The sequence below is a fragment of the Enterococcus sp. 1001283B150225_161107_E12 genome, from assembly GCF_015556925.1.
In the GTDB taxonomy this organism is placed as follows: domain Bacteria; phylum Bacillota; class Bacilli; order Lactobacillales; family Enterococcaceae; genus Enterococcus_B; species Enterococcus_B mundtii.
In genome coordinates, this window is sequence record NZ_JADNNI010000001.1 from 86737 (window position 1) to 444784 (window position 358048).

At 38.3% G+C, this 358048-nt stretch carries 308 protein-coding genes, 1 pseudogene, 2 riboswitches and 1 other annotated feature (1 of these 312 cut by a window edge); of the genes and pseudogenes, 78 read left to right on the top strand and 231 right to left on the bottom strand.

All coding sequences use genetic code 11. From position 1 onward, the window contains the following. From I2F89_RS00305 to I2F89_RS00360, 12 genes are all read left to right on the top strand, one after another. Positions 1-180, top strand: the 3' end of a protein-coding gene (locus I2F89_RS00305) for an aspartate carbamoyltransferase catalytic subunit (protein WP_023519624.1). Its footprint begins 747 nt before the window's first position; 180 of the gene's 927 nt are visible here — the last part of the coding sequence; its start codon lies beyond the left edge, outside the window; it ends in the stop codon at positions 178-180. A gap of 20 nt (positions 181-200) precedes the next feature. Beyond that, positions 201-1481 carry a dihydroorotase gene (locus I2F89_RS00310; RefSeq protein WP_074798954.1) on the top strand — a complete coding sequence of 427 codons (1281 nt, stop codon included), beginning with the start codon at positions 201-203 and terminating at the stop codon, positions 1479-1481. A gap of 4 nt (positions 1482-1485) precedes the next feature. Then, positions 1486-2565 (top strand): carbamoyl phosphate synthase small subunit, encoded by a 1080-nt coding sequence (locus I2F89_RS00315; protein WP_071867265.1) that lies wholly within the window; start codon positions 1486-1488, stop codon positions 2563-2565. Next, entirely contained in the window at positions 2565-5750 is a 3186-nt protein-coding gene (gene carB, locus I2F89_RS00320; RefSeq protein WP_074798955.1) for a carbamoyl-phosphate synthase large subunit, read from the top strand. Before I2F89_RS00315 ends, carB begins: the two co-directional genes overlap by 1 nt. Positions 5751-5836: 86 nt before the next feature. Further along, positions 5837-6613, top strand: coding sequence for a dihydroorotate dehydrogenase electron transfer subunit (locus I2F89_RS00325; protein ID WP_229078005.1), 777 nt, complete (start codon positions 5837-5839; stop codon positions 6611-6613). Next, entirely contained in the window at positions 6610-7539 is a 930-nt protein-coding gene (locus I2F89_RS00330; protein WP_065095779.1) for a dihydroorotate dehydrogenase, read from the top strand. Before I2F89_RS00325 ends, I2F89_RS00330 begins: the two co-directional genes overlap by 4 nt. Beyond that, positions 7536-8246 carry an orotidine-5'-phosphate decarboxylase gene (gene pyrF, locus I2F89_RS00335; protein ID WP_071867267.1) on the top strand — a complete coding sequence of 237 codons (711 nt, stop codon included), beginning with the start codon at positions 7536-7538 and terminating at the stop codon, positions 8244-8246. The genes I2F89_RS00330 and pyrF overlap by 4 nt, the downstream gene beginning before the upstream one ends. A 3-nt stretch (positions 8247-8249) precedes the next feature. Beyond that, positions 8250-8882 (top strand): orotate phosphoribosyltransferase, encoded by a 633-nt coding sequence (gene pyrE, locus I2F89_RS00340; RefSeq protein ID WP_010735509.1) that lies wholly within the window; start codon positions 8250-8252, stop codon positions 8880-8882. A 197-nt stretch (positions 8883-9079) separates the two neighbouring features. Beyond that, positions 9080-9721: a YfbR-like 5'-deoxynucleotidase gene (locus I2F89_RS00345; protein WP_019722833.1), complete on the top strand. Its 642-nt coding sequence runs from the start codon at positions 9080-9082 to the stop codon at positions 9719-9721. Between the two features lie 41 nt (positions 9722-9762). Next, a complete protein-coding gene (locus tag I2F89_RS00350; protein ID WP_074798959.1) occupies positions 9763-10464 on the top strand; it encodes a carbonic anhydrase family protein in 702 nt (233 codons plus the stop codon). Continuing rightward, positions 10461-11363: a LysR family transcriptional regulator gene (locus tag I2F89_RS00355; RefSeq protein WP_074798961.1), complete on the top strand. Its 903-nt coding sequence runs from the start codon at positions 10461-10463 to the stop codon at positions 11361-11363. The genes I2F89_RS00350 and I2F89_RS00355 overlap by 4 nt, the downstream gene beginning before the upstream one ends. Positions 11364-11599: 236 nt before the next feature. Beyond that, a complete protein-coding gene (locus tag I2F89_RS00360; protein ID WP_195513200.1) occupies positions 11600-12535 on the top strand; it encodes an ETX/MTX2 family pore-forming toxin in 936 nt (311 codons plus the stop codon). A gap of 80 nt (positions 12536-12615) precedes the next feature. Here I2F89_RS00360 and efbA read toward each other — a convergent pair whose 3' ends face one another. Next, positions 12616-14316: a fibronectin-binding protein EfbA gene (gene efbA, locus I2F89_RS00365; RefSeq protein ID WP_071867271.1), complete on the bottom strand. Its 1701-nt coding sequence runs from the start codon at positions 14314-14316 to the stop codon at positions 12616-12618. A gap of 192 nt (positions 14317-14508) precedes the next feature. Here efbA and I2F89_RS00370 point away from each other — a divergent pair, with 192 nt between their 5' ends. The 13 genes from I2F89_RS00370 (at position 14509) to I2F89_RS00430 (ending at position 25614) form a co-directional block, all read left to right on the top strand. Further along, positions 14509-15135, top strand: a complete 627-nt coding sequence (locus I2F89_RS00370; RefSeq protein ID WP_074798966.1) for a hypothetical protein — start codon at positions 14509-14511, stop codon at positions 15133-15135. A 424-nt stretch (positions 15136-15559) separates the two neighbouring features. After that, the gene (gene trpX, locus I2F89_RS00375) at positions 15560-16585 is read left to right on the top strand and encodes a tryptophan ABC transporter substrate-binding protein (protein ID WP_071867273.1); all 1026 of its coding nucleotides are present in this window, start codon (positions 15560-15562) and stop codon (positions 16583-16585) included. Further along, complete coding sequence (locus I2F89_RS00380) at positions 16582-17463, top strand: ABC transporter permease (protein WP_019722826.1); 882 nt, start codon at positions 16582-16584, stop codon at positions 17461-17463. Before trpX ends, I2F89_RS00380 begins: the two co-directional genes overlap by 4 nt. Positions 17464-17465: 2 nt before the next feature. Then, entirely contained in the window at positions 17466-18236 is a 771-nt protein-coding gene (locus I2F89_RS00385; RefSeq protein WP_195513201.1) for an ABC transporter ATP-binding protein, read from the top strand. A 181-nt stretch (positions 18237-18417) separates the two neighbouring features. Then, positions 18418-19278, top strand: a complete 861-nt coding sequence (locus tag I2F89_RS00390; protein WP_195513202.1) for a shikimate dehydrogenase — start codon at positions 18418-18420, stop codon at positions 19276-19278. 114 nt (positions 19279-19392) lie between these two features. Continuing rightward, a complete protein-coding gene (locus I2F89_RS00395; protein ID WP_142433055.1) occupies positions 19393-20541 on the top strand; it encodes an LCP family protein in 1149 nt (382 codons plus the stop codon). 524 nt (positions 20542-21065) lie between these two features. Beyond that, positions 21066-21632 (top strand): hypothetical protein, encoded by a 567-nt coding sequence (locus I2F89_RS00400; RefSeq protein ID WP_074798970.1) that lies wholly within the window; start codon positions 21066-21068, stop codon positions 21630-21632. A gap of 14 nt (positions 21633-21646) precedes the next feature. Further along, positions 21647-22228, top strand: a complete 582-nt coding sequence (locus tag I2F89_RS00405) for a hypothetical protein (RefSeq protein WP_115357611.1) — start codon at positions 21647-21649, stop codon at positions 22226-22228. Positions 22229-22370: 142 nt separating this feature from the next. Next, positions 22371-22994: a hypothetical protein gene (locus tag I2F89_RS00410; RefSeq protein WP_195513203.1), complete on the top strand. Its 624-nt coding sequence runs from the start codon at positions 22371-22373 to the stop codon at positions 22992-22994. Between the two features lie 254 nt (positions 22995-23248). Then, on the top strand, positions 23249-23806 hold the full coding sequence (locus I2F89_RS00415) for a hypothetical protein (protein ID WP_195513204.1): 558 nt from the start codon (positions 23249-23251) through the stop codon (positions 23804-23806). 20 nt (positions 23807-23826) lie between these two features. Then, entirely contained in the window at positions 23827-24405 is a 579-nt protein-coding gene (locus I2F89_RS00420) for a hypothetical protein (RefSeq protein WP_195513205.1), read from the top strand. 54 nt (positions 24406-24459) lie between these two features. Continuing rightward, positions 24460-25014 (top strand): hypothetical protein, encoded by a 555-nt coding sequence (locus tag I2F89_RS00425; RefSeq protein ID WP_195513206.1) that lies wholly within the window; start codon positions 24460-24462, stop codon positions 25012-25014. Between the two features lie 18 nt (positions 25015-25032). Next, positions 25033-25614 (top strand): hypothetical protein, encoded by a 582-nt coding sequence (locus I2F89_RS00430; RefSeq protein ID WP_074798976.1) that lies wholly within the window; start codon positions 25033-25035, stop codon positions 25612-25614. 167 nt (positions 25615-25781) lie between these two features. On the opposite strand, the gene I2F89_RS00435 is transcribed toward I2F89_RS00430, so the two are convergent. Together I2F89_RS00435 and I2F89_RS00440 are read right to left on the bottom strand one after the other, a co-directional pair. Further along, on the bottom strand, positions 25782-26399 hold the full coding sequence (locus tag I2F89_RS00435; protein WP_074798977.1) for a hypothetical protein: 618 nt from the start codon (positions 26397-26399) through the stop codon (positions 25782-25784). Positions 26400-26524: 125 nt separating this feature from the next. Continuing rightward, the gene (locus tag I2F89_RS00440) at positions 26525-28405 is read right to left on the bottom strand and encodes an RNase A-like domain-containing protein (RefSeq protein WP_177187644.1); all 1881 of its coding nucleotides are present in this window, start codon (positions 28403-28405) and stop codon (positions 26525-26527) included. A 418-nt stretch (positions 28406-28823) separates the two neighbouring features. On the opposite strand from I2F89_RS00440, the gene I2F89_RS00445 reads away from it, so the two are divergent. Together I2F89_RS00445 and I2F89_RS00450 are read left to right on the top strand one after the other, a co-directional pair. Beyond that, entirely contained in the window at positions 28824-30995 is a 2172-nt protein-coding gene (locus I2F89_RS00445) for a type IA DNA topoisomerase (RefSeq protein WP_195513207.1), read from the top strand. A 76-nt stretch (positions 30996-31071) separates the two neighbouring features. Beyond that, positions 31072-31386, top strand: a complete 315-nt coding sequence (locus I2F89_RS00450; protein WP_010735484.1) for a hypothetical protein — start codon at positions 31072-31074, stop codon at positions 31384-31386. A 37-nt stretch (positions 31387-31423) separates the two neighbouring features. On the opposite strand, the gene I2F89_RS00455 is transcribed toward I2F89_RS00450, so the two are convergent. Then, positions 31424-31912, bottom strand: coding sequence for a GNAT family N-acetyltransferase (locus tag I2F89_RS00455; RefSeq protein WP_074798981.1), 489 nt, complete (start codon positions 31910-31912; stop codon positions 31424-31426). Positions 31913-32173: 261 nt separating this feature from the next. Between I2F89_RS00455 and I2F89_RS00460 the strand changes: the two genes are divergently transcribed. Both I2F89_RS00460 and I2F89_RS00465 read left to right on the top strand, forming a co-directional pair. Then, entirely contained in the window at positions 32174-34714 is a 2541-nt protein-coding gene (locus I2F89_RS00460) for a cation-translocating P-type ATPase (protein ID WP_195513208.1), read from the top strand. A 746-nt stretch (positions 34715-35460) separates the two neighbouring features. Next, a complete protein-coding gene (locus I2F89_RS00465) occupies positions 35461-35634 on the top strand; it encodes a hypothetical protein (protein ID WP_010735481.1) in 174 nt (57 codons plus the stop codon). Positions 35635-35709: 75 nt separating this feature from the next. Here the strand turns inward: I2F89_RS00465 and I2F89_RS00470 are convergent, their stop codons facing one another. The 12 genes from I2F89_RS00470 to I2F89_RS00525 form a co-directional block, all read right to left on the bottom strand. Beyond that, entirely contained in the window at positions 35710-35949 is a 240-nt protein-coding gene (locus I2F89_RS00470; protein ID WP_229078006.1) for a hypothetical protein, read from the bottom strand. 114 nt (positions 35950-36063) lie between these two features. Then, a complete protein-coding gene (locus tag I2F89_RS00475; RefSeq protein ID WP_019724600.1) occupies positions 36064-37008 on the bottom strand; it encodes an L-lactate dehydrogenase in 945 nt (314 codons plus the stop codon). 114 nt (positions 37009-37122) lie between these two features. Further along, positions 37123-37647: a hypothetical protein gene (locus I2F89_RS00480; RefSeq protein WP_195513210.1), complete on the bottom strand. Its 525-nt coding sequence runs from the start codon at positions 37645-37647 to the stop codon at positions 37123-37125. Then, the gene (locus I2F89_RS00485; RefSeq protein ID WP_065095801.1) at positions 37644-37988 is read right to left on the bottom strand and encodes a hypothetical protein; all 345 of its coding nucleotides are present in this window, start codon (positions 37986-37988) and stop codon (positions 37644-37646) included. Before I2F89_RS00485 ends, I2F89_RS00480 begins: the two co-directional genes overlap by 4 nt. 32 nt (positions 37989-38020) lie before the next feature. Continuing rightward, positions 38021-38212, bottom strand: a complete 192-nt coding sequence (locus tag I2F89_RS00490) for a hypothetical protein (protein WP_074798987.1) — start codon at positions 38210-38212, stop codon at positions 38021-38023. 158 nt (positions 38213-38370) lie between these two features. Beyond that, entirely contained in the window at positions 38371-38664 is a 294-nt protein-coding gene (locus I2F89_RS00495; protein ID WP_071867036.1) for an rRNA processing protein, read from the bottom strand. A gap of 84 nt (positions 38665-38748) precedes the next feature. Then, positions 38749-40797 (bottom strand): beta-galactosidase, encoded by a 2049-nt coding sequence (locus tag I2F89_RS00500; RefSeq protein ID WP_195513211.1) that lies wholly within the window; start codon positions 40795-40797, stop codon positions 38749-38751. Position 40798: 1 nt separating this feature from the next. After that, a complete protein-coding gene (locus tag I2F89_RS00505; RefSeq protein WP_195513212.1) occupies positions 40799-43039 on the bottom strand; it encodes an alpha-galactosidase in 2241 nt (746 codons plus the stop codon). A gap of 92 nt (positions 43040-43131) precedes the next feature. Further along, positions 43132-43569, bottom strand: coding sequence for a DUF3284 domain-containing protein (locus tag I2F89_RS00510; RefSeq protein WP_195513213.1), 438 nt, complete (start codon positions 43567-43569; stop codon positions 43132-43134). 15 nt (positions 43570-43584) lie between these two features. Further along, the gene (locus I2F89_RS00515) at positions 43585-44916 is read right to left on the bottom strand and encodes a PTS sugar transporter subunit IIC (protein ID WP_195513214.1); all 1332 of its coding nucleotides are present in this window, start codon (positions 44914-44916) and stop codon (positions 43585-43587) included. A gap of 162 nt (positions 44917-45078) precedes the next feature. Next, complete coding sequence (locus I2F89_RS00520) at positions 45079-46116, bottom strand: LacI family DNA-binding transcriptional regulator (protein ID WP_086334662.1); 1038 nt, start codon at positions 46114-46116, stop codon at positions 45079-45081. Between the two features lie 216 nt (positions 46117-46332). Next, a complete protein-coding gene (locus I2F89_RS00525) occupies positions 46333-47370 on the bottom strand; it encodes a Gfo/Idh/MocA family oxidoreductase (protein WP_195513215.1) in 1038 nt (345 codons plus the stop codon). 212 nt (positions 47371-47582) lie between these two features. On the opposite strand from I2F89_RS00525, the gene I2F89_RS00530 reads away from it, so the two are divergent. Next, positions 47583-48455 carry a MurR/RpiR family transcriptional regulator gene (locus tag I2F89_RS00530; RefSeq protein WP_071867043.1) on the top strand — a complete coding sequence of 291 codons (873 nt, stop codon included), beginning with the start codon at positions 47583-47585 and terminating at the stop codon, positions 48453-48455. Between the two features lie 96 nt (positions 48456-48551). On the opposite strand, the gene I2F89_RS00535 is transcribed toward I2F89_RS00530, so the two are convergent. The 7 genes from I2F89_RS00535 to I2F89_RS00565 form a co-directional block, all read right to left on the bottom strand. Next, positions 48552-49130 (bottom strand): histidine phosphatase family protein, encoded by a 579-nt coding sequence (locus I2F89_RS00535; protein WP_195513216.1) that lies wholly within the window; start codon positions 49128-49130, stop codon positions 48552-48554. Between the two features lie 262 nt (positions 49131-49392). After that, on the bottom strand, positions 49393-50004 hold the full coding sequence (locus tag I2F89_RS00540; protein ID WP_195513217.1) for a TetR family transcriptional regulator: 612 nt from the start codon (positions 50002-50004) through the stop codon (positions 49393-49395). Between the two features lie 18 nt (positions 50005-50022). Continuing rightward, entirely contained in the window at positions 50023-50703 is a 681-nt protein-coding gene (locus I2F89_RS00545; RefSeq protein WP_071867046.1) for an ABC transporter ATP-binding protein, read from the bottom strand. Between the two features lie 7 nt (positions 50704-50710). After that, on the bottom strand, positions 50711-51784 hold the full coding sequence (locus tag I2F89_RS00550; protein WP_195513218.1) for an ABC transporter permease: 1074 nt from the start codon (positions 51782-51784) through the stop codon (positions 50711-50713). Between the two features lie 282 nt (positions 51785-52066). Continuing rightward, positions 52067-53911 carry a carbohydrate-binding domain-containing protein gene (locus tag I2F89_RS00555; protein ID WP_195513219.1) on the bottom strand — a complete coding sequence of 615 codons (1845 nt, stop codon included), beginning with the start codon at positions 53909-53911 and terminating at the stop codon, positions 52067-52069. 13 nt (positions 53912-53924) lie between these two features. After that, positions 53925-54599, bottom strand: a complete 675-nt coding sequence (locus I2F89_RS00560; RefSeq protein WP_195513220.1) for a DUF4956 domain-containing protein — start codon at positions 54597-54599, stop codon at positions 53925-53927. Then, on the bottom strand, positions 54589-55314 hold the full coding sequence (locus tag I2F89_RS00565; RefSeq protein WP_071867050.1) for a polyphosphate polymerase domain-containing protein: 726 nt from the start codon (positions 55312-55314) through the stop codon (positions 54589-54591). Before I2F89_RS00565 ends, I2F89_RS00560 begins: the two co-directional genes overlap by 11 nt. Before the next feature lie 141 nt (positions 55315-55455). Here I2F89_RS00565 and I2F89_RS00570 point away from each other — a divergent pair, with 141 nt between their 5' ends. The 3 genes from I2F89_RS00570 (at position 55456) to I2F89_RS00580 (ending at position 58692) form a co-directional block, all read left to right on the top strand. Beyond that, positions 55456-56130 (top strand): response regulator transcription factor, encoded by a 675-nt coding sequence (locus I2F89_RS00570; protein WP_071867051.1) that lies wholly within the window; start codon positions 55456-55458, stop codon positions 56128-56130. A 4-nt stretch (positions 56131-56134) separates the two neighbouring features. Then, the gene (locus tag I2F89_RS00575) at positions 56135-57445 is read left to right on the top strand and encodes a sensor histidine kinase (protein ID WP_195513221.1); all 1311 of its coding nucleotides are present in this window, start codon (positions 56135-56137) and stop codon (positions 57443-57445) included. A gap of 248 nt (positions 57446-57693) precedes the next feature. After that, entirely contained in the window at positions 57694-58692 is a 999-nt protein-coding gene (locus tag I2F89_RS00580) for a tyrosine-type recombinase/integrase (RefSeq protein ID WP_195513222.1), read from the top strand. Between the two features lie 252 nt (positions 58693-58944). Here the strand turns inward: I2F89_RS00580 and I2F89_RS00585 are convergent, their stop codons facing one another. Next, the gene (locus I2F89_RS00585; RefSeq protein WP_195513223.1) at positions 58945-68220 is read right to left on the bottom strand and encodes a QWxxN domain; all 9276 of its coding nucleotides are present in this window, start codon (positions 68218-68220) and stop codon (positions 58945-58947) included. Between the two features lie 909 nt (positions 68221-69129). Beyond that, positions 69130-78351 carry a QWxxN domain gene (locus I2F89_RS00595; protein WP_195513225.1) on the bottom strand — a complete coding sequence of 3074 codons (9222 nt, stop codon included), beginning with the start codon at positions 78349-78351 and terminating at the stop codon, positions 69130-69132. A 502-nt stretch (positions 78352-78853) separates the two neighbouring features. Here I2F89_RS00595 and I2F89_RS00600 point away from each other — a divergent pair. From I2F89_RS00600 to I2F89_RS00615, 4 genes are all read left to right on the top strand, one after another. Continuing rightward, complete coding sequence (locus tag I2F89_RS00600) at positions 78854-80383, top strand: AMP-binding protein (protein ID WP_195513226.1); 1530 nt, start codon at positions 78854-78856, stop codon at positions 80381-80383. 175 nt (positions 80384-80558) lie between these two features. After that, positions 80559-81365 (top strand): bifunctional hydroxymethylpyrimidine kinase/phosphomethylpyrimidine kinase, encoded by an 807-nt coding sequence (locus I2F89_RS00605; RefSeq protein ID WP_071867057.1) that lies wholly within the window; start codon positions 80559-80561, stop codon positions 81363-81365. Continuing rightward, on the top strand, positions 81355-81852 hold the full coding sequence (locus tag I2F89_RS00610) for an ECF transporter S component (protein WP_195513227.1): 498 nt from the start codon (positions 81355-81357) through the stop codon (positions 81850-81852). The genes I2F89_RS00605 and I2F89_RS00610 overlap by 11 nt, the downstream gene beginning before the upstream one ends. 16 nt (positions 81853-81868) lie before the next feature. Beyond that, positions 81869-82417: a TIGR01440 family protein gene (locus I2F89_RS00615; protein WP_071867059.1), complete on the top strand. Its 549-nt coding sequence runs from the start codon at positions 81869-81871 to the stop codon at positions 82415-82417. A 65-nt stretch (positions 82418-82482) separates the two neighbouring features. Here I2F89_RS00615 and I2F89_RS00620 read toward each other — a convergent pair whose 3' ends face one another. From I2F89_RS00620 to I2F89_RS00675, 12 genes are all read right to left on the bottom strand, one after another. Beyond that, the gene (locus I2F89_RS00620; RefSeq protein ID WP_071867060.1) at positions 82483-84123 is read right to left on the bottom strand and encodes a glycoside hydrolase family 13 protein; all 1641 of its coding nucleotides are present in this window, start codon (positions 84121-84123) and stop codon (positions 82483-82485) included. A 179-nt stretch (positions 84124-84302) separates the two neighbouring features. Further along, positions 84303-86543: an AAA family ATPase gene (locus tag I2F89_RS00625; protein WP_195513228.1), complete on the bottom strand. Its 2241-nt coding sequence runs from the start codon at positions 86541-86543 to the stop codon at positions 84303-84305. 22 nt (positions 86544-86565) lie between these two features. After that, on the bottom strand, positions 86566-87045 hold the full coding sequence (locus tag I2F89_RS00630; protein ID WP_010735448.1) for a DUF6530 family protein: 480 nt from the start codon (positions 87043-87045) through the stop codon (positions 86566-86568). A 159-nt stretch (positions 87046-87204) separates the two neighbouring features. Then, positions 87205-88053 (bottom strand): DegV family protein, encoded by an 849-nt coding sequence (locus I2F89_RS00635; RefSeq protein WP_019723210.1) that lies wholly within the window; start codon positions 88051-88053, stop codon positions 87205-87207. A 265-nt stretch (positions 88054-88318) separates the two neighbouring features. Further along, the gene (locus I2F89_RS00640) at positions 88319-89911 is read right to left on the bottom strand and encodes a polysaccharide biosynthesis protein (protein ID WP_071867062.1); all 1593 of its coding nucleotides are present in this window, start codon (positions 89909-89911) and stop codon (positions 88319-88321) included. A 128-nt stretch (positions 89912-90039) separates the two neighbouring features. Then, the gene (locus I2F89_RS00645; protein ID WP_019723212.1) at positions 90040-90357 is read right to left on the bottom strand and encodes an AzlD domain-containing protein; all 318 of its coding nucleotides are present in this window, start codon (positions 90355-90357) and stop codon (positions 90040-90042) included. Then, complete coding sequence (locus I2F89_RS00650; protein WP_074799011.1) at positions 90350-91129, bottom strand: AzlC family ABC transporter permease; 780 nt, start codon at positions 91127-91129, stop codon at positions 90350-90352. The genes I2F89_RS00645 and I2F89_RS00650 overlap by 8 nt, the downstream gene beginning before the upstream one ends. A 266-nt stretch (positions 91130-91395) precedes the next feature. After that, positions 91396-92370, bottom strand: coding sequence for a cation diffusion facilitator family transporter (locus tag I2F89_RS00655; RefSeq protein WP_071867065.1), 975 nt, complete (start codon positions 92368-92370; stop codon positions 91396-91398). Between the two features lie 30 nt (positions 92371-92400). After that, on the bottom strand, positions 92401-92793 hold the full coding sequence (locus I2F89_RS00660) for a DUF4430 domain-containing protein (protein WP_071867066.1): 393 nt from the start codon (positions 92791-92793) through the stop codon (positions 92401-92403). 116 nt (positions 92794-92909) lie between these two features. Further along, positions 92910-93986, bottom strand: coding sequence for a hypothetical protein (locus I2F89_RS00665; protein WP_071867067.1), 1077 nt, complete (start codon positions 93984-93986; stop codon positions 92910-92912). Then, on the bottom strand, positions 93986-94864 hold the full coding sequence (locus I2F89_RS00670; RefSeq protein ID WP_074799012.1) for a viral A-type inclusion protein: 879 nt from the start codon (positions 94862-94864) through the stop codon (positions 93986-93988). Before I2F89_RS00670 ends, I2F89_RS00665 begins: the two co-directional genes overlap by 1 nt. Before the next feature lie 191 nt (positions 94865-95055). Continuing rightward, positions 95056-95247 (bottom strand): hypothetical protein, encoded by a 192-nt coding sequence (locus tag I2F89_RS00675; RefSeq protein WP_010735437.1) that lies wholly within the window; start codon positions 95245-95247, stop codon positions 95056-95058. A gap of 159 nt (positions 95248-95406) precedes the next feature. On the opposite strand from I2F89_RS00675, the gene I2F89_RS00680 reads away from it, so the two are divergent. From I2F89_RS00680 to I2F89_RS00690, 3 genes are all read left to right on the top strand, one after another. After that, on the top strand, positions 95407-96909 hold the full coding sequence (locus tag I2F89_RS00680; RefSeq protein ID WP_195513229.1) for a DUF1846 domain-containing protein: 1503 nt from the start codon (positions 95407-95409) through the stop codon (positions 96907-96909). 412 nt (positions 96910-97321) lie between these two features. Further along, positions 97322-98503, top strand: coding sequence for a NupC/NupG family nucleoside CNT transporter (locus tag I2F89_RS00685; protein WP_065095829.1), 1182 nt, complete (start codon positions 97322-97324; stop codon positions 98501-98503). A gap of 169 nt (positions 98504-98672) precedes the next feature. Next, on the top strand, positions 98673-99233 hold the full coding sequence (locus tag I2F89_RS00690) for a guanylate kinase (protein WP_195513230.1): 561 nt from the start codon (positions 98673-98675) through the stop codon (positions 99231-99233). A 30-nt stretch (positions 99234-99263) separates the two neighbouring features. Here the strand turns inward: I2F89_RS00690 and I2F89_RS00695 are convergent, their stop codons facing one another. The 25 genes from I2F89_RS00695 to I2F89_RS00815 all read right to left on the bottom strand — a co-directional run bounded on the left by I2F89_RS00695 (position 99264) and on the right by I2F89_RS00815 (position 126180). Then, positions 99264-99770 carry a GNAT family N-acetyltransferase gene (locus I2F89_RS00695; protein WP_195513231.1) on the bottom strand — a complete coding sequence of 169 codons (507 nt, stop codon included), beginning with the start codon at positions 99768-99770 and terminating at the stop codon, positions 99264-99266. Positions 99771-99783: 13 nt separating this feature from the next. Beyond that, a complete protein-coding gene (locus tag I2F89_RS00700) occupies positions 99784-100746 on the bottom strand; it encodes a sce7725 family protein (protein WP_195513232.1) in 963 nt (320 codons plus the stop codon). A gap of 7 nt (positions 100747-100753) precedes the next feature. Further along, positions 100754-101443: a hypothetical protein gene (locus tag I2F89_RS00705; RefSeq protein ID WP_066025015.1), complete on the bottom strand. Its 690-nt coding sequence runs from the start codon at positions 101441-101443 to the stop codon at positions 100754-100756. 263 nt (positions 101444-101706) lie between these two features. Then, positions 101707-103164: an amidase gene (locus I2F89_RS00710; RefSeq protein ID WP_195513233.1), complete on the bottom strand. Its 1458-nt coding sequence runs from the start codon at positions 103162-103164 to the stop codon at positions 101707-101709. 146 nt (positions 103165-103310) lie between these two features. Then, on the bottom strand, positions 103311-104252 hold the full coding sequence (locus I2F89_RS00715) for a dihydroorotate oxidase (protein WP_071867076.1): 942 nt from the start codon (positions 104250-104252) through the stop codon (positions 103311-103313). Positions 104253-104335: 83 nt separating this feature from the next. Next, complete coding sequence (locus tag I2F89_RS00720) at positions 104336-104986, bottom strand: PepSY domain-containing protein (RefSeq protein WP_115357639.1); 651 nt, start codon at positions 104984-104986, stop codon at positions 104336-104338. Positions 104987-105166: 180 nt separating this feature from the next. Beyond that, positions 105167-106333, bottom strand: a complete 1167-nt coding sequence (locus I2F89_RS00725; RefSeq protein WP_195513234.1) for an SAM-dependent methyltransferase — start codon at positions 106331-106333, stop codon at positions 105167-105169. Positions 106334-106509: 176 nt separating this feature from the next. Continuing rightward, positions 106510-107331 carry a maltodextrose utilization protein MalA gene (locus I2F89_RS00730; protein ID WP_065095838.1) on the bottom strand — a complete coding sequence of 274 codons (822 nt, stop codon included), beginning with the start codon at positions 107329-107331 and terminating at the stop codon, positions 106510-106512. Between the two features lie 12 nt (positions 107332-107343). Beyond that, a complete protein-coding gene (locus tag I2F89_RS00735; RefSeq protein ID WP_086334685.1) occupies positions 107344-108195 on the bottom strand; it encodes a sugar ABC transporter permease in 852 nt (283 codons plus the stop codon). Between the two features lie 2 nt (positions 108196-108197). After that, complete coding sequence (locus I2F89_RS00740; RefSeq protein WP_010735424.1) at positions 108198-109496, bottom strand: carbohydrate ABC transporter permease; 1299 nt, start codon at positions 109494-109496, stop codon at positions 108198-108200. Between the two features lie 144 nt (positions 109497-109640). After that, positions 109641-110900, bottom strand: a complete 1260-nt coding sequence (locus I2F89_RS00745; protein ID WP_086334686.1) for an extracellular solute-binding protein — start codon at positions 110898-110900, stop codon at positions 109641-109643. 98 nt (positions 110901-110998) lie between these two features. Then, on the bottom strand, positions 110999-112765 hold the full coding sequence (locus I2F89_RS00750; protein WP_195513235.1) for a glycoside hydrolase family 13 protein: 1767 nt from the start codon (positions 112763-112765) through the stop codon (positions 110999-111001). Between the two features lie 159 nt (positions 112766-112924). Next, positions 112925-114037 carry an o-succinylbenzoate synthase gene (gene menC, locus I2F89_RS00755; RefSeq protein ID WP_181880094.1) on the bottom strand — a complete coding sequence of 371 codons (1113 nt, stop codon included), beginning with the start codon at positions 114035-114037 and terminating at the stop codon, positions 112925-112927. Next, on the bottom strand, positions 114028-114864 hold the full coding sequence (menH, locus tag I2F89_RS00760; protein ID WP_195513236.1) for a 2-succinyl-6-hydroxy-2,4-cyclohexadiene-1-carboxylate synthase: 837 nt from the start codon (positions 114862-114864) through the stop codon (positions 114028-114030). The genes menC and menH overlap by 10 nt, the downstream gene beginning before the upstream one ends. Further along, positions 114864-116576 (bottom strand): 2-succinyl-5-enolpyruvyl-6-hydroxy-3-cyclohexene-1-carboxylic-acid synthase, encoded by a 1713-nt coding sequence (menD, locus tag I2F89_RS00765; protein WP_195513237.1) that lies wholly within the window; start codon positions 116574-116576, stop codon positions 114864-114866. The genes menH and menD overlap by 1 nt, the downstream gene beginning before the upstream one ends. Then, positions 116573-117931: an isochorismate synthase gene (locus I2F89_RS00770; protein ID WP_229078007.1), complete on the bottom strand. Its 1359-nt coding sequence runs from the start codon at positions 117929-117931 to the stop codon at positions 116573-116575. Before I2F89_RS00770 ends, menD begins: the two co-directional genes overlap by 4 nt. Further along, entirely contained in the window at positions 117912-119396 is a 1485-nt protein-coding gene (gene menE, locus I2F89_RS00775) for an o-succinylbenzoate--CoA ligase (RefSeq protein ID WP_195513238.1), read from the bottom strand. The genes I2F89_RS00770 and menE overlap by 20 nt, the downstream gene beginning before the upstream one ends. Beyond that, the gene (menB, locus tag I2F89_RS00780) at positions 119371-120186 is read right to left on the bottom strand and encodes a 1,4-dihydroxy-2-naphthoyl-CoA synthase (RefSeq protein WP_065095843.1); all 816 of its coding nucleotides are present in this window, start codon (positions 120184-120186) and stop codon (positions 119371-119373) included. Before menB ends, menE begins: the two co-directional genes overlap by 26 nt. Positions 120187-121336: 1150 nt before the next feature. Next, a complete protein-coding gene (locus I2F89_RS00785; protein ID WP_074799037.1) occupies positions 121337-121753 on the bottom strand; it encodes a hypothetical protein in 417 nt (138 codons plus the stop codon). A 259-nt stretch (positions 121754-122012) separates the two neighbouring features. Continuing rightward, positions 122013-123014: an N-acetylmuramoyl-L-alanine amidase gene (locus tag I2F89_RS00790; protein WP_195513239.1), complete on the bottom strand. Its 1002-nt coding sequence runs from the start codon at positions 123012-123014 to the stop codon at positions 122013-122015. Between the two features lie 122 nt (positions 123015-123136). Beyond that, on the bottom strand, positions 123137-124036 hold the full coding sequence (locus I2F89_RS00795) for an N-acetylmuramoyl-L-alanine amidase (RefSeq protein ID WP_254905414.1): 900 nt from the start codon (positions 124034-124036) through the stop codon (positions 123137-123139). A 30-nt stretch (positions 124037-124066) separates the two neighbouring features. Continuing rightward, the gene (locus I2F89_RS00800; RefSeq protein WP_074799041.1) at positions 124067-124339 is read right to left on the bottom strand and encodes a holin; all 273 of its coding nucleotides are present in this window, start codon (positions 124337-124339) and stop codon (positions 124067-124069) included. A 1-nt stretch (position 124340) separates the two neighbouring features. Next, positions 124341-124574: a hypothetical protein gene (locus I2F89_RS00805; RefSeq protein ID WP_086334693.1), complete on the bottom strand. Its 234-nt coding sequence runs from the start codon at positions 124572-124574 to the stop codon at positions 124341-124343. A 286-nt stretch (positions 124575-124860) separates the two neighbouring features. Next, positions 124861-125274, bottom strand: a complete 414-nt coding sequence (locus tag I2F89_RS00810) for an ArpU family phage packaging/lysis transcriptional regulator (protein ID WP_161641760.1) — start codon at positions 125272-125274, stop codon at positions 124861-124863. Positions 125275-125919: 645 nt separating this feature from the next. Further along, positions 125920-126180: a helix-turn-helix domain-containing protein gene (locus I2F89_RS00815; protein ID WP_074799047.1), complete on the bottom strand. Its 261-nt coding sequence runs from the start codon at positions 126178-126180 to the stop codon at positions 125920-125922. A 134-nt stretch (positions 126181-126314) separates the two neighbouring features. Here I2F89_RS00815 and I2F89_RS00820 point away from each other — a divergent pair, with 134 nt between their 5' ends. The 7 genes from I2F89_RS00820 (at position 126315) to bsh (ending at position 130858) form a co-directional block, all read left to right on the top strand. Then, positions 126315-126761 carry a helix-turn-helix domain-containing protein gene (locus tag I2F89_RS00820; protein WP_115357651.1) on the top strand — a complete coding sequence of 149 codons (447 nt, stop codon included), beginning with the start codon at positions 126315-126317 and terminating at the stop codon, positions 126759-126761. A 98-nt stretch (positions 126762-126859) separates the two neighbouring features. Then, a complete protein-coding gene (locus I2F89_RS00825) occupies positions 126860-127051 on the top strand; it encodes a hypothetical protein (protein ID WP_034688689.1) in 192 nt (63 codons plus the stop codon). 203 nt (positions 127052-127254) lie between these two features. Next, positions 127255-127614 carry a PaaI family thioesterase gene (locus tag I2F89_RS00830; RefSeq protein ID WP_074799051.1) on the top strand — a complete coding sequence of 120 codons (360 nt, stop codon included), beginning with the start codon at positions 127255-127257 and terminating at the stop codon, positions 127612-127614. A gap of 234 nt (positions 127615-127848) precedes the next feature. Continuing rightward, positions 127849-128697, top strand: a complete 849-nt coding sequence (locus I2F89_RS00835) for a YitT family protein (protein WP_071867088.1) — start codon at positions 127849-127851, stop codon at positions 128695-128697. 163 nt (positions 128698-128860) lie between these two features. Further along, a complete protein-coding gene (locus tag I2F89_RS00840; protein ID WP_074799053.1) occupies positions 128861-129271 on the top strand; it encodes an organic hydroperoxide resistance protein in 411 nt (136 codons plus the stop codon). Between the two features lie 55 nt (positions 129272-129326). Continuing rightward, positions 129327-129767: a MarR family winged helix-turn-helix transcriptional regulator gene (locus I2F89_RS00845; RefSeq protein ID WP_161641758.1), complete on the top strand. Its 441-nt coding sequence runs from the start codon at positions 129327-129329 to the stop codon at positions 129765-129767. Positions 129768-129883: 116 nt separating this feature from the next. After that, the gene (gene bsh, locus I2F89_RS00850; protein ID WP_086334697.1) at positions 129884-130858 is read left to right on the top strand and encodes a choloylglycine hydrolase; all 975 of its coding nucleotides are present in this window, start codon (positions 129884-129886) and stop codon (positions 130856-130858) included. A 72-nt stretch (positions 130859-130930) separates the two neighbouring features. On the opposite strand, the gene I2F89_RS15600 is transcribed toward bsh, so the two are convergent. Further along, positions 130931-132607, bottom strand: a complete 1677-nt coding sequence (locus tag I2F89_RS15600) for an LPXTG cell wall anchor domain-containing protein (protein ID WP_195513315.1) — start codon at positions 132605-132607, stop codon at positions 130931-130933. Between the two features lie 129 nt (positions 132608-132736). Between I2F89_RS15600 and I2F89_RS00860 the strand changes: the two genes are divergently transcribed. The 4 genes from I2F89_RS00860 (at position 132737) to I2F89_RS00875 (ending at position 136680) form a co-directional block, all read left to right on the top strand. Next, positions 132737-134269: a helix-turn-helix domain-containing protein gene (locus I2F89_RS00860; RefSeq protein WP_195513240.1), complete on the top strand. Its 1533-nt coding sequence runs from the start codon at positions 132737-132739 to the stop codon at positions 134267-134269. 136 nt (positions 134270-134405) lie between these two features. Then, positions 134406-134756, top strand: coding sequence for a DUF2200 domain-containing protein (locus I2F89_RS00865; protein ID WP_071867413.1), 351 nt, complete (start codon positions 134406-134408; stop codon positions 134754-134756). A 69-nt stretch (positions 134757-134825) separates the two neighbouring features. Further along, positions 134826-135353, top strand: a complete 528-nt coding sequence (locus I2F89_RS00870; RefSeq protein ID WP_074799062.1) for a DUF308 domain-containing protein — start codon at positions 134826-134828, stop codon at positions 135351-135353. 175 nt (positions 135354-135528) lie between these two features. Then, positions 135529-136680 carry a cation:proton antiporter gene (locus tag I2F89_RS00875; protein ID WP_195513241.1) on the top strand — a complete coding sequence of 384 codons (1152 nt, stop codon included), beginning with the start codon at positions 135529-135531 and terminating at the stop codon, positions 136678-136680. A 68-nt stretch (positions 136681-136748) separates the two neighbouring features. On the opposite strand, the gene I2F89_RS00880 is transcribed toward I2F89_RS00875, so the two are convergent. From I2F89_RS00880 to I2F89_RS00905, 6 genes are all read right to left on the bottom strand, one after another. Further along, complete coding sequence (locus tag I2F89_RS00880; RefSeq protein ID WP_086334700.1) at positions 136749-137033, bottom strand: hypothetical protein; 285 nt, start codon at positions 137031-137033, stop codon at positions 136749-136751. Positions 137034-137135: 102 nt separating this feature from the next. Beyond that, complete coding sequence (locus I2F89_RS00885; RefSeq protein ID WP_195513242.1) at positions 137136-139169, bottom strand: penicillin-binding transpeptidase domain-containing protein; 2034 nt, start codon at positions 139167-139169, stop codon at positions 137136-137138. A 311-nt stretch (positions 139170-139480) separates the two neighbouring features. Then, entirely contained in the window at positions 139481-140362 is an 882-nt protein-coding gene (locus tag I2F89_RS00890) for an LCP family protein (RefSeq protein WP_071867417.1), read from the bottom strand. Between the two features lie 63 nt (positions 140363-140425). After that, the gene (locus tag I2F89_RS00895) at positions 140426-140581 is read right to left on the bottom strand and encodes a hypothetical protein (protein ID WP_157811373.1); all 156 of its coding nucleotides are present in this window, start codon (positions 140579-140581) and stop codon (positions 140426-140428) included. A gap of 100 nt (positions 140582-140681) precedes the next feature. After that, positions 140682-140848: riboswitch (M-box (ykoK) riboswitch) on the bottom strand. Positions 140849-141010: 162 nt separating this feature from the next. Continuing rightward, positions 141011-141625, bottom strand: coding sequence for a flavin reductase family protein (locus tag I2F89_RS00900; RefSeq protein ID WP_195513243.1), 615 nt, complete (start codon positions 141623-141625; stop codon positions 141011-141013). Between the two features lie 149 nt (positions 141626-141774). After that, entirely contained in the window at positions 141775-143118 is a 1344-nt protein-coding gene (locus I2F89_RS00905; RefSeq protein ID WP_071867419.1) for a lytic polysaccharide monooxygenase, read from the bottom strand. 439 nt (positions 143119-143557) lie between these two features. Between I2F89_RS00905 and I2F89_RS00910 the strand changes: the two genes are divergently transcribed. Continuing rightward, the gene (locus tag I2F89_RS00910) at positions 143558-144325 is read left to right on the top strand and encodes an ankyrin repeat domain-containing protein (protein ID WP_195513244.1); all 768 of its coding nucleotides are present in this window, start codon (positions 143558-143560) and stop codon (positions 144323-144325) included. A 76-nt stretch (positions 144326-144401) separates the two neighbouring features. Here I2F89_RS00910 and I2F89_RS00915 read toward each other — a convergent pair whose 3' ends face one another. The 14 genes from I2F89_RS00915 to I2F89_RS15680 form a co-directional block, all read right to left on the bottom strand. Further along, positions 144402-145955, bottom strand: coding sequence for a bifunctional metallophosphatase/5'-nucleotidase (locus I2F89_RS00915; RefSeq protein ID WP_195513245.1), 1554 nt, complete (start codon positions 145953-145955; stop codon positions 144402-144404). 22 nt (positions 145956-145977) lie between these two features. Continuing rightward, positions 145978-147261, bottom strand: a complete 1284-nt coding sequence (locus I2F89_RS00920) for an extracellular solute-binding protein (RefSeq protein ID WP_086334703.1) — start codon at positions 147259-147261, stop codon at positions 145978-145980. A 17-nt stretch (positions 147262-147278) separates the two neighbouring features. Then, positions 147279-148559: an MBL fold metallo-hydrolase gene (locus I2F89_RS00925; protein WP_195513246.1), complete on the bottom strand. Its 1281-nt coding sequence runs from the start codon at positions 148557-148559 to the stop codon at positions 147279-147281. Beyond that, the gene (locus tag I2F89_RS00930) at positions 148543-149361 is read right to left on the bottom strand and encodes a carbohydrate ABC transporter permease (RefSeq protein WP_074799081.1); all 819 of its coding nucleotides are present in this window, start codon (positions 149359-149361) and stop codon (positions 148543-148545) included. The genes I2F89_RS00925 and I2F89_RS00930 overlap by 17 nt, the downstream gene beginning before the upstream one ends. Continuing rightward, positions 149358-150245 carry a carbohydrate ABC transporter permease gene (locus I2F89_RS00935; protein ID WP_195513247.1) on the bottom strand — a complete coding sequence of 296 codons (888 nt, stop codon included), beginning with the start codon at positions 150243-150245 and terminating at the stop codon, positions 149358-149360. The genes I2F89_RS00930 and I2F89_RS00935 overlap by 4 nt, the downstream gene beginning before the upstream one ends. Continuing rightward, on the bottom strand, positions 150245-151315 hold the full coding sequence (locus tag I2F89_RS00940; protein ID WP_074799084.1) for an ABC transporter ATP-binding protein: 1071 nt from the start codon (positions 151313-151315) through the stop codon (positions 150245-150247). The genes I2F89_RS00935 and I2F89_RS00940 overlap by 1 nt, the downstream gene beginning before the upstream one ends. Before the next feature lie 552 nt (positions 151316-151867). After that, entirely contained in the window at positions 151868-152110 is a 243-nt protein-coding gene (locus I2F89_RS00945) for a GlsB/YeaQ/YmgE family stress response membrane protein (RefSeq protein WP_010735387.1), read from the bottom strand. A gap of 34 nt (positions 152111-152144) precedes the next feature. Continuing rightward, positions 152145-152699 carry an Asp23/Gls24 family envelope stress response protein gene (locus tag I2F89_RS00950; RefSeq protein ID WP_019724584.1) on the bottom strand — a complete coding sequence of 185 codons (555 nt, stop codon included), beginning with the start codon at positions 152697-152699 and terminating at the stop codon, positions 152145-152147. A gap of 12 nt (positions 152700-152711) precedes the next feature. After that, positions 152712-152900: a DUF2273 domain-containing protein gene (locus I2F89_RS00955; RefSeq protein ID WP_065096371.1), complete on the bottom strand. Its 189-nt coding sequence runs from the start codon at positions 152898-152900 to the stop codon at positions 152712-152714. A 12-nt stretch (positions 152901-152912) separates the two neighbouring features. Then, on the bottom strand, positions 152913-153479 hold the full coding sequence (gene amaP / locus I2F89_RS00960) for an alkaline shock response membrane anchor protein AmaP (protein ID WP_071867427.1): 567 nt from the start codon (positions 153477-153479) through the stop codon (positions 152913-152915). Between the two features lie 688 nt (positions 153480-154167). After that, positions 154168-154332: a cyclic lactone autoinducer peptide gene (locus I2F89_RS00965; protein ID WP_010735382.1), complete on the bottom strand. Its 165-nt coding sequence runs from the start codon at positions 154330-154332 to the stop codon at positions 154168-154170. A 2-nt stretch (positions 154333-154334) separates the two neighbouring features. Next, the gene (locus I2F89_RS00970) at positions 154335-154901 is read right to left on the bottom strand and encodes an accessory gene regulator B family protein (protein ID WP_071867428.1); all 567 of its coding nucleotides are present in this window, start codon (positions 154899-154901) and stop codon (positions 154335-154337) included. Positions 154902-155003: 102 nt separating this feature from the next. Then, positions 155004-155756, bottom strand: coding sequence for a LytR/AlgR family response regulator transcription factor (locus I2F89_RS00975; RefSeq protein ID WP_071867429.1), 753 nt, complete (start codon positions 155754-155756; stop codon positions 155004-155006). A gap of 2 nt (positions 155757-155758) precedes the next feature. After that, complete coding sequence (locus tag I2F89_RS15680) at positions 155759-157042, bottom strand: sensor histidine kinase (RefSeq protein WP_195513248.1); 1284 nt, start codon at positions 157040-157042, stop codon at positions 155759-155761. Between the two features lie 584 nt (positions 157043-157626). Between I2F89_RS15680 and I2F89_RS00985 the strand changes: the two genes are divergently transcribed. Both I2F89_RS00985 and I2F89_RS00990 read left to right on the top strand, forming a co-directional pair. Beyond that, on the top strand, positions 157627-158100 hold the full coding sequence (locus I2F89_RS00985) for a DUF2975 domain-containing protein (protein ID WP_195513249.1): 474 nt from the start codon (positions 157627-157629) through the stop codon (positions 158098-158100). Between the two features lie 8 nt (positions 158101-158108). Further along, entirely contained in the window at positions 158109-158324 is a 216-nt protein-coding gene (locus I2F89_RS00990; protein ID WP_019723937.1) for a helix-turn-helix domain-containing protein, read from the top strand. A 73-nt stretch (positions 158325-158397) separates the two neighbouring features. Here I2F89_RS00990 and I2F89_RS00995 read toward each other — a convergent pair whose 3' ends face one another. From I2F89_RS00995 to I2F89_RS01045, 11 genes are all read right to left on the bottom strand, one after another. Beyond that, the gene (locus tag I2F89_RS00995; RefSeq protein WP_195513250.1) at positions 158398-159834 is read right to left on the bottom strand and encodes a helix-turn-helix domain-containing protein; all 1437 of its coding nucleotides are present in this window, start codon (positions 159832-159834) and stop codon (positions 158398-158400) included. A 146-nt stretch (positions 159835-159980) separates the two neighbouring features. After that, positions 159981-165167: a putative mucin/carbohydrate-binding domain-containing protein gene (locus I2F89_RS01000; RefSeq protein WP_195513251.1), complete on the bottom strand. Its 5187-nt coding sequence runs from the start codon at positions 165165-165167 to the stop codon at positions 159981-159983. 480 nt (positions 165168-165647) lie between these two features. Further along, entirely contained in the window at positions 165648-165890 is a 243-nt protein-coding gene (locus I2F89_RS01005; RefSeq protein ID WP_071867434.1) for a GlsB/YeaQ/YmgE family stress response membrane protein, read from the bottom strand. A gap of 90 nt (positions 165891-165980) precedes the next feature. Then, positions 165981-166751: an Asp23/Gls24 family envelope stress response protein gene (locus tag I2F89_RS01010; RefSeq protein ID WP_071867435.1), complete on the bottom strand. Its 771-nt coding sequence runs from the start codon at positions 166749-166751 to the stop codon at positions 165981-165983. Between the two features lie 11 nt (positions 166752-166762). After that, the gene (locus I2F89_RS01015) at positions 166763-166951 is read right to left on the bottom strand and encodes a DUF2273 domain-containing protein (RefSeq protein ID WP_010735369.1); all 189 of its coding nucleotides are present in this window, start codon (positions 166949-166951) and stop codon (positions 166763-166765) included. Positions 166952-166963: 12 nt separating this feature from the next. Beyond that, complete coding sequence (amaP, locus tag I2F89_RS01020) at positions 166964-167527, bottom strand: alkaline shock response membrane anchor protein AmaP (RefSeq protein WP_071867436.1); 564 nt, start codon at positions 167525-167527, stop codon at positions 166964-166966. 30 nt (positions 167528-167557) lie between these two features. Then, positions 167558-168451 (bottom strand): SDR family oxidoreductase, encoded by an 894-nt coding sequence (locus I2F89_RS01025; protein WP_023519734.1) that lies wholly within the window; start codon positions 168449-168451, stop codon positions 167558-167560. Between the two features lie 64 nt (positions 168452-168515). After that, positions 168516-169457, bottom strand: coding sequence for a magnesium transporter CorA family protein (locus I2F89_RS01030; protein ID WP_071867437.1), 942 nt, complete (start codon positions 169455-169457; stop codon positions 168516-168518). A gap of 26 nt (positions 169458-169483) precedes the next feature. Continuing rightward, positions 169484-169834: an iron-sulfur cluster biosynthesis family protein gene (locus tag I2F89_RS01035; protein ID WP_071867438.1), complete on the bottom strand. Its 351-nt coding sequence runs from the start codon at positions 169832-169834 to the stop codon at positions 169484-169486. 44 nt (positions 169835-169878) lie between these two features. Then, the gene (locus I2F89_RS01040; RefSeq protein WP_071867439.1) at positions 169879-170781 is read right to left on the bottom strand and encodes a glycosyltransferase family 8 protein; all 903 of its coding nucleotides are present in this window, start codon (positions 170779-170781) and stop codon (positions 169879-169881) included. Continuing rightward, positions 170774-171631: a glycosyltransferase family 8 protein gene (locus tag I2F89_RS01045; protein WP_195513252.1), complete on the bottom strand. Its 858-nt coding sequence runs from the start codon at positions 171629-171631 to the stop codon at positions 170774-170776. The genes I2F89_RS01040 and I2F89_RS01045 overlap by 8 nt, the downstream gene beginning before the upstream one ends. A 325-nt stretch (positions 171632-171956) precedes the next feature. On the opposite strand from I2F89_RS01045, the gene I2F89_RS01050 reads away from it, so the two are divergent. The 5 genes from I2F89_RS01050 (at position 171957) to I2F89_RS01070 (ending at position 174443) form a co-directional block, all read left to right on the top strand. Further along, complete coding sequence (locus I2F89_RS01050) at positions 171957-172769, top strand: Cof-type HAD-IIB family hydrolase (RefSeq protein WP_071867441.1); 813 nt, start codon at positions 171957-171959, stop codon at positions 172767-172769. A 13-nt stretch (positions 172770-172782) separates the two neighbouring features. Further along, positions 172783-173274 carry an isochorismatase family cysteine hydrolase gene (locus tag I2F89_RS01055; RefSeq protein ID WP_071867442.1) on the top strand — a complete coding sequence of 164 codons (492 nt, stop codon included), beginning with the start codon at positions 172783-172785 and terminating at the stop codon, positions 173272-173274. Positions 173275-173509: 235 nt separating this feature from the next. After that, positions 173510-173770, top strand: coding sequence for a hypothetical protein (locus I2F89_RS01060; RefSeq protein ID WP_071867443.1), 261 nt, complete (start codon positions 173510-173512; stop codon positions 173768-173770). A gap of 38 nt (positions 173771-173808) precedes the next feature. Next, positions 173809-174042, top strand: coding sequence for a helix-turn-helix domain-containing protein (locus I2F89_RS01065; protein ID WP_071867444.1), 234 nt, complete (start codon positions 173809-173811; stop codon positions 174040-174042). A gap of 38 nt (positions 174043-174080) precedes the next feature. Next, complete coding sequence (locus I2F89_RS01070; RefSeq protein WP_071867445.1) at positions 174081-174443, top strand: TIGR02328 family protein; 363 nt, start codon at positions 174081-174083, stop codon at positions 174441-174443. A 122-nt stretch (positions 174444-174565) separates the two neighbouring features. Here I2F89_RS01070 and I2F89_RS01075 read toward each other — a convergent pair whose 3' ends face one another. Beyond that, positions 174566-174766: a cold-shock protein gene (locus I2F89_RS01075; RefSeq protein ID WP_010735357.1), complete on the bottom strand. Its 201-nt coding sequence runs from the start codon at positions 174764-174766 to the stop codon at positions 174566-174568. 184 nt (positions 174767-174950) lie between these two features. Next, complete coding sequence (locus tag I2F89_RS01080; RefSeq protein ID WP_195513253.1) at positions 174951-175427, bottom strand: flavodoxin family protein; 477 nt, start codon at positions 175425-175427, stop codon at positions 174951-174953. A 419-nt stretch (positions 175428-175846) separates the two neighbouring features. Here I2F89_RS01080 and I2F89_RS01085 point away from each other — a divergent pair, with 419 nt between their 5' ends. Both I2F89_RS01085 and I2F89_RS01090 read left to right on the top strand, forming a co-directional pair. Continuing rightward, on the top strand, positions 175847-176605 hold the full coding sequence (locus I2F89_RS01085; protein WP_081367453.1) for a hypothetical protein: 759 nt from the start codon (positions 175847-175849) through the stop codon (positions 176603-176605). Between the two features lie 269 nt (positions 176606-176874). Beyond that, positions 176875-177024, top strand: coding sequence for a hypothetical protein (locus tag I2F89_RS01090; protein ID WP_010735353.1), 150 nt, complete (start codon positions 176875-176877; stop codon positions 177022-177024). 741 nt (positions 177025-177765) lie between these two features. Here the strand turns inward: I2F89_RS01090 and I2F89_RS01095 are convergent. Next, positions 177766-180609 (bottom strand): endo-beta-N-acetylglucosaminidase, encoded by a 2844-nt coding sequence (locus I2F89_RS01095; RefSeq protein WP_195513254.1) that lies wholly within the window; start codon positions 180607-180609, stop codon positions 177766-177768. Between the two features lie 337 nt (positions 180610-180946). Continuing rightward, complete coding sequence (locus I2F89_RS01100) at positions 180947-181753, bottom strand: MerR family transcriptional regulator (RefSeq protein WP_074799093.1); 807 nt, start codon at positions 181751-181753, stop codon at positions 180947-180949. A gap of 420 nt (positions 181754-182173) precedes the next feature. On the opposite strand from I2F89_RS01100, the gene I2F89_RS15440 reads away from it, so the two are divergent. Further along, positions 182174-183190, top strand: a complete 1017-nt coding sequence (locus tag I2F89_RS15440) for a hypothetical protein (protein WP_229078008.1) — start codon at positions 182174-182176, stop codon at positions 183188-183190. A 343-nt stretch (positions 183191-183533) separates the two neighbouring features. Here I2F89_RS15440 and I2F89_RS01110 read toward each other — a convergent pair whose 3' ends face one another. From I2F89_RS01110 to I2F89_RS01195, 18 genes are read right to left on the bottom strand one after another with little or no spacing between them, the layout of a single operon-like run. Then, the gene (locus I2F89_RS01110; RefSeq protein ID WP_195513255.1) at positions 183534-184724 is read right to left on the bottom strand and encodes an acetate/propionate family kinase; all 1191 of its coding nucleotides are present in this window, start codon (positions 184722-184724) and stop codon (positions 183534-183536) included. A 24-nt stretch (positions 184725-184748) separates the two neighbouring features. After that, positions 184749-185468 (bottom strand): MIP/aquaporin family protein, encoded by a 720-nt coding sequence (locus tag I2F89_RS01115; RefSeq protein WP_071867451.1) that lies wholly within the window; start codon positions 185466-185468, stop codon positions 184749-184751. A gap of 14 nt (positions 185469-185482) precedes the next feature. Beyond that, the gene (locus I2F89_RS01120) at positions 185483-186598 is read right to left on the bottom strand and encodes a 1-propanol dehydrogenase PduQ (RefSeq protein ID WP_195513256.1); all 1116 of its coding nucleotides are present in this window, start codon (positions 186596-186598) and stop codon (positions 185483-185485) included. Between the two features lie 11 nt (positions 186599-186609). Continuing rightward, the gene (locus I2F89_RS01125; protein WP_195513257.1) at positions 186610-188010 is read right to left on the bottom strand and encodes an aldehyde dehydrogenase family protein; all 1401 of its coding nucleotides are present in this window, start codon (positions 188008-188010) and stop codon (positions 186610-186612) included. Continuing rightward, entirely contained in the window at positions 188010-188996 is a 987-nt protein-coding gene (locus tag I2F89_RS01130) for a cob(I)yrinic acid a,c-diamide adenosyltransferase (protein WP_161641725.1), read from the bottom strand. Before I2F89_RS01130 ends, I2F89_RS01125 begins: the two co-directional genes overlap by 1 nt. 13 nt (positions 188997-189009) lie before the next feature. Continuing rightward, positions 189010-189273 (bottom strand): EutN/CcmL family microcompartment protein, encoded by a 264-nt coding sequence (locus I2F89_RS01135; protein ID WP_071867455.1) that lies wholly within the window; start codon positions 189271-189273, stop codon positions 189010-189012. Further along, positions 189267-189752, bottom strand: coding sequence for a PduM family microcompartment protein (pduM, locus tag I2F89_RS01140; protein WP_071867456.1), 486 nt, complete (start codon positions 189750-189752; stop codon positions 189267-189269). The genes I2F89_RS01135 and pduM overlap by 7 nt, the downstream gene beginning before the upstream one ends. A gap of 9 nt (positions 189753-189761) precedes the next feature. Continuing rightward, a complete protein-coding gene (eutJ, locus tag I2F89_RS01145) occupies positions 189762-190601 on the bottom strand; it encodes an ethanolamine utilization protein EutJ (RefSeq protein WP_195513258.1) in 840 nt (279 codons plus the stop codon). Positions 190602-190617: 16 nt separating this feature from the next. After that, a complete protein-coding gene (pduL, locus tag I2F89_RS01150) occupies positions 190618-191244 on the bottom strand; it encodes a phosphate propanoyltransferase (RefSeq protein WP_195513259.1) in 627 nt (208 codons plus the stop codon). Beyond that, entirely contained in the window at positions 191237-191518 is a 282-nt protein-coding gene (locus I2F89_RS01155) for a BMC domain-containing protein (protein ID WP_074799110.1), read from the bottom strand. Before I2F89_RS01155 ends, pduL begins: the two co-directional genes overlap by 8 nt. Before the next feature lie 13 nt (positions 191519-191531). Continuing rightward, complete coding sequence (locus I2F89_RS15685; RefSeq protein WP_115357685.1) at positions 191532-192050, bottom strand: BMC domain-containing protein; 519 nt, start codon at positions 192048-192050, stop codon at positions 191532-191534. Beyond that, on the bottom strand, positions 192047-192406 hold the full coding sequence (locus I2F89_RS01165) for a glycerol dehydratase reactivase beta/small subunit family protein (RefSeq protein WP_185953847.1): 360 nt from the start codon (positions 192404-192406) through the stop codon (positions 192047-192049). The genes I2F89_RS15685 and I2F89_RS01165 overlap by 4 nt, the downstream gene beginning before the upstream one ends. Continuing rightward, the gene (locus I2F89_RS01170; RefSeq protein WP_195513260.1) at positions 192399-194228 is read right to left on the bottom strand and encodes a diol dehydratase reactivase subunit alpha; all 1830 of its coding nucleotides are present in this window, start codon (positions 194226-194228) and stop codon (positions 192399-192401) included. Before I2F89_RS01170 ends, I2F89_RS01165 begins: the two co-directional genes overlap by 8 nt. A 29-nt stretch (positions 194229-194257) precedes the next feature. Further along, positions 194258-194764, bottom strand: coding sequence for a diol dehydratase small subunit (locus I2F89_RS01175; protein ID WP_071867463.1), 507 nt, complete (start codon positions 194762-194764; stop codon positions 194258-194260). Between the two features lie 13 nt (positions 194765-194777). Beyond that, positions 194778-195455, bottom strand: a complete 678-nt coding sequence (locus tag I2F89_RS01180) for a propanediol/glycerol family dehydratase medium subunit (RefSeq protein WP_195513261.1) — start codon at positions 195453-195455, stop codon at positions 194778-194780. A 12-nt stretch (positions 195456-195467) separates the two neighbouring features. After that, positions 195468-197129 (bottom strand): propanediol/glycerol family dehydratase large subunit, encoded by a 1662-nt coding sequence (locus tag I2F89_RS01185; RefSeq protein ID WP_195513262.1) that lies wholly within the window; start codon positions 197127-197129, stop codon positions 195468-195470. A 20-nt stretch (positions 197130-197149) separates the two neighbouring features. Beyond that, positions 197150-197959 (bottom strand): propanediol utilization microcompartment protein PduB, encoded by an 810-nt coding sequence (pduB, locus tag I2F89_RS01190; protein WP_195513263.1) that lies wholly within the window; start codon positions 197957-197959, stop codon positions 197150-197152. Positions 197960-197973: 14 nt separating this feature from the next. After that, positions 197974-198252: a BMC domain-containing protein gene (locus I2F89_RS01195; protein ID WP_195513264.1), complete on the bottom strand. Its 279-nt coding sequence runs from the start codon at positions 198250-198252 to the stop codon at positions 197974-197976. 280 nt (positions 198253-198532) lie between these two features. Here I2F89_RS01195 and I2F89_RS01200 point away from each other — a divergent pair, with 280 nt between their 5' ends. Beyond that, entirely contained in the window at positions 198533-199441 is a 909-nt protein-coding gene (locus I2F89_RS01200; protein WP_195513265.1) for a PocR ligand-binding domain-containing protein, read from the top strand. A 128-nt stretch (positions 199442-199569) separates the two neighbouring features. After that, a riboswitch (cobalamin riboswitch) is annotated at positions 199570-199738 on the bottom strand. Positions 199739-199808: 70 nt separating this feature from the next. Here I2F89_RS01200 and I2F89_RS01205 read toward each other — a convergent pair. The 15 genes from I2F89_RS01205 to I2F89_RS15690 form a co-directional block, all read right to left on the bottom strand. Next, complete coding sequence (locus I2F89_RS01205; RefSeq protein WP_104871051.1) at positions 199809-200243, bottom strand: EutP/PduV family microcompartment system protein; 435 nt, start codon at positions 200241-200243, stop codon at positions 199809-199811. Positions 200244-200286: 43 nt separating this feature from the next. Then, the gene (locus I2F89_RS01210) at positions 200287-200640 is read right to left on the bottom strand and encodes a BMC domain-containing protein (protein ID WP_195513266.1); all 354 of its coding nucleotides are present in this window, start codon (positions 200638-200640) and stop codon (positions 200287-200289) included. Positions 200641-200904: 264 nt separating this feature from the next. Further along, positions 200905-201339: a type II toxin-antitoxin system HicB family antitoxin gene (locus I2F89_RS01215; RefSeq protein ID WP_086334731.1), complete on the bottom strand. Its 435-nt coding sequence runs from the start codon at positions 201337-201339 to the stop codon at positions 200905-200907. 34 nt (positions 201340-201373) lie between these two features. Next, positions 201374-201559, bottom strand: a complete 186-nt coding sequence (locus tag I2F89_RS01220) for a type II toxin-antitoxin system HicA family toxin (RefSeq protein ID WP_195513267.1) — start codon at positions 201557-201559, stop codon at positions 201374-201376. 262 nt (positions 201560-201821) lie between these two features. Further along, positions 201822-202229, bottom strand: a complete 408-nt coding sequence (locus I2F89_RS01225) for a NusG domain II-containing protein (RefSeq protein WP_074799130.1) — start codon at positions 202227-202229, stop codon at positions 201822-201824. Positions 202230-202265: 36 nt separating this feature from the next. Continuing rightward, positions 202266-202643: a hypothetical protein gene (locus I2F89_RS01230; RefSeq protein WP_074799133.1), complete on the bottom strand. Its 378-nt coding sequence runs from the start codon at positions 202641-202643 to the stop codon at positions 202266-202268. A gap of 31 nt (positions 202644-202674) precedes the next feature. Then, a complete protein-coding gene (rpmF, locus tag I2F89_RS01235) occupies positions 202675-202842 on the bottom strand; it encodes a 50S ribosomal protein L32 (RefSeq protein WP_074799136.1) in 168 nt (55 codons plus the stop codon). 17 nt (positions 202843-202859) lie between these two features. Continuing rightward, a complete protein-coding gene (gene rpsN / locus I2F89_RS01240) occupies positions 202860-203129 on the bottom strand; it encodes a 30S ribosomal protein S14 (protein WP_074799138.1) in 270 nt (89 codons plus the stop codon). Between the two features lie 251 nt (positions 203130-203380). Continuing rightward, entirely contained in the window at positions 203381-203740 is a 360-nt protein-coding gene (locus I2F89_RS01245) for a YxeA family protein (RefSeq protein WP_115357691.1), read from the bottom strand. A gap of 245 nt (positions 203741-203985) precedes the next feature. Then, positions 203986-205347, bottom strand: a complete 1362-nt coding sequence (locus I2F89_RS01250; protein WP_195513268.1) for a C39 family peptidase — start codon at positions 205345-205347, stop codon at positions 203986-203988. A 226-nt stretch (positions 205348-205573) separates the two neighbouring features. Then, a complete protein-coding gene (locus I2F89_RS01255; RefSeq protein WP_074799141.1) occupies positions 205574-206281 on the bottom strand; it encodes an ABC transporter ATP-binding protein in 708 nt (235 codons plus the stop codon). Between the two features lie 104 nt (positions 206282-206385). Further along, a complete protein-coding gene (locus tag I2F89_RS01260) occupies positions 206386-208296 on the bottom strand; it encodes a prolyl oligopeptidase family serine peptidase (protein WP_195513269.1) in 1911 nt (636 codons plus the stop codon). A 105-nt stretch (positions 208297-208401) separates the two neighbouring features. Beyond that, positions 208402-209778: an FtsX-like permease family protein gene (locus I2F89_RS01265; protein ID WP_195513270.1), complete on the bottom strand. Its 1377-nt coding sequence runs from the start codon at positions 209776-209778 to the stop codon at positions 208402-208404. 310 nt (positions 209779-210088) lie between these two features. Beyond that, positions 210089-210229, bottom strand: a complete 141-nt coding sequence (locus I2F89_RS01270; RefSeq protein ID WP_181055297.1) for a SapB/AmfS family lanthipeptide — start codon at positions 210227-210229, stop codon at positions 210089-210091. Positions 210230-210236: 7 nt separating this feature from the next. Then, positions 210237-212888, bottom strand: a complete 2652-nt coding sequence (locus I2F89_RS15690) for a lanthionine synthetase LanC family protein (protein WP_195513271.1) — start codon at positions 212886-212888, stop codon at positions 210237-210239. Between the two features lie 269 nt (positions 212889-213157). Between I2F89_RS15690 and I2F89_RS01280 the strand changes: the two genes are divergently transcribed. Together I2F89_RS01280 and I2F89_RS01285 are read left to right on the top strand one after the other, a co-directional pair. Then, positions 213158-213859 (top strand): LytR/AlgR family response regulator transcription factor, encoded by a 702-nt coding sequence (locus tag I2F89_RS01280; RefSeq protein WP_074799149.1) that lies wholly within the window; start codon positions 213158-213160, stop codon positions 213857-213859. 236 nt (positions 213860-214095) lie between these two features. Further along, positions 214096-215181, top strand: coding sequence for a GHKL domain-containing protein (locus tag I2F89_RS01285; RefSeq protein ID WP_229078009.1), 1086 nt, complete (start codon positions 214096-214098; stop codon positions 215179-215181). Positions 215182-215306: 125 nt separating this feature from the next. On the opposite strand, the gene lepA is transcribed toward I2F89_RS01285, so the two are convergent. Next, a complete protein-coding gene (lepA, locus tag I2F89_RS01290; protein ID WP_065095933.1) occupies positions 215307-217142 on the bottom strand; it encodes a translation elongation factor 4 in 1836 nt (611 codons plus the stop codon). Between the two features lie 148 nt (positions 217143-217290). Here lepA and I2F89_RS01295 point away from each other — a divergent pair, with 148 nt between their 5' ends. The 3 genes from I2F89_RS01295 to I2F89_RS01305 are packed head-to-tail and all read left to right on the top strand — an operon-like array spanning position 217291 to position 219684. Further along, positions 217291-218508: a GNAT family N-acetyltransferase gene (locus I2F89_RS01295; protein WP_071867693.1), complete on the top strand. Its 1218-nt coding sequence runs from the start codon at positions 217291-217293 to the stop codon at positions 218506-218508. Between the two features lie 20 nt (positions 218509-218528). After that, positions 218529-219023, top strand: a complete 495-nt coding sequence (locus I2F89_RS01300) for a nucleoside 2-deoxyribosyltransferase (protein ID WP_071867692.1) — start codon at positions 218529-218531, stop codon at positions 219021-219023. After that, positions 219016-219684: a hypothetical protein gene (locus I2F89_RS01305; protein ID WP_071867691.1), complete on the top strand. Its 669-nt coding sequence runs from the start codon at positions 219016-219018 to the stop codon at positions 219682-219684. Before I2F89_RS01300 ends, I2F89_RS01305 begins: the two co-directional genes overlap by 8 nt. Before the next feature lie 84 nt (positions 219685-219768). On the opposite strand, the gene I2F89_RS01310 is transcribed toward I2F89_RS01305, so the two are convergent. The 53 genes and pseudogenes from I2F89_RS01310 to I2F89_RS01570 all read right to left on the bottom strand — a co-directional run bounded on the left by I2F89_RS01310 (position 219769) and on the right by I2F89_RS01570 (position 282041). Next, on the bottom strand, positions 219769-220623 hold the full coding sequence (locus I2F89_RS01310) for a GRP family sugar transporter (protein ID WP_195513273.1): 855 nt from the start codon (positions 220621-220623) through the stop codon (positions 219769-219771). 126 nt (positions 220624-220749) lie between these two features. After that, complete coding sequence (locus I2F89_RS01315) at positions 220750-223332, bottom strand: alpha-mannosidase (RefSeq protein ID WP_195513274.1); 2583 nt, start codon at positions 223330-223332, stop codon at positions 220750-220752. A 2-nt stretch (positions 223333-223334) separates the two neighbouring features. Then, the gene (locus I2F89_RS01320; protein ID WP_019723575.1) at positions 223335-224444 is read right to left on the bottom strand and encodes a PTS fructose transporter subunit IIC; all 1110 of its coding nucleotides are present in this window, start codon (positions 224442-224444) and stop codon (positions 223335-223337) included. Between the two features lie 27 nt (positions 224445-224471). After that, a complete protein-coding gene (locus tag I2F89_RS01325) occupies positions 224472-224786 on the bottom strand; it encodes a PTS fructose transporter subunit IIB (protein ID WP_071867688.1) in 315 nt (104 codons plus the stop codon). Between the two features lie 23 nt (positions 224787-224809). Beyond that, a complete protein-coding gene (locus I2F89_RS01330; RefSeq protein ID WP_071867687.1) occupies positions 224810-225259 on the bottom strand; it encodes a PTS sugar transporter subunit IIA in 450 nt (149 codons plus the stop codon). Between the two features lies 1 nt (position 225260). Then, positions 225261-227168: a BglG family transcription antiterminator gene (locus tag I2F89_RS01335; RefSeq protein ID WP_195513275.1), complete on the bottom strand. Its 1908-nt coding sequence runs from the start codon at positions 227166-227168 to the stop codon at positions 225261-225263. Positions 227169-227452: 284 nt separating this feature from the next. Beyond that, a complete protein-coding gene (gene clpB / locus I2F89_RS01340; protein ID WP_108146291.1) occupies positions 227453-230062 on the bottom strand; it encodes an ATP-dependent chaperone ClpB in 2610 nt (869 codons plus the stop codon). Between the two features lie 379 nt (positions 230063-230441). After that, a complete protein-coding gene (locus I2F89_RS01345) occupies positions 230442-230936 on the bottom strand; it encodes a GrdB-related putative oxidoreductase (protein WP_074799240.1) in 495 nt (164 codons plus the stop codon). Between the two features lie 17 nt (positions 230937-230953). Beyond that, a complete protein-coding gene (gene celB, locus I2F89_RS01350; protein ID WP_074799242.1) occupies positions 230954-232306 on the bottom strand; it encodes a PTS cellobiose transporter subunit IIC in 1353 nt (450 codons plus the stop codon). A gap of 75 nt (positions 232307-232381) precedes the next feature. Continuing rightward, positions 232382-232717 carry a PTS sugar transporter subunit IIB gene (locus tag I2F89_RS01355; protein WP_071867682.1) on the bottom strand — a complete coding sequence of 112 codons (336 nt, stop codon included), beginning with the start codon at positions 232715-232717 and terminating at the stop codon, positions 232382-232384. 47 nt (positions 232718-232764) lie between these two features. Continuing rightward, entirely contained in the window at positions 232765-233712 is a 948-nt protein-coding gene (locus I2F89_RS01360; protein WP_071867681.1) for a N(4)-(beta-N-acetylglucosaminyl)-L-asparaginase, read from the bottom strand. Between the two features lie 168 nt (positions 233713-233880). After that, positions 233881-235182: a Sapep family Mn(2+)-dependent dipeptidase gene (locus tag I2F89_RS01365; RefSeq protein ID WP_195513276.1), complete on the bottom strand. Its 1302-nt coding sequence runs from the start codon at positions 235180-235182 to the stop codon at positions 233881-233883. A 10-nt stretch (positions 235183-235192) separates the two neighbouring features. After that, positions 235193-235921 carry a GntR family transcriptional regulator, LSA1692 subfamily gene (locus I2F89_RS01370; RefSeq protein ID WP_065095944.1) on the bottom strand — a complete coding sequence of 243 codons (729 nt, stop codon included), beginning with the start codon at positions 235919-235921 and terminating at the stop codon, positions 235193-235195. Positions 235922-236367: 446 nt separating this feature from the next. After that, positions 236368-237420 (bottom strand): lysylphosphatidylglycerol synthase transmembrane domain-containing protein, encoded by a 1053-nt coding sequence (locus tag I2F89_RS01375; RefSeq protein ID WP_074799250.1) that lies wholly within the window; start codon positions 237418-237420, stop codon positions 236368-236370. Positions 237421-237430: 10 nt separating this feature from the next. Next, a complete protein-coding gene (locus I2F89_RS01380) occupies positions 237431-237703 on the bottom strand; it encodes a DUF1294 domain-containing protein (RefSeq protein ID WP_010735321.1) in 273 nt (90 codons plus the stop codon). 13 nt (positions 237704-237716) lie between these two features. After that, positions 237717-238619, bottom strand: a complete 903-nt coding sequence (locus I2F89_RS01385; RefSeq protein ID WP_115357704.1) for a diacylglycerol/lipid kinase family protein — start codon at positions 238617-238619, stop codon at positions 237717-237719. Between the two features lie 200 nt (positions 238620-238819). Continuing rightward, on the bottom strand, positions 238820-240052 hold the full coding sequence (gene pepT / locus I2F89_RS01390) for a peptidase T (RefSeq protein WP_142433400.1): 1233 nt from the start codon (positions 240050-240052) through the stop codon (positions 238820-238822). 15 nt (positions 240053-240067) lie between these two features. Continuing rightward, the gene (locus I2F89_RS01395; RefSeq protein WP_195513277.1) at positions 240068-241192 is read right to left on the bottom strand and encodes a Nif3-like dinuclear metal center hexameric protein; all 1125 of its coding nucleotides are present in this window, start codon (positions 241190-241192) and stop codon (positions 240068-240070) included. Between the two features lies 1 nt (position 241193). Further along, positions 241194-241886: a tRNA (adenine(22)-N(1))-methyltransferase gene (locus I2F89_RS01400; RefSeq protein WP_115357706.1), complete on the bottom strand. Its 693-nt coding sequence runs from the start codon at positions 241884-241886 to the stop codon at positions 241194-241196. A gap of 221 nt (positions 241887-242107) precedes the next feature. Further along, positions 242108-242539 (bottom strand): hypothetical protein, encoded by a 432-nt coding sequence (locus I2F89_RS01405; protein ID WP_071867674.1) that lies wholly within the window; start codon positions 242537-242539, stop codon positions 242108-242110. A 183-nt stretch (positions 242540-242722) separates the two neighbouring features. Further along, the gene (gene dnaI, locus I2F89_RS01410; protein ID WP_071867673.1) at positions 242723-243649 is read right to left on the bottom strand and encodes a primosomal protein DnaI; all 927 of its coding nucleotides are present in this window, start codon (positions 243647-243649) and stop codon (positions 242723-242725) included. Then, complete coding sequence (locus I2F89_RS01415; RefSeq protein WP_195513278.1) at positions 243649-245031, bottom strand: replication initiation and membrane attachment family protein; 1383 nt, start codon at positions 245029-245031, stop codon at positions 243649-243651. Before I2F89_RS01415 ends, dnaI begins: the two co-directional genes overlap by 1 nt. 22 nt (positions 245032-245053) lie before the next feature. Next, positions 245054-245539 carry a transcriptional regulator NrdR gene (gene nrdR / locus I2F89_RS01420; RefSeq protein ID WP_071867671.1) on the bottom strand — a complete coding sequence of 162 codons (486 nt, stop codon included), beginning with the start codon at positions 245537-245539 and terminating at the stop codon, positions 245054-245056. 458 nt (positions 245540-245997) lie between these two features. Next, positions 245998-246330 (bottom strand): CsbD family protein, encoded by a 333-nt coding sequence (locus I2F89_RS01425; RefSeq protein WP_115357708.1) that lies wholly within the window; start codon positions 246328-246330, stop codon positions 245998-246000. Positions 246331-246387: 57 nt separating this feature from the next. Then, entirely contained in the window at positions 246388-247008 is a 621-nt protein-coding gene (gene coaE / locus I2F89_RS01430) for a dephospho-CoA kinase (RefSeq protein WP_195513279.1), read from the bottom strand. Next, positions 246981-247817 carry a DNA-formamidopyrimidine glycosylase gene (gene mutM, locus I2F89_RS01435; RefSeq protein ID WP_195513280.1) on the bottom strand — a complete coding sequence of 279 codons (837 nt, stop codon included), beginning with the start codon at positions 247815-247817 and terminating at the stop codon, positions 246981-246983. Before mutM ends, coaE begins: the two co-directional genes overlap by 28 nt. Before the next feature lie 400 nt (positions 247818-248217). Then, the gene (gene polA / locus I2F89_RS01440) at positions 248218-250863 is read right to left on the bottom strand and encodes a DNA polymerase I (RefSeq protein WP_086334749.1); all 2646 of its coding nucleotides are present in this window, start codon (positions 250861-250863) and stop codon (positions 248218-248220) included. Positions 250864-251164: 301 nt separating this feature from the next. Continuing rightward, positions 251165-251845 carry a Bax inhibitor-1 family protein gene (locus I2F89_RS01445; RefSeq protein WP_034688779.1) on the bottom strand — a complete coding sequence of 227 codons (681 nt, stop codon included), beginning with the start codon at positions 251843-251845 and terminating at the stop codon, positions 251165-251167. Position 251846: 1 nt separating this feature from the next. Next, on the bottom strand, positions 251847-252320 hold the full coding sequence (locus I2F89_RS01450; RefSeq protein WP_019722649.1) for a MaoC/PaaZ C-terminal domain-containing protein: 474 nt from the start codon (positions 252318-252320) through the stop codon (positions 251847-251849). A 327-nt stretch (positions 252321-252647) separates the two neighbouring features. Further along, a complete protein-coding gene (gene murC / locus I2F89_RS01455) occupies positions 252648-253982 on the bottom strand; it encodes a UDP-N-acetylmuramate--L-alanine ligase (protein WP_034688780.1) in 1335 nt (444 codons plus the stop codon). A 137-nt stretch (positions 253983-254119) separates the two neighbouring features. Continuing rightward, a complete protein-coding gene (locus I2F89_RS01460) occupies positions 254120-254878 on the bottom strand; it encodes a YdcF family protein (protein WP_195513281.1) in 759 nt (252 codons plus the stop codon). A 21-nt stretch (positions 254879-254899) separates the two neighbouring features. Beyond that, positions 254900-255367 (bottom strand): SprT family protein, encoded by a 468-nt coding sequence (locus tag I2F89_RS01465; RefSeq protein ID WP_071867665.1) that lies wholly within the window; start codon positions 255365-255367, stop codon positions 254900-254902. Beyond that, positions 255364-257544: a Tex family protein gene (locus I2F89_RS01470; RefSeq protein WP_195513282.1), complete on the bottom strand. Its 2181-nt coding sequence runs from the start codon at positions 257542-257544 to the stop codon at positions 255364-255366. The genes I2F89_RS01465 and I2F89_RS01470 overlap by 4 nt, the downstream gene beginning before the upstream one ends. Positions 257545-257843: 299 nt before the next feature. Continuing rightward, on the bottom strand, positions 257844-258581 hold the full coding sequence (locus I2F89_RS01475) for a metallophosphoesterase family protein (RefSeq protein WP_071867663.1): 738 nt from the start codon (positions 258579-258581) through the stop codon (positions 257844-257846). 191 nt (positions 258582-258772) lie between these two features. Next, entirely contained in the window at positions 258773-259711 is a 939-nt protein-coding gene (locus I2F89_RS01480) for a rhodanese-related sulfurtransferase (RefSeq protein ID WP_195513283.1), read from the bottom strand. Between the two features lie 194 nt (positions 259712-259905). Beyond that, positions 259906-260277 (bottom strand): VOC family protein, encoded by a 372-nt coding sequence (locus I2F89_RS01485; protein WP_115357714.1) that lies wholly within the window; start codon positions 260275-260277, stop codon positions 259906-259908. A gap of 742 nt (positions 260278-261019) precedes the next feature. After that, the gene (locus I2F89_RS01490) at positions 261020-261343 is read right to left on the bottom strand and encodes a hypothetical protein (protein ID WP_218150053.1); all 324 of its coding nucleotides are present in this window, start codon (positions 261341-261343) and stop codon (positions 261020-261022) included. A 241-nt stretch (positions 261344-261584) separates the two neighbouring features. Then, complete coding sequence (locus tag I2F89_RS01495; protein WP_074799265.1) at positions 261585-262085, bottom strand: hypothetical protein; 501 nt, start codon at positions 262083-262085, stop codon at positions 261585-261587. 9 nt (positions 262086-262094) lie between these two features. Next, positions 262095-263570 carry an LXG domain-containing protein gene (locus I2F89_RS01500; protein ID WP_229078010.1) on the bottom strand — a complete coding sequence of 492 codons (1476 nt, stop codon included), beginning with the start codon at positions 263568-263570 and terminating at the stop codon, positions 262095-262097. Next, positions 263567-263914 carry a DUF3958 family protein gene (locus tag I2F89_RS01505; protein ID WP_195513284.1) on the bottom strand — a complete coding sequence of 116 codons (348 nt, stop codon included), beginning with the start codon at positions 263912-263914 and terminating at the stop codon, positions 263567-263569. The genes I2F89_RS01500 and I2F89_RS01505 overlap by 4 nt, the downstream gene beginning before the upstream one ends. Then, positions 263914-264195: a TIGR04197 family type VII secretion effector gene (locus tag I2F89_RS01510; RefSeq protein ID WP_195513285.1), complete on the bottom strand. Its 282-nt coding sequence runs from the start codon at positions 264193-264195 to the stop codon at positions 263914-263916. Before I2F89_RS01510 ends, I2F89_RS01505 begins: the two co-directional genes overlap by 1 nt. Positions 264196-264410: 215 nt before the next feature. After that, positions 264411-265802 (bottom strand): L-cystine transporter, encoded by a 1392-nt coding sequence (locus tag I2F89_RS01515; RefSeq protein ID WP_019724480.1) that lies wholly within the window; start codon positions 265800-265802, stop codon positions 264411-264413. A 208-nt stretch (positions 265803-266010) separates the two neighbouring features. Further along, positions 266011-266415 (bottom strand): DUF1149 family protein, encoded by a 405-nt coding sequence (locus I2F89_RS01520; protein ID WP_019724590.1) that lies wholly within the window; start codon positions 266413-266415, stop codon positions 266011-266013. Between the two features lie 52 nt (positions 266416-266467). Then, a complete protein-coding gene (locus I2F89_RS01525) occupies positions 266468-267088 on the bottom strand; it encodes an HAD-IA family hydrolase (protein WP_177187653.1) in 621 nt (206 codons plus the stop codon). A 54-nt stretch (positions 267089-267142) separates the two neighbouring features. Continuing rightward, complete coding sequence (locus I2F89_RS01530) at positions 267143-267565, bottom strand: hypothetical protein (RefSeq protein WP_229078011.1); 423 nt, start codon at positions 267563-267565, stop codon at positions 267143-267145. A gap of 66 nt (positions 267566-267631) precedes the next feature. Beyond that, positions 267632-268303, bottom strand: coding sequence for a hypothetical protein (locus tag I2F89_RS01535; RefSeq protein WP_195513286.1), 672 nt, complete (start codon positions 268301-268303; stop codon positions 267632-267634). 210 nt (positions 268304-268513) lie between these two features. Then, complete coding sequence (locus I2F89_RS01540; RefSeq protein WP_195513287.1) at positions 268514-275992, bottom strand: QWxxN domain; 7479 nt, start codon at positions 275990-275992, stop codon at positions 268514-268516. 473 nt (positions 275993-276465) lie between these two features. Continuing rightward, the gene (locus tag I2F89_RS01545; protein WP_019723997.1) at positions 276466-276840 is read right to left on the bottom strand and encodes a P-II family nitrogen regulator; all 375 of its coding nucleotides are present in this window, start codon (positions 276838-276840) and stop codon (positions 276466-276468) included. Beyond that, positions 276837-277610, bottom strand: a complete 774-nt coding sequence (locus I2F89_RS01550) for a DUF1538 domain-containing protein (RefSeq protein WP_086334755.1) — start codon at positions 277608-277610, stop codon at positions 276837-276839. Before I2F89_RS01550 ends, I2F89_RS01545 begins: the two co-directional genes overlap by 4 nt. After that, positions 277607-278290, bottom strand: coding sequence for a DUF1538 domain-containing protein (locus I2F89_RS01555; protein ID WP_195513288.1), 684 nt, complete (start codon positions 278288-278290; stop codon positions 277607-277609). Before I2F89_RS01555 ends, I2F89_RS01550 begins: the two co-directional genes overlap by 4 nt. A gap of 357 nt (positions 278291-278647) precedes the next feature. Then, positions 278648-279454 (bottom strand): annotated as a pseudogene (locus tag I2F89_RS01560) (carbohydrate ABC transporter permease); the annotation flags it as partial. A 68-nt stretch (positions 279455-279522) separates the two neighbouring features. After that, positions 279523-280392: a carbohydrate ABC transporter permease gene (locus I2F89_RS01565; RefSeq protein ID WP_071866301.1), complete on the bottom strand. Its 870-nt coding sequence runs from the start codon at positions 280390-280392 to the stop codon at positions 279523-279525. Between the two features lie 359 nt (positions 280393-280751). Beyond that, complete coding sequence (locus I2F89_RS01570) at positions 280752-282041, bottom strand: ABC transporter substrate-binding protein (protein WP_074799275.1); 1290 nt, start codon at positions 282039-282041, stop codon at positions 280752-280754. Positions 282042-282264: 223 nt separating this feature from the next. Between I2F89_RS01570 and I2F89_RS01575 the strand changes: the two genes are divergently transcribed. Together I2F89_RS01575 and I2F89_RS01580 are read left to right on the top strand one after the other, a co-directional pair. Then, positions 282265-283764, top strand: a complete 1500-nt coding sequence (locus tag I2F89_RS01575; protein WP_195513289.1) for a response regulator transcription factor — start codon at positions 282265-282267, stop codon at positions 283762-283764. Next, positions 283761-285488, top strand: coding sequence for a cache domain-containing sensor histidine kinase (locus I2F89_RS01580; protein ID WP_195513290.1), 1728 nt, complete (start codon positions 283761-283763; stop codon positions 285486-285488). Before I2F89_RS01575 ends, I2F89_RS01580 begins: the two co-directional genes overlap by 4 nt. Before the next feature lie 146 nt (positions 285489-285634). Here I2F89_RS01580 and I2F89_RS01585 read toward each other — a convergent pair whose 3' ends face one another. From I2F89_RS01585 to I2F89_RS01595, 3 genes are read right to left on the bottom strand one after another with little or no spacing between them, the layout of a single operon-like run. Next, a complete protein-coding gene (locus I2F89_RS01585; protein ID WP_195513291.1) occupies positions 285635-286588 on the bottom strand; it encodes a beta-galactosidase small subunit in 954 nt (317 codons plus the stop codon). Continuing rightward, positions 286569-288446, bottom strand: coding sequence for a glycoside hydrolase family 2 TIM barrel-domain containing protein (locus I2F89_RS01590; protein ID WP_195513292.1), 1878 nt, complete (start codon positions 288444-288446; stop codon positions 286569-286571). The genes I2F89_RS01585 and I2F89_RS01590 overlap by 20 nt, the downstream gene beginning before the upstream one ends. Beyond that, on the bottom strand, positions 288430-290664 hold the full coding sequence (locus tag I2F89_RS01595; protein ID WP_195513293.1) for an alpha-galactosidase: 2235 nt from the start codon (positions 290662-290664) through the stop codon (positions 288430-288432). Before I2F89_RS01595 ends, I2F89_RS01590 begins: the two co-directional genes overlap by 17 nt. 113 nt (positions 290665-290777) lie before the next feature. On the opposite strand from I2F89_RS01595, the gene I2F89_RS01600 reads away from it, so the two are divergent. Next, entirely contained in the window at positions 290778-291806 is a 1029-nt protein-coding gene (locus tag I2F89_RS01600) for a LacI family DNA-binding transcriptional regulator (protein ID WP_074799286.1), read from the top strand. A 357-nt stretch (positions 291807-292163) separates the two neighbouring features. Here I2F89_RS01600 and I2F89_RS01605 read toward each other — a convergent pair whose 3' ends face one another. Both I2F89_RS01605 and I2F89_RS01610 read right to left on the bottom strand, forming a co-directional pair. After that, positions 292164-293294 (bottom strand): 5-methyltetrahydropteroyltriglutamate--homocysteine S-methyltransferase, encoded by a 1131-nt coding sequence (locus tag I2F89_RS01605; protein ID WP_195513294.1) that lies wholly within the window; start codon positions 293292-293294, stop codon positions 292164-292166. Between the two features lie 82 nt (positions 293295-293376). After that, positions 293377-293608, bottom strand: a binding site (T-box leader). Between the two features lie 45 nt (positions 293609-293653). Further along, a complete protein-coding gene (locus I2F89_RS01610; protein WP_074799289.1) occupies positions 293654-294418 on the bottom strand; it encodes a MerR family transcriptional regulator in 765 nt (254 codons plus the stop codon). A 97-nt stretch (positions 294419-294515) separates the two neighbouring features. Between I2F89_RS01610 and I2F89_RS01615 the strand changes: the two genes are divergently transcribed. Further along, complete coding sequence (locus I2F89_RS01615; RefSeq protein WP_195513295.1) at positions 294516-296264, top strand: ABC transporter ATP-binding protein; 1749 nt, start codon at positions 294516-294518, stop codon at positions 296262-296264. Continuing rightward, a complete protein-coding gene (locus I2F89_RS01620; protein WP_195513296.1) occupies positions 296251-298038 on the top strand; it encodes an ABC transporter ATP-binding protein in 1788 nt (595 codons plus the stop codon). Before I2F89_RS01615 ends, I2F89_RS01620 begins: the two co-directional genes overlap by 14 nt. Before the next feature lie 66 nt (positions 298039-298104). Here I2F89_RS01620 and I2F89_RS01625 read toward each other — a convergent pair whose 3' ends face one another. After that, entirely contained in the window at positions 298105-301122 is a 3018-nt protein-coding gene (locus tag I2F89_RS01625; RefSeq protein WP_195513297.1) for a bacterial Ig-like domain-containing protein, read from the bottom strand. 189 nt (positions 301123-301311) lie between these two features. Between I2F89_RS01625 and I2F89_RS01630 the strand changes: the two genes are divergently transcribed. Beyond that, a complete protein-coding gene (locus I2F89_RS01630) occupies positions 301312-302796 on the top strand; it encodes a helix-turn-helix domain-containing protein (RefSeq protein WP_195513298.1) in 1485 nt (494 codons plus the stop codon). Positions 302797-303615: 819 nt separating this feature from the next. Here the strand turns inward: I2F89_RS01630 and I2F89_RS01640 are convergent. From I2F89_RS01640 to I2F89_RS01680, 10 genes are all read right to left on the bottom strand, one after another. After that, complete coding sequence (locus tag I2F89_RS01640; RefSeq protein WP_071866286.1) at positions 303616-303975, bottom strand: hypothetical protein; 360 nt, start codon at positions 303973-303975, stop codon at positions 303616-303618. Positions 303976-303992: 17 nt separating this feature from the next. Further along, positions 303993-304436 carry a hypothetical protein gene (locus I2F89_RS01645; protein WP_161643083.1) on the bottom strand — a complete coding sequence of 148 codons (444 nt, stop codon included), beginning with the start codon at positions 304434-304436 and terminating at the stop codon, positions 303993-303995. A 1205-nt stretch (positions 304437-305641) separates the two neighbouring features. Beyond that, positions 305642-305770 (bottom strand): hypothetical protein, encoded by a 129-nt coding sequence (locus tag I2F89_RS15605; RefSeq protein ID WP_010735268.1) that lies wholly within the window; start codon positions 305768-305770, stop codon positions 305642-305644. A 551-nt stretch (positions 305771-306321) separates the two neighbouring features. Beyond that, a complete protein-coding gene (locus I2F89_RS01650; protein ID WP_195513300.1) occupies positions 306322-307539 on the bottom strand; it encodes a PTS sugar transporter subunit IIC in 1218 nt (405 codons plus the stop codon). Continuing rightward, a complete protein-coding gene (locus tag I2F89_RS01655) occupies positions 307532-308293 on the bottom strand; it encodes an HAD-IIB family hydrolase (protein WP_115357738.1) in 762 nt (253 codons plus the stop codon). Before I2F89_RS01655 ends, I2F89_RS01650 begins: the two co-directional genes overlap by 8 nt. Next, a complete protein-coding gene (locus I2F89_RS01660; RefSeq protein ID WP_115357739.1) occupies positions 308265-309413 on the bottom strand; it encodes a glycosyltransferase in 1149 nt (382 codons plus the stop codon). Before I2F89_RS01660 ends, I2F89_RS01655 begins: the two co-directional genes overlap by 29 nt. Before the next feature lie 12 nt (positions 309414-309425). Then, positions 309426-310700, bottom strand: a complete 1275-nt coding sequence (locus I2F89_RS01665) for a glycosyltransferase family 2 protein (RefSeq protein WP_195513301.1) — start codon at positions 310698-310700, stop codon at positions 309426-309428. Continuing rightward, positions 310675-310980 carry a nucleoside triphosphate pyrophosphohydrolase gene (locus I2F89_RS01670; protein ID WP_081355902.1) on the bottom strand — a complete coding sequence of 102 codons (306 nt, stop codon included), beginning with the start codon at positions 310978-310980 and terminating at the stop codon, positions 310675-310677. The genes I2F89_RS01665 and I2F89_RS01670 overlap by 26 nt, the downstream gene beginning before the upstream one ends. After that, entirely contained in the window at positions 310973-311596 is a 624-nt protein-coding gene (locus I2F89_RS01675; RefSeq protein WP_071866279.1) for a hypothetical protein, read from the bottom strand. Before I2F89_RS01675 ends, I2F89_RS01670 begins: the two co-directional genes overlap by 8 nt. Then, positions 311586-312797 carry an aminotransferase class V-fold PLP-dependent enzyme gene (locus tag I2F89_RS01680; protein WP_161643079.1) on the bottom strand — a complete coding sequence of 404 codons (1212 nt, stop codon included), beginning with the start codon at positions 312795-312797 and terminating at the stop codon, positions 311586-311588. Before I2F89_RS01680 ends, I2F89_RS01675 begins: the two co-directional genes overlap by 11 nt. Positions 312798-313022: 225 nt before the next feature. On the opposite strand from I2F89_RS01680, the gene I2F89_RS01685 reads away from it, so the two are divergent. Further along, positions 313023-313904: an Rgg/GadR/MutR family transcriptional regulator gene (locus I2F89_RS01685; protein WP_071866277.1), complete on the top strand. Its 882-nt coding sequence runs from the start codon at positions 313023-313025 to the stop codon at positions 313902-313904. 562 nt (positions 313905-314466) lie between these two features. On the opposite strand, the gene rlmD is transcribed toward I2F89_RS01685, so the two are convergent. The 19 genes from rlmD to I2F89_RS01780 form a co-directional block, all read right to left on the bottom strand. Next, the gene (gene rlmD / locus I2F89_RS01690; RefSeq protein ID WP_071866276.1) at positions 314467-315831 is read right to left on the bottom strand and encodes a 23S rRNA (uracil(1939)-C(5))-methyltransferase RlmD; all 1365 of its coding nucleotides are present in this window, start codon (positions 315829-315831) and stop codon (positions 314467-314469) included. Between the two features lie 164 nt (positions 315832-315995). Beyond that, entirely contained in the window at positions 315996-317042 is a 1047-nt protein-coding gene (locus tag I2F89_RS01695; protein ID WP_023519798.1) for a diacylglycerol kinase, read from the bottom strand. Positions 317043-317051: 9 nt separating this feature from the next. After that, entirely contained in the window at positions 317052-318482 is a 1431-nt protein-coding gene (gatB, locus tag I2F89_RS01700) for an Asp-tRNA(Asn)/Glu-tRNA(Gln) amidotransferase subunit GatB (RefSeq protein WP_071866275.1), read from the bottom strand. Then, positions 318479-319951, bottom strand: a complete 1473-nt coding sequence (gatA, locus tag I2F89_RS01705; RefSeq protein ID WP_071866274.1) for an Asp-tRNA(Asn)/Glu-tRNA(Gln) amidotransferase subunit GatA — start codon at positions 319949-319951, stop codon at positions 318479-318481. Before gatA ends, gatB begins: the two co-directional genes overlap by 4 nt. Continuing rightward, the gene (gatC, locus tag I2F89_RS01710; RefSeq protein ID WP_010735262.1) at positions 319951-320256 is read right to left on the bottom strand and encodes an Asp-tRNA(Asn)/Glu-tRNA(Gln) amidotransferase subunit GatC; all 306 of its coding nucleotides are present in this window, start codon (positions 320254-320256) and stop codon (positions 319951-319953) included. Before gatC ends, gatA begins: the two co-directional genes overlap by 1 nt. A gap of 93 nt (positions 320257-320349) precedes the next feature. Beyond that, entirely contained in the window at positions 320350-322392 is a 2043-nt protein-coding gene (ligA, locus tag I2F89_RS01715) for an NAD-dependent DNA ligase LigA (protein WP_071866273.1), read from the bottom strand. Between the two features lie 20 nt (positions 322393-322412). Further along, the gene (gene pcrA, locus I2F89_RS01720; RefSeq protein WP_195513302.1) at positions 322413-324656 is read right to left on the bottom strand and encodes a DNA helicase PcrA; all 2244 of its coding nucleotides are present in this window, start codon (positions 324654-324656) and stop codon (positions 322413-322415) included. Between the two features lie 434 nt (positions 324657-325090). Continuing rightward, the gene (locus tag I2F89_RS01725; RefSeq protein ID WP_161643073.1) at positions 325091-327253 is read right to left on the bottom strand and encodes a hypothetical protein; all 2163 of its coding nucleotides are present in this window, start codon (positions 327251-327253) and stop codon (positions 325091-325093) included. A gap of 399 nt (positions 327254-327652) precedes the next feature. After that, on the bottom strand, positions 327653-327829 hold the full coding sequence (locus I2F89_RS01730) for a hypothetical protein (RefSeq protein ID WP_195513303.1): 177 nt from the start codon (positions 327827-327829) through the stop codon (positions 327653-327655). 105 nt (positions 327830-327934) lie between these two features. Then, on the bottom strand, positions 327935-328579 hold the full coding sequence (locus I2F89_RS01735) for a hypothetical protein (RefSeq protein ID WP_195513304.1): 645 nt from the start codon (positions 328577-328579) through the stop codon (positions 327935-327937). A 7-nt stretch (positions 328580-328586) separates the two neighbouring features. Continuing rightward, positions 328587-330140: a hypothetical protein gene (locus I2F89_RS01740; protein WP_195513305.1), complete on the bottom strand. Its 1554-nt coding sequence runs from the start codon at positions 330138-330140 to the stop codon at positions 328587-328589. Between the two features lie 1107 nt (positions 330141-331247). Beyond that, the gene (locus I2F89_RS01745; protein WP_071866268.1) at positions 331248-331490 is read right to left on the bottom strand and encodes an LPXTG cell wall anchor domain-containing protein; all 243 of its coding nucleotides are present in this window, start codon (positions 331488-331490) and stop codon (positions 331248-331250) included. A gap of 21 nt (positions 331491-331511) precedes the next feature. After that, positions 331512-332114: a hypothetical protein gene (locus I2F89_RS01750; protein WP_195513306.1), complete on the bottom strand. Its 603-nt coding sequence runs from the start codon at positions 332112-332114 to the stop codon at positions 331512-331514. A gap of 28 nt (positions 332115-332142) precedes the next feature. After that, positions 332143-332667 carry a hypothetical protein gene (locus I2F89_RS01755; RefSeq protein WP_081355904.1) on the bottom strand — a complete coding sequence of 175 codons (525 nt, stop codon included), beginning with the start codon at positions 332665-332667 and terminating at the stop codon, positions 332143-332145. Then, complete coding sequence (locus I2F89_RS01760) at positions 332667-334874, bottom strand: hypothetical protein (RefSeq protein ID WP_195513307.1); 2208 nt, start codon at positions 334872-334874, stop codon at positions 332667-332669. Before I2F89_RS01760 ends, I2F89_RS01755 begins: the two co-directional genes overlap by 1 nt. A 190-nt stretch (positions 334875-335064) precedes the next feature. Then, on the bottom strand, positions 335065-336993 hold the full coding sequence (locus I2F89_RS01765; protein WP_086334767.1) for a PTS fructose transporter subunit IIABC: 1929 nt from the start codon (positions 336991-336993) through the stop codon (positions 335065-335067). A gap of 18 nt (positions 336994-337011) precedes the next feature. Continuing rightward, positions 337012-337926, bottom strand: a complete 915-nt coding sequence (gene pfkB, locus I2F89_RS01770) for a 1-phosphofructokinase (RefSeq protein ID WP_074799320.1) — start codon at positions 337924-337926, stop codon at positions 337012-337014. Continuing rightward, the gene (locus I2F89_RS01775) at positions 337923-338675 is read right to left on the bottom strand and encodes a DeoR/GlpR family DNA-binding transcription regulator (RefSeq protein ID WP_074799321.1); all 753 of its coding nucleotides are present in this window, start codon (positions 338673-338675) and stop codon (positions 337923-337925) included. The genes pfkB and I2F89_RS01775 overlap by 4 nt, the downstream gene beginning before the upstream one ends. 253 nt (positions 338676-338928) lie before the next feature. Continuing rightward, positions 338929-340254 (bottom strand): hypothetical protein, encoded by a 1326-nt coding sequence (locus I2F89_RS01780; RefSeq protein WP_195513314.1) that lies wholly within the window; start codon positions 340252-340254, stop codon positions 338929-338931. Between the two features lie 126 nt (positions 340255-340380). Between I2F89_RS01780 and I2F89_RS01785 the strand changes: the two genes are divergently transcribed. Next, the gene (locus I2F89_RS01785; RefSeq protein ID WP_010735255.1) at positions 340381-340530 is read left to right on the top strand and encodes an SPJ_0845 family protein; all 150 of its coding nucleotides are present in this window, start codon (positions 340381-340383) and stop codon (positions 340528-340530) included. Between the two features lie 69 nt (positions 340531-340599). Here the strand turns inward: I2F89_RS01785 and yihA are convergent, their stop codons facing one another. The 7 genes from yihA to I2F89_RS01820 form a co-directional block, all read right to left on the bottom strand. Continuing rightward, positions 340600-341187, bottom strand: a complete 588-nt coding sequence (yihA, locus tag I2F89_RS01790; protein WP_029594239.1) for a ribosome biogenesis GTP-binding protein YihA/YsxC — start codon at positions 341185-341187, stop codon at positions 340600-340602. A 115-nt stretch (positions 341188-341302) separates the two neighbouring features. Next, complete coding sequence (gene clpX, locus I2F89_RS01795) at positions 341303-342550, bottom strand: ATP-dependent Clp protease ATP-binding subunit ClpX (protein WP_071866262.1); 1248 nt, start codon at positions 342548-342550, stop codon at positions 341303-341305. A gap of 187 nt (positions 342551-342737) precedes the next feature. Beyond that, positions 342738-344024, bottom strand: a complete 1287-nt coding sequence (tig, locus tag I2F89_RS01800; protein ID WP_071866261.1) for a trigger factor — start codon at positions 344022-344024, stop codon at positions 342738-342740. Positions 344025-344175: 151 nt separating this feature from the next. Further along, entirely contained in the window at positions 344176-345111 is a 936-nt protein-coding gene (locus I2F89_RS01805) for a hypothetical protein (RefSeq protein ID WP_195513308.1), read from the bottom strand. 89 nt (positions 345112-345200) lie between these two features. Beyond that, positions 345201-345878: an RDD family protein gene (locus I2F89_RS01810; RefSeq protein ID WP_416379318.1), complete on the bottom strand. Its 678-nt coding sequence runs from the start codon at positions 345876-345878 to the stop codon at positions 345201-345203. Between the two features lie 188 nt (positions 345879-346066). Then, a complete protein-coding gene (gene sppA / locus I2F89_RS01815; protein ID WP_071866259.1) occupies positions 346067-347092 on the bottom strand; it encodes a signal peptide peptidase SppA in 1026 nt (341 codons plus the stop codon). Between the two features lie 11 nt (positions 347093-347103). Then, the gene (locus I2F89_RS01820) at positions 347104-347394 is read right to left on the bottom strand and encodes a hypothetical protein (protein ID WP_071866258.1); all 291 of its coding nucleotides are present in this window, start codon (positions 347392-347394) and stop codon (positions 347104-347106) included. 391 nt (positions 347395-347785) lie between these two features. On the opposite strand from I2F89_RS01820, the gene glmS reads away from it, so the two are divergent. After that, positions 347786-349594, top strand: a complete 1809-nt coding sequence (gene glmS / locus I2F89_RS01825; RefSeq protein ID WP_195513309.1) for a glutamine--fructose-6-phosphate transaminase (isomerizing) — start codon at positions 347786-347788, stop codon at positions 349592-349594. 243 nt (positions 349595-349837) lie between these two features. On the opposite strand, the gene glmM is transcribed toward glmS, so the two are convergent. The 4 genes from glmM to nifJ form a co-directional block, all read right to left on the bottom strand. Beyond that, a complete protein-coding gene (glmM, locus tag I2F89_RS01830; RefSeq protein ID WP_010735243.1) occupies positions 349838-351193 on the bottom strand; it encodes a phosphoglucosamine mutase in 1356 nt (451 codons plus the stop codon). 23 nt (positions 351194-351216) lie between these two features. Beyond that, entirely contained in the window at positions 351217-352383 is a 1167-nt protein-coding gene (locus I2F89_RS01835) for a YbbR-like domain-containing protein (RefSeq protein ID WP_195513310.1), read from the bottom strand. Next, entirely contained in the window at positions 352380-353264 is an 885-nt protein-coding gene (gene cdaA, locus I2F89_RS01840) for a diadenylate cyclase CdaA (RefSeq protein ID WP_010735241.1), read from the bottom strand. Before cdaA ends, I2F89_RS01835 begins: the two co-directional genes overlap by 4 nt. A 170-nt stretch (positions 353265-353434) precedes the next feature. Then, entirely contained in the window at positions 353435-357112 is a 3678-nt protein-coding gene (gene nifJ / locus I2F89_RS01845; RefSeq protein WP_161643818.1) for a pyruvate:ferredoxin (flavodoxin) oxidoreductase, read from the bottom strand. A gap of 285 nt (positions 357113-357397) precedes the next feature. Here nifJ and I2F89_RS01850 point away from each other — a divergent pair, with 285 nt between their 5' ends. Beyond that, the gene (locus I2F89_RS01850; RefSeq protein ID WP_086334776.1) at positions 357398-357913 is read left to right on the top strand and encodes a DsbA family protein; all 516 of its coding nucleotides are present in this window, start codon (positions 357398-357400) and stop codon (positions 357911-357913) included. Positions 357914-358048: the final 135 nt, after the last annotated feature.

The window sequence follows — 358048 nt, forward strand, 5'->3', positions numbered from 1 at the left end:
GAACGCGCTAAAAAAATGCAAAAACATGCAATCATCATGCACCCGGCACCAGTCAATCGAGATGTCGAGTTGGCGGATTCACTGGTTGAAGGGTTACAGTCACGGATCATTCAACAAATGAGCAATGGCGTGTTTGTCAGAATGGCAATCTTAGAAGCTGTATTAAGTGGAAAAGCATAAACATAAGAGGAGGAAGAAACATGAAAACACTCATTAAAAACGGTCAAATCAATACAAAAAGAAATGAAACAACTCCAGCAGAAATTTGGATCGAAGAAGGAAAGATCAAAGCAATCGGTACAGGCTTTCCTGAGGCTGAATTTGATGAAGTGTTTGATGCACAAGGGCAGTTGATCACACCTGGATTAGTGGATGTCCATGTCCATTTGAGAGAGCCGGGCTTTACTTACAAGGAAACGATCGAAGCTGGCACGAAAGCAGCTGCTCGAGGGGGATTCACCACTGTTTGTGCGATGCCAAATCTTGACCCAGTACCTGATACAGCGGAAAAATTAAAACAAGTCTATGACATCATCAAACGTGATGCGGTCGTCAAAGTATTACAGTATGCACCGATCACTGAGAATCTTCGAAGTGAAGAACTGGTCGATCAAGAAGCATTGATCAATGAAGGCGCATTTGCTTTTACCAATGATGGTGTCGGCGTGCAAACAGCAGGCACGATGTACTTAGCGATGAAAGAAGCCGCAAAAAACAATAAAGCACTCGTTGCTCACACAGAAGATGAATCATTATTATTTGGCGGTGTGATGCACGCAGGAGAAAAAGCAGAAGAGCTAGGGTTGCCAGGTATTTTGAGTGTGACTGAGTCTTCTCAAATTGCTCGTGATCTCCTATTAGCGGAAGCAACAGGCGTTCACTATCATGTCTGCCATGTTTCAACAAAAGAAAGTGTGCGAGTGATCCGCGATGCGAAAAAAGCCGGGATCCGCGTGACTGCAGAGGTTTCACCACATCATCTGATCTTGATCGATGAAGATATCCCAGAAGATTTTGGTTTTTGGAAAATGAATCCACCATTGAGAGGCAAAGCCGATCGCGAGGCATTGATCGAAGGCTTGCTTGATGGCACGATCGATTGTATTGCCACCGACCATGCCCCTCACGGATTAGAAGAAAAAAGTCAAAGTTTCTTGCAATCACCTTTCGGGATCGTTGGAAGTGAAACTGCCTTCCAACTCGTGTATACACATTTTGTTGAAACCGGAAAATTCACACTAGAGCAAGTGATTGACTGGATGGCAGTCAAACCAGCAGCTATCTTTGGTTTGGAAGCTGGTACATTGACGATCGGCGCACCAGCAGACGTGGCAGTTTACGATATTGCGCATGCTGCAGTAATCGATAAAAAAGATTTCTTATCAAAAGGCGAGAACACACCTTTTGTCGGTTGGGAAATCAAAGGGGAAACATTGATGACATTTGTCAACGGAAAACTTGTTTGGCATAAGGGGGAATAATTGGATGGAACGGTTGCTGATTTTAGAAGATGGCACAGTATTTAAAGGGAAATCATTTGGCGCGACAGCCAATGTGTTTGGAGAAATCGTCTTTACGACAAGTATGACAGGATATCAAGAAACGATCACAGACCAAAGTTTTAATGGACAGATCATTACATTTACGTACCCGATGGTAGGGAATTATGGCGTCAACCGTGATGATTATGAATCGATTGCACCAACGTGTAAAGGTGTAGTGGTCAAAGAGCATGCACGTGTTGCGTCAAATTGGCGTAACCAAATGACATTAGACGAGTTCTTGAAACAAAAGGGAATCCCTGGTATCTCTGGCATCGATACACGGGCGTTGACACGAAAGATCCGTGAAGTTGGGACGATGAAAGCCAGTATCGTGGATGCAGGCGACACATTTGAACATGCGTTTGACCAACTAAAAGCAACCGTTTTGGCAACGAACCAAGTCCAACAAGTTTCAACCAATAAACCTTATCCTAGCCCAGGAACAGGAAGAAATGTGGCAGTCATTGATTTTGGATTGAAACATAGCATCTTACGTGAATTGAGTAAGCGTGACTGTAATTTAACCGTCTTACCGTACAATACGGATGCGGAAACGATCCTTTCATTATCGCCAGACGGCGTGATGTTGACGAATGGACCAGGGGATCCGAAAGATGTACCGGAAGCGATCGAGATGATCAAACAAATCCAAGGAAAGATCCCGATTTTCGGCATTTGCTTGGGGCATCAACTTTTTGCGCTAGCAAATGGTGCAGATACGTACAAGATGAAATTTGGTCACCGTGGACTGAATCATCCTGTTCGTGAAGTTGCAACAGGAAGAATCGATTTTACGTCACAAAACCATGGCTATGCGGTAGATGAACAAACGATCGATCCGGAACAATTACTTGTCACTCATGTGGAAGTCAATGATGGCACAGTCGAAGGTGTCCGTCACCGTCGCTATCCTGCCTTCAGTGTGCAATTCCATCCAGATGCAGCACCTGGCCCACATGATGCACTACATTTATTTGATGAATTTATGGAAATGATGGACGCTGGAAAGGAGCAATTCTAATGCCAAAACGCACAGATATCAATAAAATCATGGTGATCGGTTCTGGTCCGATCATCATTGGTCAAGCCGCTGAGTTTGACTATGCAGGCACACAGGCTTGTCTTGCTTTAAAAGAAGAAGGCTACGAAGTCGTCTTAGTCAACTCCAATCCAGCAACGATCATGACCGATAAAGAAATTGCCGATCAAGTCTACCTAGAACCAATCACATTAGAATTTGTCTCACGAATTTTGCGAAAAGAACGTCCTGATGCGATCTTACCGACATTAGGTGGGCAAACAGGTTTGAATATGGCGATGGAATTAGCTGAATCAGGAATCTTGGACGAATTAGGCATCGAATTATTAGGGACAAAATTAAGTGCGATCGACCAAGCAGAAGATCGTGACTTGTTCAAAAAGTTGATGGAAGAATTAAATCAACCGATCCCAGAATCAGAAATCGTGACAACGGTGGAAGAAGCAGTTGCCTTTGCCAATAAAATCGGTTACCCGATCATCGTTCGACCAGCCTTCACATTAGGGGGGACTGGTGGTGGTATGTGTGAGAATGAAGCCGAACTACGCCAAATCGCGGAAAATGGCTTGAGCTTGTCGCCTGTCACACAATGTTTGATTGAACGTAGTATTGCAGGCTTCAAGGAAATCGAATATGAAGTGATGCGTGACTCTGCCGATAATGCCATCGTTGTCTGCAACATGGAAAATTTCGACCCAGTCGGTATCCATACAGGTGATTCGATCGTCTTTGCACCGAGTCAAACATTAGCAGACCATGAATATCAAATGTTAAGAGATGCATCACTATCGATTATCCGTGCATTGAAAATCGAAGGTGGCTGTAACGTTCAGTTAGCATTAGACCCTCATAGTTTCAACTACTATGTCATCGAAGTGAACCCGCGTGTTTCACGCTCCTCTGCTTTAGCAAGTAAAGCGACCGGCTATCCGATCGCAAAATTAGCAGCTAAAATCGCGTTAGGCTTGACCTTGGATGAAATGAAAAATCCAGTAACAGGAACGACTTATGCTGAATTTGAACCCGCATTGGACTATGTAGTAGCAAAAATCCCACGTTGGCCCTTCGACAAATTCGAAAACGGTGAACGTGTCTTAGGCACGCAAATGAAAGCAACCGGCGAAGTGATGGCGATCGGTCGTAACATCGAAGAATCTTTATTAAAAGCCGTTCGTTCATTAGAAATCGGGGCGCACCACCTTGAATTGCCAGAACTGAAGACAGTCAGTGAAGAACGTTTGATGGAGAAAATCGTCCGGGCACAAGATGATCGTTTATTCTACTTAGCCGAAGCGATCCGTCGTGGCTATCCGATCCAAGAATTAGCAGACTTGACGAAAATCGATTTATTCTTCTTGGATAAATTGTTGCATATCATCGAATTAGAAGAGGAGCTTTCGGAACAACCGAATCAGTTGGATCTACTTCTTACTGTGAAACAAAATGGCTTCACAGATCGAAAAATTGCGGAATTGTGGAAAACGACGACGGAAGCGATTCGCCAATTACGTACAGAAAAGAACATTCAGCCTGTTTACAAAATGGTCGATACGTGTGCTGCCGAATTTGAATCCCACACACCTTACTTCTATAGTACGTATGAAATCGAAAATGAAAGCCATCGTTCAGAAAAACCGTCTGTTCTAGTACTTGGTTCTGGACCGATCCGTATCGGACAAGGGGTAGAATTTGACTATGCGACAGTTCATTCAGTGAAAGCCATTCAACAAGCAGGCTATGAAGCAATCATCATGAATAGTAATCCTGAAACCGTTTCGACAGATTTCTCGATTTCTGATAAACTTTACTTTGAGCCTTTGACTTTTGAAGATGTGATGAATGTCATCGAGTTGGAACAACCAATCGGTGTCATCGTCCAATTTGGAGGACAAACAGCGATCAATCTAGCTGAACCATTAGCAAAATCAGGTGTAAAAATCCTAGGAACAACGATCGAAGACCTTGATCGTGCGGAGAACCGTGATCTATTCGAACAAGCGTTACAAGAATTAGGGGTGCCTCAGCCGCTAGGAGATACTGCGACAAGTAAAGAAGAAGCTGTGGCAGTCGCAAACAAAATCGGTTATCCAGTACTTGTTCGTCCAAGCTATGTCTTGGGAGGTCGGGCAATGGAGATCGTCGAGAATCAACGTGACTTAGAAGATTATATGGAACATGCGGTGAAAGCTTCACCAGAACATCCAGTCTTAGTCGACCGTTACTTGATCGGTAGTGAGTGCGAAGTCGATGCGATCTGTGATGGTGAAACCGTCTTGATCCCAGGAATCATGGAACACATTGAACGTGCAGGTGTCCATTCCGGCGATTCGATGGCGGTTTATCCACCACAAGCGCTGTCAGAGGAAATCAAGCAAACAATCGAAGATTACACGATCCGTTTAGCACGAGGGTTGAATTGTATCGGGATGATGAACATCCAATTCGTGATCCACGACAACCAAGTATATGTTATCGAAGTGAACCCACGTGCGAGTCGGACGGTTCCTTTCTTGAGCAAAGTGACGAATATCCCGATGGCACAGATCGCGACAAAAGCCATCTTAGGAGAAAAATTGAAAGACTTAGGCTATGAAGATGGCTTGTACCCTGAAACTGCCAACGTCCATGTCAAAGCGCCAGTCTTCTCATTTACGAAGTTGCATAAAGTGGACACTTATTTAGGACCAGAGATGAAATCGACAGGTGAAGTCATGGGTTCGGATCAAAACTTAGACAAAGCGCTGTATAAAGCGTTCGAAGCATCTGGTTTACGCTTGCCTGATTATGGTGCTGTCTTGTTTACGATCGCCGATGAAACGAAAGAAGAAGCTTTAGGTCTAGCAAAACGCTTTGCAGAAATCGGCTATAGCTTATTGGCAACGAAAAATACTGCAGCGTTCTTTGAACAACACGGACTTGTGGTGACCCCAGTGGCTAAAATCTCTGAAGAAACAAAAGAGAAAAATGTCGTTGACCTGATTCGTGCTGGCAAAGCACAAGTGGTCGTCAATACCATTGATAAAGATCGTGGGAATGCGTCAAAAGATGGTTTTATCATTCGACGTGAAGCAGTAGAGCATGGCACACCATTGTTTACCTCCCTTGATACCGCGGATGCGATCGTCCGCGTGATGGAATCCCGAGCATTTTCAACACAAGCAATCTAATCATGGAGGGCAATTGCCCTCCTATTTAAAAAATGAAAAAAGCAAAGCAGTCTAGCGAAAAAGTCCCAAAACATAGGAGTGTAGAGATGAAACAAGAAGTAATGAAAATCGTTCACCAACGGCAACTAGCACCACGAATCTATGAAATGACACTGACTGGGGAATTAGTCCAAGAAATGACACGCCCTGGACAATTCCTTCATATTCGCGTACCCCGAGCAGATTTGTTGTTGCGCCGACCAATCAGTATCAACCAGATCGATCAATCACAAAAAACTTGTCGTATCATCTACCGTGTAGAAGGAGACGGAACAAAGCATTTCGCAGAATTGACTGCTGGTGATTCTTTAGACGTCTTAGGACCTTTAGGGAATGGCTTCGATCTTTCAGGATTAACGAAAGAAGATGAGGTCTTCATTGTCGGTGGAGGGATCGGTGTTCCGCCTTTATACGAACTATCGAAACAGCTGAAGGAACGAGGCGTCAAAGCGATTCACTTTCTAGGCTTTGCTTCACAAGAAGTAATGTATTATGAAGAAGAATTTCTAAAGCTAGGTGATACAAGGATCGCAACGGATGACGGCACCTATGGACTGCATGGGAATGTCGGTAATCTATTGCTTGCGGCAAAAGATAAGCCTGCTGCTGTTTTTGCATGCGGTTCGAATGGATTACTAAAGACAGTGGAACAGCTTTTCACCGGTCACCCTAACGTCCAACTGTCATTAGAGTCTCGCATGGCCTGTGGTGTCGGTGCATGTTACGCATGTGTCTGTCATGTCCCAGACGATGAAACAGGAACGAAAAGCTTGAAAGTCTGTGATGAAGGACCGATTTTCCAAGCAGGAGAGGTGATTTTATGAGTAACCCTTTAGCAGTTAAACTTCCAGGCCTAAACTTGAAGAATCCGATCATGCCAGCAAGTGGTTGCTTTGGATTTGGCAAAGAATATGGCAAATACTACGATTTGAACCAACTTGGCGCGATTATGGTAAAGGCGACGACACCTAAAGCGCGCTTTGGTAATCCCACGCCGCGAGTAGCAGAAACACCTTCTGGTATGCTCAACGCGATCGGGTTGCAAAATCCTGGAATGGAAGTGGTCATGGAAAAATCGCTACCTGAATTAGCCACCTATAAAGATTTGCCGATCATAGCAAATGTCGCTGGCGCGTGTGAAGAAGACTATGTTGAAGTCTGTGGCAAGATCGGTGATGCACCGAATGTCCATGCCATCGAACTTAATATCTCGTGTCCAAATGTCAAACACGGCGGAATTGCTTTTGGTACTGACCCAGATGTGGCGTTCCAACTGACACAAGCGGTGAAAAAAGTGGCGAATGTCCCTGTCTATGTCAAATTATCTCCTAATGTTACGGATATCGTTCCAGTGGCACAGGCTATTGAAGCTGGCGGCGCCGATGGGTTTACGATGATCAATACCTTGCTGGGGATGCGTATCGATCTGAAAACTAGAAAACCGATTCTTGCCAATCAAACAGGCGGTCTCTCAGGGCCAGCGATCAAACCGGTGGCTATTCGTTTGATCCATCAAGTGGCAGGTGTCTCTAACTTGCCGATCATTGGGATGGGCGGTGTGCAAACCGTTGATGATGTACTGGAGATGTATATGGCAGGTGCAAGTGCAGTTGCTGTTGGGACAGCCAACTTTACCGACCCTTATATCTGTCCAAAACTGATTGCAGACCTACCAGCGAGAATGAGCGAGTTAGGCATTGAGTCTTTAGAGCAATTGATCAAAGAAGTGAAAGAAGGTAGAAATCAATGAATCAACGACCAATTATTGCTTTAGATTTTTCATCTTGGCAAGAAGTAGAAACCTTTATGCAACGTTTCCCAGAAGACGAAAAGTTATTCGTTAAAATCGGTATGGAGCTCTTTTATCAAGAAGGACCAATCATCGTTCGTTGGTTAAAAGACGCGGGACATGATGTTTTCTTAGATTTGAAATTACATGATATCCCGAATACCGTGGAAAAAGCGATGCGTGGCTTAGCAAAATTAGGCGTAGACATCACTTGTGTCCATGCTGCCGGCGGTATCCGTATGATGGAAGCGGCGATGCGTGGTTTGACAGATGGCACACCCGAAGGTAAGAAACGACCTTTACTTTTAGCAATCACGCAACTGACTTCAACGAGCGAAGAAGAGATGCACCATGATCAACTGATCGAAGTGCCCTTAGAAGAAAGTGTGATCCACTACGCAGCTTGTGCAAAAGAAGCAGGTTTAGATGGGGTCGTATCTTCAGCACTTGAAGTAGCATCGATCAAAGCAAAAACAGGTGACACATTTACGTGTCTAACCCCTGGCATCCGACCAGAAGGAACAGTTGCTGGTGACCAAACCAGAATCGTGACACCAGCCCGCGCAAAAGAAATCGGCTCAACCTTTATCGTTGTCGGACGACCGATCACACAAGCAGAAGATCCTTATCAAGCCTATCAAACAATCAAAGCAGAATGGAGTCGTTGATCTATGAATATCGAACAAACTATTGCGAAAGACCTTTTAGAAATCGAAGCTGTTTTCTTAAGCCCCAATCAACCATTTACTTGGGCAAGTGGCATCAAAAGCCCCATCTATTGTGACAATCGCATCACGATGAGTTACCCAAAAGTCAGAAAAGAAATCGCTCAAGGATTAGCTGAAAAAATCAAGCAAGAATTTCCAGAAGTCGAAGTGATTGCTGGAACAGCAACTGCAGGAATCCCTCATGCAGCTTGGGTAGCTGAGATCTTAGACTTACCAATGGTCTATATTCGCAGCAAAGCGAAAGCTCATGGCAAAGGGAACCAAATCGAAGGACGGATCTTCGAAGGACAAAAAATGGTGGTCATTGAAGATTTGATCTCAACAGGTGGAAGTGTGCTAGAAGCCGCTGAAGCAGCAAAACGAGAAGGGGCGGATGTTTTAGGTGTTGCAGCTATCTTTACCTACGAGTTGCCAAAAGGAAAAGCTAACTTTGAAGCAGCGGGTCTGCCATTGGTTACTTTGACGAATTATTCTGTGCTGATCGAATTTGCTTTAGAAAACAAAACCATTGACGAAACAGAATTAGCCTTACTAAAAGAATGGAAAAAAGATCCTGAGAATTGGGTAACGGATTAAGTTGAAAAAAGGGCGGGAAAACATTTGTTGTTTCAGCCCTTTTTCTATTTGTGAACTAGCCAAATCCTGACGGTACATAGTAAAAACTAATCTTTTATAAATGAAAACCTCTAAAGATAATAAGCTGAAAATTTGCGAATTCAAGTTATTTAATGATAAGATTATCGGAAAAGTCATCTCAAGGAGGAGGAATCTTTATGGGATTGAATGAATTTATTTTAGGACTAAATAACTTAGAAAGAATCACACGGGCGCCAGGTTTCTTTAAACATACTGAACATACTGTTGCTGCTCATTCATATCGTGTGGCTTCAATTGCGCAAGTCTTAGGTGATATTGAAGAACTCCATGGGCAACCAATCGATTGGAAACTCTTATATGAAAAAGCTTTGAACCATGATTACACGGAACGTTTTATCGGCGACATCAAAACTCCAGTAAAATATGCAAGTAAAGAATTGCGAGGGATGCTACAGACCGTCGAAGAAAAAATGACGGATGAGTTCATCAATCAAGAAATTCCCGAAGCATTACAAGACGTCTATCGTCGCCGCTTGTTCGAAGGAAAAGACGATACGGTCGAAGGCGAATTGCTAGCTGTATCAGATAAAATCGATTTGTTGTATGAATCATTTGATGAGATCAGTAAAAATAATCCGGAAAAAGTCTATAAAGAGATGTTTATTGAGGCGGTCACAACGATCAAAGGCTTTGACCATCGACCGTCCGTCCAATATTTTTTCAAGGAGATCTTTCCGGAGTTGCTCAATCAAGAATTCTATGGAAAAGAGGATTTCTTAGCAGCTGTTTCAAATATTGTCAAAAAAGAAAAAGAATAGTCGAAGTGCCTTGTAGGTAACTGATTCAGGAGGAATTTTAGTTGAAGAAGAATATGGATGTTGAGTGGGGTTATTCTGGTGAAAGAGGACCGGAACATTGGGCAGAGTTGTGCGATTGGTTTGCAAAAGGAGCCGAATTTGAGTTGCAATCGCCCATTCCTCTAGTTACATGTGAAAAAAACAGTGACACGAAAGAAACACTGTCTTTTCACTATCAGAAGCAACGCTTCACGGATAAGGAGTTCAAGAACACGATCCATCTTGTGCCATACGATCAAATTAGTTACGTTCTTTTCAATGAAGAGACATACTATTTGACCGACATCCATTTTCACATGCCGTCAGAACACGTCATCAATGGGAAACAAGAAGATATCGAGTTTCACTTTGTCCATACGAACGAACGACAAGAAAACTTAGTGGTTGGTGCGATGTACCATCTATCAAATGATAAGGGTTGGTTATATGATCGCCAAAATGGCGACAAATGGGACCTTGATGCACATGAACATTGGACCGATGCCTCTGTCTTTTTCCCTGAGCAGAAAAGTCATTATCATTACGTTGGTTCATTGACCACTCCCCCAACGAGTGGACCGATCCAATGGTTCGTCATGGATCAAGTCGGTCAATTGAATCGTGATTTTCTGATCCCATTCAAAGGACAATATGCGCAGCCAAATAATCGTCCATTACAACCAGTAAAGGAACGAAAAATTTATTATTACAAGGGGACGAAATGAACATCCAACAATTGAAATATGTCACTGCGGTAGCGAATAATGGAAGTTTTCGAGAAGCAGCAAAAAAATTGTTTGTTTCTCAACCAAGCCTTTCTGCAGCGATCAAAGAATTGGAAAACGAATTAAGTATCACTTTATTTACCCGCACGAATCGAGGTGCCTATCTAACAGAAGAAGGTCAAGCCTTTTTAAAACGGGCGGAACGGATTTTAGTACAATTAGATTCTTTGGAAAACTATTACCAGAAAAGTGAAAAGCGAGAAAGCTTTTCGATTGCTTCACAACACTATGATTTTTTAGGGCCATTGACTGCGCAACTGATCGAGACCTTTAAAGCAGAAGTGAAGCAGTTTCGGATCATGGAAACGACGACAGCAAACGTGATCGAAGAAGTCCAACAGCAGCAAAGCGAGTTAGGTATCCTTTATATGAATGACCATAATCGCACAGGGATCAAGCGTTACTTAGGACAAGGGGAATTGATCGCGCAGTCTTTAGGAACATTTAAGACCCATATCTTTCTTAGACAGCGCCATCCACTTGCCCAGCAAGAAGAAATAAAGGTAGAAGAGCTAGCAGCATTTCCGCAAGTTCGGTTTACACAAGATGGCAATAATTTCCCTTACTTTTATGAAGATCTAATTGAGATCCCTGAACAAGAATCGGTGATCTATACGAGTGATCGTGGCACATTGATGAACATTGTGTTAGAAACAGATGCCTACGCTTCAGGCTCTGGCATCGTGATCGGGGAGATCAAAGAATATTTACGCTTGATTCCATTAGCTGATAGTCCGATGAATGAGTTATATGTCATTTATTCTGGAAAGCAGCCATTAAGTGATATCGCCAAGAAGTTTATCACAAGTATCCAACAGGTGATGAAACAGGTGAAGTGAACGTTTAAAATCGAATCAATCCTTTCATTGGAAAAGAAGATGAAGCAAAAGATAAGTCGTGAAATCAGTGAATGTTGATTTCAGGCTTATTTTTTGTTCGTTCAAGTCTGACTGTATTGTTGCAGTAAAGTACATAATGTTACATAGTTAAAAAAATGATTCATACTGTCATTAATAAATCGATTGGGAACGATTTCACCATTGGTTTATCAATAATGATAAAGGGGATCAACAAAATGAAAAAAGTAATAAAATTAATGTTAGGAGTAGTTGGAGCGACGAGTGTAGGACTATTTAAAGGGGAGTCGGTTGCTTGTGCGGATGATTCGCTTCCACAAATCGGGGAAGGGTATTTGAAATCGGTCAATCAAAGCACGATCGATCGCATGAGTACGATGGCCTATGCTTTGTCCTACCAAATGTATCAATGGGGAGATATTGGTGTGAATGAAAGACTCACTGGCAATGAATACAATCCAAAAAATGTGTCCAGTCAATCCTATTCAGTAGGAGTCAATAGTGATATGGGAACGAAACAAACGTCAAAAACTGTGAATACAAGTGTTTTTCATAATCAAACAAATCAAGATCAAACGTTTACCACACCTTCTTATACCGAAACTTATATAGATTCGCTTACGACATCAACCGCACATTCTGCAGGTATTTCTACATCAGCGAGTACTGAAATCAGTGTACCAATGTTTGGTTCGGCAAGTATGGGTCTTGAATTAAGTTACAATTTTAGTACAACCATTTCACATACACGGGAGACACAAAAAGGCTGGACTGTTCCTGGTCAAGCCATCAGTGTTCGACCGGGACATACAGTCGAAGTCAATTGGGTGTTTTATACAGGTGAAGCAACAGGATCGGTTGATTTACAAGAACGCATCCGAGCAGATATCCCGTATAAAAAAGACTCTGCTGGGCGTATCCATACATATGGACTTGGAACGGTAGTTGGCGACCGCCAAGTGCTGTCAGATAGTTATTGGGATCGCTATATCACAGAAAGTCGTAATAACTGGAAGAAAGTCGATGCAAATGTGGCAGGACAAAAAATTGGTGCTGGTACCTATCGTGTCGATTATGGTTCAGGATTTGTCTTAGAAGCCTTCGATCGAACGACTGGCACAAAAGAAATCATTGCGACAGGCTATCGAATTTAATTTGTCATTCGTATTTTGAACCACAAAAAAACCGATCGTCAGAAGTCATGACTTCTTGACGTCGGTTTTTTTCAGCAAAATCAATCTTTTGTCATTGCTTGGATTTTTTCTTCTTCTGGCGTCACAATGATCGTTTTTTGGTTTTCGTAAATCACATAGCCTGGTTTAGCGCCATTCGGTTTGCGAATATGTTTGACTTGCACTAGATCCACAGGAACTTGTGCAGAGTGGCGATATTTGGAGTAATACGCAGCTAGTTCAGCAGCTTCCGTAATGGTTTCATCAGAAGGTTGGTCACTCTTGATGATCACATGAGACCCTGGGATGTTTTGCGCATGCAACCAGTGATCCGTTTTTCTTGCAGTTTTCATGGTTAATTGATCATTTTGCAGATTGTTTTTACCAACTAAGATCTCGGTGCCGTCAGAAGAGAAGTAGCGATCAGGTTGAGAAGGTTTTGCTTTCTTTTGTTTTTTGTTTGTTTTCTTTTTCAAGTAGCCCTCTGCTAATAGCTCTTCTTTGATCACTTCGATATCCATCGGTCCAGCAATCTCCAATTGCGAAAGGACAGATTCAAGGTACTGGATCTCGCTTTTCGCTTCTTCGATTTGTTTCCCGATCAATTTGACCGCATTTTTAAGTTTTTGGTAGCGATGAAAGTACTTTTGCGCATTCTGATTAGGTGTTAAGGCGGGATCAAGAGCAATCCGGATTGGTTGATTCTCTTCATAATAGTTCGCCAAGGTCACTTCAGTCGCACCACGAGGAACTTGAGTCATAAAAGTCGTCAATAGTTCGCCATCACGACGAAACTCTTCCGCATTTTCTGAATCAAGCAAGGTCTGCTCGCGCTTTTTCAATTTATTGCGATTACGTTTCAGTTCATTTTCGATTTTACGGATCAGTTCGCCGCCTTGTTGCTTCGCTCGATCTTTTTCCGCTTTTTCTTGGTAAAACGCATCTAATAACGCGCTTAAAGTTGCGTATTCTTGCACTGAATCGGCTTGTTTCGCCAATTCTTGATAAGCAATCGGCGTAAAGTATTCTTTTGTGCCCACTTCATAGTGTGTGGGTGTAGGTTGATCGATTGCAGTAAAGAATTCTTCCCAGACAGCCATTTTTTCATTCGGTCGCTGATTGATCCGTTCGACTAATTCTAATGCAGTGTCGTGGCCTAATCCTTGAAAGGCTTGTTGTAGTGCTTTGGCATTTGGCTCGATTTTTGATAGTCGTTCAAATACTTGTTCTTTTGTTGCTTCAAAAGGATCAAGTACCGCTTGTTCAGGTGGTGCGACATATTCGACACCAGGGAGTAACGAACGATACGTGTTTTGTGAGCTGCCGATATGTTTGATGGCGTCTAATATCTTTTGTGTTTGTTGGTTCACTAAAACGATGGTACTGTGTCGTCCCATCAATTCAACGATCAAAACAATATTTTGTAAGTCACCTAGTTCATCCCGTTTTGAAAAATGGAAGTGGATGACTCGGTCATTTTTGATTTGCTTGATATTTTCTAAAATCGCACCATCTAAATGTTTGCGCAACATCATCACGAAGTTTGGCGGATTTTCTGGATTTTGATAATCGATCTCTGTGATCTGGACACGGGCATAACTTGGATGAGCAGATAACAACAATCGGTGGTTCTTTCCACGAGAACGAATCACCAAAATGATTTCATTTTCATACGGTTGGTGGATCTTTGAGACCCGACCAGATAATAGTGTTTCGCGCAATTCATGGATCATTGCATGGGTAAATACACCATCAAAGGACATGATTCATTCCTCATTTCTATTCATAAGTACACTTATTATAACGAAAAAAGAAAGGAAAGACCAATGGACCGGATGATTTCTTCTGTAAAAGAGAGAATAACGAAAGAATTTACATGAAAAACTAGTGTTTTATTTCGTTCTTTCGCTTGATTTTAGGTATAATTAGAGAAAGGACAGGTGGGGGAAAAGAAGATGCAGCGATTGATGGTAGAAATAAAGGAAAAAATCATAATGAGCTACACGAATTTATCAGAGGATTTTGAACAACATCCTCAAAAATACTTCAGACGGATCGGTCTTCTTCTGAGCTGTTCATTTTTGTTGACGGCTGCAATGTTTTTTTTGCCAAGTAAAATTAAAGAAGCACAGGTGGATTCATTGATTTATTCCTCGATCCATTCCGAAAAGTTACAGCCTTTGCCATTTTCTTCCGCGCATCAAGAGATTACTGATAGTCGAGCCATCTCAGTCATGTTTAGTCTGCCAAAGGGTGAGCTTTACAAACAAGTGATGGATATATTTGAAGATCCGCAACAAAGTAGTGAGTTGAATCGAACGATTTTCTTCTATCCACTCGTTTATGATACCCAAGAATTAGAACAACGGTATGGGATCGAAAAAGATAAAATCACTATTATTTTCTTTGATGGCGGAAAAGAGAGAAATCGCTTAGTCCTTTCTGACCAAAATAAAGAAGAACTTGAGAAAACCTTGGTTCCTGCATTGAATCGATTGCCATTGATCAACATCAAACAACTTGAAAAAGAATTAGCAAACGGCGAACAAGCGGAAGAAACAACAGAGAGTACCTTGGAGTAAGTGTAGCGGAATACTTAGTGATAAATAACAAAAAGTCAAAAAAATAAAAAATTAGTTGACGGATAAATAAAATTCGATTAGACTTAGGATAACACTTAAAGGAAAGGATGGTCCAAGATGAACTTATCAATTCAATTTTTATCAGAACATAAAAATAATTGGCGTAACTGGCGTAGATAAGTTGTATCAAGGGCGAACTTTTTCGTAGATACAACTTTTTAGAGTACAACAATGTACGATTCTAAAGTTTGTATCTATGCTGGACAAGAATTTGACGACCGCATAGATGGCTCTATGCGGTTTTTTGTTGGTAAAAGACAATGACCGTACTAGCGGTGATTGTCTTTTTTTGTTCATTCGCTCGAAGTTACACACGTAGCCGATTTATTTAAAAAAAATACATAACAAAAAAGGGGAAATAAAAATGAAAAATAAACGATTGATCGCAGTAATCGCACTGATACTTATCTATTTGACCGGTACATTTATCTACGAAACGATCAAGGATCAGCCACCTGTTGAAGGAAATCGAACAGATGATAAGAAAGTTGTTGGGGTCTTACAGTTCGTTAGTCACCCTGCGTTAGATGAAATCTATCGAGGGATCAAAGATGGATTAAAAGAGTCAGGTTTGGAAGAAGGACGAAACCTAGAAATCAATTTCCAAAATGGTCAAGCCGACCAAAGTAAGTTAGCTACTATGAGTCAACAATTGGTTCAAAATAATCCAGACGTTCTCGTAGGTATTGCGACACCAGCAGCACAAGCCATCGCAAACACTACAAAGGATATCCCACTTGTCTTGGGCGCAGTGACTGATCCTGTAGGGGCAGGACTAGTACAAAGTTTAGAAGCACCAGGAGGCAACATCACAGGAGTGTCGGATCAACCACCTGTGGAAGCGCAGATCCAATTAGCGACAGAACTATTACCAAAAGCAAAAACGGTCGGGATTCTTTATGCATCATCAGAAGACAATTCACGTTATCAAGTCAGCCAAGCAGAAGAAGCGGCAAAAGCCAAAGGACTAACACCAGTGAAGTATGCCGTCCCTTCAACGAATGAAATTGCGCAAACCGTCCAAGTCATGAGCCAATCAGTTGATTTTATCTATGTTCCTTTAGATAACACGATTGCTAACGCGATGCAAACGGTCATCAAAGAAGCAAATAAAGCAGATATCCCAGTAATTCCTTCTGTCGATACGATGGTCGAACAAGGTGGGTTAGCGACAATTGGAATCAATCAATACGAATTAGGTGTACAAACAGGTAAAATGGCAGCCGCTTTAGCAAATGGGAAAGAACCAGCCACAACCCCTGTCTATGTCTTTGATAAAGGCGATATCATCGTCAATGAAAAGCAAGCAGAACTATTAGGAATCACGATTCCTGAATCCATCAAACAAGATGCAAAAGTACTGACAGAGATCAAGGAGGAAGAACAATGATCGTATCCGCAATTTCACAAGGTATGTTATGGGCCATATTAGGTTTAGGGATTTTTATGACTTACCGCATTTTAGATTTCCCTGATATGACAACAGAAGGTTCATTCCCTCTTGGTGGGGCTGTCTGTGTAACAGCAATCACGCATGGCGTTAGTCCATTATTGGCAACGATTCTAGGTGTTTTGGCCGGAATGGCAGCTGGCCTTGTCACAGGCTTACTTTATACAAAAGGAAAGATTCCAGTCATCTTAGCCGGTATCTTAGTAATGTCAGGTTTAAACTCAGTCATCTTGTTCGTGATGCGCACACCCAACCTTTCATTGTTGAATCATCCAGTCTTACAAGATGTGTTCCACGCACTACATTTACCGAATTATTTTGACACTGTCTTATTAGGATTATTATCGCTGGGCTTATTGATCAGCGTGTTGATCTTTTTCTTCAATACAGATCTAGGGCAAGGCTATATTGCCACTGGAGATAATGAGACAATGGCACGTTCATTAGGAATCAAAACCGACCGTATGAAAATCTTAGGTTTGACTTTATCTAACGGAGTGATTGCTTTATCAGGCGCATTGATCGCTCAAAACGATGGCTATGCGGATGTCAACAAAGGAATCGGCGTGATCGTGATCGGACTAGCTTCGATCATCATTGGGGAAGTCATTTTCCAGGAGTTGACACTGATCGAGCGTTTATTAGCAATCGTTGTCGGAAGCATCATCTATCAATTATTGATTTTAGCTGTTATCAAATTAGGTTTTGATACAACTTATCTGAAATTATTCTCAGCGATCATCTTAGCGGCTTGCCTGATGATCCCACAAGTGAAACAAGCATTGAAATTAAAAACTGGCTTTGAAAAGGAGGTCTAACGATGACAGCTATCTTAACGATCAAAAATGGTAGAAAAGTAGTCAACAATGGGATGCACGAAGAAAAAGTATTATTGGATGATATCCAATTGACCATCAATGAAGGAGATTTTATCACTGTTCTTGGCGGTAATGGGGCGGGCAAAAGTACTTTGTTCAATACGATTGCCGGAACATTGCAATTAAATCAAGGCGGGGTTTATTTTAAAGACCAGCCAATCACTAAGTTGTCAGAAGAAGCACGAGCTTTATTTCTATCACGAGTATTCCAAGACCCGAAAATGGGGACTGCACCACGGATGACCGTTGCAGAAAATATATTGTTAGCTCAAAAACGTGGCGAGAAACGGACGCTTCGTTTACGTCAATTGAAAACCCAAAAAGAAGCGTTCTATAAAATATGCCAAGAAGTAGGGAATGGATTAGAGCAACATTTGGATACACCTGCTGGCGAATTGTCAGGGGGGCAACGACAAGCCTTAAGTTTATTGATGGCAACGATCAAAGCGCCAGAATTACTTTTATTAGATGAGCATACCGCAGCACTAGATCCTAAGACAGCCAAGCTGCTGATGGAATTGACCAACCAACGCATCACAGAGCAAAAGTTAACATGCTTGATGATCACGCACCGTATGGAAGATGCTTTGAAATATGGGAATCGCTTGATCGTCTTACAAAAAGGCCGTATCGTCAAAGACTTAGCGAAAGAAGAAAAACAAGCATTATCCATGAACGATCTCTTACACTTCTTCGAGGAAGTCATCGATTAGTCATTCGAGAACGCTATCTCCGTTTGACAAGTTTGTTTCCTTCAATTTATACTTGTGATAGCAGGTATAATAACAATCAAAATCAACACGATTCATATCAGAAAAATGATTGATGCCGCTTGTTCCTTCGTAGGTTCTACGAATGGACGCGGCATTTTTAGCGTATTATAGGAGGCGTTCCATGATTTCAGGAAAAACAAGATTAGCAGGGATTTTTGCATCTCCCGTTACCCATAGTTTATCTCCATTGATGCATAATACAGCCTTTCAAGCGCGTTCGATCGATGCTGTTTACTTGGCATTCACAGTCGATCAGACGAATCTTATGCAGGCGGTTGAAAGCATTCGTACATTCAATATGTTAGGAGTCAATCTTTCCATGCCTAACAAAACAGCAGTTATTCCTTATTTAGATGAATTAAGTCAAGAAGCGCAGTTGATAGGCGCTGTTAATACCATCGTTCATCGAGACAACCGCTTGATCGGCTATAATACGGATGGCATGGGCTTCCTGCGTTCAGTACACGAAGCGGGTGTCTCAATCAAAAACAAAAAAATAATCATGCTAGGTGCAGGTGGCGCAGCGAAAGCAATCGTTGTTCAAGCGGCATTAGATCAAGCAAAAGCAATCGTCATCTATAAACGGAAGAATGCTACTTTTGCGAGTGTCGTTGCGGATTTTGAGAGAGTAGTGGAACAAACCAATTGTCCTATCATCGTCAAAGATTATGCAGATACTGAACAGTTGAAAAAAGATCTAGAAGATGCGGACCTTTTGATCAATGGTACCGATATGGGCATGGGCACAAAAAAAGAGTTGATGCCAATTGATCCTCAATTTCTCCATAAGAAAATCGCAGTTTTTGATTTGATTTATTCCCCTAAAGAAACACGCTTTCTAAAAGAAGCCAAAGCAGTCGGCTGTCTCACACGAAATGGGCTAGGGATGCTGATGTACCAAGGAGCAATTGCCTTTGAGCTTTGGACAGGCGAGACCATGCCGATTGAGGAAATCCAACCTTTACTCGTTTCAAAGGAATGAAACGCGTGATATCAAAGGATTCGTTAGCTTTTAGTTAAATTTACAACGATCTTACTGTTTTTCATTGAGAAGTATCGTATGATTTTACTGAGTTGAACAAAGGGAGGAAATCAAATGAGTCGGATGGATCGCTATCAGAACATCCATAAAAAAGCAAAACCAATCAAAGAAAAGTCATCGCCGCTATCTTGGCGACGCGCAAGTAAGAAACAAGCGGAGCCTGAAGAGGAAGCAATCCCTTCTTACGAACAAACTTATGAAGAACGTCCAAGTGATTCTCGATACTCAACGCCTTACGAAGAACACGTTCATTCAGAACAACAACCCCATAAAAAAGGACTCTTTAAAAAGAAACAGCCCAAAGGTCCACGTAAGAAGCGGTCTTGGTGGAAAATCATAGTAGGGATCTTATTATTTTTATTTGTCTTTTCACTGATTTCATTTTTCGTCGGCAAGTTCGTGGCTGAAAATGATCAGTCACTGGAACCAGCGACTTCAGAAACATTCAACGGCACCCAATCAACAAGTGGCGCACACAACATTTTGATTTTAGGCAGTGATACAAGGGGTGAAGATGCGGGACGAGCAGATACGATCATGGTTCTACAATTAGATGGGCCAGCTCGTAAACCCAAATTGATCTCATTCATGCGGGATAGCTTCGTGACGATCCCTGGGGTCGGAGACAATAAAATCAATGCAGCTTATGCTTATGGTGGCGCTGAGTTAGTTCGACAAACCTTGTTAGAGAACTTTGGGCTGAACTGTCAATACTACATGAAAGTCGATTTCAAATCGTTTGAAAAAGTGATTGATGCCATGTTCATGAATGGTGTGTCGATCAATGCTGAAAAAGACTTGAATCTAGACGGTGTTGATATCGCTAAAGGCAAACAACGTATGGACGGTCATGTGCTGTTGCAATATGCACGTTTCCGTATGGATGAAGAAGGCGACTTCGGTCGTGTCCGCAGACAGCAACAAGTAATGGATGCGATTTTTGGACAACTAAAAAATCCATTGAACTTGATCCGCGCGCCATATGCTGCCGGAAAAGCAATCGGTTATACATCCACCGATGTACCGATGACTTTTTTAGTCAGAAACAGTTTCTCTATCTTACGTGGTGCTGGCGGAATCGACCGTTTAAGCGTCCCAGCTGATAATACTTGGAGCTATGGTCAAAGTGATTATGCGGGTAGTATCCTCGTATTAGATAAACAAATGAACCGTGAAAAGATCGAACAATTTTTAAGTGAATGATCATTGATGTTTTGTTAAAAAGGCTTTTCTGGAGGTGATAACTTCTGGAAAAGCTTTTTTTGTGTAGATGTTTTGATTGCTATATAGTGTTTCTTTTTCCAATAGCTCCATTTTATCCTCCTCGCAAAAATCCACTTATTATTCAGATTGAATTTCTTAACAATTTTACATTTTTTTTGAGCTTATTTTTTTACTTTTGTTTCTTAAAAAAATAAATTTTTATTTCGCAGATATGACTTTATAAAAAAACAAGATAAATCAATCAGGGAAACTTGTCGATTTCTTTATCATGCGATAATATAAACTTATCAAGATGGTTATACTACTTAAATATATATAAAATAACTATTTAAAAAAACTCTTAGGTTTTCTGTTTAATTTTTTAGAGGTTCGGAGGATGATTATGAAATTTAAGTATACGTTTGGTGACCCAAAGATAAATAGGTCTTTTTGTAAAGTATACGAATTATACTTATTGAGTACATACAACTTGAGTACATACAACATTTCTAAAGGAGGTAAGGATGAAATTTTTAGAAAAGGAGACTAACCGATTTGTTCTGACCATGGTTGAAAAAAATATCTGGATGAAAGATTTAGCAATCAACTATGCGTTTTTTCAAGAAAAGAATAATCAAGGATACGAAAGTCACAAAAAAGCAGCTTTGGCATTTGTTACGTTCCTCAATCAAAGAAGAGGACATGATCAAATTGAGTATACGAATAAACTTGAATTTCCAGTCAATATATTCGCAACCTATTCCATAAACCTCAATTTAATGGAAGCAACAAGAATTCCAGTCGATACTTTTTTTTCTACACATAGCGACTTAGAAGGTCATTATATTTCAGATTATGCCTACGCTTTTTTTAAAATTCCTTTTTTTTATAGAGGAAGTAAGAAAGATTTCATTGAACTGAACAATTACTTGTTTTCCGAGAAGGAAACATTAGTCATTTATCAATGGAACAACACGTGGTCAGATTATTTCGCTTATGGAAAACATTCCGGAAAAGGAGCGTACCTTTGGACGATTTATGATCCAACAAGAAAAAGATTTACGGTATGTGGGGCATCAATATTGAGTTGAATGAGGAGGACAGAATGAAGTTATTAAAAGAAGATACGTATCATTTTAAAAAAAAACTCTATTTAAAAAAATTTCCAATCAATGGACTTTTACTCGATTATGTATTTTTTGAAGAAACAGGTTATCGTGGATACTCCAGTCATCGCAAAGCCGCTCTTGAATTTATCAAAGTAATAAATGAAAAAAGAAATATTCCAGGTCTTCTATATACAGATTTACATTATTTTGATCACTTACCCATACGATGTAGCCCAATTAAGTTGAGTTATGCCGTAAATCCAGAGTTAATGTATGGAAAACAGATGAAGACAGATGTTTTCTTTTCTGTTGAAAAAACAGCTTCTGGAAGCTATTTAAATTGGTATGCACAAACATTTCTTTTCCCACCACATTCATATAGTGGGAACGAAGAAGATTTTATTTCCTTGAATAAATTATTATTCCCTAAGAAAAGTGCGTTGATCATTTATGCTTGGAATAACAATTGGTCGAATTACTTTTCTCCTGGGAGAGAATGGATGGATGCCTTTCTTTGGACGATTTACGATACTGCATCGAATAAACTGACTGTCATAGGATCTTCTATGACAGATTGAGTTTAATTAAGATTTTTAAATTTTTATCCTACTTAGTAGGCAAATCCAGTCACAATCATTGTTGATTAACATTTTCAAGAAAAACAATAACTATGACGAAATAGGTATCATGTAATACATAAAACTTCGAGGAGGAAAAGACATGGAATTATTGGTAAAAGAAACATTAGCATTAGAAGAAAAAAGGGATATACTTTTTCCGTATTACGTTGGTTATACGTTCTTTAAGGAAAGTGATTACCAAGGAAAGGTCACCCATAAAGAGGCAATTTTGGCTTACTTAAATTATACAAGTCGCATAATAAGAACAAATCTTTGGTCATCAAAAAAACGCAAAGAAGCTGGAAAATCTGTTACCCGTGAAATGTATGTAGCGAAATTTCTTGAACTAAATTCTGATTCAATTACATACACAGAAATTGATCCTACTACGTTAAACTTAGATGGCTATCCAATTGAAGTCAACGAAGAGATGATGGAAGGTACTGAACTTACTGCGGAAGAATTGTTTATGGATGGTGGGGTATATGAGGAAGCTTTTTTTAATGAATTTCATGGTACAAAGTTATCTAAGAAAGAATTTAATCTGGTAAATGAACGTTTCTTTCCTTTAAAAGATAAATTGATCATCTATTCATGGAATTCAGAGTTTACAAATTATTTCAATTATGCGCGTGTGGGCTGGGGCGCCTATCTTTGGAGTGTTTATGATCCTAGAATCCAAATCTTTACGATCATCGAGATTTTTTTAGCAGAACAGGGGTAAGAGGATAACAAACCTATAAGTAGGTTAAACAATTGAATCATTAATAATGAAAATATAAAAAAAGAAAGTACTTTTTCCTTTAGTAAAAATAAATAATTGGGTAATAAAAACATAGGGAAACCGAAAACTGATCATTATGAAATGTATGCAGAGAAATTTCATTCATCGGATTTTGACTCAATTTTCAGTGCTTGGTGCTTTATTGACTACATAATAGAAAAGAAAACATCACATAAAAGAAAGGAAAGATCAATTTGAAATTATTAGATGAAGAGACGTATCGATTCCCTTTGACTATGATGGAGAATAATATCCCAATGAAAAATATCCCGATTCTTTTTCTATTCTTTCATGAGAAAGATTACGAGGAAGATAGCAGTCATCAACAAGCAGCAATTCAGCTTGTTAAGTTTGCGAACCAGAAAAAAAGATATCCTATGATTACTTGGAATAAGCAGGAACATTTAGATAACCGAATACAAGAATATACAATAAATCCTACGCTCATGACCGCTCGACGTTTAAGTCACGAGGTTTTTTTCTCAATTTCTCGGAAACCTAAACAACCGTTTCTTTCAAATTATGCTTATGCATTCTTCCAGATGTCTTCAAACTATCTCGGAAAAGTAGAACATTTTATTCAAATGAACGATATTCTTTTTCCAGATAAAGAGCAACTGATTATTTATGAGTGGAATAATACTTGGTCAGATTATTTTCATTATGGCAGACAGCATAGAGGGGCTTTTATATGGACGATCTATGATCCTAAAAGAAATAAGTTTACGGTGATCAATGCAAGCATTTTATGAGATTAGGAGAAAAATATAATATGGAGTTTTTACTACAGGAAACAGAAGTATTGAGCCAAAAATTAGAGGAGAAAGGATTATTTACAAGACGTTTAAATTTAGACTTTGTCTACTTTAAAGAGAAGGATTATCGAAATGTGGAGAGTCATCAACAAGCAGCGATTGAATTTATAAAGGTAATGAACGAAAAAAGTCTAGGGTACTCATGTGTTCATTCAACAGAATTACATTGTTTTGATGATTTACCTATTTTTATTAAGGCATTGGCTTATCCCTATGCAGTGAACCCAGAGTTGATGTATGCGAAATCAGTATTGCCCCCTGCCTTTTTCTCTACTAAATGTGAGAATGGTAAATATGAATCTTCCTATGCTTGTTCCATACTCTCACAGATATATAAACCTCAGCGAGAAGAGATTTTTTTAAAAGCCAATGAGTATATATTTCCTGTACAAGAGAACCTAATAATCTACCAATGGAACAATGATTGGTCAAACTATTTTTCAATAGGTAGAGAGGAATATGGTGCGTATTTATGGACGATCTATGAGAGGGAAACTGAAAAATTTACAGTGATAGGTGCTTCGATGAGGTACTGAATACTACGTGAAAAATACTATCGAGTACATACAACATTTCTAGTGGAGGGAAAGATGAAATTTTTGGAAAAGGAAACAGATCGATTTGTACTGACTATGGTTGAAAAAAATATCTGTATGAAAGAACTCGTACTTACTTACGGCTTCTTCCATGAAGAAAATTACAAAGGAGAAGAAAGTCACAAAGAAGCAGCACTTGCCTTTGTGACAGCAATCAATCAAAAGAGAGGACATACAAAAATTGAGTATACGGATAGAGTAAATTTCCCTGTCAATCTGAGAAAAACTTATTCCATCAATCAACTACTGATGCAAGGGTTTATAATCGAAGGGAATGTTTTCTTTTCTACAGACTATGATTCGGACAAGAAATATACTTCCGATTATGCCACTGCTTTCTTTAAATTATCTTCATCTTATAAAGGAGAGGAGAAAGATTTTATTCAATTGAACAATCATATCTTTGGAAATAGAGCCAAACTGATTATTTATCAATGGAACAATACTTGGTCAGATTATTTTTCTTACATAAAGAAGATGAGTGGAGCTGCTTACTTATGGACAGTTTACGATGAAGAAAGTAAGAAGTTCACAGTTTTAGGAACTTGAGAAAGAAGGAGGTCGATCATGAGATTATTGAGAAAAGAAACATTCGAGTTTAAACAAAATGCCCACAAGAGAAACATTCCAGTGCAGGGTCTTTTGATAGATTATGTTTTTTTTGAAGAGACCGAGTATAAAGGACGCTCTAGTCATCGAAAAGTAGCACTTGAATTTATTAGAGTGATGAATGAAAAAAGGGATATTCTGGGAATTTACTATACTGAATTACTTTATTTTGACTGTTTACCTAGATATGGCAACCAACTCCAGTATAGATATGCAGTGAATCCAGCTTTAATGTATGGAAAACTCTCGACGATCGAGGAGTTAATATCAATAGACAACAAAAGTGCAGGTGGTTATCAATCTATGTATACCTTTCTTTTTCTTCATCCTCCATACAGTTATGGTGGTAAAAAAAACCACTTTATACAACTTAATGATTGGTTGTTTCCTAACAAAAAAACGCTAACGGTGTATGAATGGAACAGCGAATGGTCAAATTACTTTTCTTTTGGAAGAGAATTATATGGTGGATTTTTATGGACGATTTATGACAAAGCGCAAAATAAATTTACTGTGATCGGAATTTCAATAGCTGATTGAATGAAATAATCGAATAAAATAATATGCCAATGAGAGTCATTTATAAACTTTCATTGGCATATGTACATAAATGAAGAGATAAACATTTTTTGGATTTTTGACTATTATATTCTTTTTTACTAATTCAAACTCATGCTTATTTATTTAAATGCAGGTTGCCCTTATTACTAAGGTTCCAAAAGTATACTGATAACTGTAAAACGGTGCCTTTTTTCATCATAAATACTCCATAAATAGGCACCGAAACAATCACGTGCACGATTATAATGATTGGAAAAGGATGTATCCCACTCGTACACTTTTAATTGGGCCCTTTCAGGAAAGAATTGTTGATTGAGAGCTAAAAATTGCTCTTTAGTCACTTTGATTGTTTGAGTTTCAGGGAAAAAAGTTTTTTCATAGATTCCTCTATTTTTAAATAGAATATCGGGATTGACTTCTTCTGCCTTCATCATTTTTTTATTGACATAAATTGGGGCTGTTTCCCAACTTAAGTAATCGGGATCTCGCTTGATATAGATGAGTGGGTTGGCTTTTATTGAGTAGAAATATTCGTTGAATTGTTCTCTGCTTATAGGATACCCAGTTTTTGCTCTGAGGTCTGATGCCCAGTAATTACATTGTACAATTCGATTTAAAAATTCTAGATATCCTAATACGGCTTGCTGGTGACTGTTAATTCCTAGGTAATTATTTTCATAAAAAAAACCATAATTAACATGATTTGGAATACTTTTTTTATCAATTCTCCAACAGGTCAGCGTTTCTTTTTCTAGTAGTTCCATCTATTTTCCTCCTTTATGTCACTCAATTTCTTAAACCTCCAGTGTTTGAGAAATCGGAAGGTTAAATTAGAAAAAGATGAATCTTTAAATCCACCTTTTTCTGATTATTTTCTAACGAACTTCTATCAACTAGGTGTCCACCCTTCAATCGTTCTTTCTAAATCAGGAAATGCAGTAACAATAAAATATTTTCTATTTTTTCGAACTGCTTGTTTGGTCTTTCGGATCATGACCTTTGCATAAGGGATGTGTTCATGCCGATCAAATTGATTAGGTATTGTGGTTTTTGATAAACCAATACCGAGAGATTGCCCTAAAGACAATATACCATAGGATCGATAAGAAATCGTATTGCTGTTTTCTGGGAAATTGCAATAACCTAAGTCGAATCCTTTATCTCCGGCTAATAAATTTTCATGTTTTGCTGTCCAAACGGCATAGTTGATTATTAATAAAGCTTGGAGAGCATTATGAAAACTTGAAGTATATTCTAAAGTGGGAGTTGCTTCCATCCTTGTAAATAGGGTGTCCCAATTTTGAATAACATGATCTGTAATCGTATGACCTTTGCCGCCATGAGCAAAGTACTCATCATAGATTAAGTCGATGGGAGTATACCAGGCATCTTCGTTATCATCATATTTACGTAGTTCAGCTACCAAAGTATTGTAACTGGCAATGGTCCAGTCCCCTAATGCTGAAGCAATTAAAGTTTCATTTGTGCCTTCATTGATTATACTTCCTGTTTCTGGATCAAATGTCCCTCGCCTACCGTCAATCGTAAGAGCATTATCATAAGGTATTGACTCTTCACTATAAGAAAACTCAATCGCTCCAACTAAATGCGCTGGAACGGCTTGTTGCGTTTGAGCATAGATGAAGTTTCCAGCACGATCCAATACGACTGCCGCACCGTATAGTGTCGCGATCATTCCAGAAGGGTCAAAGTCTAATCCATTGTTGTTTGGAGCTAAGGCGTCGCTTAAACTTTGGCTGATTTGGCTGGTTCGTTCATCATATGCGACAGCCATTTCTTGGGCAGTTTCAATAGCTAAGGCTTTAGAAGGTTCATTGACGACCCCAAATTCAAATGGTGTGGTTGCTTGGACGTAGTCGAGCAATTGTTCTTTTGTTGTGATCTCTGTTAAGAGCGTAGAGATGCTCGTATCAAGCTTGACTTGATAGTTAAAAGGTTCTGGGAAATCATAGCCGTAGTAAGAAGAACCGGTGATGTTCAAGATGGCATCATCTGCACCACGAACGGATTCGCCATACTGGATGCTTTCTAAAACGAAAAACTCATTCTGGGAGAGAGAATCGGCTAGTGACGTGTTACGTCCCACCACCGCTGCTTGTTCCCGTAGTGTCCAAGGGATGGTGTAGTTGATGTAGCGACGATAAAGTTCAACACGGTCACTGACGCTGAAAGTAAAGATTCCGTGGTCGCTCTCGCCAGTCAAGTACTCACGCATCAACGCATTGCTTGTTACATCTTGTGCGTAGCGGTTTTGTAAGGCTGCGGAGAAATTGTAGGTATTTGTTGTCGAATCGATTCCAGACATTGCAAAAGCGTTCAGTTCATTTTGAGTGGAGGCACTGCTACCGATCGATTCAAATAAGCCACTGTTTGTTTTCGCTAAATCAGCTGTTGCGACGCCTAAAGAGGCACCGAGCTGATAAAAACCGACCCCTAGACCAATTCCTAGCAGAGCGGGAGCAAGAACAGCAGAGGCGGCGGTCGACAGTAAGCCAGCGCTAAGTGTACTACCTGATAAACCAGATGCATAAGCAGACATGCTGATTCCATTAAAAACGTTTAAGGCAACTGCTGCATTTTGTGGTTCTGCGGACGAAGGAATCGCTGAGGTGGTATCGATCGGAACGATGGTTTCGTCAGGTTGGGTGATTTCGCTAGCAATCGCTTCTTGGGCGTGGACATCAAGTGGCAAAGTGGCAAAAGGTGCGAGCAACAGACCAACAAGTAATAGGCGATAAAATTTTTTCATTTTTTACTCCTTTTTATCAAATGGCTTAAGTGACTACCAACAGTTCAACTACCAAAAACCTCCTTATTTGTGTCGTAGGTTGCTTAATTATATTTTCCAAAATATAACAACAAACTTCAAGTTTATTTAAAATTATAATTATAAAAAAACTCATTTTTTTATATAGTTATTTTCTTTGTAAATACTAATTATATGTTAAGCCTTGCTGTTCTTTTATCAATGTTTATACCCTTATTTAAAAATAACAGTATGATAATAATAAAAAGATAAATGTTCTTCTTTAGGTGATTATAGTTATTTTTTTGTAACGCTTTTTTCCATTCAACAAAAACATCTTCAATTTTTTCGCTATTCTTTTTGAAAGCCATTTGGTAAACTGTTAAAGAATTCTTATTTTATCAAGAAGAGGAGGGAAAACATGAAAACAGTGATACTTGCTGAAAAGCCTTCTCAAGCAAAAGCGTATGCGGAAACGTTCAAAAAAAGGAAAAAGCAGGAAGGTTATTTTGAAGTCAGCGATCCACTATTCACAGGTGAAGTAACGATCACTTACGGGTTTGGTCATTTAGTGGAAATGGTTCCTCCTGGAGAGTATGAAGAACGCTGGGCTAAGTGGTCATTGCCCAACTTGCCGATATTTCCAGATCAGTTTAAATATACGGTCCCTCCAGAGAAGCGGGCCCAATTTGCGATCGTTAAACGACAATTACAAGCAGCTGATACGATCATTATCGCAACAGATAGTGACCGTGAAGGTGAAGCGATTGCTTGGTCGATCATTCAGCAAGCTAACGCATTTACGAAGCAAAAACAGTACTTTCGCTTATGGATCAATTCATTAGAAAAAGAAGCGATATATCAAGGGTTCAAACAACTGAAACCTGCGGAACAATTTTATCCGAAATATAAAGAAGCCCAAGCTCGTCAACATGCAGATTGGCTGATTGGGATGAATGGGAGTCCTCTATATAGTTTACTTTTGCAACAAAAAGGGATCTCTGGAAGTTTCTCATTAGGGCGTGTGCAAACACCGACGCTTTTTATGATCTACCAGTTACAAGAAGAAATCAGGAAGTTTAAAAAAGAGCCTTATTTCGAAGGAGAAGCGCAGATCAAAAGTCAACATGGGCAGTTTGTCGGTAAAATCGAGCCGAAACAAACCTTTAAAACTGCGAACGAATTAGTTGCTGCGATTGAGGGAAAAGGTGCGCATTTAGGGAAACAACAAGGAACGATCTTACAAGTAACAAAAAAAGAAAAACAACAAAGTAGTCCACGTTTGTTTTCTTTGTCTAGTTTGCAATCGAAAATGAATCAACTGATGAAAGTCAGTGCGAAAGCCACACTTGATGCAGTTCAAGGTTTGTACGAAAGTAAGTTTTTGAGTTATCCTCGAACAGATTCTTTTTACATTACAGAAAGCGAACACCAGTATCTTGTCCAAAATCTTGATCGCTATAAAGCGTTTTTAGGGATCACAGAGGTAGCGACACCAGAAACATTTCCTAAAAAACGATATGTGGATGCAAAAAAAGTCCAAGAGCATCATGCGATCATTCCAACCAAAACGATACCGACGAAGGAACGTTTTGCGAAGCTTTCCCGACTAGAGCAAGCGATCTATTTGCAGGTGATGCGTACGACTTTAGCAATGTTTGCAGAAAATTATCGCTATGAAGAAACCGTGATCCTTACAGGAGTGGAACGATTGCGTTTAAAAAGTGTCGGGAAACGTCCAATTGCAGAAGGCTGGCAACAAATCTTGACCGTAAAAAGCAAGAAAAAATCAGATGGTCAGCTTTTGCCTAAAGTCAGTGAGCAAGAGGTAGTGACTGTTGATCTGAGAAGCCTTGAGAAAGAGACGCAACCGCCTAAGCCCTACAATGAGGGAACGCTGATCACTGCGATGAAAACCGCAGGAAAGACCTTAGACGATGAAGAAGCGCAAGAGATTCTGAAAGAAGTGGAAGGAATCGGGACGGAAGCTACCCGCGCGAGCATTATTGAAAACTTGAAACAACGGCACTATATCGAAGTCAATAAAAATGATATTCAAGTGACTGCCAAAGGTATCACTTTGTGTAAAGCAGTAGCAGGAGAATCTTTACTGACAAGCGCTGAGATGACGGCACGGTGGGAAAGTTATTTGAAAAAAATCGGTGAACGGCAAGGAACGCCGGAAGTCTTTTTAGAAAATATCAAAAAATTTATTCTGCATTTATTAGAAGTCGTCCCAGAACAAGTAAAAACAGTCGACTTGTCTGAAGAGCAAAGCGGCTTGATGCAAATCGAAGCAATGGAGAAGAAGAATGACCAAATCGGGCGCTGTCCGAAATGTAAAAAAGGCATTGTGATGTTGTATCCAAAAATCGCGACATGTACGAACAAGGAATGTGATTTTAAATTATGGCCTACGATTGCTAAGAAGAAATTGACCAAAACAAATCTTAGAGAGTTACTCTCAAAAGGAAAGACTAGTAAAGTGGTCAAAGGATTTACTGGGAAAAAAGGAAAGTTTGATGCTGTCCTAATTTTGAAAGAAGATTTAACGATCGGCTTTTCATTTCCTTGGATGGAAAAGCAAGAGTAGGTATATATATTCCGAAAAGTCAAAATACCTAAACCAAAAAATACTAAAGTAATAATTATTAGAGGAGTACTTGTACGTGAAAAAAATCAATTCACTTTTGAATTATGCGATGGGGTTGTTAACGCTGGTTGCGTTATATCAAGCAGTTATCGCATATCCAGAATACGGAACCAAATTATTAGCTATTACAAAACATCCGACTGGCTACTCACCGACGGTCATTTTGACAACTTTGACCGCAGCAGCCAAGAGTGGCACTTACTTGTTGCATACAACGAGTAGTCTACTGAAAAGAAAGAAACAGCGGAAACAGTTGCTTTTCGTATTAGCTGCGGCGGGTGTTGTTTATTTCTTACCGGTGATTACGCAATTTATTCAACAGTTCATATAAATAGATAAAAAAAGACGACGATAAGAGAAAAATTTCCTTATTCGCCGTCTTTTTTTAACTCTTTAATATACCAAGCGTCCATCGTCGAGTGTTCAGAACCTGCTAGTGGATCAGCTATCAAGTGAAAGCCGAACTTTTCATACAGTTTACAAGCAGGCTTTAATGAACGCATCGTTTCTAAATAGCATTGACGGTAATGTTGAGTGGCATAAGACAATGCTGTTTCCATCAATTGGTTGGCAATTCCTAAACCTTTTGCTTCTGGGGCTAAGTACAATTTTTGTAGTTCACATATCTGGTTTTGCGCGTCAAAAGGGGCAATACCGATTCCACCAACTACTTTATTTTCTAGTTCCACCACCCAATAAGCAGCACAAGGGAGAGTATGGTAATAGTCTGTTAAATGGTCTAATTGTGGGTCGAAATAGGCAGTTCCTTCAATCGCTAAATCAAGTGATTCTAGGGAAGTTTGAATAATTTCTTTGATGATTGGATCATCTTGTGGTTTGATTTCTCGGATCAGCATCGGATAAGGCTCCTTTTCTATCGTGTTTATTTATCGTAATACAAATGAACGGAAGGGTCAATTTACTTTGTACTCAGAGGGACATTCTTTTATCAACTTCTCCCTTGACCCATTGCTTGAACTGTGAAATAATAACTTCATAAAAAATTTATGACTTAAGAGCGTTCGCCGGAACGATCTTGTAGGAGTCAGACAAACGAACCGTAGGCTTTAATGGTTCGTTTGCCTGGCTCCTTTTTGTTTTGGGAGGGAATAGGCAGAATGAAAATAGAAAACTTACAGACAGATAGACAAAAAGGATTAACGGAACAAGAAGCAAACGATCGATTAGAATACTACGGTGTAAACTCGATTGACACTCAGTCAACTAAATCTTTTATTGTTTATTTCAAAGAAGCAATGAAAGATATCACGATTTTGATTTTACTTGTTGCCACAGGACTATCTACGGTTATTGCTTATCAAACACATCCGGACGATTTTACAGAACCAATTGTCATCTTTTCAATTGTCCTATTAAATCTTTATTTATCGATACGGCAACAAAAAAGTGCGGAAAAATCAATGGATCAACTGAAAAAAATGAGTACGCCATCTAGCTGTGTCTTGAGAGAAAGTTCCGTTAAAGAAATCAACAGCTCTGAGATCGTTCCTGGTGATATTGTACAACTTAAATTGGGTGATCGTGTCCCTGCTGACGCGAAAGTAATTACAAGTACTAATTTCTTTGTTGACGAATCATTTTTGACTGGAGAAAGTGAACCGAGTGAAAAAGACGCTTCTTATCAACCTACTGATAATGAAGGATTGAGTGATCGTAAAGATCTAGTATTTTCTGGTGCATTAGTCGTGACAGGTAAAGCGACAGTCTTAGTTGAAAAAACTGGCAATGCTACAGAAATCGGAAAAATCTCTCATTTGATCACGAATGAAGGAACGCATGTCGCACCACTGCAAATCAAAATGCAAAGACTGGGTAAAGTGCTAGGGCTAGTCGCAATCACTGCTGGTTTCTTGGCAATTGTAATTGGTTTAGTAAAAGGTTTGAGCCTAGAATCAAGTATCATGACTGCAATTTCAATGGCAGTTGCAGCAATACCAGAAGTATTACCTGTTGTCGTAACCATTTCTCTAGCTGTAGGTATGGGGAATATGGCAGTTAAGAAAACCATTGTTCGGACACCATCAACGGTTGAAACAGTAGGTGGCGTTTCTGTGATTTGCTCAGATAAAACCGGTACGATCACTGAAAACAAAATGTCTGTGAAAAAAATCGCTCCATTAATAGAAATACCTACTCTTTTAGACTTCACTAAAGACAAGGAAAAAAATCTACTTTTGCTGTTTTATCTTGCGAGTGCGTTTTCTGAGAACGAAGGAGGGAGCAACCCCACGGAGTTAGCGATTCAAAAAGCTGTAAATAATCGCTTTTCAGAGAAGGAATTACAGGAACATCTTTCAGATTTGGAAAAAATCAAAGAATTGCCCTTTGATTCAAAAAGAAAACGTATGACTGTGGTCTATCGTATTGGAAAAGAATATCTATCAGTCACAAAAGGAGCATTCGATCGACTACACTTGGTGAATCTAAGCGAAGATTATCAAGCAGAACATGATCAACTTGCTGATCAAGCGTACCGTGTATTAGGGGTAGCTTACAAGGTATTCCAACAATCAATCGAAGAACTATCAGAGGAAGAATTAGAGGAGGAGCTGACATTTGCCGGCTTTATCGGCATCATCGATCCAGCGAGAAAAGAAGCAGCAAAAGCGGTGGAAGTAGCCAAAAAAGCAGGAATTAAAACCGTTATGATCACTGGCGATCATTTATTAACAGCTTCACGTATTGCTAAAGAAGTAGGGATAATGGGAGAAGGAGACCGGGCAATGACAGGGGCAGAACTGAAAAGAATGAGTGATAAACAGTTAGCCGAAACGATCGATAGGTATCGAGTGTTTGCTCGAACGTCAACTGAGGACAAGATACGAATCGTTAAAGCTTTTCAACAAAATGACGAAATCGTCGCCATGACGGGGGACGGAGTGAACGACGCTCCGGCATTAAAAGCAGCGGACGTCGGCATTGCTATGGGGAGTGGAACGGAAGTGGCGAAGGAAGCTTCTGACATGGTTTTAGTAGATGATCATTTTGCAACGATCGTCCAAGCGGTAGAAGAGGGGCGAAGAGTGTATCAAAATATCCGTAAATCTCTATATGCCATGTTAGGTTGTAATATTTCAGCTTTAACGATCGTATTGATTTCTTTGATCTTAGGTTGGGGGGCGCCAGTCACAGCGATCCAATTAATGATCATCAAAGTAGTCGCAGATGGCATCCCTGGTTTTAGTTTAAGTGTCGAACCTGCAGAGGGAAAAAATATGGAAAAACAACCGATCCATAAATACGACAGTATTTTTTCACAAGGATTGACCTTTAAGATCCTTGAAATCTCTGTTGTGTTTACCGTCGTCACATTATTGGCTATAGTTATTGGTCGTACACAATCAGTAGCGATTTCTGAAACAATGACATTTATTGTCCTAGGGTTATCCACGATCAGCCATATGTATAATTGTCGCAGTGAAGTATCTATTTTACGATTAAAATTTTTTGGCAATCCATTGTTAGTCTTAACTACAGCAATTGGTGCATTGATTATTGTCTTATTAGTGACAATCCCTCTGACACAACATACCTTTGGATTTGTTACGATTGGACTTTCCAACTGGCTATGGGTTCTTGGTTTATCTTTTATTCCAGTAGCCTATATCGAAGTGAAAAAATGGACACATCTGTTTTAAAGAATTAACTGAATGATTTTCTCTTAGTTAAGTTAAGTTTAATTTTGTTCGTCTGTAGTTTATTTTTCCCGAAGCTACGGACGAACTTTTCTTAAAATGACTTAAAAAAGCGCAAATGATAAAAATAAATACAGATAACAAAAAAACTAGAGAATTATGGGAATTTATGACTAGTATAAGAGGTTAGAACGAGGAATTATAAAGGTAATCATTTTTCATTTATTCTAGTTTACATAATATATATTATACAAAGTAGATTCAAATGAAGTATGAACCGTTATCAACCTGAATTAATCCGAATTTTACCACAAAACCGATTTTTGACCCTTCTGCAAAATTTTAAAATTATTTTGCACTTGATTTATTTTCTCTGACTAGTTATTCATTACTCATTTACTAGAAACCAATGATTTTAAATCTATATTCCTGCAATCTACAAAAAATTAGATTGACTTCTGTCATCAGATTTAAGTTGGACTCAAGAATTTTTTATGACTTCGTCAATTTATGTATTTATCATCAACTAATCTATATCAGCCATTCTAATAATATGTTTTGCTAATTCCATATGTTTATTCATGAATCGTATCTTAACGATCAATTTAACGATCTTTTTCTATTATTATTACTTTAAATAACTTAGCTATTTAAGTTCCTTATTTTCCTCGAAAATCACTTTTTTGGTTCTCTTAGGCCAAGTTTAATGTGATATGTTATCTATAGAATAATAACTGAGGTGATAAAAAATGAAAATTGTCAAACTAGAGAAAGAAAAAATCAAACAGTACATATTAAATGAAGCCAATGAACAAGATATGATTGAAATGATCGAGCTGATGCGTGCAAAGAAAGCGATTTTAGACTTAGAAAAAATCGCAATGGAGAAGAAGAAAATCGTTGATAAATTCAACAAATTGTAAGAGTCTAAGCTCTATAGACTCTTTTTTCTCTATCTACGACTGCCCTCTTCTCCATTCAAATGTTCCTATAATTCACTAAAAACGGATCACAGAAATATGATAAAAAATAATCCCGATAAATACGCCAAATAGAATATGTAAAACAACCGCAAAAACTAACGAAACGACCTTGGCTCCTTTTTTATCCCAGCTGTACGTTGCTTTCTTATTCTTCCATAGTAAAGATACAAGCAACAAACTGAGAATCATAAACCATAATAATAGTGCAATACCAACCAAAGGCATTATTTTTTCATTAACAATAGCTATACCCATAAATTCTCCTTTCTTTTCTAAATACTCTTCTATCATCAAAAAAACGGGAATAATCGGAAATGATAGTTTGCTATTTCCCGATTTTCCCGTTTTTCGTTTATTTCATTGCTGATGTTAGCGTACAGTATCAAGTACGGCTTTTAATTCACTGACTGATTGATGGAACATTGCTTTTTCTTGAGGTGTGATCGATAGGTCAATGATTTCTCTTACCCCATTTTCATCAACGATCGATGGCACACCAGTAAAAATATCTTCTTCACCATACTCGCCATTTAAGTAAGCTGAAACTGGTAGTACAGCTTGTTCATTATTTAGGATGGCTTTGACGATTCGAGTCGTACTCATACCGATACCGTAATAAGTTGCTTTTTTACGGTCAATGATTTCATAAGCTGCATTTTTTACTTTGTCAGCAAGTACTGTTAGATCATTTTCTTCTAAACGATGATCTTTCTCAACGTATTCCATGATTGGTTTACCACCGACTGTAGTATGTGACCAAGCAGCTACTTCTGAATCCCCATGCTCACCTAAGATATAACCGTGTACACTACGTGGATCAACTGCAAGTTTCAAAGCAATTTCTTTTCTGAAACGAGTTGTATCTAAAGTTGTTCCAGTTCCTACCACTCTTGAAGCTGGTAAGCCGGATTCTTGCCATGTTAAGTAAGTTAAAATATCGACTGGGTTTGAAGCAACAACGAAGATACCATCAAAACCTGAAGCCATGACTTCTTTAACGATTTGACGAGTGATCGCTGCATTTGTTTTCACTAGATCTAAGCGAGTTTGACCAGGTTTTTGGTTCACGCCAGCAGTTAAGATCACTAGATTTGCATCTTTACATTCTTCATACGTGCCAGACCATACGGAAACGTTCTTTTCGCCCCATGCCATTCCATCTAGTAAGTCTAAAGCTTCTCCTTCGGCTTTTTCTTGGTTGACATCGATTAAGACAAGTTCATTGGCAACACCTTGATTGATCATCGCATAAGCAATACTTGTACCGACAAATCCTGTACCTACGATTACAACTTTACGACTTGTTTTTTTCATGTCTAACACACCTTTCATCCGTTCTTTGTTATTTTCATGAAAATTATAAATCGGTTGCTATCATTTTTCAATAATATAGAAATTATATATACTATAATAATTTTTTATAGAAAATCAATAACGTCCATGATCGGATTGTGTTCTTCTCACTCTTGGTATTTCTTTACGAGAAGTTGGCAAGCCTTTAATTGATGGATCATTTATTTTTAATAAAGCAGTCATTTGCGGTGAAAGGTTTGTAACTTTTGATTGTAAAGGCATAGGTTCAGGTTTTGTTGTTTGATAAGCTTGGTGTTCCTTAGGTAAGGAACTGGTACTGAATTGTCGTGAGATATGACTAAGATTAGGAACCCCTTCCAAACGAATAGGAGAAATTTTTAGTTGTAGATCTTCGACATAAATTCTTGAAGAAGGTTTTTTATAGAGTGGATCACCAAGTTTAGGGAACCAGTTTTTTCTTCTTTCACTGCGCTTGAGTTTGTTAGCTAACCGTTCCATTTCATTTTCACCAGTATACTTGGGATAGTTTGTAGCATGATAAGTCGAATAGATGGCTTCGTTGATTCGTTGGAATAGCATTTCCCGATATGTATTTGTATTGAATAATCGATGCAACTGGTACAAAATAAAATCCCTCAATCTTCTTGCTCCTCATTCTGATGCCATGGCTCAAAGACATCTCTTTGTCTACTCGCTCTGGCCTTTTCTTTTTCTATATTGCTCTTAACTCTTTCTTCTTGGACTTTGTAAGAAGCCGCAACTTCTTTTTTGAAGTGTCTGCGGTCTTTACGAGTCACCCTTTTTATATATTTGAATATTTGCCAAATAATCACGACAAGTAAGTAAACCGTGAAAAAGCCAGAAAAGCCAAACTGAATAATAAATGACATAAGAAAGGCAGCAAGCTTACCTGCTTGACTAGCTGATGGAAAATTTTCCTGTTGTTGCGCAATAAATGTTAAAACCCAGTACATGCCCATTTTTTTCCCCCTACTCTTCTTTGCTCCAGTACTTACTTAGTCTTTTTATACCGACTTTTGGCAAGTGCTTGTTTAGATGGTTTCCCCATTTTTGGTTGTGCGACCATTTTTACAGAAATAAAAACACATAAAACAATAACAAAACTTGTGATACCAATGATCATAGATGTGTTATTGACAAAATATTTTGTGATTAATTGAATCATGTCTGTTTGACCAATCACTATTTTTCACCTCCTTTAGACATACAATAAGCAATCATAGTTTATAATGAAAGGATGATTTTAAAAAAACTTTTTTTTGCTTATTTTGAAAAAATAGAAAAGAACTTGCATCTTTAAGCCTTCAACATGGCTCACGCGGATACAAGTTCTTTTTTTACTTATTCTTTGTGTTTCGTTTTAAAAGCGTCAAATTTTTCTTTCGCTTCTTCTACCACTTCTTCTAGTTCATCCTTCAAATGATGTTTTTTTGTTGGATGCTCGGACTCTTCTTCCACTGCGTTTGAACCAGACATCGCGACTTCTTTTTCTTCACCGGAGTTGGTTCCAGCTAACGCCTCTTCTTTATCTGTTGTTTCACCTGAATTAGTTCCAGCTAACGCAACTTCATCATCTGTTTTAGGCGCCATGGAACCTCTTAAACGTTTTTCTTTTTCTCCATCATAATTTGTCATGTTTCTCGTCCTCCTTGTTGCTCTGTCTCTATCCTACAACAAGAATAAAATAACTGTCAAAACATAAAGGCGGGAACATTCGTATTAATTTTCTTTCCTTAGAATTTTCACTTCGTAAGGTGCAAACGTTTGGATACCAGTAAGCGTTTGATTTGTTTCGATAGCCAAGTAAGGATCAAGCAACTCAAGCTGTTGCCTCTCCTCAGAAAAATTCATTAGAAAGTAATAGCAGTGTGTCCCATCGGTTCGCGATTGAATCGAAATTTTTGGATTTGAACTCTTAACGATTCCTTGCTGCAACTGTAATTTTTCGATGATTGGCTGGTAAAACACTTCTAGAAAATCGAGATCGGTACGAGCTGCTAAGTAATAAGCAGTTCCCTCGCCTAATTGATTTTCAACTAGAGCTGGCGTTTCAGCATAAAAATCTTGTTTGTAAGTAGCTCTCACCTTTCCTGTCGTTTCGTTGACGATGCCACAATAGTCTTTTGTTTGATATGTTTGTTCCTTATAAAGGATTTGATTGTGTTCTCCTGGATAAAGCGTATCAAGCTCTTTTGGAAGGACACCAAAAAGTGTTTGCAAAACTTGTGGCCATTCTCCAAGATGTAACCGATCATGTTCATTGACCATTCCGGTAAAATAGCTACCAATCAAGGTGCCACCTTTTGTCACATATTCTGAGAGTTTGACCATCGTTTCTTCACGCATCAAATAGAGCATTGGTGCAACGACTAAGGCATAATTAGAGAAGTCTTGATTTGGCGTCAAAATATCAACAGTTATATCTCTTTCCCAAAAGAATCGGTAATGTTCTTGTAGTGTTTGGATATAACGACGAGTTGGACGACCAAAACCACCGCCTCTTTTTAATGCCCAATTGCTTTCCCAGTCAAATAAAATAGCGACTTTTGCCTCTGTTTGTGTACCTTTGATCGAAGACAAAGTGTCTAATCGTTTTCCGTAAGCCGCTACTTCTTGGAAGACTCGATTGTTTTCTGAATTGTCATGTTCGACCACCGCCCCGTGGAATTTTTCGGAATTGCCTAGTGATTGCCGCCATTGAAAATAGAGTGTGCTATCTGACCCATGTGCCAGTTGTTGCATCCCACTTAGCAGGTGCATTCCTGGCTTCTTCGCCTTGTTGAATGCGTGCCAATTCACGTAACTAGGCGTCGATTCCATCACGAGAAACGGTTGTTTCTTCAATGAACGATATTGATCGTGGACGTAAGCTGATTTCATGGCGGTCACATGTAAAGGTTCGTACGGGTTATGCCAGTCGGGGTAGCTATCCCAACTGACGATATCAACAACTTCTGCAAATCGAGAATAATCAAGTCCTTCCAGGGGAATAAAGTCATGCTGGTCATGGCCTTCTGCCATAAAATTAGTCGTTACTGGAATAGCTGGTGTGATTTCTCTAATCGGTTCGATTTCATGTAAAAAGAAATCGATCGTCCGATCTGTCACAAATCGTTTCCAGTCTAGATCCATGCCATGCACTTTATGTTCTCCAAGAGGTGAAGGCGGCACAACTTGGGACCAACTGGAATAATCATTACTCCAAAATGTCATCCACCAAGCGTCATTCACTGCTTCTAAGGTTTGATATTTCGTTTTGACCCACTCACGCCATTTGGCTGCACAAAGTGGACAGTAGCATTCTCCGGAGTATTCATTACTGATATGCCACAGCAATAATGCCGGATGGTCACCATATCGTTCAGCTAAACGGCGATTGATTTGCTGGACTTTTTCCCGATAAACAGTTGATGTGTAACAATGGTTATGGCGAAAGCCATGATGATGCTTTTGTCCTTGTGCATTCGTTCGATTCACTTCTGGATATTTTTCACTCAACCATTGAGGGCGTCCACCACTTGGTGTGGCTAAAATTACACGTCCTTGACGTTTGTGCATCTCTTCAAATACTTTATCTAACCACTCAAAGTGATAAACCCCTTCTTCTGGTTCTAATGTACTCCATGAAAAGATCCCTACAGTTACGGTATTGACATGTGCTTTATCCATCAACTCAAAATCTTTTTTCAAGATTTCAGGGTGATTCAACCATTGTTCCGGATTATAATCCCCACCATGGAGTAAACGTGTGTCATTATAAGTCTTCACTTCATTTCCTCCTTTCTACAAGATGATAGATGAATGATTGACAGTCTCCTGCAAGTTGGTAAGTGGTATGATTCACTCCATTGAACAAACGTGGTTTTTTCAGACCAACATTCATCAGGAAATGACCGCTAATCGTTTCTTTTTGATTGATTTGATAATAACTATCCTTATTCAGGCATTCTGGAAGTGGTAAATATGCCTTTGCGGCTGGATTGGCACGTGCCGATTTTTGATAATAACCAATGATTGCCTCTGACCGATCGTGACTGAAAACACCCCAGCAAATTTCATTATCAGTAGGATGATTTGGCAAGATCTGGAGAAATTCCCCATGAGTCAGCAAATGACGATGGGCTTTGTAAAAAGTGATCCGGTCACTGATCTGTTGTATTTCATCTTCTGTCAAAGCCAATAGGTCTAATTCGTAGCCTAAAGGGCCAAACATCGCCACATCTTGGCGGAATGCTAAGGAAGTGTCACGTAACACTTGGTGGTTCGGAGAAGCAGAGACATGATTACTAAAGCTAGAAAGGGGATATCCTGCTAATGTTCCGCTAAGAATACTTAATCGTTCCAACCCATCACTAGTATCACTAGGCCAGATTTGCGGACTATAAAATAATATACCTAAATCATATCTCCCTCCACCACCAGCACAACCTTCGATCAAAAGATCAGGATAGCTGGTCAATAATTTGCCATAAAGCGTGTAGACGCCTTGGACATAGCGATGGAAGAACTCCTGTTGATGAATCCCCTGTTTTTCTAAATAGGCGGAATAGGCTTCAGTAATATTTCGGTTCATATCCCACTTGATATAAGTTAAATTTGTTTCTTCAATGATCTTTGCCATTTGCTCATAGATCTCTTCAACAACGGCCGGATTCGCAAAATCAAGGACATATTGCCCACGTCCCACCGAGATACGTGAATAGGGATGTCTCACTACCCAATCAGGATGTTTTTCCAATAACTGACTATTAGGAGAGATCATTTCAGGTTCGAACCACATGCCGAATTGAAGGCCCATATTTCTGAGCTTTGTTGCAAAGGCAGCCAGTCCGTGTGGGAATTTTTGCTTATCAGGCGTCCAGTCACCTAACGAGGACCGATCGTTGTTTCGTTTACCAAACCAGCCATCGTCTAAGACAAAACATTCCATTCCTAATTTTTTTCCAATGGTCGCAAGCGACAAGAGTTTTTCTTCGGTAAAATCAAAATACGTTGCTTCCCAGTTATTGAACACGATTGGTCTTGGCGTGTTTTGCCATTGACGATCAATCAAATAGTTTTCGATAAAATGCGTAAATTGTTTGGCAAGACCATTCGTACCTGCAGCGCTATACATCAAGACTGCTTCTGGTGTCGTAAAGCTTTCCTTAGGCGCTAATGTCCAAGTAAATTGTGTCGGATGGATACCGATCATCACTCGCGTTTTATCCCATTCATCCACTTCTGCTTGAGCGAGAAAATTACCAGAATAAACGAGATTCATCCCATAGACCTCTCCTTGATCAAGCGTTGAATTTTGATGTTCCAGCCGGATAAAGGGATTATGCTGATGGCTACTTGCACCTTTTAGTGACCCAATCGCTACGACTCCTTGTTCAAGCGGCCGTTTCTTTTCATGTCGTTCTTTTAACCAAGCACCTGAAAAATGAGTGAAATCATACGCTTTGGTAGAAAGATTCAAGACGCCTGAAAGCATGCGATGGATCTGTAAATCTGTCTCAGATTGATTGATCAGCGTCTGACTTTGAACGATGGCGGTGGAATCGCAAAATAATGTGTAATGAAGTATCAGCTCCAACTGACGTTCCTGATCCACTAATCGCAAAGAGAGTGTTTCCGTTTCTTCCTCTTTCCCATAAGCAGCCGGACACTTTAAGTTTCGTTTCTTGCCTTTTTTAGTCGTTGCTTCGACAAAGCGAAAATCGGTGTAGTAAGGCGTTTGGTTACTTGAAAGTTCGATCGCTCCTTCTTTGAAATCAGAAGAACCATACACAGGATATGCTTGTGGATGATCGGTCAAGGTAAAGTTAGGGTCATCTTCAAAAAACTTGACTGTTCCAGCAGATTTATTTTGATCTGTGACCAAGTAGTCGATTTCTTCGACAGATAAACCATGTAAAGATTTTCCGTAATAAATTTGCTCGATCTGTCCATTTTTCATGACATGGAGAATAAAGCTAACTTGCGAATTATTCATGTGAAATATGCGATTGTTTAATTGTTCAATCATGGAAGGCAACACCTCTTAATTTTTAGTTAGTAAAACAAACAAGGAATGAAGAGAGCGACGTTTTGTTCCTCCATTCCTTGTTTGTGGAGAAATCAGAGCTTTTGTATCAAATAATTGACTCTTTTAGCTAACTGTCGATTGTAAAAGAATTTATAAAATGGCAGGACAAAAAGCAAACTCAGCTGCGTTTTGGCATCAATCAGTTCATTTCTTTCAGAATAATGTAACGTGAACTCCTGCTCATCTTGACGTTTCAGTTGATAGGTTTGAATGATTTTTCCACCGGAGTAATCAGTAGTCATTTCAAGTAGTTCATCTTTGACTAAACGTTGGATCGTCATCGTGCTTTCGACAGTCGCTTGCCCGAGTTTTGTTCGAAGCGCAGTCGTGACGGCTGCTCCTTCTGTCAGCTCGGTAATTGAAGGGTCCTTGCTGTGAAAATAGCTTAATTGTTCTTCCAGTAATATTTGGTAAAAATGTGTGGCTTGTGTCGGTATTTTCTTTCGGTAGTTCAAGGTATCGATCCGCATGGGGTTCACTCCCTACTATTCTTCTATGGTGATTTTTCCATCCATCAGTTGGTTTTCTTTTTCTTGTTTCACTTGTTGGCGTTCTTCCTTCAAATATTCACGGTCCATCGCAACTAAGAAAGGCACCCAAATCAGTGTCATCACAACTACGGTCACGATTTGTAAAAGTGCGCCGGTGATCGAACCAGTTCCTAACCAACCTGACAGTAAAATCGGCGTCGTCCAGACAACCGTTGCCCCGATTGGACGAGGAACTAAGCCAAAGTAAATCGCAAAGTATGAAATCGTAGTAGAAGCTAGTGGCGCTAAAATCCAAGGAATGAATGCCACTGGGTTTAACACGACGGGCAGGCCAAAAGTCATTGGTTCTGATACATTAAAAATCGCTGGCGCAATGATCGTTTTCATCGTCTTCTTCATACGGATTGAGCGAGCGATAAAGAATGCCATTGTGATCGAAATACCAAGTTGCATTCCTTGATTGACGAACACCCCCATAAAGGTCGTGTTGATGATATGTGGCAACTGTTCTGCGCCATTTTTATATGCTTCAAAGTTTTCAATTGCTAAAGCACCCATGATTGGATCAATCACTGCATTGACGACTAACGTGCCGTGGATACCGAACCACCAGAAAAGTTGCGTAAAGAAAACAGCGATCAATACAGCGGGTAAAGTTCCACCAAGTCCCATCAAAGGTTGTTGCAACATCTGATAAACGAAATCGACCGCATTGCCCCATGTGGTAAAAGTAAATAAATAGCGGATGATGTTGAATAAAAACAAAGGAGCGGCTCCGGGAATGATGGCCACGAAAGATTCAGCAATCATCGGCGGTACAGATTCTGGCATCTTGATCGTAAACCCTGAGCGACTGATCCGACTATAGATTTCTGTAGCGACGATCGCTGTCAAGATACCCACGAACATCCCTTCAGCACCTAGTTTCGATAAAGGAATAAACGTTCCCATTGTTTCATCGCTCCCAAACGGTAACAGCATGATGAAACAAGAAAGTGAAATGGCACCAGCAAAGATTTGTGGTTGTTTGTAGTGCCCTGCCAATTGATAACCGATCCCAAATACAATAAAAAGTGCTGAAATACTCATTGTCGCATTGCCTACCGGACCAAAAAACTCATTTAAAAAGGTATTGAATGTTTCCGGTAGAAAAGTAGCGAAGCCAAACGTTGTTGGCAAATTTTGGATAATGATCATGATGGAAGCAAACATTGTTGCAGGAAAAGCCATCATAAAACCATCTCGGAGACTGAGTAGATATTTGTTATTTGCGATCAGCGTTGCAGCGGGCACCATTTTTTCAGCTAATTTATCGACAAATTTCATGTGTGATAACTCCTTTTATTTAATATGTGCAAACGTTTACTTGGTGAGTATAATTGTTTACTTAATGTTTACACAAGTGATAAAACAAAAAAAGTTCGAGAAAGTGAGATTCTCGAACTTTTTCAAGGGATAAAAAGGGATAAATAGGTAAAATGAGTTAATCTAAAGCGGGATGTCCTGTCCGATGGAATCGCGTAACACAAGTTCACTGCGACAGATCACACGAATCGGCATCGTTCGTTCTTTTAACATGCGTTCCTTCGCTAAGCGTACAGCTAAACGCCCCATTTCTTCTGGGTTTGCCTTGATACTAGCTAAGCTTGGGGTCATGAATTGAGCCATTTCGATATCATCAAAACTCACGACAGCAATATCATCAGGGATTTTTTTATTTGCTTCACTGATTGCTTTATAAACACCTACTGCCATCGGATCACTGGCGACGATAACTGCTGTGGGCGGTGAGGATTGCGCCAATAACTCTTTGCCTAACCGAAGGCCATCTTCAGGTTTCCATTTTCCCTGATAGGTGTTGGCATAGTGTTGCAGGCCATTTAATTTCATCCATTTCAGGTAAGATTCCGCCCGGATCTCCTCTTTGTTTTTATGAACTTCACCGTTTTCAGCTACTTGACTGCTGTAGCCACCGATAAATGCGATGTTTCGATGGCCTTTCTTGTAGAGGACCTCTAAAACTTCCACGGTTTTTTGTTGGAAATCGGTTTGGATACAGTCAAATTCTTCAGAGTTAGAGTAATTATCGACCAAGATCAAGTTGGGATTGATCGTAGCGATTTTTTTCGTTGCTTCAATCGTCATTTCACTGATCATGATCACTGCACCATATTTTGCTAACTCTTTCCACTCTTTATGGGCATCTCTCATATGAAAAGCACGTATTGTACGAAAGCGCCACTTTGCCGCTTCTTTTTCGATGCCACCACGGATTTTGCGAAAATAGGGATCATCTAATTCTGCCTCTTCTTGATGTCGAACGATCAAGGCGATCGTCATTTCATCTCCTAGACTTCGACTGCCACGTTTATTTTTGTCGACTGAATAGTTTAATTGATTGGCAATTTCAATCACACGTATCCTTGTTTGTTCGTTGATGCTAAATGTGGGGTCTTCATTCAGGATACGGGAAACACTCGCTGCTGAAACCCCAGCGATTTTGGCAATATCACGTATAGATGCCATTTACTCACCTCTTGTTTACTGTTTACTAAATAGTAACAGATGATTAAACAAAAGGCGAATGAAAAATTTAGCATTCATTCTCTGAGGATTTGTTGTTGTTCTGTGTGAATCAGTGGGTAGAATTAATGAAAAAACCGTAAATCATCCTTTTGATTTACGGCTCGATTCTTTCATTACTTGGAAAAAGTGTCTCCCCTTCTGAATGTAACAACATGTTTAATCTTCGAATGCACTTTTTGCTTCTTCGATCTGTTGGATACCTGTTTCTAATATTTTCATTTGTAATAACGTTTCTTCATCTTTTACGATTTTTTCTGCGCCATTGATCAACGTTTCGTAGATTCCTTCGTACACGCGGCGATAATCTCCGACTTCAGAAATAACTTTCTCTTCATGATAAGTTCCTTCTTCGTCAATGTAGGTCAATACACCATAGTGTTCCGGTTGATCAATCCCAAAGTCAGCATTTTCAGGCATATAGAACATTTTCAAGTGTTCTTCTTGTCGGTCTTTTGTTTGTTTGACAAACATCCCTTTTTTGCCATAGACAACAAAACTAGGACGTTCTTTGATACGGAAGTAACTTGATTTGATTGAAACTTTCATTCGACCGTAGTAAAAGTCTAAGTCAAAGTAATCATTCATTCGGCCGATACCTAGTAATTGACGGACATCGTAATGAATATCATCTGGTTCACCAAAATAAGAAAGGACCTGATCCACTGTATGACAAGCATGGCCATATAAGTAGCTATTGGCAACTGAAAATTCCTTTGTACCCTCTGGGACTTCTGGGCGGAAGTAGTCATAGTGCATTTCCACTTCTAAAATATCACCAAGCTTTCCACTTTCGATCACTTTTTGAACGGTCAAAAAGTCCGAATCAAAGCGGCGGTTTTGATAACATTGGATAAATAGTCCTTTTTCCGCTGCTAAGTCGAATAATTCTTTTGCTTCTTTTGAAGTTTCTGCAAAAGGTTTTTCGACTAATACGTTCTTGCCATTTTCCAAAGCAAGTTTTGCGTATTCTGCATGAAATTGGCTTGGTGTCGTGATGACCACTAATTGGATCTCATGATCATTCCACAGATCAGACAACTGATCGGTATAGTCGATTTCATCAAAAGTCTCCCAGATAGGTGCTGATGGAGAGTAGATTTTTTTGACGTTGATCTTGTCTGGGAGCCTTCTTGAGAACGGTAAATGATAGCGATTGGTGCTTTTGCCATTGCCTAAATATGCGATTGTTAACATGTCGTTTCCTCCTACTTTCGAATGATTTCTTTTCTTGAGTATAGCGCACAATAGATAAAAGAAAGTCGATTCTAGTTTTTTTGGTAGAAATGTTCAAAGAAATTGAAAGAATAAGGATATTTTTGAAAAAGATGTTCAATCTTAGACTAATCTAAAAAGAAGTGGTTATTTTTCTAGTTATTCAGTAAGATAGATTTGGAGGTGTGTGACGGATGCTTATCGAAGAAAAATTAACCCAACAAGAAACATTTACTACAAATGAAAAACGGATCGCCGATTATCTACGCATGAACTTGGAAGCAGCAGTTTATATGACGATTGAAGAGTTGGCAAAGGAGACCTATACCTCCCATTCCGCAATTATCCGCTTCTGTAAAAAAATCGGCTATAGCGGATTTAAAGAATTTCGCTTTGAATTAGGGCGAGAAGTCCACCAACTGGTTGCTCAGTTCAATCAAGTCATCGATCCTAATTTTCCTTTTACCGTTGATGATGATGCGAAGATGATTGCCAAAAAAATGGCGGATCTATCCATTCAAGCCATTAAAAAAGCGCAATTCCAAATGGAAGATCAATCGTTAGAAACCATCGCGACTGTTTTAAACAAAGCAGAGCGCATTTTCTTATTTGCAAAAGGTGATTCGCAAACAACCGCTCGGAAATTTCAAAACAAATTAGTCAAACTAAATAAGTTCTTGATCTTAGCCGAAGAATATAGCGATTCGTCCTGGAATGCAGCTAATTTGACGGAAAATGACTGCGCAATTTTTATTAGCTATAGTGGACGCATCCATCATTACGAACGTATTCTTACCTATCTGGCACATATTGGTGCACCTAGTTTATTGATCACAGGAAATGAACAGTCTGAAATGGCAAAGAAAGCAGCCATGCGGTTGGTCGTGTCCCAAGAAGAGTATGATTTTGCGAAAGTTGCTACATTCTCTTCTCAAATTGCCTTCGACTATGTCTTGAATACCTTGTACTCCTTGATGTATACGCAAAACTACCAAGAAAATTTATTGAATTTGAAAGAAAAACAAGAACTGATCCAAAAAGGCTTGTTAAAGGAATACAAGAAGTAAGCGTTGTAGGAACAAAGAAATAGCCCAAAGACTGAATCCTTCGTTTAGTCTTTGGGCTATTAGTATGGGGTATAGCGCTTCATTTATCAAAATAACTTAAAATTCATGATTGATTGCTTGGATAAATGTAAATTGACGATCGCTATACTCGAATTCTAAAATACAACAATTTGAAAATTTTATCTTGGCTACATGCTCATAAGGTAACCATTTTTGAATAAATAAATACATGGCACCACCATGGCTAACTGCTAACACGCTTTGGTGCTCTTTTTCCATGATGTCGATCAAGGTCGTGTTCATTCTTTGTTGGAGTTCTTTTGAAGACTCCCCGCCATAAGGAACAAATGAATCACCATAAGAAGTTTCGCCAACTGGTCGTTTAGGATTCAACGCTTCACTTTCTCCTTCAAATCGGCCAAAGTTCCATTCTTTTAATCCTTTACTTCGCTGATATTCTTTTTGTCCGATAATGATTTCTAGCGTATCGGAAGCTCGTTCTTGTGTGGATGAATAATACGCATCAAAGGTGATTTGATTGGTTTCAAAATAGTCTCTTGCCACCTCTGCTTGTCTGATCCCAGCTTCTGTCAAGGGAGAGTCACAAGCCCCTTGGATTTTCCCTAATTGATTGAACAAGGTTTGCCCATGGCGCATGAGATAAAGTTTTTTCATTTAAAGACCTCCTGTCGATTTGAATATGTATCTTCATTATTTAGTATAGTCTCTGGAGTAAACTCCAAGTCAATAGAAAACCTATTTTTTTTCGATGTGGTTGGTATACAAGTTGTCTTGACTTGAAATGAACAATGCTCCAGATGTTTACCATCAAGCTTTAATAATGGTTATTCAGCGACTGTATAAAAAAGAAGTGCCTACTCCCAACATCGGAAAATTCTGGGGAAGTAGTCGCTTCTTTTTTATTTGTAGATTTTATCTAGCTATCAGTCTTGCTTTTTATTCCTATCTCTAGCCATTTGACTTTATAGCGGAAATCCTCCACCAGTTCTTCCGCTGTCCATTGGTTGATCATATAATCTGTCAAAGAATTCATGACAAGAGCCATCACGAAATATAAAAAGCTAAAGGCTTCTTCCGTTGTAGCCATGACAATCTGGTTGATTTTCAACAAATCAAGCCATTGTTCAACCATTGATGTGTCACCTTGCTCATTTGAACGCTTCGCTGAACCAAGATCGTTTGCTCGTGTGAGTAATTTGATGGATCGCCAGTAAGAACTCTCTTTACTTAGCTCTCCACACCAAGCGAGATATTCTTCGATTCCTAAGAAAAAATGATATCGATTTCGATTGATTGAAGCAATGATATCTCCATGGACTTGGTTGGAGTAGTTTCGGACAGTGAACGTATACGCATCTTCTAAATCCTGAAAATATTTATAAAATGCCCCACGAGACATGCCCATTGCTTCAACGATTTCTGAAACTTTGACTTGGCTGATGTGCTGATCATAAAATTTATCTAATAAAATCTCTAAGATCCATTGCTGTTTTTCTTTGGAAATATTGAAAAATGTTTCTTTTGGCATAAGCACTCTCCTTACTGCTTAAGCTTTAGCTTGTTCTGTTAGGTAACCATCTTCCATACGATAGACACGGTCGCTCCACTGGATCATCCGAGAATCATGCGTGACCATGACGGTCGCTTTTTGCTTCTCATGGGCTTCCTTGACTAACAATTTGACAACTTCATAGGCATGATCGGTATCTAAGCTTGCTGTGGGTTCATCCGCTAAAATCAAGCTTGGATCATTGAATAAAGCCCTCGCAATCGCTACTCGTTGTCTTTCTCCACCGGATAAATCTTTTGGATAACTGTCTTTTAATTCATAGATATCCAATGACTTCAGCAATTCGTCGATTCGCTCATCCCCTGCTTTTTTCTTAGCGACACGATCGACTAAGTAAAACTGTTCTTTGACCTTTAGGAAAGGGATCAAATTTGAACTTTGTAAAATGAAGCCAATTTCTTTAAAGCGTAAGTCTGCTCGTTTTTTTTCATTTAATTCGGAAAACGAATGACCGTTAATATGGATTTCACCTGAACTAGGTGTTTGAAGTCCACCAGAAATGGTTAAAAATGTACTTTTCCCTGAACCTGAAGGGCCGATGATGCTGACAAATTCTCCTTGTTTCACTGAAAAATTGATTTCTTTTAGTGCAGTCACTTCTGTTCGGCCGTTGCCGAATTTTTTGACGATATTTTTCATTGTCAAGATTTCTTTCATTTTTCTATTACCCTCCTATCGCAATAACTGGATCAACTTTAGCGACTGTCCGAATGGAGAATAGTCCACCGATCATTGCTACGAGTATTAATATCCCACTATATAAAAGCCACTGAGGCCACATGATCGCGAAAGGCATGGCAGCCGGTAAGATCAAACTAGTCAAGAACGCAAGCCCTACTGCGAATGCTACACCAACCACTCCTACGATGAATGCTTGTGCTAGTAAGGAACGGGCGATAAATGAATTTCTGATCCCTTGTGCTTTCATGACACCGAAAATCGCTGTTTTTTGTAAGGTGATCACATACATAAAGATGCCTACAACTGCTGCAACAACGACGAACAAGAAATAAATCATCGCATTCAATGTCATGTTTTGTGCAGAATAACCTGGTAGACTTTGAATAAAGTCTTCAATCGATAATTTTTGTAATGTTTTTGATGCCCCATCTGATTGAATAGTGGCAGCTTGTTTCGTGACGATGGCATTGATCGGCTTCTTCTCATCAGAAGCAAAAGGCTGATCGCCAAATTTCAACTGTGTCCATGTATCAAGATCTGTATAAACGACCGGACCAACCGTGTAATAAGTTTTAGGGAAGATCCCAACAATCGTTAGTTCGTCATCATAGCTACCGATTTTGATTTTTTCACCAATCGAAAAACCTAGATCTGCCATATTTTTGGAAATAATGATTTCATTTTTTTGTTTGAACATCTCGCCGTCTAATAAATCAGGCAATAAAAATGCATCTCTTGTCGTACCGAATACAGTGATATTTTCCTTTTCTTCTGCTTTGACTGCTCCGCTGAATAAGCCAATAGGCGCTTTGTCTTTTGCGTCTACTTGATCTAGATCTTCTCTCGTCAATTGAGAGGCAGCAAAGACTTTATTGGCATCTTCTGACAACACGATTTCTTGTGCTTGCCAGTCAACAATTGCTTTTTTGAACTCTTCGGAGAGTCCACTTGCTAAACCAGTTAACATAAACACGACATAAGCGATCAAGAACATGATCCCAATAATCAGCCCATAACGTAGTTTGGCATAGCGCATTTCCTTTATCGCTAAAAACATTTTTTTGATTCCTCCGTTTCGATTTCTTTATGAGTGACAAAGTGTCACTGGAGAAAAGTATAGCGCTTGTGTATACAATAAGTCAATTGCTGCGTTTGATGAATTCATTCATAATAATCGTATTTTTAAGAAAAAAGAACACTAGATAGCCATTTTCTAAGTACCACAAGCGTTTGCTAACTTTTACGAAAGTAGGAATGAACAAAATAATGATCCCCACAATAGCGTTTGTTCGCCCGCTATTGTGGGGATCATTATCCTTCGTTATCTTCTATGATGGAACTAAAAACCTCCTGGCCCCATTTGACCAAAGGAAACTGCTTCCCCAGATTGAGAAATCGTCATTGAAGTATCTGTGAAGCTGAACGTGCCTAAATCTTCTGCGTCACTGATTGATAGTTGTTCACTAAAACCATTAGTCAGTTCAGCCTGAGTCGTGCCACCGGTAGCAATCGTATAGTTTTCCCCTACTGTAAGCTGTGGTGATGATATAACGATTGTTTGATAATTTTTAGCAGGTTGATACGCAATCACTGCTTCACTTTCGGTTGTTTGAAGGCTCATAAGTGTACCTGCTTGTTGGACAGTGTCATAGCTGATCGCTACTGTTGCTTGAGTAGAACTATCACTAACTGTTTGCGCCATCCCATTTGAACCAGCAGCGACAAATGTCCCACCTGTTAGAGTAAATGTCCCACCATAATCCAATGCACCATTACCACCATTTACGGGGCCGTCGATCAGCATTGTACCACCGGACATTTGAATGTTTCCATTGCTGTCTAAACCGTCTCCTTCTGAATTAACGTAGATTGTGCCACCGTTGATCGTGACTTCTTTGTTCTCATCTGCCTCATCCGGTGGGCCACCAAAGCTGTCAGCGCCAAACTGTCCAGTAGTTGTTTCTGTGTCACTGCCACCACCGGCATTGATCCCATCATCAGTGGCAGTGACTGTTATTTCTCCGTCATTGAAGGTGATAACTGCGGATTCAATTCCTTCATAGGATTGCTGGATGTCAATTGTGCCACCGTTAAAGGTCAACTCATTGTCTGTATGGATACCATCATCCCCAGAGTTTAATGTAAGTGTGCCACCTGTTATTTCAGCACTGTTATTGGTATGGATACTGTCATCGGCACTATTGATGCTATACGTTCCGCTACTGATCAGTACGTTATTCCCAGCTTTTATCCCTTTGTAACTTTCATTTGTATCTAAGTTCGTGCTATCGGCTCCGTCTGCCGTCTGGATCGTGATATCTGCTCCTTGGCTACGGATGGATGTTTCTGCTTGGATGCCGTCTCTTCCACTGGTTATATTGAAAGTCCCACCGTCTATTGCCACCGCACCTTTTGTTTCATCCTCTGTCCCATTTGCTTGGATACCATCCCCTTCTTCAGTAGTGATCTGATAGCTCCCGCCTTTGATGGATACCGCATCCTTTCCTTTCAATCCGTTGTTCTTCGCATTGATCAGATAGGTTCCAGAGATCAAAACCAAGTCATCTTTGCTACGAATCCCGTTGCTATACTTGCCATCGACAGTCAACGCGCCAGTACCATTGATCGTCAAATCTTCTTTACTGTACAATGTGGCATCTGGCTCAGTTTCGTTTTCAGCTAGTGTATATGTCTCTCCATCAGCTAAGTGATTATCGGTGTTGTCTGCCAAAGTCACTATCGCCTTTTCTGTTTGTTGGATATCCACTGCGGGTCCGTTAGAATTGGTGATCGATACACCGTTGAAAATCAGATAGACTTTTTCTTCTTTCGGTACGTTCACGATCAATTGACCGTCAGTCAATGTTCCGCTGATGACATAAGTCCCTCCTTGTGTGATCGTTACTTGTTTATCTGCTACTTCGACACCTTCTCCTGTCACTTCTGTCTCCTCCCCTAATTGGATGTCGACAGCGGAACTTTCCTCATAGCTAGTTGTTAGATCTTCTGTCTCATAATTACCGAACGTCGTTTCTGATTCCGTAGATGTCGTATCTGTCGAGAGATTTGTCACTGTACTTGTATCTGTTTCCTCTGTGCTAGTCTTACCCGAAGAAGCGGAGTTTGCTGAGGAACAGGCTGTTAATAAGAGACTGGTAGCGATCAATGAATACATTTTTTTCATGCGAGTTCCTCCCTTATAATTCTTCACGATTCGTGGCTACTTTACCAAGCACGACTGGTAAATTACCATTGCGAACACGTATTTGATCAATGATTTCTTTTTCCTGCTGTTGATTTTTCAATAGAAGAATATAGCGTAACTCGTATAAGCTTCCCATTGTTGTTGTTCGAACAGAGCTGAGATGATGCGTATACGTATACTCTTCAAAAATATCGGTAAATAATTCAGGGTAGTCCAAATCTTCTGGAATCGTTACCTTCAATTCTCGCTCGGCTACATTATTCTGATTGCCAAAAGGTGAAAGATAAAGCAGTAGTAAAAAGAGCGCGACGATAACTGAGAATATCACCACGTATGCAACATAGCCCATCCCTGTTGCAATCCCGATACCCATCGACCAAAAAATACTAGTGATCTCTCTTGAACCGCCCGCAACCGAACGAAAGCGTATCAAACTAAAAGCGCCGACGACCGCCAAGCCTGTTCCAAGATTGCCGTTGACCAACATGATGACTGATTGAACCAGTATCGGTAAGACTGCAACAGTCACAATAAAGCTTTTCGTATAGACGTTACGTTGCATATGGATAGTTGCAACTAATAACCCTAAAACTAATGAAGTGGCAATACAAATCAATAATTCTTTAGGTTGAATGGTTGCCCCTGATTCGATCAAGCTAGATAGCATAGTTATTTCCCTCCTTTGTACGAACGAATAAATGTCGCTGATACGTTTCTGCGTATTTTGAAAAACTCCCTTTTCTTAGCTGATAATCGTTCAATAGCTCCACAAACCACAAGGGATACGCCCCTAGCGCTTTCACTTCCATCAATACGCCAATCTCAGGAGCAACCAAAGTTTCTTCCCCTGTGATTGATAGATCCAAATTGGTACTGCGAAAACGGATATTCTGGTCAAACGTCACACGGAAATCTGGATCTGACGTGCCAAATAGTGACATTCGTTCATAGATGATCATTGTCTTAGGCGACAAATCTGGATTTCTTTTGAACAACCAGTTCACTTCCTGTGGGATTTGTTCGTCTTCATTTTTAGGGAAATGTTTTTGATCAAGCCATTGCAGATACTCAGCATAAGTGAGTGGCATTCTTCTTTTATAGACGATGCCGTTGACCTTCTTTTTGATTTCTAGAAAGACCATCGATGTCTCCTTTGGAATACCATAGCTTCTTACTCTGAATTTTTCTTTGTATTTTGGTTTCGTCATAGAATTGGTAATGAAACGATCGTCTGGTGTATCAAAGTACAACGATAAAATGGTATGCAGCCCGTATTCGTCGATCTGCATCTGTTTTTTCAAGTCTTTTAAAAAAGAATGGAACTGTGTCGTTGGGATCAGATATTTTGTTTCTTTGCGTTGGAATACATTTTTTAATTTCATTTTCTTCCTCCTGTCTTATCAAGTGATGTCACCTAGCATACAAAGGTTAGCTTAAATGGAACTTAATCCGAAATTTAAGTTTTGTTTATGCTAATCATGGTAAAATCAAACTATATGGTGAAAACAATAGAGGTGGAATGTATGATTAAGTTATTAGTGGTCGAAGATGATCACGTATTGTCGGATAATATCAAAGAGATCATTTCTGAAATTGGTGAAGTAACTCAAGTCTATGATGGCAGCGAAGGCTTATATGAATTGGAATCTGGTGTTTATGATCTAGCGGTTCTTGATTTGATGATCCCAGAAATGAATGGGTATGAAGTATTAGCGCATCTTCGAAAAAAGAACATCTTGACCCCTGTCCTGATCTTGACAGCTAAAGATGGCTTAGAAGATAAAATTGAAGGATTCGAGCGTGGTGCGGATGACTATTTGACCAAACCATTTTATCGTGAAGAATTACTGATGCGGATCAAAGCATTGTTGAAACGTTCATTAGGTCTTTTCAGTGATCACACGTTAGAATACCAAGGAATCGTCTGTGACCTGCAACAAAATACCGTCGAATACAAGAAACAACTACTTCCGATCCAAGGGAAAGAATTTGAGTTGCTTGTTTATTTCTTGCAAAATAAAGGGATCATTTTGACGAAAGAACAGATTTTCGACCGTATCTGGGGATTTGATTCTGATACTACGATCACTGTCGTAGAAGTCTATATGAGTAATCTTAGAAAGCATCTTCGCGAGACCGGTTTGGATAAAGAAATCAAAACGTTACGTAATGTCGGTTATATTCTACAAGGAGAGTGATGCGATGACAGACAGTATTTTCAACAAACAACGTACGAAACTTTTCGCAGCCAATGTGACAGCTTTTGCTTTGATATTTCTCTTGCTTGGGGGGATCATTCTACAATTATTGAATCAATCTGCCTATCGAGAAACGGATCTAATGTTGAAGAATATCTCGATAAACTCACATATGGTGCAACTAGAGATCGAACGCTACCAACATGGAGATCCTTTTTTCAACTCTCAGATCCCCCCACGACAAGCGGATTCGTTACCTGAAGGAGATCGTTTCAATACTCAGGTTATTTTATGGTCTGCATCGGGGGAAGTATTGAATAAAGAAACCATTGGTGGGCGTTTTAACCAAATCGAAGAAATCAAATTGGATACTACCCATTTAGATACGATCCAAAATATTGATCTGGCACAAGCTGATCAAGGAACGTCCCTTTATTTTCGTTCAATTACCAAAAAAGCAACAAACCAAGGAGAAGTTGCCTATGTCCAAGTTTTGGAAAATACCAATCAAATCAACTCCTCTTTCGGGACATTCCAAACGATTTTGATCCTTTGTATGATCGTCTTTTGGTTAGGCTCCATTGGCGTCAGCTACTATTTGTCTAAATTAAACATGCGTCCAATCTTAGCATCATGGCGTCGACAAAGAGAATTTGTGGAAAATGCTTCCCATGAATTGCGAACACCATTAACAATCATCCAAAATAGTTTGGAACACCTATTCACTAAACCAAATCATACGATCATCGAAGAATCTGAAAGTATTGCGCAAGCATTGTCTGAAACGAGACGTCTGACTGGTTTAACTTCTGACTTGTTGACCTTAGCTAGAAGCGATTCGAGTCAAGATACGCTTGCAAAACAAGCCTTACAAACAAAAGGTTTTATCGCTGAGCTGACTAAACCGTTCCAAGAGATGGCAACGATCGATCAAAAAGAATTTCTAATAGATAACCATGCTGATATGAGCGTTTTAGTCGATCCGAAAAAACTCCATCAAGTATTAGTTATTTTGCTTGATAACGCACTCAAATACACGAGTAAACACGACCAAATCATTGTGACCTCAATTAGTACGAATAAAGAATGGGTGATCCATGTCAAAAATACTGGTCCTTCGATCAGTGATGAAGACAAAAAACGCATTTTTGATCGGTTTTACCGTGAAGACCAAGCAAGATCGAAAGAAACTGGCGGGTATGGGCTAGGATTAGCGATTGCGAAACAATTGATCGAGCAACATAAGGGGCAATTGACTGTGTCTGATCACCTTCCTATGGGTGTTGATTTTAAGATTCAGTTACCTATCAAATAAATTTTTGTGATATATGACAAAGACACTTTGGAAAATAGCTGCTGCTACATCGAAGTGTCTTTTTTGTTGATTTAGTTTTTAGTATTCAGTGAATGATTGTAGTAAAATGAGGCTAGGATAACCAGTAACAGTTGTCCTTCATCGCTCACCCTAAAAGGCTAATACATTTTGGGAAGCAGACGTAATCTTTGCAGTAAAAACACTAGTTACTGTACCTTGACCTTGAATAAGAAATGGAGGTTTTTTGCATGGATGTCAAAACAAGAAAACAGATACAAGAAAAGTTGAAACAACGGATGCTCCAGTTACCACCGATCTTCAATGATTTTTTGCAGGAAAACGCAAAAAAATTATCATTAGCTAGTCGCTACGAATATGCAAAAGATTTCCATTTATTTACAGATTACTTACGAAAAAACCATAAGCAGGAAATCAATGATCAGTTGATTATCCAATTGGAAAAACAAGTCTATCTTAATTTTTTGAGTGAAGTTTACCTTCACACGCGAGCTTTCCATACAGCTGCTGCCCAAGAAACGCAACAGCAATTCAAAAATGGTTACTACGGGATCTCCCGTAAGCAATATGCTTTGAATCATTTTCTACGCTTTTTGTATGAAAAAGGCCTTGTTGAAAAAGAGATTTCCTTGTTAGGGGATAGTTTATCAGAAACTACCTCTTCCGCTCCTCGTTATATCGACGCTTCTTTATTAAGTAATTTCGATTCACTTTTCATTCCGGAAAAAGGATTTAATTCTCCACGTGAAGCACTTTTTGAACAAAAAAATCGTGCAAGAAATCTGGCAATCGTAGCTGTTCTTCTCTATTGTGGGTTGAAAATCCATGAAGTCGTTGAATTAAAGTGGAAAAACATTGATTTTAAGAAACAGATTTTAGTTGTTGATCGCAAAGCGAATCGTTTGGAGCGAGTACCTATTCCAAATGAAGCACTCCCGGTACTAGCGAATTATGCCAACCAACATAAAAATGGCGCATCTGGTGAATCCTATGTTTTCCGCTCTTCACACGATGAACAAATCTCACCGCGCACGATTCGCCAAATCCTTGATCGAATCGCGGTGTACAAAAATGTATCACCGGAATTGTGTCGGAAAACCTTCCGCTACTATACTGAATTATACTTAGGCGACAAAGATGCAGTGAATTATCTCTGTGGCAATCGCTACGTACGTCCTCACTCATTTGAAGAAATCTACGAGAAGATGCGTGACTTCTCCTATCGCTAAATCGTTCAACGATCTATGGAATGAAAAAATCGCATAGAAAGTTAGTTTGTTTCTTCACTTTCTATGCGAACTATTTCTTGTCGATGATTTTATTAACGGGTAGTTAACCTCACTTCAAGTTTTTTTAAAACGATCAATTTGATGTTTTATTTTTTTGAAAATGAGGAAAGTATGTCGTAACTGTTCATCCTACTGAGATCTTAATCAGTTGCACTTGACTGATTAAGAAGCGGTTCAATCATAGTGACTAACTTATCTTTGTGATACATTCAAATCACTTCGTTTCATTTTTTTATCGTTGTTCCCTCCTTGTCCAAAGAGATTAAAAGGACTTTGCTTTCGGACTGTTCTTTGTTTTTTCTTCATCTTTTGTTTCTTGATCAATCCAAACGGATCCAAGACATTCCGTTTATTTTCCGTGTTTCCAGTCAAGCCGAATACATTAACGATTTCACTATTCTCTTTTCCTTCGTTTATGATGGTTTCGATTCCTCTTTTTTCTCTATGACCAGTGTCTCTTTCCGGAGTGGCAGTGACTGTTTTATTATTTAGGAGCGTATGGACATTGTCCAATGGAATTTCTATCTCATTCGCCTTATAGTCCCATATTTTTGATAAGGCAATCGCCATCATAAGATATCCATTCCCTAGATCCATGCTTTTTGTTTCTCTTTTTTGTACTTTAGCCCGCGCAAAAGGTAGTCCTTTAACAAGACTGATGATAAGGTTCATTACAGTTTCTGCATCAGTCAATTTAATATTTGCACTTAAAAAAGGATCTGTACCTATGGACACCAAGACACTTTCTGGTGATAGTTCTGGTAAACCAAAACACATCGCTGCCTGCTTGACGAATTCTTGAAATGATGGGGATAGTAAAAGCTTATTTTGATTTTTATTAAATGAATCTCGTATCTCTTCCAGACTGTTCATGAATACTCCTCGAGGGGGTAAGGTGTAACATATGCAATCTTCTGTTCCGGCCATAGTGTGTGTGATTTCATGAATAAAGGTTTCCTTTATACCCGGACGTACTTGTCGATTCAAATCTATTTTTGAATCCATATGGAAAGTATCAGCAAAAATAAGGATGCGACAATTCGGATCATTGCTTAAAACAAATGCATCTGCAAGTGGGCGTGTTGTATATTGAGAAAAATAACTATTGGTGCTTTTTTGAAAAACCAAATCAGTAGAAACTATCCAAATATTTTCAAATTCAAAAGCAGCAGATTGTTCAACGAACTGAAGACCTTTTTTAGCGATATATAATAACCTTTTAACTGCTGCTCGCATGACCTCTTCCTTATTTTCAACGTTCTGTAGTTCAAATAACGGGATAAAAAGTTTGGCTGCATCTGTAGTCTCTATTTTGTCATGACTTAGCCAGAAATCCGCTAATTTTATATAATTTTCGAAGATAGATGCCGTTTCCTGAACTTCCTCTATGAATTTTTTTGCAAACGGTCTGAGAGAAGGCGGAAGCTTACTCTGTTCAAGACCAGAAAAAACTTTGTAGGGAAGCTCGGGCGTTTTAGGTAAATATAGTTGGATGACCTCTGCTAGATCACTTAACAAATTTTTTTCTGCGTCTATTCTGACTCGGTTTCTAGGTAGTGGAATAAACCCTTCTAAAGGAGGAAGTTTTACGCTATGATCCACAAATCTGAGTGCATCAATATTAATGTAAGGGATAGCATCTCGAATCATATTCCACTCTTTTTCTCTTCCAGGATTTTTCGGAAAAACAGAGTAGTCTGGTTCTTTGTTTGTACCTGTAGTTTGTGAACTCGATGCGCCAGCTGACGTCCCTGCTTGCGAACTACTTGGTAACTCTTGCGAAGGGATGTCTTTTGCTCCAGATCTTCGGATCGTTTTTTCCAGCTCAAACAGTCGTTTTTCTTCGGAGGTTTCCAAGCGGAAATAATTATTTTCTAAATCAAAGCGTAAAATCCTCAGCAGATCACTCCCGTTTTTCTTCAATAAACCGTAGCGATTTATTTCTGGATTGAGTAATACGGTTGTAACATACTGATCATTGATTTTGAGATAGGATTTTCCTTGAGCATTCCACATCAAACCATTTTCATCTGGTGGTGAAAGCGTACTTGGATCTTTTATCGTTTCTGTTTGTCCCAACTGTTTTGTGATTGTTTCGATTACTTCTTTTGTAACCATCGGTGATGTTAGTGGCTCGAATCCCCACTCGATTCCATTATATTTTACCGGAAATATTTTGTCTCCGTTACATACGTCATAACGGATTCCTTGACCTTCGATAATTGTCGCTCTGACTGGGACTATATGACCGTTTAACTTGATATAATACTCTGTTGGTAGATCTGTTTTTTTGATTGCTAAGATTGGACCATCTCCGTACCCTCTTGGGTTTAAATTCTTTTCCTCAGAAAAAGATTTATATACAGCAACTGTACTTGCTAAGTGTTTGATTAATTCCTTTTGTTCTGAAGTGAAGGAAATAGGCCCTTCAAAGCGTTTTAACTGATCGCCGTGCAACGTATAATATTGGCCAAAGACATCACCAGTTTCAATATCGGTCACCTGTAAAAACAAATTACCTTTTGTACGCTTGACAAAGATATGTGGTCCATCTTTTGCTAGCTTAGCAAGTAATATCTCTTCTTCTATAAATTTCGCTTTAGATGCACTATCAAATCGTTCTAATTTGCTTAATAGTATTTTCATTTCTGTCGTAACCAGTGAACTGTATTTAAAACTGATCAACCGTTTGATGATCAAATGTCCTCCTCCGACTAACAACTCAAATCCTGGATCGACAGATCGCGCAACGCTTTTCATCAATGCTTTTATGTCAGATATACTAGGAAGAAAATAAGTAGTATTTTTGATTACTAATTTTATTCCCCCTTTCGCTAGCGCTCTAGATGCACCTAGCGCAAATTTCCAATTGAGTGCTGTGACTTGACCCAAAATAGGAATCATCATAACCGCATCAATCGTACAGGATGTCACCGCTTCATTAACATCTTGATCAATGATACTCACAACACAATCATAAAATGGGATAAAATGTTTGACTATATTCCAGACTTTTTCAGTGACTGTTTTATCATTGCCAAATTCATACATGATATTATAGAGAAAATCACTGTGTTGACGTGCAAGTTGATCAATAAAGGGTTTTGTATCGTATCCCTGACATAGCTTTTTATCTTTTTTGATGTCAATGGTAAAGGTAAATAATTTCTTGCCTATTTTAATCCGATCGCCTTCCTTTGTATAGCCTTGTTTCAAAAGATGTTTGTTATTAAACAAACCATACTCAAGGAAAAGTAAGGGGTCTCTATCGACGCGATGGATAATATACCCACCTTCATCTGCCAGTTTTTTTAACGCGTATATTCGTTCTTCCTTTCCGTTATTTGCCACAAATAGATCCGTCTGTTCAAGTTCAAGTATGGTGTCTAACCATGGATCATGTTTGAAAAAAATCATAGGCATTGAACCAGGGGCAGAAGGAGCATAGTAATGTACCTTGTTGTATAATTTGGCAGATGCTAAAAAAACAGTAGTATTCGGAGAAAAGATAAAATGCTGATCTTCCGTATTTAGTGAATATAATGAAAGTTCAATTATTTTTTGATCCAAGTCAAAATAACTATCAGAAATAGCTCTTGTCAAGCTTTTATAGGCGACCTCAATATTGACGGGCGTAAATAGGTGAGGACATGGATTTCCACCACCTAGATAGATTTCGCTCATTCCAATAGAAAAGGTAGCACCAAGTCGCTCACACTCTTGAACGACATCATTTGTTATCGCTTGTTTTCTGCGCCAATGGATGGTTGCTTGTTGATAGGGTATAAATCTTTTTTCTATTTCTTTTTGAATATCAAGACGTATTTTATCTCGCTTGTTCCAATAACCAATAAAGGTTTGCAGCGCATATTCTTTATAGCTTCCTTCTTTCCCTGCTTTGCGTAGTCCTTCTGGATCGAGCTGCGCCGTCGTGATCAATGCGGGGATCAATAGATGATTTAGTTCATCAATTGTTGTGATTCCTTGGGTACTGATCGTTTCACAGAACAGAGCGCCCAACTTGCGAATTTCAGTTTGATCAAATTTCGTACGATAGCCGACGTTTTCAAGTAATTTCGATCCGATCAGCTGTATCACCGATCCAAAATCCGATATCAGTAAATCATCGGAAATTTCACTTGTCTCAAGGAAATAATTTGGTAGGGTCTTTTGAACAAATAGAATCCAGATTTTTTTTAAAATGCTTAGGGAGTCCTCTGATATTTTCGCATCTGTTTTGGACAAATTGAGCACACCTGCTTTTGCTAATTCATCCACCTCAAATAAGTTTCGTAGTTGCCCAATAGTAAATATCGATGGATCTTGTACGTCGAGAATATTTTTTGTGACATAAGCTTCGACTGAGTTTTCTAATATCGTTTCAAATATCCATTTGGTCACCGTTAATTCTGCATTTTTTTCACTGATTTTTTCGTCTGCTTCCCCACCATATCGATTCATTTCTTTCAGAATGATTTTTGCTATAGGTTGCGTTTTATCATTCATGAGGACGAACCCTGCGCTATCTTGAGAAAACCATTTGCCGAAAGCGACCAACAATTCTTCTTTACTTGGGTTTCTAGGCAGCAGTTGTTTCTGTTGAAAGAATATTTCGATTTGATTTCTAATATTTTTATCTCGCCAGCGACCATCTTCAGAGATGACGAATGATGGATCGCTTGGAGGAGGTTCCGGTATTCCTTCTATCGGTGGAGCAGCTGTTTCTAGTGTATCCATCGCCCATTTAAGAAATGCTTGATGCGCCTCTTCATCTGAGAGTTCTCGAACTTTAAAGATTCCGACAAAAAGAACTAATAAGTTTCTGACTTTGTTCATATCCACTTTTTCTGTGGATGATCCCTCTTGGAGCGTCCAGTGGGTGGCCACTTTTACTAAGTTATTTTTATCATCGGGACTGCAAGGATGACCATAGCCAGTTAAAAAATCAGCTACTTTTTGTAATGTTTGTTCAGCCTGTATTGCAGAACTTCCGAATTTATCAATCTCTACATCACTGATTTGTCTCCCACTTTTATTGATGCCATTCTCAGAAATAAATGCTTTGACTTTTTCCTTCATTTCTTGCTTTTTGCTATCCTCATCATTTCCATAGGCAAAATTCAATTGTTTCATATCAAAAGTGAACCCATACTGCGTATTATTATTTGTCCATTGGAGTATCACTGCATAAGCTTTTTCAAGAGTCAAATCTTCCTCATTAATATTGTATGCAGTAAGAATGATGTTGGCTACTTTATATACCCTTCCAATCATAAAATGATATCTTTGCTCAGAGAGTATCCAGTCTTCCACTGCTTTGGTTAAAAAGCGGGATTCTACACGCCTCAATGTGACATTTTTTGTAAGCATGTATTTCCTAACTACCTCATTAACAGACAATGTTTTCCCTCTATTAACAGAGAATGTTCTCTCCATTTTATTAAAAATATTGAGATAATACACATATGGAATGAGTGGTTTTTCATTAGAAATATTGGGCGTCACGCCCTTACTATATAGCCTAAAGATGTGGTCGCTTTCCTGCTTCTGTTGGAATTTACTTAAAACGTATGGTGATTCATCTGGAGATATTTTATAATAGGTTGTTTTTTCATTTATCGTTCGGTAGGTCGCTCCTTCTACTAAAGTATTCAGTTTCCATTGCATATAAATTGCCTGCAATTTTCTTGTTGATAACCGTTCACCTAATCTTATCAGTGGTACATCGTATTCTTTCAAGATCATGTATGCAAAAAAATGCATTTTTTCTGAATCAACACTATTTTCAGTTTGCCAGTTTTTACCTATCCATTTTTCGACTTGCTCAATTAGAATCTCGGGGGTGTCTAGCTTTTCCACGATTCTTTGCTGGATAAGGTAATTTCTTACTTTCTGATTTACATTAGCGGTCCTATTTCGATTTCGATAAATAGAACCAACAAAATAAAAATTTGGCAGATCATGTATTTCGGCTTCTAAAGGTTGCTTGTTATTGATGACTTCTTGCACCACTTTTTTGATTTTTATCAAATCATTTTCCTGATCTGAAGGAATCACTTTCTCCGTCTGATTTGTCGTTGCTGTTTCAGTATACTCAGGAGATTCAAAAAAAGGGATTGTTTTTATGTCTTGAAATTTGGCATCTTGGTAGACATTATTCGCTCGCCATTGTAGGAAAATTGCATTTACTTCTGCATCAGATAATCTTGTCACTGGGCGACTAAGTGTATGAAGTATGACATGGGCAATCTTTCTCCTTCTAATCAGTGATAGAGTCGGACTTTCTTCACTTTCTAATTTAGCCAATTCAATAAAGATATAGCGTATGAGTGATCCTCTCAGTTTGCTAAAACGATTTTCTTCAAGGGATAAAAACTCTTTTACGGATTCATTAATTGTTTCTGTATGATATCGATCTCTAAAAATCTCATATTGAAACCAGAAGGGTGTTAACACGGCATCCATTTTCAAGTTCGTGTACAAGTGCTTTATATCAAGATAGGATATGAGCCGTAATTTTAACTCATGTTCAACGTCCATATTTAGCTCTTCATATGACAATAATGGCGCTTGTAAGCTTTTATCACTTTCATACAAATCGGTACCTGGGATATGTTCGCCTGACCGTTTCTGAATCAAATGATCGGGTTCTTTTTTGAATGTGTAGCCACTAAACGCGTTGTTATAGCGCCACTGTAAAAAAATAGCGATACTTCGTTTCTCTGATAAATTATGTGCAGGTAGTCCATGTTCTTTTAGAATCGTTTTAGCAATTTGTAATCTCCGATCGATAATCGCCGCATTTGAGCCTCCGTTATTGGCAAAATTTTGCAAAACAAGTGAAAAATCATTTGACGCTAGTCTTGATGATCCTTTTAATTCTTCATACTGATCGACAAGTTCCTCGATGATTTGATCATTGACTTTCGCCGTCTCTGCTCTTCGATCAAATAATTCTCGATCAAACCATATCGGGGGCAAAGTCACACCTGATTCCTCAGGTAGAGTCTGATTTTTCAAATAAGCCATGACTATTTTATTTACGACAGCGTGTTCTTCTTGCGAAAGGTCTTTAGAGGAGTTCAAAGATACTTGCGAGCTGATGTCATAAGGCAATAGTTTTTTTTGTGTTGGAGAAGATGATTTTAAGTGTTGTATGTCTGTTAGGCTCAGTTCATTGAACTGGATGTCGCTAAACACATCGTTGTAAATCCACTGAAAGAAAATGGCTATGGCTCGCTCGTCTGAAATGGTGTCATCATTTATGTCGTAGCATTGAAGTATAACTTTAGCGACCTGGCGTCTTTTTTCCAGGATGGCAACACTTGATATGTCTTTATCCACCCACTTTAGTAGAGCGAGGAAAAAGTCTTTGGTAGACAAATCATCGATCAAACAGAAACCAAGGTATTCACACACACGCTCTTTGATCCGATTGGTTGCGACTTCACTTTTCATGCGCTGTTGAAAGACATCTAAGTCGAGCCAAAATGCGTCAATCGATTCGGTTTTTGGTATAGGCAAAGGTTGCCCTTTTGTATACATATCCACTCTTTGGTTAATAAAGGATCGAGTCGTCTGTGTGATTTCTTTCACTGAATTCAGTGGTATTTTACTCGCATCGTATGGGGGCACATCCGCTGAGGCGGAAGGCGTATCGATTCGTTGTGTCACTTGTTCCAATGTGTCTGGAAGTTGAAATTTATAGTTCATGAAGGCATGATTGTTACGTGCTTGTAGAAATATTTTTATTGCTTGGACATCTGTAATTGGCTCATCTTTTACGCCATAAGCCTCTAAAATGACCTGCGCAATTTGTCGTCTTCTTTCTAATACTAGCTCCTGATCACTTGGATTCTTTGAAGTCCCCCAATTATAAAGAGCTCGAAACAGTTCTTTTGTGGAGACGCTATTAGAGAAGCAAACGTCATCAGACAAATCGCAAAGTGATTTTCTAATCGATTCCATTGCCATGCCTACTTTATGTCTCTTTTGAAATAACACTAAATGAAACCAAAAGGGTGTTAATGTTTTCGTAGTGACTGATGGTGAAGGTTCAATATTCACATAGGATTTCAGTACCTTACTGACTGTTTTTTGGATTTCAAGAGAAGGTTCGTCTTCCAGATAATTCATTGAAACACTCATACTGGAGGCATAAGGTAAGATAGGAACATTCAGATTATTTTGAGGTGTCGGTAGCGCTTCCGCTCCGGGGAATATCTGAAAGTTGCTCTTTTCAAAGAATTGATCGATCCGTTCATTGAATTTTTTTGCTAAGTCTATCAGCGGGGCTGCGAGATATTCTTCCTCTTCTTCCAATATCGGTGTTTCAGTTGCTTGGCTACTCTTGGGTGTCTGAATTTGGTTGCTTTTAGATGTCTGAGGAAGGTAAGGCACCTCACGGATCTTTCTCTCCTCTTTTGATATCTGCTCAGTTGCGAGATGTTCCGCTGAGAATGTCCGTGCCAAGACTGTGAAAAATTTTGATAAGATACTCTCAGTCGGCACGTCATTTGAACTTGCTGTGTGACTACTATTCTGATATTCGTAAAAAAAAGCAGTAAAGGTATCTGTCAAATTGTCCCAAAAAGATGTTGGCAGAGTCGAATGAGTTTGATTATTTTCACTGTGATTACTTGGTGATCCTGCTAGATTCTTATAATATGAATCTATAACCAGACGAGCGATATTTTTTGCTTTTTTTTGAATTTCCCCTAAAGCGACTCTATTTTTTGCCTCTTTATTTTTAAAGGAAAAATGATGGATTTCTTGTTCATCATCTTTTGGTTCTTGTCTTAGTTTTAAGGATTTTGACACCGCCTCTTGGCAGATCGTATTAAAATGATAAAGTGTGTGATTTTCCTTTTCCCACATTCCTCCCTCAAGTACTGATTGAGTTGTAACTGTCGTATTGCATTGATCGATTTTTTCCAAATTATGAATAGTTTTGTGTATCTGCAGTGTCCAATGATGGGTGAATTCAGCTAAAGAAATCGGTTCTTGTAAGGTTGCGTTTTTTATTGAATTAGAAAAGTATTCCGTCGCATGGATCGGTTGTGCTGGTTCAACGAGGGCCGGATTTACACTTGAACGAAAAGAAAGAGAATGGATCGTCGGCTGGTATGTCTTGGTCTGATTCGTTGCGGTCTGATTTACTGGGGGGTGATCCAGCATAATATGATTCTCGTCAGTTTTTACTGGACCAATATCCACATAGGTGTCAGCTTCAAAGGCAGGTCTATTTGTTCGGAGGGCTCTTAGAGGGGTCCCTCTCACAGCCAGAGAATCAGTGATGACTAATAGCTGAAGAAAGAGCATTGGGGACCACCTGATCCGTTCGTTTATCTTGGTATTCGCTTGGTTAGAGATAAAATTCGCGGCTTCTTGTCTATCTTTTGGATTCGATCCTTTGTTCAGCTTATTATAATGCATTCCGACAGGTTTACGATATTCTTCGATTGGCATGTTTCCACTCCTTTTTAATTCTATTTATCATTGATATTGGTATACCTTCTATTTAAATTAATCATATATAGAAAATAACTCGTACCAAGTCCTATTTTTTATATAAGAATAAATAATGTTGAATGAACATCTTATTCAACGATCATTTTATATCCGATCCATTAGAAGCACATCATTTAGTCATACAGTTTTTCGTTTTTTTTTACTTGAAAAGTATAGTGGTACAGAACCCATCCTGTGTATCGGCTACCTGTTCCAAATGACGGGATTTCCGATACTAACAAATTATTCTATCCAACATAAAAAGGCGGACTTGGAGACTCCTTTTTTCTCTCTTCTCACGATGAACAAATCTCCCCCAACACGATTCGCCAGATTCTTGAGTGAATCACGTATACAACAATATTTCACCGAAATTGCATCGGACAACCTTCCACTACTAAACTAAATTATACTTAGGAGATAAAGATGCAGTGAATTGTCTCTGCAGCAATCGTTACATTCATTCCCACTCATTTGCTGCTGTCGGTGCAAAGAAGTGTGATTTCTCCTACACTGAAATAAACAAATAATCAAATTAATCGCCTAGCAAGTTGCTTGTGTTATCTGGTTCTATCAACTTGCTAGGTTGATTTTTTATCGACATAAATGGATCTTAGGTCTTCTTTCTTATTATTTTCAGCCTGTGAGGTAGGTACGTTAGCGACATGGGGGGTGTCCCAGATTCTTGCCTACTTACTACTCGGAGATGTGTATTTCCGTTATAACCTATTTAAAATGGCATTTTTTGGTTTAGACAATCAAGAAGATCTACCTGTTCTTGCTTCCATCATTCTTTTACAACTAGGGTTACTGACCATCTTCTGAGAAAATCATGGTTATTGCCGGATTAACACATTTATTGGAACTTCATCGTTGAGATAGATTCAAATCGCTGCGCTTCATTGATTTATTCTTGCCAGACTTGGACGGATCATAAGGATATTGTTCCTTTTGATTCTTTTTGTACAATCTGAATGGGTTGTAGAAATTTTTTTCCATTTTTTGTTTTGTGATCGCTCCCTGTGTATTGGTAATAGTGCTAGCTGTTTTCCCATAAGTGATTGTGGTGTTGATCCCTCTTTTTTCTCTAGGATGTTCTTCACTCACTGGAGCAGAAGTTGTAGTCTTATTATTTTCAATCGTCTGGGTTTGTTCCAGCTGGATTTCTTTCTTATGTGCGGTATAATTCAGGATACTTGATAAGGCAATAGCAAGCATAAGATAACCAGACCCTAGTTGACTATTCGCTATGTCTCTTTTGTTTAGTTTTGCTTTTTCGAACGGTAATCCCTCAGCAAGACTTATAAGTAGGATTGTCACTGTTTCTGCATCAGTCATTTTGATATTTGCTTGTAGAAAAGGATCTGTTTTTAGTGCCTCTCTGACGCTTTCGGCTGATAGACCTGGTAAGTTGAGCTGTTTGGAAATTTGATCAACGAAGTCGTTAAATGGCTTTGATACTATTAGATTAGCCGCATCCTCCTTATATTCATCTAATACTTGTTTGAGACTAAGCATATCCTCACCTATGTCTGGTAAATCAAAGGCTAGCCAATCATCTGTGAGAGATACAAGGTGTGTTATTTCATGGATAAGGGTTTGCTTTACCATAGATTCTGTATCCTTGCCTTCCGCTAGAGCTGGATTTACATGAAAAGAATCTGCTAGAATAATAATTCGAGCCTCTGGATCGTAGCGCAAAACAAAGGCATTTGCTTGTGGCGGGGAGCTATACCGAGAGAGGTATTTTTTTGTTTTTTTTTGGTAAACTAAATTAGTCGATACTGTCAAAATATTATTAAAGCCAAAAGCAGACGATTGTTGAATAAATTGGTTCCCTTTTTCACACACTGATTTGAGTCTGTTGAGCGTTGCTCTCATGATTGCTTCCCTGTTTGCAACACCCTGCAATTCAAAGAATGGAATTAAGAGTTTGGCAGCCTCTGTATCCGCGATATTATCATGACTTAACCACTCGTCCGCTTTTTCTATAAACGCTTGAAAAACTGCTGAAGATTTTTCTACTTCTTCATTAAATTTATTGATAAATGGTTGGAGAAAATTTGGAAATGTAGTTGGATCAAGCCCTGTAAATACGCGATAAAGAAGCGCAGGTTTTTTTGGTAAAAGTAAGTTGATTCCGCCAGTGAGTTCATTTACTAGGCGCTCTTCTTGGTTTGTTAAGACTCGGTTGGGTAGTTCTGGGATAAAAGCAGTCAAAGGTTCAAGTTTGATGCTAAGATCGATCGTTCTAGCGATACTGTCTGCATATGGGACAGTATCTCGTAGTGCATTCCATTCTTTTTCCATTCCAGCTTTTGGTGGAAGAGTGTTATATTCAATATACTGAGGCGTTTTTTTGGGTGGTCCTTCAGCTTGTGAACTTGAAGAAGCGTCTTTTGACGTGCTAGGAATGACTTTTTCTTCGTATTTCTTCCTCTTTCCAGCCGTTAGTATCGCGTTTTTTAGGTCAATCATTTTTTTTTCTTCTGGTGTTTCAAAGCGAAATTGATTCATCTCAGGTTCAAAACGTAAAACTGTCATTGGGGCATTCGCATTTTTCTTTACTATAGAATAGCGACTTTCTTCTGCATCAAGTAATTGAATTGGGACATACTGATCCTTGATCTTGATGTAGGCGTTCTTTTGAGCATTCCACATCAATCCGTTTTCATCGGGTGGTGAAAGCGTGGTTGGGTCTTTCAATATTTCAGACTGATCCAGCTGTTTTTCCAGCGACTCGATGAGTTCTTTTGTCACCGTTTGGGATGAGGGTGGCTCAAACCCCCATTCGATCCCATTATACATTACAGGAAAGACTTTATTTCCTTCACACACGTCATAGCGAGTACCTTGACCATCAATCGTCGTCACTCGGACTGGAACGGTCTGTGCATTGATCTTGATATAATACTCAATTGGTTGATCTACTTTTGTGATCGTTAAGATGGTACCCTCACCATACCCTTTTGGATTTAAATTTTTTTCCTCTCCAAACGATTTATAAACAACTACTGAGCTTGTTAACCGTTTAACCAATTCAATTTGTTCAGGGGTTGAAGGAATAGGCCCTTCAAATACTTTCAATTGATCACCATTCAATGTATAGTAGCGACCAAAGACATCACCTGTTTCTATATTTGTCACCTGCAGATACAAGTGACCTTTTTTACGTTTAACAAAGATGTACGGACCATCTTTTGTCAATTTAGCTAAAACCATGTCTTTTTCCATTGATTTAGCCATCTTTGCCCCTTGATATTTTTCTAGTTTTTTTAGTAACAATTTCATTTCTTCTGTAATTAAATGTGTATATTGCAAATTGATCAATCGCTTGATAGCTATTTTTCCGCCGCCCATCAATAACTCAAATCCCGGATCTACGTAACGAGCACTGCTTTTCAATAAGAACTTTACATCAGTTATGGTAGGAAGAAAATGAGGAGCATTTTTTATGACTGATTTCATACCACCCGTTGCCATTGCTTTTGCTGTCCCTAAAGCAAATTTTGAAGTCACAGAGGTCACTTGGCCAAGGAAAGGGATCAAGAAAATAGCATCAATGGCACAAGACGTGGCTGCTTCACCTACATTTTGATCAATAATGCCGACGACACAATCATAAAACGGAATAAAGTGTTTAACGATATTCCATACTTTCTCCTTGATGGTTTTATCGTTTCCAAAATCATACAAAAGCTTGTATAGTATATCTTTGTGTAGATGAGCAAAATAATCGATTAACGGTTGATTATCGATTCCTTGACTGAGCTTCTTCTCTTTATTGATCTCAACAGTAAAGGTAAAAAGTTTATCTCCAATGCGAATCTTATCCCCTTCTGCTTGATAACCTTGGCCCCAAACTTTTTTGTTGTTGAATAAACCAAAGTTAAGGTAGAGTAATGGTTTTTTATCCACACGATAGATAATGTAGCCACCTTCATCTGGTAGCTTTTTCAACGCATATAATCGTTCTTCTGTCCCATTTATCGCCACAAATAAATCGGTTTGATCGAGAGAAAGAGTGGTGTCTAACCATGTTTCACGTCGAGCAAAAAAGACGGGAGGCATCACTCCAGGACCAGAGGGAGCGTAATAGTGCACTTTATTTTTTAATTGAGCAGTTGCGCCGTAAATTTGAGTAGTAGGAGAAAATATAAAATCGTATTCTACTAGATTCATCGTATTAAATGAAAATTCAATGATCTTTTGATCAAAGCTGAAATAAGTTTCTGACACCTGTTTTGTCAAGCTTGTATAAGCAACTTCAATATTTACAGGAGTGTATAGACTTGGGCATGGGCTACCTCCGCCTAGGTAGGTTTCCCCTATGCCAAAGGTTGACTGTGCACCAAGCCGTACGCATTCCTGGACGACCTCTTCTGTGATCACTTGTTTTCGTCGCCAGTTGATCATCGCTGCTTGAAAAGTCAAAAATCGCTTTTGGACTTCTTCTTGAAGTTGTAAACTCAGTTCATGCCGCTTTTGCCAATACCCTAGAAAGACTTTTAACGCATAGCCTTTATAATCTCCGGTCTTACCTGCTTCTCGTAATCCTTCTGGATCGAATTGCGCTGTAGCAATCAACGCTGCTATTAAGACATGATTCAATTCGTCCAGAGTTGAAATGCCTTGTACACTAATCGTCTCGCAGAACGCGGCACCTAATTTACGAATCTCAGTTTGATTGAACTGGCTGATGTAGCCTTCATTATCAAGTAATTTCGATCCGACCAGCTGAACCAATGAGCCAAATTCAGAAATCAGTAACTCGTCTGCTAACTGACTCGTCTCAAGAAAATAATTCGGTAATGTTTTTTGAACCAAAAGAATCCACATTTTTTTTAAAAGTATCAAAGATTCTTCTGTTGCATTAGCCGTGCGTAGTTGACCAAATGAGATAGTGCCTGTTTTAAGCATCTCGTCGATCTCAAACAATTTCCTTAGCTGACCGATGGTAAAGACGGATGGATTTGACGAAGCAAGGATATTCTTAGCGACATAGGCTTCGATTGAACAGCCTAATATATTTTCAAAAATCCATTTTGTTACCGTTAATTCTGCATTTTTGTGACTGATTACTTCGCTTGTTTCACCACCATATCGGTTCATGGCTCTTAGAATGACTTTTGCAATCTCTTGGGTTTTGTCAGGCATTAGTGTGATTCCCGCCCCATCTTGTGAAAACCATTTGGCAAAAGCAATCAATATATCCTCTTTTGCTGCTTTATCAGGAAGTAACTTTTTGTCTTGAAAGAAACTTTCGATTTGCTTTCTGATGCTTAGATCACGCCATTCACGGTCTTCTCTAGTACCAAAGGATTGATCGATAGGAGCAGGCGCGGGAGTGATTACTGGTACAGAAGTTATCGTTGGTGGAGCAGCCATTTCTAAGGTTTCCACGGCCCATTTGACGAATGCTTGTTGCAGCTCATTGTTTGAAAGTCTTTGTGCTTGTCTTGCGCCTAGAATCATTACGACTAATTTTTTGATTTTACCGAAATCAAGTATTTCTTCTGCCGTTCCCTCTTTAAGTGTCCAATAAGATGCCACTCTTACTAAGTTATCTGTATCGTCAGTATCACAAGGATATCCCTCAGAAGTTAAGAAATCAGCTATTTTTTTAAATGTTGCTTCCACTTGTATCGCAGATCTTCCGAATGTATCAATTTCTGCTTGCCCGATTATTTCCGTACTTTGTTCGATGTTGTTTTCAGAAATAAATGCTTTCGCTTTTTCAAGTATTTCTTGATTTTTGCTAGCTTCTTCTGTTCCATAGGCAAAACATATTTTCTGCATATCAAAAGTGAAATCAAACTGCGCATTATTGTTAACCCACTGAAGGATTACCGCATACGCCTTGTTAAGGGTTAAATCCTCTTCATTAACGTTGTATTCTTGCAGAATGATTTTTGCCGCTTTTTTTACACGTTCAACCATGTGATAATAGTTTGGTTCGGAAAGTATCCAGTCTTCCAATGCTTTTGTCAAACCTTCGGTTTCTTGAGGTATGGTCGGGACTTTTTGTGTAAGAAGATAGTTTCTAACCCCTGGATTGACGGAATACGTTTCTTCCTGTTTATCGAAAATATTTTTATAATAGACATATGGAATGATTGGTTTTTCAGTAGAAAGTTCGGAATTATACCCCCTACTAAAGGCTCTATAGATTTGATCACTGTCCTGTTTATGTTGAAAGTTACTGATAACATATGGAGATTCTGGAGGAGATAATTTGTAATAAATCGTTTGTTCATCCGTGTCTTTATATGTGCCACCTTCAAGTAATGTATTCATTTTCCATTGCATATAAATTGCCTGCATTTTTCTTGTTGAAAGGACCTCTCCAAATCTCATAAACTCCACACGATATTCTTCCAAGATCATGTACGTGAGAAATTGCATCTTTCCCGCATCGACACTATTTTCAACTTCCCATTCTTCCCCTACCCATTTGTCCACTTCGTTAATCAATTTCTCAGACGTATCGAGTTCGCCAACAATATTTTGCTGGCGTAGGTATTTCCTAATTTTTTCTTTGACTACATGCGTTCTATAGATATTTTGATAAATTGAAAAAACAAAATAGCAATTCGGGATATTCTGTCTATCTGCCTCCGAGGGTTGCCTATTATTGCTAATTTCTTGCACGATTCTCTTGATTTGTATCAAATCCTTCTCTTGAGATGAAAGAGAAGGATTCACCGTTTGATCCGTAGTTGCTATCTCATCAACTTGTGGGGATTCAAGTAAAGGAATCGTTTTTATATTTTTAAAGTTGGCAGCAATAAACACGTTGTTCGTTCGCCATTGTAAGAAAATCGCATTTACTTCTGCATCCGTCAATTTTGTCGCTGGACGTCTGAGTGTATCAAGTATGACATGTGCGATTTTTCTCCTTCGAATCAATGACTGATCAGGACTTTCTTCACTTTCCAGTGAGGCCAGCTCAATGAAGGTATAGCGTATGACTGAGTCGTTTAATTGACGGAAATCCCCCTCTTCATGAGCCAGATAATCTTTCACAGCCCCATTGATTGTTTCAGTTTGGCTTCGCTCTTCAAAAATGATCGAATGATACCAGAATGGCATTAGTATGACATGTGGTATCAATGTATTGTACAAGTATCTCGTGTCAAGATAGGAGATAGTCCATAATTTTAATTTGTGTTCTACATCTATGTGCAGTTCCTCATATGAAAATAATGGCGCTTGTAAACTTTGAGCAGTTTCATACAATGAAGTTCCTGGGTAGGGATTATCTGTTCTTCCCCCTGTACGTTTTTGGATGAAGTGTTTCTCGCTTTCTTCTTTGAAATTGTAGCCCTTAAAAGCATTGTTATAGCGCCATTGCATAAAAATAGCGATTGCGCGTTCTTCCGATAAGTTATGGGCAGATAACCCATGCTTATCAAGAATCGTTTTGGCAATTTGAAGTCTCCGCGCAATAATCACCGCATCTGATCGACCTCTACTAGCGAAATTCTGCAAAACTAGCGAAAAATCATTTGGTGCTAGTTCCGATAATTGGTTTAATTCAACATACTGGCTACTAAGTTCTCTAATAATGAGGCCGTTGACTTTTTCAGTTTCTTCCCTTTTATCAAATAACTCTGAATCAAACCATATCGGAGGTAAAGGCACAGAGGAATTGTCTGGTAAAGGCTGATTCTTCAAATGAGCCATGACTATTTTATTGACGACTGATTGTTCTTCTTCTGAAAGCTCTCTCGTTGATTTTAACGATACTTGCGCACTGATGTCATAAGGTAAAAGTTTCTTATGCTCTAAATGAACTGATTGGATAGGATGTAGGTCTATTAGACGCTGTTCGGTAAATGGAACATGTTTTAGGGCGTCGTTATGAAGCCATTGGATGAAAATCGCAATCGCACGTTCGTCGGAAATCACCTCATCCTTCAAACCATAACTTTGAAGGATGAGGTGAGCGATTTGAAGTCTCTTCTCCAGTATGCTAGTACTTGACATCCCTTTACTTCCCCATTTTTGTAAGGTAAGGAAAAAATCTTTGGTCGACAGATCATCAATCAAACATAATCCGAGATATTCACAAACATTCTCTTTCATTCTATTTGTAGCGATTTCAGTTTTGGTACGCTGCTGATAGACATCTAAGTCAAACCACATGGCGTTTATTGGTTCTTTTGGTGGAATAGGTAAAGGCTGATCTTTCATATAGGCATCCATTGTTTGGTCAAAGAAGGCTCGAGTTAGTGCTGATATTGCTACGGCTGAGTTCAGTGGCGTTTGACTAGCATCATAAGGGCGGACATCAGGTAAGGAGGATGAACTAATTGTTTGTTGATTGGCTGGATCCAATGATTTAGGTTCGTGAAATGTATAGTACTTAAAGGCATGATTATTTCGCGCTTGTAGAAAGATTTTGACTGCTTCGATATCAGTAATCCCATCTACTTTTACGTCATAAGCTTCTAAAATGAGTTTGGCTATCTTTTGTCTTCTTTCTAGGACTTGTTCGTAATCACTTGGGTCCTTTGAAGTTCCCCATTCCTGAAGCCCACGAAACAATTCTTTTGTGGAAATACTATTCGAGAAACAAACGGCATCAGACAACTCGCAAAGCGATTTTCTGAGGGTATTCATTACTGCATCCACTTTATATCGCTTCTGAAAGAGCACTAGATGAAACCAAAAGGGTGTCAATTGTTTAACAGTTATTGAAAGTGAAGGTTCAATATTCACGTAACGCTTTAGTACCTCATTGACTGTTGCTTTTAGTTCCACAGAAGGTTCTTCTTCCATATAATTCATTAAAACACTCGTACTAGAGGCATAAGGTAAAAAGTGATCAGTCGGATTTTTTTTAGGTATTGGTAACGCTTCTGCTCCAGGAAATATCTGAAAGTTGCTCTTTTCAAAGAATTGATCGATTCGTTCGTTGAATTTTTTTGCTAATTCTAATAATGGCGCTGCGAGATATTCTTCTTCTTCTTCCAAAATCGGTGCGTCAGTTGCTTGGTCGTTCTTGGGTGCCTGATCTTGGTGGCTCATAGATGGCTGAGGTTGTTCACTCATGAGTACTTGAGGAAAATATGTTGCCCCAGCGCCCCTTCTACTTTCTTTTTGAGCATGTTCAGTTGCAAGATGTTCCGCTGAGAATGTCCGTGCTAATACTGTAAAAAACGTTGATAATACGCTCTCCACTGGTGGTTCACCTGAACCAGTCGTGTGACTACTATTCTGGTATTCGTGAAAAAAAGAAGTGAAAGTATCTGTTAAGTTGTCCCAAAAAGAGGTTGGCAGGAACGGCCGAGTATGATTGTTTTCGCTGTGACTACTTGAAGGTTCCGCGTCATGATCATAGTAAGATGATAGAACCATACGAGCAATATTTTTTGACTCACGTTGGATCTTACCCAAGTCTACTTTATTCCTTGAATCTTTATTTTTAAAAGAAAAATGCTGGATTTCTTGCTGATCGTCTTTTGCTTGTTCTCTTAATTGAAGTGATTTTGATTTCGCTTCTTCACAGATCGTATTAAAATGATAGAGTGTATGATTTTTCTTCTCCCACAACCCATACTCAAGTACGGACATGGGCGTGACGGTGGTATTACACTTATCGATCTTTTCCAGATTATGAATGGTTTTATGGACCTGCAGTGTCCAATGGTGTGTAAATTCAGCTAAAGAAATAGGTTCTTGTAAGGTTGCATTTTTTACAGGATCAGAAAGGTATTCAGAAGCATTGATCGGTTGTGCTGGTTGAACGAGGGTCGTATTGACACTCGAACGAAAAAAGAGTGAATGGATCGTGGTTTGATTCACATTTGTTTCTAATGGACCAATCTCAACTGTGGTATCGGCTTCAAAAGCAGGCCTACTTGTACGAAGTGCTCTTGGGGGGACCCCTCTCATAGCAAAAGAATCAGCAATGACTAATAGTTGAAGGAAAAGTAATGGAGACCATCTAATTTGTTCTGTTAGCTGAGTATTTGCAGTACTAGCGATGAAATTTGCTATTTCTTGCCTTGCATCTGGATTGGACTTTTTATTGCGCTTATTCTCAAATGTACCGACTACTTTACGATGTTCCTCGATTGGCATTTTTTTCGCTCCTTTTCAATACAGCTGATTAATTAAAATGGTATATCTATTATTTTAGATTATCTTGTAGGAAAAATAACTGATTTTAAGTACTATTTTTTTGAAAAAAATAAAAAAATGTCGAAAAAACCCTTTGTTATAAGCTTTTTTATTTATATGTAATAGAAAATTGTTATGTATTAACAAAGCTTCCATTTAATTATCTGAGTGATAAAATATGAAAGGTATAGAAGTCTATGGTATATTTTTGTTCATAAAAATTCATTAGTAGGAGTTTCCCCTCTTAGTAGTTTAAAAAATTGAAAAAGCGATGGGGCAAGTATTTTCTCAAAAGATCCCCTCTTTAAGTCATATCAAGTGGATGTGTAGTTTTTTCTCGGTCTTTCTCTCGATTCGATAGATAACTTTACATCCAGGTTTTTCTGTTATTTAGTTTGAGGATATGCTATCATAAATTAGACTTTGTACATTTATTAACAAATTTATTTATGGAGCGTGAAAGATGGAAACAATCGACTATACCCCACTTAATCTTTATACGAATTTTCAAGAAGCTGCTGAACGCACACCTGATGTCCCAATGATTTTTGATCAGGCATTAGTGGCTTATCCGGAGCTTGGTTTTAAAAGCACTTACAAGCAATGTCATGAATTAGTAGTAACGCGTGCCTATCAACTCGCTAGTTTAGGTGTGACACTTGGTGATAAAATCATGATTTACAAAAGCTCTGCTTTTGATACCTACTTGATGGCCGTTGCTGCGTCTTATCTAGGTGCAGTTCCTGTCATGCCTTCCTATCATTTGCCAACAAGTACCTTAGAAGTATTTGTTGATCGTTTGGAAGATCCTTTTATCTTATTCGACGAAGTGACAAGTGAACGTGTTGCAGGAATCACTAATGGTACAAAGAGCAAACAATTAGCTGTAGCTGATTTGCTCAAACAACCCGCAACTCCTGTGGAACAAAAGAAATTAGATAATGATGAAATCTCTTATATGACTCACACTTCTGGCACGACCGGCATCCCTAAATTGATTTGCCACTCTGCACATTCAATGGGTTGGCGGACAAAGTGGCAAAAAACGGTATTTACTAAGATCGCCGAGAAGAAATTAGTCGCTTTTCATATTTCGCCGGTTCATTCACGATTCAACATCGGCATCTCTTCTCTTATGGCGATGGGCTTTCCGATGATGCCAATCGCAGATCCTCAAGGTGAACATGTAGTGAAACTGTTAGTAGAAAATCCACCAATTGCTTTAGAGACACATCCAAATAACTTTGTTCAGTGGAGTTTCACTGCAAGAGAGCATCCAGAAGCTTTTTCAGGTATTCGCTACTATCACTCTACATTTGATGCCATCAACAATCAAACAATGGAAGTATTCCTTCAAACGTCAGCAACAAAAGAAGCAATCTTTTTGCAAGTCTACGGACAAAGTGAATGTGGACCGATGATTTTGAAAGCTCATACGTTGGAGAGCTTAAAAACAAGTGATGCACGTGATATGGGGGTCGGTCTAGGTGACTTGACCAAAGCAAGAATCGCTGATGAAGAAGGTAATGAATTACCTGCGAACACAGATGGTCATATCCACTTGTTATCAAAAGGTCGCGCATTGACTTATTATAAAGAAGATGCTCGTTTCCAAGAAAATGTGTATGGTGTTTGGTGGGATAGTGGCGACTATGGTTGTATCGACGAAAATGGCCATCTGCATTTGAAAGATCGTCAAGTTGACTTGATCGATACGATCAACAGTACTTTAGCGATCGAAGATTATTTGTTGGATTCATTGGAATTTTTAGCTGAAGTCGTCATCGTTCGCGATAAAGACAATTCACCACAACCAATCATTGCTTTAGCGCCGAATCAAGAGATGGATTGGGATCGTTGGTGGAACCAAGTCCATGAATTGCCACGTTTGAATACATCGATCATTCGTGCTTACGAAGATATTCCAAGAACAGCAACCATGAAAGTCCAACGGTTACAAATTGAAAAGGAATTTAAAGAAGCCAATAAATAATTACTGATCCAGTGGTTCAGGCAAGTACTTTTCCTCTAGTGAGGAAAGTGCTTGTTTTTTTTGTATATAGTTTTCTTTTCCCTCTCCGACTTAAAGTGGCTGACCTGATAATCTGCCAATTGGCTGTTTTTCTTTTTAATGGAACAAGGTATACTCTTTTTGTGGAGGGATGAAAGTGAAGAAAATAGTAACGATTGGCGGTTCTGATCCGTTTGCTGGTGGCGGCATACAGTCCGATCTAAAAACATTTGAAAACCATCATATTTTTGGGATGAGTGCATTGACCTGTATCGGAATGCTTGACTCAGATGGTTCGTTTATATTAGAGACGATCCCGCCTGAATGGTTAGCCAAGCAGTTAGATTCGATTCAACGTATGACAGATTTAGATGGGATAAAAATTGGCTTATTGCATTCATTGGAAGCCATTGACGTTGTGAAGGATTTCCTTACATATTTTGAGGATATTCCCATTGTGATCGATCCTGTGTTTGCCTTTAAGGAAACATCAAATACCTTGAATCAAGCCTATATGCAAAAAATGATACAGGAGTTATTTCCTTTTGCGGATATATTGACCCCAAATTTGAAAGAAGCCTCCCTGCTCTATGGTCAACCAGTTCAGACATTTCTCCAAATGATCGATTGTGCAAAATATATTCATTCACTTGGTGCTAAGAACGTAGTGATCAAAGGTGGCACTAGGATTATTGGTAATGAAGCACTGGATGTTTTATTCAATGGAAAGGAAACAATTTCCTTTAGGCGAGAAAAGTTAGAAGAACAGACTGTCAACGGTGCAGGATGTACGTTTGCTTCCGCGATTGCTGCAAATCTGGCCTTAGATTATCCTTTGGCAGATGCGGTTGCCCGGAGTAAGGCTTTTGTTTATGACTGTATCTTGAATGGTGTCATGATGAATGACCAAACAGGAAGTGTTTGGTCAAAAGGAAAAGGAGTGGAAATAACGAATGAATACTAAAAAAATTGCGATTTATGCCATGCTGACGGCTTTAACTGTGGGGATCTCTTTGGTCATCTTGATCCCAATACCTGGAACCAACGGATTTGTCACCTTATGTGAAGTCGGCATTTATACCGCAGCTGCCCTTTTTGGTCCGATGGGTGGATTGATCGTTGGTGCAGGAAGTGGCTTGTTTATTGATTTATTATCCGGCTATCCCCAATGGGCGATCTTCTCTTTATTGATCCACGGCTTACAAGGACTGGTTGCTGGCTATTTTGCAGGTAAAGGTTCTGTACGTTGGGGCATTGGGCTATCACTTGGTACGATCATCATGGTGGCAGGCTACTTCTTTGCTAGTTGGTTGCTTTATGACTGGCCCGTCGGTGTCGCATCTTTACCAAGTAATTTGGTCCAAAATATCGTCGGTATCGTGGTGGCGATTCCACTTATAAAGGCATTGATGAGTTTACCTCTGCAACAATCAACGGTAAAAAACAAATAAAAGGAATGAATTGAAAATGGAAGTATCAAAAGACAGTTTCAAACAACAATTATCTGAAATAGTTTCTGACGTCCTCGATGAAGCCAATCTTAAAGCTGGCGATCTATTCGTTCTAGGATGCAGTACTAGTGAAATTGTTGGTGGACATATTGGTAAAAACTCAAATGCAGAAATCGGACAATGGGTCATCGAAACATTGAAAGAACAATTAGACCCTCTTGACATTTCGTTAGCAGTCCAAGGCTGTGAACACCTTAATCGAGCATTAGTCGTCGAACGTCCAGTAGCGGAAAAGAAACAATTTGAGATCGTCTCTGTCATTCCGGCACTCCATGCAGGAGGTGCCTGCTCAGTTTCAGCATTTGAACAATTCAGCGATCCCGTCGAAGTGGAACATGTCGTTGCTCAAGCAGGAATCGACATCGGTGATACTGCGATCGGGATGCACATCAAGCATGTTCAAGTGCCTGTACGTCCTCGTTCTAACACATTAGGTCATGCGCATGTCACTGCTTTACGGTCTCGTCCTAAATACATTGGCGGACCTCGCGCGCAATACGAATAAGAAAAAACTACGAACGAATAAGAGGGTGTTCCCTTTCTTATGTTCGTAGTTTTTTTTCATGTCAGCTAAATTTTTCGATAAAGACGCGCTTCATATGGGGCGAATGTACCACTTGATTGAAATTCTTGACCGGATTGATTTTCCAATAATACTTCCCAAGTTGTTTTAATTTCCGTTGGTAATGTATAAGTCGCTGCTTCATCAGTCAAGTTGACGATGATCAGATAACGTTCTTCTTCTAGGACTCGTTCGTAGACAAAGAGCTGTTCATTTTCAGGTAGGTATTCGTTGAAACTACCATAAACCAACCCTTTGTTTTCTCGACGTAGAGCAATCATTTTTTTGTAAAAAGATAAAATCGATTCGGGGTCATTGGTTTGATCAGCAACGTTGATCATTTGATGATTCGGATTGACGAGCAACCAAGGGGCAACCTCAGAAAAACCAGCATACAAATGATCATTCCATTGCATCGGTGTACGACTATTATCTCTTGTCGTATTGGCAACGATATCCAATGCTTCTTCTTCAGAACGTCCTTCATCAAGCAATTGTTGATACAATCGTTTCGAATCTACTGCATCGATCTCATCAATAGAGGAAAATGGTAGATTCGTCATACCGATTTCTTGTCCTTGATAAATAAATGGCGTACCTTGTAAAAAGAAATACATCATGGCGATTGCTTTTGCAGAAACTTGCCAATATGCAGGAGACGTATCTCCAAAGACAGACACACATCTTGGTACATCATGGTTTTCCATATAAAGAGCGTTCCAACCTTTGCCATCCAGTGCTCGTTGCCAAGCGCTCAATGATTGTTTCAAACTCAATACATCTAGATCCCCGTCTTTTTCATGTTTCCAGATCGAAATATGGTCAAACTCAAAAATCATATCAAAATAGCCGTTTTCGCCTACCCACTCAGGACCTTCGCTTGCGGATACACCACTCGCTTCTCCTACCGTCATAATATCATATTCATCAAAGACATTTTTTAATTCTGTCAAATGATCTTCGATGCCGGAGACATTTTGAAAAGGAGAAAATGGGTTCTCAGTTGCCTTGACAGAATATTCATCTTTTTTTACATGAGAAATTGCATCTAAGCGGAATCCGTCGATCCCTTTATCTAACCACCAGCGAATCATCGTGAAGAGTTCATCTTTTAGCTTGTCGCTTTCCCAGTTCAAATCAGGCTGCTCTTTCGCAAAAATGTGTAAATAGTATTGACCAGTTTGCTCATCGTATTGCCATGCTGAACCACCAAAGATCGACTGCCATTCATTCGGGGCTTGATCAGGTGTACCATCGACCCAAATGTAGTAATCGCGGTAAGGGTTATCGACCGACTGACGAGATTCAATAAACCATTCATGCTGATCGGAACTATGATTGATGACTAGATCCATGATGATCTTTATCCCCATCTGATGGGCTTCAGCTAATAAAGCATCAAACTCATCCATTGTACCAAACTTCTTGAGAATTGCTTGATAATCGCTGATATCATAGCCGTTATCGACAAATGGGGACTGATAAATAGGATTGATCCAAATAAAGTCGATCCCTAACTCTTTCAAATAGCTAAGTTTTTGGCGAATCCCGTTGATATCACCAATACCGTCGTTGTTGCTATCTTTGAAGCTCGCTGGATAGATTTGATAACCAACTGCTTCTTTCCACCACTTTTCTGACTGCTTCATGCTTATCCCCCTTTTTTCTTTATTATAGCTCAATTTCAAGCGGTTACATATTTGTTACCGTTAACTTTTTTATGCTTACATCAGTTGGAGTAGTGCTTATCATAAATGAAAGAACTCAAAAAAGCGAACATCAAAGACCATGAGTGACGCATCATCTTTGATATTCGCTTAATATTTATTTATAAATAACGAGAAATCAATTGGATCAATTGTTTGGGAAATGTCGATAAATCGGTAATATCGACAAAGCGACTTGCGCCGTAGATTTCTTTGATTTCTTCTTTATCTTGTCCAATTGCCGCAGAAATAAAGACGATACCTTGGCGTTCATACTCGGTCAAGACTTCTTGGATATCTTTTTTTGCTTTAGCGCCTGTGTAATCAGGTAACGCTTTTGGTTGGCCATCACTGATGTTGACGATCAGTTTGGTTGTCGCAGGTTGTTCTGCCAGCTTTCCAGCAATCAGACGTAACACTGCGCCATCACGATTGTTTTGTCTTGGCTTCATAGTCACTAATTTCTGTTCCAACCACTCAAATGAATCTGAAAATTCTTTGTACGAAAAGACAGATGTCTTTTCTCTTGTCGAAACATCTGCTGTATCTCCATAGATCAACAAAGGAATACGTACTTTTTTAGCAAATGCGGCGATGGCAAATGCGGCTTTTTTTGCAGCTGTCATGCGGTCTTCACGAACCATCGAACCAGATTCATCGATTCGTAGAGCCACTGCCAAAGAAGGTTGTTCATGAGGGGGATTTTTTTTATCAAATTGCCGTAAATCACCATAAGCTACTCGACTAGCATTAAAACGTTGTCCCTCGTACTTTCCTTTTTGGTAAGTTTCACTTTGTTCATTTTCCAAAAGATCAAGGATTTGCCGACTCAATGAATCCACGATCGGATCGATTTCTTGTCGGATAGTCGCTACTTCAGGATTTATGACAGCAAACTTAGGGCGATGAACGATCATTCCTTCTTTTTCATGGATCGTACCTTTCATCAACTGTCGCGCTTCTTTATTAAGTTCACGCTTGAGCTGTTTGTCCAAGGCTTCCATATCTGAAGCTGACATCTCTTGGGATTCGTCATCTGATTGCTGTTGCTGTTGACTACGCCCTTCGACTTCTTGGCTCCGCTCTTCCGATAAAGGCAACGTGTCAGTCGGAGTTTCTTCTTTCGCCGTTGCTTCTTTTGTCTGTTCTTCTTCTTGCAACACTTCCTCTTTTTCTGAGGGTTGTTCAGCAAGCGATGTTGTTTCTTCTGCCAACTGATCGATTTGACGTTCTATCGCTTCTTCTGCACGAATGGTCCGTCCTTTGATTCGTGGGGATTCGTCTGATAAGTCCCCCCATTTCTTTTGACGAAGTAAGTCTCTCAGTTCATCTAAAAGCCCACTATCAGTTAGTGCAGTCGTCAAAATGTGTAATTCATCTGGATCAGTCGTCAGTTTATATAAGACTTTGGGATAGAGCGATACGAAAATGTCTTGATGTTGTTTCATTGTATTGACCCAATAAAAGTAAGAACGCATACCTGCCACACCTTTGATGGCATTTGCTTTGGCAGTTTTATCTAACAAACGGATCACTTCTGCCATTTTCAATAAAAGTATCGGCTCGTTAACTTGTGTCTTGCTGATAGCACGTTCCACCATGACTGAAAGCTCTGGCAGATCCATTTTCTCAGCATGTTGCATACGATCTCGAAGCGATTCATTCAATGGTCGGTTCCCTTGATAGTTACGATTGGTTGTAATGATGATGATACAGTCTGGGTGTCGTTTGATCACACCAGTAGGTAAGTTCAACAAACCGTTTGTTTCTAAGGCAGAGTTCAAGGCGACAAGGACCGAAGCATCACGTATTACAGTCGGCTCTTGGATTTCTAAAAGATAGCCCTTTTCAATGGCACGAACGATTTCTGACGGATAGTATTTATAGTGGATCGTACTTTCTTGGTTGTTTTCGATTCGTTGCACGAGATCGGCTAATTTCTGTTTTGCCGTGAGTTGATCGACGGAGTAATATTGTTCGATCAACGTCAATACCGCAGCTAATGTATCCGTTTGATAAATAGCGGTCAATAACTCTTGATCCTCTTCTTGGTCTGAATCAATGACAGGTAGTAACGCACCAAAGACATCTGATTTATCCATATCAGCAAAGCATGTTACTTTCGTATAAGGTAACTGCAGATCAAAAGACAAAGCTTTTGCTAATTGCGTTTTCCCAGAACCTGCATCCCCTTCTAATAGCACATTGCTGATTTTCATTTCCGGATCTAGCCAGTTTGCTTTGATTTCAGTTGCAATACGCAGCTCTTCAGCACTTGTTTGATGACTTGTTGGTTTTTTCCAAATCATTTGTTTTTCGATCGGTGTAAACGTTCGTTGATTGGTGAGTGAAAAGTTTTCCATGATTAAACACTTCCTTATAACATTAATACCCTAGATCGTCTAATAGACGTTTCAAGATACGAAAACGTTCACCAAGTAATTCGCCATCTTTTTGTAAAGCATCGTAGTATAACATGATATCTTCATCGATTTTAGGATTTTTTGTGTCCACTTCCACCGTCATCCGGTTTCCTTGCAAACCGATGATATCAACGACAGGATTTTCAGGGTCGTAAAATTTTTCATGGCGGTAGGCATCCTGGAAGTAAACACTTCCTTGCGCCACTAAGATCGCTAAGTCAAGAATACGAGTGATCGGTAATTCTTCTGATTGACGTGACCACTTTTCTCCTGTATGACGCCACACTTTTCCTGAGATATCGACTTTGCCTCGATCATTCCACTGAGCTAATCCTAAAGACAGTCCTTTTGCATCTGTATGCAAGGCATTTCTGCCATCAACTTTATCATAATCTTCAACGACGATCACTGGTTTATGTTTCAAATTTGTTGGTATTTCCATCCTTCTCTACTCCTTTTTAGTAATTTAGTGATTTAGTAAATTACTAGATAATTAAAGATAGTATAAGATAATAAAGTGAGAAATGCAAAAAGAACAGTCCAAGCAAATCATTGCTCAAACTGTTCTTTTATTTTTTTTATTTTTTGCTTTCTGGCATTTTTATTGTGCAGAGATCGCAATACCGATCGCTTTTTCACCCAAGTGACTACCGATCACTGGTCCAAAGTGGCCGATCTCGATTTCTGCTTGTGGGTATTGTTTTTGAAGTTTTGCTTTTTCTTCTTCGGCAACTTCTAAATTGTTTGCATGGATCACATACAATTTTACTGGTGGCTTGATTTCTTCATTTCGTTTGCCAATGATTTGTTCTGCACGGGCAAAAGCTTTTTTGCTTGAACGGATCTTCTCGAATAAAATGATCTTCCCTTCCGAAAAAGTCAGGATCGGTTTGATTTTCAATAGCCCCCCGATCAGCGCAGCACCATTAGTCAAGCGACCTCCACGGACTAAGTTGTTCAAGTCGTCAACGATCAAATAGGCGTATGTATTGTCTCTGATTCGATCGATGTGAGCTAATATGGCTTCAAGTGAATAACCTTTATCATTCAAGTCTAAAGCAGATTCAACCATATGCCCCATTGGCATACTGGTGATTTTCGAATCATAAGGAACAATCGTCATCTCTTTGACGTCGTCTTTCATCGCAAATAATGTATTGACGAATCCAGAGATCCCACTTGATAAGTGTATGCTTAAGATCGTATCATAGCCTTTGGCTTTTAGTTCTTCATATAGTGCCAAAACTTCACCTACAGCAGGTTGGGATGTTGTTGGAAAATCTTTACTGTTTTTCAATAGTCCGTAATATTCGTCTGCTTCGATGTCAATGCCTTCGTTATAAATTTTTCCATCCAAGATTACAGGGATTGGAATCACATATAAATCAGGATGGTTCTTGATACGTGTTGGCAGGAAAGCTGTACTGTCAGTTACGATTGCTAATTTCATTTATTTAAGTTCCTCGTTTCAAAGAATTTTACCAGTCCTTAATACTATATCATAAGTAAGAAAAGATTTGAACCTTTGTCCGGATTATAGAAAAAGCAACCCATGTTTTTTATTAAAATCTAAGGTTTTTATCACTTTCATCCTTTATAAGAACGAATAAAAGCCAGGACTTGAAAGAATTTTTCTCAAGTCCTGGCTTATTATTTGAAATTAGCGTGCACTCTTAGTTACCTATAGAATCACTGGTGCTTGCCACTTCATCCCTTTATCGTCTGAAATTCTTGACCATTTGCATGGCATTTCTGCCAAATTGGGCAAAGGCAAACGTCAAGCCGCCGACACCACCGATCACCACACAATAAATGACTGCATGCGTTTTTGATGTCATGGATAAGGAAAGACTCAACACGAAGAAAAGAATGCAGCATAGAAGCAACATGGCCATTGTCGAACGAAACGTCTTCAAGAAGAAATGACTGATCTTTGCGAATGGCGAGATGCGGTATTCTTTTGATAAATAAAGATACCCACGAACAAACACAAAAGCAAAAGCCACTGTATTAGATAAACTCATTCCGTATCCGCCAAATAAAGCTAACCCAATCGCTTGGAATACGACTTTTAAAATAATAGCTTCTGTTGTCAGTTTGATCGCAACCAAATGATGATTCAATGATTGGAGCATCGTCGATAAAATCGTAAACAACGAGAAGAACAAGGAAGCTAAAAGTGCCATCTGGAAGTAGCCGACACTCTCTGGATCATAGCCAAAAAACAAGGTGTATAACGGTCCTGCTAATAAGGACATCCCTGCTAGCGAAGGCAAAAGGATCAATAAAGCAATCGAGAAGCTGTCCCCGACTGTTTTTTCAATCTGTAGTCGGTCTTTTTTTCCTAATGTACTTAGGATCGGCAGACTACTGATTGCGACCGTTCCGACCATTGAAATCAAGATCAGTGTCAATTTGTTCGGATTGACTGATGCACGACTAAACAAAAATTCGAGTTGTTGGTCGGCAATTTCCGGTCTGAATAAATGTAAGAATGGTTTCATCGTCACCTGATCGATCATTTGCACGATCGTGATCACCGAACCAACATAGATGAATGGTAAGGTTTCTCGAATGATCGAAACAGACGCAGAACGATTGTCTTTTTGGAAATAGCGACTTGAGATCCAGAAATCTTTTAAACGGAAATAATCGTTTTGCCGTCCGACAACAAACATATGACCAATAGCCGCAAGTCCACCGAAGAAAGAAGCAACAGTACTGATCAATACCGCTTGCACAATCGTGCCATCTGTCAACACACGCAAATAATACGTACCAGCTAAGATCACGATTACACGGATCACCTGTTCAATGATCAAGGAAGTACCGTAAGGGCGAAGATGATTTTTCCCTTGGAAGTAACCGCGCATCGCACTTAATACTGGGATCGCTACTAAGGAAGGACAGAGACTACGAATCGCCAAAATACCGTTATCGACATTCGAGATCGGACTGATTTTCGCCAAAGCGGGAGCAAACAAATACATCAATACGGCAGATATGATCCCGATAACGAACATGATATTGATCGTACTGCGAAAAATGACCCGACAAGCTTGTTCATCTCCATTTTTTGTCGCCACCGCGACTTTTTTTGCTATCGCATTTGGAAACCCAACAGTACCTAACATCAGGAAAAGGCCATATGGTAAATAGCCCACATTATAAAGGGTAGTTGCTAACATGCCATCTTGATTGTTTCCCATCATACTTAACCAAGGAATCAAATAAACGACACCTAAAACTTTACAGAGTAGATTGGCAAAGGTAAGCCAAAATGTCCCTTGCATCAATTTCTTATTCATATGTCAACCTCAACTATCTCTATTAGAATAAACATCTTCCCTATTATAACAAAAAAAACATGGAGGACAACTCGTTGAGGAAAACAAAAAAATAAGCTTCCCAATTTTTTGGAGAAGCTTAAGAAATTCTATAACATTGATAATAAAAACACAGACGCAAGTCCTGTAATGACAGACAACGCCATTGAGCGAGTCTTATAAGCAACACCTGCTACAAATAGCATTGCAACAATTTTGATGTTCCACGCAATATCTAAATGTTCATGCGTGATAAAAACATCTTTGAAGGCTAACGCTGCAAACAAAGCAACTGGTACATATTTCATCCATTCGCTAAACCATTTAGGCACTTTTCGATGTGTAAAATAAAGCATAGGAAAAACTCGTGGAATGTAGGCAACGACAAATAAGCTGATCACCAATAACAACAAGTACCACTCAGTCATGATGTTGCACCTCCTGTTCTGGGAAATGGAACAATGGCTCATTCAAAGGTTGGGTCTCTTTGCTGGATTTCTTTTCTTTTTCCTTCTTGAAGGCTCTTTCTAATACAAAACCCGCCGAAGAAGCAATCAACGTTGCAACGATCAAACCGAAAGTGTTTTGGAAAAGTACCATGAATAAGACACTGAGTATCCCAGAAAAGATCCCTGTGAAGATGAGTAAAGCATTTTTCATTTGCATGATGAACATAAAAATAAACATAGCAGTTAAGGCAAAATGCACCAAATCCGTATCCACTCGGATCACTGATCCAAAAATATTTCCGACCATGTTACTGATCGCCCAAGCCCCCATTGAAAACCAATTGACATATAAAGCTTTTCGCTTGTCCCAAGTGGGATCAGTGGAATACTTCAAATAATTGACTGCATAATTTTCGTCATTCAATGATTGAGAGAACACAGCTAAAAAGAATCGCTTTTCTTTCTTCATAAAGCCTGAAAGACTCGACCCTAGCAAAATATACCGTAGTTCTAAGAAAAAAACCATCAAAAGTGTAGTTGAAAATGGCGCTTGTGTGGCTAACATAGAGGCAACTAAGAATTGTGCGCCACCAGAAAATACTAAGATAGATAATAGACCAGCTAAGAGTGGATCAAAGCCAACTTGCTGCAGTAAGACTCCGCAAGCTAACCCAACTGGGATATAACTAAGGCAAAGTGGCAACGAAGCATGTAGCGAATCCTGCCAAGGCGCCCGTTTCTGTTTATTCATTAACGATATCTCCTTCAATTTACAACAAATAAATAGCGGACTAATTGTAACATAAATAAATAAAAATGTAGCCGTTTTATCGTTAAACAACATGATATTTTTCTCATTTTCAAAGCACAACTATTAAAAAAAATAAAAATCATCGGAAAATATAAGAGGAAATTCATTTTCCTCCTACTTTTCCGATGATTTTATTCTATATATAAACGAGTTGTTTTTTTGCCATCAAACTTTTTTATAAGTAAAAAATAACACTAGTTTCTAAATTATTTCTCGACGTTCTCTATCGTCGTTTCTTGTGTTTTCTTTATTTGCGAATAATTTGGATCATATTTATCTGTTTCAATGTAAATGTAGATTTTTTTATCCTTTAATTGTTCACGGATCGTCCGCTCAATATCATTGATGATCATGTGTACTTGGTATTCTTTGTTTTCATCTAGATCGATTTTTGCCGCAACTAAAATCTCTGTCGGACTTAAGTGCACAGTTTTGATATCAATAACGCGATTCACTTCATTTCGCTCAAAAGCAAATTTGATCTTTTTCAAATCTGTTGTAGTCACGCTCTCGCCAATAATCAAACTATAAAATTCTTTTGCCAGAAAGATAGCAGCACCCATCAATAAAAAGCCGATCAATAGTCCACTGATGGCATCAAAAGCAGCGATCCCTGTCACCATGGTCAACCCAGTGCCGACTAAGGCAAGAACGAGACCAATTACAGCACAGAGATCTTCGGTGAAGATCACGAGGATCTCACTGTGGCGACTTTCACGTAAAAAGCGCATGGTTGAAAGGTTTTCAGTATTCAATTCGTGGATTTCCTTCATTGCGATTCGTAATGAACTACCTTCTATAGCGAGACCAAATAATAGAATCAGGATGACGATCCAAGGATTACCAACTTCGTGGGCGGGATGGGTAAGTTTTTCAAAAGCTTCCATCACACCTAGCGCGCCCCCGCCAAAAAACAACATCATGGCAACAATCGTACTGAAAAAATACTTTGCTCGTCCTTCGCCAAATTGGTGTAATTCACTTTGACCACGATTCGCACGTTTGTCACCGACTAGTAGTAATACTTGATTGCTACAGTCAACGATACTATGAATACTTTCATTCAACATAGCGGCACTGCCACTGATGGCATAACCGACAAATTTACTAAACGCAACTAAGAGATTAGCACCTAACGCTGCCAATACAGAAAACATTCCGCTCTTCTTCAAATTTTCCATTGCTTTTTCTTCCCTTCATTCTTAACAACATCAAAGAGTATCTAAATTAAAGATGACGGTTTGATTATTTTTTAAAATCGTTTCTTTTGCGCCCATTTTTGTATTTTTACCATCCACACTGAACATCCAATATTTTTTTTCTTCAGTATTTTGGCTCTGACCATTGATCGAGGTAATAAATCCTTTGTCTTCTTCCACACTAAAGTTTTGTTCCAGCACATCCAGTAGGTTTTCTCCTGTATGGAAAGTCACTTTTTTTACTAAGGTATCGACCCCATCTTCTTGCAAGGTGATAGTTGCTGTTTCATTCGACACCATGGATGACGGTTTTGGGTCCGCTTTTTTTGTCTCTTGATCTGTACAACCGGTAAAGAAAAGCAACATCGAACAGACAATGAGCAAACTGGTTCCTATTCTTTTCATTTTACTCCTCCTAAGTATAAAAAAGCCAAGGAGAAACCCGATTCCTTGGCTCTTTTTTCATCGATCATCTGAGTCGATCATTCTGAAACATATATCGCACGATTGCTCTTTTTCCATCAATCTTTGCGAACCATCAAAGGTACTAAAAATTCATAATTGATAAAGAAATCGATCACTGAACGATGATAGTCACCAGAAGAAATCGCTAGATCTGTCCGTGTTGTGTCTTTAAGAGAAATTTGGAGCGACTGTCCTTTATCAAGCAACACCTTATAAGTCGTGTCGTCTAATTTCTCCATATCATACTGTGGATTTTTCATTGTGACAATAAAAATATCATCTAACACTTCTTGCGTGGCTGGAAACTTACTTGCAATATCTAATCTTAGTGGCTTCGTGTTGTCTAACAAGGTTTGATCGACCGTAAAGCCTAATTTACGTGCATAAGCAAATAATTGATTCAATTTGTGATTGAAAATCGTGATCTGACTAGCCGAAAACACTCGTTCAACAGACCAATGACGAATCAATGCTAACACTCGGTCATCATCGATCTCGATCGTCATTTGTTCTGGGGATACTCGCATCAAATTAATGGATTCTACTTGGTATCGTTGGTCGATCGTCGGTAACACAAATGAGAACATCAATTCTTTTTGTGGGGTCAAACTATAATTGATTGAAAAATATCTTGTTTCCCATACATCATATGCTTGTTTGGATAATTCCAAGCCGATATCATTCAATGGTTTTAATATCTCGTAAGCGAAGTATTCGATCAAACTTGTCTTAGCAATGGCAGAAATCGGTGTATCTTCTAACACATAGCGATGATATGCGACCAATAACTCATTGAAATCCGCTTCGATCAAATATTTGCGTAATCGTAAATCAGCTAACTCTTCTTCTGCGGCTGCAATCAAGTCAACTATGTCTTCGTGATCATGTTGTTTACCAGAAAGATATGCTTGATTTTCATTGACCGCTTGCTCGATCGTTGAACGCGCATTATCTGTTTGATTCGTCGAGTTTGGGACGACTTTTTCTTTTTCATGGATTTTGGCTTCTTCGCGAATTTCTTCTACTTCATTCGCCATCTCTTTGTCGGTGCTTGATGCTTCTTCTACTGGCTCGGTCGTTCCATGATTTTCAGCTGTTACTTCTTGTAGGTCTAAATCTTCTTGTTTTGTCATCACTCGTCCCCTCCCTCTTCTACTATTTCAGGGTTTTCACTGCCAAGGTACGACATCAAGAAACGATGGATCGACTGTCTGAAACCTTCCATGTCACCAAAATACTTTTTGATTTGACGTTGTTCTTTTTCAACGATCGCAGCGCGTAACTGGTCCGCTTTTTCTTCATGTAATAAGGTTTGCTTTTGTTTTTGGATTTTTTCTGGTTCTTCGATATAAGGCAACCAACCTAATTTTTCATTTTCGAGTGCTTGTTTCTTTTGTTCTAACGCTTGGATTTCTTCGTCTATTTTTTTACGATTTAAGAATCCTTTCGTATCATCTAACTCAGTGATTTGTCGATCGATCTCTTTGATGGCCTCTTCTAAACGCTCGATCTCTGTTTTTGCAGTGATCACTTTTGCCTCTAACTCATTGATTTTTTTATCAAAATCATGGGTTTGTTGCGTCGCGTAGTTTTCCCATTCTTCATCGATTTGCGGCAATACAAAGATTTCAGGTAAGCTAGCATCGATCCCAATCGTTGCTCGCTCATGAAAATAGGTGCCGATCTGGTAATAACTCATCGTCGGAGAGATGGTCTCTGTGTGTTTCATGAAGGGAAATTCTTGCAAGAAACGGTCATGGATCTTACGCATCAACAGCTGATCGATCTCATGGTTTTCATTTGAGCTTTTTTTAAGCTCATCGTTCAAGCGTCCATTATATAACTGATAGATCGCGGGAATATTCTCCTCGCGGACAGCTTGTTCAAAAGCTTGCAGATCTTCTAATAATTGTGAAAGATTCATACTTGCTTTTTCTTTGATATCGTAAAACGAAGATGCTTCCTCTTGTTCGTTTTCATCATAATGTTCGTTCGTCTGTGGGTCTATCATCTTACTGGCCTCCTCTTGCTTTTGAACGCATCAATTTTCCATCAATTATTCTATGTAATCCAATAGTATCATTTTCTAAGAAAAAAGTGTTACTAAGTATGCGCTGACTTAGAACAAAAATTACTTTTACTCGTATTAATTGAAAGTTAGAAAACATAAAAGAGCGGGTCAGCGATTCCCCGCTCTTAGCTTTATTTTTTGGGTAAATCTCTTGTTGTAAAATGGATGCGTTGATTTTCATCTCGTGTAAGTAATGTTTCTTCATTTAAGTAAGAGAACTTTAATTCATTTAGTTCACTATCTTCTAGCATATGCTCATATCCTGTAAAAATTGAGCGTATATACTGTTTGTACGCGTTTTTCTTTTTTTGTCTTTTTTTCATAGGACACCTTCCTTATCAAACCTATCATACCAATGAATGCCTTCTGAGACAAGCATGTTTCTTTTGTTTTTTCTTTGAAATTTCTTTATATACTTAATTGATAGTTGACGAAACCTTCAAAAAATGAAAAAATGCGAGAGTAGCTAAGGAGGGAAACAAGTGAAAAAAATTGGTTTTGACTCAGAAAAGTATATCGAAGAGCAATCTGCGTATATTCTTGAACGCGTTCATCATTATGATAAGTTGTATCTAGAATTTGGTGGAAAATTAGTCGATGATAAGCATGCCAAACGTGTCTTACCAGGATTTGAAGAAGATGCTAAAATCAAATTATTGCAAAAGTTGCGTGACCAAGCGGAGATTTTGATTTGTGTGTATGCTGGTGACATCGAGCGGAATAAGATTCGTGGTGATTATGGGATCACATATGATATGGATATCTTGCGCTTGATCGATGAATTGCGAGGATATGGATTATCGATCAATAGTGTAGTGATCACCCGGTATAACGGACAGCCAGCAACTAAAGTATTTATCAATAAATTGGAGCGTCGGAATATCAAAGTCTATAAACACGCTGAAATCGAGGATTATCCGATCAATGTCGAAAAAATCGTTTCAGAGGAGGGTTTCGGCAAAAACGAATACATCGAAACCACAAAACCGATTGTTGTCGTGACAGCTCCTGGTCCAGGTAGTGGGAAATTAGCTACTTGCTTGAACCAACTGTATCACGAAAGCCAAAAAGGCAATGCAGCAGGTTACTCTAAATTTGAGACTTTCCCTGTTTGGAATGTTCCATTGAAACATCCATTGAATATTGCCTATGAAGCAGCAACAGTCGATTTGAAAGATGTCAATATGATCGATTCTTTTCATTTTGATGCCTATAATAAGGTGGCAGTCAACTACAATCGTGATGTAGAGACTTTCCCAGTCATTAAACGGATCATCGAAAAAATCACTGGTAAGGAATCGGTCTACCAGTCTCCTACTGATATGGGCGTCAACCGCGTAGGCTTCGGTATCACGGATGATGAAGTCGTACAGGAAGCCTCGAAACAAGAGATCATCAGACGCTATTTCCAAACGGCTTGTGACTTTAAAAAAGGTTTGACAGATGAAGATGCCGTCAATCGTATCAAATTGATCATGGAAGAAGTCGGTTTACGTCCCGAAGACCGTAAAGTCGTGACCCCTGCTCATGAGTATGCAAAAACTAGTCAAGCGACTAGTGCTGAACCGATGGCAGTGATTGCGATCGAACTTCCTGACCAAGTGATCCTTACCGGTCGGACAAGTCAATTAATGGATGCTTCGGCTGCTGTTGTCTTGAATGCGATCAAATATCTCGCCCATATCTCTGATGACATTCCGTTGTTATCGCCTCTTGTCTTGGAAACGATCCAAGGACTTAAAAGCAAGGCATTGCACTCTTCGATCGATACACTCAATCTCAATGAAGTGTTGATTGCTTTATCAATCAGTGCAGTAACTAATCCAATCGCACAAGTTGCTTATGAAAAATTAGCAGAACTTGAAGGTGCGCAAGCACATTCAACTGTGATGATCAATAAGAATGATGAACAAAACCTGAAACAATTAGGTATCGACATCACTAGTGCGCCTGTTTACCCTTCAGAAAACTTGTATTATCAATAAATAATTCTTCAAAGATGGCTAAGATAGAAAAATAGAAGTTACCTCGAAAAATAAGGTGGTATCCATGAAAATTGCTCAAATTTTTGTGGGTACCCTTTTTTTAGAAGCCGCTTCTATTTCTGACTTTTACAGGTTTCAAAGTAAAATAATAAAGTAAAGGCGTTATTTATCTAACAGGTTCAGGTCATAGTTAGCTAATAAATATAAGTAGATATATATGCCACCACCGTTAAAGTAAATCAATAATTTAGGTTTTCCTGATCCACTCCTCCCCATTAAAAGACACCTGTCTTTCCCCTCTCTTCCATGTATACGCTTTAGTCTAAAAATCTCATGAAATTTCTCTCAAAAGATTCGTATTCTTTAAAAATAACATGTAGAATTAAACGGAATTTGGTAAGGAGTGATTTTTTTGAGTCAGTTTATTGGAATAATAGGTTTACTTTTAATTTTTGGGTTGGCGGTTTTGATCAGTAGCGATCGAAAAGCCATCAAACGCAAACCATTGATCATCATGCTTGTTTTGCAATTTGCGTTTGGTTTTGTTTTACTACGTACGACTTTTGGTACAGCGGTTGTTGCGATGCTAGCCAAGCTATTTGATCACTTATTGGCATTTGCCGGTGAAGGTGTCAATTTCGTCTTTGGAGGTGTAGCAAACGTTGGAAGTGCCCCATTCTTCTTGAATGTGTTGATGCCAATCGTCTTTATCTCTGCAATTATTGGGATTTTGCGTTACATCAAGATTCTTCCTTTATTCATGAAAGCAGTCGGTTTAGGATTGAGTAAAATCAACGGAATGGGTAAATTAGAATCTTATAATGGTGTTGCTTCAGCAATTTTAGGCCAATCAGAAGTTTTTATTTCCATCAAAAAGGAACTACCTTTCTTGACAGAAAAGCGTCTGTTCTCGATGAGTGTTTCTGCAATGTCAACTGTTTCGATGTCCATCGTGGGTTCCTATATGGCATTGATTGATTCAAAATACGTGATCACTGCTTTAGTGTTGAATCTTTTTGGTGGGTATATTCTTGCTTCGATCGTCAATCCTTATGAGTTAGACGAAAAAGAAGATGAATTAGTGATTGAAGAAGACAAAGAACAAACATTTTTCCAAATGTTAGGCGAATATATTTTAGATGGTTTCCATGTAGCGATCACGGTGGCTGCAATGTTGATCGGTTTTGTTGCTTTGATTGCTATGATCAATGCCTTGTTCAACGGGATTTTTGGGATTACATTCCAACAGATTTTAGGGTATATTTTTGCGCCATTTGCATTTATCAGTGGGATTCCTTGGAAAGAAGCGGTTGATGCCGGTAGTATCATGGCAACAAAACTTGTGACAAATGAGTTTGTAGCAATGACTGAATTATCGACTGGGACTTTTGAATTTACAGAACGCACCACCGCTATCTTATCAGTCTTCTTAGTATCATTTGCGAACTTCTCTTCAATTGGGATCATTTCAGGGGCAATGAAAGGGTTGAATGAAGAAAAAGGTAATCTTGTAGCAAAACATGGATTGAAAATTTTGTTCACCGCTTCATTAGTCAGCTTTTTAAGCGCAATTGTTACCGGAATACTGGTATAAAGCTATCTTTTATCTAGAGTCTTAAGTATACTGAACTTGGCTGGTTTGAACAGATGACCTGTTTAAATTGGTTAAGTTTTTTTATTTTAAATGACAGATTTCCACTTTTCGGTATATATTAGTTATGTACATGTCTTTGATCATGTAACTATAGAAAGGAATATTTCCTATGAATAAATGTTATGTATTTATTGGGCCTTCTGGTTCCGGAAAGACGACGCTCGCTCATGCAATTTTTTCTCCACAACAAAAGATCATTACGTATACGACCCGTCCCCCACGAAAAAATGAAAAAAATCACCTTGATTACCATTTTGTTTCTCAAGAGACCTTTGAAGAAATGATCGCCCATCAGGAATTTGCCGAATGGGATCGGTACGCCGATCACTATTATGGCTCAAGTAAACAAGAGATCTCAACGAAGCTTGCACAGGGTGACTGCTTCACTGTCCTAACAGCCCCAGGTTTTTGGCACCTGTATGAACAATTTGGTCGTTGTATCGTACCTGTCTTCATCACAGTAGCAAAAGAAAAGTTGCATGAACGATTTGTACTTCGCGGAGACTCACCAGATAAAATCAGGCAACGGCTCGCTCTCTTTGAAAAAGATCAAAAAGAACTTGAAAAATTAACACTTATTCCTACCTTGATCTCATTTGAAAATAATCAGACGTTAGAAATCGAAACAAAAAATTTAAAGCAAGCCATCCATGCAGCGGATCATCGCTGAACAGTTGGTTTGCTTTTAGTTTTGAGCACTTCACAATAATTTTTGATAGGCTTTTCTTTCTCCGTGTGGGAATGGAAATTCAATCATGCCACAATAATGAAAACCTGCCGAGTAAATCGTTTTTTCCATTGGATGATTGGTGGGGAAAGTATCGATCCGAACGTCCTTGATTCCTTGACATGCGGCAACGGTCAATAAATGTTCTAATAATTGTTTGCCAAGTCTTTTTCCTCTTACGTTTTGATCAAGAGCAACTCGATGGATGGAAAGATACGGCTCTCTCCCCTCCCAATTTCCTGCAATTGCTGTATAGACCGGATCAATGCCTGCAACAAGCGCCGCAGTGCCAACGATGTCTTCTTCGTCAATCAAGACGAAGCTTTCCTGCCTTTCAATGTCTTCGATGATTCGTTCTTTTGATGGTTTTTGCTCTCCCTGCCATTGAGGCAATCCTTGCTCAGCAAGGTATGCTGCAGCTTGATCAATGATTTGTAGCACTCTCGGCACATCATCTAATGTAGTTTTTCTAAGGTACATATCTCTGCTCCTTTTATTGATCTGTGATCAACTTGTATAGCTTGTCTATTCTTGAACCACTGCGTAACCAGTCTGTCGGATGATCTAAAAGCTGACTAACTAATTCAAGATGATGTAACAATGTCCATTTCTTCAAAACTCCCAGACCCGGGAATTTTTGTTGGCGATACAAGCTGACAAGCTCAAGTAATCCTTCCGTGATATAAATTTGTTGATGGTTCCTCATCAACCAACCGTACATTTTATTGGCTGCTTCCATAAATTTCAATGCTTGATCTTTTGCGGAATCATTGGTATCTGAAATGAAGTGTTTGATTCGCATATTCCCATAAGCATCGACGTATGTAATATGCAAGGCCAACGCTCGACTGGGAAATCCTTTATCGAAGTAACGACTGCCTTCGATCGTAAAATCGGAAAACCCATGATAGCCATCCATTTGAAAGAAAAGATGATCATCGCTAAAAAAATCATCATTTTTTTCTGCATAATTTTCCACATGCCGTCTCGTTTGAAATTGATCACGGACAATGATTTTATTCTCAGGCAATTGCATGCGTAAGCGACTAGAATCAGGAATGAAAAATGTCGCATTAGTTTTGATCAAAGCTTGCCAAATCGCATTTTCTCTAGGTTGATGTTGTCCATCAAAAATAATGAATGGCGGAGGTGATTCAATCATTCTTTCATAATTGCTCGGCGTAATGATCTCTGCCTCTGCTAACGAGCTATCTTCACTGGTCACCCATGTGTGAATCGGTTGATCGAACAGTTTGAACTGACCCACTTGCGGATTCTTTATGATAATCAGCGGATGATTCTTTTTTTGAAACAACTCGACAACATTTTTTAGCGTCGCCGAATCACGCACTGGCTCGATGATTGGCTGAATCTTAGTGGATAAAAGTCCACGATTTAAACTTTCCTTTAATGCAAGTAGATCGAATTGTTTGCCACGTAAATAAGGATAATACATATATTATTCACTCCAATGGTTCAGTTGGCAGACGTCGAATATGACGTTGCTGGCGCAACCAGTCCTGTTCTTGTCGCAAGGCACGATTTTCTTCTTGCAGATCATGGATTGCTTGACTTTCGATTTCTTCAATAAACCGTTCATAGTAGCGTTCTTTTGAGAAAGGATCTTGTGTTTCTGAGCGTTTTTTTAATTCTTTGTACAGCTGATCTGAAGGGAAATATTTTACTCCCCGTTCCATTTGTTTGGCCTTTCTGACTTCTCTAAACAATGAAGCCATAAAACGATTAGTCAATGCCTCTTCTGCTACACCTAACTCACGGCGCATTGCTTTTTTTGCAATAATAAAAGTTCCAGGAACAGGCATTTCCTCTTCTAATGCATACGAACGATAAACTAATACACCAATCTCTGGTGGGATCTCACTTTTGACTTCTTCATATAAATTTTTTGGTAAAACAAAATAATTATAGTGGCCAACAAAGGACAATTTAGCAGTTGAACGAAAATCAGCTTTTGTGACTTTCAATTCATAACAGCGCCATTCTCTTGTTCCGTCAAATTTCATCAGACAACTTAATGTGTCCACGATTCCATGATCCTCAGGCATTGTCACTTCCTCGACCACGATCCCTCCCTGTTCGATACAATAATGATACAACGATGATTCCAGCTCGATCGTTAAAGGAGTTTTCATACACTTCACCTCCGAACATACTTTCGCTTTTTATTCTACCTGAAAACCCCACATAATCCAACTGCCATTTTAATTTTTTGTATGCGACTTGTCTAACAATAAAGAAGCAACATAGAAAAGACGAAAAATGCAACTAAAACATCACATTTTTCGTCTTTTCAATTGAACTCGTTTTTTATTGATCGATCAGCTCAACGGTAAATTCTTCTACCTGTTTGCTATGCCGTATTAAAAATTACACGATTCATTTGTTCTATACTCTCTTACGCTTTCTCGATTTCTGGTGGAAGATAAAACAAACCATGTTTTTCAAATAATTCCCCAATCTGAAACAGTAAGTCTTCTCTTCCTCTGGCAGCCATAAACTGAATCCCTAGTGGCAATCCTTCTTCACTAACATGTGTAGGTAGACTGATTGCAGGTTGCCCAGTTAAGTTCGCTAGTTGTGTATAAGGAGTGATCGTCAAGCTCTCTTCAAACATCGCTGACACGACTGCCAACCCTTCATCTGCCGATAAATGAGGGACATCAGCCATTTGCTGACGGATCGAGTCACTTTGTAAGTCAGCTGTGATTTTAGGTGCAGTATCCGCAGTGGTTGGCGAAAGGAACAAATCAAAGGACTCAAACAAGCTTTCCATCGTGACAGCTGCATGATCCCATACGTGCAATGAATGCACATAGTCTGCTGCAGAAAGTTTTTTACCATATTGCCATAATGTCCATGAGATTGGTTCTAGCTCGTTGCTTTCTATCCCCCGCTGCAACCCATTTTCGATCGACTCGATCATTGCTGCCGTTTCAGCACCATTCATTTGATAATACGAGTTGATCAATGTACGTCCATCTAAAGGATATGGAATCTCAACGATTTCATGTCCTGATTGTTCTAGAAAATGCAGTGCATTTTGAATAGCAATTTGAGCATCTACACTTACTTTCGAGCCGATTGGTGAATCAACACAGACAGCGATTTTCAAACGTTCCTTTACTAGATGCTGTTGCCAAAATGCTGGTGTCACTTGATAAGGTGCCCCACTATTGATTCCTTGTAAAGCGTGGAACAACGCTTTCGTATCTCTCATGGAAACCGTTAATCCGAAGTCGATGGACGCTCCTTGCCAGCCTCGCCAAGCATTTGGACCGACTGGCATTGTTCCTCTTGATGGCTTCAAGCCGATCAAGCCAGAAAATGAGGCTGGAATACGGATCGAACCACCCCCGTCACTGGCACCTGCCATCGGAACGATCCCTGCCGCAACTGCCGCTGCAGCTCCGCCACTTGATCCTCCTGGAGAGTATGCCAAGTTCCATGGGTTTCGTGCTGGGCCATATAATTGTGGATCGGTAATATTCTTAAAGCCAAATTCAGGCGCATTCGTTTGTCCAAATGGAACTAAACCAGCTTTTTCAACTGCTTGGACATAATTCGAATTTTTAGACGCTCGGTGTTGTTCAAAAATCCGTGAACCAGAAGTTGCTAACCAGCCTTTTTTTTCTTGTCCTAGCATTTTTAAAGGAAATGGGATTCCTGCTAGTAGCGAATCACTCTCCAATTGTGGTTGTTTTCCATTTGATTGGAAATCAAGTGATTCAAGTGTGACAAATGCGTTGATTTCTGGATTGAGCTTTTCGATTTTTCGCTTTGTTTCTGTAAAAAGTTCTTCCGAGCTGAATTGCTTTGTTTTTAAACCATTCGCAAGATATGTTGCATCTTTCATGCTCTCCCTCCTCAGTTACGGTTATTTTCTCATATGACAGAAAAAGCAACAATGTTTACGCCTAGTCTCTTATTCTAAATAGAAAAACACTTAAAGCAGCTGAATGCTTCAAGTGTTCTTCTCTAGTTATAAGAATGAAGGAGGTATTACGACATCGAGCGTAATTTCCCTCTAAATTCGTCGATTGAATGGTAGCCTTTTTCCGCCATGATCGTCTCCAATTCTTTACTGATACGATCAAAAATAGCTACTCCCTCTTTGTGAAGTTCCGTGCCGATCTGTAACATGCTTGCGCCACATAATAAATGTTCAAAAGCATCTTGTCCATTGCGGATACCGCCAGTACCGATGATTTTGATCTCTGGTTTCAAGCGGGTATAAAATGCCCGGACATTCGCTAACGCAGTAGGTTTGATATATTCGCCTCCAAGTCCACCAAAGCCGTCTTTTGGTTTGATGACGACTGTTTCACTCTCAGTATCGATATAAAGGCCATTTCCTACACTGTTGATCGAGTTCACATAGGCGATCGGGTACTGATTCAAGATTTCCGCCATTTGATCAAAGTGGGCGAAATCAAAATAAGGAGGAAGTTTGATTCCCAACGGTTTTGAGAACACTTGAAAGACTTCTTTCAATAAAGCTGCTGTTGCCTCGAAATCGTAAGCTAGCTGCGGTTTTCCTGGAACGTTCGGGCATGAAAGATTCAGCTCAGTGATCCCTTGGTAATCACTTTCTTCGATCAACTTCAACATTTCCAGATTTTCCTCTGCACTCATACCAGCAATCGAGAAAAACAATGGTTGTTCTTGTCCATGCTCTTTCTCGTAGGCCAATGCATAATCCAGATAATAGGAAAAACCTAAGTTTGGTAAGCCCATCGAATTGATACTTCCCAGTGGCACATCATAATAACGAGGTTCAGGGTTTCCTGCTCGCTCATTGATGGTACAGCTTTTTGTAATGAACGCCCCCGCATTCGAATGTGCAAGTTCATCTAATTCCGCTGTAGTCATGCAATGGACACCAGAAGCGTTCATCAAGGGATTTTCAAAAGAATGATTTAAGAAAGTAGTCGTTAAGCTCAAGTTATTCTCTCCTTTTAATAAAGCGTTTTTTCTAGTGTATCATTTAAGCGAACAAAATCAACAAAAATTTATCGAATGTTCGATCAATCATCGATTTCTGAAGACAATACTTCTCCTGTTTGACTATTGATTTTTACATTTGTTGTTTGGTTGCCATTTTTCACTTTGACATCCCAGTAAGTAGTTCCTAATTCTTTATCAAGGTCCCAATCTGTAGCAGTTCCAGCGCCAACTTTTTCAACCGCGATTTTCCCAGCTTCTTCGATCGAGATCAGATTGCTGACATCTAAGCCGTCTTCTGATTTTTTCTGGCCGTTTTGTTCGTCACGATCTAATTGCTCTGGATTCTCTGCCTCAAGTTTTTCGTCCATCGCATTGATTTTCACTGAATATTCGTTTTGATCATCGACACCTTCAATTTTGTAGAAGTAGCTTCCCCAATCACTATCGAGTTCTAAGCTAGTGATTGCTGCATCTGGGTATTTGTTTTGGAATAATTCAATCGCGCGATCCGCAGAAACTTGAATATTAGGGTTTGCTGTTTGTGAAGAGGATGAATCACTAGAAGCAGCAGAACCAGCAGTTGTGCTAGATTCTTCTGTCTTATTCGTAGAAGTTACGGTCGTTTCTGACGACTGGTTGGTCGTACTTGAAGGGGTAGTTGTTTGGTTTGGCTGGCACCCCGCTAAAAGTAGTAAAGAAAATAAGCCTGTAAAAATAACTTTTGATTTCATAACAATTCTCCTTTTTATTAGGTATCTATTCTCAGTATAACGAAAAGAGTGAATACTGTCAGCCGATACCATGAAAAATCAGTCTATAGTCTGATTTTACAACTAAAAAAGAACTTGTTTTTACGTAAAAAAGTAAAAACAGGTTCTTTTCATTTAAATAAAAAAACAAAACTCAATAAATTATTTCCGATGCATTGGGATCGAATTGTTCCCTGGATGGACTAATAGGTACTGGATCACATCGATATTGCTCGATTCAAAGGATGCGGCACAGGCTTGTAAATAAAGATCCCACATACGATAGAACCGATCACCCATTTCCTGAGTCACTTGTTCTTGCACCGCATGGAAACGTTGCGTCCAATGTTGTAATGTCCATTGGTAATCACGACGTAAACTTTCTATGTCGATCACTTGTAGATCGTTTTCCGTGATATCCTTAATCAGTTCTGTTACACCTGGTACATAACCGCCAGGGAAAATATATTTATTGATCCAAGCATTCGTTGCACCACCTTGTTGTCGGCTGATTCCATGGATCAAGGCAGTTCCTTTAGGTTTCAACAAATCTTTGACTACTTTGAAATATTCAGGTAGATTCTCTGACCCTACGTGTTCGAACATCCCCACACTGGTGATATGATCGAAAGTCTCCCCTTTCAACTCGCGGTAATCCATTAGAAACACACGGCATTGGTCTTCTAGATGCTCTTCTTTGATTTTATTGGTGATGAAGTTGTATTGTTCTTCACTGAGAGTAATACCAGTCGCTTTGACATGATATTCTTTTGCAGCAGTAAATAGTAACGTTCCCCAGCCACAACCAATATCCAAGAGGGATTCCCCTTCTTTGATAAATAGCTTATCTAAAATATGATGGACTTTATTGATCTGTGCTTGCTCCAGACTATCTTCTGGGGTTTTGAAATAAGCACAAGAGTACGTCAATGTTGAATCAAGCCATAAGCGATAAAAATCATTTCCTAGGTCATAATGAGCATGGATATCCGCTTTATTTTGTTGCTTTGTGTGTTTCTCTTTTTTTGGTAACCACTTCAGATAATCTTTGCTACGCAAGAAACTATCGGTATGACTGTAAGCATCATTGATCAATGATTGGATGTTTCCTTCGATTTCAATGCGATGATCCATATAAGCTTCCCCTAAAGAAAGAGAAGCATTTCTCGTCAACTCTTTGATTGGGATCTCTTCATTGAACGTGATCTTGATTTGCGGAGGGTTATCGGTATCCCCATACTGCTTCGTCGTTCCATCCCAATATGTGACTTCTACTGGAAGTGAAAAAGAGTGCGAAAATAGTTGATGATAAATTGTTTTTTCTAACATAATGATCCTCCTAAAACAAAAATTACACTATTACGTTATACCTATTTCGCCAAAGAATCAACAGATTACAGGTAATAAATAAAAGCTTTTTGAAAATTTCAGAAACACAAAAATAAAGAATGCAAGGACGGAGACATTTCTGCTTCCCCTCTTACATTCTTCATTTTTTGATTCGATCAGACTTGGATCGCTTTTGAATCTTTGAAGCCAGTTTTAGCAAAAATCCATAGTAACAATAAAACGGCTATGGTCGACTGGATTCCCATCATCAAGACAAAATCAAAATGGATGAAACCGACAAAACCAGCAATTATCGAACTCACACCTAGAACATTCAACATCAAATTTGCGCTCTCTTTAAAGTTTTTTATAGAAGAAAATTTGCTTTTTCTTGTTAGCCATAAAAAGAAGGCAGCGCCGAACAAAATCAAGCCAGTCATGATAAACAATAAAATACCTAACGTCAAACTGTAAGATAAAATGATCATCGGTCGATTACTCGCATAAAATTCATTCTCTAAAAACTGTTCAAACTCTTTAGGACTTGTCATTCTCATAAAATCAAATGAGGAGGGATACGACATATTGTATTCTCGTGTTTGTCCATCCTCTTCTTGACGGATCGTCCAGCTGGTCTCTTCAAAATTGATTGCAGCTCCTCTTTCTGCCATTTCTTCTGTCGTCAGTGCTGTTCCGATGATGACATCGTTTGTTACACTGATGATCTCAGAGTCAGCTGTTAAGCGACCGTTGGTAAGTTGTAGTTCACGTAAGCGTGCCACCCCTTCCTGATCGATCAACGTATTCACCGATAAGAATTGTTCCATCGGGATCGCCGAGACTTGATTCGTATAAAATAAAGTAATGGGCATGACCATAAAAGAAATCAGAAACAGAAAGATCACGATAAATTTTGGCCAAGTGAGTTGTTTTCTACCTAGAAACAACTGTTTTGGACTTCTTAAGCTTGAAAAGTAATTGAGTGGGAATTTATCCATAGCAAACGACTCCTAACCTTTGGTACCGCCTGATGTCAGTCCGGTCACAAAGTTTTTTTGTAAAAAGAAGAACAATAAACATATTGGTACAGCAATCAAGATCGCTCCCGCCGCAAAGAGAGAAACGCGTTGGTTAGTTACATCAGAAATAAAGGTCTGTAATCCAACTGCGACTGTTTGATTCTCAGGCGTACGAAGTAGGAAACGCGCCAACATGAAGTCACCAAATGGCCCCATAAATGCCCAAAGTGCTTGGACTGCGATCATTGGTTTGACTAACGGCAAGACAATCTGTAAGAAAATTCTAAAGTGTCCTGCGCCATCCAATTTAGCTGATTCATCTAAATCGATTGGGACTGTATCGAAGTACCCTTTCATCAGCCAAGTGTTCATTGGGATTCCGCCACCGATATAAATCATTGTTAGGAACCAATAACGATCCAATGCACCTAATAGAAAGGCCATCACATAAAAAGCGGTCAATGCTGCCATCGTTGGTACCATTTGGATCACTAGAAAGAACATCAAACTTGATTTTCTTCCGATGAAACGATAACGACTATACGTATAACCGGCAAGTGTCACAACAGTTACTTGAATGACCATCGTTAAAACAGAAATGATCAACGTATTTTTATACCACGTGCCATACAAGGTTTCATTGAATAAGCGAGAAAAATTATTTAAGGTCCAATCACCGGTGAAATCCAAACTAAAAGCAGCAATATTGCCTGGTTTGAAAGCAGTACTAGCTGTGATCAATAACGGATAGATGATAATGATCGACAATAGGATCAAAAACACATAAGTAAAGAAATGCGAAAGTCTCCGTTGGAACTTAGCACTTGTACTAAAATTTTTCATGACTAGTCCTCCATTTTGAACGCATTAGTTTTCTTGAATACCAACAGAGAAACGGCAATGACGATCATCGAAATGATCAGCGTGATCGCAGAAGCCATCGAATACTGTGGCGAGGTCCCAGTGGTCAATTTATAGATCCACGAAATCAAGATATCCGTTGATCCTGCACCACCACCGACACTTCCCGGTCCCCCATTATTGAAGAGGTAGATCATGGAGAAGTTATTGAAGTTCCCTGTATACTGTGTGATGAACGTTGGTGCTGCTACAAGAAAGATTGCTGGAAGCGTGATACTTGAGAAGCGCTGCCAAGCATTCGCACCATCGATTTTCGCTGCTTCGTAAAGATCTTCAGAAATCGATTGTAGGATACCTGTGACCATCACATAGATGTAAGGAAAACCTAACCAACCTTGTATCAAGATGATCGCGACTTTTGTCCAGTTCGGATCAGTTTTCCAAGGAACGGAGGCAATATCTACAAAAGGGATATTATTCAAGAATGGAATGACTTGCGTGTTGATTGCTCCCACACTATCGTTAAAGATGTTCGAAAAACTCATGATCGTGATAAATGCTGGGACTGCCCATGGTAAAAGGAAAATAATTCCAAAAACACGTTTAAATTTGATAAATTTCTGATGCGCAATTACTGCTGTAAATACACCTAACGTGATTTGTAAGGTAGTTGCACAAAGCGTCCAGATGACGGTCCAAGAGAATACGGCAACAAACGTGTTTCGATAAGAACTTAAAAAGAAAATACTGAAGAAGTTTTCTGCTCCCACCCAATCGATCAAACTTGCTGGTGGGATGTGTTGGAAATCATAGTTTGTAAATGCTGTAAATAATGTCACTAAAACCGGAAAGATGATCGTGAAAATCATCAATAGATACGCTGGAAGCGTCAAGAGATAAGGAAAGCCTTCATCACCCACATTATGTATGACTTCCTTCATTGTTCGATTGATCTTTTTCCCTTCTTTTCTCATGACTGCGACACGTTTTGCATCTACTAGATTGATGAAATAAAAAAATAAAAACAAGGCAGTCACAATCAATTGCAAAGTTCCTTGGATCAACATAAATAATGAGTGATCTTCCATTGGTACACTACCTAAAGTAACTAAACCAATTAAGGATTGAAAACCACCTAAAACCATTTGGATGATAAATCCGATAAATAGTGCTAAAAATACTACCCCTTTAAATACTTGACCATTTGCAAATTGACCCAATCCTGGAATGATCGAACGTAACATCGTGCCTTTGACATTGACCGCTGTATCTTCTTGTTGCATGGTGTTGTTCCCCCCTCTTGATACTAAAAACAGGTGCTATATGTTGAAGCGCCTTTTCTATAAAATCATCTCACGTTCATCAAAGGTAAAACATGGAGCTGAGAAGCAATTTCCTTCACAGCTCCAACCTTTTTGATGATCTAATTAATATTTTTGCTCAATTGCTTCGCTGATCGTCTTCACCGCGTCGTCAGCCGATTCTTTTGGTGTTTTTCTGCCTGAACCAGCATCAAACATCAAGTTTTCTGCGCCTGTCCAAACTTCTGCCATCTCTGGAATATTTGGCATTGCTTGTGCTGTTTCATATTGTTCAATAACTGCAGTCGTCAATTCATCATTTGTGCCTTTTGCTGTTTCACGAGCCGCTTGATTGGCTGGTACTTCGTTGACCATTTCAAAGAATTTTTCTTGGTTTTCTGTATTGGTTACATAATCTAACCATTTTTGAGCCACTTCTTTATTCTTAGAGTAGTTACTTACGACCCAACCTTTTCCTCCACCAAATGGTTGATAAGATTCACCATTATTCAATGTTGGGATTTTTGATACGCCATAATTGATGTCGTTTTCTTGATAAGTTTGTGCTTGCCATGGACCATCAATGATCGCTGCTGTCTTGTTTGACATGAACTGTTGGTTGACAAAGTCGCCAGCACTCTTGATATCTTGCATTCCTTTAGGCCAAACATTTTGGAACCAATCTGTGGCATAGCTAATACCTTCTACTGCTCCTGCATTGTTTAAACCAATTTCAGATGGGTCTGTTCCATCTTCACCGAAGACATACCCTCCGTAACCTGAAATCAAGCCATATGAATAATAAAAATCAGTCCATTTTGCTAAAAATCCTGTGTTTGTTCCTTCTTCGGATTCGAAATTGAAACGTTCATCTTTTGCTAACGCTTCCAAATCTTCAAAGGTTGTCGGTGCAGTGTCCACTAGGTCTTTGTTATAATATAAGACTAGTGTTTCGATAACTGCCGGTGCCCCATAGATTTTATCTTCATAAGTCACTTGGGCTTTATCCGTATCATTGTAATCTGCTTCGTTACCCAATTTCACTTCTGCCAAATGTCCTTGTTGACCTAACGCTCCGATCCGGTCATAAGCTGCCATCATGACATCTGGTGCCTTACCTGCAGGACCATCAAGCGCAAGCGATTCCAATTGTTCGAACATGTCTTTTTCGACTAACTTGATTTTTACGTCGTTGTCTTCTTCAAATTTTGTTTTGATCTCATTGACATAGTCTTTGTAGCCAGTGTCGACAGAAATCGTTAATGTTTTTCCATCTTCTTCATTTGCTGCAGTTGAAGAACCGCCATTACCACAGGCAGCAAGTCCCCCGATAAACCCTAAAGATAATGCACCTAACCCGAATTTTTTTAGCAACTGTTTACTCATTTTTTTTCCTCCGATTCTATTCTATTCCTCTTACAATTTGATTATATGTTTACAAAAGCTTGATTTGCAAACGCTTTCTCTATGTTACCGATAACAACTTAACAAAGGATCAAAAATCCATTCGTTTGGACTTCAGCTTTGCCGTCTTTTAAGATGTCACAATTTTGGCTGAATAAAACATCATTTTCTAAATCGACCAAGTACGGTTCTGTTCCTTGATTGAAATAAGCATGAATGGTTTGCTGATCGAGATGACGAGTCAAGTGAATTTGTTCGTTTTTATCGTCGACCGATCGCCAAGTCAAATCCCCTTCAATCAACACTTGTTGCACTTGTTTACGCACACAGATCAATTCTTTGACGAACCCCTTCAATTCAAGATCTTGCTGGTCCTTTTCCCAGACCATACATTTTCGACAGTCAGGATCATCATGACCTGTCATGCCGATTTCTGTTCCGTAGTAGATGCAAGGCGCCCCTTTTTGTAAGAACATGAAAGCTAACACTGATTTCATCAGTTCCTTGTCCTCTTTACACAAAGTCAAGATTCTGGCTGTATCATGAGAATCCAATAAATTGAATGTCCCTTCATTGACTTGATCACGATATAGCATTTGCTGATGATTCATGCCACTGACCATTTGAGTGGGTGTGATTTTTTTATGGACGAAATAGTCTTTGATCGAATCCATAAAGGCGTAGTTCATCACCGCATGGAATTCATCGCCCTGTAACCAAGCTTGAGAAGAATGCCAGATTTCACCTAAAATATAAATATCAGGTTTGATCGTAGTGACCGCTTCTCTGAATTTCTTCCAAAAATGATGATCCACTTCATTTGCTACATCTAACCGCCATCCATCGATATCAAATTCCTTGACCCAATACGTGGCAATATCTAATAAATAATCCTGTACTTCTTGATTTGCTGTATTGAGCTTAGGCATAAATGGCGTAAATGCAAACGTATCATATGCCAGATTTTCGGCTGTTTCAGGAACATCTGTCATTTGATAGGCATCCACTGGAAATGAATGGATGTGGAACCAGTCTTTGTAGCGGGATTTCTCGCCATTTTCGATCACATCTTGCCATTGTGGTGCATGACTACCCATATGATTGAACACGGCATCCAGCATGATTCGGATTCCTTTATCATGCGCTTTTGTGATTAACTCTTTCAATAACTCTTTATCACCAAATTGTGGATCGACCGCATAATAATCGATCGTGTCATATTTGTGATTCGAGGTTGCTTCAAAAACAGGACAGAAATAAATTCCTGTGATTCCTAAGTCGGCTAGGTAATCAAGATGATCGATCACCCCTTGAAGATCTCCACCAAAGAAATCTTCCCGATCCGGATCTTTACTCCCCCAAGGCAACGTACCTTTAGGATCATTTGTTGGATCACCATTCGCAAAGCGTTCAGGAAATATTTGATACCAAATCGTTTGTTTTGCCCATTCAGGTACTTTGAAGCGATCGATTTGTTGAAAATATGGCATACGGAAATAATAGTTTGCATTCGCCAATGTTTCTTCTTGATAAGGGAATATTCCTTGGTCTCCGTAAAAACAATCCATCCCATCAATTCCCACGATGTGAAAACCGTATTGTAATCGTCTAGTATCACTCGTCAACTCGATTTCCCAGTAATCATGAAGAAGTGTACTTAACCCTTTTTTCATTGGTTGTTCTTTTAAATACCAATTTTCTGAGAAAATCGTATATGGATCTCCGCTGATCACAGAAACGTGTTTGACATCATCTTTACTTGTACGTAAGCGAATCCGCATTGTTGTGTCACTGTATAAATAAGCAAATTCACTTTCGGGTCGATGATAAATTGCTGCAGTATTCATTTCAGTCCTCCCTTGTCTTTCAGTTAACAAAAACAACTATAAAAGATAAATAACCAAAAGACAACGCTTACATTCCTGTTATCGGTAACAAGATTTTTATCAAAAAAAAGATGAATGACACACTATTTACAAAACACGCGTGATTCATCTTCTTAAATACTATTTAATTCTATATGTTTTTTTATCGTACGCATACTTCAACAACTGCTTTTCTTGCCATGTGACACCAATCCCTGATTGACCAGGAATCATCAAAAGTCCATTTGTGATTCTAGCTTTTGGTTCGACGATATCATCATGGAAATAGCGATCAAAAGCAGACAAGTCTCCTGGAAAAGTAAAGCAATCTTGACTTGCAAAATGCAGATTCATCGCTCGACCGACTCCGGATTCAAACATGCCACCTAACCAAACGAGCAAGTCATTTTCCTGACAAAAATCAACGATCCTTAAAGCCTCAGTGATCCCTCCCACTCTGGGAATCTTTAAATTGATTGCTCGACAACTTCCCAATGCATGAGCTGTTTTTACGTCTTCCAGTGTTCGGATATTCTCATCAAGACAAACAGCTGTTTTGATTTCCTTTTGAAGTATGGCATGGTCAACATAGTCACGAGGGTGAAAAGGTTGTTCGATCATCGCAAGCTTCAAGGCGTCCATTTTCTTGAATAACGGCAGATCGCTGATCGTATAAGCAGAATTTGCATCTGCCATCAATTGGATCTCTGGATATTGCTCACGCAACGCTTGCAGTGGCACTAAGTCATTGCCAGGAGTGATTTTCAACTTGATTCGTTGGTACCCTTGATCAACATAAGTTTTTGCAGTCGCAAGTAAATCTATCGGGTTGTCATGGACACCAATACTGACACCTACGGGAATCGCTGATCGTTCGGCAGAAAACAACTTTTGTAATGGGCGTCCTATTCGACGAGCATAAAGATCCCAAACAGCTGTTTCAACTGCTGATTTTGCCATAAAATTCCCTTGCGTATGCTTGAAAGCTGACCAAATTTCTGAGGGATGCGAGAAGTCAAGTTCGAATAAACAAGGAATCAGCTCTTTTTGTAATACCGATCGACTCATATCAATCGTTTCTTCAATGTAATCTGCTCGTTCAAAAGCGACCAGCTCGCCTATCCCCTGATTCCCTAACTCGTCTTCCACGATCAACAAATCAAAAGCTTTTGTTTCCAATCGACCATAGCTCGTTCTAAAAGGTGTCACTAAGGGTAGTCGCAAACAGTACTGTTGGATGTTGACTATTTTGATGGCGTCCACTCCCTTTCCATTTCATTGATCCAAGTAGTAACAGTTGTTTCAAATAGTCTAGGTTGCTCGATGTGACAACAGTGCCCGCAATCCGCAAGGACCTGGCAACAAAAAATCTCTTTAACATCTGTCATTTGTTTACCGATCTTTTGAAACTTCTCATCCTTTTGACCAACAAGATACAATAGTGGGCATTCGATACTCGCTAAATCTGGCCAATAATTTTTTTGCGCGCCAGTTCCCATATAGTAAAGACTTAATGCTAAACCTAGCTTATTTTGAGTAAGTCGCTCGTTTCTTACTCTGCTTTTTTGTTCCAAGGGTAACGCCTGTTGTGAAGCAAATAGTGGTAACTTCTCCCAATCATCAACAAAATCAATCAGAGGCTCTCTCATTAAACGTAAAGAAAGTTTTCGATCAGCTTTTTTACGACTGTTTCGTTGCTGTTCATCCGCAATCCCGGCAGTTCCACCTTCTAAAATGAGCCCTTTGATTCCTTGTGGTTGTTCGATTGCCCAAGCAAGTGCCACTCGTGCACCCATCGAGTAGCCTAATACATAAAAAGAGGAAATTTCTAATAATGAGACAAAACTCGCCAAATCGGCTACTAATGACGTAAGTTGGTAACGATAAGGATGCAGGTAAACCGCTGTTTTTCCATGACCGATCAAATCAATGGCTAAGTAATTAAACTGAGGATTCTCAAACATGAACGTTTGTGCACTACCGGTAAAGCCATGCAAACAAACAACCGTTGGTTGCTTTGGATCAGTATGCTGTAACCAACGGTAATGGTAAGTAGCACCTCGAACAGTCTTAACTGGCATCAGCCTATTTCCTCCTGATAACGACGCTTCATCTGTTCCCATAACTGGACAGGTTCTTGTTGTTGCCCTCTAATTTCAATCAATGTCCAATTCCTTTGATCCCGGCTTTTTTCAATCGCTTGCTCAAACTCTTTACTTGAAGTTGGTTGTATATAATGACCATTATATAAATCTGCTACCTTCTCTAATTCTAAATCAAGTGGCGTACCAAACAATGGTTCAAAATCAGTCTCTGGGAGTTGGTTTTGAGGAAGAAAAGAAAAGATTCCCCCACCATTGTTGTTCAATACGACTAAAGTAACAGGTAAGTGATAACGTCGAATTAGCTCCAACGCGTTCATGTCATGAAACAGCGCAAGATCGCCGATCAAAACAAACATCCGCTTGTTCCTTACCAAAGCGATTCCTGCTGCTGTAGAAATCAACCCGTCGATCCCGTTGACCCCTCGATTTCCGTAGATTGGAAATGATTCTCCAGTAGGCGAAGAAAAACGATCAACAAAGCGGATCGCGTTACTATTTGCCAAAAATAAAGCTTCCTCTGATTTTATCGCTTGCAATAACTGGCAACTAGCATTGCTTTCGCTCCATTCATCGATAGACAATTCTTTAGTGATGATTTCTCTCGCTTTTTTATAAGCTCTTTTCCATTGCGCCAACCATTCGTCAGAGGTTGGCGAATTAGGTAGTGCATCCAAAGTTTCCGATACTAGTTTACAGAAATCAAGTACACCGATTTGGATAAAACTTGTTCCTAAATGCAATGGATCACGCCATTCTTCCTCATCGATCAAAACATAGTCAGAAATAGCTTCGTGATTTTTTTTTAAATAAAGCATCACATTTTTAGCTACAGGAAGATTACCAAATTGCCAAATGACTTCAGGAGTTTCAGGAACCGGTCCAGAAAAAATCAAATCTGCATGCGGAAGATAGCCATCGCTCATTTGTTGACAAGCACCTAAATTTGCCAAGGGATCACCAATGATTGGCCATTGTAAAGATGTTGCTAAAGTAAGTAACGCTTTTGCCTCATCAGGTGTCAATTCTTTACCGACGATCATCATCCCTTTTTTTGATAACCAAGGAACAAGCTCTGGCATTTGCTTCGACACAATTTGAGTAACCAGTTTTTTGGGATGAAAAGATCCATCAAGAGAAAAAGTTAAATCAGGTAATAAAGGCTCTCTAAAAGGCAAGTTGATCTGAATTGGTCCTGCCGGTACACGCATTGCTTCATAGGCACAATTGGCGCCATGCCAGTAGCTATACCGTATCATTTCCGGAGTGGCTTCAGGAAGTGCTAATTCGATAAACTTTTTGATATGCGAACCAAATAATTTTTGTTGGTCCATCGTTTGTGGCGACCCAACGCCACGTGCTTCTGGTGGACGGTCTGCTGTAAGCACTAGCAAAGGAATGTTTGTTGCTTTTGCTTCACAAACTGCTGGAAAGAAGTTCGCTGCGGCAGTTCCCGACGTACAAAGAACTCCAACTGGTTGCTTTAATGCTTTCGCCATACCTAATGCACAAAATGCCGCAGATCGCTCGTCTACAATCACCGTTGTTTTGATTTCCGGATCTCTATGAAGTAACAAGGCAAGTGGGGTCGATCGTGAACCAGGACTGATGACGACATTTTTAAGCCCGCCTTCTTTCATTCCCTTGATGAAAGCCAATAAATACGCAGTCATTTCTTGTTGTTTAGTCATCCCTTCACTCCTCTAAGCATTGGTTGGAATTTTAGCAATGTTTCTTGGCGCTCTGCCTCGGGGTCAGAATCCGCAACAATGCCACAACCTGCATATAATATTCCTTCGGTTTCAGTCAAGATGCCTGATCGGATGCCTACAGCAAACTCACCGACATCCTCGATAGGGTCCAACCACCCGATTGGTGCCCCGTATAACCCTCTACCGAAAGGTTCATGATCTTTGATCCATTGCAACGCCAGTTCTTTCGGTTCACCACCTAAAGCAGGAGAAGGATGGATCAATTTTACTGCATCGATCAATGAGACTCCCTGCTTACGTTCTCCAGAGAAAGTCATCGCTAAATGCTGAATATCGCGGTTTTTCAATAAACGGCGGGAAGAGACAGCGACATCGCCAGCGACAATATTCGCTAATTGATTCTCTAATCGTTGAGCAACAATTCCGTGTTCTTGCGTATTTTTAAAGTCTTTTAAAAGTTCTTTGACTATTTCATCATCTTCCTGCACAGTCGATCCTCTAGGTGCAGACCCAGCGATCCCTGCAGTCATAAATTGGCTTTTCGTTCCTTGGACCAATCGTTCTGGTGTAGCACCAATGAAAGCATGTTGATCGGAGGCTAAAAGAAATAGATAAGTTTGTGGTTGTTGTTCAGCTAAACGCTGAAGAATTTGAGTTTTCGACTGGAATGATCCGTGTATTGCCATTTGTCTCGCTAAGACGACCTTTTTAAGCGAAGTTGCTTCGAGTACGATTTCTTTCCTCGCATCCTCTACATTGCATAGAAAAGCTGGAACTGCCAGCTCTTCTGACGACACAAAGATATTTGCAGATTGTTCTTGTTCTTTGCCTTTTAACAATTCACTCACAAGACTATCTAAATACGAAAAACCTTTTAAAAGACTTCTGATTGTTGTAGCTTCTTTTCTGATTGTCAGAATAACTTGAGTCTTTGAACCTACTCGTTTGAAAAGAATACTTGGTAAAATGAAAAAGCCAGATTCAAGCTTACTCCAAATTTTTTCTTTTAGGTTGTTTGGATCAAATGGAAAACCTCCAAAAAGCAAAGGTCCCCCCTTCTGTCTCGATACGTTTAAAAAACTTTTAGAAAACTCAAGAGAAAATTCTTTGATAGCGCTGGGCATGTCATCATATTCCCTATCAAATAAATTTTCTCCTAGCCCTAATAATTCACATTCCTCATCAGGAGTACACCAATAAAAGCGATCTCCTTTGGAGGGGACAAGAGACAAGAGTTTTTTAACCGTTTGATCGGCAAGCTCGTAGCTATAAGTAAAATAATGATGATTTTCCAAAAGCTGATCATCAATTGAGCTATCTAATTTGATATTCAATGTAATTCACTCTTTCTTCTGTCATTAAAAGACGTTTGATTGGTTTTCCAGTCGCAGTTTTTGGAATTTCAGAGACACAGTAGATTTTAGTTGGATGCTTGTAACGTGCTAATGGCGCTAATAGCTCTGTGATTTCTCTATCAGTAAGGGGTTCATTCAATCGCACATAAGCGACAGGAGTTTGTCCCCACATTTCATCCCAAGTGCCTACGACAGCGACCTCTGCAATTTTATTACAAGCTATAAGTACTCGCTCGATTTCAACTGGGAAAATATTCTCTCCCCCCGAAATGATGCGTTCACTCATGCGACTGACAATATAAAGATAATCCTCTTCATCAAGGTACCCCCAATCGCCAGTGTGAAACCAACCATCCTCTGTCCAAGAATCCGGATTGACGCAATTCAAATAGTGGTCGATGATCGATGGTCCTTTGACTAAAATCTCTCCCATTTGATCTGACTTCTTATCTTTTTGAATACGGATCGATACCTCAGACAAAGCTTTACCAGAAGAACCGGTTTTTGCTCCGAATGACTCCGGAGAAAGGGCGACGATCTGTGAACAAGTTTCTGTCATGCCATAAGAAAGCATCACAGGCACCTGTTTTTCCATACATGCTTGCATGACTCGTCCTTCTCCCGGCCCTCCCCCTAATAATACTTTTTTGAATGAGGGAGCATAACCACTTTCTGGAATCAATGGTTCAAGGTCTTTCAACATTTTGCTGACCAAAGAAATATAGTTGCCACTTCCATTTGCTAAAAGTTGATGGACTTGTTGTGGAGAGAATCCCCGCAACAGAATCACTTGGATGCCTAAAGCAAGTGAGCGTAATAAAATAGATAAGCCACTAATGTGATAGATTGGCACACAGCAGATCCAGCTATCTGAACGATCTACTTCTAAACTTAGCGCAGTCGCTTGGCTACTCGCATAGTGATTGGCAAATGTTTGCGGTACGCCTTTCGGTTTACCTGTCGTTCCAGAAGTATACATGATTGATGCGATTGACGCTTCTTGATACCCCTCATCAAACCAATCCTTCGGCTGTAGAACGTGTAATTCCGAAGGATCGGGAAATGAATACCAAGTGATTTGTTCGTTGACCGCTAATTTTTTGGCGGAAATAAGAATAAATGTCCCTGCATCTGCCATCTGTTCACTGATCTCATTCGTTGTCAAGCGTGTATTGACAAACTGGATCTCTTTTCCTAATTCCCATAATGCTAAGATCGATAAATAGCCATCTAGATCATTTTCACAATACAAGGCAACTCGTTCACTCGCTTTGGGTAATATTCGATGATAATACTCTGCAAAACTCTGAACGTGGGATGTCAGTTCGCTAAAAGACAAACATTGATCGTTCCACTGACAAGCTGGTGCATCTGGATGAAGCATTGTTTGTTTTTGCAACCAGCTATTAGGTTGAGGTTTAAGGGAACTTAGGGAATTGGTCAAAATCAGGTTCTCTTTTTTCTTTAAATGCGTCGCGCCCTTCTTGTGCTTCATCCATGGTGTAATATAAAAGCGTCGCATCTCCGGCCAATTGTTGGATACCTGCTAAGCCATCTGTATCTGCGTTCATTGCCGCTTTGATCATTCGTAGAGCTAGCGGGCTTTTCTTCAACATCTCTTCTGCCCACTCAATCGTCACGTCTTCCACTTGTTCGATTGGTACGACCGTATTGATCCAATTCATTGCCAATGCTTCTTCAGCACTATATTGCTTCGTCATGAACCAAACCTCTTTCGCTTTTTTATGCCCTACGACCCGAGCTAAGTAACCTGAGCCATATCCACCATCGAAGCTACCAACGTTAGGCCCCGTTTGACCAAATTTCGCATTTTCCGCTGCGATTGTGATATCACACACAAGTTGTAAGACATTGCCCCCACCGATCGACCAACCTTTGACCATCGCGATCACTGGTTTAGGAATCACTCGGATCAACCGTTGCAAGTCTAATACATTCAAACGTGGAATTTGGTCTTCACCAACATACCCACCATTTCCTCGAACTTTCTGATCACCACCTGAACAGAATGCTTTGTCACCAGCTCCTGTCAAAATGATAACACCGATATCTTGACGATCACGACTGATTGTAAAAGCTTCAATCATCTCAAAGACTGTTTTTGGTGTAAAAGCATTATGGACCTCTGGGCGATTGATTGTTATCTTAGCAATCTTCCCATATTGTTCAAATAGGATCTCATCGTATTCCTTGATTGTTTTCCATTCTCTCATTTCTATCTCCTCCTAAAATTCATTAGATTTATTATACACAAGTTTTAAGCATTTAATGATAATTTCTTTATAAATTACTGTACAAAGAATATTGAATGAGTTAAGCGCAAGAAAAGCTTTATAATCTAACTTTCAAATAAATGATGTTAGATTTTTTCAGTGAATTTATTGTTTCTATTTTTCATTGTAATTGATTACTTCAAATATATTCTCTTATTAGTCCGTGGGTATATTCATAATCTACCATATACCTAATACGTAATTTTTTTGCTTTTACCATCCATACTCATAATAAAACAATTGCTACGCAAGCAAATGAATATTTTTTAACCTCTATTTCGCTTACTATTTTAGTCGCTTTTTCTTAGAAAGAAATGCTTTCACGGCCAGTACAGCTTTTTATATAAATAATGAAGAGGTCAAGACAGAAGTGTTTAGCCTCGAAAAATAGCTATCCCCGAAAATTGTTCTTCAGATTTTTGTTGTTAGCGCCTTTTTTCGAAGAGGTTAATTCTGTTCTCGCCGTTTATTCGGTTTGAGGTGGTATGAGAGGGCTAATGTCCCCCCTCTCCAAAGAATTTAATAGACAATAGGCTAAACCGGTTATTTTGACAGAGTTTTTCTAATGAACGAGAGGAGACACCGGTTGCTTCAAAAACAATTTCAGGTGTTTCTGTAAGTGCGGTGATTTATTAAAGTAACTGGCGGAACCCTTCTTGATTGTGGAAGTCTTTCCCTTCTGAAAGACAGTGTTGATTATGGTAAAGTACTTTGTAACTTTCACCTTTAGATACGTCAAAGCAAAAATAAAGGACATGGGACTTCTCCTATATTATTTGATTGAACGTTCTCCACTCATTCATTCCGTTTCGTCTTTTCTTTACACGGACTCAAAGTCCCAACATACTTAAAACAGATTCTAGAATGACAGTGAGGGGGCTCTTTTTTGATTCGGACTCGAGGTCCATGAGAGTATGTTCGAGCTTCCTTTCACTCTCACTATACTCGTCTAAGAGAAATAGTTGGTAAGATATTCCGTCGAAATATCTTACCAACTAATCTTAGTATGTTTTTAGTAGTTATAGTGTCATCACATGGTATCTGAACAAAATTGTGTAAAACTTTCTTTGTCAATATTACCTCAACAGATTTATTTGGTTAAAGTATAAGTGATTTTATTAATAGTGATATTTTTAATGGTTGTTGGCCATCCGTTGCTATTCCATTTCTCGGTATTTGCTTGTTTTTCGATTTGTTCTGCACCTTTTTTATAAAACTTTGTTTGATTTTTATTGTACCAAGGATCATTATGAGGATTTGGACTTAATTGGTATCTATGTTTACCCGGATTAATTTCATATCCTCTGTTTTTTCCACCAAAGGATGCCTCCATCCATTTATATTCTTTGCCTTCTACTCTTATCGTACCAGCAATCTTGTATGGTTCAGTAAACATCGCTTCATTCTGACTAATTTGACTTTGAGCTTCAATAGTTTGATTCGTCCAATATACACAAGCACTTAAACAACCGAATAAACCTAGTAAAACAAATAAAAATTTCTTCATGATACTCACTCCTTACTTTTTAGGCCCACTTTAAAATTACTAATGTTATGTGATTTAAATGTGAAGATTTGCTTGCTTTTTATTTAGAATACGCTTACATTTTCGTCACATTAAAGATTATGTATCGATGTAGTAGTTTCACAGTCAAATCTTTCGAAAACAAGTAAAAAAACGAAAATTTGAAAATAAATTTTCGTTTTTTTACTTGTTTCTGTTAGTTTTCGACTTTTCTCAAAACTGTGCGTAATTATGATATCAATTAGATTTCAATGCCAGTAACCCAGTATGAAGTAACGATACCGTTAGCAGTTGAACCAATCGCCAACCAAGTATAACCTTCACTGATTGACTGTCTTACAAAGGCATGGCCATTCTTTTGTACGAGTATTTTGTCATATTCGAACGTTTCCCCCAGATCCACGCGGCGTAGGATTGGCAGACTAGTTGGATTGGTTACATTGTCACTTGAAGGTCCTCGTAAGTTGATCCCTCCTGAAATAGCGACAGTCACTTCACCTTTTCGTTCAATCCATTCATTATCAGATGATGCTTCTGCTACTAATGAACCTGAAACCCAGCCGTTATCATCAACTTCATACCAGTGTCTGATACCATTCACTAACTCCCCGTTGATCGTCACTCGTGCAGAATGGAAGACTTGACTTCTAGTTAATTGACGTAAAATTGCTGATCGTGTGTTTGGCTCTTGGCGTACATTTAAAACATCTGCTGCTACGACCATTTCTTTATTCCAATCATGCATGATATAGTCTGGTTCTGGAACGTTGCCATCACCACCATTAAGGATATCTCTGACAGCATCCATATTGGTCCCTGGACAAATATTTGACGCATGTCCACTGAACTCATTATGTCCTAAGACATTTTCAACGGATAAACCAAATCGTTCCATTGCGACTTTCGCACGCTGATTGAAGGCTTCTTCTTGGGCTTCCGTAAATGAACCATTCCCTACTAAGCAGATGTGATAGGTTGGTGTATTGTGTCCACCAACACCATTAGTTACATCCTCATCAAAGTAGCACCATTGCACAGTTCCATCACGCAAGATAATCTCATGATAGCCGCCAGTTCCCCAGCCTAGTTCGCCATTCCAATATTGTTGAAAGATAAAAACATCTCCTGTTTCAGTTGCTGAATGGTGGCGTGCAATGTTTTTGACCACTGAAACATCTCGTTTCGCATTTGTTGGCCCTAAAATCCGTGAATCTCCTCGTAAATCCTCAATTTTGATTGTCATAATAATCTTCCTTCCTCTGATTTTATTATTTTACAAAATCATTTTCTCATTAAATTTTGATATTTTATTTATTGTTGTATTGTTTTTGTTTGATTATAATATGAACAATGAAACAAACTTTATTATCGTTTAGGAATGGTCAAAGTATATTCTGGAAAAGAAATATCAACTGTTTGTCCACTGATCACATTTCCATTTGGTTCATTTGTCCGTCTTAACATAGGAAATACTTTTTTTCCTGCATGTTTTTGAATGTCAAGTGTGCCGTCCAAACCGAACCGTAGACCAGTTGGTAAGCCGTAAGCAACATTTACATCGTTTCGTATAATGCCAGCTGACCGGCAACGACCAACTTCTACAGATGGATTATCGACATCTATCCAAAAAACATAGCCTAGATCTAAAAAGGCTGCTCCATTTTGGGGTATTAACCATCCTGCTATCCGAAACGTACCTAAAGATAGCTCATTGAATATTTCTAATTTTCCTCGATAGTTTCCGACTGCCTTGGGTGGACTAGCTAAAATGATTTCATCATGTGTCAAGTCCTCAGCAGCACTTAAGCGATCACGAATCATCATCATGTTAATACCTGGACAGATAGTTGAAGAGTGTCCAATGAACTCATTGTGCCCCATAACATCCTTCACTGATAGGTCAAAACGTTGCATCGCCGCTTTTGCTCGCGTGTCAAATGCTTTTTCTTGTTCTTTAGTGAACGAGCCAGTTCCCACAAGACAAATATGGTAGGTTGGTGTGTTATGTCCCCCCACACCATTCGTTATATCTTCATCAAAGTAACACCATTGTACTGTGCCATCTCTTAGGATAATCTCATGATAGCCGCCAGTTCCCCACCCCAATGTGTTCTTCCAATAGTTTTGAAACGCCCAAACATCTCCTGTGGTTGTTGCCGAATGATGACGCGCAATTTTAGTTATTTCTGATGCCTTTCTTTTGGTATTGGTCGGTCCTAAAATACGTTCATCTCCTCGTAGATCCTCCAGTTTTATCTTCCTCACCTCCTTTACTGGTAAAAGAAACTTGGACGATCAATTGCTTTTATTAGACTCCTGTAACTTCATTACCTGATCTCCTAGATCAAATAATCCGCCTGCGGCCAAACCAGCAATCGCTCCTGCCCATAAATAAAGAATGAGATCCTGTGGAACGAATGAGAAGGAATACAGCCCACTAAGCAAAATTCCAGTAATCACGTTGCTGATAGGCAAAAGTTTACTGCGTCCTATTAGTCCTTTCATCAGTTCTGTCACACCGACGACCAGTGGCGTGATAATACTTGAAATCGTTAAGATTTCGGTCAACTTACTTCACCTCCTTTCCAATTTGTTTGAAAATAGATTTGATTTGTTCTTCAATAATTGATAGACGATTGCCATACTCGATTTGGCTTTTTTCTACTCGAACAATAGTATTTTCTAATTTCCCCAATGTATGATCGAGCTTTGTAAACATTGCATAGAATTTTGCTACGCCTACAATCAACGTTCCACCAAGTGTTATGACAGCCATCCATTCACCAATTGATACTTCCACCATTCTCTACCTCCGTTATATTTGACGTTTTCATTTCTGTGACACTTTTTTTTCTTTCATCATTTGATTCTTCTTTCGTTTCATATAGTGACTTAAGTTGATTGCTCTATTTTCATTATTCCGCTATATGTGCTATGTTTATCTTGAAAATGTAGATACACCTATCTATCACCTGTTATTACATAGAAAAGCAAATACTCGTTATTTTCTGCCATTTCCTAAGCTTACATTCATACTAGCATCAAAGAAGAGAGGGGAACCGCCAATCATCTGCCAAAAAAACGCCAAATTATTTATACGCAATCAGTTTTCCACTCTTATATGCTTCAGCAAATTCAATCAATGCTTCTGCTTTTTTTCTCTGAATCGTTCTTTCGGAATAACCAATTTCAAGACTAATCTTATAATTCGAAAAACTTTCAGGAACAAAGTAAGAATAATAAAGGATCATTCGATTCGTTAGACTCAAAACCATCAAAGCATTTATGATTGCATTCCTTTCTGCTTCAATCGCTATCATTTGCATAGATGCCCTTTCTGAAGATTGATCAGAAAGAGTTGCTTTTAAGCTATTGATTCTACGAGGAGATTCAATGTCGACTGTGACACGTCCTACCATCCTATCAAGTTTACGAAAATTTTTTAAGACTTCTCTCACATTGCATCTTGTTTGTTTCACATCTATTCTTTTGGGGTACATCACAAAAATTCACTCCTTTAAAAAATCATCTTTTAGATTTACTGATATAAAGTATTTGGCTTCTACTAGTCAAACCGCAAACTAAATTGCACAGAGTTTTCATTTTATTTCTTTTCCAACCCATATAAAAATAGTCATTTCCTAAGGTATGAATTATTTTTTTGTCATTATACTCAAACAAATGATTGTTCGAATTACCCAATCATTAAATCTTCATAACCAATATCATTGGATACACAATATATTTCTATTTCTTTTCGTGTGTATTTAGTATGATTGACCTGTTTAACCGGCTTTTTTGAGATTACGTAATCCATACCACATATTTACTCCTCTTTTCCAAAGTAGTTTTTCCTTCAATTACCTCATTAATGCTTCTATTCCTTCAGAATCTGGTTGGATAAACCGAAGATTTGTACGTCCGAGTTTTTTCTTCTTTTTTTTTCAAGACCGACAGTCCAACGACATTCTTACTCACTCCTTAATAAAAATTAAATGTGTCTGCTTATGTTAGTACCTATTACAAGGACGCTAAAACGTTGAAAGACCATCGTTTGGTTTGAAAAATTTTATTCGTCACATAAATTAATAGGTCATATGCTGTTCATCAATTTTAAGTGGTTATCTTGATGTTTATCACCTGAATCACTAAAGATTATTTTGGTTTAATCCACGCGAAATATAACTTAAAGTTGATTTGTTACCAAAAAATATATAGTCATCGGAAATACCATAAATTTCCGAAAATTTCTTTGCTAAAGAAATCGGTACATCAGTGGCATCATCCTCGTACTCAGCAAGCTGTTCCTTAGTAAGATTTAGACCATAACTATTTTGCAGAATGTCAATTACTTCAGTCTGATCCAAATCTGAATTTACTCTTGCTGCTTTCAAAGATATTTGCAACATATAAAACACCTCCTATTATATATTTTAATATAACTTAAAGTTATAGTAAATATTTTTATATAACTATGTATAACTTAATGTTGATTTAGACCAGTTTCTGGTATATTATTGGAGTAAGAATTCGGAGGATTATTATGGATAAAAATATTATTGGACAGAAGATTAGTGAACTAAGGCATAAACAACAAATGACGCAAGAAGAATTAGCAATAAAAGTCGGCGTTAGCAAGCAAACTATTTCTAATTGGGAAACTGGATTAAAAACACCCCGTATGGGTGCTATTCAAAAAATTGCTGAGTTATTTCATGTGACAAAAGGTTATATTATTGAAGGTGAGGAAGAAAATTCTCGTCGTCTAATCTCTATTTTTGAAAAACTAGATAGCGAAAGACAAAAGTCAGTCATCTCTTTTGCAGGAAAAAAATTAGAAGAACAACAGTTAGAAACAAAGCTTGATAACGAAGAACTTCTCAAAGAAATTGATGAATTCGTAGAGGAATATGGATTCGAGGCCTTTGAAAATTTACATAAAGTAATTACCAGTAAAAGGCAAAAAGAACAAAATAAGAATATCAGCTAAACCCCTATCCCCCTTTTTTAAACGAACGGTTACAATTTTAGAATAATAATAATATAATTGTTATATAACCGTATATATAGGGGGTGTTTTTTTCCTGATTGCCTAAAAAAAATGATTTTTCAAAAGAAATAGTTGATTTTGAAAAAAGACTTCATCATAAAAAGGCAGGAGTAGAAAAAGAAAAAGCTTTGGTTAAAGGGATAATTGGTGGCTATACGCCTAATGAAATTAAAGAAATCCGTGAATTAATGAAAAAACTAAAAAAAGCAGACCATTATTTGTTTTTATGAACTTTAGCATTTTTTCTGGTAAAAGATTTAGAACGAGTATCTCATTCAAACTAAATGATTACATTTTAACAGACAGTCCTTCCATTCATTAGTAAAAGTATTTTTAATTTAATCCCTAGTAGTTCGCAAACAGTTTTTTAATGATAAAAATAGAGTTTAATTTCGACAGTAGCGATAAAGAATAAGAAATAAGGAGTAACAGGATGAATTTATTAGATCATCTAGGGATTGAAACGTGTATTGTTTCACCTAAAGAAGTCCAATTGACTTTAGCAATTGACGAAAAGCATCATCAACCTTATGGCTATTTGCATGGAGGAATCAATGCTGTATTGATCGAAACGGCTTGTAGCATTGGGGCTAACGAATATTTACAAGCCCCCCACTTTGCTGTAGGGATCGATCTGCAAGTCCAACATTTAAATAAAGCCTCTACAGGTACCTTGAAAGTGGTCGCACATCCTGAGAAAGTCGGGAAAACTATTCACTTTTGGCAGGCAACGGTTTATTTAGATAATGATTTGAAAATCGCCACTGGCCAATGCACTTTGCTGGTCAATTAACTCTTATAAGGAAAATTAAAAAAAGATTGAACCAGCTCTAAAAATCTCATTCTTTGTTCCATTTCATATTTGTTTTTATATAATGGTATGCACCATTTCGACCTATTATAACTTTTAACTATTCTTTATAAATTTAGGTTTATCTAACTTTCTTTTTCAACTTTGTTAACTTTTATACAAAATTAATGTATAATGAGAATAGTTGGAAATAAATGTATAGTAGGAAGTGGATAAATGAAACACGGTAGAAATATAATTTGGACATACATTAAAATAGTGTTTGCTTTAACTATTTTAGCTATCAGTATCAACATGTTTTTAGGTCCGCATCATATTGCAGCTGGTGGCGTAAGTGGACTTGGTATTTTACTTGAGTCAGCTTTAGGTTTGAACCGAGCAACAGTTATACTGGTTTTGAATATCATCATGTTGATCTTGGCCTTGATTTTTTTAGGCAAGAAACCTTTCTTTAAAGTATTATTTGGTAGTTTAGTCTTCCCAGCGATCATTGAGATTGTCCCAGAGTATATGATCACGCCTGATCGTCTCTTATCAGTCATTTTCGGTAGTGCGATCTTTGCTTTAGGTGTAGCTATCTTATACAAAAATAATTCATCTAGTGGCGGTACCACGATCCCTCCCCTTATCTTCAAAAAATACTTCAATTTAAGTACTTCCATTGGACTTTTATTGACCGATGCTGTCGTTGTTTCGTTAACCTTATTTGTTTTTGGATTTGATGAATTTCTCTATGCGATTCTGTCGATCGTAATTACATCCATCGTGATGAATTACATTGAAACAGGAACAAATCGTCAAAAATCGATCATGGTGCTAAGCGAGAATCATCTTTTAGAAATCCACACACGTTTAAGTCAGGAGATTGGACGAGGGTTCACGATCCTAGAAGCTAGAGGCGGTTATAGTAATCTATCAAAAGAAGTGTTATTGATGGTCGTAACTGACCAAGAATTTTCTAAAGTCAAACCGATAATTGAAGAAATCGATCCGAATGCTTTTGTCATCGTCAATAGTGTAGCAGAAGTCATGGGTAGTGGATTTACGTACCATCCGATCGAATGATGTCCCAATTAAAATGAACAGACCTATTCCTATAAAAAAGTCTACTCTTGGTTTTTATTCATAAATCAGGAGTAGACTTTTTTTCAAAACAAGTTAGTTGCTCTACCTAAATAAATTGTGTACAATTTAATTGTATCAAATATAAAAAGAGGAGTGATTTTTAATGAAAAAAATGTATTCAACAAAAATGATCAATACTGGCGGACGTTCTGGTGAAGTACACAGTCCAGATCACTCATTCGAGCTTAACATTGCAGCTCCAGGTAAACGTGTAGAAGATGCAACAAATCCGGAACAATTGTTTGCCGCTGGCTTTAGTGCATGTTTCAATAGCGCACTAGACTTGATCAAAACACAAAAAAATATTGACGGTGCATCAACAATCAGCGCTCAAGTGTCTCTATATGCAGAAAGTGAAATGAGTTTTGTGTTAGGCGTTGAGATCGAAGGTTCAGTTGAAGGTTTATCACTCGAAGAAACACAAGAATTACTAGAAGCTGCACATAAAGTTTGTCCTTATTCAAAAGCAACAGCTGGCAATATTGAAGTCACTTTGACAGCCGTAGAGAACTAGATTTTTTTAGGAAAAACAAGTATGCTATAAAGTAGCACATTAGGAGGTGGTCTATTTGGAGGAGTTATTACTAAAAAATCAATTATGCTTTCCTTTATATGCCACCTCTAAAGAAATTACTCGTTACTATACGCCCTTGTTGAAGCCACTGGATCTTACTTATACGCAGTATCTTGTTTTACTTGTTTTATGGGAGAGAAAACAAATCACCATGAAGGAATTAGGCCAGATCTTGTGTTTAGATTCAGGAACTTTGACTCCTGTAATAAAGAAATTAACTGGTAAGCAGTATATCACTCGTAAAAGAGATGATACAGATGAACGAGTATCTATCCTCTCTCTAACTGAACAAGGATTTTTATTGCAAGACCAAGCAAAAGACATTCCAGAAAAAATCCTTGATTTTTTACCTTTAGATGAAGAAGAATTATCTATGTTGCTTCATTTGACGAAAAAAATGCTTAAAAATTTTAATAAAGAACAAGACGCTCGGTAATTCAATTACCGAGTTTTTTTCGCTTAATTTTACAACGTATAAGAAACGGAAATCATTTTATTAGTAATTTTCCCTTAATCGTCTTAATATATAATTAAAAAAAGGAGGTTATTATAATGTGTACATCTATTACTTACACAACTAACGATCATTATTTTGGACGTAATTTGGATTTAGAGATTTCTTATAATGAACAGGTGACGATCACTCCAAGAAATTATCCTTTTGTTTATCGGAAAGCCCCAAAACAAGAGTCTCACTATGCGATCATCGGTATGGCAGCAGTTGTAGATAACTACCCTCTCTATTATGATGCAACAAATGAAAAAGGTTTGAGTATGGCTGGTTTGAATTTCCCTGGAAATGCCCATTTTTTTGACGAAGATGCCGAAAAGACCAATATCACACCTTTTGAATTTATTCCTTGGATATTGAGTCAATGTAAAAATGTGGAAGAAGCTCGTACGTTATTAGCGGATATCAATTTAGTCAACATCAATTTCAGTGAAGAACTACCGTTATCTCCTCTTCATTGGATATTAGCCGATCAAGAAACATCGATTGTTATTGAATCAGTTGCCGAAGGATTAAAAATTTATGATAATCCAATCGGTGTACTAACAAATAATCCAACCTTCGACTATCAATTATTTAATTTGAACAACTATCGGTCAGTCTCACCGACTACCCTTAAAAACCATTTCTCCGATGAACTTGATTTATCGGTCTATTCTCGCGGGATGGGCGGATTAGGTTTACCTGGAGATTTATCATCTGCTTCGCGTTTTGTCAAAGTTGCCTTTACAAAATTAAATTCTGTCAAAGCAACGACAGAACAGGAAAGCGTTAGTCAATTCTTCCATATCCTAAAATCGGTCGAACAACAAAAAGGCCTATGTGATGTTGGGAATGGTAAATTTGAGTATACGATCTATTCTTCTTGTTGCAATGTGGATAAAGGAATCTATTACTACACTACCTACACAAATAGCCAAATCAATGCAGTCGATATGACGAAAGAAGATTTAGAAAGTACAGAATTACTCACCTATCCATTGATTGAAGAAGAACAAATCCACTATGTTAACTGATTATTAACCATATTCTACGCAAACACGCCTTGAAACAGAATGTTTCAAGGCGTGTTTTATCTATTACAATTATTAGTTGATTTTTCTAAAAGTAACCATGCTCATTCCTGTGATCAGTAGACCAAACATCCATGTAAAGAAGCGATTATGCTCGCCCGTTTTAGGTAATTGATTCGTTACTTCATCTGTTGATGTTGCAGAGTGTTTATCATTAGCTACTTGATTTGAAGAGTGAGCTATTTTTGTCATTGGTAGAATTTCATTCGCATTTTCAGACAATTTTTTATTTAGCAGTACATCTGTCGTACCAATAGATGGAATTGATTGTTTTCGAATTTGAAACAATGGTTTTACTTGTTCAGGTATTGTGATCGTTGGTTTGCTGCCTTCAGGGTGGATTTGTGGTTTAATCACTTCTTCACCACCATGTCCACCATTTCCATCTTCCTCGTTATCTCCTTCATAGTTTCCATTGTTCCCCTCTGGTTTATCCGGTTTTGCATCTGGATTCTCATCTGGATTATCTGGTGTTACATCGGGATTTCCATCCGGATTATCTGGCGTCACATCTGGGTTCTCGTCCGGATTATCCGGTGTCTCATCGGGATTTTCATCTGGGTTATCTGGTGTCACATCTGGGTTCTCATCTGGGTTATCCGGTGTCACATCAGGGTTCTCGTCCGGATTATCCGGTGTCTCATCGGGATTTCCATCCGGATTATCTGGCGTCACATCTGGGTTCTCGTCCGGATTATCCGGTGTCTCATCGGGATTTTCATCTGGGTTATCTGGTCTCACATCTGGGTTCTCATCTGGGTTATCCGGTGTCACATCTGGGTTCTCGTCCGGATTATCCGGTGTCTCATCGGGATTTTCATCTGGATTATCCGGTGTCTCATCTGGGTTCTCGTCCGGATTATCCGGTGTCTCATCGGGATTTTCATCTGGATTATCCGGTGTCTCATCGGGATTTTCATCTGGATTATCTGGTGTCACATCGGGATTTTCATTTGGATTATCCGGTGTCTCGTCTGGGTTCTCGTCCGGATTATCTGGTGTCACATCAGGGTTCTCATCTGGATTATCCGGTGTCACGTCGGGATTTTCGTCTGGATTATCTGGTGTCACATCAGGGTTCTCATCTGGATTATCCGGTGTTACGTCTGGATTTTCATCTGGATTATCCGGTTTAGGATTAGGATCTGGATTAGGATCTGGATTAGGATCTGGATTAGGATCTGGCTCAGTCACGCCCCCTGTTCCTCCAGCTTTTTGTTCAACGGTTTGACGTTGACTATATGGTGTCAAATGATGACTGTCCTCAGGTTGACCATCTGCTACTTTTACGGTAAATAAAGCAGGTCTACTGATTGGTTGTGTCAGTGTAATATTAAACGTAAAAGTTGCTAGTTTGTTGTGGAATACAAGTGAAGCTGGATCGTGTTCGATCTTCAAGGCTGGATCAACGTTTTCAAATCGGACAACAGACTGTAAAATCGGTTGGATATCCCCTGAATAAGTCACCAGTGTCTTCACCGTGATCGTCTCTCCTAGTTTAAGTCTCATAATACCAGAGTTTGCTGAAACATGTTCTTCTAAAAATTTGATTTGATTCACATTTGCCCAGACGGAATGAGAAGCTAGTTGAGCAACATCATTGCTAGGTTGTTCATCTGTCTGTGCAGCTTCGACTGGTACAGAAACACTACTCAGTAAAACTGAAGCAAAGAGAAGACTTAAATATTTCATGAGAATTCCTCCTATTTAATATCATTATCATGTTAAACATAAGATAATATAGATTGATACGGAAGATTTACTGTTTTTTTGTTGAAAATAAAGAAATTTTCAGTAAAATTTTCAACCGGAGGAATTTCAATGCAAACACAAGAAGCAATCAAAAAGTTTTTATTAAAGAAGAAAAATGTAACAAAGCTTGAGATTTTTCTTTTTTTAACAGAGCATCAGTTCTTTATCACCACGCACTATCTAGCGGACCATTTTAAGATGTCTGATTCAAATTTTCTTTTATATCTTCATGAAATCGAACAGGACTTCCATGCTTTGGGCATAAATAATCTTGAAGTAGTGAAAAACAAAAAGTTTGTCAAAATTTCTTTGAACGATGCTGACCTTGCGAAGTGTTATTATGAATTATTTGGTAAATATTGTTTTGAATCAACTAATTTTCAAATCATCGCTGCCTTACTTCGACAAAAAGTCAACTCAATGGTCACGATCAGCCAAATGACAAATTACAGCCCTTCATATCTCTATTCTAAAATGAAAGCAATCAACCAATTTTTAGCTTTATATGGAATCTCCTTTAAGTTTTCAATTAAAGGAAAAAAAATAATCACTGGTAGTGAAGTTCAAATCCAATATTGTTTTCTAGATGTTTATTGGACGATTTTTGCTAATACATCCCTTCCCTATCACAAGGAAGAGCCAAAAAAAATCAATTACACACTCCATGTCTTCTTCAAGAAAGAGTTATTGGATGGGATGAATGGTGGCGTCTTGGATAAGTTGTATCTTCTCTTAAAACTTTGCCAGGACAATTTTCCTATGACTTCTTTAGAAAATGTTCAAAAAGAATTAAGTCAGTTTAAGTATATTGATCTTTTGATTGAACCTGATGTGGATATTTTAAATCCTGATTTACCGATTTGTCGGGAACAACGAATCATACTCAATTTATTAGCACGCCTAACGATTTCTCAATTGGATAGTGAAGAGCAAAGTTTGACGCACTATCAAAGACTGTTAGCGATCGATTTTCCTTATTTGATTTATTCCAAGAAATTAGTTGAAGCATTCAGTCAGCGTTTCGCTTTAGAGCTACCTGAAAAACAAAAAAAGTTATATGCACTGTCCTTTACGATCAATAAACTTCACAATACCTTTTTGGATAGCGAACAGCCAAATACGCCTTTACCGACTTTCTTACTTTATAAAGATCAGAAAAACTATGAACACTTAAAAACAGTCGTAGCTGAATTTTATGAGAATTTCCGGCAAGAAAATTGGCATTACTTACCAGATTTTCTAGAAAAAGAAAATATTTCATGGGTAATCGAAGAATTACTCCATTTCTACGACCGTTTCAAAAAGCAACCACCGATCATCATCGGTGTGAATCATACGAAAGACTTTTATATCAGTAAAGATTTAATTGTTAAAATCGAACAAATTTTTTCAAAAGAGGCAATCGTCATCCAACGTTACTATATGGAACAATGCGATATCGTCATTAGTGATTGCCCGCTAAACCAGCTACCTGAGAGTATCAAAAAGATTTATTTGTTAAACGGCATCGTTCGTCCAGATGATTGGAAAAAGATGATTGCTCAGTTAGCTACCTTTATTTTTGAGATCAAACAAGAACGTGACTACGCTGATTTTGATTGATCTTCACAGATACAATTAGTATCATGTAGCATTCTTACTATCTATCCCCTTGTTCACTGAACTTTCATGAGACTTGACACTATAGCTATTCTTTTTGAACAGTTCATTATATAATAATGGAAAAAGGAGCTTCTTTATGACTGAACATCGAATTTTTACTATGCCTTTTTCTTCTGTCTATCCTCTTTATCTAAAAAAAGCAGAACGAAAAAATCGTACAAAAGAGGAAGTTAACCAAATCATTTATTGGTTGACCGGCTATGAACAAACTAAATTAGAAGAACAGATCAAACTGGAAAAGGACTTCAAAACCTTCTTTGCTGAGGCACCGAGATTGAATCCTGACCGAAAATTGATCACTGGCGTCATTTGTGGTGTTAGAGTAGAAAATATTGAAGAGCCATTGATGCAAGAAATTCGTTATTTGGATAAGTTGATCGATGAGTTAGCCAAAGGAAAGAAAATGGAAAAAATCCTTAGAAAATAATGGAATTACTAGTTATTAGTTGGTTTATACATCAATAACCGTTAAAATAAAAAAAAGGAGGTTATAATAATGTATGAACTTATTCGAAGTAATTTTCAAAGACATGCTATTTTACGAGCAGCTATTTATATCATTGCTGGTATCGCCATAGTCATCAACCCAACTGCCGTATTTAATTTTGTCGGCTATCTTATCACAGCTTATTTTGTTTTATTAGGACTGATCAATTTATTTGAAGCCTATAAAAACAAGCAAAAAACAGGTGTTTGGGGATTTGGACTTTTCAGTGCAATTGCTTTTCTGATTTTCGGACTGATCGTGTTCTTATTTGCTTCAGCAATCGTTTCGATCTTGCCAATTCTTTTAGGCTTGATGATTTTAGCAAATGGCGCATTTCAATTGTTCATCAGTTTGAATACAAAATCAAAAGGATGGTCATTATACAGCGTGATTTTGCTGATTGGCGGATTGATTTTACTATTTAATCCATTCCAAAGCTTAATGGTGCTTTTCCAAATCTTTGGCGGTATCTTGATCTTTATGGGGATTTCTGAAATCATCAACTACTTTAAAGTAAGAAATATGTATGTTAATTGATTAGTTATTTAAATTCGAGGTTGGGCTTAATTGCCTGGCCTTTTTTGTTGTACGTTTTCATAAATCCACACAATGGACGATACTACATAAATAACGTTATTTATGTTATCCTGTTTAGGAGGTCATTTGACACGAATAAAATAAATTCTTTTTTGAGAAAGGAAGGATGAAAAGAATGGAATTTATAGGTATTCTCTGTTTGATCTTGCTAGCAACAACCATTGGCTCTCACCTTTCAAGGAGGTTTGGTGTACCTGCGGTGATCGGTCAACTACTCGTTGGCGTCTTGCTTGGTGGTGCCGGCCTGGGATGGGTGCATCCTAATATTCTCGTCCACGATTTTTCAGAAATTGGTGTCATTTTATTGATGTTTTTAGCTGGACTGGAAAGCGATCTTTCTCTTTTGAAAAAATACTTTCGTCCAGGAATGTTCGTTGCTTTATTAGGGATCATACTCCCCGTATTATTTGGTTGGTTGACAGGTGAAATTTTCCAAGTGACTAGGAATGAAGCTATCTTCTTTGGAATCATCCTCGCAGCAACTTCTGTAAGTATCTCTGTTGAGGTATTCAAAGAACTTCATGTAGTCAATACAAAAGAAGGTTCGACTATCTTAGGCGCTTCAGTAGTTGATGACATTCTTGTCGTATTGGTGTTAAGTTTCAGCTTATCATTTTTGACGGGAGAATCTGGCAGCAGCCTCCCTTTACCGCTTCTTTTATTGGAGCAAGTGATTTACTTTATTTTCATATTTTTATTAGTCAAATGGATTGCCCCATTTTTGATGTCACTAGCTGGAAAAATCTATGCCAACTCTGCAATCATCATTGTTTCATTGGTTTTATGTCTAGGTATGTCCTACATTGCTGATTTGATTGGACTAAGTTCAGTCATTGGTGCATTTTTTGCAGGGATCGCGGTAAGTCAAACATCGGTCAAAGAAGAAGTGTATCATAATGTCGAGGCATTAGGTTATGCCGTGTTTATCCCTGTCTTTTTTGTCAGTGTTGGACTTGAAGTCGATTTCTCTAACTTCGGAGAACAATTGATTTTTATCTTGATCCTAACGACTGTTGCAGTCTTGACTAAACTTGGCGGTGGTTATCTAGGTGCAAAAGTAGCCGGCTTTTCAACGAATAGTGCCTTTATGGTAGGAGCTGGTATGATCTCACGTGGTGAAATGGCGTTGATCATCTTGCAAATTGGACAACAAAGCCAATTGATTGAAGCAAAATATTATTCTCCACTTGTGATCGTAATCTTATTAAGTACCTTGATCTCTCCATTGATTCTTAAATACTTTACTAGAAAAGTGTATCATGGGTGATTCGTTCTCAGATAAATAGAGCCTTTCTATTAGATTTCTCGAATCTAATAGAAAGGCTCTATTTTTGATCAAATAATATGCTCTTTGCTCTCGTTCCATAACTCTTCTGGCGAGTAATAATCATTTTCATTCAGAACAAGAGTGCCATCTGGTTGAATTTCAATAGTCGATCCTACCCAGGTTGTTTGTGAAGCCAATAAACTATTCTTTCTTTTGCCATTTTTCATCGAAAAAGCTTCTGCATGTTCTTTTGCTAAATGTGATTTTAAATATCTCGTTTCCCCATTATCAAATTTAATCTTCAACATGCTTGCTGCCATTTCCGCTTTCACTGCTTTTGGAACATCAGTCATCTTATCTCCTCCTCTTGTTATTTACACTCGTTTATATAGACTAGTGTATCACTGCAAGAGAGAAAAAGCTAATTATTTTGTATCCGATTTCAACCTCTGTATTTATTGGTAAGTTTGATTCAAATACTGCAATAAAGCAGGCGCTCGATTAGTAGCAGAATCGCCTTCTTCTCTGTTTTCTAACATGCTGATCACTAAGTAGCCATTTGTTTCAGGATTGATCGCATACAGGAAACTGTTTTCTTGTCCTTTTTCATCCTGCTTTTCTTTGATTTCAGCTGTTCCTGTTTTTGCGGCAAGCGGAATGCCTAGAGCAGCTAAAGAGTGTGCAGTTCCATTAGGGTCTTGGACGACATCGATTAGATCTGGCAAAATCGTTTGAACACTCGATTCACTGATCACATTTTTCTTATCTTTTGTTTCCTGATCCATGACTAATCGTGGATAAACTAAACTGCCATTATTTGCAAAAACACTATACATCGCAGCTTGTTGGATCGGGTTGATCAACAATTGTCCCTGACCATAGCCAGTATCTGCCAACAGAATCTCCGAATTGAATGATTCTTCATTTGAGATTTGCGCAGGATCCATTTGGATCGGTAAATCTAGCTCTTCACCGAAAATGAATTGATTCAGTCCTTTTCTAAAGGCTTCTTCCCCCATTTTCAATGTTTCTTGTGCCATATAGATATTATCAGAATAAACTAAAGCATTTTTCAAGTTGACTTGTGGTACATCACTGACACGTGTCACTTGGTAAGAACCCCAAGAGCTATCTTTTTGCCACTTCAATCCATTGATCGTTAAGACTTCATCTGGATTCAATGTCCCATTATCTAAGCCGATGGCTGCGGTGATCATTTTAAATGTTGAACCCGGAGCATAACCTGTTGCAAAACGGCTAATAAACGGACGATTGGGATCTTCTTCATAAGCTTTGTAATCGTCCTGTGAAATACCATTCGTCATTTTATTTGGATCATAGCTAGGTGAACTGACAAGTGCCAACAAATCTCCAGTTTTAGGGGCTGTCGCCACAGTAGAACCTGGTTTTCCATCTAGACTGTCGAATGCCGTTTTTTGCGCATTGGCATCGATCGTCAACTGGATATCCTGACCATTTTTCACTTCATGTTGAAGCAAGACAGCTTTTTCATTTCCTTCTTCATCTGTGACACTTAACTTTCCACCGTTCGTTCCTCTTAATTCTTTGTCATAAGCCATCTCTAAACCCGAACGCCCGATTTTTCCTGTGCTACTCAACTCAGGATTTTTTTCAATGTCTTCAGCAGTGATATCTCCTACGTAGCCAATCAATTGAGCAGCGGCTTCCCCTAGTGGATAATAACGACCGTCAACTTCTTGGATCGTTGCTCCACTTGGAAGTTCTGGTGTTTCTCCTTCAATGATTTTTAAAGGAACAAAGTAATCCGGTTGGACCCAACCTTGAGAAATCGCCTGTTCAATACTGGCTTCAGTCAAATCGAAGGCTTCAGCGATTGCTTTGATATTTGTTGTTTTTTCCTCACCCTCACCTAATTTTGCAGGTACGACACCTAATTGTTTTAATTTTCCGGTCGTGGCTAAGGGCTGTTTATTACGGTCCAAGATTTCACCGCGAGCCGCTATGTCTGTGCTTAAGCTGACTTTATCTTGCCCTTCCATTTGCGGAAAAATCAAATTTGGTTGCCAATTGATTTTGGTTTGATCTCCTTCTTGCGACAAAGTTCCTTCGTATGCTAAGTCTTTCAATTCACCTAGCGTTGTATTCATTTTAGCTTTATACGTAAATTCATACGTATCATTCTCTTTTTTCGTCACGGATAAGTTTGAGAGTTTGATCCCTCTGATTTCTGCTGCACCATAAATATTTTGATATTTCTCTAAAATATCTTGTTCAGTAAGATCACTACCGTTTTCTACTTGAAGTGATTTTACCGCTTCTTCATAATTTTCCTGATTCAGGGAGTCAATAAATCCTTCAATCGTTTTTTCTCCAGCTTTTACCGCTTGTTGTTCCTGGACGTGTTGATAATAAAAGAAGCCACCACCAGCTGCTGCAAGCAAGACGACGATTCCCGCTCCAATATAGATGCCAGTCGATTTTTTCTTTTGTCTGTCACTCCTCTTCATGTTTTGAATACCTCTCTTTATTAAAAGTACGAATCAAAGATATTCTAACACATGGAAGGGGAAATAGAATAGCAGCCCAAATGATTCTTAATCAGTACTGTTCTTATATTAACTTTATTTTAATCAAAAATAGAGAGTGGGACATTTGCCCTCTCGCATTTGCTAAAATCGAATAAACGGTGGGGACAGATGTAACTTCATAGGAAATAAGGCACCATCCATAAAAATTTGAGGAACAATTTTCGTGGATGGTGCCTTATTTATTGAGGCTAAACACTTATGCCTCGATTTCTATCAATATAGTCATTTATTTATTTATCTAAAAACTCGTGTATCGCTTGTTGATTTTTAGTTAAGTCGATTTCCAAGACACTACCAGCTGGTGTATTATCATTGAAGTCCCAACTTTTATCAACGGGCACGGATAGTGTATCGATTTTCTTCTCGTCATTTAGGAAATCTAACCCACAATCTAACAGAACACTTTCCGGTAGATTTGTTTGGATACTACCTAAAAGTTTACCGATCGCCTTAGGTAATTTGATGATCGATGTGACATCTTTCAATTGACTGGCTACCGCCTCAACAACTTGTTGTTGTCTACGGATACGTCCAAAATCACCTTCTTCATCTTCACGAAAACGAGCATATTGTAGCAAGGTATTTCCGTCCATCGTTTGCTTTCCTTTTTTGATAGCTACCCCATCTAAATCTAAATCTTTTTCTGCATCGATCGTTACGCCATCTGGAAACAATTCATCGATACAATCAATAAAATCTTGAAACGTAATACTTGCATAATAAGGGGTCTCCAACTTGAAATTTTCTTGTAAGGTTTGGTTCAATAAGTCGATACCACCATAAGAATAGGCAGCGTTGATCTTATTCATTCCATAACCAGGAATAGAGACGTAAGAATCTCTCATGATAGAAATCAATTTGGCTTGTTTGGTCTTTTGATCATATTGGGCGACCATCAAAGAATCTGAACGGCCATTTTCTTCTTTTGATCGTGCATCAGAACCGATCAATGCCACATTGATGATCGATGGGACATCTTGTGCATTGACTTTCTCAACTGTTGCAGATTGTTTCACTGATGAGAACCCTTGAATAAATTCAAAAGAAAAAAAGCCAATGACCATTGCAAGTACTAACAAGATACTTAATACGATTTTTTGAAATGGTTTCATTCAGTTGACCCTTCCTTTCAAACTCTTCTACTTGAAACGAGTAGCTTTGTCTATTATGATGAGTCAAGTAAAGAGTTTATTCTCTTTCATGTCTTTAGGTCGATTGAGCTGCAACTCGTCGACCTTTTTTGTTTGTCTATCTGGTTTATTTCGTGCAGCATTCTTTGTAGTGATATGAATACCTCTGTTGATAAAATCAAATAGCTTGTTCCAGCGCATCCCCTTTCTTCTCCAGACACAAGTTAGGCAAGGCGAGCAAAAAAGGGAAAGAAAGCATAAGAAAAGGTCAGAAACCTTTTCGAACAAGATTTCTGACCTAGCATCATCTCATCGTCCGAGTTTTAGCACTATACAACGTAAAGAACGTATTCTTAGCTATTGGAAAAAGCCTTAATCCGACAATTCCTGTTTGACCCATTGGCGTCTTTCGACGTTTCTGGGCAATAGCCTATGTTTGTATAGGAGCCTCACCTAACAAGGTTAGTACTTATTTGATTTTCACAAAATTTATCATATTCCTCTTCGCATCGATAATCAATAAAATAAAGAATAAAATAACTAAATTAAACTTTATTTAATAAATATGAGGATATCATTTGATCCATAAATCATTTTTACGTTAGAAAAAACTGCGTTATCGACGTACATTTATTCCGGACGCAACAAGCGAATGATCTCACCTAACTTGCCGTAGTCGTTTCCTGCTAAGCGGCTGATTGGTTGTAACTGTTTCGGATCAATATAGCCTGTTTGTTCATCATAAACAGCTTCACTTATTTGATAAGTAGAAATTTGCAGTAAAAATAAATCAGCGGTCGTTTCTTGGTTTTTTTTGATCGGCACGTGTTGGTATAGTGTCGTTTCAAAGGCAATACTTGCTTCATTGATCCTTGGGACGCTGATGGTATCTGATTCGGAAGTAGTGAAAGAAGTCAACGTCAATTCACTTTCTTCGCTCGATAAGCTAGCAGCTGTCTGATTAGCATCTACCAGAATTCTTTCGTCTAGAACATGGATCACTGCTTCTTTTGTATCGATAAGATGTTTTGCCGTATCTTTCCACTCCCCATTTTTTCTTTGGATAGCTAAAGAAAGAATCGGTGGATTTGAACTAACAATATTGAAGTAACTAAATGGTGCTACATTGGTCACTCCTTGTAAAGATCTTGTTGCAACCACTGCCACCGGACGGGGGATAACTGAACCGATCAATAGTTTATAATTTTCTCTTTCTGTTAAGTCTGAAGGTACTCGTTTGAACATTTCTTTTCCTACTTTCTGGTTGAATGACCATTTCTTATGATAATCATGGTATCGAACAATCTAAAGCATTGTCAACTAAACGTTCTTACTACTAGCTTTTTTGATACAAAAACACCCAGTGCATTTAGATGCACTGAGTGTGAATTTGATTATTTCAAGCGGAATAATGTCGGCGCTTGATTTGGAGACCATGTTACATCACCAAAGTTAAAATGTGTTACAAGGGTTGTGTATACTCGTCCTTGGAAGCTTACTTCTTCGTTTGCAGTATAAAGTTCCGGTGAAGACATAGAACCTAATCTCCATTCACGGACACCTTCGATTGTTTCATCTTGTTTCGTTGTCACTAATAGAGTGTTACTTGCGTCTGAAACTTCGTCTGTAGTACTGATGGCACGCACCACGTATGAATAGGTTGTACCGGAAGCTAAGTTCTCATCTGTGTAACTCGTAGATGGTGTTGAAGCCACTAACTGACCATTACGATAAATATCATATTGTTTGATTCCTTGTGTATGTGTTGAAGCTCCCCACATCAATGATACGCTTGAAGTCGTTTCACCCATTGAATGTAAGTTTTTAGGAGCAGTTGGTTTTTCTTCCGCAGTTGTCGCTCTAGTTGTTACTGAAATCGTTGTTTTGTCAGATGTCAATCCAGTTTGGCTAACTGCTTCGATCTCATAGTTGTAGGTTGTTTCTTCATTTAGTCCTGCATCTTTAAATTCTGGATCATTTGTATTGCCAACTAATTCACCGTCACGGTAAACGTTATATGATACAGTATTTGCTTGTCCATTCCATGCTAATTCTACAGAAGAAGCAGTCACATTTTCAGCACGTACATTTTGAGGAGCTTGAGGTTTCACAGGAATAGCTGAATCACCTTTTACATCCACGTCAATCACGTTATAGAATGCATTAGCTGTGTCCGCTACATCCCAAACAGCTAAAATCACATGGTAACCTAAACGATCACTTGGGACGTTGATTGCGTGTGGTGTCGTTGATGCTGGTGTTCCATTATGGTTGATTGTACCGATCAATTCAAAATCAGAACGTTCCAATTTATCATTTGGGTTCCAGTCAGCTTTCGTCATATAATAATGCCATTTTGTCGTCGCATGTCCGACAGTATAGCGCCATGTAAATAAATTCGCACCTTGGTTGATTCCTTGTTTTGTCCATAAAGTTGAGGTTTGTTGATCAAGATTGAAATCACCAAGCGAACCACCTGCTGATGCAATTTGTCCATCGGCTGGTCCAGCTTGTGGGTATCCTTTTAATGCTTCTAAAGATTGAGGTTCGTTGATAACAGCCCCATATTTTTGAAAAGCAGCAGTCCAGTTTGAATTTCTGTCTAAATGTCCTTGATACCCACGACTGATAGGAGACTGTACATATCCATGTGCAGATGCTTCATTCCCACCAATTGCTAAGCTTGCTCCAAATAAAATACTTGAGCATAAAATGGTTCCTAAAATTTGTTTTTTCATGTTTCCCTCCATAATTAACGATTAATATAGATAACTCCAGATTTTTCAAAAAAATTCTATTATGTATTTGCTTTTGTTATCTTAAATTAAGAATAACAGACAGATATGATTAAATCTAACCGGTTATTACCGCAAGCAAGGTAATAATAAATTACAAAAAAAATGTTAAAACACCGTACAAAATGTTGTATAAACAAGATTTTATGGACGTATTTTAGTAATAGATATTCCAAAAAAATATTACTTGTTTCTATTCTTAATTTTTTTATTATAAATTAACAAAGTTTGAATGATTCAATTTTCGTTATTTCTTATTTGTAAAAAAAACTATAACTCTAGCTATAATAACATCTATCCCCTTGCTCTTTTGCTGGTGTAAGTTCATTCATTTGCGGTATCAATTGCTTCATCATATGATGATACAAAGGGGGGTGTATGTATGAGCGCTTGGCTGATCTTACCCTTTGCAGTTTTACTGTTTTCATTAACGGGTTGTGAAGAGCCACAGCAGATGACCGTTCCTGATCAAACGAAAAGGACCACTTCTACTATCGAGCAAACAACCACTGAACAAACCGATCATTTAATTGAAGAAACGGAGGAATCGCTTATGAGTTACCCATCTGGCAGTTTATTAGCCGCAGTTGAAGACAACGATCGAAAGAAAGTTGAGGATATTCTAAAAACAGAGTATTCAATCGATGAACAAAATGACAAAGGTGAGACACCTTTACTGATTGCCACCCATCATGATTTTGTTGAAATCGCCAAACTTCTGATCGATCATGGTGCGTCGATCGACATCCAGGATACGATCCAAGACAGCCCTTACCTTTACGCTGCCGCACAAGGAAAAACAGAGATTCTATCTTATATGTTGGAACATCGTGAACCAAATCAAGCAATTGTCAATCGTTTTGGCGGTAATGCCTTGATTCCAGCAGCTGAAAAAGGCCATTTAGATAATGTGAAACTTCTATTAACCGACGCACGTGTGGACATCGACCATCAAAATAATTATGGTTATACCGCGTTGATTGAAGCAGTTGCTTTACGAGATGGGTCTGAAATCTATCAACAAATCGTTAAAGAACTGTTGAATCATGGCGCAAACAAAACATTACGTGACAATCAAGGAAAAACTGCGGAAGATTATGCTAGAGAACTGGGATATACTAAGATATTGGCACAACTGACTCAATCATAAAATAAATATAAGCGCTGAAAAATCTCCCTAAAATGCGATGTACACGCATTCGAGGGAGATTTTCATGCTAATATTTTTATTTGCCGATCACGTTGAAATTATGATTCACTTTTGCATCAATCACTTTTTTTCGTTTGAGATAGTCGGCAATCAATTCGGTCATGTCGATTGGACATTCTTTTACGATCTTCTCCGCTGAAAACATCTTATAATTCCCACCACCAACTGCTCGATATTGATTGATCACCACTTCTAGTGATTTATCTAAGGGAATTGGCTCTCCTGCTTTTTCAAAGCGTGTCACACGATGACCGATTGGTTGATTTAAATCAATCGTGTAATTTATACCTTCATACATATCATAGTTATAATATTGAGGCTTGGGCTGGATATACTTTGGGTCAAACGTAATTCTTTCATCGGTTGCCATTAAGTAACCAGCTGTTTGTTCGAGCGCTGCTTTCAGTTCTTGTCCAGTCACACGTACAACAGCCAGAGTATTTGGGTAAATATAATTCGTAAGAATATGACGCATGCTGACAGATTGTGGGAATCCCGTCACTTCATTATTGAATAAGGCTGTTCCTGAAATCTCTGCTCCAGTTGCATCCATCTGTATTCGATTGATCAGTTCAATATATGGATGCTCATTGACTCTTGCTGCCATAGGATCAACAATCCGTAGATTGCCCAGCACTTCTCCCACTGGTTGGTCTAGCCACATATCTAATGCTTTAGAAACCGGTTCAATTTGTTTAAGGATTATAGGATCTGGAGAAGCCTCTTTCGTTGGATAAAGTTTACACGAGTGATCCAAGACGACAAACTTGTTGTCTTGTTTTTTGACAGTTAGTTGGATTGCTCCTACAAAAGCCCCACGATACCCTGGCTGGATCACAGGTACACCATTGACGATTTCAGCAAGCTCACGATGTTGATGCCCTGTGACTAACGCATCGATCCCAGGCACTTCTTGTAACAACCGACTGGCTTCATTTTCACCGGTCAATGCTTCAGTCGGCTCGTTTGTTGTTAAATCTTTTTCAAAACCGCCATGGTATGCGACGACGACTAAGTCTGCTAACTCACGTAATAAAGGTACGTATTTTTTGGCGGTTTCAACAGCCGACACAAAATGAAGATCCTTGATTGTTCCAGGGTTTTCCCAGTTGGGGATATACTGAGTCACGAGTCCCAAAACAGCCACTTTGATCCCTTGTTTCTCAATGATCTGATACGGAGGTAAAACCGATTCCTGTTGATTCTTCCTCAACATATTGGCTACGACTATTGGGAAATCATAGGATTGGATTGCTTCATTCAAATAGGACCAGCCATAATTGAATTCATGATTGCCTAACACACCAACATCATAGTTCATGCTGTTTAGAAGCTTCGTTAACGTCGAGACAGAATACTCCGATTGTTTTGCAACAAAATAACTAAGTGGCGAACCTTGGATAAAGTCACCGTTCTCAATTATGAATACCGGACCGCTTACTGCCTGTCTTAATTCCTTCAGTTTTCCGGCTACTTTCGCCACGCCAAATGGTTGTTCTAAGTCACTGGCATAATTCGTCGGCAGAATGTAACCGTGCATGTCACTTGTTGCAAGGATTGTCACTTCCATTATCTCATCCTCTCAGTCGTTTTTATTGATTCCAAGCGTCTTCTAACTGGGGTACTGAATCTGAGATCAATTGATCTGTATCTTGATTCGTATTAGCTAATATATTTTCCATGATCGTACGCATTTCATTGAACGCATTGTCACTATTCTCCACTACTGGAATCGAGAACAATTCTTTAGTTGCACCCTCTAACTGTCGTGGTACTTTTGTTTCAGATGAATTTTTGTAGTCATCACTTTCTAATACTGATTCGATCGTTGGCATATAGCCAGTCATGGTTGCCCAATACAACTGGTTTTCTGGCTCTGATAAGAATTTCATATATAAAAATGCTGCTGTCCGTTCTTCTGGTGTGGCACTACTGAACATATAAAGATCCGTTCCTTGTTGTAAATTGATTTTTTCAGGACGTGGAGCAACATCATACGTAAATACACCTTCCGTATCTTTCTTTACATAGCCTTCCCCTGCAATCGAACCAATAAACATTGCTACCTTTTGATTGGCAAACGGACCAGATAAATAGTTGTCCGATCCTGCGATCCGGAAGTACCCATCTTTGACACCCTCCGCGTAGTAGTTGATCAATTCTTTGGATTCGTCACTAGTCAAATCTGTCTCTTTGTCAAATTCGACTCCTTTGTTTTCCATACCGATCGTATAATAGTTGTTCAAAGAATCGAATCCGGCTCCTACCACTTCGCCATTCGTTGCTTCGTAAATTGTTTTTGATGCTTCTTTTAGTTCATCTAATGTCGTGGGCACAGGGACATCATATTTTTCCAACATATCTTTATTATAAAAGAGCATTTCAGTCGATTTATTAAAAGGAATACCATACTGGACATCATCGATCTTGGCGCCATCCATCAAAGAGGTGCGAATCTCTTCTTGGTCTTGCCATCCAATCGTGTCATTATCGATCAAAGGTTGTAGATCGACGAGCATCTCATCTTGAGCCGCGTTATATAACCAACCAGGATATGCCTGAGTGATTGTTGGAAGATCTCCTGCTGATGGAAGAGTAGCATTGATCTTTGCTTGTAGATCAGAATATTGGGCTTGATTTTGTAATTCGACTTTGATAGTTGGGTTTGCTTTGACAAAATCATCGGTCATTTTTTGTAACGCTGTTTCTTGCGCACCATTCATTGCGTGCCAAAAAGTGATCGTCGTCTCTTCTGTTAGCTCAGTGACGATTTCTTCACTAGATGAAGAGGCATTCGAGCCAGTGTTCCCGCAAGCGCCTAAAGTCATTACAGCTGCTGATGCTACCAAAAACTTACTAATAGTTGTCCATTTCATTTTTCATTTTCCTCCGATTATAGTTGAATGGTTTCGCCTCTTTTTACTAATACTCTGCTTCCATATGGATTGTGCATACTCTCAGGTTTTAAAGTATGGATGGGAACCAACATAGCTGGTTTTATCCGATCGATGATTTCAGCTAGATCCGCTGGTTTTGCATGACCTGATAATGATAACTGCTTAAACTCCACTTGTTGCTTTTCAAATGCTCCTCTAAAAATCGCGTACTGGGGATCAAACTCGCCTAATGGTTGGGCATCACTGTGTATATACAGACCTCCTTTTTGTAATGAATCAACCTCACCAACAAATTGCCAGAAATAATCCGTCGAATCTGCTAATAAAGTTTCGTAAGAATACTCAAGTCGGGGGTCTAATGTACCGATCCGCTCTTTCTTCTCAGCGTAGTAATAAGGGACTTCTCGTTTTGCGACTTTTTGTAAGAGTAAAGCCATTTCTGCTTCGACAACTACTCGTCGTGGGGAAGCATCAATCAAAGCTTCCCAGCGTTTGATATTGGCTGGATAAAAATTGAAAGTCAATTGACGATTCTCGTTTTCTTGGATCATCTTCACTAGTTGCTCCGTCAACGCTCGTTCACTGTCTGGTGATGCCTCATTTTTCTTCTCTTTTTCCGGGAAACTAATGCTGACTCCTTCAAGCATCAATACATCGACCTTCTGTGCCACTTCACAGAAATTCTCTGTCAAATGTCGATCAAATCCATGAAGTCGAAGATCACCAGAATAAGCAATCAAAGCAGTTGGTGTCTCGATAAGAAAGGCTGCCGCACCATACGCATCATGATCTACAGGAAACAAACGAATCATCAATTCGCCGATGTGAAGATCCTGACAAGGCGCAATCGTTTTGATCGTTCGTGTATTTCCTTCTATATAAGGTGAAGACAGCAAGAATATTCCGTTACGATTTAAGCTTTCCAATAAAACTTTGGTTGGTTCTAATGTATACAATGGGATTTCTGGATCAAGATAATTGATCATTTTTGTGTGATCCAAGTGAACATGTGATAAAAATACGGCGGTATTTACAAACTTAGAATCCCTCTTGCGTGTGGTCAATCGCGGATCATAAATATCAATTGCTGGAATAAATCCCACATCTAGTAAAGTCGATAGCTCTTCATTTGGTAAGTTGATTTCAGGGTGATATTCTGTTCCAAAGTCAAAAAAGATTCTATCGTCGCCGTAAGCAACTTCAATGACTGTCCCACCAATCGTCAAGAGCCCACTGTGAAAGGTAATGCTGGTTTTTTGATTAGCCTTTGATCCCATTTTTTGCCACTCCTCGGATGATTTCTTTTCTAAAAATAAAGTAAATAAGCACGATTGGTAATACGGTTAAAGTAGCTGCTGCTAATTGTAAGTGAACGTCACTGCCACTTTCGCTCGTAAATGCAGATAAGCCATTGTTCAATAATCGAAATTTTTTGTCATTTGTGACCAATAACGGCCATAAAAAGGAGTTCCAACTCGAAATGAAAGTCAAAATCCCTACTGTGACCAGTGCTGGCTTGGACATAGGAATAAGGATCTTTTTGATATATTCCATATCAGAAGCTCCATCGATCTTAGCTGCTTGATAAAAGGAACGCGAAATACTTTTCAAGTAATTAGTCAAATAATAAATATAAAAAATACTCGTCAAAAACGGCAAGATCAAAGCTGTATAAGAGTTCAATAAGCCTAAACGTGCGATTGTATTATAATTCGTAAATATGATCGACTCGTATGGAATCATCAACAAAGAAATCAATCCTACCATCACTACTTTCTTGTAGCGAAATTCCAAAGTTGCTAAGGCAAATGCTGCAAACAGTGAAGTGAGAACGGTTGCCAATGTGGTCACTAACGATACAAATAAAGTGTTGATGAAGTATTGGATAAATGGCGCTTTTTCGAATACTGTGAAATAATTCACCCATTGAAAGGAATCAGGTATAACAGTTGGTGGAATACTTGTCGCTTCCCGATATGTCATCAATCCACCAAGTATCATATAGATAAATGGAAACACCGTAATGATTCCTAGGAGTGTCAAAAATAAGAGTGAGAGCAATGTAACGATTTTTTTCATCCTTTTCTCCCCACTTTCTTCAAAATCAACTGTTGGAAAAAAGTAATACTTAGAATAAGCAAGAATAAAACAAGTGTTGCTGCCATAGCTAGACCTGGTCTACCTGCAACATGGAACTTATCATAAATGTAAAATACTGCGGTCATCGCACTTTTAGCAATCCCAGCTTGACCACCAAATAGTGCGTAAACTTGCGTATAGATTTTAAACGCACCAATCAAATTGACTGTTAAGAGGAACGTGAGTGTAGGAAGTAATTGTGGCAAAGTGATCTTCACAAAAATCTCCCATTCATTTGCGCCAAACATCTTCGCGATTTTGTAATGCTCTTTCTCGATGTTACGGAATCCCGCTAATAATATGATAATATTGAAAGCTAAACTCGTCCAAATGCCAAAGAGGATCAAAGTCGGCATACTCATTGATACACTATCTAACCAATTCACTCGTGGGAGCCCAAAAAATTCAAGTAAGTAATTGATGAGCCCGTATGATCCGTTGAAAAAATAGCGAAAAACAATACCGATCGCTATTGTACTCGTGACATAAGGCATAAAAAAAATCGCTTCAAAAAATGACTTGTACTTTACTTTTTCAAAAATCACCCACGCAATCGCCAGTGAAAGAATCAAAGCAATTGGTACGACGGTAAAACTGTAGAACGCAGTATTTTTCAACGCGCGGAAAAATACTGGATCACTAAGCAAACGTTGATAATTCTCAACTCCTGCAAATCGAGGATTGATCAATGTCCCTTTTTGAAAGCTCATAAAAAAAGCCCGAAAAAGCGGATAAATACTGAATACAAAAATTGCAAGTAATGCTGGAAGTAAAAAATACCAAGCTTTTAATTGATTTTCAGAATTATAATTTTTCTTTCCCATCAATAGATCCTCTCTCCATCAAAGCTAAATAGGAACACTTTGTGATAAGCTAAGTCAAACGTAACCGTAGTTCCTTCAGTGATCTCATTTTCCACCCCTACGATTGACTTTACTCGCTCTCCTGCGAGTTCAAAGTGTAAAATTCGTTCACGACCAATCAACTCAACACTTTGAATCTTCCCTTTTAAAGGACCACTATCGCTTGGTAAAATATCTTCAGGACGCATGCCTAAGTAATATTTCCCATTTGTGATCGATTTTTTGAAACGTTTTTCGATAAAATGAGTGAGTGGTAAATCAAATGACGCATGTTTGATCCCATCATCGACAACTTCAATTGGTAAAAAATTAATGATTGGATTACCGATGAACTTTGCAACGAATAAATTTTCTGGCTCTAAATAGAGATTTTGAGGATCATCTTCTTGCTGTATCTTGCCATCTTCTAACAAGATGATTTTGTCACTGATCGATAAAGCTTCTTCTTGGTCATGGGTGACAAAAATCGTTGTGATCCCCACTTCTTTCACTAACCTGCGAATCTCTTCACGGATCTTCAAGCGTAATCGAGCATCCAGATTACTTAAAGGTTCATCCAATAATAGGACTTCTGGTTCTTGTACTAACGCTCTCGTGATAGCTACTCGTTGTTGTTGCCCACCAGATAAAGTTCCAGGTTTCTTATTCTGTAACTCTTTGATATTGGTTAATTCCATATATTTTTCAGCAATCGCTTTAGCATCACCTTTTTTCTTTTTATTATCCCCAACTAATAATGGAAACATGATGTTCTCTAAAACAGTCATATGTGGATACAATGCGTAATTTTGAAATACGAATCCGATATTTCGATCTTTGGGTTCCGTTTTTATGACTGACTCCCCCTTAAAACGAATATCACCATCTGTCGGTTGTAACAGTCCTGCGATGAGGTTCAACATTGTCGATTTACCACAACCACTAGGACCTAAAAGACAAACAAGTTCCCCTTTTTCTATCGTAAAATCCACTTGCTTCAATGCTTCAAAGCCATTATCAAAAGTTTTTTGTAATCCGATCACCTCAATCATAAGTGACCCTCCACTCTTCCATATATTTTTATGACAGCTGTTTTCTTTCTATATCTTCATCTTAACGTTCGAATATTTAGATTACATATATTATATGTAAATATCTTGAAAATATTCTCAACTCCTTGTTTTTATGGTTGTTTTTTGGTAAAAATTGAAATCAATGTTATAAAATGATACTTATGAAAACTATTCATATAATATTTCAATAAAAGGATAACAAAGAAAAAAAGCTTTATCTATAGCAACATTTAACGTTATGACAAGAAATAACAGTTGTCTAACAGTTAAACCTCAAAGATTGCTATGGATAAAACATTTTGTTATTTTTTTATATCAAAAAAATATAGTTTACATATTATTTTTATGGGCAACACAGCGATTCAAATTAATCAATCGATTGAAACACACAAACAATGGATGTTCGAAAATATGTACAAATAAACCGACCACAAAGAGTAAGTACAAAAACTACTCTTTGTGGTCGGTTAGAATGTTTAGTCGATCTATTACTTAATCTCAAATCATTCAATCTGAGTAAGCGCCCTTTGCTTAAAGTTTACGTGCAAAGAATGAAACGATCAATACTAAAATGATTGCTCCGATAAGTGATGGTACGATTGCCATTCCACCGATCACTGGACCCCAAGTACCTAAAAGTGCTTGACCAATAGCTGATCCAACTAGACCTGCGATTACATTCGCAATGATGCCCATTGAAGAACCTTTATTTGTGATTGCTCCTGCAATTGCTCCGATAATACCACCAACGATTAATGACCAAATAAATCCCATAATTATTTCCTCCTAAAATTCTAAAAAATTAAGTTTATTGTACGCGTGGTTCATTGTTTTCTTTTACTTTTTGCGCACCTTTGCCAACAGCTGATTTTGCTTTGTCAGTTTGTTTTGAAGCAAATTGACCAGTTGATTTTGCTGCATCAGTTACTTTATCTTGAACTGTTTCTTGATCTTTTTCGTATTCTGCTTGTGTTTTGATGTCAACAACATTTACATTGACTTCGATCACATCAAGATGAGTCATTTCATTCACTTCTGTACTGATCAATTCTTTGATTTGATCATAAATGTTTTCGATATCTTTGCCATATTCAACAACTACATCTAAATCAACAGCCACTTGTTTTTTACCAACTTCTGCATTGATTCCAGCAGTCACGTTGTCTGTATTGACTAATTTTTCAGCAATGTTTGAGAAAAATCCACCATCAAGAGTCAACAAACCGTCAACATCTTTCAATGCGTAACCAATGATTTTTTGAATGACTTTGTCTTCATAAGTCAATTCACCTTTTGCTGCAGTGTCAGCAACTGGATTTGTACCTGTAGTAGTGTTCACGTTTTTGAAATCTTTGTTTTCCATATTAAATTCCTCCTATGATTTGAAATATTCATCTAATAATCTTGTTTCTTTTAAATAAAAACCAATACCCACACCAATAGCGGTCATGATCAATATTAAAAGAGTTTTGAAAAATCCAACTGTTAACCATAAAACGGCTAATAGTAAGCCAAGACCCCCAAAGATAATAGGGAGCTTATATAGTGAAAAGAATTCTTTCATTTGTGTGCCCTCCTATTCTACTCGTGAGTGCTGGTTGTCTTCATGTTCTTTTTCATCTTGATAACTACTATAATTGACAGCTACTTTGATCTCTTGTTCTGAACCAAGGACATTGGCAACTTGCTCTCTCACTTCTTGCATCAACATTTCTGTTTTACCAATAAGAGAAGAAGTACGTTTTAGATCGCCTTTTACATGAATATTGATTTTCTGTTTTGTTGATCGTACTTTGACTTTTGGTGATTGAATGAACTCTTCTTCGTGTAGATACGAACGAGTCAGTCCTTCAATGGCTTTTTTATCCAACGTCAATTTTCCATCTTTGTGCTTTAATACGAAGGTTCCTTTCGATTTTGGATAGAAAAGAACAAATAATAAGATGAGAACGACAACAATTGCAAATACGACTGCAGCCCAGAAAATATATTGTTGCATATAATAATTTGTTATCGTAAAAAAGCGAAAACGTTCCAATTGTTCAGGTAAGACATATGGTGCATTAACTAGAGCGATGATCAAAAGTACTGAAAGTAAAATTATGCTTACAATTACACCGATGATCTTTACCCCCTTATTCATTTTCCACCTCCTAAGTATCTTATTTTTTATTTTCAACACTTGACCAACAAGTATATCGCTTGAGGAACCTATAGGAATACCTACTTTAAGTAAGCGCTACCAAAAAGTGCAGGCTCAAAATAACTTTGGTATTCTCCCCTGTATAGAAATCTTAAATAACAGTAACAATTATTATATAACTTCTATTGTTTCTTGCTGGCTATACTACAAGAATAGTATTCAAGATTAAAAATTGCAAAGATAATGCTCATTTATATTACAAAATAAAAAATAAAAATGACAAAATACAGCGAGAACCGATAATTTCCCGCTTTCAAACCAAATGTTTTAATCTTTTATTATAAAGGATGATACCCTTTTCAAAAATCATTGAAATATTTTATAATAAGTTGAAGAAAAATGTTAGAATAATAGTAATTTGATTTAGTTAAGCTATTATTCTTAGAAAGAGGTGTCACATGTTAAAAAAATCCATATACGCATTTATAATAACGATTATTTATTTGATTGTTTCCAATGCTGGCAATCTATTTTTTGGGGTGTCAAAAGAATTTAGCTGGACAACTACGTTGTGGGAATCATTATTTTTCTTTTTATTCGTTCTCTTACTACAAAATTATCGAAAGAAATGAATTGACATTTACAAAAAAAAAGCAATTTAGATTTTTTCTAAATTGCTTTTTTATTTTTATTTATTCATTTCATTTTTTAATGCTTCTGGCATTTTTGGTTCGTAGATAACGAATGTGCAATCCGCACCGATCGTTCCCATTGCATAAGTTGCGATAGCAATCGCCATTGTTGAGATAACCTGCATCATTTGTAATTTCTTTGTTTTTAGACTTGTTAACATATTTACTCTACCCCTTTATTTTTAATAAACATCAACAATGTAGCAATTGCTAGACCTAACAAGAGATATGTACGAATACTGTCACTAGGTAAAAGCACGCCGATCGTTGTGATGAACAGAATGATAAAGACCGTTTTTCTTAATCGGAAAGGTCCTTTTGTTTGATTGATCGTTCGCTCTTTTACGAGTATTCCTAAGCCAACGAATAGAATTCCGAGAACAAACAAAGGACGAGTCAATTCAAAACCAATCGAAGCGGTGATCCAAGGCAAAACAACCAAGAACAGCACACTAAGTATTGTACAAACTGCACTATTACTTGCATGAAATCCTTTCGTTGTCAAACGAACTGAGATGAATACAAGGTGTGTGATGAACACTGCTCCCACAATGTGTAAGAGAAACGCAATCCCATACATCACGATCATCTTGAACAGATCAACAAATAGGATCGATAACCCATATTCCATCTTTGCTTGTTCAATCGGTGAAAGGCCTAATTGTGAAGCGAAATGTCCACTTATTTTCTTTGATAATTTTTCCTCTATTGAAATGTACTCTTCAGTCATCTTTCACGCTCCTTCACAGTTTATTATACCTATTTTACTAATCTATAGATTATTTTATCAAAAGTGTTTCTAATTTTGTCAAAAGTGCAAAAATCGATGCATTTATGCTTTGGGCGAAAACTCATTTTCAAAGCGAGTGACTAATTTTTTTAAATACCTGGTAGAGACTAAACATTCTTCCCCATTCGTCATGATCACTTTTCGCTCTTTCTTATTGATTTCTGCTATGTTTGCCAAATTGACGACAAACGATTGGTGACAACGACACAAAGAATCACTTAATTTTTCGATTTCTTTGATTTTCCCCGCATACTCAATCATGCGATTGTCCAAGTGTACGATCAGTTTATGTGGTGTTGGACTTGAACTAAAAAAGAGAATTTCATCAACATATAATTTTACATCGACGGCACCGCTTTTTAGCCAGATCTGTTCCCTAGTAGACAACGCAGTATTCATATATCGTTCAATCGCAATATCAATACAACTGATGATTTTTTGTTGCAATTGTTCTTCATTATCTTTGATTATATAATCCAACGCCTCTACCTTATAAAGAAAAGTAAGATAGACAAAATCGGTGTACGTCGTAACAAAAATGATTTTGGCTGTTGGATCATACAGTCGGATCTGCTTCCCTAGTTCTACGCCATTGATATCTGAATTTAAATCGATATCTAAAAAATAGATACCCTCTGTTTTGTTAGTTGATACATAAGATAAAATATCATACGGGTTATCTGCAGCTAGTTGGAACTCAACATCATAATCCATCATCATTACGTAATTTTTAATAATGTTGGTGATGCGGTTACGATGGATCTCTTCATCATCACAAATAAAAATTTTTAACATACTTACCCCTCTACCTCACATATAGTTATGATTTGTATAAACTTATCATCTTGGATCTTTGTATCTAAAAACACATTTGCATTCAACTGGACTAGCTCATCCAGATTTGTCAAACCTATCCCAGAATTACCGGGTTTTGTTGTAAAACTTGCTTTCTTTAAATCATGTAATTTAGGCAAATCACCTGGACAGTTATTGATCAACATAAAGGTACAGTCTTTATGGTCTGCCACGATTGCTAGTTCGATCTCTGGATATTCAAGTTCTTCTGAGGCTTCAATTGCATTATCCAAAATGATCCCCAGCATTCTTACGAGTACCATCGTAGACACTTCCACATGATTGACCACCTCAGGCACCGAAATACTCACATGTATCCCTTTCTGGTGTGCCATATATAACTTGCTCATGATCACACTTTTGATTTCTCGGATTTTAATATTCGAAATCGAAGACATCCTGAAAATTTCTTGATCAAAAATCGAACCTGTCGCCTTGATACTATTTCTAAAATAATCCTTTAGTCCTGCTAGATCTTCAGTTTCGATGTACTCTTCTAATGAAATAAGAATGTTTTTGTAATCGTGTTTAAATTTTAGAATCTCTAGATAATTTTTTTCAGCTTGTTCACTGTATTCGATCAAGTAACTCATTTGGCGTTTTTGTTCTCTATTTTCATATTCCGTTCTTTTTATGAAAATAAAAGAAAAACAAATGATCGCTGACAACAGCCCATACAATATCATGAATAGCTCATGTGCATCGATCAAATAAATGCGCAAATTAGGAAATCTTTCTATGACCACTAGACTAAAATAGACACAAATCGTCGCTGTCGCAATGACTCCGCTGATTTTCATCGTCAAGAGATCTTTGTAGCACTTTTCTAATAACCGTGTTTTGAAAATATATGCAAAGAAGAAAAAAAGAAGGGTTCCTAAAATCACAGTTAATCTTATATTTAGAACCAAGTGAAGAATCGTATAACTGAAATTGATGATATAATCGGAAAAAATATATAAACAGAATGTGACAGAAGGGATAAATAGCGCAATATAAATATTTCGCCGGAAGTAATAAGTTACGGCACATAAACTAGCCCATAAAACCGCAGTTGCAAAAACATTGATCACAAAATAAAGTGCCATATAGCAAATGATTCCAATGATCGACAAAATGACGTAATACCGATTTTTTAAATGCGTATCCAAATAGCTAGTCACCCAAAAGATGCAAGCCGTTTGAACGATGACAATCAACAAGCTTTCCAGCGTGTCTAAATTCACAAAATGTCCCCCTAATTTAAGTAAGTCCTCACGTACACAACAAACCAAAAACAACAAAGAATTGCTTCTTAACCTATTTTTCTTAAACAAAGCCTAAGTTCTTCATTTTATGTATCTTTCGATAACAAAAACGTTTTAATCCTTTTTAACAAAAAAGATTGTAGCACATTTCACTAGTCTTTTGGATTACATGTTGATTAATAAACCGCGTAGAATTTTTCATTTTTTCGGTACAGCCAATGTTTTTTCCTGAAAGTTATAGTCTATTTACATCTATAGCATGTTGTGTTATAATAGATTTATTACGGATCATATGTTATACGACATCTTAATTTGTTTTTATGAAATTTAATCCCACTGGCGTAACTAAAGGGTTACAAGGATGTATTAGTGGTTAGGGAATACATTGTTTAAATGAGAAAGAGTTAATATAGAGTAATCGCCTCTTTAGAGGTTTTAAGTAACACAAATGCTTCGTTAGATTGCCTTTTCTTCGGGAAAGGCAATCGTTCAGCCATTTATTTATCGAAAAACGATAAATAATAATTGAATATCAATATATATTTATTTAAGGAGTTAAACAAATGAAAATACATTCATTATTTTTAAAAACAACTACTATCGGAGTATGTGTCGTTTTCGGTCTATTTGGTCTATTATTTGGTACTCAGTTATTAACCAATGAATCAAACACCCTCTTAGATTGGCAAACCATTCTTATGATTTTAGTCATTTTCACTACTCTGCTATCAGGTATCATCATTGGTGGCATCATTTTTAAATTATTAACAATCGTATCTAAAGACCAGACATTTTCAAAGCATTCCCATCGTTTAGTTAGCTATATCCGGAAAGTAATGATTTTCTTATCACTCAGTGCTTTTGGTATTTTACCAAAATTCTACCAAATGGCAGATGCGGATGACGCTCCTGGATTGATGCTATTAGGCCTTGCACTGGTTTTCTTACCTTTTGCAGGGTTAGTATTAATGAATGTCTTGATCAAAATATTGGAAGAAGCAATTCGTTTGAAGAAAAATGACGAATTGACAGTGTGAGGTGCGAGATGGCGATCATTGTTAATTTAGACGTGATGTTAGCAAAACGGAAAATGTCAGTAACTGAACTAAGTGAGAAAGTTGGCATAACCATGGCTAATCTTTCAATATTGAAAACTGGAAAAGCAAAGGCGATTCGCTTCACTACGTTAGATAAAATCTGTGAAGTTTTAAATTGTCAACCAGGTGACCTTCTTGTCTTTGAAAAAGATAAAGAAATCTAACTATTTCAGCTATTATAAAAATGCAAGCCCCATAATCTCAAGATTTGGAGGACTTGCATTTTTTTATTCGTTATCAAGCAAGCAATTCTTGATAAAAGTTTATCAGATTATGTATCTCCCTTGTTTTAGGGAAAACGGAGATACCGAATATAGGGATATTATATGTTTTATCAATCGTAATATTTGAAATAATACAATCAAAATTCTCATAATTAATTAGATCCTGAGATAATACTTTATTGTTTTTCACGACAAATTCATATTGATTGCCCAACTGGTGTTCTAGCTTGCTGAGCAAATAGTCGTCATATTTAAGGGTAGAATTGGTTATGACTAATGCACGAACATGTTTATTATCTTCGAATTTTTTTATTAGATCTGGCCAGTACAATAATATTTCTGTAAATACAGTTGTCGCAAATTCTTCGAAATCATTTAGTAGAATATTATGCGTATGGACGTAATGTTTTAACTTATTCCATAATCGAAGTTGGATTTTATTCATTTCTGAGTGAGTGTTTTTTAAAAAAAGTGAGTGCTTTTGGTAATTTATGGAAAATGGCACCGTATTTTGTTGTAATAAAATAGTGATCTTGTGGAAGATCTTTGTTTTGTCTTCGCATACAATTCCATATTTCTCTTCCACCTCTTTGATGAAGCTATCTAATGCAAGTATAATGGGATTTTTTTGATTCAAAGTATCTATATCGAATAATTGGAAAATAAACGGTTGATCGAATATAAACCGTGCCAAGTGCTCATTAATCAATTCGTTCTTCTTAGGTAGGTGCAATTGCTTAGTTTTTAATATTTCGTACTTGAATTTCTTTGTTTTTTTACTGTTTGAAACTAGCGCACTATCATTTTGGAGCAATAGTATACGGCTCGCAATCCAAAAATGAAATATTTTTTTCTCTTGTGGCTCCAAACTAATCAGCGTTTGTTGCAAGTTATTTTCTTCAACAAACTCCTGTGCTAGTTGAGTAACAATCAACCGAAAAGTCGCAGGGAAAGCATCCTCAAAATAATGATATTTTTCCATTAAGAACTGTACAGTCATTTCAGTAATGATTTGGTCGTTACCAACAAGCTTAATCAATGCTTGTACTTTCAGATCAAAACTTTGTAACATCGGATTGATTTTATCGACAATTCGTCGCAAGGTACTTTCAGAAATAAATAAATAGTCTGCTAATTCTAGATAATTCTTAAACTTATGTAATAATATAGCTTCTAAGTAACGATATTCGATCGACTCTTGCTTGATCACTTGATAAATATAATCTTCTGTTACATGAGGTAGAATTGTTGCTTTAACCCCTTCTTCTCGTGTCATTTGAATGGTAATATCACTGGCATAAGAGTTAAGATCAAGTAAGTCATTCCTCAAAGTTTTTGCTGAACAACCAAGTAAATTTTCTAAGTCGTTAAAACGATAGGTATTGCCTTCAAATAAGTACTCTAGTAATTTCAATTGTCTTTTTAATTTTTTTGACAAAATTTTCAACATTTCTATTCACCTCACTAACAAATAAAAAACACTCAAATTTGGGTCTCCCCTCCTTTGAGTGTTTCCCTTATTTAATTTTAGTGGTCTTTTTTCTTCTCTAAAAACTATTTTTTCTCCAATGGATAAAAAGTGGATAAAAAGTTGTTTTATTCATTTGACTCTTCTTCCACCTCGTCAGTAGATCGTTTTTTCCAAAAGAAGATGCCGCCAACCAATGTCAGTAATATGGTACCCAATACAGAGAGAAGCGTGTTTCTAGTGGCATTTGTTTGTGGTAAGTTGCCTGTTGCTTCTTGATCACTTCCGTCATTAGGTCCACTTTCTCCGTTCTCGCCGGTATCACTTCCAGTCCCCTCTTCACCAGCAGCACCTGGAGTATCTTCTGCACCTTGTTCAACCACTGAGTATCTTCCTTCAGCACTTGTTGTAAAACCACCATGTGCTTCATTGACTTGGATGTCTAAACCAACAACATTGTTACTTCCAAGTGCAGATGTATCGATTTGTGAATCTTCTTGTAACTGAACCGTATAAGAATTGGCTGGAATTTCTCGACCATTTACTCTTACTGTTTCAACCATAGATTTCGGATCGACTCTTTCTGTGCCAATCGCAATAGAAGCTACTCGTGTTCGAACATCTAACTCCCCTGTTGGCTCAAAGCCATATTCTGTCACATTATAAACAGCAAACTGTCCTCCATAAGTGAAGTTTCTTTCTTGTTCTTCATGCATCAAGATATTGTTGTTCGCATCTTGGTGGAAGACCTTGACAACATCTCCTTCAACTACTGGAAAGGCACTTCCACTATTGAACCGTGAAATAGCTTGTTGGATCGTTTGTGTTCCACGAACTTCATATTGATATTTCGACCGTCCATCTTGGCCGATGATTTCGATTCCATAATACACATTATTGTCGTCCACTTGCGTTACTCGATTATTTAAAATCGTACGATCCGAACCTTGAATGGATTGAATCTCGATTTGGCGACCACTTTTCACTAAACCAAATGAACCTACTGTCTCATTTTGACGATTCTTTAAATGGATCGTGCTACCCCATTTGACTTCATAAGGCACTTCAATATCTGTTGCGGTTACACCATCTGCTGTGGATACACGAACGGTCACTGATTTTTGACCAGCTGTTTGTGTATCGAACGCATCAATTTGTTCCACATTATATAACGAACTAGATAATTGGTGTCCGTTAAAGCGGACTTCATTGATCAGCTTTGTTGCATCCAATTCACTTGCATCTTCACCTAAAACCAAGCTTTGATTTTGTTTTTCTGCATGGATCATAGTGATTGGTTCAAACTCACCGTTTTGGATTCGGTAATGGGCATAATTAGATCCCGCCGTAAAGTTTCTGACCAAGTTATCACGCATCAACAAGTTACGATTTTCTGTTTCCGCATGATAAACTTTGAAAATATCCCCTTCATTTACTTCTAACGGTTGCCCATTATTAAAGCCTTGGATTGCTTGTCTGATCGTCATATGTCCTGTCACTTCATAGCTGTATTTGATATTATCAGGAAATAGGCGACTTTCTGGCTGCTCTGGATCAGCTAAAATTTCGATTCGATAATACGTATCACGACCAAAAACATTATTCACCGCATTGTTTAAAATCGTTCCTTCCTCGCCTTGAGTGGCGTGGATTTTTGATAGCCCATCTTGCTCGACGATACTGAATGCCCCAACTGTTGCATTTTCTAAGCCCTTCAATAAGAACGTACTGCCCCACTTCACTTCATAAGGAATCTCCAGCTCCACGGAGGCTAGACCGTCCTTCATAGCCATTCTCAAACGAACTTCTCGTTTACCAATGGTTGAAGTATCGAAATCAGATAAGCGCTCGATCGTATAGGTATCTTCTGCCACAGGTTCTCCATTGATCGTCACGCTATCTAATAATTCTTCCAATTCAAAGTTGGTTGTATCTTGCGCTAAAACAAGTTCCTTATTTGCTGTATGAGCATCCATTACTGCCATTGGTTCAAATCCGTATGCGGTTACCTCATAGTAAGCATAAGAAGAATTATGAGTAAAGTCTTTTTCTTCCTCATTAACAAATAACACTGAACTTCCTTCTGAACGTTGCGGATGATAAATTTTGATGATATCTCCAAATTGAACGGTTACCGCGCGATTGGTTCCAAAATTATCCATCACTTGTTGTAGCGTTGCTCGTCCTGGCATATCTTGAGAATAAATTGTACGATCGCCACGAATGATCTCCATTGAGTAATACAAGGAAGAGTTTGGACTCAACTGCTCATTTAACGGTGAATCAATCCCCGGGAACATCGTTAACTGACGCACCGAATTATTACTTCCTGGTCTTAAAGAGAAAGCTCCTGCCGCACCGCCATTGGCTGAACGCATCACAATCGTATTCCCCCACTTGACTTCATAAGGGACAGTGATTTCTTTTGAAACTAATCCATCTCTTGTTTCAAATTGGATGCGTAAATCTTTCTTACCAGCAGTGGATGTATCAAATTCTTCTAATTGAGTCACTGTATATAGACTCGGTGCTAATTCGACCCCATTGACTGTGATATGATCGATCAGATTTGCTCCATTGATGCCTGCTGTACTATCGCCTAAAGTAAATTCTTGTGGTGAAGATTCTGCAGCCACGGTAATAATTGGTTCTAACCCATTATCTGTCACTTCGTAATAAGCATAATTTGAACCAATCGTGTAATCACGAACTAATTCGTCTTGCATGAGCAAGTTTCGCCCTTGCGAAGCACCTTGAGGATCTGCATGGTAAACTTTGATCACATTGCCTTTTTCAACTGGTAAAGGCTGTCCATTATTGAAGCCACTGATCGCATCTCGGATCGAGGAGTTACCTGCTACTTCATATGTAAAATTCGAGCTAGTTCCTCCCATGATCTCGATCGAATAATACGTATCGCGACCAAAGTGATTGTTGACTGGATTGGCAAGGTTCGTACCACTTACGCCTTGAGATGCATGGAGTGCCAATTGTCCGTCTTCTTTAAGCAAACTAAACGCACCAACCGTTGCTTCATTCAATCCTCTTAACACAAAAGTATGGCCCCAATTCACACCGTATTCTACTTCCATTTCATTCGAGGCAAGACCATCATTCATATTTAGTCTTAGACGCATATTACGTGTGCCGATCGTACTCGTGTCAAAATCAATCAGTGATTCTACTGTATATTGGCTATTATCAATTCTTCGACCATTGATCGTCACATTATCGATCAATGAGCTAGGATCAATGTTGGAGGTGTTTTCACCTAAAGCAAAGTTTTTTTGTGAAGCTTGCGCTTCCATGACCGGAGCAGGTCTAAAACCAGAAGAGGTGACTTCGTAGTATGCATATTCTGTGTCATAGGTAAAATCATGCTCTTCTTCATTCATCATCAAAACTGAGCTGTTGGCTGTTCGTTCCGGATGATGGATACGAATTACATCGCCCAATTGGACATTGAAAATATTGTCTGTGTTACCAAATTGATCCATGATTTGTTGTAGAGTCGTACGATTCGACATCTCTTGATTGTAGATTACATTGTTATTACGCATAATTTGGATCGAATAGTATGTAGAAAAAGGAGAAGTTAATCGTCCTACAGAAGCGTCCATGTCTGTTACTAAGCCATTAGTAATTCTTAGGGGAATATTATTAGAATCTGAATTACTTAATAATAATGAAAATGCCCCAGCTGATTGACCGTTGATCGATCTCATCAAAATTGTGTTATCCCAACGCACGTTAACAGTAGTTTCAATTGTTCCTGTGGTTCTCACGTTTACGTCTGGTCGTTGTCCTTCAACAGTTAATCTTAATTGATGTTCACCAACTGTTTGATAATCTGGCTCAAATGATTCTGAAGCAACCAATCTAAGAGAATCGATATCTAGTGGTGTTCCTCTAAAAGATGCAGATTTGATTAAATCTCTGAATGCATTACTATTCAATAAAGATCTTGTATTACCTAGCTGTTGAGCTCTGATTGGATGTAACTCAATCATTATTCCTTGGTCTGGTATTACTTCAGCATTCACAGAAGCGGTTGCTTCTCTGCCATCTTGTGTACGAACTCGCGCTTGCCATACGAAGGAACCTGGGGTCGCTGTACTCGTCGGAGTAATCCATGACAATTGATAGGAACCTTGATAATTGACGTCAAAAAGTTCATCCAAAGCTGGTACTGGATCATTTTGATAAACTTGTATTTGATCTTCTTTTGTAGTAATTAAAGGTAGGACTTCCATATCAAAAGTCACGATTACTGGAGGTCTGCCTGTTTGATCCCTGACTTCTATGCGTACTTGTTGCTTACCTATTCTGTTCGTATCTGGTTCCGTTAACCATCGGTAACTGACATCTCCACGAGAATTTACTACGTTTACATAGCTTTCAGGATCGGGAACTGTCTCCCCATGGCTAAGTGTATGTGTACCTGGCTTGACATTCGCACGTAGATCACCAATATCCGTAGTTGAAAAATCAAATTTAAACTCCGTCGCAATTCTTACCGTACTCCAAGCTTCATTCCAGGGTTCAATATACCAATAATAAGAATACGGAAATCTCTCTACATCAAATATTTCTTCTTGAGGTGGAGCTACTCTTAGACGAGTAAATACAACATTTATTTCTCCAATATTCAAATTTTGAGCTGTAGAACTTTCCGTAGGGGTGATTTCCATTCGCCAATTTCCACTACGTGAAATGGCGTTGATCCTGAAAACTCTTCTTGGTGCAGAATCCCCATTCGCCCTTAATGGGCTCAGATTATTGATTGTTACTCCTGGTGTACTCACACTAGAGGAATAATAAAAAATAGGTGTCACGTTTCTAAATATCATTGTGTCATTAACACTTAAATTATCATTGTCTGTATTGAATTGTTCATTGATCCCTTTTTGCATCTCATTAACTAAAAACTCACCTAAACGAATTGAATTAGTACTAGGAGCAACTAGGATACTATCTGGAACGTCTATCGCATATCTAGGATTTAATAATCGTTCCAAAATTCGTTCTTGTTCTTCTTTTGATTCTTTCTCTGATACCGTGCGAGAATTTGTTTCTTCTTTATTTGATGTACTATCTGTTGTTCTACTGGCGTTTTTATTTACCTTTTTACTATCTTCAGTGTTTTCTATCGCCTTCTCAGAGTCATCATTTTTTTGCCTATTACTAACTTGTCTATTTTGACTCATTCCTAAATTATTGAATGCAGTCACTGCCTGAACAACTGTTCCATTAAGATTACCTAAAGTCAATCCTAGGATCAAAGCACTGTTCAACAGTTTTTTTCTTGTTCTCAAATCATTACCTCCCTATTCTCAAACAACAAGAGAAAAAACATTTCGTCTGTTTCATTCTCTGTTGGTAGTCATTTATTTACCTTCAAAGGATGTTCGTAGTATCTCAAATGACTCTTTTATTAAAAACGTTATGTATTTTCCGTTTCTTAATCGTCTTTTTACTATTCACTCCTTTTTCAAATCATTTAGAAAAGCATCGAAAAGCTTTACTTATTCAAGCTTATCGGTCATCCTCATCTTGTGTAACGCCATTTTTTCCCTTTCGATTGGGAGTAATTGAAAGGAGGTTTTTTGTGAGAAAATAATCTTTTGCTTATCTACTTGCTAAAACGCCGAAAGGACAACAAAAAAGAAGGATCTTTACTTCGTTGAACAAGTCAACTTGTAAAGATCCTTCAATCAAATAACTGTTAATTGAATGTTACCGATTATTTCAAAGTAGAAGAATTTTTGCATTCATCGCAAATTTCTTCTTTATTCTTATAATTTACGTGCAAAGAATGACACGATCAATACTAAGACGATCGCACCGATCAATGAAGGAACGATTGCCATACCACCAATTACTGGTCCCCATGATCCTAGCACTGCTTGCCCGATTGCTGAACCAACAAGCCCTGCAATGACGTTTGCAATGATACCCATTGAAGAACCCTTATTTGTGATTGCTCCTGCAATTGCTCCGATAACTCCACCTACGATTAATGACCAAATAAAACCCATCTGTATTTCCTCCTATAGTGTCTAGCCGATTTTTTCAATGCGACATCTTATTTATTTTAATTAAAAGTTTTTTTGACTCACCAAGATACTTTATTGTACTCTTGGTTCGTTATTTTCTTTTACTTTTTCCGTTCCTTTGTTTGCTGCATGTTTTGCTTTGTCTGTTTGTTCTGACGCAAATTCTCCAGTTGCTTTTGCAGCATCTGTCACTTTATCTTGAACAGTGACTTGGTCTTGTTCAAATTCTTCTTTTGATTTGATATCTGTGACATTGACATTCACTTCGATGACATCTAAATGTGTCATATTCGCTACTTCTTCACTGATGATCTCTTTCATTTGTTTAAAGATATCTTCAATGTCCTTGCCGTATTCAACGACGATCGACATATCAACAGCCACTTGTTTTTTTCCAACTTCTGTTTCGATGCCTGCTGTTTCATTGTCCGTATTGACTAATTTACCAGCAACATTTGAGAAAAAGCCTCCATCTACTGTTAATAGTCCGTCGATACGTTCTAATGCGATCGCAATAATTTTTTGAATGACTTTGTCATCATAAGTTACTTCACCGTTCATTGATTCTTCACTGCCCTTCACTTCGTTTGTCTGTTTACTTGCCTCATGAGTTGGAGTATGCACACCTGGATTTTTTGCTTCATGATGTGGATGATCATGGTGTTCTTTTTGATCATGCGCTACTTTTTCTTCTACATGTGGCACCACTGGATCTGGATGTGCAGATACCGGTGCTGTTTTATTTTTTTCATCCTTGATCCCTTGCGCTTGATTTGGCGTTGTTGGATCTGGATGTGCTGATTTCGGTGTATTTCCGTTTGTATTTGTATGATTGTTTTCCATGGTAAAGCCTCCTAAGATTTAAAGTAATGTTCTAAAATTCCGGTTCTTTTTAAATACATGCCGATGGCTACGCCAAGTGCAACCATGATCACGATCAGCAATGTTTTAAAAAATCCGACAGCTACTAGCAAAATAGCTAATATCAATCCAAGCGCGCCACAAATAATTGGGAGCTTGTATGTCGAAAAGATCTCGTTCATTTTCTCTCCCCCTTACTGTACTCGTGAGTGTTCAACTCTTTTTGATTGTGGTGAATCAAAACCGGTATAATTGATCAGGACATTCACTGGTTCATCTGTGCCGATGATTTGTTTTACATCGCGCTCAATGTCTGTCATTAGTGCTCCTGTTTTACCGATTAATGATGACGTACGTTTCAACTCGCCTTTTACTTTTACGTCAATTTTATTTTTTGTTGCTTTGATCGTTACTTTTGGGGAAGAAACAAAGTCTTCTTTCGTCAATCGTGAACGAACCATTCCTTCGATTGCTTTTTTATCTAATGTTAACTCTCCATCACCTTTTTTTAATAAGAATGACCGGTAAGTTTTTGGGTAGAATAATAAGACTAGAATCAATATCAACGTCAACACAGCAAACGCTGCGGTTACCCAAAAGACATATTGTTGTACGTAAAAGTTAGTTAATGATAAAAAGCGAAATTCTTCTAACTTAAACGGCAATGGATACACTGAGCTTAGCAACATTGCAAATATTAAAACAGACAGCAGAAGGATCAGTAAGATCGCTCCTATCGTTTTGGCTCCTTTGTTCATTTTCTCGCCCTCCTAGCTTCTAGTCACTGATTATAGATTGATAGCTTCTCCACCAGTGATACCGTAAATCTGTGCTGTGACATAGCTTGCTTTGTTGGATGCAAGAAAGACATAAACAGGTGCTAGCTCAGCTGGTTGACCTGCACGTTCCAACAATGCTTGTTGACCAAACTCAGGTAGATCTTCTTTTGGTTGACCTGCATCTAGTTGTAATGGTGTCCAAATTGGTCCTGGTGCTACGCCGTTGACACGAATTCCTTTTGGTGCTAATTGTTTTGCTAAACCAATGGTGAAGTTTGCAATCGAAGCTTTAGTCGCTGCATAATCTAACAAGTGTTCACTTGGATTGAATGCTTGGACAGAAGTCGTTGTAAGGATTGCTCCTCCTGCTGGAATATGTGGAATTGCTTCTTTCACAAGTGCAAACATTGCGATGATATTTACAGCAAAAGTATCTTTTACTTGTTCTAATGGGATTTCTGCAATTGAAGGAGACGAAATTTGTTGCGCCGCATTCAGAACAAGTGTGTCTAATCCACCAAATGCATCCACTGTTTTTTGGATGATTTCTTTTGGTGCAGCTTCATCTCGCAAATCATAAGGTAATAGTAATGCTTTACGTCCAGCTTCCTCGATATAATGGGCCACTTGTTGCGCGTCTTCTTCCTCACCTGGGAAAAATTGAATGGCTACATCTGCGCCTTCTCGTGCAAAGGCAATGGCAGCGGCACGTCCAATACCAGAGTCTGCACCTGTGATCAAGACCCGTCGATTTGCTAATTGCTCCGTACCTTTATAACTTTCTTCACCGCAATCAGGCACTGGTTTCATATCCTTTTGCAAAGCCGGAGTTTCTTGATCCTGTTTTGGAAATTCTTCTGTGTGGTATAGTTTTCTTGGGTCGATTAAATTTGGTTCTGTCATGTTGATCCTCCTAATTTTTAGTCATAACTGACGTTATAAATTTGGGCATAAAAGCCCATATTAATTATTTTGTGTAATCTTTTCTAAATAAATGATACCCTAGCGCAGCCGCCGCAAGGATTGATCCTCCTAATACTAAGAGAAAACCAGTTGCTGAATCTTCTCCTGGTAATCCACCGGTATTCATTCCCCAAATACCAGCGATCATCGCAGGTACAGAGATGATCAATGCGGTAGAATCCAGATATTTCATCAGATGATTCAAATTGTTGTCCATCATTCCATTGAACAGATCGCCGATACTTTCTAACAGATCGCGATAAATCAGAATCATCTTCTCTGTTTGGCGTTGCCTTAAACGAACGTCATAAAGAAGCTGTTCGTCATTGACACGTTCTTTGAATTCAGGTGTTTCCCACAATAGTTCCATTGTCTCTTTTTGATCCCGCAACGTATGATCGATGTAAACAATGTCTCTTTCTAAATCAGCTTGCTTGTACAGCTCTTCATTTTCTGTCGTTTTTCGAGCTTCTTGATCTAACGCATCAATACGCGTTTTCATTTCACGAAGTTCTTTGACAAAATGGGTATAGATATCTAATGCCGCATAAACAATCACTTTTTCGAAAGAATCGATTTTATTACCATGATGTTCAATCAGCCGATCGATAAAATTGGTTTTTTCGTCCCGACAAGTAATCAATAAGTCATTTGATATGACGAACGACAATGGCGTCAGGCGACGTTCGATTTTTTCTTTTTCACTTGAAAGGTTGAGCAGTACTAAGGAAATCGGGTTGTTCAAACTTGTTCCTGATAGATGTTCAAGCCGTGAGACCTCTTCTGGATAAGTCATACCGACAAAAATATCTTCAGGAAGCTGGTAGGTTCGAGTAACCTGTTCGATTTCCTCAGTATCGCTCGTATCAATAACAAGCCAATTAAAATGTTCTTCATCTGCGGCTATTACTTTCTTGTTTTCATCAATCAAGTAATATTCCAGCATGGTGAATCGTCCTTTCCAGTATGCAATCAACTAAAGAAACAATTAGTTAGTTTGATATTATGATCTAGTACAGCAATCTCATTTTCTAATGAAAAACTGTTCAATACATGATCATAATCCATCGTCAAATATTTGCCTAAATAGCATTGTTCACTTTGTGATGTATAGATTTCTAGCGAAGGATGATTGATTTTTGTGACGTATAGTCCAAATTCAGTAACAAAAGGGATAATTTGGAAAAAGCTACCTTTCGCACAAGCTCCTTTGTCTCTAAGAAAAGGATCTTTACTATTGATCAATGCAAGTGCTAATTTTGATTGTTCGCCTGCTTTTTCCTTCAAGATGTCCATCGCATTTCTTGTCAGCGTGATTTCCATATCGATCATCTCCTCTATATAATAGTAAGTTTTTCTATTATCGATCAATGACTCAATTCTGTATTTCGTTTAACACGAGCGTACATTGGATATTTAGGGAATGATTTAACACAACGAAAAGCGGTCATATTTGCATACTTTTCATAGTATTTTTTACTAGCACCTTTAAAATCTTCACTCCATGGTTTGATGTGTCCAGAGTAATGGATGATATAAGGCTTACGACGTGCTTCTTCGTACTCTTTTTCTCCTTCAGCTGTTGGATGTTGTTTTGCTTTCGCCATGATGTAACCTTGTGCATTCCATTTTGGATGCAAAGCAATCCAACGATCGTGTAAGATAGCATTCAATGCATCTTGGTCATGGAATCGAAGTTTTTCTGGATTTTCTTCAATGAAGTTAAGAACTTTTTTCGTGATATTTTGTTCTAACCATTTTTCAACATTGATCAGCATCAAGCCTGAGTTAAAGTAACGCATTGAGTCTGCTTCGATCTCCATTTTTTCAAGACGTTGGTGGAAACCAGCATCTTCAACTGCTGCCATGACTGCGCCGTTAAACTCTAAATCCCATAGTTTGCTGACATCGTTCAACGCGATCATGTCACAATCCATATAAAGGACACGTTCCACATTTTTCCCTCTAAACAACTCAGGGATTGCAATACGATAGTATGCTGTTTCAGGAATACGATCACTTGTTACTAAGTTTTTGAAGAATTTTTTATTGATTTTCAAAAATTCTACATCTGTATTCATTCGTGAATTCTTCACTGAATAACGTAAAAGATTTTTACTTTCTAATTCAATATCATCATCAACCACATAGAATCGTACAAACACTTTTGGGTCACTATTTTCTAAAATCGACACGAACAGTGCTGCTAGATGAGGCACAAATTTTGTATTACAACTAGAGACAACTGCTACTTCTTTTCTTCTATTCATTTACCTCGCCTACTTTCATTAATACGCTATGCGCTAGATTTTTTAGATAGATTTGTGTATAAGGATGATCCTCCAATGTATTCCAAGGTTTATCATGCCCTGTGAAATGAATGATTGAAGGAGCTTCATTCCCACTCTTATATAACTCTTCATATTTTTTATCTGGAGCTGGGTGGCGTTCAAAAATCAACGAACATTGCATGTTCCATTTTGGATGAAGTTGTTCCCAATCTCCATATAAGACACCATTCAATGCGTCTTGGTCATGATAGATAATCTGATCACCATTTTCTTTTAGGAATTGGATCGTTTTATCTGTAATGTCTTTTTCAATCCATTGATCAATATCGATCACCATAACACCTGAGTTAAAATAATATTCTTCTGAATCGATCCCTAGGCGCTTCAACGCTTTCGTTTGTCCTGGATCAATTACTGCCCCAATTGTTTTACCGTTCAATGATTCATCATATAATGCAACGATATCATCTAATACTAAAACATCTGCATCTAGATACAACACTTTTTTATAATTGTATTTTGCTAAGATCTTAGGTAGAGAAATTCGTAAATACGCAGTTGTTGTAATGTGGTCACTGACTAAGAAATCTTCATATACATCTTTCTCCACTGTCAAGAATTGGATGCTTGCATGTTCTGAGTGTTGTGCAACTGTCTGACGCAATCCTTCTTTACTATATTCTGATAGGCCATCATCAATCACATAAAAATATATATGTCTCATCTTATTCGCATTTTCCAGTGCCGTTGCAATCATTACGCTTAGATAAGGAGCATAATTTTCATCTGAAGCAGTCACAACCGGTACAGTCCCATACTTAATCTCCATCAAAATCACTCCTTTTTTTAATCTTTTTCTAACCTGTTCTACATCTACAATATGCCTACTTTTTCCTGAAAGCAAAAGATATGCTTTGTTTTTTATGAATATTACCCTAAATTTGCCCTTTTTTATGAAAATGAAAACGAAAACATTAAGATTGTTATGCTTTTTTATACAGCGGTCTTAACCATTTACTTACTAATATCCTTTTCACCCTTTATGAAAAATCTTTTTTGAAAAAATTCAAAGAGTTAAAGCATTTTATTTTTATTTTAGAAGTTTCTCATTTAAGCTATTGGTGAAAGAAAAAAGACTAAGGGAGCGTAAAAAGATGAAATTAGCAGCAATCGATCTAGACGGGACCTTGCTTGATTCCCAAGGAGTTGTCCCACAAGAAAATATTCGAGCATTAAAAGCATTCTCCTCTAATGGAGGAATCGTAACGATCGCTACAGGAAGAAATAGTATATCTGCAAAGGATGTCTTTGCACAATTAGGAGTTAGTGGCTATTTGATTTCTTCTAATGGTGCATTAATTTCGGAAATGAAAGACGGCAAGATCGATCATGTATTAAGACGCTCAAAAATTGAAGTACCTATACTAAAAAAGGCCTTTTATTTAGCAAAAGAAGCAAAAATATCGATCATCGCAAGCCGAGAAACACAAGATGACCAAATCACTTTTAACGAAAATGCCTTAGTAAAAGACGATCCTTATTATCAACACTTTAACTTGCAAAATCATTCTTTCGATGAGATCACAGCACAGTTGGACGATCCTTCATTGAGCTATTTGAAACTGGCACTGACGGATAAAAATGAGGAAAAACTAAAAAAAATCCAAGTAGAGTTGGAGAAAGAAGGAATTGATTCTGTCTTTTCAGACCCACATTTCTTGGAAATCACTCCTAGAAATATTACAAAGGCACACTCTCTCTTATTCCTAACTGAGTACTTAGGTTTATCTTCAGAAGACGTCATGGCGTTTGGTGATCAAGAAAATGATTTGGCAATGCTTGAGTTCAGTGGATTAAGCGTGGCTATGGGCAATGCGCAAGAACATGTGAAGGATTTAGCAGATGAAGTGACAGAAACTAATGACGAAGCCGGTGTTGCAAACTTTTTGAATGATCACTTTTTATAAGGAGAGATGATAGATGTTAGTGGTTATCGATATGCAAAATCATATTTTAGATCCAACTAGTGAATTTTATTTAGAAGATGGTGAAGCATTAGTTGAACGTGTAAACACACGCTTAAACCAAGCACGTGCAGCGAATGAATACGTACTATTCACTCGAGATATCCCTATCGAACGGAAAGATGAGGCAGAGAGTGAAGATCTTAAAATCATTCCCGCTCTCTCCCCTCTATCAGATGAGCGTGAAATCAAAAAATACTACTTCACTCTGCCTCCAGAAATATTAACAGAGATCAAACATTCACTTTTTGAACGTAAAGAAGAACAAAAAACAATTGAAGTAGTTGGGATCGAAACGAATTTGTGTGTCTTATCCAACACGATTGCTTTACAAAGCGCCTTTCCAGAAGCTGACTTTATCATTGATTCGTCACTAGTCAGCAGTCGTAATCATGAGCCACAAGCACTTAAACTTCTAAAAGACTTTAATGTTTATGTTAAAGAGTAAATGGTCGAAACCAATCGAAAAGCATAAAAAAGGTGGAATGAAGGTTCCACCTTTTTTTATTTTTTTCAAATGATACGTCTACAGAAAAATCATGTTTTTTATCGAAATATTTGTTCAGAATCGTATAACATGCTATCTTTTATTTAGTGAATATAAATCTAGTATATTCTCAAATAGAATAACTCAAAACACAATTTATGCACGAATAAAATATAGCTATGGGAGTTTATTTATTATGCTGGAATTGAGCCGACTTGCTTTTATTTTTCCTGTTTTTATCTTTGTACCGATCGTTTTTTCATTTATCAAATGGACAAAAGAACGAAAAAAAATCGCTTTGGCTAGTTTTCCTGCGATCTATTTTATGTACAAAGTATTAAATTATCAGTTTTTCGAACCCTTCCAGATCTTCACGTTTAATTTAGTTGGGTTCATTTTCTCCATACTCTTTGTCATTGGGTATTTATTTTATCTAAACAGAAAAAATAAACGTTAACTCTCATAGATAATTATTTAAGAGAAAGGTGAGGTAAAATGACCATTGAAGAAGCGATTTTACTGGATACACTGCATTGCCGTTTAAACTTCCTCAAAGATAAAAAGCATTTAACTACACCACAGGTTGCTGAAAAAGTGAACTTACCGATTGAGACATATAAAAGCTATGAAGATGGAAAAAATATACCTAGTATTATCGAATTAATCTTTATCGCAGATTTTTACGACACGACCATCGATTATTTGATTGGTCGAACGGAAGCATCCTAAACACTCAATTCACTGTTTTAGAAAGAAGGAAATCTTATATGCGCTTATGGCATCAAAGCCTCTTGCAATCACTTCCACGCCAACAATTATTAGGACAACATCGCGAATGTTGTGCTCTGAGAGGCAATGGTTGGGGACGAAAACATGCAACTGTCGATTACGTTTTTACACATTCGCCTTATAAATTATTTCAATATCATTTGTTAGTAATGGAAGAAATGAAGAAACAGAATTATAAACCTGGTGAAGAATGGTTTGATCCCTTGTATCGTGGGAAGATCTGCGAACCTTATCCTACCCTTTCCCCTATCGAATGGACCTCACCCCTTTATCCAGAACATGATCAGATCTACTTAGCCGAATGCGTGGCAAACTTAGAACAGAAAGGGATCATCTTATAAACAAGTAATAACTCATGGCTCTATCAAACCTCTCGATTACTGAATCGAGAGGCTTTTATTGAAATTAGACACAAAAAAACTGCTCTTTCATAAGAAAGAGCAGTAAGATATCAATCGTTTGATTATGCTTTAACGATGTTGATTGCTTGAGGGCCACGTTGTCCATCTTCAACATCAAAAGTCACAGCTTGACCTTCGTCTAATGTTTTGAAACCGTCACCTTGGATAGCTGAAAAATGAGCGAATACGTCATTTCCATCTTCACCAGTGATAAATCCAAAACCTTTGTCTGCGTTAAACCATTTTACTGTACCGTTATTCATGTATATTTCCTCCTGATACGTATCAACGTACGTTTATAGTGCAATAAATATTTGATAGGCAAAAGGAGTCTTATAATGTTTAACTTATAGCTCAAATTACGTTTCAAAATAGATTACTTTTATACTATAGCATGCCCTTTCATAAAACACAACTATAAACCCTCGGTACTTTCAATTTCTCTATTTATCTCATTTGTTTGATTCGTTCATTAGATGAAGTAATGTCTTTCTTTTGATAAATCATCCCTAACTCCTGCATCAAAAAACGCTCACTCACATTTGACAACATTTGTCTAATTCCGCTGATAGCTTCTTCTGGAGCAGATCCTTGAACAAACCAGAAAACAGATTTTTGATACAAAGGAGCCTCTGGTGTGTCTAACCCATACTCAAATAGATCCGTCCAGCGATCAATAAATGTTTTTAACAGACCGGTCACATCCCACCAGTAGATAGGTGTACCAATCACCAAGACGTCAGCTTGTTTGATTACTCCCATGACTTTGTCAAATTCATCCTCTTCGGTCATCTGCCCTAACTGATTGATCGAATAATCAACTAAATGCAGGACCGTATAGTCGATATCTTTTAAGATTTTTTCTCCCCATTTAACGGTCATCCCCTCTTTGTTCGGGCTTGCATTAATAAACAAAATGCGCATATTATCTCCTCCTCTACCCAGTTTTTCATCCTCACTCTTTTTTTCATATGAACTCTTGGTTAATTTTTATATTCAAACGATTATGATATCAAAACGATACTTTTCTTCATCAAATATAACATTTTTTACATTAAAAAAACAAATATTAAAAAAATCATCATCCATTAAAACTCTCTGTTATTATATTCATCTTAATGATAAAATAAAGTTTGTTTGTAATTATTTCTTTATATAATTATAACGTTGCGCTTTCTTGTACTACTATTCTTTTTTGATTTATCTACACTCTCTAACTGGCTTTCGTCGGTTCGATTCCGACATAGAGAATACGGTCAAGCGCCGTAAATAAAACCAATCGCTTTTATTAGGGGGAGCTTTGTATGAAAGCGATCTATTTTTTGTAGAAACAGGAGGAAAAAATGAATTTATTGTTGTTATTGTTAGGATTAATCAGTTTGATACTTGGTCTCCATCTATTTAGCCGATCAAGTAAAAGAAATGGAAAAACTTGGCAGCGCCATCTCATTTTATTTAGTGCTTTATTCGGTTTACTACTAATCAGTAGCGCTTGCGGATCTGGTACCAATCAAGCGTCAAAAGCAGATACTGCTACTTCGGAAACCACTTCAACATCCAGTGAAGATAAAGCCCAACGAGAAGCGGTTGAAAAAAAAGAATTAGAAGAGAAAAAGAAAGAAGAAAAATTAGCAGCTGAGAAAAAAGCACAAGAAGAACAAGCGAAACGTGAAGCAGAAAAGAAAGCACAAGAAGAACAAGCGAAACGTGAAGCGGAAAATAAAGCGCAAGAAGAACAAGCAAAACTTGAAGCAGAAAAGAAAGCACAAGAAGAACAAGCTCGTCTTGAAGCAGAAAAGAAAGCACAGGAAGAACAAGCTCGTCTTGAAGCAGAACAGGCCGCACAAGCACAGGCAGCGGAACAAGCGCGTATCGCTGAACAAGCTCGTGTAGCCGCTGAACAAGCAGAAGCCCAACGCGTGGCACAAGAACAAGCAGCCGCAGCTCAAGCGCAACAAGCACAAGCGAATGAAGCACAAGTCTTAGTTACCAGAACTGGAGCAAAGTACCATACGCATAAGTGTGGTAACGGTGACTACTATCCTGCGACAATGAGTGAAGCATTGGCACGCGGATTGACCCCTTGCGAAAAATGTTACTAAAATAATTTATGCAGTATACGAGATCGCTACCGATCTCGTATACTGCTTTTTTCTTATCAACTTTATAATTTAGTGTACATCTTCTTATCCTTTCTTTTCATTTAAATAATCCAATTTTTTTGTGTCAATGTTGCCCTTTAAATAATAATCATTATTATTTAATAAAAATACAGTTGATTCAATTCAACTATCTGTGCTATAATAGTTATGGAATTTCGTTATCAACGTATCGTTGCCTTTCAACAGAACAATAAGAAAGGAGAATGACTATGACATTCTATAACAAAGAATTACAATATCGTGTCACTCTTAATACCGATTTAAATCTTTTCGTCGTGTTCGACAAAGAAGATAGCAATCGTGTAGCGACTGGTGTAACGATCGAACAAGCAGTGCAAGAACTTAAAAAATCCGCATAGGAGTGAAAACCTCGAATGGACGATTGCAACTCTAGTTCACAATAAGACACCTACTTGAAAGATCAAAGTAGGTGTCTTAAATTTTATATGCGTGACGAAACTCTTCTCTTATTTTACATATGATGATCGGATGATCCTAGCTTATTCTTAAGAATATTCTTTTTTAAATTATTCGATCCTATTTTCAGCAACTGGAATAATGACCTTATTGGCACTAATCTTCAACTAATCCTTACAATCTTTTTTGCTTTATGCTAAAATTTCTTTTTCAAGATAAAAAAATATTTTTGTCTTTAGAAGCCGTTTACAAGGAGGTTTAGAAATGAAAACAGCGACAGTTCACTCTTCACGTGATAGAAAAAATGGCTGTCTCCATGTTTTCAATTTGATATGGAAAAGAATCTAACCGTATGGACTTTACTATTATGTTTGATCATTGGATTAGCTTTATTACTTTTTAATGTGATTAGTTGGACAACATACTTTGTTGTAGTATTGATTATTGCTGGATTGACGTTCTATGAAAAAAAACGACGTTCCAACCTTAATAAATAAAACTCGTTTGATTATGTAAAGGCAACGAAAACTGCATTAGAAATATAGTTAAAAATAAGCGCCACCTCTCGAAAATCATTTTTATGGTTTCGAAAAGGGTGACGCTTATTTTATAATGAAGTGGATCTCAATTATATTAAATGATAGAACTGATGGGATGACAAATACGCTTTTTATACCACCAAGCTATTGTAATAATTCTGGCAATCCAAATACTTCAAATCCATAGATTCTTGCTGCAGTGTCTGATCCTTGTGTTGGTTTGTCAATACGTAATCGGACATATCGTGCAGATTGTACCGCAAAAGTCTCGACCGAGCTACTCGCCGTATTATTGGTAGTTTTGGCGACTTCTTTATATATCTCTCCATCTTCACTTAGTTCGATCACATATGCTTTTGTATTCATATCAGGACTTTCTCCACCTGCTTGCGCATGGTCTATACGAACTTCACTAATGGTTTGAACATGCCCTAAATCAAGTGTCAATTCGTGTGGCGGCGTACCCGTTGCACACCACTTAGTCGTCAAGTCGCCATCTATTGCAAAATGAGGTGCTTCCGCTTCATTGGTGTAAGAAGAAGCGGTCGCTTTCGCGTCTCGTGATAACAGCGGCAACTCAGTTGGTACTTTATCAGAAATTGTGATCAAACCGACTTTTTCGACAGGTGTCTCCCCTGCTTGATTGCTTGCGGTTAATTTGACTTTATAAACACCTTCTTTGTGGTAAGTGACAACTGGCGAATTTTCATGACTTGTCGTAATATCCCCACCTTCAAATTCCCAAGTAACCGTTTCGGTATTTAAAGATGACGTGTTTGTAAAAGTAATCGCTGACCCTGGAGCGGCTAACGTTCTTGAAGCAGTAAAATCAGCTCTCGGCACTTTATTATCCGGCCAATCAAAAGAAACGGTCTCTGAAGGTTCACCTTGATTACCCAGCGCATCAACAGGCACGACAATCAATTTTGTTTGCGTGGTGTCTAAGGTTCGTTCAAGGGCATTGATATAATGATTCGTAGCTGGTGTTGCTCCTAAGAAAGATTTTGAGTTATCAGGATTCAACCGGTAGATCTCATAATAGCTTGCTTGACTCTTCGTCTCATCCCAAGCAAGTCGTATGCCAGCGTATCGCCCTTCTTCTTCATCAAATGCAACATCTTCAAGCGTCAGTCCCGAAACTTTTGTGGTTGGAAGTTCCTTTCCCTCTGTCAGTGCTAATTGACCCAAGTGTAGCGCGTAATCGGACTGAGTCTCTGAAGAAGCAAGCTGATAAGAGAGTGTGTTGATTTTTTCTCCTGCCAACCGACTGACATCATAGCTGACAATCGTCCAATCCCGACCGATTGGTACACTTGCCGAGATGATTTCTTTTCGTCCGTCAGCCATTTCTAAAACTAAGTCAAGTTGGCTCATGCTCGTTGCTTTTGCCGTTGTTGTGATAGAAGTTTTATCGGAAATGATTCCATCCATTCGATATAGTTTGATTGTACTTGATGCCTCGTTCACCATACTCCCTTTAAGAAGCAAAGAATTCCCGCCACGAAACGCCTCATCATAATCCATCTCAACTGCTAATTGATTTTCTCCTTGATGTTCAAAGATCCAACGATACGTTGGCATCACGTCTTGCATACTGCGATTATTCCACTGTAGATTAGATACTTTTTTTCCATTAATGAAGTAACCATACCCATTTCCCACACTAAAATTCGTTACAAAAGGTATGCTGGTAATAGCGCTCTGCTCTACTGCATACGTAGAGATCCCAGGCCATTCTTTTTCTATCGGTGCCTTCCCTTTCGTTGGATCACCTTGTTCATTGACCCAAAAACGCATTTCACGACGTTGAAAATCAGCAGGATCACTTGCTGATGTGTAGGTCCAACTCGGGACATACAGTCCTAATGAAGTATAAGGAGTGCCAGTTTCATCTGTGAATAGCCGCCAGTTCACTGGGGTATCATACCCATTTTGCTGGACATCGATTCCCGCATATAATTGATAAGGATCGATCCCTAATTCATTGGCTTTCTTCTTTGAAGCTTTCAATAATTCTTGACTCGCTAAACGATCGGTATTCCACCAAAAATTCAAAAACATGCTATCAGCTACAGGATTCATTTCCGCATCGACTAAAAACGCTTGGTTTTTATCTGTCAACGCATTTTGCCAATCCATCTTCCCTTCCGAAGTCATCGAATCGTACCACATGATTTCTAAAGCTGCTGCTTTTTGCTTGAATTGTTTGATGAATTCTTGCATCAAATCCGCATGTTCTTTACTCAATCCTCCTGCTGTATTTGCCCCTTCTACCTTTTTTTGATTGTTTGCATCATCAAAACTTGTGACTAGTGTGTCCGTTTCCTGATTGATAAACCAGCCATCAAACCCATATCGAGTAGCTACTTCGATCAATTGATCAACTAAAGGAAAGGTACCGTCCTCATCTTTTTGCAAGAATGTATCCAACCATTCGATTTTACCGCCATGAGCGGACTGCGGAAAGAAAACTGTCCCTAATACTGGCACACCATTTTTATGGGCCGCATCAATGACATCAGGACTTGGCGGTACAATGATCCCTTCACCAGACGAACCACCCCAATACACAAGTTGGTCGATATATTGCCAATTGGAAAATACATTGGCATCAAAAGTATTGATACCTCTAGGCGCATTCCCACTTGTACTGCTATTCATGATCGACAAAGCGACCACTTTCATTTCTGGTGTTTGCGTGTCATTTGAAGTTGTCAGTGCCTTTTTATCGATCCGTTTTGCTAAAGGCACTTTACTGACGTTATAAGGTGCATCCAGATCTTTAAAAAATTCCCATTCTAACAATTCTTCAGGAAACCAGTAAGACGATTCCGGCTGATTATCCATTCCTCGTTGATAAGTTGCTGCTTCTGTTTCTTTGTAATCAAACGTTTTAGTCTCTGCGTGATACGTTGTCCCACTACCAATTGCACTTGATATTACTACTGCACAAAAGAGTCCGACTGCTATTTTTTTCTTATTCTTCATCTCCGCTCCCCCTAAATTTAATTGATACACAAAAATGATAACGCTTTCTTAAACGTGGGTATATGAACAAAGCATAGAACTTTCACAACAAATTATAGGTAACATGAATAAAAAACTGATTTTGATCGTCGATCGAAATCAGTTTTTGTATTGTTGATTCGCTATTATGCCGTTTTACGATAGATTTTATTTGAAACCCTCACGAAACCAATCAACTATAATAAAACTTGTATTGTAGGTCAGCATGATTAGTTACTTCAATGGTATTACCTTTATTCATGGAGATAGTTACTACAACATTTGACTTTTCGTCGTTTGTTCAGTGAAGACGGATTTTTCAATCATTCATTCCATCACTGAAAACACGAATCTCATAAACGATTTCTTCTAATGTTCCAGTGGAAGCTTCTGCTTCAATCGCAAGAACTGCCGCTTTTTTTTCAAAGATTTCTGGAAATAACTCTGGAAGGCGCTCACCGTAACTTTTAGGACTAAATCGGCATACGTATTCTCCACTAGGTAAAATCTTGATATTGTTACCGACATTTTTTGTAGGCTTGATCTCTATATACATATACTGCTGCACGTCTTTATCAATAAATTCATAGAGAATGCCAAAATCATATAAAGGCTCATACCCCGCTTCCATTGAGCGATCAAACAAATGGGCTGCTTCTGTATAAAGAGTCTTTTTGTTATCAGTCGGTTGGTAAGGAAAAACATATAAGTACTTTTCTGACAATTGACGAATATGTTGCTTTTTAGAATGTCTGTATTTTTTTAATAATTTGATTTCCTCTTTGACCTCTTGCATCCCTTTTAAGTTTTGTTGAAGTAACTCGATTTTTTGCTTCATCAATTCTTCACTATATGATAAAAAAGATAGATAATCGATGGAATTATTTGGATCACTAAAGCGATGCAGTTCTTTTAATGGTAAACCAATCTCTACACATGCTTGAATCAGCTCGACCGCGCTCACTTGGGCTAAGGAATAATAGCGATAGCCAGAATCTGGATTGATGTATACCGGCAACAACACTCCGACTTGTTCATAATATCTTAACGATTTAATATTGACACCGGTTATTTTCGCCATTTCCCCGATACTCAACAATTCACTTCTTTTGTCCTTTTCTCTCATTGCAATTCTCCTACATACTAAATATTGCTCCAGTATCAAGTGCTTAGATATTGATTATACCATAGGTAATCTTTTAACTTTACATTTCATTGTTATTTTTTAATGTAAAATTATTTAACAATCTTCTATTTTTCAAATATATTTAACATCAAAAAATCCTAAACAACAATAATTTCACACTACTTTACATATTCTCCATTTTTTTAAAAGTATAAAAAACCAACGTAATATTATCACGTCTTGTATTATTCATTAGATAAAGATATAATATTAGTGTGTTTTCGATGAAGCGACAAAAAATTAGATACAAAAGCTCGTTCATCACAAATTGAATACGTTTTCTAACCGCACCTTGTGTTAACCATTTTTGGTAACTACTACATTTACATAGTAGTGAAAATAATTTTTTGGGGGAAAAAAATGAAAAAAATCGTTAGTTGTTCCGTGTTATTGTTCGTTCTACTATTTCTAGCTGCCTGTGGAAAGCAAGTCAGTGTTGATGACCTGAAAGCCAATGATTGGCTGATTGAAGAATTGGAGGAAGTAGACATGATTGCCTCTTTCTCAAATCATGTGGTATCGTTTCGCATTGATCCTTCTTCTTACCAATCGACCGCTACCAATGAATGGGAAGCCTTGGGTGAAGAATTTGCGAAAAGCATGCTTGAAGAATTTCAACATAAGTTTGAACACACGTTAGAAGGAAATATCATGACCTGGGAAAACGACGGGGAAACAGGCAAGTATACAGTAACAAAAGAAGATAAAAATATTATTCTCACACCTACCAAAGATAACGAGGAAGATAAAAAAATTGTTCTGAAGCCATATGATAAAAGTAAAAGAGCAACATCTTCTACTTCTTCAGACAGCTCCACAACTGATAAAGACGCAACAGATGATTCATCTCTCGTAGATATCACTGATAACTCAACTGAACTAAGCGGCTCGGATGACGCGTCAGGTGATTCTGCTTTTGGCAAACGCTCAAACCCTGTGCCCCTCGACAACCCGATCACGTTCGACACTGTTTATTATGATGACGAATATGAAGAAATCGATACAAATATTTCCTTAACCATCAGTAACGTTGTCCGTGGTGAAGAAGCGTATAATTATATGATCAGCATGGATGAGTACAATGAACCAGCACCAGAAGGAAAAGAATGGGTAGTTTTTGATGCAGAGCTAACTGTCAATAAAGGGAGCCAAGATGAGCCATATCGCGCTTTTTCTAGATTCGTACCAGTTAGTTCAACTGGTGAAGAAGTCAATCAGGAAAGCTATAGCTACTTAGGCAACGAAGAATTTGGGAACAAAGATTTGTACGAAGGTGGTACGGACAAAGGCAAAGTTGCATTGCTCGTTCCAATTGGGGACGATACGCTTATTGAATTTAATGATTTTACAAATAGGATTTTTTTCAAATTACAGTAACCTTTGAAAAGCAGCAAGAAAACGTACTAGCGAGCATTAAAAATCATCGCCAGCTGACAGTAGCAGACTAGTCAAGATATGCTTATAAGGGCTACACTCCTAGAAATAACTATAGCCCGATCCAACTAGTTTTTACTTGACATCAGAGAAAAAGGACCCATCTAAATCAATACGTAGATGGGTCCTTTTGTCTCACTATTGGTTGTCATCTGCTGAAAACTTTTAATGGTCTTTTCCACTACTTGTAAAACAAATGTATCAGCTTTAAAACGCATTCTAAAAGCTTTTTAAAGTCTTTTAGAATGCGTTTTACATCATGTATTCATAAGGAGGTTGATCTATTTTATTTCGAAATCAATTGATTCGTCTCACGGACAATCATACGTTCTTCATTCGTCGGTACGACCATGACAGCCACTTGTCCATTGTCTTGACTGACAATTGCTTGTCTTCTATTGTTTCTTTCTTCGTCAACAGTTATACCAAACAATGACAACCCTTCACAAGATAGTTGACGAATGATTGGCGAGTTTTCTCCGATGCCCGCCGTGAAGATCAATACATCAAGTCCGCCTAGTTCAGCAGCGTAAGCACCGATCATCTGTTTTACGCGACCACAATACATGTTCATTGCTAAGACCGCTTTTGGATTGCCCTGTTCAAAAGCTTCTTCGATGTCACGAGCATCACTGCTGATGCCAGAAACTCCTTTGAACCCTGAGTCTTGGTTCATCATCTGCTCGATTTCTGCGAAGCTCATCTGTTTTTCTCTTCCTAGATAGGTCACGATGGAAGGATCGATGTCGCCACAGCGCGTTCCCATCATGATACCTGCTAAAGGAGTGAATCCCATACTAGTGATAACAGACTGGCCATTCTTGATCCCGCAAATACTTCCCCCATTTCCTAAATGACAGGAAATGATTTTTAAATCCTCAAGCTTTTTACCTAAAGACTTGGCAGCTTCCGTCGCCACAAATTGATGACTTGTCCCATGAAATCCGAAACGGCGAATTCCCTCTTCCTCATATAATTTATAAGGAATTGGATAAAGATAGTTTTCTTCTGGCATTGTTTGGTGGAATGACGTATCGAAAACAGCCACTTGCGGACAAGCTGGCAAATTATTTTTGAACGCTTCGATCCCCATGATGTTGATTGGGTTGTGCAACGGTGCTAAATGAGAAAGCGATTTGATTTTTTTCAATGATTCATCCTCAACGATACAGGACCCTTTGAAGAATTCTCCACCATGAGCGACACGATGGCCGACACCAGTGATTTCTGACAAATCAGTAACGATTTTTTCTTCCAATAAAAAATCTAGTAAATACTTGACTGCATCTTCATGTGTTTCACCTTTAACTGAGCGACTGCTTTTATCACCGTCTAAAGAATACGTCAAATCCATGGAGCTTGCTAACCCGATTCGTTCGAACAATCCCTTGGCGATCATTTTTTCTTCAGGAAACTCATAAACTTGAAACTTTAACGAAGAACTTCCTGAATTGATTGCAATAATTAATTCTTTCAATGCTTTACCCCTCAATCTAATCTTTTACAGAATGTTTACTAAAAGCACAGCAATCGTTGCACCAACGATCGGGCCTACTAATGGTACCCATGCGTATTTCCAGTTATAGTCAGTGTTTTTATTTGGTAATGGCATCAATGTATACATCAAACGCGGACCAAGGTCACGCGCTGGATTGATCGCGTAGCCTGTTGTCGAACCAAATGAAAATGAAATCCCTACTAGCAAGAACAATGCAACAACTGGTTGAAATCCTCCTGGGAAGTCTCCCGCTGGAAGTAACAATAAGGTGAAGATAAATGCAAATGTTGCAATGATCTCACTGATGACATTCGCAATAGGCGCGTCGATTGCTGGACCTGTAGCAAAGATGCCTACGGAGTTTCCTTCATCTGGTCCGGTTTCTTTAAAGTGAGCCATAAATGAGATTGCAGCGATCAATGCACCTAAAAAAGCACCTGCAAATTGCGCTAAAACAAATGGTACAACCATATTCCATTCAAAAAGTCCGCCAATCGCAAAAGCAATCGAAACCGCAGGATTCAAATGACCTGGCGATCCAAAGTAACCCGCAGAATAAATCCCTAACATTACGGCAACACCCCAGCCAAACGCAACTAATACCCAATTGGCACCAACTGCTTTGGCCAAAGTCTTCTTCAAGTTGATGCTACAACCAACACCACAACCGAAAAGTGTTAAGACTAACGTTCCAATAAATTCACCTAATACTGTATTATCCATTTTTGTACCCCTTTTCAAACGATTTTATGATAGATTTCTTTTAGTTTTGTACGATCAAACGAGATTGGATTCGATTGGAAAGTAAAATCGTTCATCGCATTGTCAGCTACTTGTTCCGCTGCTCTGATCGCTGTTGATTCTTCGATGTTCCATTCGGCCAATGTTGCTGGCACCACAGAATCTTTACTCAATCGCTTGATGGCATCTACTAATTTGATCACAGCCACTTCGTCTGAAAGACCGTTCGTACATAATTTAAGTTTTCTTGACACATCAGCGTATAAAGACTTTGCCGTCCAATCTTTGGCATTCGCTAAAACGACATGTGGTAACAACATCGCATTTGCTAAACCATGAGGAACTTTGAAAAGCGCGCCGACTTGATGTGCTAAAGCATGGCAAACACCTAAACCAGCATTGTCAAAAGCCACTCCAGCAAGTGTTGCTGCTTCGTGCATTTGGATGCGTGCATCTTCATTTTGGCCATTTTTAACACACTCAACTAAATTCGAAAAGACAAGCGTGATTGCTTTTTCTGCAAGCGCAGAAGAATAATTTGTTCGACCTTTTGCGACCAATGCTTCTAAGGCATGAGTCAAGACATCCAAACCACTGTATGCCGTGATCGAAGGTGGGCTTGTCATCACAAAATCAATGGACAAGATTGCTTCGTCAGGAATCAACACTTCAGCAAATATCGGATATTTGATTTTGTTTGCCGTATCGGTGATCACAGCTGCACTGGTCACTTCAGATCCAGTGCCACTCGTTGTTGGGATCGCAACAAAATAATTGATTGATCGCTTTGCTACCTTCTGATAGAAATAGATGATCCCTTTTGCCGTGTCTAACGCTGAACCACCACCAATTGCGATCACAACAGTTGGTTCAGTTTGCAAAGCCATTTGCATGCCTGTTACCACTTTTTCAATCGGCGGATCTGGCACGATCTCCGTAAAAATGATCACGCGATTTTTTTGTTCTAGATATGCAATCATTTCACGTACTTTTTGATTGCTTTTCAAAAAAGGATCAAAAACGAACAAGACAGTTTCGTCTGAAAAACGTTCGAACCTTTTAACGATGTCCGTTGTTACAGCTACTTTTGTTTTCATTGACCATTGATTCAAACTGTTTCCTCCTAACGAATCGAAAATCCGTCCGTTAATACACAACGACGTTTTCTAGCAAAATTTCTAGCAGTCGTCGTACACTCGCCGGTTGGTGTTGCAATCGTGAATGTGGTTGGACCTTCGCCACCAAATCCTAATCCTGCAAATGAAGAGCCATTTTTTACAAAGATCGAGGTTTGGAATTTCTTCGCTGCAAGGTTCAATCGTTGAATATTTTGGGAGTGCATCGTTGCTGTATGGTGGCATTTATTTTCGATTCCTAATGCTGTCGGTAATGCTTCATCAAAATCTTTTACAGTCACGATCGGTAAGATCGGCATCAACATTTCTTTGACAACAAATGGATGATCTTTCTCTGTTTTCATGATGATCACTCGAATGTCCGCTGATACATGGACACCTACGGCGGCTAAGATCTCGCTCGCGTTTTTACCGACAAACTGTCGGTTAGGCGCACCATTTTCCGCAATCATCTGATTGATCAATCGTTGAATGATTTGTTCATCACCTATATAATAAGCCCCTTGTTTTTCCATTTGTAAAATCAAGTAGTCAACGACTTGTTCGACAGCAACGACACTTTTCTCTGCCGTACATAAAATATTATTATCAAAAGATGCACCCAAGACAATATCTGCCGCTGCCTTATCAAGATCAGCGGTTTCATCAACAAGTGAAGGTGGATTGCCTTCTCCAGCAGCAATCGTTTTCTTACCACTCTTCATTGCTTGTCTCACCACACCAGGACCGCCTGTGATCACTAATAGTGAAATGTCTGGATGGGACATCATCTCTTGAGCAGCTTCAATCGAAGGTTTTTCGATCGTTACAACCAAGTTATGGATGCCACAGCTTTGATAAATCAATTCATTCAATTTTGAAACGACCCAGCCAGAAATGCGCTTCGCGCCTGGATGAACACTGAAATAAATAGCATTGCCTGCTGCAATCATTCCGATTGCGTTACAGATCAACGTTTCTGCCGGATTAGTACTTGGTGTCACCGCACCGATCACGCCATACGGAGATAACTCATAAAGGGTCATTCCGTTGTCACCAGTGACCGCTTCAGTAATAAGATCTTCGACACCTGGTGTCTTGTTGATCGCAAGAGTCAATTTTTGGATCTTATCTTCATATCTTCCCATTTTCGTTTCTTCCACTGTTTCACGAGCAATTGTTTCGATATGAGGTGTCATTCCAGTACGAATCGCAGCAATGATTGCTCTTCGTTGTTCCAATGACAAGTCATCTAAACGATCTTGTGCTACTTTTGCTGCGGCAACTGCTGCATCAACCGTTGGAAAAATCCCGACGGAAGAAGTTACAACTGTTGCGGTAGTCGGTTCTTCTAAAAGGATTCCTTGAATCACTTTCATGATTTGTTCTTTTAATTGTTCTTCGCCCATCATGCTCGCTCCTTAAACTTTTCAATTCCTTTTGTTGCAATTGCCCTATCTTGATCTGGACTACCACCGCTCACACCAATACCACCAACAATGTTTCCTTGCCCATCTTTGAGAAGGAATCCACCACCAAAGGTCACAAGCTTTCCATCACTTAATGTTTCTAATTGGAAAAGCGGCTGGTTTGGTTGTACCAACTCCGTTAGTTCGTGGGTGTCAGCTTTCATTGAGACCGCTGTATAAGCCTTTTTGATTGCCATGCTTTCACTCACAATCAGTGCATCGTCCATTCGATAGAATTGTTTCAAAGCCCCGTTTTTATCAACGATTGCAATAGAAACCGGTACGCTCAAACAATTCGCATGATCGATACACGCGTGAACGATCTCTTCAAAATCAAGTTTGATCTTTGGTTGTTGCACCCGTTCTTGATAACGACGGATGATTTGATTAAGCAGCACTTCTTGTTCCTGTTCATGATCTGCTTCACGGGCAAAAGAGTACAGACAATCAGATAAACGGTTGGCAAACTTGCTGAGTTCTGAACGGACTTCTTCGTTTGCCATAAAGCGATCAAGAACACGTTCCCCACGACGGCAAACCGTCCGAGCAACATGCAACTGCGCCCCTGCTAGACTTTTTCCAGGCAAAATAAATTCATGGATTTCTGGTAGTTTTGCTGTTTTTTCATCGATCCAGATTTCCAATTGATGAATATCTTCTGCAGAGATCAAGTCGCTTTTATGCGCTAATTTATCCTTTTTCGTTGCTGTCGCTAATTCTGCGTTCATCTGAAAAAGTTTATTTTGCACCCAGTCAAGCGCTTGTTGGCTTTCTGGATTTTTCAACATTTTTTGTGCCAAGCTGATTTGCGCACAGCACTCGTCAAACGTTCCATAGACTTCTACTCGTAAACTTGCTTTTTTTACTCGTGTTCCGTCAAAAAGGCTCGTCATTCCTTGATCACCAGTTTTTGTATAGATCGGCATTCTTTTCACTTCCTTACATATCAAACGTATCGATGATGCCAACAATCGCACAATCCACCGCTTCTGATGGCTCCGAGAATAAATGTCTCGCTGAACTACCGCTATTTAACAGAACATAATCACCAATTCCAGCACCTACCGTATCAGCTGCCACTTGTTGAAAACGTACTGCCTCTTTTTGAGCATTTATCGGTTGCACGATCATTAATTTTTTGCCTACAAGAGAGGAATCTTTTTGAGTAGAAACAACGCTACCAATAATTTTTCCCATTAACATTGCGATCCGCTCCTTTTACAGATAGTCATCTGTTTTTCCTGAATTTTTTCTTGCGCCAATAATGTAAAGTTTTGATTCGTTGAAAGTATCAACGCTGCTTGATTCGGTAAAACAGCCACTTGCTTGTAAGTGATATACCGATTTGAAAAGGCATAACATGGTTTTTCAGCAACTGTAAAAACTTCGACGTTATAATGGAAGATTTCTACAGGTATCAAAGTCAGATCCGAAAAAGAGCATTGAAATCTAAGCTCACAACCGTAGTCCAAGCTACGAAATAGCCATCGTACGAATGGGTCGTTCTCATTTTTTGTTGCAAATTTCGTTAAAAAGAAGCAGTCGCAATTTTTGACATAGATATATTTATTCGACAAAAAAGGGCTGATCGAATCCGTTTGAACGGAATCAGTTGATACGAACAATGTACTTTTTTCTCTTTTTATTAGCCAACCCACTACTTTTTGAACAATATCTTCCATACGAAACTCCTATTCCACAATGACTTTTGAGGCCATCGCTATGCCGATCGGTGTAACGAATTGCGGATGAACAGGTTTCAATACTTTCTTACCAATGACGCTACTCATTTCTTCTTCAAACTGTGAAAAATAGGCAGCCCCGCCGACAACAAAAATCGGCTCGATTGGATGTTCATCTAGCATTTTTTTGGCGATGGTCGCCATTTTTTGAATCACTGGACGACAAATCGTAAAATTTTCTGCTTCATTTTTGGAATTTCTCTTTATTTTTTCTGCGTCATCTATATCTACGCTATGATAACCGGCGATCACTAGAGTCATATGTGTACCACCAGTTGGTTCATCATCAACGAAGGCAACTTCTCCATTTTTAAGGACACTGATCCCCGTCGTACCGCCCCCGATATCAATGACCGCCCCATCTGTAATATCAAGTGTCAAGGCAGCCGCTGATGGTTCATCCACTAACTGGTCGATTTCCATGCCGGCACTTTCAATGACGTTTGCCACGACTTTTTTGTTGTTGCCGATCGTTCCTGGGGGGATAGCCCCGGAAGCTGCTTTAAGTGCAAACCCTAAAGCGGCTTCTGCTTCTTCCCTTAATACTTCAACGATCTTTACTGCTTTTTGATAATCAACGACCAAGCCATCACGTATCACTTTGGCTTCTTTGAACGAACCGAACAATGGTTGATTGTCAGCATCTAAGACAACTAAGACGATCGAAGCTGTGCCCAGATCAACACCAACCTTATAGCCATCGGCCGCTTTGTGACCAGTTGGCACAAAAGAATGGACGATTTGATTGAAAGATTCTAGTAACTCATTGCCTTTCTCAATTCCTTGCATCTTTTGCTCCTTCTGATCAACGAATGATCCTTGCTCTAGTTTCGGTAGTGACATTGGCCGCATTGGCTTCATCTGTATCGATGTGCATTTCCATGATAAATTTTTCGTGCGGGCGTAGCGCAACCTCATGATAGACAGTTCCTCGTTCGCCAGATAAAATTTCGACTGAAACGCTCTCATCCTTATGCAGATTCAAACGTTTCATATCTTCATGATTCAAATGGATATGACGTTGTGCGATGATTGCAGCTGGGATCGTAATTGAAGCAGCTTCGGTCATCAAAGTGATTTCTACTGCTTCATCAAGATCACCAGAAAGTTTGATTGGTGGATTGATCCCTAATAGACGTGCATCTGTTTTTGATACTTCTACTTGTGAGCGATTGCGGAACGGACCCAGAATCCGCACTCTTTCGATCTTTCCTTTTGGACCGATCAACGTCACCGTTTGTTTTGCCGCAAATTCACCTGGTTGCTTTAAATCACGCAATTTTTCGATGGATTGTCCTGGGAAAAGTTGTTCAAAGTGAGCAGGTGTCAAATGGATATGACGATTAGAGATACCGATCGGAAAGGTTTGATCAAGATCTGCGATCACCTTCCGAACGATTTCTTTCAACTCAGCTTTTGAAAAATCAAGCATTGTTTTGACCTGCTAATAGTTTGTTCACATCATGATGAGGGCGAGGGATCACGTGTACAGAAACCACTTCACCTACACGCTCAGCTGCGGCAGAACCTGCATCTGTCGCTGCTTTGACCGCACCAACATCTCCACGAACCATGATCGTTACTAAACCAGAACCGATTTTCTCCGTTCCGATCAATTGTACGTTTGCGGCTTTCACCATTGCATCAGCTGCCTCGACAGCCCCTACTAAACCTTTTGTTTCGATCATTCCTAATGCGTCATTCATTTATGTGTTCCTCCTAGTTTTTCTTATTTTTTTTGGTTGCAGTTTTATTTCCTTTTTTTGAAGAATCTTTTGACTTTTTTTCTTTGCTTGCCACTTCATCAGTGCTAAGTGAAGTAGGTTCTTTCTTATCTTCCTTGATAACAGGTACATTTTCACTCTTCACTGGTGTGGTTTTGTCTAATGAGGATTCTTGCTTCGTTGCTGTTTCCTCGATATCAATGACACGTTGCTCTGCTTGTAGGGAATCATGTTGCGCTTCTTTTGAAGAAAAGACATCAAGGATATTGTCTCCTGGTCTTGGTATAACTAGAGAAGAGACGTAAGCATCCAGACCAATGGCAGCTGACTTCGCTGCATCGATCGCTGCTTTGACAGCCCCGACATCCCCTTGGATCATCACGGTCATCCAGCCAAAACCTTTTGTTTTTTCTATACTCAAAAGTTCAATATTTGCGGATTTCACCATGATATCAGAAAGGTTGATGGCACTGGCTAATCCTGTTGATTCGATCATTCCGATTGCTTGATTCATTGTTTCACCTCCAATAATTCCAAGGATTTTAATGGAATACCTTTGACGATTCGAGCAGCATTACTTCCTAGATTTCTCAAGATCGCAGAAGGGATAATTGAAACATGCTCCACCACTTGATAAGGTTTCTCTTTTTTCAAGCTTTTATGATGTATGCAAAGAGTGTCCCTGCTCCCACCAATACCTACTTGTAAAGGAGAAGCTAAAGCCGCTTCATACGCCGCTTGTGCTGCATCCTCAAACATTTTTGCTTCTAGCTTATACGGAATGCTTTCTTCTTCTATCCCATAGAGTAAGGAAGTCAAGATTTCTTCGTCTATTCCATCTACGTAGATGATGATCGACGGTCTATCCATGTTCATTCCTCCTCAAATGTGAAAGGATCAACCCAGTGGCAACCGCATTTCTAGGACCTTCACACGCACGGACATTTCCTTGTCCAGCAACTAACCCATAGTGAGATAACGCATCTGTCACGATTTGGGGAATCTCAAAATCAAGTGCTGATCCTCCAACGATCACAACAAAAGGAATATCACGGATGTTGCCAGTTGGACTTACTCGTTTCAATGCTCGAATCGTGTTTGTTACAAATACTCGTTTTTTCGCTGTCTGTCTAACCAATTTGATTTTTTCGATCGAAAGATCAAGTGGAATTGGAATGAGACCCTCTGGTTTGACAACGACAACTTTCGCAAATAAATGAGGATCTAACGGTTCCTCAAAGAATTGCACACTACCGTCTTCATGTCGGATATAAAAGATGTTCTCTACTTTTGCCAAAGGATACTTTTTGATATCTTCTGCCAAGTAAATATCGTCGATCCCTAACTCCGACTTGATCAATAATGTCACCATATCTCCTGCACCAGCCAAATGTGTAGCAGAAATCGCTTGTTCCCCAATGATCGACGCATCAGTCGAACCAGCACCTAAGTCCAAAATAGCTAAAGGTGTGCTTGTACCAGGTGTCGTCAAGGCGCCTAAAATAGCCGCTTCTGCTTCTGCTCCGCCAATTTCAACAGGTGTTTTCAAATCTTCTTCAATGGATTGTGCGATTTTCGACATTTGCAAATGATCCGATTTGACCATCGAAGCAATCCCTACTGCTTGCTCCATCGAGAACTCACCGGCAACACCACCTTTGACCTCTATAGGAACAAAAGTATCGACTGCCAGTAAGTCTTGGATGAAAATTTCAGCGAGAGGGCGTTCCGTTAAATTCGCCATCGTTAGTCGAACTTTTTCGAGCATCCCACCGACATTGGTTCCTGACTCACCAGTCACATTGTCGATTTCTGCAAACGAACTCACCGCAGTCATGATATCTTCTGCACCAGCAGAAATTTCAACGATCTTACGACGATTGCCACCTGTGATCTCAATACTTCCTGCTGGGATCACTCGTGCTTGTACATCCCCTTGAGGTGTCTTGATCACAACAGCAGAACGATTACCAATCAACGCACGAGCCATAGGAACGATACTTTTCGTTGCTTCTGAATCCAGTTCAAAAACTGTCGCAATACCATATGGATTCGATAATTGAGCAACCCCTTGACCGGCAGGCGCTACTTCGACCGCAGCTAACATGCCTAGTGGAATTTTTTCAATATAAGCCACTTCGTCTATGATCGGGATCTTATGAGTCAAACGATTATTGACTAAAACCCCATCATCACTTTGAAGAATCGCACCTGTGACCCGAATATTCGTTTCAACGATTTGGTTGATCCATTTCGCCGCCTGATCAAATTCGATTTCTTTTTCAACGACGACGACATAGTCATCATCGCTGAATGTTTTTTGGACTAATTCTGATAATTTGATCGTTTTTCCTACGCCTAAGCCATGACCGCCAGGCGTTTTTGGGTTGTGACCGATCATCGTCGATTCGGTGATGATCGTTTCAGTGATCATCTCCATCGCCACGTCACCAATGACAGGCGTTGCCTCGTTGATGCGGATCAAATCGATATCAGAGATCGTAAGGTCATTTTTAGTGCAAGCTTCATTGATTGCTTTATAGATCCCAAAGAGATTCTTCTTCGTTCCTTTGATCCCCGTTGTTTCAGTAATAGCCGATTGTAGAAAATGAACCTGATCATTCGTATCGATCTCTGCAAGTGCGATCTCCGTTGAGGAATTTCCAATATCAATACCTATAATACGTTTCATGCACATTCCTCCCGATAACTGGCGATCCTTTAATTATCCCCTTTGAGCTTCTTACGTGTTTCATAATGTTCACTTGCTTCACGGAAATAAGCAGCAGAGATTTTCGCATGGTATTTCGTTTCTAATTCGTCGGCAATATCTAACAATTCTTGTTTACTTGAGCGATACGGACGTAACGCATTGTACATTGCTAAGACACGCTCATCAGGAACCGCCGTCAATTCTGCGGCACGATCGAAGTTAGAAGAAATCGTCTTGCGTCCTGCACTATGAGCAATTTCACCTTGCGCTTTTAAGATCGATGGTGTGATCTTCAAGTCTTCTGGCGTTAAAGAACCGTTCAATACATTAGCTAATGTGATATCTTCTAACGTTTTGCCTGTTTTTGTTTTCACCCAGTCTGGATGTTTGACAGCAATTGGGTAATCAGCAGTCGTCGCTTGGGCGCCATTCGCAACTTCAGTTGTCCCAGTCGGTTTATTGTTCATATCTTGTAAGATATTTCTTACCAAGCTTTCTAATGTCTGTTCGTTCATCTGTTTCACCTCGTTATAATGTTACAGCAATTTCTTCTGCTGGTTTCCCAATGACAACATGCTTTGTTTCTTTGATGTGAAGTAAAGCAGATTGTGCTTGGTATTTCGGACGTGCCATTTGGTCATTCATCATCGGCACTGGATTTGGTGATTCGCCTTTTGCATATTTCGCAGCGTTCTTACCGATTGCACGATACGTTTCCAGCGTGATCAGTGGCGCTTGCGGGAATAATTCAAGATTTGACAATGGTTGTAGATCTTTTTGGTGAATGATCGCCGTTCCTTTTGATTGGATCGACACGCAAATTCCTGAACCTGAAAGCTTATCTCCCTCAACTGCGACAAATGCCACATCAGATGAACGGAAAACTTTAATTACACGGGCTTTCAACCCTTCTTCTTCGATTCCTGCAATCACTTGTTTCAAGATATCTTTATGGCTCACACCAATGATATTCGTTGTTTGAGATGTTGCGAATGCAGGTCCAACTGCAATAACCACTTCGTCTTGTGCATTGCCAGGTTGTGCGACACCGATTGAACGGAACCAAGATTCAGAATTGTTGTCTGTCGCTACAGCCGTCGACGGTGTACTTTTGAACGCAACTGTTTGTTCACTTTTCGTTGTATCCATTTCAGTCAAGACTTCTTGAATGATCGATCTTAGTAAATTTTCGTTGATTTCTGCCATTTCATACTCCTCCTATATATCCTGCGGGTTGATTGCGTTAGGAATTGCTTTCACTTTTTCCCACTCTGAGCCATCTAAACGGTGTCCAGTTCCTGGTCCAGCATAGTCATTTTTATCATTGACAGCAGAAATGACATTCCAATCTTTATCAAAGATAGAAGAAGTTTGTAAAAGGTCTCCGGCAACGCGTTGTTTCAATAGATTCAATACACTGACAGCCACATCTTCAAAGCCTGTTTTAGATAATGCTTTGACTAGATCTAAACCAGTTGCTCCACTAGCCAACAACTCTTCTGCACCTTTGATATCTTGAACCATATCACGAGCAGGCATGTCATCAGAACCACGAGCATAAGTCGCCGCTTCTACTTCTTCGTCTGTGATCGTTGGCAACCCTAACTCTGCAAATAGTGCTTGCATCGCTTTCGCTGCTTTATTACGAACTTTGATCACTTCTGCTTCTTTGACTGGTCGTAAACCACCATCAACACGAAGGTCACGTTGTAAAATGTTGTAATCGTCGAAATCATCTGCATCAAAGTTTGAACCCGCAAACATATTGTCGTAATTCGGAGTAGCAGAGTAGCCAGAAGAGATATAGTCAGTCCCTGGTAAGAATTGCATCAATAAACGAGCTGTTCGACGGATATCTGAGTGAGAGAATGTTTGGTCATTTCCAGAGGCCACTTCAAGGTCAAGCAACATAGCGATCAAGTTTTCCGCTAAGACCGCACGAATCCCTGATGGCACCGCACCTGGAATACCGATACAACTGATCGAACCATTTTGTAACCCTTGAACCCCCGCTGCTTTTGTCAGATAAATACATCTAGTTTCCAAGTACAACATCGATTTGCCTTCTGCATAACCCATTTGTACTTCTGAACCAGTCCCTGAGGTGAAACGCATCTTCAAGCCGCGAGACGCATAACATGAGGCAAGGAATCCTTTCGACCAAGGCGTATCATCGCCATCGGTAAATACTTTCTCTGTTCCATAAACTGAGATCGTTTCAGCATAAGCTGTGAATCCTCTCATACCAAGGTCAAGTTCAGTTGCTTCTTCCAATGAGCACTGTGTCAACACCCCTGGACGTCCAACTTGTGAACCAATCATGATCGAGATGGCATTAAATGGTGCATAACGTGCAACTGCAACTGTGGTTTCTTGTTCATCAAACCCACGTAAAGCACCTTCAGCGGCATCCGCAGCAATCTGCACTGGGTTGTCGCGTAAGTTTGTTACGTGAGATTGGGTGGTAGGACGACGGCGAGCACGCATTTTTTGCACAGCCATCATCATTTCAACCACGTTCATGTAGCCAACCACTTCATTGATTTTTGCCGGTGTAGCAGAAGTCGTCAATTGGATGATTTCTTCACGACAAATGTTCGGATCAACGATTTTATTCGCTAATTCTTTCGATGACATTTGCATGACTTCTTCCGCACGAGTGATGTCGATGCCATACTGTGCGATATAAGCATCGATCAAATCAAAGTCTTCTTTTGCTTTCCCATCTAATTCAACGACCTCACCCGCAACGATCTTGATGCTTGGTTTTGGATCATTAGGACTTTGCATGGCAATCAGACCTTCGTCTATCCACTCATCAACAAATCCATCTTGGTTCACTGGTCTTTTTGATAATTCTTCAAATCGTTTCGATTTCATCTATTTACTCACTCTCCAATTTAAATATATGATGGCTGATCATTTGTTGGCTCACTACCTAATGTCGCTAATAGTTTGATACCGATTTCGCGAGCAGAAATAACAGCCTGACGGACAGCCCCTGAATCACCACTAAATGTCATCGTGACTTCATTTGAGAAATTCTGTCCATTTTGTGGAGTCGCATAGCTGACCACTTCAATATTCGCCGCCTTCATGGCTGTATCTGCCATCACTACACCGATTGCAGCTGGTGCACCAACGATTAAACCAAATGATTTGCCGATTGGAGTTCCAAATACTTTGTTACACGCATAACTTGCTCTAGCAGTGTATTGACATTCAATGTGGCCTGCTTCATTCGCATACACATCTCCGAACGTGCGAGTATCCACTTCTTTTAACGTCACTTCTACCGCACGTTTAACATCCGAAACATCATCCCCACCAAAAATGATAAGCGAGCCATGACCAGCGCCACCTTTAGTATCTCTTGGCATTTCGATCGAGATGACTTCTGTGTTTGTTGCTTTGACTGCTTCATCTGCCGCTAAAATATGCGGTCCAGCACCGGTACGAGCACCTACGATACCAATCGATCGATATTTTTTCTCTAATTTCATCGTATCCAATAAGGCTGAATCAACATTTGCGATCACTAAACCAATAGTATCCCCAAATGCTGATGCACCGACAAATTCTGTTAATCCACAATATTTTTCAATCATTTTGCTTGTTCCTCCCGATGTAGTTTCCTTTGTTTCATTCGATTCGATTTTATTCAAAACTTTTTTCAAGATTTCTTCTACTGCTGCATTGCTTTTAACCATTTAAATCACCTCAGTCAGTTAAATTTGGGGAGTACTCTCTCAACCTCAGAGTGAGGGCGTGGAATCACATAATTTGAAACAACTTCTCCCACAGAACTAGCTGCTGTCACGCCAGCATCAACTGCGGCTTTTACTGCACCTACATCTCCTCTGACCATTACAGTGACTAAACCTGAACCGATTTTTTCAGTACCGATCAGCGTTACATTTGCCGCCTTCACCATCGCATCTGCTGCTTCGATCGATCCAATCAAACCGCGAGTTTCAATCATGCCTAAAGCTTCTTGACCCATTGTCATACCTCCTAATTTTAGTAGCGCTTACAAAAACTATCATAATAAAAAAAGATGGGAAATAATTGCCCCATCTTTTTTGTACCTATTGAGATAATAATAATAATTTGCTGTGAATAAAAAAAGAAAACACGACAAATAGGCTTAAATTTAAATAATTCAAGCCAAATAATCTATCAAATTCTTGTCATTTGATAGTCAAAATTGTGGTATTTGTGATGTTTTATACAATAACCATTGTTTTTCTGTTAAAATAAGTGCCATGAAAGGGGGCTGTTGCATGATTCAAGATCATCCAAAAGGAATTCATTCAGATAGACTAACAAAGATATTGGAAGAATTTGCATTAGCAGTCGATTATGGCGCTGTTTTAGTTGATATTCACGGCAAAGAAACGTCAAATCTATTTAATTTTTCTCCTTTTTGCCAAAATATGCGAGCAAATCCACAATTCAAACATCTCTGTCAAAAGTGTGATGCTTACGGTGGTTTAGAAGCATCAAAGACTGGAAAACCACACATTTATCAATGCCATGCTGGATTGACGGATATCTCATTACCTTTGATCCATGATCGACAACTGCACGGTTTTGCACTTTTTGGGCAAGTAAAAGTATCAGATATTGAAGATCATCAAATCGACCGCATTCATCCATCCATCACGAATTGGAAAGAGCATGCGGAGTTGAGGCATGCACGTAATAAGGTACGCGTAGTGAACAGAAAACAGGTCACGGCTGCCGCCTCACTTTTCGAAACGATTGCTCAACATTATGAGAAAGAAGAAAACCATCCTAGAGATCGAATCAAATTCAATATCAAAACAGCTGAACATAAACCGATTAAGTCTAAAAACAAACGAATCGACTCCGACCATGGAGAAATCAATAAAGCAATCGAATATATCAATAAAAATCTCTCTCGCAATATTACCTTAGATGAAGTGGCAAATCATGTCTATTTGAGTCATTATTATTTCAGCAGACTCTTCAAAAAAGAATTAGGCATCAGTTTTGTCAACTACCTTAATAAACAGAGAATCGAACAAGCAAAAGAATTATTACGCCAAACCAATTTAAGCGTTCAAAAAATTGCTTATCGCATCGGTTATACCCAACCGAGCTATTTCTGTAAGTTATTCAAAAAAGAGACCGGAACAACTCCTGCTTCCTTTCGAAGAACGAGCTGATCCACTGAAAGACAGTTGTCCGACTGTCTTTTTGTTTAATAAAAAAATGAAGTGTCTTCGAAAAAACACTTCACTAAACAAACCGTTCAATAGGAATCGGTTTGGCTCGCAAAGTAATTTTCCCAATAAAATCACTTTCACATCATGTAAGGTATCCTGACTTTGCTTCATCCTACTACCTCGCCTTCCCGTAAGTGGCTAAATTGAGGGGTCGTCTGCATATACAGTAAAAAGGGTCTGTCAAGGATTCGCACCTTGTTCCCTTCACATCATGTGCTCATATTTTATTATTTTCAATTATACATTAATTCACAATCGCGGTCAATAGATAACGGAAACGATTTATTTTAAAAATTGTTTTTAGCTTTTATCCATTCGTAGACAAGTGTTTCTCTAACTCATCTAAACCAAAACCTGTTATCGTAGAAACTTCAAATATCTTAGAAGCACCGGCTAACTCCAATAATTCACGGGCTTTTGCTAGCGTCTGCTGATCTGCTAAATCGACTTTGGAGATCACACCAATCACTTCTTTGTTGAATCTCGATGAAAAATAAGGTGGAAAATAGTTTTGTGCGCTTGTAATATCTTGAACGAATGCCACTACCTCCGCCTCGATTGAAGCACTTACCAACGCATTATAATAAAACTGATTTTCCATGAACTCACCCGGTGTATCAATTGAATCATCCAGATAATACACTTGTTGAGTCTTGTGATAAGAAATGTCTTTCTTTTGTAGCCACTGTGACAATGTAGTCTTACCGCTACCTGTTTGTCCGATAAAAATCACTCGACGCATCTCTTCACCTATCGTCTCTCATAAATAAATAACTACCAACCATTTAGTTTTTTGTAATATTAGGCGTATCAAACCCCAAAACCGTACTCATTGTTTGGATGACTTGTTGCAAAGCATATTCAACTGAAGATACCTCACCAGTGAAAACGACTGATCCACTAAAGCGATCCATGAAACCAATCGCCACATCTCCAGATTTTTTTGCGATATCTGCACCAATGATCGACGCCTCACTCGGTGTGATCGTCAAAATACCGATTGCATTACTTGCTTCACTTAATCCAAGTTTTGTAAAAACTTCACGATCTGCATTTGGGATAATATGCGCAAGTGTGACCTGTTTTCCAGGGACGTACTCTTGGATCGTTCGTTCGATTTGTCTTTCATTTGCTACCATTTGCCACCTCCTACAATCTGATAATAACTATATTCTAGCATAGATGAATAAAAGGATTTTGCTTTTGATCCAGTGGAGTAACAAATATTTGCGGCTTGGTATAATTTATTATGCGATCAAAAAACTGCTATTCTCAACTTTATCAGAGCTGACAATAGCAGTTTTCTTTTACTTAATAAATGTGATAATCAGACTTTCCTTCTTGTTCAACGGTTATCACTAGTCGATGAGGCAAACAGATACTAGTCTGTCCAGGTTCTTTTCTTATCTATTATTTTTACCTGAATGAAGAATATCATCCGCTTTATCTGCAATGGATTCTGTTAAAAGGACTGAAAAATTTATCCCCGCACGTTTGCCTAATGTATCGGCCCATCGTGGAATCGTTAAAGTCTTTTTGACAAGTTCTGTATCCTTTAAATATTTAGCAACATCTACACGAATCAATGTCGTAAAGGAATCTTTTTCAGCAAAGACTTCTTTGATCGGCGTCGGCTCAGGTATTTGCTCTTCGTGCTCAATATAGTCCGCTAGAACCATACCTAATACCTCTTGTGCCATAGCAATTCCATAAGAGATATCATCTTCATTGATTCCTGTATAAGCACCCTGAATATCAGGAAATTCAATGAAGTAACCGCCACCTTCTTCGGGTTTAAAAATAGCAGGATATGTTTTTGCTAAAGGTTCGCTTAACATTTCAGTCAATCCCTTCTTGTAATCAAATGCGAGATTATTTCAATCCCGCATCCTTCAAAATTTTTTGCTCAAGTCCTCGGCCTAGATCTTGATTGGCATGAACAGGGACAGTAATTCTAACGCCATCTTTATAAAGGTGATGATGAGAGTCTTCCTGCCTTCGCTCAATCCAGCCATTCTTCTTCAATAACCGAAGCATTTCTTTTCCTGTAAGCGGCATTCTGCACGATACCTCCTTACAAAAACAACTATAGCACGTGCCAGCACGTATGTAAAGGTGAGGCTATATTTTTAACGAGCGATTTTTCTTGGTTGATAAATTCTAAATTTTGAAATCATTTAAATAGCTCATGCCATCTTCTTTAATTTTTAAATACATATTTTTTAATGTATGATCATATCCGATTGTACCCTGTTACTCTGGAGAAAAAAAACTACCACCATCAACTTTCTACAAGCTGACAATAGCAGTTTTCTTTTACTTAATAGATGTGATAATCAGACTTTCCTTCTTTTTCAATGGTTATCACTAGTCGATGAGGCAAACAGATACTAGTCTGTCCAGGTTCCGAGATCCAACCTGTTCTTACAGCGATTTGATCGGGGCTATTATCTTCTTTGACTCTGATCTTACCTTCTTGGATTTCGACAATATTGTATTGGGTATCAGATGGATGGTAAGTCACCATCTTGCTACTGATTTCATCTAAATCAAAACGTTCGACTTCTTTTCCGTCGATTTTGACTATCGCATACGTCACGCTATTTTCAGTTTCTGCATTATCAAAAGACAAAGCAAAAACAATTGTCGGAGCGAAAGAAGCAACTACCAGAACAAAAATAATGATGATATCCCAAGGTTTTATACCTGATTTACGAAAGTTGTGCATATAGATTGTCCTTTTGGCTTTTCTTATTCTATCCTTTTACCGATCTTCTAAATAGATGTTGATTTGTTGTTCGTCATCATAATCCAGTTGATCCGTTTCAAGCATTTCCATTAATTCTATTTTCAAGTCTACAGGAATCTCCCAGAAGCCGTCAATAGATTTGAACAAATCGGCATCATACTTTTGAAAAATAGGATAAATGTCCAAAAATTCTTCAAAGGATAAGTTTTGTTTTTCGTAATAGTCTTTGACAAAGCCTTGCTCTATCGCATGTTCTGTAGGAAGACCAGTTTCTGTAATCAGTTTCTTATCGACCATCGCACGATAGAATTCTCCTTTGTCTACAGGTTCGTTTTCCGTTTCCGAATAATATTTGATTCCTTGTTCGACCAATGGCGGATAAATAATTTCCATTTCTTGCAGCCTCCTTGCATCGTCCAATCGATTATTCTGTCACTTTCCGTCCTTTATAATAACCTTTTAAGGAGACGTGATGACTTCGACGATAATCACCAGTCACCTCGTCAAAAGAAATCTCTGGTTTCGTCAAACGTTGGTGTGTTCGTCGCAAACGTTTTTTAGCTTTCGATGTTTTTCTTGCTGGTACTGCCATGACTTTTTCCTCCTATTTTACCAACTTGCTTTTTTAACTCCTGGGATCATTCCTTGATGCGCCAGTTCTCTAAATGTGATTCGAGACATACCAAATTTTCTCATGTAGCCACGAGGACGTCCGTCTGTCTGATCTCTCAGTTTCAAACGATTAGGATTAGACTCTTTTGGTAGCTTAGCTAGTCCTTCATAATCTTTTGCTGCTTTTAACTCTTGACGTTGTTCACTATATTTATTGATCAAAGCTACTTGCTTATTCATTTTTGCAATTTTTGATTTTTTTGCCACTAATAATCTGCTCCTTTATTCCACTTTATATTTATTAAATCGTAATAATTACGTTTTGGGTAGAACTACAATACCACTTCTTTATTTGTTTGTCAAAAAAGAAATACGAATAAAGTCAATTTATTAACGACTTCAGACTGAGCTCATCTTTCGAGTATATTGAAAAAGCTCCAATGATATTTATCCTTAACATCACTGTGAGCTTTTTCTACTATTAATAAATGGACACTAAGAATTCAACATCCTAGCCATTACGAATTGATTTTTTCCAACGCCTTCGTAGGCACTTCGTTTTCTGGTACTTCACTCCATCCTTTTCCTTGCATTCCTTTTGCATAGATTTTTAAGTATTTACCTTGTTTTAACTCGTGATCCACTAATTTTTTTACTGTTTGTTGATTGCCATCTTCATCGTATCCTTCAAACGTGTAGAGATAATCCTTCCCTTTTTTATCCCCACTACTTGTTTTGACATAGTATTCCTTCACTTCTTTATCAGATAAAAAATTTTCCGTTAATGCTTGAAAGCCTTCTGTCTTTGATTCAATAAAAAATGCACCAATTCCTAAAATAAGCACAATTGCTAATAATCCTTTTACTAGTTTTCCCATTATCATTCCCACTTCCCTATTCTTTTTCACTTCCTGTCTAAATCATACTAAATAGGCATGTGGGTTGGAATCTATTCTACTAGTGATTAGCTTACATTAACGTAACAAATTTTTTTGCAATTGCTTTTGACCTAGCTAGAATTATGCAATAAAAAAACCGTAAAACCCAAGAAGATAATTCATTCTCGGATTTTACAGGCTATTGAAAAGTATTACTACAACAATTGGTTTTATTATGCTTTAGTCTATCTTACAACTACCGCGTATTTACGTGCATTATAAATATTCTCAAATGTTGTCCGATTCATCCAATAAGAACCACTGATCGGATCTGATACATGGACTTGATTACTTCCTTTATTATATCCATCAAGAGTGACCGCATGATTATTATTCGCTGCGACACCAAAATTCCAATTCCCCCAACGGATTGGTTGGAAATTGATCGTCACCCAAGCAACAACCGGATGGCCATTTTTGACTTCGTTTAGCAACGTATTCATCGAGCTACCTGAAATATTTTGGGCATTTCCGTACTTCTTGCCCCACGTCGTCAAAGGTGCAGGATAAATTGCAGAATAAGTCCATGAATTTTCGACGAATGGGCTGCCGACAAAACCGCTGTTTGGATTACCATTCGGTGATTTAGGGATCGTATTCAAGAATTGAGTCAAACTCCAATTTGTGATCTTCCCTTTATATTGAAGTGCTTGCAATAAAGAAGCCCCTTCACATCCACTTGGCGCACCTAACGCATATTGGTTGTAATTTTTCACACCCAATAGTTTATAGTCCTCTTGATTTTGTTGACCACTACCAACTGCGTACCAACCAACACCTTCATAGACCCAGCCTTGTTTCGTGATTACTTTTTTCTCGTTTTCATCTAACGTGTAATGGTGCCAGTTCACTCGTTTACTATATAAACGACTGACAGGAATGGCATTCGCTCCTTTATAGGAATACCAACCGATTCCTTCATACTTCCAGCCTTGTTTCGTGATACTATCTCTTTCTTTTGCGTTCAACGTATAAAAATGTTCCCCATTATAGCGATTGTACAAACGATAGACAGGATCACCACTTGTCGGTGCCTGCCAACCAACACCTTCGTAATTCCAACCAATCCTTCTTAAATTATCTCGTTCACCAGTATCTCTCGTGTAAAAATGCTCACCACTATGTGGATTGAATAAACGATACATTGGAATCGTTTGCACAGCTGCTCGAAATAATCTTGGGGAGCCTTCGATCAATTCCTCTTTTGGCGCTTGTGTGATATCCGCTTCGTTTTTACCAGCTTTTTCTGGCGCTTCCAAAGCGACTTCTACTCCATCGACGATTGCAGTTTGTGGTTGCTCTGGTTGAACTTCTGTTTCTTCACTCGCTTGTATTGATGGTGTTTGTTGTGACTCTTGCGTTGGTACCTCTGTTTCTGTCGCTTCTGTACTATTTATCTGTGGAGCTGCTGACGTTTGAGTCGATTCAGTCGAGGTAGCCATTGTAGACGAATCCTCTGCAAAAACTTGACTCACACCAAACGAACTCGCTAAAATCGCAAGTATCGTGAACCCACAAATCCCCTTAGTAATAAATCCCCTTTTCATCTTTTTCCTCCTCATAAATGAATAAAAAATAGCAATAAATTTAACATAAAATATTCTCTGAAAATATTATAACAACAGTAATATATACTATTGTTTAAATTATACATGAATCTATTTTTTTGTCCGAATGATTTGTTTAATTTATTTGAGAACCAAAGAAAGCATACGCTAATTTCATTGAGTAAAACTAGATGGAGCTAAGGTAGGAATGAATGAATCTTATCTTTTAGAATATGAGGTTTTCCAATGCTGGCGAACATATATTATTATGAATGCGCCCATCCTTTAAAACAATTGCTCTGGAAGATTGACTGGCAAGCTCTAGGTCATGAGTCACCATAACGATTGTCTTTCCTTTGCTTACTAATTCTTTCAGTACTTCCATAATAAGGACACGTGAGTGAGTATCTAATGCGCTAGTAGGTTCATCTAAAAATAATATTTCTGGATCTGCTAATATTGTGCGACCAATTGCCACTTTTTGTTGTTCACCACCCGAAAGAGCATCAATGGGTTGGTGTAAATCCGCTTTTAATTCCAATCGTTCTGCCAGAGAATAAACATTTTCCCTTTTTATTTTGTGACCATTCAATGTTCCTGGGAGTACCATATTATCGTAGGCTGACAATGAAGGTATGAGTTGGAAATCTTGAAAAATAAAGCCGATTTTTTTACGGCGAAACTTTGCTAATTTCGCTGCACTCCATCCATATGGTGATTCGCCATCGATCATCACCTCTCCCTCTGTAGGAGGTAATAAGCTAGAGATACAATGAAGCAACGTTGTTTTCCCTGAACCAGAAGGTCCTACGATTGATACAAACTCTTGTTGTTTTACATCAAAAGAAATATCAGTAAGCACTTGTAAAAGATTTCCTTTCGCAAGCTCTATTTCTTTTTTTAATTCAGTTATTGAAATCACTATCTCTCTCATCGGTCTTAACCTCCAAAAATTTAATAATACTAATAGTACTATCCTTACCACAAAATCATTCTAGTTTATAAATCGAATTCTCATATAGAACTGTAGGGCGCAAACTACTCATTGATAACGGAATATAAAAAATCAGCTAGAATTTTTGTCAAAGCTTGGATATCTCCTTGAGGCAATCCTCCATGACTAGCTTTTGGGTGAATCTCTAAATGTGAAGTGACCCCTAACTCTTTAAGTTTATGTAGCCAACTTTTCACATCTTCATTTGAAATTTGCTTATCATTTTCTCCGCAAACCACAAATAAATTTGTCTTTGATCCTTTGGCTTTTTTCACATTTTGCATTGGTGAATATGAATGAATATATTTTCGTATTTTTAAATCAGTAGAAGGATCTCCCCATTCAGCTACTTCCATATGCGATAAGTAATCACGTTTATATAGCATAGTACTAAAAGGATCAATAAATGGTGAAGCTAGTAATATAGATTTAAACAAATTTGGTTCTTCATTCAGACTAGCTCCAGCAACTATTCCTCCAGCACTAGAAGAAATTAACGATAATCTGTCAGTAGCCACTATTCCCTCGTCAATTAAATAATGACAACAGTCCAAAAAATCATGTATTGAATTCCACTTGTTCAAATTTTTCCCCATACGATGCCATTTCTCACCTAAATATCCGCCCCCTCTAACATGAGCAATGCAGTATACAAAACCAAGTTCTATTATAGATATCATCATGGGATCAAGATTTCCTTTTTGTTCTCTCGAACCATATGATCCGTAGACATAAATGATACCAGGCTGTTTTCTGGGTAATTGTTTTGAGTCTCCCTTCCAATATATTGTTAACGGTATTTTCATCCCATCAAAAACAGATGTTACATAGAAAATTTTTTTATGTAACTTTTTCACGTTAAGATTAGGTATACTTTGTTTGTTTTTAACCAAAACTAATCTTTCAGGAAGGTTAGGATTATAGGAATATAACATATTAGATACACAACCGTCTTCACAAAAAAGGTATGTCACGCTCTCATCATTAGTATTTTGACAAAGGTGAACATCACCTTGTAAAGGAATGCTGAAAGTATCTTCAATAAATTCAATCTTAGCGTTCACAAAATTTTCAATGGATATTATTCCAGAATTCAATCCATTTTCATTAAAGTAACGAAGGAAAATATAGGTATGATTCGCCTCAATAGTAATAATACTTATATTTTTTCTTGTAGGAATTATTTGATATTTTTTATCATTGCAGTTATAGAGTATTAATTTATGATTCACCGATTTCTCTTTCCTACATACAAATAATATGTAGTCTATTGAATCCTTTGTAAATCCTATAATATGATTGATTCTTCCATTTTTTTTTGACCAAATAACTTGGACAGGATTTTTTTCTTCTGATGAAAAAAGTAAGTATTCTACGTTATTTTTAAACAAAGATCGATTTGATAAAGATGTTTTAATCAGTTTTAATTGATGCGTACTCCTGCTTTCGTAATAGCAGACTTTCTCTTTCAATTGTTTGAAATTCTTTTCCGAAATTTTATTTGGTCGCCCGTTTTCTGTATGACTAATAAAAAGAATACGATCTTTATGTAACTCAAATACAGGAAAACGATCAAGGCTGGTTAAAACTGTGGTCATTACTTTTTCTGAATTCAACTCCATTACTTCAATTATATAATTACTACTTGAAATAGAAATCATCGTTCGAAATAAGTGAACTGGATCAAGAAGTACTTTTACTACCTGTTTATTAGGATGGAAGCGAACATCAAAAAGCAGTTTAGATTTTTTTAAATGACTTTTTTCAGATTCTGTTATAATTAGATTTTTTTTGGTATCGCTTAGTTGTGCAGTAATGGTTCCAGAGTACGGTAATTTCCAATCTTCAAAGCTGTAAATGTAATCATTTATTTGGATTTTTTGATTGTAAACTTTTTTATAATCAAGTAAGCATGATTGAATAGTCGATGCAATTTTTTCTTTACTATAAATCATTGATATTCACCAACTTCCTTAAAGTTAGACTAATTCTGCTCTTGTATTTATTCAATTAATACAATCTAATTCTTTTAGTATATTTCTTTTAGTATATTAATAAATCTACTCGACAAACTTTTTTAACGTGTAGCGCTCAAACCAATATATTGAAATAAAACATAAACCGAATATCAGAAAAGCGCCTAACGATAATAGGAGATTAACCGACCAATTTGCCTTAAAAATATTGCCACCACCCAGATACGTCACTCTTAGTAGTGGAATCGCAAACAATATTGTTCCAATGAAGGTAATTATTATTGAGATGAATGAAACTGAACTGATTTCAATGATTCTCATTTTAAAAATCCAATCTGGTGTACACCCAGTATAGAAATAGTTTTTAGCTTCAACTTTTGTTTTTATTCTAAAAAGGCAAATTGACACAATTACATTTGCTAAACTAATGAGTATTGGCGCCCCGAATACAAAAATAAGGTTGATGATCAAATCTGTGATATAAGAACTATCATTTGTACCATCAATCAGTAATTTAGTGTTGAGAAACAAAGCTATAAAATTCCCAACTAGCAAGGTAATGATGCTGACAGGACGAATTAATTTTATTAATTCTTCAATATTGTGTTGCATATTGTAAAATGCAGTGCGGACCATTGGATTCTTTGTCATTTTTGGTAATCCAACAATTATATGTACGATCCCTCGAAATATGGGACGAATCAAAAAATTCATAGTCATAAGTATAGAAAGCCACAAAAGAAGCAATAAATTCATCGAGTTACTCATACTTCGAGTATATTCTTTTATTAAAGTTGGATCAGGAACATTTTTTAAATATAAATATAATGTCGCACCTACGCTTATTAGTAACGCAATTATTCCTAAAAATTTACCACTGTTCTTCGTTTTATTAGATGCTCTATGAGAGGAAAGGCTTCCCTTTCTTTTGTTATAGTTTTTAAGACAATAGCGCATACATGTATATAGAATAATTGCTAGTTGAATCATTATCACAGCAAAAACGATATTCCACGAGAACTGAAGAGGGATATGTACAAGAGATTCTTTAGCAGCACTCGAAGGTAATGTGGATAAAAAAAGCTGTGAAGATTTTAAGGAGAAGCAGCTTCCAAAAAAGGCTCCAATCATACCGATTAATGACATTTGACCAGTCATTACCAAACTAATTTGAGCTGGAGAAGCACCTAAAAGAAGCAATATGTCATTTGTTTCATCAAAAAAATCTATACACTGTTTCATTGCATTGATAGTCAATAAAAACAACACTACTATCCCTATAACGATTGGTAACTGCATAAAAACACCATAATCAACTGAACTGTTAAGATCAGCCCTACTTAAAGCATTTAATATAACAAAAGCGGTGCTAAATATTAATCCAGAAACAATAAAAATAGGCAGTATGGATAGCCAAATTCTCCAGTGTTGTAAAAATTGCTTAATAATTAATTTAAACATTTAGTAGCAACCTCCTCTTCTAGTATTTCTAATTTTTAAGGTATCATAAGAAAACGGCACTAACAATAAGACCTTAGCCTTATCATTAGATTTAATACTTTTGAAAATATTAAGTATCAAATTCAAAAATATCTTCATTCGATAAAAATATCCTAAAATGGTTCTATGAGAAGCAGACAGAAGTAACAAAAATTCTACCACTTGCTTCAAAATATAAACCAGATTAGGATATACTTTCTTCTTGCACATACTAAAATAAGTAACTAGGCACACTGCATTTTTGATTCAATCCAAGATAGTCACAGTATATTTAGCACCCAACCAGACTTATATTACTTGGAGAAGTATCACACCAACCCCAGCTAGCTGTACTACCACGTTCTCCTTCGACTTCCTCGATAACTTCATCTTCGATCTCAAGAGATTGAAACTTCAAAATTTCGTTTGACATTGCTAGTTCACCTCCTTTCTGTAATTTTTGGTAATAATAAAAATTCATCTGTTGAAATCGATTCCAGTGCAAGTACTAAACCTGCGAAACCGGAAGCAACATCAGTGGTTAAACGCATACCACTATCACCTGCAACACAGGAACCATTACCGAACTTGATTAAGTGTTGTGAAATACCAGAATATACGGATTTTATAATTTCTTGAACATCATCTTTTTTTAGATACTTATTCATCATCATTTGTCCCAATTTCAACCCTGAAAATCCATTAAATAACCCTGGTGAAATACAAAAATTTGTTTTTGTCGCTTTATAAAGCGATTCAAGTACATGCATGTATTTTTTATCAACTATATCGGCATTTTGTGAGATGAGTATTCCTAATCCTACACTTCCCATCGAAAGATATGGTAAAATTCTAAACCCTTGAGCATATTGCATCATGTCTGTATCATCTTTGAAATATCCTTTTAGCTCATTAGCTATTGATTGATTTAATCCTTTTATATAAATAGTCTCTCCAGTATATCTATACATTTCAGCAAAAAGCCAGCCAAGACTGGCATGTCCATATAGCAACCCGGCTTCAATCTTATGCGGATTATTAGTCGCAATTTTACCTTTTCCAATTGATAAATATCTTTCAGGATCAGAAATGTACTCCTTCACATAAACTTTTGTAACAGTCCTAAGTATTACTTCAAACTCTTTTGAAAATAATCCTTCATTGGCAAAATCCAGTCCTACTAATAAAATACCTGCTTTACCTTTATAAATACTATGATTATTGGTCTCTTTCCACCAAGATTCAAAATTATTTTCAAATATTTTAGCAGCAACATCGGAGTTTCCCATTTTATGCATGATCCACAAAGTTCCTGTTACTCCTTCTCCAAAACTAAAATCACGCATGTGACCATTGGCAATTTCATTTACCAGTTCAGTTCTCACTTTTTCTTGTAGTTGTTTGAAGTCATTAGATAAAGTAATCCCAATTCTTTTTGCAGCAAGTGAATAAGCCCAAAATATACCTAAATCAGAAAAAGCTATTCCTTGGAGTGTAGTTAACCCATAATAGTGCACAGGACAGTTACGATAAGGATATTTCCATCTTCTAATTGTTTCATCAAAGCCTTGAAGTAATTCTCCTAATATATTCTTAAAATCAATATTTTTCTCCTTATATCGATCTAAATAAGGATGTAAGTTTTTTCGATCAGTCAAAACTTGTACATTCCCTGCTTTATTTCTCAACCTATTGAGCGTCACTAAAAATCCACTTAGGACTTTAACATCAACATTTAGCGAATCAAATATCTCTTTGCCAGCCTTTTCTTGCTGTTTGGAAAACCCATAAACTAAATCTCCTTGTAAAGCAACAGGGAAAAACAAACTATGAGCAAGTTGAGAAACGCCATACCAATCTATTTCCTCTGGTGTTGTTTGTCCCCACTGCCTGAATCCAGGTGCTGCTACCATATGGAATCTTTTATCAAGTTCATTGAATACCGCTTGCTCCCAATCAATTACACTAAAGTTGTCTTGCACATCAATAACAAAGTTTTTAGGATGAATATCTTGATGAAAAATACCTTTTTCATGTATAGTTTCAAAAAATATCTCTATTTTTTTTACTAACTCATGTGCTCTGTTAAGATAATCCGTCGCGTACCATGTACCAGCTTTGTCGCCTTTAGAATACAATGGATAATTTTTTGTGATCCATCGATTTAATGTTACTCCGTTAACTTTGTCCATAACAAGAAAATGATGTTCCCAAAGTTCTCCTTCCCACAGGAATTTAGGTACACAGGTTGAATCGGCAAGCAATTTCAATGCTTTTCCTTCATTTTTTATTCGATCAATCGCTGTGAGGTGCTTATCATCAATTCCTGTATATGGTCTCGCCTCTTTTATAAAAACTAATTCGTCTCCCAGTTCAGAGTAGTATCCTTCATAGATACCGCCACAGTTTGAAAATCGAATCGGTCTAGCTATTTCAAAAGGAATTAAGTCAGATGAAGATGAAGCATTTTCTTGCACATTTAGCCACTGCTTTAGAAACTCAGGAATTACACTATCATCAGGTCTCACAAAGAAAGACTTCCTGTTATCAGCGACCATTTTCCCATCTATTTCAAGTTCATCACTAAACATTCCTTCACTATTTGGCGAACCTTTCTTAAACATTCCATATCGTAAATATATCGGCCCTTTTGCCCAACGTTTATCACTTAAAATATAAGGCCCTGGATAACCATGTAATTGGCCTTCTAAATAGTCCAGAAATTCTTCTAATATTGACTCATCAGGATAACAAGTGATGAACTTTCCAGCATGTTCTCGAGGCATTTGTTTTCCATTGCGGTTAACAAAACGTTTAACTGTTGATAAATGTTTAAAAACTATGTTTTTTTTATAGCAATTCTCAGAGACGATTTTTAGTATCTCATCTGTATACTCAAGAGTTGAACTAATATGGACTTTCCATCCTTGACGTTGCATATTATTTTTTAGAGGAATGATATACGTCCACTCAGTTTCACGAAATTCTTCCCAATTGTTAGGGATTGGCACTGAAAAGGATTTAGAATTATCTGTATCGTATTTCGAATCTGTGAAAAAAAGTACATCGTCTGTTGAATAGTTACCTTCCACTTGATCACCTCCATATATATAAAACTTTTTTATTCAATGATTTAATCTATTAATCTACACTCATAGTCTATCAAATTAAAATATTTTACACGTCATATGTAACAAAAACAAAATAACATGTAATAAAAAATAAAATGGACTTTAACTAGTAAAATTTTAATCAATAAAATTTGCGAACAGTTACGTTCAAACGATAAAACGTTACAAGATATTAAAAATATATATTTTTGGTGTAAAATAGAGCTAAATATCTATGGGAGATGAGTCGTATGTTAAATATAGCAATTTGCGATGATGAGCCTTCGTTTATAGAGCAAGTTGAACGCCAAATTTTAAGTTATCCAAATTTAAAATTCGACGTTGATGTATATACAGACAGTGTTCAATTGTACAAGAAACTAAAAAAAGAGAAATATGATATTTACTTCTTAGACATAGATATGCCCAAATTGGATGGCATTTCTTTAGCTGAAAAAATAAGAGAAAAAGATGACTATGCCATTTTAATTTTTTTTACTAGTTATAGAGAATATATGGAAAGTGTCTTTAAAGTACGACCTTTCGATTATCTATTGAAACCTTTAGATAGACAGAAAACTTGGGAAATTTTGGCAAAAGCTGTGCGCCATCTGAATGAATTTCCAAATCAATTTTCCTATTTAAGTGAAAAAACCAATTTTATAATTGCTAAAAACGATATCTATTTCTTTGAGAAACAGAAGCGAAAAGTCATAATGCATGGGAAAATCGGTAAAAAATCCTTTTATATGGATACAAAAACTCTTTTAGAGAAATTAGGTGACGGTTTCGTGCAGATTCATACTTCATATATCGTAAACGCATATTATATACGTGGTGTGAAAAAAAGATCTGTTATTGTTCAAATTTATGATGGTTCTGAAGAGTTACCTATTAGTGCAAAGTTCAATGAACAGTGCAAAGAACAAATCCTATCAACGTTAGGAGTATGAAATTTATGCTAGTTTACTTTATTAATACTTTATTCACTCTCATAGACTGTCTATTAATGGCTTACATTTATAAAAAATCTGCTCCTACACAATCTACGAATAAGTGGATAATTTTAGTACTTATTTGCTTCATACTAAAATACGCATTATTTATCTTTATACCTGAAAACTTATTTATTAAAGAGTTCATTAACTTAATTTTTTCATTTATTATTTACCTTTGTGTCGGAATCTTAATGAAAGTTGAAAAAAGCAGCATTATGTTATGGGCTTTTGTATTTTTGAGTATTGTTATGATTTCTGAAAACCTGGCACAGCTTACTCAACTAGGTACAGCTAGAGAACCTTGGTTCACTGATTCAGTTCCATCGTTAATTCCATATCTTAACCTCTCTCTCTTTTCTAGTATTTTAAAGATAATATTGCTTTACATCATATTTTTGATATTTTTTCAAAACCATCTAAAACAAATACCCAAGCTTCCAAATAAACTGATTCTCATCTTGTGTGTTGTTCCTATTTCATCAATAACAATTTTATTTACAACTAGATTATGGTGGTATAATCGCATTGTTTTATCAGTGATTGGGTTATTAGGAATAGATTTTGGCGTTATAACAATAACTATGGCTAACTTACTTATATTCAAATTTATCCAAATACATATTCTTGAATTATCACACAAAAAAAGAAGAGAAATTATTGCGAAGAATAATAGCCAGTATCTTAATGATCTTGAAACTAAAGAAAAAAGAATTCGAACAATGCACCATGACTTAAAAAATCAATACCTCATATTAGCTAGCTATATTGAGAATCACAATGAGAAAGCAGCTTTAAATTATATAAATAAATCCATTATTACATTGGATCAATCATTAATTGATTTTTATACAAGTAATCCAAGCATTAACTATTTGTTGAATCAAAAAGCGCAACAAGCTAGAGATAATAATATAAAAATGGCAATTGAAACATTTATACCAAATAATTTTTATATAGGAAATACTATTATTACCTCAATATTAGGCAATCTGCTTGATAATGCTCTTTATGCATGCATTAGACAAAAAAACTTAGAAAAGAAAATGAATGTTTCGCTAAAATTATTTAATAACAATCTCATCATAAATATCGATAATACTTTTGATCCTAGCGAAATTCGTTCAAGAAAATGGCGTATTAGAAAAGGAATTGGGCTAAAAATCGTTCAAACTATTGTGGAAGAACAGAATGGATTATACCGACATTGGATTGAAGATGGTATTTATCATGCATCAGTTATTCTAATGAATATCTATGGCGAAGAAGAAAAAGAATAAAAGATTCATAACCGCTCATTTAATCAGTAGCTATAATTTCACTGAATTTATTTGCCACTTGAATTCTTGACGATAAAAAAAGCATCTCCTGCGAGATGCTTTCCTCTAAAATCAATTTAAATTTTCTATTTCTTCGGCTCATCCTCATCCATTTTCAGAACAGCCATGAAGGCTTCTTGAGGGACTTCGACGTTACCAATTTGTTTCATTCGTTTCTTACCTTCTTTTTGTTTTTCAAGAAGTTTACGTTTACGGGAAACGTCACCACCGTAACATTTAGCCAGCACATTTTTACGTAAGGCTTTGATGTCTGAACGGGCAACGATTTTTTGACCGATCGCTGCTTGGATCGGAACCTCGAATTGTTGACGAGGGATCAGTTTTTTCAGTTTTTCAACGATGGCTTTTCCGCGTTCATAGGCAAAATCACGGTGAACGATGAAGCTTAATGCGTCGACTTTTTCAGCATTCAGCAAGATATCCATTTTCACTAGCTTGCTCTTTTGATAACCTGACATTTCGTAGTCAAGTGAAGCGTAGCCTTTCGTGCTTGATTTTAGTTTGTCAAAGAAATCAAAGACGATCTCTGACAAAGGCAAGTTATAAACGACATTGACACGATAATCATCTAAATAATCCATTGTAATAAAATCGCCACGTTTACGTTGCGAAAGTTCCATGACTGCACCAACGTACTCATTAGGTACCATGATCTGTGCTTTCACAAAAGGTTCTTCGACATCTTGGATCGTGACTGGTTCAGGAAAATCAGCAGGATTATCAACAACGACCATCGAACCGTCTGTCTTGTTGACATGATAGATTACAGAAGGCGCTGTCGTGATCAATTCAAGATTGAACTCACGCTCTAAACGTTCTTGGACGACGTCCATATGAAGCAATCCTAAGAAGCCACAACGGAAACCAAAGCCAAGTGCTTGTGATGTTTCTGGTTCAAACTGCAAAGCAGCATCATTTAGTTGAAGTTTTTCCAATGCTTCACGTAGATCATTATATCGTGATGTGTCGATCGGGTACAAACCACAATAGACCATTGGATTCATTTTTCGATAGCCTGGTAATGCTTCTGTAGCAGGATTATCCGCAAGTGTCACGGTATCTCCGACGCTTGTATCTTGGACTGTCTTGATGCTTGCAGTGATATAACCGACATCACCGACCATCAAAAAGTCACGCGCAATGGTTTTTGGTGAGAATACACCAACTTCGGTCACATCAAAGGTCTTGCCATTACTCATCAATTTGATTTTATCTCCTGCTTTGACAACACCATCTGTGATACGCACATTTAAAATAACTCCGCGGTAGCTGTCATAGATCGAATCAAAAATCAATGCTTTCAAAGGAGCTTCGATATCGCCAGAAGGTGCTGGGACATATTCCACTACTTGTTCTAATATTTCTTCGATACCGATCCCAGACTTCGCACTTGCTAACACCGCTTCACTGGCATCGATGCCGATCACTTCTTCGATTTCATTACGCACACGCTCTGGATCTGCGGCTGGTAGATCGATCTTATTGATGACTGGTAAAATCTCTAGGTCATTATCTAATGCCAAATAAACATTGGCTAATGTCTGTGCTTCAATCCCTTGAGCGGCATCCACGACTAAGACTGCTCCTTCACAGGCAGCTAAACTTCGGGATACTTCATAGGTAAAATCGACGTGCCCTGGGGTATCGATCAAATGGAAGATATATGTCTCTCCATTTTTAGCCGTATAGTTCAATTCTACGGCATTTAGTTTGATCGTGATCCCACGTTCACGTTCTAGATCCATGGAGTCTAATAACTGATCTTGCATTTCGCGAGACGTCACAGTGTTCGTCTTTTCCAAAATCCGATCGGCCAAAGTTGATTTCCCATGGTCGATATGAGCAATGATCGAAAAATTTCGAATTTGCTCTTGGCGTTGTTTCATTTTCTTTATATCCATAGCGTCTCCTCTTTTCATATAATCAGCACTTTTCATTATACCAACGAAAAGGAGGAATTTAAAGACTTTTTCCTTCTAAGGACTTTAGAAGTTTTTTTTAGAAACTTTTGTTATACTGTGAACAAGTAACTAAATTGGAGTTGAAAAAATGGACCAAACAGATTTTAGAGAAAATTTTGAGTTGAAGCCTGTCACGGAGGAACATGTTGACCAGTTCAATGAGTTACTTTCCTACGTTTTTCAAGTCACTGACTCTGATATTGAAGAAAGTGGATTCGAAAACAAACGGGAATTTGTACGTTCCAAGCGACCGATTCTAGAATTATCCAATGTATTCGGCTGGTTTCATAAAGAAAAATTGATATCTCAAATCGCGATCTATCCTTGCGAGGTCAATATCCACGGTACACGGTACCAAATGGGTGGTGTGACTGGCGTTGGAACCTATCCCGAATATGCCAACCATGGATTGATGCAAGACTTGATCATCGTCGCATTAGACAACATGCGCAAAAACAAACAGTGGATCTCATATCTTTATCCTTACAATATCCCTTATTACAGGCGTAAAGGTTGGGAAATCATGTCAGATAAGTTATCCTTTAAAATACGTGATACGCAACTACCTAAACAAGTACCTGTTTCTGGTATCGTGGAACGACTGCCTGTCGATCACGAAGATGTTTTCCGTGTCTATCAACAGTTTGCGGGAAAGAATCATGGTGCACTGTTTCGTAGTGCCTTTCACTGGGAAGAATACTGGCGTTTCGAAAATGAAGAAGAACGGACTGCGGCGATTTATTACAATAGCGACAATGAACCAACAGGTGTACTTTTTTATTGGGTCGCTGAAGAAGTCTTCCATGTCAAAGAGATGTTTTATTTGAACCAAGAGGCGCGTAATGGGTTGTGGAACTTCATCTCTGCACATTTCTCAATGGTTTACTGGGTACATGGCGATATCTACAAAAATGAACCCCTCGCTTTCTTATTAGAAGATAGTCAAATCAAAGAACAGATCGAACCTTATTTTATGGCAAGAATCGTTGACGTCAAAGAATTTATCCAGCGCTTCCCTTTTTCTGGTACAGCAGAGGATTTCCATTTCATCGTGGAAGATTCCGTGGCACCTTGGAACAATGGCGTATTTGGCTTGACGTGGCGAGATGGTCGTTTGTCGATTGTTAACGAACCCCTAGGAAAAATGGTTCGCTTAGATATCCAAACCTTGACATGCCTAATGATGAATTATCGTCGTGCTTCTTACCTTGCTCGAATCGAGCGCATAACCACGGATGAGGACATGATCAAGACATTAGAGCGGATCATCCCAAACATGGAAGCTTATTTTAGTGACTATTTCTAATACAAAGGATGTTGAAACGAATGAATATTTATTTTGCAGCACCACTATTTGCAAAAGGAGATTTGCTTTATAACGAATCTCTTGTAAAAAAAATCAGAGAGATTTCTTCTGATTTATCGATCTATCTTCCACAAGAAAACGAAGCAATCAATGATAAGACTGCCTATGCAGACAGCAAAATGATCGCCTTGGCTGATACAGAAAAAGTACTAGAAAGTGACCTGATGATCGCTCTTTTAGACGGATTAACAATTGATGCCGGAGTTGCTTCTGAGATCGGTGTCGCCTATGCAAAAGGCATTCCGATCATTGGTTTATATACAGATAGCCGCCAACAAGGAGCGACTCATCCAAAAAAAGTCGCTGCCTTGCAACAGGCCGGTGAAAATCAGTTTCATTATTTAAATCTTTATACGGTCGGCTTGATCAAGTTGAACGGAACGATCGTGTCGTCTGAAGAAGCATTGTTCGAAGCATTGAAATCATATTTAGCTGGGGGAAATATTAGTGAGTAAGACAGTAAAAAAAGTTCAGATTGCCTTAACGATTTTCGGTCTATTTGTTGTGGGTTATAACATTTTCGAATTTGTAACAAACAAATATTCGACCACACAAGGAATCACCTTTATCGTCGAATCTTTGGCAGGTATCTTATTGATTTATTTGCCACAGATCATTCGCCGATTGTTCAAGATCCATGTTCCTGATGCGATTGTTTTATTTTATTGGTTTTTCTTGTTCATCTCTGTCTTTTTAGGAACAGGTATGCACTTGATCAGTATTATTTCATTTTGGGATAAAATCTTACACGCCGTTAGCCCGATGGTTCTGACTGCCTTAGGTTACGGTTTGATTGGCTTCTTGCTGAAAGACGCGCCAATCGAGAAAACAAGTCCTTGGCTATTTCTTTTATTTGGATTTGCTTTTGCCGGATTATGCGGTGTTTTCTGGGAGTTCTGGGAATTTCTATGCGATCAATTCTTAGGGATGAACCTGCAACGATTTGCTGCTTCTGATGGTACACTCTTCGTCGGACGCGAAGCATTGATGGATACAATGGGAGATTTACTAACAAATACAGTCGGCGCCTTTATCATGGGTGTTTATGCGTGGGTCCAAGTGAAAAAAGACCCAGCACATTTTGAGAGTTACCGACTAAAAAAATTGGAAGATTGATTGCTAGTATCAACAGTAACCTTACTAAAAAAAGTGAGTTTGGGATCCTAAAGATTCCTGACTCACTTTTTTTCCTGCAAATTTTTACTTCAACAAACTCATGCCAATTACACCGATGACATACACCAGTGTCCCCAAATAGATTGAGCATTTTTCTAATGATGTCTTCTTCTCTCTCAAAAGAATAATACTTCCGTAAGTTGCCACAAGCAAACTCATTTGCGAAAAGGAATAAGTGATGCCCACACCTAAAGAAGAAGATACAGCAAATAACGTCGTATTAGCAATCACCCAAGAACAACCGGTGACGATATTTCGAGCAATGGCATTGAGTTTCAATTGTCTGATCTTCTTGATTGAGATGATCATCCCTCCAACAAACATGCCGATGGATTGAGGTAGAAACACTTGCGGTCCATGAATATCAAAATAACTAGTGATCGTTACATATAGCATCAAAAACCCAGATGAAATGCACAAAAAGACAATGACTTGTTTGGCTACTGCGCCGTTTCCGTTGCTTGTTTTTGTCACTAATAATATACCAACTAAGATGACAGTTAAAGCCACGATCGACATGATAGCTACAAAGACACTTGTCCATTCTAAAAGAAAAATACCTGAAACAAGCGTGACAAATGCTAATTGTGTCCCAACAGATATGGGCATGGCTTTTGATACTTCGGCCTTTTCTAATGCGCGGAACTGAAAGTATTGCCCCACCGCCCAAAATGTTCCGGACAAAAAACAAATAATAAATGAAACCGTTTGGTACGTTACTTGCTGAAACAAACTAAATATCAAGCCAAATAGTAAGGCAGCAATGGTTGTGCCGATCAACTGTTCTTCTGACTTCCCTCCCATGATCTTAGATAATATCGGCATCATTCCCCACCCTAATGCTGGGATCAAAGCTAAAAATAAAAGGTGTATCGCCATAATTTTCCCTCTTTCAATTTCACAACTAAAGAAAGACACAAGTAGTCAACTTGCTGTTCCTAAAACCCGTTAAACGGTGTTCCAGAAGCAACGCCTTGAGAACCAACTTGTGCCTCAATGTATTTTTTATTTTGTTAATAAATAAGTGGCTAAACCATAGCCGTTGATCGTTTTTGTCTCTGTCACTTCTTCTTCCAAAGCATTGATACGTGTGTACTTAAATCCTACAAAAAGCTTCTCTGGCTCCAGGTAACGCTTTTCTGAAGTGCCATTGACTAATCGAATCACTACACCTTCTGAATAATAAGCATTATGGATCGCACTGACAGCTAATCCTTCTGCTAAATCTAACGAAATTTGCGTATACGTACGTTCACTCAAAGAAAGTGGTTGGATTCTACTTTGGATCTTATTGTCGATTCGATAAACGAAATAATTCAAATCTTGCAATTGATACGAAATCGACGGTTGTTCTTTTTCTGCTTTCCATGTCACTAACGTGTTTTCTGAAATATCAGTTGGTGCCATGCGCATAGAAAAGTCAAAATCGATCCGTTGATTTTCCATTTGAGCAAGCGGTGTGTCCATCATGATATGCCCTTTTTTCGTCGTATCTCCTGAAGCTCGTCCTGGACGATACATCAAATCTGGTTTCCCTAACGAATCCGTTGTGGCTAATACGGTGACATATAAGGAGTCATTGATATATTCGTATTCCTTACTTTGTTCGGTATAAAACACTAATGCCTCTTCGGAACTATACGCGATCACTTGTTTTTCAAAAGGTTCGATATTTACTGGCATTTCAGAATATTTTTGTTCCCAATCGTTCATCGACTGGTTTGTTTTTTCCAAGTAACCAAATTGGATCGCAGAAACGACCTTTTCAATCGATTGATTCAACTTTGTTTTGATGCGAATACGGTGATTTAACACAGAATTTCTAAAAGAAAGACTGCCTTGGACCTCTCCCTGTTCCGTTAACTTCAATGTCAGCTGGTAAGCGAAGATTTTCGTTGTTTGACCGGCGATACGTTCTGCCAATGTATAAGGAAGCGCCAGTTTCCCTTCCAAGATCAAGGTTTCTTCGTTGCCTTTACATGAATCAAACGGCAAAGAGAATGGGTGATCATTAGGTATCGGAGAATAATCGTAAGTGTCTCCGGCATTACTATCATCCACGATCGTCAAGAAGTCTTTGATCGTATGATGACCATCTGAAAAAGCAAGTTGTCCCTCTTCAAAAGTCAAAGAATAGTTACCTTTTGAGATCATCGTGCGTGGGGTCATGTCAGGTAGACCAGTCGTAGTCTGTTCGACGAAATCGAAGACTTGATAGCCTAACCCAGCAAATGAACAATCAACTGCTACTTGTAAAATATAGTATCCTGGCTCTTCGATAAAACGATTGCCGGCTGGGGTTTCTTCCATGATATTTTGACGACTAGGTACATAATCCAACGAGATGACAGCAGAATCATGGCCCAATACTTCGATTTGCTTGACTTTTGAGATGAGTTTTACCACTTTTTTTCCTTTGAAAGGTTTAACTGAAGTATTCAAAATCAAGAATTGTTGATCCGTCAGCTGTAGTCCTTCAGAAATTCTTTTCAATACTAAGTTTTCGATACTATCACAGATTTCTGATACTTCTTTCAAACGATGAGCGATGTCTTGCGCGACACTATCTGACACACAGCCGGCTAGACTGTCATGTGCTTGGCACTCAAATAATTTTTTCCATGCCTTCATGACTAACCGATTGCTCAAAACGATGCCTAGCTCCTTCGCAATCACGACCATTGGTTCGATTTCTAATGTCAGTTTATTTTCTAATCTGAAAATCTCACGTTTCAAATCCATCCGGACAGAACCAATCGTTTTGTGTACGCGAGCAAAAACAGGTGCACGAAATTCTCCTTGGTACTCTTCCAGATCTTTTTGACGAACCAAGTCCATGAACGCTTGATACGTGCTTGTTTGATAGTTATATTTACCGATTTGATTGATTTTATCGATTTTCTCTTCTAAAGATGAGATAATGCCTAATTGATCGTTTCCTGTTGGAATCAAGATGTCTGTTTCATCTGCGTAGCTCTTGATAAAATCGATGCCTTTATCTAATCGTCCTTCCACATAACTCTTCGTTGGTTCTAGTTGTTGTTGCGCACCATAACCTTGGGGAAAGTTCACCGCATACAATTCATTCTCTCCACTTAGACTTTTCCATTTGAAATATGGCGATTGGACATGTTCACCTAAGTCGATCCCACGCCAAAAAATAATATTGTCAAACCCCGCCTCGTTTAAAATCGTCGGCATTTGTGCATTGAATCCAAATGTATCTGGAAGATAACCAATAGGTAGATACTCCCCATATTTTTTACTTTCAAAGACTCCTACCATTGCATTTCTTAAAATAGATTCCCCTGAGGCAAAAAACGCATCCGTTTGTGTGAACCAAGGGCCAATAAATAATTGACCCTTCGCAACTAATTCTTTGATCTCTGGTAATTTTTCTGGATATAGTTCCAAGTAATCATCTAAGATCGAAAGCTGTCCATCTAATACAAAAGTAGCATTAGGCTGCCTTTTCAGCTCTTCCAAAACATCTGTAAATAACTGATCACTTAAAACGATGCAATCCATGGAAGTAAAGTACCATTCTCTATCCCAATGTGTATGATTTACAATGTGTATATTTGTCATAGTTACGCTTCCCATTGCTCTTCCCAAGCAGCTTCATCAAATTCTTCTACCGCTGATTCTACTTCTTGTCCAGCATCTTTTGAACGTAGCACGCTAGTTAAGATCGCGATGAACAATGCACCTGTAGCGATCGAAAGTACATAGATCGGCCATTTTTCCACTGTGAACCAGCCATAAAACCCTGAGATTGGTGCTGTGTTCACTGCCCCTAAACCAACTGCCATCGCAGAACCTAAGGCAGAACCAATCATATTGATTGGGATAACTTTTAATGGATTTTCAACGGCAAATGGGATCGCTCCTTCAGAAATACCGACAAGTCCCATGATCACAGCTGATTTTCCAGCTTCTTTTAATTCATTGTTGTATTTATTTTTCGCAAAGATCGTGGCTAATCCTAACCCGATTGGTGGAATGATGATGGCCACTTGTGCTGCAGTATTTGGTGCATAAACATTACTAGTCAATAGCGCCATTGCTGTTGTCACCGCCGCTTTATTGACTGGTCCACCTAAGTCAAAACCAACCATTGCGCCAACGACTGCTGCCATAACGATGGCATTTCCACCACTTAAACCGTTCAACCATGATTCTAACCCAACGTTCAATGCTGCAAATGGCGTACCGATCACATAATTGACTAATAGAACGGTGATCAATGTACCTAAAACTGGTACTAGAAATACTGGTACAACGGATGCCATTGATTTTGGCAATTTGATTTTGTTTTTGATCAACAAGCAAGCATAACCAGCGATCAAACCAGAAACGATTGCGCCTAAAAAGCCTGCATTGATATCTTTCACTAACATCCCGCCAACTAAACCAGGAGCAATCCCTAGTTTATCTGAGATCGAATAGGCAATAAATGCGGAAATCACTGGGAACATTAAACCAAGTGCTGTGCCACCGAAACCATCTAAACTATGCAATAAACGAATGATCGCATTCCCACTCTCGCCATGAGAACCGTCCCAAATATCCACAATTCCGTAAAATGAACCACCCACACGAGAAATGGCCATGATTACTGCTCCGGCGATCACTAACGGTATCATATAAGATATTCCTGTTAAAACATGATTTTTGATTTCACTTGCTATTTTTTTCATTTACTTTCTCCCCCACTGATTAATTGATTAGTCGATCATTCCTAAAGCTTCTTCGATGACTTTTTCGGCATTCTTGATTGGTGCGGCAACTGGCACTTTTAAGATCGTTTTGCCTTTGAAACGCTCTTCATTTCTCACTTTTGTATCTACTGCAAAAATAACGACTTCCCCAATCTTGCAATCTTTTTCAGTCAACTCATTTTCGATACCTGTTGCTCCTTGTGTTTCAACTTTGATCAAATCTCCACGTTTTGCTGCTGCTTTCTTTAGTGCTTGAGCTGCCATATACGTATGAGCGACCCCTGTAGCACAAGCTGTAACTGCGATAATTTTTCTTTTCATCTCTTTTTCCTCTTTTCATTTGTTTATTCGCTTAATAGTTTCGCGATTTGTTGTTTATCTGTCTCAGTTTTTAACTGTGCCGTAATGTCATCATCCATTAATTTCATCGCAATTTCAGATAAGATTCTTAGATGGGTATCCCCTTTTTGTGACTCTGGGATCGCCAATAAAATGACCACAAAAACTGGTTCTTCATCTAACGATTGCCAATCGATTGGTTGTTTCAATCGTGCAAAAACAATTGCTGGCTCACTGACTGCTTCACTTTTCCCATGAGGAATGGCAATATTGTTCCCAATGCCTGTCGTCGAATGTTCTTCTCTTTCTAATACAGACTGGATATAAGCTTCTTTATTGTTGACTAAGCCGTTATTCGTTAAAACTTCCCCTAATTGACGAATCGTTTCTTCTTTGGTTGTACTCTCCATATCTAAAAAAATATGATTAGAAGGTAGTAAAGTTGCAATGCTCATATTAAAATTCCTCTTTCAAATAGTTTTTGATCTCATTTTTTGTTCCTTTTAGCAAATGTTTTTTTTCACCAGATTCGATGATCTCTAGCATGACATCATAGACTTCTTCCAGCTCTTGTGCTGTTTCATCTTTGATACAGATGAAAAATAAATATTTGACTTTCGTTTCTCCCCACATCAATTCATTAGCTAAGCGTAAAAAGACGATCGCCGATTTTTTAACGTATTTAGGGGCCCCGTGTGGTGTTGCAAATTTTCCAAAAGAGGTAAATGAAAGCTGTTCTCTTTCTAAAGAAGAAGAGATGATTTTTTCTTCTGCGTATCCTTTTTCAATCAATTGTTGTCCAACGAATTGAATCACTTCCTGATAGTCTGAGAATGAATGATCCAAAAAGATCAATTCCTCTTTGATCAAGTCCGCAAAGTGATTCGTTGGCTTGATGGTATTATTTTGAGCATCCTTTAAAAAACGCTCAATTTTTTGACGTTCTGATTTGTTGAGAACCGGTGAAACATTGATCGTTGGTATTGTCTCTAGGTTCAAGTTGACAGTCGATATCACCAGATCTTCATCGATCGATGTCTGCATCAACTCTTGGATTGAAAGTATCCTAGAAATTTCGATCTTCTCATAATTTCTACGAAGTCGGGCAGCCAAGAGTTGTGATGTGCCTTTGCCACTGCTACACACAAGTAAGACACTGACTTTCTTCTGATATTTTTCTTCTTTTTGCTCTTTCATTGCTTGGATATGGACAGCAAGAAAAGCGACTTCATCTTCTGGGACGTTGATCACAAAATCTTTGCTCAAGGCATTAGCTAATTGGATCGCTTCTGTAAAAGCCACAGGAAAGTTTTTCTTCACATCTTGTAAAAAAGGATTATGGATCAACAGTCCTTTTTTGATACGCAAGACTGCTTCTTTGATGTGTGTAACTAATCCTAAAATGATACTTTCATTGTAAAGGGTTACATTTTCGTGAATCAATTGTCGAATGCGTTCATCTGTCACTTCCTGTATTTGCTTCGTTTGTTCAAGCAATGTATCACCTTCTAAGTGTAAGAGAATATAACGGACTTCAGAAGAAGGTAATGTCAATGAGAAAGTTTTTTCTAGTTTTAGAATGAATAAATCAAATGGTTTATTTTCTCTGACTTTTCCAAATACTCCTTCACTTTCTAAATAGTTATCCTCTCTTACGCGATCAATCATGATCAACAGATGGAGCAATAATGAATGATAGGTCGTATCATTCAACCTTATTTGTGCATCTTTTAGATATTCCTGCAACATTGTATCAACTAATGTGATGTTCTTCATGTCGATGAAATCATTGACAAAAGGAGGAATACCTTGGATCGAGTGTAGATATAGCTGGTTCTTTTTGGTGATTTTCCAATTACTACCCCAAAAATAGTAAATCAGATCAAAGGCTAAGCGTCTTTTTTCTTGCTCTGATAAGTTTAGAAATGAACCTTTACCAGGCAATCGATCGATGCTAACGTTGAAATGGCGGAAAATCTCATGGACTTGGTTCATATCACCTTCTAATGTCGATTTGCTTATAAATAGTGTATCTTGTAGTTCTTGGCGAGTGAAATAGGTCTTTTTTTTCAAGAGTTCAAAACAGAGGAATTGAATACGTTCTTTTTTAGAAGCTGGAACTGTTACCATGTTCGTTGTATCGATCTGATTTAATATTTCGTTTGGATCACCGTTGATCGAGACACCGACTCGTGGTTTTCTAATTAGTTCGATGGTTGTTCCGCTAAATAGCTCATCGATCAGTTTTAGTGATTGTGAAACTGTTTTATTCGATAAATTCATGTGTTTTGCTATTTTTGTGACCGTCGTATGTTCGTTCATCAAAATATATTGAATGATTGCTTTTTCCCGTTCCTTGATCATCACACTATCACCTCATCTACATTTTCTATCTTAGCTTGTCTGCCGTTTTATGAAAACACTTACTTTTACCGTTTTGAATACAGTAAATCATAGGTTTAGTCGCTAACTTGACTACGCCATTCATTTTTTAGTTTCTGTTTCTTCGATGAACCAAGTAATTGTTTATTAAAGTATAGACGAAAAAAAATACCTGTCAAAGTGCAGACTATCAGTAATAGTCCACTACTTTGACAGGTAATGATTTCCGCTTCTGTCATGTATAAGGGTGATACAAGCGCTTCTTATTATTCGTCTTCGGGTAAGTTTTCAGTTGCGAATGCTAAGTGGTGATCAAACAATGTGATTGTTACTTTTGATTTTGGCATGATCTTGCCAGCTACGATTTCTTTAGCCAAAGGCGTTTCAACTTCTTTTGTAATGAATCGTTTTAATGGGCGTGCCCCATATGCAGGCTCATACGCATTTTCTGCAATCCATGTTTTTGCTTCGTCACTGATTTCCAAGATGATTTCTTGATTTTCTAAACGATGTGCCAAATGAGAAACCATCTTGTCAACGATCCCTTTGACATTGTTTAGGCTTAATGGTGTAAATAGAATCGTGTCATCAATACGATTCAAAAATTCTGGTTTGAAATGACCACGAAGGATCGTTCTCACTTGTTCTTCGACTTCTTCTGGAATTGTACCTTCCGCGGTGACACCTTCTAACAATAATTGAGAACCGATATTGCTTGTCATGATCATCACCGTATTTTTAAAGTCAACGACTCGACCTTTTGAATCCGTCAAACGTCCATCGTCCAATACTTGTAATAAAATATTGAAGACATCTGGATGTGCCTTTTCAATTTCATCGAGCAAAACGATCGTATATGGGTTTCGTCGCACAGCCTCTGTTAGCTGTCCACCTTCTTCGTAGCCAATGTAACCTGGAGGTGCACCAACTAAACGAGAAACCGCATGTTTTTCCATATATTCACTCATGTCGATCCGCACCATATGCTCTTCAGAATCAAACAAGTTTTCTGCTAAAGCTTTTGCCAGTTCTGTTTTACCGACACCAGTTGGTCCTAAGAATAAGAATGAACCTAATGGTCGGTTTGGATCTTGTAATCCTGCACGAGAACGAATGACCGCATCACTCACTGCGTCTACCGCTTCATCTTGCCCAATGACACGTTTATGAAGTGTTTCATTCAACTTGATTAGTTTTTCTCGTTCACCTTCCACGAGTTTCGTTACTGGAATCCCTGTTAAACGACCTACAACTTGAGCAATCTCATTTTCAGTGACAGATTCTTGTACCATCTTGATGTCACTGTCTTTTGTTTTTGCTTCTAGTTCTGCTAATTCTTTCTCTAATTGTGGAATCGTACCATGACGTAAAACAGCGGCACGCTCAAGATCATAATTGTTTTCTGCGTCTTCTAATTCATGTTTTGCCTTATCGATTTCTGCACGTTTAGAAGATACGGTATTTACTTCTTCTTTTTCAGTTTCCCACTGCATCTTCATCGCATTGGCTTCTTCTCGAAGATCGGCTAGTTCTTCTTGTAAGTTCTTCAAACGTTTTTTACTTGCATCATCAGATTCTTTCTTCAAGGCTGCTTCTTCGATTTCCAACTGCATCAAACGACGAGTCACTTGATCTAATTCCGTTGGCATGGAATTCATTTCTACTCGGATCGTCGCACTTGCTTCATCGATCAAATCAATGGCTTTATCAGGTAAAAAGCGATCTGTGATATAGCGATCGGATAATGTAGCTGCCGCAACCAGAGCATTATCGTGAATATTGACGCTATGGTGAATCTCAAAACGTTCTTTCAACCCCCGCAGAATACTGATCGTATCTTCAACAGTTGGTTCCTTCACTAATACTTTTTGGAAACGTCGCTCTAACGCCTTGTCTTTTTCCATGTATTGGCGGTATTCATCTAAAGTAGTCGCACCGATCAAATGAAGCTCCCCACGAGCTAACATCGGTTTAAGCAAGTTACCGGCATCCATACTACCTTCCGTTTTTCCTGCACCGACGATGTTGTGGATCTCATCGATGAACAAGATGATCCGCCCATCGCTTTTCTTCACTTCTTTCAAGACTGCTTTTAAGCGTTCTTCAAACTCCCCACGGAATTTTGCTCCGGCAATCAAGGCACCCATATCTAAAGAAAAAATGGTTTTATCTTTTAAGTTTTCTGGTACATCTTTACGGACGATTCGTTGCGCTAATCCTTCAACGATCGCTGTTTTACCCACACCAGGTTCCCCGATCAACACAGGGTTGTTTTTAGTTTTACGTGACAAGATCCGAATCACATCACGAATTTCTTCATCTCGGCCAATGATCGGGTCCATTTTGCCACTACGGACTTGTTGGACGAGATCGACACCATATTTTTCTAACGCTTTATATTGTTCTTCTTGATTTTTAGAGGTCACACGCTCTCCTCCCCTCATGTCTTCGATATTTTTACGCAATTCTTTTTCATTCAGTCCCTGTTTGGTCAAATAAACCGTCAGTGGATAATTTTTTAATTTCATTAAAGCTAATAGCACGATCTCAGTGGATAAGAATTCATCGCCAAAACTTTCTCTCAATTGATCCGCTTCGTTCAATAAATGAAAAAGATTTTGACTAAGATTTTGTCCATATTGGACATTGCTGCCTGAGACTGTTGGATACTCATCTAACACTCGATCAATCTCTTGTTCAAAGGCATCTGCATCAATGCCTGCATCTGTATATAGATTACGGCCAAAATGATTTGGCTGTAAAAAGATCTTCCATAAATGAACGATGTCGATTTCTTGATGTTTTCTTGTCATCGCTACTTGTTGTGCTTCTGCAATCGCTTCTTGGAGCGTAGTTGTCATTTTTTCACTATTCATATATTTCCCTCCTGTAGTAGAAGTTGTTTGGTCAAAGTCAACTATATCTTTCTCTAGCGTCTATAACATCCGTCTAAAGTCTCGTTTTCTTTAACCTTTACATGATTATTATACTCATTTGGTCAGCTTTGGTCAAAGATTATACTCAGGATTATCAAAAAAATTTGAGACAAAAGTTACAGTAAATGTTGTCTGTCACTCTATACCAAATAAACGGCAAAAAAAAGAAACCTCTATAAAATTAGGGCAACAACCACAGTCATTTACAGAACGATTCCGTGGTTGTTACCCTTCATTCTAGAGGTTGGTTCTATTCCGACCTAGGGTATTTATTTCTGATGATTGCTTAGCACAAACTAGTTGATTCATCAAAATCAAGTCATGAGGATTGATTTTGATGAGTGAGCGCTGAAATAAAGTAGCTGATATTTTTATATGAATCATTTAAACCAATTCCGCCTTTTTTAGGCATTTTTATTACATTGATCTTTTTAGCATAGCGTACAAAGGCAGGATTTTCTTCAGACATCGCAGCTACACTTGGGATTCCTTGTTCACTGAAAACCAAAGCTAATTGGGCCGCCATCATGCCAAAATTAGCATAATGCATCGCGGGACCACAAAGAACAGCATCTGCATCGAATTTTTTGGCAAAACCTATAAATTTTTTGTTTACCTCTTCTTGGTGATCGAGATAATACTGATCACCACAATACAATGTAGCAATGATTTCTGTATCGTGTTCTTGAAAAAGTGGATTTAAGGTACGCCCTGGTCCAAGAGCTGTTTTTTTGCCCCCAGGAGGTAGCTGGGCATTTTCATCACTGCCCAAGCCTGCAGTCAAATGATTGAGAATCAAGACTATTTTTTTCATTCCTATGGCCTCTTTTCCTATAAATCATCAAAATCGAATTCATCAAAATCGATTTCTTCTTCTTCCTGTACCGCCTCTGCTTCTTCTTTTAAATACTGATTATCTAGCACTTTAATAAAAGGATAATAAATAGCCATTCCTAATAGGATCAGTAATGCTTGCAAAACAGATGCCTGCCAACCACTAACTAAAAAACCAGAAATGATCGGTGGCGTTGTCCATGGTAGTTGAATACCATTCGTATAATTAACTAATCCTACCTCCATACAAAAATAGGAAATGATAATATTGATCGTGGGTACAAGTGCAAATGGAATAAGTAAGACTGGATTTAAGACAATCGGTAATCCAAAAATAATCGGTTCATTGATTCCAAAAATCCCTGGTACTAGTGACAATTGCGACAGTTTTTTTACTCGTTGGCTTTTGCATACTAGAATCATGACTAAAATCAATGAAAGCGTAGATCCTCCACCACCAAAAGTAGCAAACATATCTTGAAATTGACCTGTGATGATATTTGGTATATCTGCGCCATTTTTGAAGGCATCTAAATTTTCAACGGATAGTGCTCGTAAAATCGGATTGAATACTGCCCCAACTACACTCGAACCGTTGATACCGAAAAACCAAAAAAAATGCAAGAATAAGTAGGCTATGATCATCGCGCCTAGAGTATTTCCTAAGCTAAGTAAAGGAGTTTGTAGGAACTTAAATAGTATTTCTTGTAAATTACCATATGAGGTTAGATTTGCTAACCAATTGACAATCATAAAAAGAGTAACAATCACAAAACTTGGGATCAACGCTTCAAAGGATTGTACGACGGTTGGTGGCACACCTTCAGGCATTTTGATCGTCCAACCTTTACGTAATAAAGCGACAAACAATCGGGTAGCAACCAAAGCCACGACCATCCCTAAGAACAGGCCGCTAGAACCCATCCAACGTAATGGCAAGCTTCCTACTTCATAGACTTCAGTGGAGCCTTCTGGTGTAAATAGGGTTGTAAAAGGGGTCACGATAAAAAAAGCGACCAATGAAATAATTGCCGCTTGCATGGCATCTACTTTAAATTGTTTTGCCAGACTATATCCAATACCCCCAACCGCTAAAATCGTCATAATATCAAAACTTGCCGTGGCAGGCATATTCAACATCGTTGCCCAGTTATCTCCAAGAATATGGCTCATCGTTTCATTCCAATTTGGAATTGGAAAATTAGTCAAAACTAAAAAGAGCGATCCTACGATCAGTAAGGGTGTTGATAGCAAAAAACCATCACGAATCGCAATCAAATACTTATTTTCACCGATTGTTTTCGCCATTGGTGTTAACACACGTTCTAACCAATCCAAAAATTTTTGCATGTTTCTTCCTCCCATCCAGCTGCTTTATTTTTGTTTGAGGACACAATTTTTCGATTGAAATCCCATTTTATTAAGCTACTTTGGCGCTTTTGATTTTTTGATCAAGCCCAAGACATCTTTCAACGCTTTTTCCCCGTCCATCATGCCATATGTTTCTGGAGCAATCGTGCCAACAGGTATCCCCATTGGGTCAAACGTTTCTTTCATTTTACTCGCTAAATGACGGACTTGAGGCCCTAATAAAATAGCCACAGGTTTTTCTTGTGCGACTTTTTCTTCCGCATGGATCGCAGGAAAAGCGGCAATTTCTAATGGCATTTTGTGTTTTTTGACGACCTCCATCATTTTATTGACCATAATACTTGTTGACATTCCTGCTTCACAAAATAAATAAATTTTTTTAGTTGTCATATTTATTCCTCCATTTTATTCTTGTTAACCGTTTATCCGATTCGCTGTTAAATTGGTGCTTTGATACGTGCTTCATAGGCATCAAGCCATGCTTGTGTGATTGGTGTGATCACTGTCGTCTGATCTGGACCAGGATTGGCCATAAAAATTGCTGGTTCTTGAGCCATCGTTGCAACACTAAATGTAAATTCAACGTTCGTAGCTACCCCCCATTCGCCATATTTATCTAATGCTACTAACGAGAACGCCCCCGCTTTGCCATAACGTTTGCGCAATCGCTCATCAAATCCATAAACGGCTCGATCACAAGCCGCTTGTGGCGTAAATCCATTCCCCATCAATCGAACGATTTCATAAGAGAGGCAGCCCTTCATAAGATCCTCCCCTAAGCCTGTAGCTGTCGCACCGCCAATCGTACTATCCACATAAAATCCCGAACCAGATAATGGCGAATCTCCTACACGTCCATGTTTTTTCATAAACAAACCGGAACTGGATGTTCCTACTGCCATCTGTTGTTGCGTATCGAGCGCGACAACCCCGACCGTATCATGGCCATCGTAAGGATCTAAATTCAACGTAGCGATTTCTTTTACTCGTTGTTCCCAGATTTTTTTTGCACGTGCTGTTAACATATTTTTTCGTTCAAAACCAGATAGCATTGCATATTCTGTTGCTCCCTGTCCTACTCGAAAACTATTGAATTTTTCATCACTTAATTGCCGAGCAACAGAAATCGGATTGGCTACATCAGTAATCCCTGCAACTGCACCAATCTTAAATGTTTCTCCATCCATAAAAGCAGCATCCATTTCTACGATTCCTTTTTCATTTGGTAACCCACCATAACCAACGGATTTATAAAATGGATAATCTTCTACCACTTTGATCGCCGTTTCCACAGCATCTTTACATGAAAACTGTGCTTCTAATTGTTGTTTAGCCGCCAAGACACCTTCATGTGCCATGCGCCAAGTTGCAATCATTCCCCACATTTTTTCCCCTCCATCTCCTAACATTTGTAGCGCTTTCAAGTATATTCTATATGGTATATACTATTATGTCTATACTAAAAAACGAGTTTCTTTTTAAAACTCATCGTTTTATTAGAAACTCGTTTTACGTGAAATTTATTTTTCAATTGTTCGTTCTATCTGAATGTTTTATTCTGTTAATGCTTGGAGGCTGCGCATGTAGATTTCTAAATTTGTTCGCAAATCTGCGGAATCCATGTATTCGTTCGCCGTATGCGCAATCCCTTTTTGCCCTGGAAATGAAGGACCAAATGCTAAGATATTCGGCATTTTACGCGCATACGTGGCGCCTGTTGTTGTCACTGGTTTAGGATCATTACCGGTGACTTGATGATAGATCATTGACAGTGTATCGATTTTTTTTGGCTCTTCTGTACGACAAAATCCAGGAATACTACGAACCACTTCTAAATCAACACCTAGAGGCAATTGGTTTTTCAAACGTAACACGACTTGTTTTTCTGATACGGTCACCGGGTAACGTAAGGCAATTTCTAATAGCAAGCCTTCTGGAGACTTTTGTAGCACAACAGGTGTCAAAATCAACTTGCCTGAATCTTCGTCTTCAAACGCTAAATCGATCCCTTCTCCAAAATGTTTTTGATGAAAGCTTTGACAAATCCAGCGAAAATAACCCTGTGCAATTGGCGTGATCATTCGTTCTTCAGCTAGTTTTGACACCAAGATCGTGATAGCATTTTCTCCTAACTCAGGCGCGTTACTTGGTGCTCGTTTACCACTGGCACTTATTTCTTTTTTGGCAATTCTCACGTGCAGTTGGTCTGGAACATGATCACGGAACTGGTCCCCTTCGAATCGACTGATTTGTTGATGTTCCTCTTCGGGTAAAGTAAAGTGGAGTACCACATTTACGATACCACGTTCGCCATAGACCACAGGATATTTACAATCGGGCGTGAAACCAAATGACGGAGGGCTTTCCTCGGCTAAGTAATGAGAAATATCTGACATGCCACTTTCTTCATCCGTTCCAAAGATGATCCGAAGATTCTTTTTTGGCTGGTGTCCTAGGTCTTTTAATAGTTTCATGCCATATAGACAACACATGATAGGCCCTTTGTTGTCTAATATTCCTCGACCATAAAAACGACCCTTTTTCTCACTGAGATCAAACGGCGGAAACTCCCATCCTTGACCAGCAGGAACCACGTCAAGATGTCCCAGGACCCCGATATAATCATTTCCATCATTCCCCCACTGGGCATAGCCGATCGCATCATCGATTACTTTTGTTTGGAACCCATATCCGGCACTTTTGTCCATGACCAAAGAAAGAACCGAGCGTGCTTCTTTACCAAAGGGAGCTCCTGGTCCAGGTACTGACTTAACACTAGGAACTTGCATGACTTGTTTGAGTAAATCCAGAAAATCTAGCCAATTCTCTTCGATTGCTGTGTTGATTTGATCCATTTTTCACCTCTTATTTTTGACGTATCAATGTATTTTTAAACGTATATTGATCTGCACGATAAAAAGACGTGTCGAACAATATAGGTTTAGCAGAAGGGGAATAAGTCATCGAATGGACGAGAAGCATTGGATCATCTTCTGATACATGCAATAACTTGGCAATATCTGGGGGACTTATGACTGCTTCGACTTCTTGATGCGCGTAGCCAATCTCAATGTTTTCTTCAATTATTTCATATAATGAAGATGCCAGCTGAGCTTGAGGAAGTTCACCACTTTCATTTTGCAAATAACGTTTTAGTATATAGAGGTTTTCTACTGTCATTGGTTCATCATCAAAGTAACGTAAACGAGACAGATACACCATTGCTTCATTTCCATAGTCAGCGAACATCTGGCGAATCTTCAACGGTACTTCTTTTACGATCTCAACTTGCAATACTTCTGTCCGTGTCTTTTTTCCTTGAGCCTTGGCAGTTTCAGTAAAACTTTGTAAGCCACCGGAACCGCTTTGGATCTTCGGTTGCTTCATGACATAAGTTCCTTTTCCTCTTTCTTTCACTAAAATATTTTGACTGATCAAAAGATCAATTGCTTTGCGTACTGTCAGTCGACTGCATTGAAATTCTTCCGCTAAATCATAATCTGAAGGCAACTTTTGACTGGTCACGTAAGTTCCATCATTGACTCGTTGTGCAATTTTTTCAGCTATATCTTGGAAAACCGCTTGTTTTTTCACTTTATTACCTACTTTCTAACTACATATCATTCATCAAACAGTCGATTCATTCTGACCTCAAAAGTCAAACGTCTAAAAGTTGAACTGTCCAAAATGAAAGAGCAACTTCTATCGTTTTTTATCCTGCTTGTAGGATGAGTAAAATCAAGAAAATCTTTCTTGTCGAAAGCTAAGTTTTCGATTGATTTTATATATAGTATATACCATTAAGTATAGACTTTCAGCAACTAATCGTGGGATTTTAATTTTACCCTACCGGTGTTGATTGTTTCTTCCATACATTTCGAGGGACTGTTTTGTTTGAGAGATAGCAACGTCTAGCCTATTCTGCGTGAAAACAATTGTTGAACAGATATTTTTTAACAAACGAAAAAAGAATCAATCTAAGCATTTTCAGCTCAGACTGATTCTCCATTTAAATTTTACTTGAAAGTTGTTCAAATTATTTAAATTTTCCCCTTTGTACGCTTTTTTTCTGCCTTTACTTCATGGATCTCTTGACGTAAGATATTCCGTCTTTCTGCAATCACATAGAAAAAACCATAAATGAATGGCAAGATGAACGAGCCAAATCGGTAAAGTAATAAGGAAGAAACAGCATCCACCGTTCCAACTACAGGTCGAAAGAGCAATAGATAGACAAATTCAAACGAGCCAATGCCTGCAGGAGTTGGTAAGACTCCTGATAAAACCACTGCAAAGCTAATAAATGAAAATGTCAAAAGAAAATCAAGATGTGGATGGTTTTCTACTAAAAACAGATAAGGCATCACATACCAACAGAGTAGTTTTAGCAGGTTCCAACAATAGATCCTGATCAATGCGGTGCGGTCTTGGATGATCGTTTGTACCGTTTCTCTCAGTGAATAGATCTGGCTGTTGCACGTATCGACCCAGTGACGTAAACGTTCAGTTTTGAATAAACGATTGGACACTTTGACGAAAAAAACTTGAAGATTCAAACTGACGGAGACGGTCACAAGAAATAAAATGATCAAAGCCGTCAAAATGATCCCAGCAATGATAAACCAAATCATATTGGGTGCCTTTTCGTAGAACAAAGAAAATTGAACGATCAAGCCAATGACTGCATAAGTGATCACCGCTAATTTATACATAATCATATGCAAGGCAGTGACTCCTGCTCCTTGAGAAAACTTCAGCCCTTTTTTATTGTAAAAATAAATTTCTGAGATCAGTGTACCCGTTCCAAATGAGACGATCCGATAAAAGGCAATATAACAAGACGTCCAGAACCCATCACTTGTACTGAAAGATTTGGAAAACGGCTTGGCGATCTCTTTGATTGAGCGACCTTCTACAATTTGATAAAGTGTACCGAAAAAAAACATCGCCAGAAGCACTTGGACACTTGTTGAAAGCAACTCTTTGAAAATATCCGCAAAAGATTGGTTGATCAAATAATAAATAATAGCGAGAATAATAGTCAATAATAATAAATTAATGATGATTTTGATTTTTGTTCCTTTAGTAGACATGTACGACTCCTTAATGGAAAAAATAGATCAAGACGAGATCAATCATGATTCCTAACATGAAAACGATCGTGAACTTCTTTTTTTTAGTTTTGTGACGGAATATGCGTTGTGCGAACAAACCGCCCAAACCACCGCCTAACAAGCTAACAAACAACAAATTACTTTCTGGTACACGCCAAGCGCCTTTTTTTGCCTGACGTTTATCATAACCCATCAAGCCAAATAGATAAACATTCACAATGAATAAGTAAAACCATAAGGGATTATGCATCAATACTTCCATCAACTTCCTCCAATTATTGCTCTTCTTTTGGTACGTAGATCGTTATACCTTCTGGGATGACTTTTAATTCGATCGGTAAGTCATCTGTAGTGTCACCATCCGTCCGAGTTGTCACTTTCTTTTCTCGTGCCTGGATATTGACTTGACTAGCTGTCAGATATTTGATGCCAGGAACAGAATAGATCTTACCTTTGATCATACGTGGGAGATAAAATGCAAACCGGAAAAAATCTAATGAAGGAACGATGGTGATGTGGAACTTGCCATCATCTGGCGCAGCGGAATCATCAAAACCAGTAAAACCGCCTACTGAGTTGGACATCGTGATCGTCAACAACTGTGCTTTTCCCTTCCAATGCTCTTCTTCCGTCTTGATATCTAAATGATATTTTTTCTTTTTTAGCAATAATTTCACGAAACGTTTGATAAAGATCCATGAACCGTATTTTTGCTTCTCTTTTTGGCTGATCCAGACCGCTGTATCGGCTAATATGCCAATAGTCAAAGTAGAAATGACTACTTTATCATTCACTTTCCCATAATCGATTTTGCGGATCGATTCCTCTAACATCATCGCTGCGGCTTCTTCTTTCTCAAAAGGAATGCCTAACACTTTCGCTAAGTTATTGATTGTTCCACCAGGTAATAAGCCAACACGATAATGGTCTAATTCATCTTGGAATGCTTGGATGATATGATGGATCGTGCCATCACCACCAATGATGACTAGTGTATCTACCTCATGTTCTTTTGCTTTTTCTCTCAATGTTTCATCTTTGATCGACGGTCCAGTTTCCGTTAGATAAACCTCTAGTTCTGGTCGATGTTTTGCGACATACTCTTTGAACCATTCTGCTAATTGTTCCCCTTCATCCTTTCCTGAACTTTTGTTATAAAATACCAGTAACTTCTTCATAAACCATATTCCTCCTACTTTCCTGCAAAAAACAAAGGGAGTGGATGCGAAATAAACGCTCACCCTCCCCCATGAACAGTGATTCGAGCACTGACTAAAATAGCCTCGAATCAATCATATGTCAATGCAGTGTAGCAATCAACCAATAATGTGAGATTATTGGTTGAAATTTAATCTTTTTTATCAATGAAACGGATCGATTACACCTGCGTATTCAACTCCGCTATTTTAACAATGACATCTGTCGCTTTTTCCATGACTTGTAGGGACACAAATTCAAAACGTCCGTGCATGTTTTCGCCACCCGCAAATAGATTTGGTGTTGGTATCCCCAGATAAGAGATTTTTGAGCCATCTGTCCCACCACGTACTGGTTCGATCACTGGCTTAATGTCTAAATCGATCATTGCTTTTTCAGCTAGATCAACGATACTCATATCCTTTTCGATGATTTCACGCATATTGTAGTATTGATCATACATTTCTACTTGAATACGCTCTTGGTCAAACCGTTGATTCATTTTTTCTTGAATGCTTGTGATCATTGCTTTTCTTGCTTCAAATGACTCACGTTTATGGTCACGGATGATATAGCTCATTTTCGCCTCTTCTGGACTACCATTCAATGCCATCAAATGGAAGAATCCTTCATAACCATCTGTTTTTTCAGGAACTTCATCAGCTGGTAATTCATTGTGGAAGTCGATCGCTAATTGTAAAGCATTGATCATTGTATTCTTCGCTGTACCAGGATGGACATTTTTCCCTTGGATCGTGATGTTTGCTTGCGCTGCACTAAACGTTTCGTATTGTAGCTCTCCTAAAGGTCCACCATCGATCGTGTAAGCAAAATCCACGTTGAACTGTTCTACGTCAAATTTGTCCGCACCAACTCCGATTTCTTCATCTGGACCAAAAGCGACTTTGATCTCCCCATGAGGAATGGAAGGATTTTTCAACAAAATCTCCATAGCTGTCATGATTTCTGCAATACCCGCTTTGTCATCTGCGCCTAATAATGTCGTACCATCAGTTGTGATCAATGTATGGCCATCATAATTTTTTAAATTAGGGAAATCTTTGACATTCAAGGTAAAGCGCCCTTCTTTATCTAAAACGATCGTTGATTCTCCATCATAATTTTCAATGATCTGAGGATTTACGCCTACTGCATTGAAATCAGCTGTATCCATGTGAGCAATAAAACCAATCGAACGTACGTCATGATCGATATTACTAGGTAGTGTAGCAATCACAAAACCGTTTTCTGTATTATATGTTACATCAGACAAGCCTAGATCTTCTAATTCTTTTTTCAAGACTTGCGCAAACTCTACTTGCGTTTGCGTAGATGGCGTAGTACGACTTGTTGGATCGGATTGTGTTTCCGTTTTGACATATCTTAAAAATCGGGGTAATAAGTTCTCGTACATAAATGACTCTCCTTTTTATTTAAATTCAAATGGATTGGTCGATGTTTCTGAAACAAAAAAGTCAACCATCCAATTCTCTTCGTTTTTCCACTTTTCAAATTTCTCTACAAATTTTTCCTTACACAATGATTCGATATAATGGCCAGGATCAATTGCAGCTAATCCCGCACTTTGCATATCTTGCGCTGTATGGAAATAAATATCGCCAGTAATATAGACATCCGCTCCTTGAGCCAAGGCTGCGGGATAAAACTTCTCACCACTCCCACCACAAATAGCGACTCGTTTGATCATTTTTTGTGGGCTTGTCGTTGGGCGAACCACACGTAAACCTTCCAATTGAAAAACTTCTTTTACATGGGCTGCGAAATCATCCAAGCTCTGTTCTTTTGCTAGTTCCCCAATACGACCTAATCCCCAGGTTTTAACTGGTGCATCGATCGAGAACAAATCAAATGCCGGTTCTTCGTAAGGATGTGCTGCAAACATCGCTTGTAAGACTTTCTCTTCTATATTTTCTGGGAAGATCACTTCGACTTTGGCTTCTTGGACTTGTTCCCCACGGCCGACTTCACCAATTGTTGGATTCGCCCCAGCTTTTGGTCGGAATCGACCTTGGCCAATCGAGGTAAAACTTGTACTATCATACTCTCCTTGTTCTCCGGCACCCGCTTTTGCCAAGGCAGCTCTTAAACGCGGAGCATCCTCCACTGGAAGATAACTGATCAATTTTTTGTAGCCACGTTCATGCGTTTGAACAAGATGACCTGTGACCTCAATTCCTAATTGCTCACAAAACCAATCGTTCAATCCATCTTCAATGATATCCATGTTTGTGTGGGCTGCATAGACTGCAATATCATGTTTCAACAAATCAGCGTACATTTTTTCTTGTGGAGAATCAGTGATCAAACGTTTGACTGGTCTAAAAATCGGGGGATGTTTTGCAATCAAAAGATCGATCTTTTTCTCAATGGATTCTGCCACCACTTCTGGTCGGACATCTAAAGTCATCATCACACGTTGGATCGGTTTGTCCAAAGTGCCAATATGCAACCCAACTGGATCGCCTTCTTCCGCTAACCATTGCGGGCAATAGCTTTCAAATTTTTTGATGAAATCTTGTGCTTTAATGGACATGTCATAAAACCTCCTTGATCCATTCCACCTCTTGTTGGATTGTCTCATATCTGTTTTGTTCACTCGCATTTTTTAATTGCTCTAAGATCACTTCACGTTGTTTGAGCTCCCGTTGCCATTTTGCCGAAAAAGTAGCGTTTTTATCTTCGAGTAAGAATGGCCCGAACATCAGCTCTTTTTCAGAATAGTCGATGGGCTGTTCTTTCTTTTCAGCTACGATGATCTCATAGATCTTTTTGTTTTCTTCGATGATTTCTTCTGCAATGATCTGATAGTTATTTTCTTTCAGCCACGTTCGTAACGTTTTTTCGCCAATATTGGGCTGTAGAACCAAACGTTCTTCTCCCGATAAGCGCTGGTTTTGCCGACCAGCTTCTAAGATGTCACGAATCAAAGAGCCTCCCATGCCAGCAATCGTGATCGCGCTGATTTGATCATGCTTTTCGATGGCATCTAATCCATTGGCCAAGCGTACCTCAATTCGCTCAGACAGTCCATTTTTCATCACCTGTCGTTTTGCCGATTCAAAAGGTCCTTTAACGACTTCTCCAGCTATAGCAAAGTCGATTTTCCCTTTTAGCATCAATGCGACGGGTAAGTACGCATGATCTGAACCGATATCTGCTAAACGAGCAGCTTCTGGTACAAAACGTCCGACAGTTTCAAGACGTTTCGATAACTCTGTGTGATTCATTTTTCCACTCCTTAACTACTGAATGTTTGGATAGCATCCAATTTGTCATGACTTTGGACAAACACTTACTTATTAAAGTTATCCTACTTATTTACGCTTTTGGGATAACTATTGTTCTTGTCCCTATCATAACATTAGTTTATGTTCACTAGAAAAAAGAACTGGGAAAATATCCCAGTCTTTTTTTAACAAGTAATCAAAAGATTTCGATTGATTCTTTTTTATTGGACAGTGATCTCAATGATCGAATTTCCAGGAACTTGTGGAGGGATCGACATCGTCATGACCGCCATTTCTACCAATTTAAATTCGATCTTTTCTCCTTCTTTCAAGGAATCGACACCACCAGTGATTTGATCCACTGAAGCATTCAAGATCACTCCATCATTGCTGAAGGACGTACCGATATTTGCTGGATCTTCTATTTCTTCTACATCTTTGACGGTGATTTGGTACACATCACCTTCCGCTTCGCCGAAGCTTTCGATCGTACCTGTAAACACACTTTGTTTTTGTTCGGTAGAACTATCTGTTTCCACTGTCGATTCTGCATTGATCGAATCGATTGAACCTGTACTTCCTTCTTCGTTGCCGCAGCCTGCCAATGCAAACACGAGACCGGCAGCAACTAGACCAGTTAAAATAGCTTTCATCATACATCCTCCGTGTAATTTCTTGCGTTACTGCTTTGATGATTCCATCCGGTTATTTCTTCAAGTCCATGGATTCGTTTCATCTTAACTTTGTTCATTTTATGAATTTTTATTGAAAAGGTGAAAAACAGTGACAGTTGAGTAGATACTCCAACCTGTTTCTGTAAAAATCAATTGCTGGCATTAGCCATTTCGACGATTTCGGCCTGTCATTTCGATTTCTTTTGTCAAATAGCGGATTCGTTCCATGATCCGTTTGGCTTTCAACGGTTCCTCATCGCCTCGTTGTGTCACCGTCAAATGTTGTTCTAATTCGTTCATCGTGAAGTTTGAAGAAAAGAATGTTGGCAATTGTTCTTGCATCCGATACTGTAGGATGACACCAAATACTTCGTCACGGATCCAACTACTCATCGCATCCGCTCCAATATCATCGATCATCAAGATCGGCGATTTCTTCACCGCATCTAACTTCTCAGCCACTTGATCTTTGCCGATGGCTTGCTTCATTTCAACAGCAAATGTTGGGAAATGAACCAACGTTGTGGTGAATCCTTTGATTGCCAGTTCTTTCGCTGTTGCACCTAAAAGATAGGTTTTCCCGATACCAAAACTTCCGACCAAGTACAACCCTTTGTGGAAGTTTTTAGGATCAGCTGAATATTGTTCAACGAAGTCTAATGCTTCTAAGCTTGCATAGCCACGTCCATCTGTTCGTTCGAAATTTTCAAAGGAAGCAGATTGGATGTCTTTGGGCATATCCATTGCTTTCACACGACTCTTGATCTCTTCTTGTTTTTGACGAGCTAAGAGTGCTTCTGTCGGCACATAGGTGACATCGACATAGTGGAAATTCAATGTCAATTTTGGTTCATATCCGGGAGCGATCATCGTTGGATCGTTCGTTTGATATTTTCTTTTTTCTTGGACATACTCATAGAGTTTGGCATAGCTTTTTTCGATATCCGCTTGCGTCAATCGGTCTTGATGGGCTGATAGAAAGGCTTGAACATCCGCATCATTCAAAACTTCAGCAATCATCTCGGAATACTTTTCTTGGTAGTTGCGTTTACTGATGATTTTCTTCAGTTCTTTTCCTACATCTTCCATTAGCTCTCACCTTCCTTTTTAGCCAGATACTCTTTGAAGCGACGATCGATCTCGGCTTTTTTCTCTGTACTGATTTGCGTTTCGTCTTTTGGTTGATTGACCCAATCAGGCAATTTTTCTCGCCTTACGTTTCGTCGATAATTTGACGTGTTGTTTTGTTTTGTCGCTTTTGGTTGCTTTGCTTTCGTACTCAATGTATGGAGATGCTCAATCGCATCTTCTGGCGTACTGATTTTTTTTTGCGCCCACTCATTGGCGATCGTATTCACGAAGCTCGCATTCAAGCTCGCATGGTTTTTTATGACTAACACATAGTTGATCAAAATGTTGATGACACTGCTAGACAGACCGGATTGGGTGACCAAATCTTGCAACAACCAATTTTCCTGTTTGGAAACATACCCGCCTTTTTCTTTTTTTATCGCTTCGAGATAACGCATCGGTGGGGTTTGTCGTGCGACTTGGATCAATTGTTGTGCAGCACTAGGCAACGCCTGATTGACAGGGACACCTGTTTCAGCAGGCTGATCGGTATCCAGAGTGTTACTTGATTGTCGCAACGCATTCTGCTGTTGCTGCCGTAGCAAGACGATCCGTTGAAGTTCTTTTAAAGATACTTCTTCTGTCGTAAAATCAAACGACTGTAGAATCAACTCTCCTAAAGTCAGTTCATCAAAGCCATAGAGTTGTTGGTATGTTTTCACTTGTTGAAGGACTGGTTCTGTCAACTGATTGATGTGTTGTTTCTTCAACCAACCGGTCAGAAACGTCCAGTCAAACGAGTCTGAATCTGCTATCAATGATTTGGGTTCAACAGTTGTGAATTTTTGCTGGATCGATTCCACTTGTTCTTGGTTTGCTGCATAGACTGTTTCATTGAACCGATAGACTTCCAAAAACTTCTTAGTAATTTTTTGATAGCCTTCATGCGAAAGATTTTTTGGCTTAAATAACTCTGTCAATTGGTTGAATCGACGTTCACCAACTTTTTCTAGAAGTAAAAAAGAAAGTAACGTATCATTGAAAAACGCAGGAACGTCCATCGGTTCTAACAACTCATAAAGAAAACAATTGCCCAAATTTTCATCTTTTTTGAAATAGACTTCTAAAAGACCGATTCCTTCTAGTTTTTTTCGCGCCTCATAAAATTGTGGTAATCCACAACTTAGACTACTCAATAAATCGGCGTGTAATCCTTCAGGACCTACGCCAGTTTCTAACGAGATCTCCGAGTACAACGTCAAGTAAAGACTCAACGCTTCTCCCCCGATCAATGGTTGGTAAAGGGATAACAAGGCTGACTTTCCTTCTTCTTTTAAAGGACTGCTCTTTCTTCCTTGGTAAATATTTTTCGGTTGTAATTCTTTCCACGCATTTTCCAAGGAATGCTCCCTCCTTTATTAATTACGCATCATTTTCACTATTACCCGAATCTTTGGCTTTATCCACAATGTCTTGTAATTCTTTCAAAAAGACAGACATATCTTTGAATTGACGATAAACACTCGCAAAACGAATATAGGCGATTTCATCTAAGTTCACTAAATCTTCCATGACGTATTCGCCGATCAGATTAGTTGAAACCTCATTTTCGCCAAGACTTCTTACACGATTTTCAACATGATTGACGATCTGTTCCATTTGTTCCATCGCTACTGGACGTTTTTCGGCAGAACGGATCAATCCACGTAAAATCTTGTCACGATTGAATTCTTCCCGTTCACCATTTTTCTTGATAACTAATAAAGGTGCCGCTTCAATTCGTTCAAAGGTCGTAAAACGGAAGGAACATTTTTCGCACTCCCGGCGTCTTCTTATCGCTCGACCATCGTCAGCTTGACGACTATCGATCACTCTTGAGTTGTTATGTTGACATCTAGGACATCTCATCGTAATTTTCACCTCTCTTGGTGTAGTTTGATCGCTTATTTAAATGTACCAAATGAAGTTGTTCCATCAGTTAACTCTTCCACCTACTATGAATCATTGGTGTTAAAAAGGCTGATATTCACACTAAGCTTAAAAATTATAAAATATGAAAAGGACTTTTTCAATTTATATCTTATTGCTCAGGTCAAAATAATTTTCACAACTTCACTGCTTAATTGTTTTAGATTTTTTTCCACTGATTTTTTATTGAACTAATTCAAGTGGATCGTAATAAACGTTTTCTTATTACTAACTTTAGTATAACATGAAACAATTAAGCAATGCGACTGTCCCAGTTAAAAAATCGCTTGAACTGAAAGATTTGTTGTGTTTTCATCTCAACGAACGAAAACAGACTGGCGTTAAGCACCAGCCTGTTTCTTTTTTATTTTATGTTTTACTAAATGCTTGGGTAATCTCTATAGTTTATCTTCGATTCCCGTATAATGTTTCATTCGTTCTTCTTCGATTTTTTGTTCTGTTGAACGATGATCGAATTGGGGGGCTTGGTTTTCTTCAGGACTTGTCTCTGGATCTTTGCGTTCTGTTGTTAAGTCTTGGCGTTTGGCTTCTTTTTCGACATGTTGGTCTTCTAACTCAGCAATTCTCGCCCGGTATTCATCTTCACGGATTTTACCTTCTTCTGCTTGGATCTGGCCCTTTTCCTGTAAGTCTTCTTTGTGGAGAATCTCACCAATCTTTTCTTTCGCAGAACCTACTACTTTGTCTTTTTGGTTTTTGAATGTACCCATCGTATCATCTCCCACTCTTTCTTTATATAAATAGCATAGCAAAATGTTGCGATTTACTCAAAGAAAGCGATTAAGTAACAACCATTTTTTGATTTCAGCGGATAAATCTTCCTTGGTTTGACGATTATCGAACACGATATCCGCACGTCGTTTTTTTTCCTCGATCGACAATTGACTTTTCACCCGTTGTTCTGCTTCTTTTTTTGATAATTGATTGCGTACCATCAAACGTTCGATCTGCTGGGATTCTGGAATATAGACCACTGCGACGGCATCCATTTGTGTATCATACTGTCCCTCAAATAATAATGGAATATCGACGACGATCAGCGGATATTTTACTTTCTTCTCTATGATTTCTTCAGTGATTTTCCCACGGATAAATGGATCTAATACTTGATTCAATTGCTCACGTGCGGTGACAGAGCCGAAAATCAATTGTCCAAGTTTTGCCCGATCTAAGCGACCATCCTGTTGGAGGATCTCTTTGCCGAACGCTTGAACCAACGCTTGAAGTCCTGGTGTATCCGGTTCAACGACCGCTCTTGCCACTTGATCGGCATCAATCACTGGAAAGCCATATTGTTGGAAAATAGCAGCGGCAGTACTCTTGCCTGTCGCAATTCCTCCTGTCAAACCTAAAACAAATCCTACTTGGGTATTCTTAATTTCTGACATGTTGGACAATAGTGCGTCCCCCTTTGCGCAACTTTCGTTTTCACGATTGGTGTTTGACAACGAACACATGCTTCTCCTGTCTGTCCATAGACATGTAAAGCCACTTGGAAACTCCCTGACTCACCTAACGCATTGAGATAACTTCGGATCGTTGTTCCCCCTGCTTCAACTGCTCGTGACAACACATCAATGATTGCTTGACGGAGTAATTTGATTTCTTTTGGGCGTAAAGAATCAGCTGGTTGCTCTGGATGGATCTTCGCTTCCCATAATGCTTCATCTACGTAGATATTTCCTAGTCCTGTGACCAACTTTTGATCAAGTAACAAAGGTTTGATAGCTTTGTGTGACTTTTGTAGTCCTAAGGTAAAGTCTTTCAACAAGAACAAATCTGGTAAAGGTTCTGGACCTAATTTCAAGATCCCTTTATAGGTATTGCTCGCCCCTTTTTCAACAATCGTCATCCGACCGAATTTTCGTACATCGTGGTATCGTAATTGGCTGCCATCTTCAAAAGAGAAAATCACATGTGTGTGCTTATCGATTAGTTCTTCTTTTTCAAAATATTGATATTTTCCCTCCATCCGTAAATGGGAAATCATTTCATAATGACTCAAGTGAAAAATCAAAAATTTCCCTCTGCGACCGATCGATTCGATGGTTTCACCAATTAACGTTGCTTCAAAAATTGGTACCTCCGGTTGTTCAATGATTCTCGGCCACAGCACTTGAACGTTTTTGATTTTTTTGTTTTTCACTAATTTTTCTAATCCTTTTCGGACAGTTTCAACTTCTGGTAATTCGGGCATGCTTTTTCTCACCTACATTTTTCACTTATTTGATTTAAATTGAACTTATTTGGGACAGAAATAAAATCTTTTTTGTTCCTGAGCTTAAAACCGAATAAACGGTGTTCCAGAAGCTGACCTTCAACATTACGCAATAAAATTGTAAAATATAAAAAACTATTTTTTGATTTTCTATCTTACGGCTCAGGTCAAAATGCGTTTATCACAACCTTGATAAACGGTACTCCAGAAACAACTCCTTCAGGAATAAGCTAAGAAACCCAAAAATTTAAAAAACAATTTTCGGGTTTCTCGCCTTATTCTCGGAGCTGGATATTTCAGTCACAATCTACTCCCGCATCGAACGAACCCGATCCAAGTGCTTCCCTCAAAGTTTGTCTGTCAGTATAAAAGTAAAGAATTATTTTGCTTCATACCATGTTTTGCCCCAACTGCTATCTGTGATCAATGGGACATGTAAAGCAACCGCCTGTTCCATTACTTCGCTGACTAATTTATCTAACCTCTCTAATTCACTTTCTGGCACTTCAAAGACTAATTCATCGTGCACTTGAAGCAACATCGTCGCTTGCAAGTCCGATTCTTTCAAGCGTTTGTCTAATTCGATCATGGCGATTTTCAGGATATCCGCCGCACTTCCTTGGATTGGTGTATTGATCGCTGTTCGTTCAGCAAATGAACGAATGTTGTAGTTTCTTGAATTGATGTCGGGTAAATAACGACGACGATGGTATAACGTTTCGACAAAACCTTGATCTTTCGCTTCACGAACGATACGCTCCATGTATTCTTTGACACCTGGATATTTTTCAAAGTACGTATCGATATATTGTTGAGCCGCTTTACGAGTAATGCCTAAGTTTTGTGATAACCCATAATCAGAAATTCCATAAACGATTCCGAAATTGACTGCTTTCGCTTGACGACGCATATTTGGTGTCACGTCTTCGGCTTTTTCAATGCCGAACACACGCATTGCTGTACTTGAATGGATATCTTGTCCTTCTAAAAAGGCAGCTTTTAAATGCTCGTCATCTGAGATATGCGCCAATACACGTAATTCGATCTGAGAATAGTCAGAAGAATAGATCAACCAATCTTCATTTCTAGGAACGAATGCTTGACGGATCTTGCGACCTTCATCTAAACGGATCGGAATATTTTGTAAGTTGGGATCAACTGAACTCAAACGGCCTGTCTGCGTCAATGTTTGAACATAGCGAGTATGGACTTTCCCGTCCGATTGGATCACTTTCAGTAAACCTTCGACATAGGTCGATTGGATTTTAGCGATTTGTCGATAAATCAAAATATCATCAACGATCGGTGCTTGCTCACGCAATTGTTCTAAGACATCAACCGCAGTCGAATACCCTGTCTTGGTTTTTTTGATCACTGGAAGACCCATCTTTTCAAAAAGGATGACACCTAATTGTTTGGGTGAGTTTAGATTGAATTCTTCTCCAGCCTCTTCATAGATTTTTCGTTCGATCTCTCTCAATCGATCCGAAAATTCGATTTTCATTTCTTGAAGACGAGTCGCATCCACTTTGATCCCACTGATTTCCATTTCAGCCAAGATGATCGACAAAGGTAATTCCATTTTTCGGAAAAGATCTTCTTGATTTTTTTCTGCTAATTCTTGACTTAGTTTAGGTGTCAAGCCATTGATTGCTGAAACTTTACGTGCTAGGTGGGCAAAGAAGACTTCTTCATCTTCTGGTAGACCTTTCTTCGCGCCTTTTCCATAGATTGCTTCATCCGATTGAATATCGTGGTACCCATAATGTGACGCTATCCCTTCGATGTCCTCACTTTTCTCGTTCGTATCCAATAAATATGCACCTAGTAAGACATCAAAGTCGATCCCTTGTAATTTCGTTGCATAGCGGTTCAATGCCACATACGTACGCTTAGCATCATATACATTTTTCAGGCGAGTCTTGTCCCCGATCCATGAAAGAAAGGCTTCATTTTCAAAAATCGCTAAGTCATTTGTCACATAGATTTTCTCTGGTGTTCCCCAAGCCACACCAACGATGTCTTCTGTATGATAGTTGTCGCCCATCATCTCGACATATAAAGCCATATTTGTCTGGAACATGCTTTCATCATATTCATGGACCACTTCAAACAAAATATCTTTCATTTCTACTTGTTCTTCGACCACATCTAATTTAGCAAGGAATTGTTTGAAATCCATTTCCTTGAAGAAAGGCACCAGTTTATCTAAGTCTTTCCCTTGATAAGCAAGAGATTCAATATCAACTTCTACCGGCGCATCGGTATCGATCGTTGCTAATTTTTTAGACAAGAAAGCTTGCTCTTTGTCATTGATCAGATTTTCTTTCATCTTACTTTGTTTCATTTCGTCGATATGTTCATAGATCCCTTCAACAGAGCCATATTGATTCAATAATTTGATCGCTGTTTTTTCACCGATCTTTGTTACGCCAGGGATATTATCTGAAGCATCCCCTGCTAATCCCTTCATATCGATGATTTGTTTCGGTGTAAGTCCATCATATTTTTCCGCCACATGTTCTGGCGTATAACTTTCAATATCACTTACACCTTTCACAGTGATATCGACTTTGATTTCTTTTGATGCCAATTGTGTTAAATCTCGGTCACCGGACAAGACAACTACATCGAATGTTTCTTTATCCACTTTTTCTGCTAAAGTACCAATGATATCGTCTGCCTCATAGTTCGGCAACTCGTAATACTTCACCCCTAGACCGGTTAGAAGCTCACGGATATAAGGCATTTGTTCTTTGAATTCTCCCGGTGTCTTTGAACGGCCACCTTTGTATTCTGCGTACATTTCTGTTCGGAATGTTGTTTTCCCCGCATCAAAAGCAACCAAAACATGGGTTGGTTGTTCTTTTTGCATGACATTTTCAAACATATTATGAAACGCATAGATTGCGTTTGTATGCAACCCATTACGATTTTTAAAACGTTCCAACGAATTGTGCAACGCAAAGAATGCACGAAAGGCCACACTATTTCCGTCAACGAGCAATAATTTATTTTTAGTCATCCGCTTAACTCCTTACTATAAAGTTCTTTCTCATTCTAACAAAGAATGCCAAAGAATGCGAAAAGAAAAAACGGACAGGCAAAAGGTTGTTAGAAAAGCGGTCCGTACTAAGGAGTAAGATACCAGTGTTACTTTTTGAATACCGTTTATCCTAGATCGCGAACAAAGTAATTTAGGATAAAAATAGTGATTATTGGTATCGACGACCCCAAAAAAGAACCCACTAGAATTTGACGATCAAATTCTGTGGATTCTTTCTTTTCATATGAGAGATATTTTTATCTTGTTCTTCGTTTATTGCTTAGTTATTACGTCCAAAGATTCGTAAGAATGCCAAGAACAAGTTGATGAAATCTAGATATAGTTGAAGTGCCAAGAATACGGCAATCCCACTATTTGCTTGTCCATTTGATTGGACATATACATTTGCGATCTTTTGGTTATCATAAGCAGTGATACCTGCAAAAATCACGACAAGTAGTAATGAGATGAACAATTCAACTGCACTACTTCTTAAAATAAAAACATTCAAGACCATCGCAATGATCACACCGATCAATGCTGCCATACCGGCACGACCCACACCTGTTAGATCTTTTTTAGTGAACATCCCGATTGCTGACATCCCAATGAACATCCCAGTTGCTGAAATAAAAGCAGTCGTGATCGTTCCGATATCATAGAAAGCTAATGTAACAGCTAAAACTATACCGTTCAACAAGGAATATGCGATAAATCCACCGATTGCTAAGCTTGGATTTTTTTGTGCTTTTGCTCCTAAAACTAAAACCAAAATGATTTGGACGATCCATAATCCCATAAAACCTAATGGAAAATTATTGATGAAACTTGCTACTTGATAAGGAAAGACTTGGATCGCTAAATAGGAAGTGATCGCACTCAGCGCTAGACCGATTCCTAAAAATCCGTAGACTTTCGCATAAAAGCGGTTGATACTATTTGATATGATTTGATTGTTCATCTTATTCACCTTCACTTTCAAGAGTTAATTCTTGTTCTAATTCTGGTGGTTGTACCATGACTACCGCATCTAATACACGATTGTCTTGTGTATTCGTGGCCTCCACTGAAATAGTCACAACATTTTTCATCTTATCCACTCGAATGACTTCAAACTGAAAAGTCAATGTTTCATAATGAAAAACCGGCTCGACAAAATTAGCTGAAAAATTCACCACATGAGAACCTGGACCAGGCAAGTGTTTGGACACTGCACTTGTTATGATTCCCATTAGCATCACAGTTGGAACAATGGGTTGATGATATTCCGTTTTCTGTGCAAAATCATGTTGGATATATAAAGGGTTGGCATCGTTTGTTAATCCTAAATACAATAATAACTGATTATCTTCAATTGATTCTGTTAAAGATAACGAGTCACCTTCCTCGATTTCATTGATTGTTTTTCCTAATTTACGCGGTTTACTTATGTTCAAGTTTAAACCCTCCAGTTTATTTATTCATTCGTACCAATTGTACCAAATCATACAAAAAACGCAAGTTACAGAACATGCTTTGGTCTTTCACTTATGTAAGCAATCATTTCTATGATCGTACATTATTTATTGAAGACTATAGCATAGATGAACAAAAACCGTTCGTATTTTGTCTGGATACTTTAGGATTTCTTAATTCGATCGAACACGTAAGATCACTAAGGTAATAGACATTGGTAGAGAAAAAAATAAACACAAAAAAAAGCCAAAAGGGGCTATCACATGACAATCCCTTTTGACGCTAACTTCTTTTATTCACTTAACTGATCAAAGAACGTTTTTCGTTGTACTACTCAATAATTTTTCATAGGCTTGTTCAAATTTTTGAACATCACCAGCACCCATGAAAATAATCACTGCTTCATGGTAGTCTAATAACGGTGAAACGTTATCTTCTTTGATTACTTGACCACCTTTTTTGATTTTTGCCCCTAGGTCTTCGATTTTAACGTCCCCTTGTTCTTCACGGGCAGAACCAAAAATATCACATAGATACACTCGGTCAGCTAAATCTAAGGCTTCGGCAAATTCATCCATCAAGGCAATCGTACGAGTAAATGTATGTGGTTGGAAGACTGCAATGATTTCTTTGTCTGGATATTTCTGACGAGCGCCATCAATAGTTGCTTTGATTTCAGCTGGATGGTGAGCATAGTCATCAACGACTGTCATATCAGCCACGATTTTCTCGCTAAAACGACGTTTCACTCCAGGGAATGTCAACATTTCGTCAGCAACTTCTTTCACGTCTAACTTCTCGAAGTAGGCAACTGCGATAACACCAAGTGCATTCAAAATATTGTGTTTGCCAAATGCTGGAACTGTAAAGTGTCCAACAAATTCTTCGCCATGGAACACATCAAAAGCTGAACCAGTTGTCGTACGTTCAATATTACGTGCTTGGATATCGTCATCTTCATTCATACCGTAATAATAGATCGGCACATCTGCTTCTAACTTTCTTAGATAGTCGTCATCTCCGTAAGCAAAGATCGCTTTTTTGACTTGTTTTGCCATCGTTTGGAAAGCTGAGAAAACATCATCGATACTTGTATAATAATCAGGATGATCAAAATCGATATTCGTCATGATTACATAATCAGGAGAGTAAGCTAAAAAGTGGCGACGATATTCACATGCTTCAAAAGCAAAGAATTCTGCCTCTGGATCACCATGACCAGTGCCGTCACCAATCAAGTAACTTGTCGGACGAATCCCTGTCAATACATGTGATAATAGACCTGTCGTACTTGTTTTCCCATGGGAACCAGTGACAGCGATACTCGTATAATTTTGGATAAAATCTGCAATAAAATCATGGTAACGGATCACTTCTAATCCAAGCTCTTTTGCACGTTGGATCTCTTCGTGTGAATCTGGAAAAGCATTACCGGCGATCACGATCATTCCTGGTTTGACGTTTTCTGCATCAAACGGCAAGATCGGGATATTGGCTTTTTCTAAATCTCTTTGGGTAAAGAAATATTTTTCGATATCTGATCCTTGAACGTTTAATCCTTTTTCATGTAATACAAGTGCCAAAGAGCTCATGCCTGAGCCTTTAATACCAACAAAGTGGTACAAATTTTCTTGATTTTTCATTTGAATCCTCTTCTCTTAACTATCATCCATTATTTTATTCATACATTCAACACGAAACCCATTATCTTATAAACGATAAAAAATTTCAACCAAATTTATTCGGATGATCTTTAGTTCCTTGAATATTAGGGCTCTTATTACCTTTTTAGCGAAACTTTTTCATTCATCGCTAAGAGACGTAAATAAGCAGACCACACTTCATCTGGGATGTCGACATGACCGATAAATCCCGTTCCATTAGGTCCGTAACCTTGGGCATCATCTTTCAAACGAACCATTTCTCCAAACACTAAGGCTTGGAAATAATCAGAAGGCCACAAGTCATTTAGTCTTTGATCAGAAAAGTTTAATCCCTTCGTACTTTCTGTCACTTGTGGAAGGATCGGTACATAATTATAAAAAAGTACAGACTCATTATTCCATTCCTTCTCAAAAGTCGCCTTTGTCCGCCGTTGCAAGGTCGGATCATTCATTAAAAGAACACGTTCAGGTAATGGGCCCTGTGCTTTTAATAACTTGTAAGAAAATGAAGCATTCTCGCCACAATTGGTTGACTCTGTTTCTAACAATAGCGCCTGTTTTGGTAACTCATATTTTTCAAGTAAATAGCGGGCACAAATCTCACTTTCACTTAAACCTTGTTCAAATAAGAATCCTTGTTTTTCAAAATTTTTATAGAGATACTTCGTCGCATGTCCGATCCCACCAACTAAAACGATTTGCTCAACCTGCTGATTCAAGTACGCCTTTGCTGCTTCATCTACTAGGACGGGCAGACAATTCCCCGCTAAAATCAGTGTAGGTGCTTTTAGTTCCGAACACTCCTGTGGGCCAGGGTCGGCTAAAAAATCCAATAAGCAATTCCAGTCTGCATTTCTTGATCGTTCACCTGTCATTCTATTTCTCTCCTCATACAATTATTCAACATCCAAGTACGTGGTTTCTTTCCATACCAATCGTCCTCTACAACGCCCACACAAATAGCGATCTGTATTGATTTTCCTTTTACGATAAATCCATTCAGCACACTTTTGGCATTGATATCCTTCGATTTTTTGCCTTCTATTTGAAGGAATGGCAGGTGCATAACGTAACCCACCCGTCTTTAACAATAAATGTTTGAAATCTGAGTCACGATGACGATAGCCTTTTCCAGTCAAGTGAAGATGATAATGACACAGCTCATGTTTGATGATCCCGATGATCGTAGCTTGATCGGCTACTGCAAACATCGTCGGATTAAAATCCAAATGGTGGTCATTCAAATGATACCTGCCACCTGTTGTTTTCAAACGCTTATTGAACATTGCTTGGTGCATGAACGGACGCTGGAAGCTTGTTAAAGAAATCTCTTCGACTAACTGTTGTAATTCTTCTTGTGTCACGCTTGTTCCTCGTAAGGCGAAAGCATCGTCAGACTGATGCGCCCTTTGTTCATATCCACTTGTTCGATCCAAACAGTGACGACATCCCCAACGGAAACAACGTCAGTTGGATGTTTGACGAATTTATTGCTTAATTTAGAGATATGGACTAAACCATCTTGTTTCACACCAATATCGATGAATGCCCCAAAATCGATCACGTTTCGGACTGTTCCTTTTAATTCCATGCCAGGTTTCAAGTCTTCCATACTCAATACATCTGAACGCAAAAGTGGCGCAGGCATTTCATCTCGCATGTCTCGTCCTGGTTGGGTCAACCCTTCAAGAATATCTTTCAATGTTTCTTCACCTACTGGCACCTGTTGCACCAAACGTTGCGGAGAAAGTTGACTTAATTTTTCGATTGCTTCTTTTGTTCCTAAGTCTTTTTCAGATAATTGGTTTGCCTGTAAGATCTCTTTTGCTACTGCATAACTCTCTGGATGGATCGCAGTATTATCAAGTACATGTTTCCCACCAGGCACACGCAGGAAACCGATCGCTTGTTCATACGCTTTTGGCCCTAAACGTGGGACCTTCTTCAATTGCGTTCGAGAAGCAAATGCACCATTTTCTTCACGATACGTCACGATGTTTTGAGCAGTCGTCTTATTTAGACCAGAAATATGTTGCAACAACTGAGGACTCGCTGTATTGACATCGACTCCTACTTGGTTCACTGCCGTTTCAACAACAAAATCCAACTGTTCTGCTAATCTTTTTTGTGAAACATCATGTTGATATTGTCCAACGCCAACAGCCTTCGGATCGATTTTCACTAGTTCAGCCAACGGGTCTTGTAGTCTTCGTGCAATCGACACTGCACTCCGTTCTTCGACTTGTAACTCAGGAAATTCTTTACGGGCAATATCACTTGCAGAATAGACAGAAGCTCCGGCTTCATTGACGATGGCATAAAACGCTTGATGTTTGGCTAACTTCAACTGTTCTGCCACAAATAACTCCGATTCACGGCTCGCCGTTCCATTACCGATCGCAACCATATCCACATGGTACTGATCAATCAATTTCACAAATGCAGGGCCTGCTTCGGCTCTTTTTGCTTGATTTGCCGGTTTATGCGGGTAAATCACTTCGATCGCTAAAACCTTACCTGTCGCATCCACCACTGCTAATTTACAACCGGTACGATAAGCTGGGTCAAAGCCTAAGACAACTTTCCCTTTTAAAGGTGGTTGTAATAACAAGTTACGCAGATTCTCACCAAATATAGCGATGGCTTGTTCATCCGCTTTTTCGGTCAATTCATTACGGACCTCCCGCTCAATCGCAGGTTGGATGAATCGTTTGTAACTATCGTGAATCGCCAAACGTACATAACTAGCAGAAGGCGAAGCTGTATCAGGAATCAGTTGTCTTTCCAAGTAAGTTAAAAGTGCAGCTTCATCAACCGTTAAATTGACTTTCAATACTTCTTCTTTTTCTCCACGATTGGTCGCTAAGATGCGATGAGAAACGATTTTATGAATCGGTTCAGAAAAATCATAATACATTTCGTATACGCCTTTTTCATCATTCTCTTTGTTCTTGACCGTACTTTCATACAGGCCCTTGTTGTACGTATAGGAACGGACCCATGTTCTGAATTTTGCATTGTCACTTACCTGCTCCGCAATGATCTCATGGGCACCTAGTAAGGCTTCTTCAGGAGACGGAACTTCTTCAGTGACGTATTTAGCTGCTTCAGTCAAAACATTCTCAGATGTAAAGGTCAATAACCAAGTGGCTAAAGGTTCTAACCCTTTTTCTTTCGCAATCGTTGCTTTCGTTCTTCGTTTTTGTTTGTACGGACGATATAAATCCTCTACTTGTTGCATTTTTACAGATTGTGTAATACTTTGTTGTAATTCTGGAGTTAATTTTCCTTGTTCATCAATCAAACGCAAGACTTCGGTTTTACGCTTTTCTAAATTTTCTAAATAAGCATAGCGCTCTTCAATTTCACGGATTTGTACTTCGTCCAAGCTTCCGGTCATTTCTTTACGGTAACGAGCAATAAAAGGCACCGTATTTCCTTCTGCTAATAGATTTAAAACAGTCGTCAACTGTTTTGCTTGATAATCTGCCAATTCTTTCTTTACAAGATCTAGAATCGTTGGATTTACTTTGTCTGTCATTAAATAGCCTCTTTTCTAAGTCGAAATCGATTCTTGCTACGGTTTACTCATTAAAAAGCAAGAATCAAAAAACCATACTGATTTATTTTAGCATAGATTCTGGTATTTCTAAATGTAACTAAACAGTGTCTAGAACAAAAATAAAATTCATTTTTGTTTTTAATTTTAAAACGAATTATCGGTGTTCCAAAATCTGACCTTCAGGACTAAGCGAAAAAGCCCAAAAATTTGAAAAACAAATTTCGGGTTTCTCGGCTTATAAATCACAACTGGACACTTTTATCAAAAACTTTTTTTGATCAATCACGTGGTTGCCATGGTCCTTGATTGTTTTGATACTCGATATCTTGGATGATTCCAATTGGATCAAAAACGACACCATGCATTGATCCGCCAAAGACAGCCCCACCGTCGATCCCGATTTTCTGATCTTGTATCCATAAATCAGTTGTCTGCATATCTCCATGGAGTAGTGGCGTGATCGTATGACCAAATACGATCGTCTTACCCGTCCGATTCTTATGCTCATGAAAAGGCTCTCTGATCCATAAAAAATCTCTAGGGCTAGTATCACGCCAATCTTTTTTAGTTAGATCAACACCCGCATGGACAAAAAGATAGTTTTCCCATTCATAATATAAAGGCAAATTACATAAAAAATCGACCAATTCACGATATCTTGAACGAATCATCATGGCAATCTCAGTTGGTGAATATTCTTCTGCTGCACCTGGATGCAAAAGACTTTCCATTGTTTCTCTTCCACCGTTTCGTAAATAAGACGGATACCAGTCTTCTGGTTCTTGGAGAAACTGTAAGAAGTACTCTTCATGATTGCCTCGCAAGTAGATCGCACCAGTTTCTTTCACTAACTTCATTCCTAGTAATAAGCAATCTTTTGTTTTTGGTCCACGATCATTCAAATCACCAATCAAGACTAATTGATGAAGATGTAGATCATAATGTGTTAATAGCTTTTGAAAAAGATCATAACTTCCATGGACATCCCCGATTGCATAGACAAATGGTTTATTCATGATACCACCACCTTTTCATTTGATTATATCGTAATTCCACTATCATAGGTAGCAACAATTTCCGAATAGTTAAAGGAAAAATCTCCTGATTTCAGATTAAAATGAGAGCCACGAAAATTTGAAGAACAACTTTCATGACTCTCATTTTATTTTATAAACACTAGCTACGTCTGCTTTGATTGTTAGAAAAATTATACAAATGCTGCTAAATGTGCATCGATTTCTTCTGTTGTTAGATTTCTTTCTTTGACATAGCGATTATGCGGATGTTTGGCACATGCTACTGAACATGATCCTAAATGTTTTTCTTCGTTTTCCACTGATGCTAACATTTGACGATTACACTCTGGATTTGCACAGTTGATATAACGTTCGCAAGGAGTACCATCAAACCAGTCTTTCCCTACGATCTGCTTATCTACATGATTGATGTCGACAGCGATACGCTCATCAAAAACATACATTTTGCCATCCCATAGTTCCCCTTGGACTTCTGGATCTTTGCCATATGTCGCAATACCACCATGCAATTGACCGACGTCTTTAAATCCTTCTCTCGCTAACCACCCTGAGAATTTCTCACAGCGGATGCCACCTGTACAGTAAGTGACGACCCGTTTTTCCATAAACTCTTCTTTATGGTCACGAATCCATTGTGGTAGTTCTCTAAAACTACGGATATCAGGGCGAACTGCTCCTCTAAAATGCCCAAGATCATATTCATAGTCATTTCGTGCATCGATCACAACCGTATCTTCATCAAGAATCGCTTCTTTAAACTCTTTAGGAGACAAATAAGCGCCGGTCATTTCTTTTGGATCAATGTCATCTTCTAGTTTTAGTGAAACTAGTTCAGGACGCGCACGAACAAACATTTTTTTGAACGCATGACCCTCGCTAGGATCAATTTTGAAAAATGTGTCAGCAAATCGTTCATCTGCCAACATCGCTTCCATGTATGCCTCAGTTTCTGCAATCGTTCCAGAAACTGTCCCATTGATCCCCTCTTCTGCGACAAGGATACGCCCTTTTAAATTTAGTGATTGGCAAAAAGCCAGATGTTCTTTCGCAAAAAGTTCAGGGTCTGTGATTGTAGTATATTTATAATATAGTAGTACTTGGTAATCCATTTAGTTACTTCCTTCCTTCAATTCATTCCATAACAGTATAAAGAAGTGTAAATAAAATGACGATATTTCTGCTTGTGTATTTTTGCGCAAGTATAGTTTACATAATATAAATATCGTAATTTTATGTATGCAAAGACACAAAAAAACCGACTAAAATATCAGTCGGAGTTCTTGCTTCATTCTTACTAAGTAAGTTATTTCCCTGTCACAGCAAAGTAATTCCCATCAGGATCTGCAAAATTGAATACATATTCTTCACCTAGATGTACCAAATCACCCAATGTCACTTCTAATTGTTGCATCTTTTTATATAGATCAAAAATATCCGCACTGTAGAACATCAAAGAAGGTGCCCCACTAGCTGTGCCTGGTGAATGCTGTTCGATAAATTCACGATCATATAATACAAACGCAGTATCCGCCTCTTTAGATTGGGCAATCTCAATGATCAACGTACCATCCATTTCTTGACGATCCAACTCCACAAAACCGATCTGCTGCCAGAAATCTGCATTTTTTTCAACGTCATCTACATATAACATGATTTTCATTTCATTTGTAAACATCTATTCATTCCTCCACTTTTTTCGTCCTAGCTAGTTTAGCATAGCTGGTACTGAAAATCTATGTTGGAGAGGTACGGATGAGAAAAGTGATTTATGTCCTTCATTTTATAAGCAAACTTATCTTTTACTAGTCAAGTCTATGCTATATGATAGTAATCAGTTAAAAATATTTTAATATAGTATTATTCGAAATCAGGATGAATAATACTATTCACTTGAATAAGATCTTTTCGAGTATATTTGTAACTTAGCTTTTTTGTTTAATAAGAAATTCACTTTCAGAAATTTTATTGATATAGTACACATTCCGTTTTTCGTTTACAATTTCTGATAAAACTTTTCTGCCAATTTGAACATCTTTAATATATTGAAATTTTTCACCACTATCATCTAGTTCACCAATAAGAAATTTTACAATTTGTCTCCCACCTTTAACAAGTACTGTAAACCTATTTATTGGTACATCATAAATACATTCAATCTTAAAGAATTGAGATCTATGAAGACAATTTTTATCCCTTTTGTTTTTCTAAAAATCATATGCCTTATCATGATACTATACTGTATTCCTTAAGGGGATATTTTGTTTATTGCTGTTCTTTGACTTTTACTTAAAATATGGTTTAATCCATAAAGATTTTAGGCATTGATCATTATCTACCACAGCGATGACATTCTCAAGAAACTCTACACATTTATCACTGTTATTAAGCATAAAATCTCCAAAGCATAACCAATTTCGTTATGAATCATAGTAAGTAAGCCACGATTCTTCCTTATCTGGCCTCCATGAACCTGATTCCAAAGCCTCTTCTAGTTTGATTTTGCCTTTCTGTACCCTTAACGGTAAAATCAAATCTTTTTTATTCCAACTTTCTTTTGGTGTGTATCCCCAAACTTGATTAGCAGAATTTTTAGTAGAGTCAAATCCTATATTTATATAATTTATAAGTAATAAAATATCTGAGTTTAATTTGGGATTAAAATCTAAGTTTCCATCCTTATCATCATACGTTACTTGTCCGTTAATTATTTCATTCTCAAAATTTATATTTAGTTTTATCATTTTTCACCCCATTAAACTAGTTTTTCTATCTAAATTGTTTTTTTCATTTTATGATTTCTCCTCATAGACTATGGAGCAGGAGTTGAATATGTACGTATAGCCTAAAAATCATCGTTAAGATTCATTCACGTGTTGTATTTTCGATGTACAACTTAAAGTATCAAGAACAAAAAATCATCCACAAACTAGTGTTGTGATGATTTTTTGTTCTTGAAATACCTTACTTACTATTTTCTAAAGTTTATAATTTTAATTTTTCTACTAATTTTTTAAAATTACGAATGTTTTTATTTCGCAAAGAATTTAGTTTAATTATTTCTGATAAATAATACTCTGATTTCTCTAATACTTCTGTTCTGAAGTCAGAAAATAGCATTTTTTTATCTTTCCAGAATTGATAATCCGGATTTGAAAGTTTCTCTGTGCGAATCCACCCTCCTTGACCCACTTTAGTACCTGAAACCTTACTAATAGATAGGATTTCTTTATCTCTATAAATTTCTATCCACGTATTAAAAGATTCAATATCATTAATCAAAACATAGTTTTCTGTTTTTAAAATCTCTAAGGCCCTTAAAAAACTTATAAACCAATCATATAGAGATACAGTAAAATCATCTAGTTCTTCTTCCAGGATAATCCCATAGTGTTCATTATCAATTGTGAAACTAAAATAGCCATATTCTCCGATAAGATTGTCTGAATCAATGTTTTCAAATACTTTAAATTTTATTTCAAGCATTTTCTCACCCTATTTCTTAAGATTTTTAAATTCCTCTAAAGTATACCGATACTTCCCATAAGACGTTCCAAATCCTCCATCAGGTTGGATATAAATATTGATTTCCTCTCCATTTATCTTATATAGAAAAGTATCTCCCTTCTTTCCTTGTGACAATAAATCATTATAAGCAATTTCTGTATATTTTTTTATATCTTCACTAGTCCAATTAGAATTGAAAAAGCTAGTTCCATCTAACTTTTCAGTCAATTGATTTTCAGTTAAAAACTGTGATTGTTTCTTGAGAGAATTAATATTATGTTTATTTATATGTGATTGATTATTTTTACTAAGAGGTCTTTTTATTTTAACATCTGATATCGCCCCACCTACCTCCTCAATCTTACCATTCTCCACCTGTTTCACACCAGTAGTCGTCAATACTTTGTAAGACGCATATGTAAAGCCTAATATCATCAGGGCTTGACCGAGTTCGGATTCATTGATCCATGTGTAGCCATCTTTGACATATTGCGAGGTAGAAACGAGACTGCCTAAGAGTGGGTCTAGTTTTTCGCCGGTTTCGTAATTGACACCTTGACGCCATGCTGCATTGACTTTCTCTTGGTAGGTGTCATACGTCATGAATTGGATCAATTCAGGGTCTAAGTAATGGCCTACTTTCGTGACATATTGATACAGCTCGGGGTTCACGATGCCGTAGCCTGATTGCTTGTCCTCGATTTTCCAAAAGACACGTGGGTTGCCCTCGCTATCGTGAATAATAAGAGCATAAACGTTGTACTTTTCTAGTTCTTTGTTTTTAGTTGGATCAATACCTTTTTTCTCGTTGTCTGCTTGTTGCCATTTGTCTTGGATCGTGGTTGTCCAGGTCAAATCTTTTGGTATAGAGAATGTTTTCGTTTGGCTATTCCAAGCAGTTTTTGTTTGGGCAAGTCCTTGATTGACTGCTTGTTCGAGACTTTTGATTTCTGTAAAAAATTGCGCGGTGCTTTGGTTGTAAGCTAAGAGTTTTTGGAGTTTTTCTTCCAGCTTCTGTTTTAAGTCATGATACATTGTGAGTAACAACGTATTTTGATTGAGTTGAAAGCCTTGATGTTCTTCTGGCATATAAGGTGAAAGAAGCAATTGTCTTATTCCCTCGGCTTGGGTGATATATTGATTCATTTGACGAATTTGTGCTTCCAATTCGGATTGTTTCAAGCTAATGGAATCAACTTGTTCTATGTACTGTTGTGGAAATCGTTTTGCTGCTTTTTCAACTGCTTCGGAGAGTAAGATTCCTCCTTGCACGAGTGGGTAAAGTACTTGGGAAAAATAGGCTTTTGCAGCATCGTAGGTTTTCCCTTGGAGATTGGGCGTTTGTAAAGTGAATTGAGTGATGGCTTGTTGGAGATTTTGGTAATCAGTGACTTGTTTTTGGCAGAAGTGACTGGCGCTCGTGGCTTGTGTCAGGGAGTCGTTTAGGTACATGTCGATACTCATAGGTTTTGTTCCTCCGACATGTTTTTTCTTTTCTCAAAAGCAATTTCTTCGAGTTTATTCGTGATTTTTTGTCGTTGGCTCATTTCATGATGTTGGCATTCATCAAAGCCATTCATCAATCGCCTACTTTGATGTGAAAACTCCGAGGTGAATGTTTCGATAGATGTAGAGACATTCGACTTCTGGTAAGACAACTGTAATCGAAATAAGAAGTTTCCGATTTCTTTAAAGTGATTCTGGTAATCTGAACGGCAGGTATCAAGTTGTTTCATTTTCTTTTCCTGTTCTTCTCTTTTTGCTTGCAACAACGTTTCCTCAGTATCAAGATTTGTCCATTGATTCATTAGTGTCTCTCCTTAAAAAGATCTCGACTTAATTGAGTGTCTAGTGTAGAAAATCCTTGAGCAACAGTTTGCAATTGATTAGCAGCGCCTGAGATGGCTGAGGCGATTTGGCTGGCAGAGTTTTTGGCGGATGTAAGACTACTTTGAATGTCTTGATTGCCAATAAGAGTAGTACGTGTATCATCTTCAATCGGTGATGTTTGTTTTAACGATGTGGTGGCACTGGTAATTTTTGAAGTGGACTGTTGGGCTTGTTGAGAATTACTGCTGAATGTGACCATAGATCTCCTCCTCGATTTATATAGACGGTATAGAACGCTTACATATTCATTATAACAATACATAACCTTCCGTTGGATGAGAATTGTATTAGATAGGTCTTGTTACCTTATTGTTTTATACATTTTTATATCGAAAATTCCACACTTTCACTTTTCGGAATATATTTACAGAGTAAAAAAAGCGAGAGCATTTCGCTCTCACTTTTCTTTTTTTATCAAGCATTCACGTCAACGACTTTTGCTTCATCTTTGATCACATCTCGATCAAGATCATTGATACGTGCACTTGTAACAATACCTGCTACCATACTACCACTTACGTTGACAGCTGTACGAGCCATGTCGATCAATGGTTCGACGGAGATAACTAAACCAACGATTGCTACTGGTAAGTTCATTGAACCTAATACGATCAATGAGGCAAAGGTTGCCCCACCACCGACACCAGCTACTCCGAATGAGCTGATTGTTACGATGGCTACTAGTAGCAAGATGAATTGAATGCTAAAGACATCCATTCCAGCTGCTGGTGCAACGATTGTCGCTAGCATGGCTGGGTAAACACCCGCACAGCCATTTTGACCGATCGATAAACCAAAGCTGGCAGCAAAGTTTGCTGTGGCTTCATCTACACCAAGTGCTTTTGTTTGTGTTTCAATATTCAATGGCAAAGCACCCGCACTTGAACGTGAAGTAAATGCAAAACTTAGTACTGGAAATGTTTTTTTCAAGTAGTCGATCGGGCTGACTTTCACACCGATCAAAATCAAGAAATGAACGATCATCACTGCAAACAATGCAAGATAAGACGCTAACACAAATTTACCTAAGTTCAAAATGGCATCAAAATCACTTGTTGCCATCACGTTCGTCATCAATGCGAACACGCCATAAGGTGTCAAACGCAAGACTAACGTCACGATACGCATCACGATACGGTACAAGCTATCGATCATATCTGCAAAGAATGATGCTTCTTTTGGTGCTTTTCGTTTGATTCCTAAGTAAGCAACCCCAACAAATGCCGCAAAGATCACGACAGCAATCGTACTTGTTGCACGAGTTCCGGCAAGGTCTGCAAAAATATTTTTAGGAATAAATGACAAGATTTGTTGTGGAATACTTAATCCTTCCACTGTTTCTTGTCGTGTCGCTAACTCAGAAATACGAGCAGTTTCGGCTGCTCCTTGCGTAAATTCAGCACCTTGAAGACCAAATGCGATCGTCACACCGATCCCAATCAATGCGGAAATAGCCGTTGTTGCTAATAAAGTGGTCAGCACCGTTGCACTGATTTTACCTAATTTTTCTGATACTTTCATTTTTGTAAAAGCCGCAACGATTGAAACAAAGACTAAAGGCATGATCAACATTTGTAAGAAACTAACGTAGCCGTTCCCAACGATACTGATCCAATCCATGGATTGCGTAATAACCTCGTTTTCTACTCCAAAAATCAGTTGCAATGCGCCCCCGAATACGATACCGGCAGCTAGCGCAGTGTAAACCCGCGTTGAAAATTTTGCATGGCGCTTTTGCATACGATAAAACACATATAATAATGCCGCAAAAACTAGAACCACTAAAACTGTGATGAGTGTTGTCATTTTCATCCTCCTCTTAATTTGTAATGACAAGTCCATCTAAGGAAGTAAAGGTTCCCGAGAAGAACTCTTCAGCTCTTCTCCTGAAAATATTTTTTCAGTGACTTATTCATTCTAGACTATTTTCCGAAATTTTTCCTTACTTTTGCTTACAATTAGTAATAGAAAAAAACACTAGTGATAGCTAATAACTATCACTAGTGTTTTTTTCTTAATTTTCTTCTTTGGCTTTTTCTTCTTTTTCTGATTGGAAGTTCAATTTCACACCTGGTGCATCCAAGGCGATCTCTGTTACTTCGTAGGCCAGACGTTTGACCATCTCAAAAAGTGGTGCCACTAATTCATCGACCTCTTCTTGCGTCACATCGTTTTGATCTTGGACTTTACGATTCAAGATGTGGTTGATTTGACTAACGCTTCCAGATAACACATATGTATCAAATACTAAACGAAATTCTAAACGGGCACCAACGATGCTATGTTCTTTCGGATAGTTTTCAATTGTCTCTTTTAGTGGTGAAAAACCTACTTTTAAGTCGGTTTGTACCTCTTGATCAGGCTTTAAAAAATCATAATGAAAAGCTTCTACTACTTCTTTTTGTCTTCTAATTTCCATTTTATCACTCCTCTGTTTAAATTATAGCATAACTAAAGTTGAAAGGGGATACTTATTCTGCATTCTTTTCGATTGCTAAAATATCCGCTAGATTCGCCACAATATGATCGGCAGGAATCTCACCTAAGAAATGATCAATATCATATAGGCAAGTGTGGATCTTTGCATTGATCCCTGCTTCAATATCTAATCTTCGATCCCCTACCATCATCGTTTTTTCTGGGTCTAAGTGATACTGATCGATCAAGTGATTGATGGCATCAGGTGCTGGTTTTCTGGCAAAGCCTTGGTCGATACCAATCACTTCTTCGATCAAATCTGCTAGCTCAAAGACTTTTAAAAGTTTCCAAGTAGAAGCCGTTACACGATGTGTTAAAATATAATGTTTTGCTCCATTCTGTTTTAAACGGCGTAAAACCATTTCAGTCTCTTTGAACGGTACTGAGAGTTCCTGATATTGTTCTTCATATTGATGAAACAAATGATTGAAGGAGACTTCTTCTAATTGATAGCTTTCTCGTAGTTTTCTCACCGATTCTTGCTTCATCACACGATAGATTTCCTTTTTTGGGCGTTCGATACCAAAATCTTGTAATGCTTGAGATACTCCTTCAACCATCGCCGGATACGTATCGAACAATGTCCCATCAAAATCCCAAATGTAATTTTTAATCATTCTTTTACTCCTTTTTACTCATTTCACTAGACATTTGACTAGTATTTTCTCTTATACCTTTCTTGTAAATTGCGTGCCGCACTTTTTACAAGTCACTCGAATCTCACCCTTGCCTTTCGGCGCTCTTTGCTTGAGTTGACAAGTTGGACATGAAAAAATCGTGTAGGTAGCGCTAGCTTGTTGTTCAGGTTGACGTTTCAGTTTATTTTTTATTTTTGTAAACCAGCTTTTGATCGCCACTGTTTTTTGTAAATACGCTTGATTTTCGTTTGAACGAACATAGATTTTCTTTGAACTAAATCGAGCGATGGTCAAAGCGATAAAAAAGAAGAAGAGTAGATAGCCTAAACTGAAAGGAAACCAATATCTAACGACAAAGAAAAATAATCCTAAAACTAACAATAAACGATTCAATGGATCAAGACGCGCATATCTCCCTTTCATGACTTGTTGATATTTTTGTTGAGCTTTCATTATACGTTGTATCCAAATAGGTCCCATTTTTTTCTCCATTTCTCTTTTATTCAAAAAGAAAAAGCCTTAGTTGGCCTTTTCCATCGTCATTTGTTGTAACACATGACGGTTCCGCATAAAATCGATCACGATCAGTTTTTTTTCATCTTCACGTTTTACCACTCGAAAGGTATATTGTAAAGGTAATGTCAACTTCTTAGATTGGATTTCCTTCAAGCGAACAAAACGACGGATCAACGAGAGCAATTGTGGAAACTGGATCGATGTGTGTAATAATTCTGGATATTTTTTTAATAACTGCGTTGTTTTAAACAAATTTCTTTTTCGGCTGATTTGTTTTAAAAAACTTTTTAATATCTTTTGCTGCCGCTGAAAGATTGAAAGAGAGCCTTCTTCATCGATCTGGTAACGCATCTGACGTTGTAGATCTTTCACCGATAGATGTACTTCAGTGGTACCTGACTCTACGTTGATTCCTTGAGGGAAAAGTTCTGAGATTGCTTTGTCCCACTCATTTAATGATACTTCAAGATAGTCATTCAATGGCAGTTGAAGTTCTTGAACAAAAAATTGCTTGGCAGCTTGAATGCCACCTTGTTCGTAAATTTCCCCAATCGTCAACCCTTCTAAATGAAACTCCGGCGAAAAATGCAAGACTGTTTTTTGTTCATCGATTTGCGTATAGATGAATGTCGACCGTTTGAGAATCGTATCTTTTAAAACAACTAAAAAATTCATTCTTCTCCCCCTTTTTTCTATTACAAAATAGCATATTTTCAACTGTTTGTGTGCAAATATGCAGGAGATTTCATAAAATCTTATTCTTTGAATTTTATGCGCATATAAAAAACTTTTTTATGGCTATATTAGTTTTTTTTATTCATGTATTTGATGTTATGGGCGATTCATTAACCGTAACCTAGTCTGAATCTAAAGGTGACAATCAACTTATAGATTCAATTCGGCGCGCTTTCTGATTTCTTGCTTGTGCATAAGCCTTGTATTCGTATCATTACTATTTGTTTTACCTATATTTTTAATGGTTGAAAAACTTCTATTTCCCGAAGGGGCCTGTGTATGCTGTGAGACGTTGATTTCTGTCGTTATTTCCGCGTTTTCTAAGGTAGTTTCTAATTGATGCTCGGTTACTAAATTCTCCACATTAACTACTTCAATCACAGCAAGAGCAAACAATAGGTCGCCGTTTCCTAGTTGGTCAGCTAGACTTCTTTTTACGGGTGCTCGCTCAAAAAAGTTTCGTCCTAATCCAATATCACGAATACAAGTCATCAGCATCTCAGCATCGGTTATTTGAAGGTTTGCTTTTAACATCTTGTCAGTCAGTACAGCATTGAAGACAGCTTGTTTTGTGACAGTCGGCAAATTTAACATCTCACTTACATTCTCCACAAAAGAATCAAACCCTTCGCCATGAATTAGCTTCAGAAAATTTACTTCGTATCTCTTTCGAAGATCTTCTCCACTACTCCTGAAACCTATCGGACTACTTGGACAACTTATCAAATCGTCCGATGACGCGACAATATGGGTCACTTCGTGCATAAGAGTATCCTTGGAACTTGGCTGTGCTTGAATCCCTGGTCTAGTAGCTGGATTTACATGAAAACCATCAAGCATTAAAATAATTCGACATTCAGGGTCAAACCGCATAACAAACGCATGTGCACCCATGTGTCCTTTAATTTGTGAGTAGTAATTTTTTGTCACCTCATCACGCAATAAATCAGTAGAAACAAGCCAAATATTTTTAAAATTAAAATCCTCCGTTTGTTGAAGAAGCTGCGTACTTTTTTTTGCAACTGATAACAAGCGCTTCATAATTTCTTTTAAAATTTGTTCTTGATTTTCCGCATCACTTAGTCTAAACATTTCGATTAAGTAAGCTCCCGCAGTCGTAGGTGCAAGAGCCTCTTCTTTTGATAGTTCCTTCTCCTTATCTATAAATTTCTGGAAATTTTCGTGCGCATTTTTAAACTCTGCAGTAAATTGTTTTAGAAATGGTTTGAGTGATTCTGGCGCCTTAGTGATGTCGATACCAGAAAATACACGATAATTTGGATTTGAACCTTCGGGGAAAAACCCTTTAATTCCTAAAGTAATTTGCTCTCTTAATTTTGCTTCATCACTGATTACATAAGGTGGGAATTCTGGGACAAACTCCGATAAAACTGGTACTATCACTTTTGGATCCTCCACTATATCTGTACCATCAGGAACTTGTATTGCTTGGCGAAGTTTATTCCACTCCTTCGCATAAGGTAGTGTATCTGGAAGTTGGAAATATGGTGGATACCGATTATCAACGAATACTTGTGATGAAGATGACGCTAGATGATCAAAAAGTGAATCGGCGCCTTTTGAAGTGCTAGGAATTTGGTCATCTGAGACATCGTCTTTCCCACCTGCGGGTTGTGCATAAGATTGAAATTTGAGGGCACGTTTTTCTAGTTCCGTTTCAAATCGGAACTGATCATTTGCTAAATCTAAGCGTAAGACTGTCATCGGTTCAAGAATATCGTTTTTAACTAAATGATAGCGCTGTTTCTCTTTATGGAATAAAACTAATGGTACATAACGTTCATTAATCTTGATATAGGTTCTACCTGTCTCTGAACTCATCAAGCCCAAATCATCTGGTGGTGAAAGCGTACTTGGCTCTTTCAATGATTGAAATTTATCGATATTTTTACTTACTTTTTGTAATACTTCTTCGGAGAGCGTTCGCGAAGTGGCTGGTTCGAAATACCATTCAATGCCGTTGTAGTTCACCGGAAAAACCCGTTCTCCTTCACAGATATCATAACGCACGCCTTGCTCCTTGATGACCGTTACTCTTATAGGCGTAATTTTATTTTTCATTACAATGTAACGGCTACTTTGCTCTCCTTCTTTTTTTCCTGTTAAAATCATTCCGTCACCATAAAACTTGACGTTTAGATTCTTTTCCTCGACAAACTGTTGATCGATATCCACTTTACTGGATAGACGATTGATCAAATCAAGTTGGTCAGAGGTAAAGGAGGCTTGTCCTTCAAACACTCTTAATTGTCCTCCTCGCAACGTATAGAATTCTCCAAAAACATCTCTAGTTTTCAAATTGGTTACTCGCATGTATAGTTGGGCTTTCACCCGTTTGACGAAAACCTTGGGACCATTTTTTTTCAGCTGAGCGGAAATAAGCTCTTTCGATAATGGTTCTGACGGTTTTTTTATTTTATTTAGCTTTACTAGTAGTGGTTTGATATCTTTTCGAATAAATGCGCGTGTTTTCATATTGATCAGCTTCTGGAGGACTAACTGACTACTCCCTTTTACCAGCTCAACTCCCGGATCAATATAACGGATCGCACCTATTACTAGAGACTCTATCTCGGCAATATTGGGAAGGGCCCGCACACTATTTTTAACAATTCCTTCTGCACCACCCACTATTGCTGCTTTTGCCACGGATAAACCGAATTTCAGATTAAGGGAAGTGACCTGTCCCAAAACAGGTAGTAAAAGCACCACGTCGATTGTGCAAGAAATAGCTGCTCCTTTCGTATCTCGATTATTGATCCCAACAATGCAATCATAAAATGGAATAAAATGCTTGACACCATCCCAGGCAGCACTAGCAACTGTTTTATCATTTCCTGAATCATATAATTGGCGATACAACTGGTCCCGATGTTTCTGAGCAATCCTGTCAATAACTGTTCTCAAATCCCCTTTAGAAGTGAGTGCATTCATTCGATCAACTTGACTAGAAAAAGTGTAGTCCTTGTTGCCGATTCGAATCTTTTCCCCGACTTTCGAATATCCTCCTCCCCAGACATTTTTTTTATCAAATAAGCCATATTTAAGATAGAGCATAGGATCCTTATCTACACGATAGATGGCATACGCTCCCTCTTTATCTAGGTTTTTCAAGGCATACACCCGTTCTTCTTTTTCGTTCACAGCTACCAAAATATTCGTCTTTTCTAAATTAAGAGTTGTATCCAGCCAAGTTTCTCGATTCCCAAAAAATACTGGAGGAATTGATCCTGGTGCGGAAGGCGCATAATAGCGCACTTCATTTTTCAATTGAGTAAATGCTTCATAAATATGTGTCTTTGGAGAAATAATAAAATTGAAATCTTCTATATTGAGTGAATGAAATGCATACTCCATCAACTTCTTATTTAATGCACGGTGCTTGTCTGCTACTTCTTTCGTTAATTCGGTGTACCATTTTTCTATATCTCTTGGGATCCATGGCCCGGGGCATGGGTTTCCACCATCAAGATACACTTGATCTCCAAATAAACTCACTCTTATTCCGAGTCGTTCACACTCTGCTAACACTTCATTCACTAAGCCTTTTTTACGACGCCAGTTTATAAAAGCCTCTTCATACTCTTGATACAGATGCTCAACATCTTCTTGATTTTCCATATAATTGAAATAGCCTTTTTGGTAATAACTCATAAAACTACTTAATGCAAATTCTTTATGAATCCCTAACTCCATCGCCTTATTTAACCGCTCTGGCTCTAGTTGTGCTGTAGCTAGTAAGGCTGGCACAAAAAAATAATTCAATTCATTTAAATTATCTATACCTTGATGAGTGGCAATATCAAACAAAAACATTCCTAAAGTATTCGTTTCATTTTTATTGAAATTCGAATGATAGCCTGTATCTTCTAAAAATTTTGAACCAATCAATTGCATCAAAGATTCATAGTCAGAAATCAAAAGCTCATCAGCTAACTGACTTGTTTCTAGGAAATAATTTGGGAGCATTTTTTTTGTCAATAGGATCCATAGTTTCGTTATAGTCTCTTGTTCTTCCTTCTTAGGTCGTTGCTCGATCAGACCAGCTTCAATTAGCTCGTGTACCTCAAATAACTTTCTTAGACGGCCGATAGTAAACGTTGCCGGATCAGGAGCGGAAATAATATTTTGGACAATGTAGGTTTCCACCGATTTTTCCAGAACTGTTTCAAATACCCACTTCATGACTGTTGCTTCAGCGTCCTTATTTGAAATCTTTTCGTCTGACTTCCCTCCATAAAGATCCAACTCATTAAGGATTACTTTCGCAACTGCCTGAACTTTCTCTGGCATTAGCACCGTCCCAACACCTTCTTGCGTAAACCATTTTCCGACTGCAAGTAAAATGTCTTCTTTCGTGGGTCGTTCAGATAGCAATCCTTTCTGTCGAAAAAAAAGTTCAATTTGATTCTTGATATTCTCAGATTGCCATTTTGAAACGATCGCTTTACTCATAGACTGAGATTGTTTTTGCTCTAAAGTATTATCTTTAGGTTTCACTTCCAAAGATGGAGTATCCATTTCTATTGTATCTTTCATCCACTGGACAAATATTTGTTGGGCTTCTTCGTTAGAGATCACCCTCTCTTTTTCATCCCCTAGAATTACCCGAACTAATTCTTTCAATTTCCCCCAATCGATCGTATCAATCTCTAACCCTTCTACTAATGCCCATTTAGCGGCACTTTCCACCAAGATATTTTTATTACTTAGATCGTTAGCAAAACCTCTTTCTGATAAAAAATTGGTCATATTTTTGCATATAAGCTCATATTGTTCAATAGTAAAATTAGGTAAAGAAAAAGCCAATGGTTCACTAATCGTTGGTTTTGAGGAATCAATCTCATTCTCACGTAAAAAAGTGATGATTTTCTTATCTAATTCTTCCCTTTTATTTCCTTTGTTCCATTCATAGGCATAGTTTCTTTTGTCTTTTTCAATTGTATACCCATAATACGCATTATTATTCCCCCACTGAAGATAGATGGCAACAGCTTTATCCATCGATAAATCTTTTTCCTCGAGTTTATACGTTTTTACAATGATTTTTGCTATTTTTTTTACTCGTTTAATTATTGTTTTATAGGTCTCTCCAGCAATAATCCAATGATCTACCGCTTTTGATACATCCGCCAGGGACGCTCCCTGAGTTGGGATTCCCTTTTCATCTAATATCTTTTTTAAATCATAAACTGCTTTTACTATGTTATTCCTTACTTCAAAAAGTGGCGGATAATAGACAAAGGGAATCAATGGATGTTCATGAGATATCAAGTCATAGCGCTCATTGATGAAATCATCATAGATTTGATTACTTTCACTTTTTTGTTCTTGATTACGGGCTAATAAAGAATCTTCCCATGGAGATAACTTATAATAAATCGTTTGCTGATCTATTTTCTTATACTCATTTTTCTCAAGTAAGGTATTGGCTTTCCACTGCATGAAAATTCCGAATAACTGATTGGCTGATAGGGAATCTCCTAGTCTGCTTTGTCCCACTCCATAAGCTTTCAAAATAACATAAGCAAGATACTGTATTTTTCTTGATTTATATGACTTCTTTGAGCCCCAATCTTCTTGGCTATACTTTTCGATTGCCTTTACCAGTTCCAATCCACTGTCAGAAGAGGGTGTAATACCACTTTTTCCAAGGAGTTTCTTCAATTGTTGATTCACCTTACTAGTTTTTTCCCTATGCTCAAAAAGATCATATTGGTAATAAAAAATCGGTAATAACTCTCCGTCGTTTACAAGAAGGTTACGATTATTCATGAGATCTGTCACAAGTTCATCAATTCGCTCTAAGTCTGTTTTCTTAGAGGAAATTGTGGCAGGTGTAGTCTCACTCACAGGCTTGTTTTTTTCTTCATTACTCAGAACATTTGAAGGTGTCCATATAATCTTTTTTATTATTTTAAATTGAACATTTTTAAATATATTATTATTTCGCCATTGAAGGAAAATAGCATTTGCTCGCTCATCAGTCAGTCCGTGTGTTGAGAGGCCACAAGTATCAAAAATGATATGTGCAATCTGTGTTCTTCTAGCAATCACTTTTTCAACTACTTCGCTATTTTCCAATTTTTGTAGATTTGTGAATACATAACGCATTGAGGTATCGTCTTCCAGCCACCAGCCAGAACCCTCCTCTCGTAGATATTTTTTGACCGCTGTATTGATTTTTTCCGTTTCATTCCGTTCTTGAAAAAGAGCGTAATTAAACCAAAATGGTAGTTGTTTTTCACCCAACTCGTACTCAGGCAAGTTAACTTGAATGTATCTTTTAGTAGCTAAAAAAACAATATTAGAGGTTTCCATTTGCAAAGTCTCATAGGATTTCAACGAAGATTCCAATCGATGATCAGACCGTGGATTCAATGGGCTAATATCAAACCATGGAGCTGCTTCAACTCCCTTTACTTTCAGAACATCCCATTTATCAATATAATCATCCAAAGTATCTGATAGTTTATTTGTTAAACTCCAAAGCTGTGAGAAGATCCCTTCCTCTCTAACCTGTGTGATCGAACTTTTTTTTGAAAAAAACAGTCCTTGAAAAGATTCCGGTAAGAAATCAACGAGTGATGCAGATACTGACTCTGCATTCTTGGCTTGATCATCTGATAGAATTTGTTGCTCATCGTTCCTGTAAAATACTCGATTCATCATCCCCAGAAAAAGATCGAGCACTGAAATACCGTTTAAATCTTTCATTTTTTCCGTGAAGGTTGCATTTTCAGGAATGCTAAAAAAAATAGTGAATTGATCGGTCATATCTTTCCAAAAAGCTGCTATCAACGAATCCTCATTGATCGAAACTATCTTGCTGGTACTGCCTGAAGGAATGATGTCAGTTGATCTAAACTGATAGTTAACATTGGCTTCAAATACATTTTTTAATTTCTCAGCCGAATTTTTTGCTATAAAATAGGAGGAATCGGTTTCTTCTGTACGTTGCTCAAAGTGATTTCGGGAGAGAGTTAGGGTTTGCTGTTCATTTGATTGCTGTGCTCTCAGAACAGCTGCTTGGCGGATTTTGCTAAACTGGTTTTGAGTATGATTGAAAGATTTCTGGGAGCCAGGTTGCTTTTGATTAGAAAGTTCTCTATTCATCGTATAATTGGCGCGTTTTGAGAATAGCTGGGCAAGCTGCTGCATGTTGAGATTCCATTGATGTGCTTTAGCCGTTAGATAAATCATTGGATTAGTTGAGGATAGTTGCTCAATGAGGGGATTGACTGTTTTATGAAAGTCTGGATAGCTGAAACGTTTGAGGTCTACACTTGAACTTGATGAGGGGCTATACATCGTGAATTTCTTTTCTTTTTGGCGAACCTTTAAATGAGTATCTTCTTTAAAAGCAGCTGACTGTTTCTTTCCCACTTGCTGACGTGTCAGTGGGACTTCCCCTACTATTTGAAAGTTACCTAAGATATTGCAAATATAAAGGTAACCTGTTAAACTTCTTAGACCTTTTGGCGTAAGCGTATTTCCCATTTGATTTGTACTATAATTCGGCCACATTTGATCATTTAACTGTTTAAAATCCTCGTGACGTGTATTGTACAATTTACCAATCTCTTCGGAATAACTGTCTTTAGTCACTATCTTCACTCCTTAAATTTATTTTTATTTTTTCTACATTACACAAAAAATAACACACACACTTTAGAGCCATTACTTAAACTGTTACAATTGTTTTAGTACCCGAGCGATTTCTCTTGATCAACTTAACTACTTTAGTAGCACATACATCCACCGATCCTATATTTAATCGGTCTCAAGGCTAATTATAAGTAAATACAAGAAGTCTACCTCACCTTTTTCCAATTAAAAATCGAAAAAAAGTTTATCTAATCAGAAGTTTCTTTATTTATAATTTTAAGTTATAACCTAAAAAATGCTCATCCAGCAATATAGACAAGCATTTTTGGTAAAAGAAAAAGCCGTAAAAAACTTAAAATAGCACAAGGTCTATTTTTTTTTTTTCGACTTATTGTCAAAACAAGATGATCAAATTTTGGTATATTTCAAGGTAAGTGCTATTCCGAATTTAGCCACTTGCATTTGGATGAGTTTCAATTATCTTCTAATAAATCTTTCATTTCAACAACTTCGCGATATTGATGGATTTTCGTAATACCAATTACTTTATCGATATCAATACTAAAACAAATACCATTACCCGGAACATCGATCTTGATGCCTTTTCCTATCGCATCCATCACTTCGTTTGTCAAACTATCTGGTACTAATGTCAGAACGATATCCTTTTCCGGTGAGATATCCAATCCTAAGAATTTTCCTGTGTCATGGACGCCAGAACCACGTCCATGTAAAATCGTCCCCCCTGATGCGCCAGCCTTCTTTGAGTAATCGATCACATCTTCCCCAATGCCACCATCCACGATCGTGACGATCATCTCGAGATTTAGTGCGACTAAATCATTCATTGTTGTTCCTCCATTTGTTGTAATTTTTCTTTGTTTTTCTGATCTTTTTTGTCTTTTTGTTTATAAATGAACCCTAAGACTAATGTTGATAGTATTGGTGTCAATGCGATCATTGCCACCACGCCAAATCCATCAATAATTGGATCTCGACCGTCGATCTGTGTGGCGATTGCCACACTCATAGATAAAATAAAGGTAGAACACATCGGTCCTGTGGCGACACCGCCGTTATCAAAAGCCATCGATAGAAAAATCTTGTCGACTTTTGCACCCAAGACAAAAGCTAAGCCATATCCAGGAACCAAGAAATAATAAAGAGAAAAACCAGCTAATAAGCGCCACATGGATAGACCGACTGCTAGACCGATCCCAATCGAGATCACTGCTAACATTACTTTTGCATGAATCCGACCTTCACTTAGTTCTTCGACTTGTTTGACCATCACATGGATAGCTGGCTCTGCAAAACCTACTAAAAATCCCATAACAAACCCTAAAGGAATCAGGATCTGATTATTCGCTAAAGAAGCAATTGCACTTCCCAGGTGTTGCCCCACTGGTACATAAGCAACATTTACACCATGTAAAAATAAAACTAATCCGATAGTTGTGATCAAAAAACCTTTCATGATATCAAAAAAACGTTTTCTCCTCAATTTGAATGAAAGAAAGTTCATTAGTACAAATAGGCCCACGATCGGTGCCACCGCAAGGATGACTTCATATCCAACTTGTCCAATACCTGCAAAAAAAGTGTTCAAAAAATTCATTGGAAGATCACCCCCAGGATCATGACAGCCAAGATAGGACCAAGTGAGGCAATACCAACCATTCCAAAGCTATCGTTTTCATTTTTTCCTTGACGGATCATACTTGTCATTCCACCAGCCAAGGCTAGAATAAACGGAACAGTCACTGGGCCAGTTGTGACTCCACCTGCATCAAAAGCAATCGGCATAAATTCATTACTTGTAAAGAAGGAAGCAATAAGTACCGCAAGATAACCGATCACCATCAATCGATAATAAGATAGTTTAAATACGACTCGTAGTAGTGCAAAAGCTAAAAATACGCCGGTTCCCACACTGACTATACCGATCAATAAGACTCGGCCAATCTCTCCATCCGAAATATCAAATACTTGTTGACCCAATACTTGCACCGACGGTTCAGCAATCGTGATCACGATCCCAATCAGAAAACCCAAACTAATGATGATTGGTAGACTTTTCTTTTTGATCATATATTTACCGACCAAATCACCAACTTCCATCATCGAATAATCAGCACCAAATAAAAAGAGACTCATACCAACCATCATCATGATTGCTCCTAAGATGAATCTTCCCATGGTTTTAACATCTAATGGTGCAAATACAAAGGTCAGGATAACGATCAATACCGTCATAGGCATGATTGCAATGATTACTTCTTTAAAATTTTTCCTCATGTATCCTCCTCCTTTACTTCTAGTTTACCTGATTAAAAGTAAGTTTACGAGGAAAAACCGTAAGCGATACCATTTTTATGTAAAAACTGTAAAAAAAACAGCAATAAACTAGCTAAAGCATCAAAAAAAATCAACAAACATTATTTTTTGTTTTTTTAAAAAAAGTCTCAACTACTTGCTATAAGCGATAAAAGCCAAAAATAGATAAACTATTTCTGACTTTTATCGCTTATTTTTAAGAAGTTTATTTTATAACGAAAGTTATCCATAAATCGAAAGTCTAAAGGGGTCCTTTTTTCTCATTTTTGATTATTCAGAAGATAGTTTCTGAACATGAGATTTCAGGCTTAATTCTGTCTATTTGACAGAACCAATCATCCCTTGAACAAATTGTTTTTGTAAAACGAAAAACACAAGTGCAGTTGGTAAGGTCGCAATCACCAGTCCACTCATGATCATGCCATAGTCTGGTGTATAGGATGCCCCCATGGCTGATAATACTAATGGAACTGTTCGTTTATCTGGAGATTGTAACGCCACTAAAGGCCAGAGGTAATTGTTCCAACTACTCATAAACGTGATGATCGCCGCAGCGGCATACGTATTTTTAGCTGTTGGTAAATAGACACGAAAGAAAATACTTAATTCTTTAAGACCGTCTAAACGTGCCGCCTCTACAAGGTCCTTAGGAAAGGACTTCGCGTTTTGACGGAAAAAGAAAATCAAAAAGGCGGTACTTACTGAAGGTAAGATGACAACTAGAAAACTATTGATTCCTAATATCGTACCATTCAATTGAGAAAACATCCGATACAGCGGGATCATCAATGCCGCAAAAGGGACCATCATCGATAATAACAAAATATTAAAGACGACTTCTTTTCTTTTACTCTTATAGATCTCAAAACCATAACCTGCCATGGAGGAGATCAATAAAGCAAAAATCGTTGTAACCACAGCGATCATTGCAGAATTAAGTAAAGAGCGTGAAAAATTCAAGTCATTCGAAAAGAGATTTTGGAAATTGATCACTAAATTCTCACCAATCATCAGTTTACCTGAACTAATATCCACTGCGGTATTCGTCATCCCTAAAATCATCCAAACAAACGGGAAAATTGAAATAAAGGAAACGATGACTAAAGAGGTATATTTAAAAATGCTCAAGAGTAACTGTCCAATACTCACTTGCTTTTTCGTAATTGATCGGGGTTCACTACTTGTCATTTCTCTCATTTGCTCTCACTCCCTATTTTAGTTTGAATCACTGATAACAAGACGATAAATAGTACGATAACGAAAGAAACAGCTGCGGCATAACCAAAATTCGGGGTGAATTTATAACTCAAATTATAGATATATTGTGACAATGTCGTCGTTGCATTAGCTGGCCCACCACCAGTGATATTTTGTACCTCATCAAATAATTGCAAGGTACCGATCGTTGAAGTGATCGATGTAAACAAAATGATTGGTTTCAAGTTAGGTATCGTGATTTTAATGAACTGTTGCCACCTTGATGCGCCATCAATATCAGCAGCTTCATATATTTCTGGATCGATGTTTTGCATACCAGATAAAAAGAAAATCATATTATACCCTGTCCAACGCCATGTGATGGAAATAATGATCAAAACTTTTGCCCAGAATGGATGAGTCAACCAACCGATCGGGTTATCGATCAAGCCAATTCCAACTAAAAGGTTATTGACTAAACCTGATTGGGAAAATAAACTTTTCATGATCAAAGAATAGCTGACCATTGAGGTAATACATGGCAAGAAAATCGCTGTTCTGAACAATCCTTTGAACTTCAATTTTTTATCATTCAATAGATTTGAAATAAACAATGCCAAAAACAACATGACAGGAACCTGTACTAATAAGTATAAAAAGGTATTGAAAAATGCTTTACGAAAAGTCGAATCTCCTAACATTCGTTGATAATTTCCTAATCCGTTGAACGTCATATTTACAGGAGGTCCACTTTGAAAAGAGGTGATCAGTGCTAACACCATTGGTATAAAAACCAAAATCGAGATCATGATCACTGGCAAAACTAAAAACGCATGACCATTTCTGAATAGATCCTTTTGCTTCATATTATTCCCCACTTTCATTACACATATGTTGAAGAAATACATGCCTCACAGAAAGTCAGACAAAATAGATTGTTATTTTCTTCTAAGCTTTGAACCACTGCCCGTGATTGGTTCCATCAGACAGAGAATAGAAAACGAGCGGAACTTCTTATTTTTTCGAATACCATTGCTAAAGTTATACAGGATAGCTAACGGTGTGAATGTCCATGTCCCCCATACGCGTTTCAATTAATTGCTTATTCCATAAGCGATACCTTCAAACGAACGAACAATACACTCGTTGATCCGTTTGAAGAGATCGCCACTCATTTCTTTGTTGTTCAATTCATAATCGGTTTACTGTTGACGCTGGATATGACTTAATTGGCTAACTGCGCTTCGACTTGTTTTTGCGTATCTGCCAAAACTTTGTCCGCTGATTCACCATTGATGATTCGGCTCAAGGATTCCGCCACAACAGATTCAATGGCATAAGTTTCATGACCATAGTTCACTTCAGGGATTTCTGCTGTCCATTTTGAAAAGTCATCAAATACTTTTTGATTACTATAGAATTCAGATGGCTGTTGATAAGCTTCTTGATCATTCGCACTCAACATGGTCGATACTAAACCAATTTCTTCAGCTAATTTGCCCATCAATTCTTCATTTGTTGCGAATGTCTTTTCCAAGAAATCTTTCGCATTTTCTTCACCAGCTACGCCCTTGATCACATACCAGCCGGCACCACCCAAGTTGGAAGCTTGTGCTTTTTGCATGTTAGCAGGTAGAGCTGGAATCGGTGCGATCTTCCACTTGCCTGATTGATCTTCTGCCCCTTGGATGGTTGAAGAATACCAAGCGCCAGTTGGTGTAGAAGCAACAGCTCCTGATTGGACCGCCGTAACCCCAGCATTCCAGTCAGATGTTTGTTCGACTAGATCTTCTTTAAGCAAGGTAGCAAAGAGTTCTAATCCATATTTTAATGATTCATTATTTTCGATCGTCACTGTTTCTCCATCTTCCGAGGTATACCACTCTCCAGCTTGTTGCATGATCATGCGCACACGACCTAAATCGGATGGATTGACTTCAGAGATTTTTTTCCCTGTTTTTTCTTTGACATCTCGTGCAACTTGTAAATAATCATCCCACGTCAAGTTCTTCATATCTTCTTCCGAATAACCAGCTTCTTCTAAGATATCCGTACGATAGAAATTAGCTGTCACACCTGAGTCAAAAGGTACGCCGTAAATTTTATCGTCAACTTTGTTTACTGCAAATTTGTAGGCGGCAAAGTTACTTTCATCCACAATATCCGTCAAATCAGCAAACGCATCTGGGTAAGAAGTAAGGTATCCTTGGATACGGTAATCTTCGATCAACACAACATTTGGTAACCCATCTGTATTTCCGCTGGCTAATGCCGTATTCAGTTTTTGTACGATATCATCTTGAGACATCGTCACTACTTCCACGTCAACATCCTCATTTTCGTAAAACTCTTTGGCTTCATTGACGGCTTTGATATTAAAGGCCTCATCCCATGCCCAGACCGTTACTTTATCTTCGTTTCCGGAAGCATCGCTGGAAGAATTGCCACAACCGGCAAAAAGTGTAACTGCTGCTGTTAGGACGAAAGCGCTAGCTAAGATTTTTTTTAGTTTCATTTTTTTACCCACCCTTTTTAGTGTTTGTTTTTCTTACATGCTTATCATAGCAGACTTGCAAGCGTTTTCTTCGTTAATGATCGTTCTCAAGAAAAATATCCTAAAATAAGAAAAAAGTACAATTTTGTCATCTTTTGATTTAGTAAATGAAATTTTAGACTTGCATTTGTAAACGTTTCCCAGTATTTTTAACTTACGTAACAAAGGAATAGGGGGAAAAACATTGAAAAATATCGTATTGATCGATGATGAACAGACCATTCTCTCTGGTCTAAGTACCCTGATCGATTGGCCAGCGCACGACTTCCATCTCAAAGGGGCCTTTTCAAAACCATTAGAAGCGCTCGAATTCATTAAGCATCAGCCTCTTGATATCATCGTAACGGATTTGATGATGCCAGATCTAAATGGTATCGAACTTTCTCGATTGATCAAGAAGGAACAACCTGAAGCAAAAATCTTGGTTCTATCTAGCTATGATGACTTTCAATTGGTCAAAGATTCATTCAAAGAAGGCGTCTCAGATTATTTACTTAAACCAAAATTGAACCCTAGTGAATTTTTAGCTTCTCTAAAGAGTCTGGTGGAACAATCTACAGAAGTAAAGAAACCACGTTTGACAGAACTCGAAAAAACGAGTCAATTACTGAGCAATTATTTGTCCGGAACTTCTCTTGATTTAGGTATGTCACGCAAACAATTCCCATATGACCACTTTTATCTAGTATATTGTGAAGAAAAGCAATCGGAAAAACAGCGTCGGAGTGAACAAATGATTGCAGAAGCACCACGATACACAAATCAGCTCGCCTCTGTCTTTCCTTTTTCTACGACAGCAAATGATATTGGTTATTTTATCAATGTCGCTTCGAAGAAGGCATTCGATCGGTTGATTGAACGATTTCAGCAAGAGCACCAGGCAGATTCTTGTCTCTATGTTCTATCTGATGCACTTGATTTTGAAAACTTTTATTCTGAATTCCTTACATTAAAGCAAAAAAGTAGCGGACAGCACTTTTATCTGACAGATCACTGCGTTATTTGTGAAGAGCTATTATCTCCCCTACTCTCTTCTTATGAGCAACAAACAAAAAGTTATTTGACCAAGATCATGAACAAAGATTTTGTATCTGCCATCGAAGAATTGGACAATTACATGAGTAAGGTACTTGATCAACGATTGCAACCAAGCTATCTGAAACACGAGATCATCAATCGACTCTATGCCTTGATCAACGCGATCGCGGACGAACATGAAAAAAGAAAAGAGATCATGACACTAAAAATCACGATTCCAGCACAGATCACGCAAGCAGAACGGTGGGATGATCTGGTCTTGATCGTCAATAATACGACGAAGTTATTGCGTGAAGTCACCACAACCTTCAGAAAAGACAACTCAGATGTGTTGACGTTGATCTATGAGTATGTGCAAGAGAATTATCATCAAGACATCAGTCTACAAACGCTATCCGAAAAATATCATTTTTCTTATAGTTATTTATCGACTATTTTTACAGAAAAGTATGGGATCAATTTTACGAAGTACTTAAAAAAAGTCCGTATCAACCATGCAAAACTATTGTTGAAAGAATCGAATCTTTCGTTAAGTGATATTGGTCAGCAAACTGGATTTACTGAACTTGGTTATTTTTCTCGAGTATTCAAAGAAGAAACTGGGTTGACCCCTTCACAATATCGTAAAGGAATACTGACCGTATGATTAAAAAGCTAAGAGAACACGAGCTTTTGACCAAACTTTTGATCATTCTTTTTATTGCTTTGTTCACTCAAGCAGCGACGATTTCTTTGTTCATTTATCAACGCTCAAGAGACGCCTACATTCAACAATTCGATCGATCCAATCGAATGACCTTACAAAAGATCCAACATGATTTTGAAACATTGAATGACAATATAGAGAACACGTTGACATTATTGGCTGAAAGCTCTGCTGTAGAGGGGTATTTCAAAGAAGGGCAACAAACGACTTTGGAGAAAATCAATCAACTACGTACGGTGCAAAAAATGAATGATTCATTGGCACCGATCTTTCCAAACATCAAAGACGATATTTTTCTTTTTGGGGAAAATGGTCGGATGTTCATTAGTAATGATATGGTGAGTGATCTCACTGCTGATGACTTTTTTCAATTAGAGTTGATCCAGAAAGTCAATGAAAATCCAACAGCGACACAAATGGTCTTTACCCAGTTTGGACTGACGAAACGCGACAAACAATCACCAAGTGTCTTGTTTATCAAAAAGCTTAGATCCACTTTGAACCAAACTTATGGTTATGCTGTCGTTGCCATCACTTCTGATGAGTTGGCAAAAATATTCAGCCAATCAGTCGACCCGCTAATCACGCAAATCGATTTTGTGACAGATGAGAAAAAAATCTTTGCTTCGAATGTTGAAAATCGGATTGGAACGACGTTTGATTCATTTGATGAGTTGGTCGAACACGAGACGTTGACCAAAGCCAATCAGCGGATCACTCGGTTACCACTTTACCGACAAAACTCGGCTTTGGTCAGTGAGGTCAATGTCCACTCGATCGCCGATCAAATGAATGTCATCATTCCGATCATCCTTTATAATATTGGAACACTGATTTTAGGTGGTATCGTAGTAGCGATCTATTTGAATCGCAATACTCGCTCAATCTATCAATTAGTAGATTCATTGAACCAAATCAAAGAACCGGTAGCAGCTACTGTTCCGATCCAGGGAACCTATGAGATCCGGACACTCGCTACTACAATCAATCAGCTGCTAACAACGATCAGTGACAATCATACGCAATCTTTACAAAATGAAAAGAAAAAAAGGACCTTAGAGATACAAGCGATGCAAGCACAGATCCAGCCTCATTTTATATATAATACGTTAACTAGCCTCAAATTTTTAGTGTGGCAACAAGAAAATGAAAAAGCAGTCGCAGGCATTGACAGTTTTATCGATCTCTTGCGCAGTACAATCGGCAATAAAAATGAAATTATCCCTGTGGAAGAAGAATTGAACAGTGTGAGAAGTTATATTGCGATCTTGACACTGCGCTACGGTGATGCAATCTCAACCAAAATCATGGTACCTGAGGAACTTTATTCTTTGTACATGCCCAATATGATCATCCAGCCAATCATCGAAAATGCTTATTTACATGCGTTCCAAACGAAGAAAAGTGGCTTCATCACTTTGTATGGGATGATCAGAGAGGATAAATTGTCGTTTGAAGTTATGGATACAGGTGATGGCTTTGATACGGAACAGCCAACGAAAAACAGAGACTATTTTTCAGGTATCGGTAGCAAAAATGTTCATGAACGAATCCAATTACTTTATGGTGAAGATTATGGCTTACACATTGATTCGGTAGTCGGTGTGGGTACATCGGTAACGATCACGTTACCGATCATAAAAAAGGAGAGTAAAACTGAATGAACGTGTAGACAGAAACAATTCCTTCAGCAATTCTGGCGAACCACTTCTTTCTTGACCTTCAAGTATCAGCCACAACTCATAGGACCCTCTAAAAATCCGCAGAATGGATTTTTAGAGGGTCCTATTTTTGATTTTACGAATTTACATCATTTAATGATAAAACTGAACGCGTGGTCTTCTTCACCACTAATATGATAGGCTTCTTCGACATCCGCTCCCCAAGAATCGATACCTCCGACTCCTCGGACTTTCGCCAACATCGTGACAACCGTTCGCCGTTCCGGTGGCAGTTCCTCTATGTGTGTCGCCTGTTCTAATTCTTCTGCTTTGAACGGTAATGCCGCAAAAGCAAATGGCGAATCCTTTTGTTCAAATCGTAAGGAAAACTCTTCCTGACTTTTATCTGCATTATTCAAGGTTGTCTTGCGCGTGATCTCTAACCACTTGGTATCCATATGGACGCCGCAATCTTGTGGCACTAAATAAGGTGGGATCGGTAGGCCCTCTACATGATAGACCCCAGGTACGCCACCAGCTTTACGATCCGGATAAGTTTCACCTGACAGCCCTTCGTAATCGAAATGAGTGGCTTTCGTTGGCATGATCATGCGAAATCCTATTACTGGCAGTTCGGGTAATCCTTCTTTGCCATGATAGTGCATGTTCACGTGTAGATCCCCTTGTTCATTGACACGATACGTCATATCGACGGTCGTTTGTGGAGTTGTGTTGACAGTCAATGTGAAAGTGATTTCGACTGTATTCGCATACTCTTGGTTGCTATAACAATTATTGACTGGTGCGATAGGCAGTTCGATGGCTTGGTCGTTTATTGCAACATGGATTGCTTCCACTTTTAGATACAACCCTGCACCAAGCCACATACTTGAGCGATACCCAAAGCCATTTCCTCGATCATTATCTGTCAATGCTCGCCAAAAAGTTGGTTGCGTTTCACGATAAAGCCATTCTTTCCCATTTTTTTTGAGTGATTCCAAACCACCTCTGGTGTAAGAGAAAATATAATGTTTTTCTTCTGTTTTGATCCCTAAGGTGCAGTCGCCATAAATGATTCTCAGTTTAGGAGCTGTATTTGCCATAATAGTATCTTACCTCCTGTAATGCTGGTTTTTCTTGTCCATTTGCAAAAACGATGCCATTTCCCGAAAACTCATAATCACTTGGACGATCATCAAAATCGCCGCCGTAACGCATGACTTTTCGATTTGTCACTGGATCAAGTACCTCAAGTGCCTGATCTTTAAAATCCCAAATATATCCGCCTTGATACATCTCATATTTGTCTAACAGTGCCATATAAGAACCTAATCCACCTAAAGAATTCCCCATATCGTGCATGTATTCGCACAAGATATATGGTTTATCTGCTTGATTCTCTAGATATTCAGCGACTGCCGTAGGTGTTGCGTACATACTACTTTTCATGTCCGAAACAGAAGCTTCAAATTTGGGATCAACATAATTCCCTTCATAATGCACCAAGCGGTCTGGATCAACCGTCTTGAAGTATTCATTCATCAAGCGAATATTCTCCCCTACATAAGACTCGTTGCCTAAGGACCAGAACAAGATACTGGTATGGTTTTTGAAGGTTTCAAAATTGGTTTTTGCTCGATCTAGCACCACTTCTCGCCATTGCGGAATTCCTCTTGGTACATTATAGGATGGCTCAAAAGCACCCATTTTTTGCCATGACCCATGTGATTCTAAATTGGTTTCTGCCATCACGTGGATACCTGCTTGATCGCAGAGGAAATACCAAGGAATCTGGTTGGGATAATGTGAGGTCCGCACACCATTGATGTTAGCATTTTTAATCACTGCCAAATCCTTTTCCATGTCAGCTAATGTGATTGCACGTCCTGTTTTTTCACTCCACTCATGACGATTGACGCCATTGATGATCAAACGTTTTCCATTCAGATACATCACTTTATCTTTTAACTCGATCTTGCGAAAGCCGAATGGATACTCGACATATTCAGTCACTCCGTCACGGTCCCTGGTTTCAATTTCAAAGCTATACAGATTCGGGGCAAAATGATCCCATAATACTACTTCACCTAAATCAATACTGAGCTGCATCGTTTCAACTATCGTATGCTTTTCTTCATAGATCGTTTGCTTGTCTAAATCAAGGACCCTTACCTGTAAGACACTTTCAGCTGTGAGATTTTCAAAAGACAACGACACATCCAATTTACCTTTTTGATACGTGTCATCTAATTGGGGACGTAACCACAAGTCTTCTAAATGATTCTTGCCACGAGCAACTAAAATGACATCCCGAAAAATCCCGAAGAAACGGAAAAAATCCTGATCTTCTAAAAAGGCAGCTGTGCTACGTTTGTGGACTTCGACTGCCAAACGATTCTCTTCTTCTAGATAAGGGGACAAATCAAATTCTGACGGAGTAAATGAATCTTCCGCATAACCGACGAAATGACCATTCAACCACACATACATGGCTTGTTCGACACCTTCAAAGCGAATCGTGACATCTTTCCCTTTCAATCCTTCTGCTAATTGGAAAGTCGTGACATAGGTCCCCACTGGATTTTCTTCCGCTTGAGAGAACATCCCTGCCATTTCCGTTTCTGAAGCAGTTGTATAAGCGGGACGACGAAACTCATGACCCTCCCATGGATACATCGTGTTGATATAATGGATCTTATCAAAATCACTTAGTTCAATGTGCCCAGGCACATGGATCGTGTCGAACGAACGATCATCAAAATCTTGTTCAAAAAACTCTTTTGGGCGTTTTTCTGCATTTTCAGAAAAACAAAAGCGCCATTCACCATTTAGTGACTGTATTCGGGAACTTTGACTTCTCATTTCTTCTTTTGAACCATAGACTGTATGATCGCTATGTGCCTTTCGCTGATTCACACGAAAAACTTGCGGATCATCTAACCAATCAATTGATGCTTGCATTTTCTTCTTCCTTTCCTGTAGCTATTTTTTCAAAGTGAAAGACTTCTGTTTGAAAATCTCCGTGAAAATCAGGGAGATAAAGCCCCATCGTCATTAACTCCGAGCCTGAATAAATCAATGAACTTTTACGCTCACGATACATCCCTTCCTCTAAACCAACCAAGTGGATCTCATGAAAAGGTGGTTGTCCAGAAGTTAATCGTCGTGCCATAAAGACAACGATCTCCTTTTTATTTGGAGAAACAAATTGCCACGCCGCAATGTTTTGTTCAAAGGGATTTTCTAAGCGGTCAAATTTTCCTTGTTGGATGGTTTGACGAATTTCTTTATACGTGCTGATCTGTTCTTTGATGATTCTCTTTTCTTGTTCGTCTAATGCGGTCAAATCTAGTTCATAACCAAATACCCCGCTCATCGCTACGTCCCCGCGTGTCTTTAAATCTGTCACACGTCCACTTTGATGGTTAGGTGATGCGGAGACATGAGCGCCCATCGAGGAAACCGGGTAGCCAAGACTCGTTCCGTATTGGATGTCGATTCGTTCCATCGCATCAGTATTATCACTTGTCCAGGATTGTGGCATATAATAAAGGATTCCTGCGTCAAAACGGCCACCACCACCTGAACATCCCTCCCATAAGATATCTGGGTAAGCTGTGGTCAACTCTTCTAAAAGATCATATAATCCTAAAACATACCGGTGATAGACCTCTCCTTGATTCTCCACGTAAGCAGAGTAAACATCTGATAAGGAGCGATTCATATCCCATTTGATATAATCGATCGGTACCTCATCCAAAATTTTTCGTAATTGCTGACTGATCGAATCTCGCACTTCTTTTCGTGTAAAATCCAAAACAAATTGTGACCGAGATGCCGCAGGCGTTCGTGCTGGTTCTTGCATCAAATAATCAGGCGTCTGACGATACAATTCAGAATCGATCGAGATCATTTCGGGCTCTACCCATAGCCCAAATTTGAGGCCCTTTTCATGGGCATACTCTGCAATGCCTTTCAAACCATTCGCCAATTTCCCTTCATATTCAAACCAGTCTCCTAAAGAAGAAGTATCTGCATCTCTTTTCCCAAACCAGCCGTCGTCTAAGACGAACATTTCCATACCTAACGCTGCTGCTTCATCGATCAGTGCTTCGATTTTTTTGCTAGTAAAGTCAAAATAAGTCGCTTCCCAATTATTGACCAAGATTGGACGTGGTTCGTACTGATGCTTCCCACGTGCCACGCGTTCTCGCAGCAGTTCATGATGTATGTGGCTCATGCCATTTAATCCTTCGTCTGAATAAGAAAGGATCATTTCTGGCGTTTGAAACGCTTCGTTGGCTGAAAGTTGCCATTGGAACTGATACGCATTGATGCCACCAACGATTCTTAGTTGATCGATTTGATCTTTTTCGATCTCAAACGCATGATTTCCAGAATAGATAAACTGTAGACCGATGGCTTCTCCAAGATTTTCTGTCGTATGTGTATGTGTCAAAGCGATAAAATTGTTCATTTGGTGACTACTGCTTCCTCGTCGACTTTCAAATGATTTCACCCCCTCAGTGATCCGTTGTCGCGAAATCAAACGCTCTCTAGCGTGGGCTCCAGATAAAGCGATCACTTCAGTAAATCTGCCAGAATTTGTCAAATCTAATTGAAAAGAAGCTGCTTTATCTAACCAGATCGTTTGCTCTGTTTGATTACGATACTTAGCGGAGCGGATAATGACCCCTCGTTTTTCGTAAATCGTATAAAAAAGATCCACATAGATCGGTAAATCTCGGTCTTTCAATGTGATACACAACGTTTGTGCTTCCTGTTCCTCCAATATATAGGTTTGTGGTAATCCTGAAAGCTTTGGTTTACCTTGGATGATCTGATACGTTTCATATCTTAAATCAAGCAAGCTAGAGCCATTCTCACGTGTGATGATCGTGGCTGGTATGCGATAATCCATACTTCCGTGTCCTGAAAATTCTTGTGGCAACGTATCTTTTGAAAATGCTCGCTCCTCATGCAAAGGGACATTTCCTGAAAAACCGCGATCTCTTCTTGGGTATTTTTTGTTATCGGTATAGTTACTCACTTTTTTACCGAAATGAACATGGCTCAACACACCAAATTCTTCAATTTTCATCACATAAGAAATCAATGGATTCGACAAATGAAAAACATTTGTTTCCGAATCGAATGCAATCAATGATTGTCTTTTCATTTCTTCACCTCACAAATTTTTAGAAACCGTTTACTTTTTAACTAACTCCTGTATACTGTTTACTAAACATATTTGTCAATAACTTTTTTTATATTTCTTAAAGGGGTGATTTTATGGTAGGTATTCGTGATGTCGCTCGAAAAGCGAATGTCTCTCCTGCAACTGTTTCACGCGTATTGAATCAAGATAAGACGATCCATGTCGCACCAGAAACAAAGAAACGGATTTTTGAAGTTGCAGAAAAATTGAACTATGATATCAATAAACGAAAATATATCAAAAAACGAATGCCCTCGATCGGTGTGATCTCGACGATCAGTAAGGCAAGTGAAGCACAAGATGTCTATTACAAAGAATTACGTATGGGATTAGAAGAAGAAGCAAACCGCCTGCATATTGGCATGAATCGAATTTACAATCTCTCTGACAATCCCAAGGAATGGAAAGACCTAGATCAACTAGGAGCGATCATCGTAGTTGGAACAGTGACGAAGCAGTCGATCACTGATCTATTATCACAAAATCAGCATTTGATCGTTGTTGATAATCCTGATATCCAACAAGAAGTCGATATGGTTTATGGAGATTTAGAGCGAATGACCAAAGCTGTGTTAGAGTTATTTCTAGAGAATGGGCATCATCGAATCGCCTATATCGGTGGCTACCAAGTCGATATGGATGAACGAGGAGGCAAGACGATCAATCCAGATGAAAAACGCGTCCGTGCCTATTTGCATTTCATGTCCGATCACCAGTTACAAGATTACAGTACGCACTACCTGGGAAATTGGACCGAAGAAGACGGTGAACGATTAGCTGAAGAGCTGATCCAAAGCTCTGATCCACTTCCAACCGCACTCCTTGTAGGAAGCGATCCAATGGCAATCGGCGTCTATCACACCATGAAAAAGCACCATTTGGCCATCGGTAAAGACATCATGATCGCCAGTTTCGATAACATTGAAGCAGCCAGTAGACTAACTCCTGGCTTGACAACTGTCCAAATCAATGCCAAATCCATCGGTAAAGCCGCTGTTCGCTTAGCCGTCGAAAGAATCGACCAAATCCGCGACGAACCCATTATTTTGACCTACCCCACCCGATTAGTGGTAAGAGAAAGTTTTGTGCCAAAGAGGTTGTGAGAAAGCCGTTCAGCTCCAAGCAGTAAGACGGAAATCGGGAAAATAGCTTCTCATATTTTTTCAATTTTCGACTTAATGTCGTAGGAGTTGGCTTTCGAACACCGTTCATCGGAGGTTGTGAAATGAGCGCTCTGACCTGAGCAGTAAGATAGAAAATCGGAAAATAGCTCCTCATATTTTTCGATTTTTTAGCTTAATGTTGAAGGTCAGCTCATTGAACACCATTTATCAGAGGTTGTGAAATGAGCGCTCTGACCTGAGCAGTAAGCTGTCATGCCGTATAAACAAGAAAAACCGTTAAGAACAACTGAGTTGTTCTTAACGGTTTTCCTGAATACTTGGTTCGTCGGCTATTCCTTAATTCCAAACCTCTTCTGCGATACTCTTGATCAATGCGATTTTTTCCCATTGTGCTTCTTCCGTCAAAATATTCCCTTCCTCGGTGGAGGCGAACCCGCATTGTGGGCTTAAACACAATCGATCTAAAGGGACGTAGCGAGTGGCTTCATAAATTCGTTCGATGATTTTTTGACGATCCTCAAGTTCACCGGATTTTGAGGTTATCAATCCTAATACTACAAGTTTTTCTTCACTAACTTTCGCAAGTGGTTCAAAACCGCCTGAACGACCGTTGTCATATTCTAAATAATAGGCATGAACATTTTCTTCCGTAAATAGTGGTTCAGCTACAGCTTCATATCCGCCAGCTGCTGCCCAGGTGGAGTGGTAATTCCCTCGACAGACATGGGTATTCAAAATCAAATCTTGTGGTTGATTTCCAAGAACCGCATTATTGATTTGTAAATAGGTCTGCGCCAACTCTTTGCGAATCTCGCTTTCCTCTTTATCACTCTCTGCTAAAAATCCTTCTGGTAAAGGTGCTACTAATACGCCCCACGTACAGTCATCCAATTGGATCGTTCTGGCACCTGCTTCATATAAATCCGCAATCACTTGACGATAAGCAGTAACGATATCTTGAAAAAGTTCTTCATTTTCCGGATAGATGTCACGGACATATGGCAAGATATCTGGACGTAATAACTCGACTAACAATTGTGCTGGGGCTGGAATGGTTTGCTTTACTTCGATTCCTTCACTTGTATGGGCCCGGGTAAATCGAAAATGGTCGACAAAAGGGTGTTTTTCTCCCTTGATTTTTCCCGTTACAGTCACTGTCCCTGGACGTGTCTCTTCTCCGTGAAATTGATACCCTCGCTCAGGGACAAAAAACTCAATACCTTGTAAACCAAAGAAAAAGTCCAAATGCCACCAACTCCGACGAAACTCACCATCTGTCACCGCATGTAAGCCAGCAGCTTCTTGTTTTTTGATCAGATCGATAATAGCTTCATCTTCGATCTCTTTCAAATCAGTAACAGAAATAAGCGATTCGTTATACGCTTTTCGTGCCTTTTTTAACTTCTCTGGGCGCAAAAAGCTCCCAACGATGTCATAACGAAATGGGGATGTGGTACGAGTAGTCATAAAAAATTTCCTCCTTAGATTACGTAGTAGCTGAAGACCTGATGAAAACAAAAAACACTCATCCCTTTTGCCAATTCTTGACAAAAGGGACGAATGCGTCGTGTTACCACCCTTATTTACATTATCCTCACAAATAATGCCTCAACGATACCATCAGATATCCGGCGAGTTAACGGTCGCAGTCCGGTTTTACTCACTTACTAGTAAAACAAGCTCCAAGTTCATCTTCACTAAGGTTTTAGGTCTCCTTTTTCACCCTCCGGAGTCTCTTTTTACCGTTGACCGTTAGTTACTCTTCTCTTCTACGCTTTGATATTGTCAATTACTATCCCATGTTTACTTCCGAATGTCAACTAATCCTACTTCCCCTCACTCACTTCGATCCATGCTCGGTAATATTCAAAGGAAATCTTGTCCTTTGTCGTATGAGTCAACAAGTATTGACCAATCGTTTGCCCTAATCGGTAGCCTTGCTTTTGCAACCTGTCTTTTACTTCAAATAGATTATTATTTTTTGTGTTATTCACTTGGACTTTTAATAGAAATCGCACGTACTTTTTCGCAGGATCATTCTGCCAGATCGTCTGTGAGCCTGGGAGTTTTTTCGTGTGCTCGTCCGTACAGAACCCATAAATACTGTTCTGATTATTTTCTGGAAAATAAATCACGAAACTTGAATAATTCTTTAGATATTCCTTTGAATATAAGATGTCATCAGATGCTGCCACGACGATTTTTTGAAAGGGAATTTCTTCTTCAGGAAATTTATCTGGTTCACTATCGATCATTTCTTTCAACTGGTTTTTTCTTGATAATACTTCTTTATGCTTTTGTTCTAAGATTTTTTTCTCATGATCCAAGCGCTGTTCCGTTTCAGCTAAAATGTCGTACATCTCATTTAATGATTTACTATATAGATTTTTCATTTGCTTCATGGGAATATCTAGTTTTCGATAAAAATTGATGTCATATACTTGAAAAATGGCATCGATATCAAATAATCGATACCCATTTTCCTCTTCTCTTGCTGCATGGATCAATCCTTCTGCATCCCAATACCGAATGGTTGATCTAGGGATATTCAATAACTCCGATACTTCCCCAATCGAATACAATCGTTTCATACCTTTCACCTCAATGATAGTTTATGCTTTTTCTTCTTGACCTTCAAGTAACTTTAAGGTGTAGAATGCGTATTTGTCGGGAAAAGGAGGAAACACAATGACATTATTAAAAAAATCTATAAAAAACAATAAAGGAATTGCATTACTTACTCTTTTATTTATCTGTTTACAACTTCTAGGAACCCTCGGTGTGCCAAAGTTAGTAGCTGATCTCATAGATACAGGGATTGCAAGTGGCGAAGTGAAACAAATCCAACAAATCGGAATTCAAATGTTGATCGTTGCCTTATTAGGATCTTTTGCCGCAGTTGCCTCAAGCTACTATTCTGCTTTGTTAGCCGCTCGATTTGGCTATCAGACACGAGCAAGCTTTTTTCAAAAATTCCAACAATTATCAATGAAAGATGTTGATCGATTTAACACCGGTTCTCTTTTGACTAGAATGACCAATGACGTAGATAACGTCCAACAAATGATCGTCATGTTCTGCCAGATGATCATCCCAGCACCGATCATTTCGCTATTTACGATTCTGATGATGTTGGAGCATTCCGTCAAGTTAACAGTGATCACTTTAGGCTCGATCTTCGTCTATGCTCTAGTCACGTATTATTTGATGAAAAAAGGAACGCCTTTATCTTTGAGTATCCAACCGAAGATGGACCGTGTCACGACAACGCTACGTGAATTCTTTACAGGTGTCAATATGATCCGTGCCTTTAATAATCAAGACTACGAAGAAAAAAGAACAAATAAGACCTTTGAAAATTACGCGCAACAAATGATTCGTGTCAATCGGATCTTTGCTTGGGTCACACCCATTGCCTTTTTATTGATGGGCATCGTTTATGCCTCTATTTTGTGGTTTGGTGGCGGTTTGGTGGCTAATGGTAGCTTACAAATCGGCACAGTGACTGCCATTGTAGAATATTCGATGTTGACACTTGCCTATTTGATGATTGCCGCAATGGTTCTTGTCATCGTGCCAAAATCAATTTCTTGTCTTAAACGGATTGAGGAAGTATTACACGCTGAAATCGAAATCAAAGATCCCGACCAACCAGAAACTTTATCCTTCGATTCAGTCGATGATACTTTCTTATCCTTTGAGAATGTCACGTTTCGTTATAACGAAACCGCTGATCCTGTGTTGGAAAACATTGATTTTGCCGTCCCAAAAGGAAAAACCACAGCGATTGTTGGTGGAACAGGTTCAGGAAAAAGTACCATTGCAAAATTATTGCTACGTTTAAATGATGTTTCAAGTGGCCAAATCACTTTCGCAGGCACTCCAATCAAAGAAATGAACCAAGAAACACTGCGAAGCTATATTAGTTATGTTCCCCAAAAAGCTTTTTTATTTAGTGGAACGATTCGAAGTAATCTACTGATGGGTAAGGAACATGCGACAGATGAAGAATTAACCAAAGCAGTTCGCGTCGCACAATTGAATGAAGTCTTAGAAAATCTACCCGATCGATTGGACAGCTTTGTTGCTCAAGGGGGAGATAATTATTCTGGCGGACAAAAACAAAGGATATGTATCGCTAGGGCGTTAGTCAAACCTGCTGAAATCTATGTCTTTGACGATAGTTTCTCTGCATTGGACTATCGGACAGATGCCAAATTACGACGTGCGTTGCATCGAGAAATGGCAGATAAAACATTGATCATCGTGGCACAACGTTTAAGTACCATCGTGAACGCTGATAATATTATTGTTTTGGATGAAGGACGGATCGTCGGACAAGGCACGCATGAAGCGTTATTGAAAACCAATCACTCGTATCAGGAATTTGCGAAATCACAAGGTTTGTTGAAGGAGGGAGTCGATGGAAATGACTAAAACAACGATAAAAAAACAAAGTTTGAAACGCTTCTGGAAAATGATCCAACCCGAGCATAAAATCTTCTATGGTTCATTACTTTGTAGCTTGATCGGGAATACATTAGTCGTTGCAATGCCTCTGATCATGGGTATCGGGATCGACCAACTACTCGCACGTATCCAAGCTGTTGGCTTGCCCCAAATGACTGCGGCTGATGTGAAAGAAACATTGCTTTTACCCGTTATACTGCTGATACTCTTTTCTTTACTGAGTAGCGTCACTTCTTTTATCCAAGAACGAGCAATGGCTTCATTGAGTGAACGAGTAACATTGCGTGTCCGAAAAGAAGTCACGAAAAAATTCAAAGCTCTACCGATGGCTTTTTATGACCGCCATCAAGTCGGCGACATCATTAGTCGTACAACTACTGGTTTAAATCAACTATCACAAGTTTTTCTAACAGGTATCAATCAATTTTTCACCTCTCTTGTAACGATTCTTTTAGCTGGTATCATGTTGTTTTACATCGATATAAAATTGACTTTACTTGTTCTTGTTTTGATTACGATCAGCACAGTTGTCACAACAAAATTTGCAAACAAAAATAAAAAAATTTCCGACAATAACCAAGAAGAACTGGGAGATTTGAACAATAAAGCGGAAGAATATTTAACTGGTAATTTGGTGATCAAAGCTTTCAACCAACAAGCTTTAGCGATTGAAGAAGTCGATAAAGTAAATGAAAAACAATCGCAAGCTTTCAAAAAAGCGCAATTCATGAATTTTGCGATCTATCCAGCGATTCGTTTGATCAATCAATTAGCGTTTATCGCTAGTGGGATCATTGGCGCAATATCTGTTTTATCTGGTGGTATTACGATTGGTTTCTTGCAAGCCTATTTGCAGTACATCAACCAAATCTCGGAACCAATCTCTACCGCTTCTTATGTCATCAACTCGGTGCAATCAGCAATGGCTTCCATCGAACGAATCTTTGAAATCATGGATGAGCCAGAAGAAGCCATTGATCAGGTAGTAGAAAATCCAATCATCACACCACAAGGAGCTATTGAATTTAAACATGTGCGCTTTGGTTATACACCAGAAAAACCGTTGATGAAAGATGTTAACTTCTCGGTCAAGCCACAACAAACTGTTGCCATCGTTGGGCCAACTGGCGCCGGAAAAACCACACTTGTCAATCTTTTGATGCGTTTTTATGAGATCAATGACGGTCAGATTTTATTCGACGGTCATGACATCACCGATTTGCCGCGCCATGAATTGCGGAATCTATTTGGCATGGTACTACAAAATACTTGGTTATTCGAAGGTACTGTTGCAGAAAATATTGCTTACGGCAAAAAAGAGGCAACCAGAGATGAAGTCATTCAAGCAGCAAAAATTGCTCAATGTGATCATTTTATCCGCACATTGCCACAAGGTTATGACACCATTATCTCGAGCGAAAATGGGTCGATATCTCAAGGGCAACAACAGCTCTTAACGATTGCACGAGTCATTTTAGCTAATCCTGCAGTCGTCATTTTAGATGAAGCAACGTCGAGTGTCGACACACGTACGGAAGCGTTGATCCAAGAAGCAATGAATGCTTTGACTAAGAACCGGACAAGTTTCGTGATTGCCCACCGCCTTTCTACGATTGAACATGCGGATATGATCGTAGTGATGCAAAACGGAGATATCATTGAAACAGGAACACATACAGAACTATTACAACAACCAACTCTTTACGCGAGCTTATACAACAGCCAATTTCAAAATAGTTGAGCCACAAAAAAGCCAACTTAGTCTAGGTTCATTCCGAAACTAAGTTGGCTTTTTGATTTTATAGAATCAATCGTTACGATTTTTCTTTTTATTGTAGATATAAGTTCCTATCGCTCCACCTACGAGGGCTAAACCAAGAACTGCTGCACTAGATTGGATCTCACCCGTTTTTGGTAAGTTTTTTGCTGTATTTCCTTGGACTTGTCTTTTTTGGGTCGCAGGGGTGTTGGCTGTTTTCTTTTGCTGAGTATTCCCTCCGCCTGTGTTGGCATTTCCTCCCGTAGTCCCTCGTTTACTCACTGTCACTTGACTTGTTTCTGAAACGGAACCATTCGTATAAGTGATCGTGTAGGTTCCTTCTTTGTTGGTATCAACATCACCTGACACCATATTCTGGTCAAATGCAAGAGTGAACCCTTCGCGATTTGTTGCCGATACGAAGCCATCGCTTGGGTTCCACGTATCACCGATATATAATTGGAGATCCTTTGTCACAATCGTTTCTCCGTTTTCTTTTACGACTACCATGACTTCTTCTGTTGCTCGACCGTTGGTATAAGTAACCGGATAATCTCCAGCTTTTGTGGTATCCACTGTCCCGCTGACCATGCTTTCATCAAAAGTGATCATTTCACCGTCTTTGTTTGTAGCAGATACAAATTGATCACTTGGCGCCCACTTATCACCGACATAAATGCTGCCATTTTTTGCTTGGATCGTTTCTCTATTTTCAACCACGGTCACTGTGATTTTTTGAGAGGCTTCTCCATTCGTATAAGTAATGATGAAGTTTCCTGTTCGTCCGGTGTCAACGGTGCCTGACACCATACTTTCATCAAATGGCAAAGTGTCACCTGCTCTATTGGTTGCTGAGATAAAATTATCGCTTGGATGCCAAACATCACCTGTATGAATCCTTGAATTGATTGCCTTGATCGCTTCTTGACTAGCAATGACGGTCACTGTGATTTCACGACTGATTGAACCATACGTATAGGTGATTTTGTATTCGCCTACTTGTGTCGTATCGACTGAGCCGCTGACCATATTTTCATCAAAGGCAACAGTTTCTCCCGTTTTATCAGTAGCGGAAACAAAATTATCACTTGGTGTCCAAGCATCCCCTACAATGATCGTCGAATCTGTGACTTTAAGGGTTTCTTGACTTTCTTCGACCGTCACATTGATCTGTTGACTCGCAGAACCATTGGTATAAGTCACTGGATAGACTCCTGCTGTCGTAGTATCCACTGTACCACTGACCATACTTTCATCAAAAGGAATTGATTCTCCATTTTGATCGGTCGCTAAAACAAAATTGTCGATTGGTTCCCAACTATCACCAACATAAATCGTTGAATCAATTGCGCGGATCGACTCACTAGCGGTTGGTTGCCACACATAAGTATCCGCCATACTATTTTCATAAGTTGACATCAGTGAAGAGGAGCTTAATACATATTCACCGAGTGGGACATCGTCTGTGCCAGATCCCACGTTTTGCCAATACCCCGTATGCTCTTCTGTAGCGAGCAAATCTGGAATATTGGTATCATTTAAAGAATAAAACTGGACACCTAAAGAGATTTTCGATAAGGAGGTTGTACCAGCAAACATCTCTTGCTGCAATTGTACCTTGCCAGTTTTAAAATGAGATAAATCCAATTCAGTGATCTTTTGGCAGTTTCTAAACATTCCTCGCATAAATCGAAGATTCTCCGTATCAAAACCACTGACATCGATTGCTTCTAAATTGAGACATTCTGCAAACATAAAACTCATTGTTGTCACGTTAGTTGTTGAAAAGTTCGTAACATCTAACGCTGTCAGACCGGAACAACCGAAAAACATATAGTACATAGAAGTCACGTTTGTCGTATCAAAGCGGCTAACATCAAGTTCTGTCAAACCGGAACAGCCATGGAACATATAATGCATGTACATAACGTTGCTCGTATCAAAATGTGTCACATCTAACGCTTGTAATCCCGAACAGCCATGGAACATGAAGGACATTTCTGTTGCTTGACTCGTTACAAAACTAGAAAGATCCAGTTGAGCCAATCCGGAACAACCGCGGAACATATGACTGAAATTTGTCACGTTGGCTGTTTGAAAACCAGTTACATCCAGTGTCGTCAAGGCAGAGCAATCATAAAACATGTAGCTCATGTTCGACACGTTCGTCGTGTTAAAACTGGACAAATCTAATGAAGTCAATCCACTCATCCCATAAAATATATGACTCATTTCAGTGACGTTCGCAGTATTGAAGTTGGTTAGATCGAGCGTACTGACAGAAGATACCCCATTGAACATGTGGTTCATCGAACGAACATTTTGGGTATCAAAAGTTGTAAGATCCAATGAGGTCAGTTGCTGGCACCAAGCAAAGAAATAATCCATATTCGTGACTTGACTTGTATCTAGATTGGTTAAATTCTCGATCGTCGTTAGCTGATTCAGATCAAAAAACAATCCTAGTGATTCAGCATTCGCTACCACTGGTCCAGTAAGAACCACTTTTTTGATGAGTGAACGGTGAGGAAACCACGGCGCACGAGCCGCCAAAGTTGTTTCTCCTAATGTTCCTGCATCTATGTACAAAACACCTTCTTGGTCGATCCGCCAAGGACTGCTACCGAACACACCAGATGCCAATTGCTCTTCTGTCACCTCTATCTCAAAACATTCCGTCTTGGCATTTGGATCTGGAATAACTGGGGCACTAGAAACATCCGTCACTTCTTGTTCCACAGTGGTGGGAACTGTCGAATCGACAGTCGATTGCTCTACCTCAGCATTTACATCTGGCGTTGTTTCTGTGGTGGGTTGTGTCGGCACTTCAGATGGAACAGTCGCTGAGGATTCTGGTGTTTCGCTTATTTGCTGCTCATCCATCGCTTCGTTTTCTGCTGTTTCCATCACGCTGTTCTCTGTTGGTTCTTCGATGGTCGAACTGACTAGCTCTTCTGTCATTTGTCCACTGTCTAAGTGATCAGCAAACGTCATGATACTCTGTTGGGATGCGTTCATGAGTAATAACATTGAAGCTGTCACTTTTACTATTTTTCTGTGGTCCATTGTTTATTCAACTCCTCAAATTATAGAAAGATAAAAAAACATCCAACTAAATTTTACCGTAATCCGTGAAAGAAAATTTTTTATTTTTTTTTTTCGAAAAAAATATTTAAAAATAGATTTGTATTTGCAAAATAAGCGAGATAAAATAAAACAATCGAATCAGCGTTCACCAAACGAAAGGAGCAATTAATGGAACCTTTTTTCAAACTACATGAAAATAAACAATTACATCGTCAAATCAAGATTCTTACTTATTTGAGAAAACGAAATGACATCACTTCGATCACTGAATTAGTTCAAGAAATAGGCTGCACACCACCCACTCTACGTTCAGATATTCAGGCATTACGTACCAAATTACCACCATCGATTCAATTGCAATCAATCAAAATGATTGGCTACCGTTTAAAAATACCCAATGGGGAAACACTGGATACATATCTTTTGTCTCTTGTTAGAGAAACGATTACTTATAAGATCATTGACCGTAGCCTTCGGGGAAATCAGCAATCCTTCGAAGCCATGCGCTTGGAATATCATTTATCTAGTTCAGCTTTACGCAAAATCATTCAACACATGAACCATGAACTAAAAAACTACCGAATCCAACTCTCTCCCAAAAATGGTGATCTTGTTGGAAAAGAAAACGAGATTCGTTTTTTCTTTTTTTACTTTTATACGAGTTTTCGACGAACGATCATTACAGATCATACTTATTTATCCTCTCAAGAGACATACAAAGTCATGTTCGCTGAACTAGAGCAAGTATTTCAGTCTCATTTACATATTAGTAATTTTCGTGCCACGCTATGGTTGTCCATCTTAAAAGAAAGATGGTTGCGTCGTAAACAAGGTGAAATCCCCTCAGAAACATTGAGTATGATCCAGTCTAGAAAAAGCTTCAAAAGGTTCTCAAAAAAAATCACTCCTTTTCTGAGAGAGATTCTTGGTATCCAACAGCTGTCTATAAATGAACTAGTTTGGGCTTATTTGATTGCTTTACACTGTATTTCCTATAGCTCATCTAACTATCAAGAGACAATATCGCATAAAGCGACCCATTATCAAGAAGAAGCACCAGCCAAAAAATGGATCAAGCAATTTCTACTCGACGAAGTGCTTATTGACGGTACAACAAAGGAAGGTATTGAGCAAATGAGTGCTTATTTAGCTAATCTTCGCTTACTTAATAAAATCACTTATGGTTTTGAGAATCACCCACTGTCGATTGATCATTTAGTCGATCCATACTTTGAAGCACTCTATCACTCCTGGCAAGACCGATTGCAGCAACTAAAATGGCAAGAGATCATACCAATGACCTGCATAAAAGAAGTTGCACTATCTTTGAGTATGATCCAATCCTCCTATCAGCAAATCCAAAGAAGGAAAAAGCAAATGATCGTCTTTACTTTTCATGGAGATGCTGGCTATGATAATTTTTTAATGGCTATGATCCAAAAATGGCTACCTGAAACGTATCACCCTCTTTTTCTTTTCGATCAACCGATTACACAAACAAAGATCGACGAGTTGGGAGCTTGTCTCATCATCAGTAACTATGATCTTACGGAGAAAATGGCCTGTGAAGTGATTCAAATTGCCCAAATCCCGACGCATGAGGAGTGGACAGACTTAAAACTACATTTGATTGAACGTGCTTCAAGTCATTGATAGTTTCAAGGAGCCATTCGATTTTTGCTGTAGACTTAGGGAGAAACGTCTAAAATTTCTCCCTAGGTCTAAGACTTGTGACTATTCACAAATGGAGCTGTTAGACCATAAATTCCAACCAAGGAAGGAAATGAATCGAACAAAAACGTAGTGCGACATTCTTTCAAAATAGTTTAAGACAGCGAAACACTTGAAATAAATCATCCCTGTGGTTCCGTATAAGATAAACGCTTAAAATGGTAACCACAAGCACTAAAACAAAGACATCGATCTGTTTATCTGTTCTCGTCTGCATAGAAGGTTCTCTCCTTTCATCTGACTTTTTTGTTCATTGTTCTTTTTCTTTGTCTATGATAAAAAAGAACAAAAAATGCAACGCCAAAAAGAGTAACAATCCAAGAATCATTGGCGAAACATTTGGGTGCCGATTGAAGTATTTTGTGGTCCTCACGCTGAATCCAACCTTTTTTTGCTTGTTGACGAACCTGATGATCAAGTTTTTTGAGGGGGAACTATTTAAAACTTTATGTAATCGATCATTTTTGCTGGCATAATTAAACGATTCTCCATCGAGTAATTCTGTTCTCAAATTAAATGGCATCAGGAATAGTAATTTCATACCATCCGCCCCTATTTTTCATCTGTCGATTTCATCCTTTGAACATACCATGAGTCAAGAATGAATTGTTTCAATGAACATTCTTGACTCATGTTTGTTATCTATCTATACTTAATAATTAGCAATGCGACAACTCTCGTATTTTTCCGCCAGATCAATTACTTAGTTGTTGCATTGTTTTTTTGATATTCTGTTCTTTTTCATCGTTTCACTAAATAAACAATACCACTACTGTATACTAAAAAACCACCAACTAATAATAAGAAGATCCCAGCATAATTTGTTACGATATTGACTTGATTAATGATGATCACAGATTGAGCAATACCTAAACCAATGAGCGTGATAAAATGTGGTGTCGCCGATTTTTTTTGTTGTTTTATTTTGTGCCAAGCATAAATCACCATAAATAGTACAATGAAATTCATACCATTCAAGAGAATCGATATCGTACTATTCGTTTGTCCATCACTGATGACTTGAAATAATCTTCCTACGAGTAAAACTACACTAAATAGCATTGCAGAGATTCCTGCTAATTTTTGAATTGAATTTCCCATTTTTTTCACCGTTCCTTTTAATCTGAATTTTTTTTATGTCCGAATCGTATCGCTTGAATGGATTCGATTGGTAACTCTTTGATCCGGCCACTTCCTACAAATCTCTGTTCTTTCGTCAAATAGACATAAACTTTACGACTATTACTGATCGTATCATGCAACCATCTATCACCATCTACATTGATGATCACATCACTTTCTGTCATTTGTCTCATGAAAGTACAATCCTTGATTTTCTTGATATCTTGTAACTTCAATTTGAGTTCAAGATCTCTCATTCCCTTACCTTGAATGACTTCATCCCTCCAATACTTTAAAGAAGGCAGGTCTGCGGCATCAATGATCCCTGAAAAATCAGCGCTTTTATCAGTTAAAACAGGCAAATTTTGCTCATTTACCTCGTGGTAACCAACAAACAGAACCATCAATGCACTACTGATCAATAGACATATTTTTCTCAATTTTTCTTGCCCCTTTACTAAAGGTTTAATTGGATCTACCGATAAAGGTCTCCATCACTCCATACGCATCACCACCTTTCATTTTTTAATCATTCAGCAAGTTCCTTTTCACTTCTGGAGGTACATCTTTTGGATCTACGATCACCACGTTACTTGCCTCCGCTTTTACGTATACTCCAGGATGCAAACTATGTTTTTCTCAAACAACGGTAAATTCAATCTCCGTTCAGCGCCTTGCTCATCAAACATTCTGATATTAGGAAGGATTTCTAATGTTGCTAAGCCCTCTTTTTCATAAGAATCGAAACAGTTGGACTTTTCAATTTTTTATCGTTGCTTTTTCCCTTCTCGCAAAACAGGCACATGATCTTGCTTTAAAACACTAAGTCTTTCTATCGTCCTTTTTACTTTGATTTCTTGGTAAATCCCCATAGATTTATTGACTAAAATCGAGACCTTAAAAAACTATTTCTAAAAGATCCGATCGATATAACTGTAATGAACAACATGACATTTAAAAAATTAAATAAAGTCATACAATTTTTTAAAATAATTTCTTTTGTCGTTTCCAGCAGATTGTGTATCTAGTTCATTCGATTTATTTTTTTAGAGCCTTTCTTCAACTTGGCTTTTTATACAGCCTGATTTCTCATTTAATTATTCAGGAATTATTGAGAAATATTCTTCCATTTTTTCTCCTCCTAATTCATTATCATCAAATAATTTATTGAAAAAAGAGAGACCCAATCGTAAAACAAAAAAGGATTCCGTTATATTTACTCGTAGCTATCTTCCTAAATACCTTAACATTAAATAACTAATTTCTAAATACACTTTTTTCTCCAAAATGAATTTTTTATAAAAAATCATAAAAAATATGCATAAAAACATTATTAAAAAAGCTATTTAATGTATTTTTAATTTAATCGTTATTATATTCTAAAAACCAAAACGATATAAAATAACAATAACTATCGTTTTCCGACGTTCTCTTTAATGTGATTTTATAAAAATAAAAATAGCTTATGTATTTTTATCAAACAGGTTTTTTTCTGATTTTTTTCCCAATAATTCTTTATATTTGTTTGGAGGTTTATTTTACTAGAGACCTATTTCTTCGTTTTTAGACAAAAAAACACCAGTGATTACTCACTAGTGTTAGTTTATAACAACAAATAATTCAGCTGATATATACCAGTCGTTCATTATTTATTATAGATTTTAGGTCCTTTTCTCATGTTACTACGATCATTCTTTGGCGTAGCCATCTTTTCAACTCGACCGCCACCTTGTTTCTTTTTGATTATTTCAAGCATTTTCTCTTTTGAATTCATCTGTTTCCCTCTTTTACTCTATTCACTTTTTCGCTACTGTGATAAACACTTCGCTATTGTACCACATTTTTACTTAAAAAATTCATACTTATTGATTTCTTTATGCTTTTCATCATAAAAACGTACGATGTTTGTATGTTCATCACAGGTTAAGATCACATAGCTTTTCTCATTATAAAAACCTAATACAAAAAGCAGATGAAGATCACTAACTTGCTGCTGTGTTGACGTTGATTGGTGCAATCGTTACATGATGGTGAATCGCCGTAACAAATAGAGAAGCCAATGCTTTGGCCGATCGTTGCAATGTGCGATACGCTTAAACTGCTTTGACAAACACAAGTAAAGCACCAATGGCAGAATTTCCAGGGATCAACGGTAAAATCACTCGGCGCAAACGATAAAAATACAACCACCAAAAATCACTGCACTTTCATCTAGAGTAGCGCCGATGTTCAGTAAGACTATGATCAAACATGAAATAAAGAGAATTGGAAATTTTAAAACAGGCTTAGTTTAGAACGAATGAGAGTACAGCAAATCTGTCGTGCCTACCCAATCAAAGTTCCTTTATTTTTAGTCCTTACGAACGGTGCATATATCATGATGTTCAATGCAATCAAAGCCATTTGCAGAAAGGCTCCAGAAACTCCAGAGGCTAAGAATCCAGAAATAATAGGTGGTGTCGTCCATGGAATTTGGATGCCATTTGTTTTCGCTACAATTCCTACACTCATAGAAAAATAAGCTATGACTGTGTTGACTACTGGACAAAGAATAAATGGGATAAATACTCTAAAGTTTAGTAAAATCGGAAGGCCATAAATTATTGGCTCGTTTATGTTAAATAAACCTGGGATAAATGATACTTTTGCTATACTTTTTTTTTCACTGTTCTTTGAGAAGAATAGTATTGCTAGAATTAATGCAAAGGTACTTCCGCTTCCTCCAAAATTAATAAATAAAGATTGGAACGTTCCAGTAATAATATTTTTAGGAACTTCTCCTTTGGTTATACTCAAAAGATTTTCCATATTTAATGAAAAATAAATCGGATTCATTATTGAATTGAATAGATAACTCCCATTAAACCCAAAAAACCATAACAATGTAATTCCTAGATTAATTATGATAACTGCTGGAAGAGTACTACCTAAATTCGTGATCGGTACTTGGATTAATCCATTGATCATACTAGATGGATTGTCTATTTTTAAAGTTACTAAGACTAATTTTATAAAAAATAATACTACCGTGGTCGTAAGGAAAGGTAACAAATATTCAAAGCTTTCTGCTACTTCTCTTGGAACAGAAGAATGTAGATTTATCTTTTTTTTCTTTTTAAAACTTACAGTTAATATACCGCATGTCATAAGAGCACAAAGCATCGAAAAGAATATACCTTGTGATCCAAGTGAATCGATCAATTGATCTGGGGATTCAAGCGGCAAAAAAATAAAATAAGCGAATATTGTTGATGTGATGTACAGTATATAATCTTTCTTTTTTATTTTACAATAATTATAGGCAATCGATATTAAAATAAACAAACCTATCAGATTATTAAAAGCATTGGGAATTGAAGGAAGGGCAGTCGTCCATAATACATTGAAATTTTTTTCCATAAATTTAGTAAAAGTTGGGATAGGAAAATTCACTATCAGAATAAAAAATGAACTGATAATCGTAATTGGCATCAATGAAATAAAACTATTTCGCAATATTTTTAAAAGTAAATTATTTTCAATCGTACTATATACTTTATTCATTTTGTTCTTCCTTTTTTAAGGAGATTTCTGTGAGTGAACTAATAATATTATTTGCTACAGTAAATAACTCACTATTTCCATTAACCATGCAATATGATTTTTCAGTAAGCATAAGCATCTCTTTATCATTTAATTCATCTCCAACAATGATTGAGTTGCTGACATCAGCTTCGACTAAATTTCCTAAACAAATAACGGAACTAGCCTTTCCACTCCCAAGTGGTGAAATATCAATGTATTTTTTATTTTTATTCACCTGAAAGCCTGTCCGCTCTATAGCTTTTGTGAAAATATCTATTTCACTGCTTAATTCTTTATAACCATTGACTTCTAAAGTAACAGAGTTTGTTATTAAAGGGGTATTGGATGTTCTTTTCAAAAAATTATTACTATGGATTCCTTCTAAAAAAATATTCTGTTGAAGATGACTAAATGTAATATTGATAATGGTCTCTTTTTTTACTAACATTTTTTGAATTATCGGTAATATCATACTAGTTTTCATAATTAAACTTAAAAGTATGGAACCGTGTTTATCCATTACTAAAGCACCATTATTAAGTATACAATATTCATATTCAAAGTTATATTCTTGTATAAAACGATGGAACATTGCGTAATTTCTTCCTGTAGCCAAAACAATTGGATGCCTTTTAGATACAGAACTTAAAAAGAACAATTCCTCTTCTGTTACTTTTTTCTCTCTATAGATTGTTCCATCGATGTCACTTATAAAAAAAATAGAATCCATCATTCCCTAACTCCTTTTCACAAATTGTAATATACGTTCTCACTCCCCAATAATTGGGAATTGTTTCATAATAATGGGACTTGTAAAAGTCCATTTCTAATATCCCTTGAGTCGTAGCGATACCAAAATATGGATTGATCTCAAGCACACGCTTAAAAAATGAGAGTGCTTGAAAATAGTTCTCGGAAAAAAAGTAGGTTAGCCCTATATTTATATATATGTGTATACACAGAGGTGAAATTTCAAATGCTTTCTCGAAAAATTCCCTAGCAGTTTCATAATTCCCACAACAGAGTTCTGTTATTCCTAATGAATTTAGAGCCCTAGTATTCTTAGGATTAATGATTAGTACTTTTTGAAATTGTTTTTTTGATCGTTGAATGTCATTTTCACTTCTAAAAATATATCCTAAAAAGAGTTGAGCAATTTCACTATCTGGATTAGCTTCTGCTGCTTCTTGTGCATTCTTCTTTGCTAATTTTAGTTTTCCTGCATTTCTTTGTATGATTGCCAAATAAGATTTCGCTAGTGTCTCTTTTGGGTTATTCAAAATTTGCTCGTTCATTATTTGAATATACTTTTCATTTTTCATTTGTCGTTCTTTGAAGGGTCTTAGGTGGCCTAAATGATTGAGTGTAATAGGAATATCGGCAACACTAAACCCTTTACATTTAATTGATGGTTCTATTTTTTCGGTGGCTTTTTTATAATATTTAAATCCACAATGATTCCGAAACAATTTTACCATTGAGTCAGAGTACCACCCACCTGTTCCAAAAAAGTTATACCTTAAAAATCTATAGCCACCAGTATTGCTATCATCACTATTACTTTTTATAAAATGTCTAATTTTGTACCAATCCGATTCCAATAGTAACTCATCTGCATCCAAGAATAATATCCAATCTTCTTCTACCTTCTCTAGCAAATAATTTCTCATAGCTGAAAAATCATTATTAAAAGGCTTACTATAAATATTAGTTGTATATTTTTGCGCAATTTGAATTGATTGATCAGTTGATCCCGTATCAAGTACATAAATAGCATCAGCAAAGCAGTTTCGAAAAAAATCATCTAAATATTCTTCTTCGTTTTTCATCATTAAACATAATGCTAAGCCCATCCAAAGGCCTCCTCAAATTTCAATATTTATTATTTCGTTATTTTGAAATTCAGTCATTTCTAATTCAAATTCTTCCAATGGATAAAACAAAGGATCTTTAACAAGATACACTTCAGTTCCAATTCTATATGCTTCCATAAAAATTCTTTTTTTCAAAGTTGGAAATATAGAAATTCCTGCGTCAAAAAGAAATACGCAATCAAAATAGTTATCCTTGTAATTTGTAGAAACACCAAAATATTTAGTCGTCTTGATTGTCGAAAGGTGTTTATTCACAACTTGCTCAAACCTATCGGACCATACTAGTATTTCTTGGGGCAATAACTGTTTTAATATGCCAAGTGAGTCAGTCCCTATGAATAAATTATTGCTTTTCATTTTTGACTTGATAGCACTCAAGTCATGGTGAGCATAAACTGGTGACATCGAACAAATAACAGTTACTTCTAATTTATTGAGAACGTTATTCAAATTTATCCCAGTAATGTATTTATATAATTCACTTTCTATTGCTGGATTCTTCATAAAAAGTTTGCACCTATTATTAAAATACTCCTTAGAAATGTCTTTTGACTTACTTGGATGCGGAAAATGAATAACCGGAGATTTTTCAGAAATTATAAAAGTGTTATTATTTAGAAATAATCGATAAGACAAATCCGTATCTTCTGCTCCCCAACCATTAAACGATTCATCAAATCCTTTCACTTTCATAAATTCGGAGTTATTACATGTGAAAGCACCACTCCATCCATATACCCATGGAGCTCTCAACGTTGAGAGATCATCTTTATACAGTTGAAAAACATCTTTTCTATAATCACTCCAGACGTCCTCATATGTTTTTAAAAACTGCCCAACATTCATCGGAGATATTTTTTCAAAAATAGATCGATTAGGTAGAGTATCTTCTACATTAAACCCATAAATATAATGTAAAAGCACAGTTTTATTTGTAACTTTTTTCAATTTAAGAATAATTTCTTCAAAAAAATCTTGCTTAAATATCATATCTACGTCTAGAAAAGTTATAAATTCTCCTTTTGCAAAATCAGCCCCATAATTTCTTAATTGAGAAATATTTCCTTGTGCATGTTCATAAATTGATACATTTGGAATAGAACTAGTTGAAATTGAGTCATTTGTTACAATAATCCATTCAAATTGGTAAAGATCAGGGCGAATAAGCTTCTCGATATATTCCAATAATCTATTCAATTCTTTCGGTTTGTTCATTGCTACAGTTACAAAGGAATGGATATTACTGTTTCCAATATATTCCTTCATTAAACCCACCTCGTTCTTCGTACTTTTTAGTTTTAGCGTGCAATACATGTTCTTTCTTTAATAAGTCAAAACTATAAAATGCATCGATTACTTCTAGAATATCTGCCATCTCTTCATTTTTTTCATACACACTTTTAGCCTCAATAAATTCTTGTACTTCCTCTAATAGCTTTTTTTTAAGTTCACTTTCTACTTCAATAGACGTTAAATCAATAAATTTAGCATTTGGATTAGTTTCAAGTATTTTTTCTCTTAATTTGGTTCTAATTAGTTTATTCATTATTTTCACCTATAATTAACTTTTTCTTCGCTGAGTAAAATTTATTCCACTCAGGAAATTCTTGCCAGTTTGCTAATTCTGGTCTTCCAATTTTTATTGCAGTTATAAACCTTAAATACTGTCTTTGTAAAGGTTGCGTAATTGGTACAAGAAACTTCCTTGAAGTTACATCTTCATAATATAAATAATGTCCATATTCCATATACGCCTTGAAAAATTCACGATCATCTTCTAACTCGATAGGAAATAATCCATCCGCTTTAAAACTTTCTAGTAAGTCAATCGCAACAGGTACCGCATGCAAGTGTCCATGGTAGCATAATTGCTCTCCAGGTTGTACATTACAATAACCTACACGTCCATGTTCATAAAAAATACACGCCCCATAATACTTAGTTAATAAATTTCGTACTTTTTGTTTTAATTGAAGATATTCTTTTTTTAAAATATCTGGTAGAGCACCAATACAATGATAATGATCATTAGGCATAATTAGTGAATAACCTTCAACGATTTGACCAATAGCTAACCAGACTGTAAAATTTTCAGTTTTGATATAAATTTTATCTTTTTCCTGAGAACAAAATGTACAAAAATCAATCGTTTTATTTTTCATTGAAATACTTCCTTTCTGGAATGGGCAATTCATAAACCCTTGGAAGCTTAATATTTTGATATTCTCCCACCTTGTTACAAATCCCTCCCAAGATATCTATTAGTTTGTCTGCCTCTTCCTTTGTATTTGATTCAGATAAACTAATCCTCACACAACCATATACATTGTCATGGATATGATGGTGTAAAAAGGATGCGCATAGTAAACCTGAGCGTGTCTTAATATTTTCTTTTTGAAGTAAGCTAGAAACTCGTGCAGCAATCATTCCTTTAATATTAAAAGAAACGATACCTAATACATTGGCATTGCTATAAATATCAATATTATGCATATCAGTTAATTTATTTATTAAATAATCCGTCAGAGTATATATGTATTCTTTTTTATTTTTTAAAGTCTCTATAGACATTTCTGATAAACTACAATACAAAGAAAAAATTCCTGGATAGTTCAATGTTCCTGATTCAAAATAATATGGGAGAGTCCTTGGCTGACTAAGAAGTTCTGATAAAACACCGGTGCCACCAACTTTCAAAGGAGAAATACTAGTATGTTTGGGGTTAATATAAAACCCACCAATACCAGATAACGCTTTCAAAGCTTTATGACCAGTAAAAACGATAAAATCTGCTTCAAGGTTATTATTATCAATTTCTATATGCCCTATGGTTTGAGACATGTCAATCAAAATAGGAATATCTCCTTTTTGTTTGACACGTTTACAAATCTCGGCGATTGGTTGTACTTGACCAGTTACATTTAAACCATGGTTCACTATAACAAGATCTGTTTTTTCATCGACAAAATCAATTAGTTCATCTACATTGATTAAACCATAGCGATCACATTCAACCCAATCAACTGTTATATTTCTAATCTTTTGTAAATAGGTTAACGGACGTATTACTGAATTATGTTCTGTGACAGTAGAAACTATATTTGCGTTTTTATTTACGAATCCAAAAATAATGGTATTCAGAGCTTCTGTTGCATTACTTGTAAATATAATATGGGTTGGATACTTTACTCCTATAAGCTCTGCTAGTTTTCTCCTAGTTTCAAAGATATAATCACTTTCTTCAGTTGATTCTGAACGATTGTAACTACCGTCAGTATTTTTTATAAAATCTGAAATACTTTCCAATACTTTTTTACTTTTAGGAAATGATGTAGATGCGTTGTCAAAGTAAATAGAATCCATAGAATCGCCTCCAATATTTTAATTCGTCATCATTTTTTTTTTAACTTAAAAATATAAATTTTGTTTTTTTCTCTTTGTTTTAACTATTGTTCTTTTTTTATTTATATCAATCCCCTCTCTTCTATGTATTATTCGATACTATATCTATCGCTAGAAATATTATATCTAGAATATGATATAATGTTTCCAGAATGTACAGATTTCCGTCAAGAGAGGTGGTTACCAATGAAACATCATGAAATAATAAAAAGATTACGCAAAGAAAGAAATATAAGTCAGAGAACTCTAAGCGAAGGGATTTGTAGCCGAACAACTCTTTCTTCTTTCGAAAATACTGGAACTAATATTTCTTTGAATTTGTTCCAATCGTACTTGGACAGATTAAATATTTCTGTTGAAGATTACTTTTTACTACATTTTAATGAAGAATGGCCAAATCAAACAGTAGCTTCAAATAAGGAAAAAGCGAATAAAGTATTAGAAAAAGCCTATTATACGTATAACTGGACTGACTTAGAAGAAAAAATAAACCATACATATCAGCTATACATGAAAAGTAATGATTTCTATTATTATTACTTATTCATCCAATACAAATTATTATTATATCGAAAAATCAGGGCTGAAAAATTTATTATCACAGAGAATGAAGTTATGGTTATAAAGAACTATTTAAATGATGTAGAAGTATGGGGAGCATTCGAATTAAATTTATTCTCCAACTGTCTCTCCCTTTTTAATGATGCTTATATTTTTTCAAAAGTAAAAATTCTTCGAAAAAAATATCGGAATGTGCGAGGGAGTTTTAAATTTTACAAATTATATAGCTTCTTTATAATCAACGTTATCATGTTGAAATTTGAAAGAGACGAGCTTGAAAATATGAACTTCTATTTAGCCGAACTCAAAAGTTTCAACACGATCAATTATGTAAGAGAACGTATTTTATATAATATTTTTACTGAGATCTTAAAATGTAAGTATGATCCTACTGTCAAAAATTTCAACACGATTGATTCATTTATCGATATGTTTAGACTATTGGATTTTAATGATTATGCTCAAGAAATGGAGACTTTCGCAAAAAAAATGCTTGGATTAAGGTAATTTTATAGGGATTTACTTGTAATCTATCCATCTTCCAAAAATGTTGCTAGTGATTATGGCTCCAACCATTAAAAAGAGTGATGTCAGAAAAAAACATCAACAAAATGCTGATACTTTTAATCTATAAAACCACTAAAGATTGTAAATTTTATACACAAAGTTTTTTAAGAAGTCTAATTTGGATAGTATCAATCGTCTATTTTACAAAATTTTTGACCTATCGAGTACATTCAGGATTAGACCCCAAAACATTTAAAAATCTTTTGATAGTTTTCAAAATCAACAATCTATTGGTATAAAGAATTTCTAGTTGCTCTCCTCCATCCTTAATGTGATGGTCTAATTTATAGCCCTTTGTGAATTTGAAAATTTTATGTACGTTGCTAATTTCAGGTGACAACTAAGTTTTCTTTTTCTATTTTGAGTGCGATACCATTTTTAGAAGAGCTCTCCTTGATAACTAATATTATCACTCACCTAAAAAAGACGTTTCTTTTGACAGAAACGTCTTCTAAAATGAGTTTATAGGATATAATGCCTTGCGCTCATCTATTTAAATCAATTAACCTTTACGTAATAATCCGACACATTCCACATGATGTGTTTGTGGGAATAAATCAACTGGTTGGACTTTTTCCAATTTATAACCATCTTCTGCAAACAACTTCACATCTCTGGCAAACGTTGCAGGATTGCATGAGATATAAACGATTCGTTCAGGAGCCATCTCGATCGCTGAATCAATAAAGCGTGCATCCAAGCCTTTTCTTGGAGGATCGACAACTAAAACAGTTGGTTTGATCCCTTTTTCTTGCCATTTTTTCATGACTGTTTCGGCTTTTCCAACTTCATAATGCGCATTTTCGATTTTATTTGTCAATGCGTTAAACTGTGCATCTTCAATTGCTGCTGGTACGATTTCCATTCCATAAACGCTTGCTACTTGGTCTGCTATAGATAAACCAATCGTTCCAATTCCTGAATAGGCATCAATCACGACATCGTCATTTTTCAATTCAGCAAATTCAATCGCTTTTTGATACAGTACTTCGGTTTGTAATGTATTGACCTGATAAAAGGATTTAGAAGAAATACGATAGGTCTTACCAAGTAACTGATCTTCGATATATGATTGACCAAAAAGAACTTTTTCTTTTTCTCCTAAAATGACATTCGTTTTTTCTTCGTTGATATTTTGGATCACTGACACCACTTCCGGTAAAGCTTCATGGATGGCTTCAGCGATTTCTTTCGCTTTGAAGAATTTTTCTTTTCGAGTGACTAGAACGACCATCATTTGATGGGTGTAATGACCTCTACGAACAATGATATGACGAATTTGTCCTTCATTTTTTTCTTCATTGTAGCCACGTACTTGGAAACGTTGCAAGATGTCTCTTACCTTAATGATGGCTTGATCGATTTGTGGGTCTTGGATGAAGAAATCTTCTATTTCCACTAAGTCATGACTGTTTTTCTTGTAAAAACCAGTCACTAATTCGCCTTCGACGCGACGAACAGGAATCTGTGCTTTATTGCGATATCCTGTAGGTTCTTCCATCCCGATCGTTGGTTGTACTGTGACTTCAGGCATTTTAGCGATTTTAGCTAAAACGTGTTCGACTTGTTTTTGTTTGAATACTAATTGTTGATCATAACTTAAATGGGCTAAAGGAGCGATTCCTGTACGCAACAGAACATTACTAGTGATTTCTTGACGGTCTGGTGACGTCGTCAACCAGTTTTCGACCTTACCATAGCCAAATTTATTGCCTGCTTTTACGACAAGGATCTCCACTTGTTCACCTGGCAAAGCATTTTCAATAAATAATGGATAGCCATCAATTTTCGCAACACCTAACCCCTCGTAACTTAAATCGATGATATCAACAGTATACCGTTCATTTTTCTTAATTGTTTGTGTCATTTCATTACTCCTATTCTTTTGAATGGTTTCTAATTTTGTCCGTTTAACAAAGGAAAGAGCTGGGAGATCCATTCATTCCCAGCCCTTTTTTTCTTCAGTCTATTGGAAAAAGTAAGTAATCCTATGATCATTGCTTTTTCCTTCTAATAGTCGTCCAATCCTACTCAGTTCTGATCCTTATCAGCAATTTTGCCATCGCCATCGATGTCTTCATCCGTCAAACGTTCTACTTCTTTGACGAATTCTTTGCTAACTTCTTCTAGTTCTTCTTCCTCAAAACCAGTGATTGCCTCATCTGGAATTTGATCTGTGTTTGCATAAAACTCGATATGTTGATGAAGATTTTGGAAATGCATTGGAGCATTCCCACCGTATTCGCCATCTAAATTGATCATGACAGGACGATTCGCATTATCTTCGGTTTCAACATAAAGGGAACTTGTTTTTGTATAAATGACCCTTGGATCATCTACATGCTTTCCTCCATTGAGCATGAGTGCGGCAATGTGTAGGATCTCAAAAATATTCGCCGTTTTGACAATGATCAAAGAAAATTTTCCATCATCTAGCTTTGCATCAGGCGCAATTTGTTCAAATCCACCAACGGAATTCGTCAACCCTAAAAAGAACATCGAAGCATTGCCATTATATTCTCCTTCGTCATACTTCAAGTGCATCTTGATCGGTTTGACACGTGGTAACATTTCTGCTCCTTTTGCCAAATATGCAAGATAGCCAAAAATACTTTTCAATTCGGAAGGAACTTCGTAGGTCAATTCTGTCAAGTAGCCACCAGCTGCAATATTGATGAAATAGCTATTATCGGATTGACCGATATCCATTTTGACTGTTTGATTCTTTTTGATGACTTCTGCTGCTGCCTTGATATTATCTCGAGGAATCTTCAAGGCGCGAGCATAGTCATTGGTCGTTCCCGCTGGAATGATCGCCATTTTAGGTCTAACTTCCAGTGAGGCGATACCATTGACGACTTCATTGATCGTCCCATCGCCACCAGCAGCAACGACAAGATCAAAACCTAACTCAGCGACTCGTCGTGCTTCATTTTTTGCCGAGTCCTCTTCCGGAGTCGTGGCATAAGCACTTGCTTCATAGCCCGACTCCTCCAGAGCTTGGAGGATGTCGGCAAGATTACGTTTTAACAATTCTTTACCTGAGACCGGATTATAGATCACACGCGCTTTTTTCATAGCATTCCTCTATCGTTTCGCTAATTCTTCATTTAGCAATTTGTTGACCACACCTGGGTTTGCTTGTCCTTTTGTAGCTTTCATGATTTGTCCAACTAAGAAACCGACTGCACGGTCTTTTCCGTTTTTGAAATCATCAACAGATTGTTGATTGTTATCTAAAATTTCATTGATGATCGGTAATAACTTCGCTGGGTCAGATAATTGGACCCAACCGTTTGCTTCGACAACACTTTGTGCATCTCCGCCATTCATGATCAACTCACGAAAGACTTTTTTCGCAATTTTAGAACTGATCGTACCATCTGCGATCAAAAGAATCATACCTGCTAAGTTTTCAGGTGTTAATTTCGTTTCAGCTAATTCTAACTTTTCACTGTTTAAGTAAGCTGATACTTCACCCATCAACCAGTTGGATGCTTGTTTGGCATCTGCCCCATTTTCCAATGTTGCTTCAAAGAAATCAGACATTTCTTTTGATAGTGTCAATACTTTTGCATCATACTCTGGTAGACCCAGTTCACGAATATAACGTTCACGACGAGAGGCAGGCATTTCTGGTAAGCTTGCTTTCACTCGTTGGATCCATTCGTCATCGATCACGAATCTTGGGATATCAGGTTCTGGGAAGTAACGATAGTCACTTGACCCTTCTTTGACACGCATCAAGATCGTCTTATTCGTCGTTTCATCAAAGCGACGAGTTTCTTGTTGGATCTCTCCACCAGATAACAATACTTTTGCTTGGCGTTTTTCTTCAAATGCTAAACCTTTTTTGACAAAAGAAAGGGAGTTCAAGTTTTTCAATTCTGCTTTTGTCCCAAATTCTTCTTGTCCATAGGGGCGTAAAGAAATGTTCGCATCACAACGCATTGAACCTTCTTCTAATTTCACGTCACTGACTTCAGTAAATTGGATCACAGAACGCAAAGCTTCTAAATAAGCATAGGCTTCTTCTGGAGAACGCATGTCTGCTTCTGAAACGATCTCGATCAATGGTGTTCCTTGTCTGTTTAGATCGACATAAGAGTAACCACCGATGCCGTGCATGTTTTTCCCTGCATCTTCTTCTAAATGCACACGTTCAATGCGGATTTTTTTCTTTTTACCTTCCACTTCGATCTCGATCCAGCCATCATGACCGATCGGTTGATCGAATTGTGAGATTTGGTAAGCTTTGGGATTGTCAGGATAGAAATAGTTTTTGCGGTCAAAATGAGTATCTTTCGAAATTTCGCAATTCAATGCTAACGCTGCACGCATCCCAAATTCCAGCGCGGCTTTATTCATTACTGGTAAAACTCCAGGGTATCCCCAGTCGATCACATTGGTGTTGCTGTTTGGTTCAGCACCAAAATGCGCAGGAGCTGGAGAGAAGATTTTTGAGTTGGTTTTTAATTCCACATGGACTTCAAGTCCAATGACTGTTTCAAAATTCATTCGGCTTTCCCTCCTAAAATAGCTGGTTGTTGACGATGGAACTCAGTCGCTTGCTCAAAAGCATAAGCTGCTTGATACATGGTTTTCTCTTCGAAATAATTACCGATGATCTGTAAACCAACTGGTAATCCTTCCGATAAGCCTGCAGGTACTGACATGCCTGGTAGTCCTGCCAAGTTCACTGGGATCGTCAAGATATCACTCATATACATCGTGATCGGGTCGTTGATATTTTCACCAAGACCGAACGCAACTGTTGGTGAAGAAGGGCCGATGATCAAATCATAATCCGCGAAAACTTTTTCAAAGTCACGCTTGATCAATGTACGGACTTGTCCTGCTTTTTTGAAATGCGCGTCATAGTAACCTGCACTCAATGAGAACGTTCCTAACATGATCCGGCGTTTTACTTCTTCTCCGAAACCTTCAGAACGTGAATTGACATAAACGTCATCCAAGTTCTTGACATCTTCTGAACGATATCCATAACGAATACCGTCAAAACGTTGCAAGTTCGAACTTGCTTCAGATGAAGCAATGATATAGTAGACAGCCACGCCATATTTTGAATGAGGTAAGCTAACTTCTTCAACTGTTGCACCTAATGAACGGAATGTTTCAGCTGCTTTAAGAATTGCTTCTTTCACGCCTTCATCGACACCTTCACCTAAATATTCTTTAGGTAAAGCAATCTTCATTCCTTTAATATCACCAGACAAGCCATCTGCAAAGTTAGGCACAGATACACCAGATGAAGTACCGTCTTTTTCGTCGTAGCCACTGATTGCGGTCAATGCTAATGCGTTATCTTTGACTGTCCGGGTCATTGGACCGATTTGGTCTAAAGATGAAGCAAATGCAATCAAACCGAAACGTGACACACGACCATAAGTTGGTTTCATTCCTACGATCCCATTGAAAGCGGCTGGTTGGCGGATACTTCCACCAGTGTCACTACCTAGAGAAACTGGCACTTGTCCTGCGGCAACTGCGGCGGCTGAACCACCAGATGATCCGCCAGGTACTTTTGTTTGATCCCAAGCGTTCTTTGTTTTTTTGAAGTAAGAAGTTTCGGTACTTCCGCCCATTGCAAATTCATCCATGTTCAATTTACCAACAGGGATCATGTCTGCTTCGTATACTTTTTCCATGACTGTCGCATCGTAGATCGGTTCAAAATTATAAAGGATCTTTGAAGCTGCTGTCGTCAAAAGATCTTTTGTCACGATGTTGTCTTTGATACCGATCGGGATACCAGAAAGGACATTATGCTCATCGATGCCTTTTTCATCTAAGGCTTTGGCTTGGGCTAAAGCTTTCTCTTCATTCAATGTAATGAATGCATCAATCGCAGGTTCTGTATCCTTGATACGATCAAATGTAGCTCTCACTAAGTCTTGTGCAGTGATTTCTTTTGACACTAATAAGTCGTGTAGTTCTTCTAATGAACGATTGTATAATTCTGTCATTATGCGCCAGCCTCCCCATTATCGATGATTGCTGGTACTTTGATGAACCCATCTTCTTTTTCTGGTACATTTTTTAATAATTCATCTCTGCTCCAACCTAGTTGTGCACGGTCTTGTCGCATGACGTTGACAGTTTCAACGACGTTTGATGTAAATGGTACGCCTTCTGTGTCTACTTCTTCCAGCATTTCTACCATGTCAATGATTTTTCCTAATTGGTCAGTAAAACCTGCGCGCTCTTCGTCGGCAAATTTCAATTTGGCTAACTTCGCTACATGTTTTACTTGTTCTTCACTAATCGCCATAGTACCCCTTCTTTCCTAAATGAAAACTTTGCTTCTTATTTTAACATAAGAAATTCGCATTCTGAAATTCTTTCTTGAAATTTATCTGAAAAATTATTCTGCTCCCTCGACAGGATGACTCTCTGCTAACGCGTCAGCCATTTGATCTTCCGTCCAAACCTCGACCCCTAACTCTTGGGCTTTCGTTAATTTACTACCCGCATCTTCGCCAGCGACAACGATATCTGTTTTTTTCGATACGCTACCAGTGACTTTTCCGCCAAGATTCTCAATCGTTTCTTTGGCTTCTTCCCTTGTGAATCGAGTTAGTTTGCCCGTCAATACGATCGTCTTGTTTTTGAACGGCGATTCTACTTCTTTCAGCTGTGTCGAACGAATCCCTTTGTATTCAAGGTTGACACCTGCTTGTTTTAACTCTTCCATCAACTCGTGGACTTCTTCGTTGTCAAAATAAGTCACTACACTATCTGCAATAATATCCCCGATCGTATCTAATTGGATGATTGATTCAAAATCGCTGCGACTCAACGTTTCTAAATCGCCAAAATGCTCTGCTAAGATTTTCGCTGCTTTTGCGCCAACGTGACGGATACCTAAACCAAAGATCAAGCGTTCTACCGAGTTATCTTTGCTATTGTCGATCGCTGTTAAAATATTATTCGCTGATTTTTCTTTGATTTTGTCTAACGTCAATAATTCTTCTTCTGTTAGTTTATAGAGATCGGCAACATCAGCGACTAGTTTCTTATCGTACATCTGTTCCAAGACTCTTGGGCCTAAGCCATCGATGTTCATCGCATTTCGGGAAACGAAATGGTTCAGTCCTTCTTTCATTTGTGCGGGACACTTCGGATTGATGCAACGCAAGGCAACTTCTTCATCTAAATGAACCAACTCACTGTGACAGACAGGGCAATGTTCGGGCATTTTATAAGGCTCGCTGTCTTTTGGACGTTTATCTAAAATAACTTGTGCGACTTCTGGAATGATATCCCCTGCCTTATAGATTTGGACAGTATCGTTCAAGCGGATATCTTTCATTTGGATATAATCCCCGTTATGCAGACTGGCGCGACTGACCGTCGTTCCAGCAACACGAACTGGTGTCATGATCGCTGTCGGTGTCACTACACCCGTTCTGCCGACCGTCCATTCGATTTCTTCGATGACCGTTTCTACTTCTTCAGGTGGAAATTTATAGGCTGTTGCCCAACGTGGGGCTTTAACCGTAAAACCTAATTGGTCTTGGATTGAAAAGTCATTGACTTTAATAACGATCCCGTCGATCTCATAAGGTAAGTCTTTTCGTTTTTCATGGTATTCCTCAATGAACGCCCAAACTTCTTCGATTGAGTGACAAAGCCGTTTTTCATGGTTCGTATGGAAACCGATCTTGTCTAATTCTTCTAACGCTTCGTATTGCGTAGTGGCTTGCATTGGTCCAAAATCGGCTACGGTATATAAGAACGTATCAAGATTTCTTTTTGCTGTGATCTTGGAATCTAACTGGCGCAAGGAACCCGCTGCAGCATTGCGGGGATTGGCAAAGACTGGTTTACCTTCTTCTTCATTTTTTTGGTTCAATTTTACAAATGAACGTTTTGGCATAAAGCATTCGCCACGCACTTCAATACTCATTGGTTCTTTTAATTTGATTGGAACAGAGCGTACAGTTTTCAGATTTTCCGTGATATTTTCGCCGACAGAACCATCCCCACGAGTTGCTCCCCGAACAAACTCGCCATTCTCATAACGCAAGGATACCGATAAACCATCGATTTTCAATTCACAGCAATAATCGACTGGATGGCCGATTGCTTTTTGGACGCGTTGATCAAATGCTAATAGTTCTTCTTTATTGAAGACATCGTTCAAACTATATAATGGAATGTCATGTGTGACTTTTTCAAATGCTGAAAGAATCTTTCCACCTACTCGTTGTGTCGGTGAATCTGCGGTGATCAGGTCTGGATATTGTTCTTCGATCGCCACTAATTCGGCATAGGTTTTGTCGTAGATATAATCTTCTACTGTTGGCTGGTCCAACACATAATACTCACGAGACCAACGATCTAACTGCACTCTGAGTTCTTCTGCTTTTTTTGTTGCTTCATCGATCGTCATTTCGTGTTCCATCTTTTTCTCCCCCTATTGAACTAAACTTTTTCGATTGGTGCAAAAGCGGCTAATACACGCTTGACTCCTTGACTTGGAAAAGCAATATCAAGTTCAAGATCTTTTGCGTCACCACTTACTCTAACCACTGTTCCTGGTCCCCATTTTTTATGTTTGACTTTATCTCCTGGTTTCCAACCACCTGTTTCACCACCTGTAGCGACTTTTGCTGAAACACCTGCTTTTGTTGGTTGTTGGTACTTAGGTGTCGCGTTATTCGTACGAAAAGGTGACGGTTGAGACGCATTCGGTGTTGGACGCATGCCATGGATGTCTAATAATTCTTGATCAATTTCTTCTAAGAAACGTGATGGGCGATTGTACTGCGTGCGTCCATACAACGTTCGCGAAAAGGCATTTGTTAAAAACAATGCTTCTTCGGCTCTGGTGATCCCCACATAAGCCAATCGACGTTCTTCTTCCAATTCACTTTCTTCCATCAAGGCACGTGAAAGCGGAAAAACCCCTTCCTCTAAACCAATCAAGAATACCACTGGAAATTCTAATCCTTTAGCCGCATGTAATGTCATCAATGTTACTTGTTTCGTTTCTTCTTCTAAATTATCCAGATCTGAAACAAGCGCTAAATCATTCAAGAATACGGTCAATTTGTCTTCTGGTGATTCTGCATTATCTAATCCTTCTTTTTCAAATTGTTTATCAAATTCTTGTGTCACGGTCAAAAACTCATCCAAGTTTTCGATACGTGCTTGTGATTCTAAGGTATTTTGGATTTTTAGATCATCTAAATAGCCGCTACGCTCTAACACTTCTTTGGTTAACTCTGTGACGGTCAAATAAGGGATCATTTCAGTCAATTGGTGCATCATCTCGCCAAAAGAGCCTAATTGTGTTCCGGCTTTTCCACCGATGTTCGCTAATTCAACATTTCTTGCAGCCTCTAGCAATGGCCATTCGTGCATCGTGGCAAAGCTACGGAGTTTTTCCACCGATCCTGGTCCAATGCCACGTTTTGGTGAGTTGACGATCCGCTCAAAACTCAGTGAATCTTGAGGATTAGCCATCACATTAAGATACGCCAAAACATCTTTGATTTCTTTTCGATCATAGAATTTATGACCTCCAACCATTTTGTACGGAATATTGGCTTTCAGTAAGGTTTCTTCCATGACACGCGATTGGGCATTTGTTCGGTAAAGAATGGCAAAATCTCCATAATTCCGACGATTCATTTGGATCTCTTCTTGCATTCTTTCTACAATAAAACGTGTTTCGTCACGTTCATTGTCTGCTCGATAGTAGGTGATTTTATTCCCATCTTGATTTTCAGTCCATAGATTTTTGGGTTTGCGATTGCTGTTGTTTTCAATGACTTGATTCGCTGCATTCAAGATTGTTTTTGTTGAGCGATAATTTTGTTCTAACAAGATCACCGCAGCATCTGGATAATCTTTTTCAAAGTCCAAGATGTTTTGCATATCTGCTCCACGCCAACCGTAAATACTTTGATCTGCATCTCCTACTACGCAAAGATTTCTGAAACGTCCGGCTAATAGATTGACCAACGTATATTGTGCATGGTTCGTATCTTGATATTCATCTACATGGATGTAATGGAATTTGTTTTGGTAATACGTCAATGAATCTGGATGCTCATCAAATAAACGGATCGTATTCATGATCAGATCATCAAAATCCATACATTGGTTGTATTGGAGTTCCTTCTGGTATGCTGCATAGCATTTCGCAGCAATTTCTTCATAGTAACTGCCTTGCATTTTGGCAAAAGCCTCTGGTGACAATAAGCTATTTTTTGCTTGCGAGATCGAACCTAAAAGGCTTCTTGGATCGTACTTTTTAGGGTCGATATTCAGTTCCTTCAAAATTCGTTTCATCAACGATAATTGTTCGGAAGAATCAATAATCGTAAAGTTTCGGTTATACCCGATATAATCCACATCACGTCTTAAAATACGGACACACATGGAGTGAAAGGTAGATACCCAAACATCTTCGCCGCCTGTTTCTAAAATAGCATTGACCCGTTCTTTCATTTCTTTCGCCGCTTTATTGGTAAAGGTGATCGCCAAGATATTCCACGGATTCACTTCTTTTTCTTCAATCAAATAAGCGATTCGATGCGTCAAAACGCGGGTTTTCCCACTACCGGCGCCAGCCATCAATAAAAGCGGGCCATCCGTATGTAGAACCGCTTCTTTTTGACGAGGGTTCATTCCCTTTAATAAGTTTTCTTTGGATGACATTCACAACATCCTTTCTATTATCAATCCTTCTAATTATAGCATTATCATGCGGTTCAATAAAGGGAATCTTCTTGTGAAAGCTTGTTTATATCTTGTGAAGAACCTAGAATAAAAAAGAAATATTCTACTTTAATATACGTCTAACCATCGGTTTTACAAAATTTTGAAGAATTTCAAAAGGCGTCCATTTTGACCATTCATAAATGAATAAAGAACCCTTGTATCATGTCAGAAAAAGGTCAAAAAAGCAGTCTGGTCTATTGTTCTACTTTGTCATCCTAAAAAAGCCAGAAAATCTAAAATATGCCCATTTTTAGATTTTCTGGCTTTCGTTTGAAGATCCCTCTCCTAAAACATCCCTTATTTAGTTTTCAAATTAATAACAAGCTGCGTTCACCGCTTCTTCCGTACATGGCAACATCTATTTACTAAGTTCAACTTTGAGCGCTTAGTTTGTAGATGAACCGGTATCTCACATCATGTTTATCCGTCATGGGACCAGAATATTCTCCTTTAAGGTATAGTTTTAAGGGATTCTCAAGAAAAGGCAATACTTCAATTGAATCTGATTGATTTTCACCAAGAATCAATGGCCCAGAATGTTGCCCATTTGTCGCTGCTAAATGAAGACGTAAATGTTTATGGGCGTCTTGCACTACATTATTCACTAAAGTCACTGGCGTTTCTTCAATTGAATGGTCAATTACTTCAGTCACTGAAAAACCGATTGGAAAATTACTATGGCTGATGATTGGTTGGGCGGCGGCCAGTTCATCAAATTCTCCTGCTTCACGGACAGTAAAGAATTTCTCCAAAGGTACTTCCACACTCAGCACACTCTTAGGCACATCAACTACGAATTCCTTCCACAAACTTTGACTTAAGTATTTCTGAAGTTCTGGATCTTCTTGCATGATTCCTGTTACTTTCACATAGACATAGTAGGTGCCAGCGCGTAATTTTTCTTGTTTCCAAGTTCTTTCAGTCTCTGAAGTTTCAATTGCTACTACACCACTAGTTGCAGGGGTAGTACTAGTAATCTGCGATTGAGCCGCCTCTGTGTTGATGGACATCCCTGACCAAAGCGGTTCTTTACTCAGTATAAATTGATGATTCGTCAACGGGCGGTTGCTTGGTGTCACCGTCTCAATTGTCGTGGTCAGTTCACTCACATCTAAATCAACCTCTGGACTAGTCTCAACTGTTGGAATATCGAATTTTTTTTGGTAAATCACTTCATTCGTTATACCAAGCGTATACAAATCAACAAGTTGTTCTGTCGCAATATCTTTCGAAATCGGTTGATTATACCGATCCTGCGCATTGAATTGATAGCCACCGATTTCTCCAGATTGCCCATCTAAACGGTTGATTTGAATTTTTTCTATTCCACTACTAATTGAACTAGTTACTGACGTACTTCTTTTTTTGAACCTGATCAATTCAGGCTCATTCACATTAAACAAGACTTTAGAACTAGGCGTTAGAAGGGGATTAAACGTGGAGTAAGTGCTGAAAGTCAACTGTGCATCTTTAGCAACATTTATCTCCGACACCGTGGTTGAAGACTGCTTGGCAAGCCCAAATTCCATTAACCCCTCACTTTCATAACTTAGCTTACTGCCTTCTCCTATAAATAGATCATATCCCACAGGGGTAATGCCTAACTGAGGAATATTGGCATTAATGATTACTTCCGAACGATCTTCTAGTTGAATTTGTAATCTTTGATCAGCCGAACTTTGACCGGTTGCTAATTGAGTACTAAATATCGCTGAATTAACGAGTCTATCATCAGAAATCAGATACGTTTTAGAATTTTCTGCAAATGTCACATGCCACATGTCGATCATCGAACTATAGATTGGAAGAAAAGAACCATCAATAGTGATTATATTTTCTCCGTAAAAAGTAATTGTAGATTCTTGGTTGTTAGTAAAAAATCGACGACCACCATAATTCGTATAAATCGTAATATTTTCTACACTTAAATGAAACGGAATGGACACATTAGCAGAAGTCAATATTCCAGATGTAGGAAGCAAACTTATCTCTGACCCTCCAGGAATTACATAGCCCTTTTTACCAAAATTAAGATTTTTGATGGTTACATTTACGTTTGGGACTTGTACTCGAAAGAGATAAGATCCTTGGTTGGTACTGGAAGAATGCATGTAAAACCCTTGCCCGTCAATGATGATATCTTTATGAATATCATGGACACCTGAAGCGTAAAAAAGAATATTAGCAGTGTATTTAATATGATAAGGTCCGCTACCGGCATCGGTATTTATCGCATTTAACGCAGCAATCAAATCGTCTCGGGAAGCTACTGTATAAGGATCGGTTTCTGTCCCACTTCCACCATATGCTCTAGCCACTTGATTAGATTCTGATAGAGTCCCTTCTCCATTATCATTTACTGAATTGCGATCACTTCCCAAAAAATTAGGGTCCCTCTGTCCGCTTTGTACAATACTTGATTCAGTTTTTCCATCTACTAAATCAGTTTCAGCGTAAACTAATTGATTCAAAAATAATAGTTGAGTGAACAACAAAAATGTCCAATAGATAAGCCACCTTTTATGTTGTTTCATATTTACCTCCATGTATGAGATTTTTTTATTGATTCATAGAGAGTTCAACGCTTACTATAAGCCAGTTCACCCTTTTTTATCTGAAAACTCCTGATACTCTTCACTAGTTATTCACTTCATTATTCAGTTTAATGATGACCAGCCTGTAAGCGATGACATAAATAACTAAAAAATCAGTTCAGTTTCAATCGCTGTCTCCACTAAATCATTTGTTCATTTTACGATCAATAATTCGATAGCTGATCACAGCAAACACAAGGAAAATACCTACCCACGTCACAACTAAAGGTTCCGATTGTTCATTGGTTTTTGGAAAATAATCAATCGTTTGCGTTTCGACTTTGATCGGTATTTGGGTACTCCCTTGGATATCTGTTCGAATTGCTGTGTTTGTATCGTTTATTTGTTCAAGTTGCTCATCTGTCCTCGTTGAATCCGTCGTTGATGTGCGCTCCTCAGAAGAACTACTCTCTCTGTTGATGGCTGACTTTCTCCAGGGGGTGGTTTAATTTCTTCAGTCGGCGGTCGACTATCCACGATACCTAATTCGCCTTTTAACTCTATATTTGTCTCCATAATATTCCTTACCTCTCTCTATTCAAAGATAACCAGCTTTAAATGTTCCCCTTATATCTATAAAAATCAAACGTTTCGACTGATCATCTGCTCATTTTTGCTTGATTATTTCGCGGTCAACTGATAAACAAATGAATAGCTGACCTCATGTTTTTGCTGGAGTGACCCAGCATATTCTCCCTTGAGATACAAATGCAACGGATTATCTAAAAATGGGAGTATTTCAATGGGAGACGCTTGATTCAGTCCCACAACTAGAGAACCAGAATCTTGGTTATTCGTCGTCCCTAAGTGCAAACGTAGCTGTTTGTTTGCGCCAGATAGAATTTCATTCACCAATGTCACAGGTGAAGCTGTGGCATGTTCCACGACTTCGGTTACCGTTAAATTGATCGGAAAATTACTGTGGCTGATAATCGGTTGAGAGGATGCAATCGTATCAAATTGCCCTTCTTCACGAATTTTAAAAATTTTTTCTAAAGGAACTTCGACATTTAATGGACTTTTTGGCACCTCGATAACGACTTCATACCAAAAGCTTTCACTTGGTAAATGTGCTAGTTCAGGATTTTCATGTAGTTGACCAGTTACTTTCACGTAGACATAATAGGTGCCAGCATAAAGTTTTTGCTCTTGCCATAAGCTTTCAGTAGGTGAAGATCGAACAGCAACCATTCCATTCGTTGTAAGGGTAGCATTGTTGATTTGAGTTTGTGCTGTTTGATTATTGACTGAACTACCTGTCCACAACCGTTGCTTACTTAATTTGAAAATCGTGCTTTGTTAGCGGTCGCTCAGGCGGAATCGTTGTATTGATGGTAGTGGTTAAATTACTTATATCTATACCCACCTCTGGTTCTACTTGAATCTCGTCAATCACAAAATTCGGCTGATAGATAATATCATAAGTGCCTGAACCACCACTATAGACAGTAGTTAAATCCCTCGATACTGTGGTATTTGGAAATACACTTAAATTGCCAAGTTGAGTATTGGCGACCCTATAGCTAACTTGGTAATGACCACCAAATTCACTTGCTGTATCAAGTCGATTAACTGCAAATATCCCTCTTCCAGTTAATGTTTGTCTTGCTGCTGCTCTAAAAAGGATATACTTCGGTTTATCAGCCATAAATGTATAAGAATTGCCGATCATCGTTTGACTCTCATGTACGACAGTAGCGTTTGGTCCAACTAGTATCATTGTACCAACAGCACTAGAATATTGAGTGTGATAAATCATATAGGATGAAATAGCTGTCGGGTGCGTCGTATAAACAAATAGTCTCGCCTCGGTTCTTATATCCATCCTAATAGAATTTATTGCAGATATTGCTTTAGGAGTAGGTGTTACTATGGATAATTCGGCATTTCTGTCAATGACAAATGGTTCGTTTAAACTAGAATTACTCAGGTAAAAACAGTAATCTATCATAGAACTTGAAGGTTGCATCGCATAAATTGCAGTTGTGGAATTTTCCGCAAAGAATACTTGCTGGTTGATGACAAATCTTCCCGCATTTCTAAATGAATTATGCCCTTTAAATGTCACTCTTGCTGCGTAAATCACATCAAAATAGACTGTTCCATAGTAATTGATATTTTCAATAATTACAGATACATCATAAATAGAAGATGGACTGACACTTTCTCTATAGATCAAACGAGAGGGGTTTTTGTTGTAAAGTATACCATTACTATCCATCAGTGTATCACTGCCAATATTCATGTTCCTGAGTGTAACACTTAATCCTGCCACAGCCACATTGAATAATCTTTCAGCTCTAGAAGGGCTGTCATTATTATGCAATACATAATAGCCTTTCCCATCAATTACTACGTCTTTGTAAATATTAAAAACAATGGTGGCTCCTTCATAAATAATATTGCCCGTTAACTCAATATAATAGGTCCCAGTACCAGGATCATTTTGAATCATAGCCAAAGCGCTGATCATTTCGGCCTGAGAACCTACCAAATAAGGATCAATCTCAGTTCCGTTTCCTGCATAGGCAGTAATTGGCTGATCAGAGCTATCATTTAAAATTGTTGCTGGTATAACATTCTCATCGTTTTTATCGGAAAAGTTTTTTTGAGCGTCTGTAGGGACTTCGTTTGTTTCTTCATACGACCAGCTATCATCTTCTGTTGGTATATTTAATGAATCATCCGAGCTTACACTTTCCGAATTGTTTACTGTTAATGGTTTGTCGCTTTCAAATGTCTCCGTTAGAGCAAAATGATGACTCATCGTTGAGCTAGTAAAACAAATAATAGAAACAACAATAAGTAAACGTGATATTTTTTTCATAACGACCTCCTTTTCCTACTGTTTGTCTCAGATCATCGCGAAGTCAATTGATACTTAAATTCTCAGCTGACTCCATGTCTTCGATGACTAAATTCTGAATAATGCACTCTTAAATAGAGTTTCAATGGCTTCTCTAAAAGGAAATCCATTGAAGAATCACTGTAACAATTAATAGATGACGCACATTTTATTCATTTGATGAACATATAATATTTTTTCAATCATTTTTGTGGACGATTCTGTCACAACTCTTCATCCATCTAAAGCCGATTCCCTTTGTAGCAACTCACCTATTCCCCTTTTTTTGAAAATTTCCTCCCGCTGATAATCTTGATTTTATTTATTTGAGTTATTTTGATCATAATAGTCATATGAAAACCTTCATATTGATTCAAGCAAGCCTTACCCTTTATAGACAATTAGATCACGAACAATAATCTAGTAAATTTTTACTTGTTTTTCGTGCTTATTTATATTGATTAAAATTAGATTATAAAGAGATTGCAAAATAATGATACTACACTCCTTTATTTATAGTCAAAACATGTTCTATGGCAAAACGCTGAAAACGATTGTTATATAAACAACAAAAAATTAATTTCCCTCTATAAAAATGTTAAGCGAGGTATTATTTTAGCTAAACAGCCGAACCATTCACACTTGATCACTATTTATGGATTGTCAAAATAATACAAAAAATAACAAATAATTTTTTAGTCTCATAGATGAGACTCATTTTTTTCCAAGGTTATTTATGTAATAAGTGCCGCATGAAATCTATCTATCGAGTCAACCGATTTTTGTCATTGGGAGAATTCAAATCAGTACGATATGTTACTAGTACGATATCTTTTATTCAAATTAAAATAAAACGTTACGAATGAATGGCTGTTTTCGATATATGGAATCGCTCTATTCACAACAGGTTTTCAATAGTGTTTACATTTCAATTGAAGCAAGCATGTGACCGCCCTAAGGTCTTTTCTATGACGAAAAAAGAACAGAAAAGAGATGTTAATCTTCTTTCTGCTCTTTTTACTTAAAACCTTCTCAATACCTACTGATTTGGATTTTTAAGGATTTGTTTTGTAAGTTTTATTTCTTGAATCAAGTATTGTCCAATTGATGTCTCAGAAACAATCCCCCTACGATCATAAAAATCAACACGAATCCTAAAAGTGAAAGATATATACCTGTTTGATCATTTGTCTGTGGCATTGGTTGAACCACCTTCACTTCTGTACGGGCCACCTGATTTCTTTCGGTTGTAGGCGATTCTTCGGGTACTGGTGCAAGTGTCGGTGTTTCTACACCTAGCCTCCCATTCAATTCAATCGTCGTAGTACTCATAGTATCTCCTCTAACTTAGGATTAAAAGTTCACGGCGTCTAATTGAAGTGTCAGTGTAAATGACGGATTTGCTTCTGAAATATTAGCTGATGTGACAGCACCACTATAGCTAAAAGTAGTAGAGGTCGGGTTTGATGTATCACCAGTAGCTGTCAATCTCCCCTCACGATTTGCTAAAGTGAATATCACTCCGGATGATTCAGGTGTGAAATCTTGCAGTTGACCGTTGGCGATCAATCTTCTTGACGCTGATAAAGGTGATGGCGAAACAATATCTAAGGCAGAGATAGCGGAATAATCGCCAGAATTGCTTGCAAAATTTTTAACAGACACTGCTACTGGTCGACCAGAATTATTGGCGATATTGTAGGTTGGTGAATTTATGCTGATTGTGCCTGCAAGATTATAAAAAATTGTCGCAGTGTCCAGTGTGACATTGATCCAATTTGTATCACCTTCTTCGATTTCTTCTTCAGGATCTGTATTGTCCAACCCCAAAGAACCGTTGATTTGAATATCTGCCGTTGGTTCTCCAATAACATCCGATGCTAAAATCGTCGTTGGTGCAAACGCTCCCGCAGTTGTTCCTAAAACGAATACACTTGCTAATAATTTCTTTTTCATCCTAATATTCCCCTATCTAATGTATTTTTTATTCGATGACTAGTGTTACTCCAGCTGCTACTTGTCCTTTTTTCTGATTCGTATCTGGATCGTATAAGCTAAACATTGCTACAGATGGATGTTCTCCTTTCTCCAGTGACTGTTCAAGTGTTACCTCTTTTATTTCATACCCTGGCTGGATTGCGCCAGATGTATAAACAAGTTCATCATTACTCTGTTTTCGTATTTCCACATTGATGGGATGGCCATTTTCAAGTGGGTTCTTGATCATCAATTCACCTTGCAGCGTTCGGTGATTAAACGTCGCCTCTGGTGAAATCATTAGATTGAATTTACTTCTATCAACTGCTGTTTGCGATAATTCTAACAACTCTTCTTCTGAGATTCGTTGCGCATCTTTTCCATCTGGAAGGAATTCCCCGCTGACAAGTGTCACTGGTTCAGGTGTTTTTTGAAAGTAATATCGATAAATCAGCCAACCACTAATCAGTAATAATAGACTTACCAATATAATAATCAGAGTTTTCTTTCGTTTATTCATCCCTATTTCCATTAATCCACGTCTCCTTTTGCTGTCAGAGTATAAGTCAATCTAAAATCTGTTTCATGTTTCTTGAAAATCGATCCAGCAAATTCACCTTTTAAGAAAAGTTCTAATGGATCTTTTAAGAACGGTTCTAATGTGATCGCTTCCGGTCGATTTTCACCTACAATCAACGGCCCAAATGCTTGACCATCATTTGTACTCAACTTCAATAACAAATGATCCCCCTCCACTTCTGGTATCTGAACAACCAATGAAATTGTCGGATCAATCGAGTGATCAGCAATATGTGTCACTGTAAAATCAATGGTAAAATTACTATGGGTAATGATTGGTTGGCTATGTTCCTCTTGATGAAAAGTTCCAGCTTCACGAACTTCAAATATCTTTTTCAGAGGCACTTCTACATGTATCGGACTGCGGACAATCATCACTTCTTTTTCCTCCCATAAACTCTCAATCGATAAGGGCTCCATCTCTTGCCCTGCAACCGCTCCGTCAGCCATCTGTTGAAAAATCACTTGGACATACACATAATACGTACCTGCCCGTAATTGTTCATTCTGCCAAGACAAGCTTGTTGTATTTTCGACTGCCATCACTCCTGGTGTATCCGGGTTTGCTTGTGTAATCGCATCTTGGGCAGCAGGTGAGGTCACCGAATCTCCACTCCAAAGACGTTCAGTGCTAAGCTTATAGCGGACCTCTCTAATAATCTGACTTGTTGGATGAATCGTAGTCAATAGTTCACTTTTGCCGATCTGTACATTTGGAATGCTGTCCCACGTAAAATGAACACCTCTTTGGTAAATCGCTTGTCGCAACCCTATGAGACTAAACTGATTGTCTGCCAAGATTTGTGTCGCCCTTCCTGGTATTTGCTTTTTCCCTAAGCCTTGGTCATGATCAAGATAATTAATCTGGTAATCTCCAGTAACACCTGGAACACCATCTAAGCGATTGAGCGTCATATCTCGGGCGAATAATCGATTGGTTGTACCGACATTTTCAAAATGGATAAACTCCGGTTCATCGACATTGAAAGTTACTGAATTACCTGAATTGATCGGGCCGTTGCTTAAGAATGTTGTTTGAGCATCTCTACCGATATTGATCGTTGTAGCATGTGAATCGGAAAAATTAAGTGCCCGATTCGCTGTTTGTCGATAGAAAAATTTTGCGTTGTCAGCGATTGTAAAAATCAATGGTGCACCATGTGTCAAGTTTTGCTTTGATGAAAGAATTGACACTTCTGCCTCTTCTTCGATCACGACTTCTATTCGCCTATTACCTCCATTCGAACCTCCAGTACCAAATCCATGAATAAATCCTGAATCGGTTTCCGTTTGATGATCAATCGTTGTTTTTGTACCTGAACCAAAAACAAGATTATAACCTTCCATAAATTCCTGGCTATTTGTTCCTGCTCGACTAGTAAAATGGTTCTCTCCTTTAAATATAAACGTCGACTCTTGATTCCAAGACAAAAGTGGTTGTGCACCTGTTCTTGCATAATAATCAACATCTTCAAAAACTGCCGTAAAGTTTATTCCTGATACATTTCCAGATCCAATAATTCCATAGTAGGTATTGTTGTCATAGATTCTTCCAGCGGCATCTGTCATGCTATTGCTTCCAAAATTCATATTTCTAAGTGTCACATGTACCCCAGATCTTTGGATTCGATATCCCGTATTAATCGCTGTACTACTAGAACTATTAGAGTAAAGCATGTGAAATCCCTGCCCGTCGACCACTAAATTTCTTCTTATCTCAAAGACATCTGAATCTTGGTACAAGATATGATTCGTCAGAACAACATGATAAACGCCATTTGAAGGACTTGAATTGATTGCTCTTAGCACATCACGTAATTCAGTAGCTGTTCCAGCAGTATAGGGATTTCCTTCAGTCCCAAGCCCATTCAAGGATTCAATTTGTTCAAATCCATGATTATTCACATCATCAGTCATCACATAGTCAAACGTTTCCCACTCGGTTCCATTTTCTAAATCTGATAGAATTTCTTCCTTTTGAATAGATAGCCCTTGTTCTTTTTCGTTATTTTTTGAATGTTCAAAATGATGGATATCTTCTCCTGCTTCATGAGAATCATTGACTTCAAATTGTATATCTCCAGCGTAACAATGAACGATTGGTAATAGACTTAAATAAAAAAAAACTAGTAATATAGATATTTTATTCATTATAATCATAATTACCTCCACATATTTTTTAAAAAAGAAAAAATTAGATAGATTAGATTTTGATTGCAAAACGATGATACTATGAAAAGAAGTAATAAGTCAACTTATTTGGTATAGTGTTTTTTTTAAAAAAAAGAATCTTACTAAAGAATTATACTTTAGTAAGATTCGACTATTTCTATTAAACAACTATACTATATCAAGCTTCAACAGCGGCAGGTGCTTTTCTTAGCCAACCATAGATAATACCGGAGACCACTGCACCAATTAAAATAAATACAAGATACATAATCGGATGACTTAGTAAGAAGACAACGAAGATCCCGCCATGTGGTGCTAGCAATTTGATACCAAAAGCTCCCACTAAACCACCTGTCAATGCAGAACCAATAATGAAACTTGGAATTGCTCTGATTGGATCAGCTGCGGCGAATGGAATCGATCCTTCGGTTACGAAAGAGAGCCCCATAACAATGTTTGTCAAGCCAGCATCTTGGTCTGTTTTACTGAATTTATTTTTGAATAAACGTGTTGCAACGAAGATAGCTAATGGTGGAACCATTCCTCCCGCCATAACGGAAGCCATCACAACACTACCACCCGTTGCGACAGTGGTTGCTAATGTTGCTGTACCGAACACATATGCTGCTTTATTGATTGGTCCACCTAGATCGGCAGCCATCATCCCAGCAAGTAATGCACCTAATAATGCAGCATTCGAACCGCTAAGTCCAGATAAGAAACTATTCAAACCATCATTGAGTGCTTTCATCGGTACATTGACCATCAACATCAAGAAACCGGTAATCAACAATCCGAATACAGGATAGAATAGAATCGTTTTGATTCCTTCCAGTGACTTAGGTAAGTTTTTGAATAATTTACGTAAGAAGACGATCACGTAACCTGCCAAGAAACCACCAATCAAGGCACCCAAGAACCCAGCACCGCCAGCATTTGCTAATGCTCCCGCTGCAAAACCAACGATCAATCCAGGACGGTCACCAATACTTGAAGCAATGAACCCTGCTAAAACTGGTAACATAAAGCCAAATGCGGCTTGTCCAATTTGATTGAACCAGCTTGCTGCTTGGTTGTAATTCCCAAGGTTGGCTAATTGATCTTGTGGTACACCCATGAACTGGTCGACCATGAATGATAAGGCAATGGCAATCCCACCACCGATAACGAATGGTAACATGTGAGAAACACCATTCATCAAATCTTTATAGATTCGTTGGCCGATCGTTCCATCTGCATTTCCTTCGTCAGAAGAATTTTCTTTTCCATCACCATGGAAAACTGGTGCTGAACCACTGACAGCTAAGTTGATCAATTCTTCCGTTTTTCGAATACCGTCACTTACTGGACGATTGACTAATTCTTTTCCGTCAAAACGATTCATTTCGACTTTTTTATCAGCCGCAACGATAACGCCATCTGCACGGGCAATATCTTCAGCAGTTAAACGGTTTTTGATTCCTTCTGAACCGTTTGTTTCAACTTTGATCTCAACACCCATCTCTTTGGCTTTTTTCTTCAACGCATCTTCAGCCATGTAAGTATGGGCGATCCCTGTTGGACATGCAGTAACTGCAACAACAAATTTTTTATTAGAAGAAGTCGCTGTTTGTGCTGCTTCTTCTTGTTCCGCTACCGCTTCTGCTTCTTTTTGTTGTTCCGCTGTTTGGAATAATTCTTGGACCTCTTCCGGTGTTCCTGCTTCTTTTAATTTTCCAACAAAATCTGGATCGATCAACAAACGTGATAAGGCAGCTAATGCTTGCAAATGTGTGTCATTTGCTCCTTCTGGTGCGGCGATCATAAAGAATAAGAAAGTTGGTTGACCATCTAGTGCTTCATAATCCACGCCTTTATTACTTTTCGCAAACAAAACTGTTGCTTCTTTGACAGCCGCATTCTTCGCATGTGGCATTGCAATGCCATCGCCCAACCCAGTGGATGTTTGAGCTTCACGAGCCAAGATCCCTTGTTTATAAGTTTCGATATCTGAGATACGACCTGCATCATACATTTTTTGGACCATTTCATCGATGGCGCCTTTTTTATCAGTTGCCTGTAGATCCATGATCATCGCATCTTTGATCATTAAGTCTTTGATTTCCATGATTTACCCCCCACGATATTAATCAATTTTTGTTATTTCTACTTCTGGTAATAATTCATCAATGAATGAACGAACCGCTAAATCATCCGAAAAAGCAGTTGCACTTCCACATGCCACGCCCCACTTGAAGGCTTCTACCGCATCTCTATGTTTGCTATATGAACCGATAAAACCAGCAATCATCGAGTCTCCGGCACCCACTGAATTTTTCAATGGTCGAACTAATACATTTGAACGGTAGGTTCCTTCTTTTGTAAACAATAAAGCACCGTCCCCAGCCATTGAGATCAACACATTTTTTACTCCTTCTGCTAGTAATTTCTTGCCATAAGGAATGATATCTTCAACGGAATGGAATGTCACATCATACAATTCCGCTAGTTCGTGATTGTTTGGTTTGATCAATAACGGTTCTTTTTTTAATGCTTCTTTCAAATCATCGCCGGTGGTGTCGATCACAAACTCAGCACCTTTTTCACGGATGATCTCAATCAATTCTTGATAGAATCCCGCACGTAAACTCGCAGGTGCGCTTCCTGACAATACCACGATATCGTCTGCTCCAACTGTTGCTAATTCTGCTTTCAAACGTTCAATGGCTTGATCTGAGATTGTTGGTCCTTGTCCATTGATCTCTGTTTCAGAATCAGACTTAAGTTTGATGTTGATCCGTGTATCTTCTTCCACTTGTGTAAAAGCTGTCGCGATTTGTTCTTCTTTCAACCAGTCAGAAATAAAATTCCCAGTGAAACCACCAAGAAATCCTAAAGCGGTCGAATCAGAATCGATTCGCTTCAACAGACGAGAAACATTGATCCCTTTTCCTCCAGGGACTTTGAAATCTTCGGTCATTCGATTTAAATCACCGAGTTTTAATCCATCTACTCGTACGATAAAATCGATGGATGGATTAAGCGTTACTGTATAAATCATTGATTTGCCTCCTTAATTGTCGTCCGTTCACTGTAGTCGTCAAGAAATTCTAGTGGACAACGCTCGGTTATGATCGTGGCATCTTGCAGTGGTGCAACAGAAACAAAGGTTTGCTTATTGAACTTCGTATGGTCAAGTAAAACATAACTATCTTGGGCATTTGTAATTGCTAAGCGTTTGACCGCTGCTTCTTCTGGATCTGGGGTAGTGAATCCACGTTCAAGATGAACGCCATTCATTCCCATAAATGCTTTATTAAAATGGTAATCCCGTAATTGGCCAAGTGTATTAGCTCCTAATACTGCATTCGTTGAGAGTTTCACTTGCCCCCCTAGGACGATCGTTGAAACTTGTAGATCAACTAGCGCAGCAGCATGTTTTACTGAGTTAGTTACAACAGTGATCCGTTTATCTTTTAAAAAGGGGATCATCTCTAACGTAGTTGATCCTGCATCAAGATAAATGACTTCTTCATCATTCACCAGATCTGCTGCTAGTCGTGCAATCACTTGTTTTTCATGAACGTTTTTGAGCGTTTTCTCGCTCATGTTTTGTTCAAAACCTAAAAGATCCTCTTTTTTTGCTCCTCCATGGATACGTTGCAATAAACCTTCATCTTCTAACTCTTGAAGATCCCGTCTAATCGTTGATTCAGAAGCATCTAGCAAGACTACTAACTCTTGGGATTTGACAATTTTATGTTGTTCCAATAGTTGTAGGATTTTCTGTTTACGTTCTTCTGTAAGCATTTCCACGATCACCTCACGATAGATTCTAGCATATTTTGATTTAACATTCAACAAGATTCATTCAAAAACATTCAAAAACGATAAAAATCCTGAATCTACAAATAACTTCAACTACAATAAGAAGCCATCCACAAAATCTTGCTTCATTTTTTGTGGATGCCTTCTGACATTTTAGGTTTTAAACTAGCTTACGATTTCAATTTTCTGATCGTTTCAGCACGATCCAGCTTTTCTTGCAAACGATTGAAATGAGCTAATTTTTCTGCATCAATAGATTCCCAGACAATTCAGCTTGATCTAATAAGACGACCCGGAGACGTTTTTTTCCTTGTACTGCGTCAAAGCTTAAACGTCCTCTTCTCTTGCGGATTCGTTTGAATTGGATCTCTGATAATCGATTGCGGATCTCTTCGATGGGAAAATCAGCTAAAAACTTAGTCGGCAAGTAAATACGTAATGAGGTCAAATAGTCTTCGTACATTTCATCGGGGGCTTCGACATTCAAGTATTCATTGATATAATAACTATAAGCATCGATCCCCTTGTCTAACATGAATGTTGGATCGATTACTTTATAACAGATCAACTGGCTATGGCTTTCATCGACCCATGGAAAAAATGCTTGACGATTAAGGACACCTCTCGCTCTTTTTTCTTTGTAATCGTAAGTAGCAAAATCATAGCTTCTTGTTACGAAAAATGTAGCTTTCTTCTTTTCTGTTGGTTGCATCAAGTGATTTTGATATTGGACAGCTTGTAAGGAATCCTGCGTATAGGCATACTCGACAAATGGCTCTTTAAGTAAACCAACGCCATTATCCCACGACAAATGATCAAAGCCTAATTGATCTCGATAGTATTGTTGAAATTTTAAATTTGCTTCACTTTGCCAACGAAATGGGTCGCGATACAACTGGATACCAATTACTTGATTCTCATATTGGGTGACTTTCTCTACCTGTTGCATTTCCAAAAAAATCTCTTTAGGAATCAATCGATAATAATATTGACTATAATACATTTCCCAACAAGAAGTAAAACAACGCCCTTCCACGATTAGATCATAACCGGAAAACTGGTTACAATCTACCTCGATCTGTCCATTTCGCCCTTTGATTTTAGGTAACTTCTCGATGTTCTCGGCAGATTCAAAGGATAAACGCTTTTCGATTTCTTTCGTATTATGATACAAATATTCTTCGACACTTCTCATGTAAGCAAAAATACCATTTTTTTGCATTTTAATTTGAAGATAGTTTCGAATCACCGATTCATTTTTTTGAAATGTCTGCCATAAAAATTGATAATCAATTTGGAGATGATGATAGCCAAATTCAAACCGGCAAGTAATACCATTCGCATAAATTTCCAACCAACCGATTTCTTCATCAGAGATTTCTTCTAAGGCTTTTTTTACTGCAATAAAGGTATATGGTTCTTTCTTATGACGAGAGGATTGGTAAAAATCAGGGGTAAGCAAGATACGAGTAAGCATGGACCAATCATAGGCTTCTTCTTTTTCGTTCGTACGATCTCTGGTCAAGACGAGACGGAGCATCATTTTTTCTTTCGTCACCACATTTCTCACCTCTCTCAAATCTATTTATAATCAAATTATAACGAATAATAAAAAAAAACTAAAACTTTTCGTCTTATGCCACCGATTGAGGAGGAGCATGTTAAAATAAAGAAAGAGGTGATAAACATGGGATTGAAATTTGAGCGTACAGATAATTTCGACAAACTATTTGAATCTTTTGGCGTTGATCCGGAAAAGACCGTTGCTCCAAAAGAAGATATTGACCGCTTTTTAAAACCAAAAAGCGACCCAAAAAAAGACAAAAAAAAGAAATAAACAAAAAAGACTTGATACCTTAGCTTTTTGAAAGTTCGCCTTTCAACCTAAGTATCAAGTCTTATTTGTTTACTCGCTGATCGCGTCTTCGATGGCTTTCCACGCTTCTTCTTTTCCTTGTTTGGTTACAGAAGAAAATAAAATGAATGTGTCATTACGATCAAAATTCAACGCTTTTTTAATTTCACTTTCGTGTTTGTTCCATTTTCCACGAGGGATCTTATCCGCTTTTGTCGCAACAACGATCACTGGGATATCATAGTATTTCAAGAATTCATACATTTGGATATCTTCTTGTGATGGTTTATGGCGAACATCCACCAGTGACACGACTGCTTTTAATTGTTCTCTAGATGTCAAATAAGTTTCGATCATCTGTCCCCACTTCGCACGCTCTGTTTTAGAAACTTTCGCGTAACCATAGCCTGGAACATCGACAAAATGCAGCGCATTTTCGATCAGATAAAAATTCAGGGTTTGTGTTTTCCCTGGTTTACCTGATGTACGAGCGAGATTCTTTCGATCGATCAGCGTATTGATAAAGGAAGATTTCCCGACATTTGAGCGACCTGCTAAGGCAATCTCTGGTAGATCTGTTTCTGGATATTGTTTCGGTGCAACAGCACTGATCACAATATCCGCATGATGGACTTTCATATGCTCTCTCTCCTTCAAAGCGGCAAAGTGGCTCACTCCCTCTCCACTTTCTTCGACAGAATGAAAAGGAGTAGTCGAAAAAGCTTCTAAAACTTTCACGACTGCTCCTTTCATTTTATCCCGCTTTTTTTTCTGAATCTTTGTAAATAACTGTTGGTTTGCCGGTCAGTTCGGCAGCTTCTTTTGTAATAATCACTTTTTCGATCGTTTCATCAGAAGGAATATCAAACATGACATCCATCATGATTTCTTCGATGATCGAACGTAAGCCACGTGCACCAGTATTGCGCTCAATTGCTTTTTTCGCAATAGCTTTTAGTGCTTCTGGTTCAAATTCTAAAGCAGTGTCATCTAGTGAAAGTAATTTTTGGTATTGTTTCACTAACGCATTTTTCGGTTCCGTCAAGATACGAACTAAATCGTCGGTTGTTAGTTTTTCTAACGCAGCCATTACAGGTAAGCGTCCGATAAACTCTGGGATCAAGCCGAACTTCAATAGATCTTCAGGAATGATATGTTGCATGACACTTTCATTTTCTGAAAGTTTTTGGTTTTGTGTACCGAAACCAATCGTTTTCTCGCCCATACGATTTTTTACGATTGTTTCGATGCCATCAAACGCACCACCGACAATGAACAACACATTCGTTGTATCGATTTGGATGAATTCTTGATGAGGATGTTTGCGTCCACCTTGTGGCGGCACACTGGCAACTGTTCCTTCCAAGATTTTCAGTAAGGCTTGTTGTACGCCTTCCCCTGATACATCGCGTGTGATCGATACATTTTCGCTTTTACGTGCAATTTTGTCGATCTCATCGATGTAGATGATTCCTTTTTCCGCACGTTCAACATTGTAATCAGCAGATTGCAAAAGTTTCAATAAGATATTTTCTACATCTTCACCTACATAACCCGCTTCTGTCAAACTTGTTGCATCAGCAATGGCAAATGGTACATTCAATGTTTTTGCTAATGTTTGCGCCAAGAATGTTTTACCTGAACCAGTTGGACCGATCAGGCAGATATTGCTTTTTTGCAATTCGACATCATCGTTGTCTTGTGCTTCTTGATTGACACGCTTATAGTGATTGTAAACAGCTACAGCCAATGAACGTTTTGCACGTTCTTGTCCAATCACATAATTATCCAATACTTCAAGAATCTCAGAAGGTTTCGGTACTTCAGTAAACTCTCGTACTGCTTCTTCATAAAATTCTTCATCAATGATTTCTTTACATAGGTCGATACATTCGTTACAGATGTAGACCCCCGGACCTGCTACGATTTTCTTTACTTCTTCCTGTGTTTTACCACAAAAAGAACAGCGTACAGTCTCATTACCACTTGGATTATCATACATGGTCTTCACCCCTTAACTTGCGTTGATTCGCAAGAAACTATCAAAGACTTTACAGTCTTTCCCTATCATACCATAATTTAAAAAAAAGCAAAAGTATCAAAGAAGTTTAAAACAAAACGAAAGAGTCTAGGCTTCATCTAAGCGCCTGGACTCTTTCATATAGATGCAGATCAACAATTCTATTCGCTTATTCTGCTTCTTTTGCTGTACTTGTAATCAATTCGATCGCTTTTTTCATGATCACATCATGTTTTAGCATATCTTCTGTCAATACACGTTTGATTTGATCAATCGGCATGTTGTAAGTTTCTGCTAATTCTTGGATCTCTGCAGTGATTTCTTCTTCTGTTGCATCTAGGTTTTCAGCAGCTGCTACAGCTTCGATCACAAGGTTTGTTTTTGTACGCATTTCTGCTTCTTCTTCAAACTGTTTGTGCAAGTCTTCTTCTGTTGAACCAGTTAATTGGTAGTACATTTCTGGTGAGATTCCTTGACGTTGCATGTTGTTCAAGAATTCGTCCATTGAACGGTGAACTTCATCATGGACCATCACATGTGGAAGATCAACGATTTCCGCATTTTCGACTGCCAATTTGATTGCTGCTTCATCTTTTGCATCTTCTGCAGCTTTTTCTTTTGTTTCAGTCAATTCTTTCATGTATTTTTCTTTTAATTCTGCTAATGTAGATACTTCATCGTCTACATCTTTTGCAAATTCGTCATCTAATTCAGGTACTTCTTTTGTTTTCACTTCGTGGATCGTTACTTTGAAGACTGCTTCTTTACCCGCAAGATCTTCTGCTTGATAATCTTCTGGGAATGTCACAGTAACATCTAAGTTTTCGCCTGATTTGTGGCCAACCAATTGTTCTTCAAAACCAGGAATGAATGAACCTGATCCTAATTCTAGTGAATGGTTTTCACCTTTTCCGCCTTCAAATGCTTCATCGTTGATGAAACCTTCAAAATCGATAACGACAGTGTCGCCATTTTCAGCTGCAGCATCTTCTTTGATGACTAATTCAGCTTGCGCTTCTTGTTCACGTTTAATACGTTCTTCAACGTCGGCTTCTGTTACTTCACGGTCTTGTTTTTCAACCACTAAGTCTTTGTAATCACCTAATTTTACTTCAGGTTTTACAGTTACTTCTGCTGTGATCGTCCAGTCTTGGCCTTTTTCCATACTTGCTACATCGATCTTAGGTTGAGAAACCGGATCGATTGCTGCTTCTTTAACAGCTGCTTCATATGCTTCAGGTAAGACAGCGTTCAATGCATCTTCGTACAATGCTTCTTCTCCGTACATACGGTTGAATACTTGACGAGATACTTTTCCTTTACGGAATCCAGGAACGTTCAAGTTTCCTTTTACTTTATTAAAGGCAGTTGTCAATCCTTTTTGGATTTGATCTTGCCCGATCGTAAATGTTAAAACACCATCATTTGTGCCTTTTTTTTCGAATGTTGCAGTCATTTATTTCCCTCCGAGTTTAGAAATTCATTTGATACATCAAAAACGTTTCATGCATACCTTTAAATAGTACACTAACCCTTCCAAATTGTAAACATATTGAACGAGGAGAATCCACGTTTTTCATGACTTTTTTATCTTTCCCTCTGTTTTTTTACGTATTGAATAATAATAGTTCTGTCATTATTTTATTTCTTTTTTCAGTGAATTCGAGTTGTTCAGATGCCAAAAGATCCTCACACGGCTGATTCGTATAGGTTGCTACTGTTTGTTTGAACCATTTGTCAAGTTTTCCAATGTAGCTATCATAGATCGGATAAACGATCGCCGATTGCATCGTGAACTCTTCTTTCAAATTCTCACTCATCAAGGCGTCTTCTCGCTCATACGCTTCCGCCATTTGTTTGATTCGTCGATAGGAAGTTTGCTCTTCTGGACGCACCATTTTCTTTGGTATCACTTCAATCAACTCTTCCTCGATCGTCAAGTATGCAACTGGCGCTGCTTCTTTGACTTGAACGAGCGACTCAAGCAACTTGGCCCTTACAAGAACATGGACCGTTTTTAAAACGATCAACTTTTTAGCGGTCTGGATAAATTCGTGGTAAGGCAGTTGCTCGATTTCTTGGATATACCTCAACTGAGTAGTTGGTTTTTCAAAAGGTAATTTTTCTACCAGTTGATAGATTTCACGAATCTTCTGTCTTTGCATCTGTCCGACTAATTCTTCTGATTGTTGAATTTTCAGCAAAACTGCTTGCTCAAAATCATCGGGAAAATCAGCACTTGCAATCAATTTTCGTGCATATAAAAAATCTTTTGCTGTAATCAGTAGATCAAAGTAAAAAGTAGCTAATTCTTCATTCATCAAATACTGTTTTTCATGCAAAAGTGCTTGATGAAGTGCTTCTTCCCACATATCCAATTCTGATAGTGCCAACACGTACAACGTATTTGCCTCAAATGTTGCTTCAAGGGCATATGCACGTTCAAACAGCTCTTTTGCTTGACTATACTGATGATCTGTTAATGCCTGTTGGCCAATACGCATCAAATTGTCGTATTTATCAGGAAAATCGATCGGTCTCACTTAGGTTCTTCCCTTCACTCTTTTATCATTTGTCTGACACGACTTATTGAACAATAACCAATATTCAGCCATTTTCTCTACCTAAAGAATCAAGCATTCATCTCTTGATTAAATGCTTTGATCATATTGATCGTTACTACACTCGTATTTGAGAAATAATCCCCGATGTGTTGTTTTTTCTTACTAAAGATGACCGGGAGATAGCCGATAAAAAGTAACGGAAATCTCAAAATGAAGCGACAAGCGCCCTCACGAACTAATACTGTACTCCATGAAAGTTCCTCTTCATCAAAACTGATCACTCGAATACCAAAAATCATTTTCCCAATCGTCTGTCCGTGATTCCATTTCGTCAATAAAATAAAATAAGCTAAATAGGCGATCAATGATAAACTACCATAGATACTCAAATAAGAATCAGAAACTTGAAGCCATCCTAGATTCACTGCGATGCCTAACGTTAAGCGAGTAATTGAGCCAATACAAATCAGATCAACCAAAAACGCAGCAAAACGAACCCAAAAACCGGCAAAGAAATAATAAGGAAAGCGATTGATACTTGGTTCATCGGTTTTCTGTTCTGTATATTTTCCCCATTTTTTTTGATTTTCTTTGATCTCAGTTTCTGACAGTGGTTTTTCTTCAAAGGAACTTAGCACCTTTTGAGAAAATCCCGGATCTGGTCCCACAGCCGGTTGGTCATTTTTTGCTTGTGTTGCATACTCAAGTTCTTCCGACGAGCTACTTGTGTTTTTGTCAACTGTAATTTCGTCTTTAGGAGCAACTGAAGCGTCTACCGTATCTTGCTTTCTACTAGTCGGATCTACTAATTTATTTTCTTCTACCTTAAAAACTTGTTCAGATGATACCTCCGTACGTTCAGTTACTTTCGGTTCCTCATTGGTCTTTGATCGTTCTTCGGGTGTTGACGCATTCGTTGATTTCTCGTTCATGCTTACTCACCTCCATATAGATACATGGCTCTTGGAGATTCTGCTGTTCCTAGACTTTCAAGTAATGACAAGATCTGACTTGTTTCAGACGCTTGCAACCCTTGTAATTCTGCTAATTTTGCACCAAACCAAGTATTGCCAAATCCAGTTGAACTAGTTGAGTATTCAACCAACTCAGCATCTTGTAGATCAAGATCTTCTCTCATCGCAGCTAAAGCATCTGTTGGATAGCCGATTTCGTCCACCAAACCTGCTTCTTTCGCTTGGACACCGTCGTAAATACGACCATCTGCGACTTTTTTCACTTCATCTTCTGATTTGTTTCTTCCTTCACTAACTACTTTGACAAAACGATTATAGGCGTTATCAATATAAGCTTGCAACACTGCGTGATCCTGCTCAGTTTCAGGTCGAGTAGCCGATCCCATATCTTTTAATGCGCCACTTTTTACTGTGGTATCTTCAACACCGATTTTTTCAAGTAAGCCCGAATAGTTGAGTCCGGACATGATCACACCGATTGAACCCGTCACTGTTTCTTCCGTTGCAAAGATTTTATCTGCTTGTGCAGAAATATAGTAACCACCACTAGCAGCCATATTTTTCATGCTGACATACATCGGTAGATCACGTTCTGTTCGGACCTCGTTGAGTAAATTGGCAATTTCTGCACTTTCATAAACTCCGCCACCCGGAGAATTGACTTCCAATAAAATCCCGCTGACGCTTTCATCGGCTTCGATCGCTTCAATTTGTTTCAAGAAATCTTCATGATTATAACTCTCAGTAGCGAATAGACCGGAAGAGCCTCCACTAGCTATGGCGCCATCCACAGTCAATTTTGCGATTCTTCCCATACCACTGCCTTCTTCAAGTACCACCGGTGACATTTCATCGTCTCCATATAACCAACTATTGATGTTACCCATTTGTACTTCTTCTTGCGGTTGCGTCAAACTTGAAGATACCAACGAAACAACCAATAAGCCGGCAGCAATCAGTACTGCTATCCAACGTTTCTTATTCATTTTACACTCTCCTAATATAGATTTCTAATCACGATCACCGCTTCAGAACCAGGTGTCGCATTCATCTTTTCTGCTTTTTCTTCAAGGGTGTAACCAGTAAACTGTTCGTGGGTCAATTCATCTTCAACGACAAACTGTTGCGCATGTTCGATTTCGAACGCATCAGGGGCGATTTCTTGGATACTGTCCCATCCGGTATCCAAAAAGATTTTAGTGTCATCCGTCACGTGTTCTGTTTTTTCAAATGCTGCAATTTGTTTTTTTAACATCCCCAACGTCATGATTTCTATCTTCTCTTCCATCTTTCATCCTCCTTCTATCTATGATTATTGTACCGAACTACAAGAAAAGATGATAGTCGAATTTGATAATTTTCTTTCGTCCAGGCCAATTAGATATATACCAATTTAATTTTTTATCTTTTTTATTGACAAACCTCACACATTAACGTTATGATTTTAGATGTTTCCAAAGAAAATAATAACAGGAGGATAATTAGACCAATACGGAATAGCGCCAGGTCTGTTTTAACAGATGACGAGGAAAGGGTTGATCGAATGATTCGGCGGATGGCCCTAGGGACTGCACCCTAAAAAGAAACATAAAAACTATCTGTGAAGGTAGAACAAAAGGTTTCTTACGCAGTTGGAAACGCTAATATCAAGTTTATAACAGAAAGTAGGATGTTTTTTTATGTGCGGAATTGTTGGAATGATTGGATTAGAGAACGTGACACCAGGCTTGATCAATGGGTTAGAAAAATTAGAATATCGCGGATATGATTCGGCGGGTATCTTTGTCTCAAATGGAAAACAGGACCATTTAGTCAAAGCACGCGGTAGAATCCAAAACCTTAAAGATAAATTATCTCCAGAAACGACTGGTACAGCAGGTATCGGTCATACAAGATGGGCAACTCATGGGGAACCCGCAGAGAAAAATGCACACCCCCACCACTCACAAAGCGGACGTTTTGTTTTAGTCCACAATGGGGTGATTGAAAATTTTGAAGAATTGAAACAACAATACGTAGCCGCTGATGACTTCATTGGCGAAACAGATACGGAAATCGTTGTTCATTTGATTGAAAAATTCGTGGAAGAAGCGCAAGATACACAAGAAGGATTTAGAAAAGCGCTAGAAGTCATCGAAGGTTCTTACGCTTTTGCCTTGATGGATCGCACAGCTCCTGAAACAATTTTCGTTGCCAAAAACAAAAGCCCTTTATTGATCGGTAAAGGCCAAGGATTCAATGTGATCGCAAGTGATGCGATGGCGATGCTTGCTTACACTAAAGAATTTATTGAAATCGAAGATCAAGAAATGGTGACCGTTCAAGCAAAAGATATCACGATCCAAACAATGACTGGTACGATCATAGAACGTGATTCTTATGAAGCACAAGTAGATGCTTCTGACATTGAAAAAGGAACATACCCTTACTATATGTTGAAAGAAATCGACGAGCAGCCGATCATCATGCGTAAAATCGCGCAAACCTATGTGAATGAGGACAATGAAATTCCTTTAGATCACAAATTGATGGACGAACTGTTAGCAAGTGACCGTATTTACATCGTCGCATGTGGCACAAGTTATCATGCAGGATTAGCGAGCAAGCATTCCTTCGAACAAATGACTGACATTCCAGTAGAAGTCCATTTGGCCAGTGAGTTTGGTTATACCATGCCTTTATTATCGAAAAAACCATTCTTCATCTTTTTGAGTCAAAGTGGCGAAACCGCTGATAGTCGTCAGGTGTTAGTCAAGATCAATCAATTAGGTCACCCTTCATTGACGATCACGAACGTTGCTGGTTCTACGTTATCAAGAGAAGCTGGCTTCACTCTGTTGCTACATGCAGGTCCGGAGATCGCTGTTGCTTCAACTAAAGCATACACTGCTCAAATCGCTGTACTAGCTTTACTTGCAAAAGCAGTCGGTGATCAAAAAGGCAATAAACGTTCATTGACATTTGATGTAGCGCACGAATTGAGTATGGTAGCGAATGCGATGGAAACAGTGATTACCCAAAAAGATGAACTCCAAGAACTAGCTGCGGAATTCCTGAATGACACGCGCAACGCCTTTTATATCGGCCGTAGCAACGATCACGATGTCGCTTTAGAAGCTGCTTTGAAACTAAAAGAAATCAGCTATATCCAAGCAGAAGGTTTTGCAGCCGGTGAATTGAAACACGGTACCATTGCACTGATTGAAGAAGGCACACCAGTGATTGGGATTATTAGTGAGGAAATCACAGGGGCTCATACACGTGGGAACTTAAAAGAAGTTGAAAGTCGTGGGGCAAAAACCTTAGTGATCGCCGCACATGGATTAGAAAAAGAAACGGATCAATTAGTGATTCCTGCTGTCCATCCATACCTTTCTCCTCTTGCCATGGTCATCCCGACGCAATTGCTTGCTTATTACGCGACCCTATTGCGTGGTTTCGATGTAGACAAACCAAGAAACTTAGCAAAATCAGTCACGGTTGAATAATCAATCAAGTGACCCTTTAAATAGTCAATGCTCTTTGAGATCCCTGTACGAAATGATTTGTCATTTCGTACAGGGATTTTTTATTTGATCTAGTAAAGCAGTTGCTCGCTCGTTTTGTATCATGCGACAGCCATCGTCTTTTAAATGACCTTATGTGTAATGACCCATTATTTCAGAAACGAACACAAAAAGAGAGTCAATCTCTATGATCCAAAGATTGACTCTCTTTTATATGTCATTCTATTAATCGATTCCAATCTCAGCTTTGACAACCGCTGCGATTTTGTCAACATAATAGTTTACTTTTTCATCAGATGGTGCTTCTGCCATCACGCGTAGTAATGGTTCTGTTCCGGAAGGGCGAACTAAGATACGTCCTTCACCGGCCATTTCAGCTTCTGCTTCTTCAATGACTTGCTTGATTGCAGGAACTTCCATTGCACCGTTTTTGTTGCTTACGCGGATATTGACTAATTTTTGCGGATAGATCGTTACCTCTGCTGCTAATTCTGATAACTTTTTACCAGTTTGTTTCATGATATTCAACAATTGGATACCAGAAAGCATACCATCTCCTGTTGTATTGAAATCTAAGAAGATCATATGACCAGACTGTTCGCCACCGAAGTTGTAGTCATTTTTACGCATTTCTTCGACCACATAGCGGTCGCCTACTTGTGTCACAACATCTTTCAAACCGATTTCTTCGACCGCTTTATGGAAGCCGAGGTTACTCATGACCGTTGTAACGATCGTGTCTTTTTTCAGACGATTTTTAGCTGACAAATATTTCGCACAGATAAACATGATCTTATCGCCATCTACGATATTTCCTAATTCATCCACCGCAATGATACGGTCGCCGTCACCGTCAAAGGCAAGACCGACGTCTGCCCCTTTTTCTACTACCATTTCAGCTAGACGCTCAGGATGCGTTGATCCGACACCGTCATTGATGTTCAAGCCATTCGGATTTGTTCCCATTGTGTAGAAATCAGTTTCTAAATCAGCAAACAAGCGATTGACAGATGTTGCTGTTGCACCATTTGCCGCATCTACACAGACCGTTAAGCCTGAAAGATCGCCGTTGATCGTCTGTACTAAGAATTGTGAATATTTCAGCAACCCTTCTGGAAACTCTTCGACTGTACCTAATCCTTCAGCAGAAGGTCGTGGTAATTCATCGACTTCCGCATCTAACAATGCTTCGATTTCTAATTCTTGGTCATCATCTAATTTAAATCCATCTGCACCAAAAAACTTGATGCCGTTATCTTGAGCTGGATTGTGTGAAGCAGAAATCATGACACCTGCGCTTGCTTTTTGCAAACGTGTCAAGTAAGCCACTCCTGGTGTAGAGATCACACCTAATTGAAAAACTTCGATCCCGACAGATAACAGACCAGAAACTAACGCTTCTTCGAGCATTTGACCTGAAATTCTTGTGTCACGTCCAACCAATACACGTGGACGTTTTCCATCTTTCTCATGTTGGCTCAGTACATAACCGCCGCAACGTCCTAATTTAAAGGCCAATTCCGGTGTTAGTTCTTTATTCGCTTCTCCACGGACACCGTCCGTTCCAAAATATTTACCCATAACTGTAAATTTGCTCCTTTAACTTAATTTTCCGATGAATCCTCTTGACTATTCGGTTGACTACTTGATTGTGTTGTCTCACTTGATGATTCATTCGACCCTTCACTCGATGTTGACTGCGTCTCTTCGGACTGACGTGTCGTCGATGACGAAGAGTTCGCAGGTGTCGACTCTGCACCAGAAGTTGTACTTCCTCCCGAATTTCCCGAATTAGAACGGCTAGTGTTTTCCGTACTTGTTTTCAGGATCGGTGTGATCTCAACATCGATTGAAGTTGGTGTGATACTAAGTCCACTCTCTACCGGAATATCAATATTTCTTGTCGTCCGGTGGACGATCCCAGAAATATCGATAGGTATCGTGATGCTATTTCCTAGTTGAGCCAGTTGACTCTCTGAACCAGTGACTTCTGCTTCAATGTCAGAGAAACTGAAATCGTAACTCTCCACGTTATCTGCGGGAGTCCCTTGCGCTGTTCCATAAAGACGGATCGTTTTCATAGGCTTTGTGACCGTTGCTTTTGCAGTGACTTGCACTGGATCTGAGACAATACTTAAAGGTTCTCCTGCACTATTCAATGCTTGTACAGTGACTCTCGTGTCGACCCCATCGTCCGTGATCATCGCAGGTTCGATCCTCGCTACGACCTGTTGGATCTCTTCCAGTGTCTGATCACCAGTCGTGACCGTCACTTTTTTTGGTGATAGTTCAAGGTCATTCAATTCGAATCCAGCTGGAGTTGATTCTGTAGTGAGTAATGGCGTGACCTCAAATTCTTTCGTCACTTTTTTCTCGATAGTCACTGTGATCGTATCTGGCTCTAGTTTTGCTTTGACCGCACTGCTCAGATTTCTGATTTTCAATGGTACTTCATGTGTTCCCTCACCTAAACCAGTGAGATCCGCTGTCACTCGAAACATTCTTGTATCTTCAATTGCTTCGGCATTCAACTGAACACGATTGGCACTGGACAACTTCGCTGTGACTGTACTCTCATATCCATGGATATAATATTGATCCGTGTCGTATAAAAGTTGTACTGACACATCAGAAACGTTTTGCGTATAGGCTTCATTTCCTGACAGCGTGTCTTGGACAGTTTGTCCGTTTGCATTAAAATACAGCACAATACTGAATAATAACGCAACAAACGCATATAAGATACTTTTACGCCTCTCTTTTGAGATCATTTGTGATCCCCTCCCTTAGTCATCACGTCTAAGAAGGTTTGGAGCGTATTTTTATTTTTGTTTTTTTCTTCGACGATCAAATTTTTACGCAAGATCGTCAAATATTCTTCTTGAGATAAGCCAGGCATCAATTGGTTATCCAACGTAATGCTGACATCTCCTGTTTCTTCTGAGACAACGATCGTAATCGCATCGCTCGCCTCACTGACTCCGACAGCCGCTCGGTGACGGGTTCCGAATTCTTTCGGAATCAACATACTTTCAGATAAAGGCAAGTAGGCACTGGCTACTGCAATTTTTCCATCTTTTACGATCACTGCACCATCATGCAGCGGTGTATTCGGAATAAAAATATTGATCAGTAATTCGCCAGTGATATCGGCATCTAAAGCAATCCCTGTTTCGATATATTCATCCAAACCAGTGTGGCGTTCGATCGTGATCAAGGCACCGATTTTACGTTTGGACATATATTGGATCGCTTTGTCAAAAGAAAGGATCATCTGTTCATCTTCTTGCTTCTCACTCTTCGATTGTTTGAAAAGTGAGCTACGACCGAGGTGTTCTAATCCACGCCGTATCTCTGGTTGAAAAATGACGATAGCCGCAATCACACCATACGTGATCACTTGATTCATCAACCAAGATAAGGTATGTAGACCAATGATCTCGGCTAAGATCCGAATAACAACAAAAATCCCTACCCCTTTTAGCAATTGGATTGCTTTTGTTCCTCGCAATAGTTGAATGAGTTTATAAACTAAATACCAAACAACCAATACATCGAGTATGTTCACCAAAAAATTCTGAGAAAACAAGTCACCGGAAAACATTTGTCGCCAATAGTCTAAATTAAAAAGTTCTCCGATTTGAAATGACATAGACAGCCTCTCTTCTCTTTTGAGATTTCCTCTTTAGTATATCATATGTTTCACCAGAAGAGACTTATCTGCTTGGAATTTCCTAACAAAAACCAATTTTTTTCAAGAAATTTACATTTTCAATTTATTCTCCAATAAGTTATTCTATTTCCTTGGATCGTTTCGTTTTGTCATTCTTTGGTTTTTCTTCGTTCCGCTCTAGCGGCACGTCTGGCAGCACGTCTAGCTTCTGCTTCAGGATCAACCGTTCGTTCTTTTTTGACTCTCGGTGTTTCGGTCTCTGGACTTTCAGTACCTTCTGTCGGTTCGATCTTCGCTTTGATTTTTTCTAATTGACCAGTCATCGCCGCATAGTTGTAAAACCGTTTTTTCGCATCTTGGATCGTTTTGTCGAATAATTGCTCCGCAGCCTGTGGATGGATCGTTTCTAGTGATGAAAAGCGGACTTGCTTGCGCATGAAGTCAGCCATCATGGTAAAATCAGGCTTTTTATAGTCTAGCGTCATCGGCGTTTTATTCTTTTCGATCAATTCAGGATTATAGCGATACAACGACCAATAACCTGAAGCCACTGCTTCTTTTGCTTCTTTGATCGATTCTTTCATTCCACCTAGTAACCCATGAGCAATACAAGGCGTATACGCAATGATCAACGATGGTCCAGGGAATTTTTCCGCCTCTTCAAATGCTTTGATCGTTTGCATTTGATTTGCACCGGAAGCAATTTGTGCTACATACACATTGCCATACGTCATTGCCATCATGCCTAAGTCTTTCTTCGACGCATATTTCCCATTTGCTGAGAATTTAGCGATTGCTGAAGCAGGTGTAGCTTTCGAGACTTGTCCACCTGTATTGGAATAGACTTCATTATCCATTACTAAGATGTTTACATCTGCGCCACTTGCCAAGACGTGATCGATTCCGCCAAAACCGATATCGTACGCCCAGCCATCCCCACCGATCATCCATTGACTGTTTTTGACAAATAGATCTTTTTCTTGATAGATCGCTTGTAATTCAGGAACAAGTTCAAGCTCATTTTCGATTGCCGCACGTAATTTAGCTGCCCGCTGTTGGGTTCCTTCGCTTTCAAACATATGCGCCAACCAATCTTCCATCAACTCACGTAGTTCTAAGGAGACTTTAGGCATCACTTTTTTCATCGTTTCTGCTAAAGCTTCTCTTCTTGTTTGTGCGGCTAAAAGCATCCCATAACCAAATTCAGCATTGTCTTCTAATAATGAATTTGACCACGCAGGTCCTTGCCCACAATCATTTGTGGTAAATGGTGAAGCCGGTACTGCTCCGCCCCAAATGGATGAACAGCCTGTGGCATTGGCAATCATCATCCGATCACCGAACATCTGTGTCAATAACTTCACGTAAGGCGTTTCCCCACAACCGGAACATGCTCCAGAAAATTCTAATAAAGGTTGATTGAACTGTGTTGATAACACTGTATTTTTGCCTTTGATCGGATTTTCTTTTTGTCGCAAGGTCATTGCAAATGCCCAGTTGATTGCTTGTTTCTTTTGTTCTTCATAGGGCTTCATCACGAGTGCTTTGCCTTTTGCTGGACAAGCTTCAACACATAGCCCACACCCGGTACAGTCTTCGACAGACACTTGGATACGATACTTCAAGCCATCTGGTCCACGCATTTCTCGAACAATGAACCCTTCCGGTGCTTCTTCCAGTTCCTCCTCATCGGCTAAGAAAGGTCGAATCGCTGCATGAGGACAAACGAATGAACATTCATTACACATCGTACAGCGCTCACTGATCCATTCGGGCACTTCAAGTGCGACCCCGCGTTTTTCGTAAGCAGCGGTTCCTAAAGGCATATCCCCTCGTGTCATTCCGTTTTCTGCTAAGGTCCTCACTGAGAGCTGATTTCCTTCTTGAGCGTTGATTGGTTCAAGGATGTCTCTAATATAGCGATTTGAGGTGTTCATTTCTTTTTTTGGAAGCGCCAATGTTGCCCACTCAGCCGGCACTTCGACTTTATGCAACAATTCCACCGTGCGATCGATTGCCTTGATGTTTTTTTCAACGATCGCCATTGATTTATGACCATAACTCTTCATGGCTTCCTCTTTTAAAATCGGCAGGACTTCTTCAAATGGTATGATATTCGCCAACTTGAAAAATGCTGTTTCCATCGCCGTATTGATCCGCCGACCTAGACCAACTTCTTGCGCCAAGCGCATCGCATTGATCGTATAAAATTGGATCTCATTTTCAGCTAAATACCGTTTTAAATGGGTCGGTAGATGCGTAGCTAGTTGTTCGTCTGACCAAAGCGTATTCAACAAGAAAGTCCCTTTTGGTTTCAACCCTTTTACTAGATCATAGCTGTGGAGATAAGCAGGGGTATGACAAGCGACAAAATCGGCATGCTCGACTAAATAGGTCGACCTGATTGGCGTATCCCCAAAACGCAAATGAGAAACAGTCAGACCACCTGATTTTTTTGAATCATAGTAAAAATAGCCTTGTGCGTATTTGTTTGTATGGTCACCAATGATTTTGATCGCTGATTTATTTGCTCCAACAGTCCCATCAGATCCGAATCCCCAGAATTTCGCTTGATACGTATTCGCTTCGGTCAAATCAAGCGATGGGCCAACTTCCAAAGAACAGTAAGTTAAATCATCAATGATCCCGATCGTGAAGCGTTTCTTCATATCCGTTTTTTCTTTTTTCAATTCATCATATACCGCTACAATCTGATCAGGAGTGACATCTTTTGAACCAATGCCATAACGTCCGCCGATCACTTTCAGATGACGTTCTGCATCATATAACGCACTTTGAACGTCTAGTAATAAAGGTTCTCCCCCTGCTCCCGGCTCTTTACTGCGATCTAGAACAGCAATTGCTTTTACGGAATTCGGTAGTTTTTCGATCAATGTTTCGATTGGAAACGGGCGATATAAATGGATATTCAAGAAGCCGACTTTCCGACCGTTTTGGTTCAAGTAATCAACTGTTTGTTGGATCGTTTGCGCAACTGAGCCCATTGAAATAATGACTTCTTCTGCGTCGGCTGCTCCATAATAAGTGACTAGATCATAAGAAGTTCCTCGGAGTTCATTGATTTTATCCATATACTTTTTCACGATTTGAGGCAAACGATCATAGTAGCGGTTGATCGTTTCTCGTTGTTGGAAATGGATATCAGGGTTTTGATTCGTTCCACTAGTCGTCGGCCGATTAGGATTCATCCCACGTTCACGAAAGGCCTGCAATTTTTCTTGAGGAATCAAAGGAGCTAATTCATCATATTCCAACACTTCGATTTTTTGGATTTCATGACTCGTTCGAAAACCATCAAAAAAGTTGACGAAAGGGATTTCTCCTTCTAAGGAAGCTAGATGTGCAACTGGCGCTAAATCCATGACTTCTTGGACGCTGCTTTCCGCAAGCATCGCAAATCCTGTTTGGCGAGCGGCCATCACATCACCATGATCACCAAAAATATTCAACGCATTCGTCGTCACCGCTCGACTAGCTACGTGAAAAACACTAGGTAATAGTTCACCGGCTATCTTATACATATTTGGGATCATCAATAATAATCCTTGTGAAGCAGTGTACGTTGTTGTCAATGCTCCGGTTTTTAGTGACCCATGTACGACACCTGCAGCACCAGCTTCTGATTGCATCTCTACGACTTTAACTGGTTGTCCGAAAATATTTTTTTTACCTGAAGCTGCCCATTGATCAACCAGTTCAGCCATTGTTGAACTAGGCGTAATTGGATAGATCGCTGCTAATTCTGTAAAGGCATATGAAATATATGCCGCAGCAGTATTCCCATCCATCGTCTTCATTTTCCGCATGTTTCATCACCTTTGCTCAATTTATCTAAATAATCTTTATTATTATACCGTAAACGAACAAAGAAAACCTCTTAATTTTGAAAGAAAAATCACATGCTAAAGATATGACAAAAATGCTTCGACCAGAATCGACAGCTAGAAAAAAAATAGCTTTTCCTCTCTTACAACTTTTAGCTTCATAATCTAAGGAATGAGAGATTGACTAATTACCCACACTTATTTTTTGAACAAATCATTGTCTTTTTTAGGGCAAAGTTATTACAATAGAATAAAGAGGTGTTAAAAATGGATATTTCAATTATTGATGCAACAAAAACAAACAAAACTACTGGAATCATGTACGGAAACGAAGATGCACCAAAACAAATGATCGAATTTGTCAATCTTGCTTGTCCTTATTGTCGACAATGGTTTATCGAATCTTATGACATTTTAGAAGAGGCGGTTCAATCTGGAAGACTCTTACGAATCATCAAATTGTTCGACAAAGAAAAACCTAGTTTAAAAAAAGGAAATGTAATGCATCATCATATCACTACGACGGATGGAAAAGTCGCATTAAAACAAATCAAAGCGATTTTCGATGCGCAAGATGAATGGAAACAACTTGATTTAGACGGCATTGCTGAATATGCTACTGAAACACTTGGTTTAACTGAACAAGAAGACCAAGCAACCACTCAAGCAATCATCGATGAAGCAAACGCTGCTCACATCCAATTCGTCCCTACTGTAATTATCGATGAACATATCTTTGATGAATCGATCACACCAGAAGAATTGAGTGAATTGGTTAAATAACTCATCATTTGATCATTCTTTGATGTTCAAAATCAAAAATAGACCGAAAAGCGATTGGTGAAGTGCCCCCTGTCAAGTAGACAGTAAAAAAACAAAAATGGTATGAAAACAGGGATCGAGTCACTCGATTCCTGT

What these genes read in the sequence shown, in the direction of transcription:
- gatC (WP_010735262.1), bottom strand. Translation starts at nt 320,256, where the DNA reads ATGGCGATTAGTGAAGAACAAGTAAAACATGTAGCGAAGTTAGCCAAA.
- I2F89_RS01355 (WP_071867682.1), bottom strand. Translation starts at nt 232,717, where the DNA reads ATGACAACTAAAAAAATTTATTTATTTTGTGAAGCAGGAATGTCAACA.
- I2F89_RS00700 (WP_195513232.1), bottom strand. Translation starts at nt 100,746, where the DNA reads ATGTATTATCCTTATTTACGTGGCAAACAATTCGATCTACTTGCATTA.
- I2F89_RS01580 (WP_195513290.1), top strand. Translation starts at nt 283,761, where the DNA reads ATGATTAAAAAGCTAAGAGAACACGAGCTTTTGACCAAACTTTTGATC.
- menB (WP_065095843.1), bottom strand. Translation starts at nt 120,186, where the DNA reads ATGAGAGAATGGAAAACAATCAAGGAATACGATGAGATCCTATTTGAA.
- I2F89_RS00535 (WP_195513216.1), bottom strand. Translation starts at nt 49,130, where the DNA reads ATGAAAAAACTTTATCTCATGCGCCATGGGCAAACCTTGTTCAATCAA.
- I2F89_RS01625 (WP_195513297.1), bottom strand. Translation starts at nt 301,122, where the DNA reads ATGGACCACAGAAAAATAGTAAAAGTGACAGCTTCAATGTTATTACTC.
- pyrF (WP_071867267.1), top strand. Translation starts at nt 7,536, where the DNA reads ATGAATCAACGACCAATTATTGCTTTAGATTTTTCATCTTGGCAAGAA.
- I2F89_RS00880 (WP_086334700.1), bottom strand. Translation starts at nt 137,033, where the DNA reads ATGACTGATGTTCCAAAAGCAGTGAAAGCGGAAATGGCAGCAAGCATG.
- I2F89_RS01065 (WP_071867444.1), top strand. Translation starts at nt 173,809, where the DNA reads ATGACCATTGAAGAAGCGATTTTACTGGATACACTGCATTGCCGTTTA.
- I2F89_RS01530 (WP_229078011.1), bottom strand. Translation starts at nt 267,565, where the DNA reads ATGAAAGCTCAACAAAAATATCAACAAGTCATGAAAGGGAGATATGCG.
- I2F89_RS00790 (WP_195513239.1), bottom strand. Translation starts at nt 123,014, where the DNA reads ATGACAATCAAAATTGAGGATTTACGAGGAGATTCACGGATTTTAGGG.
- I2F89_RS00325 (WP_229078005.1), top strand. Translation starts at nt 5,837, where the DNA reads ATGAAACAAGAAGTAATGAAAATCGTTCACCAACGGCAACTAGCACCA.
- I2F89_RS00830 (WP_074799051.1), top strand. Translation starts at nt 127,255, where the DNA reads ATGAATTTATTAGATCATCTAGGGATTGAAACGTGTATTGTTTCACCT.
- ligA (WP_071866273.1), bottom strand. Translation starts at nt 322,392, where the DNA reads ATGGAACACGAAATGACGATCGATGAAGCAACAAAAAAAGCAGAAGAA.
- I2F89_RS01655 (WP_115357738.1), bottom strand. Translation starts at nt 308,293, where the DNA reads ATGATGGATTCTATTTTTTTTATAAGTGACATCGATGGAACAATCTAT.
- I2F89_RS01475 (WP_071867663.1), bottom strand. Translation starts at nt 258,581, where the DNA reads ATGAATAAACCATTTGTCTATGCAATCGGGGATGTCCATGGAAGTTAT.
- I2F89_RS01515 (WP_019724480.1), bottom strand. Translation starts at nt 265,802, where the DNA reads ATGACAACACTCATCACAGTTTTAGTGGTTCTAGTTTTTGCGGCATTA.
- I2F89_RS01775 (WP_074799321.1), bottom strand. Translation starts at nt 338,675, where the DNA reads ATGCTTACAGAAGAACGTAAACAGAAAATCCTACAACTATTGGAACAA.
- I2F89_RS00485 (WP_065095801.1), bottom strand. Translation starts at nt 37,988, where the DNA reads ATGGGCATGTACTGGGTTTTAACATTTATTGCGCAACAACAGGAAAAT.
- I2F89_RS01255 (WP_074799141.1), bottom strand. Translation starts at nt 206,281, where the DNA reads ATGAGAGAGATAGTGATTTCAATAACTGAATTAAAAAAAGAAATAGAG.
- I2F89_RS01260 (WP_195513269.1), bottom strand. Translation starts at nt 208,296, where the DNA reads ATGATTTATAGTAAAGAAAAAATTGCATCGACTATTCAATCATGCTTA.
- I2F89_RS01050 (WP_071867441.1), top strand. Translation starts at nt 171,957, where the DNA reads ATGAAATTAGCAGCAATCGATCTAGACGGGACCTTGCTTGATTCCCAA.
- pduM (WP_071867456.1), bottom strand. Translation starts at nt 189,752, where the DNA reads ATGGAAGATATTGTTCAAAAAGTAGTGGGTTGGCTAATAAAAAGAGAA.
- I2F89_RS00465 (WP_010735481.1), top strand. Translation starts at nt 35,461, where the DNA reads ATGAAAATTGTCAAACTAGAGAAAGAAAAAATCAAACAGTACATATTA.
- I2F89_RS00445 (WP_195513207.1), top strand. Translation starts at nt 28,824, where the DNA reads ATGAAAACAGTGATACTTGCTGAAAAGCCTTCTCAAGCAAAAGCGTAT.
- I2F89_RS00455 (WP_074798981.1), bottom strand. Translation starts at nt 31,912, where the DNA reads ATGCTGATCCGAGAAATCAAACCACAAGATGATCCAATCATCAAAGAA.
- I2F89_RS00885 (WP_195513242.1), bottom strand. Translation starts at nt 139,169, where the DNA reads ATGAAGAGGAGTGACAGACAAAAGAAAAAATCGACTGGCATCTATATT.
- glmS (WP_195513309.1), top strand. Translation starts at nt 347,786, where the DNA reads ATGTGCGGAATTGTTGGAATGATTGGATTAGAGAACGTGACACCAGGC.
- I2F89_RS00435 (WP_074798977.1), bottom strand. Translation starts at nt 26,399, where the DNA reads ATGGAACTACTAGAAAAAGAAACGCTGACCTGTTGGAGAATTGATAAA.
- I2F89_RS01695 (WP_023519798.1), bottom strand. Translation starts at nt 317,042, where the DNA reads ATGAAAAAAGCGCGTGTGATCTATAATCCGGTCTCAGGTAAAGAATTG.
- I2F89_RS01185 (WP_195513262.1), bottom strand. Translation starts at nt 197,129, where the DNA reads ATGAAATCGAAACGATTTGAAGAATTATCAAAAAGACCAGTGAACCAA.
- I2F89_RS00525 (WP_195513215.1), bottom strand. Translation starts at nt 47,370, where the DNA reads ATGTTAACAATCGCATATTTAGGCAATGGCAAAAGCACCAATCGCTAT.
- I2F89_RS01650 (WP_195513300.1), bottom strand. Translation starts at nt 307,539, where the DNA reads ATGAATAAAGTATATAGTACGATTGAAAATAATTTACTTTTAAAAATA.
- pduL (WP_195513259.1), bottom strand. Translation starts at nt 191,244, where the DNA reads ATGCTTGATTTTTCAAAAGCTGAGTTGAAAGAAATCGTTCGGAAGGTG.
- I2F89_RS00915 (WP_195513245.1), bottom strand. Translation starts at nt 145,955, where the DNA reads ATGGAAGTGACAATCCTTGCAACAAGTGACATGCACGGTTACATTCTG.
- I2F89_RS00705 (WP_066025015.1), bottom strand. Translation starts at nt 101,443, where the DNA reads ATGAAAACTCCTTTAACGATCGAGCTGGAATCATCGTTGTATCATTAT.
- clpB (WP_108146291.1), bottom strand. Translation starts at nt 230,062, where the DNA reads ATGAATAGTGAAAAAATGACAACTACGCTCCAAGAAGCGATTGCAGAA.
- I2F89_RS00595 (WP_195513225.1), bottom strand. Translation starts at nt 78,351, where the DNA reads ATGCCAATCGAGGAACATCGTAAAGTAGTCGGTACATTTGAGAATAAG.
- I2F89_RS00545 (WP_071867046.1), bottom strand. Translation starts at nt 50,703, where the DNA reads ATGAAAGAAATCTTGACAATGAAAAATATCGTCAAAAAATTCGGCAAC.
- I2F89_RS00405 (WP_115357611.1), top strand. Translation starts at nt 21,647, where the DNA reads ATGAAGTTATTAAAAGAAGATACGTATCATTTTAAAAAAAAACTCTAT.
- I2F89_RS00460 (WP_195513208.1), top strand. Translation starts at nt 32,174, where the DNA reads ATGAAAATAGAAAACTTACAGACAGATAGACAAAAAGGATTAACGGAA.
- I2F89_RS01685 (WP_071866277.1), top strand. Translation starts at nt 313,023, where the DNA reads ATGAAACATCATGAAATAATAAAAAGATTACGCAAAGAAAGAAATATA.
- I2F89_RS01270 (WP_181055297.1), bottom strand. Translation starts at nt 210,229, where the DNA reads ATGTCAAACGAAATTTTGAAGTTTCAATCTCTTGAGATCGAAGATGAA.
- I2F89_RS01200 (WP_195513265.1), top strand. Translation starts at nt 198,533, where the DNA reads ATGATTCAAGATCATCCAAAAGGAATTCATTCAGATAGACTAACAAAG.
- I2F89_RS00370 (WP_074798966.1), top strand. Translation starts at nt 14,509, where the DNA reads ATGCAGCGATTGATGGTAGAAATAAAGGAAAAAATCATAATGAGCTAC.
- I2F89_RS01220 (WP_195513267.1), bottom strand. Translation starts at nt 201,559, where the DNA reads ATGCCGCTTACAGGAAAAGAAATGCTTCGGTTATTGAAGAAGAATGGC.
- I2F89_RS00495 (WP_071867036.1), bottom strand. Translation starts at nt 38,664, where the DNA reads ATGACAAATTATGATGGAGAAAAAGAAAAACGTTTAAGAGGTTCCATG.
- I2F89_RS01640 (WP_071866286.1), bottom strand. Translation starts at nt 303,975, where the DNA reads ATGGGAAATTCAATTCAAAAATTAGCAGGAATCTCTGCAATGCTATTT.
- I2F89_RS01205 (WP_104871051.1), bottom strand. Translation starts at nt 200,243, where the DNA reads ATGCGTCGAGTGATTTTTATCGGACAAACAGGTAGCGGTAAGACTACA.
- I2F89_RS01230 (WP_074799133.1), bottom strand. Translation starts at nt 202,643, where the DNA reads ATGGAAATTATTTATCCGCCATTGGTCGAACAAGGAATCAAATATTAT.
- I2F89_RS00875 (WP_195513241.1), top strand. Translation starts at nt 135,529, where the DNA reads ATGGAATTTATAGGTATTCTCTGTTTGATCTTGCTAGCAACAACCATT.
- menD (WP_195513237.1), bottom strand. Translation starts at nt 116,576, where the DNA reads ATGACTAAACAACAAGAAATGACTGCGTATTTATTGGCTTTCATCAAG.
- I2F89_RS01820 (WP_071866258.1), bottom strand. Translation starts at nt 347,394, where the DNA reads ATGGAAGAGAAGATAGAAATCATGACGTTGGGGATGTTAAAAAAACAA.
- I2F89_RS01740 (WP_195513305.1), bottom strand. Translation starts at nt 330,140, where the DNA reads ATGAAAAAAATATCACGTTTACTTATTGTTGTTTCTATTATTTGTTTT.
- I2F89_RS00655 (WP_071867065.1), bottom strand. Translation starts at nt 92,370, where the DNA reads ATGGAAAATTTGAAGAAGAGCGGAATGTTTTCTGTATTGGCAGCGTTA.
- I2F89_RS01750 (WP_195513306.1), bottom strand. Translation starts at nt 332,114, where the DNA reads ATGAAAAAGAAATTATTAGCAAGTGTATTCGTTTTAGGAACAACTGCG.
- I2F89_RS01730 (WP_195513303.1), bottom strand. Translation starts at nt 327,829, where the DNA reads ATGGAGACAAATATAGAGTTAAAAGGCGAATTAGGTATCGTGGATAGT.
- I2F89_RS00675 (WP_010735437.1), bottom strand. Translation starts at nt 95,247, where the DNA reads ATGAAAAAAAGACAAAAAAAGAAAAACGCGTACAAACAGTATATACGC.
- I2F89_RS00355 (WP_074798961.1), top strand. Translation starts at nt 10,461, where the DNA reads ATGAACATCCAACAATTGAAATATGTCACTGCGGTAGCGAATAATGGA.
- I2F89_RS01045 (WP_195513252.1), bottom strand. Translation starts at nt 171,631, where the DNA reads ATGGAGATTAAGTATGGGACTGTACCGGTTGTGACTGCTTCAGATGAA.
- I2F89_RS01085 (WP_081367453.1), top strand. Translation starts at nt 175,847, where the DNA reads ATGAATTTATTGTTGTTATTGTTAGGATTAATCAGTTTGATACTTGGT.
- I2F89_RS01215 (WP_086334731.1), bottom strand. Translation starts at nt 201,339, where the DNA reads ATGTTAAGCGAACCTTTAGCAAAAACATATCCTGCTATTTTTAAACCC.
- I2F89_RS00580 (WP_195513222.1), top strand. Translation starts at nt 57,694, where the DNA reads ATGGATGTCAAAACAAGAAAACAGATACAAGAAAAGTTGAAACAACGG.
- I2F89_RS01320 (WP_019723575.1), bottom strand. Translation starts at nt 224,444, where the DNA reads ATGAAAAAAATAGCAAGTGAAATCAAAAATCATGTTTTAACAGGAATA.
- I2F89_RS01070 (WP_071867445.1), top strand. Translation starts at nt 174,081, where the DNA reads ATGCGCTTATGGCATCAAAGCCTCTTGCAATCACTTCCACGCCAACAA.
- I2F89_RS00625 (WP_195513228.1), bottom strand. Translation starts at nt 86,543, where the DNA reads ATGGAAAACTTTTCACTCACCAATCAACGAACGTTTACACCGATCGAA.
- I2F89_RS01280 (WP_074799149.1), top strand. Translation starts at nt 213,158, where the DNA reads ATGTTAAATATAGCAATTTGCGATGATGAGCCTTCGTTTATAGAGCAA.
- rlmD (WP_071866276.1), bottom strand. Translation starts at nt 315,831, where the DNA reads ATGACACAAACAATTAAGAAAAATGAACGGTATACTGTTGATATCATC.
- coaE (WP_195513279.1), bottom strand. Translation starts at nt 247,008, where the DNA reads ATGTCAGAAATTAAGAATACCCAAGTAGGATTTGTTTTAGGTTTGACA.
- I2F89_RS01130 (WP_161641725.1), bottom strand. Translation starts at nt 188,996, where the DNA reads ATGCCGATCTATACAAAAACTGGTGATCAAGGAATGACGAGCCTTTTT.
- I2F89_RS00735 (WP_086334685.1), bottom strand. Translation starts at nt 108,195, where the DNA reads ATGAAAAATTTTAGTACAAGTGCTAAGTTCCAACGGAGACTTTCGCAT.
- pfkB (WP_074799320.1), bottom strand. Translation starts at nt 337,926, where the DNA reads ATGATTTATACAGTAACGCTTAATCCATCCATCGATTTTATCGTACGA.
- I2F89_RS01585 (WP_195513291.1), bottom strand. Translation starts at nt 286,588, where the DNA reads ATGGCAAATACAGCTCCTAAACTGAGAATCATTTATGGCGACTGCACC.
- I2F89_RS01250 (WP_195513268.1), bottom strand. Translation starts at nt 205,347, where the DNA reads ATGAAAAGGGGATTTATTACTAAGGGGATTTGTGGGTTCACGATACTT.
- I2F89_RS00955 (WP_065096371.1), bottom strand. Translation starts at nt 152,900, where the DNA reads ATGAAAGAATTCTTTTCACTATATAAGCTCCCTATTATCTTTGGGGGT.
- I2F89_RS00945 (WP_010735387.1), bottom strand. Translation starts at nt 152,110, where the DNA reads ATGGGATTTATTTGGTCATTAATCGTTGGTGGTATTATCGGAGCAATT.
- I2F89_RS01375 (WP_074799250.1), bottom strand. Translation starts at nt 237,420, where the DNA reads ATGTCTACTAAAGGAACAAAAATCAAAATCATCATTAATTTATTATTA.
- I2F89_RS01470 (WP_195513282.1), bottom strand. Translation starts at nt 257,544, where the DNA reads ATGACAGACAAAGTAAATCCAACGATTCTAGATCTTGTAAAGAAAGAA.
- I2F89_RS01765 (WP_086334767.1), bottom strand. Translation starts at nt 336,993, where the DNA reads ATGGAAATCAAAGACTTAATGATCAAAGATGCGATGATCATGGATCTA.
- I2F89_RS00815 (WP_074799047.1), bottom strand. Translation starts at nt 126,180, where the DNA reads ATGTTGCAAATATCTTTGAAAGCAGCAAGAGTAAATTCAGATTTGGAT.
- I2F89_RS01165 (WP_185953847.1), bottom strand. Translation starts at nt 192,406, where the DNA reads ATGGATAGACCGTCGATCATCATCTACGTAGATGGAATAGACGAAGAA.
- I2F89_RS00635 (WP_019723210.1), bottom strand. Translation starts at nt 88,053, where the DNA reads ATGAAATTAGCAATCGTAACTGACAGTACAGCTTTCCTGCCAACACGT.
- polA (WP_086334749.1), bottom strand. Translation starts at nt 250,863, where the DNA reads ATGACTAAAAATAAATTATTGCTCGTTGACGGAAATAGTGTGGCCTTT.
- I2F89_RS01755 (WP_081355904.1), bottom strand. Translation starts at nt 332,667, where the DNA reads ATGGAAATAGGGATGAATAAACGAAAGAAAACTCTGATTATTATATTG.
- I2F89_RS01360 (WP_071867681.1), bottom strand. Translation starts at nt 233,712, where the DNA reads ATGTGGGGAATGATTGCAACTTGGCGCATGGCACATGAAGGTGTCTTG.
- I2F89_RS01545 (WP_019723997.1), bottom strand. Translation starts at nt 276,840, where the DNA reads ATGAATGATTTAGTCGCACTAAATCTCGAGATGATCGTCACGATCGTG.
- I2F89_RS01505 (WP_195513284.1), bottom strand. Translation starts at nt 263,914, where the DNA reads ATGAATCAATGGACAAATCTTGATACTGAGGAAACGTTGTTGCAAGCA.
- I2F89_RS01170 (WP_195513260.1), bottom strand. Translation starts at nt 194,228, where the DNA reads ATGAAACGTATTATAGGTATTGATATTGGAAATTCCTCAACGGAGATC.
- I2F89_RS01500 (WP_229078010.1), bottom strand. Translation starts at nt 263,570, where the DNA reads ATGAGTATCGACATGTACCTAAACGACTCCCTGACACAAGCCACGAGC.
- I2F89_RS01745 (WP_071866268.1), bottom strand. Translation starts at nt 331,490, where the DNA reads ATGAGTACTACGACGATTGAATTGAATGGGAGGCTAGGTGTAGAAACA.
- I2F89_RS01090 (WP_010735353.1), top strand. Translation starts at nt 176,875, where the DNA reads ATGACATTCTATAACAAAGAATTACAATATCGTGTCACTCTTAATACC.
- I2F89_RS15685 (WP_115357685.1), bottom strand. Translation starts at nt 192,050, where the DNA reads ATGAATCAAGCAATCGGAATGATCGAATCAACAGGATTAGCCAGTGCC.
- I2F89_RS01620 (WP_195513296.1), top strand. Translation starts at nt 296,251, where the DNA reads ATGGAAATGACTAAAACAACGATAAAAAAACAAAGTTTGAAACGCTTC.
- I2F89_RS01570 (WP_074799275.1), bottom strand. Translation starts at nt 282,041, where the DNA reads ATGAAACTAAAAAAAATCTTAGCTAGCGCTTTCGTCCTAACAGCAGCA.
- I2F89_RS00805 (WP_086334693.1), bottom strand. Translation starts at nt 124,574, where the DNA reads ATGGTGGAAGTATCAATTGGTGAATGGATGGCTGTCATAACACTTGGT.
- I2F89_RS01155 (WP_074799110.1), bottom strand. Translation starts at nt 191,518, where the DNA reads ATGAATGACGCATTAGGAATGATCGAAACAAAAGGTTTAGTAGGGGCT.
- I2F89_RS01630 (WP_195513298.1), top strand. Translation starts at nt 301,312, where the DNA reads ATGGAACCTTTTTTCAAACTACATGAAAATAAACAATTACATCGTCAA.
- I2F89_RS00385 (WP_195513201.1), top strand. Translation starts at nt 17,466, where the DNA reads ATGACAGCTATCTTAACGATCAAAAATGGTAGAAAAGTAGTCAACAAT.
- I2F89_RS01535 (WP_195513286.1), bottom strand. Translation starts at nt 268,303, where the DNA reads ATGAATTTTTTAGTTGTTTTAAAAGATACGATTCTCAAACGGTCGACA.
- I2F89_RS00720 (WP_115357639.1), bottom strand. Translation starts at nt 104,986, where the DNA reads ATGAAATCAAAAGTTATTTTTACAGGCTTATTTTCTTTACTACTTTTA.
- I2F89_RS01365 (WP_195513276.1), bottom strand. Translation starts at nt 235,182, where the DNA reads ATGGATCAAATCAACACAGCAATCGAAGAGAATTGGCTAGATTTTCTG.
- I2F89_RS00560 (WP_195513220.1), bottom strand. Translation starts at nt 54,599, where the DNA reads ATGCTATCTAGCTTGATCGAATCAGGGGCAACCATTCAACCTAAAGAA.
- I2F89_RS01125 (WP_195513257.1), bottom strand. Translation starts at nt 188,010, where the DNA reads ATGGGCGAAGAACAATTAAAAGAACAAATCATGAAAGTGATTCAAGGA.
- carB (WP_074798955.1), top strand. Translation starts at nt 2,565, where the DNA reads ATGCCAAAACGCACAGATATCAATAAAATCATGGTGATCGGTTCTGGT.
- I2F89_RS01760 (WP_195513307.1), bottom strand. Translation starts at nt 334,874, where the DNA reads ATGATTATAATGAATAAAATATCTATATTACTAGTTTTTTTTTATTTA.
- I2F89_RS01405 (WP_071867674.1), bottom strand. Translation starts at nt 242,539, where the DNA reads ATGAAAGCTATTTTAACTGGTCTAGTTGCTGCCGGTCTCGTGTTTGCA.
- I2F89_RS01080 (WP_195513253.1), bottom strand. Translation starts at nt 175,427, where the DNA reads ATGCGCATTTTGTTTATTAATGCAAGCCCGAACAAAGAGGGGATGACC.
- I2F89_RS00920 (WP_086334703.1), bottom strand. Translation starts at nt 147,261, where the DNA reads ATGAAATGGACAACTATTAGTAAGTTTTTGGTAGCATCAGCAGCTGTA.
- I2F89_RS01510 (WP_195513285.1), bottom strand. Translation starts at nt 264,195, where the DNA reads ATGGTCACATTCAGCAGTAATTCTCAACAAGCCCAACAGTCCACTTCA.
- I2F89_RS00505 (WP_195513212.1), bottom strand. Translation starts at nt 43,039, where the DNA reads ATGATTGAACAATTAAACAATCGCATATTTCACATGAATAATTCGCAA.
- I2F89_RS01785 (WP_010735255.1), top strand. Translation starts at nt 340,381, where the DNA reads ATGGGATTGAAATTTGAGCGTACAGATAATTTCGACAAACTATTTGAA.
- amaP (WP_071867436.1), bottom strand. Translation starts at nt 167,527, where the DNA reads ATGAACAAAGGAGCCAAAACGATAGGAGCGATCTTACTGATCCTTCTG.
- I2F89_RS00905 (WP_071867419.1), bottom strand. Translation starts at nt 143,118, where the DNA reads ATGAAAAAACAAATTTTAGGAACCATTTTATGCTCAAGTATTTTATTT.
- I2F89_RS00640 (WP_071867062.1), bottom strand. Translation starts at nt 89,911, where the DNA reads ATGAATAAGAAATTGATGCAAGGGACATTTTGGCTTACCTTTGCCAAT.
- I2F89_RS01835 (WP_195513310.1), bottom strand. Translation starts at nt 352,383, where the DNA reads ATGATCTCAAAAGAGAGGCGTAAAAGTATCTTATATGCGTTTGTTGCG.
- I2F89_RS01095 (WP_195513254.1), bottom strand. Translation starts at nt 180,609, where the DNA reads ATGAAGAATAAGAAAAAAATAGCAGTCGGACTCTTTTGTGCAGTAGTA.
- rpmF (WP_074799136.1), bottom strand. Translation starts at nt 202,842, where the DNA reads ATGGCAGTACCAGCAAGAAAAACATCGAAAGCTAAAAAACGTTTGCGA.
- pcrA (WP_195513302.1), bottom strand. Translation starts at nt 324,656, where the DNA reads ATGTCATCCAAAGAAAACTTATTAAAGGGAATGAACCCTCGTCAAAAA.
- gatA (WP_071866274.1), bottom strand. Translation starts at nt 319,951, where the DNA reads ATGACAGAATTATACAATCGTTCATTAGAAGAACTACACGACTTATTA.
- I2F89_RS00645 (WP_019723212.1), bottom strand. Translation starts at nt 90,357, where the DNA reads ATGACTGAGTGGTACTTGTTGTTATTGGTGATCAGCTTATTTGTCGTT.
- I2F89_RS00695 (WP_195513231.1), bottom strand. Translation starts at nt 99,770, where the DNA reads ATGTACCTTAGAAAAACTACATTAGATGATGTGCCGAGAGTGCTACAA.
- I2F89_RS01615 (WP_195513295.1), top strand. Translation starts at nt 294,516, where the DNA reads ATGACATTATTAAAAAAATCTATAAAAAACAATAAAGGAATTGCATTA.
- I2F89_RS01595 (WP_195513293.1), bottom strand. Translation starts at nt 290,664, where the DNA reads ATGAAAAGACAATCATTGATTGCATTCGATTCGGAAACAAATGTTTTT.
- I2F89_RS01100 (WP_074799093.1), bottom strand. Translation starts at nt 181,753, where the DNA reads ATGAGAGAAAAGGACAAAAGAAGTGAATTGTTGAGTATCGGGGAAATG.
- I2F89_RS00745 (WP_086334686.1), bottom strand. Translation starts at nt 110,900, where the DNA reads ATGAGTAAACAGTTGCTAAAAAAATTCGGGTTAGGTGCATTATCTTTA.
- I2F89_RS01300 (WP_071867692.1), top strand. Translation starts at nt 218,529, where the DNA reads ATGAATATTTATTTTGCAGCACCACTATTTGCAAAAGGAGATTTGCTT.
- I2F89_RS01555 (WP_195513288.1), bottom strand. Translation starts at nt 278,290, where the DNA reads ATGAGGAAAAATTTTAAAGAAGTAATCATTGCAATCATGCCTATGACG.
- I2F89_RS00600 (WP_195513226.1), top strand. Translation starts at nt 78,854, where the DNA reads ATGGAAACAATCGACTATACCCCACTTAATCTTTATACGAATTTTCAA.
- I2F89_RS00690 (WP_195513230.1), top strand. Translation starts at nt 98,673, where the DNA reads ATGAATAAATGTTATGTATTTATTGGGCCTTCTGGTTCCGGAAAGACG.
- I2F89_RS00820 (WP_115357651.1), top strand. Translation starts at nt 126,315, where the DNA reads ATGGATAAAAATATTATTGGACAGAAGATTAGTGAACTAAGGCATAAA.
- I2F89_RS01035 (WP_071867438.1), bottom strand. Translation starts at nt 169,834, where the DNA reads ATGGAAATCACGCTGACAAGAAATGCGATGGACATCTTGAAGGAAAAA.
- glmM (WP_010735243.1), bottom strand. Translation starts at nt 351,193, where the DNA reads ATGGGTAAATATTTTGGAACGGACGGTGTCCGTGGAGAAGCGAATAAA.
- nrdR (WP_071867671.1), bottom strand. Translation starts at nt 245,539, where the DNA reads ATGAGATGTCCTAGATGTCAACATAACAACTCAAGAGTGATCGATAGT.
- murC (WP_034688780.1), bottom strand. Translation starts at nt 253,982, where the DNA reads ATGAAAAATCAAGAAAATTTGTACCACTTTGTTGGTATTAAAGGCTCA.
- pyrE (WP_010735509.1), top strand. Translation starts at nt 8,250, where the DNA reads ATGAATATCGAACAAACTATTGCGAAAGACCTTTTAGAAATCGAAGCT.
- I2F89_RS00740 (WP_010735424.1), bottom strand. Translation starts at nt 109,496, where the DNA reads ATGCAACAAGAAGATACAGCGGTCAATGTCAAAGGCACGATGTTACGT.
- bsh (WP_086334697.1), top strand. Translation starts at nt 129,884, where the DNA reads ATGTGTACATCTATTACTTACACAACTAACGATCATTATTTTGGACGT.
- amaP (WP_071867427.1), bottom strand. Translation starts at nt 153,479, where the DNA reads ATGAATAAGGGGGTAAAGATCATCGGTGTAATTGTAAGCATAATTTTA.
- I2F89_RS00425 (WP_195513206.1), top strand. Translation starts at nt 24,460, where the DNA reads ATGAAATTTTTGGAAAAGGAAACAGATCGATTTGTACTGACTATGGTT.
- I2F89_RS01055 (WP_071867442.1), top strand. Translation starts at nt 172,783, where the DNA reads ATGTTAGTGGTTATCGATATGCAAAATCATATTTTAGATCCAACTAGT.
- I2F89_RS01670 (WP_081355902.1), bottom strand. Translation starts at nt 310,980, where the DNA reads ATGAATAAACTAATTAGAACCAAATTAAGAGAAAAAATACTTGAAACT.
- I2F89_RS00835 (WP_071867088.1), top strand. Translation starts at nt 127,849, where the DNA reads ATGAAACACGGTAGAAATATAATTTGGACATACATTAAAATAGTGTTT.
- I2F89_RS01520 (WP_019724590.1), bottom strand. Translation starts at nt 266,415, where the DNA reads ATGGAAATTAGAAGACAAAAAGAAGTAGTAGAAGCTTTTCATTATGAT.
- I2F89_RS01480 (WP_195513283.1), bottom strand. Translation starts at nt 259,711, where the DNA reads ATGGATTACCAAGTACTACTATATTATAAATATACTACAATCACAGAC.
- I2F89_RS00515 (WP_195513214.1), bottom strand. Translation starts at nt 44,916, where the DNA reads ATGAAATTTGTCGATAAATTAGCTGAAAAAATGGTGCCCGCTGCAACG.
- I2F89_RS00585 (WP_195513223.1), bottom strand. Translation starts at nt 68,220, where the DNA reads ATGCCAATCGAAGAATATCGTAAACCTGTCGGAATGCATTATAATAAG.
- I2F89_RS01665 (WP_195513301.1), bottom strand. Translation starts at nt 310,700, where the DNA reads ATGAAGGAATATATTGGAAACAGTAATATCCATTCCTTTGTAACTGTA.
- I2F89_RS01385 (WP_115357704.1), bottom strand. Translation starts at nt 238,619, where the DNA reads ATGAAGAAGTTACTGGTATTTTATAACAAAAGTTCAGGAAAGGATGAA.
- I2F89_RS00540 (WP_195513217.1), bottom strand. Translation starts at nt 50,004, where the DNA reads ATGCCAAAAGAAACATTTTTCAATATTTCCAAAGAAAAACAGCAATGG.
- I2F89_RS00940 (WP_074799084.1), bottom strand. Translation starts at nt 151,315, where the DNA reads ATGATTGAGGTGATCGGATTACAAAAAACTTTTGATAATGGCTTTGAA.
- I2F89_RS01590 (WP_195513292.1), bottom strand. Translation starts at nt 288,446, where the DNA reads ATGCAAGCATCAATTGATTGGTTAGATGATCCGCAAGTTTTTCGTGTG.
- efbA (WP_071867271.1), bottom strand. Translation starts at nt 14,316, where the DNA reads ATGTCCTTTGATGGTGTATTTACCCATGCAATGATCCATGAATTGCGC.
- I2F89_RS01485 (WP_115357714.1), bottom strand. Translation starts at nt 260,277, where the DNA reads ATGTTTACAAATGAAATGAAAATCATGTTATATGTAGATGACGTTGAA.
- I2F89_RS01285 (WP_229078009.1), top strand. Translation starts at nt 214,096, where the DNA reads ATGAAAGTTGAAAAAAGCAGCATTATGTTATGGGCTTTTGTATTTTTG.
- I2F89_RS01075 (WP_010735357.1), bottom strand. Translation starts at nt 174,766, where the DNA reads ATGAATAACGGTACAGTAAAATGGTTTAACGCAGACAAAGGTTTTGGA.
- I2F89_RS01680 (WP_161643079.1), bottom strand. Translation starts at nt 312,797, where the DNA reads ATGGATTCTATTTACTTTGACAACGCATCTACATCATTTCCTAAAAGT.
- I2F89_RS00975 (WP_071867429.1), bottom strand. Translation starts at nt 155,756, where the DNA reads ATGTTAAAAATTTTTATTTGTGATGATGAAGAGATCCATCGTAACCGC.
- I2F89_RS01010 (WP_071867435.1), bottom strand. Translation starts at nt 166,751, where the DNA reads ATGGAAAACAATCATACAAATACAAACGGAAATACACCGAAATCAGCA.
- I2F89_RS00380 (WP_019722826.1), top strand. Translation starts at nt 16,582, where the DNA reads ATGATCGTATCCGCAATTTCACAAGGTATGTTATGGGCCATATTAGGT.
- I2F89_RS00840 (WP_074799053.1), top strand. Translation starts at nt 128,861, where the DNA reads ATGAAAAAAATGTATTCAACAAAAATGATCAATACTGGCGGACGTTCT.
- I2F89_RS00710 (WP_195513233.1), bottom strand. Translation starts at nt 103,164, where the DNA reads ATGAAAGATGCAACATATCTTGCGAATGGTTTAAAAACAAAGCAATTC.
- I2F89_RS00410 (WP_195513203.1), top strand. Translation starts at nt 22,371, where the DNA reads ATGGAATTATTGGTAAAAGAAACATTAGCATTAGAAGAAAAAAGGGAT.
- I2F89_RS00785 (WP_074799037.1), bottom strand. Translation starts at nt 121,753, where the DNA reads ATGAAGAAATTTTTATTTGTTTTACTAGGTTTATTCGGTTGTTTAAGT.
- I2F89_RS00310 (WP_074798954.1), top strand. Translation starts at nt 201, where the DNA reads ATGAAAACACTCATTAAAAACGGTCAAATCAATACAAAAAGAAATGAA.
- I2F89_RS00730 (WP_065095838.1), bottom strand. Translation starts at nt 107,331, where the DNA reads ATGGATAAATTCCCACTCAATTACTTTTCAAGCTTAAGAAGTCCAAAA.
- I2F89_RS01040 (WP_071867439.1), bottom strand. Translation starts at nt 170,781, where the DNA reads ATGAATAGAAGAAAAGAAGTAGCAGTTGTCTCTAGTTGTAATACAAAA.
- I2F89_RS00530 (WP_071867043.1), top strand. Translation starts at nt 47,583, where the DNA reads ATGCTTATCGAAGAAAAATTAACCCAACAAGAAACATTTACTACAAAT.
- I2F89_RS00330 (WP_065095779.1), top strand. Translation starts at nt 6,610, where the DNA reads ATGAGTAACCCTTTAGCAGTTAAACTTCCAGGCCTAAACTTGAAGAAT.
- nifJ (WP_161643818.1), bottom strand. Translation starts at nt 357,112, where the DNA reads ATGCGGAAAATGAAGACGATGGATGGGAATACTGCTGCGGCATATATT.
- I2F89_RS01180 (WP_195513261.1), bottom strand. Translation starts at nt 195,455, where the DNA reads ATGGCAGAAATCAACGAAAATTTACTAAGATCGATCATTCAAGAAGTC.
- I2F89_RS00430 (WP_074798976.1), top strand. Translation starts at nt 25,033, where the DNA reads ATGAGATTATTGAGAAAAGAAACATTCGAGTTTAAACAAAATGCCCAC.
- I2F89_RS01175 (WP_071867463.1), bottom strand. Translation starts at nt 194,764, where the DNA reads ATGAACGAACAGACATTAGAAAGCTTGGTAAGAAATATCTTACAAGAT.
- I2F89_RS01395 (WP_195513277.1), bottom strand. Translation starts at nt 241,192, where the DNA reads ATGTCCATTAAAGCACAAGATTTCATCAAAAAATTTGAAAGCTATTGC.
- I2F89_RS00725 (WP_195513234.1), bottom strand. Translation starts at nt 106,333, where the DNA reads ATGTTAGAAAAAACAATTTATCATCAACTATTTTCGCACTCTTTTTCA.
- I2F89_RS00550 (WP_195513218.1), bottom strand. Translation starts at nt 51,784, where the DNA reads ATGTTTTTAGCGATAAAGGAAATGCGCTATGCCAAACTACGTTATGGG.
- I2F89_RS00890 (WP_071867417.1), bottom strand. Translation starts at nt 140,362, where the DNA reads ATGAAACCATTTCAAAAAATCGTATTAAGTATCTTGTTAGTACTTGCA.
- I2F89_RS00475 (WP_019724600.1), bottom strand. Translation starts at nt 37,008, where the DNA reads ATGAAAAAAACAAGTCGTAAAGTTGTAATCGTAGGTACAGGATTTGTC.
- I2F89_RS01310 (WP_195513273.1), bottom strand. Translation starts at nt 220,623, where the DNA reads ATGGCGATACACCTTTTATTTTTAGCTTTGATCCCAGCATTAGGGTGG.
- I2F89_RS01445 (WP_034688779.1), bottom strand. Translation starts at nt 251,845, where the DNA reads ATGAACAATCAAATCATATCAAATAGTATCAACCGCTTTTATGCGAAA.
- menH (WP_195513236.1), bottom strand. Translation starts at nt 114,864, where the DNA reads ATGCCAGTTAAGACTGTTCGAGGTGCTACTTACCATTACCGTTGGTTA.
- I2F89_RS00660 (WP_071867066.1), bottom strand. Translation starts at nt 92,793, where the DNA reads ATGAAAAGAATAGGAACCAGTTTGCTCATTGTCTGTTCGATGTTGCTT.
- I2F89_RS01225 (WP_074799130.1), bottom strand. Translation starts at nt 202,229, where the DNA reads ATGCACAACTTTCGTAAATCAGGTATAAAACCTTGGGATATCATCATT.
- mutM (WP_195513280.1), bottom strand. Translation starts at nt 247,817, where the DNA reads ATGCCCGAATTACCAGAAGTTGAAACTGTCCGAAAAGGATTAGAAAAA.
- I2F89_RS01610 (WP_074799289.1), bottom strand. Translation starts at nt 294,418, where the DNA reads ATGAAACGATTGTATTCGATTGGGGAAGTATCGGAGTTATTGAATATC.
- I2F89_RS00910 (WP_195513244.1), top strand. Translation starts at nt 143,558, where the DNA reads ATGAGCGCTTGGCTGATCTTACCCTTTGCAGTTTTACTGTTTTCATTA.
- I2F89_RS01330 (WP_071867687.1), bottom strand. Translation starts at nt 225,259, where the DNA reads ATGAGCATTGCAACTTTACTACCTTCTAATCATATTTTTTTAGATATG.
- I2F89_RS01600 (WP_074799286.1), top strand. Translation starts at nt 290,778, where the DNA reads ATGGTAGGTATTCGTGATGTCGCTCGAAAAGCGAATGTCTCTCCTGCA.
- I2F89_RS01005 (WP_071867434.1), bottom strand. Translation starts at nt 165,890, where the DNA reads ATGGGTTTTATTTGGTCATTAATCGTAGGTGGAGTTATCGGAGCAATT.
- I2F89_RS01335 (WP_195513275.1), bottom strand. Translation starts at nt 227,168, where the DNA reads ATGATCAAGGAACGGGAAAAAGCAATCATTCAATATATTTTGATGAAC.
- I2F89_RS01135 (WP_071867455.1), bottom strand. Translation starts at nt 189,273, where the DNA reads ATGTTAATGGGAAAAATTATTGGTAGCGTTGTTTCTACTCAAAAAGAT.
- I2F89_RS01380 (WP_010735321.1), bottom strand. Translation starts at nt 237,703, where the DNA reads ATGGAAGTATTGATGCATAATCCCTTATGGTTTTACTTATTCATTGTG.
- sppA (WP_071866259.1), bottom strand. Translation starts at nt 347,092, where the DNA reads ATGAATAAGAAACGTTGGATAGCAGTACTGATTGCTGCCGGCTTATTG.
- cdaA (WP_010735241.1), bottom strand. Translation starts at nt 353,264, where the DNA reads ATGTCATTTCAAATCGGAGAACTTTTTAATTTAGACTATTGGCGACAA.
- I2F89_RS00345 (WP_019722833.1), top strand. Translation starts at nt 9,080, where the DNA reads ATGGGATTGAATGAATTTATTTTAGGACTAAATAACTTAGAAAGAATC.
- I2F89_RS00470 (WP_229078006.1), bottom strand. Translation starts at nt 35,949, where the DNA reads ATGGGTATAGCTATTGTTAATGAAAAAATAATGCCTTTGGTTGGTATT.
- gatB (WP_071866275.1), bottom strand. Translation starts at nt 318,482, where the DNA reads ATGAATTTTGAAACAGTCATTGGACTTGAAGTCCATGTGGAATTAAAA.
- I2F89_RS00565 (WP_071867050.1), bottom strand. Translation starts at nt 55,314, where the DNA reads ATGAAATTAAAAAATGTATTCCAACGCAAAGAAACAAAATATCTGATC.
- I2F89_RS00555 (WP_195513219.1), bottom strand. Translation starts at nt 53,911, where the DNA reads ATGAAAAAAATGTATTCATTGATCGCTACCAGTCTCTTATTAACAGCC.
- I2F89_RS01850 (WP_086334776.1), top strand. Translation starts at nt 357,398, where the DNA reads ATGGATATTTCAATTATTGATGCAACAAAAACAAACAAAACTACTGGA.
- I2F89_RS01460 (WP_195513281.1), bottom strand. Translation starts at nt 254,878, where the DNA reads ATGACAGGTGAACGATCAAGAAATGCAGACTGGAATTGCTTATTGGAT.
- lepA (WP_065095933.1), bottom strand. Translation starts at nt 217,142, where the DNA reads ATGGATATAAAGAAAATGAAACAACGCCAAGAGCAAATTCGAAATTTT.
- I2F89_RS00995 (WP_195513250.1), bottom strand. Translation starts at nt 159,834, where the DNA reads ATGTTGAAAATTTTGTCAAAAAAATTAAAAAGACAATTGAAATTACTA.
- I2F89_RS01265 (WP_195513270.1), bottom strand. Translation starts at nt 209,778, where the DNA reads ATGTTTAAATTAATTATTAAGCAATTTTTACAACACTGGAGAATTTGG.
- I2F89_RS01015 (WP_010735369.1), bottom strand. Translation starts at nt 166,951, where the DNA reads ATGAACGAGATCTTTTCGACATACAAGCTCCCAATTATTTGTGGCGCG.
- I2F89_RS01060 (WP_071867443.1), top strand. Translation starts at nt 173,510, where the DNA reads ATGCTGGAATTGAGCCGACTTGCTTTTATTTTTCCTGTTTTTATCTTT.
- tig (WP_071866261.1), bottom strand. Translation starts at nt 344,024, where the DNA reads ATGACTGCAACATTCGAAAAAAAAGGCACAAATGATGGTGTTTTAACA.
- I2F89_RS01725 (WP_161643073.1), bottom strand. Translation starts at nt 327,253, where the DNA reads ATGAAACAACATAAAAGGTGGCTTATCTATTGGACATTTTTGTTGTTC.
- I2F89_RS01400 (WP_115357706.1), bottom strand. Translation starts at nt 241,886, where the DNA reads ATGAATCACACAGAGTTATCGAAACGTCTTGAAACTGTCGGACGTTTT.
- I2F89_RS00575 (WP_195513221.1), top strand. Translation starts at nt 56,135, where the DNA reads ATGACAGACAGTATTTTCAACAAACAACGTACGAAACTTTTCGCAGCC.
- I2F89_RS01660 (WP_115357739.1), bottom strand. Translation starts at nt 309,413, where the DNA reads ATGGGCTTAGCATTATGTTTAATGATGAAAAACGAAGAAGAATATTTA.
- I2F89_RS01495 (WP_074799265.1), bottom strand. Translation starts at nt 262,085, where the DNA reads ATGCTTGAAATAAAATTTAAAGTATTTGAAAACATTGATTCAGACAAT.
- I2F89_RS01195 (WP_195513264.1), bottom strand. Translation starts at nt 198,252, where the DNA reads ATGGGTCAAGAAGCTTTAGGCATGATTGAAACTCGCGGTTTGATTGGA.
- I2F89_RS15440 (WP_229078008.1), top strand. Translation starts at nt 182,174, where the DNA reads ATGAAAAAAATCGTTAGTTGTTCCGTGTTATTGTTCGTTCTACTATTT.
- I2F89_RS00395 (WP_142433055.1), top strand. Translation starts at nt 19,393, where the DNA reads ATGAGTCGGATGGATCGCTATCAGAACATCCATAAAAAAGCAAAACCA.
- I2F89_RS00615 (WP_071867059.1), top strand. Translation starts at nt 81,869, where the DNA reads ATGGAAGTATCAAAAGACAGTTTCAAACAACAATTATCTGAAATAGTT.
- I2F89_RS01605 (WP_195513294.1), bottom strand. Translation starts at nt 293,294, where the DNA reads ATGACTACTCGTACCACATCCCCATTTCGTTATGACATCGTTGGGAGC.
- I2F89_RS01490 (WP_218150053.1), bottom strand. Translation starts at nt 261,343, where the DNA reads ATGATAAAACTAAATATAAATTTTGAGAATGAAATAATTAACGGACAA.
- I2F89_RS01550 (WP_086334755.1), bottom strand. Translation starts at nt 277,610, where the DNA reads ATGAATTTTTTGAACACTTTTTTTGCAGGTATTGGACAAGTTGGATAT.
- I2F89_RS00650 (WP_074799011.1), bottom strand. Translation starts at nt 91,129, where the DNA reads ATGAATAAACAGAAACGGGCGCCTTGGCAGGATTCGCTACATGCTTCG.
- I2F89_RS00860 (WP_195513240.1), top strand. Translation starts at nt 132,737, where the DNA reads ATGCAAACACAAGAAGCAATCAAAAAGTTTTTATTAAAGAAGAAAAAT.
- I2F89_RS00935 (WP_195513247.1), bottom strand. Translation starts at nt 150,245, where the DNA reads ATGGGAAAGAAAAATTATAATTCTGAAAATCAATTAAAAGCTTGGTAT.
- I2F89_RS00925 (WP_195513246.1), bottom strand. Translation starts at nt 148,559, where the DNA reads ATGGGATCAAAGGCTAATCAAAAAACCAGCATTACCTTTCACAGTGGG.
- dnaI (WP_071867673.1), bottom strand. Translation starts at nt 243,649, where the DNA reads ATGGAAGATGTAGGAAAAGAACTGAAGAAAATCATCAGTAAACGCAAC.
- I2F89_RS00965 (WP_010735382.1), bottom strand. Translation starts at nt 154,332, where the DNA reads ATGTTAACAAGTCTAAAAACAAAGAAATTACAAATGATGCAGGTTATC.
- I2F89_RS01345 (WP_074799240.1), bottom strand. Translation starts at nt 230,936, where the DNA reads ATGAAAAAAATAGTCTTGATTCTCAATCATTTGACTGCAGGCTTGGGC.
- celB (WP_074799242.1), bottom strand. Translation starts at nt 232,306, where the DNA reads ATGCAAAAATTTTTGGATTGGTTAGAACGTGTGTTAACACCAATGGCG.
- I2F89_RS15600 (WP_195513315.1), bottom strand. Translation starts at nt 132,607, where the DNA reads ATGAAATATTTAAGTCTTCTCTTTGCTTCAGTTTTACTGAGTAGTGTT.
- I2F89_RS00970 (WP_071867428.1), bottom strand. Translation starts at nt 154,901, where the DNA reads ATGACTGAAGAGTACATTTCAATAGAGGAAAAATTATCAAAGAAAATA.
- I2F89_RS00870 (WP_074799062.1), top strand. Translation starts at nt 134,826, where the DNA reads ATGTATGAACTTATTCGAAGTAATTTTCAAAGACATGCTATTTTACGA.
- I2F89_RS01425 (WP_115357708.1), bottom strand. Translation starts at nt 246,330, where the DNA reads ATGGGTACATTCAAAAACCAAAAAGACAAAGTAGTAGGTTCTGCGAAA.
- I2F89_RS00315 (WP_071867265.1), top strand. Translation starts at nt 1,486, where the DNA reads ATGGAACGGTTGCTGATTTTAGAAGATGGCACAGTATTTAAAGGGAAA.
- I2F89_RS00990 (WP_019723937.1), top strand. Translation starts at nt 158,109, where the DNA reads ATGGCGATCATTGTTAATTTAGACGTGATGTTAGCAAAACGGAAAATG.
- I2F89_RS01295 (WP_071867693.1), top strand. Translation starts at nt 217,291, where the DNA reads ATGGACCAAACAGATTTTAGAGAAAATTTTGAGTTGAAGCCTGTCACG.
- I2F89_RS01030 (WP_071867437.1), bottom strand. Translation starts at nt 169,457, where the DNA reads ATGCTGGAATATTACTTGATTGATGAAAACAAGAAAGTAATAGCCGCA.
- I2F89_RS00390 (WP_195513202.1), top strand. Translation starts at nt 18,418, where the DNA reads ATGATTTCAGGAAAAACAAGATTAGCAGGGATTTTTGCATCTCCCGTT.
- I2F89_RS00665 (WP_071867067.1), bottom strand. Translation starts at nt 93,986, where the DNA reads ATGACAAAACAAGAAGATTTAGACCTACAAGAAGTAACAGCTGAAAAT.
- I2F89_RS01115 (WP_071867451.1), bottom strand. Translation starts at nt 185,468, where the DNA reads ATGGATAATACAGTATTAGGTGAATTTATTGGAACGTTAGTCTTAACA.
- I2F89_RS00570 (WP_071867051.1), top strand. Translation starts at nt 55,456, where the DNA reads ATGATTAAGTTATTAGTGGTCGAAGATGATCACGTATTGTCGGATAAT.
- I2F89_RS01245 (WP_115357691.1), bottom strand. Translation starts at nt 203,740, where the DNA reads ATGGGAAAACTAGTAAAAGGATTATTAGCAATTGTGCTTATTTTAGGA.
- I2F89_RS00750 (WP_195513235.1), bottom strand. Translation starts at nt 112,765, where the DNA reads ATGAATACTGCAGCAATTTATCATCGACCCGAAAGTGAATTTGCTTAT.
- I2F89_RS01315 (WP_195513274.1), bottom strand. Translation starts at nt 223,332, where the DNA reads ATGACAAATATACACATTGTAAATCATACACATTGGGATAGAGAATGG.
- I2F89_RS00895 (WP_157811373.1), bottom strand. Translation starts at nt 140,581, where the DNA reads ATGCGCTGGAACAAGCTATTTGATTTTATCAACAGAGGTATTCATATC.
- I2F89_RS00670 (WP_074799012.1), bottom strand. Translation starts at nt 94,864, where the DNA reads ATGATAGACCCACAGACGAACGAACATTATGATGAAAACGAACAAGAG.
- I2F89_RS01025 (WP_023519734.1), bottom strand. Translation starts at nt 168,451, where the DNA reads ATGACAGAACCAAATTTAATCGACCCAAGAAAACTATACCACACAGAA.
- pduB (WP_195513263.1), bottom strand. Translation starts at nt 197,959, where the DNA reads ATGGTTAAAAGCAATGCAGCAGTAGAAGAAATCTTGAAAAAAGTTTTG.
- I2F89_RS15605 (WP_010735268.1), bottom strand. Translation starts at nt 305,770, where the DNA reads ATGAATTCAAAAGAGAAAATGCTTGAAATAATCAAAAAGAAACAAGGT.
- I2F89_RS01565 (WP_071866301.1), bottom strand. Translation starts at nt 280,392, where the DNA reads ATGAAGCAAAAGGATCTATTCAGAAATGGTCATGCGTTTTTAGTTTTG.
- I2F89_RS00420 (WP_195513205.1), top strand. Translation starts at nt 23,827, where the DNA reads ATGGAGTTTTTACTACAGGAAACAGAAGTATTGAGCCAAAAATTAGAG.
- yihA (WP_029594239.1), bottom strand. Translation starts at nt 341,187, where the DNA reads ATGAAAGTCCATCATGCGGATATTGTGATCAGTGCTGTTGCACCGAAA.
- I2F89_RS00985 (WP_195513249.1), top strand. Translation starts at nt 157,627, where the DNA reads ATGAAAATACATTCATTATTTTTAAAAACAACTACTATCGGAGTATGT.
- I2F89_RS00510 (WP_195513213.1), bottom strand. Translation starts at nt 43,569, where the DNA reads ATGCGGATCGATACCTTGAACTACCGAAAGAAAATACCGACACAAGCC.
- trpX (WP_071867273.1), top strand. Translation starts at nt 15,560, where the DNA reads ATGAAAAATAAACGATTGATCGCAGTAATCGCACTGATACTTATCTAT.
- I2F89_RS00630 (WP_010735448.1), bottom strand. Translation starts at nt 87,045, where the DNA reads ATGGAAATACCAACAAATTTGAAACATAAACCAGTGATCGTCGTTGAA.
- I2F89_RS00620 (WP_071867060.1), bottom strand. Translation starts at nt 84,123, where the DNA reads ATGAAGCAGTCAGAAAAGTGGTGGAAAGAAGCAGTTGGTTATCAAATC.
- I2F89_RS00520 (WP_086334662.1), bottom strand. Translation starts at nt 46,116, where the DNA reads ATGGCATCTATACGTGATATTGCCAAAATCGCTGGGGTTTCAGCAGCG.
- I2F89_RS01325 (WP_071867688.1), bottom strand. Translation starts at nt 224,786, where the DNA reads ATGAAAAGAAAAATTATCGCAGTTACAGCTTGTGCTACAGGGGTCGCT.
- I2F89_RS00950 (WP_019724584.1), bottom strand. Translation starts at nt 152,699, where the DNA reads ATGGAAAACAAAGATTTCAAAAACGTGAACACTACTACAGGTACAAAT.
- I2F89_RS00360 (WP_195513200.1), top strand. Translation starts at nt 11,600, where the DNA reads ATGAAAAAAGTAATAAAATTAATGTTAGGAGTAGTTGGAGCGACGAGT.
- I2F89_RS01210 (WP_195513266.1), bottom strand. Translation starts at nt 200,640, where the DNA reads ATGGTAGCAAATGAAAGACAAATCGAACGAACGATCCAAGAGTACGTC.
- clpX (WP_071866262.1), bottom strand. Translation starts at nt 342,550, where the DNA reads ATGTATGATAATCCAAGTGGTAATGAGACTGTACGCTGTTCTTTTTGT.
- I2F89_RS00930 (WP_074799081.1), bottom strand. Translation starts at nt 149,361, where the DNA reads ATGAAAAAAATCGTTACATTGCTCTCACTCTTATTTTTGACACTCCTA.
- I2F89_RS00400 (WP_074798970.1), top strand. Translation starts at nt 21,066, where the DNA reads ATGAAATTTTTAGAAAAGGAGACTAACCGATTTGTTCTGACCATGGTT.
- I2F89_RS01675 (WP_071866279.1), bottom strand. Translation starts at nt 311,596, where the DNA reads ATGAAAAATAAAACGATTGATTTTTGTACATTTTGTTCTCAGGAAAAA.
- I2F89_RS00865 (WP_071867413.1), top strand. Translation starts at nt 134,406, where the DNA reads ATGACTGAACATCGAATTTTTACTATGCCTTTTTCTTCTGTCTATCCT.
- eutJ (WP_195513258.1), bottom strand. Translation starts at nt 190,601, where the DNA reads ATGCAAGGAATTGAGAAAGGCAATGAGTTACTAGAATCTTTCAATCAA.
- I2F89_RS00900 (WP_195513243.1), bottom strand. Translation starts at nt 141,625, where the DNA reads ATGTTCAAACGAGTACCTTCAGACTTAACAGAAAGAGAAAATTATAAA.
- I2F89_RS00440 (WP_177187644.1), bottom strand. Translation starts at nt 28,405, where the DNA reads ATGAAAAAATTTTATCGCCTATTACTTGTTGGTCTGTTGCTCGCACCT.
- pepT (WP_142433400.1), bottom strand. Translation starts at nt 240,052, where the DNA reads ATGTACGAGAACTTATTACCCCGATTTTTAAGATATGTCAAAACGGAA.
- I2F89_RS00610 (WP_195513227.1), top strand. Translation starts at nt 81,355, where the DNA reads ATGAATACTAAAAAAATTGCGATTTATGCCATGCTGACGGCTTTAACT.